Origin of the sequence: Spirosoma endophyticum (assembly GCF_900112365.1) — a bacterium.
GTDB classification, from domain to species: Bacteria; Bacteroidota; Bacteroidia; order Cytophagales; family Spirosomataceae; genus Spirosoma; species Spirosoma endophyticum.
On the sequence record NZ_FOLQ01000002.1, the window covers coordinates 403,701 to 865,073 of the forward strand.

Here is a 461,373-nt window from a genome sequence, read left to right on the forward strand (position 1 = left end):
CAGCGCCTGTAATACGTTCGTAGCCGGAAACGCATCGATTTCCTTGCCTTTCACCTGTGCTAACGAACCCGTCAGGTCTGATTTACGGACAGTGCCATACCCAACCACCACTACTTCGTCGAGTTGCCGATCATCGGCCGCCATGTCAACATTAATTGTCGACTGGTTTTTAACGGTAATTTCCTGGTTTAAAAAACCTACTGACGAAAAGACCAACGTAGCATTCGCGGGGTTGGGAATCGTGATTCGATAATTCCCGGAAGCATCAGTAGTGGTGCCGGTGGTTGTGCCCTTAAAAGACACTGTTGTACCGGGTAGAGGAGCCTTATCGCTCGCGCCGGTTACCTGCCCGGATACGACGACGGATTGTGCCCAACTCATGGATGCACAGAGCGTCGTCATACAGGCAATCAGCCACGTAAACGTAAAATATTTCATAAGATTTAGGAATTAATTTTATATTATAAAAATCAATTTTATTCTATTGCAATACTAATGCAGTTTATGGGTTAACTCCAAATAATTTCTTGATTTTTCATAGAAAACTGCATTTGATATTGATAACACATAACTGGATAGACATAAAAAAAAGGCCGAAGCCTTGATTGTATTTTATTTTATATATCTCTATATCAACTTGTTATTGATAGATTTAGCACATTTACGCAGGTCTTGAACAAGTCCCTGCTTATCCATAGCCATGTACCGATACTCAGGTAAATAAATGCTCAGACTGGACACCACAATCCCATTTTTATAGATTGGAACGGCAAGCCCAATAACGTGCCGATTCGGAATTGTTTGCAGCGCCAACTCATCCCGACACATGAGTGCCAGGGCATTAATCAGTTGAGTTTCGGACTGTATTTCAGGCCAGGAATCTCCAGAAGGCAGCCCGTATTTACTGATGAAACGCTGTAGTTTTTCTGGGGACAACATAGCTAGCAGGAGTCGCCCAGAAGCCGAATCGTACACGGGTTTCAGATCAGCAGTGCGTACCTGTAAATCCTGCTCGGCAAACGTTCGATGGATGACAACTCGCTGATTATCTTTGAGTACTGCCAGTAAACAGTTTTCGTTAACCGCTTGTGTTAATACTTCCATTGGCTCACGAGCTGCTTCGAGCAAATCTTTTTGGTACGCTTCGTTGCCGGTCAACGTGTATGCTTTCGCACCGAGTATATAGCCTTTCTTAGCCGCTACCTGTTCTACATAACCGCGTGCTACTAAGGTTTTCAAAATATTGGCACAAGTCCCATGGTTCAGGCCAAGCCCATCAGCTAGTTCTCCCAAAGATTTTGGTTGTTCAGGATCGTTAGCTATTAGTTCTAATAAATCCAGGGCCCGATTAATAACTTGAATCATTAACTATTAATTTTATAATGCAAAATTAGGTTAATAATTAACAAAGTAAAGAGAATAATAGCGTGTCTCAGTAATTCCGTTACAAAGAGAATGCTGTAAAGTATATGAAGTTGGCATCTTCAATAGGCTATAGATGTGATTTGGGCAGATCATGGCTAACGAAGGCCCACTACTTATGGGTACGCCACTGTCTTGGCTTTCCTGCATGAATCTGCCCCCATCCAGTACAACTACCGTCTCTTTCTACAGACCTTAGGATAGGTCTTCGGATGGCTGGGCGACAAAATCGGTGTTAATACTAGCCCTTATCGATACCCGAATAGTTGATATATCCAGTTTTTATACTAGACTTATAGAGTAAAAATAGTATTAAATATGCATTTTAGTGGTCTAACTGTAGTGAACCGGAAAGCAGGATAATCTGGATTCAGAGCAGCGTAGAAAGGCTAAAATGAGTTATACAAAACGTGCGTATATTTTATGGCTGGGCGCGATATGCATTCTTTTTTTCGCACCGCCCGGCACCTGCCAGATAACGGAAAAAACGTTCAGCCATCTTACCGTTGACGAAGGGTTATCCCAGAGCAGCGTGTATGCCATCACACAGGATACCCGAGGTTTCATGTGGTTCGGAACCCGCGATGGGCTCAACCGCTACGACTCTCGTAAGGTGGTCGTTTACCAAAATCAACCTGGGAATAAACATAGCCTCGCATCCAATACGATCAATAGTCTGTTGCTGAACAAACAGGGGCGTTTGTGGATCGGCACTACAAAAGGGCTGGCGCTATACCGACCCGAGCAGGATGATTTTCAGCGTATTTCGGCGGGTGGAATTGCTGCTCACGGACTCCCTGACTCCACCATTAATTCCCTGCTTGAAGATCACCAGCAACGTATTTGGGTGGCTACCCAGGGGGGACTCTATCGGCTGCAAGCAAACAATCCCGACCGAATTGAAAAGCTGACAGACGTAACGCAGGATCATCATAACCTGAATGATCAGCACGTCCGAACATTGTTTGAGGATCAGAAAAGGGATTTGTGGGTGGGTACAGCAGGCGGGTTAACCAAACTCCACCCTACATCGTCAGGGAAGTTTCAATTGACGCATTATTACCTGAAACCCACTGATTCATTATACCACAATGCAACCAATGGAATCAACACGATTGCCGAAGATCGGCTGGGACGTCTGTGGATTGGCACGGAGGGGAATGGTATTGCTTTGTTCGATAAACGGCTGGGGCGTGTTGCTTCCTGGAACCCCATTGCTGGGCTTGATTTGAGTACACAGACCATTCGAACCATACAGCCCGATGGAAAAGGCGATTTCTGGGTGGGCACCATGTCGGGCCTCTATATTGTGGCGCAGGACGGAAGCCTGTTTCAGGCACTGACCAACCAGCCAATTGATCCAAGTTCATTGGGCGATAATTCCGTTCGGTCGGTATTTCGGGACCGCGATGGCTCATTCTGGGTTGGCACGTACTATGGCGGAGTTGATTTGTATAGTCCGTTGGCCCGACAGTTCGGCTCGTTCCGTCCGCTGGACCAGCAGGGAAGGACACCGTTTAAAATTGCGGGGCCTATGCTGCCTGCCCATACGCCAAATCAGCTCTGGATAGGCAGCGAAGATCGGGGCCTTTTCCTGATTAACGCCGATAAAAGCATCGCCCGGCACTACACCCATGATTCGAAGAACAACCAATCATTGACGAATGATAAGGTAAAATGTCTGTTAAATGATGGTTCGGATGGCCTCTGGATTGGCACGATAAAAGGACTCAACTATCTGGATTTTCGTCGGCAAAAAATTACGCAGTATCGGCATGAACCGCACAATCCGCATTCGTTACCCAATGATCGTATTTATGACCTCAAACGCGATGCGCAGGGAACGCTTTGGGTCGTCACAAACCTGGGTGGCCTCTGCCGATTCGACCCAAAAACACAATCATTTGAAAAACTGCCACTGGGGTCTATATCGCCTGGTTCAAGCAACTTAATCTCGTTGCTGATTGATACCAAAGCGACTATGTGGGTTGGGACAACAAACGGTTTATTCCAAAAAAAGCCAGGCCAGGAAACATTTGTCCGCTTTGTTCATGACGACAACGATACGACGTCGATCAGCGTTAGTTACGTTAGCTGTTTTCTCGAAGATCGTCAGCACCGACTTTGGATTGGCACACGCGACGGGGGATTAAACGTGCTATTGCCTGGTAAACAGACATTTCGCCACTTTACAATGGCGCAGGGATTAATCAGTAACACTATTGTTGGCATTCAGGAAGATAGCCGGGGACATCTGTGGATCAGCACCGACAAGGGACTAACCCAATTTGATCCTAATCGGGCCCTATTTTCAAGTTACAATAAATACGATGGGCTGGTTTGTAAAGAATTTACAACCAATTCGACCTACCAGGATGGGCATGGTAACCTCTATTTTGGGGGGTATGATGGCATTGTCCGCTTTCATCCTGACCGCATACGTAGTAACACCATTGTGCACCCGCTGGCATTCACCCAACTGCGCTTGTTCAATGAACCGGTTACAAGCCTATCATCCGATAACGCCGGCGAGTCGGGTATAAACTACGAAAAGGGCCTTACGTTCACGCACCGACAAAATGTGTTTTCGCTGGATTTTGCCGGTTTCAATTACATCAACGCCGACAAAAACCGGTACGCCTACAAGTTGCTGGGCTTCGACAAAGCCTGGAACTACGTGAGCGAACCCCGGGCTATGTACATGAATCTGCCGGCTGGTGATTATGTGCTTCAAGTGAAGGGCACTAATAATGATAATATCTGGAATTCGAAACCGCTGGAATTGAAAATCAGGGTATTGCCGCCTTTTTGGAAAACGACCTGGGCTTATGTACTCTACGCATTAACCTTTCTGGGCTTATTGCAGCTTTGGTCCCTATTCAACCGAAATCGACTGAAACTGGCGCATGAACTGGAAGTTGAACATACCGAGAAAGCCCGGCAACAGGAACTCCATCAGTTGAAGCTGAACTTCTTCACCGAGATCGCCCACGAGATCCGAACGCCACTAACGCTGGTGATGGGTCCTATTGACGTCCTGGCCGACCAGTACGCGGGTGATCCGTTTGTTCGGAAACAAGTATCCATCATGCGGGGAAGCACCGATCGGCTGTTACGATTACTGAATCAGCTCCTTGATTTCAGAAAGCACGAAACCGGGAATATTCAGTTGCAATGGAGACGAACCGACCTGGTCGCGTATTTAAGTAACATTACAGACTCGTTTCATGATCATGCCCGGTCTCGTCAGATAATGCTGACCAATGAGTCGGAAGTGTCTGCTTTACCGACCTGGTTCGACGCTGGGGAAATTGAAAAAGTAGTCTATAATCTGCTTCTGAACGCGGTTAAGTTTACGCCAACGGGTGGCACAATTTCGGTTCGTCTACAGAAATGCAGTACGTTATCTGGCACTGATGGCCATGCACGAATTACGATTGAAGATACGGGTAGTGGCATTCCGGCGGACGATCTGGACCGCATCTTCAACCAGTTCTATCAGGTTGGTCAAACGAAAACGCGTGATTCTGGATTTGGCCTGGGGCTGGCACTCAGCAAGCATATTGTTGAGCAGCACAAAGGGAAAATAAGCGTCGAGAGCCAGGAAAAACGGGTAGGACAAGAGGGGTTTACACGCTTCATCATTTTACTTCCGCTATCCAATCCTGATTTCGCTCATCAAAAAATTGAAGCATCGCTGCCTGAGCAGCATCCGCTGCCATCGCTTCTGCCATCCCTGATTGCTGACTTGACCGATCGGCAAATGGGCCCGGACGATTTGCCAGATTCAGACAGGCCATTAATCATGGTTGTTGATGATAACGACGATATCCGAACGTATATCCGGGATTTATTTTCTGAAACCTGCCAGATAATTGAAGCCGCTGATGGGGCAATCGCCTGGGAAAAGGCAGTGCACGTATTGCCTGATCTGATCATTGCTGATGTGTCGATGCCGGTGATGGATGGCTTTTCGCTAACCCACCACCTCAAATCCGATCAGCGTACCAATCACATTCCCGTTATTCTGCTGACGGCAAAAAATGCGGTAGACAGTCAGTTAACAGGCCTGCAAACCGGCGCTGACGATTACGTAACCAAGCCTTTTCAGCCCGTTTTACTCCAGGCTAGAGTTCGTAATCTGCTACTGCTGAGGGAGCAGTTGAAAACCAAATATCATCAACTCATTACGTTACAGCCACAGGCCCAGGAACTGGACCACCCCGACGAAAAATTCCTGAATCAGTTGATGACCATTCTGGATTCGCACCTCAACGATCCTGAATTTAACGTTACCAGTCTGGTTGGCGAGATGGGGATGAGTCGTCCGGTTTTGTTTCGCAAAGTGAAAATGCTGACGGGTTTGTCGGTCATTGATTTGATACGTACAACCCGCCTGAAAAAAGCAGAACTTTTGCTGAAACAGCGCAAAGCAAACGTATCCGAAATCGCCTTCGCTGTCGGTTTCAGCGATCCGAAGTATTTTAGTCGGGCTTTCCGCGCCCAGTTTGGTCTAACCCCCACCGAATACAGCCAACAAACGGCTGATCAGTTGGAAGAGGTGTTATAAGGCTAAAATAGTGGCTTTTTCTCATTAAGTTTTTTGGCCCGGAGCAGCGCTTCCAGAAAATAATAATCGGCATAAACCAAGGGCACATCGATTTCGCTTGTTTTAGAGCCGGTGCTATGCAGCAACAGGAACCCATGATTTTGACCAACCGGCGACATATACTTTTTTGCCAGGCTACTAATTACCTGATCAGCTTTAGCGCGGTACGCTGATGTGGAGCTATACGTACTAAGCTCATACAAGGCTGAGGTCATGACCGCAGCGGCCGATACGTCGCGGGGTTCGTTCGGAATACCGGGTGCATCGAAGTCGTAATAAGGCACCAGATCGGCGGGCATGTGTGGGTGGTTGAGCATGTAGCGGGCAATCGCTTCGGCCTGTTTCAGAAATTGGGGATCTTTCGTCTCCCGGTAACACATTGTATACCCGTATAAGCCCCATGCCTGCCCCCGCGACCAGGCCGACTCATCACTGTAGCCCTGGTGCGTATTTTTCTTGAGCACCTTCCCCGTTAGCGTATCATAATCCACTACGTGATAAGAGCTATTATCTGGCCGGTAATGATTTTGTATCGTCGTTTTTGCGTGCGTGACCGCAATTTTATAGAACGTAGAATCGCCCGTCAGGCGGGTGGCGGCAAACAGGAGTTCCAGATTCATCATGTTGTCGATGATGACGGGGCATTGCCAGACTTCCTTGTGGTGGTCCCATGACCGAATGATGCCCGCTGTTGGTTTAAACCGTTTTATCAGACTTCGTGCCCCCTGAATAATAACGTCCCGATACGCCTTGTCGCCCATCAACCGATAACCATTTCCATAGCTGCAATACAGCTTGAACCCCATGTCGTGCGTACCGGCATTCATTTTCTCGCTTTCCAGGTTGGCCGTATAAAGCCGCGCCTGATCGGCCCAAGTACGCTGACCCGTGTACTCATAGAGATACCATAATTCGCCGGGGAAGAAACCGCTCGTCCAGTCGCGGGCGGGCACCAGTTGTAGCGCGCCCGTTTTGTCGAGTGTTCGGGGTGATACCAGCGCAACTTTACTGCCTGCCGATTTCTTCGCAGCCTCTATTTCTTTAAGCATAAGTTGCGTTTGCTGTTGAGCCTGATTAAAGGCTGTCTTGATCAGGAAATCTGGTACAAAGGCTGCCAGGAAGCAGGCTATAACAAGGGATGCGAAAATGAATCTACCTTTTTTCATGCGTCTGTTTGGCTGGGTTTAGTTTAGCCAGATAATTGGATTGCGAATGGGCAGGTTACGTAGCACTTCGTCCACCTGCGGATTATGGTCCAGTTTCGTCCAGGTGTCGAACCATTCGTTTTGGCCGAACGTAATAGCACCGAATACCAGAAATGGGTGGGCTACGGGCCAGTCGTTCCAGTACATCACATCCGGTTTCAGTGGCCACTTCGCTTTAGACTGAACAAAGGGATACAGGTACGTAATACCCTGTCGGATGGTACGTCCGTCGGCAGTCTGATACGTCCAAAGATTGTCGGTAGGTATCGATGCGATCTGACAGATCGTCGTCATCGCATCCAGATTAAACAATGAATAGCCGTAGGGTTTGGTCCGACGAAGCTCTTGCGGAAAGCTCCCATCTGCCGCCATCTGATCAGGTAATAAACTGTTTTTGTAGCGATTCCGGCAGACGTTCAATAGCGAGTCATTGTTGGTGAGTCGGGCAAAAGCAGCTACCTGCATCACCCAGCAGGTGCCGTGGTTATTTTTGGCGTTCATCTCATCCTTGCCATACGGGTGTGTCGTGAGCCAGGTCAGATAGTCCGCAAACCAGCGCCGAATAGCCAAAACAGATTGCTTATCAATGTTTTTGGCTTTTTCCATAGTACGTAGTCCCTGCGCTACTTCCATCAGGTGAATGGTGTCGATAATGCCGATACCTCGCCCGGTGAATCGTCCTTTTATCGCCTGTGCATACAAAAGGGAGGGAGTCATGCGGGTAGCTGGGTCAACAAACCAGGCGTTGAGATGCCGAAACGCCTGCTGAATATACCGTTCATCATGGGTCAGGACGTATGCCGAAGCCAGAGCGCCAACGATGCGGCTAAAGCGAATTAGGGCTTGCCGGTGCGCCACGAAATTGTTCGGGTTCGTCAGGCCATCCCGTTGAATATACGGCCCATCAAGATTTGTCGAATCCGGCCACCAGTAATCGCCCTCCGAAAAGAAATCATGTCTGCCGCCTGCGCTCCGGGGCGAGGTTTGGGCCGTTACCGTAACGGGTTGTTGCTGCATGGCCCACTGGGCTTCGGCCAGATTATGCGGTTTCAAGGTCGCGATGACAGCGGTTTTGGATGGACCGGAAACGAACGACTGGGCACAAGCCACCACGGCCGGATACGGGCTAATGAGGACAAGAAAAAGGAGTAGCCGCTTTTGCATCGGGATGAGTAGAGAAGAAGGGTTGACCGACTGTTCCTGTTCGATCGGATGAGCTGTCTAAAGCACGATCGATAGCAGATACAGGAGCAATGAAACAAGTAGCATCACTGATCCAATTTCGGCAAAGGTTACTACAAATCTATTTTTTCTCACATGGATTATCCCTTACAACTATTGGACATGCAAGTTTAGTTACGTACAATTTTTTCTTGATAGCGTCTAATGATCTAAAGGGTGGACAAATCGTTCAAAGGCGTGAAAAACCGTTCAAAGAGGTGGACAAACCGTTCGATTTAGATTATTTCGACATTTTTTAGGCTCTTGCTAATTAATATTGTCTTCATAAAATGAGTAAACCGAATTTTTTTTAGTCAACAAATCCGATGAGAATCGATGACATTACGTATCCTATTGATCTAAGTCCTATGAAAAGAAATAGTATTCATAGAAGCCGGTGGATCTGGTTCGCCTTGCTGGTATGCCTGCAATTCCCTTTGCTGTTGATGGCTCAGCAATCCGCCCCGGTTTCTGGGAAAGTAATTGGCGCTACTGGGGAAGTTATTCCCGGAGCGAACGTCGTTGTGAAAGGCACAACCACCGGAACCTCCACCAATGCGCAGGGTAATTTTAGTCTAAACGCTCCGTCTGACGGTACGTTGGTTATTTCGTCGCTGGGCTTTATTTCGCAGGACGTAGCCATCGGCGGTCGTAGCCAGCTGACAGTTAAACTGGTCGACGATCAGAAAGCACTGGAAGAAGTGGTGGTAGTGGGGTACGGTACGCAGCGGAAAAGTGATGTGACCGGGTCTCTTTCGTCGGTAACTGCCAAAGAAATTAAAGCCCTTCCGGTAACGGGCGTCGGGCAAGCGCTACAGGGCCGGGCCGCCGGGGTGCAGGTGACGCAGGCATCCAACGCACCGGGCGGTGGCGTAACGATCCGGATACGGGGTGGTAATTCCATCAACGCCGGTAACGAGCCGCTGTATGTAATCGACGGGTTTCCGGTTTACAACGAAAGCGGTGCCAACCTGAACCCGAACGACATTGAGTCGATGGAAATCCTGAAAGATGCGTCGGCCACGGCCATTTACGGATCACGGGGTGCCAACGGGGTGGTACTGATCACGACCAAACGTGGGAAGTCGGGTCAAAATCGCATTGAATTTGAGACCTATTACGGGATTCAGCAGGTGCGAAAAAAACTGCCGATGCTAAACGCGACGCAGTACGCTACGCTGGTGAACGAAGCCAATGTAAATGCGAGCAGGCCCCCGGTTTTTACGGATGCGCAAATCGCTGGTTTTGGCGAGGGAACCAACTGGCAGGATGAAATTTTTCGGGATGCACCCATTCAAAATTACCAGTTGACGGCTTCGGGCGGTTCAGATAAAACGCGCTATGCCGTTTCGGCCAACTACCTGAATCAGCAGGGTATTATCATCAATTCGAAATACGATCGGGCTTCGTTTCGGTTCAATTTCGATCATAAAATCAATGATAAATTCAACATTGGAACCAGCCTGAACGTCATCCGGAGCCGCAACAACGCCGTTCCGACGGATGCGGATGGGGGAACAAGCGGAACCGTGGTGTATAGCGCCCTGAATTTCTCGCCCACGCAACCGGTTTATAACCCGGACGGTACGCTGGTGGTATTCAATACGCCCGGTCGGATTCAGATTGGTAGTCCGGTGGCGCAGGCGTTGGGAACCTACAACCTGACCGTCGGTACGCGGATGATCGGGAGCGTATTTGCCGACTACAGAATTCTGCCCGGTTTAACGTTCCGGACGAGTTTCGGGGCTGATGTGAATTACTCCAAACGTAGCTTGTATCTATCGCGGAACACCGCAACCGGTACGCAGCTAAGTGGTCAAGCGTCGATCATAAACAACCAATCGTCGACCTGGCTGAATGAAAATACGCTGACCTACAACAAAACATTTGCCAGGGTTCATAACCTGACGTTCCTGGCGGGCTATACCATGCAGGGCAACCGGTTTGAAAGTGTCGAAGCACGTTCGCAGGGATTTGCCAACGACATTCTGACGTACGAAAACCTGGGCTCAGCTTCCACGGCTCTGGTTCCGGCTTCGTCGGCCAGCAATTGGCAGCTTAACTCATACATTGGTCGGGCTAATTACGATTATGCCGGTAAATATTTGCTGACCGCTACTGTGCGGGCCGATGGATCATCCCGGTTTGGTTCCAGTAACAAATGGGCAGTTTTTCCATCGGCTTCGGTGGCCTGGCGGTTGACAGAAGAGAATTTTCTGAAAGGCAACACTGTCATCAACGACCTGAAATTGCGGGTTAGCTACGGATTGAGTGGTAATCAGGAAATTACGCAATATCAATCGTTGGCGACGCTGGGAACCCAGAATGCCAACTTCAATAATACCGTTGTGATTGGCATTGGACCGTCGCGGGTGGCCAACCCGGATTTGCGCTGGGAAACTACGGCTCAGACGGATATTGGTATCGATGTGGGTGTGCTGAACAACCGGATCACCCTGACGGCGGATTATTACAACAAGAAAACGACCGATCTGTTGCTATCGGTGCCGCTGCCCTACGTTTCCGGCTACGCGTCGGCGCTGCAAAATCTGGGTAGTATCCGCAACCAGGGTTTCGAGCTGGGAATCAACTCGACCAATCTGAACGGCGCTTTCAAATGGACGACGGCGTTCAACATTGCCGCCAACCGCAACAAGGTGTTGAACCTGGGCGATCAGACGGAGTTTGCTGCGGGTGATGCCAGCGGACACCTTCAGTTACCAAACTCGGGTCTGGTTCGGGTTGGTGAGCAGATTGGTTTGTTCTACGGGTATCAATCGAGCGGAATTTTTCAGAACCAGACCGAAGTGGATGGCTCGGCGCAAAAAACCGCTAAACCAGGCGACCGTCGGTATGTAGACCAAAACAGCGACGGAGCAATCAATGCCAGTGACCGCGTCATTCTGGGATACGCCCAGCCGAAATTATACGGCGGTATCACCAATACATTCTCCTACAAAGGCGTCGAGCTGAGCGTTTTCATGCAGGGAACGTCTGGTAACAGCATTTTCAACATTAACCGGTTTGAACAGGAATCGCTGACGGGGGTAAGTAATCAATCGGCAGAAACCCTGAATCGCTGGACACCGACCAACCCAAGCAACGAGATTCCGCGTGCCAATGCCGTTGGGAATGCCTATGTGCTGTCGAGTCGTCAGATCGAAGATGGATCATACCTGCGGGTGAAAAACATCAACCTGTCGTATACGTTGCCAGCGTCGCTGGTGAGCAAAATCAAACTCTATAACGTGAAAGTATACGTCAGCGCCCAAAACTGGATCACATTCACTACGTACAGCGGTTTTGATCCTGAAGTGAACCGGTTTGGACAAAGCACACTAAGCCAGGGTAGTGACTACGGTAGCTATCCGGGTAATAAAATGATTCTGGCCGGACTGAACATCGGACTCTAACCTGCCTTCTTTTAGCTATTTATGAAAACGAATCGAATCTTGTTAGTGGCCACGCTGGCGCTTGGGCTGGGGGCCTGTTCGCTGGAAGAAACGCCACCTTCGTCGCTGGCTCCGGTCAATTTTTATACGAATGCGAACGATGCTACGGCGGCTGTCAATGCCGTCTATGACATCTCCAACCAGGTGGGCGACCAAAGCCGGAATTTCATCATTATGGGCGATTTGCCGTCGGATGATATGGACCCCCTGCTGAACAATGCCGACCGGGTGCAGCTCTGGAGTTTCCAGACGATTGCCACCAATAGTGTGGTATCCCAAACCTGGCAGGTGATTTACCAGGGTGTCAACCGCGCCAACACCGCCATCGACCGGATTCCGGGGATTCCGATGGACGAAACGCTGAAAAAGCGGCTGATTGGTGAAGCGAAATTCCTGCGCGCCTATTATTATTTCTACCTCGTGCGCTGGTATGGCGGGGTACCGCTGATTTTGACTGAAACCCAGTCATTGAGTGTCGGAAAAGACGTAGCCCGTGCGAGCGCCGACGAAGTGTACGCGCAAATTATTAAAGACCTAGCCGATGCTGAAACCTCCCTGCCGGACAAGTTTAGCGGTGCCGATCTGGGCCGGGTGACGGCTGGTGCCGCCAAGTCGATGCTGGCGCGGGTTTATCTGACTCGCAAAGATTTCGCCAATGCCCGCGCCAAATCTAAAGAAGTGATTGACAATGCTGCCAAATATGGGTACGGCCTGTTCGACAAGTACATCGACGTTTTTGCCATTTCGAATAAAAACGGCAAAGAGTCTGTTTTCGAGATTCAGTTTGTGGGTGGAGGTAGCGGCCAGGGCAGTGGGATGGTGACCTATTTTGCGCCGGAAAACTCACCCATTACGGGCCGGGGTTTTGGCTCATTTATTCCGACGATGGATTTGTACAACAGCTTCAAAACCGGTGATAAACGCAAAGAACTGTTCATCAATTCATACGTCGATGGTGCCGGAAAAACCGTCAATACGTTTCAGCACTTCAACAAATACGTTGATCCGGCGGCTAAAGCGTTCGGTGATGCCAACAACAACTTTCCGATCATTCGGTACGCTGATGTGTTGATGATGTTTGCCGAAGCTGAGAACGAAATCAGTGGCCCCACGGCTGCGGCTGTGGATGCCATCAATCCTTTTCGTCGCCGGGCTTTCGGTTTTCCGTTAACTGGAACCTCATCGGTCGATTTCACGACCGCTTTGACCAAAGATACCTTTCGGCAGGCCATATGGGATGAACGACGGTGGGAATTCAACGCCGAAGGCCATCGCTGGTTTGATCTGGTACGAACCGATCGTCTGGTGCCACTGCTGAAAGCGAAAGGTAAAACCAGCATCACTGAAACGCACAAGCTGTATCCCATTCCGCAGCGCGAACGCGATCTGAACCCGACCCTTACGCAGAATCCGGGCTATTGAGTAACCGCGTCATTAACCCTTGCAAAACCGTCAGAAACAGCCGTATAGCTTGTTTCTGACGGTTTTGTCTATATCAGGAAAGACAATAAGGGGGAGGTTTTGCTGAACGATTTTTACAACTTGGAGTAATTAAATGACGCTAAAATTGAACGAAATTTGAGTGAGAATTCATAGGTACGTTTTACTACGAGTCAACTCAATGTTGATGATGTCAGGCCGGAGCGGACACTGTTTTTATCGAAGCGGTTTCGTAAGCTTAACCCAGATGAATTCCCCTTCGTAGGTTCCCCAATGGGCACACCCACGATCCGATGTGTACCTGTTCTTACCTTGCTAGGCGAGTTATCTACGTCTGTTCTGCCTGCCCTCGTTATAGGTCCGCGTTTTGTATTGCAGAAACCGCGATTTGTTTAGCTGCCAGGGAGGACCTTACCCTGATCTTTGTATCGTAACTAATGGAGTAAACCACAATACGATATGAACACACTAAAAAAAGTAGCTTTAGGAAGTCAGGGATTAACTGTATCCGTAGAAGGATTGGGCTGTATGGGTATGACCGACTTCCCCGGCGGCACAGTATACGGTACGCCCGACAAACTCGAAAGCATAGCCACGATTCACCGGGCGCTTGAACTCGGGGTAACCATGCTCGACACGGCTGATGTGTACGGCCCCTTTACCAACGAACAGTTAGTGGGCAAAGCCATAGCGGGCAAACGCGACCAGGTCACGATTGCCTCCAAGTTTGGTTTCGAGGTTGACGACACCGGCACGATTACCTACGCCTTTAATGGACATCCTGCTTACGTCCGAATGTCTATTGAGCGATCATTGAAGAACCTCAAAACAGACTACATCGATCTTTATTACCTGCACCGCCTGGACCCCAACACACCCATCGAAGATACCGTGGGCGCGATGGCTGATCTGGTTCAGGAAGGGAAGGTTCGGTATCTGGGCTTGTCGGAAGTGCCTTCCGACATTATTCGTCGGGCGCATGCGGTACACCCTATTACGGCCATCGAGAGCGAGTATTCGCTGTTCGATCGGGGGGTAGAGGTAACGGGCGTGCTGGAAACAACGCGGGAACTGGGTATCGGCTTTGTGGGCTACTCGCCTTTAGGACGAGGCTTTCTGTCGGGCGCGATTAAATCGCCGGACGATTTCGAGCCGAATGATTCACGCCGGATGTTTCCCCGCTACCAGGGCGACAACTTTTACAAGAACCTGGAGTTAGTTACTAAGCTGGAATCAATGGCTAAAACGAAAGGGGTTTCGGCTTCGCAACTGGCCCTGGCCTGGGTACTCGCTCAACAGGTGGTCGCTATACCCGGAACGAAGAGACGATCATACCTGGACGCGAATGTTGCCGCTGCCGATATCACGTTAAGTACCACGGAGCTAGACGAACTCGATGCTATTCTGCCGGTAGGCAGCGTAGCGGGGTCAGCTTACCCGGTTTTTAGTTAACCAGATCCAGTTTCAGGTTGTTGGTGAACCCATCCGGGCAAATTGACAACCCGACACGGATCATAACGAACCGTTTATTTTTACGGATGAAACACACGACCAACGACATTCAGACGCTGCATACCGTCACCGAATACACCCGGTTCTACGACCTGCCCGCACCCGCACATCCGTTGCTTACCCTGATTGACCTGGGAGCGGCTAACCAACAGGCGGTGGCCCGTGGCGGAAAGGGGGTACACAAACCGGTAGCCCTCCAGCTATACACCGTTTTTTTAAAACGAAATCTGAATGGCTTGCTGTATTACGGCCATCGTCCCTACGATTTCAGTGAGGGGGTCATGGGTTTTTCAGCGCCCGGTCAGGTGTTCGCCGTCGATCCGTCCCTGGATACCACCCAGGTGACAGGCTGGATGCTGGTGTTTCACCCGGACCTGCTGAGAAAATACCCGGTAAGCAAACGAATAGGCAGCTACGGTTTTTTCGCCTATGCCGTGCATGAAGCACTCCACCTGTCGGAACAGGAAGAAGTTCAGCTCGGCCGATTGCTCGACAACCTGCGGGCGGAGTGCGACCGACCGATCGACGCCTTCAGTCAGGACGTATTAGTCGGCCAGGTTGACTTGCTGTTGACCTACGCCGACCGTTTTTACACCCGGCAGTTTGTTACCCGGCGTTCCGTCGAACACGACCGTGATGAGGGATCGCTTTTGAGCCGGTTCGAGACCGCGCTGACGGACTATTTCGCGCAGGAGACTGATCACCCCTTACCAACGGTCCAGTTTTTCGCCGATAAACTGAACGTATCACCTGCCTACCTGAGCGATCTGCTACGTATCCTGACGGGTCAGAACACGCAGCAACATATTCACCATGCCCTGATCGAAAAAGCCAAACGGCTGCTCCTGACGACGTCTCTGTCGGTCAACGAGACGGCTTTTCAGCTGGGCTTCGAATACCCGCAGTATTTTAGCCGCCTGTTCAAAAGTAAGACGGGCCTCAGTCCGGTGGCTTTCCGATTCTCGGCGCAATAGCGACTCCGCTCATCTTTTTGACTAATAAACAACAGCTACAATGAAACTGACTGATTATCGTACACTGGGTCGCTCCGGCCTTGTGGTGAGCCCTTTATCCCTGGGCACCATGACCTTTGGGAACACGGCCTGGGGCTCGCCTGACGACACCTCCCAACTGATCTTTAATCAGTACGTCGATGCCGGGGGCAACTTTATCGACACCGCCGATGTCTATTCCGGTGGCCGCAGTGAAGAACTCGTCGGGCAGTACATTGCCGATCGAGGGCTACGTGACCAGGTGGTGCTGGCAACCAAATTCGGATTCAACACGCAACCAGGCAACCCGCACGCGGGGGGCAACGGGCGCAAGCATATTCATCAGGCCCTCGAAAGCTCCCTGCGTCGGCTGAAGACCGACTACGTGGACCTTTACTGGCTGCACGTCTGGGATATGGTGACGCCCGTGGAGGAGGTGTTGCAAACGCTGGGTGCCCTGGTGCAGGCGGGTAAGATTCGGTACGTTGGTTTTTCGGACATGCCCGCCTGGTACACGGCCAAAGCGGCTACGTTAGCCGCCGTTCATCAGGTACCCGGCCCCATTGCCATGCAGATGGAGTACTCGCTGGTGGAGCGCATGGTGGAACAGGAGCACATTCCCGCCGGTCGCGAATGTGGACTTAGCCTATCGCCCTGGAGTCCGCTGGCGGCTGGCTTTTTGGCGGGCAAGTATCAACGGACCAATGCCGGCGCCAGCGGGCAGGGACGACTGAGCGGCTCTAATCCCTTTGGTAATTCTAAATTCACCGATCGAAACTGGCAAATCCTGGACGTACTTCGTACCGTGGCCGGTCAACTAGACGCCCCCCTGGCTTCTGTGGCCCTGGCCTGGCTTCTGGCGCAACCGGGCGTGACCGCGCCGGTCATGGGCGCCCGCCAAATCCAGCAGCTTCGGGATAATCTGTCGGCACTCACGATCCAGTTTACGGCTGATCAACTTGCGGCCTTAAAGGACATTTCCAGACCAACCCTGTTTTTTACGTCGGGCCTGAAAAAGATGATCTTCGGAGGAGAAACGGTTCAGGCCGGGCAATAGCAGGCCTTTTTTCGAAAAGATAGAGCTCAACGCACCCAGGTACGTCATTCCGTTACAGCACAGGGTTCTCGGAACATACCAAAAAACCACAGCCTCCCATGTCCAGAAATTTCGCTTCATCGGGTCGTACCAGGGCCAGATACCGCTCGGACATGAATACCTGTCCCATGGCCGCTTCATTGTCGAACCATAACTCCGTTATGCCGTCGTAAGCTTGGGGCGGCATACCCGGCAACGCAATCGGCAAGGAATGGCATTGTACATATCGGCGTACATGCTGCTGTACTTCAGGCAGGGAAATGAACAACGGAGCATGTTTGGTCTTGTGATACGTGACAAACTCGTCGTGACTTAAGTCCGCGCGTTTGCGCAGGAGAATCGTGAATTTTACCATCGATAAATCGAGAAAAAAGATGAAAAATGAGTGTGTCTGGATTGAGTCAATCGTGGAGTTGATCTTGTCGGGCTAGTGCCCGGCTATCGTTGACGCATGACGAACGTAGAGATCGCCAGTAATAATCGGGGGGAGGGCGTCAGCCCGGTACTGATGGCAAGTAGCCACCAGAATCAGATCAATCCCATCTCGGGCGAACAGGGTAGCCAGTTCATAGCCTATCCCGCCCGACGCGCCGGTGATGAGTGCCGTTTTTCGTTTTGTGGTCGTCATTTGTTTGTGTTTGTTAGGCACAAAGGTCGACCACCACAAACACCCAAATCGTTGACGTAAGGTAAGAAAGGCTGGGCTGTTAGGGCTGACTTAACCGCTTGCGGATTCGGCTCAGTGATTCAGGTGTAACACCCAGGTAAGAGGACAGATGAAACTGAGAGATATGGTTGACCAGGGCCGGTTGCGTGGCGACCACGTGCAGATACCGTTGTTCGGGCGATAAAAATTGGAGGAGTTCAATTCGCTCGTTGACCTGCTGGTAAACCTGCTCGGCCATCAATCTTCCGAAGCGTTCCCAGTTGCGCGATTGTTGATAGGCTTGTTGCACATCGCCGTAGCTGAAAGCGAATCCCTGGGCATTTTTCATCGCCTGCCAGTAGTAATGGGAGGGCTTGCGGCTCAGAAAGCTTTGAAAGTCGACCATGAAATTAGTTTCAAAGGCAAATCGGTAATTGATCTCCCGGCCGTCGGGGTCAACGTAGTACATGCGGAATACGCCGTGCGTTAAAAAGTAAATGTTATTACACACCCGACCGGGCTCCAGCAATGTTTGCCCTTTGGGTATGGAAAAGGTGGAGGTCATGGCGTCTAGCAAGGCAAAATCGTCGTCAGTCATGGGCAAAACCGCATTGACAGCTTCTTTAAGTGCTTTGTTCATTGACTTGATTGACCGGGTAGATTCATGTTTCGTTTGACCCTGATATCGCCTTTCCAACTTCTTAAACGTAAGCGAAAACCCGATTGATGTGGTTTTATGAATGCCAGCTTATTATATAGGTTTGGCTGGCGGCTACTAGTGAACCGTTAAATCATGTGTTGCGGATAAGACCAGTAGCTCCAACAAAGCTCATTAACAGGCTCTTACTAACTACTATCCTGCTTTTCAGCACAACATTCCGTGTTTTGGCTACTTCTCTGGTTTCATACAAATATGAGTTTTGCGACAACAAACTCATATTTGTATGAAGATTAGAATAACCGACTCTTTAAGAAGCATCAGTAAGCCACTGGCTCACGGATTAGTACCGCAGGGCATGCGGTTACGGTCGTTTGTAACAAACCCGAACGACAAAAAGAGATTGAAGCCATTGGAGCAAAAGCGGCCATCGGTATGAAGAATAGTCCACTCGATGAGGTCGTCAGCAATTTTCAGACTAAGACCCAGAAGCTGCTTAAGCACTAACGAATCACGGCCTAGTTAACCGGTTGAAAACCAATTCTGGCGTCCAATGGATTAACTCGCTGGCCGAGCTCACTCGTTCGATCGGTCAGCTACCTGATAGTCTTTTGATCGGTTTACAGATGGACTCGGGCGTTCGCCTGACAAAAAAGACAGCCTCGCAACGAAGGAAACCAATTCATCTGAGCTTACTTTATCAATATCCGACCTGGTGTTAAAAGCGGGGCATTGTTCCTGTTAACGGGTTAGGGTTATCCGATGACAGGATCGAAGTGGGCAGGCTTACCCGGGTTAATAAGTGAAATAACGGTTCGACAACGGGCGTGCCCAGTGGGGTTCTGGACGCTCCGCTCAGCAAATTCCGGCCTGCAATCGTGTCGGGCAGCAACAAGGGGCCATAGCTCCGGATTACCCCATCGACGGTACAAAGGCCATAATGTTGGTGAAGAACCTTAGTGCCCTGTTTAAGTTGATAAACTTGTTTGACGTTCATTCGCTTTGTTGTTTATATCACAACGGCTACCTCCATTCATACGTTCGTTTCATCAGGCGAATCGGTACGTAGGAGGATTGATTCTCGAAATACGCTCGTTATAACGGGTTGCTAGCCCTAAATCTTCCCCAAAACTAGTCGTAATAGCCTAGATCACGACTGGTTTTTGGGTGGGTTGTTACTCAGCCTTCTCATCCTGGGGGGGCGCTTTTGCTGACCGCTCCTGGTCTCCCTTCTGCGCTTTCTCGGCGTCTGTTTGCTCCCTGGCGAGTTCTTGAAAAAGATCCTGCTGCTGGTGTTCAAGATCCTGCTGATCCTCTTTCCGTGTATCTTCGTCTTTGTCAGCCATAGCTATGGATTTTTTTGTATATAATTGACTAAATTAAAACAAATAAAAGCACTTATACAGACGGCTAGGTACTAAAATACGAACGTGCCTATGATAACACCTCATGGTTCCACTAGCGCAATTTTACAACCCATTGCTCAGCCAGGGTTTTGTGGCTATCCGTAAAGTAGGATATCGACCATTTCCTTGATTGAATTTGCTCATCTATTTACCGCTACGGCATCTGTACCTGGAGAGAAACGTAGCTGATTGTGCAGTTCATCGGCGATGATACGAACGCATACTTTTTTAGTTCACTTGCCGAAAAAGGGCGTGGGATTACAAACGCTCAGTTAACTAGCCAGCGGGTTTGGTTTAGGCAGGTGATTACTGATCGACACCGCCGTCTTACGCCGAATCAGTTTTTCGAGCTCGACGGCCCAGAACGTACTGCTCGAAACGACCAGGGTTATCCCTAACTCAACGACTGTTAAGGGTTGGGTGCTGAACAGGGTATTGAAAAATGGCGCGTAGATGATCAGTAACTGGAGGACAACGGAAAAAACTACGGCCCCCAGCATGGGTTTATTGGAAAACAAACCGATACGGAAAACCGACTCCCTACGGGAACGTATGGCCAGGGCGTTTCCCAATTGACTGAAACAGAGCACTGTAAAGGTCATCGTTTGCCAGTGCCCAATGCCGCTATGAATCGACCAGGCTTCGATGCCGATGGTAGCTCCCCCAATCAGCAAACCGACCCACAAAATGAACCAGCCCAGTCCATCGGCAAAAATGGTTTGCCGGGGATCAATGGGTGGGCGTTTCATACTATTCCGTTCGGCGGGCTCGTAGGCCAGGGCCAGACCGGGCAGGCCATCGGTCAACAGATTGATCCACAGAATGTGAATCGCCAGTAAGGGAATGGGTAAACCGAAAAAAGGGGCCAGAAAGAGCGCCCAGATTTCACCCGCGTTGCCCGACATGATGTAGCGAATAAATTTCAGGATGTTGTCGAAGATGCGTCGCCCGTGTTTCACGGCTTTAACGATGGTGGCAAAGTTGTCATCCAGCAGAATCATGTGGGCGGCTTCTTTGGCCACTTCCGTGCCCGTAATACCCATAGCAATCCCGATGTCGGCGTTTTTAAGGGCTGGGGCGTCATTGACACCGTCGCCGGTCATGGCCACGAACTGGTGCCGGGCTTGCAAGGCGCTGATGATCCGTAACTTCTGTTCAGGATCGACCCGGGCATACACCCGCACTTTTTCGACGATGGCGTCGAACGCTGGCTCATCCATCTTAGACAATTCCGGCCCCGTCAGCACCAGATCATCGACCGACGAAATGATGCCCAGCGTTTGGGCGATGGACTTGGCCGTTAGTTTATGATCACCCGTAATCATCACGGGAATAATACCGGCGGCTTTGCATTCGGCAACGGCCCGTTTGGCTTCCTGGCGGGGCGGATCGATCAGGCTGGCAAACCCGATAAAAAATAAGCCCGATTCCAGGGTGGCGGGCACTACGTTCTGGGGCAGTTCGGGCAGAAGTTTACCCGCGTAGCCCAGCATTCGGTAGCCCTGTTCGGCCAGCGCGTCGACGCGCTGCCGCAGATCCGGAATGCTGGATTCCTGGCCCGCGTCCAGTTGATCGAACAGTACGCCGACGGCTCCTTTGGTAATGCACAGGACTCCGTGCGGGGTTTGATGCAGGGTTGTCATGCACTTGCGCTGGGAGTCGAAGGGTAGTTCAGCGATACGCGGAAATTGGGTTTCGAGCTTCATTCGCTCGTATTCCCTACCAGCTGCATAGTGAGCCAAAGCTACTTCCGTGGAATCGCCCAGCCAGTTACCCTCCTCATCTTTTACAACGTCATTGTTAAGCGCCATCGCCGTCAGTAGCCCGTTACTAATGGCTAGTACGGGCAGAGCGAATGTCGGCGATTCATAGATTTCCTGTACGGTCATCTTGTTGAGCGTCAGGGTGCCGGTTTTATCGGTGCAGATGTAGGTGACTGACCCCAGTGTTTCCACAGCAGGTAGTTTGCGGATCAGCGCGTGGCTTTTCACCAATCGTTTGGCTCCCAGTGCAAGGGCAATCGTCACCACGGCGGGCAGGGCTTCGGGAATGGCCGCCACGGCCAGTGAGATGGAAACCAGTAACAAATTCAACAGGGGCTCGCCCCGTAGCCAGCCGACTCCAAAAAAGATCAAACAGAGTACCAGAACCGCCATCGATAAGCTCTTGCCAAATACCGCCAGGCGTTTCTGGAGGGGCGTAGCCGTTTCGTCCGATTGAACCAGAGTGGCAATCCGGCCCAGCTCGGTGTTCATGCCGGTAGCCACGACATAGGCCGTGGCCCGCCCGTTGGTCACAAATGTACCTTTGTAGCCCATGTTCAACCGGTCACCCAGTGCATAATCGCCATCGGGAAGCATATCCGGATTTTTCTCGACATTGGTTGATTCCCCCGTCAGCGACGATTCATCGACTTTCAGGGCGTGTGCTTCGATAAAGCGAACATCGGCAGGAATGATATTTCCGGCTTCCAGTAACGTCACATCGCCGGGTACCAGATCGGAGGCTTCCACCTTGGTAGCCTGATTATTTCGCAACACCTGTGCCTGGCTGGACGCCATTTTTTTGAGGGCTTCCATCGCCTTATCCGCCCGATATTCCTGCACAAATCCGATGATGGCGTTCAGGATGATAATGGCCAGAATAACATAGGTGGATTTTACTTCGCCCACCACCCCCGAAATAATAGCCGCTGCGATGAGTACCAGAATCATGACATCCGTCAACTGATGAAGCAGGATTTGCCAGACGGTTTTCTTCCTGGTGTCCGCAAGCTGGTTTCTGCCGTATTCCGCCAATCGTTGCCGAGCCGTGTCGGGGTCAAGTCCGGCGGATGACGTCTTCAGCGAGCGGGCTACCTCAGCAATTGGCACTACGTAGTAATCCATAACCGAGTTGTTGAGTAGAAAGGGGATTGATATTCAGTAAATCCATTTGAAATTATGGACAGCCGCTCACTTTTTATACAAATTTCTGACCCCTGGTAGCAGTGCAACGAAGAGTATGGTTATGGCCAGAAACATATAGAAAGTTTGTGACCAATGAATACCGTAGATCACCACCATTTCGATCTGTATCCAGATAATCAGCGCAATAGCAACGTAAATGCAGCAGGTCCACGACCAGTGCATATCAGAGAAGAAATTTAATTGGTCGGCAGCTTTGCTGGCTGGTTTTTTTAGTAGTGCCACTACCAACAGACACGGTACCAGCCCCAGAACCCCAAACAGAAAAAGTCCGGGCACTAAAAAATTAGTAAAGGGTGACCTGTCCAACAGAGATAAAGGCATTCCCATCAGCTCACCGGAGGGCGAAACAATTAATACGCCACCACCTCCAATGGCACCCAAGCCAAGAAATGCCAGTAAAATCAGGATAATAGTTCGTGTCGTTTTTGTTTCCATTCGCTACGAATTAATAAGACGATTTTCCAGTTTTTCATTTATTTCCCGAAGCAGCGCGAATTGTTTTTCCTGGGTTTCAAATAGCGTTTTTACTTGCCCTTCAATCAATACGTCTATCTTTTTATTCAGGCTTCGGATCTGCATTTCTGCTTTTAAATTGATCAGGTAATCGTTTTCACTTCTCATTCGGTCTTTTTCTTCCTGCCGGTTCTGGCTCATCATGATAATGGGGGCTTGCAGGGCGGCAATACAGGAAAGAATCAGGTTCATTAAGATGAATGGATACGGATCAAATTTGTAATGCCCGACAGCCAATACGTTGAAAATGATCCAGATTGTCAGCAGGATACCGAACCAGCTGATAAATTGCCAGCTACCGCCGAACCGCGCTACTTTGTCTGAAAGTTTCTGACCTGGTGTCAATACATCCAGGGGCGGGTTTACCAGATTTTGAACAATAAGTTCTTCAGCCAGAATCGTTTCTTTAACGATCTTATGCAGTTTTTTGAGATGATTATTTTCGTCGCACAATAACTGATCAATTTCTTTATTTTTCATTTTTATAATTTAGTTTCTGTAGAAAAAAGACGTAGTAGTACTTATAAATGAAATAGTTTGTGTTGCGCTATTCTTTGCATACCTTTTACCAAGTGGTTCCGAAAAGAGCCATGAAAAAAATATGGAGAATCGAGCTAAATTAAATTCCATAAAGCTGACTCATACCGCTATCTGGCTATTCTTTGTTACAGCTATCTTGTATGTTCTCTACGCTGGATTGGCTAACCAAATAACCGCTTATACGGGAATTGCCATTGGGCTGGTTATTCTGGAAGGCTTGGTCTTGCTAGTCTTTCGGGGAAGTTGCCCATTAACGCTGATGGCCAGACAGTATTCCGCTTCCCGGAAGAATAATTTTGATATTTTCCTGCCGGAATGGTTGGCTCAATACAACAAGCTCATTTTTACCGGAATTTACGTTGTTGGCCTGATCCTCGTAAGCTATCGGCTACTGCATTGAGGTATGAACCTGTTCAGGAATAGACGTAAGGCTGATCGTACTCGATCTCACATAACGTGAGCCGGGCATACGGTTTTTCTTCGCCCCCTATAACCCAGGCGGCACTGGCTTGAGTAGGTATACGTAAGCCATACATCTGGTAATAAGCGGACAAATGCCCTGTCAAGATTAGTTTTATTTATGGGTTGCTTACCATTGAATGACCCGTACGAACGAAAGCGACCCTAGTATGAATAAATCCGCTGATGCGTATTAGGCATTCCATGTCCAATGGCGAATTTCGGGCATATCTTCTCCGTTGGTGTTGATGTACAATTTATGCTCGATGAGTTTATCTTTCATCAGTTGCTTCAGGTAAGATCCCGTGTTTCCCAGGTGCGGCAGGCGATCCAGTACGTCCATGACCAGGTGAAAACGGTCCAACTCGTTGAGGACCGTCATATCGAAGGCCGTCGTAATCGTACCTTCTTCTTTGTAGCCGCGCACGTGCATGTTGCTGTTGTTGGCGCGGTTGTAGGTTAACCGATGCACCAGCCAGGGGTAGCCGTGAAAGGCAAAAATAACGGGCTTGTTGCGGGTAAAAATGGCGTCGTAATCCGCGTCGCTCAGGCCGTGCGGATGTTCGGTATGGCGTTCCAGTTTTAACAGATCGACCACATTGACCACCCGAATTTTCAGCTCCGGCAGATGCGTGCGGAGAATCGAAACGGCTGCCAGTGTTTCGAGCGTTGGTACGTCGCCACAGCAGGCCATCACCGCGTCGGGCTCAATGCCCTGATCGTTACTGGCCCAGGGCCAGATGCCAATGCCTTCCGTACAATGCTTCGTCGCTGCGTCCATACTCAGCCATTGCGGGGCCGGGTGCTTGCCCGCCACGATCACGTTGACGTAGTGACGCGAGCGCAGGCAGTGATCCATCACTGAGAGTAAGCAGTTCGCATCCGGCGGTAAATACACACGTACTATTTCGGCTTTTTTGTTGATCACGTGATCTATAAAACCTGGGTCCTGGTGCGTGAAGCCGTTGTGATCCTGCCGCCAGACGGTAGACGTCAGCAGGTAATTGAGCGAGGCAATTGGTCGTCGCCACGGGATTTCGCGCGTCGTTTTCAACCACTTGGCGTGCTGGTTGACCATCGAATCGACAATGTGAATGAAGGCCTCGTAGCTGTTAAAGAGCCCGTGCCGACCCGTGAGCAGATAGCCTTCCAGCCACCCTTCGCACTGGTGTTCACTGAGCATTTCCATAACGCTGCCCGTCGGTGCCAGAAATTGATCATTCTCGGCCGTCTCGGCATCCCATTGCCGGTTGGTCACCTCAAAAACGGCTTCCAGCTTGTTAGAAAGCGTTTCGTCGGGCCCAAATATCCTGAAGTTGCGGGGTTGATTATTCAGCTTGATTACGTCCCGTAGAAACCGCCCAACCGTCTGCGTATCACTGGCTTGCGCGACGCCGGGCAACGATACGTCAACAGCGTACTCCCGAAAGTCGGGCATGTGGAGATCCTTCAGCAATAACCCGCCGTTGGCATGCGGGTTGGCACCCATCCGCCGGTCGCCCTGCGGGGCCAGCTCGGCCAGTAGCCGCCCCTGTTCATCGAAGAGTTCGTCGGGTTTATAGCTTCTCAACCAGCTTTCCAGTTGCGTCAGATGTTCGGGAGGGGTGGTGGCCGACACCGAAAGCGGAACCTGATGCGCCCGAAACGTGCCTTCGTTGGGAAGCCCGTCAATCACTTTTGGACCGGTCCAGCCCTTCGGTGATTTCAGTACAATCATCGGCCAGCGCGGTCGGGTCGTATTCCCTTCTGTTCGAGCTTCTTGCTGAATCTGTTTGATTTGCGCGATGGCGGCATCCAACGTAGCGGCCATCGCCTGATGCATGAGTTCGGGTTCGTGTCCTTCCACGAAGTAGGGCGTCCAGCCGTAACCACGTAGCAATTGCTCCAACTCCTCATGAGTGATGCGGGCCAGTACCGTCGGGTTGGAAATTTTATAACCATTCAAATGCAGAATCGGCAACACCACCCCATCGGAAACCGGATTGAGAAACTTGTTGGAATGCCAGGCCGTCGCCAGCGGGCCGGTTTCGGCTTCTCCATCGCCAATCACGCAGGCGACGACCAAATCCGGGTTATCGAACACGGCGCCAAAGGCATGACTAAGCGAATAACCCAGCTCACCTCCTTCGTGAATGGAACCGGGGGTTTGGGGCGACACATGGCTCGAAATGCCACCGGGGAAGGAGAATTGTTTAAACAGTTTTTTCAGTCCGGCCTCATCGGGGCTAATCCTTGGATAAACTTCGCTGTAGGTGCCTTCGAGATACGTATTGGCCACCACCGCCGGACCGCCGTGACCCGGTCCCGACATGTAAACCATGTTGAGATCCTCTTTTTTGATCACCCGGTTCAAATGCGCATAGATGAAATTCTGGCCAGGTGTAGTACCCCAGTGGCCCAGCAGCATACGCTTGATGTGGGCCAGGGTCAGTGGCTCCCGGAGTAACGGATTATCCAGCAGATACATTTGCCCAACTGACAAATAGTTAGCAGCCCGCCAGTAAGCATTGATCAACCGGACTTCCTGTGGTGATAAGGTCGTATTGGTTGGGGGGTGTCGTGTGAGTGTTTCCATGGTTGATTTGGTTTTGGTGCGAACGCCTGCTGATTGGCAATGGGGTCAGTAAACCTCAGCGTTGTATTCGTCAGGCCGATACGCTCAATCCTGCGGTATAATCCTCCGTTTGGGCAATTAGCCAGGGGTGTAAATGGCAAACTTGACGCTTGACGAGCCCATATTTAAAGTTAAAATGCGTTCGTTGGAAGGGCTCTCAACTATCAAAGCGCACTATGGACTGTCGATAGATGGTCGACTAATTCGGGCCGTTCGTCGCTGCCGTCATTATAAAGGGTCAGTAGCGGCACCAAAGGTGTATAGGCCTGCATACGCGTATGGCTATCTCCCAATATTGCGTTGGCCATACCCTTGAAACGGGGGATAGTAACCAATAAATCGACTGGATGCTCCGCCAGGTAGGCGTCAATACCTTCTTTGGCGCTGGAGGCCTGCAAGCGAGTTACATTTGGTTTAATGGGGTTTAAAAACTGTCGAATATGAAGTTCCTGTTCCGGGTGAATGACGCTATTGTCGGGCGTTTTAATGGTCAGTAAGGTGAGTAGTGCCTCTTTGAGCGTCACCAGCTCTTTTAGTGGATCAAGTAGTTTACTGTCCCTCAGATTGGCAAAATCGATGGCCAGCACCACCTGATAAATGGGTCGAGGGGTTGCATCAGTCGGTACCACCAGAATATTTGCTTTTAGCTCGTGAACCAGACCAATGGCACTATTGCCAAACAACCCATAGGTATCATTTTGCTGGGGGCCAATGACGACAAAATCGTAGGCCTCTGTCTGCACGATCTGTTCGACTACCTCCAGGGGATTGCCGGGCATGGCCGATGAGCGGAAGGTATGCCCCTCATGGGTAGCCTGTTGGCGCAGCTCGATCACCATACGCTGTAATTGATTGGCACTGGTAGTCGCTGAGCGAGCAGCTTCGGCGTTGTGTTTGAGGCCATTAAAGCCTCCTGTTTGCGCCGGATAGATGGTCAATAGGTGGAAATCAGCGATGGTCTCACTAAAGAACGATTGGGCAAAGGAGAGTGCATTCCGGGAGGCTTCCGAAAAATCGGTCAGCATAAGAATCTTTTTCATACGTTGTTGGGGACATCTATTTTTTAGTTTCTGCTTATCACCTGTTCTGCTTACCCAACCACCACGGCATCGGCGGGTAAGCGTTCCTGTTCCAGGTACGTCAGGTTGTTGAGCGTGGTATGGGCGATCTGCTCCATGGCTTCCCGGGTGAAAAAGCCCTGATGCGCCGTCACCAGCACATTCGGTAAGTGCGTCAGGGCATTCAAATTGGCATCCGGCAGGTCTTTATCCGACCAGTCGGCGAAAAAGTAATCGTCTTCTAGTTCGTACACATCAATGCCCAACGCCCCCAGATGGTCCCGTTGCAGGGAGTCCAGCACGGCAGATGTATCGAGCAGACCACCGCGACTGGTGTTGATCAGATAGGCACCGGGTTTCATTCGGGCCAGCGCCGTAGCGTCGATGATATGGTGCGTTTCGGGCGTGAGCGGACAATGGAGCGACAGCACATCGGCCTTTTCCAATACGTCATCCAGAGGTAAATATTCCACACCAAGCTGTTGCAAAACAGCCGCGGGCATTTTGTCGTGGGCCAGTACGTGACAACCAAACCCCAGCATAATGCGCGCAAAGGCTGCACCGATCTTGCCCGTGCCAATCACGCCCACCCGCTTGCCGTAGAGGTCAAACCCCATCAGGCCGTCGAGTGTAAAGTTGTTTTCTTTGGTACGTTGATACGCCAGATAGGTCTTCCGATTCAGCGACATCAGCAGCGCTACCGCATGTTCGGCAACAGAATGGGGCGAATAGGTAGGCACGCGCAAAATGCGGATGCCCAGCTCCTGAGCCGTGGTAATGTCCACCTGATTGTAGCCCGTGCAACGTAGTGCCACCAACCGAATACCCAGGGCGGCCAGTGCCTGAAGCGTGGGGCGCGTCAACTGGTCATTGACAAACACACAGATCGCCTGATGACCAGCCGCCAACTGCACCGTTTCGGGTGTCAAGGCTTGGGGTAGAAACGTCAACTGATGCCGGTGGTTGCGGTTGGCTTCTACCAGAAACGGCTGCTCGTAGGGCTGGCAACTAAAAAAAGCAATGTTCATAGTGTTCTAGTGTTTTTTTGATAACGGCACGTATCAGACAACCGCCAGCAAGGGAAGGTCAGTTAGGTTTGCCATGCGCTGGGTTTTGCTTCCGCAAACAGTTCCCAGAGCCAGTTTCGCATCTGCGGCAGCATTATGGGCCACCATTTCGGTCGCGAGGCCGCCCATTACCTGCATACTTTGCGAGGCCGTGCCCACGATGGACATCAGCAGCAGATCAGCCTGTTCCGCTTTTATGACACTGCGAATCGCCTTCATGAGGTGTCCTTCCTGGGCGATGGGAAAATCGGTAGCGAGAACGATCGTTTTCATAAAATGGCAAGGGGGAACCGGGTGATGGAGCCGTAACCATGGTGGATGACCGTTAATCCGCCGTAAAGGTAACGGGCTTTCTATCCGTAGAGACTGATCTTTATCAAGTCACAACCTGATGATTATCACTAGTGAAACTCTGATTTGCCTTTGTTCATGGAAAAAATGGTTAGCACCATCGGTTGGCGTAATCGAAGAGACAAACCGTCCGGTTTATTTGGCCAAATACCCCCCATCAACCGGGTAATACGATCCGGTCACAAACGAGGCTTTATCCGAACAGAGCCAGATAACTAATTCGGCCACCTCATCAGCCCTTCCCAGCCGGCCAATGGGATGCAGATCAACCAATTGTTGTTTGACTTCCGGGGACAATTGACTGAGCAACGGTGTGTCAATATAGCCGGGTCCGACGGCATTGATACGGATACCCTTCGATGCGTATTCAATTGCGGCCGTTTGCGTTAAGCCGATCATCCCGTGCTTGGCTGTCACGTATCCCGGCGACCCGGACATACCAACCTGTCCCAAGATGGAAGCCATATTGACAATCACTCCTTTGCCTTGTTTGATCATTGCCTCCAGTTCATACTTGAGGCAAAAGAAAACGCTGTTGAGGTTTATATTGATAATTTGCTGCCAGCCTTCCAGACTGTAGTCGGCCGTCAGATTCATCTCGCCCCCAATGCCCGCATTGTTGCAGGCTATATCGAGCGAGCCAAAGGCCGAAACGGTTTCCTGCACCAGGCGTTGACACTGGATTGGGTCACCCACATCGGCCTCGAAAAATCGGGTGTTTCCCCCGGCAGCGCTCAACTGGTCTGCAACCTGCTGGCCCTGAACGGGATCAATATCTGAAACCATGACATTAGCCCCGTGCTGGCCATAGAGCAGAGGGCGACAGCTTTGCCAATACCCGAAGCCCCGCCCGTTACCAGCGCGGTTTTCCCTTGTAAGTCGTTGTTCATAAGAAAAGAGTAAATAAAAAGCCTGGTCGACGAGATGGTTGGTCGTGGCTTGATAGGCAGATGTTTATTGATCAGCAGCGAAGTCGACTCGGTTCAGTCGGCACACACGAATCAATTTTGCCAGGGGAGCAGACGATTCATCAACTTAGTTTACTAAGCCGATGGGGGAGTGCTATACCAGGTGAGGCTCGTTCCAGAGATCGCCAAGTCGTTAATCATTTTGATCAACCGTAGGGGACTCATAAGGAAGCGCTCAACCGGGCGGTACCTATGTAACGTCGTTTTGCGACAAAAGGCTTAAAAATCAATCAATTAATTTTTGTGTCAGGTAGGTAAGAGAGCCATCGCTACGTCATCCGTCTCACTTACGTTTTATTTCCGCAGCCCAATACAGGTCGACTTTGGAGGGGATGATTAACAAACAAAATACGCGTTTGAGCCTAACCAGACTAAACCAGATGTGTTACTACATCGAAACTGGACTTGCTATCGTTTACTGGACACGCCTTAAGTATTCTTTTCCATCAAGGAGATGGATTTCGGATGGCTTAACAAGAATTTTTACGAGTTCGTGGTCGAACGTTGGTTGCGCCTGATAACTAATGCCGCCATAGCCTGAATCAGCAGCCTAAATCAAGACGATGTTAGGCTTCTGCAGAACCATAACGCTCAGTTCGCTCAGCCTGAGAAAGCTGACAGCCAGGGCAAAAAAGTTACTTCTCATGGTAGAATGTAAGCGCCTTACTGACCAACCGACTGGTTCACCAACTGCACTCGTTCAAGAGCATCGATGTAGCTTTTACTACTGGCATTCAACACACGAACTTTCCGGTAGTCGGCGTATTCACGTAGCACTTCATATCCCCGGAATACCTTGTGCAATGACAGAAACTGGCTCGCCATCGTGAACGTCTGGGTACGATGAGCATCTTTATAAACGGGCATAAACGCTACGTCCTTCGGCTTGTCGTAAAAGTGCACCTGCTTAATTAATAGCTGATTATCGTCATTGATACGTATTTGCTCGTGCCAGGACGTATCGGCCCCAAACAGAAAAACCTCATCGAACTTGCGGTTGATCATCAGAAACAGCGCCGTAACAATAACCGTCTGGGCTTGAGGCATGCCGAGATTAGCGGTATAGAGCCAATAGCAAAACCAGTTGAATCCACGAATGATGGTAGGGTTAAAATAAACAAGCTCGATCCGTGAATTTCCTTTTTCGATTTGCTGGATAAAATAGGAACCCTTCGCAAAATTGGGGATGAACAGACGCATGGACCAATCGACCTGCGTAATTAGTGCTTGTAAAATCTGGTGTAGATCTTCACGCCCGGTTGTCGCGTCATGAAACGTGAACGCGTTGGGGTCGGCAATGATATAATTTGCCGGGCGTAAGCGCGTAAAATAATCCGTAAGGGCAAAGCCATTGACAACGATCAATTCGGTTTCCAGCAGAAAATCCAGGTGATTAGCCAGCGAATCGTTTAAAGAAGGACCATTGCCCAGAACGGAACAGCGAGTTTGCTGCGGAGCTGGTAGTCGAACACCCCACTGCGACCGTAGCAGCACTTTGGCCAGCGACAACAGTGACTGCGCCAGATTGGAGAAGAAAGCAGCAACGGCGTTAAAGACATTTTCAAGCATTAGTAAATCAGAAAAAGAGTAGCGTAAAACTACAAAAAAAGCCTAACTCACTCGTTTCAAAAGCGCTTCTCGAAAACCTGTTTTGGCGACTCCTTCGCACCGAGATTGCGTTTGAACCGTATTAGGCTGGGTTTAGGGAGATGAGAACTGTCGAGTGATACACCCAGGTCAAGAAGCCGGATGCCTTGTTGCTGACAGTACGTATACAGGCCATCATAGAGCATCACCATCGGGCTAAACGTTCTATAATCAGTATTCGAAGCAGGCAGAAAGGTGTATAAAATATCTTTGCGTATCCGTACGGTTATCATCATAGCCGCCAGCATGTGGTTATCATAGACCGAAAAAACAGAAAAATGATCCGGGAATGTCCGTAACAAATGGGCCAGATAATCAGCGCTAACCGGTAGCGGATAACCTTGCTGCTGGCGGGCCGTCTGGACAAATTTTACTACGCTACTGATATCCGGATTTTGCTGGTTTTCAAAGTGAAAACCGGCTTCCCGGCATTTTCGTAGGCGTCGACGTTCTGCCGGAACCAGGTTGCTATCAAACTGGTGGTTAGAAATAGGCAAGAAAAATGACTGGTTCTCTTCAATTAGTTCAAATCCGTATTTCAGTAGTTTTAGGCTGAGTCGGGCGGCCTGTTCGGGCGCGTAACAGTGCGGATACGTTACGAGCCGAAACGTAGTCGCTCCAGTGTATTTAACGGCTTCATTAAGTGACCATAAAAACTCATCTAGCACTGAATCAGGCAAGGTTTCAGTGAACTCAACAGACCCGAATGGAGCTGCACCGGGACTAACGGCACAGCCAGCCTTTATAAAGAAAGCACATCGGGCGTCAGCAAGCCCACTACGTTGGTTCAGTGCCGAGACCAAATGAAACTGCCCATCAAGTTGCTGACGAAGATGGGCAGTTTCGTTAAAGAAAAAACCGGGCTGACAGAAGGCCGGAATATCAATAGGTTTCGGATTATACTGATATAAAATCGTATGACCAGCCAGGGAGATTTTGTTCACCACATGGGCTTTCGGCGATTCAGTTGACCGTAGACCAACTGAATGATGCCATCTTTTAAGCCTAAATCAGGTACGATGATTTTTTCGGCACCGGCCCATTTCATTACCGAAATATAGATGTCGGCGGCTGGAACGATTACATCGGCCCGGTCGGCATTTAAGCGAAGTTTGTTAATTCGATCCTCCTGGCTGAAGCCCGCAATGTAGTTGCGGATACGTTCGATTTCGGCTCGATTTGTTTCCGTTTCAGAAACTTTGGCCGCCAGATTAAACAGTTTGCTGATGTTGCCGCCCGTACCGACGGCTGTCACTTCCTGCGTTGAGTCGATATTGTCCTGAACCCAATCTTCAATTTTACGCCAGGCTCCTTTCGATTCTTTCCCTTCCAGCAGACGTACTGAGCCGATTTTAAAGGACTTTGAATTGATCTTCTGCCGATTTACGTACACGTTCAGTTCGGTGCTACCCCCACCCACGTCGATGTGCAGATATTGCCGGTCGTCCAGTGCCTGAACAACCACATTATTAATGAGTTCGGCTTCTTTCTGACCGTCAATGATATGAATCTTGATCCCTGTAGACGCTTCAATTCGTTTGGCAATTTCCGGGCCATTTGAGGCTTCACGCATAGCCGACGTAGCACAAGCCATGTACCCTTCCACCTCGTGCAGTTCCATGAGCAGTTTATAGGCTTGCATGAGTTTATTGGTCCGGGCTTCGCTTTCGGGCGTTAGGGCGCCGTAGTTAAACACGTCGTGGCCCAAACGGAGTGGAAATCGTACATATTCGACACGTTTGAAGCTAACGAGGTTGTCATTATGCAGAACGGTTGAGATCTGCATGCGGGCTGCGTTAGAGCCGATATCAATGGCTGCCAGTTTCACAATAATAGGAGCGTTGTTGCTGAAAAACGGCCAAAGATAGTTTATTTCAATACTGTACACCCTATGTTACGCAGCGATTACCATTTAGTAGGAATTAACCGGAAAGTAAGTCAAAATGGGGCCGATACGTCGATTGCCAGAAAAAACCCTTACTTTTGGCCCCTCTTTACTGGTATACTAGTTCATGACCATATTAGGTATTTCTGCTTTTTATCACGATTCGGCTGCAGCATTGATTGAAGATGGCCGAATCGTTGCGGCCGCTCAGGAAGAGCGATTTACTAGAAAAAAGCACGATCCGGGTTTTCCCGCTCAAGCGATTAAATACTGTCTTCAATATGGCGGTGTCGACATAAACAAACTGGATGCCATTGTCTTCTACGACAAACCACTGCTCAAATTTGAGCGGTTGCTGGAGACGTATTATGCCTTTGCTCCCAAGGGTATACGCTCGTTTCTGATGTCGATTCCGGTTTGGCTGAAAGAGAAATTATTTCTCAAGCGGCTGATTCGGGAAGAACTGGAGAAGTTAGGGTATGATCCGTCCCTTAAAATAAAATTACTCTTTCCTGAGCACCATCTTTCGCACGGAGCCAGTGCTTTTTATCCATCTCCCTTTAAGCGGGCAGCTATTCTAACGGTCGATGGCGTAGGCGAATGGGCTACGGCTTCTATTGGTTTAGGGGATGGGAAAGATATTTCGATCCTTAAGGAAATGCGGTTCCCGCACTCACTCGGGCTCTTGTATTCAGCTTTCACTTATTTTCTCGGCTTCCGGGTTAACTCAGGCGAATACAAACTCATGGGTCTGGCGCCCTATGGCGATCCGACTTCGCCGGACGTCGCCCGGTACATGACGCTTATTAAAGAAAAACTTGCTGACCTTAAGCCCGATGGCTCCATCTGGCTCAATCAGGAGTATTTCGATTATGCTACGGGTCTCCGAATGGTACACGCCAGCAAATGGGAGGAACTGTTTGGTTTCCCGCTGCGCCAGCCTGAAGACGAATTGCAGGCGCATCATTGCAATCTGGGCCTGGCCATTCAATACCTGACCGAAGAGGTCGTGCTGAACATGGCGCGTGAAGCCAAACGCCTGACCAATGCCGATGCGATCGTCATGGCCGGTGGCGTGGCGCTAAATTGCGTATCGAACGGAAAGCTTCAGGCAGCCGGCATCTTTAAAGACATTTTTATTCAACCAGCCGCCGGTGACGCGGGTGGCGCGTTGGGGGCGGCACTGGCCGCTTATCATATCTACTTCCAGCAGGAGCGGGTAGTTACGACCGAGCGGGATGCCATGCGTGGCTCTTACCTGGGACCAACATTCTCGGATCTGGATGTTGAGCTGATGGCCAAAAAGTACAAAGGCGTTGCCACCCATTATGAGAATTTCAATGACCTGAGTCGCGATGCGGCTAAATTGCTTGCCGATGGCAACGTAGTAGGGTGGGTGCAGGGGCAGATGGAATTTGGTCCACGGGCGCTGGGTGGACGTAGCATTCTGGGTGATCCACGGAATGCGGAGATGCAAAAGAAGCTGAATCTGAAAATCAAATACCGCGAATCGTTCCGGCCATTTGCACCTTCAGTACTGGCCGAAGATTGCGCTGAATACTTCGATTACGATGGAATTTCGCCTTATATGCTGCTGGTACACCCGGTAGCCCAGAAGCGTCGGACACCGGTTCCGGCCAACTATGCCAGTTTCTCGTTGCGTGATAAGCTCTACTATCAACGGTCTGATCTGCCGTCCATTACGCACATTGATTATTCGGCCCGGATTCAAACGGTGCATAAAGACACGAACCCGCGCTACTACCAGTTGATCGATGCCTTCAAACAGCTCACGGGATTTGGCGTGATTGTTAACACCAGTTTCAACGTGCGGGGTGAACCAATCGTCTGCACACCCGACGATGCGTACCGATGCTTCATGCGCACCGAAATGGATTATCTGGCTGTAGGTAACTTCCTGTTCGACAAGCGGAAACAGCCCGAATGGCAGGGAAGTGACAACTGGAAAGAAGAATTTGTTTTAGACTAACATACGTCATTTATTTGACGAACGACCTCGTTTAATGGGCTCAAAACTCGTGTCCAGTGCTGTTCGCTTACTGCTACTGGGATTCCTGGCATTCATTCTGTTTTTTGGTGATCACTTTGGCGTTAGCTTCGATTACCCACATTTCGGGTTATTCGATAATGTATACGTCCGGTTGATAAAAGGCTGCCTGTTGCTGCTGATTGTTATTGAGCTGCTACGTATCTATTATTATGGCATTGTCAAAAATCCGAATCCACCCAAACTGGGTGGAAACATAGCGACCTTGTTCGTGCCGGTTGTGTTGATACTGGTCGCGCTGGAGATTGGATTTATGTTTGTCGCCCAAAGCCAGGAGGGTGGGCTGACGCTGGCATCGCATATTTGGTTTGAGCGCTACTGGTTGCCCATGACTCCGGATAACTATCGAGATTCGCCCAAAACCGATACGTTGGGTAAGAAGAAAGTCCTGATTGTTGGCGATTCCTTCACATCAGGACACGGTTTAAAATCGGCCGATGAGCGATACGGGAATGTGTTGGGTGAAAAACTGGATGGCAAACAATACGTAACATATAACCTGGGAATATCGGGTTCCGACACCCGCGACGAGTTTAAACGACTGACGAAGTTTGCCGTAAAGCCGGATGTACTGATATTACAGTATTTCCCAAATGACATCGAGAAGGTAGCACATGATCATGGGTTAGTGCCGACGGGCTTTGCTCCCTATTCTGATTTGCCGCGGCCGCTTCAGCCCTTATTCATTAAATCGTATTTACTCAACTATTTATACTGGCAGTTCCCGCACGGTAATTTTGCGCCTTTTGATACGTATGCCCGAACGGCTTATGGCACACCGGCTATCATTAACGACCACCTGAGCGATCTCAATCAATTTGTAGACTATGCCAAAGCAAATAATGCCCGGCTCTATGTGGTGATGTTCCCGTTTGTCCACAACCTGGAACAGTCGGCTGAGTATACGAAGCCCGTCGTTGACTTTTTTCGAAAAAATAATGTCCCGATTCTGGAGGTTGGCAAGCTCATCGGCGACATTGATATCAAGGATCGGGTGGTAGGACGTAATGATGGGCACGCCAGCCCAATTGTCAATAAACGAGTGGGCGAAGCCTTATTTCAACTGATGCAGTCGAACCCTGGTGTTCTTCAAGACTCATCCCTTACATCTGTTAACAAATAAGCAAACTGAATTAACTCATGGAATTCCTACAGGACATTTTTAAATTTCTAAAGCAGCGCAAAAAATGGTGGCTGGCTCCAATGATTATTTTATTGCTACTCATTGGTATTCTGATCGTTATTGGCGGTGGTTCGGCCGTTGCTCCGTTTATCTACACATTGTTTTAAGGCATGGATATTACCGAAAAAGTAAAAGCCCAGCTAGTGATCGTAACTGGCCTGGTGGTGCTGTATTTTGTGTTTAAATCACCCTGGTGGCTCTATGGAGCAGCAACTGTTGGTGTATTGAGCCTGGCTATTCCAGCCGCGGGTGACCTGATTGTGAAAGCCTGGTTCAAACTGGCCGAAATCCTGGGGAATATCAATGGCAAGATCATTCTGTCGGTTATGTTCTTCGTCTTTTTGTTTCCTATTGCACTGCTCTATCGCATGACGGCCAAAAACCCACTGGCTATCAAGCGAACCGACGATGCCTCGTTCTACAACGAACGGAATCATCTGTATACGAAAGAAGATTTAGAGCAGACTTGGTAAACGAATGAAATTGACTTATTTTGGGTACACTCTTTGCCAGTGTACCCTTTTTTTTGTTTAAATTTGCTGTAGCTTATCCAGAAAGACGGAGGGAAAGGACCCGATGATGTCTTGGCAACCAACCAGCCTCAGGGAATGGTGCCAATTTCCGCCCGGTCATCAACTGGGATAGATAAGATTAGCCGTCTGCTACCTATCTTTTTGGTCATAAGCCTTTTTTGATTTTTTGGACTTTTTTAAGCCAGCTGTTTGTTAGCGTGTCTAACAACTATGCACTGAAACACCGCCATTGAAAACTATACAGGAACTTCTACAGGAGCGTATCCTTGTCCTCGATGGGGCAATGGGTACCATGATTCAGCGGTATAACCTGACCGACGCCGACTACCGGGGTGAACGATTTCGCGACTGGCCACATGATTTGAAGGGCAATAACGATTTGTTGTCGCTGACGAAGCCAGGAGTGATTCAGGCGATCCATAAGCAATATCTGGAAGCGGGAGCTGATATTATTGAGACCAATACGTTCAGTGGTACATCCATTGCTATGGCGGATTATCGCATGGAGGAGTTGGCGTATAAACTCAATTATGAGTCGGCACGGATCGCGAAAGAAGTGGCGGTGGAAGTGACGCTACAAAATCCCGACAAACCGCGTTTTGTGGCCGGGGCAATGGGGCCAACCAACCGTACGGCTTCGCTCTCCCCCGACGTGAACAACCCGGCCTATCGCGCGGTTACGTTCGATGATCTGGTAAATTCGTATTATGAGCAGGTTAGCGGGTTAGTTGACGGTGGTTCGGATTTGCTGCTGGTTGAAACGATCTTCGATACGTTGAATGCCAAGGCGGCCATGTTCGCCATCGATAAGTATTTTAATTTAAACCCACAAAAGACCGTTCTGCCCATTATGATCTCCGGCACCATCACGGATGCCAGTGGTCGGACATTGTCGGGACAGACGACGGAAGCGTTTTTATACTCCGTTTCGCACTTGCCATTGTTGAGTGTGGGGCTTAACTGTGCGCTGGGAGCAGCTCTGATGCGCCCTTATATTCAGACGCTTTCGCAGGAAGCGCCCTTCTTTACGTCGGCTTATCCAAACGCTGGTTTACCCAACGAATTTGGCGAGTATGACGAGACGCCGGAGATGATGGCGTTGCAGATCGAGGATTTTGTTAAAAGCAGCTTTGTCAATATCGTTGGCGGTTGCTGCGGCTCTACACCTGATCACATCCGGGCCATTGCGGATGTAGCGGCTAAGTATCCGCCCCGGCAATTACCTGAACCTGAGCCCTACCAGAAACTGAGTGGGCTGGAGCCACTGAAAATTACGGAACTCACCAACTTCCTGAACGTTGGCGAACGTACGAACGTAACAGGCTCAAAGAAATTTGCCCGACTTATAAAAGAAGGAAATTACGATGAAGCCCTGAGTATTGCCCGCGGGCAGGTTGAAGGTGGCGCACAGGTGATCGACATCAACATGGACGAAGGCATGCTGGATTCGGTGGAGGCTATGACAACCTTCCTGAACCTGATTGCTGCCGAACCCGACATTGCCCGCGTACCCATCATGGTCGATTCCTCGAAGTGGGAGGTTATCGAAGCCGGTTTGAAATGCGTACAGGGAAAGGCGATTGTCAACTCTATTTCGCTGAAAGAAGGCGAAGATGCGTTTATTGAACGGGCACAACTCGTTCGTCGCTACGGGGCAGCGACGGTGGTGATGGCGTTTGACGAAAGCGGCCAGGCCGATTCGTATGAACGGCGTATCCAAATTTGTGAGCGAGCTTACCGAATTTTGGTCGATAAAGTTCATTTCAACCCGCAGGACATTATTTTTGACCCGAATATTCTGACCGTTGCAACAGGGATTGAGGAACATAATAACTACGCTGTTGACTTTATCAACGCTACGCGCTGGATCAAAGCAAATCTGCCGCTGGCCAAAGTGAGCGGTGGTGTATCGAATATTTCGTTCAGCTTCCGCGGAAATGACGTAGTACGTGAGGCTATGCACTCAGCGTTCCTTTACCACGCGATCCGCGCCGGTATGGACATGGGCATCGTAAACGCCGGGCAGTTGGAAGTCTACGATAGCATTCCAAAAGAACTGCTGGAGCGCTGCGAGGACGTATTGCTCAATCGCCGGGACGATGCCACCGAACGATTAGTTGATTTTGCCGAAACGGTGAAAGCGAAAGGGAAGGTCATTGTTCAGGATGAAAGCTGGCGGCTCGAACCCGTTCACGAACGGCTCAAACACGCGTTGATCAAAGGCATTACCGATTATATTGACCAGGACGTTGAAGAAATTAGGCAGTTGGTAGAGCGACCATTGCACGTTATCGAAGGTCCATTGATGGATGGGATGAATGTAGTGGGCGATTTGTTTGGTGCGGGTAAAATGTTCCTGCCGCAGGTGGTAAAATCGGCGCGGGTCATGAAAAAAGCGGTAGCTTATCTGACACCGTTTATTGAAGCCGAGAAGCTTATCGGGGGAGATACATCCAAGAATGCCGGGAAAATCCTGCTGGCAACCGTTAAAGGTGATGTTCACGACATCGGTAAAAATATCGTTGGTGTTGTACTGGGATGCAATAATTACGAGATTATAGACCTTGGTGTGATGGTGCCAACGCAGAAAATTCTGGACGCTGCCCGCGAGCATAATGTAGATATTATTGGTCTAAGTGGCCTGATAACGCCTTCATTGGATGAAATGGTCGGTGTAGCGAAGGAGATGCAGCGCCAGGGTTTCACAATGCCTTTGTTGATTGGTGGCGCCACTACGTCGCGCATACACACCGCCGTCAAGATTGACCCGCATTACGCCGGGCCGGTAGTACACGTATTGGATGCCAGCCGAAGCGTCCCCGTTGCTGGAAAGCTTGTCAGTGAGACAGATGGTACGAAGGAAAAAATCTTCACGGAGATAAAGGCCGAATACGTCAAACTTCGTGAAGATCACGCCAAACGGCAAAAAGAAAAGGCCAGTCTGACGATTTCAAAAGCGCGGGAGAACCGTACGAAAATTGACTGGGCGGCTTTTGAACCAACGAAACCAACGTTCCTTGGTAATCGCTATTTTGAGGATTACGATATTGGCGAATTGGCGAAATATATTGACTGGACCCCCTTCTTCCAGACGTGGCAGTTACACGGTAAATATCCGGCCATTTTCGACGACGCGGTTGTCGGTAGTGAAGCAAAGAAATTATTCGATGATGCCACGCAGCTTTTGCAGGAAATCATTGATAATAAACTGTTGAAAGCCAAAGCCGTTGTTGGGTTCTACCCAGCCAACTCGGCCGATGACGACGTATTGCTACACGATTTTGAAGAGCATGTGCGCGAAGTCCCCTGTGAACGGCATGGTTCTCACCAGCACATCGAGTATAAAATCAGCAAAGCCCAATCACAAACGGCTGTAAGTCCGGCTGGCGAATTGATTTATGACACAAAAACGGTGCTGCATTTTCTGCGGCAGCAAAACCAGAAAGCGCCCGGCTTACCTAACTTCTGTTTGTCGGACTTCATTGCTCCGTTAGACAGTAGTCGGGAAGATTACATTGGTGCATTTGCGGTAACGGCTGGCATCGGGATTGAAGCGATGCTCGATAAATACGAGCGCGATCATGACGATTATAATAGCATCATGGTCAAAGCCCTGGCTGACCGGCTTGCTGAAGCCTTTGCGGAACGGATGCATGAGCGTGTTCGGAAAGAGTTCTGGCCGTATGCCGTAGATGAAAATCTGCCAAATGAGCAATTGATCAAAGAAGCTTATCAGGGAATCCGGCCGGCACCGGGTTATCCGGCCTGTCCGGATCATACCGAAAAGGGCAAATTGTTTGATCTGTTGGATGCCACCAAAATTGGCATTGAGCTCACCGAAAGCTATGCCATGTATCCGGCTTCGTCGGTAAGTGGATTTTATTTCTCGAATCCTGAGTCGAAATACTTTGCCGTTGGTAAAATCAACAAAGATCAGATTCTGGATTATGCCCAGCGCAAAGACATGCCGATTGAAGAGATCGAAAAGTGGCTGGCACCCGTGTTGAGTTATGATGCGTGATAGCATTAGGCAAATCATACAAATCCCCTGACTACATAGTTGGGGGATTTTTTTTATGAATTTTCTGCCAGCAGAAATCAGGCCCAGTCAATCATAAAGATAGCATTCCCGGCGCTCAAATAAACAATATATTTTGATGCAAAATTAATTGATAGTCAGGGATTTGCGCGGATTTCTGAACTCATTACTTATGCATTGTATTATTACGTATTGACTTATACCACTTTAGGAATATCTATATTTATGGCACCTTTCTGTGGCCTTGTGCTGGAGAACTAGTGTAAGAATCTATACTAACTTGGAACTATAAATTAATAAAATGGCAGCATCTAAATTGAATAGTTTATCACGTAACGAATGGCTAATTATTGGTTTGTTATATTTTATAGCTACGGCGATTAATATCAATAAGGCTTATCATATAGATGATACATTTCATTTAGAAGCGGCTAACTGGATCAAAGACAATCCACTACGTCCCATGTCCGGTTTAATTAACTGGGACGATAATAAGGAGCCGATGTACGTAGCGAATCAGCCACCTTTATATTTTTATCTTATTGCCTTCGTGAGTAAGCTATTTGGAAATAGCGAGATTATTTTGCATCTTTTTCAATCAATTTTTACTTTATTTTCATTAGTCGCTTTCTATAAAATAACGAAACTGTTAAATCTGGGGAAGGGGCTATTACTAACGACATTTTTTGCATTTTGTCCAGCTTTTCTGGTAAACCAGAACTTAATGGTCGATGTGCCATTACTGTGTTTTGATCTTTGGTTTCTTTATTATTTACTTCAACAGGACGTTCTTTCTGAACCGATTCGCTACTGGAAGGCCAGCCTAATTTTAGGCCTGAGTTTACTAATTAAATACACCAACATCCCTTTATTCGTTGTTCTATTGATCACCATACTCTGGCGTAAACAATATCGACTTTTATACGTATTGTTGATCCCTGTTTTTATTTTAGGACTTTGGTCACTTTGGAATTACGTCGAATTCTCGGCGGTTCATATTGTGAACAGGCCAAGAAATCCAATGACGCTTGATCTATTTACAAAAAATCTGGTAGACTTTATTACGTGTGTCGGGGCCATTGCTCCCTTTTCTCTGGCCTTTTTTGTTGGCTATTTATCTCGCTATAAAATCATTACTTTTTTCATTCCACTTATTGCTTTATTGTTTATTGGATTGACGGTTGCCACGGCGAAAAACCGAATATTTATTTTAACATCGAATGATATTTTATCGACTGCCTTTTTGATAAATGGCTTGCTCATAATCGTAGTAGTCATTTTAAGTGTTTGGCATAATAGTTTTTCTAGCAACAAGAAAATTGACATAGCTGATGTTGTGCTCGTCATGTGGATTGCTGCGGTAAGTGGGTTTGTTATTTTATTCGCTCCTTTTATCGCCAGCCGTCATGTTTTGTTAATAATTCCACCCGTACTATTTTTAGGTGGCCGTTGGTTGGACAACATATCCATACTTAATGCCTCGCAGGCGATTCTTGTTGCAGCGTCCATTGGGTTAATCATAGCGATTTCAGACTGGCAATTCGCGGATTTTTACCGTCGAAAGGCGAAAGAAGTGACTGGTGTATTACCCAGGCAAAGTCGTATCTGGACGGTAGGCCATTGGGGTTGGCAGTGGTATGCTCAGCAAAACGGGTTCAGGGAGGTACAGACCGATTCTATGCAGTTTCACACCGGCGATTATCTGGTCAGGCCTTCGGGAGTTGATAGTCAGGAAATTCCCAACGGTGTTCAGCTTCGGCCGGTCAGCGCCCTTACATCGCCTTTTACCTGGTTAACCTTTGTCTCTACGGGTTATTACAATTGTTTTTATGGTCGGGGTACCTCCTGGGCATATTCCAAATTTCCGATTGATAGCATCAAAATTTACCAGGTGACCAGTGTACCCATCAAACAAGGTCACATAGGAGAGTAGGCAAGCTGGCAACCAGACTTATGATGCAAAAACACCTGCGTTTATGCTCCGTATTATAAGTAGCCTCATTGTGGGTCTTCTACTGGCTGGCCTGACGGCTCCTGAACCGACCATTCGCTTCAATCGCTATTTCGTGGCCGCCGAAAGCTATGAATCGGTAGGGGTATTTGACGTCGATAAAAACGATACGCTCGACATCGTTTCGGGCGATTTCTGGTATGAAGGCCCGCTCTTCCGGCGTCGGCATTTGATTGGAAACGAGCCTCGCAAGAATGAATATTTCGACGATTTTTCGACCATTCCTATGGATGTGAATGCCGACGGACGGATGGATTTTGTTACTGGCGGCTGGTTCGATCAAACGCTACGTTGGGTTGAAAATCCTGGAAACGGCAAAGCTACCTGGCCGTTGCATGAGATTGGTAACGTAGGGAATGTGGAAACTACCCGCGCCTGGGATATCGACGGCGACGGCAACCTCGACATTGTGCCCAACAACCCAAGTCATCCGCTGAAATACGTTAAGTTGGTTAGTCCTGGTACATTCAAAATGATTACCGTAGCACCGACCCAGGGGCATGGCTTGGGCTTTGGGGATGTGAACGGCGACGGTCGGGGCGATTTGATCGTGAGTGATGGCTGGCTCGAAGCCCCGAAGGATCGCAGCGCCGGACCCTGGACGTTACACAAGGAGTTTGCCTTGGGAACGGCGAGTGTTCCCATCATTGTTGCCGACGTCAATGGCGATCAACGTAACGATCTCATTGTGGGACAGGGGCATAGCTATGGCCTGCACTGGTATGAACAAACCCGTGATGCCAGTGGCCAGCGAGGCTGGACCAAACACCTGATCGACGATAAAAACTCACAATATCACTGCCTTGAATGGGTAGACATTACCGGCGATGGCCGACCTGATCTGATAACGGGCAAGCGCTTCCGTGCCCATAACGATGGCGATGCTGGTGGGTATGATCCTGTAGGTCTGTATTATTTTACCTGGGATACGTCTCAGAAGAAGTTTGTTAAACACGATATTTCGTATGGTCAGCCAGGGGTTGGGAAAGGAACCGGCATTTATTTTGCCTTGGCGGATTTGCGTAAAACGGGCCGCAAAGACATAGTCGTAGCCGGAAAAGATGGTTTGTTTGTATTTTTTAATGAAGGTATGCCCAAAAAATAATGTACGTTAGCCTATCTACATAGTAGTTTTTCTTGTAATTTTATTCTTCGTTTTTTCTTCTTCCGTAACTTATATCAGTATGCAACGTGCTCAATTAAAGGAGTTTTACGGCTACGGCCTCATTCTTTCAGTGCTGACGGCCGTTCAGGTTTATTCAATTTATGTCGCGTCCACAACCGACCTGTCGTTAACCTGGAAACATTATTTAGGATTTGGCGCTACTACGTTGGCTGCCGTTTTATGGGCATTTCGTAAACCACAATACCTATTTTATGCCCTCGGTCTGACCCTTGTACTCGGCTATGAGAATCTAGTGGGTTTTACACCAACACTCGATTTCACATCTACGCAGTACTACTTTAACAGCACGGCATTTCCCGTATCTTACCAGGACTTTTCGATGTATATGCTGCTTATCTGGGCTTATGTTGCCCACAGTCGCCTGCGGACAATGGTGCAATCGCTGTTTTTGAGAACGAGTAAGTAACAGTACTAAATAATAAACCCAGAGGGCACAGATACGATTCTCTGTGCCCTCTGGGTTTATTATTTAGTACGTTGTTAGCTACCGCCCTATGCGGCATTGTTTGACTCACAGCGTACATGAGCGCTTTTGTAGTTAATGGCTTATGCACGCTGTGAGCTACGTAGGTAATTCCTAATTCGGCACAATACGTACAATCCGGCCGGGTCCTTCGAGTGAAACGTACAGGTTGCCATCAGGTCCCTGCTTGACGTTACGTACACGCTGTCCTGTTAGTAGCTTAGCTTCTCCCGTGATTTGGTTGTTGCTGATTGTCAGGATACTCAGATATTCTTCAGCCAGGCCACCCGTCACCAGACTACCTTTCAGAGTACCGAATTTGTCGCTCGTAATGAATGTCAGACCACTGGTTCCTATAGACGGGGTCCAGGTGTGGATAGGCGCCTGAATACCGTCGCGGGTGGGACTGTCCGATATGGTCGTGCCGTCGTAATTAACACCGTACGAAACCAATGGCCACCCGTAATTGGCGCCTTTTCGGATGATATTGACTTCATCCCCTCCTTTCGGACCGTGTTCCGTCGACCATAGCTGGTTAGTAGTCGGATTAAAGGCCAATCCCTGCGGATTCCGATTGCCATACGCATAAACCGTTGTAGGTGCCGTGTTGCCCGGCAAGATCGGATTGTCGGCAGGAACCTGACCGCTATCGGTCATGCGGTGAATTTTTCCCCAGCCGGTGTTCACGTTCTGGGCATTCTGGTTGGGCGATGAAGCGCCCCCATACGTGCGTGGACCACCTTCGCCCACACTCAGGTAAAGCATGTTGTCCGGGCCAAATTCGATACGACTACCGTAGTGCCCCTGCCAGGCATTCGTAGCATCAGTCTGAAAAATTGTTGACAGGTCAGTAAGCTGATTATTAGTTATTTTGAATCGCATCAGGTTCAGCCGTCCTGACTGAGTTCCCGCTGTAGAACCCGCATAGGTGGCGTAGATCCAGCCGTTGCTGGCGTACTGGGGATGCGCCCGTAAGTCAAGTAATCCGCCCTGACCCGCCGTGTAAATGTCGCCGGGCAATCCGGTTAGCTCAGTAGCAGTCGTGGAGCCGTTGGCCAGCCGATAGAGTCGCCCACGCTTTTCTGTGAAGAGCAGATCGCCGTTTGGCAAAAAATCCATGCCCCAGATAATCTCATAGCCTGCCAACACAGTTTGTACCTGGAAGTTGGCTGGTATCGGTGCGGGCGTTGTGTCATGGTCGGCCACTTGCTGGCAACTGCTAAATAGACTGGCACCCACGATCAGCGCGCTTAGTACGGATAAGGTTTGCTTTTTCATACGTTGAATTTTAATCTCTTTTTAATCTAAACGTATGCAAAGCGGATTTGTTGAACGAGCAAGGGGTTCGCTGGAAGAATGAGCTAGTAAACAAAGCCCATTTCTCCAGCGAACCCCTTGCTTGTTCACTCTCTCAATTACGCCGTTAGGGACCAGCCCTGACGGTACTCCCGCTTCACAAACTGGTTGGCTTCGTCGAGGTTGGTGATTTTCATGTTTTTACCATCCCACATCAGCTTCTTGCGACCTGGATAGTTGAAACCTTTGCCGTCGGCTTTAGGCTGACGTAGCGTGTAGCTACGAATGGCCAGATTACCCATTAGTACGGATTCCGTCAGTGGACCGGCGAAATCGAATGAGGAGGTAAGCGCCTTGTGCTCCTTGCTATTGAAACCAGCTTTGCAAGCTTCCGTCCACAATACCTGGTGTCCATTTTCAGGTAGCGGCTTGGCGCCATCAGCAGGTTTTGGTTTTGGGTCGCCCACTATTTTCTGACCGTCTTTCGTATAGAGTTTTGGGTCCTCACCATACATGCCACAGATCAACAAACCTTTGTCACCGTGGATCAGTACGCCGTTTTCGCCATTTTCGGGCATCAGTTCGCCTTCTGGCAACATATCTGGCCGGAAGGGACGGATACCACCATCTTCCCAGATCATTTTTACTACTGACTTATTTTTCGCTGTGGCCGGGAATTTTATTTCCACATGCGACGATGGAGGGCAGCCTTCGGGAATGTACTCCGGAGTCCAGTCTTTCAGGAATACCTGGCCAATGCTGGTCTCAACTTCGGTTGGGTAGCCAAGGCCGAGTACGCGAAATGGCGTATCCATGATGTGACAGCCAATGTCGCCGAGTGCACCAGCGCCAAAATTCCACCAGCCACGCCATTTAAAGGGGTGATAGGCGGGGGTATACCCAATTTTTTGAGCAGGTCCGAGCCACAGATCCCAATCCAGATCAACGGGTATTTGCTCAACGGCTTGTGGGACCGGAATCCCCTGCGGCCAAACGGGACGGTTGGTCCAGAGGTTAACGGTATGTACGGTGCCCAGCAGACCCTTATCGAACCAGTCCACCATCTGTTTCTGCTGCGGATTCGACGACCCCTGGTTGCCCATCTGCGTAACAACTTTGTATTTACGAGCGGCTTCAGTCAGCATTCGGGCCTCGTAAATGTTGTGCGTCAGGGGCTTTTGAACGTATACGTGCTTGCCGCGCTGCATGGCTGCCATGGCTACAACGGCGTGGGTATGGTCGGCGGTGGAGACTGTAACGGCGTCAATGGCTTTGCCTTCTTTGTCCAGCATCTCCCGGAAGTCTTTGTACTTCTTGGCATTAGGGTGCTTGGTAAAATTTTCTTTCACGCGGGGAAGACCCCAGTCTACGTCGCAGAGCGCGACAATATTATTGGCACCGTTGTTATACGAATTGTTGGTGTCGCTAAAGCCCTTGCCACCAAAGCCAACACCGGCAATATTGAGTTTATCGCTGGGGGCAATGAAGCCTTTGCCGCCCAGTACATGACGGGGCACAATAAAGAAGCTCGCTGTAGCCAAAGCCCCTGCCTGAATAAACTGTCGGCGGGTCGTACCCGTGGTGGATTCGACCGGATTGGTCTGCTCGGGCGTTGGCGTTGAGTTATCTGATTGGTTCATGAGAAACGTATTGGAGTTGTATTAATTGATAAGGGAATATCGGGCGAAATTTACCCAATTGACCGGTATGATTTTTCAACTACCAGATACAATTGTTGATCATCCGGTTAAGAAACCGTTTTTTACTGAAATTACAGGTAGCAATAGGTCGAGATCGGTGTCATTCCAGCAATCGTTTATGTCGGAAAGCGTGTACACGTAGCGTTTGAATTTATACAACCTTAACTTGCTCTCATTACCAGAGTAAGTTAAAAACCATGCGATCACATCATTCACGGACGAATGCCAGTCTGTTTCTATTCCTACTTTTTTCACTCACCAGCCAAGCGCAGAAGGTTACCGAAATTCGGCGGTTCCAGCTGAAGGAAGTTCAGCAGGGCGTAGCGGTCGATCAAACGCATTTCTATGTCATTAATAATCATTCGCTGACGAAACATAGTAAGTCAGATGGGAAACAGGTCGCAGCCTGGCAGGATACAACGGGCTTGCTGAAACACATGAACAGTGGTGTGGTCGTTGGTCGGAAACTCTACTGCACGCATTCCAATTACCCGGACGTACCGATGGCAAGTTCCATCGAAATTTTCGATACCCGGACGCTTCGGCATATTGGTACTCATAGCTTTGGTCTATTTCCGGGTTCCGTTACCTGGGCTGATTTTTATGAGGGATACTGGTGGGTAGCGTTTGCCAATTACTCAAATAAGTCGATGGCCGAAGGGCGCGATAACCGCTGGACCACGCTGGTGAAATTCAATTCAACCTGGCAGCAACTAGAGTCCTGGGCATTTCCCGCCAACGTATTACAGGCGTTTTCTCCTTACAGCACATCGGGCGGAACCTGGGCACCCAACGGATTGATTTACTGCACAGGCCACGACAAACCCGAGTTATATGTACTGAAACTGCCGGAGCGCGGACATACGCTGCAATACGTCAAAACCATTTCGACTATCAGCGAAGGGCAGGCGTTCGCTATTGACCGAAGTAGCAAAGAAAAGCAGGTACTTTATGGCATCACGCGCAACGACAACTACGTGATTGTCTCGGTCGTTGAGTGAGGGTTTAGCTACAAACTATCGTACTGAGTTAGCAGGGCGACGGCGTCGGCTTCTGATTTAATGTCAAGCTTTTCGGCGAACGATTTTAGGGCGTCGCCTTTGTCTTTTAGGGCGTCCAGCAATGCTTTTTTTGTAAGCTTTACTTTGAGCAGCGTCTGATCGGGTTTGAGGACGTAGTAGGAGGAGAGCGTCTTCAGTTCATCATAGCGTACGTCGTTGGAGTACGGGTTTTTAAAGTCAGCCTGTTTGAGCGTCTTCGTAATTCGTTTAAGGAGAGACGATTGACCTTGATACAAGACCATGAAGTAGCCTTCTTTCAATGTTTCATCGTCGGTTTTAGCCGTGGGTAGGTGTTTGAATAAATAGAATAGCCCGTCAGCGCTTTTTAACTGAAATGATTTAACCTGATTTGCATTAACAATGATTGAGTCGTTGCCTACCCAGGGACGTAACAGAATTAATTGTTGCCGAAGGGCGTCGAATTTTATCGATACATCTTTGTAATTCTGACCGGCGGCCATTTCAATTAACCCCTTATTCCATTCCGGCAGAAAATAGGGCGTGCCCCGAAGACCTTCATAGCGTTGATCGATGGTATTGACCATTGTGTAGGGTCCAGCACCGACAATCTGGCTTGTGGATTGATAGGTTTCATAGCCATTTCGTTGGGCATTTGGGTTAAAAGCTGGCCTGTTTTTGGTCGAATCGCGGGGTTGGGCAAAAGCAATGACAAATGAGAAACTATACAACGTAGTAAAGAGCAGGCATCTCATGGATGTATGGGTTTGTGCGGGCTTGCCGTTCGGCTAAATAACGAAAAATCCCGCTATTGGTACATAGCGGGATTTCTGATTTTTACCGGACAGGTATTCAGGCCGGATATTCATGGGGCAGCGGTACGTTAATCCGTTCGTTAACAGGTAGTCCCTGCTTGTTCATTTGCTCAATAAATGGATCGGGGTCCAGTTCTTCACAGTTCCAGACGCCCGGTTTCATCCATACGCCCGTCAGCATGAGCATGGCACCAATCATGGCCGGAACGCCAGTCGTATAGCTAACGGCCTGCCCTCGAACTTCGCGGTAGGTTTCGGCGTGGTCGCAGTTGTTCCAGATAAAACAGGTGCGCTCTTCGCCATCTTTTACGCCCTTAATCTGGCAGCCAATGCTGGTCTGCCCGGTGTAATTTTCGCCGAGGCTGTCGGGGGCCGGGAGAACGGCTTTCAAGAATTCGAGCGGGATCACGTCCATTCCCTGAAACTTGATCGGGTCGATACGGGTCATTCCTACGTTCTGTAGTACTTCCAGATGTGTTAAATATGCCTGTCCAAAAGTCATCCAGAAGCGCGCCCGCTTCAGCGTTGGGAAGTTTTTAACCAGTGATTCCAGCTCTTCGTGATAAAGCACGTAAGACTCGCGGGCACCAATGCCTGGGTACTCGATCGGCTTATGAATACTCATGGCCGGAATTTCGATCCACTCGCCATTTTCCCAGTAACGACCGGGCTGCGTGATCTCCCGGATGTTGATTTCGGGATTGAAATTCGTAGCAAAGGCTTTCCCGTGGTTACCGGCATTGCAATCCACAATGTCCAGGTAATCCATCCGGTCGAAATAATGCTTGTTGGCATAGGCCGTGAAGACCTGCGTAGCACCGGGATCGAAGCCGCAGCCCAGCAACGCCATCAGCCCAGCCTGTTCAAAACGCTCTTTGTAGGCCCATTGCCAGCTATACTCAAACTTGGCAACATCTTTCGGTTCGTAATTGGCCGTGTCCATATAATGCACGCCCGCTTCCAGACAGGCATCCATAATGGGCAAATCCTGATAAGGGAGTGCCACATTGATGACCAGCACCGGATTGACCGAGCGAATCAGCGCGACCATGTCGGCCACTACGTCGGCATCGACCTGCGCCGTCTGAATCGTTACGTCGTGCATCTCCCTGATTTCGGCTGCAATACGATCGCACTTCGATTTGGTGCGGCTTGCCAGCGTAATACTTGTGAAGACATCGCTGTTCAGGGCGCATTTGTGCGCGACAACGCTGCCAACCCCACCGGCTCCGATAATGAGCACGTTTGCCATCTAGCTGAATTTAATTGATTGTGTAATTTCTTTCGGCCGCAAATATAGGGAAAGTCGGGACGTGCGTGCGTAGACCGCCCGGTAGATGATGAATGATACGTATGAAGATTCTATGATAAATTAATGAAAATCCTTAACAATCTCTTAGTATATTTGTTAAGTAGACATATCGCTGACTCCCAAACTATTTACGTATGAAACTAGTCTCTTCCTCCGGCACACTTGATTCGTTTGAATTAGCCATTTTAGGCTATGGTAAAGCAACCACGACCTGGCGGGATCGGAATCGGTTGCAATGTCGTTTTTCGACTTTTTGGCGACAGAAAGCCGATACGCAGTCAATTCCCCTGCAAACCTGGGAAGTTAACCGATTACTGAGTGGCCTACGATCTCTTTGGAACAAAGCGACCAATCATGTAGCCCTGACATTTTCTGAGCCAGGTCTGAGTATGGAAGCAAAGGCGTTGCCCGGCGATAAATATAGTCTGCAAATTCAGTTAGCTGATACGCTAACGCCATCCTGGCACGCTTACCCGGATTTTCCGCTGGAAGTCGATATTCTGCTAAGCCGAAATCAATTACAGGAAGCTATTCATGAACTCTCTGGTGAATTGACTACGTATCCCGAGCGATAAACTATAGTTTCAATGCAGTCGCGGGGCGTTGTACCAAACTTGGTATAACGCCCCGCGAGTCGTTTAAAGGAAATTATGCCAGCATTTCCTGGCTGGTTCGTTCGCCCACCAGCCGTGGGGGATGATGGTGACTAATTTGCCTGCCCAGGCACGCTACGCTTGCGACTTTACACCTTTCCCTTGCTGGATTACTAAATACGTGCTGTCTGTTGCCATAACGCGATCCAAGGCGGAGCAAACTAACTGCGTTTATAAGCTAGCACCCGCTATTAAACCAATTACAAGTCCTGTTAAAATCTCTGGTAAACTGTGCCGTTTCAGTACAAGCCGAGAAGCTGCCACCAAAATCGAAAAAACAGCCATTAGAATGCCAAAAGGCGCATTCAAGCTGTACAAGACACAAGCCAGAAAAAAGCTGATTGACGTATGCAAAGATACTTTAAGGAAAAAATTGATTATATACGAGCTAGCCAGTAGCAGAAAGAAGCAAACTGCGCCACGGTTGAATGGCTGAAATTGGTTTGTAAAGAACAAAAGCAAAACGAACAAGCCACTTAAAAGCAGCAGCATAGGATATAACCCAGACCGTTGTGTTTGGTCAGACAGGTCAAAATTAGTATACTGCCCTTGTTTAACTTTGCTGTAGATACGCCATGTAATTGGCAAAACGACCAGGCTAATGAGTACCGCCGAGATTGCCGTTGCCTGTTGAACCGGCAGGTGTTGAAAAGCTAAATAGCTAAAGACCAGCGGTAAGATCAACAAGGGATGACCGATGACTGAGACCACTTTGGCAACCCGGCAAACAAAAGGACTAATTACCATAGACGTTTATGCTGCCTTGTTAAATGTGCTAAATCCAACCCTCTCTCCTTGTCACACGACGTACGGCCCGTTGCCCAAACGCTAATACATAAGTTTTTACTTTCGGCTGTTCAACCGACGGCCCGGAGGCTGACGGTGAGGAAACTAGTTCATTTCACTACGTTGATGCCACCTTTGCCCCCTCGTTTTGGTGGGCTGAAAACTTTTCATAAGGAGCGGACTTTCAGCCGATGGGAAGCTACCTGTGTAAAGTAACTAATCGCCGAAGACAATTCCAGTCTGAGCCTGAAAGTTTTCTTTTTCTTCCGGTCCCATTCGAGCAACTAGAACACGCATTGTATAGCCGCCTATCAGTTTACCTGCATGGGTGTAATTCCAGTCTGAAATTTGTGATCTATCAACCGCAACTTTTTGCCCCATCGTGACTTTACTGGTCAGTTCAGGCTGATTATTAATAATGCCATAAATTTTACCGCTCTCCACCGTGATCGGAGAAAGCCAAATATGCTCACTGGAGACGGGTTCGTTTGGATGCTGAATATCTTGCTCGAACGGGTACTTAATGGCGAAGTTGTAATTCGTGGTGTCGCCAGAACTAAGTGTAGCCAAAAATCTGTCAAAGGTTACTCTACTTTTAGTTATGGCATTATTCATTTCAACATCCTCATGCTCAAGGTTAGCAATGCCTGTGTCGCTGACGACTTTGCCTGGTTTGGTAGTGCATGAGAAGCTAAGAGCAAACAAAAGGATGAGATAGATTTTTGGCATAAAAATGTGTTTTGAACAGTTTTAAAATTTTTCGGCGTTTGTCCTCTCAACCGAAGCCTGAAATAGGAGCCCCAAAGCTATCCTATCCTGTGGAGCCGGGCAACTTGTTGCCAGTAACCCTCCTTTAATCCCCCTTTAGGACGTACCATCCAAACACTATCACAGGCAACCTTGCTTAAAGACAATATTCTGAAAATCAGAATATTGTCTTTAAGCAAGGTTGTTTTTATGAGCACTTATCAGGTGCCATGCAACGGGTAGCTTACTGGTACAATCATAGAAATTCGGCGTGAGTTTCACAAACCAACTGTCGAAAAACTACTATAGTCACTTCGCTCTACGAATCTCTATTGTCAACCGCAGGGCATCCGCGTCGCTCGCTACGTACCAATCCAGTTTTACACACGACGCTTTCGCCTGAAAACGGGATTACCGTTTCGTGTACAACTGAATTTGTTTGGTTCTGGAACTTATGCCCACCGCCAGATACTGGGGCCTCGCTTGAAGTACGTGCCGACCGCCTGTCATGACCAATCCCTTGAATCGCTTTAGCCAGGCATCAACGTCTTCGGGTTTGTAATACTTCACATTGCCGAATGAACTGACCGGCTGTAGACCAAAGGCTTCTCTAAGCCGCTCGAAGGCAATGGGCGTTATATTGTGCTTCAGGCAGATCAATTGCTTGCTCAAATGGCTTGATGTCGGAGTCGTTACGGGTGCCTTGTTGAGTTCAGGCTGGAACCTGGCAATGGCCTCCTGCTCCAGTCGATCCAGGTCGATTTCGTCGCAGGGGATGAAACTAAACCGGACGAATTCCTTACCCGAAAATTTGTGATTCAGAAGCCGGGGATACAGGCTCATCGTCTGGCCAACATACACCACTTCATCGCTGGCATTGATCAGATAATAGATGCATGGCTGGGGCTGAAATAGCGTTGCGCTATCGAGAATCTGGCCCAAATCAAGGTGTTTTTTGGTGGTTTTTTGCGTCTCTTTCATGTATTAAATATAATACAAACAATACTTATATCCAACAAATAATACCTATATTTTTTCGCGTTTTTAAGCCTTTTTTTTTAGCTTTGGAAATGGCTGGACGACGCGAAAAAAAGAACGATATTCAGGGGAAATGGCTCAAGGAAGCGCTGGCGAAACAGGGTGTTTCGGTCTACCGATTAGCGAAAGAATTGGGGATTAGCCGCGAGAAATTTTATCGGCATATTGGGAATAAAACCTACCTGAGCAGCGAATCCCTGGCGGCTATTGCCCGGCTTTATCCGAGCATGAATATGCGCTACGTATTGACCGGCGAAGGGGTGCCCATGACCACATGAGAAATGCCCGTTGCCAAATCATATGATTTGGCAACGGGCATTGGCGTTGGGCTACTACAAAGTGAAACCAGGTAGCTTCTTTGAAAAGCTGCCGGTGACTTCCTGCAAAAAAATTACTTCACTTCGACCGATTTTCCGGCACTGCTTACCGCTTTGCCCTGCTCGAACGCCAGGTCAATACGGCCTAAGTTGATACCGGCAAACCCAACCTGGTTAATCCAGACCGGCTGACCGTCTGGATTATTGACCGCTACGGGGGCATCCAGAAAAGTATGGGTATGGCCACCGATAATCAGGTCAATATTTCGGGTTTTGGCGGCCAGTACGTTGTCCGAAATGGTTGGCTCAGTATACTTGAAACCAAGATGCGACAGGCAAATGACATAATCGCATTTCTTGCCGTTTCGCAGGGTGGCCGCAGTGTCGTTGCCGATGTCAATCGGGTCGAGATATTTGGTCTCTTTGTAGGCATTTTGCGGAATCAAACCGGCTGGCTGAATGCCTAAACCGAAAACACCCACGCGAATGCCGTCTTTTTCAAACACTTTGTACGGCATCGTTCTGCCATCCATCACCGTGTTTTTAAAATCGTAATTCGCAATCAGCAGCGGGAAACTGGCTTTACCGAATTGGGTCACCATATTCTCGATTCCCCCATCGAAATCATGATTGCCGATAGTACCGGCGTCATAACCAAGCCGATTCATCGCCAGGATTTCGGGCTCGCCTTTATAGAGGTTGAAATAGGGCGTTCCCTGGAAAATATCGCCCGCGTCGAACATCAGTACGTTTTTTTGCTCCTGCCGAATTTGCCGGATGAGCGTAGCCCGGCGGGCTACACCACCCTTACCGGCATTGCGGCTTCCGTCCATCGGAAATGGGTCCAGTCGGCTATGTACGTCGTTGGTATGCAGAATGGTCAGCGATGACGTACCACGTCGCCCGGCACTAGCCAATACGTCGGGGGCGACTGCGCCAACGACGGCAGCTGTGCCCATTAGTTTCAAGAACTGACGTCTATTCGATGATGATGCGTCCATCGGAAACTGGGTTAATAGGTTGACCGGTTTTGCCCTGATTTCGGAAATAATCGATCAGGGCATCCCGCATGAGGTAGTTGATATTTTCGCGCTTGATGGCGTTTTTAAGAAAATTGGCATTGTCGCCACCGTCGGCAACGTAGTCGCTCATAACAACGGTGTAGGTTTCGTTGGGTTGGAGCGTCCGGCCATTGGTGAATGTAACGGATGTCACCTGTTCGTTATGGATTCTAGCGCGCAATCCGCCCACCACTAGTTTGTCGCCTTTCGCAAAGTGATTGAGCAGTTGCTGGAGCATATTGCCGGTAACCGTCAGCACAATCAACTGATTATCGAAAGGCATGACTTCAAAAATGGAGCCAGTTGTGATGTTGCCCTCCGGTAGATTATTTCGAATGCCGCCGTAGTTCAGGTGCGAACAATCGATGGGTTTTCCGTAGCGTTGCGTGGCCTGTTGCAGGAGCGCGTCGGTAAGCAGATCGTTGAGTGGTCCTTCTGGCTGACCTTTATTGATCGGGCCGCCTGATCGGGCAAGTACCTCATTCATGGCTTTGTTGAGACCCTGTCGATAGGGTTGCAGAAAATTCGCCACGCTGCTGTCGGCTGATGCGGCCAGCGAATCCACACCAATGCGGTTGGCCGTTCGGTTCGTAAGGTGATAGCCACCCGGATGACAAGCCGAAAACCCGGCCAGGATCAGGAGCAGTAGGTATCTTTTCATAAGTAGCTGCAAGTTCGGAAACTCTGGGCAATCGTGTGTTAACAAATCATTAGAAACCCCGGGTTGTCAGCCTGCCAACGTATTAGTTTTCACCTGCATCGTATAAGCAGGTTTTGGATATAGCAGAATTTAAGGGTTGTCTTTCACAAAACTGCTATTGAGGCTTGTGTCAGTACGTTACACGGGTATTTTGCCTAATTTAACCACTGATGAAGCAACAACAATGGAAGGCGCTGGCGGCTGAGTGCGTGGGTACAGCCCTGCTGATTTTTGGCGGAATCTCAGCAGTGATTTTGAATTTCGGTGCCGGGAGCCAGGTCGCCACCTGGCTCCCTGATCCACTGGTGCGCCGGATAATTACCGGTTTTTTATTTGGAACAGTAGGCTGTTTGGTCACCTTGTCGCCCCTGGGGCGATTGAGTGGCGCCCATCTGAATCCGGCCGTCACCCTGGCCTTCTTCGGTCGGGGCTTAATGCCCTGGCGAGGTTTGCTAGGCTACATTACGGCTCAATTAATTGGTGCTTCCCTCGGTGCAGGCGCCTTGTTCATATGGGGGCCAATGGGTGAAAGCCTGCACGAAGGTATAACGGTGCCGGGACGTGGCATGGGTGTAGCCTTTGCCGGAGAAACGTTTTGCACGTTTTGCCTGATCAGTCTGATTCTGCTGTTTACGGGCCATGATCGGCTAAAAGTCTACACGCCCTACATGATACCACCCCTGTTTGCCATATTAGTAGGGTTGGAGGCACCGCTGTCGGGGTGTAGTGCTAACCCGGCGCGTAGTTTCGGTCCCGCGTTATTGACCGGCATCTGGACCGATCACTGGCTCTACTGGCTGGCACCCATAACGGGCACCGGTGCTGCCCTACTATTATTTGCCTCCCCCTTACTGCAATGGCTACAGAATGACATCGCCAAACTTTGCCATTTCGGGCATGATCCAACCGGCTTCCTACGTGGACAGGAGCAACCCGCGAGTATTTGAGATTACTTTTTGAAGTAGTCGATTTTGTCGGCGTCCGAATTGTTCTTGATGGTAATTTCTCCTCCACTACCTGCCATCAGGGCCGAAGAGATGGTCAGACTACCACGCGTGTTGTTGGGATTCAGCACGCCCGTCAGCCCAAATGACTTTTTGCCTCCAGCCTGTATTACCTGCTGGGTACTAAAAACATATAGGTCAGGATAGGAGTCATCAAAGGTCCAGAAGTCGTTTTGCACCAGTTTTCCTCCAACCAGGGTTGCGTTGGGGTTAAAGCTAAGCGGCACCATGGGGTCTTTCGTGAGGTAGACTTTGATCAGGCCATTGGTCGCGAGGGAGTTCAGTTCAAATACATCGACGACGACTGAAAAGTCGGTGGTGCCATACTGAGTTGATGGCAGCGCGCTAATAATGGGCACCAGATCGGATGGTAACTGACCTGGCGTGCGGGTATAGGCAAATTGAAAATTATTTCCACTAGGCTCGGGCAGCGAAGTTGGGCTTGGAATAATGTTACACGAAGCGCCAATGTCACCGGTCCAGCCATATGATAAGCTACTATAGTTCGTTGCTTGCGTTACGGTCGCCGAGATTACTACATCGATTAGGGTGTGCGCTGGGATATCAACTCCTGTCTTTTGCTGTCCTATAAACCCGAAATAGCCATTGCCCTGATCAACATAGATTACATCGAAATAGGTGAAAACATTGGATGATAACGCGCCTAATCCATCAGGCACCGCTCCACATTTACCCAAGGAGATATTAAAACCCATTTGGTTGATTTCATTGGCTCCGCTGATAGCCACATCGCCATTATTGCCGATAGTGAAAGTCATTGAAATGGGAGCCCCCACACCCGCAGCTACCGTAGGCAATATCCGAGCCTGAGTCACGGCAGGGTCCATCCCCGTAAATTGCCCATAGCTGGGAAACATTGCCAGGCCCGATAGAACCAGGCCTACTAACCATTTTAGTGTATTCATTCGACGTAAAAAAGAGGGCGGATGTTATCGCTACCGCCCTCAAAAATAAATACTTTTTTTGACGTCGTCGATTGCTACGGGCCGCTATCTGGTGTTGACGTAGCAAGAAACCCGCCCTCATCATTATCTTTCAATGCTACGCCGGTTAACTGCAACCGAAACGCCGAGTCGATCAGGTACATGAGTTTATCGACGGCCATGACCGGCGGTAAACCCTGCTCCCGGATGTTCGAGATGCAGTTCCGGCGTTCATCCGTTAGGCCGGGCTGGGGGGCATAAGTAATATACGCGCCAATGCTGTCGAAGGAGCTGAGGCCGGGTCGTTCGCCAATCAGCATGACCGCCAGTCGGGGACGTAGTAGGCCACCTATGGCATCGGTAATAGCGACGCGGCCTTGCTCCACCAGCATGATTGGTGCGAAAGAATAGCCTGCCTGCCGCCCTTTCCTGACCAGCAAATCGACGACCTCTGCTGCGTTTTTGTTAATGGCTGTTGCCGAAAGTCCATCCGCAACGATGATACTGATATCAGCGGGCGGGCTACCAAGTTGCTGAATTTGATTGGTCGACGATTCATCGAGCAGGCGTCCTAAATCAGGTCGTTGTAAATAAATATCCCGGTTACTGGCCTGGCTTTTGACGTAGTGAATTGGCAAGCTCGTACTTGATAAAGAAGTTAGTAACTCGTCAACCTGTAGGTGTGAATAAACGGCATCTTTGGCATGCGCATGGGCCAGCTTAAATTGAAGCGACTCTTTCAGCGGAACAGACACGCCGGTTCTTCCGAGCGCGATGCGGGCGTTCGTAAACGCTTTTAGCGCTTCCCATTCATCGGGTTTTGTCTCTATCTTTTTCAGGTCGTTCATGCTGGAAGCAATGCCGCGAAGAATTTATTTTGAAGTCCGTCCGACAGGCGGTTACCTGTTGAATCCATGATGCCCTGACGAAGCAGCCATTCTTCAAACTCAGGCGCGGGTCGCAGGCCAAGTATCCGACGCAGGTATAACGCATCGTGGAAAGAGGTTGACTGGTAGTTTAGCATGATGTCATCGGCACCAGGGATTCCCATAATAAAGTTGATGCCGGCCACGCCTAACAGCGTCAGCAACGTGTCCATATCGTCCTGATCGGCCTGTGCGTGATTGGTATAGCAAATGTCCATGCCCATGGGCAAGCCCATTAGTTTACCACAAAAGTGATCTTCCAGCCCCGCCCGGATGATCTGTTTTCCGTCAAATAAATACTCCGGTCCAATGAACCCAACAACCGAATTGACCAGAAAGGGATTGTACTGACGAGCAACGGCATAGGCCCGCGCTTCGCAGGTTTGCTGATCAACATGGTGGTTCGCCCCCGACGACAACGCGCTGCCCTGACCCGTCTCGAAATACATTAAGTTATTGCCAATTGTACCCCGTTTCAGGGAAAGTCCTGCTTCGTGAGCTTCCTGTAGAAGTGCCAGATTTATCCCAAAACTGGCGTTCGCTTGTTGCGTTCCGGCAATGGACTGAAAAATAAGATCGACCGGCACATGTTGTTCAACCAGTTGCAACGTAGTGGTGATGTGACTCAGCACACAACTCTGGATCGGCATGGCAAATCGTTCGCGCAATCCATCCAGCATGTACAGTAATCGGGACGTAGCAGCCGGTCTATCCGTGGCCGGATTAATCCCGATCATCGCGTCTCCGCTGCCGTAGAGCAAGCCGTCGATGATGCTGGCCGCTATACCCTTTGCATCATCGGTGGGATGATTGGGCTGAAGCCGAACGGACAGATGTCCCTGCAGACCCACCGTGTTCCGGAATCGGGTGACGACTTCACATTTTTTTGCCACCAGAATCAAATCCTGATTCCGCATCAGTTTCGATACCGCGGCCACCATTTCCGGCGTCAGGCCAGTGGCTAGTTGTTGTAGTGTAGACGTAGTGGCATCGTCGCCAAGCAGCCAGTCGCGCAATTCGCCAACGGTAAAATGACTGATAGGGGTAAAAGCCGCTTTGTTATGGGTATCAATAATTAAGCGGGTAACATCATCGGTTTCGTAAGGAATGACGGCCTCATTGAGAAATGTAGTTAATGACACATCCGCCAGCGCTATTTGGGCCGCTACACGCTCCTCGTAGCTTTCGGCCGCCAGTCCCGCCAGCACATCGCCGGAACGTAGCGGACTCGCCTTCGCCAGGAGTTCCTTCAGGTCCTCAAAGCGATACGTAAAGCTGCCGATGGTACATTGATACGCCATTGTTTTATAGTCGATTTTACCTGCTTACCCCACCCCAACCCCTCCCCTAAAAACTAGGGGAGGGGCTAAACCCCGTCTATCTCGTTTTAAGTAGACAGGCTGAACTGTCACGTCACCCCTCCCTTGGTTTTCAGGGGAGGGGACGGGGGTGGGGTAGATCCCATTCCTCCTTTATCTTTCGATACCGGCCTGATGCATAAAACGCGACTATGATCACGATCAAACCGCCGAAAAACAGCAAACTCAGCCAGCTGTAAAAATAAAGCATTGCGCCTAACGCGACCAGTGCCAGTACGAGTGCGATGGCGGGTACGACGGGATAAAAAGGGGCTTTAAACGGGCGTGGCAAGGCAGGCTGAGTTTGTCGAAGCTGAAACAACGCCAACATACTGATAATGTAAACAACCACCGCGCCAATGGTTGATAGTACGACTAACTTGCTCGTATCCAGTAAAGTTAAAGCCAGAATACCGAATATGGCTCCGGCTACTAAAGCCCAGTATGGTACTTGCCGGGTTTTGCTGACCTGCGAAAGCCCGTGCGGTAAGTAACCACTACGTGCCAGCGCGAAAATCTGCCGGGAATAGCTAATGATGATGCCGTGGAAGGACGCAACCAACCCAAACAGGCCGACACTGGCGAAGAATTTAGTGAGCGGATTTTGCCGCCCCAGTACAATAGCAATTGCTTCGGGCATGGGGTAATCGAGGTGATCCAGCTTTTCCCATTCTGTAATGCCGCCCACGCTGATCATCACTGTCAACGCCAGAAAAGCCAGCGTCAATACCGCCGAGATGTATCCCTTGGCGATGGAATTTTTTCCCTCTTTCACTTCTTCGGCGACCATCGCAATACCTTCCAGACAGACGAAAAGCCAGATGGCAAAGGGCAATGCGGCAAATACACCCGGCCAACCAAACGGCATGGGGTTGTGCATGAACGTATCCAATTTGGTATACGGATACACGACGCCAATGAAGAGCAATAGCTCACCAATGGCAATGATGGTCATGATCAGCGAAAACCAGGCCGCTTCCTTGATACCCAGCAGGTTGATTATCGTAAAGACAAAGAACGAGCCAACCGAGCACCAGACAACCGGAATACCCGGATATAAAAAATGGACGTAGCTGCCCAGTGCCAGCCCAATGGCGGGCGTCGCAAACAGGAACTCAATCAGGGTGGCGTAGCCTGCTACCAGTGCCCCCAACGGACCAAAGGCCTGCAAAGCGTAGGCAAAGGGGCCGCCCGCATTCGGAATGGCGGTAGTCAGCTCGGTAAAGCTGAAAATGAACGTGAAATAGAGTAACGTAATGATGAGTGTCGCAATCAGCAGGCCCACCGTTCCAGCTACGCCCCAGCCGTAATTCCAACCGAAATATTCACCGGATATGACTAGCCCTACACCAATCGCCCACAAGTGAATGGGTTTCAACGCTTTTTTTAATGCCTGGGGCTGTTCGGTCATTGTTGATATTGTAGCCTTTGCGTTTGTATTTTTAACTGATCACTTTCCCCATCAGCGGATCACTGTACCCTATTTTGCCCGTTTCTACTCGGCCGGCATAGTGGTGTTCAAAGTTGTCAACTCCGGCAATTTTTACGCTGAAGTCATACCAGTTATGACTGGTAGCAAGGTTCATCACAATGGCCTGCTGAGCACCTTTCATCCCTGCTTTGTCGAGTGATTTCTGCTCGCCTTTTGTGCCATACGCATTATCGGTAAGCTGAACGGAATAGGCGCGTTGTGGGTCCATATTTTTTAGTTTCACCACTACGTTTCCGGTAAATTTCTTTCTGGTATCGCGTTCATATTCGCAGGAAATTTCGATAGGTGGATTTCCGGATTCCCGTTTGAATTCGCGCAGAAACCCATTTGGTCCATAAACCCGCAGGTGGCAGGGTGCATTCAAAGGCCAGGCGTCGCTGAGTTGATCACCGGCGGCCACGGTGTACGAGCGAATTTTTACATCATCGGGCAGAATCTGGTGAACCTGAAAAGGAGCACCAGCCGCCTGCTTGCCAAAGGCGTCAGTTTTAGCCGCCAGCGTTATCGTAAATTCCTTGCTGTCAGTTCGTCCGTCTACATACAATTCATAGGGCAACGCATTGGCGGGACGTATGCCTTTTTCCTGCTCCGGAATGTGCGACGACCTCAGCGGGTCCTGATTAATCTGCCGAATCTCATCAGGGCCCAGCGCTTTATAGCCGCTTGGCACGGGTTTGAACTTCGCTTTGTGAATGCTCTCGAAGAAAGCGTCCTTTGCAACAAATTCGGGCAGTTTGATTTTCTCACCCTGATACGGCCGGAAGGCAGACGACAGGTCGCCACAAACGGTACGTCGCCACGGGCTGATGTTTGACTCCGTTAGTTTCTGACCTTTTTTATGACTCAGGAAATTTTCCAGAAACTGGAGCGTCGAGGTATGATCGAACACTTCCGAGCAAACGAAACCACCCCGACTCCAGGGCGATGCAATCACCAGTGGCACCCGGAAACCCAGTCCAATCGGGCCGGTACGTCCGCCATTTTTGCGTTTATCTTCCTGATCTTTCGTGACGAATTCCAGTCGGGTGTCGATGCCCTTGCTCGTTAAACCCGTTTCAGGATGATCGGGGTGGGCGGGCACGAACGGTGGTACGTGATCAAAATAGCCGTCGTTTTCATCGTAGGCCAGAATGAAAATTGTCTTTTTCCAAACGTCGGGATTCTGCGTCAGAATATCCATCACCTCCGAAATATACCAGGCTCCATACCAGGGGGCGCCCGGATGATCGGAGAAATTTTCGGGCGCAATCAGCCAGGAAACCGTAGGTAACTGCTTGGTTTTTACATCCGTTCGGAACTGATGTAGTACGTCGCCTTTGGGCACCTCAACCTGCCGTTTGGTATCGCCATCCTGATACGTTAGGGTAGACAGCGTTCGGTAATTCGGATCGTTGACGTTGGTGGTAAAGGCTTTCTTGTGAAGGTTTTTTTCCTGTTGAGACAGTTTCGCATACGCTTCGGGCGTGTACGTAACCAGATCTTTCTTGATTATTTCCAGCCACTGCTGCTGCCGGGCTAAGTCCCGTTTGATTTTGGCGTAATCCTTGTCGCTCTCGGGCAGGGTTTTGAGTTTGGTTTCCAGCGCGAGTATGCTGTCTGGAAGCAAGTTGACCTGTTTCTGGATATAGGGATAATAGGCCGGATGGAAACGCACCCGGTACTGCTCGAACCACTCAATGGGGTTATCGGTGAAGTTGCCTAACCAGCCATCGGCTTCACCTTCCAAACCTGTGGGTAAACTAATTTCATTCTGATAAATTTTCCAGGAAATGCTATGTTCTTCCAGCCGCTCGGGGAATGTAGTCCAGCTCGCTTCTGCTCCGTAATCTACATTTTCATTGCGGACATTGGCCATCGCTTTCGGGTCGCGAGGATCGCGCAGGGCACCCGTCCAGAAATACAAACGGTTGGGCGTTGTGCCCGTCAACGACGAACAGAAATTCTGATCGCATACGGTGAAGGCGTCGGCCAGCGCGTAGTAGAACGGGATATCTTCGCGGTTGTAGTAGCCCATCGTCAGGGGCATATTCGCGTACTCTTTATTGCCTGATCGCTTGGCATCCAGCCATTTATCGTTTTTGCCGCCGTTGAGCGCATCCACCTGATTTTCCCAGGAGTGCGGCAATGAACTCATCCAGGTCGCTTTCGTATCCCGGATGTTTAGTCGAAACGGGGCGTAGGTTTCCCTAGCTGCATTCGTCTGTAACCAGACCTTGTTTCTATTCGGCAGGTCGATGGCTCTGGGGTCGTTGAACCCCCGAACACCTTGCAGGCTTCCGAACGTATGATCGAACGAGCGGTTTTCCTGCATCAGGATCACAACATGTTCGGCATCCAGATACGTAGTGCCGGGTTGCGGATCGATGGCAAATGCTTTCTGAATCGAGTCGGGCAACATACCCGACAAACCCGTTGACAGCAAAGCCGCTTTTTTGAGAAACTCTCTTCTGGAATCCATAGCGTTTGGAATATAGCCAAAAATAGTGAAAGCGGCAGAGCCTAGCCGCTTTCACTATGTTAAATGACTGTTATTTCAACAACCACATCAGTTCGTTGGTGTTGTCGTTTCCGTTGTACTGCGTGCTCAGCGCCTGCTTCACGTTGGTGCCATTGTAATCCAGCTCACTTTGCGGATATAGCCAGCGAACGGGAAGCTTGTCGCCCGGTACGTTTACATTCGACGCCGGATTGACCGGAAACGCCGGGTAACCCGTCCGCCGGTTTTCGAAAAAGGCGTCGTAGGGGGCCTGTAGGAACGTGCTGATAAATTTCTGCGTCAGAACCTGCTCGATCTGCTTTTCTGATGTACCCGTCAATTTTACTTTATCCGACGCAACGTAGCTGGCAATATAATCAGCGGTCATGGGCATGTTGTGGTGATAGGCTACGTCGTTCGGCGTATTATCGGCCGTAAATTTCATAGCAGCCGTAATGCCATCCGAATAGTAGGTAGCCGCGGTGGTTCCTGTAATCCAGCCCCGAACGGTTGCCTCAGCCAGCATGAATTTCAGTTGCGAATAGCTGAGCAAATAGACGGGCTCACCAGCGGGCAATTCCATGTAGCGACTGTTCACGTTCGAGTAATCTTTACCCGCATAAATCTTGCTGATGTCCGAGTAAACCATGGCCGGATCGGTACCGATATACGCCGTTGGATCGTTCACCGCTTTGCCCTTGGTGATCTGCACCGGCGACGGATTGGCGTAGTAAAACAACCGGCGGTCGTCCAGGGCCTTGAGCTTATCCGTCAACAGGCTGGATACCATCGTGTAGATAATCGACGGGTTGCCGAGTTTGTAGAACGGATACCGCTGTCCGGCTTTATCGGAATAGACCAGTTGAAAATTATCGGCATTGCTCAGGAAGATTGGCCGGCTGGCAACGATCTCTTTAAAGCGATCCGTCACTTTCAGATCGGCATCGCCCGTTTTTTTGTAGAGGTTAAGCAGTACCTGTAACTCAAACGTATTGACCAGTTTACGCCACTTGGTTACGTCCCCCCCGTAAATCGGATCACCGTCGAATTTGGTACCCTGGGCGAAAAGTTTGTCGGCTTCGTCGAGTTCAGTCAAAATGCCCGCAAACACCTGTTTTTGCGAATCATAGGTTGGAGCGATTCCGCCCGTTTCGCCTTTCAGGGCGTTGCTGTAGGGGATATCGCCTACCCGCATGGTCAGTTGAAAGAATTTCCAGGCGCGGACGAATTTCCCAAGTGCGGTATATGAATTCCTGGCCGAACTCGTGGCGGCATACGCCAGCATTTTATCGACGTTGGCCAGCACAGGAATTCCCGCGAAAGTGGTACGTCCGAGATCGTTATACTGCTGTGGTTCGGCAAACTCGGTGTAAATGATCGTCTTGCCCAGCATGAAGGGCTGCATGAACGTCTTCTGGGAGCTGATTGTCACGTCGGTGATGTCCAGAATCAGGTTGGTTGCCAGCATGGGCGCGGTTGCGTTGACAGCCGCATCGGGATTGGCATTCATCTGCTCAAAGTGGGAGCAGCCCGCTGATGTCATCAACACCAGACCGGCCAGTAAAAAGTGTTTGTAGGTCGTTTTCATCGGAAAGACGTTGATGGTGCTTAAAACGTTAGTTGAATATTGGCGCCTACGTAGCGAACAGACGGCGACGTAAGTTCGGTATCGCTCGCCTTATCGGGATCTGCAAAACGGAAAGCTTTGGTCCACATCCAAACGTTCTGGCCTGTCAGCGATATGCTGGCCGAACGCGCGCCAATGCGGCTGGCAAAGGCACTGGGCAGGGTATAGCCGATGGATACTTCCCGTAGTTTTATGAATGTAGCGTTGGTTACACCCCGAGTGCCATCGCCGTAGCTACGGGCGTAACTTTGGTAGGACACTTTCGTATCGTTCGGCGCAAACTCACGGGTATCGCTGGTAATCTGCCCCAGGTTGTCATAAGTAATGGTACCGCCGATCACTTTCACACCCTGCCCTACGTAGGATTTGTTGCCATTCACGACCTCATCGTAGCGATACTGGTTGTCGCTGTCCGGGTGCGAACCCGTATCCCACATTTTGTAGGAGCTGTAGTTATTCAGGAAACCACCAATCCGGCCATCAAATCGCAGACCAATCTGGAAGTTATTCCATCGAATGCTGTTCGCGAAACCCACGAGGGCGACCGGGTCCGTATAGCCGTATAAATAGTTATAGTTACTGGCCAGCGGCAACCCACTGGCCTGGTGAACCACATTGCCAGCGGGGTCGGTAATCCAGGTTCTACCCGTATAGGTATCGGTGCGTCCGCCCACTTTTGTCCATAAATTGTTCGCTGAATAAACCGGATCAAGGTTTTTGAAATACCGGTGATTATAGGAATAGTTGGCCGTTGCATCCCACTGGAAACGACCCTTTTTGATAAGCGTAGCGTCCACCGTCACTTCCACCCCGCGACGCACGTACGTTTCACCCGTGTTGATCAGCGTCGATGTGAAACCGGAGCCGGGCGAAATGGAGGCAAAGCGCTGGATGTTGTAATTGTATTTGTTGAAGTAGGCGACATCCAACTTGAACCGCTTGCCCAGAAAATAAGCCGACGTACCAATTTCCCAGGTGCGGTTGGTTTCGGGATTCACTACGCTGTTCCGTATGGCTAATGGATAAGCCGCCGAGTTCAGGTTGTCCCAATCGGCGGTGGTTGTCGAATACGTCTGGTTGTTGGCAAAGACCCGTAAATCCGTTTTGGAAAGCGTCCACGAACCCCGTAATTTCAGGAAGTCCAGCCCCGTCGGCATTTTCACCAATTCGCTCAGTACGACACTTCCCGCCACCGATGGATAGAAATACGATCGTGAGTTCTGCGGCATCGTTGAGCTCCAGTCATTACGTCCTGTTACGTCCAGAAAGAGGCTATTCATGTATGAAAGCGTCACCTTACCGTATAAACTGTTGACCTGCTTTTTGCCATAGGGAGTCAGCGGGTCATCGTTGTAAACGGGATTCACAATCACGTCCGGCCGTTCAATGGAATTATTCAGTGAGTAATAGCCCGGCACAACGATGCCGCCACGCGTCGAACTATACAACTCTTTGTTGCCATAGGTGTAGATGGTTCCCCCGGCCAGCGCATCAATATCGAGTTTACCAATAGTTTTGTTATACGTCAGCAAAGCGTCGCCATTGAAACTATAGCCATTCCGCTGATTGATCGAGTACAACCCATTGGCCGTCCAGCCCCGTGTCGATAGAATATTGGGCGGATTTCGGCGGGTTTCATTATTGAAAAACGCGTCGAAACCGGGCCGAACAATGATTTTAGCCCCTGGAAATACCTCATACGTAGCGGTCAGGTTCGTGTTTACCTTATTTTGCTCGATACCGTTCAGTTTTTCGTAGGCCATCAAATATGGGTTGTCATACCACGCTTTGTAGTGCCAGTTCTGCTGCTCATTCGGTACCAGCCAGTAATTGTCTTTGTACTGGCTCAGGTCATATTCTGAACCCATCCAGACCAGAATGTTGTAGATATAGCCCTGTGCCGTATAACCCGCTCCCGAAATCTGGGGGGCCGTTTTGCGGTTATACCCCGCCTGACTCTGTAAGGTAAATTTGTTACCAATTTTCATTTCGCCCGATACGGAGAAATTCATGGCATTCGACTTCAGATTCGGGAATTGTCCTTTGTTGTAAATGTGCGTCAGCGAAACCCGAAAGCTACCGTTCTCTCCACTTTGCGAAATGCTGATGTTGTTGTTGGAAACCACGCCCGGCACGAGGAAATCATTGAAGTTGTTTCGACCGCGTGAGGTTAGCTCCTGGTCCTCCATTTGCTTGAAGATTGGATTCCATTGCATCGCCCGTTTGCCAATATCGAGTTTTTGGCCCCATACGTAGTCGGTTGGGTCATATACGCCACCCAGGCCCGCACTGTAGGAATGTTGCGCTTCGGGCAGCATTAGGAAACCCGCATTCACCATGTTGTTGGAATTGACAGTAACGGTCAGCCCTTTGGAACCGGCACCCCGTTTCGTGGTTACGATAACGGCACCACTTCCCCCGCGCGACCCGTAAAGCGCGGCCGCCGTTGGTCCTTTCAATACGTCGATACTCTCAATATCATCCTGCGGAATGTTGCCGATGTTCATGTTGCCATAGGGCACGCCGTCAATGACTAATAAAGGCGTTTCGCCACGTAATGACAGCGTAGGGGCCTCGTTAAATTCAGTACTATTCCTGATCCAGAGACCAGCCACCCGACCCGTCAGCGACGTAGCGGCATTGAGGCCTTTCACGGTTTGTAATGTATTGCCCGATACTTTCTGAACGGCATAACCCAGGGAACGTTCTTCGCGTTTTACGCCCAGCGCCGTTACAACCACTTCGTCCAGTTGCTTCTGGTCATCGGCAATGGTTACGTTAATTTCGGTTCGATTGCCAACAGGCTCTTCCCTGGTCACGTAGCCAATAAATGAAAAGACAAGGACGTCCGTCGAGTTAGCAACCACAATTCGGTACTTACCCAGGGCATCGGTGGTAGCGCCACGAGTTGTTCCTTTAATCGTGACGTTTACGCCTGGAATGGGTGTATTTGTTTTGACATCGTTAACCGTGCCCGTAACGGTAATATCAGCAGAAGGACCGTCGTCGGTTAGTAATACAATCGGATGAGTGATCTTGTCTGGGCGGCTTCGGGCCTGGACTGACAGAGCCGGAAGGCAGAAGATGATCAGCAGCAATTGAACGCTGAAACGTCTGGCAAGTGTACGGAATGGCCGGCATACTTGTACAATGTGTACCATAATCTGGACGGTTAATTTGAACAATTTGGTGACGTATGTTTAAGAGGCACGTTGAGGGAGAGCAGAAGACAAGAATTTCGGAAATGAATTGGACATAGCCTGGCCAGCGCACCAACGGTAGGGTTAATCGCGAAATTGACAGTATATAGATTCAAGAATTAGATTCGGCTACAGACTATCCCGCCATGAGTTGAGGACAGTAGACATGTACGCTGCATCGTTTGAAATAGCCAAAACGTATGCCTGCGCAAGTTCTGACATATTTTTTAATATTCCTTTAATGAAATATATAATATTGAAAAATGTAAAATATATACAATATAATATTGTAAACGACTTATTGGGTGGGTCGTTTTGAATGAAATTAAATATGCCTGTTAGGGGATCTAAATTGATAAAGGCGGGTACGCCTGAAGTATGACGGTTATAGACTCTTGTCGGGGAGAGTAATTACGGTTCGCCGGGGCTGGTAGCTCACCTTGCGGATTCGACCGAATCCATAGATGCCAATCTGGAGGCTAATCATTCCTCCCTGAAAGGATTCCATAGCCTTCACCGGACTGTAGCCAATTTTGGTCCGTATGAACCAGGAATTGTCTTCGGCGCGGTCGGGCTTATGGGCATTGTCACTGAATTTAAAATCATAAATCAGGCCAGCCGTTGGTGCATTACTGGTCAATGAAAAGCCTTTGTACCGTTCGTCCGTCCGGTCGCGGGGTAAGAGGCTAAACGTTCGAAAACCAACGTAGGGAATCAATCGACTGTGGGGGGCATCCCGCACGATATGACCTAAGGCTACTTCGCCCATAACGGGCCTGATGAGCATTCCGGTTTCCCACAATTGATTCTGGTGCGAAAAGCCTGTTCGAATGGTGCCACTGTATAACGACGTATTAAACAATAGAAGCGTTTGCTTGTAGGCTAGCTCCAGGCCAATCACAAACCCCGGCGGTGGGTTAAGCGTTTGGGCAAGAGGACCTGTTGGTACAGCAACGCCCCCACCTAAAAACAGGCCGAACCCAATTTTCGAGGAACGGTACATCGTTACTAACTCAGGTGTATCATAAAGCCGCTTTGCAACCTGTTGTTGCCATTTTTGCAAGGCCTCAATGTCATCTCCTCCGCCCGTTTCGGCCCGGAATCGGTTGACTTCGGCGCTTAATTCGGCATTGGTGAGGTATTCAATTTGTTTGGCCTGTTGCTTAAATCGCCGATTAACACCGAGGTCAATAAGCTTAGCTTTCATCTGCCGGGTATGTATCTCCACTAAATCGAAGAGAACCTGGTTGTAAGCTAGTGTGCGCTCATTTCCAGCGGTTTCCGAAACCCAGGATGAATTCCGAAACATCAGGCAAAACGCGTCGATGGCGGGTTTACTGCTAAAAATTGCTGGCCGAACATCATAACCAATCTGATAATAAAACTCCGATCCCCCTAAACCGGGTTGCGTGGGTGCATGAAAATCGGAAAGTTTAAGCCGCCGGGTAGCGCTCCAGTGCAGCGTGTCAATTTGTGTCTGCGCCAGGCAGAGCAGGGGAGACAGCAGCAGCAAAAGGAGAAAACGGTGGTTCATTGAGCGTGCAAATAGAGCATAAACAGGCGAACAAATGGTTTACAATAAGTCGCTTAATCGAACTATGAAACCCGAAAGTACGTCATCCCCACTTAATTCATCAGCAAACGCCTTTATTTCTGGTTCACGATCTGGCCGATAAATCGTAGTTTGTTGTGTGAATGGATCAATCACCCAACCCAGTCGAACGCCATTCTGGAGATACTTCTCCATTTTGGTGGGCAACGTGTATTTCTCGTCCGAGTCGCTCATCAATTCGATCACGAAATCAGGACAGATCTTCGCGAACTTATCCTGATCCTTTTCAGAAAGAGCATCCCAGCGGTCATGACTAATCCAGGATACGTCCGGTGCACGAACCGACGTATCGGGGAGCGTGAAGCCCGCACTGGAATCAGCTACTAAACCCGATTTAGTTTTACGATTCCATAGAACAACCTCGGTGATGAGATCAGCATTCCTTAATCCAGTTCTTGTATTGGTGGGCATCTCAAAAATAATCTGGCCATCTGCTTCGCGTTCAATACGAAGCGAGGGATTTGCCTGACAGAATGCGTAAAACTCATCGTCAGTCAGGCGGTCATCCCGGCGCGTAGTGGGGTTTAGCGGGAACATCATAGTTGAGCGTCGTTTCCTTGTGTCAATACTAACAATTTTTACGCAAAAAAGCGCGGTTCCGTTGCCGAAACCGCGCTCATTGTCTGAACCGGGATTTTTATGATTTTACTGACCGACTATGATTTTTAGTAAGACTGGCTGTGCGTTAGCTAATTTTCAAATTCATAGTCGGTCAGTAAAATCATAAAAATCCCGGTTCAGATACTAGTACCGATACATTTCCGATTTAAATGGACCTGCAACCGGAACGCCAATATAATCTGCCTGATCCTGCTCCAGTGGTTCGAGTTTAGCTCCAACGTGGGCCAGGTGCATAGCGGCTACCTTCTCATCAAGAATCTTAGGCAGTACGTATACTTTGTTCTCGTATTTGTCTGAGTTAGCCCATAATTCGAGTTGCGCCAGCGTCTGGTTCGCAAACGAACAGGACATCACAAACGAGGGGTGACCCATAGCACAGCCAAGGTTCACCAGACGACCTTCGGCCAGTACGATGATTTCCTTGCCTTTTACTTCATACATGTCAACCTGCGGTTTGATCTGGCTCTTGCTATGACCATAGTTCTCGTTCAACCAGGCCATATCAATTTCGTTGTCGAAGTGACCGATGTTGCAGACAATGGCCTTGTCGCGCATGGCCTCGAAGTGACGACCTTTAATGATCCCGACGTTACCCGTAGCCGTTACAAAAATCTGAGCGCGGGGAACTGCTTCGTCCATTGGAATAACTTCAAATCCATCCATAGCGGCCTGAAGCGCACAGATGGGATCGATTTCAGTTACCAGTACGCGGCAACCAGCGCCACGTAGTGATTCGGCCGACCCTTTACCTACGTCGCCATAACCAGCAACAACGGCTACTTTACCGGCCAGCATCAGGTCGGTAGCGCGACGGATAGCGTCTACCAGCGACTCGCGGCAACCGTATTTGTTATCAAACTTAGACTTCGTTACCGAGTCATTAACGTTGATGGCAGGCAGGTGTAACGTACCATTTTTCATCCGCTCATACAGGCGGTGAACACCCGTCGTTGTTTCTTCCGAAAGCCCTTTGATGCCCTGAATCAACTCAGGATATACATCGAAAACCATGTTGGTCAGGTCACCACCATCGTCAAGAATCATGTTGAGGGGCTGACGATCTTCGCCGAAGAACAACGTTTGCTCAATGCACCAGTTGAATTCTTCTTCGTTCATGCCTTTCCACGCATATACGGGAATACCGGCAGCCGCAATGGCAGCCGCAGCGTGATCCTGCGTCGAAAATATGTTACACGATGACCAGGTTACCTGAGCACCCAGTTCAACCAGCGTCTCGATCAGCACGGCCGTTTGAATAGTCATGTGCAGGCATCCGGCAACGCGGGCACCTTTCAATGGCTGCGAGGGGCCATATTCGGCACGGAGGGCCATTAGGCCCGGCATTTCAGCTTCAGCAAGTTTAATTTCCTTGCGGCCCCATTCGGCCAACGCGATGTCCTTAACTTTGTAGGGGACGTAGGTTGATGTTTGCATATTGTTTTGTGAAATTTGGATACCTTTTATAAATCAACTAAGAGGAGATGTTTTTGGCGTATTTCTTAGGAAAGTGCAAAAATAAGGATCATTCGTCAGAATCCCTATACCCAGACAAATTCCTTAGCAAAGGGTAAGTCGCTAAAAAATTGACGTATGTACTTGACACTATTTAAAATTTCACTTAACTATGTAACTTCTTACGTAACTGCTTACCTATTATGGATTTTATGGCCGATATGGCTGAGCTGGCTCTGGCGAGTCGGCTTCGGCGATTAAGTGATACGTACTGGCAGGGGGTAACGGCAATCTACCGGCAATCGGGGCTGGATTTCGACGTTCGCTGGGCCACCATCTTTGTTCTAATTGCCCGTCAGGGACCCGTTGCCGTTATGGAAATCGCTGAGCGATTGGGGATTACGCACCCGGCCGTGATTCAGGTGATCAATGAGTTGGAAAAACGCGGCCTGATTGTATCGGCTAAATCGGAGCAGGACGGCCGGAAGCGCTTATTGACCCTTAGCGAAACCGGGCAGGCTATGTTGCCGCAACTTCAGCCGCTCTGGGATGCCTTTATTGCTGTCAATCAGGATATGATCGCCAGGCAGCAGCATAATCTGTTGATCTCCCTTCAGGAAATGGAAGCGCAACTAGCCGAAAAGACTTTTTTCGATCGTATTCAGGAACAACTAAACCGTACTGCCAAGTGATGGAAACAACGACGTCTACCTCTATTATTCCCTATTCGCCCGAGTATCAGCCCGATTTCAAACGACTGAACATTGAATGGATCTCCCGCTATTTCACAGTTGAACAACATGACCTTGAGCAGTTAGATCAGCCTGAGGTGTATGTTCTACCCAATAATGGACAGATCTTTTTTGCGAAAATTGACAACGACGTAGTGGGTTGTGTGGCGATGGTTAACACCGGGACGCCGGACCGGGGAGAAACGGGCTTCGAACTAGCTAAAATGGCTGTTTCTCCCGCTGCCCAGGGAAAAGGAATAGGCAAACTATTATGTCTGGCTGCCATTGACTACGCCCGCCAGCTGGGCGTAAAAACCGTCTGGCTGGAATCAAACCGTATCCTGACACCCGCCCTGACAATGTATGCCAGCGTAGGTTTTCGCGAAGTCCCCAGCGTACCAACGCCCTACAGTCGGGCCGATATTCGAATGGAAATGATCTTGTAAGCCAACACAACTTACTGCGGACGCTTGAACAGACCGACATATCCGGCTTTTCCCACTACATGGCCGTCTATCGCTTTTAATACGTTTCTGCGCGTTTCTAATCCTTCGGCGCTGGGCTTCACATCGAGTTTGGTGTCCAGCGCGTAGATTTCAAAGACGTAGTGATGCAAGGGTCCAGATGCCGCAGCACCCGGACCGCGGTAGGCGGGTGTGAAAACATTCATCTGGTAGCTGCCATCGGCCAATTGCGCCCCGCCCGGAACACCTTCGGGCAAACCCCTGAGGGTAGGAGGTATATTCCAGACCAGCCAGTGGAGCTGATCATCCGTGCTGTTGTTGCGCGACACATCGACATCATGCATATGCAGAACAAAGCTCTGCGTACCCGGCGGTACGTTGGTCCAGCTTAACTCCGGCGACGTACCACCGCCCGGCGCTGCTCCGGGTGCCGCCTGAGTAAATTTTATGGGAATAAGCCCTCCATCCTGGAAAGCCGGACTGGTCAACCGCATGGGCGGATCGGTTGGCGTTGTTGCCGGGGTAGACTGTTGCGCGAACGTCAGAAAAATCGGACTGACCAGCAGGGCGAAGGCAATGAATAATCGGTTCATGCTATGTCGAAGTTTGGGTAAAGATACTAACCCCTGTAAGCGCTATCAATACTTTTTCATGACCTTCACCAGCCCACGTGTGATACGTTCATAGCCTTTATCCGATGGATGTAAGCCGTCATAAGTCCTGTCGACAGCTTCAAGCGGGTAAGGGTACTCGTCGGTTTCGGGGTTAAACGGAATGTCCGTAAAGGCTGGATACGAATAGTTGGTATAGACGCCCGTTTGCGGGTTCTTCAGGCGTTTGTATTTCACCAGCTTTTTTAGGCCTAAACCACGCATGTGGTAAAGATCAACGACCGGAAATTGTTCGAAGCGGCCAATGGAATCAATCGCATTGGCAAACGATTCGAGGTACTGGCCGTTTTTGGGTTTATACGACCCAAAGGCATTGTTCTTAAAATTGCCCAGATACACAAAATCCACCCGCTGCATGGGCGTGATCAACAGAATATGGGCTTCGGGATTGAGGCTACGGAGTTTATTGATAATAATCCGGAATGAACCATACACCGTGTTGTTGCCCGTATTGTTCTGATAATCAGTTAGACGGCCTAAGGGCCGGCCCTGCCACCAGTCGTTGGTTCCCAGAAAGACCGAGTAAATATCAGCTTTGACCAATCCTAATGTTTCGATTTTTTGAGCGATGCCGCCGGACGTCCATCCGTTGTGGCCCTGATTCGTGTAGTGGATATTGGGAAGTTTCTCGACAACCCGGGTCATGTACCCTTTGGTGATTCGATTTCCCGTTTCGTCCAGGTGCTCGTTTAAATACGTGATCGAATCGCCAATAGCGACCCAGCTAAGCTCTTTGGGCTTGTAGGAACTAAGCAGACAGAGCAGGGAAAAGAGCAGAACCAGCTTTTTCATGATAGTGGGGTAATTGGAGATTCTGCGAAATTATTTCAAATACGGGCGTACTACGCCAGCCCAGCGGTTGTAGCCTTCGGGAAGCATATGCAGGCTATCGGCTTTAAACAGGATACCAACGGGTTGCCCATTTTTGCCAAGCATTACGGGGCGAATATCAATGAAGTCAGTATTTTTCTGTTTGGCCAGATAATCTTTGATCAGGCGATTCGCTACGTCCATTTCAGGAAAGAATTTCCGACGCGATGGACTGGGTTTCAGCGCAATAAAGGCAAAGGAAACCGTAGGCAGTTTTTGGCGAACATGCTCGAACAAAGCTACAAAACGCTCATAGGTTTCCTGGCCGGTTTTGCCAGCTGCTACGTCATTTTCACCCGCGTAGAGCACAACCTGTTTGGGATGGTAGGCCACAATCGCCCGGTCGGCGTAGTACAGAACGTCGGTTAGTTGGGAGCCTCCAAAACCCCTCGGAAGCACCGGTTTACCGGGGAAATAATCGTTTACGTTCTCCCACAACCGGATGGACGAACTCCCCGTGAATACGATTGGATTTTTTAGCGGAGGTGATGCGCTATCTGCCTTTTCGAAGGCTCGGATTTCGTTTTCGAACGGGTGGGGTTCGGGCTGAATTAACCCAACCGCACACAAACTAACGAGTAATAAGCCAATACATCCACGGAATTTCAGGCGATACGTCATAAGGAAAGCTACCATCTGGTAACGGATTTTAAATGAAAGGCACGACAGTCTCTAAACTCATGCCCCGCGATCCCTTTATCAGTACGTATGTGTCGCTCATTGGGTTGTCCATCACCCAGTTATGTAGTGAAAATTTGTCTGGAAAATAATAAGCTTTGGGCAAATACGCCAGGGCAAACCGCATGTCCTTACCTGCCAGAATAACCAGATCGAATTTGCTGTCGGCGATCAATTTACCCAAAGCCGCATGTTCTGCTTCGCTCTCGGCACCCAGTTCATACATGTCGCCCAGAATAACGGCTTTTCGCTTTGCTGGTGTAGCCGCAAACTGCTGAATCGCGGCCGCCATCGAACTGGGATTGGCGTTATAAGCGTCCAGCAATACGGTATTGGTCCCCTTGACAATCACCTGAGAACGGTTATTGGTGGGGTTATAGTCGGCCACAGCGCGGTTGGCTTCTTCGGGTGAAACGCCGAAATAATCGCCAATGGCGAGAGCCGCCGTCATGTTTTCGAAATTGTATCGACCCGGCAGATGCGTCGTTATCTCCTGACCGGTCGTATCGCGGTAAACAACCACGGGCGATTCCTGAAGCAGCTTAATCGGTGCGCTGGCCGAATCCACGGCGGCCGAATCCACGGCGGCCGAATCCACGGCGGGATAGAAGGCCACTTCGGCAAAGGTGGTTTCGGAACGTAGTGTTTTCAGGCGTTCCCGATACATGGCCATCAGGGTTTTATCGCGGGAATTGATGAAAACCGTCAGTCCATGTTGGGCCAGATAATCATACAGTTCGCCCTTACCTTTTCGCACGCCCTCGATCCCACCAAACCCTTCGAGATGCGCTTTCCCAACGTTAGTAATCAGCCCGTGGGTCGGCTGGGCGATGGAGCAGAGAAGCTCGATCTCGTGCTGATGATTGGCACCCATTTCCACCACGGCCATTTCGTACGACTCCGAAATGGCCAATAGCGTAAGCGGTACGCCAATGTGGTTGTTGAGGTTACCGACGGTGGCGTAGGTCTGGTAGTTTTTGGACAGCACAGCCGCAATCAATTCTTTGGTCGTGGTTTTGCCGTTCGAGCCCGTCAGGCCAATCACCGGGAAGGTAAATGTTTGGCGATGGTACCGTGCCAGATCCTGAAGAGCCAGCAACGTATCGGCTACGAGCAGGTAGCGGGACGGGTCGTTGGCGGCCACCGCAGCGTCGTCTACTAATACGTAGCGAGCCCCCGATGCGAGCGCCTGTCCGGCAAACTGATTCCCATCGAAGGTATCGCCTTTGAGGGCCACAAACAGACAATCGGGCGTAATTCGGCGGGTGTCGGTGGAAACACCGCTGCACTCCTGAAATTTATGATAGAGTTGGTCGGTAGTAAGCATCACATTCAGGACAGTTCTATCGTTGCTATTGAAACACAGAGGTAACCGCGAGCGACACCGCGAAGATTTTTTGTATTCTCCGCACTTGCTCCGTTCTCTGCTTTTAAGAAGGCCCCAAAAATAGAATGAAAAAGCTATTCGTACTTTGTTTTTTGGTAATTCCGCAGTTCACCCAGGCTCAATCTGGTGGGAAGATATCGTTTCGGTACGACCAGACGCCAACGATTACGGCAAATGGACGCGCGATCCCGAATCCCTGGGCGGGCGGGTTGAATGCCACGCAGTATTCCACCATCCGCCTGAACGACGACGCCCGCGATGACCTGGCTGTGTTCGACCGAACGACCAACAAAGTCAGTACGTTTGTGGCCGTTGCTAATGCCAGCGGCACTGGTGTTACGTGGCAATACGCCCCCGAATACGAAATCGCTTTCCCCACCAATTTAGGGAGCTGGATGCTGCTGGTCGATTATGATGCGGATGGTCGAAAAGATATCTTCACGGCTGGATCGGGCAGTGTTCGGGTATTTCACAACGAATTGAAAAACGGACAGACGGTCTTCACCGTAGCGGCCGATCCGCTCATGAGCGAAGGTTTTACCAGTCGACTTCCGCTCTATGTGGCCAGTGTGGATATGCCCGCGATTCTGGATTATGATGATGACGGCGATATTGATATTATCACCTTCGATTCAGGAGGTAATCTAGTTTCCTACCAGCAAAATATGAGCGTTGAACGTACCGGCCTGAAAACAGGGCTGGACTTTAAACGCTACCAGAATCTGTGCTGGGGCCATTTTCAGAAAGAATACTGCAATGATTTTGTGTTTGGCATTCAGTGCGGTGACGGGTCGGGTCGGGTTGGCATCGACAAACCAAGTGGAGCACGGCCCTTACACGCGGGGAATACGATAACGATGGTCGATACGGATGGGGATGGTAAGAAAGACATGCTGTTTGGTTTTGTAACCTGCGAAAATATTGCCCGCCTGCGAAACACCGGCACTAATGATGTCAGTGCGAATTTTACGAGCTACGACAGTTTGTTTCCAGTCCAAGCGCCCATTCTGTTTCCGTCGTTTCCCGCTACTTTCTGGGAAGATGTCGACGGGGATGGTGTGAAAGATTTACTGGCTTCCCCCAGCGTAAGTGCCAATGATAATCAGGCGTTTGACTTTCGGGCATCGGGCTGGTTTTATAAAAATACAGGCACGAATCAGAAGCCGGATTTTACGCTGGTTCAGAAAGATTTTTTGCAGAGCGACATGCTCGATCTGGGCGAGCGGGCCGCCCCGGTACTGGCCGATCTGGATGGCGATGGCGACATGGATATGCTGGTTGGCTATCGGGGTTTGGGAACAGGTACTACGTCCCGCGCTGGCTTGTGGCAGTTTGAAAATACCGGTACGGTTCAGAAACCCACTTTTGTGCTCATCACCACCGATTACCTTGGCCTGTCGAAGTCCCTGGCGCTGACCGACGTAGTGCCTGCTTTTGCGGACGTCGACGCGAACGGTAGTATGGATCTGGTGCTGACGGGAACGGCAACAAGTGTGGTCGACATTCGGGTGTTGATCAATGCCGCTGCCAAAGGCGCTGCCGTACGCTATGACCTGGCCGGAGCGACGCGCTGGCCTACACCTGATCTGATGAATCCGCTTGATATTCTGACAGTAACCGACGTCGATCGGGATGGTAAACCGGATTTATTAATCGGTCGGTATAATTTTGGTACGATTCTTTACTACCGCAATGCGGGCACGGCAACCGCGCCGGCCTTTCAATTGCAAAATCAAACCTTCGGAGGTATCAAAACCGACGACTACATATACGCGCGGGCTCGTTCGCTGGTCGTTGCTGATTTAAACGGTGATCAAAAGCGAGAGCTTATTGCCGCTGCTGACAACGGTACGGTCAAGGTGTATCAGTTTCCGGACCCGCTCGATCAATCGTTGGTACTCATCGATTCATTGTCGTCGATAGGCATGCCGGGAACAGGGTTACTGGCCGCCGTTGCCGATCTCGACGGCGACCAACTGCCCGACCTGATGCTGGGGAGTTTGGCCGGTGGTTTACGGTATCTGAAAAATACGTCCGAAAAAATAGTTGTCACGGGCATTGACGAAGAACCAATGAGTCCGTGGGCTTTTCCCAACCCAACCGAACGCTACGTTACGCTGAAATCACCGTACGAGGGCCGCGTTGACCTGGTATCGCTATCGGGGCAGATTATGCTGCCTGCCCAGCCGGTTCGGGCAGCAATTGAAACGGTTGTCGATTTGGGGAATTTGCCTACAGGAACGTATCTGCTACGTCTGTCCGCCGACAATCGACCGGCACGGGTGCAGAAAGTAATTGTCGCGAAATAGTCGCAAACTCTTTACGACATTAGTGGTTAGTAACTAACAACCGGTGATTGAAAACGGGTGTGCAGATTCGCCCGCCAGTCACCATCAGCACTAAACCATTATGGAAAATACCAACAACTCCGATCAACAACGCGTGGATCAGAATTCGGGTGGACCACTGGAAGGGATGTCGCCCCAGAACACGAATATGCCTTTGAATGATAATGAAGAGGACTCGGTCGTTTATGCAGGATTAGGTGTCAATAACCAGCCCGACATTATGAATCCCGGTGATGAAGAAGCCTCTGATACGTTGCTATATACCGATACGGCAACCGCCCGCCATGCTACGGATGAACTCTCGAACGACGAAGAGTTCGATGAATTTACGGTTGATGAGTTAGAGGATACTGACCTGTCGGACGATGATATAGACGAAGAGATCACGGAACTTGCTGAGGAAGAAGAGGAAGGCAACGAGCGATATTAAGTAACTGCGCTACCACGTTCAGGGCTACGTTGTACAGGTAGTGGGACAAGGTAGTTTGTGGGAAAGCGATAAAAAAGGGTTAATCAGAGAGAGTTTTTATAGGCTCAGACTGATTAACCCTTTTTTAATGAAGTCTTCTTCAGACTTGACCCATTATCTTGTGGCTGTTATTAAATTCGTTGACCTCTTCTACTCTTTAGGATCAATTAACCTACTCTATGACTGGTAAGTATACATCGAGTGACCAGGATAGTCCCCAAATTCCTACTACTATTTATCCTTTTCTGGCCAACGGAGGTGAAATGGGTGCTTTGATGCGGGCGTTCGATTGGTCGGGTACTACGCTTGGCGAACCTGCCAACTGGCCGCAAAGCCTTCGTACTACACTCAGTATTGTTCTGAATTCAAATTTCCCCATGTTTTTATTTTGGGGGGAGCAACACCTTTGTTTTTATAACGATGCCTATCGCCCGAGTCTGGGTAACGAAGGCAAACATCCCTATGCGCTCGGTAAGCCCGGTGCCGACGTCTGGCCCGAGATATGGGCCTTCATTAAACCGCTGATTGATCAGGTGCTTGCGGGGCGGGGCGCTACCTGGAATGAAGATCAGCTTCTACCTATTTACCGGAATGGTCAGTTAGACGATGTGTACTGGACCTTTAGTTATAGTCCGGTTAACGACGAATCGGGCCGAATCGCGGGCGTCTTTGTGACTTGCCAGGAGACCACGCAACAGGTGTTGACCCGGCAACGGCTGGAGGAAGGTCAACGGCAAGTGCTGGCCTACTTCGAACAGTCGCCGGTGGGCATTGCCATCATCAGTGATCCTGATTTGACTTTCCGAATGGCAAATCCCTTCTACAGCGAGTTAGTAGGCCGCCGACCCGACCAGTTGATCAATAAACCCCTGCTAAAAGCGCTGCCTGAGCTTAACGGACAGGGATTTGATCAGTTGTTGAGAAAGGTTATTGACACGGGTGAACCCTACGTTGCCAAAGAAGTAGCCGTAGGTCTGGTGCGTAATCATCAACTGGAAACCATTTACGTTGACTTTACTTACCAACCTCAACGGGAGGCCGATGAAAGCATTGCGGGTGTAATTGTGGTCGTTACGGACGTAACGCAGCAGGTTATAGCCCGCCAGAAGATCGAAGACGCCGAAGCTACCCTGCGGAGCGCCATCGAACTGGCCGAATTAGGTACCTGGCAGTTTGACTATACCACTGGCCTGATTGACTATTCACCGCGCTTAAGAGTGTGGCATGGTCTAGAACCCGAGGAGGTAATTACGCCCGAGCGGGCCTACCGACTGGTTCGTAAAACAGACTGGCCACGGGTTAGAGCGGCTATTGCTCAAGCTGGTACACCCGGCAGCAATGGGCTATACGACATCGAATATACCGTGGTGTTGCATCCGGACGGTCAGGAGCGAATATTACATGCTCAGGGTAAAGCCTATTTCAACGAACTGGGACAGGCGTATAAAATTGGTGGTACGGTGCAGGATGTTACGGCACAAAGACAGATTCAACTGGCCCTGGAACAGCAAGTTCAGAAACGTACGGAGGAACTGGAATCTATCAATGAAGAACTGGCCACAATCAACGAAGAGCTTATCGTAGCGAACGAGGAAATAGCCAACGTGAATCGGGGACTCCAGGAAACGAACCTGCACCTTAGCCGTTCCAACCAGAATCTGGAACAGTTCGCCTACATTGCCAGCCATGATTTACAGGAACCCCTACGGAAAATCCAGCAGTTCAGCGATCTGTTAAAGACACGCTATGCTACGTCCGAGGGTGACGAGTTGGTTTATCTGGAACGGATGCAGGTGGCCGCCAGCCGAATGTCCCTGCTGATTAAAGACCTGCTGGCTTTTTCACGCATTTCGACCGGTCAGGTAGCGCAGGCTCCCGTATCGCTTGCTAACGTTATTCAGGTAGCCCAGGAAAATTTATCGGTAGCCATTGGCGAGACGAACGCTCATATTCAGGTTGGTACGTTACCTACGATACCGGGCGATGAATCGCAATTGGGTCAACTGTTTCAGAACCTGCTTTCCAATGCGCTTAAGTTTCGCCGGGCCGATCCGTCGGGAGCCTGGATAAGCCCGCAGATACAGATTAGTGCCCATACGGTACTGGCTACTGACTTGCCTATATCGGTAAAACCTGTTCGTCAGGCTAATGCTTACTACCTGATCAGGGTGACTGATAATGGGATCGGATTTGAAGAAAAGTACACAGATCGCATTTTTCAGGTGTTTCAGCGCCTGCATGGCAGAAATGAGTTTGCCGGAACGGGGGTAGGCCTGGCCATCTGCCAGAAAGTGGTGACCAATCATGGAGGGGCCATTACCGCCATTGGACGGCCGGGCCAGGGAGCAACTTTCTGCGTGTATTTGCCCGTGTGAGTGGTAAAGCCGTGCCTGATTTAGTTATGACACAGGTTCCTATACGCTGGAATGATTGTCGGCAACGGCTTCGCTTATGGTTCTTGACACAGGTAAAAGAATGGAAAAGGTCGTTCCCTTCCCAAATTCAGACTGCGCCTTTATGCTCCCGGAGTGATTGCGAATAATTCTGCGGCAGTAGGCAAGACCAATGCCCTCGCCCACCAGAACGTTATTCTGTTTAGTAGACGGCACCTGAGAAAAAATGTCGAAAATCTTTTCAAGTTGAGATTTTTCGATACCAATACCATTGTCTTCGAGCTGGATGTCAACAAAGCCAGCGTTATTTCCGGTCAGTACCGGCTGGTCGGCTGGCGGTTGAGTTAACTCATTGGCTGAGATCGTAATGACGGGGGCTACGTCCTTTTTAGAAAACTTAAGTGCATTGCTGATGAGGTGATAAAAAAGCTGTTCCAATTGCAGGGGTATTCCTTGAATCGACGGCAATTTTCCTGTTTTGACTGTCCCCTTCCTGGCCTTCAATTTCGGACTTAACTGGGTCACTACGTCCGTTATGACTTTCATCAAATCAACCCGTTCAAAATCAGCCTCCTCATTTTCCAGCTCCGAAAATCCGGATAAATCTTTCACCATCATGGACAGTCGCTGCGCGCTGGAATTGATTTTTGAGGCAATCGTCTTCGCCTTATCAACATCATTTATTTCCGTAGCCTCAATCAACAGGCCACTAAAAAGCCTGATCTTCCGGAGCGGTTCCTGGAGGTTATGATTGGAAATATGGCGATACTGTCGAGTTTCGTCCATTGAATCTGTTAGCTGCTGATTCAACGTTTGTACGGCCATCTGGCTCCGATCGATTAATTCTATCTGCTGGTAATGAAAGGAAATTAGATCCGTAAAGGCATTGAACATGCCAATGGTCCTGGAATTGTTCAGTTGAGCTGGTCGGGGGTCGATGGCACAAAGTGTACCAAAAAAATCACCATTTTTCAGGAAAATAGGGAAGGAAATATAACTTTGAAAGCCATACAGATTGGGCGTATGATGGTCGCAGTAGTCTTCGCTTTCTGCTACGTGATCAATGATGACGGGTTGGTGAGAGCCCCGGATCTCATGACAAATCGTTGTTTCCAGTTTTAATTCGCCACCAGAGACCAGCCCGAATTGAATATCATCGCGAACACTACAGGCAATCCATCTGTCCTGAGTCACACGGGCAATAGCGGCAAAACCCATTCCGGTCGTCTGGCACACTACGTCTAGTATGGTGGGTACGATTGGGATCTGCTTGATGCGCTCAATATCCTTGGATAAGCTAGCGTCAGAATAAGCCATTTGATCGGGCAGTATAACAATCAAAGATACGCTTAAAAGCTAAAGTTGGTCAGATCATACTAATTCTAGCGTTTATACTGACGTTAGCTATGCTATATACGTCCTAAAACTGCCATGCCCTTAGCGACCCAATCGAATATCAATTGGGCCGCTAAGGGCATGGCAGTTCAACCTACTTAAGCAGGCAAGATAACTCGCCTTATTTCAGGAAAACCTCGTCGTTATCGGTTAAAAACATCCGGGTGCTTTCGGTATACGTACCGCCGGTTGGCACTTTATATTTCAGATCGACGTAAAACGCCCGGAAGCCTGATGCTGGATAGGCTTCACTTACCGAAATCGTGGCTTTGTTCTTTATACCCAGGGGTTTGCCTTCCCACTTTTCGTCCTGAAAAATCATGTCTGTCGAATTTGCCGACCAGACCGTTACGTCCTCCAGCTTGTCGGAAGTCGTTTTTATGGTGATGTCAACGCCTTTCTTCGTGGTCGATACGCTCCACTGGCAAGCCGGATAAGGCTGCTTGCTTATTGTGTTTCCGAAAAAAGCGCTCAGAGCCTCCAGCGCCTGCCGTTTATCGCCCAGGTCATGCCCCACATTAGGCACGTAGTGAATGAAGTTTTCGCCCGGAATCTGGCCAATGTAATGCTTCACGGCATCAACCGTCCAGTACTCATCGTTGGTACCCATGAACAGCATTTTCGGCATGGTTAACTTTTTTCGGTACGAATACGGGTCGATCATTTCATTGATGGCCGTGCCTTCTTTCGTATGGGCGGTCTGCGGAATGCCCAGCTTTACGTAGTCGTCAATCTGTTCGCTGTATTTATGCCAGATCTTCATCTGATAATCCAGATTGACCGGCATATTCAGAATGTCAATGACCATCGGGGCAATAGCCACGGCCCGTTTGTCGCTTGCCCCCGTCAGCCAGGTGGTCCAGCCACGCTTTGAAGCACCCGAAACCACAAAGTTTTTGACTTCTTTATTGAGCTTCTCTTTGGCTAAGGCCTGCACCGCGTCCATCGCCCGAACGGCACTTTTTACCATCGGGAAAAGTAGCGGCCACGCGTAATCACCATCTTTTTTAAACTGATGCAATGTGTAGGAAATCAGCGCATCTTCGGTCAGATTATCGTATAAGGGTTGGTTTGGCGTCTGACGAAGCACGGCCACGATGGCATTGTTTTTTGTAGCCACCGCGCTGATCGCCCGATTGAATCCATCTTCGCGTTTGTTCCAGTTGGGTTCGCCTTCTTTCACCGACCCACCGGTAATGAACAGCAGGGCCCCCTCGTATTTCACGTCTTTCGGAACCAGCACGGTCAACTGATGCTTCCAGGTATATTCCCGCCATTTCTGGGAGGTCAGCAGTACTTCATAGGCCGTGATGTCGCCGTAGCTATACGTGTCTTTCACTTCCCATTTGAAGGTCTGATCGCCGTTGTGAAGGTAGCTATCCAGCGCGGTCGACGGCGTAATTCCATCGACTGGTTTGGGTACATCAAACGAGAATAGCGCACTGATACTGATAAGCGCAACAAGAGCAAGGGTTTTAAGGAAATACGCTTTCATTGATTAATCGGGTTTAATTTATGTAACGTGGACCGCTGGGCGTTACTTTTTATATCCATCCGTTTTGGGTGATTCAGCAATTAATTTCAGGGCTTCGGTCATGTAAATTTCGGCGGTGTTTTCGCCCAGACTGGTCCGGCTAACGTAGTCATAGCGCCTGAAACTAGTAAAATCTTCCTTGGTCAGCATGTAGCCAAAGGCGTCGTTGGTCAGACCGAATAAAAACGGGTTGCTGGCGTGCATATGTCGCTTGAGATAGAAGCCGATATTTGGTAACGCTTCGCCCGGAATGGTCAATATCTGCGCGGTGCCAATGTTGAGCAGATTGACCTGAGCCACTACCTTGTCGCCGGACGCTACGGCATAGTTCAGCGGTGAGTTCTTTACAATGTATTTCATCACATCCGACTCAATCGGAAACGTAACGTTTCGGGATGCGCAGAAAAGCGCAGGGTTAGTTTGAGCTTCAGCCGGGCTTACAATACGTAGTGCTTCATCGGCCAGTAACTCCCCGATTCGGATGCATTCGTCCCACGTATTGACTTCCTTCGCGTTCTCCCGCCGATTGTCGGCCGTCACCATACCGCCCTGAGCACCGTTGACGAACATGGCCACACCCCCCGCTTTTGACTCGATTCGGTCGTAGAGTGGACCGCATAAATCGGGGCTAAGAATGCCCCGACCCGAGCCAATGACCTCTGGATGAATCGCGTAGTTAACCAACGTAGCAATGGACTTTCCGGCATTCGTTCCGGTTGTGGCAATGGCCTGAATGACCCCGCAGCGCGGGTCGTATAAGTCAGGCGCGTAGTAGTTGTAGGCAATCTGGCCTTTAGCTTCACCAACCGCGATTTTCAGCGAGGCCGGACTTAATTTCGTTACCGCTTCATTAACGGCATCGGCGATGGCCTGCACACATTTGTCCAGATAGGGGAGGTCCGCGAAGGATTCGCCTTTCTCATTTGGGAACCCGTATGCATCGGGGCCGCTGTGCGTATGCGTGCAGCCAATCAGGATATTCTGGGGCGGAATTCCCTTGATGAGCGCTCTCGATTTGTTGCCCAGCACCGACGGCCAGCCCAGATTATCGACACTGACGATGGCCACACGGGTGCCTCCTTTTTCAAACACACAGGCCCGGACAAACAGCTCTCCCTTTTTCTCGACGGCTTTTTTAGGTGTCCCAATGCCTCCCGAAACAGGCAATAACGGATTCGGCGTAATAAGCCGGACGGCGGCTCCCGCTTTAAAATCCTGCGCACCCGCAGGGACGACTAACCACAAAAAGGCGAATAGAGAAAGGAGGGTTTTCATATGTATGATTCTCTGGTATAGGGTATTCAGTTTACGGAAGCTGGCGCAGAAGCAACTCCAGCGCCAGCTTCCGTAAACTGAATACCCTAAACCGAATACCTATCACCAGGGCTTGCCTGTTCCCTGAACCAGCCACTGTTTTGACCAGGCGCTGTTTTTGCCGTCGGATTGTGAGTTGGCGGTTGTCTCAAGTTTTTCAATGGCTACCCCCGAATTCGTTTTGTTCAGGTTTAACTCATCCCGCATGTAATAAAATCGAAGAGGCAGCGCTTTCCGCTTTGCCACCGGCCCCGCCACCAGCGCAGGCAGACCCGTCCGCCGATAATCGAACCAGGCTTCGGTGGCGCTGGTCCAGCTGGCAATCCATTTCTGGCCGATAAGTTGCGCCAGCGTTCCGTCATAAGCGACCCCTTTCTGGGCAATGAACGTAGCGTAACTGCTGGCCAGGCCCCAGGCGGTGAGGGAGGCTTTAACCCCCGCTTCATACCGGGTTTTCGCATCACCGGCCACCCATCCTTTCTGCGCAGCTTCAGCCAGAATAAACTGAACTTCGGCCGCCGACATCAGCCGGGCTTTCAACAGTGGCCCTTTGGCCTGCATATACTGTTCATTCAGATACGAAACGTGCGGATTGTAGGACGTTTGGCCCGGCGTTGGATTGAAATTATAACCCGACGGCAACTGCGACGCACTCGGTGGCAAACCAACGTAGTTCGGATCGGTATCGATGGGTGTCGTTCCTACTTTGTCGGGTGAGAGATACCGGACGCCGTTTGTGATTTTATCCGTGCCAGCGGGTAGGGTAGCGTCAACTTTCAATGGAATCTCTACCTTCTTGGCCCAAATTGCCAACCGTGGATCGCTCGTTGCCTGCATGGGCTTGAGCAGCGTACTACACATTTTTACCCGCCGATAATTGCTGCCACTGATATCGAATACCGTGTTAGACGGCCAGGCGTCGTTGGTATTATTACCCACATAGGCCATCGTCGCATCGGCAGCCGCATCGTCGATAATGGGATATTGCGCAGGAGTGGCCACAATTTTCTCGATCCCCGCTTTGGCTACGTCGGGCTGTTTGGCCGAAATTCGCATCAGATACCGCAGCTTCAACGAGTTAGCGAGTTTTTGCCATTTCGTCGGATCGCCGGCGTAATAGAGGTCGGCACTTTCCAGAATACTTGAGTAGGATGTTTTGGGCTTCGATAGCAACGTATTGGCTTTATCCAGATCGGCCAGAATGCCCGCGTAAATAGTTTCCTGACTGTCATATTTCGGTGAAATAAAATCCGTTCCTCCCTGTTCGCCCTTCAGCGCGTTGGTGTAAGGGGCATCCCCCCATAAATCGGTAATCAGGCCAAACAGCATGGATTTCATGACCAGCGCCACGCCCTGTTGAAATTCCATGTTCAGCGCTACGGCCCGCTGATAGACCAGGTCGTTGTTTCGCAACTGGTTGTAATAGTCGGTCCAGCTTTGGTCGCCACCCCAGTCGTAGTCGTTGTGCCCACTAAACCAGGCGTCTTTCTGGGTGTGCTGTACCACACCGGCAATATCCTGAAAGCCGAGGTTTGTGTAGAGCTTGGCTGTTTCCGACAGTACCGTTGGCATGACCAGATTCGGATTTACCGTTTCGGGCTGAACACCGTTTGGGTTTATGTTTAACTGACTCAGGTCTTTACAGGAAAAACAAAAAGCCAGAAACAGAACGAGTAAGGCCGTATTTCTTAGAGATAGCTTGTTCATGACTAAAAATTTTATGGGGGATGAGCAAAGGGGTAAGGGCATGGGGTAAAGGGGATCACAATGCCCTCTGCCCATCCCCTTTATGCTTATTTAAAACGTAAGACCAAGTCTGAAACCAACCGGGATAGTCCAGGGTGTTACGTTGTAGCGTTCGATTCCCTGTTTGAACTGCGTACCCGCCTGAGCACTGGATTGTGGTTGAAAAGCCATTTCAGGGTCAACGTTGATTTTGGCCGCTGTCCACAGAATGATGTTGCGACTGTAGACCGAGAACGTAGCGTTCTGCAAGCCAATGGACTTCACGAATTTGGCGGGTATGTCATAGCCCAGTGAAATCTCCCGGAGTTTAACGAACGACGCATCGAATGTAGCGGCCCGGGTGAAGTCCCAGGGATAATTGTCGCCGTAAGGAATGATCTTGGTGCCTGTTCCACCCAGATTTTCGGTATACCCGGTCAAGTTGCCCTGTGCGTCATATTGGCCAATAACGCCTGGGTTGAATACGCCATATGGATAGGTCTTTCCCCCAAATTCAAACGGATACCCACCATAAGCGGCCGTTGGACCGCCCACAATCGGAAAGAAGTTGCCGTGAATTTTGATGTACTGATCGGCATTTTCGACCAGATAGTTACGTAGTGCGTCGCCTGTTCGGCCATCCGGATTGATCAGATTGTCCAGAAACCGCTGCGAGCGTAGATCCGACTCCATGTACCGGTACGTCTGCGAGACGAAATCACCACCCGACCGCCAGTCGAGCGAGAAGTTAAGGGTGAAACCTTTATACGAAAGCGAGCTTTGTGCACCCAGAATAAAGTTCGGGTTGAAATTCCCGATTTTATTCTTACTCGTCGTAGCACTCTTACTCTGCCACGAACCATTATTGTCCAGAATTGGGTACCCGTAATAGGGTGATTTCTGGTCGGTTACGGTGATAATCTCTGAATCGTAAATGTCGCCAACTTTATCGCCTACATAGGTCCAGGCACCGCCTTTCGCATCCGTCCATAAGGTGTAGTACGGTATAATATCCGTCAGTTCCTTAATCCGGGTCGTATTCTTGGTGAAATTCGTGGTCAGGTCCCAGCGCAGACCGCCTTTGTCAATAATCGTACCACCAAGCGAGAGTTCAACACCGCGACTTTCGAGCAGACCCGCGTTGATATTTTTGGTGGTAAAGCCAGACGATGGAGCGGTCTGCGAAGGCAGAATCTGGTTGCGGTTTTCAGACATATAATACGTTCCCGAAAAACGAAGTCGATTCCGGAACATGTTGTAGTCGATACCCACTTCGTAGGACGTAGCAATTTCGGGTTTCAGGTCTGGCAGCAAAATGCTTCCCGATTTGCTCAGGCGCGTAACACCATTCCAGGCTCCGGCATCGGCCAGGGTAGGAAACAGGCTGTACGGACTGGCATCGTTACCCACCTGCGCGGCCCCGGCCCGCACTTTAAACATATCGACGCTGCCAGGCATGTGCATGATTTCGTTGAGCAGCACACTCAACGACGCCGATGGATAGAAGTAAGAGCGATTGTTGGCCGGTAACGTACTCGACCAGTCGTTTCGAGCCGTCAGGTCCAGGTAAATCATGTCTTTGAAGCCAAAATTAGCGGTGGCATACGCGCTATATATGGCCTTCTTATACAGATAATTGCTGTAATTAATGTTCGTAGTCGCAATATTCTGAATGGTAAACAGCCCAGGAATAATCAGGCCCGCTTTGTCTTTGCTACTGGTATTAATATCTGTTGATTGAGAGTACCGGTTATTTCCTCCGGCCGAAACCACCACGCTCAGCGCATTGAATCGCTTGGTATACGTAGCGAGGAAATCGGCATTACGTTCGTAGCGTTTCAGGTTAATCAGCCCGTAAGCACCATTTGGTTCGCCGGTGTAACTCTTGGCTATTTTTGTCTCCCGCTGCTCCGTATACGTATCCAGTGCGTAGCGACCCATCAGCTTGATTTCGGGTGTAATCTGCCATTCGGCTCTCATGTTGCCGAATAGTCGATCCCGCACAAAGCTGTTATTTACTTCGTAGGCCAGGAAGTACGGGTTGTTGTAGTTACCAATGCTTTGCGATTTCTGTTGTATTCCTTCTTTACCCGGTACCCAGTAATCCCGTAGTTCATTGATATCGATATGCGAACCAACCGCGTAGGCCCATTGCAGCGGGTTTGTACCCCGTTCGCCAGCAGGCCGGTTGTTGGAATTATTCCGGCTGAAATCCAGATTCGTGCTCAATGTCAGCTTGTTGTTGACCCGCACATTCGTGCTGATGGCCAGCGTGTTTTTGAACAGATCCGAATTAGGAACAATACCCCGGCTGCTCATATTGGAGTACGAAAGCCGATACGTTATTTTTTCCGAATTGTTCGAGATCGATACGCCGTTGGTGCTGGTGATTCCCGTTCTGACAAAGTCCTTAATGTTGTTGGGGTGCGAAACGAGCGGGGTTGGTATCTGCTTCCCATCGGTACCAACGGGGCTATTCCACTGAATCGCGTTGTATCCTTTGTCTAATTCGGGACCAACACCCCCCGCCGAACCTTCGTCAATTTGCAGAATCCCGCCCGGATAGGGATTTGCCGTGGGTGTGAACGGAAGAATTCCCGTGGCAAATCCCGTCGACATTTTTAAATATTTATAGGGCTGATCGAACACCGTATTCGACGTTACCGAGACCGATATTTTCTGCGACTTCGAGCCACTTTTTGTGGTAATCAGCACAACGCCGTTGCCCGCCCGTGACCCGTATAGAGCGGCCGCGCTTGGTCCTTTCAGAATGGATATGTTCTCGACATCCTCGGGGTTGATGTCGGAAATGGCGTTGCCGTAATCGACGCGGTTATCGCTACCAATCTGACTGACGTTATTCAACGTATTAGCTATGGGAACGCCATCGACGACGAATAAGGGCTGATTGTCGGTATTGAGTGATTTTGCTCCCCGAATGATCATACTAACCGATGACCCGGACGGGCCCGTTGAACTGATCTGAACACCCGGCACGCGACCTGCCAGCGAATTCAGTACGTTTTCCTGCGCCACACGACTCAGGTCTTTTCCCTGCACCTCACCGACTGCATAGCCCAGCGAGCGTGCTTCCCGCTTGATGCCCAGCGCCGTAACGACCACTTCGCCCAGCACCTCGTTGTTTTCGACTAACTCGACGTTGATTACGGATTGATTCCCGACCGTAACTTCCTGCGTTTTGTGCCCGATGAAGGAGAACACCAATACCGCGTTGTTGCTGTTTACGGAGATGGAATAGTTGCCTTTCTGGTCGGTGACCGATCCAATCTGAGTACCTTTGATCAGGATGTTAGCTCCCGCAATAGGCTGGCTGTTGGTGGCTAACGTAACGGTCCCGGTTATGGTTTTGGCCGGGTTTCCTTTGGCCAGCGCGTCTGCAAAGCAAATTCCCACCAGCATGGCGATGGTCAGGGAATGCCTTAGAATCAACTGAAAAGTAGAAATTGGTTTCATGCGTGTTCAGTTATAAGGGGTTCAATAAATTCACAGGGTAAACTCACTACGTAGCGGTCAGAAAGTCAGGCTGGTTGCCGGTTTCCAGTCGCTACTCCGCTTGTGTATCGGGTGCTGGCGTATGGTTGTTTTGACGAATCAGTTCGTTAAAATGAGCCTCCAGTACGTCAGAATAGGCCTGTATAGCGTCGACGTTATGCAGGCCTGCTAAAAATTCGTCAAGTTCTGCCCGCGACAGGTTGTTGTTGAGTAGTTGCTCAATTAGATAGCTACTGTCATGATTTGACATTGTATCACATCCGTTAGCCCGTTTGCCTATAGTACTGGCAGTGCCCGCTAAAGGACTAGTCAAAAACACTTATTTTTTATGAGGTCACTAAAGAAGGGCGAAATCGAGTTTTTCCCGCAGGACCTGTTTGGCTTTTACGAGTTGATTTTTAACTGTATTTTTTGAAATCCTCAGTAACTCCGCTATTTCCTGATAGGATTTTCCGCCCTCTATGTTCAGCAGTAAAATAACTTTCCGCTTATCGGAAAGCGAATTAATTGCCGCCTGAAGCAATTGGAGCCGGGCTTCCTGATCGTCGGCTTCCTCTTCGTGGACGCTTTGCATCCGGTCCATGTAGCGTTGTTTGAGCAACTGGCTTTTTTCGACCTGTTTCAGGTAGTCGAACGCCATATTTCTCAGGCAGGTAAATAAATAGGAATTGAAATTCAGGCTCGGGTTAATAGACGTACGACGTTCCCATATTTTTATGAACACGTCATGGACCATGTTTTCTGCCTCCTCCTGATCTTTCAACAGATACAGACAGAACTTAAACGCGGGCGTTCGGTAATGCCGATATAGTTTTGCAAAAGCCGCCTGGTCGCCCTGAATGACGTCGACAAGAATGCTTTCAATTGAGTAGTTAATGGTCATAAGGAGGAAGAGTAAAGTGTACGGTTTGTAAGTTTTTGTCAAACCATCAGAAAATGGTGAAATAGAATGGTTTGGTGAATTTTTATTAATAATTCCAGTTGAATATCCAAATATTATTTGGATAATATTGACAAAAGGATGTATCGTTATTTGATAACAAATCCTTTACATTCTCTTAACAAAGGCTGGATAATCCAAATAAAATTTGGATTTACGTTGAGTATGAGGCAAATATAGAGTAGGAGGATTTAATTAATTTTCGCACTTTGCGTAAAATAACCTTCTATTTGCGCAAGCCGATATAGATTTTACATGTGGGTAATGTTAATGATCCCATATATCTCATTTAAGACTCATTATCAATGATTTAAGTGTTGTGCTGCACAGATGGCCGTTGGTCATACGTATTAGTAACATGGGCAATTGCGCTAACGATAGCACACAAAATAGGAGAAACTGAAAATTTGCCAGTTGGGAAATAGCCTTATACGGCTGTCAGGCAGTATATCAAGTGAATATTACGAACGAAGCGGGCTCTATCTGCTCGAACTGACACCATTCCCCTATCATGCAAAGACTCTGTTCAGTAGCTGTTTTAGCTGCCTTTCTTGGTTGCTTTTTGGTTGATTATCCGGTATTCGCTCAGTCGATTTATGCCGATAAACCGTACAATCAGACGTATAGCGTTAAATATTATGCTGGAAAAACAGATGGCCTCTCCGGATTAAGCTGTGATCGAAATGGAGTGATTCAGGTAGTCTCGGCCGATGGTTTACTGCATCCATACGGCGGCCAATTTCTATCGCCCGGTATGTTGCAACCCGACCGAACGTATCGTCCGATGACTGATATGAAACTGGCGGCCATTGGTACGTATGGTCAGCAACTCGTTTACCTCGACAACCGGGCGGTGTTGAGCAATGCCTGGGCCGGAAAACTGTTCGCTGACCATCAGCTTCCCAAGGCGCGACTTTTTGCCGGTGGCGCTAATTTTACGTTCCTCGTTTCGGATGGGAAAGCCCTTCACCTGGTTAAAGAGACCACCATGTTGTGGAAAGGAGCCATGCCGGACGATGAAGCGATTGGCATTCGGTACCAGCCAACTGCGGATCAGTTCTGGATACTGGGCAAAAAATCGCTGTACACGCTTTCGGGCAAAGACTTTAAACTGGCCAGGGTGTTTGAGGGAGCCAACTTCACCTCATTCGATCTTGTCGGCAAAAGCCAGAAGGTAATCATTGGTACGACTGACGGCTACATCGAATTCGATCCGGTCAGCAAAAAGCAGCTTGGTGCCATTCACAAAAAACTGCCCTGGACCGATATCACGACCGTGGCCGACGTGAATGGAAAGCTCTGGTTTGGCTCGACCAAAGGTGCCTTTTTACTACGTTCCGACGGCAAATTCGATTACTACAACGGCGAACGCTGGTTGCCGGGCGATAACGTAACGCAGATTGCCCCCGGACCAGCGAACAGCGTGTTGATTCTGACGACAGCCGGTCTGGCCGAAATCGTTACGAAGCCGATGACGCTTCATGAAAAAGCCATGTTTTACGACAAACAGGTTCGAAGTCGGCACATACGCAATGGATTCAATGCGTCGCTGGAACGTATGAAAAAGGGTGATCTGGCGACGGGCTATCTGGATGATTCGGATAATGATGGGCTTTGGACGTCCATGTATCTGGCAGGCGAGGTGTTCCGGTACGCGGTTACGAAAGACAAAGACGCGCTGCAAAACTGCCGGGAATCGCTCGATGCCATGGAGCGGCTCTATACCGTAACGCCCGTGCCGGGTTTTCCGGCGAGGTCGTTTGAGCGGGCGGGTTTCATGGCCCAGCTTCACGATACTGACCGTTGGCAACACTCGCCCCAACCCGGTTGGGACTGGAAATCGACGACCAGTAGCGACGAAGTGATCGGGCATGTTTTTGCGTTCGGAGCCATGGCCGAATTAGTGGACGATAAAAACCTGCAACGGCGGGCCGTTACGCTCATCGATACGCTCATGAGCCACATTGTGAGCCACAATCTCTATTTGATTGACTTCGACGGCAAACCAACCATGTGGGGAAAGTGGAATCCTGAGTATGTGAATGCCTTCCCGATCAACGTAGGTGACCGCAAGCTGAATTCCTCGAATATTGTGGCCATGCTCCAGACGGCCTATCATTTCACCAAAAAGGAAAAGTACAAGAAGAAAGCGCTGGAGCTACTGCAAAAGCATGGGTATCTGGAAAATCTGATGCGGCCCATGAGCGTGATCGGAAAAGCGCCCGAAGATGCCGATGAGCACAGTAAACACATGTCGGATGGCTGGAATCACTCTGATGACGAGATGTATTTTGTAGGCTATTGGGGCTTGTATCGCTACGCCCTGACCGATGCCCTCAAAGCCGATTTCAGAAAAGCTATTATCGACCATTGGGAAATCGAGCGGCCCGAGAAAGACGGAGCCTGGAATATTTTCACCGCCCTGACGGGCACGAAAACCTTTGATCTGAACGAAGCCGTCTGGTATTTGCAGGCGTTCCCGCTTGACCTCATCGACTGGGAAATCCGAAACAGCCACCGGAAAGATATCGAGATGCTACCCGATAATTTTCGGAAACAAACGACCAAAGAAGTACTGTCACCCGCCGAGCGCCCCATTCAACGGCACAATGGCAATACGTTTAGCCTGGACCGTACCCGCAGCAATGGCCAATCGGAGCACAGCGCGGGCGACATCTGGTTGCTACCGTACTGGATGGGCCGGTATCTGGGTGTCATTAGTGCGCCGGTCAGTAAGTGAGCCGCCTGAAATAATTCGTGCGGTTGAGTAGTCTGAATGGAGACGGGAACAGTAGTATAGCTAGTCTGAAATCGCTGGTCAAATGAGTGGTTCACCCAACCGAAGTCTCCTTCAAAAGCTCAACAGTGGACAAAACGTCTACGGAACCTGTATTACGTCGACCGCGCCGATGTGGCCGAAAGCGGTCAGGCAGCTAGGTCTTGACTTTGTTTTTCTGGATACTGAACATATTCCGCTGGACCGGGCTGAACTGGCAAAACTCTGTCAGCAATTTCGGGCCTACGGCATTACGCCTATTGTTAGAATACCGAGTCCTGATCCCTTCCAGGCCTGCCAGGTAATTGACGGGGGCGCACTGGGCGTGGTGGCTCCGTATCTCGAATCGACCGAACAGGTGCGGGAATTAGTTGGGGCTACCAAATATCGGCCGCTGAAGGGCGAACGACTGGCGAATATTCTCCGTGGGAGCGAAACGCTTTCGGCCGAAATGGAAGCTTATATAACAGCCTATAATGCCGATCATATCTGCATTGCCAACATCGAAAGCGTGCCCGCGCTGCATCGTCTCGATGAGCTATTGTCGGTACCGGGTCTGGATGCGGTGTTCATTGGACCGCACGATTTGTCGGTAAGTCTGGGACTGCCTGAGCAATACGATCACCCTGATTTTGAGGCTGCGGTACGTAGCATTATTCATACGACCCGCCAAAAAGGGCTGGCTATTGGTATTCATTTCTCGCTGGAACCCGAACGGCAGATCAAGTGGATACATGAAGGCGTTAATATCATCGTACATAGTTTCGACATTGCTCTTTTCAGCCAGCGCCTGCGGCACGATCTGCGCATCATAAAAGAAGCCGTCGGCGACGATCAAGATCCGGAGTCGAGCGCATCTATGGTTGTTTGACGGGATTCGATGGTTCTTCTTACCATCACTCGATCGCCTGTCTGGCGGATAAACTCAGTGCTTCTCTGCAAACTTACCCTGTCAATTGGCCGGGGCAAAACCTAAGTTGAAAAACGCTCAGCATGCATGGAAGTATAAAGTACGTAGCGTGTAGCTTCGTCATTGGGTGTTTGGCTGCTCAAATCACTACGTATGGTCAATCCCCGGATTCGCTCGGGTATTACCGAACGAAGCTTACGGCTCACCATAAAATGGGCGTCTCGGCGCACAGAGGCTCGTCGGAAATCGCTCCGGAAAATACACTCGCTACGTTTCGGGCGGTTTTGCAACTCCAGGTCGACTACATAGAGATTGATGTGCGGACGACGAAGGACGGGCAACTCATCATTTTGCACGATGCTACGTTGAATCGCACGACGAATGGAACCGGTTCGCTAAAAGAGCAGACACTGGCCGAACTGAAAAAGCTATCGGCCGCCCAGGGATACGACGAACAGTTTCAAAAAGAGCAAATTCCTACGCTGGAGGAAGTTTGCCAACTACTTGCTAACTGGAATACCAATCATACCGGGAAAACAAATCTGTACGTCGATTGCAAGGACGTAGCACCCGCGCCACTGGTGGCTATCCTCTCGAACTATGGCTTGCTCAACGATGCCGTTTTTTACGGTTCCGACGAAATGTTACTGGCCTTACAGAAGGCGGCTCCAACGGCGAAATTGATGCCTGGGCTGAAGAAAATCGATACACTGACCGATAAAATCAACAAACTTCATCCCTATGCCTTCGATGTGAGCTGGCCCGCCCTGAACGAATCGCTCGTTGGCCAACTTCATCAACAGCGGATTAAGGTATTTTCTGACTTGTTAGATGGGTACGATTTACCCACCCAATACGCAAAAGCGGCTCAACTGGGTATCGACGTCATTCAGACAGACCATGTGTTAAGCGTGTACCGGACGCTGACAACGAAATAAGATAACCCCCAATCCCTGAAAGGAGGCTCAATTTATAAGTGAGTAAAGCCCCCATCAGGGGGTTTTATGGCGATCAATACATAATTTCAACATATTTACTCTTCATGATACGTACCATCTTCACGTTTCTCATTCTATTAATCGCCACGTCGACCTGGGCGCAGATTCACAAGGACTATACCCCAACCGTTTATCCCGACCGGCTGATACTGGGTTGGCAGGGAAATCCCGCTACGTCCCAATCGGTTAATTGGCGTACCGATTCGACCGTGATGAACGCTGTGGGAGCCATTGCCGAAGCTGATCCATCCCCCGATTTTGTCAATAAGGCAACCATCGTTCCGGCCGCCACCGACCGCATCGTTCTCGACGGAAAATCGGTTTTTTATCATGCTGTTCATTTTAAAAACCTGAAACCGGCCACCCAGTATAGTTATCGGGTTGGGGACGGAACGCACTGGAGTGAGTGGTTTCATTTTAAAACGGCGCAGGATCATCCCGCACCGTTTTCTTTTTTGTATTTCGGCGACGCTCAAAACGACATTCGCTCGCTTTGGTCGCGGGCTATTCGCGGGGCTTACTCAACTTTGCCTAAGGTGAATCTGATGATTCACGCGGGCGATTTAATCACTACGTCAAACGCCGACTGGCAATGGGCTGAGTGGTTTGAAGCGGGCGGCTGGATCAACGGCATGGTGCCAACGCTGGCGACGCCGGGTAACCACGAATATTTTAAGGATGAAACAGGTAAATCCCGTGTATCGAGGCACTGGCGCCCCTCATTCGTGCTCCCCGAAAACGGGCCAAAGGGTTTGGAGGAAACTGCGTACTCATTTGACTACCAGGGTACTCGGTTTGTTTCGCTGAATTCGCAGGCGGCCCTGCTCGATTCGACGGTGTTGGCTACGCAGGCCAATTGGCTTGTGCAAACGTTAAGCAACAACCCCAATCGGTGGACCATTGTCGTTCACCATCACCCGATCTATTCGACGAAACAGGGGCGTGACAACGACGAATGGCGTGAAAAGATGGAGCCAATTTACAAAAAATATGGCGTCGATCTGGTGCTACAGGGCCATGACCATACCTACGGCCGGGGGCTGAATATGCCGTTGGGCAAGAGTCGAAAGCACCCCGATGGACCGATTTACGTAGTGTCAGTAAGTGGACCAAAAATGTACGATATTGGCTTGCAAAACTGGATGGACCGGGCGGGATCGAATACGCAGTTATACCAAACCATTTCGATTGACGGCGATAAATTGTCTTATCAGTCGTACACCGTAACAGGCGAGAAATATGATACATTTGACCTACTTAAAAACGGTAAAGGTCAAAATACCCTCGTCGATCAGTCGCCGGTGCTGGCTCCCGAACGGCTCGAACTCCCGGCAGAGTATCAGAAAAAGTACAAACCCCAGGAGATGGACGAATACCGAAATCGTTTTCAGGAATACAAAGCCCGCAAACAGGCGAAAAAAGAGTAATACCCATATAGAATCTGCCCCTCTATGCAAACAACTACGTCAAATTCAGCCGAACCGGCTATTGCCCAGCCCGCGCCTATCAAACGACTTCTCTCGCTCGATACATTGCGCGGGTTCGACATGTTCTGGATCATGGGCGGTGAAGAAGTCTTTCATGCGCTGGCCAAAACGACCGGCTGGGCCTGGGCCATTCTGCTGGCTGATCAGTTCACGCACCCCAGCTGGAATGGGTTTCGGGCCTATGACCTGATTTTTCCGTTGTTTGTGTTTATGGCAGGTGTGTCAACGCCGTTTTCAATAGGAGGGAAGCTCGAAAAAGGAGCCGATAAGTCCCAGATTGCCCGTAAGATCATCACGCGTGGCCTTATTCTGGTTTTGTTAGGTGTCATTTATAACAATGGTCTGTTTGTTAAAGCCCTTCAGGACACGCGTTTTCCGAGCGTTCTGGGACGTATTGGACTCGCGGGAATGTTCGCGCAATTGATTTACCTGTATGCCAAACCGCGCACGCAGTACATCTGGTTTATTGGGATTTTGCTGGGCTATTGGGCTGCCATGATGCTGATTCCCGTGCCGGGTTGCGGGGCCGGTGTGCTAACGATGGAATGCAATCTGGCCAGTTACATTGACCGCCAGTTGGTGCCGGGTCATTTGTATAAAACGATCCATGATCCAGAAGGACTGTTCTCCACGATTCCGGCCATCTGCAACGCATTGCTGGGGATTTTTGCCGGTACGTTTCTGCGTACGCATGGCAAAACGGGCAATCAGAAAGCACTGCAACTGCTTGGTGCGGGCGTGGGGTTTGTCGTACTCGGCTGGCTCTGGAATTTCGTTTTTCCTGTCAACAAAAACCTGTGGACCAGTTCGTTCATGCTGGTTACCGGTGGGCTTAGCCTAACGCTACTAGCTATATTCTACTGGATTATCGACATAAAAGACATAAAGGGCTGGACATTCTTCTTTACCATCATCGGCATGAACTCCATCCTGATTTATCTGGCGGGTGAGTTTATTGATTTTGGCTATGCTGCCCGTTTTTTCTTTGGGGGATTGCTCAAGCTATCGGCCTCCGAAGTGGTCCTGGAGGTCGGTGGTGTGCTGGCCATACTGGCTGTCAAATGGGTATTTCTGTATTTTCTGTACAGGAAGAAAACGTTTCTACGGGTTTGAGCGAGCCGATCAACTTCTTTTTATACAGACTTTTCGGATAGATGTTGACGCAACCTTTATGCCGGAAATAAGCTAGTTTTGCTAGGTAACCCGCTTGGAAAGTATAAAAAAATATGGAATCGACGTTGAACGACTTACGGCAACAGGCTATCTCGATGTCGCTTTTCAAGCCTACTACGTTCGGTCAGGCCATTGAGCAGCTTGGCTTTGTTCAGGCCGATCCCATCCGGTCGCCAGCAAGAGCCCAGGATCTTATTCTGCGTCATCGGGTGGTGGACTACCGGGTGGGCGACATCGAATTGCATTACCCATCCCAGGGGTTGGAAGAAGATTTTCTTTACGCATATGGATTTATGCCTCAATCAACCTGGCGACTGCTGCACCCAAGACGAGAAAAAGAACTCAGTCTGACTGAACAACGCGTGCTTGCTGTTGTCGAGAACCACAAACGAATTCACCCACGCGAACTGGAAAGCTACCTTGGTGCCAAACGGGAACTGAATGATTGGGGAGGTTATTCAAAATCGACGACACGAGCCTTACAGGCACTTCACTATCGTGGTTCTCTGCGGGTTGTTGAACGTGAAAAGGGAATTCGTTTGTATGAACTGACTTCCCGACGGCACGAGCCGATGGAGTCTGACGAGCGCTTGCGTCAGCTTGTCTTACTGATTGCCTCCATCCTCGGCCCCCTATCGGATCGCAGCCTCCACACGGTGGTACAATATACAATCCGCAACGCGCCCATGCTGGATGGAAGACGGTCCATTGTGAAAAAGCTCATCGAAGCCAGTGACCTAGCCTATGCCGTTGTTGATAAAGTTCGGTATGTATGGCCCGCGACGGCTAGGGTTGCCAATCGATCGAATGAATCGGTTCACTTTTTATCTCCTTTCGATCCACTTGTTTGGGATCGTAAACGGTTTGAACATTTCTGGGATTGGACATACCGATTTGAGGCCTACACACCGACGGCGAAACGGCAACTCGGCTATTATGCCATGCCCATGCTCTGGCGGGATGACATTGTTGGATGGGTTACTATTTCGAATCAGAAGGATAACTTTATTGTCGAACCCGGTTTCAAAAAAGACATATCAACCGATCTGAGTTTTGATCAGGCATTCGAGGCAGAAGTAGAACGGTTTCGCCTGTTTCTCCAAAAACGGTTGCCTTAGAGACAGTAACATTGCTCCAAACCCGGACAACCGCATTCCGGCCGGTCTCTACAACTTGATAAAAATCTTCCTGGTATACAGCCCATAAGCCGGAATGAAATTGATGCCGGTGAAAAATAACGCATATAACAAACTGGCTAGTTCAGTTTGTACACCGATGTCGATCATGCCACTCACAACCTGCTCATTTAGTGGAAGATTGCCGAATTTGAATCGGTAGAAAAAGAGGGCAAAAATGTCGGCCAGTACGTATACAGCGATGGCATTAGCTCCGAAAATGACGCCCGGTTTCGTTCCGCTTTTATAACCAAGAACATCGATCAGAAAATACAGGGCACCCAGCAGTAGCGCGGCAAAACCGGACGTAACGAGCACAAAAGAGCTCGTCCAGAGGTTTTCGTTGACAGGAAACGTCAGTCCCCAGAAATAGCCAGCAGTCGCCGTGAAGAATCCGGTCGTCATCAGGTACGACACTTTTTCGGTTGGGCTGGCGCGACTGAGCATCCAGCGTCCGGCCAGCATGCCCGTAATGCCTGTTACGATGGAGGGGAACGTACTGAGTATGCCTTCGGGGTCCCAGGTGCCCTGCCACATACGGCCGGGCAGGTATTTTCGGTCGAGCCAGGCTGCCAGATTCTGACCTGGTTCCAGCACTACTTTTCCAACGTCTGGTGTTGGAATTTGGGTCATGGCTAACCAATAGGCAACCAGCGTGATAGCGCAAATCCAGACTTGCTGTTTCCAGGTCGTGTTCAGAAAAAGGAACGCGCAAACCAGAAACACAATAGCGATTCGGTGCAGGGTGCCTGTCCAGCGGATCGTAGAAAAATCAAAATCGGGCATCAGGTTCAGGAACATGCCCACGGCGAAAATTTTCAGTGACCGGATCACGATTTTCCGATACAACTCGCCAGTAGGACCGTCTTCTGTTCGCTTTCTACCGTAAGCCAGTGCAATGGAAACGCCTACAATAAACAGAAACGTAGGGGCAATTAAATCCGTGAAAGAAAGCCCATTCCATTTCGTGTGTCGCAACGTGAAATACACAAACTCCTCGCTTCCCGGAAAGTTGGCTACAATCATGGCCGCGATGGTAAAGCCACGCATCGCATCTAACGAAATGAGTCGGCCTGGTTGTTGTATCATTAAATTGTTAAAAAGCCCTGTTTCGACAATGGTATCTTTAGTACTGATTTGAGTACTATAAGGGCTATTAAACCCGAAGATTTATGCGTACTGGTTTTTATGCCACGTTATTCGCGCTACTGATTATTTGTCTGAATGGCTGTCGGCAGGCCGAAAAAAGTAGTATTGATGAGGGACGACAACTGGCTATCTCCTGGGAGTTGGTCAGTAATTTTACGGATACAAAAGACGGATTTGACGCTCGCTTCAAGCTTACGAACAAAAGCGACGTAGCCCTGACGGATGCCAATTGGGCGTTGTTTTTCAACATGTCGCCCCGGCCCATTCTTCCGGCCAAAACACCCCAGCCTGCTACAGTTCAGCACATCAATGGGGATTGGTATAAACTGACGCCCAACCAGGGATTTAGTCTTGCACCCGGTGCATCAACGGAAGTTCTATATCAGGGCACCGAAGCCGTTACTAAGGTTACGGATGCACCCTTAGGGCTATACGTTGTTTACTACGACAAAGACGGCAAAGAAGAAAACATTGTTCAGATCGCGCAGGCGAACTATACAATCGTGCCGTTTACGCGGAAAGAGCAGATGCTACGGGGTACGGGCGACTTGTATCCATTGGCAACTTCCGAAAACACGTACCAAAATAACCTGGCTGTGTCGTTGCTCCCCGTCGAACAGCTCCAGAAAATCATTCCATCGCCCGTAAAACTGACCACCAGTGCAAGTGTGTTAACCTTAAATTCTTCGCTGCCGATTTATGCCGAGAAAGGCCTCGAAAGCGAAGCGAATTTTTTGAGTCAGAAACTAAAAACGCTGACCGGGAAAGACTTTTCGGTAAATGCTGGAACCGCGACTACGAAAGGTATTTTTTTGAAAACGGGCAAAATTAGCATCAACGGCGTAGCGAAAGAAGCGTATCGGCTGGGCATCGACGGGAACGGGGTGTCGATTGTCGGGAGCGATGCGGCTGGCGTTTTCTACGGTGTGCAGAGTTTACTGGCCCTCATCCCGACCACTACGTATTTGACCCCCTCCGCCGATATTCCACTCAACTATGTGCAGGTTGACGATGCACCCCGGTTTGAATTCCGGGGTATGCATCTGGATGTGAGCCGGAATTTCCAGACAAAAGAAACCATCCTCCGCCTGCTTGATCTGCTGGCGTTTTATAAAGTCAATAAATTTCTATTCTACACGACGGAAGACGAAGGCTGGCGACTCGAAATTGATGGCTTGCCCGAACTGACCAAAGTGGGTGCGCAACGGGAACATACGTCGGGAAAAGAGACAGCGGTGTTGCATCCGGCCTATGGGTCTGGTCCGAAAGCTTACGACGAAGGCAAATACGGCAGTGGCTATTACACGAAAGCCGATTTTATCGACATACTGAAATACGCGAAAGAGCGCCATATCAAGGTGATCCCCGAAGTGAATTTGCCGGGCCACGCCCGGGCCGCCATTAAAGCGATGGAAGCCCGGTATGACCGATTGATGAAAGAAGGCAAAGAAAAGGAAGCGAATGAATACCGGCTCATCGACCCCAACGATAACTCCGTGTATTTGTCGGCGCAGGGCTATACCGATAACGTAGTGAGTGTGGGCCTGGAATCCACGTATCACTTTTATGAAAAAGTGGTCGATGAAATCACCAAAATGTATAAAGAAGCCGGGCTGCCGATGGACGTCATGCACGCGGGTGGCGATGAAGTGCCCGATGGCGTCTGGACAAAATCGCCCATTGCGGCCAATGTACTGAAAGCCAACCCGACAATCAAAGACCCTAAAAATTTACAGGCCTATTTCTTCGGAAAACTTCGGGAGCGGCTCGCCAAACGAAACCTGGAGGTTCATGCCTGGGAGGAGGCCGTCCTGGTGAAAGCGACCGATGGGAAATTAGTGATGAATCCTGAATTTGTGGGCAAGGGCGTTGTTCCCTACGTCTGGAATAACCTGTTTGATATCGACCTCGGCAATCGACTGGCAAATGCCGGTTATCCGGTTGTGCTTTGCAACGTATCGAATTTCTATTTCGATATGGCGTATAATAACGATCCGCAGGAGCCGGGACTGTATTGGGCGGGCTACGTCGATACGCGGAATAACTGGGCCTTTGCGCCCTTCGATATGTTCAAGACCACCTACAAAACGTCGATGGGAAAACCATTGAGTTTCGCCTGGCTGGAACGGATGAAACCCGAAGCGCGTAAAAACGTTCGGGGTATTGAGTCGCAACTCTGGAGTGAAACCGTCAAAGGTCGCGACATGGCTGAGTACGATATGCTGCCCAAACTGTTGGGTTTTGCCGAAAGTGCCTGGGCACCAGAGCGGCCCTGGGAAACCATCGAAAACCGGCAGGCGCGCGAGACGTCGATGAAGACAGGCTGGAATGTGTTTGCCAATACGCTGGCTCAGAAAGATTTACCACGACTGGCCCATATTAATGGCGGATACACGTATCGGTTACCGCTTCCGGGCGTTCATATTGAAAAAGGCATGGTAAATGCCAATGTCGAGTTGCCGGGTCTTAGGATTCGATACACGACGGATGGTTCTGAGCCAACCGCCCAATCGCCGGTTTACAAAAGTCCGGTGAAGGTGTCGGGTACGGTGAAACTCAGGAGTTTTGATGCCGCGGGTCGGTCGAGCCGGTCGGCGGTTGTTGTCGTGCCTTAACTGAAAATACCCCCAACCCCCTGAAGGGGGCTTAATCCACAAGTGAGCAAAGTCCCCTTCAGGGGGTTGGGGGTAGTCTTATCAAGATAAAAACTGCTTTTCAACATGACTATCGGAGTTGATTTAGGAGGCACTAATGTGAGAGCCGGTCTGGTCGATAATGGGTTAATTATTCGCCAGAAAAGTAAAGCGTTACATCAGAAAGATTCCCTCCCGGCTACACTGGCACAAGTGATCGAACTGATTCGACCCTTTGTCGAGTCGTCTGTCAGTAGCATTGGTATTGGCGTGCCGTCGGTGGTCGATATAGAGCGGGGGATTGTCTACAACGTAGCTAATATTCCGTCGTGGGAGGAAGTGGCACTACGGGCTATTCTGGAAAAAGAATTTGACCTGCCGGTTTTTGTGAACAATGACGTGAATTGTTTTACGCTCGGCGAACATCAGTTCGGGATGGCACAAGGCTACCGATCGGCGGTTGGTATGGCCATTGGTACGGGTCTTGGCTCCGGCGTTGTTGTTGATAATCAGTTGTATACGGGGAGCAACTGCGGAGCGGGTGAAATTGGATTACTACCTTACCTCGACAAGAATATCGAGTCGTATGCGGCTGCTCAATTTTTCGAAGCCAAGCATGGAACAACGGCCCTGGAAGCGAATCAGGCCGCCCGGCTGGGGGCGAAGAACGCGCTGAAACTCTGGGACGAATTTGGTAAACATTTTGGCGTTGCCGTCAAAGCTGTGCTCTACACCTACGATCCTGAAGTAATTGTTTTGGGCGGTTCCATTGCCAACGCCTATCCGTTTTTCAGAACGACCATGTTCGAAAGTATGGCTGATTTTGCGTATCCGGTAACGCTCCGGCGGTTGAAGATTTTTCAATCGCAGAACGAGAATATTGCCCTTTTGGGAGCGGCCGCGCTGGCTCAGGGTGCGGAGCATGGCGCATGGGCCGTCCGTCGTTACGGCATGGGGTAACCCGTCCCCATGTGCCACACCACTCATTCGCCTAAAGCTTCCGATGAAACGAAACACGCTGATTGTTGTCCTGATTCTGCTGATATTTTTTGTCATCTCCTTTCTGACCAACATTCTGGGGCCGATCATTCCCGATCTGGTCGAAAGTTTTCACCTCAGTATCGGCCTGGCGGGATTTCTGCCGTTCGCCTTTTTTGTGGCGTATGGTGTGTCGATTCCGTCCGGAATTCTGGTGGAAAAATTTCGGGAGAAACCCGTGCTGATTGGAGCGTTTGTACTGGCCTTGCTGGGGTCATTGCTCTTCGCGTTGATCCCCCGGTTTTCGGTAGCGCTGGTCTCTTTATTTTCCATCGGCGTGGGGATGGCCATGTTACAGGTGGCTATCAATCCGCTGCTTCGGGTAGCCGGTGGCGAGGAACATTTTGCGTTTAATTCGGTACTGGCCCAGCTTTTTTCCGGGGCTGCTTCATTTTTTAGTCCCTTGCTGTACAGTTACTTCGTTCAAACGATTCATACCGACAATACGTCCTTTTTTATACGTCTGCTCAACCAGGTGGTGCCGGTTCATTTTGAATGGGTGTCGTTATACTGGGTTTTCGCCTTCACTACGTTGCTGATGATCGTGGTGGTGGCATTGATCAAATTTCCGGCGGTTGCACTCAGGGACGACGAAAAAATAGAGGTTGGTGGTACGTTGGTTGAGTTGCTGAAAGATAAAACGGTACGGCTCTTTTTCGTTGGAATTTTTGCCTATGTCGGTACAGAACAGGGCATTGCCAACTGGATGTCGAAATTCCTGCAACTCTATCATGGCGTCGACCCAGCCACCGATGGCGCTACGGCCGTCGCCTATTTCTGGGGCTTAATGACCGTTGGCTGCGTACTTGGCTTGATCCTGCTGAAATTTATCGACAGCCGAAACGTGTTGATTGTGTTTACATTGGGTGCGCTTGTCTCATTGGTGTTAGGATTATTTGGTCCGAAAGAATGGGCACTTTATGCGTTGCCGGGCACGGGCTTTTTTGCGTCGGTCATGTGGTCGATTATTTTCTCACTGGCGCTCAATTCTGTACCGAAACATCATGGCACATTTTCTGGTATCTTGTGCACCGGAATCGTGGGTGGTGCGCTGGTGCCGCTCATCATCGGTGGGCTAGCCGAACTGGTAGGGCTACGGTTAGCCATGCTTCTGCTGCTCACTACGTTAGGCTACATTTTTAGTATTGGCATCTGGGCCAAACCCCTGGTAACGAACGCGACGATTAAATTAAAGAGTTCTATAATGAGCGAAAGAATGACTGAGTGAAAGAGCGAAAAAACTACCGGATGGCTTACGCTCATTCACTCATTCACTCTTTCGCTATTTGGCACATGCACAAGATCATTCTACTGATTGATTTCTCCGAGGACTACAGCCGGAATCTGTTGAAAGGGATTTCCAAATACGCCCGCGAACATGGTCCCTGGGTGTTTTGCCAGATGCCCCTTTTTCACCGGGAAACCCTGGGCGTCGATGGTATCCTGAACTGGGCCCGCGATTGGGAAGCCGATGGCATTATCGGGCAGCTCTACAACGATAGCAGCGTAGAGAAGATCGTTCAGGCGGGCATTCCGGTCATTGCGCAGGACTTCAAAGAGCGTTTTGTCGAGATTCCGAACATAACCGGTGCGCACCGGGCAACGGGCGCTTTAGCTGCTGATTATTTCCTGCGGAAAGGCTTCCGCCATTTCGCTTTTTACGGATTCAAACACATTGTCTGGTCAAGGGAACGGGCCGAAGGTTTCGACGAGCGGGTGTCCAAATCCGGGTGTTCGGTGCATTATTTTGAACATGAAGAGTACAGTTCAAGTGATCTATGGCATTATAAACCCAGTTCGTTGAGTAAGTGGCTGTTATCGTTGCCCAAGCCCATTGCCATTCTGACCTGCGACGATCGGATGGGGCAACATATAACCGAAACCTGTCGGCATTCGGGCATTCGGATTCCCGAAGAAGTAGCGGTGCTGGGCGTCGATAATGACGAAATGCTCTGTGAACTTTCAGACCCTCCGCTTTCCAGCATTATGCAGGATGCCGAGAAAGGGGGGTACGATGCTGCTCAGCTGCTTGATCGGCTGATTCGCAAGGAGATAACCGATATTTATGACATTATCGTTGAGCCCACGCAGGTCATTACCCGTCAGTCGACCGACATTTACGCAACCCACGACGAATACATTGCGTCGTCGCTGAAATATATTCACCAGAACATCGATAAAAACCTTCAGGTCGATGAGGTCGTGAAGCAGGTACCGTTGTCGAGACGGTCGCTGGAAATGCGGTTTCAGCAGGTGATCGGGTACCCGATCTATAAATACATCCAGAACCTACGTATTGAAAAATTCTCGAAAAAACTGCTGGAAACCGATCAGGCTGTTTTCGAAATAGCGATGGATCTGGGTCTGAACGATACGAAAAATATTGCCCGTCAATTCAAGCTGATAAAAGGATGTACGCCCCTCGAATATCGCCATCGGTATCTGGCCGGGAAATAAGTCTTACTGATCTTTCGACGTTTCTTTCAGCAGCCAGATGTCTGAAATTCGGGAATTTTGCCGCCAGTTCAGATGCGATTCTTCCGGCTGGTCAAACGTAACGCTGATACGTCCATCCTGCGTAGCGACTAAGGGAACAATCCACTCTTTAACTGTATCGGCTTCCCGATTATACTGGATCGGTTCCAGCCGTTTGCCATCCACCCGCAGCAATGCTTCGCCAAAACCCACCACCCGAATAACGTAGCGGGCACCCGGATCAAGGTTATCATAGTCGAGCGCCGGGCTCCGCTGAAACGTTTGCGACGACAACCGGGCCCGACTGAACCCATCTTTCCACCAGGCAATATCCGTGGCGTCGTCGGAGATGGTTTTCACGCGCGGCCCTTTGCTTACGCTCGACACATCATCGTAAAAACTTCCCTTGCCGGGCGTTTCCCAGACACCAATTTTCTTCAGTCGGGCCAGTTGCTCCTCTTTGGTTTTCAGTGATTTAACTTTTGTTATTTCGTCGGCCAGCCACCAGCGGTTGTTGAGCGGATAATCCACAAAGTCCAGCAAACACCCCCGCTCATACCCCTTTGCCTTGTATTTTGGTACGCTGGTTTGTAAGCCGATCGAAGCAAATAAATCAGCACAAAGTGTCTCTATTTTACTGCGTAGCTCGGGCGAGGCCGGTTTTTTGTCGGCCTGATTTATCACATCAAGCGCCTGCGTCATAACCGTTCCCTGGTTTTTTACATCGGCACGAGCCAGTAACGCATTCGCTTTCTTTTCCAGCCCCTGTTCATAAAGTTGGCGTCGGCGCGTATACGTATCATAATAGGCACGTAGCAGAAAAAGCTGCCAGCGCCAGTTGGTGTGTAGCCCCGGATTGTTGGTCTCCAGCTTTTTCCAGTAGGCAAACGTGGTTTCTACACCGCCATTTTCGGCGAGCGGCCCCTGCCAGTTTTGTTCCAGCGCTGCGATGCCATCGGCCGTGGCTTCATCCAATGTTGGGCCGAAGAAAAAGCGACCGTATTCTTTCAGGATCTCGTGGATACTCATGTCCGGGCCCCAGCCGCGCATACTCCAGACCACCTTGTTGACATCATCGTGACACCCGTCCGAGTAGGACACAAATCCGTCCGTAAAAGGAGCTGCAACGGCCTGTGCTTTCGCGTAGAAATAAGGGCGGGGGTTTGGCGCTTCACGGCCCAGTGTCAGCGCGTAGGCCTGATCCCACCGCTCGACGGGAAATTCGCAGCGAACGTTGTGCGTAATGTCGGGGTACTGCCGAATCTGGTACTGTTTGGGTAGCCGGTAGCGGGTTTCGGCCAGGGGTGGACTGCTTGGTCCATGCACAACACCTGCCAGCCAATCGGGCTTATTCTGAGCCAGATAGTCATAGAAAAAATCGATCTGTTCTACACTGAAACCTTGCAGTGAAAGCCAGATTTTGGCCTTCGGATGGTATTTGATCAACAGCGTGTGCAGGTCTTTCAGGAAGGGCATCACCTCTTTCGGATGATTATCCCCTGGATCGCCACCCGGTACGAAAATATGATCGAGCCGGGGACAGGCTTTATAAAAAGATTCGTGTAGATCGAGTTCGGCTTTTCGCTTTGCTACGTCCGTGAGCGCAAACGTAGCGGGGGTCCAGACCCAGTAATCGAGGTCATATTTCTGGCAGATTTCGCTCATTTTGATCCGCATCTCCGGCGCTGGAATCTTGAAATGCGGACTCGGTTTTTCCTCCTCGTGGAAGGGAATGCCTTCAATGGCATTGGTACCAAAAATAGCTAACTCCCGAAAATACTGGTCAAACTGGGCCACCGTCCACGCATCATACGAATTGGCCGTTGTCCGGTAACCCAATTGATGGCCCCGAATGGGGTAAGCCGGTGCTGATGCTACGTCGATTGGCGCAGGTATCTCAAGCTGTTTGGTAGCCATGTTGAGATTACGCAGGAGCCACCCCGTGCCAAACAGAATGCCTCGCGCGTCGGCGCCAATAATCCAGAGCGTACTGCCTTTTGCATTGACCTCGCTGAGAACCCGAAAGCCCTCCGGCTTCACGTCTGGTCTATCCTTCTCGACCTTAACCGGAATCGAAACGCCAAGCAATTCTTTATCGCTTGATAGGACAAATGCGATGGTAATAGGCTTATTATGAGGCCAGTTTGCTACGTTATTCAACGTGATGCCTGTCCGTTTGGCGATTTCTTCGCTCAATAGTTGCGGGGCCGTTTGCCGCATGGGCATAGGTACCGAAGGGGATACAAGCATAACCGCCCGCTGAAGATTAATCGGCTGGGCGGCTAGTGGAATGAACCTCGCTGAACTCAGGACAAGAAATAGACAAAGGCAGGTTACGATACGACAAGGGTTCATAAAAGATAAGGAAAAGAACGTAGTACGGCCTATTTATTGACTGCTTGCTGAACTTTACGGATGGCGTCGGCAAAGGACTCTATATCGCGGCGGGTACCCAGCATGGCCTGCTGGAATATCCACACGGCTTCGTCGGCGCAGGCCCGTTCGGCTACGGGGCAGTACACCTGCGAATAATCGACAGCGTCGGGAATGGCGTAACACATCCAGTTTTTTTGCTGAAAAACGGGTTGTCGGTAAAGCGGGTGCGGATAGCCTGCTGAGCAGGGGAGGCCCTCTGCCGCCAACATGGCTACAAAGGCCTGCTTCGGCAGTTGATTGAACTTCGTTGGGTCGTACCTGAAAATATACAGATGGTAGGCGTGGCGAATAGTAACGTGTCCCCGGCTAAGGGGCGTAATGCCGTCCAGTTCACTCAGTAAGCTATCTAAATACAGGCCATTTTCATTTCGAATTCGGGTTTGTTCGTTGAGCCGTTTCAACTGTTCACTGAGCAAAACGGCCTGCAACTGGGTAATGCGATAATTACAGCCCGGATTGAAATGGTCGTACCATTGCCCTTCGGGAAGTCGTCCTACATTACGTAGTGAATTCATGATCTGGTAAAGCGCATCGTCGTTGGTAATGACCATGCCGCCTTCGCCCGACGTCAGGTTCTTTGACGACTGAAAACTGAAACTACCTGCGTCGCCGATGGAGCCGAGTTTCTGGCCTTTGTATTCGGCTCCGTGGGCATGGGCGGCATCTTCAATCACCCGCAAATTATACCGATGGGCAATGTCCAGAATGGCGTCCATATCGCAGGCTAACCCGGCAAAATGAACGGGAATAATCACTTTGGTCCGTTCGGTAATGGCGGCTTCAATGGCTTTTGGATCAAGGTTGTACGTATCAGGATCTATATCGATAAAAACAGGGACGCAGTTAACCTCCAACACGACAGACGCGGTGGCAATAAAGGTATAGGGGGGGACAATGACTTCATCGCCGGGCCGTACGCCACACGCAATTAAGGCCAATCGGAGCGATACAGATCCGTTTACGCAGCTTATGGCGTATTTAGTGCCACAATACTTAGCAAACTGCTGCTCAAAATCGGCTACGGCCCCGGCACAATCGGGATTTCCCCATTGGCCGCTGCGCACGATGTGGGCTACGGCCTCCACATCCTGTTCATCGTAGATCGGCCAGGGGAACGTAGTTGTAACGGCCTTTTCACCGCCGTCTATCGCCAATTGCTCTATTAAGGGCGTTTTATTCATTCCGAAGAAAAAATATCTTTTCCTTAATACGGAATGAAGTCTATTTCAGGCTATTGGGTAGTGTAAATTTTGATAAGTAGTAAAAGCCATTACAGCCCATGACCCGTTATTTGTTCCAGTTGCTACAGCCAACTACCAATTGTCGCTTTAATGTACCCTGCTGTTGGCTCAAAGTAGCCGATTGAAAATTCCCACTAAGCGCTCAAACATCACGTAGCTACTTTTGTATCGACGATGCTATGCACCGAAAAAATACCCCTTCCTCTAAACCAAAAAATAGAAAATAGTTACAATGAATCAGAAAACATCAGCCGCCTTTGTTGGCGCTTCCTGGCTTGCTCTTGGCACCGGTATGTTCGGCTTCTTAATCGGGCTTTGGCGATCCGACATGCTTTTAAATGAAAAAGGATTCTACTTTACCGTCCTGATGTTCGGCATATTCGCCGTAGTGTCCGTTCAAAAAAGTGTTAGAGACCGATTGGAGGGCTTGCCCGTAACGGATATTTATTACGGTATCTGTTGGTTTTCAACCATCCTGTCTATTTCACTTTTGACGATTGGTTTATGGAATGCGACCCTGCTGCCCAGTGAAAAAGGGTTTTATGCTTTCGCGTTTTTACTGGCGTTATTCGGTGCCATTGCGGTACAGAAAAATACCAGAGATAACCAGGAGTTCAACAAGAAACTATAACTTGCTTGCTCCTTAAAAGCCAAAGCGTAGGGAGCGATATAGTATGTTAATGCCAACGCTTTAGCCAGGATTGTATCTAGGAATTAGGCCCTAAGTGTTTGGTTACAAGAGCCGTACGACGGCTAAATCGCTGGTTATCTTGAAATAGCCACGATCCAGAAAGCTCACAATTGCCTTTAGTTTCGCTTCAAAAGGCGTTTGCCCATAGGACACCGCGCCCACCCCAACGATATGAACATTGGCCTGCCCCGCCCGGCCCCTTGCCTGTGTAAGTAGGGTCTCGGGCTTATAGGGACAGGCAACGTAGGTATCGCAGAGGGCTGCATAGGCTGCCAGAATACGGTCACAATCAGTTTCGGCGAGAAAGTCGATGCCGTGTCGGGGAAGCTGGTTCTGGAGTTCCTGGATTGGGTTCATGAGTGCAAGCTACCGATTTCGCTTATACGTCTGACTTGGTTTACCTGTACAATCACGCTGGTTGTTGACTTTAGCTACAGGAGAAACGTAGCGAAATTTCTCATGGCTGTAGGGCGTCAGCGGACCTGTTTGTAAAACGATTGGGTCGACCAAAACTTATTGCCGGGACATAAACCCGGCAGTAAGGATAGCAGAGAATAATTGACGGAAATTATTTACATTGGCCGGGTATTACAGACCCGTATTAAGGGTCTGCTTTTCATTCATACGTCTAAACCTTCCAACCAATGGGAAAATCAGTCTCCGTCGCATTATTTAGTTTTTTAGTCAGTCTACTCCCTTCTGTCAAGGCACAAACAATCGATTTAAAACCAGTTTGGGAATCCGATACAACACTACGTACACCCGAATGTGTGCTCGTTGAGCCGGGCAAAAAAGTTATATACGTAGCCTGTATCAATGGAGGCCCGGCCTTAGAAAACAAAGGTAGTTTTATCGCCAAAGTTGGGCAGGATGGTAAGGTGATTAAGTTAAAATTCACCGAAAACCTTAATTCGACGAAAGGGATGGGTATTCTGGGCGACAAACTGTATGTCACCGAAATGACTCAGGTCGCGGAAATCGCACTGGCTACCGGAAAGATACTCAACCGGTACCCGATCGAAGGCGCGAAATTCCTGAATGATATCGCTGTCGATACCAAAAAAGGAGTTATTTATATTACCGATTCGAATGACAGCAAAGTCTGGGCCTTAACCGGCGGGAAAACCAGCCTTGTTTTAGGCGGTGATCCGCTGAAGGGTACCAATGGTCTTTTTGTTGAAAATGATCAATTATTGATCGGAAACGGCGATGGCTCCCTGCTTTCTATGGACATCGCCACGAAGAAACTGAACACGATCGCCAAAGTGTCTGGCGGTATTGACGGTATCGTAGCTTTGGGAAACAAGAAATACATTGTGACCGAATGGGGCGGGAAGATCTGGTACATCAAAGCCGATGGTACTACCGAACTGAAAATGGATAGCACAAAAGAGAAAATCAACACAGCTGACATTGGTTATGATTCAACTACCCAGATGCTGTTCGTTCCTACCTTTTTCCATAACACCGTAAAAGCTTATTCCCTTAAGTAAGTAGCATTTTTTAAGCTAAATCTGTAAGGATTCGTCAAGCCTTAAGGGTTAATAATCATCGATTAAAAAGCTCGGTTTCAAAGAATTTAAGTGTTGGAATACTTGATTGGAAGGCAACCAAAAGGGCATGAATTGTTTCGTAATTCATGCCCTTTTGGTTGCCTTTCTGGGTGATTGATCAACCCCCGAAATACTTCTTTGCCTTTGAGTAGGTAAGCCATACCTGTCACAGGCTGATTCGGTCAGGTACTTAGTTTGGAATGGTCCAATTGCCTGCTTTCGAACAGGATTGAGTAAATCAGGTTTTGTGGAAACTTTCTCTGGTATACCCTTCAGGTAGTGAGTTTTGATTTGGGAAAAGTACCAGCATGAGACAGCGTACCGTAGTAGTCCTAATTTATAGTTTATTCGCATTTCTTTGTCTTCCTTACGGATTGGCAGTTGCGCAGACGAAGCCTCAATCTGTTGCCGAATCACCTACTTCTTCCTTTGTTCTTAAGAATGGAGATCGGGTGGTTTTTCTGGGAAATTCACTGTTCGAAAATGATTTTCAGTACGGTTATCTGGAACTGGCCCTGACAACCCGCTGGCCCGACCGGGATGTTACGTATCGCAACCTGGGCTGGACCGGCGATAATGTTTTTGGCGTGGCACGGGGCAGCATTACGAATCCGCCCACCCCCTATGAACTGCTCATGGAACACCTCACGAAAGCCAAGCCAACCGTTGTTTTTCTGGCGTATGGGGGCATCGAAGCGCAGGAAGGAGAGGCCGGTCTTCCTGCTTTCAAAGAAGGATTAACGAAATTGCTCGACAAAATTGACCAGCTTGGGGCAAAAGCCATTCTGTTGTCACCCATTCCGATCCTGTCCGCCGATTCTGCCGAAAGCCTGACAAAACGGAATGCCATGCTGGAACGGTATGCGGCCACGATAGCAAAAACGGCTACGGAACGTAGTACACCCTATATTGATATCTTCAAACCGATACAGGAAATCAACCGGAAAGGAGCATTAACGGAAAACGGCATTCACCTGAATGAAACGGGTTATTATTACCTGACCACCATCCTGGAAAAAGGACTGGGATTACCGCCACGAACCGAGCCGGTTGCGATAACGGTTTCCAAAGCCACCGTGGAGGCAGCAGCCCCGGCCAAAATGCTGGATTCCGCAGCGAATTCGGCCAGCCTGAAATTCACGATCCATGAACGCTATCTCCCGCTCCCGTTGCCTATAGAAGAATTCGGACGAACAATTCCTGGGCAGATCGTTAAAATAAGCGGTTTGAAAAAAGGATTTTACCGACTCACAGCCGACAATTCGGAGGTGATCACCGCATCGGCAAAACAGTGGGAGGAGGGCGTCGAAATCAGGCAAGGGCCCTCTTTCGAGCAGGTTCATGAGGTGCGTCAGATGATTTTGAAAAAGAATGAGTTGTTTTTCTTTCAATATCGACCGATGAATACGACCTACATTCTGGGCATGCGCGCCCATGAGCAAGGCCGGCATGTGAAGGGGCTTGAAGAGCAAAGTATCCTTATAAAATGGCTGGAAGGGCAGATTGCCGTAAACCGCACGCCCGTCTCAAGAGTATACCAACTTACCCTTCTGAAGTAACATGAACGTCATGAAAACGAGCTGGCCGCTGAAGTTCCTTCGTAGACTGATCATTATCCCTGTCATCCTGCTTATTACGTCCTCGGTCAATCAGGATAACGCAAAAGACGATCCTGATCCAGATGTGAAGCGTGAACTGGCGTCCTTTAAAGTCGCGGATGGATTCGAAGTAACCCTGTTTGCGGCTGAACCACTGGTGGCCAAACCCATCCAGATGAACTGGGATGCCGACGGTCGGCTGTGGGTGGTGAGCAGTACGGCCTATCCGCACCTGAAGACAGGCGAGCAGGCAAACGACAAGATTTTTGTGCTGGAAGATACCGACGGCGATGGTAAGGCCGATAAATCGACCATTTTTGCCGAAGGCCTGATAACGCCCACCGGCATCCTGCCGGGTGATGGCGGGGTATACGTAGCAAATTCCACCGAAATCCTGCATTTCGCCGACACGGATGGCGATGGTAAGGCCGATAAAAAGCGTCGGATATTAAACGGTTTTGGCACCGCCGATACCCACCACCTCATTCATACCTTTCGCTGGGGCCCCGAAGGATTGCTTTACTTTAACCAAGCCATCTACACATACAGCCACGTTGAAACGCCCGCCGGTATCAAACGGCTGGAAGGGGGCGGTGTCTGGCAGTTAAATCCTAAAAAGCTCGAACTGGATATTTACGCCAAAGGATTGACCAATCCGTGGGGGTTACAATTCGATCGCTGGGGGCAATCGTTCCTGACCGATGGTGCCGGTTTTGAAGGGATTAATTACGCATTTCCGGGTGCTACGTTTCTCAACTCGCCGGGTGCCGCCCGAATTCTCCGGGGATTGAATCCGGGGCAACCCAAACACAGCGGGCTGGACGTAGTGTCGGGTCGGCATCTGCCCGAATCCTGGCAGGGGAGTGTCATTACCAACGATTTTCGGGCCAATCGGATCAATCGGTTCAAGCTGGAAGAACAGGGGAGCGGCTATGCATCCAAACAGGCCGAAGACTTATTGTGGACCGATCATGTCGCGTTTCGTCCCGTCGATATTTCCGTCGGGCCGGATGGCGCTATTTATGTCGCCGACTGGTACAACCCCATCATTCAGCATGGGGAAGTCGATTTTCATGATCCACGCCGGGATCATGAGCATGGTCGTATCTGGCGGATTGTTGCCAAAAACCGGCCGTTGGTTAAAAAGCCGCAATTAAGTAAAGCCAGTGTCAGCGAACTTCTGGAAGCTCTGAAGGTGCCCGAGGCCTGGACCCGTACGCAGGCTAAACAGATGCTGAAAGCCCGTGGCGCCAACGAGGTGATACCGGTACTTCAGAAATGGGTGCAGAATCTGGATAAAAAGGAGGCTGACTACGAACACCATTTGCTGGAAGCGCTCTGGGTCTATCAAACGCTTGAGGTAGTGAATGAACCGCTTCTCCTGCAACTTTTGAACGCCGAAAATCACAAAGCCCGGGCCGCTGCGTTGCGGGCGCTTGACTTATGGTATCCCAAGCTTACCAACGTACCAGCTCTGCTTACAAAGGCGGTGGCCGACAAGCACCCTCAGGTGCGTATGGAAGCCGTGATTGCGCTGCGGAAAGTAAAAACGGCCGAGGCTGCCCGAATGGCGTTGACTGTGTTGGAAAATCCGATGGATGAGTTTCTGGATTATGCCCTGTGGCAGACCGTTCGTGAGCTGGAACCGTTCTGGATGGCGCGGCTAAAGGCCGAACCCAACTTTCTGGGCAATTCGAATAAAACCGTTTTTGCGCTGAAGTCAGTGAGTAATCCAACGGCGGTTTCCCGGCTGGCTCAGTTGTATCAACAGGATCAGGTTCCCGAAGAATACCAGAAAGACGTACTGGGTTCGGTGAGTAAATTCGGAAGTGCCGCCGATTTGACGATCATTTTTGACAAAGCCATTCAGGAGAACTCTAAGTCAGCGAAGCAGTTGGCCAGTCAGTTGAATGCACTGGAAGAAGCCGCCCGACGAGGGGTGAAACCGGGTGGCGATCTTGGTCGGATTACGCGTTTTATTGATAGTGAAGACGACGCTATCGCCACAAACGCTATCCGGCTAATTGGTTTATGGGGACTGAACGAACAGAACGGAACGTTGGTCAGCCTGGCTCAAAAAGAGGATAAGAGTAAGCGAAAAGCGGCCTTAGGCGCACTCGCTACGTTGCATACCGATCAGGCCCAAAAGTCCCTGATTGACATGACGGGTGCGAAAAATCCAGCTGATCTGCGATTAGCAGCAGCTTCCCAGCTGGTGGCCGTAAATGTGGCTGGAGCAGCCAAAATCGGGGGTGATCTCCTGCGGACTCTACCGCCCCAAACCAACGTATCGGAACTGTTTCAGGCATTTTTAGCCAACAAGCAGGGGACACGGGCGCTTGCCGACGAGCTGGCCGTCAAAAAAATACCGGAAAACAGGGCTAAAGAAGGTCGGCAGATCGTGCAGCGCAACGTACCCTACAATCGACGTAACGGGGAAGACGCCAAGCTACTGACACAGGCGCTGGAAGCGTCCGGTGGCGTTCTGCTTCCGGAAAAAATGCCTCAGGAACTGACGGATCAGGAGATCAGCAGCCTGGCGAAAACAATCAAAGAAACCGCCGATCCGGTTAAAGGAGAACGCCTGTTTCGAAGAAGCACCCTTGCTTGCCTCACGTGCCACGCTATTGGCGGAGCTGGCGGACGTATCGGCCCCGATTTGAGTAGCCTTGGAACGAGTTCACCAGCCGAAACCATCATCCGGTCCGTTCTCTATCCAAATCTGTCCATCAAAGAGGGGTTCGAACTTCAGCGTGTCGCGAAAAAAGATGGTAGCGAATTAATGGGTTACCTGGTCAGTAACGGCACGTCCGACATTGTACTGCGTGATGTTGGCGGGATGGAGGTTTCCATTCCCAAAAGTCAGATCAACGTCATTGAAAAAGTGCCCGGTTCGCTGATGCCCCCCGGATTAACGGCCAGTTTAGATAAAGAGGAGTTTAGTAACCTGATCGGTTTCCTGTCGAAACTAGGCGAATCGGGGAAATTTCGCGTGCCTACAACCCGGTTTGTACGTCGCTGGACGGTCGCTTCGGGCAACAAGGAACTGACTCGAAGAATCGGAACTGAGGGGCCAGGCTACGTCGCTAAGGATAACGCAAAGGTGCCCTGGCAACCCGAATATAGCAAAGTGTCCGGCGACCTGCCCCTGGACGAATTGCCGATTATTGACGCGAATGCAGACAAGCGATATAGCTTCGTTCGGTTCGAGATTGAAGTGGTCAGCAAAGGGAATGTAAATCTGGTCATCAACTCAACGGCCGGTTTAAGCGCCTGGGCAGGCACAAAGTTACTCAAACTCACCGATCGGGGCGTCGTGGCCGATTTTTCGCCAGGTGTTCATGCCATCACGGTGGCCATTGACAGAACGCTACGTAAGGATGGGCCACTTAGCATTCAACTCCTGGATGCGGAGAGTTCACCGGCTCAAACAAGGCTTGTCATTGGGCGGTAGGATAGACGTATGAGCAATGCATTAAAAAGACTGGAATACTAACGTATCGTTCTTTTGTAGATTGATATTTCTCACGGCGCCCGTCCCCCTAAAGCCGTAGGCAATGCCCACGATATTAATTTTCTTTTTGGGGAGGGGCGCTTCATAGGCTAATTCACCATTGATGCGATAAGCCAGTTTTTGCCCATCACTTTTGCAGGATACGTTTATCCAGTTGGAGAAATCAACGCCAAACCTGGACAAATCAGCCTTTTTTCCGGAAATCATAGTGGCCCCATTGAGAAGCATAAGCTCCGATACACAACCCTTCGTGGAAAGTGGTATCGAAATGGGCATTCCGTCAGTTATCAGTTCGATCCAGGTTTGCTGGCAGGCAGCCGCGCCCTCGCCATATTCATTTTTCAGGTCACAGCTAAACGAGAAATCGGTTAAGGGAACGGGGTCGAAATTGCCGACATTGCAGTACTTAATCAGAGGGACCTGAGGCTGTAATAGCACATTTTTCTGCTGAATTTCGGCAACGGGTAGCCGCATCATGTCCGGCCCGATGAACTCAGATGGCTTGAGGTAAACAGGTATCGGTTTCGAGTCAATAGTGCCAAGCCAGCCATTGGTCGGAATCAGCAGGGAGTGCTCCTGAACAACCTGTTTGCCGATGATCAGTTTAGCCCGATAATAGCCTGGTTCATAATAAATAGACGTATACGTTTGCCCATTTTTATCCACCAGGGTTCGTAAGCGCGGGTCCCACGATTGTTGAATGTAAACCGAGTCGGTAGGGGAGGCTGTAGCATTATAGGTAAAAATGACCGAGTTAGGAATGCCGCGGGTCAGCGGTTTGCTGCTAAAACTATACTGGTTTACGTTTAGTTGAGGCTGCTTCTGGTCAAATGCAACAATACCGATCACGACAATGGCGATAACAATGCCCGCTATCCCACTAATTTTCAGCCAGTTGATGGATAATTTAATGGGTTTCGCAGGTAAACGCTCAACAAAATTAGGTGGCAAATCACTACGTACCTGTGGCTTGCTGAACGTTCGCCAATCCGGGTAGCCCGCAAATTGCGCCAGTGTGTTCAAGGTCGTATTGCTGGGCAAATGCTGGTAGTCGACCCGGCCCCAGATCCGGCGTAACGTACTGGCACTCAGTGAAACCCCTGTCTCTTCCAGAATACGTTGCTGGAGATTATCGAAATCGACACTTGTCCAGGATTCGCTCATTCCCCAGTCGAGTTTTTGTTCAATCAGCTTTTTGCACCTGAGCAAATCGGTCGAATTGGAAATCATTGTAAATCAGAGTGGTATAACTTGAAAAAACTTGATCGGCAAATGAATTGCAAGGTAGTACGCGATGGGTTTAGGTTTACTTCTTTCCGCCAATAAATCCCTGTCATGTTACGAAACTACCTCACTATTGTCCTGCGCAATTTCCGGCGTCAGAAAGGGTTTACCCTGCTCAATATTACGGGTTTAGCCATTGGGCTGGCCAGCGTAACGCTTATCTATCTGTTTATTATCGATGAACAGGATTTTGATCGTTTTCACCCCGATTCCGATAACCTCTATGTACTGGGGACGCATCGGAAGGTAAATGGCGAAGAAGGGACGTCAGCTTACGCAGCGGGTGCCTGGCAGGAAGCACTTCAACGCCGTTTCCCGGAGATTATTGGCGGAACGCAATTGATCTCGATGGGCTATCCGGCTTCGTTCTGGGACCGAAAAACGGATAAAATTCTACTATCGGAGAATGCGTTTTGGGTCAATCCCGACTTTAATACGGTCTTTTATTTTCCCTTGGTATATGGTGATCCCCTAACGGTGTTCAAGAAGCCCAACGGGATTGTACTCAGTGCAACCATTGCCCGGCAGTTTTTCGGAGAGCAGAATCCCGTTGGTAAAACGCTGGAAATTAGCCATATCTATGCAACCGATAACAAGTACGTTCCGCTGACGGTAACGGGTGTACTTGAGGACTATCCGGCGAATTCGCACATCCAGCCCGACTACCTGATAAGTACCGGCATGCTACGTTCGATGATGACGGCCAACAATACAAACTGGCTGGAGAATTGGGGAGCCGGGGATGGTTGGTTTCTGACGTATCTGCACACAACGCCAAATGCCGACGTCGGGAAAATAAGTCGATTGTTTAATCAGGTCGTACAGGCCAATCTCCCTAAAGATCCTACACGCCAGATCGAGCCAGCAATTATGCCATTAAGCGGTGTTCATTTCAATCAGGCGCTTCGATCCAGCTATAACAACAGCCGGATTGGTGATAAAAAGTACCTCTACATTTTTGCGTCGACCGCGCTGCTCGTGATCATCATTGCCAGCATTAATTACATGAATCTGGCAACGGCCCGTGCCGTTCGGCGAGCGAAGGAAATTGGCCTACGCAAGGTGCTGGGGAGCAACCGGCTTCAGTTGGTTTTACAATTTCTGGGCGAATCCCTAATCACTACGTTCCTGGCGCTACTGGTTGCGCTGGTGTTGGTCATTGTGCTGTTGCCGTTGTTTAACGTCATTGCGGGCAAGCATTTTACGCTGGCTCATCTGGTGCAGGGAAAACTGATCGGCGTTACGTTGGGCACTACGTTGCTGGTTGGTCTGCTGTCGGGCAGTTACCCCGCGCTGTATTTATCGGGTCTGCTGCCCATCAGTGTGCTGAAAAATAACCGATTCACCAGCCGTAGTTCCGACTGGCTTCGGAAAGGGCTGGTTGTGTTGCAATACACCATCACGATTCTGTTGATTGTCTCGACCGGTATCATGATGAAGCAGATGAATTTTATTCATGACTCAACCTTAAGCCGAAGTGGCGATCAGTTGCTTTCGATTCGGTGGTCGGGCATGGCTTCGCTGGATAAATACCGATCCCTAAAGCAGCGTATTCTGGAAGATCCTGAAATAGAAGTTGTCACGATGGCGAATCACTTGCCCAATCAGGATTACTTTGGCTCGCTGGATCACGACGTTACGTTCCCGCAACTCGGCAATCAGTCGTACGCATGGGCCGGTATGCGCGGTGACTACGACCTTCCGCAGGCGTTCAATCTGGAATTACTCGCCGGTCGAAAATTCATTAGAAATAATCCAGCCGATTCCAGCGCCTATTTACTCAACGAAAGTGCGATTAAATCGTTGGGGTTGCCATTGGACAGGGTGCTGGGTATGCGCCTGACGATCAAGCGGCCTTATGAGCAACCGAATCAGAAAAAGGAAGGAACCGTAATCGGCGTTGTCCGTGATTTTCCCTTTCGGTCGATCCATCATACGATTTCTCCTTTGGCCATCAGCGCCCGTCCTGATCCCGAAGACCGGATTATGTACGTGAAATTGCCAGCGGGTAAGTTTCAGGAAAAGATAGCAGAGGTCGAGAAAAAGTGGAAGCAGGTGCTGCCCGGTGTTGGCTACGACCACTGGTTTATGAGCGAGGAGTTTGGACGGATGTATGAAGGTGAAAACCGGATGTCGGGTCTGTTCAACGCGTTTTCGCTCCTGTCTATTCTGATTGCCTGTCTGGGGTTGTTCGGTCTGTCGGCGTATCTGGCCGAACGACGTACCAAAGAGATCGGTATCCGCAAAGTGATGGGGGCTTCCCTGCTCCAGATTCTCCGGCTGCTGTTTACACCCTTTCTCAAGTTGCTGGCCGTGGCTTGTATGATAGCCCTGCCGCTGGGCTGGTTTACGATGCACCGGTGGCTCGAAGATTTCACGTATCGGGTACCTATCGACGCGTTCGTTTTCCTGGTCGGCATCTTGCTGGTTTTCCTGCTGACAGCCGTTGTCGTTAGCTATGAAACGGTACGAGCCGCGCTGACGAACCCGCTGAACTCAATACGACAGGAATAGAGAGCGGTTTTTTCGCCACGATTAACGGTGATGTTGACCCCTGTTTTTGCAGATGAGGGGGCTGGTATAAGCTGGCAAGGTCAGAAAAATAAGGATAAACGGAAGGTAGCGATAAACCATGTGTAAGGACGAATTGACGTGGCATGTACGTTGACTTTCCTAAGAAATAAATCTACTAATAATTAGATTGGGGTAAGAAAATGCATTTTAGAGCTAATGCGTCGCTGCTGAAACGAATGTTCGTCATTGGCTACCTTTGTTTCTAACGGGCCTCCGACGATTTAGTAGTACCGGCGACATAAATGCCACCCTTTACCGATCAACTGTTTGCCATATGAAAAAGACCGGTTATCTCCTGATCATGTACGTCATAGCTAGCCTGACGGCTGTCGCTCAGGATCAGGATTCGACGAGAAAGGCTTTTATGGCGGCTCAGGCCGTTATTCAAAAGCAATCGGCAGACGACCATGCCAGGATGCTGGAGCAATTGCATATTACCTCGCTACGTCCCGGTCCGTCGGGAAATCCGAGTGCGCCAAATGCGGCCAATGTCGATGAAGCGCAGGCAACACCTTATACTAGCTTGCCTGACCCATTGACGCTGAAAAATGGCAGGAAAGTAACCACGGCCAGGCAGTGGTGGAATGAACGACGGCCTGAAATTGTCGAAGATTTCGATCGGGAAATGTACGGACGCGTGCCAAAGAACGTACCGAAGGTAACCTGGAAAGTGATCAGCGAAACGAAAGAAATGAACGGCGATTTTCCGGTTATTACCAAAAATCTGGTCGGTCATGTCGACAATTCGGCCTATCCGTCAATCGACGTGGCTATTGAGCTGACGCTCTCTACACCCGCTAATGCGACCAGTGCCGTACCCGTTATGATGAGTTATGGCTTCCGGTTTCCGCCCGGCTTCCGGATGCCAGCCCCAACAACCGCTACGTCGGGTACAGCTGCACAAGCAGCCAGGCCTGAACCTACCTGGCAGCAGCAACTGTTAGCCAAAGGCTGGGGCTATGCGATTCTATATCCGACCAGTTATCAGGCAGATAATGGTGCGGGATTGACAAAAGGCATCATTGGTCTGGTTAACAAAGGGCAACCGCGCAAACCCGACGATTGGGGCGCCTTGCGAGCTTGGGCCTGGGGGGCCAGCCGGGCGATGGATTATTTTGAGACCGACAAAGCGGTAAATGCCAAAAAAGTAGGTATCGAAGGATTGTCTCGTTATGGCAAAGCAACTATCGTGACGATGGCGTATGAGCCCCGTTTAGCCATCGCTTTCGTGGGTTCGTCGGGCGAAGGTGGCGTTAAAATTCACCGCCGTAAATTCGGTGAGCAGGTCGAGAACGTAGCCTCTTCGGCTGAATACCATTGGATGGCGGGAAATTTTATTAAATATGCTGGTCCATTGACACCGAATGATTTACCCGTCGATGCGCATGAGTTGGTAGCCCTTTGTGCGCCACGGCCGGTCTTTATCAGCTCGGGGTCGCCTAAAGTGGAGGGCAACTGGGTCGATGCCAAAGGTATGTTTTTGGGTGGCGCTTATGCCGGACCGGTCTACAAACTTCTGGGTAAAAAAGACCTGGGAACCCTGGAGTTTCCACCTATCGAAACCGCCCTGGTTGATGGCGACATTGCGTTCCGACAGCACAGCGGTGGGCACACAACAGGACCCAACTGGCCAACCTTCCTGCGTTACGCAGACCGCTATTTTAAATAATGCTACGTGCTGGAGAGATCTAAGTTGGTTGGTTGCCGGCTGCATACATCGCTAGTTATCTGGGTATTACCAGAGAAACGCTGAGCCGGTATCGGGGGAAATTAAGAACAAGCTGATAGCTTATTTTTGCGTAAGAAAATAGACGACAGGCAACCCATCGACACCATGGACTACAAGCTGATTATTTTCGATTTCGACGGTACATTGGCCGACTCGTTTCCGTATTTTCTGAGGACCATAAATACCCTGGCCACTACGTATAATTTCCCCACAATCAACACCGAAGACGTTGAGCAATTGCGGGGGCTCGACGCCCGGCAGATGATGAAACGCGCCAACCTGCCAGCCTGGAAAATCCCACTTATTGCCCGCTCCTTTATTCGCTTAATGGCTAGAGATATCGATCAGATTCGGCTATTTGACGGTATCCCCAAACTGCTGAAAACGTTAGCCGATCGGGGCATTAAGCTGGCTATTGTCAGCTCGAACAGTGAGGAGAATATTCGTCGGATACTGGGTGCTGAAAGTGCATCTCTGATAACGTATTACGGCTGTGGTACGTCGCTGTTTGGCAAGCAGCATAAATTCAAAAAAGCGATGGACAGGAGTCGTGTTACACCAGCCGAAACGCTCTGCGTGGGTGATGAAGTCCGGGATATCGAAGCGGCCAGAGAAGCGACTGCGGCCGCGGGAGCGGTAGCCTGGGGATACACCCGGCCTGATGTGTGGGAAGCCTACACAGATATTACCGTTTTCAGTACCCCGGACGATATTGCAAGAGCAGTGCCAGGCTATAAAACAGCCCAATGACATATTGATTAAGGATAGTTTTGCCTTGACATTCGTCATCTCAGGCTGCTGGGCATTCTTCAAATAGACTTTACGAAACCTCCTGTATCGTTCTTCCTGATCGTCCTGAATCGTACAGAATATGTCCGTAAATGGACAAATACCTGCCTATCTATTCGCTGAAAATCCGGCTTACACAGCTTAAACGCCTTTTTGAGGAGTTGGCAATCTATTTGCTATACAAAAGAGGAATATATCCAGGTTATCTGGCATAGACCGCAGGTTACTACCCCGTTTAGTTATGAAAGGCACGCAATTAGGGGAATTTGAGGAGATCATTCTGCTGACCATCGCGCTGCTCTACGATGATGCCTATAGCGTGGCCGTCGTGGAAGAGCTGGGCCAACGGTTGGAGCGACCCATGAGCCTGGGAGCTGTTCACCGGACGATGCAGCGACTTGAAGAAAAGGGACTGGTACACTCGCGGTTCGGCGAGTCGACTGCCGAGCGGGGAGGCCGACGCAAACGATTGTTTACCGTAACGGCTGCCGGGGAGGAGGTGTTGCAGGAATCCCGACGGATACGTAACAATCTGTGGGCTGATATTCCAAAAGCGGCTTTTGGAGGGAGCGTAGCATGAACCGCAAATCAATTTTTCCCCAGCACAAACCACCCCGGTGGGCGCAACGTCTGCTGGAACGAATCACGGCTCCGCACCTGCGGGAAGAGATTCAGGGCGATATGGATGAGTTGTTCGACAAACGAGGCCAGCGTAGTGGTTACGCCAAAGCCCGACTGTTATACGTAGTGGATTTGCTTCTGCTGCTGCATCCCCGGCTCTGGCGACGAGAGCCCGCTCGCATGGGCAAGCTTCGGCATTCTAAATTCAATGACATTCCTAAATCCTTTCTCCATCCTGATATGATCCGCAATTATTTAAAAATCGCTGTACGTAATCTAGTCAAAAACAAATCCTATTCAGCCATTAATATTGGCGGATTAGCTGTTGGGATGGCCGTGGCCATGTTGATTGGTATCTGGATTAACGATGAAGTATCGGCCAACGAGCACCATAAAAACTACGAAACGATTTATGAAGTAAAAATGCATCAAACCTTCGATGGTCATCGCGGAACACAGGATGCGTTACCGTTTCCTATTGGCGAGGAATTGAAGGCTAACTATCCTGACTTTAAGGCGGTAGTCATGTATGACCGGGGAGATGGTCATCGTTCGCTGATCGTTGGGGCTCAAAAATTCCTTAAATACGGGCTTTACATTGGCGAAGATGCCATCGATATGTTTTCATTGACTATCCTGAATGGGGATAAAAACCCATTGAAGGAGCCGTATTCGATTGTACTGACGGATGAAACGGCCCATGCTCTTTTCGGCAATCAGGACCCTATCGGTAAGACCCTCAAACTGGATAATACAACGGATTTAAAAGTAACGGCTGTTGTTGCCCGCCAACCGACTAATGCGACGCTTCAATTTGATTACCTACTTCCCTGGCAGTTACAGGAAAAGATTTATGACTGGGTCGTGAAATACCACAAAACGAATTGGGGAAACAACTCCTGGGGAGCTTTCGTACAGCTTAAAGAGGGCATCGACCCCGCGCAAACCAACGCGAAAATAAAAGACATGGTGTTAACGCATTTGTCGAACGATCCCAACATAAGAAAAAGCATAAAGCCCGAAGTATTTCTGCATCCCATGGCGAAATGGCGACTCTATTCTGAGTTTACCGAAGGTGAAAATACGGGTGGTTTTATTAAATATGTGCGCCTGTTTGGCATTTTCGGGGCCTTTATTCTGGTAATTGCCTGTATCAACTTCATGAATCTTAGCACGGCACGTAGCGAAAAACGAGCCAAGGAAGTAGGTGTTCGGAAAGCCGTTGGCTCAGGCCGCAAGCAACTGATTGGACAGTTTTTGAGTGAGTCGACCCTGATTGCTGCTTTGGCCTTACTGCTGGCATTGGGTCTTGTCATGCCTTCGCTGCCTTATTTCAATACGCTTACCGAGAAAACGATGACCATCGAGTTTGGTAATCCCGTTTTTTGGAGTGTTGTAGTCATCTTCACGCTATTCACCGGCTTATTAGCGGGCAGTTATCCGGCGCTTTATTTGTCGTCATTCAATCCCGTGACGATCCTGAAAGGGGGTGTTCATGTCGGAAAAAGTGCGTCGCTGCCTCGGAAAATCCTGGTCGTCGTTCAATTTACATTCTCCGTTGTGCTGATGATTGGTACGATCATCATTTATCAGCAGATACAGTACGGCAAAAACCGACCGGCTGGTTTTACCAACAAAGGCCTCATTTCTATAAATTCTTCCAGCCATTTAGTCACTCATTTCGAAGCCCTTCGGGCCGAATTACTCGCTACGGGTGCCGTATCATCTATTTGTCAATCCAATTCACCACCTACTCAAATTTGGAGCAGCAATAGTGGCTGGGAATGGAAGGGGTCAACCCCTGAAGATAAATCGGCTGTTTTCACAACTATTACCACCAATTACGACTACATCAAAACAATAGGCATCAGGCTTAAAGAAGGACGAGATTTTTCCAGAGACTTTACCACTGATTCGTTGGGTGTACTTGTGAATGAATCGGCCGTCAAACGCATGGGGTTGAAACACCCGGTTGGTGAGAAACTAAGATGGGCCGGGAAAGATCGAACCGTTGTTGGGGTAGTCCCCGACCTCGTCATGGATTCGCCTTACCAGGCCATCCGCCCGTTAACAATCGTGTTCGAAAATTGGACAGCTTTCCTCAACGTACGGATCAATCCAGCGGTAGCACCCTCCGTCGCCATCCAAAAAATTAGACCAATTTTTGATAAATTCAATCCTGGTTTTCCGTTCGATTACAAATTTGCTGACACGGAGTATAACAAAAAATTCTACTACGAAGAACTCATTGGTAATCTTTCGGCCATTGTTTCGGTACTGGCCATTTTCATCTCGTGCCTGGGCTTGTTTGGACTGGCCTCATTCATGGCCGAACAACGAACCAAAGAAATTGGCATCCGCAAAGTATTAGGTGCCAGCGTAGCCAATGTGTGGGCATTACTCTCAAAAGATTTCGTTCAACTCGTCATTATTTCCTGTTTAGTCGCTTCGCCTGTTGCCTGGTACGCCATGAATAAATGGCTGGAAAGCTATACGTATAAAATAAGTATTGGAGCTGGCGTATTTTTAGTAGTGCTCATTGCGGCCTTGCTAATAACCTTATTAACAATTAGTTATCAGGCATTCAAGGCCGCTTTACTAAACCCAGTCAAGAGTTTGAAGAGCGAATAAATTATGCGGGCCAGGGCTTTCGGGTGCTATTTAGATACGTAAAGAGCCACGGAAGCCCCTGGCTGCATAGTAAGAGTCGGCACCGTTGTGATATACGAAGACCGTGCCGTAGCGGAAATCACCAAAGAGGGCACCGCCGAGTTGTCTGATAGCCGCCGGGGTTAAGAGCCAGCTCGACGTTTTCGCATCGAAATTGCCAAGTTTCTGCAGCTCCCGATAGTGCTCTTCCGTTAAAAGCTCAATGCCCATGGCAGCCGCCATATCCATAACGGTATCTGCCGGTTTATTTTCTTTCCTTGCCTCCAGCGCTGCACGGTCATAACAAGCACTTCGGCGGCCTTTGGGACTTTCCGCTGAGCAATCATAAAAAATGTAGTCACCCGTCTGTTCATCATGGCCAACAACATCCGGTTCACCACCCGTTTGTTCCATTGCGTTGAGCGACCATAGTTTGCCGGTATTAGCTTCCAGCTTTGCCTGCACGTTAGCCCAGTCAAGCCCTTTATGGCGGTTCATGTTTTTCTCAAAACGGGTTTTCAATACGCTGAGTAATGCTTCCTGTTGCTCTGGCGCCAACTCTTTTTTAGTACTGTTCATGTCGTTCATAGTTTTATAGTGGCTTTACTGAACTGGTCATTAACCTTTTTTACACTGGATAATTTACTCCTCCACTTGTTAGAGTACCTGATGCAAGCCGAAGCGTAGAAATCCAGCAGATAACTTGTCAAATAGCGTTAGTTTAATTTGCTAACTACGTCCTGCAATCGGTTGTGGGCCATATTTAGGCCTTGAGCGAAGGGTAATCGTAGCATCTGGTCTCTGAGGGCGACGGATTTATACACAATTTGCATCCTGAGTTTGCTGGTGTGGTCAGTAAGTTTTTCGAATTCTAAAAATTCAAGCTGGACGGCAAATTGGATCGTCGAACCGGGCGTGCTCTCCATTTCAAATGTTCGGGTGATTTTGTGATTCGGAACAAACTCGTGGATCACCCCATTGGCCCGAAATACTACGTTTCCGGCAGCATCTGTTGTTTCATACTGCCAACTACCATGCTTTTTGCTGTCGAGTTTCAGTACGTTCGTCCCCATCCATTGTGCAACAATGTCGGGCTCTGCATGCGCTTTAAACAGCAATTCCAGGGGCAAATCAAATTCCCTGGTAATCACTAATTCCTGTCTGCCGTCCTCAGCACTAATTTTTGTTTTTTGTCCCATACGGTTCTACTTCTCTGATTGGTAGTTCTTCATCAGGGTTTCCAGTTTATTGAATCGATCATCCCACATGTTGCGGAATGGTTCGATAAAGTCAGCCACTTCTTTCATTTTCCTGGCGCTGATGTGATAATAAATTTCCCGGCCGTTTTGCTCCTGTTCCAGCAATTCGCACTTAGTGAGTATTTGCAGATGTTTGGAAACGGTCGGTCTGGCGGTGTCGAAGTTGGCCGCTATGGCACCGGCTGTCATGGCTTGTGAGGCAAGCAGGAGCAGTATCGCCCGTCTTGTCGGGTCAGCAATGGCTTGAAATACGTCTCGTCTTAAATTCATTGCGTAGTCATTTGACTACAAATGTACGTGTAGCCAAATGACTACGCAAATTTTTCCAAGATTTTAAAGTAACCCTATTTCACGCAGGTTGGTAGAAAGTTATTGGATTATTGACCTTCAGTTGTGTGTGTCTACTACCAGTCACTCTATTGAGGATTTCTTAGGAAAAATATACAGCTGATTTCACTACGTTGCCAGCGTGCTGTTAACCTATTTTTCGTTTGATCACAAACGGCATGGCCAGCAACGTAATGGCGCACACAAGGGGCAGATCACGTCTTCCGTTCGCATGCCCTACACCAACCCCTCGCGCATGGCTTTCAGGATGGCTTCGGTTTTGGAGTTAACCTGCAATTTGTCGTAAATGTGGCGGATGTGTGAGCGGACTGTGTCGATGCTGATGTGCAGATCGTCAGCGATGAGTTTGTAGCTGTAACCCGCTACCAATCCCTTGATAATATCCAGTTCACGGCCCGATAGTTTGTAATCCTCCCGGTCGGGTTGCGGGACGGCTTTTTGTCGTAACTGGAAGAATTGAAGCACTTTACGAGCGATATTGGCCGTCATGGGTGACCCACCCCGATGAATGTCGAAAACAGCCGCTACAATCTCCGACGGGGGGGTATGTTTGAGCAGGTAGCCGCTTGCGCCGTTACGAATGGCCTGAAAAATCTTCTCGTCATTGTCGAACACAGTCAACATGAGCACCTGCGTTTGGGGCGAGGTCGCTTTCACGATGGGCACGGCGTCGATACCACTCAGGCCGGGTAGGTCAATGTCCATCAGCACGACATTGGGACGTAGCGTTTGCAGTTCGTGGCGAATGTTGCTACAGTCGCCGAAGGCACCAAGCAGGTCCAGCCCCGGCGTCGCCTGAAACAGGTACGTAATGCCTTCGCGCAGGTCGCGGTTGTCTTCGTAATAAATAATTTTGATCGTGTCTATCATGGTTTTGCCCTCAAACCTTCATGGTTAACTCAATTTTTGTCCCCTGTTCCGTGGCTGACGTTAGGGTCAATTGCCCTTTGATTTCCTTCGCTCGTTTTTGCAGATTGGGCAGACCATTACCGGTTCGCACGGTTGCTGCATCAAAACCACGGCCGTTGTCCAGAATCACTAATCGAAGCTGCTTGCCTGTTACGTTCAGGCCAACCTCGATCCGCGATGCTTCGGCGTACTTGACGGCATTGTTGAGACTTTCCTTAAAAATCAGGTACAGATTCCGGCGCTGCTCGACGTTCAGGCGCAGGCTGTCGAACGAGTCGGACACCTGCATCTGAAACTGAATAGTTTTCGCTTCGGCCATCTTCAAGCCGAACTCGCGCATTCGAGTCACTACGTCCGCCAGGCTATCATTTTTCGTCTGAATCGTCCAGATTATGTCCTGCATGGATTCCGATAGGGTCGTGGCGCTCGTGCTGATACGTTGCAGGACGGGCACGGCCTCGGGTCGAACGGGCGCAATCTGTTGTTGCACTACGTCGCTGAAGATACGGATGCTGCTAAGCGTTGAGCCCATATCGTCGTGCAGATCAGCCGCGATCCGGTCGCGAATCCGTTCAAGCCGCCGACGTTGCCCTTGCCGGTACCTGTAAATGGCATACAAGACAGCCGCCACAAGTGCGATGCACAACACCTGAAACCAGCCTGTTTGCCAGTAAGAGGGCACAACACGAAAGTCCAGGGTAGCGCCCGTCTGGTTCCAGACGCCATCATTGTTTGCTGCTTTCACACGAAACGTATAATGGCCCGGTTCGAGATTTGTATACGTAGCGGTGCGATGATCAGACGATACCCAGTCGTTGTCAAAACCGACCAACTGATAAGCGTAGCTGTTCTTTTCTGGCTGACTGAAATTAAGGGCGGCAAACTCGATTGTCAGGGTAGTTTCGCTCGGCTGGAGATCCAGGGGTTCACCTAGTGGACGTGATACGTTATTTACGTTTAACCCCGTAATAACCACCGGTGGCGGTGTCCTGTTACGGCGTAAATCATTCGGCTGTACATAGTTAAATCCCCCCGGATAGCCGATAAAAAGTTCACCTTGCCGATTCATCGTGAGTTCGCCCGGAATAAATACCATTTTTTCGATCAATCCGCTGCCTTTGTCGTAATACGTAAACTGTCCAGTTTTAGGCGTAAGCTCGTGTAACCGGTCGTCCGTAGCCATCCAGATATGACCAGACCGATCTTCGGTGATACCGAAAATATGTTCAGCTTGCAGGCCATTGGTCAGCGTGTAGGTGTGTTGAATGCGGCCAGTCGTGTCGGCACAGGCCACGAAACCAATACCAGACGTCCACAGATGATCGGCACGATCAATAGAAAACGTGCTGTGTATCCGATCGGTAGGCTGTATCGGTGCCCCATGCAACACAATATGACGGGTTTGTCCACGGGTTGGATCGAGACAATACAAACCCAGGCCCGTTAATACCCAGATACGTCCGCGGCTGTCCTCCTGAATACGTCGCACGAAGCCAAGACCGGCCGGAACAGGCAGCGGCCAGGGCCGAATTTGATCCGCAGCTGGGTCATAGTAGAACAGCCCGTCGTGCTCGGAACCAAGCCAGATACGCCCCCGATGGTCGGCATACGTAACCGATATAGCCTGTCGCTCGCGGTTGGGCAGGAAGTCGTGAATGAATTCGGTTTGGCCCGTGGCAGGATCGTACCGCCCGACTCCCTGCGGCATACCAACCCAAACGCGCCCCCGGTTATCCTGCACCGCACTGATCGCGTCGTAGGCAGCACCGTGTGAAGCCTGATTCATTGAAATCGGTTGAAGCTCGCCCGTCAGTCGATTCCAGCAAAACAGACCGGCTCCACGCACGGCGAGCCAGTAGCGGTTGTCATCGCGCCGATCCTGTCGCACGACCGTCACGAACGTTTTCTGGGTATTACCCGTCGCTGGCGCTAAAAGTTCACGCCCGAATTTGATCGCGTAGGGGTCTACCTTTTCCAGACCACGATTTGTACCAATCCACAAAATACCCGTTTGCGTATCCCGGTAAAAACTGATCGCAACACCACCGTTGTAGCTAAACCGATCGTTGGGAAGGCGGCTGAAGTTTATCGGCTGTTTCGTGGCTGGTACGTAGGCAGCCAGCCCCGTTGGCCCACCACCCATCCACCAGAATGGCTGACCGTCAGGCAAATTGTCAGGTTGTAGGTTATGAATTGATGGTTGAGGCAGGGGAGTATAGCGCGTAAACTGGTCTAACCGGGCGTCGAAACGAAATACGCCATGATCTGTAGTTATCAATAACAGTCCCTTCTCTTTTTCGTGCAACCCATGCAACTGCATCAATGAATCGACACGGCCGTTTGTAGTTGCCAGCGTGGGCTTATAACGGCCAGTTGTCGGTTCAAAACGGTATAAATGACCAGCCTGATTTACCCAGAAACGGCCATTCTGATCGAAATACGGCTCGGCGTAGGCATTGTCGATCACAGCAGGCAACGGGAAAGCCGTTAGCCGGAGTGTACGCGGATCAAGACGATAGAGTTTATATTTCGACGAAAACCAGCCAAAGCCCTGCCTGTCGAAACGTAGTGGAGACGTATAATCGTTATCGGCCTACCCGTCGCGTTGTGTGGGTGTGGGGATGAGCTGGAACCGCTCCCGAATGGGGTCAAACCGGTAGAGTCCCCGGTTGGTGGCGACCCACAGAAAACCTTTCTTATCTTCGGTCAGTCCATTATCAACGATATAACTACCAATCATGCCGCCCGGCCCGTTCTGCCGTCGATAGGTTTTAAACGTCAACCCATCGAAGCGGCTCAGGCCATTCGTCGTGCCAACCCATAAAAACCCGCGCCGATCTTTGAGAATGGCCGTTACGTAGTCGCTGGGCAACCCCTGGTCGGTCGTGAAGTGCTCAAATGAGGGCGTGGGTAATTGCGCCAACGGGCTGACCGCTGGTAGCAGCCAGATCGCGATCGCTGTCAGCCGCCGTTGCCATCTCCTGGATTTTGAAACAAAACTCATTACCCAAAGATACAATGGCCGCGGCCCGCTTTGCAACGGCTTCTGGATCGCATAAAGATGCTACGTTGTTACCCGTTTCTAATCCGTCCGGTATTTGTCAATAAGCTTAAAAAGTGATTGTAGCCCGTGCTTTATTATTTAACAAATAACCTGCGAACCATCATGACGCAGGCCACAAAGAGCATAATATTCACAAAAAGGCCGAAATAATGACTTGTTGGATCATCCCGATAGGTCGTTACTACGTAACAGATCGCCATCATACAGGCTACCCAAAAAAGTACCTGAGCCCACTTTCCTATAGTCATTGCACGATTTCGTTTGCTGGTTTATCGTTGGACCTGATGGCTACGTTACTTGACGGAGAACTTATAAATAGTCGTCGTTTGATAGGCTTTACCGGGACGTAGCACTGTACTCGGGAAGTTAGGATGGTTGGGGGAATCGGGAAAATGCTGCGTTTCCAGGCAAAGACCAAAACGACGCCGAAACTGGACGCCATTCTTGCCAACCAGGTTATTCGACAGGTGATTCCCCGTATAAAGCTGTACGGCTGGCTCCGTGGTGTACATTTCCATAAAACGCCCACTGGTTGGTTCATAGACTGTAGCGCCAAGCTTTAGGGCCGATGAGGTGTCTGTAAACACGAAGCAATGATCGTACCCACTGCCGTAGCGAATTTGGACATCGGTGGTGTCGTTGATATGGGCACCAACAACCGTTGGTTTATTGAAGTCAAAAACCGTTCCGGCCACGGGCTTCAATTCCCCCGTTGGAATTTGTTCGTCGTTCGTTGGCAGGTAGTTCGACGCCCGAATCATTACCTCATTATTCAGGATGTCGTCCTTCATGCCGCTTAGATTAAAGTAGGCATGGTTCGTTAAATTGATAACCGTTGCCTTATCGGTCGTTGCGTGGTAATCGATACGTAAGGCATTGTCTTTCTGGAGGGTATATTTAACGTCTACGGATAAATTGCCCGGATACCCTTCTTCACCATCTTTCGAGAGGTAGGTCAGCACCACCGCAGGTTCATTTCCATCAACAGTTTTAGCAGTCCAGAGTTGTTTGTCGAATCCTTTCGGCCCACCGTGGATATGGTTTTTCCGATTGTTGGTAGCCAGCGTATACTCCTGTCCATCGAGCGTAAATTTCCCTTTCGCAATGCGATTCCCGTACCGACCGACAATCGGCCCGAAATTCGGCGTTCCTTTCAGATATTCAGCAAAGGTTGTCATGCCTAGTGTAACTTCTTCCTGCTTGCCAGCCTTGTTGGGAGCGGTACACGAAACAATATAACCCCCGTAGTTTGTGATCTGTACGGTCATGCCTGCCGCATTTTTAAGGGTGAACAGATCAGCCGTACGCCCATCAGGAAACGTACCGAACAACGTTTTTTCGATACCCGCTTTCTGGGTTGGTATGGGTGAATTCGCGTGAGAAGAAGGCATACTAATACTGAGTAATAACAGGCTAAGTGAGATGAATACGGGGAATTTCATAGAAGGACAAAGTTGATTGGATGAGGCTGGTAAAACGGATTCCGCATCCGCTCCAACGTAGTGGTGAAGGTCTTCATCTCGTAGTAAAGGCATTTTACGGAAAATTCTAATCAACCCGGTTTGGTAACACAAACGGACGAAGACCCGTTAAGAGAAATGAATGGCTTACCCTATGCTTCAGATTGCATTTTCGCCGGTATATCGGCTCCGATTACCCGAAGGGCACCGATTCCCGATGCTCAAATATGAATTAATTCATGAACAGTTACTCTACGAAGGTACGTGCACCGAGGCTAATTTTTTCGCACCCGCTCCGGTTAATGATCGTTGGGTGTTGGGTGTTCATACCGACAGCTACGTTCAAGCGCTAAAAACCGGAACCGTCGATGCGAAAATGATGCGCCGGATTGGCTTTCCGCTCACACCTGAACTGATTGAGCGCGAATGGATTATCACTCAGGGTACTATTGACTGCACGCAGATTGCCTACCGTGACGGTGTTGCCATGAACATTGCGGGTGGCACGCACCACGCCTATCCCGATCGGGGCGAGGGTTTCTGTATGTTGAATGACGTGGGCGTAGCGGCTCATTACCTGCTCGAAACCCGGCAGGCGCAGAAAATTCTGGTCATTGATTTAGATGTTCATCAGGGCAACGGCACGGCGGTCATGTTTCAGCAGGCACCGCGGGTCTTTACATTCAGTATGCACGGCCGAGACAATTATCCGCTTAAAAAAGAACAGTCCGACCTCGACATTGATTTCCCCTCCGGCACTGCCGACGAGCTTTATCTAAACACACTCTACGATACGTTACCCAATCTAATACGTAGCGAACAGCCCGACTTCCTGTTCTACGTATCGGGGGTGGATATTCTGGCATCGGACCGCCTGGGTAAGTTGAGTGTCAGTCGGGAGGGCTGTCGGCAGCGGGACGTATTTGTTTTCGAGCAGGCGATCAAAAACGGTTTACCCATTGCCGTTTCGATGGGGGGCGGTTATTCGCCCCGCCTGACCGACATTGTTGAAGCCCATTGCAATACGTTCCGGGCAGCGGCTGATCTTTTCTTCTGAGGGATTGATGATTGCTTTTAAAAGAGTTGGTAAAGCTAACGTGTAACGTACATTCAGTCTGAAAAGTCATTTACTTTGCTTATCGACAGCAAATCAAGTGGCGTTACGTAATCAATATGAAGCAAAACATTGTTAAAACCCGGCTCAAAAACAATCAGCCTGTTTTGGGTATCCTTTCAAATAGCACCGACCCAACAGTAGCTGAACTCTGTGGATTTTCGGGGCTGGATTTTTACATGATCGACGGTGAACATAGTCCCGTCACCACGGCGCAAGTGCAGGATATTGTGCGGGCCTGCGAGCTGAGCGGCATTACGCCTTTAGCGCGTGTTCGCAGTAATGACCCGAAATTAATTTTACAGTTTCTGGATGCCGGTGTCATGGGGATCATGATGCCCGCCGTCAGCACCGTAGCAGAAGCCGAAGCGTTGGTTCAGGCAGTTAAATACCCACCGTTGGGTCTGCGTGGATTTGCGCCCATGCGCGCCTGCGATTACTTACTGGGTACGATGAATCAGGGCGAATACGTGGAGTTTGCCAATGAACAAACGCTTGTTTTACCGCAGATTGAAGATAAAGAAGCCATTGCCAATCTGGACGATTTGTTAACGGTTGAGGGAATTGACGGGTTTGTTATTGGCCCGCGCGATCTGGCTATGAGCATGGGTTACTTCGACGGTCCCGGCCACGACGAAGTGAAACGAACCATTGCGGGCGTTGTCGATAAAATCAAAAAAGCGGGGTTGATTGCCGGTACCACAGCCGCCACCGGCGACCAGGCAAAAGCCTTAATAGACCGGGGGGTGTTATTCTGCCTGAATTCATTTGCCGGACTATTGAAATCGGCCGCTGGTGATTTTATGAAAGGAAGAGGGTAGCGAATGAAGAATGAAGAACCTTTACACGCTTGAAAAAACATCATTCATCATTTACCATTCATCATTTTTATTCTTACCTTTGCACCCTAATTTTCAATTTCATACAGATCACATGTACGCAATCGTAGAGATCGCAGGGCAGCAATTCAAGATCCAGAAAGGTCGCTTTATCTATACCCACCGGTTAGAGGGCGAAGTGGACGCTGCACTTGCCTCCGACAAGGTGAAAGTTCTCCTTGTTGACAACGAAGGGAGCATCAATATCGGTGCCCCGACCGTCGCTGGAGCGACGGTGTCGGCCAAAATCGTCGAGCACCTGAAAGGTGAGAAGGTAATCATCTTCAAGAAGAAACGCCGGAAAGGATATAAGAAGAAAAACGGCCATCGTCAGTATTTGACGAAGGTTATGATCGAAGACATCACTATTTAGTAATCAGTCAATGGTCGATAGTCGATAGTACTTTAAAATGCTTACGGCTTATGACTTACGACTTACGACTTTTAACAAAATGGCACACAAGAAAGGTGTAGGTAGTTCCAAAAACGGCCGCGATTCACACAGCAAACGCCTGGGCGTTAAACTGTTCGGCGGTCAGTCGGCCATTGCCGGCAATATTATTGTCCGCCAGCGCGGCACAAAGCACCACCCCGGCAAAAATGTTGGTTTGGGCAAAGATTATACGCTGTTCGCCCTGGTTGATGGTACCGTAAAGTTCCGTCCGGGCCGCGATAGCCGGTCATACGTAGACATTCTTCCTGCTGGTCCATCGGCGGTTGAAGCAACGCCCGTAGCCGTAGCGCCTGCAGAAGCTTAAGCAGAAAAATAAGTAAGGAACGAACCCGTCTAACGTAGTTGGACGGGTTTTTTCGTAAGTATAGGTAGTACGAAAATTCTTTGCCTAAAAACTAAAAAAACGGTGAGGCTGTTAGGGCTATAACCATAAATCGGAATTACATGAATCCTACGCTGAGCCGTCCCGTATCCATTTTTACGGAAGGAAGCCCCAATCCGAACTCAATGAAGTTCGTCGTTAATTTTGATCTTGTGCCAGACGGCCTTTCGTTCGACTATGCCACGCCGGGCGATGCGCTCCTTGAAGGAAAAGCGTCCCCATTGGCCGTAGCCTTGTTTGGCTTTGAGTTTGTACGCCGGGTGTTTATTTCGGGCAATTTCGTAACGCTAACGAAAGATGACGAAACCGACTGGGACGACGTATTATTTGAGATTAAATTATTTCTGAAAGACTATTTTGGCGAACAGAAGCCCGTTTTTTTGCAACGGACAATGGATGCCAACACCACAAAGCTGGACATGGATTCTGAAACTGTCCAGAAAATAAAAGCAGTGCTGGATCAGTATATCAAACCCGCTGTGGAATCGGATGGAGGAGCCATTAGTTTTTACTCGTTCGATGAGCCAAGCGGTACGGTAAAAGTACTCCTGCAGGGTTCGTGCAGCGGTTGCCCCTCATCGACACTCACGCTTAAGCAGGGAATTGAAAACCTACTGACGCGTTTGGTTCCAGAAGTAAAACTGGTCGAAGCAGAAGGCGTGTAAATGTAAGTCGTTAGTCAATAGTCGTCAGTTGCTGCCAAGGCTAGTTTCTGACGACTATTGACTAGCGACTAATGACTTTAATTTTAAAAATAAATCCGTCATTGGCCAACCCCGGTGACGGATTTGCGTTTCTATAGGAGAACGCATCTTCATTCACCTAATTCACTACATGAAATATTGGCTCACACTGGGAGGATTTTTGTTTATTTCTACAATCACTTCAGCGCAAAATCTGCTGGGTATTTCCACCAGTCGCTATGGCGGCACCAATCGACTTTATATCAATCCATCACTGGCCGCCGACTCGCCCAGTAAGCTATATCTCAATGTCGCTACGGCTAACTTAACGGCGAATAATAATTACTTTCGCTATCAGGCTCCCTTCTCGTTACTTAAATTTATCACGGGTAACGTATCGAATGAGTATAAAAACCAAGATGGGTCGGTCCATTTTGATGTCAACTACACGCGCGAAAGCCTGGATGGCTCGTCCAAAAACGGGACACTGGCGGGCGAAGTGCGCGGCCCGGCTATTTTGATAAAAACAGGCGAATTCTCGGCCATTGCCGTAACGACACGATTTCGGGCCGTTGGGCAGGTAGTTGGGGCGTCAGAATCATTGCTCTCAGCCTTGCGGGCAGGGTTAGGCGATAAAGCCCTTTACAGCATTCCAACGGATAATAATAAGTTTAGTCTGAACTCGAATACCTATGCTGAACTGGGCCTTACCTATGCCGGAACGCTTTGGCAGGAGGAGGGCCAGAAATTACTGCTGGGCTTAACCGGAAAAATATTGATCGGGTATAATGCGCAGCACATCATTAACCGGGGCGCCAACTATCGGATTGTAGCTGATCCAACGAATCCCAATAACGCCGTTCTGGAGTTAAATCAGCTAGACGCTACGTTAGGCTACACGACTTTCCTGGAAAACCGATCGATTACGCCCCGAACGCTCTTTAGTACCGATTCGCCGGGTCGGGGATTCGGATTCGACATTGGGATGACATACGTAAACCAGTACGATGCTGAAAGTCCGGCCCTGCGGCTGGGTGTGGCCGTAACCGACGTGGGCGGTCTGACCTACAAAGGTGAGCAGTTCAACTACGCCGATATTGGGCAAAATCCCGTTCGATTTACCAACAACGATTTCAACCGGATTACCGGTAGCCTTGATGTGCTTCAAAGTATTCGGGATAAAATTAATGTGGGCCGAAGCCCCGATAAAACCAGTTTTAGAGCTGGACTTCCTACGTCGCTTAACCTGACCTTCGATTATCAATTGCCAACGGGTTTTGGCGTGAACGTAACCTACTTTCAGGATGTGCGGGCCGTGCAGGCGTTGGCTGTTCACCAGCCGTCGATGCTGGCTGTCGTTCCCCGCTACGATGCACGCTGGCTAAGTCTGTCACTGCCCATTGCTTACCTGAATCATGGAGTAACGGCGGGAGCATCTGTTCGCGTAGGACCTGGGTGGCTCGGTACGGATAATTTGCTGGGTTTACTGGGCAATTCGGCCAATGGCATCCATCCGCGCGGTCTGGATATTTACGCGGGAGTTGCTTTTGGAATCGGGAAGGTCGATGAAGATTAGTCGTTTGTATTGCCGGCTGTCCCAATCGGCAATACATTGAATAGAAATCCGTATTTTTGGTCAACTCCTGCCTATAAAACCAGGGGTTTCTGGGTCTGACATGACCGAACGAACCACCTTTTTCGATACATCGCTTCTTTACCTGAAAGGGTTAGGCCCGCAGCGGACAGAATTACTCAACAAAGAGCTGAATCTGTTTACCTACGGTGATCTGATCCAGTATTACCCCTTTCGCTACGACGACCGGTCTCGTTTTTACACCATCAGTGAGTTGATGGATTCAATGCCGTCGGCGCAGGTACGGGGGCGGCTCCGTGACTGGTATATGGAAGGCGAAGGCCCTAAAAAACGCCTGGTTGCTACGTTCTCCGACGGTACTGGCTCCATGAATCTGGTCTGGTTTCAGGGCATTACTTACATTGAGAAAACCCTTCGTCGCGACGGCGAATACGTTGCCTATGGTAAGCCACAATCCTTTAATGGACAGTTCAGTATCATTCACCCGGAGCTGGACAACACGACTACAGCCTCAGAAACCGAACCTGGCTTTTTCCCTGTCTATAACCTTACCGAAAAACTCCGTAAGCGTCATCTCGATAGTAAGGCTATCGGGAAGGTGATGCGGCTGCTCCTTGAGCAGTCGTGGCCGCACATTCGTGAAACGCTACCAACCTCGCTCATTGAGCAATTTCGGCTTATAGGCAAGCGCGAGGCCATGTGGAATATCCACCTGCCGCAGAACCAGGGATGGCTGAAACAGGCCCAGCGACGGTTGAAATTTGAGGAGCTATTCTACAACCAGCTCCGGCTGATTAAGAACAAACTCATTCAGAAAGAGGAATTTCCGGGGCAGATTTTCCGCGATACGTCCCTGATGAAGCATTTTTATAACGAACTGTTGCCATTTGAGCTAACGGGTGCCCAGCAGCGCGTTATCAAAGAAATTTACGCCGATTTTCTGACCGGTAAGCAGATGAACCGGCTTCTGCAGGGGGACGTAGGGAGTGGTAAAACCATTGTGGCGTTCATTGCCTGCCTGATGGCGATTGGCAACGGAGCGCAGGCCTGCCTGATGGCCCCGACCGAAATCCTAGCTGACCAGCACTACAACGGGCTCAAACCCTTTGCCGACGCGATGGGCCTGAATCTGGGCATCCTGACGGGTTCGACCAATAAAAAACGCCGGGTTGTGTTGCATGAGGAGCTTCAATCGGGTAAGATGCATGTTCTGGTTGGCACCCACGCCTTGCTGGAAGATGCTGTGCAATACAAAAATCTCGGCTTGTGCATCATTGACGAACAGCACCGCTTCGGCGTAGCGCAGCGGGCAAAACTCTGGCGTAAAAATGAGACGGTGCCGCCCCACATTCTGGTCATGACGGCCACGCCCATTCCGCGTACGTTAGCGATGACCCTCTACGGAAACCTCGACGTATCGGTTATCGACGAATTACCAAAGGGACGAAAACCCATCAAAACGGTACATAAATACGACAAGCACCGGTCAGAAGTATTTGGGTTTATTCGGCAGCAAATTGAGCTAGGGCGGCAAGTGTATGTGGTGTATCCGCTCATCGAAGAATCGGAGAAGCTGGATTATAAGGACCTGATGGATGGGTTTGAAAGTATGCAACGGGCTTTTCCCAGACCCAAATATGAAATTGGTATGTTGCACGGGAAAATGCTGCCTTACGAAAAAGACGACGAGATGAAGCGGTTTCTGAAGCAGGAAACCCAGATAATGGTAGCTACAACGGTTATCGAAGTAGGTGTTAACGTACCCAATGCCAGCGTAATGGTCATTGAAAGCGCTGAGCGATTTGGCTTGTCGCAGTTGCATCAGTTGCGGGGGCGCGTAGGGCGGGGAGCTGATCAGTCGTACTGCGTGATGATGACGGGCTATAAACTCAGCAGCGACACCCGTACCCGGCTCGAAACGATGGTACGTACCAACAATGGTTTCGAGATTGCCGATGTCGATCTCCAGTTGCGCGGTCCTGGTGATCTGACGGGTACGCAGCAGAGTGGCGTTATGGATCTGATGATTGCCGACCTGGCCAAAGACGGTGCTATTTTACAAGCGGCCCGTGAGTCGGCGCAGGCGATTCTTGCTGAAGACCCTGAGCTTATATTACCCCAGCATGCCCCTATCCGAAACCACGTTGATGGCCTTAAACAGACCGAAAACAACTGGGGACGTATTAGTTAAGTGGTAACATCTATGTGTCTCTTCTGACTATAAAGTAATAGAAATATAGGTGGTTTTAATGTAAATATTGTTAAAAAAAAGTTGGTTTTGAGTAATAATAGATAAGTATATACCTTTGAGTAATGGGCTTTATGGTTTAGTAGCGCTTACTAAATCTAATCTAAAGCTTATGCAAAAACAATTTACTCAGAAGGTCCACAACATACGAGAGGATACCTTCCTGATGGATGCGAATCGGGTCTGCCGAAACACATTCTGTCTCCTGTTTGTGCTTGGTCTTCTTTCCTCCGCTGGCGCTTTCGCTCAGATGAAGGTTACGGGGAAAGTACTTGACGCGCAGGGGCTCGCGCTGCCAGGTGTGAGCATTGTGGTGAAAGGAACAACGACCGGTACCGTGTCTGCGGTACAGGGTGATTACACACTGAACGTACCAAATAGAACATCTACGCTTGTCTTCTCTTACATCGGGTATACCAGTCAGGAAGTACCCGTTAACAACCGTACTGAGATCAATATTACCCTGGCGTCTGACGACAAAATGCTGAGTGAAGTTGTTGTCGTTGGGTATGGTGAGCAAAAGAAAGAAACCGTAACCGGTGCTGTTGCTACGGTAAAAGGATCAGATCTGATCAAGTCGCCTGCCGTCAACCTGAGTAACTCCATTGCGGGCCGGATGCCGGGCGTTATTGCGACCAACGCCAGTGGTGAGCCAGGGGCGGATGGGGCTACTATTCGTATTCGGGGTTCTAGCACGCTGGGTAACAACGACGCGCTGATCGTAATCGACGGTGTGCCAGCTCGGGCTGGGGGTATCGATCGCCTGAACCCGGCTGACATTGAAAGTATGTCGGTCCTGAAAGATGCCTCCGCGGCCATCTATGGCTCACGGGCGGCCAACGGGGTAATTCTGGTGACTACCAAGCGGGGTAAGAGCGGTAAGCCGGAATTGTCCTATAGCTTTAATCAGGGATTTGGTCAACCAACCGTTATTCCTAAAATGGCGTCAGCGGCTGAATATGCTCAGTTGAACAACGAGATCAACTTGTATAACAACCTACCTGCAGGTTATTGGAAGGATGCTACTACTGCATTTAATACCACTGGAAGCTACACCCGGCCTGACAATGGCGTGGTTGTTAAAGCGGCCTACTCACCCGATGATATCAAGAAGTTTCAGGACGGTTCTGATCCCTGGGGTCACCCGAATACCGACTGGTTCGGCGCAGCGCTAAAAACCTGGTCGCCCCAGGTGCGGCATACGTTGCAACTGGTGGGCGGTTCGGAAAATATCAAGTACCTGACTTCGGTCAACTATCAGAACCAGGATGCGTACTATAAAAACTCGGCTACAGGTTACAAACAGTATGACTTCCGTCTGAATCTGGATGCCAAAATCAGTAAGTATATCAACCTGGTAACAGGCGTAGTGGGTCGTCAGGAAAACCGGTTTTACCCGACGGTTAGTGCTGGTGATATTTTTCGGATGCTGGCACGCGGGTATCCAAACAAACCCGCTTTCTGGCCGAATGGCTTGCCCGCTCCTGATATCGAAAATGGGCAGCAGCCTGTATTGGTTACGACCAGCGCCACAGGTTATGATAAAGATACCCGGTATTACCTGCAAAGCAATGCCAGTTTAAACATCACAAACCCTTGGGTACCAGGTCTGAAACTGACCGCCAGCGTTGCTTTGGACAAATATATTCAGCAGGGCAAGCGGTGGCAAACTCCCTGGTTCGTGTATAGCTGGGATTATACGTCATACGATCCGACAACAAAAGAGCCGCTTTTACAGCGCGTACAGAAAGGACCAGCTCAGTCTACGCTTAATCAGTACACGAACGATCAGTTCAACTCGCTGCTATCCGGGATCTTGTCCTACGATCATACCTTCGGTGCCAGTCATGCCATTACGTTGCTGGCCGGTATCACCAAAGAACAGTCTAACTCAAACGGTTTCCGGGGTTTTCGACAGTACTTTAACTCGACGGCTATCGATCAGTTGTTCGCGGGCGGAAGTTCTCAGCAGGTTGCTACCAATGATCCGACGCAAACACCAATCTGGCAACGGGCTCGCATGAGTTACTTTGGCCGTGCTGCGTATAACTACAAAGAGAAGTACCTGGCCGAATTTCTGTGGCGGTACGATGGTTCGTATATGTTCCCCCGTTCCAGCCGCTGGGGCTTCTTCCCGGGCGTAACGGCAGGCTGGCGTGTTTCAGAAGAAGATTTCTTCAAAAAAGCGCTGCCAGTGGTGAGTTCACTGAAACTACGGGCATCCTGGGGTCAGTTGGGCAACGACCAGGTGTATTTCAACAATACGTTACGTGAGTATGATTACCTGCCAACCTATGCTTATGGCGACCGCGTCAACTCAAACTGGGGCTACGTCATCAATAATCAGGTATCGCAAACGCTTTACGAAAATGGTGTTCCAAACACGTCTCTGACCTGGGAAGTAGCCAATAATTCGGACATCGGTCTGGAAGGCTCTCTGCTCAATGGTAAGGTGTTCTTCGAATTCGACGTGTTCCAGAACAAACGGTCGAACATTCTATGGCGCAAAAGTGCATCGATTCCACAGACGACAGGCGCTACGTTACCTGCCACGAATATCGGTCGGGTTACCAACAAAGGCTATGAATTCCGGGTGGGTTATAACGGACAGGCTGGCGACTTCAAATACAGTGTCAGTGTGAATGGCGGTTATGCCAAGAACGAAATTACGTTCTGGGACGAAACTCCGGGTGCTCCTGAGTGGCAGCGGTCAACGGGTAAGCCAATCCCGACTAATGTCAATGACCCCAACATGGCTAACGGTACCCTCATGTATCAGTACGATGGTATTTTTAGTACACAGGCTGATATCGATGCCAATAAGCTGGATTACAGTGGGGTAGGAGCCAGTCTGCTGCGCCCTGGCGACATGAAGCTCAAGGATATTGATGGCAATGGCAAAATCGACGCTCAGGACCGGGTACGGGCGGACAGAAACAACCAGCCTCGTTTTCAGGGTGGTTTGAATGCCAGCGTTCGGTACAAAAACTTCGACTTCAGTGTTCTGTTCCAGGGTTCAGCTGGTGGTCAGATCTTCCTGCAAACGGAGTCGGGCACCATTGGTAACTTCCTGCAATATAGCTACGATCACCGCTGGACGGTGGACAACCCCAGCACCGTTGATCCACGTATTGTAGACCGCAGTAACCAGTACTTCTCCAACGGTACCACCTACTGGCTGAAAAGTACTAACTATATCCGTCTGAAAAACCTGGAACTGGGCTACACCCTGCCAAGCACCATTGGAAGCAAGATTGGCCTGAACAACTTACGGGTTTATGTAAATGGTCTTAATCTGGTGACTTACGCACCGGCCATGAAAGGTATATTCGATCCGGAATCGACCAGTGGTAGCACAACTTCAGCTACTGGCAACGGACAGTACTACCCCCAGGCACGGGTTATCAACGCAGGGTTATCACTTAGTTTCTAATCGATCAATCAGACTAGTATGAATTATATAGCAAAGTGTATATCGTTTAGCCTGCTGATGGGCACAACGATGATCGCCTGTAATACTGATTTCCTGGATACGCAGCCGCTCGATAAAGTACCGGGCGACGCAGTCTGGGCCGACCGCGCGCTCTCCGAAGCCTTCGTAACGGATGTGTACAACGGCATTCGGGACGGCCTGCTGGATCAGATGAGTTTTGACTGCCAGACCGACAACGCCCTGTATAGCTTTGGCAAACAGGATGTAAATGAAGCAAACGTTAGCCCGTCTAATACGGGTACGGTAAAAACCACGATGGAATGGCAGGAAATGTATGCCCGTATTCGGTCTGCAAACATAGCTCTGTCGAAATTAGCCAAGCCTACGTTTGACAATAGTGGTAATGTGGCCGGTCGGATGCGTGGAGAAATGTACTTTATGCGTGCGTACTTCTACAACCAGTTGCTACGCTACTACGGGGCTATTCCCATCATCAAAACGCCCTATACCCTGGATGAAGCCGACTTTACCGTTGCGCGCAATACGTATGAGGAGTGTGTCAACGCCATCGTTACCGATCTGGATTCAGCCTCTGCGCTGTTGAAGGGCCGTAGCATGGAAGCTGGTCGGGCCACGATGGGCGCTTCTATGGCCCTCAAGGCACGGGTGCTGCTATATGCCGCCAGTGATCTGCACGACATCCCAACGGCAAAGATCAAGTCGACTGTCATTGCCGCTGCTACAAATCCTGAACTGCTGGGCTACGTGAGTGGTGATCGGACGGCTCGCTGGAAAAAGGCTCAGGATGCCGCGAAAGCCGTTATGGACTTGAATCAGTACGGCTATAAATTGAATCTGACGGCTCCCGTCACGGCGGCTGAAGGACAGCAGAACTACGTGAACCTGTCGCTGTCGCAAAACGGTGGCGAAACCGATGGTATTTTCCTGAAATACTACATCCGGGCATCCAATGATGACTGGGGCTCCTGGTTCCCACGTAACAACCAGCCCAATGGCTACCACGGCTGGACGTCCAGCGAACCGACTCAGCAGATGGTAGATAATTACGAGATGATGGATGGCACCAAGTTTAGCTGGAGCAATGCAACTCATGCCGCAGCTCCTTACGAAAACCGCGATCCCCGCTTCTATGCTTCAATTTTGTATGACGGTGCACCGTGGAAACCCCGTACACCCGATGGAGCGGGTATTGACCCCGCCGGTCAGATTCAGATGGGTGAATACGAAGTGGGTAGCTCGGCCGCCCCAACTAAGTTTTCGGGTCTGGACACGCGTAACAGCACCATTGAGAACTGGAACGGTACCTGGACGGGCTACGCTATCCGTAAGTTTTTCAACACCGACGTTTCGATTGTGGACCAGAACATCCGCCAGGAAATTCCGTCCATCCAGATTCGTTACACAGAAGTTGTGCTGAACTACGCAGAAACCTGTTTGATGCTGGGCCAGGAGGCCGAAGCCAAAAAGTGGATCAATGCTGTTCGCTTCCGGGCAGGTATGCCCGCCATCACCGAAACGGGCGCTGCCCTGGTGACACGTTACCAGAATGAACGAAACGTTGAAATGTTTATGGAAGATCAGCGTTTCTACGACGTTCGCCGGTGGATGATTGCGCCGACCGTACTTGGCCAGCAAGCCCGAATTATTGCGATTACGGGTAAACTCAAACCGGGTAAGACGGTCACTACGTATAAATATAGCAAAGACAACTACACCTATACGTACAGTGTACAGGACTTGGGAACGGGTAAGGAAAATCGAAAGTGGGCTGATAAACTCTACTTCCTGCCGATTAGCCGTGATGAGGTGAACCGGAACAGCAAACTGATTCAGAACCCAGGTTACTAACAGAGATTTAGTACCTTCTTTATCAAAAAATGCCAGTGCTCATAGGTGCTGGCATTTTTTGCTTTATTTTAATAGAATTTTGTAGTGCGGCCGATTGCCCGCATTACGCCAAAATAAAAGCCTGCCGTACGTGAAAACGATTATTCGTTTACTTTTCTTTAGTAGTACTGCCTTTCTGGCTGGTTGCTCCGATTCGACATCAACCGACAAAAGTGCTGACGCGGGTGGCCCACCACTCTTTACCTCATTAACGCCTGAGCAAACGGGTGTTACGTTCGCCAATAATCTCACCGAGGGACTGAACACGAACGTCCTGATGTATGAATATTTCTACAACGGTGGGGGCGTGGCTGTCGGTGATTTAAATAATGACGGTCTGGAAGATATTTATTTCAGTGGTAACATGGTTCCCAATCAGTTATACCTGAATAAAGGAGGCATGAAGTTTGCCGACGTAACGGCAGCAGCGGGTGTAGCCGGGCGCGAAGGGCCCTGGCGAACGGGTGTCTCGATGGCCGATGTCAACGGGGATGGTCGGCTTGATTTATTCGTTTGTTATTCGGGGAGTTTACCTCCTCAAAAGCGTATTCCTCAATTGTTTATTAACGATGGGGCCGATGCGCAGGGCGTTCCTCATTTCTCCGATCAAACGGTACAATGGGGGCTGGATAGACCCGGCCAGACGACGCAGGCCACGTTTTTAGATTACGATCGTGACGGGGACCTGGATATGTTTCTGCTCAATCATAATCCGCGTCTGTTGCCAATTCTGGACCCCGGTGCTACAGCCGCTTTGATGAAGCAGCCTAATCCTGAAATTGGCGTTCGCCTGCTCAGAAATTCTGGAAATCATTTTGACGACGTAACGGAGAATGCGGGTCTGAATAGTTCGGTACTGACGTATGGATTGGGGGTTGGCGTGTCGGATATTAACGGGGATGGCTGGCCCGATCTATACATTTCAAATGACTATGGCGTACCGGATTACCTGTATCTGAACAACCACAACGGGACCTTTACCGACCATTTGAAAACCAGTATTGGTCACACGTCGCAGTTTTCGATGGGGAACGACGTAGCCGATGTAAACAACGATGCCCGCCCCGACATCATGACGCTCGACATGCTCCCCGAAGACAATCGGCGGCAGAAACTGCTGATGGCTCCCGACAACTATGATAAGTTTAATCTGGCCGTAGCATCGGGCTTTCATTATCAGCTTATGCGGAATATGCTGCAACTGAATGAAGGGGTAATGCATAGGGCAGGTAGCGGGGAGCAGGGAGGAAACGCCGAACGCCACACTCCTGGCTCCGTGCCCATTTTCAGCGAAGTAGGACAGTTGGCGGGCGTATCAAATACCGATTGGAGTTGGTCGCCATTGCTGGCGGATTATGACAACGACGGCTGGAAAGATCTGTACATCACCAATGGCTACGTTCGGGACTACACCAACCAGGATTTTCTGAAGTACATGACCGATTATATGCGGAACAGGCCCACTAATTTTCGGCGTGAGGATGTGCTGGAGCTTGTGCATAAAATACCCTCTTCGAACGTAATGAATTATATGTTTCGCAATCTGGGTGGTAGCCAGGCGGGTACGGTGTCGTTTAGCAACGCAGGCCCGGACTGGGGCTTGACGCAAACATCGAATAGTACCGGAGCCGCCTACGCGGATCTGGACAATGACGGTGATCTGGATCTGATCGTCAATAACACGAATCAACCGGCCTTTATTTTTCAGAATGAAACCAATAAGGAGCGTAAGCACCATTATCTGTCCATACGACTGATCGGTAGCGGAGCCAATACGCAGGGCATCGGTGCCAATGTAACGATCTACCGCGCTGGAAAGCAACAGTACCTTGAGCAGGAACCGACGCGTGGGTATCAGTCGAGTGTGTCGCCCCGGTTACATTTTGGTCTGGGAATCGATCCTGTTATAGATTCACTACGTATCGTTTGGCCCACAGGCAAGCAGCAATTGCTGACAAACGTGAAGTCTGATCAACTCCTAATGCTAAATGAAAAAGATACTACGTCGACCTATCGTGAACCCAAATCGGCGCCCGTGCTCTTTCGGGAGATAAAAACGCCATTGGCCTATACGGACCCGATTAATAAGACGAACGATTTTAAACGTCAGTCGTTGCTGGTAAATGCACAGTCATTTGGTGGACCTTGCCTGGCCAAAGCCGATGTGAACGGCGATGGACGGGAAGATGTCTATGCGGGAGGCAGTAGCGGGCAGTCGGGTGTCCTGTTTATACAGCAGGCAAACGGACAGTTTAGTCGAAAGGAACAATCAGCCTTTGCCGCCGACAAACTAAGTAATGACACGGATGCTATTTTCTTCGATGCCAATGCTGATAGCTTTCCCGACCTTTACGTTGTCAGTGGAGGATACGGCGATTTTCAACTCGATGACGCACGCTTGCAAGATCGTCTGTATCTGAACGATGGGAAGGGTAATTTTGCCAAAAGCTCTGATGCCTTGCCCGTTATGAACGCCAGTAAAAGCTGCGTTCGGGCGTCTGACATCAACGGGGATGGAAAACTGGATTTGTTTGTCGGGGGGCGGGTGGTGCCGGGTCGTTATCCCGAAACGCCCCAGAGTTACCTGCTCATAAACGATGGAAAGGGTAAGTTTACCGATCAGACAAGCCGTTTAGCGCCCACTTTATCGCACATCGGTATGGTAACTGATGCCGCCTGGGTCGATCTTAACGCTGATAAGAAACCCGAACTGGTGGTGGTAGGCGAGTGGATGCCCGTAACGGTACTGGGCTGGAATGCTAACCAACTTACCGATCAGACAAAAACGTATTTCGATAAAGAGAGCCGGGGCTGGTGGAATAAGTTGTTGGTCGATGATTTCAATGGCGACGGTCGGCCCGATCTGATCGTTGGGAATCAGGGCGTAAATACTCAATGCCGGGCCAGTGATCGCGAACCCGCCGAATTGATCTACAAAGACTTTGACAAGAATGGTAAGGTCGATCCGATTCTGTGTTTTTACATACAGGGCAAAAGCTATCCTCATGCCACCCGCGACGAACTGCTCGATCAACTCGGGATGCTACGTCATCGCTTCACGAATTACGATCTCTACTCCAACGCCACCCTGACGGATGTGTTTACGGAAGAGCAATTGCAGGATACGCAAAAGTTGACTGCCAATCAGTTAAAAACAACGTATTTCGCCAGTACGTCGTCTGGCAAACTAACCGAGATGACATTGCCGCTAGTCGCCCAGATTGCGCCTGTCTTTACCGCAACGGCCCTGGATTACGATCATGACGGCCGAAAAGATCTTTTGCTTTGTGGTAATACTGCGCAAACGCGTTTGCGATTTGGTCGCTCCGATGCGAACTATGGCGTATTATTGAAGGGCGACGGCAAAGGTAACTTTTCGCCAGTGCCCCAGTCACAAGCCGGTTTTCAACTTACGGGCGATGTACGTAGTGTATTGACCGTTGGTAATACGTTGCTATTCGGTATTAACCAGCAGCCAGTTCGCGCTTATCAATTGGTAAAATGATTTTATTAAACACAGAGGCACAGAGAACACAAAGGTCAAAATGACTTAAAATAAACAATTTGTAACTCTGTGTTCTCTGTGCCTCTGTGTTTAATAAAATAAGGCTATGACCTACTCCGTTTCTGAAAATGGCTTGATTGGCAACGCTCAGCAAACCCTTGAACCAAGGTCGGGTGAGGTGCTGGTACCGGATGCTGTTTTTCAGGCGCTACGTCGGTTTGCATTTGAGCATGAAGCCGCCGACGGACTTATGACATTCACCGTGCAAAAAGGTCGTGAATACATCCGGGTTCGCAACTACGTCGGTCTGCTGACGTTGTCGGATGGGACGCAATTCGAAATTTTGCCAAAGATTGCGGGCACTACAAATGCTCGCGCGCTGCTGCTCACGATGCTTCGGTACCTGCGCCACGGCCCATTTCGAACACTCACGTCGGCGCATACAACAGCTACGCATCTGCCCTTGTGGGAAGTTTTCATCACGGCCTTTCTGGACACGCTGGAGCCAGTAGTCCGGCAGGGTATTCAACGGGCTTACGTATCCATTGAACGTAATGAACGCTTCTGGAGAGGAAAATTTCAGGCAGTACGTCAGCAGCGGGAAAATGCGCAACACGCTGAGCGACTAGCGGTTATGTATGACGTACTGACCGCCGACGTACCCCCTAATCGTATTCTGAAAACATCCCTGGTGCTCTTAGATCGGCAAACATCAAGTCTGGTCAATAAACGTCGAATCCAACAGTTGTTAGGCGCTATGGACGACATCCCGGTCACGGATTGCATGGCTGATGATATACGGGCTTTCCGACGGGCAAATCGACTGTTTACGCGCTACGAATCTGCCTTGCGTTGGGCTGAAGCTTTATTTGGTAATCAGGGATATGGTGTCAAAGCGGGTCGAACGACGAGTCTGTCGCTGCTCTTTCCGATGGAACGGGTCTTTGAAGAATACGTAGCGCATGGTGTTCGACGGCACTGGCCCAATGCCGACGAACTGCAAATTCAGGAATCCTCCGCACATCTGGTCGATGAACACATTGGCACGCCTAAGTTCAAACTTCGGCCCGATATTGTCATCCGGCATACCAATCAGACATTCGTGCTTGATACAAAATGGAAACAGGTACATGGACAGGAATCAACTGCGAACGGCAACTATGGCATCGAACAGGCCGACATGTATCAGCTTTACGCTTATGGCAAGAAATACGCGGCCACCGATTTATTTTTGATTTATCCGGCTAACGAAACCTTCCGCCAGCCGCTGGCTGTATTTGGTTACGATGCCACCACTCGTTTGCACGTAGTACCTTTTGATGTGGTCAATCCGCTGGCCAATGAAGTAGAAAAACTCGCTACCTACGCTTTGTCGTTTCGGCAATAGCCCGCTTTCTTACATTTTACACCGTAACCCGATCCTCCATTCATGCCCCTTATTCTAACTTTAATTGGCATTCTGACGCTTGTTCTCTTAGTTGCCTGGGTACGTTTAGATACATTTATCTCCTTCGTTCTTGTCTCGCTTGGTATTGGTTTGGCATCGGGTATGGACGTAGTAGCCGCGGGTAAATCCATCCAGACGGGTATCGGCGGTACTCTCGGTGATCTGGTGCTGATTATTGGTTTTGGGGCTATGCTGGGGCGAATCGTGGCCGAAAGTGGAGCTGCCCGACGAATTACGAACGTACTGATTAGCTGGTTTGGCATTAAAAACATCCGTTGGGGGCTGGCCCTGGCGGGGTTTGTCATCGGGATACCGCTATTCTATAATGCCGCCTTCATCATTGTGGTTCCGCTTGTGTTTACCATCGCGGCTTCGTCGGGCTTGCCGCTCATGTCGGTGGCAGTTCCCATGCTGGCGGCTTTGTCGGTAGCGCACGGATACCTGCCTCCGCACCCGTCGCCTTCGGCCGTGGCAGGTCAGCTCAAGGCCGATATTGGGCAGACACTCATCTATGGAATCATCGTTGCGATTCCAGCTATCATCGTCGCTGGTCCCCTCTTTGGCCGAACACTCCTGCATGTAAAAGCCACACCCAATCGGGCCTTATTCGATTTGCGGGAAGTGCCCGACACTAATCTGCCTGGTGCAGGCATCAGCTTTTTTGTGGCTATGCTACCTGTATTATTGCTGACGATCTTTGGCCCGCTAAAAAATGCACTGCCCGCCGATTCTCCCCTGAAAACCATTGTTACGTTACTGGCCGAACCCTATATCGGCATGTTGGTGTCAGTGTTAACGGCGATGTATGCGCTGGGCCTCCGGCAGGGGCAAACAATGAAGGCTATCACCAAGGACATGGAAGAAGCCGTTAAAGCCGTTGCGCCCATTCTGCTGGTTATTGCGGGCGCGGGTGCGCTGAAACAGGTTTTCAGCGATAGCGGTACAAGTAAATACATCGGAAGTCTGCTGGCTAATGCGTCCATTCCGCCGTTAATTCTGGCCTGGGGCATTGCCGCTTTTATTCGGGTATGCGTCGGGTCGGCAACGGTGGCCGGTTTAACGACGGTGGGGATTATTCTGCCGCTGGTTCAGTCGCAGGCCATAAAACCCGAATTGATGGTGCTGGCTATTGGCTCCGGGAGCCTGATGTTTTCGCACATCAACGACGGCGGATTCTGGCTCTTCAAAGAGTATTTTAATCTGACTATTCCGCAAACCATCCGCACTTGGTCATTAATGGAAACGATTGTATCCGTCGTTGGGCTACTGGGCGTGCTGGCGCTGAATTTGGTGGTATGAGGTCTTTGGCCTTGAAAAAACGCCACAGCGAAACTAATGCTGTGGCGTTTTTTTTATGAGAAATTTGATCTATCTGTGTAGTCTGTTTGAGACTTTTCTAACCAGCTACTAGCTGGCCGACATTTCATTCATCGACTTGAACATTCGACTGTTTGTCCAGCATGATAAGCTGATCGGCTACGATTTCAGTAATGTATTTTTTATTACCTTCCTTGTCGTCATAGCTACGTGTTTTTAGCTTGCCTTCAATAAACACAAGGCTTCCTTTGGTCAAATATTTGTGCGCCAGTTCCGCCAGATTTCGCCACAACACGATGGTATGCCATTCCGTTTCAGTTTTTGACTGCCCGTTTTTGTCTTTAAATTGTTCGGTAGTGGCTAATGAAAACTTGGCTACGGCTATGTTTCCTTCGAGCTGTTGTATTTCTGGATCTTTCCCCAGATTTCCAATCAATGTCACTTTGTTTAATCCTCTCATCGTGTTGGTGTTTTCCATCTGACCGGCTTTGTTTCCCTGATTTCAGACGATTGGTTATGGTTTAGTAGGTACTAAACTTGATCAGTTATCAGACGAAACTGTATTCTATTAGTAACATTAGGTTGCTTGTGAGATAAGTCCAGATGAAAATGAGTAACGGGAATTTGCTTGTGGCTTTAGGAAATATGACTACAATCTCAAAATCTCTGTTAATTCTACTTGTAGCCGGTTTGCTGGCTATGACGGCGGTCAAGCCGACGCGTGTTGTCTTCTTCGGTGATTCCATCACCCAGGCGGGTGTTAATCCCGGCGGCTATATCGACCGCCTGAAAAAAGTGATGCCTGCCGATCAGTTCGAACTCATCGGGGCCGGTATCGGTGGTAATAAAATCTATGATCTGTTCCTGCGGATGGATGACGACGTACTGGCCAAGCAACCCGACGTCGTGGTGATCTGGGTAGGCGTTAATGATGTCTGGCACAAAGCTTCATCGGGAACCGGCACCGATCCGGACAAGTTCGTGAAATTCTACGAAGCGGTTGTGAAAAAACTGAAAGCAGCCAACATCCGGGTTATCCTGTGTACGCCAGCTACCATTGGTGAGCGAACTGATATGTCCAACCAACAGGACGGCGACCTCAATCAGTATAGCCGGTTTATCCGCGAGCTGGCCCAACGCAATAACCTGCCCCTGGTTGATTTACGCAAGGCGTTCTTGGACTATAACCTCAAAAATAATCCCGAGAATAAAGAAAAAGGTATCCTGACCACCGACCGCGTTCACCTCAATGACGCCGGTAACCAGCTTGTAGCCGAACAGATGCAACAGGTGCTGATGGCGGGGAAGTAAAACTTTGCGAATTCACCGGGTTAAAACGGCCGCGGCCGACCGTCCGGTGAATCTGTTTTTTACAACCAGCCAAACCGTTCGAGGAGCCGGTCTTTCTGGCCCCTCGATACGGGAATGGTTTGTTGATTCGCCATCACCAGGTAGTTGCCTTCCCCTCTGACGAATTTTTTTATGTGATTGAGGTTAATGAGATACTGTCGATGTACCCGCAGAAAATCCCGCTCTTCGAATAATTCCTGAATTTCACGTAGCGATTTGGTTACTAAATAACTATGGCCATCGGTTAAATGGAATTTGGTGTAATTGTCATCGGATTCACAGTAAATTACGTCCTTGATGTCCACGAACGTAACACCATTCTGATAGGGCAGTGCTATTTTATCGGGTAGCACTTTCGCAGGTGCACTCAACTGTTGTTTGAGATGGGCTACCTGCTCCGATGTAGTCTTCTGCTGCTTTTCAACCCGGCTAACCGCTTGGATCAACTCCTGTGTGTCAATGGGTTTCAGCAAATAATCGACAGCACTATACCGGAAAGCTTTCAGGGCAAATTTGTCATAAGCCGTAACAAACACCAGCGAGAACGAAATACCGCCAACGGCTTCCAGTAGCTGAAAGCCATTCATTTGCGGCATCTCGATATCTAGAAATACGACGTCTGGCCGGTGGTCGAGAATCGCCTGCAACCCTTTGTGGCTGCTCGTGCAGGATGCGACCACATCTATGGTAGGACAGTGTTGGGAAAGCCGAAGTTCTAATAAGCCAACGGCATTGGGTTCATCATCGATAAGAACGGCGCTTAGCATGAAATTACTGGTAAAGAACTGCGTGAATGATTGGATCGGCAGTCTGGTGAATAGTCATTTGTCTCGTTTATCATGGGAGTAGATTAACCAGCCTGTTTAAATCGGAATGTCAACAATGACCCTGGTTCCACACGCTAGCCCCTGCGTATCCACTAAATCGACCACCTCGATCTGCGTCTGCGTATGATACAACTGATTGATTAGCTCAATGCGCTCGGCGGTGAGTTTCATGCCAAATGATTTGTTTTTCGTGGCGGATTTGCTCTTATACTCGGCGGCTTTTTCCCGGCCTACGCCATCGTCGGTGATCTCGATGTGCAGTAGGTCTTCGTGCATTTGCTGCACGTCTATCCATACGGTGCCCCCTTCGTCTTTGTGCATCAAGCCATGCCAGATCGCATTTTCGACAAAGGGCTGTAGCAGCAGGGGTGGAATTTGCACGGCATACGTATCGATCTCATCATCTACGTTAATAACGTAGTGGACTTTCTCCTGGAAACGCATCGCTTCCATATCGATGTAGAGTTGCAGGGTTTCGAGTTCATTGGCGAGGGTGACTTTATCGGATTTGGAGTTTTCCAGTACGAGCCGAATCAGCCGGGAGAATTTGGTGAGGTATTCAGAAGCTTTCTCGGCGTTGTTCTGCGCGGTAAAAAACTGAATGGAATTGAGGCAGTTGAAAATGAAGTGAGGATTCATTTGCGAACGTAGTGCCGCCATTTCCGTTTCCGAGATTTTGAGCTTGAAAGCCGCTTCTTTCTCGCTCAATTCGGCTTCCTTTTGTTTACGTTTGGCCTCTTCTGCTTCTAAGCGGGCTTTTAACGTTCGACGCTCTAGCTGAAAACGATACACTGAATAGAGAAAGCCCATAAATATAAGCGCCATCAACGTGCGAAACCACCATGTTTGCCAGTAGGGGGGGTGAATGACGATCTTCAGCGTACGAACAGTACTCCAAAGACCGTCGCTGTTGCTGCCTCTGATACGTAGCTGGTAGATGCCGGGTGGTACGTTGGTAAATGTGGCTAGTGGTTTGTTCCCAACATTCACCCAGTTTTTGTTGAAACCGTCTAATTGGTAAGCGTACTGGTTATGATCGGCCTGAAAATAGGAGAGAACCGAAAAGCCAATGGAAAAAAAATTCTGATCGTACTGTAATTCAAGGGCTGGCCGCTTCTTATTGGCGGTATAGTTCAGGCTGTGCGCTAGTGGAAGTGGCTTGTCGAATACGTTAACGAAACTGAACACGACAGTGGGTTTTATCGTATCGGGTTTGATATCCTGATCCTGAAAGCGAAACTTATCGAAAAAAAACTCACCATCCTCGGTTCCTACAAACGGAAACCAACTGAAGTTATGTAGATCATACTCCGAACCGAATCGGGATATTTGGCCGGTTTCGGGAGTGTAGCGCACAAGAGCCGTAAGCGTTTTGAGCCAAAGCTTGCCATTTTTCGTCAGATGTACACGGAGCACGGGTTCGCGGATCACTTGCTGAAATGCCTTTTTTCGCTGATCATATTTCCAGAGTCCATCATCGTATCGAGCCAGCCAAATCAGATTTCGGGCTGTATCCTCGACCATTTCCATGAGGTCGGTGCCAAGCCGGTGGGTATTTTCCATAACGGTGGTTGCCTGATTCGTTCGGGTATCGAACTGCTGTACGTTACCACCTACCCGATGACCTAACCAGATCCGCCCATTTCGATCCGCTACGGCCGACCGAATCGATCCCTGTAACAGGCCATGCGTTCCCGTCCGAAAACCAACGAACTGCTTCGTACGGCTGTCGAATTTGAGGAGGTTGCCTGGATGCCGCCCGAAAGACGGAAACCAGACATTACCCTGCCGATCCTGCACGACGGTCAGGAATACATTATAATCGCTGGTCTGGTTTTCGCCCGGTGGGAGTCCCTGGATCACCGCTTTTACGGGCTCAACTTTTCGCGTAATGGCATCAAACCGAAACAGCGCACCCGCGGATGTCTTTCCAATTATCCACAGGGCCTGATTGAGACGATCGGGAAACGCTACGTAGAATTCCTGCTCCGTAAAGCCGTTCAGTGGCAAGCTGTAGAGCCGGGTTTGGGTATGGCTCACCTCATCCTGTTCCGCAAAAATGAGCTGACCATCAGCCTGGTAGGAGCAATACAGCTTTCGCCCTTTCTTATAGATCACCCGAAAGGTTTCGGGTGTATTGCCTTTAAATTTGAAATATTGTTTCGATTCATTGAGTACACTGAGCGTGGCATCATGGTTGGTGGCAAACAAGCCCATCCAGAGCGACTTGCTGTTGCCGGGCGTATAGGAATAGGTTCCACGCGTGGGCGTAAAGGCATTATCAGGTTGGTGCGGATAGGTATAAAGCGATTCGGTGGTTTTGTCGAACAGGGCCAGCGAGGTGGGGCATCTGAGCCAGAACTGCTGATCATTACGTGGAATAATCTGGAAAACCTGATTATAGTCGGCCTGCGGAAAATAGAACTGTTTCCACTGGCCGGTTTGTGTGTCTAGCCGCAAAATACCCAGGCGTGTCCAGCTCCCGAACCAAACGTATCGGCCATCGGGTATTACGTCGGTGATGGCATCGAAATGCTGGCCAACTGCCGTTTTTTCAAATTGGGGGGCCATAAACCGGCTAATTGGATACCAGACCAGTGCGTTCGTGGCTGCATCGTAATAACCCAGGTTAACCGTAAGTACCGTATTGATAAGGCAATTGACGCTACCCCAAAGGCGCCCCTGTGCATCCACGGCTTTCGGAAAAAAGGTTGCCGGGGTATAGATTTCCGTTTTTTTTGTATACCCATTTATGAGAGTAGACGGAATGATCTGGCGGAATTTATGGGTGCGGGTATTAAACTCGAAAAAAGGCTTGATGGGTAATTTTTCGAGGGGATCATTCGATATAAACCAGTTCAGCCCTTCTTTACCCATCACCCAGAACTGAATGTTTTGCTGGTTCACAAACGGATTACGGAAAGAACGAAAAGTTTCTGTAATCGGGTCGAACAGGGATAGGCCATTCTTGTTGGCCGCCCAGATTTCATGACGCTCGTTTTCCTTGACGCTTCGCGAATTATCGGATTCATGAACGACCCAGCCCTCCGAACCAAACGATTTATAATGATTGCCATCGTAGCGAATCAGTTCTTCCGAGGCATTAGGTGTACTGACAAACCACAAATACCCCTGGCTATCCTGAAGTTGCAGGCTTTTATCGTAGGCTTGCTTGAACGCTTCATTATTGACTGTTACCTGATCGAAGCGCAGATACGGCCCCGGCAAGTGTTTTACATGCACAGTTTCTACCCGCTGGGCGATCACCAAAAAGGGAAGCCAGTAAAACAGGGTCAGATACGTAGCAAACCGGTGGGGCATGAGCAGGAATAAATGCGGCCAACATATACCATAAAGTCGGCTTTCACAAACCCATGTCCGCCAGTTGTCGTAATCATAGGGTGAATGGCAGGTTTTTTTGGGTTATTGTTTTTGCCAGTTTATGTAGAACACGCCGAAGAGCTAACCGTGTAAGGCTAGAACTATCGTTATAGCGCTGCATATAAATGAACCCATTTACCGTCCACCCTAGAAAACAGGTTACTCGCCCAGAAAAGCCTGCCACTCACCCAGCCTTGATGGCATTCGGGTAATCATATGTAGAAATTTGCCAATAATACAAAGCGTTTATCTGCGGCTCTGCCTCTATTCACTCATTTCCCACACTCAATCTGTGCCCGAAGCCTTAATCGGCTCCAGGGCAAAACCGAATGCTAAAGGATTTTCGCAAAGGGTCGTGCTGCTAATGTAGTGCGGCCCTTTGTGGTGTATGCATCAAACAGAAGCAGCCTGTTCACCTCTCCGTAAGGCATTTACCAGATTATGCGCCCGGCGCGTGGGTTCGGGAAGGCGGTATCCACCATTGCATTGAAGCGTTAGGGAAATAGCTGTTTCCAGGTCAATCAGATGACCGGGTGAGACGTAGACCGGATTAACTTTATTTTTGGTACGTAGTGCTGCACCGATGACATCGCCGTAGTGCCGCATGGGCGACCAGGAGCCCCGTTCTAGCGCTGGTTCGTCGTATTTGCCCACCAGCACCGACTTGCCACAACCGAACGTGGGCCGATTCAGAAACAGACCTGCGTGGGACGCAATCCCGATCCGGCGGGGGTGCGCTGTACCATGGCCATCGAACATCACGACGTCGGGTTCAGTTTTTAGTTTCTGCCACGCTTCCAGCAGGGACGGAATTTCGCGGAACGACAGCAGGCCCGGAATGTAGGGAAACGGAGCCGTACTAACTACTCCCGCTTCTTCAATAGTTTCTAAGGTATCAAGCCGCAAAACGACAATTCCGGCGTAGACCGTCTCCTCAAACTTGTTGAACGAAATGTCACAACCCGCAATGGTCTGAGGTATAGTTTGTAGCGGCTCAATGCGTATTTGTGAACGTAGCTGATTTTGCAGCGTGACAGCCTGAGCGGGCGATACGTTCCAGTCGTGAAGATTTTGATAATGAGCCATACAAAAATGGGAAAAGGGTCATTACCAAACGATAAACACAGCGCTACGGTTTAAAGATCTAAACGAACGTAGCACAAAAGTTAGGTTCGTCGTAGTGTTTTTATCGCTTTAACCCATTCCTTCTCCTTACACCGTTTGCAGGAATGGGTGCTGGCACTTATATGCTCAACATGGCCGCAGGTAGTGCAGGCGTATTGACCCGGTTCATTGATAGATGAACTCTTTGTCAAATATACCTTTGGCAAAATGGGTAGCCCCGATTTTACCTGGCTATCCTCGAAGTAAAAAAAACTGACATTACCATTCGTTTCCAGTAACGCGGTTTGTACTTGTCCGAGATGTTCAATGTTTTGCTGCCGCATTTCGGAAAAGAACTCATCTTTGGCGTAGGTCTGTTCATTGGTTTCTATCAAAACAAACATGCCATCTTCAATGACATAAATTGGATCACCTTCCAGAATACTTTCGAATCGTTCACTTTTAGTTGCCATCCAGGTGACAAACCGGTAGAAAAGGAGGATGGTCGCAAAAACAAGTAAAGCGGGTACTATGGCATTTTCCTCATTAGACATAGGGTCGCCTGCGGCCGAGCCGAGCCCAATAATAATGGCTACTTCAAAAATTGATAACTGCCTGATGCCCTTTTTGCCAGACAATCGCAGAAAAACCAGAATCACGGCAAACATGATAAGGGTCCTGAAAACAATTTCAGCGGCAAAGCTCCAGTTCAGATCTTTTACAAAAATGTTGTTGAAGTCAAAATCCATAGAAAAATACGTACTATTGAAAGCAGTGAGGGTAGCCAATATTTGTACCTGAATTGATAAACTCAAAATCAGTCAGTTTGTCGTTGGGTCGCCTGAAAATGATCAATAAGAAAGCGATTGTTACTCCACTGATTGCCAAAGATTATTACTACCGTAAACAAAAAATCCCCGGATGACACATCCGGGGATTTTTGTTAGTAGTTTCGGTCAGAACCTGTATTGCTGAAGCGACTGTTGCCCGTGCCTCGACTCGGGCGGGGTGTGTCGCTACTCGGCCGACTTGATCCCGTGTTGCCCGATGGTCGGAATGACGACCCATTGCTTTGTCCTTCAGGGCGGCTGTTGCTACTGCGGCCTTGACCACTATTGTTCGATGATCCCGATGGCTGACTGTTGCTTGAGCGGCCGCCACCGGTACGTTGCTGGCCTCCATTTCGGTTGCCTGGTCGGCCACTGCCGTTCCGTCCCCGCTGTTGAGCTGGAGCGGGCATCATAGCCGCCGTCGCTACGTCGAGAACGTATGGATGATCTTCAATGACCGGAACGCGTTTCCCGATTAGTTTATGAATGTCTTTCAGGAAATCGGTTTCTTCGGCGTCGCAGAACGAAAGCGCGATACCATCGTGGCCCGCCCGGCCCGTCCGACCGATGCGGTGAACGTAGGTTTCGGGAATGTTGGGTAGTTCGTAGTTTATTACGTGCGAGAGTTCATCCACGTCAATGCCGCGTGCGGCAATATCAGTAGCCACCAGCACGCGTGTTTCCCGGCTTTTGAAATTCGAGAGTGCCCGCTGACGCGCATTCTGCGATTTGTTGCCGTGAATGGCTTCGGCGCCAATACCTGCTTTCAAGAGGTCTTTCACTACTTTATCAGCTCCGTGTTTGGTACGGGCGAAAACCAGTGCCGACTTGATTTTCTGGTCGTTGAGGATGTGCACAAGCAGTTTACGCTTGTCGTCTTTCCCCACAAAATACATGGCTTGCTGAATTGTATCGGCGGTTGACGAAACGGGCGTCACTTCTACTTTAGCCGGATTCCGTAAAATCGTATCGGCGAGTTTCGCTACGTCGGGCGGCATAGTGGCTGAGAAAAACAGCGACTGACGACGCTCGGGCAACTTCGTGATGACTTTCTTAACGTCGTGAATAAAGCCCATGTCGAGCATTCGGTCGGCTTCGTCGAGTACGAAAAACTGCACATCGCGAAGCGATACCCAGCCCTGGTTCATCAGGTCGAGTAACCGACCAGGGGTAGCAATCAGAATATCGACGCCTGCTTTTAGCGAGTTTACCTGCGCATGCTGCGAAACACCCCCAAAAATGACGGTGTGGCGAAGGTTCAGGTGTCGGCCGTAAGCCGCAAAGCTTTCCGCAATCTGGATCGCCAGCTCGCGCGTTGGCGTCATAACCAAGGTTTTAATTCGTCGGGGAGCCGTGGGATTCTTGCTACGTTCGGCGTTGAGCAACTGGAGGATCGGAATGGCGAAAGCCGCTGTTTTGCCGGTGCCGGTCTGGGCGCAGCCCAGCAAATCACGGCGTTCCAACAAAATGGGTATGGCTTGTTGCTGAATAGGGGTTGGGGTGGTGTATCCTTCTTCGGCGAGGGCCTTCAGGATCGGGTCAATTAATGATAAATCGGTAAATTGCATGTGTTGGCTGGACGTCGAATGCCGGATACTTAACGGTAGGCAAGGCTTTCTAAACCAACGGTCGGGTCTCCAACGCCAACGTCTAAATTGAAGTTATTTAAGTGTACAACTCTACTATGGCCAATAAAGTGCCATTTGTGGGTGAAGCCAGCTTATTCGGTGAAATTAGCCGTTATTGAGAAGGAGAAACTTATGGGCGCCTATTCTGTTGACGATTATCTTTAAACGACAAAATCTCTACCCGTTTATGATCGTCAATGACTCGATAATACATAGTAACGTAGCGATTTGACTGTACATTCTCGCACCGTTGGTTCGATTTCCGAAGCTCGGTACATAAAAGGCGTAGTTGTCAACAGCTGCATCTTTTGGGAAAGGCTGCAAGAAAGTCGGTTTTAATACTGTCTGACCATTGTTGACGAATAAACTCAATAATTTTATCAAGGTCAGCTTCGGCCTGAGCGGTAATGAGGATATCAAATTCCGTCATTACTGGTACTTTTGTAAAACTTCATGAAATGGCCTTGCTCGGCCTGCGTCAGCATCAGCCATGCCACGTTTGATAGCTACTTTCTGATCGTCTGGCAGATCATTCCAGAAATCTTGTTTTGACGCTACTTGTTTCTCCAGAATGGTATAAACCGCCTGTAAAAACTGCTCGTCCTCAATATTTTCGACAAGCTGATAAATGGCAGTTTTTGTTTCAGTTGCTGACATGGAGATTAATGTTTACCTACTCAAATATACTAAATAAGTAGCCAGGTTCTAATCATAGATACTCCCAGCCGTCTTTTCAACCAGCCCTTTGGGTAGCAGCCACGCCATCAGTTTGCCCGCTTTATTGAGCAGGCCCGTGACGAGTTCCGTCTGACCGGCCAGCGTTGCTTCAACGGCTTGCTGTGCTACGTCTTCGGGCGTCATATTTACCTTCTCGGCCGCCTTTCGGCCTTTCTCACCGATCTGGGCCCGGTTGGCAAAGTCGGTATCGGTGGAGCCGGGGCATACGCAGGTAACGGAAACCGACGAGCGTCGTAGCTCCTGATGAAGACCCCGACTGAACTGGAGGACAAACGATTTGGAGGCTGCGTACAAACTTAAACCTGGCACAGCCTGATACGCTGCCGAACTACCAATGTTTAGGATGTAGGCTTTGGGCTGCTGGCGAAGTTGTGGCAGAAAGAGATACGTTAGCTCAACAAGAGCCGTCATGTTAACGGCCATCATACTGGTATGCTCAGCGAGTGAATGCTTCTCAAAGGGTCCGCTGAGACCATAGCCCGCATTATTTACCAGCGTATTGATGTCGTATTTTTTCGCCTGACAATGGTCGAATAATTCCTGTGCGGCACCTGGTTTCGCTAAGTCTACTACGTAGTAGCTGGCTTTAACGCCGTACTGGCTGGCAATTCGGGTAGCGGCTTCCTGTAGTTGTCCTTCTGAGCGGGCAGCCAACACCAGATCCATTTTCCGACGGGCGAATTGCTCGGCAATAGCTAATCCAATTCCTTTACTGGCACCTGTAACGAGAGCGTAGGCCATAAGAATAAAAAAAGTCGAAAGTCGTCAGTCAACAGTCGTTAGTAAATGTAAAAGTTACTAACGACTGTTGACTGACGACTTTCGACTTCAAATTAAATGTTGACTTTCGAAATGAACCGGTGGTAGAACGGCGTTTTGCTATTCTCATGCTTCGGCATGTACTTACCCGTTACAACCGGTACGTACATGACGCGACGACGGCTGGCCTCGCCGACGTAAGGAGACTGTTGCGCCCGGTGCCAAAGCCGACCATCATGTACCGACAGATCGCCTGCGTTAATATCGAAGCCGATTTCGTGTTTATCTGGCTCGTTATCAACGAAATACTTTTTGCGGAACAACATTTTGAAGATACCCTGCTTGTGAGTGCCGGGGATTACGCGGAGTCCACCATTTTCGTAGGGAGTTGGGTTCAGGTGAATGCCAACATTGAGCATCGGCATGATGCGCTGACCCAGGAAAATGTCGCGCGGGCTGTCGGTATGCCAACCCATTTGCGAGAACTTACTGTTAGGTGTGCGAACGTAATGATTGAGAATAAGCCCGTCTTTTTCGATTTCAGCAATACGACCTTCGTAGGGTTGAAGTAAGTCTATAACGGCCTGAAGGCGTGGGTCCTGCAAAAATTCATGGAGTGCGGTACTGTATTGTGACAGAAAGCACATCCGCTGAATCATCGAATTGCCGGCCTCATCCTGACCGAATTTCAGAGGGATACCGTTAACTTTGTCTCGTCCCTCAGCAAGCCACTCTTTTTCAATACGCTCAACTTCGCTAATGAATAATTTTACCGTTTCTGGATTAATAAAATTCCGAAAAACGATGACGCCATTTTTGTTGAAAAACTGGCGTTGTTCGGGGGTAATGGTTTCGCCCAATGAGAAGGGCGGCAAGTTTAATTTGCTCATATCGGTGGTTTACAGTTCGGAGGTTCCGTGTTCAGTGCCAACCGTTGACCGCATTCAATTGGATGGATGCAATCATAATGGTTTCTTAATGCCCCAAATCTACGAAATTTACAATTTTGGGATTACTTTAATTTGATTTAATTAATCTTAGTTTAATTAACGGTTATTTGAGTTCCTGTGTCCAATTTATATGATCAACGGCTAATACTCTTGTTAATCAGTAGTTTACTGGGTTCTGTCAGGACTTTACTGGCTCAGCCAGACAGTCTACCACTCCCCCGTAAGACAGAAGTGAATACGGTAAAAGTCGCGCGAAATACCCTAATCTTACCATTAATAGCCCGGTCTATCGAAACAGACTGGTCTTTTGGCGTAGCGGGTTCCTTCACCTTTCGATTTAACCGAACCGACACCGTTACTCGTACCTCTAACACGCAAGCGCTGGCTTTATACTCCCTTCGCCAACAATTTATTGCGGCCATAAACGGTACTATTTATTTTCCGGGTGAACGTTATATTCTGAGCCATCAATTATCGTACAGCAATTTCCCCGATAAATTCTGGGGATTGGGCAAAGAAGCGCCCGACAAAAATGAAGAAGCCTATACCTTCCAGCAGTATTACGTATACCTGCATTTTCAACGAAAACTCCAGAATCGCATCTTTGTCGGCCTGCTCTACGAATACCAGCGATTACTGAATGTCAATTATACGTCGGGTGGTCTTTTTGACCAGTTTAATGTGCGGGGCCGCCTGCCTTATCATATTTCCGGAGCCGGGTTGAGTCTGACCTATGACTCGCGAAATAATGCGTTTGCGCCCGATCGGGGCGGTTTTTTGCAGATTTATTTCAATCACTTTTCGCCTGCCTTTGGGTCCGATTTTCGCTATACGAACTACGTAGCCGATTTTCGCCGGTTTCTTCGGATCTATCGGGAACAGGTGCTGGCTATCCAGGCTTACGCTTATTTTAATTCCGGCGCAGTGCCGCTACGTAGTTTTGCCAGTTTTGGCGGCTCCAATAGCATGCGCGGGTTTTATGACGGACGCTATCGCAGTAAAAACCAGGTGGTGGTGCAGGCCGAATACCGGATTCCACTTTTCTGGCGACTGGGTGCCGTTGGGTTTGCCGGTATTGGCAACGTTGGCAGCCACGTGAGTGATCTGAACTTCGACGAATTAAAATACTCGTTCGGTGGAGGACTACGACTTTCCCTGAACCGAAAAGAACGCTTAAATCTTCGGGTTGATTATGGCTGGGGAATAGGCCAGAGCGTATCGAATGGGCTGTACTTTCAGTTAGGCGAAGCGTTTTGATTTACTTTCTTCTCGACGGTATTCCAGCCACTGAGGGCGATCTTCTTGCCGATCCGGTAGAGTGGATAGGTAAAGACAAAAGCTCCCACGATGTCGATGGTGTAATGCACATGCTGCACAAGCAGTAAACTGGCAACGACCAGCGTACCGATAAACGTCACCAGTCGATCCATCCGTCGGCGCAGGCACAGAAATATCAGAAAAATGGTAGAGGTATGGCCCGAATAAAATAAATCTTTGGTGATATAGACCTTACCGTAGAAGGCATTGGTCAGCGGGTCAACCATGGGAATCAGACCAACGGGTGGATTGAGCGGAAACAGATTGATACTGATCATCCGTGACAAGGTTATGATGATATAGCTGTATATAAACATCAAAAAAATAGTCGGGCTACGCCGGGAACGAATAAGGATCAGCAAGCCTGCCGCCCAGATGACCAGAAAAATAATTAATGATACGTCATATGGGGGGAGTTGACTGAGCAGCCAATCGTTCAGAACGGGACCCGTGTGCTGCTCGATCGTCTGAAAAAAGTAAGGGAATGTAATCAATATGGCGATAACGCCGACCACGCCAATCATAAATTTCGTACGAAAGACGGAAGAGCGCCAGGCTTCATTCCAGATTAAATCATTGACTGGATTCGGAGAAAGAATTGACATAAAAATAATATAAAAGGCCGCAAAGTTACGAAAGACTAAAACATAGACGTGAAAGCCGCTCGTTTTAGGTCGTTGGATTTTACAGCTTAGCTCCGCAGTACTTACAATATACGGCGTCGGGATCGTGTCCCTGACGGCTACAATTTGGGCAAGCCTGCGTCGAAATTTCCTGCTTTTTACTGGCGGCTGTCAGGCTAACGGCCACAATGCCCGTTGGCACGGCAATGATTACGTAACCCAGTAACATAATGAGCGTAGCAATGAATTTACCGATGGGCGTGCTGGGGACAATATCCCCATAACCGACGGTAGTAATTGTAATGACTGCCCAGTAGATGCTTAGCGGAATGCTTTCGAATCCATTGGAGTGCCCTTCCACTACGTACATCATGGAGCCAAGCGTGATAACTAACGTAAAAATTGCCACAAAAAATACGGTGATTTTAGCCTGGCTTTCACGCAACGAATAAGCGAGGAGGGAAGCTGCCGCCGTATATTCGCCTAGTTTCAGGATTCGGAAGATACGTAGCAGACGCAGAATTCGGACTGCGGCCAGTTCGTGCGCCCCAAACAAAAATAAACCGAGATAGCTGGGTAAAATGGCCAGCAGGTCGACAAGGCCGAAAAAGCTGGTTATATAACGTAGCGGTTGCCGGATGCTAATAATACGCACTGCGTATTCAAGCGTGAACAGAATGGTAAACACCCATTCGATTCGATCAAAGAGAAGTCCATATGGCTTTTGCAGAGAGGGAATACTCTCCAGAATGACGGCGAGCACGCTCAGGACAATTAGAAAAAGCAATGTAACGTCGAAGGCGCGTCCGGCCCAGGTGTCGGCTTCAAAGACGATTTCGTGGAGTCGGTGCCGAAATCGTTGCCATCGGGAGTTCATATGGTTGAGCGTTTAAACGCCTAATCTACTAAAGTCGAATATCTCCCGATATTGATAAGCTATATTAATCCACCAGAACGCTGATTTTTATGACGATTAAGATTGTATAGGTTTCGGCTTATTTCCAATAATCATACCTAATCATACCCATCATAAAAATCAGCGTTCCAATGGTGCCAGTAAACTCGAACGAATCAGTAAACTCGGATCAAATCCGTTGCGCTTTCAGTTCCTGCACAGCGAAATCGGCCGCGCGAGCCGACAGGGCCATGTACGTAAGGGACGGATTGACGCAGCCCGATGAGGTCATGCAGGCACCGTCGGTCACGAATACGTTTTTAACGGCGTGGATCTGGTTGTGACCATTGAGCACCGACGTTTTGGGGTCGCGGCCCATGCGGGCGGTGCCCATTTCGTGAACAGCTCCCCCAACGACCGATCCCTGATCGTAGGTTTTTACATTGACCAATCCGGCCGCTTCGAGCATTTCCTGCGCATCGTTGATCATGTCAACGCGCATTTTTCGCTCGTTTTCGCCAATCTCCGCGTCGAACGCTAACGTGGGTAGCCCCCATTTATCCAGCCTGGTTTTATCTAGATACATCCGATTTCTGTATTCAGGTAATTGCTCCCCGAAGCCAATCAGGCCCATAGTCCATAACCCTGGCCGGGTTAGGTCTTCTTTCAGCGACGTACCAAAAGCCAGTTCGGCGACGTGATGCTGCCACCCCTGCCGACCCCCGCCCCCCTGATAACCGAAGCCGCGTAGGTAATCGCGCTTGTCCGTTCCGATATTGCGGTATCGGGGAATGTAAATGCCGTTGGCCCTCCGGCCGTAGAAGTACCGGTCCTGCCCGCCTTCCCACTGCCCATTCGCGCCAAGCCGGAAGTGATGATCCATCAGATTATGCCCCAATTGGTCCGAGTCATTGCCCATGCCGTTGGGGAAGCGATCAGATACCGAGTTCATAAGCAGGGCGGTGGAGGCCATCGCACTGGCACAAACAAAGATCACCTTCGCAAAATACTCCTGACTTTCCAGGGTCACGGAATCTTTCACCCGAACACCCGACGCCCGCTGTTTTTTGGGATCGTAAATCACTTCTGTCACCACCGAATTAGGCCGTAGCGTCAGGCGGCCCGTTTTGACAGCGGGAGGCAGTGTGCAGGATTGCGTGCTGAAATACGCACCGTACGGACAACCCCGAATGCATTGATTCCGGTACTGGCAAGGTGCCCGACCATTGTCTACGTGCACTTTTTGCGCTTCGGACAAATTCGCTGTTCGACCGATGGTCATGATACGTCCCGGAAACGATTTCTCGATCCGTTTCCGCACTTCTTTTTCGACCAGAAACATATCCATCGGGGGCAGGAATTCGCTGTCGGGGAGTTGAGGAAGTCCCAGCTTTTCGCCCGAAACGCCCGCGAATTTTTCTACGTATGAATACCAGGGCGCAATGTCTTTGTAGCGAATGGGCCAGTCAACACCAACACCTTCTTTTGCGTTGGCCTCAAAATCAATATCGCTGAATCGGTACGACTGTCGTCCCCACATAATGGATTTCCCGCCCACGATATTAGGCCGAAGCCAGCGGAACGGTTTATCCTGCCGGTACGACGTATCCATGCCGGGCATCCAGTAAGGCGAGACACTTTTCGCTACGTCCTCGGGTGTTTGAGGATATTTAGCGGATAGTTCTCCCAAGCGGCTCACTTCCGACAGTTCCCAGGGCGCTTTCTGCTCGGTCTCGTAGCCTGTTACGTGTTCCAGCGGGCGGCCCCGTTCCAGCATAAGTACCCGCAAGCCTTTTTCCGTCAATTCTTTAGCGGCCCATCCTCCGCTAACGCCCGACCCAACGACAATGGCATCGTAGGTCATATCCTTTACTGCATCAATATTGAGGTTCATGGTGTATAGTCGTCAGTCACTAGTTGATAGTCGTTAGTTAGCAGTCAACAATTTGCTCGTCCACTACCGACGACTTTTGACTGCTAGCTACCGACTGTTTTTAAATGGCCCAGGCTTTTTGATCTGCTTTTAAGGGAATATCCCCCTGGAATCGACCGGGAACGGGGAGGTAATCCAGCGCTTTGGTGGCCCCGAGTTCAGACGTGAAGTAGCCGACGATGGTTAGTTCACGGAGGTTCAGGAAAAATGGCTTTTCACGTTGGGTCAGTTGATTAACAATCTCTATTCGTTGCGCATTGTCGAGTTCCGGGAAGGATTTTCCGAAGGCGTTTTGGCTAAATGCGTCGGTTTGTTGCAAGCCTTTTTGAAAGATTTCCTGCTGAGCTGGCGCGGTGCAATGCCCAATGACGTATCCAATGAACTGATCGACACCGGCCGCTTTGGCGCCGGGCGTATCGGTGGTAGGCAGGATTACGTCCGCTAGGTCCGCGATGAGGTTCTGATGACCAGCCGAAAAAACCAGTGGCGTATCGTTGCTGGTTTCGCCACGTAATGCTGCCTGTACCGGAAACGATAGCGTACCGCCGACCAGTAAAGCCAATCGCTGCAAAGCCTCCCGACGAAGTATAAGTTGATTGAACATGAATTGGATAGGTTTTATAAAGAGTATAGGAAAAGCAAGATTATGAGCGCATAATCAAGTAAAGCCGCAAAAGGGTCTTGTTTACTCAATTAAAAAAGGGCTTGCTTGAAAAGCATAAATCGTTGCGCGAGAGGGCATACACGCAGAAAATTGTATAAAAAGAATGGCGACCAGATAACGCGGATTGATGGGCACATTTAGCGACTCAAGAAAATCTTATCTGTAAGTGCTTACAAATTTGGTCGTTGAACTCTCAATAGTTGCTAGGCAATCTTAGCATCTTTTAGGCACAAATCAACTCGATCAGCAAGAGCTATAAAATCACTGTCAGAAGTACAAATAACAATTCCAGCATGGTGATCAGACTGTGTATGCAGTTTGATGAAATCTTTGCGATTCAGTGTCAACAAGCAGCGGTCTAAAGTAGTAGCAAAGGCTAACACTTGATCATCAGGTATGGCTAAACCGGCCATATCCGTTTGTAACAAGGTTAGTACGTCATGGTCTAATTGACGTAATCGCTCAATGGCCGGAGCAGGAAAGTTTTCATCCGCAAGAAGTAGAGCCATCTTTACGCTTCATTCTCAGCAATAAGCCGAGTTATCTCATCCATGTGGGCGCGAGCATAGGCTCTGGCATTTGCTAAGTCTTCGGCTCGTAAAGAAGGGTAAGCGTTTAATAAATCGACATCGTTAGCTCCCTGCAAATAAAAACTTTCCAGCAGCCAAATAGGTATGCGCGACTTTGCAATGCAGGCAACTCCATCCGCTACTCCCAGCCTTATTTCGATGCTCATAGTAGGTAAAGATAGAGAGTATTTCGGTTCAAATTATATCATCAGCAACCGCCAGATTCCAGAAATCAGGAGCAGCAACAAGCCCACAGGGGTCAGGACTTTCCAACACAGATACATCATCTGATCAACGCGGATACGGGGGAATGTCCAGCGGACCCACATCTGTACCAGCACGGCGAAAAACACTTTTGAGAGCAGCCAGAAACCGCCGGTAATGTTGCCCCAGATTGTGCTGGGTGCCCCACTCGTCCAGTCGGCGAGACGAACCGGACCGATGTTGGGGAGGGGCGTGTTCCAGCTTCCCAGAAACAGGACCGCGCCCAGAAAGGATACCAGCAGCATCATTGCGTATTCCGACAGATAAATCAGGGCGAACCGCATCCCTGAATATTCCGTGTGAAAGCCTGCCACGATTTCAGATTCGCCTTCGGGTAGATCGAAGGGGGCACGGTTGGATTCGGCCAGCGTACAGATGAAAAAGATAACGTACGCAACCAGCAGAAATGGATTGCGCAGGATGTTCCAGGAGAAGATACCCCCCCAATCCGTTACGTTAACGCCAAGCGCCTGTAAACCAAACAGGTAATTTGTTTCATGCGTATAAATGCCCTGCTGGAAGCTGAGTGTCTGTAAATTAAGCGACTGACCAATCATCACGACGCACAGAATGGTTAACCCAAGCGGAATCTCGTAGGATACAATCTGCGCCACCGACCGCATCGCGCCAAATAAAGAGTACTTATTATTTGACCCCCAGCCCGCCATCAGGATACCCACTACGTCGAACGAGACAATGGCCATCAGGTAAAACACGCCCACATTTGCTCGCGATCCCTGCAGATCGGGGGAGAGAGGTAGTACGGCAAAACCGGCAAAAACCGATGCGAAAATGACAGCCGGAGCCAGCAGAAACAGCTTTCTGTCAGCTGCGGTGGGCACAATGTCCTCTTTTTGGAGCAGTTTCAGCAGATCGGCAAACAGTTGGAGAAGGCCCCATTTGCCCGTTTCCATGGGGCCAAGTCGATCCTGCATGAAGGCCGAAACCTTACGTTCGGTATAAACCCCGACGACCACAAAGCCGGATGCAAGAGCGAGAAAAATGGGGAGTGCGAGCATACAAATAGGGCGTTTGAGCAATTCAGACTCCTGGACCTGAATCGATCAAATGCCCGCAAAGGTACAAAGGGATACGTTATAGCGTCAGACGTTGGCGGTCTTTCAGCAGGACTTCCTTCAGTTTAGCGTACGGCAATTGTTGAGGTGATACGTTGTTTTCGATTGAAAGCACAGCTGCCGTCGCTGCCGATTGCCCCAGAATCATAAAGACGGGCTCCATCCGAATCGACCCGTAAGCGATGTGCGAACTTGACAGGCAAACGGGTACCAGCAAATTTTTGCATTCATTCTCCTTCGGCAAAATTGACCCGTAGGCAATTGAGTACGGTTGTTTCGGGTGAACGCCAATATCGCCCTCGTTCTGCACAAAACCATCCGGACGTACGTAGCGCTGGGCATTATGCGCATCGAGCGAATACGATCCCATGCCAATTGGGTTTGGTACGGTGGTTTCCCCTAGCGCATCGGCTTCTTTCATGACGTAGGTACCGAGCATGCGCCGGGCTTCGCGAACGTAAATTTGATGCGGCCAGTTGTTGTTGTCCGTGAATTCGTCCTTCGCCAGTCCCCATTGGCTCATGTCTTTCCTGACGTCTTCTGGAACGCGGGGATCGTTGGACAGGAAATACAGCAGCCCCTGCTGATACAACTGGTGATCGCGGATAATCGCTTTTCGGCGTTCATACGTAGCGTCGGGGTAATCGTAGTTTTTGCCGATATAGTCGGAGCTGAACGGACCGTGGTTGTTGGTGTCAGTTTTTCGGTTCGGAATCGGATCGAACTTGTCGAAGGTTTCGCGCCAGCCGCTGTCGAATACACGGCCCAGTAATTCGTAACGAGCCGGATTATAGCCTTCCGGTTTTGGAAACGGAACCCGGTTGTCGGGGTTATTGCTGAAGCACATCCGAAAGCAATACGCCTGAATTTTGTGATCGCCAGCACCTTTTTCACCCGGTCCGCTGGATGCAATTTCGGGAAGTAACCCGCTTTTTGGGTCGCCCGGCACTTTATACGGGCTGATGTTGGCTTTGAAATAATGTCCATGCTAGAACACGTTCGGTTCGACGCCGTTCCAGGTTTCGCCGTACACACTGTTGGCTTCACGCCCTACGTGGTAGCGAACGCCCGCAGCCGCCATCAGGTCACCTTCGTACGTTACGTCGATGAACATTTTCCTTCGTAAACCTGCCCGCTCAGGGTGCGAAACGACTGGATGCTCCCCGCTTTCTTGGTTACGCCTTTTGCTGATCGGTCGAGCCACTCGTTGCGATAAATCGTAAGCGCATTTTCCTTCACGAAATCTTCAAATACTTTTTCGGCAGCATGGGGCTCAAAAATCCACATCGTGCGGGAGTTACCGTCGATGGCGGGCGTACCCTGGCCTTTGTTGCCATATTCCTCGCGCTTCTGCCATTTCCACGCCGAATCCTGCTGGTAGTGTTGATAAAGCCGCTGGTAGAACTCGCGCGATAAGCCCCCAATCACTTCTTTATTACCCGTATCTGTAAAGCCCAGCCCGCCCGACGATAGGCCGCCCAGGTGTTTATCAGGCGAAACGATGATTACGGATTTGCCCATTTTTTTGACTTGCACAGCCGCTGTAATGGCCGCACACGTACCACCATAAATGATCACATCGGCCTTGCGAGTAGCCGTTGGTTTTGACGGATACGTAGTGACTGGAGCAATCAGCAATAAAATAAGACTGCTGACTAGTATTCGAAGAAGTGAATGGGAGAAAAGAACGCGTTCGTTCATTGTGAAAAAGGATGGAAAGGAATTTAGCTGGAAAATGATCTCTATTCGTCAAAGCAGCAAAACGGGTAGTGTTTACTAGCGAGGTGGGAAATTTTGATTTGTTACGTTGTTAATAACTGAAAAGCCCTTACTCAACTTTAACAGCTGAACAAGGGCTTTCGCTGGTTGCTGACGCATAGGAGACACAGCGTGTTGCCGAAGCGTCAGTGACGCGGCATTCCGACCGGTCTTTACACGCTAAAACTCGGCGGTTTTTGGGGCGCGGGGGAATGGAATCACATCGCGGATGTTGCCCATGCCCGTTACGAACAGAACCAGCCGCTCGAAGCCGAGACCAAAACCGGCGTGTGGGGCCGATCCAAACCGGCGGGTGTCCAGATACCACCACAGCGCTTCGGGCTCAATGCCCACTTCGAGCATCCGGGCGGTGAGTTTGTCAAAGCTATCTTCGCGTTGCGAACCGCCAATGATTTCGCCAATGCCGGGAAACAATACGTCCATCGCTCGAACGGTCGGACCAAAAACCTCACCACGGGAATTGGTGGCTGGTTCATCGTCCTGCTTCATGTAGAACGCTTTGATCTCGCGCGGGTAATTGGTCAGGATGACGGGTTTCTTGAAGTGCTTCTCGACCAGATATCGCTCGTGTTCCGATTGCAGATCGACGCCCCAGCTAACTTCGTACTGAAACTGGCCTTTTTTGGCGGGCTTCGAGTTAACCAGAATCTCGACGGCTTCGGTATAGGTCAGCCGCACAAACTCGTTACTGATCACAAACTGGAGTTTTTCGAGCAGGCCCAGTTCGCTTTGTTCCTCTTTCTTTTTGGTTTTCTCTTCCTCTTTTAGTCGGCCATCCAGGAACGCCAGATCGTCGGCGCAATGCTGTAGGGCGTAGCGAATGACGGTTTTGACGAAATCTTCGGCCAGATTCATGTTGTCTTCCAGCTCGTAGAAAGCCATCTCTGGTTCAATCATCCAGAACTCGGCGAGGTGGCGCGTCGTGTTGGAATTTTCAGCGCGGAACGTTGGGCCAAAGGTGTAAATCTTGCCCAGCGCCATAGCCCCCAGTTCGCCCTCCAACTGACCCGAGACAGTTAGGTTGGTTTCCCGACCGAAGAAATCCTGGCTGTAATCCACCTTGCCCTCGTCCGTTAACGGCGGTTTGGTGGCGTCGAGCGTCGTTACGCGGAACATTTCGCCCGCTCCCTCTGCATCAGAAGCGGTAATGATGGGCGTGTTGAGGTAAAAGAAACCGTTGTCGTTAAAGTATTTATGGACGGCAAACGCCAGCGCGTGCCGAATCCGCAGAATCGCGCTGAATGTGTTCGTACGAGGGCGCAGGTGGGCGATCTCACGCAGAAACTCCAGCGAATGTCGTTTGGGTTGCAGCGGATATTTTTCAGGATCGGCGGTGCCGTAAATATGGACGTCCGAAATTTTAACTTCAACGGCTTGCCCGGCTCCCTGCGACTCAACTAACTGGCCCGTAACCGATAGACACGACCCGGTGGTGATGAGCTTCAGCGTTTCTTCCGGCAGTTGCCCGGCTTCGGCCACGACCTGAATATTATTTATGGTTGAGCCATCATTGAGGGCTATGAAAACGGCGTTTTTGCTTTCGCGCTTGGTACGAACCCAGCCTTTAACGGTCACGGTGGTGCCGACTGGCGAATCCACGCCGGGAGCGTTTTTTAACAATTGCTTAATAGATTGATAACTCATACTAAAACGGCGACCAGATAGTGGTTGTGACCGCAAAAGTACGGATTGTCGGTTGAATCGCCCACAGACAATTTTAATCAGTGCCATCCGCAATTGTAGTTACATACCGATTGCGCGTCTATTTTTGCATCACTAAACCTACATATCAATCCTACCTGTATGTCAATAACATTATACATCGTTCGTCATGCCAAAGCCGAAGATCGGGCCATCTTTATGGCCGACTTTGACCGTAAGCTAACGTCCGAAGGCGTCATGGCTGCTGCCCGGATTGGGCGTTATTTGCACGGAAAAGCCATCCAGCCCGACATTATCGTCAGCAGTCCTGCGCCACGCGCCAAAGAAACGGCGAACGTTGTGGCTGAACAACTTGGCTATGAAGTGGCTCAGATTCAGTTTGACGAAAAGCTATTTGAAGGTGGGCCGAAAGCTTATCTGGCGGCTATAAACGCCGTTCCTTCAGCCAGTCAAACGGCCATGATTGTAGGCCATAACCCCGACGTAACGTATCTGGCTGAATTTTTAACGCATCAACGGATCAACTCAATGAGCAAAGGCGCTGTTGTAGGTATTACGTTCGAAGACGTGACCTGGGCCGAAATTTCCGGGCGAACAGGTAGCATAACCTTTCAAATTGCACCGAAACAACTTTCCATAAATGATGAATTATAACCGGGTCGCCGGAGCGATAATGAATAATGGCTATTTGATAAAGCCAGCAATAGCATTTATAACTCATCATTCATAATTAAATAAAGTGAACCGTAACCGTCGCATTTTCATCATCGTTTTTATTGTCTTCACGACAATCGTAGCCTTACTGGCCATTGATATGGGCCGACGGACGACTGCTCCCTGGAACAGACGTCGGGAAGTTGAACGGGCTTTGCCGACGGTAAAAGATGGAACGGCTGTCGATACAATGGCTACTGATACGTTACTAAACCCCTGAATTTTATTTTTATGCTGAATCTATCGGCTGTTCATCACATTGCCATTATTAGTCAGGATTACGAAAAGTCGAAGCGATTCTACACAGAAATACTGGGCTTAACGATTTTAAGCGAAGTAAACCGAGCGGAACGACAATCGTATAAGCTGGATCTGGCTTTGAACGGACAGTATATTATCGAATTGTTTTCGTTTCCCAACCCACCCAAACGTCCATCCCGGCCCGAAGCACTTGGTTTGCGTCATCTGGCGTTCGCAGTTACCGATCTGGATGCTGCCGTGGCACATCTGGCAGAACAAAACGTAGTAACCGAGCCCATTCGCGTGGATGAGTTGACCGGAAAACGCTTTACCTTCTTCGCCGATCCCGACGATCTGCCGCTGGAGTTGTATGAGGTTTAGAGCAGGGAGCATGGTTTTACGCTAGACATCCTGCTCCATGCACCAGGCTCCACGCCTTTAAAGCACCTTCGTCAGCACCCGAACCAGCGCATCAACATCATCGGGTGTGTTATACACATGTGGGGCGATACGTAGCACGCGCGCTCTGGCCGATACCGATACGTTTTCGGCTTGCAGGGCCTGCTGAATGATCATTGGATCGGCATGATCGGGTAACCACAATCCGACGAGATGGTGGCACCGACCCAGCGTACCATTTTCGGGTTCAACGTAGCAGCCGAGGGATTCCAGTGCCGACCAGGCATCTGCCATCAGGTTTTTTGTGTATGCCTGAATACGGGTGGGTTGCCAGTCCACGAGTTGCTGAAGTGAGGTTTCGAGCATGGGCATTTGCAGAAAATGGGTATGCTCGCCAACGTTGTAGCGGTAAGCACCGGGGCGGTATTCGGGCTGATAATCCATCAAACGATGAAATTGATTGCTATCCAGCCGATTCATCCAGCCTTCTTCGAGCGGAACGCCCTCATCGAAAGCCGGACCGTAGTAGGCCAGCCCCAATGAATAAGGCCCCATCAGCCATTTATAGCCTGCGCAAACGACAGCGTCGGGTTGAATTTTTTCCAGATCGAATGGCAAAGCACCGATTGCCTGCGTTCCGTCAATGGCAAACCACGCACCCACGTCGCGAGCCCGTTGCCCAACGGCTTCCAGGTCAAAGCAAATTCCATACATCCAATGCACCGGCGGCACAACGACCAAAGCGGTATCTGGCCCGATAGCGTCGAGTAATTGCTCGTTCCACTTGACGCCTTTGGGGAAATCCGTTGGCATGCTGACCGTAGTGATGCTAAGGCCCAGCTCAGTACAGACGCGATCCCAGGCGTAGACATCACTCGGAAACTCATCACCAAGCAAGACGATACGTTGCCCTCGCTGAATACCCGGCTTACGGGCTAAGTTTCGGGCTATAACAGCCATGCCATAGGAGACTGATGGAACGACCGCAATACGTTCGTGAGCGACTATTCCGGCGTTTCGGTTATTTATAAGCTCGGAAAATAAAGTCCGCACACGAATAGCTCCCGTGAAAAAATCATCGGGGCGAAGTCCAAATGGGTTAGCATGTTTCGTAAGGACCTCATGGCCAACCTGCTCAACCGCCTTGCTGAACGGCGCACGGGTGGCACAATTGAGGTAATGGATGCCTTTAGGAAGGCTAAATAGGTCTTGTTGAGAAGTAAGCATAGTATAAGAAGTTTGGGCAAAGGGGAAAGGGCATGGGGAAGGAAAGCTGGAATCAGCGGATAGGGTTTTACCCTTTGCCCCGCGCCCCATGCTGCCTGCCATTCGCCCTTGGGTGATATTCCCGCAACGTTTGCTGCAAATAATCGCGGTCGAGATGGGTGTAAATTTCGGTAGTGGTGATGGACTCGTGGCCAAGCATTTGTTGTACTGCCCGCAAATCAGCCCCGCCTTCGATGAGGTGCGTAGCGAATGAGTGGCGGAACGTATGCGGGCTAATTGTTTTGCGAATCCCCGCTTCCGAAGCCAATTTTTTAATGGTCGTGAACACCGAAATGCGCGAGAGTTGCTTGCCCCGCAGATTCAGGAAAATGGTGTCTTCGTCGCCTTTCTGAACGTCCAGTTGACTACGTACATGATCGACATATATTCGGGTATAGTGCATGGCATCTTCGCCAATCGGTACGAGCCGGACTTTATCCCCTTTGCCCAGCACCCGCACAAATCCCTCGGTAAAGTAGCAATTGGTTAGTCGCAGGTTGAGCAATTCAGACACCCGTAGTCCTGAACTGTAAAGCACTTCGAGCATAGCCCGGTCGCGGGTGCCGCCGGGCGTTGAGAGGTCAATGATGGCCAGCATGTCCTCAATTTCAGGAAAACTGAGGGTGTCGGGGAGCTTTCGGCCTAGCCTGGGCGCTTCAAGTAATTGGGTTGGATCGTTCTGGATTAAGTTTTCCAGAATCAGGTACTTAAAAAATGATTTCAGCCCCGAGAGTATACGCGCCTGACTATGTGCCGACAGGCCCAACTCACCCAGATACATCAGGAAATTTACTAATTCCCGATCCGTCACCTGCATGGGCGTTACGTCCGGTTCGGTTAGCAGGATGAACTGGTAGAGTTTTTCAGCATCGTGCAAATAGGCCTCTACTGAATTTTCGGCCAATGAGCGTTCCAGTTTGAGGTAGTTCTTAAAGGCGTTTATATAACTTTGCCACATAGGTTATCTTCTAAACAAAGAGAAACGAAGTTTTCACGGAGAGCACAGAGAAAAATTCGTGTTCTCTTTGAAAAACTCTGTTTATCAGTGTTTAACTCCTTTCAAAATGAAACAAATCCTGATCATTAACGGCCCGAACCTGAATCTATTGGGCAAGCGTGAACCGACCATTTACGGAAACCGTTCGTTTGTCGATTACCTGAAAACGATTGAAGAACTGTTTCCCGACGTGCAACTTCGCTATTTTCAGTCGAATCACGAAGGGGAACTGATCGATAAAATTCACGAGTTGGGTTTTGATGTGGATGGCATTGTCATTAATGCCGGGGCTTACACGCACACATCCATCGCCATTGCCGACGCCCTGTCGGCGGTGACAGCCCCGGCCGTTGAGGTACACATTTCCAACGTACACGCCCGCGAGTCGTTCCGGCACCACAGCTATCTATCCGCCAAATGCAAAGGCGTTATTTTAGGGTTGGGACTGACGGGTTATGAGTTGGCCGTGAGGTATTTAATGATGACCGGGTCGCCGGAGCGATGATAAATGATGACCGGGTCGCCGTAGCGATTATTTTTTAACATAATCATTCATCATTCATGATAACCTTCTACCCCGGTCCATCCAAAGTATATCCACAAGTCGCCGACTATGCGGCCGAAGCGGTGCGTTCGGGAATTGTGAGCCTGAATCACCGTAGCGCGGGCTTTATGGACGTAGTGAAAGAGACCGTTCGGTTGCTTCACGAAAAACTCGACATTCCGGCTGATTATCATGTTGCGCTGGTTTCATCGGCAACGGAGTGTTGGGAAATTGTGGCACAATCGCTGACCGCCGAAGCGAGTCTGCACCCCCATAATGGCGCTTTCGGTAAAAAATGGGTGGATTATGCGTATAAAATTAAACAGCCAACCAGCCTGAGCGATGCCGACGTATTATGTATCGTTCAGAACGAAACCTCGAATGGTACACAGGTCAGCATGGAAACGCTGGCAAAGTTCCGGCAGGAGTTTTCGGCGTTGATTGCCGTCGATGCGGTTTCGTCGATGGCAGGAATTGCCTTTGACTGGACGCTGGCGGATGTCTGGTTTGCGTCGGTGCAGAAATGCTTTGGACTTCCGGCCGGACTTGCCGTGTTGATTTATTCGCCTGCCGCCCTCAAACGGGCCGAGGAAATCGGGGAAAACGCTCATTATAATAGTCTGCTGTTTATCCACGAAAATTTCTCAAAATTCCAGACCCCCTACACGCCAAACGGATTGGGTATTTATCTGCTGATGCGTGTGTTGCAACAGGTGCCGCCCATTGCACAAGTAAATGTGATCACTAAAAAACGGGCCGCTGACTGGTACGCTTTTTTTGAGCAGGAAATGAGTGGATCTCTCTTCCGTATACTCATTTCTGATACGGCCATCCGCTCGGATACCGTCATCGCCGTGGAAGGCTCAGAGCCCGACATTAAGGCGATTAAGACGGCTGCACAACAGGCCGGTATTACCCTCGGCAACGGGTACGGCGACTGGAAAAATACAACGTTCCGAATTGCCAACTTTCCGGCTATTACAGATGAGGAGATTGGAACCTTAAAACAATTTCTTCGGTCGTACAAGAGGTAATATGGCTGGAACGCCAGCTCGGTGAAACGCCATGCTACTTCTTGTACGATATCCTCACTAGTATGCTCAATCTCAAAGAAATTGTTTCTGTTACGCTCATTCTATTCTCGGTTATTGACGTAGTGGGTTCATTGCCGGTCATTATTGATTTACGGCAGAAGTCCGGTAAAATTGAATCTGGCCGTGCTACGTTCGCATCGGGAGTATTAATGATCTCTTTTCTGTTTGTGGGGGAGCGGATTCTAAAACTATTCGGGGTCGATGTCGCGTCGTTTGCCGTGGCAGGGGCATTTATTATTTTTCTGATCGGTCTGGAAATGATTCTGGGCCGGACAATTTTCAAGTCAGAAATTAATACGGGCGGAGCTACGCACATTGTCCCCATCGCTTTCCCCCTTATTGCGGGTGCCGGTACGTTGACGACGATCATTTCGCTCCGGGCTGAATACCAGACCGTAAATATTATCGTAGGGATTATTCTTAATCTGGGGCTGATTTACGCCGTCTTGAAGTCGTCGGGCTGGCTCGAAACCCGACTCGGATCAGGCGGACTGGAAGTACTGCGTAAAATTTTCGGCATCATTCTGCTGGCCATTGCTATCAAGCTCATCAAAACCAATCTGATTGCTGATTTCTGAAATTAATGGCATAGGGCATCTAATTCGGGGCGTAGGTTGGAGCCAATACGCTGGGATTAATTTAGTAAGCGCGAGTGCTTTTCAACAGTATTTTAGGTCAAAAACAATAGATTTTTAGGATAATACTATGATATTTAGCTCTAGATACGGGTTAGATACTAGTTTATTGCCTTATGTGGCTCAGATTATAAAGTAGTAAAAAACCTTACTAAATATTGTTTTTTACGGTACCTAACGAATTTAAAATATAATAATTCCGCAAAAACAATAAGAAATACGGTTCAACTGCCCATTGGCCTTTATATTTTATTGTAAACCCGTACTATATTTGCTGAAAGTATTGTTACAAAACCCCTATTCAATTCAATTCCACTGTAATCATGGCAAAGTCGAAGTTAGAGTACATTTGGCTCGATGGCTATAAGCCCACGCAAAGCCTGCGTTCCAAAACCAAAATTGAAGAAGATTTTTCGGGTGCACTCGAAGATTGCGCTATGTGGTCTTTCGATGGTTCTTCGACAGAGCAGGCTGAAGGCGGTTCATCGGACTGCTTGCTGAAGCCGGTTTTTATCTGTCCTGATCCACAGCGTAAAAATGCGTTCCTCGTTATGTGCGAAGTATTAAACGCTGACGGTACTGCTCATCCATCGAACGGCCGTGCTACGATTGAAGACGACGACAACGATTTCTGGTTTGGCTTCGAGCAGGAGTACTTCCTGTGGGATATGAAAATTGATAAGCCGCTCGGTTTTCCCGCCGAAGGTTTCCCAACGCGTCCACAAGGTCCATATTATTGCTCGGTTGGCGCACAAAACGCCTACGGCCGTTATATCATTGAAGAACACCTTGACGTTTGCCTGGATGCTGGCCTGAACGTAGAAGGAATCAACGCCGAAGTAGCAACGGGTCAGTGGGAATTCCAGATTTTTGCTAAAGGGGCCAAAGCCGCTGGTGACCAGATTTGGGTCGCTCGTTACCTGCTCGAACGTATCGGTGAAAAATACGGTATCTCGATCAACTGGCATTGCAAACCGCTGGGCGCCACCGACTGGAATGGCTCGGGTATGCACGCTAACTTCTCGAATACGGCGCTACGCACATCGGGTAGCAAAGAAGTATACGATAAAATTTGCCAGTCCTTCTCGCCAGCCGACGTTATCAAAGCCCACATCGCGGTGTATGGTGCTGACAACGAACTGCGTTTGACCGGTAAACACGAAACCCAGTCGATCGACCAGTTCTCTTATGGTATTTCTGACCGTGGTGCTTCGATCCGTATCCCCATTGCTACGGTAGAACGCGGCTGGAAAGGCTGGTTGGAAGATCGTCGTCCAAATTCGGCGGCTGATCCATACAAAGTGGCTGCTGTGATCATCAAAACGGTTAAATCGGCCGACGTGCTGGAAACAGCTTAGTCTGTTAGAAAATAGATTATCAAAGCCCGACTACGTGAGTGGTCGGGCTTTTTTGTTGATTATGTCGATTTATTCAGTCGGTATCCTTTTAAGAAGGCTCCGTCCTTTCCTCCTTTTTTTGCCTATGTTTGGCTAAATTTTAAACCTAAAACTCAGCCAAGCCATAATGTCTAATTTTCGCTTTAAGGCCCTTGAAATTGCACAAAGTCGTCATGCAGTGCCCGTAACCGCTCCTACGGAACGAGTCGGTGATTTTTTCGGCAGTAATACGTTCAACAGTGAAGTAATGCGCGGATTACTCTCACCCGAAGCGTATTTGAAAGTCACGGAAGCTATCAGTACGAATGGCCAAATTGATAGGGCTATCGCTGATGAAGTAGCCAGTGCCATGAAATCGTGGTCGACATCGAAAGGCGCTACGCACTACACACACTGGTTTCAGCCGCTGACCGGCGAAACCGCCGAGAAACATGACGCTTTTTTCGATATTACGATTGAGGGTAAAGCCATCGAGAAATTTAAAGGAAGTGCCCTGGTCCAGCAGGAACCGGATGCGTCGTCGTTTCCAAATGGTGGCTTGCGAAATACATTCGAAGCGCGTGGCTATACTGGCTGGGACCCATCATCGCCCGCGTTTTTGATGGATAATGGCGCGGGCGGAAAAACGCTTTGTATTCCGTCGGTCTTTATTTCTTATACGGGTGAAGCACTGGATTATAAAACTCCCTTGCTCAAAACGCTCAATGCACTCGACAAAGCCGCTACGGCCGTTTGCCAGTATTTTGACCGGAACATCACAAAAGTAACGCCAACACTAGGTGTCGAGCAGGAATATTTTGTTGTCGACCGCGCGCTGTTCTACGCCCGCCCCGATCTGGTACTGGCAGGACGTACTGTTTTTGGCCATGCACCCGCTCGTGGGCAGCAGCTAGAAGATCACTATTTTGGATCGATCCCCCCGCGCATTAACGCCTTCATGGTCGATTTTGAGTTCGAGTCCATGAAGCTCGGCATGCCCGTCAGGACGCGCCATAATGAAGTGGCACCGGGTCAGTTTGAAGTAGCGCCCACGTTTGAGGAGGTCAATCTGGCTGTCGATCACAATGCGCTGCTGATGGACTTGATGGAGAAAATCTCGGAGAAGCATAATTTAAAAGTGCTGTTCCACGAAAAACCCTTCGCGGGTGTCAACGGAAGTGGCAAACATAATAACTGGTCAATGGGCACTAACACCGGTGTTAACCTATTGGCTCCCAGTACAAAACCGAAGGAGAGTTTACGCTTTCTGACGTTCCTGGTGAACGTAGTGAAAGCCGTTCATGATAATGCCGATCTACTACGTGCCAGCATTGCATCGGCGGGTAATGAACATCGGCTCGGCGCTAACGAAGCCCCTCCGGCTATTGTCTCGATTTTTCTGGGCGAATCACTGACGCAGGCATTGAATGATCTGGAAACTAAGTCGGAGGTGACCGTCAACAAAGGCGACAACGTCTACTATAAACTGGGGTTGAACCGTATTCCAAGCCTGATGCGTGACAATACCGATCGTAACCGAACCTCGCCTTTTGCTTTTACGGGCAACAAATTTGAGTTTCGGGCGGTGGGTAGTTCAGCTAATTCGGCGTCGACAATGACTGTCCTGAATGCCATTGTGGCTGATCAGTTGAATAATTTCAAAACGGATCTGGATTTGCGGCTGGCCAGGGGCGAAAAGAAAGAATTGGCCATTGTCGATATCCTGAAAGAATACTTCACGAACTCGAAACGGATTCTATTTGAAGGGAACGGTTATTCGGACGAGTGGGTTGAGGAAGCCGCCAAACGTGGGCTGTCGAACATCAAATCATCGCCCGAAGCGCTGGGCATTTTGGTGAAACCTGAGTCATTGTCACTGTTTGAACGCATCGGCGTTATGAACCACGCTGAAGTGGAATCGCGCTACGAAATCGAACTTGAAAAGTACATTAAAAACGTGCAGATCGAGTCGCGTGTTATGGGCGATCTGGCCATGAATCACGTAGTATCGACAGCCCTAAAATACCAGAATAATCTGGCCGTAACTGCCCGTAATCTGGTAGAATTAGGCATGGCTGCCGAAGCCGAACCGATCAAAGATATTTTGCGTGAAATCTCGACCCGCGTGCTGGTTATCAAGAAAGGTGTGGAAGCCATGATTGAATCCCGCAAAAAAGCTAATAATGTTACCGAAACAGCTGAACGGGCTAAGCTCTACGCAACAGAAGTGAAAGATCATTTCGAGCTGATTCGTTATGAAGTGGACAAGCTCGAAGAGATTGTGGACGATGAAGATTGGCCACTAGTGAAATACCGGGAGTTATTGTTTGTGAAGTAAGCTAAACCACCAGGCGGTTCAGCTTACTTCACAAATCCAGTTAGCAGTCTGGCATTTAGTAACAGATTGCCCGACTTAGACATACAAAAACTTGCATTAAGATAACTTAACCATATTGACGTATTCATAGACAGTCTAATAACGATCAATACTAAATAGATAAACAACCGAAATTGACTAAACGGTAGCTTAAAGGAGAGGCCAGCGACGCTGTCTTTTTTGTAAGCTACCGTTTAGTCAATTTCGGTTGTTTGATTATAGATAATAGTGACATCTAAGCAAAAGTGAAGTCTGGTTCAATACGTCAACGTATTGGATAAATTTTATTCAGTCAAAAATCCATGCTTCTGCATAAACTATAGAAAGGCAGGTTTCAGATAGGCTATAAGACAAATTTATTAGGTCAAAGAAAGCTAAAGCAATTAATCTGCCGCCCTACAAGCGGCTCCTGATCTACCAGCTTCACTTAGTTGATGAATAATACAGTGTAGTTACTTTCTGTCCGCACTCAACGTGAATAACATATATGAAAAATCACACTTTTCTCCCTTCTTTCTCCCTGACTTCTCTACGGTATGTGCCATTAATTGTCGCGCTGGGTTTACTAACATTATGTGCTAGTGAGGTACAAGGACAATCGTTTGACTTCGGCGATGCCCCCGACAGTTACAAAACGCTGATCAGCAGCGACGGCCCGCGCCATAAGCCATATACCAGCGTATACCTGGGAGGATCATATGGAAGTACTTATGACGCGGAATCTGATGGGCAACCCAGCAGCATGGCTGACGGAGACGATACACATGACCAGAACGGCAATCAAGTCTATAATCGGAGCGATGAAGACGGTTTGGTCAATGGATTTGGCGCTGTCTGCGTCTCAAAAACTTCTTATAAGTTGCAGATAACCGTATACAATAATTCGGGCGCTGACGCCACAGTAAGCGCCTGGATTGATCTGAATAAGAATGGGACTTTTGACGATAATGAGCGGACGCAGGCGGTTGTTCCGACGACCCCTAGTCTGACACACTACAACGGAACGCTTGTCACGCTGGTCTGGAATGGCTTGAGTGGAATAACTGAAGGATGGTCCTATGCTCGTTTGCGAGTGGCAAATAATCCGGCCGAAGTCGATAAGCCGACCGGACTGGCCAATAGTGGTGAAGTAGAAGATTACCGGGTACACTTAAAAGATGAATATGACTTCGGTGACGCGCCAGATAGTTACGGTACTTTATTAAAAAGCAATGGGGCACGCCATATGATCAATAATAACGTAATATTATTAGGCCCATTGGATTGTAGTGCAGAAGATGACGGGCAGACATCTACCCTCGCAGATGCCGATGCGGGTGAGACGTCCGTAGGGTTCCCCTATAAGCTGACAACCGCAAAAACATCATTCAGCGCCCTGGTGAACGTACTTAATACGTCTGGTGGAAATGCCTTGCTAAGCGGATGGATTGATTTTAACCGAAATGGGGTTTTCGATGCCAATGAGCGAGCACAAGCCGCTATTGGAGTTGATACCAGAAATTTAGTGCTGAACTGGACGGGGCTGAGTGGCTTGACCGAAGGGCGTACCTATGCCCGCTTCCGGGTGGCTACCAATGCCGATGAAGTAGCTAATCCGACGGGTACTGCCAATAACGGGTCGGTAGAAGATTATACCCTGATGATCGAAGCGCCACAGTATGATTATGGCGATGCACCGAATAGCTATGGTACGTCATTGAGTAGCAATGGACCAAGGCATATTTACAACGACGTAGTTACGAATCTGGCTCTATCTGATGGAGTTATATCAAACAATATTGATACTGAATCAGATGGCCAACCTTCGAACCAGGCTAATGGCGATGATGCGTTGGCAACGAATTCCTGGTTACCGGTTCCTTTTGATGATGAAACGGGCTTGGTGGAATCGCCCCCATTGACAACCACCAGTACGTCCTACAGTGTTACGCTTTCCGTGAAAAACCAAACGGGTGTCGACGCCACCCTAAGCGGCTGGATTGATTTCAATCAGAATGGTACGTTCGAAGCCAACGAGCGGGCGCAGGCTACTGTTCCTTCTAGTCAAGATGGTGGCCTTACTCAGGTCAAGCTCTATTGGAACGCGCTGACTAATTTGACTGGAGGACAGACGTTTATGCGCTTTCGTATTGCCTCGAATGCGGCAGAAGTGGCCGATCCAACCGGTGTTGCCAGCGACGGTGAAGTGGAAGATTACAGTTTGATCATCGTATCGGTAAAACGTAGTCCTATGCCGGTGAACCTGGTTTCATTCCAGGGGCAATGGGTTGAGAATAAGGGCAATCAGTTGAGTTGGGTGACATCCTGGGAACAGAATAACGACCACTTCGATATCCAGCGGAGCAGCGATGCTAAAAGCTTCGAATCCATCGGTCGGATGGCGGGCAAAGGCACTACGTCAGCCACCCAATCCTATGCGTATATCGATGATCAGAGTAGTCCGAATGAAGTGGTATACTACCGGCTGAAACAAGTGGATCTGGACGGGACAGTAACCTACTCCCGAATCATCTCGATCCGTCAGGGATTGGAGGCTGGTCTGTCGTTAGTCATTTATCCAAACCCGGCTAGCGAACAGGTAAACTTACGATTGCCGACTAGCCATAAGGTGGCTGGTGTCCGGGTATTCAGCGTCAGTGGTGCTCAGATGATGAGTCAGGAAGGCGAAGTGGAGACGTTGGATATCAAGCCTTTACCGACGGGTATTTACGTAATCGAAGTGAGAACGCTGTCCGGAAACGTATTGCGCCAGCGTTTTGTGAAGCAATAAGTCCTACGGGTTTTTATACAAAAAGGCTGCGACATTGGATGTTGCAGCCTTTTTTATGGGAATTTATGGGTATATCAACCAACTTGCGTTAACCAATGGCTCACTAACTGAAGAGTCCGGTTCTCGTTATGATTGAAACTATTCTCCGTGACCTCACCGGAACGCCGGAGCATCCTTTGCCACATCGGGGAACGGCCACGGCTAATGAAGCCGAAGCTGCTCGGTTACTCAAAAATCACCTTACTGATATAGGTGCAACCGTTCGAACAGAACCTTTTGATACGCCCAAAACCTATGCAACGATTGTGTACTGGCTCATCGGCGGCCTGCTGACGGGCCTGGCTCTGGTTCCCGTGACGGGTGTCGCCGTTGGCCTTGTCTGGTATTTTGTGGCTATGGCCTGGCTTTATTTTAACTGGCGTTACTCATTCATTATCAAATTTCCTGTTCAGCATACAGCTCAGAACGTAATCGGTCGCTGGCCAGCTCGTGGGGACGTAGCGAACAGGCGAAAACTAATATTGATGGCCCATTATGATACCGCTCCGGTGTCGCTGCTCTACAGTCCAAAACGACAGGGTAATTTTCAACTGTCATTGATGTTATCGCTGGGATTGATGGTGCTGGCGGCAAGCGCGGCAACCTTTGAAGTGGTTCATGTGGGAATGCCGTATATGACCTATCTCCGGTATGGATTAATGGCTTATTTCGTGGTGCAAGCTATTATTAGCACAGCGGGCTATTGGTTCAAAGGCTATTCGAATGGGGCCAGCGACAACGCAACGGGTGTAGCGGCAGCTATTGCCACCGCCGACCGGCTTCGGCAGGCAAACGTACCCGATCTGGATATTGAGGTGGTGCTGACCAGTGCCGAAGAAGTTGGTATGATTGGGGCATATTACTACGTTGAAGCCCATAAAAAGCAATGGAAATCAGCCCAGACACTGGCCATTAACTTCGATACACTTGGCGCCGGAAAATTGACGGTGGTGGAGCAAACGGGTACATATGAAGCGCTTCAGTACACCAATGTGCCAACCAAAATCGCGCGTTCATTGCTTAAAACCGACGCGTTTCGAGATCGGGCGCAGGTGGGTCAATGGCACACCGCCGACTTCGATAGCGTGTGGTTCGTGCGTAATCGGATTCCGGTATTGGCGCTGTGTGCCCTGGATGCTGACGGCCGGATGCCACGTATTCACCAACCCGACGATACGCTCGACCACGTTGATCGAACGCCTATTTATACAGCCATTGATCTAGCCGAAGCCGTGGTGAATGAATGGACTAAACGTAGTGAAGAATGATGAGTGAAGAGTCAAGAATATAATTCAACGGTTTATTCTTGACTCTTCACTCACCATTCTTCACTACTTTTGTTTCATGGCAAACTACAAAAACGAAGGGTTCGACCCCGAAGAAATCAGCGCACTTAAAGACGAGTGCCAACAGGAAGGCAAATCGTTCGTGTATGTCGAAGACGACGATTTAGACACGCTGGATGAAGGCGAATGCGTTCATATTCAGTTTCCTGGACAGTATCAGGGCCAGGAGGTTATTTTTGATACGCTGGTCTACACGCTCCGTCTGCACCACAGCAGTCTGGTGTATGAAATGGCGGTGGAGCAAGTACGCAAAACCTATCCGGAATACGTACCGCCCGAAGAGCGTAAGCCCAATTTCAAAATCTCGCCCGAATTGGAAGAAGAAGCTGAAACCGCTCTGACTGAACTTATTGATGAAATCGAGGAAACGGAAACGGTAAAAGTGCAGGAACATGTGGACGTAGACATGGAATCCGACTATGGCATCGCTCTGGACGTTTGTCTGAATGTTGATGAAGTTACCGACGAGGTTATCGAAGATTTCATTAAAAACTTCAAAGCCAATACGTTATCGCTGGATACGACTTTGTATTCATTCACCAGCGAAGAGGAAAATTAATTAGTGAAAGAGTGAATGAGTGGGCTGGCCTACCAGCGAAGCCATCCAGCCTATTGTTCACTCATTCGCTCTTTCATTCTTTCACTCATTAATTATGCAGCAACCTGATTCGCTTAACCAGGTGGCGGAGTTTCACCGCACCTTTCATGCCCCTATTTTAGAGACTCCCCAAATTCCGGCTGAAGCGCGTGCCCAATTACGCGTGTCGCTGCTGGCCGAAGAACTCGATGAACTGCGTGAAGCCATTGCCGACAACGATATTGTGGCCGTTGCCGATGCGCTTTGCGATTTGCAGTACGTATTGTCCGGCGCCGTACTTGAATTCGGGCTGGGCGATAAATTCAAAGCGTTATTCGATGAGGTACAGCGCTCGAACATGAGCAAAGCCTGCCTGACCATTACTGAAGCTGAAGACACCGTAGCACAGTATCAGGCGAAAGGTGTTCCCTGCCATTTTATTGAATCCGACGGTAAGTTTCTCGTTTACCGCGATGCCGATCATAAGACGCTCAAAAGTGTGAATTACTCACCAGCGGATTTAGCGGGGATTATGTAGGCGTACTCGAAGTGTAAATAGGATAAGGGAATCACCAAAAGAATAGGCTGACTAGTAAAACGTTATGCAAAACTACCAATTCACCGCCGTTGATCGCTTCCTGCGCTACGTACAGATTGATACGCAGTCGGACCCGCAATCGCCGACCAATCCAAGTACGGAAAAGCAAAAAGATCTGAGTCGCGTATTGCTACAGGAATTGCTCGACATGGGCATTGCGGATGCCGAACTTGACCAATGGGGTTACGTTTACGCAACGATTCCGGCCAATACGAATAAAGAAAATGTGCCCACGATTTGCTTTTGCTCACACGTCGATACGTCGCCCGACGTGACCGGGGCGGGTGTGAAGCCAATCATCCACCAGAACTGGGGCGGGTCGGATATTAGTCTGCCGGATGATGCAGCACAAATTATTCGTGTCGCCGACCATCCTGATCTTAATCACCAGATTGGGAATGATATCATTACGGCCAGCGGTACTACATTGCTGGGCGCTGATAACAAAGCGGGCCTGGCTGAAATCATGGATGCAGCTCATTATCTGCTGACGCATCCAGAAGTAAAGCATGGTCGGATCCGGTTGCTTTTCACGCCGGACGAAGAAGTGGGTCGTGGTACCGAGAAAGTCGATATTCAGAAGCTCGGCGCTGATTTTGGTTATACCATCGACGGCGAAGCACTGGGCACACTCGAAGACGAAACTTTCTCGGCTGATGCGGTTAAGATCACCATTCAGGGCGTGAGCACGCACCCCGGTTTTGCGAAAGGAAAGCTCGAAAACGCGCTAAAAATTGCCGCTGATGTATTGGCTGCATTGCCCAAAAATGCGCTTTCTCCCGAAACGACCGACGAGAAGGAAGGCTTTGTGCATCCAACGCGTATGGAGGGGAATCAGGATAAGGCGGTGCTGGAATTTATCATTCGCGATTTTACCGAAGTGGGTTTACAGGAGAAAGAAACGTACCTGCAAAACCTGCTCAACGATGTACTGAAAAGCTATCCCGGTTCTTCAGCACAGCTGGTGGTGAAAGAACAATACCGGAACATGAAGGACGTACTGGATCAGCACCCGGCTGTCGTCGACAATGCACTCGAAGCGATTCGCCGGGCGGGTCTATCGGCCGCACGACGTAGCATTCGCGGGGGGACAGATGGGTCGCGGTTGTCGTTTATGGGCTTACCCTGTCCCAATATTTTCGCGGGCGAACATGCCTTTCATTCGCGGCTGGAGTGGGTTTCGGTGCAGGACATGCAGAAGGCGGTCGAGGTCATTGTAAACGTAGCGAGCGTGTGGGAAGAGCGAAGTTAAACGCGTAAACCGTTCGTGCACAATACCGAACAATCTACCTTGCCTGAGGTTGAGCTGTAAACAAACTCGACTTATATGGAAAGTATTGAAAGCGAAGTCGCACTACCTGCCGGTACCAGTTTCAAATCTCCCTATGACGTAAGAGACGACGTTGCTGGACTAAAAACCCTGTTTGTCAATGTATTTTTTATCGGTGAACCCGGTGAAGGCAATCCCTGGGTACTCGTAGATGCCGGCCTGGCAGGCTATGCGAGCGACATCAAAAAGAAAGCCAGGGAGCTATTCGGAGAAGGTACCAAACCCGAAGCCATTGTTCTGACACACGGACACGCCGACCACACGGGTTCGCTGAAAACGTTACTGGAGGAGTGGGATGTGCCGGTTTATGCCCATCGGCTTGAATTGCCCTATTTGCAGGGAAAATCCAGCTACCCACCACCCGATCCGGCCATTGGCGGGGGCGGCATGTCCTACATGTCCTGGGTGTTCCCGATCGGTCCAAGCGATTTTGGCGATCATGTCAAGGCCATTGCCGATAATGGGCAAATCCCGGAACTTCCCGGCTGGCGTGCCATCCATACACCGGGTCATGCGCCGGGACATGTATCGTTGTTCCGCGACAAAGATCGGACACTTATCGCGGGTGATGCCTTCGTGACAACCAATCAGAATGCGATTACGGCCGTAGCCACTCAGCGTGAAGAATTTCATGGGCCACCGGCTTACTTCACCTACGACTGGCAAGCGGCCAAGCAGTCGGTTCTAAAACTCAACAACCTCAATCCCTTAGCTGCCGGAACGGGACATGGCGTATCGGTACGCGGGCTCGATCTCGAATTGGGCCTGAACAAACTTGCGCATGATTTCGAGGCCCGTTCTATTCCATCTTCCGACGGGCGTTACGTTAAACAACCAGCGATTACTGACGAAAACGGAATTGTGGATATGCCGCCACCAATTTCCTTTACCGTAGCCCGCACAACCGCCTGGAGCATTTTGGCTGGTCTGACGCTGTATTTGGTTTGGAAAGGACTAAAGAGCAGGGAATAACAAACTGATTGAATTATTGTCCACAGAGCGGTCCGCCGTTGCGGCACAAAGAACACAGAGTTAAATGCTGGTTTTAAGATGTTTTTTCTCTGTGTTCTTTGTGCCTCTGTGGTTAATAATTTTAAGTTCTTAGACGTAATAACTTATTGCGATTTCTACCTTTGTCTCTTCATCGAATCTGGTAGTGAATGGCGCAGAAAAAGCCCAAATTTTATGTGGTCTGGCAAGGCCGAAAACCCGGCGTTTATGACAGTTGGGACGAAGCGAAAGTCCAGACGGATGGGTTTCCCAAGCCATTGTTCAAGTCATTTGATTCTAAAGCAGCCGCGCTCAAAGCGTTTAAAGACAAACCTCACGTTCACATTGGTCAGGCAACAAAACCCGCTGGCAAACAGGGGAAAATAGACGGTCTGGTTGGTTTACCGATTCAGGACAGCCTGGTTGTCGATGCGGCCTGGAACACGGCAACCGGCGACATGGAATACCAGGGCATCTATCTGGCAACGCGCCAAAAGTTGTTTTTGAAGGGTCCTTATGCCGATGGAACCAACAACATCGGCGAATTTCTGGCCATCGTTCATGCGTTGGCGTTACTTCACCAGAAAGGCAGCAACATTCCCATCTATTCCGACTCCCGGACGGCCATTGGCTGGGTCAAGAAGAAGAAAGCCAATACCAAACTCGAAGAAACGGACCGTAATGCCGAACTCTTCGACTTGCTCGACCGGGCCGAAACTTGGCTCCAGTCACACAAATATGCCAATCCAGTGCTGAAGTGGGAAACCACCGTCTGGGGCGAAAATCCAGCTGATTTTGGTCGGAAATAATCCCATGTTTCGATTTAAACAATTCACTATTCACCAGGATCGTACCGCCATGAAGGTTTGCACCGACGCTTGTGTGCTTGGTGCGTATGCCAACGTAGTGGATTCGCCCGTACGCATTCTCGACATTGGTACCGGTACGGGATTGCTGGCGCTCATGGCGGCTCAACGCAATCCGGAGGCACTGATTGATGCGGTTGAAATAGATGACGCTGCTTATTCTCAGGCTAGGGAGAACGTAGGAGCTAGTCCATTTGCCGGGCGAGTACGGGTCATACACAGTCGGATACAGAATTTTCAGGCTACGCTATCCCGGCAGGAGACAAGAATTTATGATCAGATTCTAACCAATCCACCATTTTACACCAATCACCTCCGCTCGCCCGACGCGGCCGTTAACCGGGCACTGCATACGGATGACTTGCCTTTTTCAGAGTTGGTTGAGTCGGTAATTCGGTTATTAAAACCAGCGGGGGAGTGGTGGGTCCTGTTACCGCCTTATGAAGCGAAAAAACTGGCTGATTCAGCAAACGAGTCGGGCTTACGACCATTCCGCCGGCTTTCCATACGTCATAATTCCCGAAAGCCGATATTCAGAATTATAACGGGCTTTTCGTTTGGTGCTGATACGGTTGTGGACGAAACGCTGAACATTCATGAAGAGGATGGCCGTACCTACACCGCCAAATTCCAGACGCTGCTCCGCGATTTTTACTTAATTTTCTGAAAACTCTGCGACCTTTGCGATAATCGAAGCGCCATTTGCGTTTAGAAAAGTACATGACCGAATTGCTTCAACTGACCGTTTTAATCCCGCTTTACAACGAAGACGAGTCGCTGCCGGAACTGCATGACTGGATCGTGCGGGTTGTTACGGAACACCAGTATACCTACGAAATTCTGTTCGTTGACGACGGTAGCACCGATGAGTCATGGGCTGTTGTCGAACGATTGGCGAGTATCAATCCAAACGTGCGTGGTATCCGATTCAATCGGAACTACGGCAAAACAATGGCGTTGCAAAGTGGCTTTCAGGCCGCGCGAGGACAGGTGTTGATTACGATGGATGCCGATTTACAGGATAGTCCCGACGAGATTCCGGAGTTGTATCGGATGATCGTTGAGGATAAATACGATCTGGTGTCGGGCTGGAAACAGAAACGCTACGACCCGATTACGAAAACCTTACCGACGAAATTGTTCAATTCGGTTTCGCGCTGGATTTCGGGTGTACAGCTTCACGATTTCAATTGTGGGTTAAAGGCGTACCGGCAGAAAGTCGTCAAAACCATTGCGCCCGCACTCTACGGCGATATGCACCGAAATCTGCCCATTGTGGCTAACTGGAACGGGTTTGGCCGGATTGGAGAAAAAGTGGTGCAACACCGCGCCCGTAAGTATGGAACTACCAAATTTGGCCTGGAACGCTTCGTAAATGGCTTTTTGGACGTACTGGTCATTGCGTTCGTTCATCGGTTTAGCAAGCGACCCATGCACTTTTTTGGTACGTTCGGTACGTTGTCATTCTTTGTCGGAACAGTGCTGGCGGTGTGGCTGATTGTTGAAAAACTGATCCATATTTCGCAGGGCGTCAAGTTTCGGAATGCTACCGATAACCCGCTGTTTTACTTCGGGTTAGTCGCGATTATTCTCGGCGTTCAGTTGTTCCTGGCGGGTTTTCTGGGTGAGATGCTGGTGCGGCAATCGCTGGGGAAATCGGCTGATTTACAGATTGCAGAACGCGTTGGTTTTGCTACTAATCTGGCCGACTCAGGCAAAGTCAACTGAGTAAAACAACCAGTTTTCATTTTCCCTTCGTATTTTTACGAATGTTCCGGGCGTTCCGTCCGCTTTTTGCTGGCCTGCAGGGCTATTGATGCAGAAAGCGGACGGAATGTCTCTTTTTATTACGTAATAAACCTTGATTATTCCACTTTTTTCTTTAAATCGTGCGAGCTCTTTGCTGAATTTTTACAACCAGTTTTACGAACCAACATATCACTTTATTTTTTTAGAATAACTTCAATGAAGAGTAATTTTAAAGCCCATCCCTGGCATGGCATTCCAATTGGCGATTTAGCTCCCAAACAAGTTACCTGTTTTATCGAAATCGTGCCAACCGACACGGTAAAGTACGAAATCGATAAAGCCACGGGCTATCTCAAAATCGACCGTCCCCAGCAGTATTCCAACGTCCTTCCCGCGTTGTATGGCTTTATCCCACAAACTTTCTGCGGTGAGCAGATTGCGCGCCTTGCTTCGGATAAATCGGGCCGGGTTGTTGAACATGGCGATGGTGACCCACTCGATATTTGTGTATTAACCGAGCGTGAGATTACGCACGGCGATCTAATCCTGCAAGCTATCCCCATCGGGGGGTTCCGGCTTATTGATAAAGGTGAGGCCGACGATAAAATCATTGCCGTCCTGAAAGGCGACGCCATGTATGGCCAATATACCGAACTGGGGCAACTGCCCGAAGCGGTGGTGAAGCGGCTGCGTCATTACTTCCTGACCTATAAAAACCTGCCTGAAGAGCCCGCCGTTATGGAACTGGCTAACATCTACGGCCAGGCTGAGGCCTGGGAAGTTATTCAAACCTCCATCAACGATTATAAGCTGATGTAAAAAATGCACGGTGCGTGGTGCCAGGCGCAGGGTAGGCAGGTGATACAGTATGAATAAGTACCATGCGCCTGGCACCATGCCCCACGCTTTTACAACCATTCGTCCGTTATTTTACACACTTAACATTTTTATAGCCTGGGAATTTACTTCCGGGCTATATTTGTAATAGGCCTGTTAAACAAGGGCTTCTTTTTCATGCTACAGTTTCTTAAGTATGTACTGGCCACAGTTGTTGGCTTATTAGTGTTTTCATTCGTTGGCATTTTGATGTTGATTGGGGTGGGGGCTGCTTTGTCGTCGTCGGACGATAAGAAAGCCGATGTGAAGGAAAATTCGGTACTGAAACTAAATCTTGACATACCCATTGAGGAACGTAGTAACGAAAATCCGTTCAACGGTTTTGGGCCTTTTAGCGGACCGAGCGATGCCATTGGTTTAATTGAATTGAAGCAGGCGCTCAAGAACGCTAAGGAAGATAATAACATCAAGGGCATCTACATGCAAAGCGAAAGCCCAAGCGGTGGGTGGGCGTCTCTCGAAGAAGTCCGCAATGCGCTGATCGACTTCAAACAATCGAAGAAATTTGTGTATGCCTACGCCGAGGGCATGACCGAAAAAGGCTATTACCTCGCGTCGGTTGCCGATAAAATTTACCTGAATCCCGCTGGCGATCTGGAATGGAACGGCCTGAATGCCGAACTGTCGTTCTTTAAGGGTACGCTCGAAAAATTGGGAGTGAAACCCGAAATCTTCAAAGTTGGTGATTTCAAAAGTGCCGTCGAGCCGTTTGTTCGTGATAACATGAGCGATCCTAACCGCCTGCAGGTTACGTCTTTTCTGAATTCGATCAATAATCACATGCTGGTGCGGGTGGCGCAAAGCCGGAATCTGCGGGTAGATTCACTCAAATACTATGCGGACAAACTGGTGATCCAAAAGCCCGAAGATGCATTACGTACCAAACTGATAACGAATATTGGCTATCAGGACGAACTGGAGAGCGTCATCCGCAAACAGTTGAACATCGAAGCGAAAAAGAAAATCAACTACGTGTTGCTGAGCAAATACGCCGATCGAGACAAAGATGAGGAAAACGTAGGGGGGGGCGCAGACCGAATTGCCGTGATTATCGCGTCGGGTGATATCGTTTCGGGCAAAAGCAGTGACAGCAACATCGGCTCGGAATCAATCGTAGAAGAACTGCGCAAAGCCCGCTTAGATGATAAAGTGAAAGCAATTGTGCTACGTGTAAACTCGGGCGGTGGTAGTGCGTTGGCATCAGACGTTATGTTCCGCGAGGTGGAACTGGCCAAAAAAGCCAAGCCCGTTATCGGTTCTATGTCTGATTACGCAGCTTCGGGTGGCTACTACATGCTTATGGGATGCAACAAGATCGTGGCCGAACCAAACACCATTACGGGCTCCATTGGGGTATTTGCGTTGCTGTTCAATACCGAAACGTTCTTTAAAGATAAACTTGGCGTTACGTATGATCGCGTCAAAACGAACGAAAACGCTGACTTCCCAACCGGCACCCATGAGATGACTCCCTTTCAGAAGCAGGTAATGCAGAAGTCTACGGAACGTATCTATGCTGAATTTACGAGTAAGGCCGCAGCCGGTCGCAACTTGCCTGTCGACAGCCTCCGGGCCATTGCGGGTGGACGCGTCTGGACGGGAACCCAGGGCAAAGCCATTGGCCTGGTTGACCAACTGGGTGGCCTGGACGATGCCATTAAACTGGCCGCTCAATCGGCTAAGCTCAAAGACGGCGACTACAAATTGAAATATCAGCCGCGTAAAAAACCATTCGTAGAGCAATTGATGAGTTCGTTTGGGGGCGATGAGGAGGCTAAAATGCAGGCGCAACTTGGCGAACTGGCTCCGTATGTAAAATATTTGAAGAAGCTAAAAACGTTGGAAGGCATTCAGATGCGCTTGCCATTCGAGATGGAAATTCGATAAGTAAAGTTTGGTTTACCAGTAGTTGGACCCGTACGATTCCTAAACCGTATGGGTCTTTTTTTTATCTTTCGCTACGTAATCCGGATCTGATGCAAACACTCCCCATTCATTTCGACTTGTTCGCGTTTATCATCCTGCTGGGGGTGGCGCAGGGCCTGTTTCTGGGCGTTTTTTTCCTCACTGGCAAACGTGGTCACAGCGTATCGAATCGTTGCATGGGCTGGCTCATGCTGGCATTGTCGGCGGTTATCGGGGAGATGTTTCTCTGCTACACCAACTACATGTTTCGGGTACTAACCTTTGTTGACTTTTCGGAACCGCTCAATTTTGTGATGGCTCCGCTGTTTTTCTTCTTTGTTTTTGCCCGACTTCGGGGACGATTGCCGCGTTGGTGGGGCTTACATTTTGTGCCAGCTATTCTTTGGGCGATCAATTCAATTTCCTGGCTTTATCAGCCCATTGCGCTCAAATACAACAACTACCTCCACGCCTATCACCCCGAACTTCCGTTTGCGCACGAACCGCCTAGCTATCTACCCGAAGATTTTTTCGGCATTCGGGACTACATTGATGAAATGACCATCGTCAGCTGCCTGGTTTATAATGTGCTGGCTTTAGTACTGGTTTACCGAACGTATCGGCAGTCAGGCCGGCCGTTCTGGCAGCGTTCACCTGTCCGGCTGGCCCAGCTACGTAATCAGAGTCTCCTGTTCCTGGTGCTGCCTCCGCTGATCGTAATTATTAAACCGCAGTTTTATGAAGATCTGGGCGATTATCTGCTCGCCTGTTACCTGACGGTGATCATTTATGTCACGAGCATCCGTGTCATGGCTGATTCCAGCTTTTTCGTCGATGAGCCAGAACCACAACCCGCCTTGCCGGAAGCAGAGGCTGAGCCGAGAAAGAAATACTAGAAATCATCTTTGTCGGAGGAAGTAGAGGAGGCTATCCTGCAAAAACTTACGCGACTGATGGAGGAACAGAAACCCTATCTGCAAAGCGATTTGTCGCTATCGAAATTAGCCGGACAACTGAATACATCCCCGCATCACTTGTCGCAACTACTGAATGATCGGCTTGACCAGAGCTTTTTCGATATGCTGGCCACATATCGGGTTCGGGAGGCTCAGTTGTTGTTAAACGATCCCGCAACGGCTCACCTCAAGATCGACGAAATTGCCGAGCGGGTTGGCTATAATTCGACGTCGGCTTTTCACACCGCCTTCAAGCGGCTGACCAATCAGACACCGGCACAATTTCGGGCAAAGGGCTTGGGGCAGGGAGCATAAAGCTCCTTCCCGGTCGGGATGAACTTCATGATTGTCGGGAAATAGGGCATTGGGGGCATTGAGGGTGCACTTTTGGGCATCAAATCAAACCACAAGCTCATGCAGCCTACAATGCCCCCAATAGTCTCTGACTTTGTCTCCCGGACTACGCGCTCCGTGCCCTATGCTCCAAGTTCTGCGCCCCAGACACTCACCGCACGACGCTACGACCTCGACTGGCTCCGTGTCATTGCCATTCTGACCCTATTGTTTCATCACACCGGAATGATTTATGTGTCGTGGTACTGGCACATTAAAAGCGCCGAACATAGCCGGTCGATGGAGGAAGTGATGCGCTGGTTACATTGCTGGCGTATGCCACTCATGTTTTTTATCTCGGGCGCCGGTACGTTCTTCGCGTTACGTAAACGGTCGTTTGGTTCTTATGCGGGTGAGCGTTTCCGGCGTTTGCTGATACCCCTGTTGTTTGGGATGCTGGTTATCGTTCCACCCCAGATTTATATAGAATGGGTTTTTCGGAACCGGTTTACCGGCAGTTATGCTGAATTCTATCCTGAAGTGTTCAACTTTCAACCGTATCAGGAAGGCGGTACCGGTGGCGCGTTTAGCTGGCATCACCTGTGGTTCATCGCTTATTTGTTTATTTACTCGCTACTGAGCATTCCCCTCTTCCGCTGGTTAAAAAGCGAATCGGGGCAACGGTTCACCGACCGCCTTGGTCGACTCATGGCTAAGCCGGGCGGGGCGCTGTGGCTGGTTGGTTTTCTGCTTTTCAACGACGTAGCGCTAGGCGGCTTTTTCCCGAATGAGACGCATGCGCTGGTGAATGACTGGGCGTATTTCGTGAAAAACCTCCTGCTGTTCTGGATGGGTTATATGCTGGTGAGTCGGCGTGATTTCTGGCAGACAATTGCCGACCAGCGACGCTATTTTCTGGTCGCTACGCTGATTTGCACGGTTATTATGTATGGCGCACGGGTATTTGTTAGCTATGAGACCGTTGAAAATTTTCAGTTACTAACAACCCTCTTCAGCTTCAACCGGCTTGGACTGACCTGGTTTTCGGTGCTGACAACGATTGCTTACGGTTACCGATACCTGAATAGGAATCCATCCTGGAATGGCCGCCCAATATTGCCTTATCTGAATGAAGCGGTTTATCCATTTTATATTTTGCACCAGACAGTTATCGTGCTGATTGGCTACTACGTACTGACGCGAACTCAGCTCGGTATTTACGGTGGGTTTCTGGTTATAAGCCTTTCGTCCTTAGTCGTTTGTGCGGTAATTTACACATTTTTGATCCGGCCATTTAAATTGACTCGGGTGCTGTTCGGCCTGAAAGTATAGGCTTTGGCCACTCCTCTCATACATACATTCACCAGCTTATTTTTATGAAATTCTTACAAAAAACGGGTCTATTCGTCCTACTGGTCCTTCTGCTTCTAAGTCGACCCATGCCTGTTAGCGGACAGTTAACCTCACAACCTTCCAATTCAGTAGAATGGCCCAATTACGGAAATGATGCAGGCGGCATGCGATTTTCGCCCCTGAAACAAATCAACATGGCCAATGTAAAGCAGTTAACCGTCGCCTGGACATTCCGGACCGGCGAATTAGAGCTGTATAAAGGCACTTATGCGGAGGAAAAAGCCGCTTTTGAAGCCACACCCCTCATGGTAGATGGGACACTTTTTTTCAGTACACCGACCTCACGGGTTTTTGCCATAGATGCCGCTACAGGTCAGAAGAAATGGGATTATGACCCCGATGTTTACCTGCGCCAGGATTTGTCTGAACTCACGTCCAGAGGTGTTTCGTTCTGGCCTACTCCTCAGGTAAAAGCGACAGCAAGCAACGTAGCGAAACGGATTTTTGTGGCAACCATCGACGGGCGACTCATCGCGTTGGATGCCGCTACCGGAAAGCCCGTTGCTACGTTCGGAAAGGCCGGTAGTGTGGATTTGCGGCAGGGTATCGGTAATATCAGCGTTACGTCGCCACCGGCAGTTGTTGGCAATACAATTGTGGTTGGTTCATCAATGGGCGATAACCAGCGATTTAATTATGAGCGGGGCGTAGTACGTGCCTACGATGCATTGACGGGGGCCTTGCGTTGGAGCTGGGACCCGATTCCCCGCACCAAAGGTGACGCCGGTTTTGAGACATGGAAAGGCCCAAACGTTGGCCAAACAGGCGCTGCCAATGCCTGGTCGTTGATTTCGGCTGATGCCGAACGCGACCTGGTTTTTATACCCACCACCAGCCCAAGTCCCGACTACTACGGTGGCGAACGATTGGGGAAGAACTTGGGCGCCAACTCGATTGTAGCGATTCGGGCCTCTACGGGTAAAGTTGCCTGGCAATTTCAGACCGTCCACCACGATATCTGGGATTATGACAATGCTTCGCAGCCGGTGTTACTGCCCTTTATGCAAAACGGAAAAACGGTTCCTGCCGTAGCGGTCGGCACCAAAACGGGCTACATATTCATCCTGAATCGGGAAACGGGCGTTCCACTGTTGCCGGTCGAAGAGCGGCCCATGCCGGCCTCCACCGTTCCAGGTGAAGAAGCGTTTCCCACACAACCTGTTCCCACGACGTTACCCGCACTGGGTTTACAAAAGGCGGAGGCCTGGGGGCCGACACCGGCTGACAAAGCTGTTGCCCAGCAACGTATCGACAGCCTTGAGTACAAGGGGATTTTTACACCACCTTCGCTACGGGGAAGTCTCATGACGCCGGGGAATGTCGGGGGTGTTCACTGGGGCGGCATGTGTTACGATCCTGAATCGGGTTTGCTCATCACAAATGTCAATCGGATGGCGGCCGTTATTCGCCTGGTGCCGCGCGAGAAACTAGCCGAAACGGTGAAGAATGATCAGGCGCTTCTTCGGGCTGAAACCGGCATGCAGTCAGGAACACCCTATGTGGTGAAGCGGGATTATATGTTCACAAAAAGCGACAAAGGAATCATGATGCAAACGGCCCCACCCTGGGGTACTCTGGCGGCCGTAAACCTACAGAAAGGCAAGCTGGAATGGGAAGTGCCGCTGGGGTATATGATGGACCCTGAAAAATACCCGCAGGCTAGGCAATGGGGTTCCCTGAATTTTGGGGGTGCGATCGTCACGGCGGGCGGACTGGTATTTGTGGCTGCGAGTTTGGACGGACATTTTCGGGCGTTCAAAACGCAGGATGGTAGCTTGCAATGGGAGGTTCCGCTGCCCGCTAGTGGGCAAGCTACGCCCATGACGTATCAGCTAAATGGGCAGCAATACGTAGTGATTGCGGCTGGCGGCCATGGGAAGTTAGGCACCAAACTGGGTGACTACGTCGTGGCGTATCGCTTGCCTTGATTAGCGGTCGATCCGGTTTATGGCTGGATTTAGGGGCAGCAGGTCAGGGCGTTTAGTGCCAGAATCAGGTTTTAAACGTAGATTTGCGCCCTTTTATCCATCAAAAGTCGTGAACATCGCTTCTTTGCGATCATAAGCATTTGATCCTGAGAAGTTCTGCACGATGACATCTGAGACAGACCGGAATGACAACAATTTCTTGCGGCATAGATTTTGGTACATCAAATTCAAGTATAGCCATTGATAAAGACGGGGAAATCAGCCTTGTTCCTGTTGAAAACGCCCAGGTAACCATTCCCAGCGCCATTTTCTTCCAGCGTAGCGACAATAAAGCTTTCTATGGCCGAATGGCCGTTAATTTATTCTTCGATCGGCAGGACGGTCGTTTTATGCGAAGTTTGAAGCGAGTGCTGGGTACGCCCCTTATGAAGCAGGGAACGCTCGTGAATGGCGCTTCGATGAATTTTTCGTCCATCATCACGTCCTTTTTAAAGCACATAAAGAACAAAGCAGATGCCGTTGCCGGTCAGGAACTGGAGCACGTAGTGATGGGACGCCCCGTCCATTTTGTGGATAATGATCCGGCGGCCGATGCCAGAGCGCAGGACGAGCTACGAGCAATCGCGCAGCGGATTGGCTTCAAACACATCGAATTTCAGTTTGAACCCATTGCCGCGGCCTTTGCGCACGAAGCCCGGCTAAGCGGGGAGAAACTGGCGATTGTTGCCGATCTGGGCGGTGGTACGTCCGACTTCACAGTAATCAGGTTATCAAACCAGTACATCCACAAAGCAGATCGCTCTTCGGATATTCTGGCGAATACGGGTATTCGGGTTGGGGGCAATGATTTTGATAAAGAGTTGAGCTTGGCGGCCATCATGCCCGAACTGGGCTATCGGAGCACGTATGGCGAAAAATACCTGGAAGTTCCCTTAAAACCATTTCATGATCTGGCCGAATGGAGTAAAGTCAACTTCCTGTACACGCCCAAAATTATTCAGCAGGTTCGGCAGTTGCTCCATCAATCGCATGACAAAAAGCGGTACCGACGGCTTTTGAATGTGCTCGAACATGAAACCGGACACACGCTTTTAGCGGCTGCCGAGGGGGCGAAAATTGTCCTTTCTGATCAATACGAGTATAAAGCCCTGTTCGATTTTATCGAGGAAGACTTTTCCATAGGCATACAACGTAGTGTTTTTGAAGAGGCCATACGGGAGGACGTCGATAAAATTGCTGCGTCGGCCAGACAATGCCTGATGGAGGCTGGCGTCAGAAACCAAGACATTGACCTGGTGATTCTTACCGGCGGCACCACCGAAGTCTACTCCGTGCAAGCCGAATTTAAGCGACTCTTCCCGAATGCGGCCATCGCCGACGAGAACAAGCTCTCCAGTGTTGGGCTGGGGCTGGCCTACGATAGCCAGAACAAATTTGGTGAGAAACGTGAACGTAGTTAATTGATTACTTCACCAGAAAATACGCTGGCGTAGTTGTTCCTGATCGCTGCAACCAGCACATATCGCCGTATAGGGATTCGCAAAATAGTGACTTAAACTTCTTGTCATTAGTTTTGGTGAGAATTTACTCGCGCTATGAAGTTTGTGCTTTTCCCATTACGTACGTACCAAACGGCCATTCTCTTACTTCTAATAGGTCTATTTATTACCTTTTTCCATCGAGCCGAGTACTATGATGAAGCCTGGTTCGCCGAACAATCCTATTGGTTTATACGAGACGGTCAGGTAAGATCTGAATTGTTCCGTGGGTATAATGGCTGGGAGAACGGGATCTATGTGTTTCATAAACTATTTGTGTATGCAGGCGCATTCGTAATGTCTGTTACGGGCGTAACCGTATTAACCAGCAAACTGGTAGCTATCCTCTTTGGCTTACTCGGTGGGTATTTGGTATGGCTACACGGCAGGTCCACCGCCCGTGAGCAACAGTGGCTGTCAATCTTCCTGTATTTTGGCTGTGGTACACTCATTCGGTACATATCCGTTAATCGGCCCGAAACCATGTGTATGGCCCTGGGTTTTGCCTCCTATCTGGCACTTGACCCACCTGGATATTCAGCTCGACCCAGGCCAATACTGGCAGGCCTTTTAGCCGGCTTGTCAGCCTTGACGCACCTTAATGGTATAATTTATTTGCTAGCCGGAGCAATCTGGCTTTTTGTCAAACTGGGCTGGCGTTTGGCCTTTTTGTTTGCGATAGCGGGGGCTTTAACCCTAAGTTTATACGGATTGGATGCCATACTTGATGGTAATATAGCGCTATTGATAAAGCAGTTTCTTAATGATCCGGCTACTCAACAAAACCTACACCTGTCCGATAAACTTTCTGTCCTGATGGATTACCATCAAATTTTTTTCTACGGCCAGAATGAGATTGCGCTGACGGCCCTGGTTATCCTGTGCGGCATTGCTTTCAGGAAGCACATCCATTGGACAGAACCTGTTTTTCTGTATACACTTCTTTTACTTATTTCTTTCTGGCTACTGACTAAAAGTATCACTGATATTTATTTTCTGTTATTCGTGCCCTGGTTCGCAATTCTTGGCGCTGGATGGTTAGTAAACTACCTTCCAATGCAGCCCGCATGGCAAAAACGGACTGGTCAGGTTCTGCTTTTTATATATGGCCTGATAACAATCTTACAGTTCGTTTTCGTGATAACGGAGAATAGAAATACTGCCGATATAGAAGCGCATAACTCACTATTGTCCAGCTATATGCCGCATAAACAAACGAAGGTAATTGCACCAATAGAATTCTTCTTTGGTCAAATGGATACGTATAAAATCCTGGGCTTAACTTATTATTATTTCCTAGAAAAAGAAAAAGGAACTATACCCCTGGACACTTTTTTTCAGCAGGCTGCTCAGGATAACGTAGCGTATATCATCAGTGACCACCGCTTGAATGCCAGTTACGATATACCCGTTAATGCGCCCGTGCAAATTGGTGTGTATCGACGTGTCTTTCAGGATAGCCTGAATACCATATACGCCCGTCAAGATAGAAAACGGATATAGCGACTGTCTGGCAAAGTAAGTATTGGGCAATCCAGCCTTTAGTTGTATGTTACTACCTTACATACGTTGGACGTCAATCTCGCCATTTTCTCTGGGCTAAAAGCTACGTTGACTGATCAGCGTGGTCGTAAACATATGCAGGCTACGTTAGCTATACTCCTTGTTCTGTCGTTAAGTAACTATGCAGTTGGGCAGACGGCAAGAGTAGACAGTTCATTTGTCCAGATGGCTAAAAGCCAGGCTATTGATCTGTATGAGAAATCCTTAAAACTGCAGTCGCATATATACGAAGGCAATCAATACATTAATCATGATCCCCGCATACAGGTCCATCCGTACTACGTAACTGATACGATACAAACGGGAAGCGTCGATTATAAGGGCGTGTTGTATCGAAATGTGAATATGCTGTATGACATTAATCGGGATGAACTGGCCGTTCAGCCGCCTGATGGAGGCTATCGACTTACCTTGCGTACGGATAAAATTGCTGCCTTTTCGTTGGGGAAGCACCAGTTTACCCGCATTGTGGGTGATAGTGTGGCTGGTATTCGTACGGGTTTTTATGAAATCATTTACGATGGAACCATAAAAGCACTGGCCAAACGACTTAAAACCGTTCATGAAGATATTTCGGGTGGCACTTACAAAGCCGATTATTTACAGAAAGACAGCTTTGTCATTCAGAAAAACGGCGCGTTTTTCGAAGTAAAAACCAAAAAATCTGTGCTTGATCTATTTCCAGATCAGGCAAAAGTATTGAAGAAGTTTGTACGCGCGAATCACCTGAAATTTAAAGACGACCAGCGCGAGCAGACGATTATCCGGATTACGCAACGGTATGACGAATTAACGCATTAATTATGGCTCAACTTTACCGTATTGCGCTGTTGTTCCTGGGGGTAGTTTGTTGCCTGACGAACGGATTTGGGCAGGCGCCCACCGAAAAACCAGTCAGTGGCGATTTTACGAATCAGCGTTTTGACCAGTTCGTTCGGACCATAGAGGGCCAAACGGCCTACCATTTTTTCTACAATCCGGCCGATGTAGACAGTCTGGTTGTTGACTTACGCATTGATAAACAACCACTTAGGGCGGTTCTTCGTCAGCTTTTCGAAGGGAGTAAATTCTCATTCTCCATTGATAATCAGCAGCGTGTATACGTCACCATCAATCGGCCGATACGTACCGAATTGCCCATTGGATTCTTTCTGCGCGGATCATCTGATTCAGAAACGGATTCGACCAGCGCAGCCTATCTGACAGAAAGCCAGAAAAAGCGCGTAGAGCCCGAAACGAAGCTCTATGAAATTGGTAAACGCACAAACCGGGACGCCGGATCGCCCATCCGGCCAGGGCGGTCTACCATCAACGGGTACGTTCGGAACGTAGCGTCGGGCGAGCCGATTGTGGGTGCGGCTGTCTACATCGAAAATCCCCGTTTAGGCACTGTCACCGACCAGTTTGGGTCGTATGCCATTACGTTACCCCGCGGTCGTCATGATCTGAAATTGCGAAGCATCGGCCTGAAAGATGCCCGACGCCGGATTGTGATTTACGGCGATGGGAAGTTCGACATCGAGATGGAAGACGATGTCATTGCGCTGAAAGAAGTGGTGATTGAAGCCGAAAAAGATGCCAATATCGCTGGTATCCAGATGGGGCAGGAGCGGGTCGATATCAAGAGCATCAAGCAGGTGCCAACGGCCCTGGGTGAAGCCGATCTGCTACGTGTCATTCAGACGTTGCCCGGCGTAAAAACCGTTGGCGAAAGTTCAACTGGTCTCAACGTTCGCGGGGGCGCTACCGACCAGAATCTGATCCTGTACAACGATGCGCCGATCTATAATTCATCGCACCTGTTCGGATTCTTCTCTGCTTTTAACCCCGACATGATTAAAAGCGCCGAACTCTATAAAAGTGCCATTCCGGCCCGTTTCGGCGGTCGGTTGTCGTCGGTGCTGGACGTGCAAACGCGCGATGGAAACAAAAAGAAGTTTATCGGCTCGGGTGGTATCGGTCTGTTAACCGGGCGATTAACGCTCGAAGGACCGCTGATTAAAGATAAAACCTCCTTCATTATCGGCGTACGCACAACGTATTCAGATTGGCTGCTGAAGCAATTGCAGAACGCTTCGTTTCAGAAAAGTCAGGCTCAATTCTACGACTTGAATCTGCACGTAACGCACGATTTCAACGAGAAGAACACGATCTATCTGACCGGCTACATGAGCCGCGATCGCTTCCGGCTCAATAGCGATACGTCCTACCGGTATCAGAACCAGATCGCTACGTTGAAGTGGAAACACGTTTTTACGAACAAGCTCTACAGCGTTTATACGGCAAGTTATAGCGGCTACAAATACAGCGTTTCGAGCGAGAAAAACCCGCTCACAGCCTATCAACTGGATTTCGCCATTAATCAGTCGCAGCTCAAAGCCGATTTTAATTTTTATCCGACCAATCAGCACGCGGTTGACTTTGGTATCAGTGCCACGCATTACAACCTTTCGCCGGGTAATTTTCAGCCCAAAGGCAACGAATCGCTGATTGTTCCCGACGTCGTGGCGAACGAAAAAGGACTGGAGAGTGCGGTCTACATTGGCGATCGGTTCGACATAACCCCCAAACTGTCGATCAGTGGCGGATTGCGGTATTCGCTTTATACGTATTTAGGGCCGCACTCGGTATATCAGTACGTGCCGGGTTTGCCTAAAGCGGTTAACAATATTACCGATACTCTTTCTTATGCCAATAATCAACCGATTAAGACGTATCACGGACCCGAGTATCGATTCTCTTTGCGTTACTCGCTGTCGTCCTCGGCTTCGGTGAAAGCAAGTTTCAACCGGACGCGGCAGTACATTCAGATGCTGTCGAACACCACCGTTATTTCGCCCACCGACATCTGGAAACTGAGTGATCCGAACATCGCTCCCCAAATTGGGGATCAGTACGCCGTTGGCTTGTATAAAAACAACCGGACCAACACCGTCGAAATGTCGGTCGAAGCGTATTACAAAACCATGCAGAACATGCTCGATTACCGGAGCGGTGCTACGTTAATTTTAAATCACCACATCGAAACCGACGTCGTGAGCGCGCAGGGAAAGGCGTATGGCGTTGAGTTTCTGGTGAAAAAGATGACGGGCAAACTGAACGGCTGGCTGAGCTACACCTATTCCCGGACGTTGTTGCGAACAAACGGACAGATCGGTTCCGACGTCATCAACAAGGGCGAGTATTATCCCAGCAGTTACGACAAGCCGCACGACGTAACGATGATCGGGAATTATAAAATTAACCGTCGGTTCAGTCTCTCCCTGAATTTTACGTACAGTACCGGGCGGCCCATTACGTTGCCCGTGGCTAAATATGCCGTCGATAATTCGCTGCGATTGCTCTATTCTGAGCGAAACCAGTACCGGATTCCCGACTATTACCGCGCCGATTTTGCGATGAATATTGAAGGAAATCATAAAGTAAGAAAGCTGGCGCATAGTTCCTGGACACTGGCGGTGTATAATCTGACGGGTCGGCACAATGCCTATTCGGTTTATTTCAAATCGGAGAACGGGGTGATCAATGGGTATCAGTTGTCCATTTTTGGCCAGCCCATCCCGTCAATCACGTATAATTTCAGATTTTAAGAATAATGATTTTTAAGACAGTAGTAAGGGTGGATCTCACGCTCCGACCTATAGGTTATCCTCCATTTACTCTGTGTTGAAAACTTTTTTCGATATGAAAAATAAGATATATAAACAGGCTGTTGGCTGGTTGATGATCGCCCTTGTTGGGGGCTGCGTCGATCCGTATCGGCCACCCGAAGTAGCCTCGCCAGACAGCTATCTCGTGGTCAATGGTTTTTTTGACAGCGCACCTGGAAAGACAACGACTATTCAGTTGTCCCGGACGCAGAATCTAACCGATTCAAATGCCCCGGCGGCCGAAACAAAAGCGAAAGTGACCATCGAAAGTGCCCATAATGCCAGCTACGCCCTTACGGAAGCCACGGGTGGAATGTACACGCTGTCGGGCGTTACGCCCCTGTCCAGCGAAACGTATCGGTTGCACATTAAGACGGCTAAAGGGCTGGACTATTATTCTGACTACGTACCGGTCATCAATACGCCAGCTATCGACAGTGTTGGCTGGTATGCCGATAATGAAGGGTTGCAGCTACATGTGAATACCCATGATCCGAACAACAGTACGCGTTATTACCGCTGGGAGTTCGACGAAACCTGGGAGTATACGTCTGCCTTCTATTCCTCCTACGTGTATGATCCTAAAACCAGAAATATCCTCAACCGAACGGAGGATATTTACCATTGCTGGGGAAGTGCAACGTCAAAAAATATTATACTCTCGTCAACGGCGCGGCTCAGTAGAGACATTGTTAGTAAGTTTCCATTGATTACGATTACACAGTCGTCGTTGAAATTGCAGAGTAAGTACAGTATTCTGGTTCGGCAATTTGCACTGACTCAGGCTGGTTATGACTATTATGACCAGTTAGCCAAAATGACGCAGAATATCGGATCAATTTTCGATCCGCAACCGTCGCAGATTACCGGAAATTTCCGCTCGTCAACCAACCCTGCCGATCTCGTACTGGGTTTCTTTCGCGTGGGAACCGTGACCAGTAAACGAATTTATATCAGGCGGGATCAACTGCCATCATGGACCACAATCACGGGCTATGAGCCTTGTTATAATGAAGTTGATACGCTGACGCTGGGGGAAATACGGGATAAACAGCCTGGGATCATCACCCTTTTTGAGCCGGGTATTTACCTGACCAATCCCATTGAGTGTCTCGATTGCCGGATGCGTGGGGGCGTTACGACAAAACCAGCTTTTTGGGAGTGATTAGTAGAGTAGACCGTATTCAGAGCTACAACTTTCTATGCACGTATTTATAAAACGCTTCCTGTCTATCCTCCTGCTTATGAGCAGCTTGTGGGGATATGGGCAAATGCCCGCGTCGGTCAATACGCTGGTCCAGTCGGTTGATACGTATCGTCGGCAGGTGTTGGCTGAAAAGCTGTTCGTGCATACCGATCAGGGTTTTTACCTCACCGGCGAAACTCTGTGGTTTAAAATCTACTACGTTGACGGTTCATTCCACCAACCGATCGATCTGAGCAAAGTGGCGTATCTGGAGGTACTTGATCAGGAAGGGAAAGCGGTGCTGCAAACGAAAGTGGCGCTGTCGTCAGGCGGAGGGAATGGTACGTTGTTTTTACCTTCCTCAATTTCGTCGGGTACGTATCGGCTGCGGGCCTATACCAACTGGATGAAAAATTTCAGCGCGGATTATTTCTTCGAAAAGAAACTGACGATTGTCAATACGTTTAAACGATTGGGGCTGCCAGCACTTAAGGCGCCCGCCGACTACGTGATTCAGTTTTTTCCCGAAGGCGGCAACCTGGTGCAGGGAATTTCCAGTAAGGTGGCTTTTAAAGTCGCCGATGACGCGGGACGAAGCGTTGCCGTTCGGGGCTGGTTGCTGAATGCGCAAAATGATACGCTCGCCCGGTTTGTTTCGCACAAGTTTGGTATGGGGCACTTCACGTTCACGCCATCGGACAACGTAACGTATCGCGTTGTGGTGGCCGACGAAAAAGGGCGCTCATTTACCCGTCCCCTGCCGACTATTTACCCACAGGGCTATGCCATGCGGCTGGAAGATACCAGTGTCGACCAGTTGAAAATTAACGTCAGTACCAACGTAGCGTCACCGTCATCGGTGTATCTGCTTGCCCATACCCGACAGGTAATCGACGTAGCAGAAGTGCGGCCAATCCAGCGCGAAACAACTTTTTTGATTGACAAAAAAACGCTGGGCGAAGGCGTTTCTCACTTAACAATTTTCGACGCTGACCGCCAGCCGGTTTGCGAACGGTTATACTTTAAACGACCTACTCAGCCGTTAGCCATTTCACTAAAAACGGACCAGAAGGGCTATGCCTACCGGAATAAAGTCGCGGTAGAAGCAAGCGTACAATCTGGTGCCAAAGCAAATCAGGCTGACTTGTCGATGGCCGTTTACCGACTCGATTCGCTGAGTTCCGTCGATTCGGGGAATATTCTGAGTTATTTATGGATGACCTCCGACTTGCCAGGACCGATTGAATCGCCAGACTATTACCTGCAGGCTGAAACGCCTGAAGTGCGTGAAGCCACGGATAATTTGATGCTAACGCACGGCTGGCGCCGGTTTCGCTGGGAAGATGTACTGAAGAATTCAACTGCTTCTCCGTCATCGGTAACCCGCCAATCGATGTTTCAATTTCTGCCTGAACATAACGGACCTATCGTTGAGGGAAGCGTGACTGATCCGTCGTCTGGAAAGCCTGTTCCGGGCGTACTGTCGTATCTGTCGACGCCCGGGAAACCCGTTCGGCTATACGTTTCCCGTAGTGATCTGGCAGGAAAGATACGCTTTGAGATGCAGGATTTTTACGGCGCTAAAAGTCTGATTGCGCAGACGAATCCCGCCGATAGCGTCAATACGCTACGTATCAATAGCCCGTTTCCGGCGGCCACGAAGGTGCCATTACCAGAACTATCTGTCTCTGAATCACAGACTGAGCCGTTGTTAAGTCGATCGGTGGCGATGCAGGTGCAGAGCACGTATTGGGGTGACCGGGCCATCCAATATCACTATCCGACGGTTGACAGCACGGCTTTCTACGGGAAAGGGAAAGAGAGTTATTTGCTGGATGCTTTCACGCGTTTTCCCCGGATGGAAGAGGTGCTGCGTGAGTATGTGCTGGGCGTGATGCCCCGTAAAAAGCAGGGCCATTTTCAACTGCATGTACTCAATGAGCCGTATCGGGAAATTTTTGAAGAACTCTCATTGGTCATGCTTGACGGCGTACCCATTTTCGACATGGACAAGGTCATTGAGTTCAGTCCGTTGAAAGTACAGAAATTAGACGTAGTGACGAATCGCTATCTGTTGGGACCGGTTATGTTTAATGGCATCATCAGCCTGATGACCTACAAGGGTGATCTGGCGGGTTTCCCGCTTGACGCACGTCTGGTAAAGCTGGACTACGATGGGTTACAGCTTCAACGGGAGTTTTACAACCCGCGTTACGATACGGCCAAACAGCTCGAAAGCCGCCTGCCCGACGGCCGAACGTTGCTCTACTGGAATCCGAATTTGCAAACCGATGCAAGCGGCCATACCCTCACTGAATTCTACACCTCCGACCAGCCCGGCACATATCTGGTAGAAGTCAATGGCCTCACGAAAGACGGTTCAGCCGGAAGCCAGCGGGTTATGTTTGAGGTAAAGAGTGTGGTTAAATGAAATCCAGTCCTTTTGTTACCTTGGCAAAACGATTACTTGTTAAGTAATTTGATGAAAAGGAAAAATTCATCGTGTAGCCGTAGAACGACTACGCTGATTCAATTTGTCTAGCAAAAGGAACTGTTGCTGTTCATCTTTTTTATTGGGCATTGATGCTAGCTCGTCTAGTAAATCATTGTGACCTGCCAACATCTGGGGTAATTTATCTTTCGTTACCATAAAAACTCCGCCCGTTTGCATATCTAAGGCAATACAATCTCGGTCAGAATTGGCTATTACAGATCCCACCACTCCTAAAACAGCTCTAGTTGCCATCTCATTGGAGGTAAGATAATTGTCGATCCAGAGTAGATAACGCCCAATACTTAGCACTTTGGCATATTGTTGACCAAGGCTAGAGTTTAGGTAAAGTTTAGTGTTAATAAAGAGGTTTTTTCCATCACTGAAACAAAAAAAACGGTAATTAGCTCGTGAGCCTGAAGGCTTGCGTAAGACAGCAAAATCCTTTTTTTCATCGATTACGATTAACATATCACCTGTCAAAGAGGGTTGGTTTAAGGCTAAATCGTTGAAGCTTCGATAAACTCCTGGCCTAAATTGACCGCGATGCAATAAATTATCGTCATTAGTGCGTATGCTATCATACGTCGTTTGAGTCAGTTTCAAATCTTTTGATGCTTTGGCCAGCTCGGTGGAAAAATCGCTGTATACAGGTGGAACGGATTTAGGATTAGCTAGATATTTATTAAATTTAATAAAGACCCTAGAAAGCCCTTCTTTGATTAGTTCCGTAAAATTATTGACGTCACTATCACCACTACTCTCTACAATAATATCGGCCTTGTAAATTGGTATTAAGTGCCGGACACTATTGCTAGAGTTGCTGGTAACAGTACTATCGATCTGCTTAATGCCGTTACGTCTACAAAATAAAACAGCTAGCTCGAAGCGGTTGAATCCGTTAGCGCTACTAAGGTTAAACTCATTAATGACTAAACTATATGGAGAGAACTTATTATCAAAGTTTGCCAAAGCTGGAAAGATAAAATTAGTCAGTGTAGACCGAAAGCCTTCCTCAAAACACAGTTCTATAATATCACCAGATGGTCTTTGCCAAACTCCAATATTAATGCTCGTATCGACACGAGCATTAATAATTGTATCAACTGAAAATAATCGGCCTTTGGGGCTAACTCTCAAATCTATTTCGAGCGGTACGTTGAAAATATTAGGTTTCTGAGCAAAAACTAACCCGCTATTAATCAATAGAAAAATAAGAAGGGTAAAAAAATGATTCATATAAGCTATCGGTGGGGAATGTGGGGTCCCCGTTTACGCCCGACGCTGTGCCGAGCGTAAACAGAATACTTTTGTTTGATTTTTATACGGCACCACTGTACAAATTCCTGGCTAAGAAGTCATTACGGAATTTGCCTTTGGGGTCAAACTCCTTCACAAACTCCTTGAAGTCGGCCAGCCTAGCGTAGCGTGATTGCAACGTAGCAGGTGCCAGCGTGAAGAGCTTGCCCCAGTGCGGGCGCACCTGAAATGGAGCCAGTTCTTTTTCGATCATCGGCAGTACTTTCCTGACCGATGCCCAATCCTGTTTCCAGGTAAAGTGAATCGCTAAACTGGGTTGCTTGTAGCAGGGACTCATCCAGAAATTGTCGGCGTCAATGGTACGTAGCTCCGAGATCATCAGGTGCGGGCTGATGTGATCACGTAGTTTCTCGACCGCCAGAATCGCTTCCATCGCATTCTTGCGCGGCACAAAATATTCGGATTGTAACTCCTTGCCGCTGCTGGGCGTAAAGCCCATGCGGAAGTGCGGCATGCGTTCGTACCAGGGGCCCGCTACGCCCATCTGCTCGGTGCAGTTCACGGCTGATAGTTCGGCGATGGGGTGGAGGTTTTTGGTGGCGAGTTTGGCTCCGTAAAACTCCGGTTTCGCTTTCGCATCGTCTTTGCCGACCTTACTTTTAATCCAGACCTCATTGATCCGTTTCTTCTGCCAGTCAGTGAATAGACTCACGCTGTAGCCGCTCGACATAATAGCCTCAAAATGGTCTTTGAGCTGGTCTGTCGGCAGGTTTTCGTATACGTACTGCCGCATTTGAAACGTCGGCAGAATGTCGAGAGTAACCTTCGTCACGACGCCCAGCGCCCCGAGTCCGACAACGGCTGCCCGAAAATTTTCGCCGTCTTTGGCACGCGAAAGCGTTCGCACATCGCCAGCAGCCGTAACGATCTCAAGCGCCGAAACTGCCGTTGACAGATTCCCATTTTTAACCCCCGAGCCGTGCGTGGCCGTAGTGCAGGCACCCGCTACGGAAATATGAGGCAGTGAGGCCAGATTGTGCAACGCAAAGCCTTTCTTATCCAGATAGGGGCAAAGTTGCCCATAACTCATCCCCGATTCGATGGTTACGGTATGCGCTTTTGTATCGAGTGACACTACCTGATCCATCTCTCTCAGCGAGATGAGGTTATTTGTGCTATCGGCAATGTTGTTGAAGCAGTGGCGCGTACCCAGTACTTTTAATTTTTCGTACTTTTTTACCAACTCCTGAACCTCTTTGACTGAGTTTGCTTTGTAGAGTCGGTCGGTGCTGTACTGGAGATTACCCGCCCAGTTTTTCAATTTGTCGTTGGCAAACAAATTAGACAGGGGCGAAAATATGGGAGCGGCCATTAACGTTGAGGATAACTTAATGAATGTTCTCTTTTTCATGGGTTTAGGTTTTTACGAAACTAACTGGATAATTTGAAAGAAGCCGTGATCTACACAACAAATTCCTGAATAAAGCCAAAGAAGAGACAAGGCCCATGAATCTACCGCGTATGGTCTTTTCTGGAGCGATTGAAAAGAGACGTCTTTCCTATTCAATTGCTATTTGTCCATCTTGCCCCTTATACCTATTTTTGATCCATAACATCCATTTATGATCGCTCCGGCGACCAATTACCACCTATATGACTGCTCTTCGTACAGACTGGACCCGCGCTGAAATTGCCGAAATCTATAATTCGCCCGTTCTGGACCTTGTGTATCGGGCCGCTACGGTGCACCGTCAACACCACGATCCGCAGGAAGTGCAGGTCTGTACGTTGCTGTCGGTTAAGACCGGCGGTTGCCCCGAAGATTGTGCCTACTGTCCGCAGGCTGCTCGCTATCATACGGCTGTGAAAGTCCACAAACTTATGGAAGTCGATGAAGTGCTGACAGCTGCGCAACGGGCCAAAGACACCGGCAGTACGCGTTTTTGCATGGGAGCTGCCTGGCGCGAGGTACGCGACAACCGCGACTTCGACAAAGTGCTCGACATGGTGCAAGGTGTGAATGAAATGGGCCTTGAGGTGTGCTGTACACTTGGTATGCTCACCGAGAGTCAGGCGCAGAAACTGAAAGATGCCGGTTTGTATGCCTATAATCACAACCTCGATACCAGCGAAGAATTCTATGGTGACATCATCAGTACCCGGACGTACGACGACCGCTTAGATACGCTTGGTCATGCCCGCAAAGCGGGAATCTCGGTTTGCTCGGGGGGGATTATCGGCATGGGCGAGTCCGATATGGATCGTATCGGTATGTTGCACACACTCGCTACGTTGCCACAACATCCAGAATCGGTGCCTGTGAATGCGCTGGTGCCGGTGGAAGGAACGCCCCTGGAGGATCAGCCGCGTGTGTCGGTTTGGGAAATGATTCGGATGATCGCTACAGCACGTATCATCATGCCGAAAGCAATGGTACGTCTATCGGCCGGACGCGTTCGGATGAGTACTGAAGAACAGGCATTGTGTTTTCTGGCGGGTGCTAACTCCATTTTCGCTGGTGATAAACTCCTGACAACGCCCAACCCTAATGAAGACGCCGACCTACAACTGTTCCAGACATTGAACATCCGCCCCCGGAAAGCCTTCAAAGATTCGACTCAACCAGCGGTCGTATTCGAGCAGATTCCGGTTTAGCAGGTTCATTGATAAAAGGGAAAAGGCGTGCCACGGTTTAGAACCGTGGCACGCCTTTTTTACTCTTAACTGGGACGTCGATTACAACCGGCGAATGTATTCATTGGCGGCAATCTTCTCAATCAGGACTTCTGCCAGCGATTGTGCCCGTTCTTTCTTAACGTCGGCTTTGTCTTTTGTTTCGATCGTTAGGCTGATAATGTGGTTGTTATAAAGAACGTGCATAGCGCCCGTTGTCTCATCCCATACCGCCTTGTCGCCGATACCCGTAATGGCTTTATAATTGCCTTTGCTAACGGCGTGGCCTGTGAGGGGCGGAGTAGCCGCCGATACGCCCGCGTGGTCGGGGTGTTTGCTGTCGGTGTTGTGGTGCGTTGAATCTGCAGCCGATCCTTCTGAGTTAGTGCCTTCAGTTTCTGGACCTGTTTCGGCTTCTTCAACAAGTGTAGCCTCCGTGACAGGTGCCGTAACTACTTCGGCTGGTTTGCCCTGATATAGTTTATCGAAGGTGTATTCCGCCTGATAAATAGACGAAAATGGTTTATGTCCACCGAAAGCAACCTCCACTTTATTGCCGGCCCATTCGAACGCGCACCCTCCGTGGCCGTTGACCTCTTCGAGTTTAGTATCTTCCGGAAGATTGAACGTACTGCGAACGTACTCTTCGCCTAGTATGGTACAGGCCTCATCATATTGGGCATCTACCGTAAGTGCCTGAACGCCCACTACTTGTTTCGCCACAACAGGATTAGCATCCGTGTGGCTAGCGGGATCAGAGGTGGAACCTGGATCGTTACTACAGGCTAAGCATAGTATGGGAAAGGCCAGTATCAGTGATTTGATTTTCATAAGATGGTTTGAGAAAACCCAAAATTAGCGTTTTCTTACATACCATTTTATCTGCCAATATGTTTTTGTCATAGCTGAGGGCTACTACTTGCCTTCAATAAAACCCTTAGGCAAATGTTTTTCGCAGCGTTCCCTGATATTCTTCAGTAGGCACGGCCTTACGTATGACCATCAAACCCTTGCCTACGTTTCCGATCACGGTGCGAAACGGGTTGCTCTCATGAGTTGGCCAGCTCTGTAATTACGTTACCCGTTGTCAACGTATCATCTTTCAGGCTGTTCGACAGGATTGATTAGATTGATATGGATCGACTAACGATTTAGACATTCATAATTTGATGAATTCGACACGCCGGTTATTCGCTTTTCCTTCGAGGGTGGTATTTAATCCAGCGGGTTGCGACTCGCCTTTGCCATCCGTTTCCATGCGATCAGTAGCAATGCCAAATGTTGTCGATAATTCTGCTTTTACGGCGGCTGCCCGTTTTTTCGAGAGAGCCATATTTGAGGCATCATCGCCGTCTGAATCCGTGTGGCCAATGATTCGGACGTTCACATTGGCGTTTTCAGTCAATACGTTGGCAATGTCTTTTAATGTTCCATAGGATTCGGGCTTGATTTTGTCCGAGTTCGTGTCGAACAGAATGCCATTGGTTACGAATTTACCTTCCGTAATAAGTTTGTTACGTGTGTCAGGGGCACCTACCGCCAGGCGAATATTACTGATGTAGTAGCGATCCTCCTCCTTATGCATATCCGCGGTCGACAGCACGACGCCGTTATAGGTAACTCCCGTTTGAAAAGCTCTGGGAATATCCCAGACTTTAGCTTCATTGACGTACACCCGCAGCCGTTGTTTTTGCCGCCACATGGCTACTTTCACCACATTGCGAGTCTTGGCGAAAAATGGGTATAATCCGGTTTCGTTTTTCAGTATTTGTTCGCCTTTCGAATAGGTCAAGAATTCGGTTAAACCGGCTTCCGGGCCGCCCGCATTTTGTGGATGTAAGCCAATTCGAACACCCTCTGTGGATTGAGGAAATCGGCCCCAATGGGTGAACTCTTTTGCTGGATTGGTCATCGACACCAGGTTGATCCAGAAATAAGACGAATAGAAACTGAACGTTTCATTAGCGGCTAAATCAAACTGCAGGGTGAAATTGTCGGGCAAACTATTGATAAACTCAGGCAGATACTCACCTTGTTTGTTGACCATCAGCCAGTGCCCGGTTTTCCCGTCAAGGCTCACGATCTCCCCCGATCCGGTCGAGTTCCATTTGTCGGGGAAATCGCCGATAGCATCCTGCATAAAGTCTTCGACGACCATGACTTTCTCGCCTGGTACAAAATCGAATTTACTGTAGGATTTCAAGGTGGCCGTGGTTTTCGGATCGGCACTTCCGTCATTGCCGGGAGCCGTATTGACCGATCCTCCTGCCTGGCTGGCGGGCGCGTTGTTCCCTGAATTTGTAGTCGAATTATCGGTTTGCTGGCTGGGTTGGGCTGGTTTAGATTTATCTTTTTTCTTGAAGATACCCATAACGCCCTCTTCAACCTTATTTAGCCCTTTATTGATACCCTGATCAATTTTGCTGTTGGCACGGTATTCGACATTACGTTCAACCACACGTCCGGGATCGGTGATCGTTACCTGAGCCTGAACCAAGTGTATATATCCAATGAGCAGAAGGCTAATGCAAAACGTTTTCATAATGAGTAGTTATGCTATGTGTTCTGAGCAAAGGTGGTTTTTTTTATGACAGCTGTTGCCGTTCACTGAGTAAACGGCAACAAGTGCGTTAATGAACGGTATTCGTTACGTAGTTTTGTGCCCGTATTTCTGTATTCATGTCCGACATCGAAACCATTCCGCTTGCTCCCGGCCGTAAAGCTTACTTCGCTTCCGATTTTCACTTAGGTACGCCTTCGCCCGAACAAAGTCTTATTCGTGAACGGGCCATAGTGGCTTGGCTCGAGGCCATCCGTCACGATGCCGAGGTGATTTTTCTCGTCGGTGATTTATTCGAATTCTGGTTTGAATACAGACGTACCATTCCAAGAGGATTTCTCCGATTTCAGGGAAAACTAGCCGAACTGGCCGATGCGGGCATACGGATTGTGATCTTTACGGGGAACCATGACATGTGGATGTTTGACTATTTTACGAAGGAAATGGGCATTCCTGTTTATCGGGAACCGCGCCAGTACGACATCGGAGGGAAGCGGTTTTTGATTGGGCACGGAGACGGTCTCGGGCCTGATGATTTTATGTACAAACAGCTTAAAAAGGTGTTTGAAAACAGGCTTGCCCGTTGGCTGTTCAGTTGGATTCACCCCGATCTGGGCATTAGTGTAGCCTATGCCTGGTCACAACAAAGTCGCGCGAGTCACATGGGCGATGAGGATGAACAGTTTCTTGGTGAAGATCGGGAGTGGCTTATGATATACAGCCGTGAAGTTGAGGCCAAAACCCACCATGACTATTACATCTTCGGACATCGACATCTGCCAATGGATCTGAACGTGTCGCCCACCAGCCGCTACGTCAACCTGGGCGAATGGATGTCTGCCAAAACCTATGCTGTGTTTGACGGAGCTACATTGGTGCTAAAGTCCTGGTTGCCAGGCGTGTAGTAAACTGCATAAAAAAGAGCCGTAACATCGTTGCGGCTCTATATATGGAATCGTTCGATCTATTAATTACCGTCCTGCAAAATATCTTTCCTTGATACGTTCTCGCGCGGGGCTTTGTTTATTTCGCTTCGCCATTCTTTATTCTTCAAATCGCCCCGTTTGACTGAGCGGATAAAGTTGGCCCAGGCAAATGGATTGGTAAAGGCGAATGTGGGCGTTGCGCTACGTCCTGCGACGGATTCCCGCCCAAAAAACTGCTGATTGACGAAGTTTTGGTGGTTAGCCAGCGCTCCCATTGGCATGGTGGCAGCCTGACGCATAATAGCCGCCGGGTCCATGTTTTTGGCCAGGTTCTCGCGTTCCTTTTCATCAGGAAGCTTCAAATTGACAAAGGCCTCTTTGAACAATTCTTCCGTCGCATACGGATATACTTTCACTTCAGCCAATGTTTTAACGTCCTCTTGCAACGCTACGACCGCCGAATATGTAAGGTCAGTTAACCGGCGGGGAATTATATGGTACTGGGTTCTGAAACCGACGTAACTGAAGATAATACTGTCGCCTGGAAAAACCGGGAGCGCAAAGTATCCGTTTGGAGCGGATAAAACGCCCTTTCCTGCTTTAGGGATGTAAATGTATGCGCCGGGCAGGGCATCGTTCGTTTTGCCACCGGTGATGAAACCAGTAAATGTTATGTGCTGATCCTGACCCTGCGCCCGCGCGGTTGAGAAGAGCCCCGCTATGGCAGATAACCCCAGAACAAACACCAATAACGTCAAAGACTTTTTCATACGCCTGCTGAACTAATCTACAAAGTAAACGAGGAAAAGGGAAGATATGGTTTCTATTACCCAAATTTTAAGAAAGATTAGGGTTTTCGACGTACTTGTAGACGTAGGGTCGTTCGGCTTTCCTCCAGACGTTAGTCTTGTAATACGTATCCTAAGCAAACAGTTTCAAAAAGGTTATAATGAACGGTGCCGCCAGTAGCAGTCCATCAAATCGGTCCAGAAAACCACCGTGTCCCGGAATGCTGCTACCCGAGTCCTTGATGGCAATGCTACGTTTAAATAAGGATTCCACCAGGTCGCCGTATGTACCCGTTACAACGATGATGCCCCCAACACAGTACCATTGCCAGGGCTTTAGCTCCGGGGCCCAAAAGGCCAGCCCTAATGCCACAAGCCCGGCCGCAGCGGCCCCGCCTAAACTGCCCTCCCACGATTTTTTGGGTGATACACGCTCGAATAATTTTCGACGACCAAATTTGGTGCCGGCAAAATAAGCGCCAATATCGCTGGCCCACAGCAACAGCAGGCAGCCGGTAATAATGGCTGGATGATACGTACCCCCACGCAACGCCAGAATAATCAGCAGAGCAAACGGCATGGCGACATAAATGATCCCCAGGAATGTGAAGCCAATGTTGGTGAATGGCTTCATATCTCGCTTTTTGTACAGCTTGATCAGGAAGATCATCGATGAAGCGGGGCAGATTATGAAATAATTGCCCGTGCCGATCTGGTCTGTTTCTATAAAATAGGCCAGTATGCAGATCATCACCCCAACTATGGTTCCGTAGGCAGTCAGCGGTTCAAACCCGTCCAGACCGAGCAGCCGGTAGAACTCCCGCTGAGTAAGCGCACTGACTACGCAGAACAAAAGGGCAAACGTCCAGTCGGCATACCAAATCATGAATAAAATAAACGGAACTCCGGCTACGGCTGCAATAACGCGTTGCTGGAGGTTCGTTAGACTAGCTAAACGTTGCTTCATGCTCTAAGATTACTTTGGCCAGAATCGCGTCTTTCGTGAGTACGTGTACCTCACTTTTTCCCAGGCCGATGGCCGGGTAGCTACTGCTCTGTCTATTGATAACTACTGCCGGGATATCATGTTCAAGCAGCAACGCTTTTGCCAGTTCGGCCCGGTGGGGCAGGGGCGTAGTATAAATGGATTCCCAGTTCTCTGTCACGTAAGTAGGCGCGGGTAAAAACCGCAGGTTAACGTCAAAAATAAATCAACTGCGCGGATTTCTAGCGCAACGGCGGCCCGTCTGCGTTACTTTTCTTAAAAAAATAGAGTAAGCCTATGGTGATAACGCCCGAAATTAAAGCACCTATAATGGGTACAGACTCGGGGCTTTCGATATCCATTGATGTGATTTTCTGCTGATATAAATAGACCATCAGTACCGTAAACCCATTATTAACGAAGTGGGCCAGGATGGGCACCCACAGATTGCCCGACCATAAGTAAAGATAACCAAACAGGGCACCAAGCAGCATTCGGGGGAAAAACCCCAGAAACTGGACGTGAATAGCGCTGAAAAAAGCGGCCGCCAACCAGATTCCCACATGGGGATTCCGGGTCCAGTACGTTAAATTTCGTTGCAGAATACCCCGAAAAAGAACCTCTTCGCCAATACCTGGAATAATGGCGATGACCAGCAGGGCAACCAGCAACTGGCCAGTTGTTTTGAACGTCGTTAAATACTTAGTAATCCCCTCCAGCGACTTTTCTTTATCACGAATCCACTGCTCAACGGGCGCCAGCGTTTCGGGTAAATGCACGTTCTGATTCCATTCGATGATGAGACCGTCGAAGGGCATAAACGCAATAATGATCAAGCCAACCAGGCCTAATCCTGCCACTGCCGAAACTGGTCGGGTGTTGAATTGATCCCAGGTCCGGCGTTCGATGAGATACCAGTAAGCGATAGCAGGTAGAAAAAACGTACCGATGTGATTGACGGCCTGGAGCGTCATGAGTTCATACCAGCTATTGGGCGAAGCGCTCGGATTAGCGGCAAGTCCGGCCAGATAGGTTTGCGCTTCGGTGAATCCCATGCCTTTACTAACGGCCAGGATACCGAACAGCAGCAACGTACTGACAACGCCCCCGACGAGTACGAACCCAATGAGCATAATGAGTCCGCCCAGTGTTGGCGAACGTGATGTAGAGCCTTCAGGCCTATAGAGTGGCTGCATGATTTACCGTAAATTTATTGAATAGTATGCAACCACTGGGTACGTATATATTTATCGAAACCCTGTTCAAACATTACTTTAACGGCCACTTGATGTTTTGTAACTGGCGCAATTTACACCCAAAAAGACAAACCCCGACCTGATTAAGGTTGGGGTTTGTCTTTTTAAATGGTTTGACGTCGGCTACGTGAAATCGCTAAGGACAAATACGTAGTCGCAGTAAAAACCAGGGTTAAATGTGTAAGACTGATGCCCATCTGCGTAGTACCATTCGACACGGCCTTGCTGGGTTTGGTAGAAATTTTCTCCAGCAAAAGCTCCTTCATAAACCATTAAGCGGGCCTTATCAACAAAATGTTCCTCAACCTTTCCAATATATCTCCCCTGTTTTGGATCATACCGAATAGGATAATTTCTTTGTGCGATTTCTTCACAGCGTTTGTGAGCCTGCATATAAAGCGACTTGATCGTGTGTGCTAAAATCTGTTCCTTATTAATGGGTTGAAAATCCCAGGGAGAGGAGGAGGCCGCCCTAACCGTAACTTTAAATTTAACCTGACTTGACATTTACTTGTAATCGGTATTTGTTAATTAGGAATCAATATAAGTGTGAAAGGTGTGTCAGTGTTGTATATATCTATGCTATTCATTAAATTATTAAAATTAAGATTAACTTAATCCAAGCTAGTGAGGAAGATGATCGTGTAGCGGTGATAAATCAGATTAACTTTGATTGTGGACCTCTTCACTAGCCATGAATAAATCCCGTCTGCAATCGGGTCGCGCTGTCAGGCGTTTCCTGTAAGCATACAAGGTCGTTCCTGAAATCTGAATCGGGAACCAATTCGGCTTCAGGATTGTGCTAAAATTCATATATTGTAACGTGTATCGATGCCGGGTTTAATAAACCAATACACGTAGCAGGAAACTCGAGTCGGTATTTTACGTACTGATATTATATCACATAAAACCACACAATGGTAACTATTGGCACTATTCAACTCCCGGATTTTCCGTTGTTGCTGGCTCCCATGGAGGACGTTAGCGATCCGCCATTTCGGGCGGTCTGCAAAGCCAACGGCGCCGATTTGATGTATACCGAATTCATCTCGTCGGAAGGTTTGATTCGCGATGCGGCAAAGAGCGTTCAGAAGTTAGATATTTTCGAATATGAGCGGCCTATCGGGATTCAGCTATTCGGTTCCGATGTAGAAACCATGGGCGAGTGCGCCCGAATTGCCACGGGGGCTAAGCCCGATTTAATTGATATTAACTACGGTTGTCCGGTTAAAAATGTGGCCTGCCGTGGGGCGGGGGCCGCTTTGTTGCAGGACATTCCGAAGATGGTCCGGATGACCGAAGCCGTCGTGAAAGCTACTCATTTACCCGTGACCGTGAAAACCCGGCTTGGCTGGGACGATAACACCAAAAACGTGGGTGAGGTAGCTGAACGCTTGCAGGATATTGGCATCAAAGCGTTGACGATCCACGGCCGCACGCGCGTGCAGATGTATAAAGGTGATGCCGACTGGACGCTGATCGGACGTATTAAAGATAACCCGCGTGTTCAGATTCCGATTTTTGGAAACGGCGATATTGATTCACCCGAAAAGGCGCTGGAATATAAAAACCGCTACGGCGTGGACGGCGTCATGATTGGCCGGGCGAGCATTGGGCATCCCTGGATTTTCAATGAAATCAAGCACTTCGCGCAAACGGGTGAGCACCTGGCCCCACCAACCATTGCCGATCGGGTAGCTGTATGCCGCCAGCACCTCGATTTTTCAATCCGCTGGAAGGGCGAAATCGTGGGACTGTTTGAAATGCGACGCCACTACGCTAACTATTTCAAAGGGTTACCTGATTTCAAACCTTACCGAATGAGGCTGGTGACGAATGATTCATACAGCGAAGTAAGCGCCATTCTGGACGAAATTGCCGAGCAGTATGCTGAAGTGTTTGCATGATTTACTATAATCGCCGGGTTAAAATCCGGTGCAGTGTAAGATTATTGCTATTACATTGCATCAGGTTTTAACCCGGCGACCTCATTACAGAGTCTCAGCAAGCATATGTATACCGCAAGCCTTAACAATCAGTCGTTAACCATTGATTTCGCCCCAGATGGTCCTACACTCAATGGCGAACCGTTCGTATGGGATTTGGCAAAACTCTCGGATCGGACGTTTCATATTATTCATCAGAATCGTTCCTACAATGCTGAAGTGCTAGACCTGAATGCGGCTGAGAAAACGGTTAGCCTGAAGATAAATGGTCATACTCACCAGGTTCAACTGAAAGATCGCTTTGATTTATTGCTCGAAAAAATGGGCATGAATAACGTAGCGAGCGCGAAGGTTAATAATCTGAAAGCACCCATGCCAGGTCTGATTGTGGGAATACCTGTTCAGGTTGGTGATGTAGTTGCTAAGGGCGATAGTATGCTGATTCTGGAAGCCATGAAGATGGAAAATCTGTTGAAAGCGTCCGGCGATGGAACGGTGAAAACTATCCACATCGCGAAAGGCGATCGGGTAGAGAAGGGCCAGGTACTTATAGAGTTTGCCTAAACATAGACAACGGCGTACTTCTTGCCGGGTAGCGAGCGCACAAATCCCCGAAACTCCAGATTGAGCAGGAGAGAGGCCATCCGACCCATTGGAATCTGGGTTTTCCAACTCAAATCGTCAATGTGCAAATCTGCCGATTGACGTAGTAAGGCCACAATCTGACTTTCTTCTTCGGTAATATCCACCGGCAACGCTGGTGCTACGTTCTTTTTAGATAGATGCTCACTGAGTTGATCCCAGTTGAGGGCTTCAATAATGTCTTTTGGGCTGGTGTAAATCTGCGCTTTGTTCTCCCGAATGAGTTTATTGCAACCCGCTGAAAAGGCCTGATTTAACTGACCCGGCACGGCGAATACCTCGCGGTGATAATTATTAGCGTATTCGGCCGTGATCAAGGCACCGCCTTTTGCGGCTGCTTCAACCACAATGACAGCATCGCTCAGGCCGGCAATAATACGGTTCCGTGCCGGAAACAGATGCGCATCGGGTTTGGTGCCGGGCAGGCTTTCCGTGAGCAAACCGCCCTGTACGAGCATTTCTCCGGCTGTTTTCTGGTGAACATTTGGGTAGATAATATCCAGTCCACTGGCCATCACACCGATTGTAGGCAAGTTGTTCGTTAAGCTGGCGCGGTGTGCGGCAATGTCGATACCATAGGCCAGACCACTAATAATACTTACCTCGTAAGGTACTACGGCTTCGATAATTTCAGCCGTAATACGTCGTCCGTAGTCGGTAGCCTGCCGCGTACCGACCAGACCAATCGTGCGGGATATGTTCAGATTTCCTGATCCCTGAAAATAGAGTAAGGCAGGCGCATCATAAAGCGTTTTCAGGCGGGATGGATAGTCCTTGTCGGTATAGAACAATGCCGTTGCGCCCAGCTTCTCCAGGCGTTTGATAACCTGATCGGCTTCCGTCAGAACACCGGGTTTCAGAATGGCGCGGGCTGTTACCTCCCCAATGCCGGGCACTTTCATCAGGCGGGCCAGGGGCGACCGGAACACGTCGGCTGCGGAACCGCAATAGCTAATCAGTTGTCGGATAAGAATACTCCCTACGCCGGGTACGAGCGTGAGCGCAATTTGATGTTGGGTGTCGGTGGGCACGAAAATCTAATCTGGTTTTGTAAGCGAAACAAAGGTCAATGATGACTTATGCAAGCTTACTGCTTTCTGATGGGAAAAACCAGTTTACCGATAAAAGAGGATGGAGATGAAATGGAAAATTCTCATTGAACAAACAATAATACGTATCGTAGCGGTATTCGCACCTTTGTAATCCAGTCATCAAGCCTCATTTTCCTGCGATATTTCCTCCTGCGGTTTATCCAGGTCCGCCCGCATCTTCTCCAGGAATTTCTTCAGTTTAGTCAGCTTGGCGATGTATTTGGCGTTTTCGCGCTGGCGATTATCCCGGTTGGTCAAAAACTCACGGGCACCTGGAATCGTGTATTTTTTTTGGTTGATCAGGTCCATGATTTCGGTCAGCAGGTCGATGTCGGCCTGCGTATAGACCCGGTCGCCGGAACGATTTTTCTTGGGCTGGAGCATGGGAAACTCCTTTTCGTAAAAGCGTAGTTTGGAAGCATTGATCTGAAATCGATCTGCCACTTCCTTGATACCATAGTATAGTTTGCCCGAATCTTCCATACGACAAACTTGCTGATGTTCCACGAAACCTGCAAGTTTTGGCGTAATTTTGCAAACATAGTCGACAGTCAATAGTCGACAGTCAATAGATAGTCGTTGGTTGGTAATCAGGTGTATCGCTTTGCACAAACGGCTTTAAGCTATTGACTGCTACTCTTGACGATCGACTCCTGACTATCGACTTTTTTTATGACTTCCCACGAAATACGGCGGCATTTTCTCGATTTCTTCCGCTCCAAAGGACACCTGATTGTTGCTTCGGCTCCGCTTGTCGCTAAAAACGACCCGACCCTGATGTTCAATAATTCGGGTATGGCGCAGTTCAAAGATTTTTTTCTTGGCAACGGGACGCCCCCGTCCAAACGCGTAGCCGATACGCAAAAATGCCTGCGCGTGTCGGGTAAGCACAATGACCTGGAAGATGTTGGTTTCGATACGTATCATCATACCATGTTCGAGATGCTCGGCAACTGGTCGTTTGGTGACTATTTCAAGAAAGAGGCCATTACGTGGGCGTGGGAATTGCTGACGGAAATCTATCAATTGCCCAAAGACCGGCTCTACGTATCGGTTTTTCAGGGTGATACAAAAGATAACGTCCCCTTTGATCAGGAAGCGTTCGATCTGTGGAAACCCATCGTTGGCGAAGACCGGATTATTTACGGTAACAAAAAAGACAACTTCTGGGAAATGGGCGACACGGGTCCGTGCGGCCCCTGTTCCGAAATTCACGTCGATCTCCGGTCGCCCGAAGAAGTGGCCGAAACGCCGGGTAAGGATCTGGTCAATGCCGATCACCCGCAGGTGGTTGAAATCTGGAACCTCGTGTTCATGCAGTTTAACCGCAAAGCCGACGGCTCGCTGGAGCCACTGCCCGCTCGTCATGTCGATACGGGGATGGGTTTCGAGCGCCTGTGCATGGGCATTCAGGGTAAAAAATCGAACTACGATACCGACGTTTTTTCGGGCACGATCAATGTCATCGAAGAACTGTCGGGCAAGAGCTATGAAGCGGGCAAAGGCATGACGGACGTAGCGATGCGTGTTATTGCCGACCATATCCGGGCTGTATCATTTGCCATTGCCGATGGACTGATTCCCTCGAACGCCAAAGCGGGTTACGTAATCCGACGGATTCTGCGTCGGGCCATTCGCTACGGGTATTCGTACCTGAACCTGACCAAGCCGTTCATGACCAAACTTGTGCCAACGCTAGCTGATCAGTTTGCTGATGTTTTCCCTGAGCTATACGCGCAACGTGATTTTGTAGCCACCGTCATTCGGGAAGAAGAAATCTCTTTCCTGCGGACGTTAGGAACGGGTCTGGTCCGTCTCGATCAGATCATTGGCGACCTGAAAGGCGCGAAAGTTATTCCCGGCGAAACCGTTTTTGAACTGAATGATACGTTCGGTTTTCCGGCCGACTTAACGGCGCTGATCGCCCGTGAAAAAGGACTGAGTATCGACGAAGCGGGTTTCCAGAAAGCCCTTCAGGAGCAGAAAGCCCGGTCGCGGAAAGATGCTACGTCGTCGGCAGGTGACTGGATCGAACTGGCGGAAACCGACAAAATTGAGTTCGTTGGTTACGATCAACCCGAAGCCTACGCCCAGATTGTGAAGTACCGCAAGATTCAGAACAAGCAGGGGACGCAGGTACAGGTCGTGCTCGACAAAACGCCATTCTATGCTGAATCGGGCGGTCAGATTGGCGATACCGGTACGTTACGGCTGTTCGCGGGTTCGGATGAAATCGGAACGTTGACCGTACTGGATACGAAGAAAGAAAACGACCTGACGATCCATATCGTTGAGAACATTACGGGCATTGACGAGCTGCTAACTGAAGCTGATTCCGTGTATGCCGCGATCAATACAGCTCGCCGGGGTTTGATTGCGAGTAACCACTCGGCTACGCATTTGCTGCACTCGGCGCTACGTAAGGTGCTGGGAAATCACGTAGCACAGAAAGGTTCGTACGTGGGTCCCGATGCGCTACGCTTTGACTTCTCGCACTTCAGCAAAGTGACCGACGAGCAACTGGCCGAAGTGGAACGGATTGTGAATGAGAAGATTCGGGAAGATATCAAGCTCGATGAGAAACGTAACGTCCCTATTGCCGAGGCTAAAGAATTAGGAGCTACGGCCTTGTTCGGGGAAAAGTACGGTGATTTTGTTCGTGTCATTACGTTCGATCCCAATTACTCCGTCGAGCTTTGCGGAGGCACCCACGTTCCGGCAACGGGCCACATTGGTTTGTTCAAATTCACCGGAGAAGGCTCTGTTTCAACGGGTGTTCGGCGGATTGAAGGAAAAACCTCCGCTGGTGCCGAAGCCCTGGTGAACGAGCAAATGGCCGTAATAACCGAACTGAAAGAGTTGTTGAAGGCGCCCAAGGACGTAGTGAAAGCCGTGAAAGCGCTGATGGACGAACGTAGTGCCTTGCAAAAGCAGGTCGAAGTATTGCAGAATGAGAAAGTGCAGCAGTTGAAAACACAACTGCTGGATAAGATCGAAGCCGTTAACGGACATTCTCGACTGGTTGAGAAAGTCGACGTACCCTCGGCTGATGCCTTGAAACAACTGGCTTATGACCTGAAAGCAAAAGTTGACAACCTCGCCGTCGTACTTGGCGCCGACATCAACGGCAAGCCGCAACTCGCCGTAATGCTCCCCGACTCGCTCATTCAGGGTAAGAATCTGAACGCGGGGCAAGTTGTGAAAGAACTGGCCAAAAACATCAAAGGCGGTGGTGGTGGCCAGCCATTTTTCGCTACGGCGGGCGGCACCGATTCATCGGGATTAGATGCTGCACTGGCGCAGGGGAAAGAATTATTAGGGTAAAGCTGTTAGATTATTACGCAGAGATGCACGGAGATTTATAATTATCTCTGTGCATCTTTTTTTCTTTGTGTCACAATTCTTTGTCAGAAATTTTATCGTTAAAACTTTACTATGCGAATCCTTCTTCCTCTATTACTTCTGGTCGCCACGCTTAACGTCACTGTTGCCCAGAAGCAAAACGTTGATGTACTCATCAAGTCGGGTTCGCTGATTGACGTTCGAACGGGGAAAATTCTGCCGAAGAAAATTATTGTTGTTCAGGGAAAATAAAATTCTGGGTGTTTTCGATGAAGCAAAGAGCAAGGATTTTCAGGCCAAGACAGTCGTAGATGCAAGTGGGAAATTTATCATTCCGGGACTCTGGGACATGCACGTCCATTTTGGCGGTGGCGATACGCTCATCGAGGAGAATAAAAACCTGTTCCCGCTGTACATCGCTCACGGCATTACGGGCATTCGCGATGCCGCTGCCGACCTAAGTACGTCGGTGTTGCAATGGCGCGATCAAATTGCGAAAGGGGAATTGGCTGGTCCTACTTTATTCACATCTGGCCCCAAGCTGGAAGGCTACAAATCAAGTTGGGTGGGCGATATTGAAGTCAGTACACCCCCCGAAGTCGACAAGATGCTCGATTCGCTGCAAGGGCTGAAAGTCGACTTTGTGAAGATCACGGACAACACCATCAAGCCGGATATTTATCTGTATATTCTGCAGGAGGCTAAAAAACGGAGCATGAAAACCTCGGGACACGTACCATTTGCGCTAACGATGGACGAAGTGTCGTCGGCGGGATTGGGTTCCGTGGAGCACATGAGCTACGTGCTCAAAGCGGGTTCAACGCGCGACAAGGAAGTTGCCGACAAGGTGAGGAGGGGGCAACTTACAGCCCGGTTGGCGTCGCCCATGGTCATGCAAAGTTTTGATGAAGCTACTGCGTTGGCGGTATATAAACGAATGGCAAAAAACGGTACGTTCGTGGTGCCAACGTTAAATATCAGTCGCACAGTGGCGTATCTGGATCAGGATAATCACCAGAACGATACGTATCTGCAATATATCGGGCAAGGCTTGAAAAATACCTATGCCTGGCGAGTGAGCCGGGTGGCTAAAGACGACGCAAATGCCATTGCTGACCGCCATGCTGTCTATGAAAAATCGAGTTCATTGCTGCCTCTTTTGCAAAAATCGGGCGTGACAATTATGGCCGGAATCGATGCTGGTTTTCTAAATTCCTACGTGTATCCAGGCCTGGGACTTCACCACGAACTTGGCTATTTCGTGAAAGCGGGCTTGACGCCGTTGCAGGCCCTCCAGTCGGCGATTATTCCAGGCCCTGTTTTCCTGAAAAAGACGGCGCTATATGGTGATATTGCTCCCGGAAAAAGCGCTGACATTGTGTTGCTTGACAGAAATCCACTGCTTGATATTTCGGCTACTCAGGCGATTAACACGGTTGTTCTTCGGGGCAAGGTGTATGATCGAAACGCGCTTGATGCGTTGTTGGCCGATGCGAAAAAGAAAGCCGGTAAGTAGGTCAATAACACCGGGTTGAAACCCGGCGCAATGTATCTGTCTTGTCAATTACACCGAGTTTTAACCCGGTACCTCTTATCACCAGCTCATTCTCAATCCAATATAGCCCCCAACGGCATTGCTGTACAAGTCGCCGTTATCTACCGATAATTTGGTTACAAGGGCCATATTACTCCAGCGCGAAATCGGAATTTGAGCCGAAATTAACCCCGAAAATTGAGATGGGTAGTCTGTGCTTGTGGATGGATCCCGGAAGGTTCCGTAATTTTTGCTGTACGAAGTGCGAACTAGAAATGTTGATTTTCGATACACCGCTTGTAAGCCGACGTACCACATATTCACGCGATTGTTAGGGAAGTATTGCTCGTTGGGCAAGGGGAATTTCTTGTCGAAATCCTGACCGGGCGCAATGAAAGGGGTGCCGATTGTTCGTCCGAAATACGACCAGCCTTCGGTGTACTGGCTATGATTGTAATAATTGTCGCCCCCCTGGTAACTACTGCCTGGAATGTTAAACGTAGGCGCGGTCTGGTTTTTAGTCGTCAGAAACTCAACATTTAAGCGGGTTACGCGGAAAGCTGCCGGTTGTTCGGGTGTAAAGGCGCAACTCAATCCCCAGAGCCCATCCGGCATATTTAAAAATACAATGCCCGATACGTCCTCGTAGGCATGCTGATAATAGGCCATAAATTTATGACCTGCTGTCGTGAACTCAGCTCCGAAATCAATACTCCCAACGCTATTTCCGACGCGGTAACTGTCAAAATCGGTGTAGCCCGCTACGTTGCCCCAGTCCTTAGGTGTGTAAGAAAACACAACGTATTTATAAAAACTCCAGTCGGATGGGAAATAGCCATTCGCGTCGGCGATGTCGGGTCGTTGTTTTAAGTAGTCAGCATGACCAGCCCATTGAACCTGATGATTGACGCCCGCGTAGAATTTAAACGACGAAGCTGGTTTGCCGAAGCGCAGGTACAGGTATTTCTGATGAAGACGAACATCCTGAAGATAGGGCACATTAAACCAGCCGTGCGCAAAACCCGCGTTGACCGCTAGAAAATCTTTTGTAAAATGAAGGGGTGCATAGCCTACTGTGCCAATCTGTAGTTTGGGAATAGGCAGCGAATTTCCAGAAACAGCATAAAAACCAGACGATAACGTAGTGTCCCCTAAACCTATTACCTCTCGTCGTCGGCCAATGTAAAGCTCGATGGCTTTGAATCTGATTTTAAGCTGGGCTTCCGGCAACAGTACCTTTAGTTTGTCATTCCTGTCGTACGTTAGCACCGGATTCAGAGTAAATCCCCAACTGAATTTTTGTGTATGGGTGGAGTCCGGTTGCGCATAGGATTTCCAGAAGGCAGCCTGAAAAAGACCAGCCGGTGCCTGATTGGGAACGATACCGTATTGGTTGGTACGTAGCCAGAACGGCGTGACTGACTCCGATGAGAGAATACTGCCAGCTTCTACTTCGCCGTGAAAAACTGACCGTTGCTGACAGATGACTGTCGAATAAAAGCCAAAAATAAATAGCGCCAAAAAAGCGCAGGGGCGTAAGCCTGACATGCGGATAGAGGAAACGACGGATACGTAGTGGTTAAATGGTGAAGATAGGACTGTTCAGGTTGTTTTTGATGTTAATAGTAAGTGATTGTTTTGGTTTCTCAAATTTTTGGTGTCAACAAGCTATCTACCGTACATTTGGGCATGACTCAGCCCATTGGCGTCTTCGATTCAGGCTACGGTGGCCTGACTATCCTGCGCGATATTGTCCGTAAACTCCCGCAATACGATTACGTGTATCTGGGCGATAATGCCCGGACGCCCTACGGCACCCGCTCCTTCGACACGGTTTATCACTACACACGGGAATGTGTCCAGCACTTGTTCGAAGCGGGTTGCCGACTCGTTATTCTGGCCTGCAACACGGCTTCTGCCAAAGCACTACGTAACATTCAGCAACTGGACCTGCCGACTCTGGCACCCGGACTGGATGGTCCGGATCGTCGGGTGCTGGGCGTTATCCGGCCCACGACCGAAGTGATCGGGAATTATTCGAAAACGGGTTATGTGGGTATTCTGGCGACGCGGGGAACTGTTACGTCGGAGTCGTATGTGGTTGAAATAGAGAAGTTTTTTCCTGACCTGGCCGTCTTCCAGGAAGCGTGCCCTATGTGGGTGCCCCTGGTCGAAAACGGTGAATATGCGAATCCCGGTGCTGACTACTTTGTTGAGCAGCACGTAAACCGCCTGATGGCTCAATCGCCGGAAATTGATACGTTATTGCTGGCTTGCACACATTACCCACTGTTGCTCGACAAAATTCGGGAGGCCGCCCCCCCAAATATAACGATTTTGAGTCAGGGGGGCATCGTGGCGGATAGTTTGGTTGATTACCTGAGTCGCCATCCTGAAATTGATGCGCAATGCAGCAAACATGGCCAACGTTCGTTTCTAACCACCGACTCAACCGACGACTTCGACCGGCAGGCAACCATTTTCTACGGCGAACCGGTTCGGTCGAGTCATCTGGCGTTGTAGCTAGGTCTTCGTTGTTACTCGTCAAAGGCAAGCGAAAACAGTAAATAGGATTATTGTCCACAGAGGCACGGAGAACACAGAGTTTAAAAATGTATTCTCTGTGTTCTCCGTGCCTCTGTGGACAAGCTTGTTTTTAGACCAGCCCTGAATGGAAATTTACTCACTGATAAATTTATTTCAGAGCTGCGTAGGGGTATACCGATGGATAAGTGTCATAGAGCTGACCAAGCGTGTCTTCAGCCAAAAATGATAGCTTTATAACCTCCTATCATCCACCAATCTATTGCAGTGCCACCGATTGAGCAGGACATACTGGCGGCCATCCGACATGGCAATGAACAGGCGTTTGAGTCCGTATTCCGACAATATTATGCGTCCTTGTGCCGCTATGCCCTACAATTACTAGCTGACCCCGATGAGGCTGAGGAGGAAGTACAGGGTATGTTTCTGGTTCTCTGGGAAAAGCGAGACGGGATATTTATTACGACGTCCTTAAAATCATACCTTTATCGGGCGGTGCATAATCGTTGTCTGAACCGAATAAAACACGTAGCAGTTCGCGAGGAGCATCGGGAACATATTCGTTACGTTGGCCATGATACGGCGGAGTCGCCGGTGCAGACGCTGATTGGCGATGAACTTTCTGACCGACTACAACGTGCCATTCAGAAATTACCTGAACAGTGTCGGCTGGCGTTTACGCTGAGTCGATTTGACGAATTGAAATACCAGGAAATTGCGGACCAATTAGGGATTTCTATCAAAACGGTTGAGAATCAGATTGGTAAGGCCCTTCGCATTTTACGTACTGAATTGAGCGATTATTTACCTATTTTAGTCATGTGGCTGCTAAGTTACTCCTGAACAATGGCCGACCAACAATCCATAGATGACGCCCTGCTGGGCAAGTTTCTGGCGGGCGAAACCGATCCGGCCGAAACGGCGCGGGTGCGGCAGTGGCTTGCCAGTCGTCCCGGTGCGTCGGAGCCTGGCCACGATGATTTTGAGAAATTTGAACGTATCTGGGAAGCGGCTGGAGAGCCATCTGCTACGTCTTCCGGCGCATCAACGGTTGATACGAATGCTGCCTGGCGAAAGGTACAGCAGAAAATAAAAACGGTTGATCGGAAACCGGTTACCAAATCGGAACCTGTTATCAAACCACTGCCGGTTCAACGTAATGATCGTCGGGTAGGTGAGTATCAACCGCTGTGGCGGTTGGCCGCTTTTCTGGTCCTGGTGGCGGGTATGGGTTGGTTAACCTTCCGGCTTCAGTTTATGAGCAAGGATCATCCGGACCGGAATATGGTAACGCTCACGACAAATGAGCAGAAGATCAGCAAGATACTACCTGATGGAACCCGAATTTTACTGAATCGCCACTCGACGCTACGTTACCCCGCCACCTTTGCCGACGAACGACGGGAAGTTGCCTTAACCGGTGAGGCTTTTTTCGACGTAACGCCCGATGCTACGCGTCCGTTCCGGATTCAGGCGCGCAAAAATGTGGTACAGGTATTGGGCACATCGTTTAGCGTTCGGGCTTATGATGCGAATGTGAGTGTGGCTGTTCAGACGGGGAAAGTTCGGTTTTCAGGCGGTAAAAAAGCTGTTTTGCTGACCAAGAATCAGCAGGCAACCTTCGAGGCTTCAGTCGATACGATCTGTCGGGCAATGCTCCTGTCTCAGAATGCCTTTGCCTACAAAACCGGCCAGTTGGTATTTGACAAAGAACCGCTGCGTGACGTTGTACAGGCCATTAATCAGGTTTATAATGCGGATGTCCGGCTGGCAAACACCCAGCTTGGCAATTGCCGCCTGACCACCCGTTTCAACAAAACATCCCTGGAAACGGTGTTGGCAGTTACGGCCGAAACGCTTGGTTTGCATGTCCGACACGAAGGGAAACAGGTAATTTTGGAGGGAGCTGGTTGTCAGTGAATAGGGGGAAACGGGCAGATGGCTGTCTCAGAGGAAAACCATCTGCCATGAGTATCATGCGTTATTTAGTTAGTCTGGTTTGCTTCTTCACAATCGGTCAACTGCTGGCTCAGTCAACGCCCCCGCTCGACCGGTTGATTTCAGTCGATATTCGAAACGAGAAGGTCGAAAATGCGCTCCGTCAAATTAGTAATGCCGGACGTTTCGACTTTTCATATAGCGCAACGATCCTTGAGGGCAACGCGCTCGTAACGATCCGACTCACCAATGTTCCCGTTCGCGATGTATTGAATCGGGTATTCCAGAATCGGGTGACGTTTAAATCGCGGGGAAACCACATTATTCTGCTACGTGCCGAACGGCCTGAGACTGCGCCTAAGAACTTCTTGCTCGACGGCTATATTCTGGATGAGCAAACAGGTGAGCGGATTGCTCAGGCCAGTATTTTCGAGAGAACAACGTTGGCGTCTACCGTTAGCAATCCATTTGGGTACTATCGGCTTCGGCTCCCGACGAATCTGCCTTCGGTTCGTTTAGACGTTCGCAAGCGGGATTATCTGGGCGAGACGGTCATTATTCGGTCCCGGCTTCCTCATTCGCTGAGCATCCGAATGACACCCCAGCCACTCAACACATCGACGGTACAAGCCCTGCCGCCCATTCGGGTTACGGAAGATACGCTTCAACCGGTGGGAGGACTGGCTACGGTTGCCGTCGAAATGCCAACGCTGCCTGCTGATTCGACTCCGCAGCAACGGCCCATATCCATTCTTGATAAAGGGCGGGATGGCATCACGCGTTTGTTTGTGTCGGCGCAGCAGGCGATTCACGATGTGAACCTCAACCGGGATACACTCTACCGCGATTGGCAGGTGTCGTTTTTGCCGTTCATTGGCACCAACCTTCGCCTGAGCGGACGGATCAGTAATCGTATTTCGGTGAATGCACTGGTCGGTTATTCGTTTGGCGTACGGGCGTTTGAAATCGGTGGGTTAATGAACCTCGTTCGGGCCGATGTGCGGGGCGTACAGGCGGGCGGGCTGGCGAACATCATTGGTGGAAAGGTCAATGGCGTACAGGTTGGTGGCCTCATCAACTATGTAAATCAGGATGTGCAGGGCGTGCAGGTCGGTGGGTTGGTTAATACCATTGGGCAGTCGCTGGATGGGGCACAAATCGCTGGCTTGGTCAACTATACGAATCAGGCTGTGGACGGGGTACAGATAGGCGGCCTCATCAATACGGCAGGGCAGTCCGTTAAAGGTGTCCAACTGGCGGGGCTAGTCAATTATGCGCAGCGCGATGTCAAAGGCTGGCAGATCAGCGGTATCCTTAACCGGGCTAGACACGTATCGGGTGGCCATCAGATCGGTCTGATCAACATCGCCGACTCGGCCGGAAATGTACCCATCGGCTTGATCAGCTACGTAAGAAAAGGCGGTTTTCAACGGTTTGAGGTCGGCTCTGATGAGGTTAATCTGCTCAACGTGACCGTACGTACGGGTGTGCGACGTCTCTATAATATCCTGACGGCGGGCTATAGTTTTGAGCGCGAAGGTAGCCCTGGCATGAGCGCTGGCTATGGACTTGGAACGGCCTTTGTGCTATCGCCAAAAACACTGTTCACGCTGGAAGGGACGTATCACCATCTGTTTAATTTCAATAAGCCATTCACTGATGAGTGGAACAGTCAAATTCGGCTGAGCACACTGGTTGAAACCAAACTCAGTCGGCATATGGCGCTGGCGTTCGGCCCCTCCGTTAACTGGTACTTTAGCAGCGATGGCACTGATCGCCCGCTCATTCAACCCGCAATCCCGCTCTTTTCCGATCGTACGGATTCCTTCAGCAATGCTCGCCACTGGGGGTGGATTGGCTTTCATATCGGCCTGCGTTACGGAAATTTGTAGCATTGGGCTCGCTGCCTGTTGAGCCCTGAAAAATGATATAAAAAATCGTTCTTCCAATAGGGGTACTTGCCAAAACGGTTGTCATGACTGAGAAACAACGTACACAGACATGAACACAACCAAAATTACGCAACGGAAATCTACTCTTTTTTACACGGTTGGCCTTCTTATCGTACTGCTCAACCTGGCGGGATGCTCGCTGAAACGGGAGGATGCAGGACCCTATCAGGGTGATCAGCAAACCTACGCTTTCACTGACTTCGACCGGATCGATATGGGCAGTGCCTTCATTATTACGGTGCAACAGGGCACTACGTATGGTGTTACGGTTGAAGGCGACCGACGGAATCTGAATGACTTACAGGTATATACGCGAAATGGTACGCTCATGGCGCAATACCGGGTTGCCCGGCGTCGGGAATATCAAACTTCATTCACGATTACCATGCCGACCCTGCGGAGCGTAGATTTTTCGGGAGCCAGTCGGTCTACCATAACCGGGTTTTCGAACCTGAACACGCTGGACGTTACGTTGTCGGGCGCTTCCGAATGTCAATTTACCGGGCAGGCTACAGGAACGAATGTGAAGCTATCGGGCGCATCCGTATTGCGTTTAAGTGGACAGGGAACGGCCTTGTCGGCTGATTTATCAGGGGCGTCACTTTTACAGGCTTTCGGTTATCTGGTTGATAATGTGGGTCTTGACGCTTCAGGGGCCAGCAACGCGAATGTTAACGTAGCATCCGCTCTGGTTGTTGATGCCAGTGGCGCCAGCAACATCCGTTATCGGGGTAAACCTACTGTGCAACAGCGGGTAAGCGGAGCCAGTACGGTGCAGAATGACTGATAAAGAAAACGCCGGGTTAAAACCCGGCGCAATGCAATGGAGATAATAAACTGCACTAGGTTTTAACCCAGTGAGAATGAAAAAATACTTTTATGTTCTACGGTTTCGCAGCTGCGATACTATCTGCTGTTGCCTTCGCGGCTGCTTTGTTTTGTTTCTTGAAGAAACCACGTAGCAGAAAATTACTTTGAGCCGCTTTTAAATCCTGATTGAGCAACGCACTACCCTGGCTCAGGTTATTGATTGTCGTACGTAAATTTTTGGCGGTTTCCTGATCGGTAAGTAACACGCCCAGCGGACTATTCGTGTTATTGAGTTTCTCGGATGCCTTATTAAGATTTTCGGAAGTTTTGGTGAGTGTTTCAGACGCTTTGTTCATATTGCCAACGGTCTGACTCGCCGAACTGGCTGTATTTTCGAGCTGGGCCGCTGAACGGCTCAGACGTCGGAACACGGTAGTGTCCGTAACTAACTCGTTGGCCAAGGTGCCTTTGGTATTTAATCTGGCGGCAAACTGCGATACCGAACCCGTTATTTTTGTGGTATTATCCGAGGCACGTTCCAGGTTCTTCATTGCCTTTTTAAAGTTTTCGGCCACCATCGAATCAGTCAGTACAGCGCCCACCGTTCCTTTCCCACGTTTGAGATTGCCAACCAGTTCTTTAAAGTCGTTGGTGACACGTAGCAAATTGTTGTTGTTTTCCTGAAGCGTTGCCATGATCTGATCTGAACTCAGGGCTTCGGACGTCTTAAGCCGGTCGCCATCATCCACTTCGGGGTGACTGGTAGTGCCGCCTGCAATCACAACGATTTTGTTCCCAATCAACCCATCGGAGCCGATACTGGCACTGGCATCTTTTCGAATATATTGTTGCGAACTCTGTTCAACGCTCAAATCTACTTCTACCTGCGCATTGCCAAAGAAACTGATCCGCTTCACGGTGCCAATCTTAACGCCTGAAAACCAGACGTTATTTCCTGCTTTAAGTCCTCCTACATCCTTGAAAACGGCGATAAGTTTGATGCTCTTGGTAAAGCGTTTCTGCTGCCCCCCCAGCACAAACACCCCGGCTACGAAAATCAGAATTCCCGCCAGAACAAAAATGCCGACGATAACGGAGCGTCTAGTTGATTCGGTACTCATAAGTAGTCAATAATCAGGAGTCGTTAGTTGATACGGGGCCGCCCGTGCGGTCGTTGTCTGGCTAGTTAATATTAGTAAGCAGCTATCATCTGAGATACTGCTACCGACTCTTGACTAACTATTGACAACTTATTCTGTTTAATTCACGAATTTGTAATTATAAAATTGTTGGATGCGCTCGTCGGGATCGGCAAAGACCTCATCGAACGTACCAACCCGCTCGAACTTACCGTCAAGCAGCATGGCTACACGATCACCGGTGGTTTTGGCACAGGTCAGATCATGGGTGATGATAATGGACGTTGCTCCTAATCGTTCGCGCACATCATTGATCAGGTTATTAATTTCGATACTGGTAATCGGGTCCAGACCAGCCGTTGGTTCATCGTAGAGCATAATCTCTGGTTTCAGAATCAGCGTCCGGGCAATACCAATACGTTTTCGTTGCCCACCCGACAGTTCAGAGGGCATCTGGTTGATTGTCTGCGACAGACCAACGTCGGCCAGCGCTTTTTCAACCGCTTTGTTGATGTCGTCGCGGCTCAGATTCCGAACGTTCCGAACCAGTGGAAACTCCAGATTCTCCCGAATGCTCATGCTGTCGTATAAGGCACTGCTTTGAAATGAGAACCCAACTTTTTGGCGAAACTCATCCAGCTCTTTACCCTGCAACGTCTCAACATCCTCCCCGAGGATAATGACACGTCCGGCATCTGGCTTGAGCAGACCGACCATTATTTTTATCAACACCGACTTCCCCGTACCTGACCTGCCCAGAACGGCCACGTTTTCGCCCCGTTTTACTTCCAGGTCAACGCCCCGTAGTACGTGCAGACTACCAAAGGATTTTTTCAGTCCTTTGATGCTGATAACTGTTTCTGTTTTCTCGTCTGCCATAGTTAAAAAGCGAAACCGGGCCGCCGGTGCGGAGTAAAAGAGCGGCTGGCGGGTTTTGTTTGCACTTTCACTGGAACGCCAGCGCGGTCTTTCGTTCGTTTACTCATTCTAGTTTCAACTTCCCCGGATTGCGCCGACAATCTGGAGGGAGAGTAATTCTTCGATAAATACCAGGAACATCGCCGTTACCACAGATGAGTTGGCCGCCTTCCCAACGCCTTCGGTTCCTTTCGATGAATGGTAGCCTTTGTAGCAGCCGACCATACCGATGGTAAAGCCAAACACGATTGATTTAAGGATGGATGCAAAAATATCCAGGTACGTAATAGCACCAAATACTTCCTGTATATAAGACGTAAAACTGGTCTGCTCATTCTGACTGACGTTGATGTAGGCCCCAATCAAGGCTACAAAAATGGTGTACATCGTCAATAAGGGAATGGTGATCGACGTAGCGATTACCCGGCTGACAACCAGAAACTTGAACGGGTCGGTGCCGGATACTTCCATCGCGTCGATCTGTTCCGTTACGTTCATTGACCCTAATTCGGCCCCGATGCTTGACCCCACTTTCCCGGCGGCTATCAGGGCGGTTACAAGCGGTCCCAGAGCCCGCACAATAGCGATAGCAATCAGCGATGGTAGCCAGGACGTAGCCCCGAAGTCAGCCAGCGACGGGCGCGACTGATTCGTGAATACAATGCCCGTAATGAAACCCGTTGTGGAAATCAGCAACAGCGACCGGAAACCGACCTCGTAGCATTGCCTCACAATTTCTTTGAATTCGTAGGGAGGCAGGAGGGCTTCCCGAAAGAAACGACCAATAAAAGAGGCCACATCGGCCAGCGCCAGAAAAAATCGGTCAACCCCTCGGGTAACGACGGGTCTGCCAGAGGCCTCGTTTGTAGGTTTAGTCGCGTCAGATTGCATTCAACTACTGGAAAGAGTGCCGATCAGTTAGTCAGCTGTACCCTATTAACTGATTTGTGAGGCTGGGGTTTTAATTTGACAAAAGTAGCCTAATCTAAATAGCTTTTGACCCCCATACTGGCTGATAAACCGGAAAACAAATAGCCGGGCGAAATGGGGAGCACCCTCGTCCGGCTATTTATTTTGGTAAGCTAAAACTAGGCCACCCTGTACCAGGGATTCGCTGGCCACAGCCGAAATGCTGTTTGCTCGGCGGGAGCTGGCAATAGAAACGATGAATAATCATCCGGGCGCGACATTACTTCTTTGTAGAGTAGCACCCGATAGAGATAATAGCGGGTTTCGCGGGGTAAACGCATGCTGTAGTAATCGCGATGGTCTTGCCGCTTAAACTGATTTTTCATGTACCCCGGTCCGGCATTGTAAGCCGCTGCGACTAATGACCACGAACCCAACTGGTTGTACAAAGTTCGGATGTAGCGACAGGCGGCTTCGGTGGCTTTTTGAACATTGAAGCGTTCGTCCGTGCGTTTGCTCACCTTCAGACCAAGCGCACGGGCTGTGCCGGGCATCAGTTGCCAGTAACCAGCCGCTCCAGCCCGCGAAATGGCTTTCGGACGCAGGGCACTTTCGGCCAGGGGTACGTAGCGGAAATCGTCCGGGATGTCGTATTTATCCAGAATGGGATCAATGATCGGGAAAAAGGCTTCGGCCCGCTGACGAAGGTTGCCAAGGTCGCTGATGTGGGGGCGGAACAGCGTAAAAACGTGCTTCCAGCGATCAACTACGTCGGTTTGGTCGAGCGGCAGGCATTCGCCACAGAAATCAACATCGAGCAGCGGAAGATCGGGCGCATTGGCGGCCAGGGGCATCATCGCATGCGTCACCTGGGAGGCTGTTGCATCAGCCTGAGTAACTCCCGACTGAGGTAGTTCAGGACGAACCACTACGTTGATTTTGGCTGGAGTACGATTGAAAATTGAGGATGCGCTGAGGAGCGGAGCGGCAGTAAACTTAGCGGCAACTGCGACGGCCGGACGTACGGCGGCCATCAATAATGAAATTCCAACACACTTTAACAAAACTCATTCTGGATGGTATTAGGTTTAAAACGACTAAGGTGCGCGTATTAGTGCCTTGATAATCAATGTTATATATGAAAGCTCTTCATATGACATCCGACGTATAAACCTATCTGACTGCAAACAAACTGACACTCACATCCTTACGGTAGCAAACTATTTTTCATGTACAAGAGGCTGTAGGCGTCAAAAAAAGCATTGGGCGCGTAAGCCAGATTGTTTCTCTTTTCCGGCTTTGCTAGCCAGCAAAGCCGTACCCCAAAGCGGGTGGTACGGCTAAAAATTCATAACTTTCGGCCAGGCGGCTAGCTCCGGCCGGTCCGCTGTTGCGGTGCCGTTCGCGGAAGCTTTTAGTACTTTATGATTGACATCGGACGAATTAATACCCTTACGGCCCTTCGCGAAACCAGCGTTGGCTTCTTTCTTGGCGACCTATCGGATCGCAAAACCCAGGATTTTGGCAACGACATTTTGCTGCCTAACAAATACGTTCCCGACACACTCGCCATCGACGATGACATTGACGTATTCGTCTACACTGATTCCGAAGATCGGCCCATTGCCACTACATTAACGCCCGCCGTCCAGCGGGATGAGTTTGCTGCCCTGAAAGTAGTTGCCGTTTCCAGTGCCGGTGCGTTTCTGGACTGGGGGTTGGAAAAAGACCTGCTGGTGCCACATCGTGAACAGAGCCGTCCAATGCAAGTTGGTGAGTGGTACGTCGTGTTTATGTATCTGGACAAGAGCACAAACCGGTTGGTGGGATCGACCAAGATCAGTCGCTTTCTTGACCCCGACGTACGCGATCTGGTCGTGGGCGATGAGGTGCAACTACTGGCCTACGAAACCACCGATCTTGGTATGAACGTGATCATCAATAACCGCTACAAGGGCCTGGTGTATGCCAACGAAATCTTCCGAACGGTACGTCCCGGCGACCCGCTGATCGGCTACATCAAGAACATCCGCGACGATGGTCTTATTGACGTGAGTTTACAGAAAGCTGGTTTCGAGAATGTCGAACCAAATGCCCGGCGCATTCTGGCGACACTTAAATCAGAAAACGGGTTTCTCCCCTTGACGGACAACAGCCCGCCCGAAGAAATCTACAAAACGCTGGAAATGAGCAAAAAGACGTTCAAGAAAGCCATTGGTACGTTATACCGCGAGCGAAAGATTGTGCTGGAAGAAAAGGGCATTCGGCTGGTGTAACGATCAGACGTTTTTTTTGTCGTTATCTGAATACTGTTCAATATGTATAAAGACGGTTTGAAATCGGGTGACCAAGTCGATTTGTCGGGAATGCTTAACCTGTTCGACCTTGAAAAAATGGCCGAGCGGAAAATGACGACAATGGCCTATGAGTACGTCGCCAGCGGGGCCGCTGATGAATGGACACTCCGATGGAACCGGGAGGCACTGGATGCCATAAAGCTTAAGCCAACCGTACTCTCCGATGTTAGCCAGCTCGATACCCGCGTTACGCTGTTTGGCCACGAACTGCCGTATCCCATTCTCATTGCGCCGACCGCTTACCACAAACTTATGCATCCCGAAGGGGAACTGGCCACAGCCCGTGGCGCAGGGGCTGCTTCGGCCGTTTATGTGGTCAGTTCATTTACGACAACCCCGCTTAGCGACATAGCAGAAGCCGCTACGCAACCCCTGTGGTTTCAGCTTTACGTTCGGGATGACCGTGAATTTACCAAAGACATTGTTCAGGAAGCCGAGGCACACGGTTATCGCGTCCTGTGCGTCACCGTCGACACCGCCGTAACGGGTGTCCGCAATCGGCAGCAACGCGCTAATTTCACGTTGCCGGATGACATGCAGACACCGCACATGCCCGGCTCGTTACTCGAACAAAAGCCTCTTACCTGGAAAGACATCGAGTGGCTGCAATCGTTCGCCAAAACGCCGGTGCTGCTGAAAGGAATCTTAAATCCCGACGATGCCGAAAAAGCCGTTCAGGCTGGCGTATCGGGTATCATTGTCTCTAACCATGGCGGACGAAATTTAGATACCGTTCCTGCTACCATCGAAGCCCTGCCCCGTATTGCCGAAAAAATAGACCGGCGAATCCCCGTGCTGATGGATGGCGGTATCCGACGGGGCACCGATGTCGTGAAAGCCATTGCCTTAGGAGCCAGTGCCGTGCTGGTGGGCAAACCCGTTTGTTTCGGCCTGGCATCCGCAGGGGCAGAAGGCGTAGCAAAAGTGATGGAAATCCTTAGAAATGAACTCGAACTGACGATGGCCCTGACGGGTAGAGCCAGCCTTGCCCACATAGACCGCTCGGTCATCTGGTAATGATTTTTTTAAGCCAAATCCATGAAACCCACAATCACCATAGAATATTGCCCGAAATGTGGCTGGCTGTTACGGTCGGCCTGGATGGCGCAGGAAGTGCTTACTACGTTCACCGATGATGTTCATGGCGTGCTGCTGCATCCGTCTGAATTCAGCGGCCGGTTTTCTGTAAAAGTTGACGAGCAGGTCATCTTCGACCGGAAAGTGGCGGGGCGATTTCCGGACATAAAAGAACTGAAACAGCTCGTTCGGGACGTAGTGAATCCTGAAAAAGATCTGGGCCATTCCGATAAGAAATAGCAAGAACTACTTCAGAACGAGTACATCACCTGAAGTTGCCCGTTCACCTGATACGCTACGTAGCGTTCATAGTCACCTGCCGGTTTGAAGCGCCAGATCAGCATAGGTTGCGCGGTTAATGACAGATGGTTATTGAACGTATACGCAACGCCCGCGCCGACTGCCGCCTGAAACGTAATTTTTTTACTGAAGGTTACTTTCAGATCGCTCTGCCCAGTATTTGATTGATCCCGATAAATTGTTGACTGAGGAAAGTTGGCCAGGGTACCGGCTGAAAAGTAAGGCGACAAGCGCTTGCGGCCTGGCCGGTAGTTTACGAAAAGGGGCACCTGAACAGCCTGTCCGATAATTCGCGTGGGTGAAGGTGTCGAGTTAAACGGATTTGTCCCATTCGTACTTAATCGGTTATACCAAAAGCCCGTTGAGATCGACCAGTTGGGTGTAAATGAATAGTGCGCTGACAAACCAAGTACATGCCCATACGTTGTCGACCGGCTATCAAACGTAGTCGATGTTAGTTGTCCATTTTGGTCGGGCAGTAAAATAGTCGACATCATACTGGCATGATTGACCACGGGACCACCTGTTATGGACAGCGCGAATCGGCTTTGTGCAGAAGCCAGCGTCGCGGTTATCAGCAATAGGATAAGTGTCTGATAAACACTCGTTTTCATGACGTAGTACGTTAAGAATAGGGTAGGTAATAAACTTAAAAGGCGGAAAATGGATTGGCCAGAAGTAAAAATTTAATCTTCTTTGCCTTTACTGACTACTGCTAATCTGCTTACAAAATGCCATTACGCTCCCGAGAATGGTTTGGCCGCACCGGAAAAGACGGCTTTATTTATCGCGCCTGGATGAAAAATCAGGGGTTCCCCCATCACGAGTTTGAGGGGAAGCCCGTTATCGGCATCTGCAACACCTGGTCGGAACTGACGCCCTGCAATGCGCACTTCCGCGAACTGGCCGAAGCTATCAAACGTGGTGTTTGGGAAGCGGGCGGTTTCCCGCTCGAATTTCCGGTTATGTCGCTCGGTGAATGCCAGATCAAGCCCACGGCAATGCTGTTTCGTAATCTGGCCAGCATGGACGTAGAAGAAAGCATTCGGGGCAACTCGATTGACGGCGTCATTCTGATGTGTGGCTGCGACAAAACTACGCCCTCGCTCGTGATGGGTGCCTGTAGCGTCGATATTCCGACGATGGTGGTGTCGGGCGGGCCAATGCTGGCGGGCCGTTTTCAGGGTCGTAAAGTCGGGACAAGCGACCTCTGGCGATTTGCCGAAGCCTTTAAAATGGGCGAAATGAGCCAGTCGGAGTTTGTGGCTGCCGAAGCCGGCATGGCGCGCTCGCAGGGACACTGTGCCGTGATGGGGACAGCCTCAACCATGGCCGCGATGGTCGAATCACTGGGGCTGGCATTGCCGGATAATGCCACCATTCCAGCCGCCGATTCGCGCCGGAAAGTGCTGGCGCATATGACGGGTGTTCGGATGGTTGAGCTGGTCCGTGAGAATATGACACCGTCCAAAATTCTGACGCGTCAGGCGTTCGAAAATGCTATAATGGTCAATGCCGCGTTGGGCGGTTCCACCAATTTTATCCTTCATTTGACAGCCATTGCCGGTCGTGTGGGTATTGATTTGTCACTGGACGATTTCGATACGTTGTCGGCGAAGATTCCGCTGCTGGCGAACCTGCAACCGTCCGGTGAGCATTTTGTGGAAGATTTATTTTACGCGGGGGGGCTTCCCGCCATCATCCGCGAACTTCGTGGCGTATTGAATAACGATGCCATGACGGTCAATGGCCAGACCATCGGAGAGAACTGCGCTGAGGCTCAATGTTATGATCCAGCCGTAATTGCCTCCGTTGAACAGCCGTTCAAACCCGAGTCAGGCATTGCGGTGCTACGGGGCAATCTCTGTCCGCATGGGGCCGTGCTAAAACCCTCGGCTGCGTCGCCTGCGCTGATGCAGCATACGGGCCGGGCGGTCGTCTTCGAAAACATCGACGATTACAAAGCCCGCATCGACGATCCGAATCTGGATGTTGACCCAACCTGCGTGCTGGTGCTGAAAAATGTTGGGCCCAAAGGCTATCCGGGAATGCCCGAAGTGGGTAATATGCAACTGCCTGCCAAGATTCTGGCGATGGGTGTGCATGACATGGTGCGTATTTCGGACGGGCGCATGAGCGGCACGGGGTTCGGTACGGTCGTTTTGCACGTATCACCCGAATCGGCCGTTGGTGGCAATCTGGCGCTGGTACAAAATGGCGACCTGATCACACTCGACGTGCACAACCGGAGCCTGCATCTGCACGTATCAGACGAAGAACTGGCCGCACGCATTGTGAGCTTCAAACCGATTGATCTGGGCTACTCGCGGGGCTATGTGAATCTGTACATACGTCACGTAACGCAAGCCCACGAAGGTGCCGATTTTGACTTTTTAAAGGGTGGTTCAGGCAGTGAAGTAAAGCGGGATTCGCACTGATAAGCAGTGTTTTAACGTATTTTTAATGCGTATGTTTGTGGATAGACTTTCAGCTCCATCGATTGTATCTATCTATGCCACTACGTTATTTTCTTGTGCTTTTGCTAAGTACCAAATTATTGGCCCAAACGCCTAAGCTACAGTTGTCCTTAGTGGCTAGTGGCCTAACTCGACCGAGCGATGTGGTCGTGCTTAGCCCCACTGAATTTCTGGTTTCTCAAACGGATGGTAAAATTCAACTGGTTCGAAACGGGGTAGTTCAAGCTACTCCGTTTTTAGATATTAGCGATAAAATTCGCGATCCAACCTGGGAAGGTATTTTCGGGATTGCGCTGCACCCCGACTATGTCAGTAACGGCTATATCTATATCCATTACTCCAATAGTATTATGACATCGGTTTTTGCCCGATATACGCGAAAAGCTTTGAATCCAGACCAGGCAGACCCCGCTATGGAACTCGTATTCCTGACGATTCCATATCCCAATGGTGGGCACCGCTCCGGAAAGATCGGCTTTGGTACCGACGGTTATTTTTATTTAACAACCGGCGATTCATCATCCGGTTCCCGTGGTCCCGTCAGCAATACCGATTCGCTGGCTCAGAAACTAGCGCAGAATTTGCAGGATTTACACGGGAAAATGCTGTGTATTGATGTGAACAATGGGAATTCGTATGTCATTCCCGCAACAAATCCGTATGCAAATGCTTCAGACGGCACTCGACCTGAGATCTATGCATTGGGTCTGCGTAACCCCTGGCGGTGGAGTTTTGATCGGCAAAACGGTGATTTCTGGCTAGGTGATATAGGTCAGGATGGATGGGAAGAGCTAAATTTCACGGCGGCCAACACACCAGCGCCCCAAAATTATGGATGGCCCTATTTTGAAGGAAGTCATCCGTACGCGTTGAGTTGTCCACCGAATGGAACGTATCATACGTCCTTGTTGGACTATCCAGGCTATACTAACAATGGCGGGCAATCGGTATCCATAACCGGTGGATTTGTCTATCGGGGCTCTGCGTATCCCAGCCTGAAAGGTTGGTATGTGTACGGTGACTATGCGACGGGCACATACTGGACGTTGAAGCGAAATGCGAATGGAACGTATCAGACTATACTACAGGCAACATCGGTTGTTGGGTCAAGTCCTGTCTCATTCGCCGAAGGTGCCGGGGGAGAATTGTATGTGCTCTCGCTGGCTGACGGTAAACTTTATCAACTTGTCGCTGAAGTTATAGTTATTACCAGTGTTCAGGATGGGAGTTGGTCCAGTCCGGCTACGTGGAATTGTAACTGTCTGCCTACGGCAAATGACGACGTAATCATTTCGAATGGCCATACCGTATCGGTAGGTCAACCAGCTCAGGTTAAATCAGTAACGATGAAAGGAAAACTTCAATTTACCAATACCGGCACCGTATCATTTTGATGCGGGAAAAGCACGATTTTAACGCAAGTATGAATTCAGTACTCACCAACCAGACAGTCCTCATTACCGGTGCCGGAATCGGGATTGGCTTTGCCATTGCCAACGCGTTAGTTCAGCAGGGAGCCAATGTCCTTCTCAATGATTATGATGAAGAATTAGCGAAAAAAGCGGCCGAAGTTATCCGACAGGCCGGGCCGGGCCGTTGCGAAGCCTGCTCCGGCGATGCCTCGAACGTAGCGTTTATTGAACAGATGGTCGAAACGGCGGTCAGCACGTTCGGGTCGCTGGATATTGCCATTGCCAACGCAGGTATTACGGTTTTCGGCGATATTTTCACGACTACGCCGGATGCCTTTCAAAAGATTGTGGATGTCAATCTGCGGGGGAGTTTTTTTCTGGCGCAGCTGGCGGCCAGCCAAATGCGGAAACAGGGAAAGGGTGGGAGTATCCTGTTTATGTCGTCGGTGGTGGGGCATCAGGCGCATCCGGGCTTACCCGTTTACAGTATGACCAAAGCGGGTCTGGAGATGCTGGCTAAACAATTGGTCATCGATTTTTCACCCCTTGGCATCACGGTCAACGCCATTGCGCCCGGTGCAACCCTCACGGAACGCACGCTGGATGACCCAACCTATATTCCTATCTGGTCGCGGATTACGCCGATGGGCCGCCCGGCCACCGTCGAAGACATCGCCAATGCGGCCCTGTTTCTGGTTTCGCCCCTGTCGCGGCACATTACCGGCCAGAGTCTGGTGGTCGATGGCGGCTGGACGAGCATAAGTCCTCCACCGGTGTAATGTTGTAGCTGGCACAGGTTCAAACCCGCGCCAGAGCTGCACTAACTCAGTGCAGGACTCTTTCTTACCGTAATGCTACGTTAAGCACAGATTTATACAAGCTTGATAGTTTGTTCTTTGTTGTCAGTATAAGTTATTTTTAGTAGGTCATTATTTTCAATCGTTGCAATGTCATTTAGTGGACCTATATATATTTTTATCGGCTCATTTTGCTTGTTTGGTATAAAAAATCTAAACTCATTTTGGTGTTTAAACTTTTCATGTTTTTTGAAGAACCCGATCTGTCCAGAGTAGTCATTAGAGTGATAACTTACCCTATTATATTTAACATTTTCATAGCCTTTATTTTTCAATGTTTCCAAGATACGGTCAATGAATTTTTGAGGGCTATGGATTAAAATTAGCGATTTCCCAAATGTTTTTGTGTTGAATTCTAAATCGTTACGTTCATCCATGAGATGTTCGCTGTAAATACCATTTAGACAATAAATATTACCTTTTTCATCAGAATCAGTAACCATTACGCCATTAATTCCATCTAAAGAAATTCCATCTTTATTTATATCCTGCCCAATATCACAAAGTTTAACTTTTACGGCGCCCAAAAAGCTCCTTGTTGAAATTCCATCTTGAGTATCTGACCGATCTTCATTTTGATCACATTCTCTAATAAAATCTATCGTATTGATGTATACTTCCCCTTTCTCATACAGAGCTTTTATATGCTCAGGGCTATCTCTTCTATACAAAAAGAAGAGAGTATTTTCCTTAATCTCGATGATTTCATTATAGTCCATGTCGAATTGTAATCTTGTGTGGGAAATATATTGAATTACCTCAGAGTCATATTTCTTCAAAAAAGGACATATTCACAAAAATTCAGACCGAAGTTTCAAAGGATTGTCCGCTCGCCACTACATTACTTCTTGCCCAGCGTAATGAGTACAACACCGACCAGTGCGACGATAGCGCCGATGAATGATTGGCTTGAAAAGACTTCCCCCGCAAACGTAGTGCCGAGTAACATGGCGACAACGGGATTAACAAACGCATAGGTAGACAACAATTGGGGTTGCGCGTTGCGAGCCAGCCAGGAGTAAGACGAAAAGCCAATGATACTGCCAAAAATGATCAAATAAATCATTGACCAGATGGCCTTTGCCGGGGCCTCAAAAATGCTCATTGGCGTAACGGGCTCCAGGACTAAGCTCACCAGCATCGTTGCGATTCCACCGATAATCATCTGCATACCACTGAAAATCGTACCCGATGGCAACGTAAGCCGAGGTGTCAGCAGCGTACCAATCGCCCACGAGAAGTTGCCGAAGGCAACGAGTCCGACGCCAATTAGTTTGGCGTCGATGCCGCCCGTGCCCTGTAGTTTGTCGGGCTTGACGAGCAGATAAATACCAATCAGACCGACAATCAATCCCGCTATTGCCAGGTTGCTGGGCCGCTTTTTACCGAAAGAAACCCAGTTGAGTGTGAGCAGGTAAACCGGTAATAAACCGCCTAATAAAGCCGCCATACCGCTCGGAATATATTGAAGACCGACAGATAGACAACCATTTGAAATTGTTAATAACAATACGCCAATAATACTCGCTGACCGCCATTCGACTCGCGTTGGAGCAGGTGTTCCTGTTAGCCGTGCATATCCGTACAAAATGGACCCTGCAATTAAATACCGGATGGATACCATGTAGAGGGGTGGCATCTGTTCGGTCATGAAATGAATGAACAGGTAGGTAGACCCCCACAGGATGTAGACCGAAATTAAATTTCCCCAGAGCGTAGCGCGGCTTGGGGTACTGGTTACGGGAGACGTAATGGCTTGCATACAACAGACTTACTAATGCCAATGTAACACCAAAAAATTATATTTTTCCCCGTTCAGCACGCCTATTTTTATAGTATCCAGGATTGATTATAAAAATTCCAACCAGAGTTTTATTCGGTCAATAAAATACTTCGGTCTTATTGGACTCCAGTTGCTCGATAATTGGGGCGTAAGGACCTGCTTTTATGTTTTCCTGCGAGAGCGGATTCGAGCGTAAATAGATTTTTTTCAACGTCTTTAACCCACTCAAAGATGTAGGAAGTTCACGCAAATTGTTGTTATTCAGGTCTAATTCTTCCAATGCTGGTAACGTACTCAATACATCTGGCGCCACTGAAAACCAGTTATACCCCAGGTCGAGGACGCGCAGATTCGCTAACCGCTGAAACTCGCCGGGTAATTGACTGATCCGGTTGTGGTGCGCAAATAGTACGTTCAACCGATGTAATTTTGCCAGCGATGCCGGTAAATCATGCAAATCGTTGTAGGCAACAGCTAATTGCTCCAGCCGCTTCATTCTGCCTACTTGACGAGGCAATTCTGTAAACTTATTATAGTACAAATCCAGGACCTTCACCTGTTTCAACCGCCCGATGGATTTTGGTAACTGAGTCAAGCCGGCATTATACAGATTCAGGTCGTTGAGTCGGTGCAGGCGACGTAGCGTTTTAACGTCCAGTTCCTTTAACTCATTATTGCCCATCCACAGGCTTTCGAGACGGCGGTTCTGCCGAACAGACACCGGAATTCGCGTTAGTTTGTTGCCTTGCAGATTCAATGAGACCAAGTGTTTATTGCGATCTATAAATACACTATCGTCCGGAATGGCGTTGTTCAGCAAACTCAACCGTTTCAGCGTAGGAATGTCAGCGGTCAGCCGGGCAGGGAGTTCATGCAACTGATTTTTCGACAGATCCAAATCGACCAGATTCGGGAATCGATAAACAACTTCTGGTACGTTTGTTAGTTCCAATTGATTGAAGGCCAGTATCGTAACTGTGTCAGGGCGAATAGTTTTTTGGGCGGCTGCTAACGTACTGATAATACCCGGCCCCCGCCGAACGGTGCGGGGTGCCATGCCTGCCTTTCCATACATCACGGCCGACGAAATCCGGAATGGTACCGAACCCCTGGCCGGATGGGGCGTTGTTGAATAAAATTCCTGCAACGTAGCAACTGCTTTTGCGACGACAGAATCCGGTTGCGATCGATCAGCATCGACCAGCACCCACTGTGCGTTACCATCCGGTTGATAGTACTCGGAAAGAAACAGAACAAAGGCTTTTGGGGGTAGCTGGTTCTGTTTCTTTAGAAAATCGCCGAGTTGCTTCTGGCGGGCTTGTGTCGCTTTGTGGGCTCTGTTGGGGTTTCCGCGAAACAGCTCATTCAGCCCAAAGTACTTTTTATCCAACACCGTTCGACTGAGTTGATACGTCGTTGTATCCCGCAGTAGAATCACCTTCACCTGCGCCCATACCGGTACTGAAAACGATCCAATGATCAATAGTAGAAGTAGTTTTTTCATGGAAAACGATAGGTTTAGGTATATGACTAAATTTATAGTTAAATTCCATAAAAAAGAACCGGGATTTATCAGATTTAGGGATTTGCAGGATTTTGTTAACCGCTTTTGTTGAAAGCAAAATCTGTTTAATCCCTAAATCTGATAAGTCCCGGCGGGGCCGCCCGCGCGGTCCATTAGTTTTTCTTACCGCCACCCACAGTCGAAGCGGGTTGAGCGTTGGTGGCTTTCCTGGCGGCTTTGACAAAGTCACCGGCCTTAATAATCGAAATTTTCGATGGGTCGATGTGTTTCTTCATAGCAGCGTTGACTTGCTCAGGTGTCAGAGATTCTAGTTTCTTCTCGAAATCGGCATCCCAGTTTAGCGTCCGGTTCAGATACAGGTAGTTGTTCAACGTACCAGCTAACGAAGGGTCCTGCGCCCGCGATACCATCCGTGCCTGCAGTAAACCGGAACGAGCCGCTTTGATCTCGTCAGCTGTAAAGCCCTCTTTTACCGCTTTGTCCATCTCCTCCCGGAAGGCTTTCTCCAAGCGTTCGGCATTCTCTGGGTTGTAGATAGCGTAGGTCATAAACATACCCGTTTTGTCGAGCGGATTCGCTGATACTTGCGAACCAACACTGTAGCTGATGCCTTCTTTCTGGCGGATACGTACCGCTAAGTGCGAGTTCAGAAAACCGCCCCCCAGCATGTAGTTGCCCAGTACCAGGGCCGGATAATCTGGGTCGTCGTCACGTAGCGGAATATTTACACCTGCCACCATGAAGGCATTGGCCTTATCGGGAGCTTCCAGCGATTGGGGCGTTGGTTTAATATCGTTATAAGTCGAAACCAACCGACTAAAGGGCTTTTTCGCTTTCCAGGTGCCAAACTCGTCGGTAATTACCTTCCGGACGGGCGTCTCCTCGAAGTCACCAACGACCGACATGGTGGCGTTCTGGGTACCATAAAAGTCCTTGTGGAATTGCTTCAGATCGTCGAGCTTAAGCGCGTTTACATCCGCTACATCTTCGTCGGGCGTCGATGTGTATCGGATGTCTTCTTTTGGGTAGGGGTTCATCTGACGCTGATACGCCGTGAAGGCCATACTCTGTGGTTCCGAACGTTGCGATTCGATCTCCGCCAGTTGTTCCTGCTTAAGATTGTCGAACTCCTTAGCATCGAAGGCCGGATGCTTAAGCATGTCGCCCACGAGACGTATCACGGCAGGAAGATTCTCTTTGGTCGTTTTCATGGTTACATTAACCTGATTCGCACCACCCGATACGCTTACCTGCGCTTTCAATTTGTCCAGCTCATCCTTGATTTGCTGGCGACTTTTGGTCGTAGTGCCTCTGTCGAGCATCGATGCGGTAAAGACCGAAATCGCGCTCTTGTTCATCAGGCTTTTCTCATCACCATACCGTAGCGTCATGCGTGCATTTACCTCATTACCGCGTGTCGATTTGGGCAGCAACGCCAATTCGATCGTGTTGGGCTGTTCCGACCGCCGGGTGCGACCGTCGATGTTGGCGGGCGATGGATCGAACGCTTCGCCCTGCGCCACCAATGCGCGGCCCTTGTAATCTTTCACCATAGCGGCAATGTCGGGCGCGTTCGGTACGTCGACGCGGTCAGGTGTTGCGTCTGGCATAAACACACCAACGGTCCGGTTCGAGGGTTTGAAGTAGTATTTAGCGACGCGCTGCACATCGGCAGACGTCACTTTTTCGAGGGCGTCACGATAGAGGAAACCCAGCCGCCAGTCGCCCGTCGCAATGTATTCGCTCATGGCTAAGCCAAGGTTCTCGGCGTTTTTGAAGCTCAGCTCCACATCTTTCAAAATCTTCGCTTTGGCACGATCAATTTCCTCTTTCGAAGGTGCCTTGATGGCGATTGAATCCAGCGTTGATAGCAGGGCTGCCTTGGCCTCGTCAACCGACTTGTCTTTCAGCATCTCGGCCGCAAAATACACGTAGCCAGGATCTTTGGTTGTGAACGAATAACCGTATTGTTGAGACGCTTTCTTCGTTTCGACCAGCGCTTTATACAGGCGTCCGCTGGGTTCATTGGTCAACAGTTCGATCACTACGTCCATGACCGGGTAATCAGGGTGTGAACCGGGCATGATGTGATACAAGGCCGAGACGACCTTTGTGTCGCCTACACGACGTAGCGTCACCAGTTTTTCGCCATCCTGGGTAGGTTCGATGCTGTAGGTTGGTTGCAGCACCCGCGTTGGCCGCGGAATGGATGCAAAATACTGGTTTACCATCGCCAGCGTTTTGGCCTCGTCAATCTTACCGGCTACCACCAGCACCGCATTGTCGGGCTGGTAGAATTTCTTGTAAAAGGCCTGGAGGTTTTCGATGGGTACCTTCTCAATATCAGAGCGGTTGCCGATGGTCGATTTACCGTAGTTGTGCCATAAATAGGAGGCCGACACAACACGCTCGTTCAGTACGCTCTGCGGGGAGTTTTCGCCCATCTCAAACTCATTTCGCACAACGGAAAACTCCGTAGCGAGGTCTTCTTTTTTGATGAACGAATTCACCATCCGGTCCGACTCCAGGTCGAGCGCCCATTTCAGGTTTTCGTCGGTAGCCGAAAATGTCTCGTAATAATTCGTACGGTCGAGCCAGGTTGTGCCGTTGGGCCGGGCACCGTGCGACGTCAGTTCCTGCGGAATGTTGGTGTGCCTGGTGGACCCTTTGAAAACCATGTGTTCCAGCAGGTGGGCCATGCCCGTTTCGCCGAGACCTTCGTGCCGCGAACCCACCAGATACGTAATGTTGACGGTAATAGTTGGTTTCGATGGATCGGGGAAAAGCAGGATTTTGAGGCCATTTTTGAGATTGTACTCGCTGATGCCTTCGACGGATGCACCTCTGGTGACACCTTCTGGTAGAGCAACGGCCGCCGGTTTGTCCTGAGCGGACGAGATCGTCAGACTGCTGATCAGCAAAGCTGCGGCTAGTGCGCCCGTTCGTAATCCGCCCGTACGAGGCAATCCGGACCGGGAATTTCCAGTCCGGGAAACGTTATTTTTCATAAAATACGGTTAGTTGGGTAGCCAAAAACTAATCGTATAGGTACAAACAAACGAATAGACTATCAATGGGTTTTAGAGCGACTTAACAAAATTCAGGATGAACGGTAGCTATATTGGATACTATCCTTCGACCCAGTTCCTGAAGGCGCTGGCTTTCTCTTTGCTGACGATCAGTTCGAGAGCCTCGTTCGGACTTTTCAGGAGTACCTGCAGTTTGCTGCTGTCGTAAGGCCGGTAACCTGCAACAGCGTCGAGATAGACGAGGCATTGGCGATTGGCGCGAAAGAAACAGGCTGGGTCGACCAGATCTTCGAGCTCATCCAGCGTTTTGTAATCGGTCACTAATTTCTTCCCCTCAATGGTATGCAGGTAAATTAGTTCGTTACGTATGAAGTAGGCGACCTGCTCCTGCGGTACCGAAAGGATTTGCCGGAGGTGATGTCCTGTGAATCGACGTTTATAATGGATTGACGGGGTTTGTTCGGCCATCTGATGTAGAAAATGCCGAAACTGTTCACCAAAACCGGCTGTATCGGTCAATAGCCAGCGGTGGTATTTAGCCAGAGCAGCTTTGAGTTCTTCGGGGTCAATCGGTTTCAGTAAGTAATCGAGGCTATTTAGTTTAAACGCTCTGATGGCATATTCATCATAAGCGGTTGTGAAAATGATAGGAGAACTTAGATTTACCTGCCGAAATGCCTCAAAACTCACCCCATCGGCGAGTTGAATATCCGAGATAACAAGGTTGGGTAAAGGGTGGCCAGCCGCTCGAAGTCCGCTGAAATAATCGCAAACAGCCTGCACCGTGGCTAAAGGTCCGTCAATAACAGCACCCGGCTCCAGTTGACGTACTAACTTCTGCAGTTGCCGGGCAATAAGCGGTTCGTCTTCAATAAGCAGGATCGTCATGGCTATTAGACCACTGGGGTTAAGAACGTAGACGTAAGGGGTAGCAGGATGGTTACCTGGGTGTACTCATTCTCGATTGAGTTGATCCGCATCTGACCCTGAAGATACTCCTCCACGACTTCTTTACTCGTGTATAAGCCCAGCCCGGTGCCCTTCGCCGTGGGCTTCGTAGTGAAAAAAGGGCTAAAGAGCTGAGCTATTTCTTTTTGGGCAATCCCCCGGCCATTGTCCCGCACCTGAAGCTGGACCTGATCGTCGACGAGGCAAGTGGTCACCTCCAGCCGGGGTTCAAACCCCTTCACCCGACGACACTTTTCCACTAAGGTATAACACGAGTTATCGATCAGACCATCCAGCACTTCACCAAACTCAACGGGCAATAAATTTACCGGGAGTGCTTGAGGGGCCAGACTTACGTTTAATTTGATGGGCACGGTGGGCATATGCGTAGCTAACGCTTTTTTGAACGACGTATCCATTTGCTGCGTCAAATAAAGATTGATATCGGTCACAACGTAACTCGACGAGCGCTCCTTGAGCAGTTTCTGCATATCCTGCAGGATGCGAGCTGTACTGTTGCCATGTTCATGAATCTTGGTCAGGTTCTGTTCCAGCATCGTCGTGGTCTCTTCCAGCTCATCCTGCTCCTCGGCCGAAAAGCTGTCCTGGTGTTTCTGGGTCACCGCCTGAATTTCCCCCAGAAGTTCCCGGGCCGTCCGCGAGAAGTTATTGATGTAGTTGAGGGGATTGAGAATACGGTCGACAATGCCCTTGGTGAGCTTGCCCATGGTCGCCATTTTTTCGGCCTGAAGCAACTCCTGCTGGGTTTGCTGAAGCTCGGTGAGGGTGGTCTGTAACTGCTTTTTTTGATCCTCTAACTGTAGTTTCTGGGTCTCCAGCTGCTGTTTCTGGAACTGAAGCAGGAGATTGGCTTTTTGCTTGGTACGGTAGGCGTAGAAGCTGACAGCGGCCAGCAGCACCACAAAGCCCAACCCCCACTGCAAAGCGCGCTGACGGGCTTGGGCCAGCACATTCTGTTTTTGCTGTTCGGCCTGCGCCACCTGCTGCTTCTTGTCAAAGGCATAGGTCATGGTGAGTTCGGTGGTTTTTTGCACATTTTCTTTGCTGCGGACCGAATCGGCAATGGCGGCCGATTTCCTGAAGGTGGCCAGGGCACGGGGGAAATTGCCCGTTTGTTCATAACAGGCGGCTAGTTCTTCGTAACTCTTCCCGGTCTGCTGGTCATAAATATCGGTCTCTTTCAAAACGGCAAAGCTTTTTTCATAGAACGGAATGGCTTCGGCACAGCGATCCTGCCGTTTAAGAATGTAGCCCATATTCGAATAGGCCTGATGGATGTTGAGCGGTTGGTTGGACGCATCGGCGATAGTTATGGCTTGTTTTATCAAGAGATCAGCCTGCGCAAACTTTTTCTGATCCGCCAGCATTTTGGCGGCCTTGGCCAAACTGGTGGCCTGCATCCCGTCATCCCCTATTTCTTTGGCCAGATTTGCGGCTTTTATGGCTGTTTCATACGCTTTTTGGGTATTATGCATCTCATCGTAAATATCTGCCAGGTTGGCGTAAGCGTTCAGCTCAACGTTCTTGAAGCTTTCCTGCTTCGCTAACTTGAGGCCTTTCTGGTAGGTCTGCACAGATTCTTTCACATTGCCCATCGTTTTATAGGTGTTGGCCATGTTGACCAGCGAGAAGGCTTGTGAACCCATATCATGCTGAGCTTCAGCAATAGTTAGTGATTTTTGCAGGTATTGTAGCGCCTGTGGCAAATTCGATTGCATGCTGTACGAAATGCCGATATTCATATAGATTCTACGCAGTGCCGACGAATCCGCCAGTCGTTCGGCCATAACTTTACTTTTTTCCAGAAAGGCAATGGAACTATCATATTTGCTCTGCATGCCATACGTAGTACCATAGTTGATGTAGACCCGCATCAACTGAGCGGAATCGCCTAAGGAAAGCGCTTCGGCCCGTTTCAGATTGGCTTTAGCCGCTGCATAATTGCCCTTGAAGCTATAGTTGTAGGACAGGTGCATTCTGGCGTAAGCCTCTCCCTTTTTATAGTTAATACGTTTGGACTGTTCAATCGTTTTGAGCGCCAGACTAATGGATGAATCGATATTTGTCTGAGTCAGTAAAGCCGTTTTTGCATTGGCCAGGTTGATCCGCGCTGTATCGGTTTTGGCTTGTCTGATGAGTCGACTCAAGCTGTCGATTTTTGGCGTTTGGGCCAGGGCTGGTTTCCCGCCCGTCAGCAGCAGAAGCAGAGTGCAGAAATATTTCATGATTGGGGACGTATCGAAGAAGGTTCATGACTAATTATAACGGACGTGCCGTCAATAGACTAAAGAACGGTCAATATAGGCTCAGAAGCAAACGGAACTGTATGTCAGCGCCTGGTTTAGCTGACGGGCATGTGGGAATCAGGCCGGAAATAAAGGATACTACTACGTCAGAAATTTATTTCTGTAAGGTATTCGTCAGATTCTAAATGAACACGTTGTTCAGCGGGCTAACTGGCGTTTAAGTACTCCGCCGATGAAACTCCCAATGAAGGTTAAAATCATGGAACCATAGAGCCCAAAGTGTTCCAGATCGCGGGCACCACTTGCTTGAGGAGTGGTGGTAAAAAACGTATACACAAGCCAGAGTATTGATGCCTGCAAAATGGCCAATGCCCAGCCTTTTTTCGGCTCCACAAAACCAATCACCGTTGCGGCAACGGTGGCCAGTAAGTAGGGGAGGTGAATAACGGTTGCGTTTTTTATGACAACCAGCAGAATGGCGCTGTTGACCAGAACCAGTAGGGCATGGCTTATGAATTTCCGGTTAAAAAATGCACCCTGGCTGGGGTCGGTTATGAATTCCGTAGCGTTCTGGGTTTGCTGGAGCGTAATGGCGCGTTCCAGGTCCTGTTGCGCTTCTGTAGGTTGATGGAGTTTCTGCCGAGCCATACCACGCCATTGATAGGCATCCGCCTGGATTCCTTTTGAATGAAATACTGCTTTGTCGAACTCCAGAAATGCGCCATTGTAATCCTGTTGATCCAGCAGAACCTGCCCCATTTCCAGGTGCAGATCCGCTACGGTATCGTCGTAGCTTTCGCCCGTTTTTAAGGCCGTAGCCGCCAATGATACATTGCCCAGCGCCCGATAGCAACGAGCCAGATACAGATAAGCCACGCTGGATGTAGGCTCTTGCTGAATGTGTTGCTTAAAAAAGACCAGCGCATCATCGAACTGTCTGCTTGTATACAGCTTGATGCCAACCTGCAGTTTTTCGAAATCCTGCTCCGACTTACTTCGCAAATCCGCGTAGTAGCGCAGGTAAATGATATACCCGATTATGGCCGCCGTGACGAGTAGTTCCATTTGTTTTTAAGGCTAAAAAGCCTGTGTAAGTTCATTCAGCGCGGAGTCGATACCAGGCTTCCCTGTGCTTGTAGCAGCGGGATCCGGACGCGAAAAACTGTTTCCGTTTCGTCAATCTCAACGGGTTTCGGACTCAGGTAGCCATACAATAATTTCAGGTTTTCTAACCCCTGTTTGTTTGACGTTTCTACCTGTCGTTTGCGCTGAATGGGATTTGCTACGTCCAGATAACCATTATTATTACTGATTGTCACGGTTAGCGGACGCGTTTGGCTGATAGAATTATGTTTTATGGCATTTTCGATTAGGATCTGGAGCGTAACAGGCACAATCTGCTGTTCCAGCGCATCTTCATCCAGTTTGCAGATGACAAGAAAGGCACCATCGAAGCGGGTTTGCAGGAGCGATACGTAGTTTTTGATGAACGCCAGTTCAGTTTCCAGCGGTACTAACGCCTTTTCCTTATGCTGCAATACGTAGCGAAAGACTTTTGATAACTGCTGCAGAAACTGCCGGGCCAGTGCGGGATTATCGTCAATCAAGCTATCCAGCGACGACAGACTATTGAACAGAAAATGCGGGCTGATCTGGTTTTTCAGACTGGCGAGCTGCACCTGTACTTTTTCCTTTTCCAACTGAGTGGCTCGCAGGGAATTTTCCTGCCAACGTTTCAATAAATGGCTGGCAATGAAGCCTAAGCCCATTACTGTGTTGACCATAAAAATCAACAAAGCGATAATGATAATCGTGAATTTATTGATTTGGGTTAACACTTCAGGAACCACATACGAAACAACGGCATAGCCAACCAGGAAGATAATGGTTTTGGCGATACTCCATCCGCCCAGTAGTTGGACAACGATGCGCCAGCGAACATTTTTCTCGAAAGGAAGTCGTCGGTTTAGCCATTCATTGAATCGAAAATGAAAGATCCAGATAAAATTGAAGACCAGAAACGACATAACGAAGAGCAGGGCCTGCCGTTGCCAGGAGATACCCGGGATAAGCCATTGCCGGGCTACAATACCCCCCAGCGCTATCCATAACAGCAGGATCTCGACGTATTTATTAAACTTTATTTTCATGGCTGGCGATGATCATGCCGTCCGACATTTCGATGACGCGGTCGGTTTTGTCGGCAAAGTCGGGATCGTGTGTAACCGTAATAATGGTCTGTCCCTTACCGGCAAGATCACGAAAAATATCGAAGACATTTTCGGTATTGGCCCGATCCAGATTTCCCGTTGGTTCGTCGCCCATAATGATGGTCGGGTCGTTGATAAGGGCGCGGGCAATGGCCACCCGTTGTTGCTGCCCGCCCGAGAGTTTGCTGGCAGGCTTGCGGGCAAAATCGGCCATGCCAATAAGCCGCAGTTTTTCCATAGCCCGTTCCTGCACATCCTTCTCGGAATACCTACCCAGTTTCAGACCCGGCAGCATTACGTTCTGCAAGGCCGAGAACTCAGGTAGCAGGAAGTGAAACTGGAACACAAAACCCAGATGCTCATTTCGAAAGTGCGACAAAAAATCCTGACTGCGTCCTCTCAACGACGTACCGGCCATCTCGATAGTGCCCTCATAGTCGGTATCCATTGTCGAAAGTAGATACAACAGCGTTGATTTACCGCAACCCGATTTGCCCACAATGGCCAGGAATTCACCTTTCTGTACCTCAAACGTGACATCGTTCAGCACCCGAAATTTCTCCGGGTCGTAGAAGTATTTATTGACGTGCTGAGCGGAAAGAACGGTTGTCATTTCAATGATGAATTATGGATGATGAATTATGGATGATAAATGATGAATTACAGACGATGAGCTATGGGGCATTTGTCATTCATAATCCATCATTAAAGAAATTATCCACGTAGAATCGAAACGGGATCGACTTGCGAGGCTTTGCGGGAAGGGAAATAGCCCGCCAGCACCGTCGTGATGACACCAAACATAAGCCCCATAACGTAGTACTTACCCGAAAAAATGACGGGGAATGTCTTGATACTCAGAAAATCGCCCGCGTCGAACGGCGTGATTGATAGCAGATAACTCAAGCCAAACCCAATGCCCAAACCCAGCAAACCACCTGAAAAACCAATAAATATGGCCTGCAACAGAAAAATAGCGATGATGTCGTGCCCTTCAAATCCCGTTGCTTTCAGGATGGCGATGTCCTTGATTTTGTTGATAACGGTCATGTTCATAATGTTGTAAATTCCGAAACCCGCCACGACCAGTAGCGTAATCGACACGACGTAGGTGAGCATATTCCTGATTTTTTCGCCCGCCAGAATGGCCGTGTTAGCCGTCGCCCAGTCTTCGGTGTAATAGCCATACATCGCCCGGAGTTTCTGGCCGAACGGAATGGCCTGCAACGGATCAATCATTTTGATATGAATGTCGGTGATGTAGCTTGGGTCTTTCTGCAGAATTTCCTGCACCGTCGACAGGTTTCCATAGCTCTTGGTATTGTCTACCGTGCCAACCCCGAACCCGAATGTGCCCACCACCCGTAGAATACGGGTGCCGCCTTTGGGTATGGTCACTGTTACTTTGTCGCCCACCTGGACGTTGAGTTTTCGAGCCAGTACGGTGCCCATAATTAGTCCATCGGGATTGGTTTTCAACGTATTGAGCTTGCCTGATTTAAGTCGGGATTCAAGATTGTATAGTCGATTCTCCCGTTCGATGTCAACGCCCGCAATCGTTCCGGATAGTTGAATCGGCCCATTGTTGTAGAACACCTGCGTCGCTACCTGGGGCGACACGCCCAACACCCCCGGCTCGTGCTCGATGCGTTCGGCAATGGCCATTCCATTTTTAATTCGTGCCTGCTCATCTTTCGGTTTCTGGTGATAAATGACGTTAAAATTGTTGGGCCAGATTTGCTCGATCAATCCTTTTCGTTGCGTATTCACCTCGTTGTATAACCGAATGTGCGGACTGGCATCCAGCGCCGAATCTTCCAGAAACTGGTTGACGCCCTGCATAAACGAAATCATGGTAATGAACATGGCAATCCCGAACGTAACGCCAAGCATGGCAACGAGCGTCTGACGTTTCTTGGCCAACAGGTGCGTTTTGGCAATTTGCGAAGCGATGTGAAGGTCCATTTTGAATGATGAATTATAAATTATGAATGATGTTTGTTGAGATCGCATTTATCATTCAGCATTCATCATTACTTTAGAGTTTTGAGTCAGGCCACCTTTCACTTCAACCAGGTCGAAGTTTTCAGCGCCTTTCTGGAATTTTACTTTCTGCTTCTTCCCGTCCTGATCGACCCACACGCTGTCGTTACCAAAAATATAGGACTTTGGAATGGTCAGTACGTGCCGGTTCTGGCTGATAATGATGTTGGCTTCCACCGTCAGACCGTAGTAGGAGGCAGGCCGTTCGCCCACGAATTCTGCATCGACCCGAAACGACTGGTCGGTGCGATTGAGTTTCGGATAAATCTTGCTGACGCGGGCTTTGAAAACTTTATCGGGATACACATCGGCTTTCAGGACAACCGCCTGTCCCACCCGAATCCGGCCAAAATCGCTTTCATCAACGGCCAACTGAACATAGAGCTGCTTGCTACTGCCCACTAAGGCCAACTGCTCGCCCGGCTTCACCACCTCACCCGGTTCTTTGTAAACCTCATATACTTTGCCATCCACAAAACTGCGAATGCGTGTGTTACGGCCAGCAACTTCCGTGGTTACCAACTGACTGCGATTATTTTCGACGTCGAGCCGAATTTGATCCCGGTTGCGCTGGAACGTATTGGTTTGCGCGCGGAGATTGTTGCGGGACAGCGTATAATTCAGTTCGGCCTTCTCCATTTCGGCTTTGGATGTAGCGTTTTGGCCGTATAACTCTTTGAACCGATTGTAGTTGATCGAATCGTTGGCCAGTCGGGTGCGGGCATTGCGTATCTGCGCTTCCAGTTCGGCCAGCACAGGAGAGTTAGCGCCCAGGTTCGCCCGCGACTGGCGATAGGCATTGGCCGCTGCCTGCTGGCGGGCATTCTCGGTGGCGCTTTCCAGCACAAATAACAATTGATTCTGACGAATCGAGTCGCCTTCATTAACCAAACGCTGTTGCAATACGCCCTGAGCATCGGCCGTTACGGTGTACTCATTGCGTGGATATACATTACCGGACGCATACACGGCTTCGGTTAACTCCCGATAGGCAGGCGACGTACCGTCGGTGCTACGTTTGCAGCCTGCGCTAAATAGCGCAATTAGTAAAAATAGGGAGAGTTTAATTTTCATAGTAGTCGATAGTCGTCAGTCGATAATCGTCTGCCACTGATGACCAGAGGCTGACGACTATCGACGTTTTATTGCCCACTTCGTATCTGTAAGATTGTCTGATTGATGAATACGTTCGACAGGTTGTTCAGATAGCGGTTTTGTGCCGTCAAAACTTCGTTGAATACGTTCAGGTACTGATCGTAGGCAAATAATCCCGATCGATATTTGATTAAGGCAATCTGCACATTCTGGCTATTGAGTTCATAATTCTGACGATTCAGATCCAGGGATCGAACGGCCTGATTATACGTATTTCGGACATCTTCGGTATCGGTTTGCTGTTTGTTACGTTCGTAGGCCAGCTCAGATTCAGCCAGTTTTAGCTGGAGCCGGGCGCGGGTGATATTGCTATTCCGTAACCCGCCCGAGTAAATCGACCAGTTGAACTGCAAGCCTGTCACCCCAATCTGATACCAGGGCTGGCCTGTACTCAGGAAGTTGATTTCACTACGTTGAGCCTGTTCCGTAAAGCGGGCATATGCCGAAAGAGTCGGCCAGCGTTGCAGTCGTTCGCGGTTGAGTTGCAAACGGAATAATTCGATCCGGGCCTGCTGGAGCGTTATCTGTGGCCGCTCGACAAGGTTAACAGACGTAGCAGGAACGGGCAGTCCGGTGGAACGTTTGGCCAGATCTTCTGATAAAATCAAACTATCAGTGGTCGTTAATCCCAGCATCAGCTTGAGTTGATTCAGGTTGCGAACATAGGCGAGTTCGTTTTGGTACAGTACGTCGGCAGTTGTTAATTGTACCGAGCGAATCCGGTTGTATTCAAGCGGCTCGATCAACCCTTTGTCTAACCGATCATGGGCAATTTGGGTGAGTGTATCGGCCGCCGACAGGTTACGCTGGGTAATAGCAATTGCTGACCGGGTCAGCAGTACAGCATGATAAACGCGGGCTGTCTGGGTCGACAGTTCATCCTGTAAAACCAGTGTCTGATGGTCGGTGATACGTAGATTTTGTTCAACAATATCCAGGTCGGCACGCACTGGCCGATTGATAATGGGAACGGTCACTTCGGCACCGGCAGCCAGTACGTAGGGCAGGCCAAATTGCAGGGAACGAAACTCACCTGGTTTGCCACCAAGAAATTCGGCGGGAACCAACTGAACCGGGAGCGCGAAGTTGTAATCAAAATTGGTGAAGAAGCGAGCCTGGGGTAGACGTGTCGCGCGGGTTGCCGTTCGCTGTTGGACCTGCACTACCTGATTTTGTCGGGCATTGACCAACTCCGGATTCTGCCGACGAGCCAGCACCAGCGCTTCCTGCACGGTCGATACAACCGTTTGGGCGGTGGCGTTGAGTGAACAAAACAATAAGCAGAAACAGGCAAACCGATTCATGATAATCTCGAATGGATGCCCAAAGGAAATGAGTTTTTATCCGTCGAATTTGCCTGTTTGGGCGAAGCGGAAAAAAAGATAATTAAAGCGGCTGTTTTTAGAAATGAAAAACCGGAGTGGTTGGCTCCGGCTATGATTTTGGTTTGACTTTAATGCGGGGTTGTTTTTCGTCAGGCGGATAATGACGGACAATTTCTCCGTTCTTGTCCTTTGTATACCATTTGCCCTTATAACGAAAAAAAGTGGGTGCTTGGGGGTCTCAATATGGCTCATTAATTCCCACTTCATCTTCCGAAACGGATTTGGCTTTGCTTTATACCAGTCGTCGTATTATTGGTGGATGTCTTTGTTGTTAATGGCATAGCACGTAGCGATTATAGCAAACAATTTATCACAATCTTCTCGCTTCTCCAAGTAAAAGACAACGTAGTAGTAACGTCCCTCGTAACGCGAAATAGCGAAATATTTCTTTTTGGCATCAGCATATTTCTGAATCAGAACGCTGCCCTGGCTTAACACCTTGGTGATTTCAATGAAGGTTAATCGGTGAAAACGTTTGTCATCAGGTTTGTTGAGATCACTTAGGTATTTGGTTAGGTAATGATCAAGATTAATCGTTTGAAAGAAAATCTCGGCACGCCCATGATCGGTATAAATGGACTTGTTTTTACGCTGGTGGTTCATGAAATCGCATTCTACTGTAATAAATTTATTTTGTCAATTAGTTACAAAATCTACTCTGTTCACTACGTGTGTTTTGAGAATAGTGTGTTGCCATGTCGGTCTACTACGTACGACGGCAGTAGAAAAAGAGTCTTCAGGTTTTTTGAATGGTAACAAATGACAACTTTCCCGGTACGTTTAATGACTACACGACGAACATTTCTTAAAAAGGCAGGTGGTTCCGTAGCACTGGCTAGCATGACTCCGGCCATCGCTTCAGTAGCCGCGCCAGAATCCAATAAAGTAGCTGGTGACGATTTGTTTAAATTGGGGATGGCGGGTTTTTCGTTCGTCAATTTCAATCTGGATCAATCGCTGGAGATGATGCGAAAAGTTGATGTACACTATTTGTGTATCAAGGACTTCCATCTTCCCTATGCCAGTACCGCCGAGCAAATTGCCGCCTTTCATGAAAAGCTGAAGCAGTCGGGCGTGACGGGCTATGGCGTTGGGCCGATCTACATGAAAACGGAGCAGGAAATCGACAATGGGTTCGATTATGCCAAACGCGTTGGCGTAAAACTTATCGTGGGCGTGCCCAATGAAGAGCTATTGCCCTATGTCGACAAAAAAGTGAAAGAGTACGATATGCGATACGCCATTCACATTCATGGCCCCGATATTAAACTCTGGCCAAATGCTACATCGGTCATTAATGCCGTGAAAAATTTGGACCCGCGTGTTGGCCTTTGCTTCGATATGGGACACGATACGCGCTTTGGGGATGATGCGATTGCGGACCTGGAAAAATATGCCAAACGAATTTTCGATATTCACCTTAAGAACGTAACGGCCGCTTCGAAGGAGGGCAAAACCTGCGAGTTAAGTCGGGGTGTGATCGACATTCCCGCCTTCGTGGCTATGCTACGGAAAATTAAGTACGACGGCAGTTGCAGTCTGGAATATGAAAAAGATATGAAAGACCCTTTAGCTGGTATTGCTGAATCGGTTGGTTATTTTAAGGGGGTTTGCGATGCCACAAAGTCAGGTAAACGGAAAGCGTAATTGATTTGGTAATCAGTGAAATACAATCTGAAATGGAAAATTCGCGTAGAGAGTTTATTAAAAAAGCGGCCTTAGGGACGGCGGGCATTACCATTGGCGGACTGGCGAATGGGATGTCGGCGAAAAGTTATGCCAAAATAATCGGGGCCAATGAGCGGCTTAACGTAGCGATTGCCGGGTTGGGTCGACGGTTGGGTGCGTATTACGAGCCGATTGGAAAAAAAGACAGCAACGTCGAGCTGGTGTATTTGTGCGATGTCATGAAAAAGCAGCGGGAAGCCGCTGTGCAGAAATTTTCCAAACACATTACCTATACACCAAAACTGGAAAACGACATCCGCAAAGTCATTGCCGACAAAAACGTGGATGTGCTGATCAACGCTACTCCCGATCACTGGCATGCGCCCGGTACGTGGCTGGCTGTGCAGGGCGGCAAGCATGTGTACGTCGAAAAACCATGCAGCCACAATCCCCGCGAAGGTGAAATTCTGATCGAACTTCAGAAGAAATCCGGCAAAATTATTCAAATGGGCAACCAGCAGCGATCCTCAGTGGAAACCCTCGACATTATCGGTCAGATTCATAATGGGGTTATCGGAGCGCCGTATAAAGCCGTTGCCTTTTATGCCAGTGCCCGGGGTGAAGTGCCTCACCAAAAGAAGGTTGCCGTGCCCGACGGACTCGACTGGGAGTTGTTTCAGGGACCGGCCCCGCGCCGGGAGTACACTTCCGAAACCTGGGATTACAACTGGCACTGGTATGGCTGGTTGTACGGGACTGCCGAAGCCGGAAATAACGCCACCCATGAACTGGATGTAGCCCGCTGGGCGCTGCAGGTTGAATACCCTGAGTTTGTCAGTGTTGAAGCTGCCAAACGGTATTTTCCGGAAGATGGCTGGGAAGTCTATGATACGATGGATGCTACGTTCCGGTTTCCGGGCAACAAAATTATCAAGTGGGATGGCAATAGCCGAAATGGACAAAAGACATTTGGCAGCGATCGGGGCACCTACATTTACGGCACCAAGGGCACCGTGTATGTAGACCGGAATGGCTATACGCTGTTTGACCGTGACGGCAAAGTCATCAAAGACAGCAAATCAAAAGGATCGGAAGCGGGTACGGCTTTGGGTGGGGGCGGAGATATGACAACCCGCCACATCGTGAATTTCTTCGAAGCAATACGAGGTAAGGCGAAGCAGGCATCTACGATTGATGAAGGGGCTAAAAGTACGTTGCTGTGTCATTTGGCGAACATCGCTTACCGCACCAACAAACCCTTGTCCATTGATTCGAAAAATGGCCATATCCACGACGCTGCTGCTATGAAGCTATGGAGCCGACAATATGAGAAAGGCTGGGAACCGCCTATGTAGCAGGCGATAACCGAGCAACTGGAAAATGAAAAAGCCGGAAACTTGAGCTCCGGCTTTTTCTATCAATCAGTCCCCCGATTTAAAGAGGTAAATTCTACAGCCCTAATTCGCAATTCGAAAACCTTGAATTAGCAGCTGGTTAAATGGGTCTCTTAAATATCGGCAACCGCTTTATTGATTTCGTCTTTTGTCTTTCCTGTCTTCTGCTGGATCTTGCCCCACATTTCGTCTTCCTGACCTTCTGCGTACGTTAGGTCGTCGTCGGTGAGGTCGCCATAGGCCTGTTTGATTTTGCCTTTCAATTCGTTCCAGCCGCCTTTGATTGTTGTCTCGTTCATGATCGTAGTGTTTAAATGTTGAATGATCTGTGTACTCATCTTGACTACGTAAATAGAACTATGCGGTGATGAAATTGTTTTCGGAAATGTGATTGGCGATACGTTCCGAGTCGAGGGTGAGGGCATGAAGAACACCCGTTGTAGGTACTGAAAAGCCCAGGAAATACAGGCCTTTCAGCGCTGAATTATTAAACCAAAGATTTTTTGGAAAGCCTCGCTCACTGGGGATTTTAGCCTCCAGCGCATCGCCGAGAAGCGCCGTCAAACCCGGTCGGTAGCCCGTTGCCAGAATAATAGCCTCAAAGGGAAGTTCTCGCCCGTCGGTGAACGTAACCGTTTTCGCGTTGATGTGCTTAATCCCCGGAGCAACCGCAATGTTCCCTGCTTTGATCTGTTCCAGCGTACCGACGTCAATCACGGGTGTTTTGCCCCGCCGGGAGTCGTAGGAAGGTGGATGAGCAGGTTTGCCTAAGCCATAGGCCGATACGTCACCCACGGTCAGCCGCTGTAAAAAACCGGCTATCAGATCATACAGCCAGTCGGGGAGCTTACTCACAAGCATAGCCGTGGATTGGACTGGTCTGCCAAAAACCTCGCGCCGAATGATATTAACGGGGTTACGTACTGAAATAACTGGCTTTGCCTCGTACTCAAGCAAGTCGAGAGCCAACTCGGCACCCGTGTTGCCCATACCTACGATCAATACGTTCTCATGTCGGAAAGGGGCACCGTTTCGGTATTCATGACTATGCCAGATGATTCCCCGAAAGTTGGGCTGGCCCGGCAGTTCCGGCTTGTTGGGTACGCGATTATAGCCCGTTGCCAGAATAACCCGGTCGGCCGTGAACGTATCGGTTTTCGTTTTTACTTCCCACGTCTGATCGGCGTTTTGACGGATGCTACTAACGGGCTGGTTAAAGAGTGGCCTGATCCTGAAATGGTCGGCATACCGTTCAAGGTACTCGACAAACTGTAGGCGAGACGCGTAAAGGGGATAGTCTTTGGGGAACGGGAAATGGGGGAGTGCCGAGTATTGCTTAGCCGTGTGCAGATAAAGCCGGTCGTAATGATTGCGCCAGGAAAATCCAATATGATCGCTGGCTTCCAGCACCGTTGCGGGTAGACCTCGGTGGGCCAGCTGCCCAGCCATCGCCAATCCCGCCGGGCCAGCACCAATAATTAACGTCTGCATAGTTGTAGGTTTTAGTTTACGGTGTTCGGTGTTCTGATCTGCGGTAGAGGCTCATACCGAAAACTATAAACCGAAAACTTATTTCACCCTCGTCCAGACCTGAGTTTTCCCCAATAACGAAATGCCAACGTACCCGCGCACTTCGAGTGTATTCGGGTCTTTGAGTGTCAGTTTGCAATTGTATTCTTTACCATCTTCAGGATTATAAATCTTTCCGTCGTTCCAGACTTTCCCGCCGTCGTACTTAAAATTATACAACAAAGGCATGTTCATTAAAGGACGCGACCGTTTGGATGCATCCTGATTTTTTTCATCCGTTCGGGGTTTGCCCGTAGCGGGATCGGTGGGCTGACCTAGCCAGACGAGCTTGCCAAAATACGTGCCTCCTTTCTTATAGATCTCTACGTGCCCTTTTTTTGTGCCATTCAGCCACGTACCAACTACAGCCTCAGAGTCATCAGCGGGTGCGAAGGCTGTTAATGTAATGATCAGGAAAAATAAGGGCAGCAGATAATGGACGGGTTTCATAAATCCTCTGTTTTAGATTAAACCATTGATTTTTTGTACTAACGTAAAGATGAGGGAAAATTGTCTGAACCGCGATTCCTATGATTTAATTGATTTACATGATTTTACTTTCCTGATTTGCAATCAGAATCATGTTAATCATAATAATCAAATAAATCCCGGCGGGGCCGCCCGCGCGGTCAAATAATATGTTCAAACGAGATCCCAACCGCAGTTACCCAACCGAAACCGAATCGCGGGTGATTATTCGATTTCAGGACTGCGACCCGTTGCAGCACCTCAACAATGCTAAATACTTCGACTATTACTTCAACGCCCGGGAAGATCAGGCTGCCAAGCTCTATGATTTCAATCCAGGGCAACTGTTCCACGAGCTGAAAACAAGCTGGGTGGTTTACCAACACCAGATTGCCTACGTTCGACCCGCTCAGGTAAGTGAATGGGTACGTATCATGTCGAGGTTAATTTACTTCAACGAGGATACCACCGTGACGGAATACATTATGACCGACGATGGAAAAACACACCTCAAAAATGTGCTCTGGGTTACGTCTAAGTACGTGAGCGTACTCACGGGCAAGCGCATTCCGCACGACGAGACCGTCATGGGTTTCCTTCAGGCGACGCTCGTTCCACATGTTGATTTCCCGAGCCTGCATTTCAACGACCGAATCCGGGAGATCAAGCATCAGGTTGTGACAATGAAATAATGGAGACAGAAAAACGGATAATGCCAAATTAAAAATGGAATATCGGTAATGATTCATCGATAATTCATTACGTATTGGGCATTATCCATTATCCATTATACATTCACTCCATGAAACTCCTCAACAACCTCACCGTCCGCGTACTCATTGCCATTACGCTCGGTATTCTAACCGGGTATTTCTTCCCCGAAACCGCTGCGAAGCTCAAACCACTAGGCGACCTCTTCATCAACCTGATCAAGATGGTCATTGCGCCCATCATTTTCCTGACCATCGTGCTAGGTATCAGCAATATGGGAGACCTCAAAAAGGTTGGTCGGGTAGGAGGGAAAGCGCTGCTCTATTTTGAGATTGTGACAACGGGCGCGCTGGCCATTGGGCTTATTCTGGCCAATGTCATTCGTCCCGGAGACGGTGTGCAGACGGCCGCCGTGAAAGGCGGAGATATCAGCAAATATGCTGAGCAGGGGGCTGAAATGGACTGGACGGAATTTTTTATGCACGTCGTTCCGAGCAATGCCGTAAAAGCGTTTGCGGATGGCGATATTTTGCAGGTGCTGGTGTTTTCGATCCTCTTCGGTGTGGGGCTGGCGCGCATGGGCGAAATAGGGAAACCACTCATTCTAACCTTCGAGCGGTTGTCGAAGGTATTCTTTAATATTCTGGGTGTCGTGATGGTACTAGCGCCTATAGGTGCTTTCGGTGGGATGGCCTTTACCATTGGTAAATTCGGACTCAGTACGTTACTACCACTTGCTAAATTGATGGGAACGGTCTATGCAACGATGTTTCTGTTCATTTTCGTGATCCTGAACCTGCTCATGCGCTACTACAAAATCAGCTTATGGGCGGTTTTAAAATTTATAAAGGAAGAGCTTCTCATTGTGCTTGGTACGTCCTCGTCGGAGTCGGCCTTGCCACAGATCATGGACAAGCTCGAAACTCTGGGTTGTTCGCGGTCGGTGGTGGGGCTGGTGGTTCCGGCGGGGTATTCATTTAACCTAGATGGCACAACCATTTATCTGGTGATGGCTACGATATTCCTGGCGCAGGTATTCGGTGTCGACCTGACAATCGGCCAGGAACTGACCATCATTGGCATCCTGATGATTACGTCCAAAGGCGCAGCGGGCGTAACGGGCAGTGGCTTCATTGTGCTGGCCAGCACGTTGACCGCGATCAAGGTTATTCCGGTAGAAGGATTAGCCTTGCTGCTTGGTGTTGACCGGTTTATGTCGGAAGCCCGCTCCCTTACGAACATCATTGGCAATACCGTCGCCACCATCTTCATCGCCAACAACGAGGGCGAATTTGATCGAACAAAATACGAACGGGTGCTACGTCAGGAAACGAACCATGAATTGCCTGAGTATAAGTACTAGGTTTATGGTATTTGGTTTGAGGTTTACTGTTGGCTGACGCATGGATTGCTGACGACGGTTCGATTGCGTCAGCAATCCATAAACCGAATACCGTAAACCATCTTTATATATATTTTTAGAATTAATTAAACCATTTCGTGGGGAGTTGTTCAAAAGGCCAAATACAACCTGAAACAACTACTACCATGAAAAAAGTATTGATGACAGCCGCTACGTTGGTTGTTCTCCTCTCGACGGCTACGCTGGCACAACGGTACGGTAATCCCAATTCGCCCTATTCTCAACAACCCGGCTACAATCAGCCGGGTGGCCAGGGCTACGGTCAACCCAATTACAACTACGATTACGATGATTACAGCTTCGACCGTCATTTAGAGTGGTGGGACCGGGAGTTGAATCTAACCCGTCGGCAGGAGCGCGAAATTCGCCGGATTCGGGATCGCTATACCCAGCAAACGCAGGGGCTTAATCCGCGTGATCCCCGGCAGCGCGATACGTTCCGTCAAATTCGGCAACGGCAGTTTTTCGATATGATGACCGTACTGGGTCCACAACAACGCGATCAGGTGATTGCCCGAATGCGGCCTTATGAACGTACGGCCGGTCGGAGTCGTGGCAATGGGTATGGGGGCGGGTCGGGTTACAGTCCTTACGGTTACTGAGGCATTGAGTCTGGAAGGAAGTCGTTAAAAAGTCGATCATATTGGTCGGCTTTTTTTGTTGTCAATCAGCCCATTAATTGGCGGGTAAGTTGCCATCTGCTTTGGTTTCTAGCCGTTTATGCAACGTTACGTTGATCAACTTATCTTTGTCTTATTATTTGCCAGGAAACTCATTTTGTAAGACAGTATGTTAACCCATAAACAAATCAGGAAAACAGGCGTTTTGCTGGCGGTAGTCGCAACAACGGCTATTGCCCAGCCATCGCTACCCGCACTCAAAATGACCCAGAATCCATTCTTAACGCCGTATACGACACCTCACCAGACGGCGCCTTTCGACAAAATTAAGCAGGAGGATTACCTGCCAGCGCTCAAAGAGGGCTTGGCGGAAGGTCGAAAAGACGTAGAGATCATCGTTAATAATCCGGCCAAACCGACGTTCGACAATACGATTGTTGCCCTCGAACGGTCAGGTGATCTGTTGGGTAAGGTAACTTCCGTATTGTTTAATCTGAACAGTGCCGAGACCTCGCCCGAACTTCAAAAAATTGTAAAAACAGCGTCGCCGTTGCTGAGTGAGTTTAGTAACGATATTACGCTGAATGAGAAACTGTTTGCCCGCGTGAAAGCGGTTTACGATCAGCGCGCCAGCCTGAATCTCGATCCCGAGAGCGCCATGCTGCTCGAAAAAAACTACAAAAATTTTACCCGCAATGGCGCCAATCTGGATGCTAAAGGCAAAGAGCGGCTCCGGGCAATCGACAAAGAACTCGCGCAGCTTTCGCTTCAATTTGGGGAGAACGTACTGAACGAGACCAACGAATATGCGCTGGTCGTTACGGACGGGAAAGAACTCACCGGACTGCCCGATTATGTGCTTGAGGCCGCTAAAGCTACCGCCAACCAGAAAGGAAAGGAAGGCTATGTGTTTACCTTACAAGCGCCGAGCTACGGGCCGTTCATGCAGTATGCCAACAATCGGGAGTTGCGCAAAAAACTGTACCTGGCCTACAACGGACGCAGTTTTCACGGCGACAAAAACGACAACTCGGCGATTATCCAGAAAATTGTGAACCTGCGCTACGAACGGGCCAAGTTGCTGGGCTACAAAACCCACGCCGATTTCGTGCTGGAAGAGAGTATGGCTGGCTCGAAAGATAAGGTGCAGGGATTTCTGGACGAACTCGTTACGTATGCCCGCCCGGCTGCCGAACGCCAACTGGCCGAACTGACAGCCTACGCGAAAGCCCACGGTTTTGCAGAGGACAAACTGCAAAACTGGGATAACAGCTATTACGCCGAGAAACTGAAGAAAGAAAAATACGACCTCGACGACGAAACGCTGAAGCCCTATTTCAAGCTCGACAACGTACTGAATGGTGCCTTTACGATAGCCAACAAGCTCTACGGCATCACCTTCACAGAACGCACCGATATTCCGGTCTATAATCCGGAAGTGAAAACCTTCGACGTGTTCGACAAGGATGGTAAGTTTCTGGCGGTATTTTACGGCGACTATTTCCCTCGTCCGGGCAAACGTAGTGGTGCCTGGATGAACGATGTACGGGGCCAAAAAGTGGAAAATGGCGAGAATATCCGGCCGCACATTGTCAACGTCTGCAACTTCACTCGCCCGACCGATACCAAGCCATCTTTGCTGACCTTCAACGAAGTCACTACGTTGTTTCATGAGTTCGGCCACGGGTTGCACGGGATGCTGGCCAATAGTCAATACGAAAGTTTATCGGGTACGAGCGTTCCCCGTGACTTCGTTGAGTTACCGTCACAGGTGATGGAAAACTGGTGTTACGATCCCGAAGCACTAAAACTTTTCGCTAAACACTACCAGACCGGCGAAGTGATTCCCAATGAATTAATCGAGAAAATTCGTGCCAGTCAGAACTTCCTGGCTGGTCTGGCCAACTTACGACAGCTACGGTTGGGCCTGGTAGACATGTACTACCACGGTCAGAAACCTACCGGCGAAACCATTACGGAAGTAGAGAGTCGGGTAGATTCGGTGGCGAATTTATTCCCGCATGTCGAGGGCATTGCCATTAGCCCCGCTTTCTCGCACATTTTTGCGGGTGGCTATTCGGCTGGTTATTACAGCTACAAATGGAGTGAAGTGCTGGACGCTGATGCCTTCGAATTCTTCAGGGAAAAAGGTGGGCTGGACAATAAGGCAGCTGCCGATAGTTTCCGCAAGAACGTACTGGAAAAAGGTGGCAGCGAAAAACCGATGGAACTTTACAAGAAGTTCCGGGGGCGCGAACCATCGCCCAAAGCCATGCTACGACGTAGCGGCTTGATTTTGTAAACGCATATTTGTTAACGTAAAACGGGCGGCACTTTAGGTATCGCCCGTTTTATTTTAAAGGTGTAACCTGTATGATTAGTAAGCGCTCGCTGCATTTTTCTTGCGCGTGTCAGCTGCTTTCTTAGCCGAGGCTGATCGTTCTTCCGGTGTACGCGACGCCGAAGCGGCCCCACCTTTACGACCTCCTTTTTGAACTGGTTCCTTATTTTCGGCGTGGCCCCGGCCCGAGCCGCTCTTTTTGCCACCGCCCGACTCTTTATTGACGGTTTCCCAGGCTCGGCGCTCGGCTTCTTCAGTAGGCACGCCCCGATCTTCGTATCCTTCCTCAATGTGTTCAGCCTGCCGTTTTTGCTTATCGGTATACGCTGATTTATCTCCTCGTGGCATAGTTACATGTGGTTTAGTTGATAATTGATTTTGCCACTAAACCACGAGTCATATCGTTTGTTTGTCCCGGAAAAATTACCTGAGGTAACGGATGTAGCGACAAACATTGTGCCACAGAGTAAAGCCCATACGTTGTTCCATGCCTCATATTGAGCGCTTCCTTACTCCTGTAAAAAGTCAAATTATGCTAGTTAGTCATTAAAATTTACAAAAAATGCCGTTACGTACTTTTGACGGTTAGAAACTTTGCGTACTTTTAACGCAAAGGTAAATTCATGACTGCAACGAGAATTAGCTTCCTGCTCAGCGTACTTTTTCTGGCCGGAATGCATTGGGCCGAAGCCCAGCAAGCGCACGTTAATCTGGACTGGAATCCCCAGAAAAACACGCAGAATCTGGTTCCGTTCGGGGCCAGTGTTATCTCACCCGAAGTTCGTGACGATCATACGATTACGTTTCGGCTGAAAGCGCCCGATGCTAAACAGGTCCTGCTGACCGGCGGACCTATTCTGCTGGCGTTGGCAAAAAAAGATCCGATTCCGTTTCGAAAAGACAACGACAGCCTTTGGACGCTGACCGTCGGGCCTGTCAAGCCGGATATTTACGTTTATAAATTCATTATTGATGGCGTAACCGTTCCCGATCCGAACAATACGTTAACGGGTTTCAATGATCAGCCGGGCTATAGCAACGTAGTGGTTCAGGGTGATGGCCCCGCTTATTACGATGCCAAACCCGTGCCGCACGGTGCCGTAACCCGCCATATCTACCATTCGGACGTATTGAACGGCGAACGGGAAATGTACGTCTATACGCCCCCCGGTTATTCGACTAAAAAGAAATATCCGGTACTGTATCTGGTTGGCGGCAGTGGTGAACTTGCCTCTGGCTGGAGTCTCGACGGTCGCGCAAATTTCATTGCTGACAACCTCATTGCCGAAGGGAAGATGGTGCCGATGCTGATTGCGATGCCGAACAATCAGGTCGTTCACCGGACTGATCCGAAGCACACCGAAAAGACATTTCCGCTTTTTGAAGACGAACTGAAAAAGCAGATTATCCCCTTCATGGATAAAACCTACAGTACGCGGGCCGATCGGAAAGGTCGTGCGTTGGCTGGCCTGTCGATGGGTGGGCGGCACACGCAGTTAGTGGGGCTTAAGAATCTGGATTTGTTCAGTTCGTTTGGTGTCCTGAGCGCGGGTGATCTGGAAACCGAGACCGTCAGTGCGGCTTTGCTGAACGATCCGGCAGCCAACCAGAAAGTAGATTATCTGCTGGTCGGGCAGGGGACCGGCGAAGTAGCGACCATTGGCAAACGGGCTGTTGCCTTGCACGAAGCCCTGCAAAAACACAACATCAAGCACGATTACTACGTCGGTGGCGACGGGGCGCATGACTGGGGCACCTGGCGACATTTGCTCTATTACAAATTGCTGCCTAATCTCTGGCGTACCAAATAGATTTCTCTGATGAATGGCTTGCCATCGAACCAAACCCTTAAAACCATTTTCTAATCGTATGAAAACCTCAACCACTACACGCGGCTTTCTACTGGCTTTGTGTACATCGCTGGCTGCGTCGCTGACTATGGCACAGGCACCACAACGGATACCCACACCCAACGATACGTTGAAATCGCCCAAAGTGCTGGACGACAAACGGGCAATGATTCAGATATATGCGCCCAAAGCCAGTGAAGTAATGGTGGGTGGGGATTTCATTGCGGGTGGTAAGCCACTCAGTCTTACTAAAAATGATCAGGGCGTTTGGTCTGTTGTAACAGCACCACTCAAGCCCGATTATTACACCTACACGCTAATGGTCGATGGTGTTCGGACAATGGACCCCAAGAATCCGACCATCAAACAGGGAATCAGTAGCCTTGAGAACGTAATGGCTGTACCAGGTACTGAAACCGCATTTGAGGACAACAAAGCAGTGCCTCATGGCGAAGTGCGGGAAGTCTGGTATCAATCCAATACGTTGGGAATGGCACGACGGTTGCACGTTTACACGCCACCGGGCTACGAAAAAGGCAACACCAAATACCCCATATTTTATCTGCTGCATGGTGCGGGCGATGATGATTCCGGTTGGAATACCGTAGGTCGGGCTGGCTTTATTCTGGACAATCTGATTGCCGCCGGGAAGGCCAAGCCGATGGTTGTTGTGATGCCCAACGGTAGTATGCCCATGCCACCGTCAACGGGTATGCCCGATGCGAATATGATGAACCGGATGCGGTCGCTCTTTGCCGATGAGTTTTTGAAAGAGATCATGCCGACGGTCGAGAAGACGTACCGCGTGTTGCCGAACCGCGAAAACCGCGCACTGGCTGGCCTGTCGATGGGTGGGTTCCAGACGCTGGACGTTTCGTTAACGCGCCCCGAACTGTTTGATTACGTCGGCGTTTTCAGTTCGGGTTTCTTCGGAGCGACAATTGACGAGGCAGAGACGAAATATGCCAAAGCCCTGAATGATCCTTCGTTCAATAAAAACAAAAAACTCTTCTGGGTGAGTATTGGCAAGGATGATTTTGTGATGGATGCCAACAAAAAGACGCTGGCGCTGCTCGACAAACATCAGATCAAGTATCAATACCAGGAAACGTCGGGTGGGCATACCTGGGTCAACTGGCGGCAGTACCTGAACCAATACGTTCCCATGCTTTTTAAATAGTTAACGGCTGCAACCGATCTATATATCACCTACTCTATGAAATCAATACGTTTCTCTTTATTGGCCGGTCTACTGATCTTATCTGCGGTTTCATTAGCTGCCAAAGTTGACTCATTGGACGTTCCGTCGGCGGTAATGCAGAAAAACCTGAAGGCGGTCGTTGTTACGCCCAATTCGTACAGCAAAGGAAAAACGACCTATCCTGTTTTGTATCTGTTGCACGGCGGTAGTGGTCGATTCAGCGACTGGATTTCCAAAACGCCCGACAAGATGCTGCTGCAAAATCTGTCTGATCAATACAACCTGATCATCGTGACGCCGGAAGGCGAACCGCTGGGCGGCTATATTGATAGTAAGTTTCAGAAAGACAGCCAGTTTGAGACGTATATCACCAAAGAAGTTATCGAGAAAATTGACAATACGTACCGAACCATCCGAGACCGGAAAGGTCGCGTGATTACGGGACTGAGCATGGGCGGGCATGGGGCTTTGTACCTGTCAGCGCGCCATCCTGACCTGTATTGCGCGGCTGGCAGCATGAGCGGGGCCGTTGATTTAGATCGGAAAAACTGGAAAATAGCACCAGACTTTGAAAAGCAGATTGCTGCTCCTTTTGAGCGGATTCTGGGATCAGTAGGTGCCACGCCCGATTTATACGCGGCCAATTCCGTGGTGAATATGGTTGATAAGCTGAAAACGAATGACCTGAAAATCATCATTGATTGTGGCGTCGATGATTTTTTAATCGAACCCAACCGTGAACTGCATCGACGGCTGGTTTATAACAAAACACCGCACGATTATACCGAGCGTCCCGGTGGTCATACCTGGGATTATTGGGAAAATTCACTGCCCTATCACGTCCTGTTTTTCAATAAGATACTAAAGGCAAATGGTGTTGTAACGCCTTAATTGATGAAAAGACGCACCTTTCTAAAAAATAGCGCTACGGCTGGCTTAGTGGCCGTCATTACGCCATCGGGAATCATTCAGGTCAAGTCAAAACAAGCCGCCCTGGCATCTGGGGCGGCTGACTCGTTTGAAGACGCGTTCGTGAATCCGCCCATGTCAGCGCGGGCGCAGTGTTGGTGGCACTGGATGAATGGCAACGTAACGGCCGATGGAATTACCCGCGATCTGGAAGCCATGAAGCAAATTGGCCTCGGTGGGTTCCAGAATTTCGACGCCGGAACGGGAATTCCGAAAGGCCCGGTTGTGTATTTGAGCCCGGAGTGGCTCAGCCTGAAACAACACACGATCAAGGAAGCCGAACGATTGGGCTTGGAATTTACCATGCACAATTGCCCCGGCTGGTCGTCGAGTGGTGGGCCGTGGATTACCCCGGAAATGGCCATGCAACAGGTAACGTGGAGTGAAGCATTCGTTGCGGGTGGTAAAGACATAACCGTTACGTTACCCAAACCACTGACCAAACTTGACTATTATCGGGACGTAGCGGTGATTGCTTTCCCCTCCCTTCCCGGCGAAGCGCCCCTGCAAACGCTGGTCAGCAAAGCGACAGGTAGCGGATCGGCCGAAGCGGTTTCTGTTGAGCAACTGGCTGGTTCGCAGGGCGTAGCGGTGCAACCGGCTGCGGACGGCAAAACAACGTATCTACAATTGGAATTCACCCAGCCGTACGAAGCTCATTCCATTGCTTTCCTGAGCAAGCCGATGGGAGCCGCACCTTCGGGTGGGGGAGGCTTTGGGGGTGGACCGCCACTCACGCTCGAAGCGTCGGATGATGGCACCCAGTTTCGGAAAGTAGCCACCGGCAGTGCCGGGCGGGCTGCCGACGATTCGCTGAGTCTGATTGAATTTCCCGCGACCAAAGCGAAGTTCTTCCGCATTACGTCGCCCGGTGCCCGGCAGTATTCGCAGGTTCGTTTTTCGGGGACGGCGCGGCTGGACAACTGGCTTAGAAAAACGAACAATGCCTTTGGCGTTATGGGCGTCAGTGAATCGAAAGAGGTTGCTGGTCAAGCCGCTATCAGGCTGGAGTCCATTGTCGATATCAGCAGGCAGATGGGGAGCGATGGCGTTCTGACCTGGAAAGCACCCGCCGGAAACTGGACCATCCTGCGAATCGGCTACACGCCAAAAGGCGAGTTGAACCGCTCGGCACCTGATACGGGCGTCGGGCTGGAATGCGATAAATACAGCCAGTCGGCCATTGATTCTCATTTCAAAAAGATGATGGAGAACTTGCTGCCGACACTGGGTTCGCTGGCCAAAAAAGGGAAAGTTGGTTTGCTAATCGATAGTTATGAAGTCGGGATGCAGAACTGGACGGCGCAGTTTCCACAGGAATTTCAGAAACGCTCGGGCTATTCACTCATAGCGTACCTGCCAACGCTGACCGGCCGGATTGTGGGCAATGTGGATACAACGGAGCGATTCCTATGGGATTTCCGTCGGGTGCAGTCCGATCTGATGGCCGATAATTACTACGGTCGGTTTCGCGAACTCTGCCATCAGCAGAATATCGTTGCCTACGCGGAACCGTATGACCGGGGACCGATGGAGGAAATGCAGATTGGCGCGCGGGTCGATGTGAACATGGGCGAATTCTGGAATGGCCTGTCGTCGCTGTTTCAGAATAACTGGACCATGCGCCGAACCACCAAACTGGCGGCTTCCATCGCGCACATTAATGGACAGAAGGCGGGGGGCGGCACACCCGACAATCCGCAGGTGGTTGGTGCTGAATCGTTTACCGGCGAACCTGAATCGTCGCGTTGGCAGGAATATCCGTTTGCCATGAAAGCAACGGGCGACAAGATGTTCACGCAGGGATTGAACAAAATTATTTTTCACCGATACGCCCACCAACCGCATCCGACCGCCCTGCCGGGCATGACGATGGGGCCGTGGGGCATTCATTTCGATCGCACAACAACTTGGTGGAATCAGGGACGGGCGTGGCTGGATTATCTGGCGCGCTGCCAAAGCCTATTGCAGCAGGGTTTGTTTGTGGCTGATCTGGCGTACTTTACGGGTGAAGAAGGCAATGAATATACGAAGGCGTTGCCCGAGGAATTGACCCCGGCACCTTCGGGTGAGGGATACGATTACGACCTAATCAATGGCGAAACGCTAGTCAAACGCGCTAAAATTTCCAACGGAAAGCTCACGCTGCCCGACGGCATGAGTTACCGGATTCTGGTGCTTCAGGATCACAAAGCACTCAGTCTGGACTTGTTACGTAAACTGCGCGATTTTGTGAAGGATGGCCTGATGTTGGTGGGAGCCAAACCGACAAAGTCACTAGGGCTTCGCGGTCGCGCGGCAGGCGAAACGGAATTTCAGCAACTTACAACCGAAATCTGGGGATCGATCAACGGGACAACCGTTACCGAAAATCGATCCGGGAAAGGCCGTGTTTTCTGGGGACAACCGATTCAAATCATCCTCACTACGTTGGCGATTAAGCCGGATGTGGTCATTACGTCCCGTTCCGGCGATGCGCCCGTTACGTATATCCACCGGCAGATTGGTAGTGCCGACGTTTACTTCCTGGCGAATCAGCGACGAACGGCCGAAGAACTGGTCTGTACCTTTCGGGTGAATGGCAAGCAGCCTGAACTCTGGGATGCCAATACGGGCCAACGAACACCGCTACGTATTTTCGATACGCAGGCGAATCAAACGCAGGTTTCCATTCAACTCGAACCGGCTGGTTCTGCGTTCGTTGTCTTTCGCTCACCGGCTCCGGCCAGGCGATGGCAGGCAGTCGTACGTGGCAAAGAGACCTTGCTCACCGCGAAACCCTTCCCAATTCCAGCCCAAAAAGGCTACAAGGACGTAACGAATAATTTCACCATCAGTCTGTGGGCCAAGCCGGAGCTTAACGTAATGCTGGCACCCAATGGATTTTTGGAACACGTAAAAGAACCCTGGACGGACTACTACGCCATTTATCCGCCTTCGGGTGTTGAATTGTATGGAGCCGGTCATGCTGTCTGCGGACTATGCATTGGCCGTAACGGCGTGGCGGTCTGGGAACGTACCAGCGGGAAACCTGTCTTCAAACTGGGTGCCACGACGCCTATTTCGGGATGGAGCCACGTAGCGTTGGTGTATAAAGAAGGGGTTCCGTCGGTTTATATGAATGGCAAACTCATTCAGACTGGAAAAAGCGGAGGGAGCATTGTGCATCCGGGTTTAGGACAGGCTTATTTGAGCGATGGCGCTTCCTTTTATAACGGCGACATGACCGACCCCCAACTGCTTACTGAAGCTTTGAGCGATGATCGAATTCAGCAGTTGGCCACGCAGGTACGCCCGACAACTGCTACGTTGCCGGTTGTCGAAATGGCGAGAGATGGCAAACCTGCGTTGCTTTTCTGGCAGAATGGCCAGTATGCGTTGCGCGACCAAACGGGTCGGGATACCGCGTTGACCGTTTCCAGGATTAATCAGCCAATGGAATTGACCGGTGACTGGCAGGTGAGTTTTCCTCCGGATATGGGGGCTCCTGAACGTATCACATTACCTAAATTGATTCCGCTGAACACCCATACGCAGGATGGCGTAACCCATTTTTCGGGTACGGCGACCTACACCAAAACATTTACCGTATCGGCTCAATCCAGTGGGAAACGCGTATTTGTCGATTTGGGCCGGGTAGAAGTTTTGGCCAGTGTGACCGTAAATGGAAAAGATCTCGGCACGCTCTGGAAGCGACCCTATCAGATTGACATCACCGACGTAGTGAAAACCGGCACCAATACACTTGAAGTCAGGGTGACGAACCTGTGGCCAAACCGCCTGATTGGTGACGAATATTTGCCAGATCCGGATAAGTATACGCCCGGCGGTGGAGCCGGTGGATTTGCCAGTCTAAGCAACGGCGCTATTGTCGAATTGCCAACCTGGTACAAAGAAGGCAAGCCCAAACCCGCTGACGGACGCGTAACGTTCACCACCTGGAAGCATTATAACAAAGACTCTCCGCTGCTGGACTCCGGCTTGATTGGCCCGGTCGTTTTGCGGACGGCGGAACTGAAACTACTGACTTAATTTTCTATGAAGCACCTTATTCTTCTATTAGTGTTTATCTCGTTCACTACGTTCGGGCAATCGACAATTGTCAAAATCGAGGATGGGCAGATTGAGGGAATGACCAATAAAGCGGGCGACATTCTGATTTTTAAAGGGATTCCGTTTGCGGCTTCACCCGTGGGTAACCTGCGCTGGAAAGCGCCACAACCCGTTGCTAAATGGGCTGACGTTCGGAAATGTGTGGCCTTTGGACCGAGTCCGATGCAGGCCAAACCCGCCCCGTTTATGTACTGGTCGTCGGAGTTTCTGATTCCCGAGGAGCCCATCAGCGAAGATTGTTTGTACCTGAACGTGTGGACGGGTGCCAAAACGCCTACCGAAAAACGACCGGTGCTGGTCTACATCTACGGCGGTGGTTTTCGGAGCGGAGGAAGCGCCTGCCCGATTTACGACGGTGAAGCAATGGCGAAAAAAGGCGTTGTTTTCGTGTCGATCAACTACCGGGTGGGCGTTTTTGGCTTTCTGGCTCACCCCGAACTTACACAGGAATCGGGCTATAATGCATCGGGGAATTATGCCCTTCTGGACATGATTGCCGCGCTGAAATGGGTTAAGAACAACGTAGAGGCAATGGGTGGTGATCCCGCCAACGTAACGATCGCCGGTCAGTCGGCGGGTGCGTTTGCAGTTAATTTCCTGACGGCGTCACCACTGGCCAAAGGACTTTTTCAACGCGCTATTGCTGAGAGTGGTGGCAGCTTTGTATCTAGTCCTAATCGCCCTAAGTTGGTCTTGCAAACTGCTGAACAGCAGGGTATCTCGTTCGCTAAATCACTGAATGCATCTTCGCTGGCTGATCTTCGGTCGAAGTCGGCCGATGATATACAGAAGGTAATGGGCGGTTTAAGTTCGCCCATTGTAGATGGCTACGTAATGCCCGAAAGCATCTATGACATCTATAAAAAAGGGAAGCAAAATGACGTATCACTCATCGTTGGGTGGAACGAAGATGATAAAACGATGGGTCAACCCGCCAAAGCGGATGCGTTTCGTGAACAGGTGAAAAAACGGTTTGGGGATAAGGCTGACGCCTTGCTGGCGATTTATCCAGCCGATACAGACGAGCAGGCCGCACAATCGCAGGGAAACATAAATAGGGACGAATCGTTTGGCATTCAGGATTATACGTGGGCGAAGATGCAGACAAAAACAGGGAAGTCCCCCGTCTTTGTTTACAACTTCAATCGGAAGCTGCCGGCCAATACGCCTGAGAGCCAGTTTGGCGCATTTCACTCTGGCGAAGTGGCGTATGCCTACAATAACCTGCACACCTTAAATCGTCCGTGGGAACCCGTTGATCATAAACTAGCGGATACCATGTCATCGTATTGGGTAAATTTTGTCCGAACGGGTAATCCTAATGGTACCAAATTGCCAAACTGGCCAGCCTATAAACCAGCTTCCGAGAACGTACTTATTCTGGATAAAACGATTCAAACTAAAGTGTTGCCAACGAAACCGCAACTAGCTTTCTGGGAGGACTATTATGGAGTGGGGAAGTAAGTTTTTGCTATTAATGAAACCTATAACTATGAGAAAACGAAACATCTACATCGGTGTCCTGAGCTTAGTCTCCGCATCCGTTACGTTCGGCCAGAACTGGACCGAAGCCAGGGTAGGAACCTGGACGAAGGTCACCAACAAGGGTGGCAAGGCGTTGGGTTACTCGCCAGCGTCGGGCGTAAAGCTCCTGACTGATAAAGGGTTTGCCTTTAAAGATCTGAACAAAAACGGCAAATTAGATAAGTACGAAGACTGGCGTTTACCCACCGATGTGCGGGCCAAAGATCTGGCGTCAAAGCTGACCGTCGATCAGATTGCCGGGCTGATGCTCTACAGCAAACACCAGCCCATTCCGGCCGCGGCAGGTGGACCCTTTGCCGGTACGTATGGCGGGAAAATCTTCGCGCAGAGCGGTGCCAACGTCTCCGATTTGTCGGATCAGCAGAAGGAGTTTCTGAATAAAGACAACCTGCGGCACGTACTCATTACGTCGGTGCAAAGTCCCGAAGCGGCTGCCGAGTGGAACAACAAGGCTCAGGCGCTGGTCGAAGGACTTGGCGTCGGCATTCCCATCAACAGCAGTTCAGACCCGCGTCATGGCACGCGCGCCGATGCCGAATTTAACGCGGGTGCGGGCGGAGCCATTTCCATGTGGCCCGGTTCGTTGGGTCTGGCCGCTACGTTCAACCCCGATCTGGTGCAGCGATTTGGACAGATTGCCGCAACAGAATATCGGTCATTAGGCATCGCTACGGCCCTTTCTCCGCAAGTCGATCTGGCGACTGATCCGCGCTGGAATCGCGTTAGTGGTACGTTTGGTGAAGATCCAAAACTGGCTACCGACATGGCCCGCGCCTATATCGACGGTTTCCAAACGTCAACCGGGGCGAACGAAATAACCGGTGGTTGGGGCTATCATAGCGTGAACGCGATGGTGAAGCACTGGCCGGGCGGTGGTTCGGGCGAAGGAGGTCGCGATGCGCACTATGGCTACGGCAAATACGCTGTGTATCCGGGGAAGAATTTTCAGACGCACTTTCTGCCGTTCCTGAACGGCGCGTTCAAGTTGAAAGGCAAAACGGGCATGGCGTCGGCCGTTATGCCCTACTACACGATTTCTTTCGATCAGGACAAGAAATACAACGAAAACGTGGGTAACAGCTATAATAAGTACATTATCAATGACTTGCTACGTACCAAATACAAGTACGATGGTGTCGTCTGCACGGACTGGCTCATCACCGCCGACGAAACCGCCGTCGATGTATTTCTGACTGGCAAATCGTGGGGTGTTGAAAAGTTGTCGGTGGCGCAACGGCACTACAAAATTCTAATGAATGGGGTGGATCAGTTCGGGGGTAACAACGAATCCAAGCCCGTGACAGACGCGTATCAAATGGGCGTCAAGGAGCGCGGTGAAGCGTTTATGCGGACGCGGTTTGAGCAGTCGGCTACGCGCTTGCTACGTAACATCTTCCAGGTTGGGCTGTTTGAAAATCCGTATCTGGATCCGCAGGTGTCGCAGAAATCGGTGGGAACGGCGGAGTTCATGAAGCAAGGGTATCAGGCGCAACTGGAATCTGTTGTGATGCTAAAAAACAAAGCGAAAGCCTTGCCCCTTACGAAAGGGAAAACGGTTTATATTCCGAAACGTTTTACGCCAGCGGGCCGTAATTTCCTCGGCATGGACATCCCCGAAAAACTGGAATATCCCGTCAATATGAGCATCGTGAAGAAGTTTTTCACCGTAACGGATAACCCTGCCGAAGCAGATTACGCGCTGGTATTCATACGAAGCCCAGATTCGGGGGGCGGCTATAGTACTGTCGATGCGAAAGCGGGTGGCACGGGCTACGTTCCCGTCAGTCTGCAATACGGCGACTACACCGCTCAGGGCACTCGTGACCCAAGCATTGCCGGTGGTGATCCGCTGGAGAAATTCACCAACCGGACGTACAGCGGAAAAACGGCCAAAACCATCAATACCAGCGATTTAAACATGGTAAAAGAGACGTTTGCCCAGATGAAAGGCAAACCGGTAATTGTAGCGCTGCAGGTCTCAAATCCAACGGTTGTGGCAGAATTTGAAAAAGAGTCGAATGCAGTGCTGGCGCATTTTGGCGTACAGGATCAGGCGCTTATGGACATCCTGACGGGTGTGCATGAACCATCGGCCTTGCTGCCCATGCAGTTTCCCGCCGATATGAAAACCGTAGAAACTCAGGCGGAAGACGTACCGCGCGACATGAAATGCTACGTTGATGCTGATGGAAATACGTATGATTTTGGCTTTGGCCTGAACTGGAAAGGCGTCATTCAGGATGCCCGCACAGCGAAGTACAAGCAGTCGACATTGAGCCTTAAGTAAATGCAATTGCATTTTTGTCAGGCTGATGTCGGTCAAGATACTCGTGAGTAGGTTTCCTCACGCATAGCATCGGTCAAACATCTTTACAACTACATCGGTTTAGTTACTAACTGAATTTTTGAACAGATGAAAACGATCAATTTTATAGCCATTGCACTATTAATAACCTTGTCGGTGAGTTCATGTACGCCGAAAATGACGTTCACTACGTCCACTATCGTTCCGTCAGCGACTGGAGAGGTAAAAGTGAAAAAGGATAAAAACAAGAATTACATCATTGATGTAAGCGTGATAAACCTGGCTGAGCCTCAGAAACTTACGCCTGCTAAAACAACCTATTTAGTCTGGATGGAATCCCGTGAGACTCGAACCAAGAAGTTAGGTCAGATCATGCCCGGTTCCAAGCTGCTTAAAGCTAGTTTAAGTGCAACCGCAACGGATGAACCGACCGACATTTTTATAACGGCAGAGGATAACGTTGATATTCAGTACCCAGACGGCCCCATCGTATTAACGACAAAAAAATGAGGCAATAAGCTTATTTTAAGCATGCATGAGCGGGGTGTCAGGTTTCAAAACCTGGCACCCCGTTACGTTTATAAATCGTTTCTCCGTCCTTCAGAAATGAATTTTACCTTTGAGGACGTTAATTGTTCCGTTCGACTATACAATAGTCTTCTATGTACTAAAATAATTGCCCGTCCACTTGCTAAAAATCTTGCTGCTTTCCCAGGCCTGGTTTATATCTTACATAGGTGAGTGGCCAGGCTATAGTGCGGAGCGATCAAAACCAGATTACTATGAAGCGTCGAAAAATTTTCTACCTAATGTCAATGGCTGCCGTTTTGGCGGTATTCCTCGGGTTTAATTCAGCGCGTAATCCACTGCTGGAACGGGATAATGGCATCCCTCTTTGCGGATCAGGGTCGGATGGTCGTATTGATCTAATGGAAAACGGGAAGTTTATGATTCCCTTACCGGGCTGGGGAAATCATTCCTACAAGATTTCTACGACTAGCGATAGTGCTCAGTTTTATTTTGATCAGGGCCTGACCATGTATTACAGCTACCATATGAAGGAAGCGATGGCCTCTTTCAAGGAAGCGGCACGCCTTGATCCAACTTGCCCGATGGCCTGGTGGGGGCAGGCATTGGCGGGCGGACCATTTTATAATGCGGCTCATTTGTACACGGTTCCGCCGGGTATGAGTACTGTACTCGCCCGAATGAACGACCTGGTCGCTACCGCCAGTCCGAAAGAAAAAAGGCTGATTCAGGTGATGAATACCCGATACTCGGCCGATCCAGTGGACAAGGAGCGGAAAAAACTCAATCAGGATTATGCAACGGCCACTAAGCAGCTACTCACTGAATTTGATGATCCGGACATAAAAATGCTTTATGTGGACGCGGTCATGTTGATACATGCCTGGGATTTCTGGACGCCCGATGGTACGCCGAAAGCCTGGACTCAGGAGGTAGCAGACCTCAGTGAGAACGTACTGAAACAATACCCGAATCATCCGGCGGCTTTGCATTATCAGATCCATCTTACCGAAGCGTCCCGTCATCCGGAAGTGGCACTGTCCAATGCAGACAAGCTCAAAACACAGCTGCCGGGCGTAGGGCATATGGTCCACATGGCGAGCCATGAATACCAGCGGAATGGGCTTTTCGAACAAGGAGTAGTCGTCAACGATAAGGCGGATGAAAACCTCGTACACTATGATTCACTGGTAGCAAGTCTTGGTTTGGTGAAACATTCGCCCCATTATTTTGCGGTGCAAACGTATTGCGCCCTGACCGGTGGCATGTATCAAACCGGACTGAAAGACGCCCTGCGCTGCCGTAAATCCGTAGCTCCGGTCGCTACGAATCCATACGATCAATATCTGTATATGCTGCCCTCGCTGACGCTGGTCAGACTGGGTAAATGGGATGAGGTTTTAGCATCCGGCAAACCATCTGAAGACTGGGGTTATGCCATGCTGCTGGATCATTTCTCACGGGGCATGGCGCTTGTCAGTACGGGGAAAACGGTGGAAGCCCAACAACAGCGTCAACTGCTTGCCGAACGATTGAAGGACCCCATTCTTGAAAAGCGACGTATTCCATTCAATGCCCCGCTGCCCGTGGCCCGTATTGCCGATCATATTCTGGAGGCATCCATACTTTTTGCGGAGAAAAAGCATGAGCAGGCCGTAGCAAGCCTTCAGAAGGCCATTCTCATTGAAGATCAACTGATTTATACGGAGCCGAGTGACTGGCCCTTACCCGCCCGGCAGTTTTTAGGCGCTTATCTGCTCAAAATGAAAAAGGTAAATGAAGCCGAAGCCGTGTACCGTCAGGATTTGGCTCATCATCCGGGCAATGGCTGGTCTTTAGTGGGTCTTCATAAAGCACTCAGTCTGCAAGGCAAAAACGCTGAATTGCCAAAGATTAAGGCGGGCTATCAAACCGCCTTTTCCAAAGCTGAACACATTCCTGAATCGTCTGTCTATTGATCTATTCTTGAGGTATCATTCAGCTACCAGACGGTTAAAAAACCTTAAAAGATCTGATCGCTTACAACCGGATTAGTCTACTACGTATCTCGTAAGTAAACAAACGATGTTTACTATGATACGGTATTTACTACTAGCAGGTCTGGTATTACCTCTGACTGGAGTCGCTCAAACGTTGACCAACAAACAACAGGATTTATTGGGGAAAGGGCATATCAACGTAGGCGTAAACGTTGGACAGGGCTATCGAGGTAATTATCCAACAACCAGGTATTTGTCACCACGCATCCAGTATTTTCTCACGGATGGCTGGTCTATCGCGGCTGAAGGACGTATCCTCAAGGCAAATTCGGTTTACGATCTGACGTACGTAGGCGGAGGTGTATCCACCAGATTTTATTTTGTGAGAGGCAAACGGTTTGCAGTATTCGCTCAGGCGGGGGCTGTTTACGGAAAAAGCAACTACCACAAATGGGACCCAACAGACGTAGAAGCGTCTTTGAACCATATACCCAACAACAACTGGCAGACGAGCGCGGGAGTAGGGGTTCATTACCGGTTAGGAAAACGCTGGTCGATCGAAGCGATTGCCGAGAGGAGTTGGCTACCAACGTCTTACCTGACGCCCGATTACAACCGTTGGCAGAGCAGTATTGGTATTAATTACCGGCTGAAATGAGTATTGTTCGTATTTAGGGAGTCAAAAATGAGGTAGAAGAATATAGCAACGGTTAATTTTTGTATGATTGCAGATGGCTATATGAATTAGTCTCTTACCATCACTTACACAACAGGAAAGATGAAGCGAATTCTCGCGGCTTTTGCGCTTATCGCTTTGAATTCGGGATGCGGAGGGAATAGTTGCGAAAGAGATGCTGAAAACTACCGACCCAGAGAATGTGCAATCAAAGTAGCGTCCCGAGACTTCAGGTGGCGTTGGTTTAGTATTTCGGGTACAAATACAAAGGATGGTACCCAAAATACGTATTCTGATCTGGGTAGCTGGTACCCTTTATTCACGGAGCATATTGCGATTGGTGATACCGTAGTTAAGCGTAAGAATGAACTTGTGTTTTATGTCCACAAAAAAGACACCGTTCTGGCGTTCCCCTTTGACTGTGAAGGTAAGGTTTTCCACTAAGCAAGCACGGCTAGTTTACGGCTAAGATTACGGCTGGTAAATAAACTGCCTCCAAACGTAGCGGGGTGGCCGATTCTGGAATCGGCCACCCCGCTACGTTTGGGATTAAGATACGTTATTCTTTCTTGGTCGAGAACTGATAGATCGTCGTTGATTTGTAGGTTTCTCCAGGACGTAGTGTCGTTGTTGGAAACGCCGGGTGGTTTGGTGAATCGGGGTAATGTTCCGTTTCCAGGCAGAGCGCGTACCGTTTTTTGTACGGGAAACCTTCGCGGCCTGTTACTGTACCATCCAGGAAATTGCCGGTATAAAACTGGATCGCGGGTTCGGTCGTGCGAACTTCCATCAGGCGACCGCTGGTGGGTTCATAGACCGTAGCGGCCAGTTTGAGCGAGTCGGCAGGACCGTTTAATACCCAGCCATGATCGTAGCCACCACCGTATTTAATCTGGGTATCGGTTGAGTCGTTGATACGCTTGCCAACAACGGTTGGATTCGTGAAATCGAAAGGTGTATTCGCTACGTCCTGCAATTTGCCGGTTGGAATCAGGGTTTTGTCAACTGGTATGAGCCTGTCGGCGTTGAGCGATACGACGTGGTCGAGGATGTCGCGTTTGGCGCCACCTGTTAGGTTAAAGTACGTGTGATTCGTCAGATTGACGACGGTTGGCTTATCCGTTGTGGCCTGATAATCAATCTTCAGGGCGTTGTCTTTTTGTAATGTATAAGTCACTTCAACCGTCAGATTGCCGGGATAGCCTTCTTCGCCATCTTTCGAGGTGTACTTGAGCTTAAGTGCGGGCTCGTCGCCGTCAACGGGCGTAGCGGTCCAGAGCACCTTATCGAAACCTACTTTGCCACCGTGCAGGTGATTGCCGAAGTTATTGATGAACAGGTTATAGGTTTTCCCGTCCAGCGTAAATTTTCCTTTGGCAATCCGGTTACCATACCGGCCAATCAGCGCTCCGAAATACGGGTTGTTCTTCACATAGCTCGACAGTGAATCCTGACCCAACGTAACGTCTTCAAATTTGCCATTCTTGTCGGGCGCTGTCAGCGACACAATAATGCCGCCGTAGTTGGTGATCTGGGCGGTCATGCCTGCTGCGTTACGTAGCGTGAACAGGTCTGCCGTTTGGCCGTCGGGCAGTTTGCCGTATGCCGTTTTTTCGATGCCGGGTTTTTCTTCGCTGGCTTCTTTTTCTTTCTTGGAGGAACAGGAGTTCATGGTTAATGTGCCCGTTAGAAGAGCCAGAGATAGTAATTGGGGGAATAATTTCATGAACGAATGCGGGTTTTGGAGGAGTGAGTAAGTAAACGTGTTTTCGTGTAAAGATCGTACCTACGCAGACACGTATAGGAAAAGGATATGGTATCCCATTAATACTTACAGTTTTTTGCTTAGCGCCGTGCCATGGTTCTTAACTGTGGCACGGCGCTAAGCAAAAAACTGACTTAACAACCCTGACCGTAGTAGGCGTTTACGCCGTGTTTGCGCTCGTAGTGTTTCAGCCGTAGTGAGTCTTTAATGCGGGGCGTGTTGGGGTTGATCTGGAGCGTCAGATACGCCATGCGGGCCACTTCTTCCAATACGGCCGCGTTATAAACGGCTTTGTCGGCATTTTTGCCCCAGGTAAACGGACCGTGATTTTGCAGAAGAACCATTTCCATTTCTTTGTACGACAAACCTTTCTCGGCAAAGACGTTGAAAATCTGATTGCCCGTTTCGTACTCATAATCACCCTGAATCATATCGTCGGTGAGGGCGGGTGCGCAGGGTATATCCTGATGGGTATGGTCGGCGTGGGTGGTTCCGAAGATAGGAATGTCCAGTCCAGCCTGAGCCCAGGCTACTGCGTAGGTACTGTGCGTGTGCACGATGCCGCCAATCGAATCCCAGGTTTTATACAGTGACGCGTGGGTTTTGGTATCCGACGACGGCCGCATTTTTCCCTCAACGATTTTAGCGTCGTAATCGCAGATCACGATGTCGTCAACGGTTAGTTTCTCGTAAGGCACACCACTGGGCTTGATGGCAAAAACGCTGCGTTCCCGATCAACCGCGCTGACATTACCGAACGTAAATAGCACTAAGCCCAGTTTGGGAAGCTGCATATTCGCTTCGAAACATTCTTCTTTTAAAGTCGTGTACATGGTTAATGAGCGAAAGAGTGAATGAGCGAAAGAGCGACTAGAGTGGAAATAGTAGCAAACACTCTTGCACTCTTTCGCCCTTTCACTACTTAAAGTTCTAAAACTACCACCGACACGGGCGGCAACGTAACGGTCAGGTTATCGCCGTTTAGTTTGGCTCCGGTAAAAGGTACAGGCTTGATTTTGTTAGGATTATCAAACGTATTATGATCCTGCATTTTGGCCGATGCCAATATTCGACCCGTTATGCCCGACGCTTTGATTCCTTTCAGATTCACCGAAATTTCCTGCGGTTTGTTGGCGTCGATATTCACGAGAGAGATGTGAACTTTACCCGCCTTGTCGCGCGAGGCCGATACCGAAATGGCAGGCAGTTTTGTATCACCAACGGTATAATCGTCGGATTTTACATCAATAGGAATCAACGTAGCGTCCTGGTGTACATTATACATCTCCAGTACATGGTACGTTGGCGTGAGCAGTAATTTCTCCTTGTCGGTCAGAATAACTGCCTGCAATACGTTGATCGCCTGCGCCAGATTGGCCATGCGTACCCGCTCGGCGTGTTTGTGGAAAATGTTGAGCGTCATACCGGCCAGCATGGCATCGCGCATGGTGTTTTGCTGGTACAGAAACCCCGGATTTGTGCCGGGCTCTACGTTGTACCACGAACCCCATTCGTCTACAATCAGGGCTACCTTTTTCTGTGGATCGTACTTGTCCATGACCGCCGAGTGTTTCTGAATCAGCTCATCCATCTTGTACGCTTCTTTCAGGGTTCGGGCATACTCGCTTTCGGTGAAATTAGTGGCCGATCCTTTTTTGCCAGCGTCCCAGCTAAACACCGAATAATGGTGCATCGCCAGCCCTTCGAGCATGTTCACCGGAATATTTTTCATGAGCGTTTCGGTCCAGTTGTAATCGTCATCACTGGCGCCTGAGGCAATCCGAAAAATCTTTTCAGTGCCCACTTGTGAGTTCATAAACGTACTGTACTGCCGGTAAATGTTGGCGTAGTAATCGGGTTTCATGTTTCCACCGCACCCCCAGGCTTCGTTCCCTACGCCCCAGAACCGTACATTCCACGGTTTCTCGCGACCGTTTTGCTGCCGTAAGTTCGACATCGGGCTGTTCTTCTCGAAGTTGACATACTGCACCCACTCGCTCAGATCCTGCACCGTACCACTCCCGACATTGCCCGCCAGATACGGTTCCGTGCCTAATAACTCGCACATATTCAGGAAGTCGTGTGTACCGAAGCTATTGTCTTCCGTAACACCGCCCCACCACGTATTAACGATTTTTGGCCGTTTCGCTTTTGGTCCGATTCCATCTTTCCAGTGATACGTATCGGCAAAGCAACCACCCGGCCAGCGCAGATTCGGAATTTTGAGTTTCTTCAGGGCATTGACAACATCCAGACGTACCCCGTTTTTGTTCGGGATTTTTGTGTTGTTTTCGCCCACATAAAACCCTTCGTAGATGCACCGGCCCAGGTGTTCGGCAAAGTGACCGTATATGTGGCGGCTGATGACGGTTTTTCCTTCATCGGCATTGAGCGTCACTTTGTTCTGCGCCGAAGCAATGAGAGTCAGGCAGGCAAACGCAAGGGTTGTTAGTTGTTTTTTCATAGGAAAGGTTTGGGAATATATTTTTGTCGCAGCATTTTACCCGGCCCCTCCCCTGTTTTCCAGGGGAGGGGCCGGGGGTGGGGTAAATTAAGTCAAAGCAACAGAGCCACTACTTAACCCGGCGGTACAATTCATCAATAAGACCGGTATGCCGCTTCGCTCCAGCGTAGTTCGTTTTTCAGTTGACGCAATTTGGTATCCTGGTCAATGACGACCAGTTCAACCCCGAAAATATCGGCGAAATCTTCCATGTGTTCTGTCGTCAGGTTTTGGCTATAGACAGTATGGTGCGCTCCGCCAGCCAGAATCCAGGCGGCACAGCCCGTTTGCATGTCGGGAAGGGGTTTCCAGATCGCACGGGCTACGGGTAGTTTGGGCAACGCTTCGGGGACTTCTACGGCTTCTACTTCGTTGACCAGCAGCCGGAAACGATTTCCCATGTCGATGAGCGATACGTTAATGGCTGGTCCTGCGGGTGCATTGAACACCAACCGAACCGGATCGGCTTTGCCGCCAATGCCTAACGGATGAATTTCGCAGGTTGGTTTGCCAGCGGCAATGGATGGGCAGATTTCGAGCATGTGCGACCCCAGCACCAGCGGATTACCAGGATCAAAGTGATACGTATAATCTTCCATAAATGAGTTACCGCCGGGTAAACCTGCCGCCATCACTTTCAGAGTCCGTACCATCGCCGACGTTTTCCAGTCGCCTTCACCACCAAAGCCATAGCCATCGGCCATCAGGCGCTGCGATGGAATGCCGGGTAACTGCGTCATGCCGTGCAGATCTTCAAACGTATCAGTGTAGGCGGAGAAGTTACCATCTTTCAGAAACGCCCGTAGCCCAATTTCAATTTTAGCCGCATCCCGAAGCGAACTATGTTGCGCTCCGCCTTTTAACAAAGAAGCTATCAGTGTATAGCTGTCGGCGTATTCGGTTACCAGGTTATCGATCTCAGCGTCCGTCACCTGATTGATGACCGCCACCAGATCGCCAATGCCGTGCGTGTTTACTGACATGCCGAACGTCATTTCAGCGGCCACTTTGTCGCCATCGGTTACGGCCACCTGCCGCATATTATCACCAAAACGCACAACTTTCATGGTCTTTAACTCATAGGCAGCTACGGCCACCCGTGTCCAGGACGCAATTTTTGCAATAACATCGGGTTGCTGCCAGAAACCAACCACCACTTTGCGGTTCAAACGCATCCGTGACATCATAAACCCAAATTCACGGTCGCCGTGGGCCGACTGATTGAGGTTCATGAAGTCCATGTCAATGTCGCCCCAGGGAATGTCGCGGTTGAATTGCGTATGGAGGTGAAGCAACGGTTTTTTCAGTACGGTCAATCCCCGAATCCACATTTTGGCGGGCGAGAAGGTATGCATCCAGGTGATGATGCCCACGCAATTCGGTGCTACGTTCGCTTCCTGACAGATGGCGTAAATTTCGTCTGGTGTTTTCACCACGGGTTTGAAAACGACCCGCACCGGAACCTGCGGAGCGTTGCCCAGAAATTCGGCAATAATAAGCGAGTGGGCGTCGACTTGTTTTAGCGTTTCTTCGCCGTACAGGTGTTGGCTACCGGTGATAAACCAGACTTCAAATTGTTTCAGATCAAGCATGCTGCGTTGCAAATTGGGAACTGTTAACTTGTTTATTTTCAATAAAAGCACCCAGTGACAGGTACTTCTGGTAGAGCGTTTCGTAGATCGATGCCTGCGCTGGACGAGGGTAATATTCGGCATCGAAGCCTGAGCCCATCGCTTTCTGGGCAGCTTCCATGGTTGGGTGAACGCCAGCCGCTACAGACGCGCACATAGCGGCACCCAACGCACACGCCTGATCAGCACTGGCTACCTGGATGGGCTTATTCAGTACGTCGGCGAGGGTTTGCATCACGAACGGCGATTTTTTTGCGACCCCACCAATCGCAATTACTTTTTTGATTGGGACACCTTCCTCGATAAATCGGTCCACGATACTGCGGGAACCAAAGGCCGTAGCCTCCACTAATGCTTTGAATATTTTGGCTGAATCCGTACCTAAGTTTAGCCCTGCAATAGCCGCCTTGAGTGTGTGATTCGCATCGGGCGTCCGGCGACCGTTGATCCAGTCCAGGGCGATTAGGTCATTTTCAGTAACGGGTAGCTTCGCTGCCTGAGCCGACAGATGCGGAATGAGCTGACGGCTTAACGTATCGGCCGCTTCGTCGCCCAATAGCTCACGTACCGGATTGATGATCAGGCGGGAAAACCAGGCGTAAACGTCACCAAAAGCCGATTGCCCCGCTTCCAGTCCGAGCATCCCCGGCGCTACAGAGCCGTCTACCTGACCGCAAATTCCCCGGATGAGCCGATGCCCGATTTCTTCGTTGGGCGCCATCAGAATGTCGCAGGTAGACGTACCGATAATGCGAACGAAAGCATACGGCTCAATTTCAGCACCGATGGCGCCCATGTGCGCGTCGAAGGCGCCCACACCGATCACTACGTCGGTAGACAGCCCCAGTTTCTCCGCCCATCCTGCTGAGAGATTACCCATTGGTTTATCGGCGGTGTAGGTATCGGTGAAGAGCCGATCACGAAGTCCACCAAGCAATGGATCAAGTTTTGTCAGAAATTCATCGGACGGTAAGCCATCGAATTCGCTGTGCCATAAGGCTTTATGTCCAGCCGCACAGCGCGACCGACGTAACGTCAGCGGGTTTGTATTACCCGTGAGCACTGCCGAAATCCAGTCGCAGTGTTCAACCCACGAAAAGGCGTGTTCCCGAACGGCTTCATCAACACGTAGCGTCCGTAACATCTTGGCCCAGAACCACTCCGACGAATAAATTCCCCCTACGTATTTCGTGTAATCGACATCCCAGTGATGCGCCAGCTTGTTGATTTCCTCCGCTTCGGCGTTGGCCGTGTGATCTTTCCAGAGAATAAACATCCCATTCGGATTCTCGGCAAAATCGGGACGTAGCGCCAGTGGTAAACCAGTTTCATCGACCGGGCCGGGCGTAGAACCCGTCGTGTCAATCGAAATGCCAACCACCTGCTGCCGAACATCGGAGGGAGCTTGCGCTAAAGCACCAATAATCGTCGCTTCCAGCCCTTCGAGATAATCGAGGGGGTGCTGGCGAAATTGTGAGGTAGCTGGATCGCAGTAAAGGCCCTGTTTCCATCGGGCGTATTCGTGTACGTGTGTGCCAACGGCTTGTCCCGTCTGGGCATCAACGACCAGCGCCCTGACCGAGTCGCTACCGAAATCCACACCGATCACATATTGGTTTTTCATGGTTTAAGGGTGCTTCCCTGATCAAAAATTATATCTGATGAACGTTCAGCGTTACGTAGAAAGTGGCTCTGTTTAGGGATAGTGTCTTATTGACACAATATTACAGCGTCATTGTGTTATTTCCATGAGAAATAGCAATAATTTTTTCAACCTACAAGGTCTTCAAAGCTCTATAGGTTTTTCAGTGCTGATTTTAAGTTGACTAAGCCAATGTCAGTTCAGGGAAAAAGCTGACATAGTCCGTAAGATACTGTTGATACTTTTCGGCGTTCAGGCGATACAGCTGCCCTTTCTTCGTAACCGAGTTGGTATCCTTCTCGCCCGTGCCAATTAATAAGTCGGTCGATAAGATTTTCCGGCTGAAGTTTCGTCGGTCGAGGGGTGTTTTAAAGATGGCTTCGTACACCTTTTGAAGCTGCGGAATTGTAAATTTTTCGGGCATAAGCTCAAACCCAATCGCGTGCAGGGCGGCTTTATAGCGCAGCCGATGCATAGCCTGCTCAACCATGGCGTTGTGATCGAAAATCAGGTTGGGTTTAGCGCTCAGATTAATCCATGAGGCATTGTGGGAGCGAATGGCGTTCACATCCTGATCCTGAATATTAACCAGGGCGTAATAAACCACCGAAATGGTACGTTCGACCGGGTCGCGATTTATGGCACCAAAGGTTTGCAGCTGTTCAAGATACGTATTGGTCATCCCGGTCAAATCAAACAGAATCCGTTGGGCAGCGGCTTCCAAGTCTTCATTATCGTTCAGGAATCCACCCATCAACGACCACTTGCCAAACTCAGGTTCGAAATTTCGCTTGATGAGTAGCAGTTTGATCTCCTCCCCATCAAAACCGAAGATGATGCAGTCAAGAGCAACGAGAATCCGGCTTGGGTGTGTATAATGGATCATAATAATTATCAACAGAAAGTTAGATCAAGCCGGATGGTGTGTACGCAACACAATTATAAGGAAAGATGGGTATACTCACCAAATCGTGCTATGTATGTACACTATAAAAAAGGGCTTTCACTACGTAGTGAAAGCCCCGAAAATAGTAAACGTATCGACTTTAAACCGCTAAGCTGTAGAGTAGGCTTTAGCTAAACCCCAACTTCTCCCGAACGCGCGCAATCGTTTTTCCGGCCACGATGCGTGCTTTTGCCTCACCAGCCTGAAGTTCAGCTTCGAGGGCCTCGTGGTGCGTCATGTAATAATTGAAGCGCTCACGCTCATCGGCAAACTGCTCAACAATGAGTTCATAAAAGGCTTTCTTTGCCATGCCGTAGCCGTAATTGCCACCTTCGTACAGGCCCCGCATCGTTGCGATCTGCTCATCTGATGCCAGCAGTGAATATAACTGGAACGTAATGTCGGCGTCGGGATTCTTCGGTTCTTCGAGTGGTGTAGAGTCCGATTTGATTTTCTTGATCACTTTCCAAAGCTCATTTTCGGGCAGGAAAATGTCGATGTAGTTGTTATACGACTTGCTCATTTTAGCGCCGTCGATGCCGGGGATCGTCATGAGTCGGTCGTCGATACGTGGTTCGGGAAGCACAAATACCTCATCTTCATATTGATGGTTGAACGTACTGGCAATGTCGCGCGTCATTTCGATGTGCTGCCGCTGGTCTTTCCCGACGGGAATAATCTCGGCGTCGTAGAGCAGAATATCGGCTGCCTGCAAAACCGGATAGACGAATAAGCCTGCGTTCACGGCAGAAGCCGACCGATTGGATTTTTCCTTGAAGGAAGTTGCATTGTTGAGCATCGCAAAGGGCGTAAAGCAACTCAGGTGCCACGCCAATTCTGTATGCTCAGCTACCCGCGACTGCCGCCAGAATGTGTTTTTCTCCGTGTCCAGCCCAAACGCCAGCCACGTAGCGGCTACGGCGCGCGTAAACTCCCGGCGCATTGGACCGTCCTTGATGGTTGTTAGCGAGTGCAGATCGGCAATGAACAGAAACGACTCATTATCGGGTTGTTTCGATAAGTCAATTGCGGGCTTGATGGCCCCGAGAATGTTGCCCAAATGCGGTCGTCCGCTACTTTGGATACCAGTTAAGATTCGTGCCATGTATGGAATGATGAATGATAAATGATGAATGATGAATGATTTCTAACAAAAGCCATTCATTATTCATCATTCATCATTCACAGTTTGTAATTCATCATTCGTAAAAACTTATTTTCCTTGAGCTTCAACGACAGCAATGGCCACCATGTTGACAATTTCGCGTTCGGAGGAGCCTAATTGTAGTACATAAACCGGCTTGCGAATGCCGAGCAGAATCGGGCCGATGGTGTCGAAACCAGCGGCTTCGCTCATTAAGTTATAGGCAATATTAGCGGCTGATAAGTTCGGGAAAATAAGCGTATTCGCGCCTTCACCGACTAATTTACTGAATGGGTGATTCTGCTGAAGCAATTCCGTATTGAAAGCTAAGTGGGCCTGAATTTCTCCATCCACCACTAAATCCGGATGCTTTCGTTGCAGAATTTCGACAGCACGATTCATTTTCTCCGCATCGTCGCCCTTCGCACTGCCAAAATTTGAATACGTTACCAGCGCGATACGTGGCTTAATATTGAACCGCTCAACGGTCTGAGCCGTCAACTCGGTTATCTCGACAATCTCCTCGGCGGTAGGGTTGAAATTTACCGTCGTATCCGAGAAAAACAAGGGACCGCGTTTGGTGAGGAGAATGTACATCCCGGCTACTTTCTGCACGCCCGGTTCCTTGCCAATAACCTGTAAGGCTGGACGGATAGTATCCGGATAGCTACGTGTCAAACCGGAGATCAGTGCGTCCGCTTCACCCGTTTCAACCATCATGGCACCGAAGTAATTGCGGATGTTCATTAATTTCCGGGCTTCGGTGGCGTTCACGCCCTTGCGTTTGCGCTTCTCGAAGTACAGATCGCCAAACCGTTGAATCAGTGGTTCCTGCTCGGGCGACCGTGGATCAATGATCGGGATTTGCCCCAGATCGAGGCCACTTTCCTGAATGATTTGCTGGATTTTGGCCGTCTCTCCCAACAGAATTGGATGGGCAATGCCTTCATCCCGAACCTGTTGTGCAGCTTTGAGTACTTTTAAATTCTCCGCGTCGGCAAACACAACACGCTTCGGGTTGGCTTTGGCTTTGGTCAGAATTACCCGCGAAATCTGGTTGTCCTGGCCCAGCCGTCGGGCGAGTTGATGCTCGTAGGCCTCCCAGTCAGTAATGGGTAGCCGTGCAACGCCCGACTCAATAGCGGCTCGCGCCACAGCCGGAGCTACCGTTGCCAGCAGGCGCGGATCAACAGGTTTCGGTAGGATGTATGTCCGCCCGAAAATCATGTTCGATTCGCCATATGCCAGATTGACCAGATCCGGAACTGGTTTTTTAGCCAGATCAGCCAGCGCATACGTAGCGGCCAGTTTCATGGCTTCGTTAATTTCCGTAGCCCGTACGTCCAGCGCTCCCCGGAAAATGTACGGAAAGCCCAGAACGTTGTTGACCTGGTTGGGGTAGTCTGATCGACCCGTTGCCATGATAATGTCGGGCCGGGCAGCCATCGCGTCGTCGTAACTTATTTCGGGAACTGGATTAGCCATTGCAAAGACAATGGCGTTCTCTGCCATAGCGCGAATGTTGTCCTGACTGACGATGTTGCCCTTCGAAAGTCCCACGAATATGTCGGCCCCCACAAAGGCATCGGCTAATGAATGAATGTCGCGCGACGTAGCAAACGGGCGCATAATGTCGCTTAGGTCCGTACGATCCGTACGTAGCGGTCCGTTCACGTCGAACATGACAATGTTTTCGACTTTAGCCCCTAATGCTACGTATTGACGGGTGCAGGAAATCGCAGCGGCTCCGGCGCCAAGAATAACAAACTGAGCGGTCTCAATTTTCTTGCCAACCAGTTCGAGCGCGTTGAGCAGGGCGGCCCCGCTCACGATGGCCGTACCGTGCTGGTCGTCGTGCATGACCGGAATGTTCATGTCCCGTTTGAGCCGCTCCTCAATTTCGAAACACTCCGGCGCTTTGATATCCTCCAGATTGACCCCGCCAAACGTCGGTTCCATGATCTTAACCGTACGCACAAACTCGTCTATATTCTTGGTATTCAACTCAATGTCAAATACGTCGATGTCGGCATAAATTTTAAAGAGTAACCCTTTGCCTTCCATAACGGGTTTGCTGGCCGCCGGACCAATGTCGCCCAGGCCTAAAACGGCCGTCCCATTACTGATAACAGCGACAAGATTGCCTTTGGCGGTGTATTTAAAGGCATCGTCGGGGTTGGCTTCGATAGCCAGACAAGGCTCCGCTACGCCCGGCGAATAAGCTAATGAGAGGTCGCGCTGGGTGCTGTACTCTTTGGTCGGAATGACTTCGAGTTTACCCGGACGCCCTTTGGAATGGTAATCAAGGGCATCTTCGCGCCGGATTTTCTGATTCATATTACGGTTGTTGATGAGTATCCTGTCTCAACGTTTGGGAGCGCGAAGGTACGGAAAAAGTGAGCGGGGTTGCCAATCAATTCGCCCGGAGAACTTTATGCCGGTCTACATACGCCCAACCCGTCCAGCAAAAAAGCAGTAAAACACTCAGTAGGAAAGTACGCTGGCCGGGGTTCGTATGTATCGGTTCGACAACGGGTTTGGACGTCTTAATGTGAACAGCCCCATCCTGGCTGACACCAAAAACCAGAATCTGTTTGTAGTTGTCGTATTTGTCGCCAACTGTAAGCGGTTCGGTTTTTATTAATTTTTTGCGGTAATCGCTTTCCCGAATGAGTAGTTCAATGGGCTTCTGTGTCGTAATGGCCCATTTTAAGGTGTCTAAACGGACATCATAATTTCGGCGCGAGACATAAAACGAAAAGGCCGGATGGGTACGTAGTGAAATCATTACACCTTTAAGCCTGCCTTTAGGCTGCTCTTCGATAATCTTATCAACAATGTCAGTAACCGGAACAAGCCGGGCTGGTTTTGGGTTGGCCGGATTATGCGCTACGTAGCCGAAGGTGATATTTGCCGCAATAAATAAAGCTAGCCCAGCAATCATCCAGCGAAGCCGGTTCCGTTCGGCCAGGGTCAAAACTTTCTGATAGGCAATCGACTTGCCATACTGGCCAAAAGATTCTTTCAGTAAGTCGTATTCCTCAAACTCGTTTGAATCAATACTAAGGTAATTCGTTTGCAGATAGACAGTTAAGACGGAAAACGTACCTCCTCTATCAACTTCCAGCCGTTCGTTGTGGGCCAGAATAGCTTTGTAATCGAACTGTTTCGGTGATTGCCACAGTTTCTTGATCGTGAAATGATTACCTGCCAACTCAATACGTATAGTTTGCCGCCAATACGCTACCAAAAGCGGAACCCAGATAAAGCCAAATGCCGCCCAGAAGATCGGAGCGACACTGAGATCAGGATATTCCTGCCCGCTGGTGGCGATCATGAAGGGCACAAAAATCGTTGACGCGAAAAGCAACAAAAGCATCAGCCATTTAAGACGTAGCGCTTTGTGGCTGACCTTGAAAATCCGTTCCTGCTGACTTACCATAGGACAAGCCGTTTTCGTGAAGGTAGCTGTTCACTTTACCTTAACCCCCAATAATGGCAATAGTTAATCGGCTTACGCACACTAGCTTGCCTTGTCCGTCGGTGATACGTATGTCCCACACATGCGTGGTGCGGCCCGTGTGAATAGGGGTGCACCGACCATAGACCCAGCCTTCACGTACCGAGCGAAGGTGATTTGCGTTGATCTCCAGGCCAACGGCCTGTTGCCTGGATGGGTCATCCAGGAGCATCCAGGAAGCTACACTGCCCAGTGACTCGGCCAGCACAACGGATGCTCCACCGTGTAGAATCCCGAATGGTTGGTGCGTGCGGCCATCTACCGGCATTCGGGCGATAAGATACCCTTCTCCTGCTTCGGTGAACTCAATACCCAGATGCTTGACAATCGAATCGGCATGGGCAAATTCAAGGTTACTCAGATCAAAGCCAGCTTTCATACTATATTAAATTGAAAAGGTTATAAATCCTGAAATCATTGCTCAAGTTTCGTAGTAACATTGGCATTGGACCATGAAACATGGCGCGTTGTAACAGATAAATGCAGCGTTTTTGTGTAATTTTGCGGGTCAATTTTGGAAAAATTTGCCATTCGACACCAGTACGCTTGACACAAAAAACAATTTATCTGATTCGCCACGGCGAAACTGACTACAACCGACGGGGCGTGGTCCAGGGAAGTGGCGTCGATTCTGACCTCAACGATATGGGACGGGCACAAGCAATGGCTTTCTTTCAGGCTTATCAGCATGTGCCCTTTAACAAGATTTATATCTCCGGTCTGAAACGTACGTATCAAACGGCCGAGCCCTTTATGGAGCTAGGTGTGCCCTATGAGAAACTGACCGGCCTGAATGAAATTAGTTGGGGCGTAATGGAAGGTAAAGCCCCCGGCAATCTAGACAATGAATACTACAGCAGTCTGGTTAAAGCCTGGTCCTCAGGTGACACCAGCGTGACGACGGAAGGGGGCGAAAGCCCTGACCAGGTAGTTGTTCGCCAGAAAGTAGCCATTGACACGATTCTCTCACATCCCGACGAAAAGCTTGTTCTGGTGGCTATGCATGGCCGGGCGATGCGTATTCTGCTTTGCTGGATTACCAATCAGCCGCTTTCGGAAATGGATCATTTTGAGCACAGTAATCTTTGCCTCTATAAGCTTCAGTATGATTACGATTCTGCGACGTTCACGATCGAACTGTCTAACGATACGTCGCATTTGCTGTCGCTGGCCATGATGCACTGATTCATTACCAGTCAATGGGTTGAGTTAACCAATAATCCAGACATTTTCCCGCTGATAACGGATAGTTGGTTCGTGTGTATTGGTTACCGTATATTCGCTCATTGTCCGGTAGTAGGGGCGCGATGAAATGGATATGTCAAAGCAGAAAATATATTGGTTCTGTCAGCTTTTCGGCTGGTCGCTCCTCATTATGGTGGAGTACGTGGCCTACGTACTGGAATCTGATTCTGGCTTTGATCCCGACGCGTTATATTTAGCCATTGCCAATATTTTTCTTGGTATTACCCTTACCCATCTCTATCGGCTTATGCTTCGTCGGTGGAACTGGGTACGCTTACCTTTTTTCCGATTGGCACCGCGTGTACTGCTGTCCATTTGTGTTCTGTCCCTGATTATGACAATGGTCAATATCCCTGTTGACCGAAAGTTGTTTCCTCAATATTTCTCTGAGGAACCGTGGATCATAATCGGTTATCTGATAAGCTGGGGGAAAAGTATGCTCACCTGGGTGCTCAGCTACACGACGTATCACTACGTGGAGGAGAACCGAAATGCCGAAATTGAGAAGATTTTGCTCAAAACAAACATTCGCGAAACGGAGGCCAAGGTGTTACGGTCGCAATTGAATCCTCACTTCGTATTCAACGCGTTGAACAGCATTCGGGCGCTGGTGTACGAAAACCCAACCAAGGCGCAACAGAGCATTACGCAACTCTCTAATCTGCTACGTAACTCGCTCCTGGCCGATCGGCGTAAAACGGTTGAACTCCGTGAAGAAATCAAAACCGTTGAGGATTATCTGGCATTGGAAAAAGTTCGTTACGAAGAACGTTTAGACTCACATATCGACCTTGATGGACGGACGTTGTTCTGGCAGGTGCCGCCGATGATGTTGCAAACGCTAGTCGAAAACGCCATCAAACATGGCGTGTCAACGGCTGTTGGTGGGGGGTTTGTGGAGGTTCGATCTACGATCGTAACGGATAAATTGCACATCATAATTCGAAATACGGGTGTTCTGGGCGACAAAGAAGCGTCTGGCGGGTTTGGGTTAGCCAACACGGCCCAACGGCTCGAACTCCTTTACGGCCCCGAAGCGCAATTCCATATTTTTCAGGAAGACAGTCGTGATCAAACAGACCGACCCAGTGTATTGCACAACAATGGACCGGTCGTTTGTGCAGAAATAACGATTCCTGCCCAATCGGAAGGGATGTTCCGAAAATCAGTCAGCCAGTCGGTGATTCAGTAGATTGGTGAGTGACCGACGCGCGTATGTTAGGTACTGATTCCGGTATTGATTGACTGACGACCACATGCTGACTTCCTAATACATTAATAATCAATATGAAAACCCTTATTATCGACGATGAACGGCTGGCCCGCAATGAACTGCGTCGGCTGCTCGAAAATTTCCCCAAAATTCAGATCATAGGCGAAGCTGCTAACGCCGACGAAGCCCTCCCTATGATCGATGAGCTGGAGCCGGATCTGCTGTTTCTGGACATTCAGATGCCGGGTAAAAATGGCTTCGAGTTGTTGCAGTCCATCGAAGGCAAAACGCCGGAGGTAATTTTTACGACGGCTTTTGATGAGTATGCTATTAAGGCGTTTGAGTTCAATGCACTCGATTATTTGCTCAAACCGGTCGAACTGGCCCGTTTATCCGAAGCGATTCATCGGGTAGAAGAAGAACAGCACGTTCCCGAATCATCCGGCGTATCACCGGGAATATCGACAAAAATGCTGGGCGAAAATGACCAGGTATTTGTGAAAGATGGCGAAAAATGCTGGTTTGTCAAATTAGGGAAAGTTCGGTTGTTCGAGTCGATGGGTAACTATGTACGACTTTATTTTGATGATCAGAAACCGCTGGTTCTTAAGTCGTTGAATGCGCTGGAAGACCGACTTAATCCCACTACTTTTTTCCGGGCCAACCGCAAGCATATCATCAATTTGCAGTGGATTGAAAAAATTGAGCCCTGGTTTAGCGGGGGCTTACTGGTTACGCTTCGGGGGGGTGATAAAATCGAAATTAGCCGACGACAGGCAATTCGGTTTAAAGATTTGTTAAGTTTGTAGTAAGTTAGAGTGACCGTTGCATTAATAACGGTCACTTTGCTTAACAATACAAACTGTTTGTCGTTTGTAGCGACTAGACCGGACACTAAACGGCTATCGCTTACCCTGTATGAAGTACTTTTTTGCTGCTATATTTTTCAGCTCAATCGGTATTTTTTCGTCTTGTTCTTCAACGTATTCCGGACCACCTGCTTTAGATCATCAACAGTATACATTTGCTGGCTCTGCTCACTGCGACACAACCCGTAACACAGGTGTTGACGTATCGGTATCGTATATTTTGTTGAAGGATGATTCGGAAGGAGCGCGAAAAATTAACGACAGCCTGCGGTTGCTGGCGGCTGGCAGCGTGGTCGGCTGGCTGGACAGCGCCACCGTAGACCGCAATCCTGAAGCCCGCACCAATCTGGTCAAAGCCGCTACGTTATTTGCCTCCGATTATGAGGCCATGCGGAAAGATATTGGTGGCCTGGGTGGTTGCTGGGAACTCAAAACCAGTGCCGATACCGTTCATGCCAGCGCAAAAACGCTGACCGTCAAGTTTGACACGTATGCCTACACCGGCGGAGCGCACCCTAATTCCAACTTATCGTTTTATACATTTGATCGGGAGACGGGAGCGATGCTGACGTTAGCCGACATGATTTCCGATACAACGGCCTTGCTGGGCCTGGTTGAAAAAACGTTTCGCGCACAACAGAAGCTGCCTCCGAAAGCGGATCTTGAAGAACAGGGGTATTTCCTGCGGGACGGCCAGTTTTTTCTCCCGGCCAACGTAGGCCTGAGTCGAGACGGATTGATTTTCTATTACAACCCCTACGAAATTGCGGCTTATGCCGTTGGCCCGATTCAGGTGACGGTTCCCTATGACCAGCTTGGGGGGATTCTGGAGAAGGATTGGTTGTAGTCGGTTTGGAGCGTTAACGTTCAAACGAAATTGATCGGCAGGGACCCCTTGCCCGCCGTTATTTCCGTATGTTTGCCTCTTTCAACGCGCCTGTCGTTACCTGACGATGGGTCGTTTGCTTGCTGTATGAAAACAAAGTGGATTGTACCGGTTGCGGCCAGCAGCCTGATTATACTCCTGTTTTTCGGGTTTAAAGTAATTCGCTTTCAAGGCTTGTATTACTCCTTCAACGACATGTACATCTTCCTGCAGGCTTCCTGTAGCTGGATGAACGGACGACCGTTGCTGTACGAAAATATCTGGGGCTACGACGACCGAATTCACAACAATTACGCGATGTTGCTGTGGGGACCGCTGATCTATGTGAGCGGAGCCTACGGCGCATTTGCCGTTCAAACGATTCTGTCGCTCCTGAGTTATGGATTGCTGCTACGTAGCCTTAGCAGGACAATGGCAAGTTGGGTCGTCTGGCTCGTTCTGTTGGTCCTGTTGGCAGGCCCTGTTTGGTTCTGGTTCAATGATCACCCTGGCATTGGGTGGCATCCTGAATTGACGTATTTCCCGCTTTCGATTCTGTTCGTGCTGGCGCTGTTTACGTATCAACGGGGCTGGTTTCTGCTAACGGCGGCCCTCATTGTACTTGTGAAGGAAGATGGTGCGTTGCTGGCCGGCGCTATTCATCTGGGATTTTTGAGCGTACACTACCTGGTTGCCGATCGGAAGCGAAACATTTTTGGTATTTTGACCCAGCCCCGATTCTGGATTGTGTTGGCTGGATGGGCGGCAGTTTTCATTGCGGGCATGGCTTTTCTGTCTTATAAAAACCACGCTGCCGAACCCGAGCCACGTTTGCAACAGGCGCTTACGGCTATACGTAACGGATTGCATAGCCGGGATTTTATTCGCAAAAATGCTACGTTGTTACTCCAGACATTTCTGCTTCTTTTGCCCTCGATAAGCATCCTGCTGTATGGATTGTATCGGGTTGGCTGGCGACAGGCGGGTAGTATTCTGCTCGTATATGGGGTAGCGCAGCTGGCGTTGCTACTCTCCAACTGGGTGCAGGGCGCAACCTATTATGGTACAAACGCTTTATTTGATCTGGTGTCATTGACATGGCCACCTCGTTTTGTGCTGGTCTATGCCTTCTCGGTGACGTACACCCTGATTGTCTGGATCTTGTTCGATGCTGGCGAGCGACCAATAGCCAGTTGGAAACCCATATTGATTGGGCTGGTGCTGATCCTCATACAACTGCCCATTGTTCAGTATGCCCGGCCCGACGTTCGATGGGTTTCCCTGTTGCGTAACGTAGTGAGGCATCGTTATGACCCCCTAAAAGAGCCTTTACTCCCGGCGTCGGATGTGGCTGTGATTCAAAACCTGGCCCAAACGATTCCAGCACACTCCAACGTGTTTGTGTTCGATTTTCTGATTCCGATCTTTCACAAGCACTACAACATCTGGCCGACCGAAAAACAGTGGGAAAATGCCGACCTGGCTATTATTCCAAAACGGGATTTTCAGAAATTAGGAGAACGCTTGCCACGGGTTATGAAAAAACCATACCGATCCATACCCTTGGCCGCTTACATTATTTTCGTCACACCGGCGTATGAGCCCTTTGTAACGGCTTCCTTATCAACTAAACCCGCATCGAAATGACACTGGAACAATTCAAGGCGTCTCTCACGCAATCTCAGCCACCATCCGATCTTCATCCCATTGTTCAGGGGCTTTGGTACGACGCCAAAGGCGATTGGGAACAGGCGCATAACATTGCACAAGGCCGCGAGGGTGACCAACCCTATGATCGACTACATGCCTACCTGCACCGAAAGGAAGGTGATCGGTTCAACGCCAATTACTGGTATCGTCGGGCAAAAGCTACGTTCTTCGACGGGTCGCTGGAAGAGGAGTGGAGGGAACTGGTACAGCAGCATTTATAATATATTATCGAGGCTCATGTTTAGTTGAAAACGAAGTCCATCCTTCGCACTATGAAAGTCTTAAGCAAGAGTTGTTTGATACTAATATTTATCCTAACAGGATGTAAGCCTACGGGTCTCAATGGGAGTTACAAAGATTTAGGCGAGTTTGAAAGTAGAATTGAAGCGCAAAATCAGGCTATTACGAATATCTTAGATCAATATAATTCACTACCACAGAACGACTATTATAAGGTAAGATATTCAGTTCGGAATTCGGCACCTACTGAGAGGAGCGAAAACGCCTTGTGGTATCATAAAGAATTATCAAGTCTGGCTCTGGAACAAGACATTCATAGCGGAGCGGTATGTCGGTGGCAAGAGGTTAGTAAAGTGGTTTTGGAGCAGGCAATTAGATCAGCTAATAGCTTGATTAAGATTGATTCATTATCGAAACCTAATCAGCCTTTTCGTCAATGTCTATAACGTACCTTAGGTAGAAATATAAGGGCCGCCGGTTTCACCCCAGCCCCATTTGGGCATTGGCGCGTCCACAGCCTCGCCAATGGTATCGGTATTGGAATTGATTACGGCCAATCGAGAGCCCCATTCCAGATACCCGACCAGCGCTGAGCGAAACTCAGGGTCATCAGGTACACCAACCTCGTCGGCCGCTTCCTGAATTAAATTGACCCAGCGACGGCGCTGAACTTCGGTCAGATTTTTGCCCATGTGATGGTGAATCATTTCATAATGACTGCCTTCTGTGTCGCTATACGTAGTTGGCCCACGAAATACTTCGGCAATGAAATGAGCGACGTGCCGGGCATGTTCCGGCGACATGCCCCGAAAAACTGGTTCCAGGATGGGGTCTTCATTGACACGCTGATAAAACAAACGGGTCCAGGCTTCAAATTTTTCCATGCCGCCCGCCCATTCATACAAGGTCGGTACTGTGGTTTTTGATTGCGTTTCCATCGGATCAACTGGTTGATTTTTCGATTAAGATAAAACGAATTAGGCAAAAAAAAGCCACACTCCGAAGAATGTGGCCTACGTCTGTCGATGAATAGGTAATGTTGATTAAGAAAGCGAAATTTTCTAACTCACTTTCCCACTAATACTAGAAAGCCGATAGCTAAGCGTACATATCACCCCGTTGGTATGGAGTGTCTTCTTCAATTAAAACATCATTCACATCTGTAAGAGGTAATCCAAAAGCATCAGCAACGCCTTTATAGACAATCTTGCCTTCCACTACGTTCAGGCCAAGCTTAAGGTCCATGTTGTCCCGGCACGCCTGTTGCCAGCCTTTATTGGCTATTTGCAGGGCATAGGGTAACGTAGCGTTTGTTAGCGCGATAGTGCTGGTGTAAGGCACAGCGCCCGGCATATTCGCAACGCAGTAATGCACAACGTCATCAATAATGAAGGTCGGATTCTCGTGGGTCGTTGGACGGCAGGTTTCGATGCAACCACCCTGATCAACCGCTACGTCGACCAATACCGTACCCGGCCGCATTTGTTTCAGCATCTCCCGCGTAATGAGGTGAGGAGCTTTCGCTCCCGGAATCAAGACGGCACCCACGATCAGATCGCAGACCTTGATCATCTCACGAATATTGTATTCGTTCGACATCATCGTCTGCACGTTCGGCGGCATAATGTCCGACAGATAGCGCAGACGGGGCAGACTCACGTCCATGATCGTTACGTGCGCACCAAGTCCGGCTGCCATTTTAGCGGCCTGTGTACCAACGATACCACCGCCCAGAATAAGTACGTTGGCTGGTTTTACGCCCGGTACACCACCCAGCAGAATACCCCGGCCTTTCAATGGTTTCTCCAGGTATTTGGCACCTTCCTGAATCGCCATCCGACCCGCAACTTCCGACATGGGAACCAGCAACGGCAGGCTACGATCGGGACGCTCAACCGTTTCGTAGGCCAGACAAACGGCCCCTTTCGCCAGCATTGCCTGTGTCAGTTCTTCCGACGAAGCAAAGTGGAAATACGTAAACAGTAGTTGATTTTCTTTGATCAGGTCATATTCAGCCGCGATGGGCTCTTTAACCTTCATAATCATTTCGGCAATGCCGTAAATGTCTTCGATGGTTGGCAACATGATGGCACCAGCCTCGATATACCCTTCGTCCTCAAAGCCACTGTCTTCACCCGCATTGACCTGCACATAAACAGTATGGCCGTATTTGCGAAGCTCAGTCACACCGGCAGGTGTCAGCGCCACCCGGTTTTCATTATTTTTTATCTCTTTGGGAACACCAATGACCATAACGTCTACGTGGATTGGGGAGATTTTGATTGACTACTACACAAAGGTAAAATTGCCATGACTATTTTCTAACAGGCGCCCTTATTTTGGTATATATGAATAGTTTTTTCTTACTTTAAAGGATATTGTCCTGTACGTTGCTCAAATAGGTACTGTCATTCCGTAAAAATGCCGTTATGGAAATTTTAGATAAAATAGATCGTAAAATTCTTAGTCTATTGCAGGTCGATGCCCGGCTCACGATTCAGGAGATTGGTCAACGGATTAACTTATCGAAAACACCCGTTCATGAACGTATCAAGCGGCTCGAACGCGCTGGTATCATTGACCGCTACGTGACCATTTTAGACAAAAAAAAGCTAGGAAGCTTGCTCATGATCTACTGCCAGGTGACGCTCGACCGGCAGACCCGAGACGCCTTCGCCGATTATGAAGCCGCTGTACGGGAACTACCCGATGTGCTGGAGTGCAATCGGGTGTCGGGTACCTTTGATTACCTGATCAAAATTGTTAGCCGCGACATGGAGACGTATAACCATTTTTATCAGGAGCAACTATCGGTGATTGCCGGCACGCTGCACATAAGCAGCTTTTTTGTGATGGCTGAGGTGAAAAACTCAACGGTTGTTCGGTTGGAGTAATTCGATTTCTGAGTCGAATGGAGATAGAAACACACGGGAATTCGAGTTGCAGCCGTCTTATCTAACAAAATGAAAGCTGGAATAGGCATAGGCAATCTACACAGGCCCGGAGGGCATCACAATTGATGACCGCGGGTTTACCCAATCAAAAAGGACGTATCAAAAACTGCTTTTCGGTACGTCCTTTTTCTCGGAATGAATACTATTTTAAAGTAGTATCGCAAGGAATTTAACTTGTTAAAAAGGACTATTTATTACCTACAGCCTCTTTGTTATGACGTTACGATTTTTACTCGGTTTTGGCCTGATTAGCAGCACTACCCTGACGGTTCAGGCGCAAAGCTGGCAACCCGTTACAACGCAAAATGCCTGCTCACCCCGGCACGAAAATGCCGCTACGTTAATCGGTGATAGTTTATATGCTGTTGGCGGACGAGGTATGAAACCCCTGGAAGCGCTTAATCTGAAAACGCTGGTATGGCAAACGCACCCTGCTCCACCTGTTGAAATGAATCATTTTCAGGCCATTACCTACGGTGGAGAACTCTACGCCATCTGCGCGTTTGAGGGGAAATACCCGCACGAAACGCCTATCCCGAATATCTACATTTATAATCCTAAACAGGGGAAATGGCGGGTAGGACCGGAGATTCCTAAAGACCGGCTTCGGGGCTCGGCGGGTGTTGTGGTGTACAAAGACAAAATCTACGTAGCCTGCGGTATTACCGACGGCCACTACGATGGGCATGTGGCCTGGCTCGACGAATACGATCCGAAAACCAATACCTGGAAAAAACTGCCTGATGCGCCCCATACCCGCGACCATATTAGTGCGGCTGTTGTCGATGATAAATTGTATCTGGCGGGTGGCCGTAATTCGACGGCCCGGATCAACAAAGTGCTGGAAACAACCATCGCGGAGGTGGATGTGTACGACTTCAAAACGGGCCGCTGGACAACACTGCCCGCTACGTCCAACATCCCGACTCAGCGGGCGGGAGCCACGGCGGTAACACAGGGTGGAAAAGTCTGGATCATGGGTGGCGAAACAACACAGCTGCTATCGCATAACGAAGCCGAAGCACTCGACCCAAAAACAAATCGCTGGACGGCTGGCCCGAAAATGAACCAGGGACGACACGGTACACAGGCGGTTGTTTACATGGGTCAAATCTACATCGTTGCCGGGTCAGCCAATCATGGCGGAGGACCAGAGCTGAATACGGTAGAGGTATTGAAATAATGAATAATATCTCGCTGGGTTAAAACCCGGCGCAATGCATCAAATTTTATCACTTGCGCCGGGTTCTAACCCGGCTGGATATTGAACCCATTCATGAAAAAGATACACTATATACTTCTTGCATTCGTACTGTCTGCTTCGGCGGCAATTGCTCAAAAAGGCCCTGACCAGCCGGAGTGGATTTCGATTTTTAACGGGAAAGACCTCAGCGGCTGGGACATCAAAATTGCGGGTCAGCCGCTGAACGATAATTACAAAAATACCTTTCGCGTCGAAGATGGCATGATGCGGGTAATGTATGATCAGTACAAAACTTTCGACGGTAAATACGGGCACATCTATTACAACAAGCCATTTTCGTACTACAAGGTGCGGGTAACGTATCGGTTCGTCGGCGATCAGACGCCCGGTGGTGATAGCTGGAACGTGCGTAACAGTGGTATCATGCTGCACTCACAGTCGGCGAAAAGTTTATCTATCGGGCAGACATTTCCCGTATCACTCGAAATGCAGTTTCTGGGCGGTCTGGGTAAAGGACCCCGCTCGACGGGCAACTTGTGCACGCCCGGCACGCAGGTGTACATGAGCGGCAAACTCCGCCCCGAACACTGCACCGACTCCGACTCGAAAACCTACGATGGGGACCAATGGGTAACGGCCGAAGCCATCGTGCTGGGTGATTCGATTGTGCATCAGCTCATCAACGGCGACACCGTACTGACCTACGAGAAACCGGAAGTTGGGGGCGGCTTCGTCAGCCAGGATCATGACTGGAGTGCGGGGCACTTTAGCCCTGAAGCGGCCAAATACTGGAATGGCCGGGCCAATACGTCGTTGAAGGAAGGATACATTGCGCTTCAGGCCGAAAGCCATCCCATTGATTTCAAGCAGGTTGAAGTGCTTAACCTCAAAGGGTGTATGGACCCTAAAGCCCTGAATTACAAGTCTTACTATGTCAAATCAGACAATACGCAGTGTCAGTATAAGAAGAAGTAAAAGCCTGTTTGCTACATGAAGCGAGTAACGACCATTGATGTGACCCGTGGTTTAGTGATGGTGATTATGGCGTTGGATCACGTTCGTGACCTGCTGCATACGCCCGCACTAACTCAAAATCCCACCGATCTAACGACCACAACGCCCGAGCTATTCCTGACCCGGTGGATTACGCATTTATGCGCCCCTACGTTCGTCTTTCTGTCGGGAACATCGGCTTATCTGTCACTTCGGAAACGGAATGACGTAGCGGCCCGGCGGTTCTTACTGAAGCGGGGCGTTGTGCTGCTGGTGCTCGAACTTACGATCGTCAACTTCGCTTTCTGGTTCGATATTCACTTTCAATCCCTGATGTTACAGGTCATTTATGCGATTGGTGGCGGGTTAATCATCCTGTCGCTACTGGCGAAATTACCCGTTAAATGGGTTGGGGCTATCGGGCTGATTATCGTATTTGGGCATAATATTCTGCAAATCGTGCCGTCTTTTACCGATCCAGCCGCCAGGCTGATCTGGGCATTACTCTTCCGCACCGAGTTTTTCCCAATTAGCTCTTCATTTGCGTTACTGGCGGCATATCCACTGATTCCCTGGCTGGGTATTATGCTGGTTGGTTATGCATGCGGGCAGTTGATGGAACGGCCTGTGGAGCAGCGAAAACCCTTACTGCTACGTATCGGTTTGGGCTCGTTGGCCTTGTTTATTCTACTGCGTTTTCTGAATATTTATGGCGATCCAGCGCCCTGGAGTCCCCAAAAGGATGGCCTGTTCACGTTCCTGTCGTTTATCAACGTATCGAAATACCCACCATCGCTGATCTACGATTTGCTCCTGCTGGGCCTGATGTTCCTGATTCTGTCCGCTGCCGATGGGGCTAATAACGCTTTCACGCGCTGGCTAACGGTATACGGGAAAGTACCCATGTTTTATTACATCCTGCATTGGTATCTGGTCCACCTCTCGATGATTGGGATGAGCCTGATTCAGGGCTATTCCCTGGCCGACATTCCTTCCGGTCCGTTGAATTTTGGTCGGCCCGCCGGGGCAGGCATTTCGCTTGGACTGGTTTACGTCGTCTGGATCAGTTTAGTGTTACTGCTCTATCCACTCTGCAACTGGTACGGTCGCTACAAAGCATCTCATCCGGAGATTGGATGGTTGCGGTACGTGTGAGTTTATGTGAGATTCATGCTGACTAAATCGCTCTCCCGCGAGCCACAAAAAAAAGCCCACCCAACTGGGTGGACTTTTTCATCGCGTTGCTTCCAATTATCTTCTTAACGTATCGTGACTTGGGGCAAATAAGACGCTTACAGAATTACCAGACGCACCTGCTGATGCGTAATACCCCGTCTGGCCGTCAGCACGTAAACGCCTGCTGGTAAAGTCTGGTCTGGTCGCAACGTCATAGTCCCATTCGATTCTGCCATTCCCTTAAACGACACAAGTTGGCCCTGCATGTTGGTCAGTCGCAGGTCAGCTACCGTCCAGGAACGAAGCTGGATGCGAAGGACCTGGTTCGTCGTTGGATTTTCCAGTAACTGCAGTAGTGGTTCATCACTGTCTGGCAGGAAGGCTACTAGTTTAGAGTAATCAAAACTTCCATCCTTATCGACCATTCGTAAGCGGTAGTAGGCTGTTTGGGAGGATGGAAGTTGGTCGGTAAACGAATAGCGCTGACTTTGGCTCGTTTGCCCATTGGCTAATACACGACCCAATGAACCAAACTCGATGGCGTCGTTACTACGTTCTACGACAAAATAGTCACTATTATATTCCCAACTCGTTTCCCAGGCCAGCCGCACGGCCGATCCTTCGGGTGTGGCTGTAAATTTGACCAGACGCACCGGCATGGGTGCACACGAGGGAAGACTGGCGTTAAACGGATAGTCGTGCATTTCTCCACCAATATTGCTGAACGATTTGGCAATGAACTGCCCTTCAATATTTGACGACCCCATTTTAATCACATCGGCATTGGGCGCCAGCACACTACCCTCAATTTGTGCACCCTGAATGGTTAAGACCGTAGTGGACGGGAAGTTCCACAGGATGTAACGCAAGGCAGACTTATCGCCCGGCACATTGATATTTGGTACACTCCAGTTGTAAGCACCAACTGCCGCTACGTTGATCACTAGAATCTGGCTTGCCGATGGAGAATTGTTAAGAATGAAATCCTGTACTTTACTCAGGTCCGAACCGGTTATGTTTAGCACATTCACTCCCGAGTGCAAATTGATCTTGATCTGATTCGGTAGGTTCGTAATAGGAATTATCGTTCCATTTGCGTTGGTAACCTCTGTGTTGCCAGAACACAACGCCAGGGTGGTTGAGTTGGTGCGCAGGCTGGAGAAAGCAGTCGAGAAGTTAATGCCGGTTGTTCCGCAGACTGGATTGTTTGAGGCACTGACTGGATTAGCGGGTGTCCAGTAGTTAGCTGCCGCTGACAACAAAATGGTAGGGCTTTGACCGTAGGACGTAGACGTTTTATTGATCCGGATAGGGGAAAACGTATTATTGTTGTCTTTGTAGTAAGTTATTAGGGGGTCCGGCGATGCGCAGTTGCCAATTTTCATGTAGGTGTTATTGAGGACCTGCAACCCACCATTGAGACTAATCCCACCATTAACCACTAACCCGACTGGAATATCACCAACTTTATATAGGGGTAAGGTTCTTGTGGAAGCGGCAATGCCGTAACCACCATTTACGATCAGATTACCCCCAACAGCTACTGAACCTTCTGTCTCACTGCTGTAGACAGTGAAATTTCCTTCTACAAATACATTGAAAACGCCAGCTGGCGTTAAAGGATTTTGCCCATTTACTTTATCGGTAAAGGCTGTACATAAGAATAATAAGACGAAAAGAAAATTCGTTATACAAGTAAAAAATTTCATAAAAAATAATTGATTAATTGAGTGGGTAATTAATAAAAGAGGGCTAGGTCAAAAGGTGATATAAATGTTTTATAATTTGCTTCTGTATGCAAATTTTGCCAGTATTGTTTTTCGGAAATTTATTAAGCGAGGTATTTTTGTAACCGAATTTTAAGGTATATATTTTTTTGTAAATGATTGATTTATAATGTATTATAATTTAATGAATCTGATAACTTAAATATATTTAAAAAAACATTTTTATTTTTAATGAGAATAGTCTGGTGTATTTAGTAACAATAAACATGCAATAGTTAGGAATTAAATAAGTTGAATTATTAATAATATGGTATGCATAATTTTTACTATATACAGATAAATAATAAAATTGATATTTAATTATTTAAGATTAATCGAATGCTATGTTTCTATCGCTGAGGTTGCTATTTAATGAGTTGTTGTAAAGTAGTGAAATGTAATTTATTTCGCCTTACTGTAATTAGTAACTTAATTTGACAAGAAACTATATTTAATTTTTTGATTACAAATGTGCCTTGGTCTGGAAAAGTGACCAGACTTTAGCAACAAATAATACAACTCTGGGTAAATTGGTCAGTCACTTGCCTGCGTAGTAATATGCTGACAAAAGATCCCATTAACACTGTTGAGCAGTAGGTAGCAATACGTTATAAAACGCTGCCTGATCTTTGATCCGTGATCTCAAACCAGGCAGAATCATGAAAACGATATGTTGCTTCAACCCTCCGTTTATTTGACCTTACGGCGATCAATCGCGTCGTAAAGACGCAGACATCCGGCCAAGCGTTGTCAGGTCAGACTGTGCATGAAGTGGTTTGTGAAGCTGATCCATCCTCTGTGGGGATCATAATTAATAGCAAGCAGGTGAAACCCGGCGATCCTGACTTCCTCAGTGATATTCCTGATGCGCGGACGTTATAGCCATAAAAGTCAGCGTTCTATAAATCAGGCGGGCACCAGCTCTTTGCGTTCCCCAATTTGTTGCCGCCACATAGCGTAATAAAGCCCTTTGCGCTCCAGTAATTCGGCATGGCGGCCCTGCTCCACTACGTGTCCCTGTTCCAGCACGAAAATCCGGTCAGCGTGGAGGATGGTGCTCAGGCGGTGGGCGATCAGGATCGTAATGTGTCGGCGCGAACCGGACAAATCACGTACTGTTCGGCCAATTTCCTCTTCGGTTAACGAGTCCAGGGCCGACGTAGCTTCATCGAATACCAGCAAAGCGGGTTTGCGCAGCAGCGCGCGGGCAATGCTCAGCCGTTGCTTTTCACCCCCGGATACTTTCACTCCACCTTCGCCAATGACCGTATCGAGTCCTTGAGGGGCGCGGGCTAACAGCGAATCGGCAGCAGCCTGATGCAGGGCGGTGAGGCATTCGGCATCGGTGGCACTGGGCGCGACGAAGCGGAGGTTTTCGCGGATGGTTCCGGCGAAAAGCTGCGTATCCTGCGTCACAAAGCCGATTTGCTCTCTCAGTTCGTCTAGGTTCACTTCAGAGCCCGGAATGTCGTTATAATAAATCTGGCCGCTTAGCGGTTTATAGAGGCCTACCAGCAACTTTACCAGCGTAGTTTTCCCCGAACCGCTTGGACCGACAAACGCAACCGTTTCACCGACCTGCGCCTTGAACGAAATACCATCGAGAGCGGGTTTTTCGGCGGTGAGGTGTTTGAAATGAACATCCTCGAAGGCCAGCGTTTTGAGTGCCTTGACGGGTTGTGGCAGCGCCGGTTTTACGTCTCGGGGCGTATCCAGGATTTGCTGGAAATTAGCCAGCGATGCTTCCGTTTCGCGATAGATATTTATGATGTTGCCCAGTTCCTGCAATGGCCCGAAAATGGCGAAGGAATAGATGAACAACGAGAAAAACTCACCCACCGTAATTTCTTCCCGTACCACCAGAAACAGCATAAGCAGCATAATGGCATTACGTAGCAGGTTTACAAACGTGCCCTGAATAAACGACAGTGACCGGATGTAGCGCACCTTTTTGAGTTCGAGCTTCAGGATTTTTTCCGTCGTCGCGTTCAACCGTTCGGTTTCCTGCTGTGCCAGACCAAGGCTTTTAACTAGCTCGATGTTGCGCAGGCTTTCCGTCGTCGAACCCGCCAGTGCGGTGGTTTCGGCGACAATCGTTTTCTGAACAGTCTTGATTTTTTTGCTCAGCAGCGAACTTACGAACCCCAGCAGCGGAATGGTCAGGAAATAAGCCGGGGCAATGGGCCAGTACACCGTAGCGGCATACCACATCACAAAAATAATGCCCACGACTGACGTAAAGAGCACATTGACAAACGATTGAATCAGCTTCTCAACGTCGGACCGTACCTTCTGCAACTTGCCCAGCGTCTCGCCCGACCGCTGGTCTTCAAACACCTGGTAGGGTAGTTCGAGCGAGTGGCGAAGACCGTCTGTATACAGTCGTGCTCCGAGCCGCTGGGTGATCACATTGACGTAGTAATCCTGAAAATTTTTGGCGATGCGGCTCACCATGGCCACGCCCAGTGCCTGCAAAATCAGCAGACCGGCTCCGTTTTTCAGGAAGCCCCAGAAACCTAACGGACGTAGCGTGCCACCGGGCTTAACAACGTATTGGTCAATGATTTTGCGGAAAATGTAGGGGTCGAGCAGCGAGAAAACCTGGTTGATAGCCGCCAGAAAAAGCGCTAGTGCCAACAGGCCCCAATAGCGCCGTAAATAGCTGTAAAGAAGTTGCATAAATGAGTTGGTGGTAAAGCTACGCAGGTTAATGTGTTGAGCGAACCGATGCTCAGACGGGATTCTATGGTAGAATAAGCCCTTGTTTAACTAACAACCCATCCGCGCCAGACGTTCATGTCCGGTGCGGATGGGTTGATGTTTCAGGAAAGAATTTGAAATTGCTCAACCGGGCGTGTATCGCCTATGGCTTTCCGGTACGTTGTTGCAAAAAGTGGACCAGGGGCTGGATCGCAGCAGGCAGGCTGGAGTCATCGAAGGTCAGATTAGCCCTTTTTGAGCCTTCCTGTAGTGTAAGCCGATATTGATAGCCGTCTCGTAGGTTCGAATTCGCTGAACGGGATGTATAGGAGCCCGGCTCTGCCAGAACAGCCGCTGCCAGCTTCTGTAGATCGATTGGTAAGTCGGCAGTTGTGGCTTCCGTTTCCGCTACCTGTGGAAATAAGCCCCCTTCGCGGGCATAAACTACTTTCATGAACTGGATTCGCCAGAACCGTTTTCCCTTACAAACCGACGGCCTGAAAGGATTGTTTGACAATACTCTCCGTGGCAGCGGGCACTTTGCCCGCACTGGCTAGTTTTTTCGCCTGCGTGGAGACGGCCGTTTTAAAACTTTTAAAATTCGTAGTGGGCTTGAGCGTTTTCAGCGTTTCGAACCAGAGCAAAGCAGCTTTATCGGTTTCGATACCAACTGCCACCAGATGAAACACTTTGTTCGGAATGCCACTATTAATGTGTACCCCGCCATTATCCCCCGACCCTTTATATAGATTATTCATATGCGCTGGCTGCGGGTCTTTTCCCATCAACTGATTGTTGTAGGCTGTGCCAGGCGCTTTCAAAGAACGTAGTGCCTGTCCCTTAAGCGTAGGCCCCATAATTTCGTCGCCAATCAGCCAGTCGGCAGTAGCCGCCGTTTGCTTTTTGGCAACCTGTTTAATTACCGACCCGAACACATCTGCATAATGCTCATTAAGCGCTCCGGATTGTCCCTGATAGTTGAGACCAGCCGTATATTGCACAACACCGTGGGTCAGCTCATGCGCGGTTACGTCGAGTGCATTGGCCAGGTTGATGAAAATCTTTCCGTCACCGTCCCCAAACGTCATCTCGTCGCCATCCCAGAACGCGTTGGCGTAGGCTTTTCCATAATGTACGTTTAGAATCAAATCTGCGCCGTGGTTATCCACCGACAGATAATCGAACGCAGTTTTGTAATAGCTGCGAACTGCGCCCGCATTGTCGTAAACAGTATTGACAATTGGGTCTGCGGAAGCCGCTCCACTTTCTTTCCGAACGAGCAGAAGTCGCTGATTCTGTGTCATTTTGGAATCGTATACGAAGCGGTCCGCATTTTTAACAGGGGGCGCAATCAGCGACGATTCGCTACTGCGAAACGCCAGCTGGTCAGCCCGACGATCCCGAAATTCCTTGCTGATAGATTTGGTCTGGGCCGAAATGTCAACCCCGGCTTTTTTGAGTTCGTCGATGACAAACGGCGGTATAATCTGGCAGTTACAACGATGATGATTTTTCATGGGAAAAGCGCATTAGGAAGTTGGCTAGAAAGTCGTAATGAGATGCTCCGGCCTGACAAAGTTTTTCATTATCAGAACGAAAAACAAGCCAATCTATTCGTACTTCGTCCCGTATTTCTACCCGTTTTAGGTAACGGAATCAGTTGATTTATGGCTTATCGGGAAGCCATATTTTTGGTGCGCTTTGCCAACAAAAACGCCGGACGTTTCCGCCCGGCGCTTCCTAAACCTTGTAAATTTTTAAATCGCTCCTGCTTTTATCTCATCAACCACCGCCGGGTCGAGAAGTGTCGACGTATCGCCGAGGTTGCCGGTGTCGCCTTCGGCGATTTTGCGCAGGATTCGGCGCATGATTTTGCCGGAACGCGTTTTGGGTAAGCCCGTTACGAACTGAATTTTGTCGGGTTTGGCAATTGGGCCAATCACGCGGGTTACGGTCGCCAGAATGTCGCGCTTGGTCAGGTCGGCGTCGTGGTCGGAGGGTTGCTGATCCGTGATGACGTAGGCGTAAATACCCTGGCCTTTGATGTCGTGCGGATAGCCCACCACCGCGCTCTCAACCACGCCCGTGTGCATGTTGATCGCGTTTTCGACTTCAGCTGTGCCAATGCGATGGCCCGATACGTTCAGTACATCGTCCACGCGGCCCGTGATGCGGTAATAACCGTCTTCGTCACGGAGACAACCGTCGCCCGTGAAGTACAAGCCCGGATACGTAGCGAAGTACGTCTGGCGGCAGCGCTCGTGGTCGCCATAGGTAGTACGCAGGATGCCTGGCCAGGGGAACTTCATGCAGAGGTTTCCACTAACGCCATTGCCTTCAATTTCTTTGCCGCTCTCATCCACCAGAATCGGCTGAACACCCGGCAGCGGCAACGTAGCGTAAGTCGGTTTGGTTTTGGTAATACCGGCCAACGGCGAAATTAGAATGCCACCCGTTTCGGTTTGCCACCATGTATCGACAATCGGGCAGCGGTTTTTTCCGATGTGATCATCGTACCAGTGCCAGGCTTCTTCGTTGATCGGTTCACCGACCGAGCCCAATACCTGCAAGCTGCTCAGATCGTGGTTTTCGACTTTCTCTAAACCAAAACCCATCAACGACCGGATGGCAGTAGGCGCGGTGTACAGAATGTTGACGTTATGCTTGTCGGTAATATCCCAGAAACGGCCGCAGTCGGGGTAAGTTGGAGTGCCTTCAAAAATGATCGACGTAGCACCACTTGCCAGTGGACCATACACGATATAGCTGTGGCCGGTAATCCAGCCGATGTCAGCCGTGCAGAAAAAAATCTGATTTTCTTCGTACTGAAAAACGTTCTGAAACGTGTAGGCGGCATAAACCATGTAGCCTCCGCAGGTGTGTACCACACCCTTGGGCTTACCCGTGCTGCCGGACGTGTACAGAATGAACAGCATGTCTTCGGCGTCCATTTCCTCGGCAGGGCAGTCGGCCGTAACCTGCTTGAGTTCCTGTTCCCACCAGATATCGCGGCCTTTCAGCATCGAAACCGGCGTCCGGGTACGGGTTAGCACAATTACTTTCTGGACGCTTGGACAGCCAATCAGCGCATCGTCTACCGTATTTTTCAGCGGCACTTCTTTGTTTCCCCGATAGGCACCATCCGCCGTCACGACCACTTTGCATTGGGCGTCGTTGATGCGGTCGGCGATACTCTGCGCCGAAAATCCGCCAAATACCACCGAGTGAACCGCACCAATACGGGCACAGGCTAAAATGGCAATGGCCAGCTCCGGCACCATTGGCATATAAACGCAAACGCGGTCGCCCTTCACGACGCCATTACGTTTCAATACGTTAGCAAACCGGCATACTTGGTCGTGTAACATCCGATAGGTTAACGTAACGCCCGCGTCATTCGGGTCGTTGGGTTCCCAGATGATGGCCGGTTGATCGCCCCGCTCAGCCAGGTGCCGGTCGAGGCAGTTTTCGGTAATGTTGAGTTTGCCGCCAACGAACCACTTTATGTTAGGTTCGTCAAAGTTCCATTGCAGGGTTTTGGTCCAGGGTTTGCGCCACTGAAAATTCTGCGCGATTTCGGCCCAGAATTCCTCAGGGTCTTCAACGCTTTTCTGGTAAGCGGCCTGGTACTCATCAAAGGTTCGGATACGCATAATGACTAAAGAGTAAAATCGGACCGCCGAAGCGGAGTGAATGAGCGACTGTCCGCTCTGGCTAAAGGGTAGGCAAATTTATTCACTTTTTCGCTCCGCTCCGGCGTTCCGGCTCACTCTTTCGCTCTTTAAAATCGTATTCGCCATCCAGCGCATACTTGCCGAACAGAATCAGGCCGCCCACAACAATGGGGACCAGCACACAGAGGATAACCCAGCCAAAGACGCGGTCTTCGAGTTTATCGCTACCAATTTTGGTTAAGCTGTCCGTAATTTGGGAGTAGCCGACGTAGATGCCAAGTAGTATCCAGACGATGCCGAGGTATTTTTTGAGGAGTTCCATAAGATTTAATGGCGAAAGAGTGAAAGAGCGAAAAGCTGACGCAGGTAATTTTAACCATATTAGAAAATCGCTCTTTCACTCTTTCGCGCTTTCACTCTTGTTATTTAGATACAGCAACCCAATGACAAAACAAACTCCGGCGACGAGAATGGGGTACCAGAGTCCTTCGAGATACGGCTTATCGACCGAATTCGGTGCGACTTCGTTCGCTTTTGTCGCCGTTGCGACGAGGGCCGTTGCGATAAAGGGCGTTAGGCCACCGAAGATACCATTGCCAATGTGATACGGGAGCGACATCGACGTATAGCGAATGCGAGTGGGGAATAGCTCAACCAGAAAAGCCGCCACTGGACCATAGACCATCGTTACGTAAATTACCTGCAGGAACACCAGCAGAATCATGATCCAGAAACTCTTCGTGGGCAACGTAACGGCTTTTGTGAGTTCGGGTTTGGCTGACGGATTTGTTGTCGACGTAACGGTTTTCTCGATGTCTTTGGCAACTAACCCATCTGCAAAAAAATGCGTTGTAGTGGTCGTTGTCAGCAGGTCGCCGTTCGTCTGTTTGGCCAATTTGCGATCAATGGTTCGGGCGTCGACAAATTCCTTTTTGGTCGTTAAATCGGCCAGACTATATAATTTATCATAAATCGGTCGATACGTTAGAATGCCTAACAACATCCCAGTCAGCATAATACTTTTGCGGCCAATCCGGTCCGACAAGCCACCGAAAATAACGAAAAACGGTGTGGCAGCGAGCAGTGCTACGGCGACGATAATGTTCGATTGTACGAACTCAATATTGCAGGCTTTCTGGATAAATGATAACGCGTAGAATTGGCCTGTATACCAGATAACGCCCTGGCCAGCCGTTGCACCAAACAGCGCCAGTAAGACCATTTTTAGGTTTTGTTTCTTACCAAAACTCTCCGCCAGTGGATTTTTTGAGAGGTTGCCTTCCGACTTTAGTTTGGAAAATAATGGCGATTCGGCCATGCGCAACCGAATAACAATGGAAACACCAACCAGCAGAATGGATAGCAAAAATGGCACCCGCCAGCCCCATTCTGAGAACTTATCGACACCCAGCGACTCGCGCGTAATCAGAATAACGCCCAGCGACACGAACAGGCCTAACGTAGCGGTTGTCTGAATGAAACTGGTGAAATAACCGCGTCGTCCTTCGGGGGCATACTCGGCTACATACGTAGCGGCACCCCCGTATTCGCCACCAAGCGCCAGGCCCTGAATTAGCCGTAGCAGCAGGACGAGTAGGGGAGCCCAGAAACCGATCGTTGCATAGCCGGGAATCAATCCGATGGCAAACGTAGAGCCGCCCATCAGCACTAACGTAACCAGGAACGTATACTTGCGGCCGACTAAATCGCCTAATCGGCCGAAAACCAGCGCGCCAAATGGGCGTACGACAAAACCAGCGGCAAACGTTGCCAGTGTCGACAGTAGCGCGGCCGTGGGATTGTCTTTCGGGAAAAACTGGGAGGAAAGAATGGCGGCTAAACTGCCAAAAATGTAGAAGTCATACCATTCGATGAGCGTGCCAACCGACGAGGCCGAAATCACACTAAAGAGCGTTCGGTTCGAAACTTTTGGTTGAACCTTGGCTTGTTTGCCGGGCATAGTTACGTGGGAAAATGAAGAAACTTATCCGTAAAGCAGCAAACAATGACTTTTTACCTTTAAACACAGAGAAACGGAGGTGTATATAGAGATCATTGAGGCTTAAAGAAAAATTCTGTGATCTCAGTGTGTACCTCCGTTTCTCTGTGTTTAGAAGATTAAGGCGATAATCGTTCAATGGTCCAGTTCTCGCCTTCTTTGCGATACCGGATACGGTCATGCAGCCGACTAGGTCGTCCCTGCCAGAATTCCAGTACGTCGGGCACCACCCGGAAGCCGCCCCAATAGAGTGGGCGCGGAATGGGCTGACCGGAAAACTGGGCTTCAAGCTCACGTTGACGGGTTTCCAGCGCTTCCCGATTGTCGATAACTAAACTTTGATGCGATACCCACGCGCCAATTTGACTCCCTCTTGGCCGACTGGAAAAATAAGCATCTGACTCTTCTGCGCTAACTTTCTCAACGCGTCCTTCAATACGTATCTGACGCTCAAGTTCAGGATAAAAGAAGGTGAGCGTAGCAAAAGGATGACCTATAAGTTCACGACCTTTGCGGCTTTCATAATTGGTGTAAAAGACAAAACCCGCGTCTGATACGTCCTTAAGCAGCACAATTCGTCCATCGGGGCGACCTTCAGCCGTAACCGTGCTAACATGCATGGCGTTTGGTTCTGGTACGTTGGCCGTGAGGGCGGCATCGAACCATTGCCGAAACTGAGCAACCGGGTCGGGTAAAACATCGGCTTTGTCTAACCCGTTTAGGGTGTATTCATTGCGTAAATCGCTGATTATAGATGGCATTCTTTCGCGTGCATTAACGGCTTTTCAATCACTATACTACAAGAAAATTCGCATATTGTCGTAGTTTTGCAAAAGTAATCGGTACGTTCCCAACATGGCAAACCAAGAACAGGAAATTAACCAGCAGCCAGAAACCACTAATCAGGCTTCTGACAAGCTGGCAGTCAATACGCTCGAAGATACCACAACGTCCGTTGCGGCAGTCGAATCTGTACCTACAGTCGAAGACATAGATACTACGCCCGAGTTGACAGATGCATCATCCGCCCCAGTGGACGAGACGCAGCCAGACGCTGCGGGTGTCAATGCTATACATACAGAATCAACCGATACACCAACTGCCAGCACTGAGCCCGCAGATGCTCCGGCTGCATCTGCCGAATCTCCAGCAGAGACGTCTCCGGTAGAGACTACGGCACCCGTTGTTGAATCGGAGGACAGTTCCAGTGCAGTTGTGCCGGACGTCATTGCTGAAGCGACAGCGCTACCAGTAGCCGGGCCGACACCCGTTACTGAAACTCCTGAAGTAGCAGCTCCAGAAGCGACAGCGCCCGAGCTAACCCGTGATGAACCAGCTCTTAGCGAAGAAATTACGGCTCAGTACGCTGATATACACGAAGAAGACGAAAGTCCGGTTCAACACGCCGTTGATTATAGCCAGTTCTCGAAGGCAGATTTTGTAAACCTGCTTGAGAGCCAGACGGCAGCTATTGGTGTGGCGTCTGTTACGCCCGGTGATTTCAAGAAAGCCGATCAAATTCTGAAAGAAGTTAAGCCGTTATTCGACCAGATGAAGCGGGCCGAACGGGAAGCCGCTTTACAGGCTTATGTGGCTGAAACAGGTTCTGAAGAAGGTTTCGAATACAAATACGACGAATTGGTTCAACGGTTTGAGGAGCTGTACAAACAGATCAAGAGCCAGAAGAATACGTACTTCCAGAATTTAGATAAAGCCAAGGATACCAATTTTGCGTCAAAAACAGAATTGTTGACCCGCCTGCGTGAACTCGTTGAAACCGACGAAAATAACGCGGGTGATCCGAAAGTAAGCTGGAACGAGTTCAAAAAAATCCAGGACGAATGGAAAGCGGCCGGGAACATGAACTCTCCCCATAATGCGACGCTCTGGGCTACGTATCATGCGCTGGTGGATCGGTATTACAGCAACCGTAACATCTATTTTGAATTAAAAGAACTCGATCGCAAGCGGAATACCAGCCTCAAAACGGAAGTTATCGAGAAGGTAGAAGCGATGGCTAAAGCGTCGGAAGAAACGCCGGTAACCCGGCAGACAATTGACGAAGCCAACGCCCTGTTTGAGGAGTATAAGCACATCGGGCCAGCCCCAAAAGCTGAGCAGGAAGTACTTTGGGGCCGCATGAAAGCTGCTTTGGACGTATTATACGACAAACGACGTGGTCAGACGAATGAGCAGCGGAAAGAGTCGGCCCAGTTGTACGAAGAGAAATCAGCGATTTACGAAGAATTGGTGCCAATCACATCGTTTGCGTCCAACAGCATTAACGACTGGAACGATAAGACGAAAGCGGTAATGGCCTTGCAGGATCGCTGGAATGCGATCAAAGGACCAATGCCGCGCGAAGAAGGCAAAGAGCTTAGCAAGAAATTCTGGGCGGCCCTGAAAACATTCTTCCACAATAAAGGCGAGTTCTTCAAGCAACTGGAAAGCAAGCGGGAAGAAAATCTGCGGGCGAAAGTTGATCTCTGTGAGCAGGTAGAAGCCATTCTGGCGGCAGGGGAGGAGTCTCCCGAAATCACGCAGACGGTCATCGAGTTGCAGCGCCAGTGGAAAAACATTGGTCAGGTACCTGAAAAACAGAAGAACACTATATTCGACCGGTTTAAAGCTGCCTGTGATGCATTTTTCAACAAAAAACGCTCGAAAAATCAGGAAACAGAACGCGAATTTGAAGCTAATCTAGCCCAAAAAATTGCGCTCATCGAACGTATCGAAGCGGCTGCCACGGCGAATGCTGATCTATCTCAATTGAATGAATTCAAAAAAGAATGGAATGCCATCGGATTTGTTCCGAAGAAAGATATGCAGTCTACCCAAAAGCGATATATCAATGCCGTGAACGCGCTGGTTGGCTCGACGGGTAAAATTCCGGCTAAAGATAAAGAGCGTATCATGTTGCAAAGCGAAGCCGAAGCCACGCGTAGTGGTGGGCGCGACCGCGGTGATCGTGATTTCAATCGGGGTGACCGCGACGGTGGGAATGCTGGCAACAAGCGTGAGAGTGACATTCGTCGGCGCATTACGACGATCGAAAATGACATCGCTACGTATCGGAACAACATTGAGTTTTTCGCCCGTTCGAAAAACGCGGATAAATTACGTGCTGAAATTGACCGGAAGATCGCAGATGCTGAAAAGCAACTGGAAGACTTGCGCCATCAATTGCGCGTAGCGCAGGCTTAATTAAGTCAAAAACGAAAAAGGCGACTGATTTTGAAATCAGTCGCCTTTTTCGTTTTTTTTCAATACTTGGTCTTGCACATAATCTCTAAAAAGGCTACTTTTGCATCACGATTCGGAAACGACTCGTAGAATGAGTGCCAGTGTCGGATAGCGGTCGATTCCGCCTGATTTGTAATCAGGATGCGCAAGCGCGTCGGGGGTTCGAATCCCTCCACTGGCTCATTGATAATCAAGCACTTACGTTCAACGCGTAAGTGCTTTTTTTATGTACTTGCAATACAAGTTGCAATACAAGCTTGCCGTTTAAAATCTTAAAACTAATAATTCCCTTCTTGCAAATAGATTAAGGATATTTCTTGCAACTAGTTTTCTATGCGTGTAACTGAAATGCTTATACATAAGCTAATATTTTTTACATACATATTCACTGAGTACTAGGCTGTATTACTAAACTGTATGTGATCCTAGGTTGACGGTACATTAAATACCTTTATTTTCGTGTGTTAGTCTTACTTTATACATTATACATTGCAATTATTGCTCTTTTCATCCCAGATGTCTAAACCAGCCGATAACCAACAGTTCTTCCGGGATCTTGACCGCCGGCTTTGGAACTCTGCCGACCAACTCCGCTCCAACCTTGATGCGGCTGTTTATAAGCATATAGTACTAGGCTTGATTTTTCTAAAGTATGTCTCAGATTCCTTTGAGGATCGTCGTATTGAATTAAAACTAGAGTTTCAAAATCCTGACAATGACTATTATCTCGGCGGTGACGCAGAACTACTGGCTTCTGAGCTTGAAGTTCGCGATTATTATACCGAGAAAAATATATTCTGGGTTCCAGCAAGAGCGCGCTGGGATTTTTTGCGGGCAAATGCGAAAGTAGTTCCCGGCGAGGTGATTACCCTTCTTGATGGTACGGTATTGATTGAGCCTAACAGCAAGTCTATCAGGTATCCAGACGGTGAGCCAGAGAAATTTAAAGGTCTCGACATCCTTCTCGACCGAGCAATGTTGGCAGTGGAGGATGATAACCCTCGACTTAAGAATGTCCTTACAAAAGACTTTGCCAGATTGCAGTTGGACCCGGACAAGCTGGGGCGTCTACTAGATTTAGTTGCTGGTATACCGTTTAACCATGGTGAGCTAAAAGCCAAAGATATTCTAGGGCACGTTTATGAATTTTTTCTAGGCGAATTTGCTAGTGCTGAAGGCAAGAAAGGCGGTCAGTACTACACACCTCAATCAATTGTGTCGCTCATCGTAGAGTTGATTGAGCCTTATTCGGGACGGGTATATGACCCCTGCTGCGGCTCAGGTGGTTTTTTTGTGCAGAGTGAGAAGTTTATTGAAGAACATACTGATAATCAGGTATTTAATCACAAAGAGCGTAATAAGGCTGTAGAAGATCGCAAGCGACAGATATCGGTTTACGGTCAAGAGAGTAACCCTACGACTTGGCGACTAGCTCAAATGAACCTAGTCATACGCAACATTGAAGCTGATATTAAACTAGGTGATACACTTCTGCAGGATGCTTTTCCTAATTTGAAGGCCGACTTTGTAATGGCTAATCCGCCTTTTAATCTTAAGGACTGGGGGGGAGAAACAATCCGTGACGATCGACGCTGGGAATACGCAATACCACCCTCGGCTAACGCCAACTTTGCTTGGATGCAACACATGCTCTATCACTTGGCTCCTACGGGTCGTATGGGTTTGCTTTTATCTAACGGCTCTATGTCGTCGAACGCAAATACCGAAGGAGAAATTCGCCGGGCCATTGTAGAGGCCGATCAAGTGGAATGTATGGTCGCTTTACCTGGTCAGCTTTTTACTAATACTCAGATTCCGGCTTGCATTTGGATACTAAGTAAAAGTAAAACAGCTCGGGATAATCGTCGTAATCGAGTTGGTGAAACACTGTTTATTGACGCTCGCGAAATTGGCTATATGAAAGACCGAATTTTACGAGACTTCAAAGAGCATGACATAAGGCTTATCGCTGAAACCTTTCACAATTGGCAGCGTGGCACGGGTTACGTGGACGTACCAGGATTCTGCAGAAGCGCTACTCTTGCAGACATCGCCGTTCATGACTATGTCCTGACTCCTGGCCGTTATGTAGGGGCTGAAGCGAAGGAGCGGGAAGGCGAATCGTTTGAAGTAATGATGCCGCAACTAGTGGCTAAGCTACGTGAACAATTCTCGGAAAGCGCTCGGTTACAAGGAGTAATTGAAGAAAATTTAATTGGAATGGGGTATGGCGAGTAATTGGCCTAAAGTCATTGTCGGAAATATTGCTGATTCTAGAAAGAATGCTCTTGTAGGCGGACCTTTCGGTTCTAACCTAGTGTCAAAAGATTATGTCAAAGAAGGAGTTCCCGTTATTCGAGGCCAGAATATGGGTTTTCGTCAAATTGATGGAGAATTTGTCTTTGTGACAGAAGAAAAAGCGCAAGCTCTGGCTGCAAATGCCGCTCGGCCTGGAGACTTAATTTTCACACAGCGTGGAACACTTGGGCAAGTTGCCTTGGTTCCACAAGGATTGTATGATACTTATATTGTATGCGTCGGGGGTTTGAATCCCTCCACTGGCTCATTGATTAACAGATAGTTACAAATAAAAAGCCGCCTTCAGTAATGTTGGCGGCTTTTTATTTGCATAAGGTTTTGCATACAAGGTGTTTTATATCAACTTTATAACAGTGGTATAAATGACAGACTTTTCGCTCAATTTATTTGAGTTTGGCTCTTATTAGCGCTAATCCTATCATTTGACCAATGTAAGCAACCGAGTATTTCCATTTCGATTAAGATCACTTGCGACATAATATAACCAACTGGTAACCCATAGAAACCTAACTCCCCACCTGCAAGTGACTGGTTTATTTATAAAATAAAAATATTGATAACTACAATTATAAAAATTACGGATTATAACACCTATTTTTAAAGATGGTTAGCCAAATAGCTCTTTCTTACCCACTTCTCGATACGGATGCACCCTGATGTCAAGAAACAAGGCCGTTTTTTGTCTATTGCTAGGAAATATTATAACGGTAAGAAAAAAATATTTCCGACCTGTTCGGTAAGTAATTTAATTCCGATACGCGTCTCAGGACTACGCCAAAAGGCCTTGATGCTGGTCATGCTGCTCTCTACCAGCGTTTTGACGGGGCAAGCCCAACAACAGCCCATTGCTCACCAGGGCATTCTTGATCTAAGATCCATCCATTTTTCCCAGCAAAATATTGATTTAAGGGGCCAATGGAAATGGTACTGGAATCAGCTTCGCTTTCCCAACGAGCCAGAAGCGCCCTTCGAGTATGTTACCTTTCCGCAATTATGGACGTCCAGTACCTGGCACAAAGCAGCTTTAGCTAATCAGGGTTTTGCCACCTATGGGCTCACGGTGTTGTTACCTCCTCGATCCGATTCACTCATGCTGGAGGTACCCGATCAATATACTTCTTACCGCCTATTTGTCAATGGTCGTAGGGTAGCCCAAGATGGTAGTCCAGCTTCGACGAAGGCCGCTACTATACCTTACTGGTCAACCCAGTTAATCCGATTGCCTGCGCTTAGCGATACCCTTCAGCTACTATTGCAAATTGCTAATTTTCAGCACGCTAAAGGAGGATCAGCCAAAGCTATACGAGTCGGAGAAGCTAAACGGCTCGAAGCGGAACGGGCCACAGACGGGGCGCTGAATCTGTTTCTGACCGGCTGCCTGGTTATGACGGGATTATTTTTTTTAGGTCTGTTTGGTTTTAGCCGAACTGATTGGCCCATGTTTTACTTTGGCCTATTTTCTTTGATCTATAGTTACCGGATTGTTGGAACGGATCAGTACGTATTACATACGCTACTCCCTTATTTGCCGTGGGGGCTTACCATCCGACTTGAATACGGTTCGCTCTATTTAGCCGTTGCGGTCTTTGTGCTTTATACCCAATCCTTATACCCAAAAGACACGCACCCGCTGATTACTAGAGCTATGTCTTGGGTATGTTTCGCTTTCTCGGTGACCGTTTTAGTGCTTCCACCGATGTTATTTACTTGGCTCATGGAGCCATTTTTAGGATTGATGATTGCCTATATTGGCTATGCCTTATATGTATACTGGATAGCCGCCCGTCGTCATCGACCAGGTGCCCGGTATGCTCTGATGAGTACTGGCTTGTTGCTGATCGTTTTTGGCCTGATTTTAAGTCAATACTTCGGCTTGTCTACACCCATAAAAATTAGTTTGTTTTTTGGTTATCTGAGCTTCTTCTTTCTGCAATCTCTGGTTTTATTATTTCGCTTTGACCTTGCCCTAACCCAGGCTCGTTTGACCGAAAAGCAGTTTCTGGCTAATATGAGTCATGAGATACGAACGCCCCTGAATGCAATTTTGGGGTTCTCGGACTTACTCCATACCACAGCCCTCACCCAGGAACAACAGGAATTTGTTAGCTATATCGGCACGGCGGGTAAAAATCTGTTAACTATTGTTAATGATATTCTTGACATTGCTAAGATCGAATCGGGGATGTTTACCCTGGAGATAATTCCATTTAGTCTCCCCTCATTGGTAGATTCCATTCGAACAATGCTGCACACAGCTGCCAGCGACAAAAAACTGAGCCTGACCGTTGCCGTTGATCCGGGCATACCACCCATACTGTTAGGTGATCCAACCCGATTGACTCAAATCTTACTGAATTTAATGAGCAATGCCATTAAGTTTACCCAGCAGGGTGGTGTGCAGGTACGGATTGAAAAAAGCCAGCAAACGCTGACTACAGTACGCGTTCGCTTTATCATCCAGGATACGGGCATTGGTATGTCAGCGGACGAATTACCATATATATTCGAGCGCTTCCGGCAGGCCAATGATTCGACCACCCGGCAATACGGTGGTACGGGATTAGGATTGAGTATTGTTCGCTCATTAACCAAGCTCCAGGGGGGATGGGTCAAGGTAAATAGTACACTTGGTAAAGGGTCCTGCTTTACCCTTGAAATACCCTATAAATTTGCTCCTGACTCTGCTAGTCTATCAGCTAGTAATCCTTCACTGACGTGGGGAGCTACTGGTCACAGCCTGAACATTCTGGTCGTGGAGGATAATCTGATGAATCAGCGGTTAGCGCTGGGTGTGCTAGCCCGCTTAGGTCATACGGCCCAACTGGCGGAGAACGGGCAACAAGCCATCGACCGGCTAGGCGAGACTACTTTTGATCTGATATTAATGGATATTCAAATGCCAATTATGGATGGCTATATGGCCACCCGTCAGATCAGAACGGTATTGGGTAGCCAAACTCCCATTATCGCCATGACCGCACACGCCCTGGCGAGCGAACGGGAGCAATGTTTACAGGCGGGAATGAATGATTTTCTGCCTAAGCCTTTTCAGTCTGCCGACTTACAACAGCTCCTGCGGAAATACGTGCCTTTTTCGGCTTCTGAGGCTCCATCTCTTGACTCCTCCTCTGCTTCTGAGTCTCAGCTTTCTATTGATCTGTTACTTGACGTTACGGGTGGTGATAAAGAGTTTGCTCTCGAAATGGTCGATTTATTTCTAACACAGACACCTGTCCAAATTGAGCAGATCCGCCAGGCGATAGCCGCTCATGACCCTTTGACGATTAGTCGAGTCATTCATACTCAGAAAGCCGCCATTAGCTTATTTGGCCTTTCAGAAGAGAGTCGGCAGATTCAAGCGCTAGAAAGCCAGTTGGCTGCTGACACATCGCTACCCGATATTGTTCCTCTTCTTGAGCGCTATCTAAGGGCGATTGAAGCCGCACTGCCTGCGATTCGTCAGCTATCAAGTACGCTTATGAATTCATAATAATACAACCTTACTAAATCGTCGGAAATCATGGCTTTATTGATTCCGCGACCTGAGGCAACTACACGACCGAACAGCCAATCTTGCCTGGCCTGGATAGGAGTCTTTTGGCTTTTCCAATTACGTTCGTTTTACGCTTCGATTAGTGCTATAACCATTTCTATCCAAGCTCGACGTCTTTCGATCCGTTTATGTAGTATGAGGTGTTGAGTCTGGGCTTCTATTTTTTACGTTCAAGGGGCATTTATTAGCTACCTCGACCTTTTGTCAACTCGGATGATGTGAACCGGATCAACGCGCAGGCGCGTGTTATTGCGGTATGGATGCCGAACACCAATGCGACGAGGGAGGGGCCGAGGGGAAGCTACCAGGTAAGTGTGGATAAAATAAAGCGGCAGACAGGGTATGACGACTTACTGTCGAATGTGCAGCGGGTAATTCAAACAAAGACAGACGTATAACTACGGTTTTTTGCTTGTCAATGTCACAAAAACGTTGTAACTCGTTCAACTAAATCCATAAATCTCAAAAACATGGATACTCAGAAAATTGACAAACCAACAGTTGCTGAACAATATGGCATTGAGTACAGCGGTAGTCTGATCGGTCAGATAGGCCGCATCGCCTTGCTGATCTTCACTACCCTATTCGCGGGCCTGTTCATCGGACCCCTATGGAACAAGCGCAAATAGGTTCGGTATAATTAATTCGCTTCAACTACAGGAACCTGTACCCTGGAATTAGTCCGGAACTAATTAATGAGATGGTCTTGAGCCAGATAGACATAAATATGGAAACAAATCATCAAGAAATTGAAGCAGAGAAGACGGTTTTAAGACAGGTAATTTCTTCGTACGATAAGTCAGTAGCTGACTTAACAGATTTACTTCCAGGTTTAGAGAAAATGAATAATGCCTTAGAGGCTGATGGGAATTTTATTACGAACGTAAAGGAATCGATTGGCTATTTAAGTAATCAGCGAAAGCAAATGTATGATTACTTAAATAGCTTATAATGGCAAACGATCCTGTAATTGAGTAACCACAACTATGACGCCTAATCAAACACACATCGTCACACTCCTGATAGAAAACAATGCGTTGATGAAGACGCTACTCAGCTTACATGTTAATGCGCTTTCTGAACAGACGGGCGAATCTAGGGCAGATATTAACAAACGGGTGGACGAGGCCATAGAGGAAAACATGAAAATAGGCTGGAAGGGTTTTTATGACAGCCTTCGTGAAGGAAATCCGTGGAACACGCAGGACAGCCCTGACCCGTAAGAGGAAGGATTGGTAGAGTAAAGCTAGAACGTCGTGTAATTGAGTAACCAAACTAAGCCTAAACCACACGAATATGATTGACTCATTCCTGAATTGGATTGGCAAAGGTGAGTTACCTGGCTTTACAGCGGACGAGTTGACCCTGCACCTGCGCCATACGGTTTTAGGTAGCGCACACCGTTGCTCTGTCGTCCCGTAAATCCTCTGTTCGCCCACAAACGCTGACCTTTACTTATTGAAATAATCGATTTTTATAGCCCCCATATTATTGAGCATATTCTCCTCTCCACTGCTCATCACCAGTGCACTTACCCCCAGATTTCCCTTCGTATTGCCCGGGCTTAACTGACCAGTCAGACCCACCGAGAGTCGCCCCTTTCCCCCAATTGACTGATTCGTCGTCAGGATGTAAAAGTTACTATCACTTAGCCCATCCAGGCTCCATGCACTATTCTGCACCGGGCGACCACCGACAGAAGTGGCGGTGCCAGTCAAGCTCAAACTTAACAAGGGGTCTTTAGTGATATAGACCTGAATCCGTCCATTGGTCAGGCTACCGTTCACTTCCACTACGTCCACTACCAGGCTACAGGCCGAGTTGCCATAGACGAGCGAGGGACTCACATAAAGAATGGTCGCCAGATCGGGTACGCCCAGGGCTGTCACGTCCACCGTCAGGGTTTGACTACAGCTACCTTGGGTGACGATACTCGTAAAGGTTTGCAGGCCAGGGCTGGTTAACGTGGCGGAGACCAGTGACGTAGTGGCGGGGCTACTCAGGCTGGCCCCAGTAGGCGCCAGCCATTGATAGGTAGTGCCTCCCGACGCACTCAGGCTCACCACGCTACCGACCGGGGCCGTGGTAGAAGAGGCCGTCGCAGTGGCAGACAGGGTGCTATTGCTGGTGACGGCGATACTGTCCCAGGCCGTGCAGCCATTGGTCCCCGTAACAGTCACTGAGTAGTTGCCGGCTGTGGAGACAAGCACCTGATTAGTGCCCAGAGGTATACCGCCACTAAAGGCGTAACTGACTTCCCCCGTTGCACTGGCCGTCAGGGTCACACTCGTTAGAGCGCAGCTTAGCGTACCGCTGCTGACCAGACTGACGGTGGGAACGGAGCTGTCCTGGCTGATAGCCACACTGGCTGAGGCTACACAGCTATTGGCTGAGGTTAAACTCACTGAATACGTACCTGCCACACTCACTGAGATAATGGAAGTGGTCTCCCCCGTTGACCAGCGCACCGAACCACTGCCATCTGCCGTCAAACTCACCCTTGGACTGGCACAACTCAGGGTGGCGCTGGATGGCGTAATGCTAACCACAGGAGCCGTTTGGTCAGCGGTAACGATCGTGCTGGTGGTACTCACGCAGCCGCTGGCATCCGCTACTCTGACCGAATAGGTACCTGTGCTGTTTACCACAACCGTATTGATTGGCCCCGGTGTGCCCAGTTGCCCGCTGCCACTGGCGAACGTGTAGGACGTGCCGCCACTGGCCGTTAAGGTCACACTCGTAACGGCGCAGGTTGAAGGGCCGCTACTTACCAGAGTGGCCACCGGTAAGGGATTCACCGTCAGGGTAGTTGTGCTGGTGGTTGACTGGCCGCTGGTGCTGATAGTAAGCGTAAAGCTCTGTGTGCCCGTGCCCGACGCGGTCACCAGTTGGCTAAACGTATCACTGCTGGCACTACCCGATAGAGGAGCCCCCAGCCCGTTAGATAATGTATAAGTGTAGGCACCCGTCAGGTTGCCTACCGTAGCGGTGAACTGAACCGGACTGCCCACGCAGACTGATTCTGGACTAGCCGCTAAACCCGCCAGCGTTAGGGTGGGGGAGTCGATCACCACCAGCGGATACATCGCACTCACGCCCGAACAGCCGTTGGCACTACGGACACGAACAGTGATAGAAAAACTACCGGGCTGGGTGGGTGTGCCCGCCACCACGCCTGTGCTGGCCGCCAGGCTCAGGCCCGGGGGTAAGCTGCCGCTGGCCAGGCTGTAACTGTAGGGAGCGGTACCCCCTACAGCCGTAAAACTTTGACTAAAGCCCACCCCTATCGTCGCCGTGGTGACTCCCGGACTATTCACCGTTGGTGGTTGAGCCACCGTTACGTTCAGGGTAGCCGTCACGGGCGTACCTTCGGCCCCGGTTACCGTCACGGTGAAGGTGTTCAGTCCGGGGGTAGTGAGAGTGGCCGATATAGCGGAGGTATTGGTGGCCGACAGAGTGGCGCCTGAAGGGGATGCCCAACTGTAGGTGTAGGGTGGGCAACTCCTTCCTGTAGCCAACGCCGACAGGGTCACCGGACTACCCGAGCAGACGGCAGTGGAACTGGCCGTAGCGGTCAGGGAGATGGGGCTGACGGGCTGGGTAGGCAGCGCACACTGGTAACTAGTCCGATCGGTGGTGGTGCCGTTGCCCAACTGGCCCCGGTTGTTACTGCCCGTTACACAAAGCGTCTGGCGGGTGGCGCCAATGACCACCGAATGGAAGGCCATTGAGCCGCTAAACAGGCTTACGATAGGTGATGATGTCGTGGCAACCAGCACAGGGCTGTTACGCTGGACGATGGTCGTTCCATCACCTAACTGACCATAAAAGTTGTCTCCCCACGCCCATAGACTCCCGTCACTTTGCAGACCAACGGTGTGGGTATTCCCCGCTGTGATACTGACCCAGTTGATGGCCGAACCGATGCGCTTTGGTTGGCTCTGGTTAGTAGTGGTACCATCGCCCAACTGGCCATAATAATTGTATCCCCAGGCCCATAGACTCCCGTCGCTTTGCAGACCTAGAGTGTAGTCAGCTCCAGCCGTGATACTGACCCAGTTGGTCCCCGTACCGATCCGCACCGGACTGGTACGGGTGGCAGTAGTGCCATCGCCTAATTGTCCATAACCGTTGTTTCCCCAGGCCCACAGACTGCCGTCGCTTTGCAGACCTACACTGTGAAGCTGTCCAGTTGCGATACTAACCCAGTTGGTGGCCGAACCGATGCGCTTCGGGCTGGTGCGCTGGGTGGTGGTGGCATCACCTAACTGACCAAAATTATTTCGTCCCCAAGCCCACAGGCTTCCGTCGCTTTGCAGACCCACCGTGTGGTCAGCTCCAGCCGCAATACTAGTCCAGTTAGTGGCCGAACCGATTCGTCTTGGACTGGTGCGCTGGGTGGTGGTGCCATCGCCCAACTCACCATAGCCGTTGTACCCCCAGGCCCACAGACTGCCGTCGCTTTGCAGGCCTACGGTATAATATTGTCCAGCCGCGATCCTCATCCAAGTGGTGGCCGTGCCGCTGCGCACCGGGCTGGTACGGGTGGTGGTAGAGCCATCGCCCAACTGACCAACGTTATTTCGTCCCCAGGCCCACAGACTGCCGTCACTTTGCAGACCCACCGTGTGATCCTGCCCGGCCGCAGCGCTCTCCCAGATCAGCAGGAGGTTGCTTCTGACGATGGCGCTGGTGGTGTTCACGCAGCCGCTAGCACTGGCCACCCGCACCGAGTAAGTCCCAGGGCTATTGACGCTTAAGGTATTGGTGGGTCCCGGTGTGCCTAGCGTCCCGCTGCCGTTGGTAAACGTGTAAGACGTACCGCCACTGGCCGTCAGCGTTACGTCGGTAACGGTACAGCTCAGGGGACCATTATTGGTTAGACTAATTGCCGGTAATGGATTCACCGTCAAGGTAGTTGTGCTGGATGCTGACTGGCCGTTAGCACTCACCGTGAGCGTAAAGTTCTGTGTGCCCGTGCCCGACGCGGTCACCAGTTGGCTAAACGTAGCACTGCTGGTATTGCCCGTTAGAGGAGCGCCCAGTCCGTTGGTGAGGGTATAGATGTAACTGCCTATCAGGTTGCCTACCGTGGCGGTGAACTGAACCGGGCTGCCTACGCAGACTGATCCCGGACTGGCCGCTAAACCTGCCAGCGTCGGGGTGGGGGAGTCGATCACCATCAGCGGATATGTCGCGCTCACGCCCGAACAGCCGTTGGCACTACGGACACGGATCGTGATAGGAAAACTACCGGGCTGGGTGGGTGTGCCCGCCACCACGCCCGTGCTGGTCGCCAGGCTCAGACCCGGGGGCCAGCTGCCGCTGACCAGGCTGTAACTGTAGGGAGCCGTGCCCCCTACAGCCGTAAAGCTCTGACTGAAGCCAATCCCTACTGTCGCGGTGGTAACTACCGGACTATTCACCGTTGGTGGTTGAGCCACCGTTACGTTCATGGTAGCCGTCACGGGCGTACCTTCGGCCCCGGTTACCGTCACGGTGAACGTGTTTAGTCCCGTGATGGTGAGGGAGGCCGATACGGTGGAGGTACTAATAGACGACAAGGTGGCGCCCGAGGGAGCCGCCCAGGTGTAACTGTAGGGAGTGACGCCCCCTGTAATTGACACAGACAGGACCGCCGTGCTGCCCGCGCAGACGGCCGTGGAACTGGCCGTAGCGGTCAGGGAGATGGGGCTGACGGGCTGGGTGGGCAGCGCACACTGGTAACTAGTCCGATCGGTGGTGGTGCCATCGCCCAACTGACCCTGGCTGTTATTGCCCGTCACACAGAGCGTCTGACGGGTGGCGCCAATGACCACCGAATGGAAAGCCGCCGGGCCGCGAGACAGACTCACGATGGGGGATGCGGTGGTAATCGGCACGGGGCTGTTACGCTGGTTGGTAGTGCCATCACCCAACTGCCCCGAATAATTAAATCCCCAGGCCCACAGACTGCCGTCGCTTTGCAGACCTAGAGTGTGGGTATACCCCGCCGTGATACTCGCCCAGTTGGTGGCCGAACCGATACGTACCGGGCTGCTTTGGCTGGTGGTGGAGCCATCGCCCAACTGGCCATATTGATTGTTTCCCCAGGCCCACATACTCCCGTCGCTCTGCAGACCTATGGTGTGATATTGTCCAGCCGCGATACTGACCCAGTTGGTGACCGAGCCGATACGTACCGGTTGATTCTGGTTGGTGGTGGTACCATTGCCTAACTGCCCTTCAAAATTTCGTCCCCAGGCCCACAGGCTGCCGTCGCTTTGCAGGCCAACCGTATGTTCCTGACCAGTCGCGATACTGATCCAGTTGGTGGCTTGCCCAATGCGCTTTGGTTGGTTCTGGTTAGTGGTAGTGCCATCGCCCAGTGAACCCCAAAAATTTCGTCCCCAAGCCCACAGGCTGCCGTCGCTCTGTATGCCCACACTGTGGTAGTACCCTGCTGCGATACTGGCCCAGTTGGTCTCTATACCGATGCGTACCGGGCTGTTCCGATTGGTGGTGGTGCCGTCACCCAACTCTCCTTCAAGGTTTCTTCCCCAGGTCCACAGACTGCCATCGCTTTGCAGGCCCACATTGTGTTCCTGCCCGGTTGCGGTGCTTACCCAGTTAGTAGAAAGCCCGATGCGCACAGGGCTGGTGCGGTCCGTGTTGGTGCCATTGCCCAACTGCCCATAGAAATTTTCTCCCCAGGCCCACAGACTCCCGTCGCTTTGCCGACCAACCGTGTGTCTCTCCCCAGTTGTACTACTCTCCCAGTTGAGCGAAGGACTGCTGGGCTGGGCCGGGGCCACCGACCCTAGCAGCACTAGCCAGACGGTCAACAGCCAGTGGACGAGCCCAGCCAGATTGCCCCCTCGGGATTCAGCCATGTCGGAATTGACCAGTTGGGGAGGCACCAGAGGTGACACGGATTCATTGAGTAAAGAAGCAGGCATACGAGTAAGGAGTTGATAGATAAAAGGGGAATACTCCCAAATGGAACCGGGTGCAGCCCAACAAGCAGGTACGCATCAGCCGTGAGAAGCAACTTTATTTATACAAGGGATGGGGTAAAAATTCCGGATGGGCGCAGCTAACTGCTACCACGCTTGCAGGTTGACGACGTAGTTAAAGTCAGCGCTAAACGGATAACGGACTCCTCGTAGAATTGCCCGCAACAGCTTTCCTTTGAGGACCCGATACCGATCCAGCTCTTGAATGTCCATTGGTCGGACTGTGCGCTGGAATAGTGTCGTAGGTACTTGTTTATGTTTTTTCATATCGCTGGTTTGTTATGCTTTTTTTAAAGTAAGTACACTTAAGAAGCAGGAAACCCACTAATAATCAACTCAGCCGTTCAGGAAGATTCCAATTGTTTTAGGCCGGCCCGAGCACGCTGTCCATTGCAATCCGAAGCGGTACTTACGGGGCAAAGGACACGCTATTTCCAGGCACTTGCTAAAATCGAGCGTAGACAAAGTGTGTACAGCCCGAAAATAAGATAGACAAAGTGTAGACAACTCAATAATAAGGTAACCTTGTTGGAAGGTTACAGCGACCATTATTCCTTTGACAAAGCCATTTGACAACAATATGACCTTGATCCGTAAATCTATGGCTTCAGGGGATGCTACTAGCGGCTTAATGCCGCTCAATGATGAATACCCATTCTCCCCACTCCAGGTTGCTCTTTTCTCCCTTATACGCAGGAAATCGGACGCTTTCAAGTTTAGTCAATCGCCCGTCCGTAGGCCAGATCTGGTCGGGTAAAAACGTCCCAGGCGTAGTCAAACTGACGCCATTGGACGGGAATATTGGCGTCGCCAGTAGGAGCAGAAAGGGTATACGTACTTTATTCAGTCTCATCAGATTTGTCCGTTTGTGGCTTTTTTGGATGTACATAGTCGCATAAAGCCGATACAGGCCAGCCAGTAAAGCAGAAAAAATGGATCGTTGCCTCCCATTCCACGGTAAAGTTTTAGGCTTATAAATTCATGAGCCTTTGCCACTGAGACCGTTGCTTAAGGCCCTGGCCAGACGTTCATATTACCGGTAATTGTCGCGATTGGCGTGGCCTTAGCTGGTTGGCTGAAAGCCGTAAAGAAGATACGGTGCTAGCTACGTATTGATAGTGCCATGATGGTGTCGCTCCCGTAGACGGTAGGCCCGCCCAGAACGCCAATGGGCGCACAACTGGTGAACGGCTGAATTAGGTCCCCAATAAAGCCGTCGAAACGAAAGGATGCATTTTTGTCAGGATTTGGTTGAGCGAGTCGAGAATTAGCATTGCTACGTAAAGCAGTCCTAATTTCGAGCTACTACCAAAAGTCGACCGTAGACAAAGTGTGTACAGCTTAAGTAAGCTATTGATTATTAGAAAGATAAATTAATAGTTAGCTTCAATTGGGCATGTTAAGGTAGAATATGTAGCAAACTAAGCCGGATCATTCAGGCGGGCGTATCAGGTTCGCTAACAGCCATTTTCTTGTACAAACGGGTTTTTGCCCGTCGTACGCTGGCCGGATCAATATTGAGCAGGGCGGCAATTTCTTTCGTAGAAAGATTGATATGAAAATAGGCGTAGAGCCGAATCTCATGTTTAGTCAGAGAGGGATATTTCGCCAGCAGATTATCAAAGAAATCAGGATGCACCTGTTCAAAATGCACCTTAAACTTTCCCCAGTCGGCATCCAGATATTGATCGCTTTGCAGGATCGACTCGATTCCTTTCAATTCTTGCTGGCTTACTGTTGGATGCCGGTTGGTCAGCTTCACGAGTCGTGCTTTAAGATTGGCAAGCAACTCGTTTTTCTGAACCATGTACAGGGTCGTAGAAGCCAGCTCCCGTTGGTTGATCTCCAGCCGTTGCTGTAGTAATTCGTTTTTGGTTTTTTCGTGCCGAATATCGGCATTGATTTTTTGGTTTTCCAGTTCGGTGAGTTGGTGGCTTAATTCCATTTCCCGCATATCGAACAGATGCTGCAGAGCTTCTGCGTTTCGGACCATTAATTCCTGCTGAATTAATTTCGTTCGGGCTACTAACGCTACCGAGAACATAAGCGCCTGCGTAATAATAGCCAGATCAGGTAGTAGTGTACCTTCGTTTTTGTTAAAGCTCACAAATACGTGAAACAAACTAATGGCAAGTATGAAGGACAAGGGTAGAATCGTCGCCAATAAAAAAGGACTGGCTGCCGGTAACCTTCGCACATAACCAATTATACAGGTCCATATAATGACCCCGATCAGAAAGAGCGCCAAAACGTTATGATACCATATCGTATAGGATTCCAGATAAACCAGACAAGTGTTAATGACCAACAGAATAAAAGATAACAGCCCATACGTGTATAACCCATATCTGAGTATGAAATCTAATCGGGGTAACGTAGTGGACGTATTTAAATAGGCGCGGGTCAGTTGCACCAGACCAAACAAGATGAGAAAAATACTAAAGTGTTGCAATAAATTACCCAGGTCATAATGGGTAAGTTGACCATTGGGCAGCAAGCCAATGGTGAAAACCGGGCACGGAAAAAGAACCTGAAAAAACTGTTTGTAGTCCGTTACATAGATCATTCCGCCTATCTGTACAATAAGATAGTAGAGAATGATTTTGTGTTTGAAGTTAAAATAGATAATTAAGTTGTTCAGAAAGAACAGGAACAATACCGACAGCGACGCGATCCATGCAATGAGCCTAAATTGATCATCACGGTTGGTAATAGCTTGTTTTTCAATGGTTATTACTGGCTTAATGGCTTTGTCGAATGGGTAGCGTACATCAACCTGTATAAATAATGTAGTTTCAGTGTGACCCTGAGCGACAAAAGTCATCAGGTTTCGATTGCGACGCCCCATATTGGGAGCATAGATGCCGCCTTGCTGAGAAACCCAGCGTAGTGAATTCCTATCAAAAGAATACAGGGTATTTTTTAGAGAAGGTTGGACTGATACGTTGTAAGGTTCATCATAGTGAGCGGGATTAATCACTACTACCTTCAACCAGTAATACGTTGCCTTGACGGGCCGGAGTGAATCATTTGGCACAAAGCGGAGGGTGGTATCGGTGCGTACCCGATCAAGGGTATAGCCCTGGTCGACCAAAAGGGCGTAGCTTTTAATTTGCGCTGTAGAACGATCCATCAGCGTATTCACGGTTTGGGCATGTACCATCACCGGAATGAATAAAAGCACGAGCAACAGGATAATTTTAGGCAACTGGCATTGGTTAATGAAAAGCCGGTAGCTCGGGAAGTCGGCCGCTCTGTATTCCAGCAAATTAAATGTTATTTAAACAGTTAATCATATAGTATACAATAAGTTTAAAAAATCGTTATTCTACTGTCGGTTTGTTATTATCCCAAGAACATGCGATCCTAAATCTATGCGTAAGCGCCAGTAATTGGGGGAGATCCGTTAACCGCCAATTAACACAGTTGGGCAACCGGGTGGTGAGATCGTTCCACCGTGCGCCGTCGGATCTCCGACACGGGCCGCTGGTTTGCCACCAATCAATACAGTTACAGACCCCATAATAATGCTGGATGGTGGCCCAACACAGGTACAGAGGTCTCCAGCACAGGCGGCTGGCTGCCCGCCAATCAAAACGGTTGGCGTACCGGGGCCTGTAATTGGCCCACCAACGTGGGGAACTGGTGGAAGGCCCGGCGTAACCATCGGGCAGATATGCATATCGAGCACTCGGGCGGCTGGAAGTCCCATTCTACTTCTCTATTTTAGGGGTGATTATTCGATTTGTGGATGCTGAACAGTTGGAAATGGGTTTAGCCCCAGATACCTTTCCGTTTGGTAGGTTGCGGATCTAGTTCCTGCTTTTCCTGATAAATCGTTCCGCGCTCTTTTTCGACGTAGTTTAATTCACTCAATTTACTGTATAGCGCAATTAATTTATCGGTCAGATTATAAAAATGAGTGATCATCGACTGGCAATCGGCATGGATATATTCTTCTTCCAGCAGATTATTTAGCGATGTTTCGAATTCGGCAGGACTGACGTTGCACCAGTTTTTAAAGTAATTAAACATCGTATCCCGCTCCTGATCGGGGGTGCTTTTAATAGCGAGCTTCAACGTTCGGGCCAGCCGAACACCCAGCTCAACGATAAACAGGGGCGATTCATCCTGCCCGCGCATGTCATACGCATCCAGATGATCACTCATTACCCGCACGGTAGCTTCCGCTAAATAGCCAATGCTGGAGGCCAGCAGGTTCGCCTGTCCCGAACGGGCATTCGTTCGTACCCGGCCAATAACCGTAGTCGCAAAGTCGGCAATCTTGCCCAGGTTTTTGCCGATCGTCTGGTGATGCTGGCGAAAGGCTGGCCAGGCACCCACCGAGCGGCAGGGTGGCAGATACGTACTGTCCAGCGAGAACTGCCCCCCGCTCAGTAGCAACTTGCCAATGGGTAGATGATAACCCGCCGACATACCAGGTGCCAGCATGGATGCCGTCAATACGCTCAGTCGGCAGGTGGGTTGCGTGTACGGGTAACGTAGCGGTACTTCTTCGGGATCAGGCTGCCCCCAGGGTTGCGGCTCAAACGGGTTAATATCCAGCACGATATAGCCCACCGTATGGTTCGACCGTTGCCACTGCTCACGAACATTCGTCAGTGACAACCGAAGGGGAAGCGTGCGGGCAGCGTCAAAGTCTATCCGTGCCCCGCCGGGTGTAATGGCCCGGCAGATCGACAAGGTGAGTTCGCTACCATCGCAGGTAAGTAATAAGGGACTTTCCTGGCCTGTCGGTGACGATAACAGGCCGTAATTGTAACTGGTCAGCAGTAAACCAGTGGCGTCGCGGATAGCGTCGCGCAGGGCATTGTCGTTCGCGATCAGATGCGACCGTGATATTTTCATACCGTCGGCCCAGTTTACGGGCCAATGCGTCAGTTCGGGTAGCATAAGTACTTTAGTAAAAGCAATCAAATATCCGTTAGTATGACGCAATTCCGGTTGGTACTACGTATACTAACGAAAGGCAGTTAGTTACTGAAACTCCTGGCAATAATAGTGTCTTCAGGCTTGAGACCATTTCGAAGCAACGACAGCGACGGGTCGAAGTAGGTTTTTACCCACCCTCCCCACGACTCCCGGTAGAAAATCCAGCCCAGCAACGTGCCTTCCGTATTGTCTTCGTGATACAGAATCGGGTGCTCAGGATCTTCTTCGTGATTGTGCGAGTAAATCATGAATTGAAACAGTTCATCGAGCGTCCGGTCGGCGGGCAGCGTTACCGTAAAGCGGTTCGATACAGGCGCATCAGGCCGCTTGGTCACCAGAAAGTTCAGCCGTAAGGTATTGTCTAACTCGACTAATGGCACGGGCCGCTCAACCGGATAAAACCATTTCTTGTAGATCTTCAGCGGAATGGCATTCCAGGCATACAGGGCATAAAGCACCAGCACCGGAATCAGAAACGGTACTAAGCCCGTCACGAGCAAGGAGGCTGGTAGGCCAGATGGCGTAAGCCAGCCAAACATGGCAGAAAACGACGCACCAATCAGCAATACGGCAAAAGCCGCCAACAACAATTCTGACCAGAATCCGCCCGTTGGCAGGAAGGAGAACAGTTTTCGCGAGAGTACTACGTGTACAATCCCTAACATCAGCGCCAGCGCTTCGATGAGATAAAAGGCTAGTACGAGCGAACCCACACGGAACATGATCGCCCCCAGACCGCCCGCAACGGCTATGATTCCAAGCGTGTATGCCAGCAGTTTTTTCGTGAAGATTTCTTTTCCCGAATGCCGCGCAACCAGCCCGACCAGGCAAAGAATCGCTACGACACTATAAACGATAATGGGGAGTATAACCTCTGTTTTCATCTGTAAAGTAAGTTTCTATTTTATTCGTACTGGTTTTATCATCTCTATCCGTAAACGCGTTTTGCAGGCTGGCGAATCAGGTCAACGTAGTGGTCATGCCCAATCGCCCGGCGGTGTCACTGGCTGATAAGCTAAAGACATCGTTGACGGCATCGGCTACTATATCCATCCGCCAATCAGCATCAGCCGGAAACAGGTAGCCAGCCAGTAAGCCAACCTGCCGAAGGCCGACTCCTCCCGGCAGGAAATCATACAATTGGCTATCGGCCAATGGACCAATCGTCAGGCGCACCAATCCGCCGTCGTCAATCAAATCAGGCTGCGGCAATACCCAGTCCAGACCCAGTCGACTGTCGCCCAGTTTAGCGGGTTGCCAGTCGGAAGCCAGCCGGTCCTGCCGATTGACGGAAATCACCTGCCGACCGTATTGAATCTGTACAGGAGCCTGCAGAAAACGCCCGAAATAGAACGCTGTTTGTTCCCAATTTCCCACAATCTGATAGGCCTGAGTGATCAGTAAAAACAGCGTCAATTTCTGCGGGTTCGTTAGCGAATACACTTCCGTATCAGGCGCCACGAGCTTTAGCAGTTCCGATACCAGTAGCTCATCATCGCCCGCCAGCGTCCGGGTTTCAAATCGGGCGATGGCCGCTCGCTGGTGATTGAATTCGTTATCGAACGGCAAAAAAAAGTGCCGTGATTCCTGCTCCTGTTTCTCTTCCTGTTGACGTATCTCGGCCCACTCGTCCGGGTCTTTCGTGCGTTTCTTTACCCGGTGAAACAGGCGCTCGGGCAACGTGTCGTAAAACCCATCGCGTGGAATCTCGATCTGCCAGAGCGTTTCTTGCCGATCATCCGATCGGTCCTGAATCGCCTGAATGTCTCGCTCGAAATTATAGGCCGAGGTTCGTTCGGGACTGATTACCAGTTCCTGTTTGGTGATCAGACCGTCGTCCAGCAATTCATTCACTACGTTCTCGAACTTCAGCCGCCGGGTGGCCGCCTGATTCAGAAGCGCTTCTATGTCAGCTGTTTGTAGCATAAACGAATTAATTCTTTAGCATCACCCGGTAAGGCATGGCGGCAAATGACTGTTGTTCAATAAGATGTTTAAGGCGGTGGCAATACTCATCCCATTGGTCGACTGGAACAGATTTGGCCGGGTTAGGTGTCAAAATCACGTCGATGGTCCGGATCAACCCCTGCGTTTTCATGACGCCGGTTGACAGGCCTTTGGTCACGTTAACGGCCCGCAACTTGTCGCCTAGTTCGGCAAAGCAAACCGCTTTGATATCTTCAACCGTTACGACTCGCCCTCTGGTCAGAAGCGCCTGCCGGAAAACGGGCAGGTTCTCATCGGGTTTAAGTCGCTGTTTGCCACCGGTCGACGTAGTGATTAGTACTGATTCTTCGTCCGAAAAAACGATTTGACTTCGGTCCTTGCTGAGCTTGGTGCCAAACGGAATCCGGTTGGCTAACTCACCACGTGTACTCCAGAATTTTACCGTCAGCCGACCCGTTTTCTCCGTTGTTTTTACAGTAAGATAGGTATTTTGCGGCCCCCCTTCGCCAATGACGGTATTGATTTTTTCGAGACGCTTCCTGATTTCGTCAATTTCACTTTCCAGTTCACTACGTCCCAACGAACTGAACATGGCACTTTCATCGCGCAACAACGTGATCAGGTACGAAACAATATCATAGCCGTCCCGCTCATCGAAGCGGGTAATGCCGCCCTGTCGTAATACGTACTGGTTCTGACCGTCGCGGGTGATCTGCTGCGCTTCGTTGATTTTTAGTCCGGTGCTGGTTTCGACATCCACCATTTCCAGAAACGACTCCTGAGCTTCGAGCCGAATCGGAAACACATTGAACAGCGGCCGGATGTCGGGTGTATCGAGGCAGAGTTTGCGGTTCACCACCGGAAAGGCATTGATCTCGATCTGGGTCCGGTACGTAACCTCGTCGGCCAGGCTTTCGGGGAACTGAATGTTCAGCCACACTAATTCCTGCGAGAAAAACTTAACCGATTCCTCGGCTGTCAATCCCTGACTCAATTGGGGTGGGCATTTCTGTCGGCAATCGCTTAGTGGTACTACGTCGTTCGTCTGTTTCGAGATACTGCTGACCGACAGGATATGGCGACCGTAGTATCGTCGAACCTGTTCATGGATTCGATCGGAAAGTGTGCCCTTGTTGGGATGGAAATTTTCAGGTAAACCTGGCTGAACGAGCAGTTCGGTAGTATTCATCGATAGCCGAACGGCAGCCACCTGTTCCAGATGCGCCGAACGTAGCGGATCGTTTCGCCAGTCGAAAAACAGCAGCAGATTCTCGAACGATTCCAGATCCGCATCAACCGCCAGTCCCAGCCAGCACTGATTGCCGGGTAGAATCTGGTTCATAAATGATTCTTTCGGCGAAGGGCCGTACTCTTTTATCTTGTTCTGAACGACGAGCGTTTTGATCTTCGCGTTATACAGCGTAAAAGAGCCGGCCGCCGAAAAGTAAGTATCTTTCCCCCCCACATTGCACGAAAACGGATGCGTGGGTAATACGTCAAACGAGGGATCGATAACATGCGTCCGCATCAACGCGTGCGCGGGCTGCGGGCCGGTCATTACGTCGGGCGTGAGCAGTTGGGCCAGTCGCTGCACGATACGACTGCGCGAGTTCTGCAATTCATGATGCAGCCCTTCGATGCCGGTGGCAAACGCCCCGAGTAATAACCCTACGAGTGGGTCGAAACTCTCAACGGCCATCTCCGACTCGTCGAAGTTCCAGAGCTGGGCTACTTCCCGAATCATCTCGCTACGGATAGCTTCGCGGGATCGTTGACGTTGCGGAGTCATAGGTATGGATTTATGAGTAACGGACTACCCGGAATTTCATTTCGGGGAGCCGTTCACGGGTTTGGGTTAGTCGGCACTGCACAACAATCTGAATATAGCGGCAAACGCGCGGATTGCGGCCATCTATTTTTTCCTCTACATCAGCCACTTCAATAGACACCCGTTCTGGCTCAATCCGCTTATCGAACTGGCGTAGATATTCTTCGATCGATCGTTTGATCTGATCTTTGCTAGGGGTTTCGTTGAGTTCCTGAAACTCGTAGTTATGGATAATGCACCCATACGTCGGATCGTAGTGGTATTCGCTGGGCCGCGTAGCCAGGTAGAGCGCTATGTTCTGCGCCACCGATTCTTCGAGCGACAATTTCTCGAGTGACTGACGTCTGGTCAGCGCACCAAAAGAGGGCGGTATGGCGTAATAGTCAGGCATCAGCAATTCATTTGTTATCGGCAGATGGGTTTGTGGATACGTAGTGATCCGGTTTACCTTAATTAATCATAACCATACCCCCTTTTAGGGTAGTCGACGGGCCACCGTCGAGCGAGAGTGCAGCACTCGCCTTAATATCAGCGGTTGTATCGGACGAGATTTCTATGGTTTTTCCCGATTCCGTTAGGTCAGTACCGGCTATAAGCGATAATTTTTTGTCTGAAACCAGATCAATGTCACCCGAATCTGTCACCAGATCAATTGAGTCTGTTGCCAACATGGCAACGTTTTTCTTGGATTCTATACTAATGTTGCCGCCCGCACTCATGTTGATCTCGCCACCCGCCTGGATGTTGATGTTGCCGTTGCTTTTGATCGTGATGTGGGTGCCGTCGAGCGAGAGTTCGATGCTGTTCTTCTTGTCTTTATTATAGATCTTGATGCTCTCTTTTCCCGATTCATCATTCAGGATAATGTGGTTGCCACTACGGGTAACGATTCCCTTGATGTTGTTTTCCGGGTTGAATAATTCGCCGGGTTTGGCGTCCAGATGATACCAGGAACTGATGACGAAAGGAAAGTCAGGGTTGCCAAACATGTAGTCAACCCACACATTTTCATCCAGTTCAGGGATAAAATAAACGCCCCGGTCCTTGCCGCTCATGGGATGCGAGATGGTGACCCAGTCTGTTGTCAGATTGTCGTCTTTTTGCCAGGAAAACTGCAGCTTCACCCGCCCCAACCCGTCGGGGTCGTTTATATCCTTGACAAGAGCGAGATCCGTCTTGAGCACGTAGGCAGGAACGTTGTACTCAACGGGCGGATGGTCGGCAGCCTCCGGGATTGCCTCGAAGGTCGCCTGATACACGCCCCTGGCATCAACGTAGTGGGTCAGGCGTGTGACAATAAACTGCCCGTAGTCGATGGTATCTAATTTGACGGCACCTAATTTGGGATCAACGACATCATAAACACCTTCTTTTATTTTAATCAGGCTACCGACCCGAAGCTCCATTTCGGGCGTGCGGCCCTGCAAAACGGCCAGTTCGTTTGCTTGTTTCGCTTTATTGCGTTTGGCAACATCCTGCAGGCTACTGCTCGTGTGCAGCCCCGGATTGACCATCGTTGGTATCACATTGAATAGTTTTTCGGATTTATCGGCGGCTATGCGGGCCGCTGTCTGAAGGCCATCGACCGGGGAAGATGAGGGCGCTTTATTCTTGGTGTTGTCTAAAAAGTTATCATTCAGCCACTTGCTGTTGAGTGGCGTTACCCGCAGGGCATACTCCATATCGAACAGATTGACGCCGAGGGTCAGTACAACGGGGGAGGGGGACGGACGGGCTTTTTTGCCGAAGATGAACGTTTCGCCGTCATAATACATCCACTCGCCCCATGTCTGCGCTTTGCGCTGCAAAAAGGTGTATTCATCCTCTTCATATTGCGCCGTGTATGAAAAAGGTATAGACAGGTCCGGATCTATCTTGCTCGTGAGCCCAGCCGCCCCCGTTAGTTTGGTCACAATGTCTTTCAGGGTCATGTCGGTAAACGAGCGGATCGTTTTGCCGGCACAGAGTAAAATGGTGGGACTGCTTCCAGAAATGATGACCGATGTTGTACTCGACTGCGATCGGGATAATCTCACCGACGTAACGACCCCCCGAAATATCTGGCCCTGTTGCCCGTTCACTTTGCCGCCAACCGATAACCCCTGTTTAAACTTGATCGTGATGGATTCACCCACAAAGCTATCGGCCAGCTCATTGAGCCGGATAACAGGAGCACGGTTGGGCAACATATCGGGCGACAGGCTGATCTCGAACGTATGGTGACTCTCAAACGGCTGATTCAGGTAAACGCTATTGAACCGAGGTAGCTGTATGCCGTTGATGGTTACGTCAGCCGTGGCAATAAGTTGCGTTGTGGAAGGCATAAAGGCATTGGGTCTTAAAGATGAATCGACTGCGTATGGGGTTCCCGGATGAAAAATTCCACATCAGGAAGAAATGATCGAAATAGTACCACCCGGCATAATCAGGCCAAGAGCGGCATCATTTACCACCGTAAAGGCAATGGCCTTATTGGCGCAATCCCATAAGTAGTCGGGTAAATCCTGAAGTGGCATCGTACTTGGCATGGTTGGAAAATACCCAACGAACGCTAGATTCAGGGATGCGGCTGCGATAGCACTAATACCCGCATTAATGAAAAATATGTTTGTCTCCCTGTTGAAGTCAACCATGTATAGGTTATAGGTATCATTTCCATTGAGTCCATATAAGGTAGCGTCGCCACTGGTTGAGGATTGCAGCGCGTCGAGGGATACCGCTTTCAAATGCTTCTCTATAATTTTTCTGAGAATTACCTGGAGTCCTAATTTAGCCACCCCTTCGACAACGGCTTCGGCGGCTTCCTTCAACAAACCACCCCCGCTGATGCCAAAGGCTACCCCGCGAACCTGCTTGGTGACACTATTTTTTGTTCCCCAGAATTTCTTTTTCTCAACCAGCGGAAGGTTTGTATACGTGTTCTCATAAAAGGCCTGATTAGTCAGGTGTAGATGACCGTTTAGGTAACCGCTTCCCGGTCCCAATGCCTTAGCGATACGTTCGGGCGTAAACTCAAGTGGCGTAAACGGCATCGTAACGGTTCCCCACGACCAGCCAACCCCCACAATAATGGAGTTCAGAGAGGATAGGCTTTCGCCCGGCTCAAAGCCCAGAATGATAGGTGATTTTGCGGATGACATGATTGAAATCGGATTTTGGCAACGATCAGCCAATTGTTTTTCTGTTTCCAGTACAGTATACGTATCGCTCGCCCCACCGGCTGGTAAACACAGCCGGTGATACATCAAAAAATACGGGGCTTCGAAATTGATTTATTGCGAAGCCCCGGTTTAGTCAATGCCTTAATTACTCCCGCAGCAATTTCAGCTTCTGACCATTGACATCCAGGTCGCGGGAGCAGATCGTAAAACTTTGCGTGCCAGAGCCTGCGCCCGATAAACTGAACGACTCGCTGAAGTTGATGATGGCCGAGTGATCGAATTTGATCGTTCGAAGTTCTTCGCCCTTCTGGTTCTTCAACTCGATGCTTCCGCTGATGTCATCTTTGTGAGGCAACACCATCAGCTCAATAATCTTGGCATCGGCGTTGCGGGTTTCAATCGAAACGTCGATGTTGCCGCCGAATACCTCCGAGGTAGTTTCGTTGGTGTTTGGATTTACATGCTGATGAAAACTGTACGAAAGAGATAGAACTTCATACTCTTTGCCGTCGATTTTCAACGTTGACTTGTGTGCCATTATAGTAAGTGGTTTTTACGCGTTAGAATTAATTGGTTATTGTTTTAAGTCACTGTCCCACTGGCCTTTGGTACCAGTCAGGTTGATTTCAAATACCTTGGCCGGGAAGAATGGCTTTAGTTTAACGTTCACGATCACATGCGTTGGATTGGTTGGGTGGCGCCGGATGTCGAGGCCGCTGAAATCTTCGATGATCTTGCCCGGCCCCCGGATTGTGGCCAGAAAACTGGCGACCTGCCCCTTGATTTCTTCCAGCATCTTGTTGTCGATATTCTCAAATGTCCGGCGATTCAGGAAATCCTGAAAGACTTTGCCAATCCAGTCGAAAACCCGCACAACGCTGTAAGTCTGTAAGCCTACATTGTCGCCGTTAAAGAGCGTTTTGGCTGAAAACGGAATCACGCGCCCATATTCGTAGACCATAGGAATCAGCCCTTTATCTTCGAGCTGGGCGATTTCGCCCTTGCGCATACTGAACCGCACACCGCTGGCCATTTTGAGCTTACCGTGCTGCACCCCCGCTGACGGTTGGGCAATGTGGCCTCCCCACAGCATGCCCGCCAGCGCCATGGCGGGTGATACGTAGAGATGTTCGTCCTGGCCCAGTTCCGTATAGGCTTCGCGGCCCACGATCCAGTTGCAGGGCATCATTACGTTTGCTTTTTGCGGGTCGGCACCGGTTAACTTGTCTCGCTCGAACGTAGCTTCCACGCTGTCGGGATCGTCCAGATGCCGGTAATCGGTCAGCATCATGACCTTGTTCTGATGAGCCAGCGAGGCCCATTTGTCAACGATCGTATTCTTCTTAAGCCAGCCCGGCAACACCAGCAGCGAGTAGTTCTCGGAGAGGTCGAGTTTGTCGTACCCATCGCGCAATTCTTTTGCGACCTGCTCAAAAATCCCGGTCGGATTACTGAATCCGTCAGCGTCGGTGGTCTGGTCGTTTCCGGCGTCGAACAGGACAAGATTTTTTATCTTTTCGGATTCGGCATTCTCAAAAAACAGCGATAGGGACCGGTAGGAGGCTTCCAGTTCTTCCGTTTCGGTCAGCACATTGGCCAGGTTCGTCTTGAGCGTCTGGCTGGCTGAGGTTGCTTTCTGTTCAGCTTCGGCAATCATATCCGCTACGTTATCATGGGCCGATAGCAATTCGGCGAAATCCTGTAGCCGCTTCTTCAGTTTTTTGCGGTCCGCCTTGTTGTCTTCTTCAGTTAGGAAGATGCTTTTCCGCGCCTTCTTGGACGGGTCCATGTTTTCGGTGCCATCCACCACCGTCTTGATGAATTCAAATCCACCGTATTTGGTCAACTGCTGAACGCTTTCGGCCAGGGGCCGGGCAGGCTTTTGCTCGGCAAGTCGTTCTTTCACTAAGGGGGCATTCTCCCGGTTCTGTTCTTCTTGTGCCATGTTCTAGACTACGTTTTTAAATGAGTGGGGAGTGGTTCAGTTAATTAGCATCAGCATCGTCCAGTTCTTGGGCCATGGCATTCAGGGCGTCGATAAAGGCCTGTTTGGCCTGCGGATCAGCGAGGAGTTTCTGGAAAGCTTTGTTCGACATCAGCCGCTTGATCAGGCTCTGGTAGTTGTCCTCCTGCGATTGAAGCGCCTGCAAAAACGCACTCTGGTCAATGATACCCTGCTTGCTGAACGCCGTCAGATTCTGAAAAAACAGCGTTTCGTTGACTTCTTCACCATCTTCGGTTTGGTGGGTTACATCCACTTCCGGTTGGAACGTATCGAAGGCATCCTGCAATTTCTGTACGCCCTGAACGGGGGCCTGGCTCATTGAATCGGCGGTGAATTTGCCGACCATTGCCGTTTTGTTTTCCTGGAGGAATTTGATGGCCTCACTGGTTTCTTCGGGGATGATGACGCCCCCGATCTGGGGTTTATTGACTGCCATAAGCTGATGTAATTAACTTGATTTATTGAGTAAGGCTATTTTTTGACTGTCTACCAGTGGGTTAGAGATTGCTACTTGGGAATAGGTCGGTAAAACCACCAGTTGCCGCCAACCGTAATACTGTCCGTATTTGTGAAGTATAGGGTCGTTTTCTTGACGGCTCCTCCCGGTGTGGCATTTTGCTCATAAACGACGACCTTTCCGTTGGCGCCCACCGACGCTACAATGGCGGTATGTCTCGGCTCACCCCGCGTTTCCTCCCAGGAGCTTCCGTCGGCAGCGTCGACATGCACCGTATAGTAGTTAAACTGGACAATATCGCCGGGCATCAGGTTTGCCAGAGAGACGGGCGTTCCCCATACATAATCCGCGTCGGAGTTGACACCGTCGGCGCCCATAATGTCATTCGACGTTTTAGCGTTCGCATTTTTAAGGGCGTTTTCAGCGAATGTCCAGCATTGTCCATCACCAACCCGGTGCCCGACTTTGCCCGCTGCCCAGGTTGCCACTACTTTTCCAACTGCCATTATTCGTAATGAGAAGGGATTTGTCTTCGATGATTTAGTTTTTATCCGATCGAACTTCTGTCCATTCAGGAGACAGATGATTGATTATGTGCTCATTGACTCCGGAATTTATTGGCTGCCATTTATCGGAAGTTTGAAAAAGCTGGCTTAAAGCATACTGTCCAGCATCCGAACCCGCTTGGTCCAGGCACCAGGGGACGATGGGTTATACACCTCGGTATCCGTAATGCCAATGGGCGAATCAGCCGCCTGCACTACTTTAGTCGCATTACCTTCCAGATACACCATGCCGATGTGATGCCAGCCAGCCGCAGTTGTATACTGTCCAATGATATCACCATTGAGTACGTCTTTAGGATCAGAAACCTCCATCAAACTATAGTTGGCCGAGTTGGTCATTAATTCCACAATGCTGGTCCCGAAGGGATACCGACCCGCTACGACATTGCGGTCATAGCAATAATTGACGAAGCCAATGCAATCGAAGTGTTTTTTGCCCGTGCACACTTCACCCCAAACGATTCCATTGCCACTACTGCCGATGGGTTTTGTCAGGCCATTGAATTTGTAGGTTCGGGGGGTTAGGTTGGCTATTGGCAGAGCTAGCCCGGCCAGGACATAAGCGCTGGTTTCCAGTGCCGATCGTTGCGGAAAATTGTTCGACGAACCAGCGCAGGTGTTCAGCCCATCAACCGTAGTGAACGCGGTAAGCACCGACGGATCGCCTGGGTTGAATGAGTCAGCCTGCATCAAAGCAACTTTCGGTTTGTATTTAGCGCCGTCGCCCAGGCCGGGGGTATTTCCGGCCGTTCCCCACAGATAATGCGCTTTACCAACATGGCTACGTGCCTCATTGACAACCGCTTGGCGCTGCGTTAGCTTACCCTGTGGGGTAAACATCTTTTTCGTTACAGTGACCGGAATCGGTAAGGCATAATCATACAGACCGGCGAAAGCATGCAGCACAGACTGGCCGGTTTGCAGACCTGTCAGATCAAAATACCTGAAATTAGTCTGGCGCTTCTTCTCCTGTATTTTTACGACACTCTGGTCAATAAAAACGCCCAGGTCATTTCCAGAAAAATCACCCCCAAACAAGCCAACCGTTTTTTTCTGCCCAACCTGAAGCGGACAGGTAAGCAGCGGTACACCGGTTGTAGCATCAAAGAAATGTGACATTAGCAGACTGGTCTATGGATTACGTTTATTAGTCGTAAATCCGTTTTTCAGAGAAACAGGCAATGGGTTAAACGGTCATCTGTACGGTCTCGAACGTCAGTTCCCCCGCTTCGTTGGTCATCAGATGCAACGAACTTCCTTTCCCGATTTCGCCCGATACGATCATGCGGGACAGCGGCCGCCTGAGCCGATTACGGATCACCCCCCGTAGTGGCCGGGCACCATATTTTGGCGTGTAGCCTTCGAGCGCGAGTTGCCGCCGGGCTTCGTCGGAAAGCGTAACCGTAATGCCCTGCTTGTCGAGCATTTTCAGCAGCGATGTCAACTGGATATTGAAAATGCTCACAATGGCCTCCTCCGAAATCGGCTGGAACGGAATGATTTCCGTCAGGCGACCTAAAAACTCTGGCCGGAAGTAGCGCCCCATGATGTCGAGCAGCTCGTTCGACGCTGCGATTTCACCTTTGGCTGCCTTCTCGACTACGTAGTCGCTGCCAATATTCGACGTGAACAGAATGATCGCGTTCGAGAAGTCGCCTTCGCGGCCGAGCCGGTCATGCAGTAAACCTTCGTCCAGAATTTGCAGGAAAATATCGAACACCGACGGATGGGCTTTTTCGATCTCATCGAATAGCACAACGGCGAAGGGCTGTTGCCGAATTTTCGTGACCAGTAACCCCCCTTCTTCGTAACCGACGTAGCCCGGAGGAGCGCCGTAGAGCAAGGCCGCCGAGTGTTCTTCCTTAAACTCCGACATATCGAACCGAATCAGCGCCCGTTCGTCGTTGAACAGAAAATCGGCCATGGATTTTGCCAGTTCTGTCTTGCCCGTGCCTGTGGGACCGGAGAAGAAAAAGGAGCCAATCGGCTGACCGGGGCGGCTCAAACCCGAGCGATTCTCCAGAATAGCGTCGGCAATAATCTTCACTGCATGATCTTGACCCACAACCCGCTGTTTCAGGTGCTCGTCCAGCGCCAGTAACCGATCGCGCTCTTTGGATTGAATTTTCCCGAGCGGAATGCCCGTGCGATTCGCCACCACAGCGGCTACTTCGGCAGGCTCAACTTTATCACGAACCTGCTCGCCAAGGGTTTCGAGCTTTGTTAACAGCAAGGCCAAGTGGTCGGCCAAGGCGTCCGGTAATTCAAACGAATCGGTTTGCAGCTCTTCTTCCATCTGGCCCAGCAAAACGGGGCTAAGGCGGTTCTTCAACTGTCGCTCGAACCAGCGAACGTCGGGCATATGCGTTAGTGGATCATTCAGGTCGGCGTTCTCCCGAATGACAGCTAACTCAATCCGCAACCGGTCAATTTCGGGTTGTGTCGTTTCTGTAGCCATCTTCATGGCGGCCATGGTGCGGTCAATCAGGTCAATGGCCGCATCGGGTAATCGACGGCCTTTGAGGTATCGCTTCGCCAATCGAACCGCTTCAGCAACCGTGTTGTGGGCTACGCCAATCTGATGGTGGTTTTCGAATAGGGGCAACAGTGTCTGCACCATTCGGATGGCCGTCTGCTCGTCGGGCTCCTCAACGGCCAGCACTTCAAATCGACGGGCAAAGGCTTCATCTTTTTCGAGGTATTTGCGGTATTCGTCGTTGGTCGTTGCGCCGATCAGCGTCAGTTCGCCCCTGGCCAGTTCCGGCTTTAGTTGATTAACCAACCCCACGGCTCCCCCGTTGGGGTCCATCAATACGTGTATTTCATCGATGAACAGCAACGCCCGGTCAAACTGCTTCAGGTCGGACAGAATACCTTTCAGGCGATCTTCGATTTCACCTTTATACGACGCTCCGGCAATGAGCGAACCCATGTCCAACTGAAATAATTGGGCATTTTTGAGATGAGGAGGCACATTGCCCGCAACAATTTGCTGGGCCAATCCCTCGACCAGCGCGGTTTTGCCCACCCCAGGTTCGCCGGTAATGATCACATTTGGCTTGAGTCGGCGCCCCAGAATTTCGATCATCTGGCGGGTCTCACGGTCTCGCCCAACGATGGGATCAAGCTTACCCTCGCGGGCCGATGCCGTCCGGTCAACACAGAATTTGAAAAGTGTTTTTCCGGTTGCTACTTCTGCTGAACTAACGGCCTGGCCATTACTGCTTTTTCCGTTATCTGTAATCCCACCCGCTGGCGCGCTGATGGCCTGTTGAAAATCCACATCGGCCAGGGCTTTTTCGAGCAACTGGTTCTCGGTCAGCGGGAATGATTTGAGCTGATCGCGGCTAAACGCTACGTCGGGCTTACACATCGCCGTCAGGACAGCAACGGGAGTCAGCTCCGTCTCGCCGAGCTTCATCCGCACTACGTCCGACACTTCCATTAGCGAGCGAACCTTTGCATCACCGGCAGGTTCTTCGGTTGTCCGGGCCGATTTCGGGTAGCTTTCGACTCGAATATCAGCCCAATCCCGGAGATAGGGTACGTCAATATCCCAGCCTGTCAATTGCGAAGATAGCCCCACATCGTTGTGGAGCAGCCCCGTGAGCAGATGACCCGGCGAAAACGTCAGGTGCTGGTGCTCACGGGCAATGGCCTGTGCGATACTAACAGCCCGGCGGAGTTCCTCAGTGTATGAAAGAGTGAGCATAAGGGTTCAGGAATGTGATGTAATTTATCCCGACTGGCTGGTATATCCCCTGAGCTGGTAATTAAACGGTAATTTCTATTTATTAAGCGGTCAAAAGGGCCTTTTTGGCCCTTGCCAGGGCCTTATTCAGGCGTTACGGCGCTCGGCCAATTGTTACTGAAAATAAGTAAAAGGCTCATTTATGTGCTTCCTACAAATCACCCGCCCGTAGCCGATTGACTTTACTATTGGCTTCGGTAAGTCGTTCCTGGGCTTGTTGTTTGGTAGGTCCGCTTGCGTTTTCGACCAAACGCTGGAACGTAGTGATGGACGTCGTGTAGAGCCGCTGGCGTTCGGCGGGGCTTTTCAGACGCACCTCATTCGCCCGGGTATAATCACATTCGGCGCGAGCCAGGTCAAGTTGAAAGCGCAGGTCTTCAACGACTGCTGGAGCAATCCCTCCGCCACCAGCTGGAGCCGCTACCGGTCGGGGGGCAGGTGCACCACCGCCACCACCCCCGCTGGGTTTAGATGCCAGCAATCCCTGTAGCATCGTCACCTGTTGATTCGCCGAGCGCAGATCGGCCGAGAGTCGTTCAATTTCGGCGGTACTATTGCCATTTTTCAGGTTGGCATCCCGCAGAATACCAATTGTATTGCGGTAGGTCAACAGGGCATCAAACGACGTAACAACCGCCCGAGACAGCCGTTTGCTGATCTCATCGGCCAGCATGGCCGAATCGCGTTTCACTTCATACAGGGCTGTCTGCACATTGGCCGACTGTTCCTGCGCCCGCCGGATACCATCCGCTTTCATGACCTCGTTTGTGGCAGCCGCCAGCGATTGATCCGTCACTTCTATTTCCCGGAGTGTTCGGTTCATCGTTTCCAGACGTTCAATAATTCGGGCCTGCTCGTTCATGGTCGCCTTCAGCCGATCGTTTTCCTGTTTCAGCAATTGACCGGGTGCACTGAATAACAAATAAGCGGCTCCCAGCACAACGAGTAGTGAGACCGTGTAAAAAATGATAAATCGGCGGGTAGCAATGGCGCGGTCGGCTTGGTTAAGAGGCTGCATAGAGTTGTAAACAAATTACTTAATAATATAAATGGGAAAATCGTTGATATCGGCCGTGTTATAGGTACGTGGATGCTGGGTGCCGCCCGTGAGTTCTTTCACCCGCTGGGTAATATAAGCATCCAGTTCTTTCGTGTAAATCACACCGTTGTGGTCATAATCAGCTTTGCCGTCGAGACCATCGAGCAGCGCTTTGGTAAAAGCACCATGCTTCCATTCGTCGGATTCCTGCGATTTTTCGTTGCCGGTCGAGGACGCAAACACGGTAGCTCCAACACCCGCTGAGGTAAAATCACGGACGACTTCATCCATCGACGTCGTCAGAGCCCGCGTTGCCACCTGGGTTTTGCCGAAACTTCCACTGTGGCAGGCATCCAGGAAAACAAGGACTTTACAGGGCATATTTTCGATAGAATGGCGGATGTCCTCGTCACGAATGGCGGTTGCTTCCAGGTTATCGAGTTCCACATCGCTGGGAACAATATAGAAATCCTTGCCGGTGCCGTTGACGCCATGGGAAGCAATGCTGATGATAGCCATATCGTTCTGCGTCACGTCGCGGGTCAGTTTCTGAAGGGCCTTTCTTATCTCGCGGGCGGTCGCTTTTTCATTGGTCAGCGTAGTCACTTTCACCTCATTGAACAAACCGCCCTTTTGGCCTAACAAACTGGCACTGAGCGCGTCCGCGTCTTTGTCGGCATAATGTAGGCTAACGCTGGGATCATTATATTTCGAGATGCCAATGGCCAGAACATAGAGTGTGCGGTTGTTGATCGCTTTCTTCACGGCTGGTACGTAGGTAATGAGTTTGCGTTCGGAAAGTGCCTCCGCATCTTTGTTCTTGGCAAATATTCGAAGTTCGTTATCGCCCTCCAGCAGCTTTATCGTCCGTTCGACGGCTGTAGCTTTGGCGGTACTGCCGGTTTTCAGGCCCCGCTCTTCGGCTACAGGCCGGCCATTGAGCAGCACCTTAATCTGATCGACCGCAGTTTCTGACAACACTTCGGCCCGAAGGGTGAACAGCTCGGTTGAGACGACCACTTCAGCCGTGGGTTCGATCCAGCGAAATTGCGGGGGCGACATGGCTTTGATATCCCGTCTCTTTTCGTTGACAGCCACTAGGGAAGCCTCTAAATTACCCGTCTCCAGCACTTTCTGGATCAATTCGGGATTGTAAAAAGCTTCCCGATAGTTGGCAACGGGATAATAGTCGGCGTTTGACAGAGCGCCCCGATTCACTAACCACCCGATGTATTTTTCGCCATCGGGAGAGGCATCGTAATAGCCGGTAGGGTGCCACATCACCCACTCGCCATCCGTACCAATGAATAGACTGGCCAGCGGTTCCGTGAGTTTACTTGTCAGGAAGCTGGCGGTGTTCCAGATACGTATCGTCTGGTCGGCGGAACCGGATACGAGTCGCTTTCCATCGGCAGACGCCCCCAGTCCCCAGATTTCGTCCTGATGACCCCGTAGCTGGGCAACTTCCTGCCCCTTCAGGTTATAGGCTTTCAGAACACCCTTGGCCCCGCCCGACAGGAACAGTTTACCATCCGGTAGAAAACCCCACACATTATGACGAAATCCGTCCGTGTCGTCGCGCCGGATCGTGGCTACCGCTTTGCCTTTATGCATCAGGGTCAGCAGTTTAGCTTCGCCCGTGCCGTCGGAATCCGTAACCAAGCTGTAGTCGCCGGACGCAACGGGTAACTGACCAAACTTCTCAACCGGCGTTACGGCCGTAATTCCCTGATTTTTCCAGTCAAACACACTGGTCAGGGTCGATTGTCCGCGTTCGTCGGTGTACGTATTCGCGTAGCCAATTCGGGTGCCATTCAACCCTACACCCCAGTTAATGCGGCCTTTGCCCCCTAATTCACTCAGCAGTTTTCCACCGCCTTTATCGTTGGCTTGCCAGACCAGTAGTTCCTGGTTGTAGCCTCCCGCCGTTACAATCATGTCGTTGGATAAAAAAGCCACGGCTTTTGCCGTATTGAGGTTTTTACCGAACGTAGCGATTTTTACGAATGTAGTATCCCGAAGACTCTGGTATACATTGCTGGCGGCATTGCCGCCGTAGATGCCACAAATGACACGCTGCCCGTTGGGCGACACAGCTAAGCCAAGCGGCACGGTGCCATTCTGAATCCGTTGTCGCTCGGTCAGTTGATTGTCCAGCACCAGTAGTTCACCGTCGGCATTTCCCACCAATATGCGCGCCAGAGCGGGGGAGTAGACAACCGATTCCAGCGTAGCTTTACCATCGCTGCGCCGAAGTAATTTACCGTCCGATTTCCGCCAGAGGCAGATTTTCTGGTCCTGGCCAACGCTCACAATCCGGTCGCCAAACGTACAGACGCCCCGTACTTCGCTGGTATGACCCACCAGCGACCGTACGAGTTTCCTGGTCTTCATGGACCAGATCGCTACCGTTTGATCGGCGGCTCCGGAAATCAATTCCTGCCCATCGGAGGTGAACGCCAATGTCAAAACCACATCCCGATGTACGCCCTGAAGCAAGCCAATCAGCTTACGCGAGGGAAAATCGTAGATGCGGATGATGCCCACCGAATCCGGTGCGGAGCCAAGCCAGCCCCCAGCCGCCAGTAGTTTGTTGTCCGGCGAAAGCGCCAGCGTGTAGATTTTACCGGCGTTATCCGCGCCGGTTTGTCCCCGGATTTCCTCCGCTACGTTGCCGGTCTGCGCGTTCCAGAGTTTAATGGTTTTATCCTCACCGGCCGACAGCAGATATTTGCCATCCAGCGTCGTTAGTACCTGCCGGACAGACGCTTTGTGCCCGCCCGTATTAATGTCCAGTTGCTGGGCACCGACACGTGTAACCAGCAGGCTTAGCAACAGTAGAAGGATATTGTCTTTCATAAATATGGCATGTCTATTTCAATTTCTGGGTTGTCGTCAGCGTGAGCCAGGTTTCGGCCCGACGAATGTTGGCCGCATCGCCAGCCCGACGGTTTTTCTGGTTGATCGTTGGGATATCGTCTGTAATGAACGCAAAGCCCGCTTCCTGGTGCAGGGTTAGTGCCGGGAAGGGTCGTGTGGCTGCGTTGAGTTGCAGCACCTCCGTGCCAAACGGTTCGGTAACGGTGAAAAACTTCTGGATTTTGACGTAGCGGTTTACGTTCAGCGAATCAACATAGTAGTTATCATCGAGCAGCACATGCTGACCGTCAGCGGTGTGATAGATAAAGCGCAGGTAGCAGGGTTTCGCGGCCCGAACGTAAAGTTTAAGGGAATCTCCCTCCGTAAACGTTAGCCGACCATTGCCCCGGTTGGTCAGAACCGATACCTCAAAATCGCTTCTGATGCTGTCCTTTTGCAGGGCTTTCTGCATCGCCACCGCCTGCCCTAAATTGTCGGGTCGCAGCGGTGCTTTCAGTGCCAGTGCTTCGGCCAGCGGTACGTGCTGAACGGGTATGGACGTACTTTTCTTCGTTTGCAGATCGGTCCAACTGAGTTGCAGGGCCAGCTGGTCATTTTCATCGGTAAAGGAGCCTTCGATACGTATCGACGCGGGGTCTACAGGCGGTGTCCGGGCACCGGCGGGCAAATCGGCAGGTGGGGGCAAAACGGTCAGGCCGGGTTGTTCCCGCAGTCGCACGACCAGAAAATTATTCAACACCTTCGAGAATTGACTGCACAGTCCCGTTTTGGCGTAGGTAAACTTTTCGACCCGTATGGGCCGCCCTTTGGGCAAACCACTCTTCATTGCCAGATCAACCAGCGTGGCCAGGGTTTGATGAAAGGTTTTCGGATTGCCTGGGCTTGTCACCGTAACGGCGGCATTTTTATCCGGCAACGGCTTTGGTGACGTAGCCGTCTCTGGTATTTCCGTAATGCCGATAATGCGAAAATCGCTGAAATAACGGCCTTTATCAACGAAGCCAACCCGGAATTCGAGCCGGTGGCTGGTCGATTGAAGCTCGCGATCCATAAACCGACCTTTAACGTTTTTGGTCACGTAGGCGTTGACAAACAGGTTACCCGAGGTCGTCTTCTGAATGGGCGAAAACGTAATTTCCTTTGTATTCAGTCGAGTGGTGATACCACTTTTAGGGAACCAGATAATGTGATTGACCGCGTAGCGATCGGCCGGTAGATCATTGCCACTACGTCGACTTGGTTCAATGTCATTGAACACCAATACCTCGGGTTGCCGGAACACTTTTTTGAACTCCCCAACGTAGTAGGTTTTCCGTTCGTCAAGGTCTTCGTCGGGGTTTCCAATGGCGTTCAGCCCATCCGAATACCGCTCCAAAAGCTGGATCACCTCCTCATTCGCAGCCTGTTCACGCTCTTTGGGAAATAGCTGCGCACAGGCGGATGGCATAGCCAGTCCGTGTAACAGGAGTATCGGTATGAGACGCACTGGGTGCATGAAGAAGACAATTTGTTGGTTATCGATGCGTAATTTCAACCATGAGCGGCACTACGCTCCCCTTAGCCTGGGCATTGACGGCAAAACCCACGTCGTCGGGTGTATAGCTGATATATCTGGCGGGCATTAGCTCGTTGCCGAGAGCTGCCCGGATTTTAGCGCTTAGCCCACCGCTGGTCTGACTCATCTTAGCCAGTAACGTGCTGGCGTCGAGCGGTTTCTGTGAATATAAAATTAACAGATAATCTTTGCCGGGGTTATTATCCATCCGAATCGCTCCGCTTTCGGAGGGGAACGCCACCGTATTATTTTTCCCCAATAGCGGACTGACATCGTCGCTGGCAGGCAGAATCTTATGTACTTCTCCGCTTAGATCGGTGGCAAAGGCATATACATAGGCCGGAAAGGCGTTATTGACCAGCATCCGGAATCGCGTCCCCGACGAATACGCATTTTTCATGCGGTAGGCCACTAGATCCTCCCCAGGGGCCGGGCTGGGAGAGGGTTCGGCCTTTTTTGTTCCCCCATTATCAACCTCCAGGTTACGGAGCAGGAGCCGACCCGCTGGCATGACCATATTGTCGATCGTTTGAAAGGATACTTTGCCTTGTAACGCTACGGGTCCAACCGGTTCGACAGTGCTTTCGGTGGCAGCCGCAGACTGGCCTTTGGGTGTTGGATACACCTGAATCGCAAACAGGACGTAGTTCGCCCAGTCGGCGTATTTAACCCAGCAGAACCCCCGGTCGCCCCATTTGCTGCCCCAACTGTTCAGCACCCGGAATGCCCCATCTTTCAATTTTTTGTCATCGTAGCCCACTACCACCATCATATTTTTGTCCATGCTGTCGGCAGGCTTTTCGGCAGGAGCGGGTTCCCAAACGCCCTTCTTCCCAAGGTTATAAAAAGAAGGCGGACAATAGGCGGCCATCAGCACCGGAAACCCCTCGGAGAGTGCTTTCTTGACCGTTTGAATTTTAACATAGGCGTTCGTTTCATCCGCCTTGAACAAGGTCTGGTAATCGGCAATCCGGTAGTTGGCAGCCTCGTCGTCGGCGTTGGTAGAGATTTTGATCCCACATTGATACGGCACCGTTTTCAACGTAGCAACGCCCTTTTCCTTGACCAGATCGAGCGCATCAAACGCGTTGATCTTACTTTTGCAGTCCATCCCACTTTCGTACTTCAACTGCTCATAAATGTAGGAAGGCGAAAACACCATCTGGGTAATCTGCTGGGTATTAGTGATGCCGCCCTGAATCGCGGCTATCATGGTGCGCATATGGTAGCTGGTGGCAAAGGCTACCCCCGTCATGTAAGCGCCCTGGTCGCCGGTGGTGGGTGCGTACTGTTCGAACGAGACGCTGGCGGGCAGATTGGCATAATCCCCTTTAATGAGCAAAGGTTTCGACGCTTGTTTCGTTACCTTTTTTGGGTCGTAATCAAGCCCGCTCCCTCGGGGCTGGGCGTGCAGGCAGTACGTTAGCAACAACAGGCTTAGGAGCAACAACGGATTGATTTTCATAGCTTTTTGGATGTTAGCGTTCCTGGACAGCCAGGATATAAATCTGCCAGAAGTCGTCTGCGGGTTTCGCAGCGAAGGGTTGTTTAACAAATGACTCGCGGCTGGCAATAGGCTCGCCCTTGAAGGTGAAGTCCCTCACATCGTGGTACACCTGGTTGTCGGCAAAGAACTTTTTATCAACACCCTGTTCGAAATTACTGTAATGGTTCAGCGTCGTACGGTCAAATGCGTAGTGGTGCCGTTGGGTCTGGCAACGCTGGGCGAAATCGTCCAGACTTAATTTTACCTGTTCGCCCTTACGCGGTATGACGACAATGTAGCCCGATTCAGAGAATAGCGATTTCCACTGGCCTACCGTGGTCTCTACCGGCGGCCGCTTTCCCGCTTTCCCGCTCAGCCGATTGGCCGAACTGACCACCAGCTGTACCTTTTTATAAATGTCCAGACTCCGTGGGTCGGTTGCTACCTGGGCCGGTCGATGGCAGGCTTCATTAAAGAGCGCTAAAGCAGGTAGGATCATGTAAAACAGGCGATTCATGGCATGTACTTCCTTGTCCATTTGTGAGATACTAATCTTACTTGGTTTCGGCCAGCCGGATGTCGCCCAGGCGAAGTGTCCAGCGGTGATTGGCATAGAATTCATCCATCAGGTCGGTTAACAGCACCGTCACGTTTTTGGCCTGTTTGTCCTTATACCGGAGTCGACCTTTGGCATCCAATCCTTCAAACTGCTGAAAGATCGTGGCTTGTGCTACGTAGTTGCCATTCGCGCTTTTCTGATAATCCCGAATGTAAGCCACATCATAATAGGTGATATTTACCTTCTTGTAGGGCAGGGCCTTGAGCCGGAAAAAGTACTGGCGTACAGGCAGGCGCGTTACGCGAACGACCTTACCATTCACGACCCTGGAGACTTCAATGGTAGCCGTATCGATAAATAGTTTCTCCGCGTTTTTAATGGCCAGATCACGTAGCGTTTCGTTCTGTTCTTTATCGCCTACGGTGCTGATATAATTTTCGAGTTCATTGACTTTCTGGCTGGCCAGCATTTTGAATGAAGCCAATTCCGCGTTGCTCAACGTTGTTTTCTCATCGACAACCTCTAGATTTTTGGTACGTACCTGCGCCCAGCCGACTAAACTTCCGGAAAACAGGCTACTATAAAACAGGACTAAGGCAAAGCGAAGCATGGCTGAGTGGGTATTAATTCCAGATTTCCTGAATGGTGACGACCGCGTACCGACTTTCATCCGAATTACGCTGAGATCGGTTCTCGATCAGATTAATTGTTCGTATACGGTTTGCATTAATGCATAATCGCTCGATTACCTGCGAAATGGGCTGCACGTCGACAAGTGTCTGATCGATATAAATTGTCACGCGCGCCTGAGGATCGAAGTACCGATAAGCCTCCTGGAGTCGCTTGAGCCGGGTGGTCGCTGGCACCTGTTCATCGGCCAGATCGTTCAGGTAGTGATTGATAACGTCGATGGCGAGCGGTGGGGGCTTTGCCGCAGAACTCATTGGCTGCATCGCTGGCCGGACCGGCTGATTCACCGGAGCGATTGCTGTGGTAGCCTGTGATGCCGTCGTGGTTGCCGTCGGCTCTGTCGCAATCAGGTTGAGCTGGTACAAGGGTGTCTGACGGCCGCGTGGCCCAACGAATGTCATGACCCGGTTTTGGGCGTCGGCCAGCACTTCACGCCAGTTAGCCGTATTATTGTAATGGACGGCACAGTCGAGGGCGGTCTTAAACGCCTGGGTGTAGTAGCTGCCGTCGGTGGCATCGGCATAGGAACACTCCCCCCGGCTACAACTGGCGACCAATACGTCACCCCGTGCCTGCTGGAATAGGGCTCCATATTGCGACACGATCGTTTTCTGGTCTTCGACCACCAGATTTCTGACCAGGACTGATCGGGGACGGGCGATGTTATTGCAGCAATCGCCAATGGTCAGACAGAAGCGGGCCTGCTTACTACTTAATTGAGCGTGGAGCTGATCGAGCGCTAACGTCGGGCCGCTCATTTTTAACAGCGGCCAATTGCTCAAGCGGTCGGTGGTGGTGTAGCCATGCCCCGTATAGTAGGTCAGTACTACGTCATCGGGTCCGGGCTTCAACGCTTGTAGATACGTCGTCAGCGCGGCCTGACTGAATTGATTATCCTGTAGAATCGTCAGGTGAACCGTATACTGAATGGCCGCACCAATCGTGTTAATCTGCGCCTGCATGGTGCGGATGTCTGCCGCACACCCTGAGCCAATAAAATCATCGTTGGTATCTGCCAGGATAAGCGCGTGGAGTGTCTGTCCGGTTGCATAACCAGACCCACAAAAAAACAGGAACAGCCAGGTGAAAAGTCGATGCATAAGAAGGCGGTTTATCGTTGAGCGGGCTTGATATACCAAAAATAGCATTCCCCTTCCGACGGTACAGGGATTTTCAATTAAGCGGAAGTATTTGATTCCGCATTTATTTAACGGTTAGCGGTCTACTGCATAACTCTCTAAATTTAACCATTTAATTAGAACCCAATGGTTTACCCTTATATGAGTAAAGCTAGTCTGGAAAAATTAGCGTACAGTTTTCGTTGCACCATGGTCAGAGATACACACAGCTACCTATATATACTCGGCTTACTGTTTCTGACAGGTTGCCAGTGGAATCTTGATAAGGGGGCTTTCGACCAGCCCTGTGCAAAGCCTTCGGCTGCCATACTGGTGACCACCAATCAGCTAAGTGTTACGTTGAGTTTGTCTGACAAAGCGGGCGATGTTGAAACCGCTTCCTGGGATGCTGGTGACAAAACGGCGGTTCAAACAGGCGAGACCGTTGTTCATAGTTACACGGCCGCGGGCACATACACCGTTAAACTGACCCTTACCAACCGCTGTGGCGATCAGTTTGACGTTTCTCAATCCATTACCGTCGATCAGCAAATACCGCCCCAGGTCGAAACCCTGGACCCGGCCAGTATCTCGACGAATAAGGCCACACTGGGTATACGTTTTACGAGCCTGGGACGTAGCATGACCATAACAGAGTTTGGTTACTGTTATTCGGACACCAAATCCGTACCGACGATTGCCGATAACCTCCGGCGGATCGATACGACACGAACCATAAACGCGGTCGTCAACACGCCTTTTGCGGTTGTTCAGGGTGGGCTGGGGTCTGGGAAAGTTTACTACGTTCGGGCTTACTGTAAAACCGATAAAACGGACCCGCAATACGGGGCTCCCAAAAGCTTCACGACTACGCAGCCAGTCGCTGTTGCACCGGTGGTCGTGACGGGGGGCTCGGCGTCAATCACCACGACCAGTGCCGTGCTGAAAATGACGCTTCAATCCTATACGCCCCCCTTGTACCGAATTGGCGTGGTGTATGGCAAGACCGCTACGCTCGATCCCGCGAAGGACAAGATCATGTTCATTCAGCAGACGAACCCTGCCCTTCAGGAGTATTCGTTCACAACCACTAGTAAAGATACCGACCCCGTCAATTATGCTACTCCGCTGGAGCCCAACACTACGTATTACTACCAGGCGTTCGGGGTTACCCAGCAGGTGAATAATGTTCCTGGTACGGAGAAGTCAGCCACAGGCGCCGTAAGCAGTTTCAAGACAGCTCCCCTGGCGGCCGTTGCGCCGGTGGTCGTGACGGGTGGCTCCGAATCGATCACCAGCAACAGCGCCGTACTGAAAATGACGCTTCAGTCGTATACGCCCCCTTTATACCGGATTGGCATAGTATACGGAAAGACCGCCACGCTCGATCCGGCGAAGGATAAGATCATGTTTATTCAGCAGACCAATCCCGCGCTTCAGGAGTATTCGTTCACGACGACCAATAAGGACACCGACCCGATTAATTACGCTACGCCTTTAGAAGCCAACACGACGTATTACTACCAGGCGTTTGGCGTTACTCAGCAGGTGAATAATGTTCCCGGCACAGAAAAGTCAGCCACCGGCGCCGTAAGCAGCTTTAAAACGGGGGCGGCAGCGACTGTGGCTGTAGCGCCAGTGGTCTTAACGGGCGCCAGTTTGTCGATTACCAAAACCAGCGCCGTACTGAAAATGACGCTCCAGTCATTCACTACGCCCCTGTACCGGGTTGGTGTGGTGTATGGAAAGACCCCGGTGCTTGATCCGGGAAAGGATAAGATCATGTTTATTCAGCAGACCAACCCGGCCCTTCAGGAATATACGTTCACGACCACGGACAGAAGCACCGATCCAGTCAACTATGCCACTCCACTGGAACCCAACACTACGTATTACTATCAGGCCTTCGGCGCTACCCAGCAAGTGAATAATGTGTCTGCGGTAGGTGCCGGGAGAACCCTGAGTTTTAAGACAGCTCCCTAATAAATTTATCATGCGTCCTCTTCACTTTACTCTTCTTTTCCTTATCTCTCTTACCACTTCGGCTCAGGTACGTGTCAGCAACGTGCGGGTTTCGCTCAACGCCGAAGGAATGCTGGTTACGCAGTATGATGTGCAGGGAATTGCCACAGAAGATTCCGTTTATATGGCCGTAAACGGACTGAAATCGGGTCGGCTAACACCGATTAGCCTTACGGGGGACCTGGGCCGTAAGGTGGGTGCCGGTACCGATAAAGCCATTTACTGGAACATTGTAAAAGACGCTTACAAAATCAATGAAGATGTCGTCGTTACGGTATTAATTAAACTAGCCCGGGGCCGACTGCCCCAATCGGCTCCCACAGCCGGGGCGTCGGGCAGGGCGCGCGCGGGTAGCCCGGTCGCCATCGCACAAACAGATCCAGAACCTGCCGCTGTAGCCCCCGTCCAATCCACCCCACTCAGTAAGCCCGCATCGGAGACAATCGCGGGTTCAACCAAGACCGTTGAAACCAAGAATCTTGATGTAGACCCCGCGCCGACGAAAGAACCGTCCGCCCGCGTGGCTGCGGCCAGACAGGCTACCTCCTCTAACACGAGTGTGGTGAAAAAAGGCGGTGGGCCAGCCAATGCACTGCTGTCGGCACTAGCGCCTGGTATTGGTAATATTTTCGTTCAGCCTGATCATAAAATCGGCATCCGGCCAGCGGTCACCGTAGTGTATGCAGGGTTGTTGATCTATGGCCTTACGCAACGTAGTCAGTCGCAAAAGGATTACAACGAATACAAAGCGCTGCCCCGCTTCACCGAGCAAGGTATCGCCGATGCCGCGTATACCAAAGCTAACAACGCCAACCATACGGCCATTGTGTGCACCGCTGGCGCAGTAGCTATCTGGGCGATTGACGTAACGGCGACTCTGCTGCGAGGGTTGCAGAATCAGCGTTCCGGCGGTGTGAGTAGTCGATGGACTCCGCCCCGCACGCAGGTCAGTATAGCGGCCGTTGGAACGACGCCTGTAGTCGCCATCAGACATAAATTTTGACAAACCCTGTCTCAGTTCAACTTATGAAAATATCCTGTTTTATAGGCGCCATCTTACTAAGCTTGTCGACAGCACGAGCACAGGGAACCGTCTCCGCGAAAAGTGTAGCCGTACGGATCAATACCTTACCACTCTTTGAGGCTAAAACGCCAGGCAGGACCGCCAATCCTGAAGCGGCTAAAGGACGAATTATCTGGCGTGAAACCTTCGTTGACAACCAGCGCGGCTGGAAAACCGGTAAAACCAAGACAGGTACGTTTACGCTGACATCCGGTGGTTACCAGATTCAGACAGAAAAAAAAGAGATCGACGCGGCCAGTCTGGTGACAACCCCGATGGACCTGAATGGGAGTGATTTTACGTTGGAGTCGACGATAGAAAGTACCGGCGACAATCCGCCCAGCGCGGGTATCATGGTAGGAGGAGAAGTCGATCAGTACTACGTCTTCCAGATAAATAATTTCTCTAAGTTCATTGTTCAGTACGTACAGGATAAGAAACCCATCAATCCTGAAGATTTTGTGTTCAATCAGTTTATCGATAAGAATATCAATAAATTGAAGATTACAAAAACGGGAGGCATCATTGACTTTTATATCAATGATGAAAAAATTCAAACCCGTCGGGTCCAGCCCCTGGCCAGTCAGCAGATTGGGTTGATCGGAGCAGGCCGCAACGCTACGTTCAAGCATGTACTGTTGATCGGCTCGTCGAAATAATCCAGCGACTCAGTAATCCAATTACCGGCTGGAACAGAGTAGCCACGGCTATAATCCCGATAAGCCATCTTGTAGAAAGCCTTCGCCTGTGAAAATTTGGCCAGCCAGGGGATCAAATCAGCTGGTGTAGTGCCCTCTTCCTTACTTTCTAAATTGGAACCATCCAATTAACGTTTTAAATCAGCGGCCAAAAACTTGATCGCTGATCTGGGGACCTCATGTCCAGAAATGAGGACTCATTGCCTGAATAAGCTGTTTTTATGGCCGTTGCCTTATTACACCTGCTCATCAGTAAGCGCAGCTAACCCCGTACGAGTTCTTACCGCATACATCGATGATCCTTTCGGCTCTGTCGAAGGGACGAAAATGGGGTTCTGTTGTATACACGTTACGAATACTATGTTGAATCAAGTAGACAAGCGGTCGCTTGGGGTAAGCTTTCCGTCAGCTCATCAGGCCCAGGTGGAGGTGTGGGCTCCGCTGGCTAAACACCTGGCGTAACGAAATTTATGGGCAACCAACCGCCATCCCCCTGAAAAGCGCCGAATCAGGGTACTGGCATCTCACTACGGACCAGCTCAGGCCGGGTGATCTGTATACGTATCTAGTGAATGGTGAGCAGGATTTCCCTGACCCAACCTCACTTTGCCAGCCACAGGGCGTACATGGACCATCACAAGCCATTGATACGTCTTCTTTTTACTGGGAAGATCAGTGCTGGGTGAATCCCCCCCTGGAAAATTACCTGCTTTATGAACTTCATACGGGCACGTTCACTCCGGAGGGCACATTTCAGTCGCTGGAAAGCAAACTGGATTATCTGAAAGCCCTGGGCGTGAATGCCATTGAAATTATGCCTATTGCTCAGTTTTCGGACTCGCGTAACTGGGGTTACGATGGGGTGTATACCTATGCCGCGCAAAGCTCGTATGGGGGAGCGAGTGCGCTGCAACACCTGATTAATACCTGCCACTATAAAGGGATTGCCGTCGTACTCGATGTCGTGTATAATCACTTTGGACCCGAAGGAAATTACCTGGGCGAGTTTGGACCATACCTGACGGATAAGTATTGTACACCCTGGGGGAAGGCGGTCAATTTCGATGATGCCTTGTGCGATGGGGTCAGGCGTTACGTCATTGAAAATGCGCTGATGTGGTTTCGGGATTTTCACGTAGACGCCCTGCGCCTGGATGCGGTTCATGCGATCAAGGACTTTAGTCCGGTTCATATTCTGCAGGAGCTTCGGGCCGACGTCGATCGGTTAATGGCCGTTACCGGACGGCGTCATTATTTACTGGTTGAAAGTGATCTGAATGATCCTCGCTTCATTAATCCACTGTCTCATGAAGGCTACGGGATGGATTCTCAGTGGATGGATGAGTTTCATCATGCCCTGCGGGTTGCGATAGGGGAAGCAAAAATCGGGTATTATGCCGATTTTAATGGAATTGCCCATCTGGCCAAAGCATACCAGGATGGCTATGTTTATGATGGGCAATATTCAGAAGTTCGCCAGAAGGTATTCGGTCGGAAAGCCGGGAATAACCCTGGAGAGCAGTTTATTGTCTTTTCCCAGAATCACGATCAGGTCGGCAACCGTAAGCTGGGCGAGCGGTCGAGTACCCTGTATAGCTACGAGGCCCTCAAATTACTGGCGGGAGCGGTGCTGATCAGCCCCTACATTCCGCTGTTGTTCATGGGTGAGGAATGGGCAGAAACCAACCCGTTTTTTTACTTCGTGAGTCATTCCGAGCCCGAATTAGTCGAATCCGTTCAGCAGGGGCGAATGGCAGAGTTTGCCGCTTTTCATTCGGGCGGGGAGGTCCCTGACCCACAGAGTGATGAGACGTATGAACAAGCCAAACTGCAATGGAACCTGCTGGAAGAGGAACCGCATCGGGTCTTGCTCCGATACTACCAGACCCTGATAGCGCTACGTCAGCAGCTACCGGCGCTGTATCATCTGGACCGCCGGAAACTGGCCGTTTTCTGCCATCAGGAACAGGAAACCCTGATTGTACACCGCTGGTATGAGAATCAGCAGGTGCTTTGTCTGATGAATTTTTCCAAACAATCTCAAACAATATACATTCCTACTGTCGGAGAAGCCAATACGCCCTGGCAGAAATTACTCGACTCGGCGGACCCGGAATGGCAGTTGCCAGACGAATCGCAGCCTGGTTCAGCCCCTGAATCGGTATCCGGTTCCGAAGCTGTGCTATGTCAACCCGAATCGATTATTATTTACGCACAACACCATGAACAATCCCGTTTCCACCTACCGGCTCCAATTTCACCAAAACTTTACCTTTCGTGATGTCGAACGTATCATTCCCTATCTGGATAAGCTGGGCGTTCGAACGATCTATGCCTCGCCGATTTTCGAGGCCGTACCGGGTAGTGTACATGGCTATGATTCCGTCAATCCACAGCGGATCAATCCCGAAATCGGGACGCTGGCGCAACTAAAAGCTATAAGTCAGCAACTTGCGAAGCTAGGGATCCGCTGGATACAGGACATTGTTCCCAATCATATGGCGTTCCATCCCAATAACCGCTGGCTGATGGATGTGCTGGAGAAAGGCCAACGATCACCGTATGCCTCTTTTTTTGATATAGACTGGACGAGTCCAGTGCATAAAGGGCGTCTGATGGTCCCGTTTCTGGGAGCACCGCTGGCGGAGGTAATTGACCAGGGTGAGCTGACGATGGCCTATCAGGATGGGAAGTTCGTTATCCGCTATTTTGAAACGGCCTATCCGCTGCATCTGCGCTCGTATGCGACCATTCTGACCGCCGATTCCCAGCGCCCTACGGAAGCAGTTCAGACATTGCTTGATCAAATCAACCAGCTTCGAAAACTCCGTAAGCCCGACGCCTACGCCCGGCTAAGTGCTACGTGTCTGGAAACACTGGCCGAACTGATGAAGGAAGCCAAGAGTAAAGCGTATGTCAGGCGTTGTCTGAAAACCGTCAACACAACCACCGCCTGTCTTCATCAGATTGCTGATGAGCAGGAATACCGATTGTGTTATCATGGCGAAACCGATCAGCAGATTAATTTTCGGCGGTTCTTCACGGTCAATTCCCTGATCTGCCTGAATATACAAGACCCCGCCGTTTTTGAGGCCGTTCATCAACTGCCCAAAACGCTGCTCGAAGCCGGGGTTTTTCAGGGGCTTCGGGTCGATCATATCGATGGGCTTTACGACCCGAGCCAGTATCTGGAGCGACTGCGCAAACTGGCGGGCGATGACGCCTATATCGTGGTCGAGAAAATTCTGCAAAACGACGAAGAACTGCCTACGTTCTGGCCGGTTCAGGGGGCAACGGGCTACGCTTACCTGTCGATGGTGAACAACCTCTTCACCCGAACCAGCAGCGAGACCAGCTTTACCCGATTTTACCAGTCGTTGCTGGGCGAGAAAATGGCGGTTCGGCAGGAGTTGTACGATAAGAAAGCCTACATTCTCTACGAGCACATGAATGGCGAGCTGGATAATCTGGTGGCACTTTTTCAGTCGTTAAATCTGATTGATGAGGAGGCATTCGCGAACGTCTCGGCGGACAAACTGAAAGCCGCGATTGGGGAGTTTCTGATTCAGTGTCCCGTGTACCGGTACTATGGCAATCAGATGCCGTTGAGTCAGCCGGAAATCACCGCCGTGGAGGCCATTTTTGCCCGAATCCGGAAGAGCACTAAAGAACTAACCGCTGCGGTTGATGTGCTCGAAGAAGTCTTATTCAAGAAACCACAGATGGGTGAGAGTGACTACAACGAGCGGGCGTTACGCTTCTATCAGCGTTGTATGCAGTTTACGGGGCCGCTGATGGCCAAGGGCGTTGAAGATACGCTCATGTACACCTATAACCGCTTTATCGGGCATGATGAAGTGGGCGACTCCCCCGACTATTTTGGCCTGACCGCCGACGAGTTTCATCAGAAAATGATTGATCGTCAGGTGCATTGGCCATTGGCCCTCAACGCTACGTCGACGCACGATACCAAACGGGGCGAAGATGTACGAAGCCGTCTGAATGTACTCACCGACCTAACGGATGAGTGGATTGCCAGTGTACGGGAGTGGCAAACGCTCAATCAGCCGCTTAAAGAAACGGATGCCGGCAATGCCGATTTGCCCGATGAAGGTGCGCCTGACTCAAACGACGAGTACTTTATTTATCAGACGCTGGTGGGGGCTTACCCGATGCCCGCCACCGCATCGGCTTCTGCCTCGGAAGACATCAATGCGCCCAGTGTGGAGGAGGCCGCTTTTCCGGATCGCCTGACGGAGTACCTCGAAAAAGCGATGCGGGAAGCCAAGCGAAACTCAACCTACGGGGCACCGAATGAAGCCTACGAAGGCGCAACCAAAGCGTTTGCGCTCCAGTTGCTGGACAAGAAACGTCCTTTCTGGGCCAGTTTTCGGGCGTTTTCCCAGCGAATAGCCGATTTTGGTATCATCAATTCACTGGCACAGGTGCTGCTCAAATGCACCTGTCCGGGTGTGCCCGATATTTACCAGGGCTGCGAAGGCTGGGACCTTAGTCTGGTTGACCCCGACAATCGGCGTCCTGTGGATTTTGCGCTACGTCAGGAAGGACTGGATGAGCTGACCGCCGACAATGCAGCGCCAGACTGGACTGATTTGTGGGAAAATCGGTACGATGCCCGCATCAAACTCTGGCTGATTCATACGCTGCTGACTGAACGCAATAAACATCCGGACCTTTTTGCCAAAGGTCACTACGTTCCGTTGCAAGTGGAGGGACGTTATAAAAAGCATGTACTGGCTTTCGCCCGACGGTATGAGCAGGTCTGGTACGTAATTGCCGTACCGCTGGGCGTTGCTCAATTGTGCAGTCAGCAAACCGATGATGTGTTTTCGATCGACTGGAAGGATACACGCATTAGTCTGCCCATCGAAGCCCCCGAGACATGGCAGAATCGATTGCTGAACAGCGATGGCAAGGTCGAAAACGGGATTGCCGTTGCTGAGTTGTTCAACGTCCTGCCGTTGGCGGTACTCAAAATGGAGAAGCAACCCCATGAACGTAGCGCCGGTATCCTGATGCCGGTAACGTCGCTTCCGTCGCCCTTTGGCATTGGCGATTTTGGCCCGGAAGCCTTTGCTTTTGCGGATTTTTTGAGCCGGAGCAGGCAAACCTACTGGCAGGTGTTGCCGCTTAATACAATAGCCGCCGACTGTGGCTATTCGCCCTACAGTGCGACGTCGAGCATGGCGGGTAACCCGCTGTTGATCAGCCCCGCCCTGCTGGTGCAGGAAGGTTTCCTGGACGCGGCAGACTTGGTCGATTATCAGCAGCCACTCACACAAAAGATTGATTATGATACCGTTACTAAAGTAAAAGAAGCGCTACTGACAAAGGCCTACCAAACGTTTCGAGCGAACCAATCAGACCGGCAGACTGAGGAATTTAATGCGTTTCGTGAGCAGGAAGCGTATTGGCTGGATGATTTTACCCTGTTCGCCGTGTTGAAACAACAGTACAATAACCAGCCCTGGCACAAGTGGCCCGAAGCTTATAAGCTGCGACAGGCCAACGCGTTAACGACGCTTCGAAATGAACAGCAGGAAGCCATCCGACAGGTGCAATGGTTTCAGTTTGTGTTTGATAACCAGTGGGAAACGCTGAAAACCTACTGCAATACCCAGGGGATTCAGTTATTCGGTGATTTGCCTTTTTACGTGAACTATGATTCAGTGGATGTATGGGCGCATCCCCATTTGTTTAAGCTGGATGAAGAAGGGGCGATGACGCACGTAGCCGGTGTGCCTCCCGACTATTTCAATGCCGATGGCCAACGGTGGGGCATGCCCATTTTTCGGTGGGATATACTCCAGAAACAGGAGTATGACTGGTGGGTAAGGCGACTTCGGAAAAACCAGGAACGGTATGATCTGCTACGTCTGGATCATTTCAGGGCTTTTGCCAGCTACTGGGAAGTCCACGCCGACGAACACACGGCCAAAAACGGTGAATGGAAACCAGGGCCGGGGGCTGACTTTTTCCGGACGATACAGAATGAGCTGGGTGAGTTGCCGTTCGTGGCCGAAGATCTGGGTAAAATTGGTCCGGATGTGTATGCCCTGCGGGATGAGTTTGGCTTGCCGGGTATGAAGGTAATTCAGTTCGGTTTTGGTAAGGACATGCCCCAAACGGTAAATACGCTGCATCATCATACGCCCAATTCGATTGCCTATACCGGTACGCATGATAACAACACCAGCCGTGGCTGGTATCGGCAGGATACGAAAAAAGAACAGATTCGCCAGCTGGAACGCTACGTTGGTCATTCCGTTTCGGAGGACGATGTGCACCGGGTTCTGGCCCGATTGGCTTACGCATCCGTAGCGAATACCGTGATTTTGCCCTTGCCCGACGTACTGGGACTGGATGAATCGGCCCGGATGAATACCCCGGCTTCAGCGGCCAGCAACTGGACCTGGCGGGTATTGCCCGAACAACTTAATCCGGCTGTCGAGGAACAACTTCGCGAATGGACGACTGTCTACGATCGGTAACTGCCGGATTTACAACCTGTATATATGACAAGCAATGAGCAAGATAAAAATTGGTTATCACGCATCTCACGAGCAGTTTACCCCCAGTACTTTACTCAATTATGTACAACGGGCGCAGCAGGCAGGCTTTACGGCCGCTTCCTCTTCTGACCATTTTCATCCCTGGAGCAACCGACAGGGCGAAAGCGGTTTTGCCTGGTCCTGGCTGGGGGCCGCTTTGCAGGCTACGTCGCTTTCCTTCGGGGTGGTGAATGCCCCCGGTCAGCGTTATCATCCGGCTATTATTGCACAGGCTGCTGCTACGCTGGCCGACATGTTCCCCGATCGGTTCTGGATGGCCGTTGGTACCGGGCAATTGCTCAATGAGCACATCACCGGACAGCCCTGGCCAGCTAAAGCTGACCGCAATGCCCGCCTGAAAGAATGTGTCGATATCATCCGGGCTTTATGGGACGGGCAGACCGTCACGCATAAAGGCCTCGTGACCGTAGAAGAAGCAAGGCTCTATAGCAATCCCGACAAAAAACCGCTGCTGTTTGGGGCCGCTTTGACCAGCAAAACCGCCGAATGGGTAGGGGGGTGGGCCGACGGACTGCTGACCATTTCGCAACCGCCAGAACAACTTCGGGAGGTTGTAGATGCTTTCCGGCGGGGCGGGGGAGAAGGAAAACCCATGCATTTGAAAGTACAACTCTCGTATGGCGCTACGGCTGAACTTGCCCGGCAGGGCGCTTATGACCAGTGGCGGGCGAACATCTTCCCGAATTCGGTGCTGACGGACCTGCGCCTGCCCGAGCAGTTCGATGAGCTGGGCAAGCTGGTTAATCTACAGGAAGTCGATAAAATGGTCCGCATCTCGGCCGATACCAGCCAGCACCTTGCCTGGTTGGAGGAAGATATTGCATTGGGATTCGAACAGCTTTTTCTGCATAACGTTAATCTGGAACAGGAACGGTTTATTGATGATTTTGGCCAATACGTAGTGCCCAGCCTGATTAAGGCAACTTAGGTCAGGCTACGTACTGCCTGTTTACTCAACACCTTAAAAAGAGCCATTTTATGAGTTATAGGACAAAAAGTAGCTGGATACTTTTGCTCGGTTTGCTGGCCGCCTGCGACACGGGCGTTCGGGAGCTGGATTTCGTTAGTAAGCAGTTTTCGGCTACCTACAATATCGATTCGACCCGCGGTCTTGATAGCACAACCTTAGCTAAACTCATGGCCTCGAAGGCCGTCTATAATTTTGGCGAAGATGGAAAAGGAGTGAACCATGTTCAAATGGGTATGGTATCAAAAGATACGCCGTTTCGCTGGAAGGTTGAAAAGGATAGTCTACTTATCGGTAACCAGGCCTATGCTGTTCAACGGCAGGAAAAGGGTTTTATCCTTAAATCGGATTCGGCCAAGATTATGCTCAGCAAACAGCCTTGATATGTTAATAGGCAGTTATTTGAATAAAGTAATCTTTACGTAGCGTGCTGTTTACGCCCACCGAATTAGTGGCGTAATCGGGGCTAGGGGTGGGGTAACCTCCACTCAATTCACGTTGAAACTACACGCGCTAAACATTAAAAGTCATGGGTACTCAAGCTGCGGATCACCAACAGGCACTTGATGAATTGATCGCCTATTTATTTAATCGCAGAGAGACGTTGTTGAATAACTGGCGAACGACCTGCGAAGCTGACCCCGCTCTCAAGAAAATTGCATTTCTGAGCCGGGAAGAATTCAATAACCTGATGCCGACTATCCTCGACTCACTTGAGCAGCTATTACGAGGCAATAAGCCGGAAATCAGCCCCATCGTAGCGGCCCAATCGCACGGTCTACAGCGCTGGCAAAAGTCGCAGGAGTTACCCAGCTTACTGAAAGAGTTCAATCATTTGTCTGTCATCTTATTCGACGAATTGAAACTATTTCGCCAGTTGTTTCCTAAGGTAGACCCTGATGTTATTATACAGGCCCAGCAACAAATTATGGTGCTGATGAATGAAACCATTGGTGGCAGTATCAGTAAACACGATGAACTCCAGCGGCTGGAAGCGGCTAACCGGGCGGCTAGTCTGGAACAGGCATTACAGCAAATGGAAAACCTGTCCCGACAGCGGGGGGATTTGCTACGTACCTCTTCCCACGATCTGCGTAGTGGGCTGGGGTTGAGTATGGGCGCTGCTTATCTGCTGCAGACCGAGGACTTAAGCCCCCAGGAAAGGCAGCAGTTCGTCGATATGTTGAACCGCAACCTGGCCAACGTTCAATCATTACTGACGGGCTTGATGGATCTGGCTCGCCTGGAAGCCGGTCATGAGCCCCTTCAAGTGGAAGAATTCGATGCTGCTCAATTACTAACGGAGTTAGTCACTGGTGTTCAGCCTTCAGCTACCGAACGAAACCTTATTTTGCGGGCCGATGGCCCAGCCTCGTTGGTTGTCAAAATGGATCGGCTCAAACTGTACCGGATTGCCCAGAATCTACTGGTCAATGCGCTCAAGTATACCCCATCCAGTGCCGAGCGTCCGGGTATGATATCGGTATCCTGGTCCACCGAAAACGATTGGCGATGGGGTTTCAGTGTTCAGGACTCGGGGCCTGGTTTACCGGCCGGTTTGCTGGACCAATTTCACAAGCAGCTTAAACCCGTTGTTGAGCCCACCAGTGTCCTGTCGTCCGATGAAAGTCAGCCCGTCATGGCCCAACCCAGTCAGGACCATCAGCTACCGCCCGATCTATTAGCCGATCAGTCGTCGGCGTCCCTGCGAGACAAGGGAGAAGGGGTTGGCTTACAGATCGTAAAACGACTTTGTGAGTTAATCGGCGCTAGTCTGGAAATTGAGAGTATTTCTGGTCGGGGGACCTTGTTCCGGGTGCGCATGCCGGTTCAGTCTTCGCAGAAGGCTGAAGCCCCCAAGTAACAGGTAAAGTCACGGATTCCAGCCAGGACCGGCGTAGCCGTTCGAAATACGTATCCCATTGGTGCATATCGGTGGGCTTACGGTAAAAGCTGCTGGCACCTGCCTGGTAAGCCCGGCGAATATCGTCGGGATTATCCAATGAACGCATGACCAGAATAGGAATTTGCTGGGCCGAATAAGCCGCTAATTTGGCCTGTATTTCCTCTCGCAGGTCTAAACCATCCTTAAGTAAAGGGAGGTATAAGTTTTGACGAATCAATGTAGGGAAGATCTGGGGTTGCCTTATCGACTTGTCAAGGTAATCCAGTGCCTGTTGGACATTGACCACACGGTGAAAGCTAACAGCGGGCAACTGCCTTTTGAACATCAGGCTGACAATCGTCCAGAAATCGTCATTGTCTACTATAATAAGGAGTACAGTCTGCTTCGCAGTATTGCTGGCAGATTTCGCGCTGGCGTCAGGCTGAATACGTATAAGAATAGTAGTAGAATTATATTTTTTTATTAGAAAAGTTTTTTCATTACTCCGGAAAGCTCGCTTATAGACCTCATACGCGTATATGTCCACCTGAATGTCTAACCAGGGCGCGTTGCCTAACTTGTTAAAATACATTTTTAACTTAGTTGAACAGTCATCGGTTCATTGATGAAAGCCAGCCTTCTGATAACGTATAGTGTATGAGGAGAAGCGACATAAAGAAGTTGAGCGCCTTTGTTAAATGAATTCAGTACGTATACTAAATGAAATACGAGCGGCCCCCCAGGGGACTGAATAAACAGACTGACGCAGCATATTCACCAAAGCATTACCTATAAATTTGATTCATTAATTTTTCCAGATTACAACAACTGTCAACCCATGAAAAGCATGAACCAAACGCCACCTCCTCCATCCAAGCCTGACCCCTCAATCACGCCTGAAACACCTGCTAAAGCTGAGCCAATACCTAGACCAAAACGACCACGAATCAAGAAGAATAGTTTACAGGGATTTAGTTTTTAGACTGACGTTTTATAGGGATTAATTAGCTGTGAGTCAGCCATATTATGGGTAATTAAAGCCGGAAAGTTTAAAGGTAACCAAGTCTGGTTCTACCAGTCGCAGGTAGTTGATTTTCTAAAATTCATGGTTAAAGTTTGCCTTTATTGATTAAAAGGTAACTTGTTTTTTAGAAGGATTTAATTCTATTAAACTATTGCATAATCTATGTATGAATTTTGTTAATTTATTTGAGTAAATACTATATTTGGGAACCGTAGATTAACGAGGCTGGGAGTCGGTTGTAAAGTAGTCGAACGATGAGGGAAATTAAGGCTACAGTTACAACCTTTGGTTAAGCCCTGTCTTTCACGATCGCCCTGCTTTGCTTTACGTATACCTATTGCTCTGTTGGTAATCAGGACTAATAATTGTCGCTATGATACTTTTTTTTAGTGGAACCAGTGAGGGAATCCAATGTATGCATGTTGGTTACCCAATTACCGATTATGAGTCGGCTTTTGAGCTATTGACTCAGTTGGTTGCTGATCGCTGGATCTTAGAGGAAGCGGTAATTATCGATGAAACAAGTCGCATGGACGTACCTCTTGAAGCGTTTGATGGCCAACCGATTCAAGAGCACATTCGCGCGTTACAACAGCAATGGCAACGGATTTTGTCCCCTCTGCCTGTTCCCAACAAACCGCCTGTCAAACAGCGGATGAAAGATTGGCACGTCCAGATGGAGGTTTACTACGATAACATGATCAGTTATTTAGAGAAAATGATGTCACTCCTTAACATTCAGCAGGCACGAATTGCCGCGTGTCCCAAGGAATCGGTACGTATTCACATAAATGATCACTATGAAAGGCTATTAAACAATAGTCGATATATGCATAAGCAAGCAAAAGAGAGCCGTGAGCGAAATGGCACCAGGTTAAACAACCTCAAAAAAGACCATTGAATGATAGTCAGAGATTTGTTTGTCTGCTCTTTAGATCAGGCTTCAATAGAAGCCTGACCGTTCGTCGTGTGTGACTTTTTAATCAGAGCTTGTATTGTAAAGGGGGTAACGTAACGGTTTCCCACCAGTAGGTACGCAATTCCTGAAAATAGGCGATCCAGTCCTGAAAATCAATGGGTTTTATCAGGTAGGAAGAAACGCCCAATTCGTAGGCTGTCCTAATGTCGGTCTTATTGATGGATGCACTCAGCATGACAATTGGAATTCGATCGCATGGAGAAGGCATTCGTTTGATTTGCTGGAGAAGATTCCAGCCGTCGCTATTCTCCGGCATGTATAGGTCCAGTAGTATCATTTTCGGAATTTCCCATTCCTGGGTTTGCCATTCCTCCAGTAAAAGCAGAGCTTGAGTGGTTTCAGAAACCCAGACGACGGTCACCTCCGGAAGAACCTCCTGCATAGCTTTTTGAATCAGCAGCCACTGGTCATTATTATCGTCAATGACCAGTATTTTGGCTTGCCTGAAGTTTGCTTTATTTTCCTGATAACTATCATTGCTTTTCATAACACGAAGGGAGAGTGTACTAAAGTTCAACAACTTATTGGCCAGATAGTTATAATTAATCTTATTTCAGAACGATCAATCCAGTTAAAAGCCGCACCTACGACGCAGATGCGACTTTTAACTGGACTGATCGTTGGCTGTTTTAGAGCAGCAACTGGTAATCGATCCTCTGTTGATAACAGGTTGACACTAATCGCTCTCCTCTACCTTAACCAGTTTATCGTATAAGCCCAGTAGCAGGAAAGGCGCTGCCCATTGGCCTATGAATAAACTTTTTTTGGGGTTGCTGGTAGTCTGTAAATAGGCCGAAACGCCCATAGAAGCCAGGGCAGCCCACAAAAATAGATCTGAGGGAAGTTTAGCGGTTTGTTTTTCAATTGCTTTAGCTACGGGACCTTCTTTGTGTGCTGGATTTTCCGAAGTTGCCATAGTAAACTTAGTAAGGTGAATACATCCATTACGTTATGAAACCAATTCCAACCAAAGTCCATGGCCTGCTCGATTACACGACCGGGGCCTTATTTATCGCGTCGCCCTGGTTGCTTGGCTTCGCCCGCAATGATGCAGCCCGCCGGGTGGCTGTCGGCACGGGTGTCGCCGTATTAGGGCTTTCGGCACTGACAGACTACGAAGCCGGACTCGCCAAACGAATACCGATGGCTACGCACCTGACCGTCGATACGATGACGGGTGTATTCGTCGCAGCTTCTCCCTGGCTACTGGGTTTTGCCAAACGGATTAGCTGGCCACACGTTACGTTCGGTTTACTCGAATTAGGGGCCGGTTTATTGACTCAGCGCAAGCCTACTTACGAAAAATAAATACGAATCGACCGGCTGACTGCTCCCCATTACCTCACTTCCCTGAATAAAAGGGCTTTGCTGAACCAGACGGTCAGTTTACTACGTGCGAACAATGCATAAACTAAACCAACGTATGAAAGCGATCCTAATGACGGTTGCCCTGCTGGTAATGATGACTTCCGTGAGCGCGTGGGCTCAATCGGGTGGTAACCAGCCCGACCGACGACCGACACCAACGGCTGAAGGGGTATCCAGTTCCACCTCCCGACAAAGCGGCCAAGCGGCCACATCCGGGCAAAAAAATGGCTCATCGATGGGCTCGGGATCAACCCGGTCTCAATCAGGCGCTGGCAGTGCCGGTACTGGTGGCCAGTCTACTGGCACTACGTCCGGTCAGGGTAGTAAGGGGAAGGGCAAGAAAGTCAATCAACAGGCTGCTGGCGTTCCGACCAATGGTGGTTCGACTGGTACTACTGGTAGTGCCAGCAAATCAAATCGCAACCAGTAAACCCTGGAATGCAGGTGTTTTTAGTACAAACGTTCACAAAACAACACAGGTTGTGCGATATACCGTCTTCGGGCAGGTCCCTTCGCGCAACCCGGTTTGTTTTTCGGCCAATCCCGAAACGGCTGCATGAAAAGCTGGATGGAACAGCGGCCCGATATGTACCGAAAGATTATGATTGCCGAAGAGCTAAAATGGGAGATACGGGATAAGCTGGATCAGGCGAACATCAAGGAACGGGTGCTGTTTCCGGGCCTGAACGGCTGGTTACGAAGGAAATACATGCAGCCCGCGGGTCAATCACTGAATGAGCCTGGCAGAAGCTTATTCAGTGATTGACCCGCGGGCTGCATGCTGATCCGGATTTAATCTTTCTTGAAGTCGGCCAGTGTACCCCGGATTACAGTATGCATCTTGCTATTTTTGAACGCCAGGTTCCCATCCTTGTCGATCAGTTTACACCGGAGTGTGACCAGAAAAGGCGTGTCCTTTTTGTCAAACAACATCTTGGGCAATAACCCCAGCGTCTGGCCGGGTTTCATCGTAACGGGAAATACGACGGGCGTCGTTGCCTGCTTTTTAATTAAAATCGGCTCGGGCTGATCACCTTCCGCGATTTCTTTTCCGTCGATTGACACTGTGTAGTGCGTATCGGTAAAATTAAAGGGAAACTTGTTCTGGTTAGTGATGGACACTTTCGCGGCAACATCCGTACGTTTCAACCCCAGTTTGCCAAAATCAATATCTTCAATTTTGATCTTTGGCAGGTAAAAGGTCGGCAGCCGACGCGTAATGGTTGGATGAAAGGTACGCTCACCCAGAATTGGTATGTCCAGGTCAAAGCGGCTCCGGACGGTATAGGTCGTGCTGTCGATGTCTTTTTTGTCTAACGTCTTTAGCACCTGCATAAGCTTTTTATTGAGCACGACCATCGGTAGAGTTACGAACGTACTATCGCCTGATTTTACCTCAATTGGCTTTTCATAGCTATCTTCGATGATGGGCGTATTAGCCATCAAAATCGTATAGGACAGCCGCCGGGCTTTAAAACCGACTGGTAAAGGGTTGTCGATGAGCATCTTCACATTCATTTTGATCCGATCGTCATCAATATCGGTAATCTCCATTGTGCTCATCTCCACGCGGGGTTTGAGGGTATTGTCGTAGGCACCCCCTTCGGCCTCGGCGTTATTCTTTAGTCGGCTATACCAGATATAGGCGCCAGCAATACCAATCAGCAAAAGTGTTAAGGCAATAATCCATCCTTTTTTCATACCGTTATGTAGTCGTTTGTGTAGTGCGTTTCTTATAATTGGCCCATCAACCCCTAATCGCCCACCTGTTTCAGATACAGCAAATGAGCCAGGATGCCATGCAGGTTAGCATCCGCTCCTGCGCTTCCGGAAACGTAGCAATGTGCAACTGTGTATGCTCATTCTCGCCTTCCTTGCCCGTCGACTTACCGTCCAGTGCTTTAGTATCGGCTAAAGCCATCCACTGTTCATAGGAAAAGAAATAAAGGGCTTTATCACGGGTAGCCGTAGCCGAAAACAAAGGGCGCGGATCTATGCCGTTGATGGTAAGCTGGTTTGCTTCCAGATGGCGATGCCAGTTCTGGTATTTGGCCGTCTGGTTGAGTGGTTTTGACTGACTCATGCCTGGTGGGGTCTATAAAGCAGCAACACCACTACGTTGCCTGCCCCATGAATCAGACCGATCCGTTTGGCGCGTGTAGAGGCCGGGATCGCCAACCAGTCAATCCAGCCGGGAACCGCAGCTACCATACCGACAATAAGTCCAGCTGTAATCATCCAGTAAGCCACCCGAATCATATCCGGGTTGTCATTTAGTAAATACGCCCCATCGAAGATGACGGAAGTCGCCAGCAGACCCATCGGAAAAACAATGAGAATTGGATGAGCCGGATGCGCAGCCAGTTTTGCTTTACTTTCCATGCCTTTACAGTTTAACTGACTAACCGCTCGTCGGCTTGGGTGGTTGGAAAGGCCCGGCTATAGTGAGGTAAAGGGAAGCGCAGCCTTGCGGAGATCCTAAAAAAACAGGCCATTTCGTAACGAAATGACCTGTTTTTGCTCAATAAATTATGCCTTCGAAAAGGAAAATATAAATGCCGCGTGGCTAATTTACTTCAGCTTGATTTACATCTTACCCTCAATCTGCTGGGCTACTTTCAAATGTGTTTTTACGAGCGGATGGGCGGCTTTGCCGATTCCTTTCAAGCTGGCATCCGATGCCGTCGACTCAACCGTTGACATCACTTTGTCGAGTTTTTGATGGCCTTTTACTCCGCTTTCATCCATGTACATTTTGTCCAGCGATGCGCCGGAAGCGCCCTGTAATTTAGTGATCATGGCCTGCGTCTCGGCGTCGGGTCCCGATGGTAACGTAACGCCTTTGGCACTGGCAATCTCCTTTAATTTTGCCGACAGGCCGGTTTGCTCATCAACTTCGGCCTGCGCAAATTGACGTACTTCCGGGCTGCTGGCTTTTTGTACCGCCACCCGACTGATTTCCAGTTGCATCATGCCGCCTTTCGCAACTTCCATCATCAGGTTCTGATCGGCGCTGGAGAGCTTGGCCGGAGTTGCCGGGACCGCACTTACAGCGGCTGCCCCTTTCTGATTCTGGCTATCGAAGTTAGCCTTGGTTTCCTTACCGATCATGTTGGTCGTACCGGCATTCATACTCCCGCTGTTCTGTTGAGCGAACGTAGCGCCTGTTGTAATCAGGGCCAACATCAGGCCCAGGCTCATTGATTTGGGTTTCATAACGTGCACTAATTTCTTTTGAATTAAGATAATGATTTGCTGGGTCTAACGCCTTGTTCTTTGCGTTTGTTTAGGATTGTGTTGTCCTTACAGATAAAGCATTATGATCGGGCCGTTGCCTAATTTTTGCGTCAATTACCAGCCAGAAACAGAAATAGACACCCGTTGCCTGGCAATGAGTCGACAAGGTATAGACAACTGAACGAGCAAGCTACTCCACTTGTAGTTCAGGCTCCCGGAACGGATCAAGTTGTGTAATAAGGGGCAGTTGAACGGGCTTGCCCGTCAAGGTCAGTCCAGCCTACGACGCTCAGCCGTTGCTGCTCAAGGCTCGTTAACAGGGTTGGTCACTACGTCTGTGTTCAACATTAAGGCAGCTTGTGATTGGGCAAAACCCGCACGGATAATGCAGGTGATGAACTGTCCGTACGGGTTTTGAGAAATCCAGCGAATGAAACGGCATTGGTAGAGATTGCGGAACTGAAAATCAATCAATTGGAATGCAATTGTACGATGCCTGTGGTCGATCAATCGGGCAGGCGACCATTCAGAAAGCCGGACGTTCAGAACGACAACGCGTCGACCTTCGGCAGCAGGTACCCTTCTGTTGCACACAACCGTAAACGATCAGCTCCAAACGGTGAACTTGATGAAGCAGTAAGGTATAAGCTTCTTACGTCCAGTAGAGTACTGGTGCGTTTGGGAAACGCTTCTGCCACTCGGCGTAAAAGAAAGCCTTCATTTCCTTCATCTCCTCGGGGCGATACACGTACTTAGTACCACCGAACTTGTTGCGCTTCTCAGCACGCGTCGCTTCGTCCATTTCCAGCGATGTGTTCGGGTACCACTGCAACAATACGTCTTTCGAGCCAGGCGTAAAGCGGTGGCTAATGAACTCAACGTTCATGTCGCTGGGGAAATCGATGACCTCGGCGATGCGGTCGAGCAGGGCTGTGTACTGTTCGCGCCAATCGGGAATGGGCATGATGGGCGCAATGACCAAGCCAATCGGGTAGCCACCACCGCCCAACTCCTTCGGCAGAGCCAGTTTTCGTAGCGCCTGCAACCGGGCCTCTACCGAAGCCGTGCCACCCTCCAGACGCCGGGCTACTATGTCAGCGTTGAGGCTGAAGCGGGCGCGGGTATGCCCGTTATGGGGGAGGTCGAGCAGGCTGTCTACCAAGTCGTACTTGGACACAAAACGCAGATGACCCATCGGCCGCGTTCCGTAATATCGGATGCACTCGGCCAGACCACCGGTCAGGTGCTCGATGCCCAGTACGTCGGTGTAGCAGCTAACCTCGAAGGTGGTTGGTCGGTTCGCGTCATTGCCCTGCCAGCTCCGGTTGGGTGGGTAAGTACCTTCGTAGGTAGCCGTTTGGGCGAGCATCTTAGGTAGGTTCGCATAGGCCCGCACGACGGGTGGACCAGCCAGACTACCGGCTAAATAACAGTAGTGGCAGTGGGCCGGGCAGCCTTCGGCCAGATTCATCTGCCAGTCAGCCGAAGGGGGAATGGGCTGGAGTTTGAAGGCGCTCGGTGGCGCGTTCACAATGGCTAAGGTATTTTTGGCAATACGGTACGTCTCGCGCTCATCCGCCCCACGCAGCCCGGTGATGCGGTTATTTTTGGCGATTTCAATGGGCAGGTCGAGGGCTGAAATGCGCTCGTAGATGGCCTGACCATAGGGCTCTTTGAGGGCATCGGCCGTAAAAACGACCCGCTTGGGCATCCACAGACGAGGTGACTTGATCAGGGACTGAACGGCTGGTTTAACCGACGAAAGGGGCATTGATTCAGGCATCATAACGGAGTAGAAGAGCGGGTAACTACTGAGCCGAAAGGCGCGTTACCCGTATAGATTTATAACATAACTAGCCCTTGAATAGCTCCCGTATTAAGTAAATAATATGACTTTATAAGAGATTGATTATGAGTAATTTATAATATTATTAGGGGTTGATTTTGCTATTTTTTAACGTGCCTGATACGGCTCCGGTGTTTCCGCAATTCAAGAAAATAGAACCCATTGTGCAGCACTATAAACGTAGTGCCGCATACCTTAACGCGGGTTCTACTTTTTACCTACTCTTGCCGGAGTTTCACGGATGAAAGAAGGCATTGGCTGGAGATGTTATGAGGTATGTTCTGGTTTGGCATTCTGACCGGACTGGCGTACCTGTGAGGGCTATTAGTTCAAGGGCCTCTGGCCCATTTTAACCATATCTGGTTGTCTGCGGCCAGAGACCGTTAAAAAATAGCCCTCACGTATTTCTACTGAAGCATTTAGCCTTTTAAAACCTGCAAGATCCGTTTTTGCAATGCATAAGTTGAAAAGTTACTACTGTCATTCAGGTGATCCGTCGGTTGTGAAAAATATACTGGGTTAACTACCGCTTTAGCTTGAAGGGCGTCCGGGGACTGGATAAATGGGCAGTACATCCTGATCCCGCAAGAATTGATACTGACTCCGGCATAGATTAAGCCACTGGCTCAGCTCCAAGGGTTTAACCAGATAATAGCTGGTATGGGCTCGGTAAGCCTGCTGAACGTCCGCAGGGGCAGCCGATGAACTCATGACCAGCGTTGGAATCTGCTGATGACCACTCAATAACTGATGAATATCAGCCAGTAAGCCCAATCCATCCGCTCGATCGGGTAGATATAGATCCTGTAATAGCCAATTGGTCATCGATCTACCCTGCTATGTAAACGCCGGATTCGGTTGATGGTTTATCTGTCAGGTTACAAGTAAGCCTACGGTCTGCTAATACGGATATCATTTCTACGTAACGGGTTGGCAATGGAACATCTCCCGGAAGGGGCCTACTACGGCCTAGCAGCTTTTAACGTTTAACCCGTTGTAAATCAGGAAGGAATTAGCTTGATGAATTGTGGGGACTGCGCTGCCCTCATTAGGAAGCAACCGGTAGCAGAGTCGCCTGACTTGCTTAATTGAAATGCCATTAAAAGGTATTGTGTGGACCGTTTTCTCACTAAGACCTGCTCCTCAGGCTTAGTTTTTCTAATCCACTAGTTAGCCACTTACAGAGTTGATCAGGGAGGTTGCTACGTAAAAAGGTAGTTACTTGCTGGCTTTAAAAACCCTATGCTAACCTGCTGACACACAGATGGACACAAATCAACGCAATCGAGCCGCTACGACCCGGCGCATCGTGGACGCTTTGGAGCAAATTCTTAGTACCGATGGGCTTGAAGGCGTTGGTGTCGGGACCATTGCTGAAAAAGCTAACGTGAGTAAAGTACTCATTTATCGCTACTTCGGGGGCATCGAAGGCTTACTGGAATATTATGTGCGGCTGGGACGGCTGGTACCACACCTCACGTCTGCCCTGCTGGAACAGATACAGCCCGTTCATCCACAGGATCTGGCCACCATCTGGTCAACTCAGGTGCTGAAACTCTTTCGTCAGTTTCGGGCGTCCCGTCCAGCTCGTCAGCTACTCAAAGCTACCGTGAAAGAGAAGGACCCCAGAGCCGAGACAATCAGTAAAAATCTGGATAGTGAACTTACCAGCCTGGTTGAGCAACTGCCTTTTGTGGAAGGCGGTGATCACCTGGCAGCCTCGGCGGTCATTCTGAGTGCTTTGTCGTACCTGACGATTCAGGCTCAAAACGACCGGCCTGTGGTTGGTATCGATCTGCGGAGTGAAGAAGGCTGGCAACGAATTGAAGAAGCTGTCAAGTTGATTTACACCGCGTTGAATAAAGTGGCCATGGAATCTTCCACGACCCGGATGGTCCTTAAACCAGCCAGTGTAGTACCTGGCCTCTGGTAAGTAGGCGAGTCAAAACACTGACTGACAGGTAGTTATTTTCACTACGTCTGGGGCAACGGGAATGCTTCGAGCCATTCTTTAGGCTTCGCGGGTTTGACGATATATGAATTGCCGGAGTAGTTAAATATGTCTCCCATATCGTCGGAATCAGCAGACCGACTCAGGACAATTGCTGGGATTTGCTGATAAATCCGATGGGACTTCAGGCATTGTAAAACGCTCAGTCCTGCTTTCGCACTCGGTAAGTGTAACAAAATCAATTTGGGTAAGTCGTCGAGATGATACTATTTGTCAATGGAGTTAACGACGGGATTTCATGTACTGATGTTGGATTCTGGGTTAGCGATCATGAGTCGGCATTCGAGCAATTGACCCAATTAGTAGCGGATGACTGGGTGCTGCAGGAAGCCACCGTTGTCGATGGAGCGGACCGCCTGACTGTGCCCATTGATGCCTTTGACGGCCAGCCGATCCAGGTGCATATCCGGGCTTTACAACGGCAGTGGCAACTGCTCCTGTCCAGCCAGCCGCTACCACCCAACAGGCTTTGCGATCAGCAACTGAAAAGTTGGTATATGCAATTGGAGGCCTACTATGATGATATGCTTACGTATCTCGGGAAAATGATCTCGATGCTGGAAATGAGAAAGACGTTACTGGCTACTTACTCCGATGAATTTATAAAAACTCGTTTGGGCAGGCAGTGCAAGGCATTGCTTGATATTAACCGTCGGATGTTCAAACAGATAAAAGCAAGCCGTCAAAAAAACAGGCTCCGACTAAGCCAGATCGAGGATGAATAAAGTTGCCGTTCGCGTTCTGATACGTTCGAGGGGCAACTAACCGGGCCATTGCCTAATTGCCATGCCGATTCATTAGCCTACTGCGTAACGTACCTGGTTAAGCTGATTAGTTATCTTCCTGAGTGCAAAACTAAATCAGTAAACATGGTATCAACAGACCTTACTCAACTTCAGGACCCGCGCCAGCAGTACCCGGCGCCCCCCTACGATCAGCAACAACCGATAGATCCTCCCGGTCAGGACGCGCAGATGAACCCCAAGCCCGATTATGGCGAACAGTCCTACAAGGGCAGTGGCAAGTTAACGGGCCGTAAAGCGCTGATTACGGGAGCTGATAGTGGTATTGGCCGGGCTGTAGCTCTGGCATTTGCCCGCGAAGGAGCCGACGTATTGATTTCCTATCTTAAAGAAGAAAAGGACGCGCAGGAAACGGTACGGTTGGTAGAAGAGTCGGGCTGCAAGGCGCTGGCCATAAAAGGGGATATTCAGGACGAAACACATTGTCAGCAACTGGTTCAGCAGGCCATTGACGAATGGGGCCAGTTGGATATTCTGGTCAACAATGCCGCGTTTCAGAGGACGCATCAGAAAATCACCGAGATGCCTTCCGATGAGTTTGAGCAGACATTCCGCACCAACGTCTTTTCAATGTTTTATTTGTGCAAAGCCGCCATGCCACAGATGAAGCCCGGTAGTTCGATCATTAATACGACATCGATTCAGGCTTATCAACCCAAATCCCAATTGCTGGCCTATGCCGCGACCAAAGCCGCGATCGCTAACTTCACCAAAGCACTGGCCGAAGAGGCTATGGAAAGTGGAATTCGGGTCAACGCTGTAGCGCCCGGCCCGGTATGGACGCCCCTGATTCCGTCGACAATGCCTCCTGAACAGTTCAAGAAATTCGGAGACGAAAGTTACCTCAAACGGGCGGCTCAACCGGTTGAGCTGGCGCCCGTTTATGTCTTGCTAGCCTCGCAGGAAGCGAGTTATATTACCGGGATGATTTATGGCGTAACGGGTGGCAAACCCATGGTGTAGCGGTTTTCTGACTTTTCCTGCCGAATGACCTTATGGTTAGTCAATCCAGAACGTCAATACAGGCTTATGATTCTCGGTGCTGACGCGGACTTAGAACCGCTGTTGGAACGTATTGGCGATGCCTACTACGTATGGCTGGGCGAGGCTTCGCATGGAACACACGATGCTGATACGCCAGCCGATGTTCTGGACGTACAGCTCGGCAATTTCGTAGTTGGCCAACCTGGATGTGGGGCAACTACTAAATTGCCGAGCTGGCCAACTGGATGCGTCAGCACAACAGCCGAACGGCGAAAAAGGCTGGTTATTACGGCCTCAATGTATTCAGTCTGTGGGAATCGGTGGAGACGCCCATCAGGTGTTGCAGCGACAGCACGACCCTAAGCCGTTCCGCTAGTGCCGCATCGGTGAAGCATGACCATGGCCGGTCTGAGCGGTCTTGTCGATTTTCAATTGTCGAATGTCACCCTGTTGCCAGGCATTGGCATCGGGTTGTATGATCGGAGTCGGGATGTCGGCCCGCTTTTTCTTTTTTTCCTCGCTGGAAATGTTGAATCGTTTATCCCGGTCAGCCACCAGTTTTGGATCAAGCATGCCGTCTTTGGTGAAGCCCATCATTACTAATGGATGGCCCGTGGGCAGGGTTAAATCCTGGTCCGTATGCCAGGTATGAAAAGTCTTGCCGTAAGTAGAGACTAATTTTTCCATCAGTTCATGTTCCGCTACGTCGGGAATGCCAGGAGCAATCAATTCTCCCGACTTCACTTCATAAACATGGCTATGCCAGAGCTTCTTTTCCTCTGCGGGCAGTGTTTTAAATAGCTTTTCGGAGACAATGTACTCAACCCCCATGATTTTGGCATTCTCCCCATTGCCATCGTAAATAACGCACTGGGTCAAATCCTCATTGATGGGGGTGCAGTAGTGATGCGCTTCCATCTGCATGGTAGGATCACCGTTGTAAAAATGAAACCCATCCAGATACATGTTCAGTTTTACCAAGGGTGTTTTCTGCTGAAGTAAATCCGCTCCGGCTTCCAGTGCCTTCGTCTTTGTCGTTTTTTCGACACCCGGCGATTGAACATTCGACGAGGTATTGTTGCCACCGCATCCCTGAAACAAAAGGAAAGTCAGGAGCAATAGAGCATAGTGGGACGTAGCGTTTATCATGAGTTTGCTGGCTTTACGAACTTAACCTGGGGTGCAAAAAGAACAGCATGGAAAACCGCGTTTAGTGAGAAAATGGACTCTTCAATCGGCTCCTGGCGCCATACTTTCCTGCCATTGACAGCTACCTGTTCGTTAGGCCCGTACTCTTAAACTTTCGGTATTCTCTTGTTAGAATTTACAGACGATAGGTTGGATAAACCTGTTCTTCTCCAAAGAAGAGTTACTTGATTATACTAATCAGAACAGCTAATTGAAGAAGCGGAAACAGGTCTGGTTTTTCATTTCAACGTATAGCCATATTATTAAACTTGGTGTCTAAAAACGAGCGGGCTGAAAAGCAGCTTCGCTTGCGCCACCAGCATAGGCTCAAATAGCAAAACCAGTCAGCAACCGAAGACCACATCCGGAGCGATATGGAAAACAAACACCAGCAGGAAATAAAGCAATTACGTGTCCAGGCATTTCTTTTCAGTGATCAAAGCAAGCTGATCCAGCAGCAACTCCAGGAACTGGCTGATTGGAGAAACGAGAACCAGTTCATATGCCAGGCCATTCGAGCCCGCCAGCGTCAGGAAATCAGTACGTTACAATAACAGGGATGTTTAACCATCTCCCTTCTGACCCCTAAATCCCCTGAAGGGGACTTTGCTGGTGCTTAGATAAAGTCCCCTTCAGAGGATTTAGGGGTCAAAGGCCTCCCAAAAGCTGGCATTACGTTATCTGCGTAAAACCTCAACTAGATTAGTTTTCGATCGGGTGGCCGATGTCGGGAAATGGGCTAGATTATCACAAAAATACGGGCTTGACAACTGCTAGTAGTTAATTTTATTCTTTTAGGGAAAATAGACTATTTAATTGATAGATTATGCTTAATTTAGCATACCCCTATTAAGTAAATGTATGCCAATAGAAACTACGCATAACCGGCTTCGCTATAATGTTAAACAGGTTAAGGTCTTGGTCATAGAGGACAGTGCTGATCATTCGGTGCTGATGAAAAGTGCTCTGCAACAATGTATTCCGGAAGTAACTGCGGTTTTTGTCGATAATTCAGAGGAAGCCCTGGAGCTACTCAATGAGTGGAGCACACAGGAATGGGAACTGCCAAAATTGATTTTTCAGGATTTGTACCTGCCTTCCCGGGAAGATGGATGGCATTTGCTGGAGCAAATTAAAACCATGTCTCCATCCTGTAATCGGGTTCCGGTGGTTATGCTGAGTTCATCCGATGATCGTACCGATATCGTTGACGCTTACATTCGGGGTGTTGCCTCGTATCTGGTGAAACCTACTGATTATGCCGACTGGCTTACGTACTTCAAGGAGTTGCGTACCTATTGGATTGATACGGTTACACTTCCTCCTGTTCAGTTTTCTATTTAGCAGATACTATTCTTCACGGTAACGCAAGCTGTTTCGTTACTGACCCATACCGGGCAAGGTGACGATATGCAGCCAGAACTGGCAAATGCGTTCAATCATTTGCTTGAAAAATCTGTATTCTGTTGGCATCGAAATAACGGAATTGGCCTGATGCTGATAGCCGTCAATAATCAGTTGGTCAGTTGGCGAAACCAACAAAATAACCGGAATTCGGCTGAGATGGCTATCCTCTTTGAGGTGCCGAAGCGTATATAATCGTTCCATCGTTTTCGTTCGGGCGTCCATTAGAATCAATGTTGGATATTCCTGTTCTGGGAGCGTCTTCAAGAGCTCGGGAAGATGCGTACTCTGCTGGTTCGTATACACTTGACAAGCTGACCACTTTTCTCTGATAATTTCTTTCGTCATCAAGGCTTTCTCTTTTTCATCCGTAATGAAAAAGATGGAAAACGCTAGCAGATCAGACGGCTGGACGGCCTGCGGAGAATCAGGCGCGTACAGGGAATAATCCGTTTCTTCCGCAAACGTATTGTCTGGCAGACAACTAAAGGATTTTATCACCTGAGGCCAGCGACGACGACTGACCGGAAAGACCTCGCCACTGTCTAAATGGACTTTGCCCGCCATTTTATTACGGGGGGGATGATCCAGACTTTTTACATAGGCTGGATTCAGCAACACAGTTTTATGGACCCGGATAAAATCGGGCAGCTGGCTTTCCAGGTAGCTGATAGGTTTGGCCAGCAACTTTTTTTCGCCATCCCGAAAATGAATCCAGCAATAATTATTAGCTCCCGCGAAGTAAGCAATTCGCTCCGGGTGTTGAAGAGCCGGTTTGATAACGCTCATAACATAGTAAGTTTCGGAGCGTTCCTGACGGAAGCTCCAGTCTATTCAATGATGCGGCAGTAGTGGCTGACGCTATCGATTTAATCCATATTTGCCAGCTTAGGAACCAACAGGTCCGTAGCTTCGAAGAGTCCCCACCCACGATCAATAATTGAGCGGTTATCGTATGCTTTTGATGGAGCAAGACCAGCGCCTGAATAACCGTAGCGATCCCTTTTCGAGGCACCAGACGACCAAGTGGCAACAAAAGGGATGTCTGCGGACCCCGTAAAATCATTAACGTAACTTACCCTCAGCAATGAAGGGTCAACCCAACGGTTCATTTTATGAGAAAACGGAACATTTTATAAGACAACGGACCCTGCTGCTCCTAAATGGATCAAATACCTGACGTGTTAAATCCGTTTGCTCCCGTTCGCTGTTGGGGTTCTTGATTTACCTAAACCAACAACCAAGCTCAGCATTAAGTGAAAACAATTTTATGTAACCACTGAACTTCTTAATCTGGCACATTCAAGGAGCCTACCTAAGCGCTATAACTCAAACTATTCATAACTGGTACGTACACGTACCGACCAAAGCTGGTGGGCCGGAAGGCTATGTCGGTTGTGGAAAATATTCGACAATGCCCCATACGTGCGGGAGATTCCGGCAGAAGCGGTGTGCAATCTTGATCTGGACGTAGTGAATTGCCAGACATCCCGTAACTATGAACAGGCCCGTTTCGAGATTCTGTCAGCAGATCAAGGATATCACCAAAAACATGGAAATTAGATTAATTATGTGAACCTGGCACCCCGTTTGAGAGATAGCTTGAAACTGCTTACTGACTATTGCCCTACAGAACCGTTATCGATCGGCTAACCGTTGTTGGCCTGGGTGTGGTAATGCTGATGGTACGTACTTCCATCTCAAGCCCGTTGGATATCTTAAGTGAATAATATCCATCTGCCAAATCGGTTATGTCCATACTAATCCGGGCCATTGTCTCGGAGGGCTCAAGCGTTTTATCAAAATATACATTACCCCGCTTGTCAACGAATTGAATAGACACCGACCCGCCGAGTTGTTTGTCTATGTTCACCCGCAGTTTAGTGCCCTGAGCAGCCAGATATACACCCGTCTGGTAGTGAGCCAGTTCAGTAGGTCGATTTTTTTTGCGGGGTTGGGGATTCGCAGGTCCCAGACTGATCGACAGGAGAATAAAGAGGACTAATGGGCTCATCAACGTAACTAGTTAAGGGTTTGAGGATGGTCAATTGTAACCCTTAAAAGACAGGCAAAAAAACGGAGCGGAGGTATTTTTGGATAAAAGGTTGCTATTCTCCATAGCTGGTAGGGACCTGTTTCTATCAGCACCAGTAGTGTAAAATGGCCCTAAATGACTGGGTTGATATTTTACGTCAGGTCAATACGTTCTCGGTCGTGGGTTATACTTAATAGCTTATGAATGAGTTTATTTACACTTAATTTTCCAAAACATGTACGATGACGGAAACCTTTGATCCAATGAGCAGACGAATCCTGGTAATTAACTTTCCATTTCGTTGATACGGCGCTGAGTAAGCGCCGTTCTATTAACCATTAGCCGCGCCACCGTCAGACTTACGGATGCGTTCTATTTAAATGTCTTATTTGGCTTGTCAAAAGTAGATTACCGCTGATTATGTCAAACCCTAACCGGAAAACTATTGACAGGTAACATCTAACGATATATAGACCATAAGCGACCAGAAAATGGATAAAGAACCACTACGAAATTACATTCAGCATAATTCGCCTGCCTCCCGACAAATAGTCGAAACTATTGCCGAATATTTTGAACCCTGCGAGTTTGCCAAAAATGACTTCTTTCTTAAAGAAGGCAAAGTCAGTACCGATTATTTGTTTCTAACCGAAGGCTTAATGCGCGCCTTTAGTTTTGATACAGAAGGAAACGAAGTTACTACGTACTTCTATCCTAAAAATAGAATGGTGTTCGAGGCAGCCTCTTTTTTTACGCATGCTAATTCCGCAGAAAATATTCAGGCAGTTACCGTTTGTAAAGGTTTTACGATAACCTTCGAAAAATTAAATGAGCTCTTTCATTCCATTCCCGAATTTCGGGAATTTGGCCGATTAATGTTGGTGAGGGGATTTGTTGAATTTAAGCAGAGAACACTCGCATTAATTACCAAGCGTGCTGAAGAGCGGTATAAAGATTTGATTAAGTCTAACCCGGAAATCTTTCAATACGCGCAACTAAAGCACATTGCTTCCTATCTCGGCATTACGGATACCTCGTTAAGCAGGCTACGAAAAGAGTTTTCAAAAAGATAAGATAACACTCATTTCTTGCCATTTGATAAGTGCTTTTAGTTGAGTTGCTGGTTCCTTTACATCGACAATTGAATCGAAAAATAGCAAGTCATTTTCTAACCAGGACAAGCAGGGGCAACGCTTCGAGCGTCTTGGTTATTGACGAAATTCAACAACGAGCAAACTGAAAATAGAATGGAAAATTTACCTGCCTATGTCTATTTAACCTTTACCGCTACTGTTGTAGCTGCCGTTTGGTTATTCTATAGGGCCACTAATTATTCAAGGTTATTTTTAGTCACAATCAGTGCCTGGATAGTACTTCAGTCGGTGCTCAGTAGTATAGGATTTTACAATGATCCGGCATCAATGTCCTCGCGATTTCCATTACTGCTTTTACCGCCGTTTATCTTTTTGGTATCGCGCTTTTTTACTGCGCAAGGCAAACTATTTATTGATAGCCTGGACATTAAAACATTAACTATTTTTCACGTAATCAGAATACCGGTTGAACTCGTGTTATTCTGGTTGTTTGTTCATAAATCAATTCCAGAAGCCATGACGTTTGAGGGTAGAAACGTTGATATACTATCCGGACTGTCAGCGCCACTGATTTACTACGTTGGCTTTGTAAAAAATAAACTTGGTAAATCCGTACTGGTTGCCTGGAATGTAGCCTGTCTTGCCTTGCTACTAAATGTGGTGATCACGGCTATAATGGCCTTGCCAGTACGATTTCAGCAATTTGGCTTTGAGCAGCCTAATCTAGGTATTGGCTATTTCCCATTTGCCTTGTTACCCGCCTGTCTGGTGCCTTTAGTGATGTTTTCAAATTTAGCGGCCATTCGCCAATTGCTTAGGCCGAAGACCATCACTGTTTAAGGCAAATAGATAGGAAAGTGGCTGCCCATTCCCCCTGACTTCATGTTAGACCTCCTGATACTCCTCCTTCGAAACAGACTCAGCCATAACGTCTACCTCAGCGCGATTCAAGAGCCGATGGGCTGCCCAGACGGCCAGTTTGATACCCACCAGAGAAAACCACAGTACTAGTGCATCGACTAATAAGAGCAGCAGTACAGCCATGGTAGTAGAAACCTGATAGCGGCTAAGCAAATCCCGCTCTGCATAGAAGACTATGAGCAACAGGGCTGTTATGGGAAGAATTAGTAGCGCTTTCATGTGAACGTTGTGTATATATTCACCAATGTACTTAGAAGAAAACAAACGAACAAACTATCATACGAAAGAATAGTCTACTCTACCGGTTACGCTGATGGAAGATTGATGATCGTCTGGCGAAATATCGCTTGCGTACACCATTCTCCTTCTTAGCCAAAACCTCCATAATCATATACGTCGGCGGGCGCAATGTGGATTTAAGGTTTCGCTAAACTCCAGTTAGCCGTTATCGAAGACTAAAATAATACAGCCATGTCAAGGGATTTGCCACTACAGGAGTAGACGCAGATTAGGCCTCGGCTATTTACTGGCTGGATCAGCCCGGCGTGGCCGAAATTGGGATGTACAGCGGTAAGTTTAGACGCCTTATCTCTTTTGTCTTCATACAACTTCCTGTAGTTGGTCGTAGCCCCATGAATCCATTCGAAAATCATACCTCAAGAAGAAACTTTATAAAGCAAACCACCGGTGTTCTGGCCGGAATGACCGTAGCAAATGGACTGGCCCAAGCTGCTATCCTTGAGGCACCTACTGCCGGATTGACCCTGCCATTGGGCGTTTGTACTACGTATGACAAAGCCGATTTATTGAAAAAACTGGGGTATTCATTTGTCGAGGAAAGTGTCGGTCGTTTTCTGATCCCGGATGCGGGCGGGGATGGACAATACGAAAAAAATCAGTCGGCTCTGAAGACCGAAAACTTTCCGGTTCGATCCTACATATACTTTTTTCCGGGCAAGCTAAAATCCGTGGGGCCAGACCTTCACCACGAGGCTATTCTACAGCGGGCCGACCTGGCGCTCAAACGTGCGAAGGAGTGTGGCTCGAAGAATATCGTATTCGGTAGTGGTGGCTCGCGGGCCATTCCCGATGGGTTCGACCGGGCTACAGCCAAAGCGCAGCATATCGCGCTCTGTCAGAAGATGGCTCCCTTGGCCGAAAAGCACGGCGTTACGTTGGCGGTGGAACCGCTGAACCGGAGCGAAACGAATTTCATCAATAGCCTGGCCGAAGGCGTCGAAATCATTCGGGCGGTCAACAATCCCTGGTTTCGGTTGCAATGCGACATCTACCACATGCTCAAGGATGACGAAAAACCCGAAGAGATCGTAAAGTATGGTGAACACATTGTGCATTGTCACATGGCGGAAAAACAAAGCCGGACCGCGCCGGGTGTGAAAGGGGATGATTTCAGGCCTTATTTGCGCGCGTTAAAACAGATAAAGTATCAGGGTGGCCTATCGCTGGAATGTAACTGGACGGATTTTGATGCCGAAATAACCCGTGGTATAGCGGTCGTTAAGCAACAGTTGTCAGAGGTTTGAGCGACTGCGCTTCGCCAAAAATTCAGTCTCTATAGATTCCCGGACCCGCCCGTGCGGCAGATTCTACTAAATTAGATTCTATTGTTGCTGATTATCAGCGCTATGGAATCAACTGCGCGGGCGGCCCCAAGAATCCTTTAGAAAAGACCTAATTACTTCACTCTTTTTGCGATGAAATTTCTATCCTTAACTGCCTTCCTCAATCTTAGTCTGCTGACCAGCGCGAGTCATCACGCTACGTTCCCTGGACCGGTTCGGCCACTTGCCCAGCCGGTGACAGTCAACCTACAGGAGGAATTCCAGACCATTCATAGCTTTGGCGCATCCGACTGCTGGTCGGCGAAGTTTATTGGCATGTGGCAGGACGAACGCAAAAAGAATCAGATCGCCGATCTGTTGTTTAGCCTGGATACATTGGCCAATGGGCAACCTAAAGGCATTGGGTTATCGCTATGGCGCGTGAACATCGGCGCGGGTAGTTATGAACAGAAAGATAGCAGTGCCATCCGGGATGAATGGCGCCGGGAGGAGTGCTTTCTAACGCCCGATGGTCGCTATGACTGGAACAAACAGGCTGGAAGTCAATGGTTTTTGCAGGCAGCCCGGCAGCGGGGCGTTCGCTATACGCTGGGGTTCACCAACTCACCGCCCGTACAGATGACCCGCAACGGCAAAGCGTTTTCGCCGGGGGGTAAAGCAATCAATCTGAAGCCGGGCGCGTTGGAGCCCTTCGCCGATTTTCTGGCGAACGTAGCGAATCACTTCAAGTTCGATTACCTAAGCCCCATTAACGAACCACAGTGGGACTGGACAGCGGATAAAAAAGGGAAAGCCGGTCAGGAGGGGACACCCGCCGAAAACACCGATATTATGGCGGTAACCAACGCGTTATCGACAAAACTTGCCGCCGGCAAAGCCAAAACGACGGTAGTGATGGGGGAAGCGGGCCAACTTGATTTTTTGTATGGCAAAGCGGAAAGTGGGAGAGGAGATCAACTGAATTACTTTTTTGCCCCGAAGCAACCCGGTTCGTTAGCCCAGTTGCCCAACGTTGAACCCATCTGGGCGTACCACAGCTACTTCACCACCTGCCGGGATTCTACCTTGGTAACTGTGCGTCAACAAGTGGCTCAACGGGCCAGATCGGTTGGGAATCCGCAGCTCTGGCAAAGTGAGTTTGGGGTTTTGGGCGACATCTGCGGGCAATACAACGGCAACCCCCGCCATACCGACATGGACTATGGGCTGTACGTGGCCAAAGTAATTCACAATGACCTGACGGTGGCTAACGTTACGTCCTGGCAATGGTGGCTGGCGATCAATCCGTACAATTACAGTGATGGACTTGTATACATCAATGGACCCGATGGCGCCTATAAACAGCATGACAACGCCCGGCAGGATGGACAGGTCGTTGACTCGAAACAACTTTGGGCATTCGGCAATTATGCCCGGTTTATCCGGCCAGACATGAAGCGGGTCGCTGTTCGCATTGGCGCCAGCAGCAACCCGGTAGCAGAAGCTGGTCAGTGCATGGTTTCTGCCTACAAAGATCCTGGTCGTAAGCAGATCGTGCTGGTTTGTATCAACATGACGCCTACTGCTACCGATATTCCGCTCAGCGGTTTGAAAGTCAGGAATGATCGCTTCGTCAGTTACGTAACGACCGGTGCCAAAACGTTGAGTAAATCCATCGTTTCCACAAACCGTATTCAGTTGGAACCGAAATCGGTTACTACGTTGATTGGAACGTATCAGTAGCGTATCGATCAGTGCTAATCACGACAACAGGATGAAATCAGCTTTACAACGCATAGCCCTAATCGTGTTGATCGGCTGCAGCAGTTGCTCCCTTCAGGCACAAGACCTGTCTATTACCGTCACCAAACGATATCTTAACCTGCCTGTGTCGCAAGCGCAAAACAGGGGAATGATGCAGTTTATGGTGAAGGATAAACCGGAACGGGCCTTCAAAATAAGGCTGGCGGCTAAACCCGATTACTGGGTGTTTTGCGATATGGCGGCTCTCCAGGGGAAAACCATTACTATTCGGTATGATGGCAATCGGGAGGGATTGACAAAAATCTATCAGGCCGACAACATGGCGGGTCAGGATTCGCTGTACCGGGAAAAGAACCGGCCACAATACCATTTTTCGACCCGCCGGGGCTGGATCAACGACCCCAATGGCATGATCTATTATGCCGGTGAATACCATCTTTTTTACCAGCACAATCCTTATGAGCGGGAATGGGAAAACATGTCATGGGGCCATGCGGTAAGCCGCGATATGATCCATTGGGAGGAGCTGCCAACGGCTTTGTCTCCCGATAGTCTGGGCACAATGTTTTCGGGCTCCACCGTGATCGACTATGCTAATACAGCCGGTTTTAATCAGGGGAACGTACCGGCGATGGTGGCTTTTTATACAGTGGATACTCCGGAAAAACAGATTCAGTGCATGGCCTATAGTCTGGACAAAGGGCGCACCTGGACGAAATATGCCAAAAATCCACTGATCGATTCGAAAGCAAAATGGAACAGCAAGGACACCCGCGATCCACGTGTGTTCTGGTATGCCCCTGGTAATCATTGGGTAATGGTCCTGAACGAACGGGATGGGCATTCGATCTACACCTCCAAAAACATGAAGGCGTGGACGTATGAAAGTCACGTTACCGGATTCTGGGAATGCCCTGACTTGTTCGAATTACCCATCGACGGCGATACCACGAAAACTAAATGGGTCATGTATGGTGCGTCCGCTACGTATATGATCGGTTCCTTCGATGGGAAAACGTTTACGCCCGAATCGGGCAAACACTACTACGTTACCGGCACCATCTATGCAGCACAAACCTTTGCCAATATGCCCCCAAATGATCCCCGGCGTATTCAAATTGGCTGGGGTCGGGTGCAGCAACCCGGCATGCCGTTTAACAACATGATGTTACTGCCGACTGAATTACAGCTTCGTACGACCGGAAATGGCCTGCGGCTGAGTAGTGTACCGGTTAAAGAAACGGAGCAATTATTCGAGAAAGTGCAGCAGGGGACGTCATTGAGCGCAACGGATGCCAACGAGAAACTGAAAGCGTTTAACCAGTTAGATCGATTTCGGGTCAGGACCACGCTAAAACTGTCGCATGCTACCAGTGCGGGATTGTCGCTGTTCGGGCAGCGGCTGCTGGAATATGATATGAACGGCAACCGGATCAATGGGGTATTCTACTCGCCCGAGAACATGACCAGTATGGAGCTTACCGCCGACATTTACGTTGACCGGACTTCCATCGAAGTGTTTATTGACGGAGGTGCTTACTCGTATTCCCTGGAAAGAAAGCCGGTATCGGGTAACACCGAAAGCCTTAAGGTTTGGGGTACGGCCATTGAGGTGAAGGAGCTTGCCATGTACACGGCCAAATCAATATGGAAATAGTATCTGGTTGTGTACAACCCATTCGCTTATTTAGGGTCTATGGTATGTGAATCAGAAGCAGTTTCCTGCTACATTCTGGCTAATGAATCGCTTGACCAACAATAAAAGTTAGGACATTATGAATGAGAAAACAGCCGGAATTGTTTACATTACATACTGGACCTGATCTATAATTATTTGTGAATCAGGTTAATAAACTTTATTCCATGAAAAGTGTACAGATAGCGCCATTTGACATTTCCCGCCATTTGAACACCAGATGTCTGGAACAGGAAGTCGAAAACCGGACAGCTTATACGATCGATACGGCCGAGTTGACGATCTACGAAACGCAGCACGTTGCCGAAAAAGTCGAGATCACGTTTAACACACCCGTATTAGCTAGCATGATTCGGGGCAGGAAGGTGATGTGTTTACCCGGTACCGGTAAACCCTCGTTTGATTTTTTACCGGGCGAATCGATGATTGTATCCCGTGATGAAACGATGCAAATTGATTTCCCGGAAGCCGAGAGCCAAAATCCAACCCAATGTTTGGGATTAGTAATTGCGCCTGATAAAGTACTTCAGATAACCGATCTGTTAAATGATCGGGCGCCCCTGATCGACAACGCAGAGGGCTGGCAGTTTGGGCAGCATAACTTCTTCCTGACCAACGACATACCGATCCAACAACTCATTGCCCGCCTGATTTATATCTTCACGGAAAACAATGAAGCTAAAGACGTATTTGCCAATCTTGTTTTGCAGGAATTAGTTGTCCGACTGATGCAAACGCAGGCGCGTACGCTGCTGCTAAGCCCGGAAACGGCCTTCGCGAATGTGAATCGGCTGGCGCACGTCGCTCAGTATATTAACAAACATATCAGCCGTAACATACAGATCCGGGAACTGGCCGACGAAGCCTGTATGAGTGAACCGAACTTCTACCGTACGTTCAAACAGACATTCGGCATGACACCGGTCGACTACATCAATCGGCAACGTATTACCCTGGCTTCTCGATTATTACGAACAACCAATCGCTGCTTAAACGATGTTAGCCTTGAATGTGGGTTCAATAACCTGACCTATTTCATGAAAATGTTTCGCCGTGAAATGGGAGTTGCGCCCGCTCAATACCGCAAGGAAGCGATTTCGGCAGTAAGTAATGCGTAAACTGATTGGGACATAGACCGTGCCATACACACCTTCACCGCAAATGTAATAGATACTGATTCCCTGGTGTTTAACTAAACGCTATGTACGGAACCCGTCGGTCGATGATTTATTCTGAGTAGAATGGTCTTCCTCAGGTAAATCATCAACCGACGGGTTCTGAACAATTGGCCCGCTTGTGCTGGCTCGTTATTATTTAACGCGCACGGCTGTCGATTCCAGCATACTCATCAGCATGCCTTTCAAATTATCATCGTCCACTTTCTCCAAGGCAAGATCAATCTCTCCGGCCTGTTCCGTATTGAAGTGAATTGTTAGTTTTTTTCCTGCGTCTTCCTCGATTTTAGTAATTGGGGTGGCGGGTCTCGTACCTGTTGGATCTTTTAGTTCACCAGTTAGTTTTCCGTCTTTTCTGACCAGTTCGGTAGTCATTTTTGCGTCACCATCGGGGGTTCCTTTTATAATGATTTCCCATTTCCCGGCGAAAAAGTCGGTTGGTGGCGTAGCGGTTTGAGAAAAGCCCCTGGCGCAAATGCCCAGAAGGAAAATGAACAGGAAAAGGCTTACTTTTTTCATTAATCTACTAGTTTAAATGTGAAATTGAACAGCTAACTATTGTTGAGAAAGCACTCACTTAGCTACTATATACTTCTATTTTTTACTTATTCCTCCTTGAACGTCATGCTCTGAACCTTAGGGGTTACTGAACCATAAAGCTCGTATTCGGGTCGGCCTGTACAACAAACGTCTTGGTGAGGGTTTCGCTGCCTGTTGTCAGTGTCAGTCGATACGTTCCCGTGCCTAAGTTCGAGAAGTCGAATTGTTGACTCAATCCTTTCTGAAGGGCTACATGCTGGGTGTAGATGGCCTGACCGTTGGTATTCCAGATGGCAAGCTGGCCCGTGGCTTGAAGGGGTTGAACATAGAGCCTGATTTTATGCTCGGGCGTCATTACCAAATGGGTTTGTGCGGCTGAAGTTTGAGGAGTTGATGGATTGGCGAACGATGCGGTACCAGCGGCTAGTCCCAGCATCAACATAAGTACTTTTTTCATGGCTTTTTTTAGTAAGTGTTTATTTGTTTCGTTTGATGAACCAAAGTTGCCACTAGATCAGTAAGCCAGAAACTAAAAGGCGATGAGAGCCAGAATGAAACAGATGAGTGTGGATTTTTGAGGGATAAGTGAGCAGCAGATGCCTGGAAACGAACTAAGCAAGTGGTAAGGTAATAACAAACTCCGCAAACTCACCAGGTTGGGTGGTAGCTGTCAGCGTACCGCTGTGCCCTTTGGTAATAATATCATAGCTTAATGACAAGCCCAGGCCCGTACCCTGCCCTGTTGGTTTAGTCGTAAAAAAAGGCTGGAAGATTTTCGATAGTACCGGTTGAGGAATACCCGTGCCATTGTCGCGAACCCGAATTTCGACTTGCTTTCCTCGTTGCGCAGTGCTCAACGTTACCCTGGGTTGGTAGTCGGCCACACCAGTCTGTTGTTTTTGCCGGACTGCATAAAAGGCATTGTTGAATAAATTCAACAGTACCCGTCCTAACTCCTGAGGAATCACCTCGTATTTAGTCAGAGAAAGATCAAAATCTGTGACAAGGTCACAGCTAAAATCTGGATTCTTCGCTTTCAACCCGTGGAAGGCTAACCGAAAATACTCATCCGTAAGGGCATTCAGGTCAACCAATTGTTTCTCTCCTGTGCTGGTCCGGGAGTGCTCCAGCATGCTTTTGACAATACTGGCAGCCCGGCCACCGTGGTGATTGATCTTGGCTAAATTACCCGTTAAATCCCCCAGAATTTCTTCTTCCAGCTCTTCATCCCGTTCCTCTTTCTTTTTGCGTTCTTCCTTTATTTCATTGAGAAGGTCTGTCGAAATTGCGGAGAAATTGTTTACGAAATTGAGTGGATTCTGAATTTCATGCGCGATGCCAGCTGTTAGTTCGCCCAGGGAGGCCATTTTCTCGGATTGGATAAGCTGGGTTTGTGTGGTCTGGAGTTTAGTAAGCGTATGCTGGAGTTCTTCTTTTTGCTGTTGAAGTTCTTCTTTTTGTCGCAGCAATTCTTCTTTCTGTAACTGGAGTACTTCTTTCTGTTCCTGAAGTAAAGCATTCGCTTTTTGCTTCGTGCGATACGCATAGAAGCTAACTGCGGCCAGCACCAACATCAAGCCCATACCCGCCAGCAAAGCCAGTTGACGGGCCTGGGCTAACGCATTCTGTTTTAGCTGTTCGGCCTGAGCGGCCTGTTGTTGCTGATCGAATTTATACGTCATTGTCAGCTCGGTCGCTTTTTGTACATTCTCTTTTCCGCGCACCGAATCGGAAATAGCGGCTGATGTTTTGAACGTAGCTAGTGCCCGGCGATAGTTGCCTACCTGTTCGTAACAAGCCGACAAGTCTCGATAGGAATCCCCAGTCTGGGCATTATAGAGATCGGCATCTTTCAGGACGGCAAAACTCTTCTCGTAGAAAGGAATAGCTTCGGCGCAGCGAGCCTGCTGTTTGAGAATGCTCCCCATAGCCGCGTAGGCCTGATGAATATTGAGAGGCAGGTGGGATGCATCGGCAATGGTCATGGCTTGTTTGACCAGCGGTTCAGCCTGATCAAACTTTTTCTGTAGGGCCAGATTGATGGCGGCCTGCGATAAAGCGGTTGCCTGAATGCCGGTATCTCCTATTTCTTTCGCCAGCGTCGCGGCTTTAATGGCCATTTCATACGCCTTCTGGGTATCGTGCATCTTCGTGTAAATACTCACCAGGTTTGAGTAGGCGTATAGCTCGACATTAGTAAGGCTTTCCTGCTTAGCCAACCGAATACCTTTCTGGTAAGCCTGTTCAGATCCTTTCAGATCACCCATTTCGGTATAGATATTGGCGATGTTAACCAGGGCGTAGGCCTGTTGCTTAGTGTTATGTACTGATTCTGCGATGGTTAGTGATTTTTGCTGATATTGTAGGGCCTGAGGACGATTTGATTGCATGTCGTAGGAAATCCCCAGATTCGAATAGACGATGATCAACTGAGCTTTGTCATCAAGTCGTTCGGCAATGGCTTTGCTTTTCTCCTGAAAAATGATCGAGCTGTCGTACTTGCTCTGTATGGCGTAGGTGGTACCGAAAGCGCCGTATACTTTGCTAAGTTGAGCCGAGTCCTTTGTCGAGAGGCATATAGCTTCAGCTAGCTTCAAGGTTGATTTAGCCGCTGCGAAGTCACCTTTAACGCTGTAGGTATAGGCCAGGCGAATTCTGGTCCTGGCTTCCCCTTTTTTGTACTGAATACGTTTGGCCTGTTCAATCGTTTTGAGGCCCAGGCTCATGGCTGAGTCAATATTTATTTGATTGAATAGGACAATTTTTTCGTTGCTTATATTAATGCGGCCTGTATCGGTAGTCGTCTGGCTGAGAAGCCGATTTAAGCTGTCGAGTTTCTGGGTCTGGGCGTGAGCCAGGCCAACGCTCAGCAGGGTAAAAATAAATGTGGACAGGAATTTCATGTTTGATTAAAGAGGAAAGATGTACCATACGGCACGCATCAACTAGAAAACGTCAATAGGCTATCCAGCGTATTGATACCCGTATTGCCATTTGGTAAACCCGCTAAAACATCCACCAAATTTACTTAATTGAATGGGTTAAATATAACAATTCACATAGGAATGAGCTCATCAGGCATAAAGGAAGCCAGCAAGGCAAACGATCCCTAGCCTTCATCTGTCGGCTGAAAAGGAATACAAAAGTTGATTGGCAAAATGTAAGCTACGCTACTGAAGAAAGTGTAGAAATGGATTTTATAAGGACATTGAATTGGTTTATCTGTTGCCTTCCATTTAAATAGTTGGCTTAAATACTGTTTTTTTTTATACACTAACCTGTTTAATTGAACTATAGAAAGAAAAATTTGAGCAAATAAGGTAATCTCGTTAATTAAATGTTTCTATATATAAGATTTAGATACTACATTTATGCTATCGTATAATAAATAGCTTCTATTTATTATACGATAGCATATGGTAACTAATTGAATGATTTATGCGCAAAATTTTATTTTTTTGTCTGCTTTTTAGTACAGTTCTACTTGCAGAGAACAGCATGGCTCAGTTGGGTATTGGTACCCAAACCCCAGATCCAAGTGCTCAGCTAGAAATTAAGTCAACTTCAAAAGGCCTGCTAATTCCCAGAGTGACTAGTACCGGAAATGTACCTACACCTGCCGAAGGATTACTTATTTATCAGACCACAGCACCAGTAGGCTTTTATGTTTATAAGGGAGGAAGTTGGACAAGACTGATAACAGCTTCTGATGCATCCGGCTCTTCCTCAGGAACTATAATTCCCTACGCATCTGGAAGGCCGGTTACTATGACGTCACAGTCTGGCGCGTTAAATGTGGTTAGTTTAGTTGGGTTTGGTCATTCTGTTTCATCTGTTTTTGTTCTAAATGGCGCTATAGACCTTTCTGGTGGGGGAGGATCATTACTTAATTTTGCGTTTCCCATTCCCCGTTCTGGTACAATTACATCTATCTCAGGTTTCTTTAGCAATATAGCCTCAGTAGCTATAACGGGTTCGGTTTCTATCACAGCACAGTTATATCGGTCGACCGGTAACTCGTTCGTACCGATTACCGGTGCCATTGTGACGTTGGCCCCTGCACTGACGGGCACGGCGGCTGTTAATGCCACCAGCACCGGGCTTGTTTCTGACTTAGCCATTCCCGTAACAGCGGGTACTCGATTGCTATTGGTATTTTCGTTGTCGACTACGAGTGCTAATTCCATATCTGGCTATGTTAGTGGAGGGGTAACGATTAATTGATCTATATTTTCTCTTTGGAGAAGAGATAACTACTCAACCAGACTTACTAAATCAATGAGGTACTATTTAATACTTCTTGCCCTACTGATGACCGTTCAGGTTTCAGCCCAATTATCCATTGGTAACGAAGGCCTAACTATTATGGCAGGGACTACCTTTAGTAGTGAAGGACTTACCCTTACTCCCTCTGCTAACCTGATTCTGTCCAATAATAGTATCCAGATGAGTAGTACGCCCCTGGCAGGAAGCCCTAACGGCAGCATTAATCGAGCGTATCAGTTTGGGGCTCCCATCACCTTTTCTGGAACAGCTGGTATCAGCTACCTAACCACTGAACTCAATGGTCATGATGAAGCATCCCTACAACTAGCTTACTCACCTGCTGCAAACGCTCCGTATATTCTTACTTCGGGTAGTACTGTCAATACCACCAATCACGTTGTGTCTAATTCGTTTACGAATAGGAATCTATTTGCCGTAACAGCCGTTGGGCCTCCTGATCTTATTCCTCTCCTCAGCGCTTTACCCTCTACACAATATGGGACGACGAACTTCACGGTCGTGGTGGATGTGTTTGAGCTGAATTCAACCGCAACCAGCGAACTGGCTACGGTCTATATTACCAAAGATCCGCTTATCGCCCTGAGTTTTGATGCCAGTTCAACTTTTGTTGGAGGTAAGGTTGTGCAAAATGGAAGCTGGACTTTTGATGGAACATCGAACGATGATTTCTACCTGGTAAGAACAACGCAGGTGATTGGCCCTAAGGCCAGGCGATCTTTTGGCTTAACGGGCACATTAAGACCTGGCAATACAAAGGGTAGCATAGCCATAACTTCTACCATTGCGGGGCTCAGTGGGGGAGAGGTAAAGCTTACCAACAATTCCGATTCGGATAAGATCGACTACTTTAATAAATAATTGACAGGCAGTTACCTCGTTAATTATTCACTACGTTCGGTAAGCTCGGCCCGTACATCCCCGTCATGACTAAAAACAAGGGCCGCGTCGTTTGTTCTAACCGGCGTAGGTGGGCTGGTTGAATCTTCCGGGAAACGAAGTCTAGCCAGATAGGATCGTAGTTCGGTCGTTGTAAGTTGCTTTGTGTTTGCCATTTCCTGACCAGCGCTTGAATTGCATTTAGGCAACACCGCCAGGGTATAGACGAGTCCGGTTAGTATCAGTAGACTTTTTTTGATGTTCATTTCTTTAAGCGGGCTGTATCGTGACTAATTTGTCTGCCAATTGATCAGGACAAAATTCCCGGTATACCCTGACTTAAATGCTCAGTTTTGGGACAAAAAATATCAGTTTAGAGACAAAAAGCCTTGGCGCTACGTAATAAATCGGCTTTAGTGTTCCTGGTAATCTGTCAGTAGATTTTTACCTTATTTTAATCTCTTTGCGGCCGAGTTAGTTATATGAGTATGAAAGGACTACCTATACTGCTAGCCTTGCTGTTGATGGGAGCGTCAGCCGAGGCACAAACCAAGCCCGCAACGCTTACCCCACCTGCTGTCGTTTCCGTGATTGAGGGCGTATCAGGTAAACGCTTCCTGCCTGATACGGCCATTGCTACATTGTCGGAGGAAGACGAGACGTTGCTGGCAAAAGAGCCGATTGCCAACTGGGGACTTTTGCAGGAATCAGGCAATATGACCTACTCCAATCTTGTCGTTGGTACCCGGTCGTACCAATTGCTCATTACTAAATTGCCCAAGGATGAGTTCCCAACGGCCATGTTACTACGTTTTGTTACGCCCAAGTCGAAACCAGAGCCCATTGCGCGAGGGGTGCTCAAGCCTAAAGTGGAGCCAACACCCAAATAAGCGTCACATCGGCTGAGTGAGCGAAGAAAGGAAACGCTGATTTGACAAAAGGGAGTTGCATTCATATAGCAGCCAGTAGCCACAATCGTTGAGATAAAGCAACAGGACGAAGCTTTATCTCAGCGTTGTTTTGCAAATAGCGTTGAAACCAACTGACGATGAGTAAAATAAAGACAGGCTAGTTTTCCCCAATTCCCTCCTGTATATAAATAAACTCATGCGCTTGTCGAGCCCGTTCTCTGGTTTCCAGGGCTTTCCGAAAAAATTGTTCGGCGGCAATACTGTTGCCACCCTCCTCAAATTGCTTTCCCGACTGTTCGAGCAAAATAATCGTTTCTTCCAGGCTACGGATGCCTTTCCAGAACGATTCTTCGACGCTTTTTGCCACCTCTGCTAACAACGAACTGGCCGTAAATGCATGACCGGTATGACATCGATAACGTATCAGTTTGCCTTCTTTGAGGCTAATGAGGGCACCATTACACTCTGGACAGGTTAAGGGAGTAAATTCACCCAGTTCCAGAATTCCCATTTCAAATGCATTGTCCTGAGCCGCAATGTTAACCTCGAGTTCCATCCGTTTATCTTCTTCCGGAGCGAGTTCTGGTTTGTCGGGCACCGTCTCCTGAATCAATTTTTGTAGTAGTTCGGCCATTTCCGAGACGGGAACACTGTAATCCACATCTACGTATTCCAGTACGTTGTCGGGCATGCTTGGGTACAAAGCTTCTTTGGGTTCCTGAATAATCCCCAGGCCACCTAACCGCTTCACCGACCACATTCCCGATGTGCCATCATTGAGCATGCCCGTCAAAACGATGCCGATAACGCGGGGGCCATAGGTATAGGCCGCCGAGCGAAACAACGCATCAATGGACGGGCGGAACCGATTTTCTTTTGGTCCTTTTTTGACAATCACCTGATCGTATTCCACCAGCATGTGATGATCGGGGGGGGCTACGTATATACGTCCCGTATGAATAGGCTCACCGTCTGTCGGATGAGCTGCCAGAATTGGCCCTGAATGGTTTAAAATGTCGGGTAGGAAACTTGGTGAGTGAGGTGAAATATGGAGAACAATGAAAATGGACGCCTGAAAGTCTTTGGGTAAGGAGGCTACGAATTCCTTGAGAGCGTAAACTCCGCCTGCCGACGCGCCTATAACAACAATGTCTCGCTTTGCCATAATTTCTCGCATTACAATTTCAATAATTATACGATTCTCATAATGAGGTAAATAAAGAGCATATGAAGACACCCATTTCTATTTACCAGTAAAATTTGTTAATTTTTCAGGCTTCTTGAAACAATCGTTAGGCATTTAACACACTGGTCAACAATTGGTTTATTAAGTGAGAATACCTTATGGCAATAAAGTGGCTAAAAAAGAAAGTAATACGGATAGTGCCCCCAAAGCTAAGACTAAAGCTGTTCCAATTGTTGCCATCGGCGCTTCGGCGGGTGGGCTGGAAGCGGTTTCTGAGTTATTGAAACACCTGTCGCCCACTACGGGACTGGCTTATGTATATATTCAACACCTTGACCCTACTTATGAAAGTGCGCTTTCTGAAATACTAGGTCGTGTAACGAAAATGCCGGTTATTCAGGCTGAGCATCTTCAGCCGGTCAAACCCAATCAGGTGTATGTTATTCCGCCCGATAAAGATATGGAGGTCATTGACGGCGTATTGACGCTCGAGCAGCGCCAGCGGGCAGGTCGATCGACTATTTACATGCCTATCGACGGTTTTTTTGCCTCACTGGCCGAACGCCAGCGGGATGGTGCCATTGGGGTTTTGCTTTCGGGGACGAATTCCGATGGAACCATTGGTCTTAAAGCCATCAAAGCAGCTGGTGGCATCACATTTGCTCAGGATGAAACCGCCACTTTTCAGAACATGCCCAAAGCCGCTATCAGCGAGGGCGTTGTGGATATGGTGCTTTCGCCCGCCGAAATTGCGGACGAACTGGATCGGTTGAGCAAGCAATCAGATATTTTTCAGCAAACAACCGTAGCCGAGTCGCTGGAAGATCTGCCGATAGCAGCCGATGAAGACCTTCGAACCATTATTGCTTTTTTACGCCGAATAGTTGGAGTCGATTTTAGTCATTATAAAGTAACTACCATCCAACGCCGAATAATTCGGCGGATGTTGCTCTACAAACTGGGGACACTCGGAGAATATGCCAAATACCTCGAGCAAAACACCGCCGAGGCCCACATTTTATATAACGACCTCCTGATAAATGTCACCAACTTTTTTCGGGATGCCGACACGATGGACTACCTGGAAAAAGTTCTGTTTCCTCAACTTGTTAAGAGTAAGCCAGCCCGCGAACCCATCCGGGTCTGGGTGCCTGCCTGCTCAACTGGTGAAGAAGCTTATTCTTTAGCTATCTTGCTGCTGGAAGTGCTGGGCGACCGGGCCTCCAGCACCGCTATTCATATTTTCGCGACAGATCTGAGCGAGTCTGCCATTGCCAAGGCGCGAACGGGTATCTACAGCCGCAGCCAGATGCTGGATGTGTCGCCCAAGCGGTTGCATCGCTTTTTTACCAGGACCGAAGAGCATTACCGCATTAATAAGGCCGTTCGGGATCTGTGTGTGTTTGCGCCACATAATGTGTTCAAAGACCCCCCTTTTTCGCGGCTTGATTTAGTCAGTTGCCGTAATATGTTGATTTATACCGACAACGTATTGCAGCGAAAAGCCATTGCTACGTTCCACTATGCGCTGAACCCCAAGGGATTCCTGGTGTTGGGGAAATCAGAAACAGTAGGGTCGTCGGGTGCTTTGTTTTCGCAGGTGGAAAAGAATTATAAAATCTATGCCCGCAAGAATGATGTTGTCAGCCGAGTCAATTTCGAAATGAATCCCCGTCCTGCCATGGATCGGCTACTGGAGTTAGACCAGAAGGCAGGCAGGATGGCAGACTATGAACCCCCTAAGGCTACCATGAAGGCAACTAATCCACCCGGGAATGATCTAGACAAAATAGTCGACAATCTCTTGTTAACTCAGTTCACGCCCGCTTCGGTCGTGGTCAATCAGGATTTGGAAATTCTCCTGTTTCGGGGGGCAACCAGTTTGTTTCTGGAGCCTTCGCCGGGCAAGGCCAGCCTCAACCTCCTGAAAATGGCACGTCCGTCGCTGGCTTTCGATCTGCGCAGCACGGTCCATAAAGCACAAAAATCAGGGCAGTCAGTACGTAAAACGGGCCTTGAAATACAGATAAAAGACAAAACGCACTACGTTGCCATTGAAGCCATCCCGCTCAAAACCGAGTTGGAGGAGCGGCTGTTTCTGGTTCTTTTTGAAGAAATTATCCCCGCCGTTGTTATCGAGACGCCAACGGCGCATTCCCGCAATCAGCGAATAAAACAGCTGGAAGATGAACTCAAAAATCTGCGGGAGGATATGCGCTCGATCATTGAGGAGCAGGAAGCCAGCAATGAAGAACTGCAATCGGCCAATGAGGAAATTGTCAGTAGTAATGAAGAGTTGCAGAGCATAAACGAAGAACTGGAAACCAGTAAAGAAGAGATTGAGTCTACCAATGAAGAACTCCTGACCATTAACCAGGAGTTGCAGGTACGAAACGACCAGCTGTCTGAAGCGTACGGGTACTCTGAGGCAATCTTTGGCACCATTCGGGAGGCAACGCTTGTGCTCGACAAAGATTTACGGGTGAAGAGCGCCAACCGGGCCTTTTATAAAACCTTCCGGTTGCGGGAAGAGGATACGGAAGGCTACCTGATCTACGAACTGGATAACCGCCAGTGGGATTTTGCCCAGTTACGCAACCTGCTGGAAAATGTGATTAATCAGGATATTTCCATTCAGGGTTTCGAGGTAACGCATCAGTTTCAAAACATTGGCGAAAAAGTACTACGTCTCAATGCCCGCAAGGTGGTGTACCAGCAACGTCAGGAAGCTATTCTGCTGGCTATTGAGGACATTACCGATCATAAACAGGCGCAGCTCCTGCTGGAAGAACGACAGGCCTGGTTCCGCAATATCGCCGATAACGCGCCTATGCTTATCTGGGTGGCTGGCCCCGACAAGCAGTATACGTTTCTGAATCGGGCCTGGTTAGCCTATACCGACCATCCGATTGATCAGGAAGCCGGGCAGGGATGGGTGCAAAATATTCATCCCAGCGATCGTACTGGTTATTTAGATGCGTTTAATGAACATTTTTCCAGACGCGAACCCTTCACGACGGAATACCGGCTTCGACGACACGACGGTGAATACCGGTGGATAGTAGAGCAGGCTACCCCCACATTTGGGCCCGATAATATCTTCAGCGGTTATATTGGCAGTTGCACGGATATTCATCTGCAGAAAACACTGAACCAGGAACTCGATCGACGCGTCTATGAACGTACCAACGAACTGCAGCAAACGAACAGCAAGCTAAGCCAGGCCAACAACCTGATGGGCAGTATTTTTGACAATGCCCCCGTGGCTATTACGTTGTTTGAGGCTGTGCGTGAACGGAGCAGCCAATCCGTCGATACACCTTATCAGTCGGGTCCGTCCAAAATCATTGATTTCAACATGGTTCAGGTCAACAGCCGATCGGCCTCGTTCATGAACCGTTCTGTCGATGATCTGAGACGGCACAGTTACCGCACTTTATTTGCCGGTAGTACCGAAGCCCGTCATTTCGATGTATACGTTCAGGTTGTTGAAACGGGTTTGCCTGTCGTTCAGGAAATCGCCTATGAACGGAACGGCCAGTATGATTGGCACTGGGTGTCGATTACCCGGTTTGGTGATGGTTTTTTGTCGGTTTCGTTAGACATTACCGACCGGAAACGGGCCGAAGAACAGTTGCGGACGCTGGTCAATAACACGCCCGATATAATTACCCGCTGGAATCGGGAGCTGAAATTGCTGTTCGCAAATACGGCTTTTGAAGATAAAACGGGTTCTCCTCTAGCAGATTTGTTAGGTAAAACCAATCAGCAAATGGGCCAGTCAACAGCGGTTGCGGGGCCTTACATGGAAAAATTAAGGCAAACGTTTCAGACTGGCTCGGAACAGGTTCATTATAATTCATTCCAGACGCCTGAGGGCGAAGCCCACTATTTTTCCCAGATGGTGCCGGAGTTTGCGCCCGATGGCTCGGTGCAGAGCGTATTGGCCATTGGCCGTAACATTACGGATCTGGAACAGGCGCAGAAGCAGAATGAGCGATATGCTGAGAACTTACAGGCAGTTTTGAACAGTTCACCAGCGGCAATTTGCTTTTTTAAGGGAGTTCGCAATGACAACAATGAATTGATTGATTTTAAGTTAGTGGTTTGTAATCAGAAATTTTCCCAATTAGTTGATCTATTGCCTGGACAGGCAATAGATCAACTAATTGGGCATTCGGTTTCTGACTTATCCATTAACCTGTGGCAGGAGAATACCTTCGAGAAACTTCGTCGGGTACGGGAAACGGAAGAAACAGTCTACGAGGAGCGATATGATGAAAAGCAGGACCGCTGGATGAGTATCGCCTTGAACCGCTATGATGATGGTGTCGTGTTAACGGGGCTGGATATCAGCCTCATAAAGCAAGCCGAACGACAACAGGAGTACTGGCTGAACGAGCTGGAAAAGTCGAACGATAGTCTACAGACGCTGGTGCAGATTCGGCAGCAGTTACGGGAGCGGGGTGAATTCCTGCGAAGTACCTCGCACGATTTGAGGGGCAACTTTGGCATTATCCAGGGGGCTGCTACGTTGCTGGATATGGCCAGTAGCGAGGAAGAACGTAGCCAGATACTGGATATACTTCAGCGAAATATGAAGCAGGCGACCCAAATGCTGTCGGAACTGCTGGATTTTTCCCGCCTGGAGGCCGGACAGGAGCAGCGCTTGGTTTCGACTTTGGATGTGGCCATGCTACTGAAAGGGCTAATCGATAGTGTACGTCCCCTGGCCGACGAGCGTAACCTAAGGCTGGAAGGTGAGGGCGACAGCCCATTGATCGTTGATGGAGATTCGGTCAAGATTCATCGCATTGCTCAAAACCTGCTGCTTAACGCCTTGAAATATACGGTAACCGGAGACGTACGTGTGCAATGGGGCGATGCACCAACTGCCCATAAATGGCAACTTACTATTACTGACACTGGGCCTGGTCTCGATTGGATAGGCCAGTCAGAAGGACATACGTCTTCTGGTGAAGGGATTGGCCTGATGATTGTGAGGCAACTCTGTGACTTACTGGATGTCCAGATGGACGTAGTAAGTGAAGCGGGCGTTGGCACTCGTTTTCAACTAATTTTCCCCCGGCAATATCCTTAAACCGGTTATTGCCGGAATAAGGTAAAGGGAATATCAGGAGTGAAGGTATCTTTTTCCACTTTTTATACGTTCCAGAACGAAGCAACCAAAGAGTCAATTATGCCAATGCCAGCCGAATCTATGCTTTATGTTGTTGACGATGAGGCTGACTACAGGTTTTTAGTCAATCAGGTCTTTAAACGATCTTTGCCCCAATATGCCGTCCGTTTCTTCGCCAGTGGATACGAATTATATGAGTGTATTCTGACAGAATCAGGCTCCTTTGGGTCCGGTAGAAAGGAGAATAGTCTGGTCCATCCGGGTCTGATTCTGCTGGATTTGCACATGCCTGATTTTAGCGGTTTGCAAACGCTGACGTATTTAAAACAGCACCTGCAATGGCGACGTATTCCAACTGTGATCATGAGCAGTAGCCTGTCCACCGAAGAAAAAGGGGCCTGTTATGACGCTGGAGCGAATTCGTTTCTGAATAAGCCTACCGAGTTGAATCAGCTCACCGAAACGATGCAATCTGTATGCCGGTATTGGCTGGAGTTCAACCGAAGCCCTAAAATGTAGCTTTGCGCTATATTGAGACGTAGCGAAGCCCGAAATAGGTCATTCAGTGAATTTTGGTAAAGTAACGGCATCCCACCAGTAATGACGGAAGTAGGTAAAGCATTCCAGCCATTTCTCGTAGCCGGAAGGCTTAACAATGTAGGAGTTGCCGCGATAGAAATACGACTCCTTAATATCCTCTATGTCGGCAGACTGGCTCAGAACAATAACGGGTAATTCCCGATACAGATGATGCGTCTTAATGAACTGTAGTAAACTCCATCCGATTTCGCGTTGGGGTAAATACAAATCCAGCAGAATTAGTCTGGGTAACTCCCTCATATCCTGCGTACAAGCGTCAAGATAGTGCATGGTCTGATGGGCATCTGACATCCAAATCGCATCTACCTCTGGAAATCGCTGTTGCAAAGCCCATCGGATAATGAACCATTGATCTGCATTGTCCTCAACAACTAGAATAGTCGTATTACGGTGTTTAGCCGTGTTAGCTGTAGCTAATTTGTCCATCTACTGCATAGGGTAAGTTAGGTCTGTAAATATAATTAACCGGAAGTTTAATAGGGTTTTTACGGGATTATTTTTACGGTATCTAAATAGCTGGATTATATAGCGTTTAGGTTGAGCGCGTGTTAAAATAGAGCATTCCGAAAGGCTAAAGAGGGCATCTTTAGCCTTTCGGAATGCTGATTTCCTGAATAACATACGTTATCCAGGAGTGTATCAAATTGAGAATTGAGCCAGGTCCAATCCCAACTCACCTTAGATTAGATATTAGTTACCGTTTACACTGGCCGTGGTCAAGGGGGCAATTGGCCGCAGCCGAGCCACGCGAATACCCGACATATGTTTGTGCCAAAGGACGTAGTCACTGAGCGGATAGGCCGTAATAACCACCTCGCCCTGATCGGAGGAAGCATGCAGGAGGTGAATTCGACCGTTGGGTTGACGTACTGCCAGTCCAACGTGCTTCATATCCAGGCCCGGCCGGGCGGCCATCAGCATGATGATGTCACCTTCCTGAAGCTGGGCCTCCGCCAGCCGGATATTTTTGGATGGAATAAACGAAAACGACTGCTGGCTAAGAGACGCTTCGGTCTGGGCAATCTGTTTAAAGACCGCGGGATTGTTCAGATGCGGGTATTTATAGGTGGCCGTAGTCATATAAGAGACTGGCTTGGCAACGGTTAGGCTACCGGCTAATTCGCGGGTTACATCGCTCAGAAGTCCTTTACGTTCATTATCGCGAAGCCAGTCCGAAAAATAATGCAGGCGACTGGCATAGCCATCAATCCGGCCGTCCCGATAGCGCAGTTTGGTCAGATACTTATGAAATGCCTGATCAAAAAGAGTGCTGTCCTGCTTATCTGCCAGATCGTTGGCCGCCAGCGAAAGCGCCAGTACGGTTTCTAGATACGTAGTACAATCAAATTCACGCAGATTGATAACTAACTGCTCGCCAGGGTTTGTATCGAGCGTATGCGCTACGTAAGGTTTTCCCAGAAATTGTTTACCAATGTTAATCGTTGTTTCGGCCAGTGTTTTACCGCCTGTAACGGTCATTGAACGCAGATCCGTAGTCGCCTGTGCGTGAGCAGCGAACGATAGTACCAGCAGGAAAAGTCCCGTAAACAGTTTCGTCATAGATTGGTGAGTGATTTCAGTCATTGCTTTTCGACGGAGCAATACCTGAAAAGTACCACAAATCTACGACTTAATTTCCAGCACTCTGACGCTCCGGGGCGGTAATAACAGCGGCACACCCGCCGAACCGACGGTATCAATGGTATCGTTGGTCAGAAAAATATCGCTGAATTGATGGATTTTGTTAGCATCCAGGCCCATCACCTCAAACGCAGAGACAGGAATTCGTATCGTTGTATCGTAGGTGATCTGGTTAGAAAAATTACAGACGATGAGCAGTTTCTGGCGATCGCTGAAGCGTAAGTAGCTATACAGTTTATGCGCGTCGTAGCCCTCACTCTGCCCGTTGTCGTTAACGTACTGCAAGTCATAAAAGTAGCCATTCTGAATAGCGTCGGAACCACTCACCAGATAATTCAATTGCTGGTAGAACGCCCGCAGGTTACGCTGGTCGTCGGTCAGTTCATGACCATCGTAGCGGCCCTGATTCAAATACCCCTGCCAGTCGGGCAAGCCCCAGTAATCGAAAATGGTGGTTCGGCCGTCGTCACCGCTGAAGCCTTCGACGCCTTCCGCCCGCACGCCAACTTCCTGTCCGAAATAAAGCAGAATTGGCCCCGTGTGCATCGTGGAAATTAGGGTCATGGCCGGAATGGCTGCCCAGGGATCGTTCGTAAAAAAACGGGAGGCAATACGTTGCTCATCGTGCGTTTCCAGAAACCGAAGCATGTGCTGCGGGAAGTCGCCGGACTCCTGTTGCCATACGTGCGTGAGGTCGTAGCACGAACCGTGGTCTTCCATCAGCCGCCGTACAGAGTCATACATACCTACTTTATCGTAGAGATAATCAAATCCTCCCCCGAAAATGAAGGTTCGGTATAAACCCGGATCATAAATCTCGGCAATAAAAATCAGGCGGGGATACCGTTGTTTCACCTGGCGAATAGCCCACTGCCAGAATTCAACGGGCACCAGATGGGCCATGTCGCACCGGAACCCATCGACGCCTTTTTCGGCCCAGAACAGCAGGATGTCGAGCATCTGATGCCAGGTAGCGGGGATCGGATCGAAGTGGTGAGTCCCATCGAAAATATTGATGCCGTAGTTGATCTTAACGGTTTCGTACCAGTCGTTAATGTCGGGCGTAGCGGTAATAGAGCCGCTGCCCGTCACTTTGGCGGGGTATTCATGCAGCTTATCCGACAGTATGTTAGTGTCGGCCTTGTCAAACTCCGACAACAAGGTGCTGCCAGGGGATTCGGGTGCTACAAACGTTTGCCCCGGCAGATAATAATAATTGTTATTCGGCGAAAAAGCCACCGACGTGTCGTCGTTCTGACCCAAATCAACTACGTAGTCCGGTTTAACATCCGAATGATATTGGCGGGCGACGTGGTTCGGAACGAAATCAATAATAACCTTTAATCCGTAGGCATGCGTACGCTGTACCAGGGCTTCGAACTCGGCCATGCGGTCGGGCACGCTAACGGCCAGATCGGGATCAACGTCGTAATAATCTTTTACAGCGTAGGGCGATCCGGCTTTCCCTTTCACTACGTTCGGATCGTCGGGGTGAATGCCATGTGCCGAATAATCGGTCTGGGTGGCGTGTTCAACAATACCCGTGAACCAAACATGCGATGCGCCAAACTGCCTGATCGACTGCAAGGCCGCATCGTTGATGTCATTGAATTTGCCGACACCATTTTCGTCACGAGATCCATTAGGTAGATTCGTGATGTTCTGGTTACCAAACAAGCGGGTGAAGATCTGATAAATGATCAGTTTGTCCACCACCGGGACGACAGACGCGGTATACATACGTTCGAGCAAATTCAGATTACGGAAGTTATCAGGAAGCTGAACGCAAAACTATGGCCTTTTTTTGCGAAAATCGTGCGTTAATTTTGCGTTCTTGTTGCATTATTTTCAGTTTAATTGATAATCAATCTATTCGTTGTCAACCTTACCATGAAGAAGTTTACGTTTAGTCTCCTGATGATCCTGTTGTCAGTCTTTCGACCAGCTTTCCCACAACAGACCCAGCTTCAACGCGTCAATCCTACAAACTGGTGGGTGGGTATGAAAAACCCGAATGTACAATTACTCATATACGGCCCGAATGCCGGGACGATGGCCTATACGATCAGCTATCCGGGTGTGAAACTGGTGAAAGCGCATACCGTCGAAAATCCGAATTATGCGTTTCTGGACGTAGTGATTTCGGCCACAGCCAAGCCCGGTACATTGCAAATTGTAGGCAAGCGTGGAAGCCAGACCCTGACCCAGCCATTTGCTCTGAAAGCACGCGAGACTACCGTGAAAGGGGGTGGTGTTACGGCGGCTGATTTTATTTACTTAGCCATGCCCGACCGGTTTGCCAATGGCGATATAAACAACGATAAGTTCGCAGACATGGCCGATCCCAACGCCGACCGGTCCAACCCATTCTACCGCCACGGGGGCGATCTTGCCGGGGCTGCTCAACGTATCAATTACCTGAAAGATCTTGGCGTTACGGCCATCTGGTTTACCCCCGTGCTTGAAAATAATCAGCCGCTCACCAACGAGGGGGGGGCCATGCGCTCAGCGTATCATGGATACGGATTTACCGATCATTACAACATAGACCGACGATTTGGCGGCAACGAGGCTTATACATCATTCATTAAGGCGGCTCATGCGGCTGGTTTGAAAGTTGTCCAGGATGCGGTATACAATCACGTCGGTGTCAATCATTGGTTCATTAAAGACATGCCCGGCAAAGATTGGGTACACCAGTGGCCGACGTACACCAATACGTCCTATAAACAACAGCCCATTACCGATCCTCATGCCTCGGCCATCGACCGTAAAACCACGGTTGACGGCTGGTTTGTGCCGTTTCTGCCCGACCTGAACCATAGCAATCCCTTCGTGGCTAATTTCCTGATCCAACATGCGATCTGGACCGTTGAAAATTTCGGGATAGATGCCTGGCGGGTGGATACGTATCTATACAACGACATGCCGTTCATGAATCGCTGCAATCAGGCGTTGATGGACCAGTATCCAAAAATTCTCATTTTCGGTGAGTCCTCCGTCAGTAATGTGGTTGATCAGGCGTATTATGTTCGGAATAAAATTGATTTTCCGTTCAAGTCGAATCAGCCCGGCGGCCTCGACTTTGTGCTGTTCAGTGCGATCACGAACAATGCGCTGAAACAAAAGAACCGGGATGCGTTTCCAGTCTATGAGACGCTGGCGCAGGACGTTGTTTATGAAGACCCAACCAAGCTGGTCACCTTTCTGGATAATCACGATCTGGACCGCTATTTTTCGGTCATTGGCGAAGATTTTGATAAATACAAAATTGGCCTCACATGGCTGCTGACAACGCGCGGCATTCCATCCATGTACTACGGCACCGAAATTCTAATGAAGAACTTCAAAGATCCATCGGATGCCGAGGTGCGCCGTGATTTTCCGGGCGGTTTTCCTGGTGATAAAGAAAATAAGTTCGAGACCGCCGGACGTACCGACCGCGAAAATGAAGCGTATCAATTTGTGCGTAAGCTAGCTACGTATCGGCGTGATAATCCGGTAATGCACGCGGGTAAACTCATGCAATTTCTGCCGCAGGAAGGTATTTACGTTTATTTCCGGTATGACGGTGCTAAAACCGTGATGGTAGCCACCAATACCAACGACAAAGAAATTTCGCTTGATACGGCCCGCTTTGCCGAGCGGATGAATGGCTTTCGTTCCGCCCGCAACGTATTGACCGATGAAACAATAAACGACTTGAAATTGGTAAAACTACCCGCTAAAACAGCGCTGGTGTTGGAACTGAAGCTGTAAGAAATGAGTCGCTTACTAAAACAAAGGCCACCATTCGGCGGGTGAATTTCCGTAAATTAGGGTAATATGGGTTTCCTATTGGTTGTCTGACAAGACTTTGTCCTTCAAGAGTAAAATGATGAAGTCGGATTTCCATACTTTTTAGACTACTTTTTTCAAGTTGTTATCAAGGCACAATCGAATCGGCTACTTTTGCCGCTCGACAACTTGAATCACTATGCCTATTCGTGCCTTTCTTTTCGACCTCGACGGTGTTATCGTCGATACGGCCATTTACCACTACCAGGCCTGGAAACGGCTTGCCAATGAACTCGGGTTTGACATCTCGGAAGAATTTAATGAGCAACTCAAAGGCGTTAGTCGCATGGATTCGCTGGATCTGATTTTGGCGCATGGTGGCCTAACTCTCTCCGACGAGAAAAAAAATGAACTGGCTGCCCAGAAGAATCAATGGTATCTCGAACTCGTCAGCCGGATGACATCCGACGATATTCTGCCGGGTGTCGCCACGTTCTTCTCACAGGTTCGCAAAGCAGGATTGCAAACGGCGCTTGGTTCAGTCAGTAAAAATGCTCCGCTCATTCTGGAACGTATTGGCATGGCCGACGCCTTCGATGCGATTATCGACGGCACAAAAATCACCAAAGGCAAACCCGACCCGGAAGTGTTCACCAAAGGAGCGGCTGAGCTAGAGGTTAGTCCGGCTGAATGCGTTGTCTTTGAAGATGCCGTGGCGGGTGTGGAAGCCGGTAAACGGGGCGGCATGTTTGTGGTGGGATTGGGCTCGCCGGACGTATTGACTCAGGCCGATCTGGTTGCTCCCTCGCTGAACGACTTGACGGTAGATCAAGTGCTGACAAAAGCTCAATAGCTTGTGGCGAAAGTTTTTAGCCTCTGAGGTAACAGCGTTGTCTAGCCTCCTATTTATTTCGGAGGAAAGGCAAGGGTTTCCGAATCATCTGATAGCTCCGTAAGGGATACATGGATACCTTCTGGTTTGGATGATGATTGGGTTGTTTCCCCTTCGGACAGGTAAGCAATCACTTGGTCTTCGTCGGCGAACGTATACGTATCGTCAGTCACCTGGTCCGTTGATTCGTCCGCTTCTGAGTCAGGCGAGTTTGTCTTTTTCATGGGTTCCACCAATAAGTTGACTCGTCTAAAGTCTTTTGTTCGGGCCATTATTTCGAGTGTTGAGATACCCTCCGTATCTGTTTGGCGCTGAACGTTCAGGATGGTAAAGACGTTGGCTTCATTCCCTATGTTGTGTAGTAGCCAGTTATAAATGGTTTCCATAGTTACGACGTTTGATTGGTAAACTCATCTGAGGATGGCTTGTTTAGCCCGGACGCCAACGGCAGACGTATCACCTGGTAGTCCATTACCTAACTGTTTTTGTAGGCCGCCAACAAAGTGGCTGATTGACAGTAAAGTAGATTCTTGCTGGTGCCGTATGCACTAGCAGTACGGTGGAGTATAGACAGTCGTCATCTATATCAGTGGCGACTGTTTCAGCAAGTGAGCCCTTCTAAATTCAATTGGTTATAAATACAGGCCATCAAAAAGCCCCGACAAGTGCCGGGGCTTTTTTATGATGTCGCCTGACTTTGCTTACTGCATAGCAATCGTCCGGGTGGTAGGCTGAAGGGGCTGATTGGCCAGGGTCAGCTGCTTACGGATGCTGCCTTCCTCGGATTTGATTTCCAGCTCATATTGCCCATCGGCCAGTTCACTCACATCCAGTTTTACCGCATACTTGGCCTCCTTCTTGCTGATGTTCTGCCGATAAAGCACTTCGTTGTTTTTGTTACGTAGCAGTACCACGACGGGTACTTCGGCGTTTTTCTGGACGGCCAGCCGGATTTGGTTGTTGAGGGTAACATAGGCACTGGCGTCGAAGGAAAGGGCCTTGGGATTGGTGGGATTGATCAGGGTAGACGCACTCAACAAAAGGGAGGCTGCGACGTTGCTCATTAGTGGTAACATGATCGTATCGTGTTTAATGGTTCGTTGTTTACTGAGTTGCTATACTTAATCCAAAGCCCGTGCCAATTGCCATTGTTGCTGATTATCAATACGTTGTGTTCTATGCCATTCGTTGGCTTTGTCCAGTTGCGGACAAAGCCTGTTCACTTGCGGACAAAAGAAGAAGTTACACTTAGCGGAAAGGAATTGATACCTGATGGTTGTCAGAATCGTACACCAGCTCGTCATAAATGACAAAAGCAATCCTGATTGCGTCAGGATTGCTTTTGTGCTGGCATTAGTTAGAGACAGAAAACGCTTATGACTTCACGTTGCTCTTAACTTGGCTTATCACTGGCTGTATCTGGCAGGTCGATTTCTGTGATCGTGTAGGCTGTCGAGCGGCTGTTTGGTTGAATAGTCAGATGAGTCCACTCACTGTACTGGCGGGTGACGGCCGCTCCATAATAGAAAATCAGGGACGCGTAAAAAACAAATAGCAGGAGCAGAATGATAGCGCCCGATCGGCCATAAAGTGATCCTACAGAACTATGAATCAGAAGATTCTTCAAGACCCCTTCGCCTATTTTGAAGAGAATACTCGTAAAAAAGGCACCCGGCCAGATTGCCTGCCAGGTGATTTTAACATCTGGCAAGAACTTGAACAATACGGCGAACCAGACCATGCGGATGAGTACCGAGGCCAAAAAATGTCCCAGATAAACCAGCATCTGATAATAGGCTAATGAAGAAAGGGAAAACTGGCTACTGAACTGCGCCATAAGTTGCTCCATCAGCAGGGACGAACTAAACAACAAGCCCGAACCTAAAATAATCGCCAGGGCAACTAGTTTGTCGGTCAGTGCATGCAGCAAGTGACGGCCCGGTTTGGGTTTGATATTCCACAGTTGGTTCAGTGAGTTTTTGATAATTGAAAATAACGTAGTGGAGGCCAACAGGAGTAGAAAAAAGCTCAGCACAGTCAACGGCAAATCAGGCTTGGGGAGTTGAAGGCGATGCGAAATATCTTCCAGTTGATTCGCGCTTTTGGGGCCAAACAGATCCGCTAATTCGTCAAATAGTTGACCACTAATGCGCTGATAACGGGTATTGAAAAGTTGGCTAAGTACACTGCTCAGGATAATAACAATAGGCGGTAAGGCGAAAAAAGCAAAGAAAGCAGTTGCACCGGCCATCCGGATCGGGTCATTGGCCTGCAAGCTGGTGAACGCTTGTTTGAGGAACAGCAGGAGGGGAGCTACTTTTTTCAACAGGTAAACCGTCTGGGATGATGAAGTAACGCCTGATTTAACGTTAGAGTTTGCCGATACTTAAGCGTATCGTGTATTGCCTGGTAAGGTAGCCGAAAAAAGCCAGCCTGTTGACGAAGATCTATACTGGTGAAACGTAACGTTGTTTCAAGACCAGCGAGCGAAAAAGAACAGTCGGTAGAACACTATTTTCAACCTTTTGCCTGCCTTTGAGTTTAGCAACGTATTACGAAACAACTCAACACGTACTCGTTATGAAAAAGATACTAATAATGGTCGCTTTGCTGGCCGTTACACTCAGTGGCGCCTATGCCCAGACTACGAACACTACGCAAAGTGTACCGCCCACTACCGACGGCACGACAAAGAACAGCGGTACGGGAAACAGTACGAACGGATCAGCTACAGCTACGGGTGCATCTACCTCGTCAGGAACGGGCGCCGTGGGTGCCAACAACGGCACTTCTTACGGTATGCAGTCTACGGCTCCTACGGGCACTACAGCTACTGGCTCGGGCCGAAAGAAAGGACCAAAAGCCAAGAAGGACAGTTAAACAAACCGAAAAGGCATAAACACAATCCGACGCAAAATCCTGTCAATCTTGACAGGATTTTGCGTCGGATTGTGTACTAGAGCCGGGCAAATGGCCAGCCATGCTACGTTTAATGTTTCCTGTCAGATCAATCCTGCTCTTATCCTTTCGCCTTATTATCGACAATCCCCGTTTTTACATCTACCTTCTGCTTCTGTTTATAAACCAGATAGGAACTGGCCAGAATCGATATGGCCAGGACAACACTCAGGGGGTCAATTTTGGGCACCTTGACACTCAGTTTGGTTTTCACGGACGGCATAAGTTAGGGGTTGGTCACTACGTATCAGTGCCGTTTAATTTGCTGATAAATCTGTTTCATCAGAAGGCCCAGGCCTATCAGTAGGCATACCACGAAAAGAATCAATAAACTACTGTCCTGCTCGCTGCCGGTGTTTTCCGAAGCCTCCGGGTTCTGGGCCAATTGCATATATAATTTTTTCATGAACTGACGTTTTTATTTACTCCCATTTATTCACAACCGGATCGATAGTGAGCGCTAGTAGGACGATGTCGGAGTCCGGCCAAATATACCGTAGTAATTGGCTCATTCTCATATCAATAAAGGTAAACTATTGAGAAAGTAGAATCAAATTTTGCCGAGGAGATGTTTTATGTGGCAATTAGTCTAAAATTGACCCTCCTCTGAAACTGGTTATAGGCTGAGACTGGTTACGCTTGAATCAGGGAACTTGACAACTTGATCCACCGTTAGCTCAGTGCAAAGCAGAAATTACGGTCGCTGCCAGTCAATCTAAATACCTCAATTGCCGGATAGTATAGCGGTTATTACCCCCGACTCTGACTCGGGTGACCTTGGTTCGATTCCAGGTCCGGCAACTTTCTCCCCAGTTTACAAATAGCGAATCTTTTCCGGCTCTCCTGATTAATCACGAGCTGTTTCACTACGTTCACAAGCAGCCGCTACGTTGATTTGATAACAAACTCCTAAGTCCTGGCAGGTTTTAGGGCTATTTTATATGGCCTGACAGCAGAGTTAAAAATCCATTAAAAATCTCGAACAAAACTAACCTACGGATGATTAGTAGAGGACACGCTTATTAACATGTGTGCACTCTGTCTATCCGTTATGAAAACAAAGTACGTGCTCTTTACCTTCTTGGGAACAATTGGTGCCGCACTGACGGCCTGCGAAGACCACCAGCTCAGCCCAAATGCTTCGTTTCCTGAGCGGATCAATTTTGTGGCTCCTCGTCAGTATCCTGAGGGCATTGCATATTCGGCCCAGTTGGATCGGTTTATTGTTTCATCCATTACGCAGGGTAAACTGGGCACAGTCGATATTAACGGCAATTATGCCGATCTGATAACTCCGCCCGAATTGATTAGCAGTATGGGCGTCCGGGTAGCGGATGGCCACATACTGGTGTGTAACAGTGATCAGGGGGTTTCGATCAAAAGTACGCCACAAACGGCTACCAAAACTGCCGAATTACTGGTGTTTAACCTCAATACGCTTCAACTCGAACGCCGAACAGATCTTGACGATTTGTACAACAGTCCCCGCCATCTGGCCAACGACCTGGCTATACAACCGGACGGAACAGTCTACGTAACGGATTCCTTTGCCCCAGTCATTTATAAAATAACATCGACAGGTCAGGCTAGTGTGCTGGTTGAAAATCCTTTATTCTCAAGTGCTACGTTTGGCCTCAATGGCATTGTGTATCACCCCAATGGCTACCTGATTGTGGCCCAAACCGGTGCCGGAAAATTATACAAGATTGACTTAAAGAATAACAATGCCATTTCGGAAGTGGACAAATTGCCAAATTTGCCCGGCGATGGACTGACCCTGCTCAACCAGGATTTATATGTGGTAACCGGAAGTGGCAGCCGGGTAGCGCAGGTGCGGAGCACGGATGATTGGAAAACCGCATCTATTATAAAAACGGATGAAATCGGCTACAGCCAGGCCACCACAAATGTTGCCGTAAATGGGAGTGTTTATACCCTCAATGCCCGTATCGGGGAGATTGGCGCTGCTATGGGTAATGCATCGTTGCTACAGGCCAAAGAGTATAGCATTCAGAAGTTTAAGTAAAGGATACTATACAAATAGATGCCTTTTCGATTTACCAAGGCTGTCATCTTCGCCCGATTGACGGCAAAATGGGCAATGTCAGCAGACATTGCCCATTTTGCGTTACCTGTAGAGTGATGTAGAAAAGCTAGTATTTCAATGTTTCAGGACTTGCCCAGGCAGTTGGCTGACTAATCCTGAAAACAAATTAGACGTTTAACTAAACAAACGATAGTCAAGCAGAGCTTAAATAGATCAGGGAATAACGCTCACTCGTCTACTTAACGTCCGGCCAGACCTTACCAAACGATTATCCTTTCTTTTTCAGGTTTATACATTTTATCCCCTGGTTGTACACTAAAAGCGTTGTAGAAAGGCGTGAAGTTCATCAGTGGGCCGTTCACCCGCCACTTGGCAGGTGAGTGTGGATTGGTATTTACATACATACCCATAAATGCATCCCTGGTTTTTACGCGCCAGATCCGGGCTATCGAGATAAAGAACCGTTGATCGGGAGTGAAGCCATCCAGTTGGGTCGTGCTTTTTCCCTGCTCAGTCAATTTAAAGGCGTCATAAGCAATGGCAACCCCTGCAATGTCGGCCGTATTCTCACCTACTGTCAAGGCTCCTTTTACGTGCACGGAATCCAGTACGGTAAACGAATTGTATTGGTTAATAACCTGTTGAGTTCTGGCTTTGAATTTTGCGTAGTCCGATTTGGTCCACCAGTTAGTCACGTTGCCATCTTTATCAAACTGGGCACCCTGATCATCAAATGAGTGGGTTATCTCGTGACCAATCACCATGCCTATGCCGCCATAGTTCAGCGCATCATCGGCATTCACATCGAAGTAAGGGGATTGTAAAATGCCGGCCGGGAAAACAATTTCATTCAGCGGAGGATTGTTGTAAGCCGTTACCGTGGGTGGCGTCGTATGCCACTCCGTTCGGTCGACCCGCTGGCCCACTTTAGCCAGGCTGTAGTCATACTCATTTTTAGTAGCCGCCAGCCGGTTTTCAAAGTAATTATTTCTGCTCACGGCCACCGTCGAGTAATCGCGCCATTTATCGGGGTAACCAATTTTCTGATTGAAGGCATACAGTTTTTCTTTGGCCTTTGCCTTGGTAGAATCGCTCATCCAGTCCAGCTTGTTAATGCGGGCTTCGAAGGCTGTTTTGAGGTTGTCGACCAGGACAGCTATCCGTTTCCTGGCTGCTTCTGGAAAATACTTTTTCACATACAACTGGGCCAGGGCATCGCCCAGCGAGCCATCAACCGCTTGTGTCATTTCTTCGGCCCGTGTTTTCTTTACGGCTTGTCCGGTCAAAATTTTTGCATAGTCAAACGACGCATCCACAAACGGCTGGCTTAAGAGATTCGCATAGTTGGTCAGCGCATGCGCTTTTAAATAGACTTTCCAATCATCGATGGGAACGGACGTTAACATCGTATTCAATTGATCATAATAAGCTGGTTGGCCTACGTTGACCGAATCAGCCTTTACGCCTAAGTTGTTCAGCAACGTAGTCCAGCTTAGGGTAGGCTGCTTCTGTGACAGGTTGGCAACCGACAGTTTATTGTAGTTCGCCTTAACATCCCGGCGTTCAATATTGGTCCGATGAGCCATGGCGAATTGATTTTCTATGACATAGACAACGGTGGCGTTTTTCCGGGCAGCCGTGGGCTCCGTGCCGATCAATTCAAACAAACGGGTGAGATAACTTCGGTACGCGTTTTGAATGGAGCGGGTTGCCGAATCGGTCTTGACATAATAATCTCGTTCCGGTAAGCCAATGCCGGTCTGACTAAATTGGGCAATATTGATCGTACTCTGTTTATTGTCAGGGCCAACGTAAAAACCAATGATGGACCGATTTCCTACTTTTTGTTCATCAACCACTAATTTCAGCAACGAAGGGGCATCCATTACTGCATCGATACGGGCAAGCAGGGGCTTAATGGGTTCATACCCGCGTTTATTAATGGCAACTGTATCCATGCCTGAGGCATAGAAATCGCCCACCTTTTGTTCGATGCTCCCGGCTGGATGCTGGCTTCCCGAAATACTGTCAAGAATGGCTTGCAGCCGTATGCGCTGGGGGTAATTCATAAAGGAGTAAGACCCGACGCCGGTTTGACTGGCCGGTATGCGGGCAGTATCGTTCCAGATGCCGTTGGCGTAGGTAAAAAAATCATCCCCAGGTTTTTTGGATACGTCGATTCCGGTTAGGACGACGCGTTTTGTGTTCGGAATAGAAACGCGTTGACAGGCTCCTGCCACCAACAGGGTCAGCGCTAAATAGAATAGTTTTTTCACGGGTTGTACTAAATAGAGAATTATCAATGGATACCGGCTAATTCACAACAAAATCATTGAATAAATCCGAATGGAGAACGTGCTTCGAAACCAATTAGCACCGATCAGGAATGGTCCCTGAGAACACTTCCAAAGCTAGTCAATAAGGTGCACGGATGCTAACAAGCTGCGATTGGCAAAGATAGAGTTCAGCTCGGCACTATGCAGGGCTGGATGACATTTTACGGATTTTATTTACCCATCAATAACAGGGCGGGGCTAACGGAGCTAGTCACCCGTATAGATACAGAGCCGAGCAAGATTTGCCGGGCGGATTTAGACAAAAAGCAGGTAGTATAACTATATGAAAAATACAATTCAATAGATTCTGCCTACAAGCCGAACGAGGTCATTTGCAGCTATGAAAATCTTAATATCAAAGCAATTAGGGAATATTTCAACGCGACGGCAACGTTCCCGGTAACGATTGCACAGAAATAATTAAACTTTTGATTGGGATAGTTAAGTAAGTTATAGAAATTGATAGGTAGGTTATAAAAACTTGACCGCTCAACCAGTAGACATCTTCTGGGAAAAGTTCAAACCAAAGCCAGTCTGTCAGCTCTTTATCCATGAAGCTCAAACCGCTATCCGATGAGATAGTACCAATCCGCCTTCACATTGGAGATGAAGTTGCTTCTCAGAAGATTTATCAACGGTATTGGAAAAAGCTGTATAACATTGCCCGGCATAAAATTGACTCGAAGGATAGGGTCGAAGAACTGGTGCTGAATATATTTCTTAAAATATGGGAGCGACGTAGTGAGTGCTGTATTAACTGGCTGGATGCCTGTCCGTTTACGACCGTCCATTATGCAACGTTAATGGGACCGTAAACGATAACCTGCGTTACCCAAGCCTGTTGACGTTTATGGACCCGGCATGGGCTAGCTTAAACGAAGCCCAAAGTGCCCATGATGTATTTGCGATACGTCTGGCCGACGTATACCTGATTGCTGCTGAAACGCAGATGAAGGTAGGCAATTTGCGGGCTGCCGATTATGTCAACGTGCTACGTACCCGGGCTGACAAAGCCGGTAAAGCAGGCGCCATGCAAATTACATCGACGCAGTTGACCCTCGTTTTATACGGGATAAACGCGCCTACGAACTGGCTGGTGAGCCAATCCACTGGTTGGCGAAGATGTACGAACTAACAGGTTCCTCAGGTAAACCAACTAACAAATTTTAAACGCAAAACCACAGAGAAATAAGCCATTAAAAATCACTCTTTTATTATCTGTGCCGCACCGGCGGACTGTTCTGTATTTAAAATTTTACCCGCTTATTATGAATAAATTGTCATTTAAAATCGGCCTGACTCTATCGGTATTGACCAATTTAGCCGTCCAGGCCCAGACTGCTCCCACGTACAGCTGGACGAATCTTCCGAAAATTGCCCAACCCGCTTTTCGAAAAGATACCGTGAGCATTCTGGCGTTTGGCGCTAGGCCTGATGGTGTTACGTTAAATACGAAGGCCATCAATGCGGCTATTACGGCTTGCAGCCAGAAAGGAGGTGGTGTGGTGCTGGTACCCAGTGGCCTATGGATGACCGGCCCGATTGAGCTGAAAAGTAATGTCAATCTACATCTGCGAAAGGCTGCTACGTTGCTGCTGACGCCAGACAAGAGCCAGTATGCGCTGGTCGAAGGCGTATATGAAGGCAAACGGGCAGCCCGGAATCAGTCGCCTATATCGGGGACCAATCTGGAGAATGTTGCCATTACGGGTCAGGGAATCGTTGACGGCAACGGCGATGTATGGCGGGCCGTAAACAAAGGCCAGCTAACCGAAAGTAAATGGAAAGAGAAAGTCGCATCGGGTGGCGTTTTGAAAGACGATGGAAACGTCTGGTATCCGAGTGAGCAGTTCAGGAAGGCGAGCACAGAAAACCGGAGTATGCTGCTGTCGGTGGAAAAACCGCTTCAAAGCTTTGCCGATATGAAGGACATGCTACGGCCTAATCTGCTGGTGTTGACCAGTTGCAAAAAAGTACTGCTGGAAGGTGTTACGTTCCAGAATTCGGCCGCCTGGTGTATGCACCCTTTAATGTGTCAGGATCTGACCATCCGAAACGTCACCACGAAAAATCCCGAATACGCCCATAATGGCGATGGGATGGACATTGAATCCTGTAAAAACTTCCTGATCGAAGGCTGTACGCTCGATGTCGGCGATGATGCCATCTGCATTAAATCCGGCAAAGATGAAGAGGGGCGTAAGCGCGGAATGCCAACCGAAAATGGCATTATTCGAAATAATACGGTCTATAACGGGCACGGTGGTTTCGTGGTCGGTAGCGAAATGAGTGGCGGAGCCCGCTACATTTTCGTGTCTAACTGCACCTTCATGGGTACCGACAAAGGCCTGCGATTTAAGTCAGTACGGGGTAGGGGCGGGGTGGTCGAACATATCTACGCCAAAGATATTTTCATGAAAGATATTGCCGGAGAAGCCATCTTCTTCGACCTGTATTATTTCGTCAAATTTGCGACAGACGGACAGCGCGACGAACGCCCGGTCATCAATGAAGGAACGCCGGTTTTTCGGGACATGAAGTTTGAAAACATCGTCTGCAACGGTGCCAAGAAAGGTGTGTTTATTCGGGGACTGCCCGAAATGGCGGTCAAAAACATCGTCATGGAAAAGATGGTGCTGGAAGCCGACAAGGGAGTGGAATTAATCGATGCAAGCGGCATTCGGTTTAATAATGTCCGGCTCATCACTAAAAGCACAAAGCCCGTTATTCTGGTCGATAACAGCAGTAATTTAACCTTCGACACCATTCAATACGATCCGCAGGCCAGTCTGCTGTTTTCCATAAGTGGCGAACGTAGTCAGGACATTCAGGTGAAGAATACGGATATGGCTAAAGCCCAAACTAAAGCCGAGTTCAGCAAGGGTGCGCTGGAAAAGAATCTGATTCTGTCCTCGGCTAAATAAAACCTTCTGCATGACTTGGCCTTCATCAATTAGAGGCTATTTGAAAATAGTTTTTGACCGGTCTGAACATACCCCCAACCCCCTAAAGGGGGCTTTGCTCACTCTCGCATTAAGCCCCCTTTAGGGGGTTGGGGGTATGTTCAGACCGGTCTCTTAACTGAATTGCGAGCCCGGAAGGTTATTAAACCTAATGAATTTTCTATTTCATTACAAATGAAACAACTGCTTCTTGTTAGCTGCTTATTGATCTATGTCACACAGGGGTGGGGCCAGGCGATCTTATCCCCTACGTCCCCGGTGTCGTTTACCGTGGCTCAGGATGGGAGTGGCAACTACAAAACCATTCAGGAAGCGGTCAATAGCTTCCGCGATCACATGCAGGTTCGGGTAACGCTGTACATTAAAAACGGTATTTACGCCGAAAAACTCGTCATCCCTTCCTGGAAACCCAACATTCACGTCATCGGAGAAAGCAAAGAAGGGGTAATTATTACGGGTAATGACTATTCAGGAAAAGACTATCCAGGTGGAAAAGACTGGACGGGTAAAGACAAATATAGTACGTATAATTCCTACACGGTGCTGGTCGATGCGCCGGATATTAGTCTGGAGAATCTGACGATTCGGAACACCGCCGGGCGGGTTGGACAGGCCGTTGCCCTTCATGTGGAAGGCGACCGGTTTGTCTGTAAAAACTGTGTGTTATTAGGCAACCAGGATACGTTGTATGCTGCCGCCGAAGGGAGCCGACAGTATTACGGAAATTGCTATATCGAAGGCACAACCGACTTTATTTTCGGTAAATCGATCTCCGTTTTTCAGTCATGCACGATCAAAAATCTATCGGACTCATTCATCACGGCGGCTGCTACGCCAGCGTATCAGTCTTATGGGTTTGTTTTCTTCGACTGCAAACTCATTGCTGACCCTGCCGCTCAGAAAGTCTATCTGGGACGGCCCTGGCGCCCCTACGCGAAAACGGTCTTTATCCGCACCGATATGGGAAGCCACATTTTGCCGGTAGGCTGGGACAATTGGGGGAACAGAGCCAATGAACAAAGCGTCCTTTACGCAGAATACGGTAGCACAGGACCCGGCGGAGATAGGTCGAAACGCGTAGCGTGGTCGAAGAAACTGACGGCCAAAGAAATACGACAATATACAATCGCCGGTATTTTCTCGGAGAAGTCACCCTGGATACCCACCGTTGCCCATCCTTGATCGTATGAAGTTCGTATCAATCAGTAGTTTAGTTGCCCTGTTTTCATTTTCGGCGGTCGCGCAAACGACCCCGGCGCCAATACCTTACGTATCGAAGGTGTGGGTGTCTGATGCAGGGAATGGTACCTACAGGAACCCCGTCCTGAACGCCGATTACTCGGACCCTGATGCCTGCCGGGCGGGTGATGATTATTATCTGGTTTCATCGAGTTTTGATGCGATTCCTGGTTTGCCGATTCTGCATTCCCGCGATTTGGTCAACTGGACCCTGATCGGTCACGCGCTGAAGCGCCAGCCACCATTCGATCATTTTGAGAAAACCCAGCATGGTAACGGCGTATGGGCACCAGCTATCCGTTACCAAAAGGGTGAATTCTACATCTATTATCCCGATCCTGATTTTGGTATTTACGTAACGAAAGCCAAGAATCCGGCTGGTCCCTGGTCGGAGCCGGTGTTGGTAGAGGGCGGCAAAGGCTTGATTGACCCCTGCCCGCTTTGGGACGATAACGGACAGGTGTATCTGGTACACGGTTGGGCAGGAAGCCGGGCAGGTATCAAAAGCATCCTTACGGTCAAGAAATTGAATGCCGGTGGGACAAAGGTGATGGATGAAGGCGCCATTGTGTACGACGGTCACGAAACTGACCCCACGATTGAAGGTCCGAAAATTTATAAACGTAACGGTTACTATTACATCTTCGCTCCGGCGGGTGGCGTGCCAACGGGCTGGCAACTCGTGCTACGTTCCAAAAGCATTTATGGCCCTTACGAACGCAAAGTGGTCATGGATCAGGGTAAATCCCCCATCAATGGGCCACATCAGGGCGCCTGGGTCGACACAAAACCCCTGAATGGCAAACCCGGTGAGGACTGGTTTCTGCATTTTCAGGATAAGGAAGCGTATGGGCGCGTGGTGCATCTGCAACCGATGAAGTGGGTAAACGACTGGCCGGTTATTGGCGTCGATACAGATGGCGATGGAAAAGGGGAACCTGTCCTGACCTACAAAAAACCAGCGGTTTCGGCCAAAGGCTACCCAATCACTACCCCTCCTGAATCGGATGAATTTAACGCTACAACGCTCGGACTTCAGTGGCAGTGGCAGGCAAATCCGAAAGGAATCTGGCACACCACCAGCCAGCAGGGTTTCCTGCGCTTGTATGCCTATAAGGCACCCGATGAACCCAAAAACGCCTGGGACGTACCAAATTTGCTCCTGCAGAAATTTCCGGCTGAAACCTTTATGGTAACAACGAAGCTTACGTTCAAGCCGAATCCTAAGCTGGAAAATGAAAAAGCAGGAATGATTATCCTGGGGATGAGCTACGCTAATCTGGCCTTAAAAAGCAGCAAAGATGGACTGACGCTGGTGTACGGCGTTTGTAAAAAAGCATCGGAGGGGAAACCGGAGGAGGAAACGGTGCTTACACGTATCAGCGCCAATACCGCCGTTTACCTGCGCGTGCAGGTGAGCAAAAACGCTACGTGTCAGTTTAGCTACAGCCTGGATGGACAAAATTTCACGAAAGCGGGCGATGGGTTTCAGGCCGAAGTAGGTCGCTGGATCGGTGCTAAAATGGGTATTTTCGGTACCCGTACTACCCAGACCAACGACTCCGGTTACGCCGATTTCGACTGGTTTCGGGTGGAACCTGTACCGGGCGTAACGCCATAAAGACTAGCTTTATCCGCCACAAAACATGATTAATAAGAAAAATAAATCTGTTTTCCTGATTTTACTAATCTCGGTATTCATTGGTTTAGTGGCTGGGTTTCGTCCTTCGGATGAGGGTAAAATGGATACCAAACCCAGAGTTATCATCAGTACGGACATCGGCGGAACGGATGATGATGATTTTCAATCGATGATCCATTTTCTGATGTATTCCGACCGCTTCAACACGGAGGGGTTGATATCGTCGCCATCATACGGCAATGGCAAAAAGAAGGATATTCAGGATATGATCGACCTGTATGCGAAAGACTGTCCCAAGCTGAACGCACATGCCGACTTTCCCGAACCTGACTCGCTGAGGGCTGTTTGCAAACAGGGGGCCTTTGGCAATGCCCCCTATACAGGTTGGCGCAGCGCGACCGAAGGATCAGAATGGATCATACAATGTGCCAGAAAGAAGGCCAGCCAGCCGTTGTGGATACTGGTTTGGGGCGGGTTGGACGACGTAGCGCAGGCGCTTCATGATGCGCCCGACATCAAAAATAAGATCAGGGTTTATTGGATCGGCGGTCCCAATAAAAAGTGGAGCGTCAATAGCTATGCCTACATTGTGAAGAACTTTCCTGATCTGTGGTTCATCGAAAATAACGCTACGTACCGAGGTCTATTTGCCAATATTAGTCCAGTGGATGAAGCTACCGCTAATCAGTATTACGACCAGCATATTCACGGATCGGGGAGTATGGGCAAGCGGTTTGAAAATTATTATAAAGGCGTGATCAAAATGGGCGATACGCCATCGCTACTCTATGCCATGGATAGCGGGCTGGAAAATCCCGGAAAAGAAAGCTGGGGCGGAAGCTTTTCGAAGATTGACTACAGCACGCGTCGTATCGTTAACCGCAATACCACCAGCAATGATTCAGTGCCGGTTTATTCTATTATAGAGTGGCATTTCAAAGGACCTGTTATCACGTTTCCCGTCGATTCTTCCTGTTTTACCTTAGAAATTTTGGGGCAGCAATGGCCTGGCTACTACGTTGGAAAAGGTAAGTATGTGGCCCGCTATTCACCTAAAAAATCGGAGACGTGTATCTACAAAACCACCAGCAAAATCCCCGGCTTTGCTGTGCAGTCGGGTCAGTTTGTCGTCACGAACCACTGGCCTGGCAAACGCTCACCGGATGATTACCCATTAGGGACTACCTGGTACAGCGACAGGCCGGAAGCCGATCTTTTTTTAGGCGACCAGCAAGGTGGCCGTACAATTTACAAATGGCGCCAGAAGTTTCAGGATGACTGGGCCCGGCGATGGGCGTGGCTACAATAACTTGTTGAACCAGCATAATGTCAACTCACTCACCATCATGCTGGCGCTTAAGGGTATCAGGTAGAGACTGAACGTAGTACCCTTTTCGGCAAGTAAGTGAATAACGGAGACTGTAGAATAATAAAACCTTCGTTGTGTATTGTTCTACAATCTCTATTTTGAATGTCTTAACAAGATAAATAATGCACGGTTGCCTTATGAGAAATAACTTCGTTATTCATTTGTGTTTCGTCTTTTTGCTAATGCTTTGTCGGGATGGTGCTTCGCAACCTTCCACGGATAAGTATGCGTCCCGGCAGCTACTGTTACGTGACGAGGGCCTCTCCAAACTGAACTACATAGACCTGGCTCATCCCGAACGAAACTTCTATGTATCCATTCCGGTAGGTCGGGATCTGCAACTGATTGGCCAGGGGCGGGTGATGATTGGCACCGGCAAAGGTTACGAAGAACGGGACATTAAAACGGGTGCCAAAGTCGCTGAACTAACTACCTTCGACGGAACCATTGCCGCCCGACGTTTACGCAATGGGCATACGATGCTCGTGGGCTTGAACTGGCAGGAGAAAAAAGGCATCGTGCTGCTTGAAGTGGATCAAAACCAGGCGGTGCAACGCGTCATAAATTATCCGGACTTTAGCTACGTTCGGCTTATTCGGGAAACGGTAGACGGTAATTTTCTGATTACGTCCAACGATCGGGTCTTTGAAGGTAAACCGGATGGTTCTATCATCTGGCAGGCACAGCTTGCGAAACAGGCCAAAGCGCAGCATGCCTGGCAAGCGCAACGATTGGGTAATGGCTATACGCTGGTAAGTGGTGGTTATTCTGCTAATTTCCAGCGATTCGACCAGAAAGGCGTTTTAGTAGACAGCATTAGTGGGCCACCGACCGTACATCCCGATTTTTTTGCTGGTTTTCAGGTCCTGACGAATGGGAACTGGGTAGTGGCTAACTGGCAGGGACACGGGCCCGGACACGGCGCCAGTGGTACGCAGATACTGGAATACAATCCGGCCGGTAAGCTGGTCTGGTCGTGGAAACAAGATCCCAACCAGCAATCGTCCATACAGGGTGTACTGGTATTGGATGGACTGGATATAAACCGCCTGCATGTGGAAGATGCACAGGGACGGTTGGTGCCGAATTAACGAGTCTACGGTATGATACGGCCAACTTCGTTAACCGAAAAGCCTACCGGATTGTGTTTTCTAACACGATGACAGAAGGCCCTGTCGACAGCCATTTTTTACCCAGGCCGGTGGTGTCTCCCTGGGGTAGGAAATATACGAAAGAACCCAGAACGAGATCAATATCGCCATCGGCATCCATGTCGCCAGCATCCATTACGGCCCATCTTCCCTTCGAGGATTCGGAAAATGAATAATCGTCAAATTTTAAATTTCCCTTATTTTTCAAATAGATAAAGCTTTCCTCCGGGTAGCGAAGATAGTCCGGAAAAAACGAAATAGCCGCTATATCCAGGTCACCATCCAGATCATAATCTCGAACCAACGCTTTATAAGCGCCATTCAATTGGTAGAAATATGATTGCCTAAAGTTGGATTTTCCATCATTGAGAAAAATATAAATACCGTGATACTTCTTTAAAGTAGGTGTTTTGTCGGCATTGTCTCCACAAACATATACGATGTCATCAAACCCGTCTTTGTTAAAATCGGCCAGTTCCATATGCTGCGACCCATTGAGTGGCAGGAAGGATAGCAATCGTTTTTCCTGGAACTTCCCCGATCCCTGGTTTTCGTAGAGAAAAATTCCCTCATCACCCTGCGCCATGAGCACATAAATATCCATCAGCCCATCGTTATTAGCATCCTTAATAATGGCTGTGCTCGCTCCGGGTTTATCGCGTAAAATCCGTTTATCATATCCCCCTCGTCCATTGTTGGCATACCAGGCTAACTGGCCGGTTTGGTTGCCAAACTCACAGGCCACTACGTCCTCAAGCCCATCGTTAGTCAAATCGCCGTAGGCCATAAAAACGGGTCGCCGTAAATTGGGAATAGCTATTGTCCCTGCTGTGTAGCCTGGCTCCGATCCATTTTTCATGAATCGGAGCAGGGTACCATTGGGAGCATCCGTTGGAAAAACGCCTTTTCCAATTGTGGTCAGGTATAAATCATTGGCTTTTTCATGAAAATGAATAGGCGTTGATTCCAGCCTCATGCTATACTTCTCCCGAAAATCGGGGGTCAGACAGGTTAAAATATTGCGTCTACTTTTGCCATCACCAAATAGGATCCCCTGATTATCAGGAAGAATTTTGACCATAGTGGTCAACGAGGGACGATGCGAAAAAGACGGTTCTTTATAGGTGAAATTCGGTAGTCCTATCCGAATCTTAGTTTTGCGGAGGGGCGGTACGATAGTGTCTGGCGAATTCTCGAGATAATAGTTCTCTATTTTGCGCCAATCCGCTAATGCCAGAATTGGCCTTTCTGGAAAGATATTGGCCTCACGCACAATGGAACCGCTCAGGCCAGCATCAAACAGGCTGTCGGGTCTACTACCACCGCTGTATATGCCCATCCGATGCCCCATGACCGGAAGCACATCTCTCCAATACGTTTTTGTCAATAAGTCGGGGCTTACAAACGCGTGACACCGACTACAGTGTGCCATCGACAGTTGTTTGCCAGATAGGGCTGAAACGGGTATGTCATCAAATTGAATTTTATCATCCTGTTTTTTAGCCGTGCATGAAAAAAGAAGATAAAGTAAAAGGCAAAAGAGGAGTCGTTGTCTCATATATTGTGTCATCCGTTCGTCAGACGCTTATCACCATACGTCACGTTTAACTCAACGTATCTGGTGAACCGATACCGGCTGCAAATCGGTATCCTGTTTTGGTCTGGGATGCGTAACCGTAGGATAAGTATACTGATTGTACCGTTTCACGCATCTGATAAACCAGAATTAGCTGGCAGTTACATTATTTTTACTAAGTTAGATGTTCTTTTTGGCGTCGTGCAAGAAAAGATTATCTGATGAAATAGTACGGGGGTTCTATAAAGGCAGCTCACCCACAAAGCAATCTGTATGTCTTTGGTACTGTAGTAGCTTTTTAACTGGTAGTGGATATATGCTTCTACGTACGCTTTTTTTTATACTTCTGATCACGCCTGGCCCCCTGTATAAGGCAGTTGCCCAGGTAAAGTTAACGGACAGTTTGAGGCACGAGTTGACAGGGGTAATGCAAGATACAAGCCGGGTGCTCCTGCTCTCGGAACTATGCCTGCAATATCGGTTATCCAACCCTGATTCGGCTATGGGCTTTGGACAGCAGGCGTTACAGCTAGCCCGACAGATTGATTATACTAAAGGAGAGGTCGATGCCCTGGGGAATATTGGGTTTGTCATGCGTGAGATAGGCAATTTGCCCAATGCCCTTAAACTGGAATTCAAAGCTTATCAACTAGCCCAGGCCAACGGTGATTTTTACGAAATGGGTCGTATCCGAAATATCATTGGCAATATTTACCTAGACCTGAAAGACTTTGATACAGCCCTTACGTATTACCAGCAGGCCAGGCAGAACCACACGCTGGTTCGTAACCAGATTGGGTTAGCCATCACTGAGTCAAATATTGGCAGTACTTATGAGCAGATGAATCAGCTGGATTCCGCCTGGACCTATGAATACAGGGCGTATCAGAACGTATTGCGCTTAAACCTGATTAACAACCTGCCGTATGTGCTGCGGATTCTGGGCAATATTCAGACCAAATGGGGTGACCTTGGGCTGGCTATGACGTATTACCAGAAGAGCAAACAGGTTGCCGTCAAAGAGAATAACTTACGTAATGTAGCCTTTGCCAATATGGCTATCGCTCGCTTATACTCCAGGAAGAACCAACTGGATTCGTGTCTTTACCATGCCAAAATCAGCCTGGAGGAAAGCCAGCAAGGATCGTATAAACGAGGTGTTTTAATGGCCAGTACCCTGCTGGCAGAAACCTATCAGTATGTTAATGACCGGGAAGCACTTCGTTATTATAAATTGGCGGCCGAAACGAAAGATTACCTGTACGGCGAGGCAAATTTTCAGGCGATCCGAAGCATAGCCTTTGATGAACAGGAACGCCAGCGTGATCTGGAGTCGGCTCAACTGAAGTATCAACATCAGGTCAGACAGTATACCCTGCTGATCAGTCTGGCCATTCTATTGGTAATTGCCCTTATTCTTTGGCGCAATAATTTACAAAAGCAGAAAGCGAATGCCTTACTGTTTCAGCAAAAGGTAAAAATTAGCCAGCAGTCTGATCAACTGGCCTTACTGATGCAGGAGTTGCATCACCGGGTGAAAAACAACTTTGCTATTGTGGCCAGCCTCCTTAATCTACAGTCGCATGGGCTCAAGGACGAAAAAGCTATTCAAGCCATGCGGGCTGGACAGCAACGTATTGAAGCGATGTCATTAATTCATCAGCGACTCTATATGACGGATCAGCTTACGTCCGTCAATATGGAAGAATATCTGACGGATTTGGCCACAGGCCTGATGCAGGCTTATGGGTATCATTCAGCTAATTTTGAACTGGTATTTACCATTGAGCATAAACAGCTGGACGTCGATGCAGCTATGCCGCTGGGTTTGATTGGAAACGAACTGATCACAAACTCGCTTAAACATGCTTACGGTAACGTACCACAGCCCTGGTTAGGAATCGGTTTGTTTTGGGATAAAAGCGACCTGGTGCTGGAAGTACATGATAATGGGTCTGGTCTGGATCTAATCAATTGGGGGAAAAATGGAAGTCGGATTTCGTTCGGTAAACAACTGATTGGTTCCCTAAGTAATCAGTTGGGAGCTCGGGTTGAGGTGCGCCAGCAGGGAGGTGCCCGCTTCCGGATCTACGTGCCTGGTACATCGTTAAAAAACGCTCAGATACCCTTCCCCGCACAGAGCATCCTGGTATGAGCTAACTTGACCCAAGGATTTTCGCCTGGATCTTTTAGTCAAAAATATAAGGCTGGACCTGCTCCATTTGACTGAGAGGTTTTTGAGTAGATTTAACGGCTAGTCACTGCTGTGGATCATCTGAGTATTCTGTATCTGGCAGACGGACAAGATGTCCCCGGTCCAGATCATTTTTTTGTAAAGGTCATCACCAATCTGTTTCAAATCGGCAATACGTGAATCGTAGTACCAGCGATTTTTAACTCGGCTTGATCCCCGTAATTGACAGCCGACAATAGTCACTACGGCAAAAAAGCTGGCTGCCGACGACGGTTTATGGCAATACTAAGATATAGCGCAGGGAGACACCTTTGCTTGACCAGCCGATATTAGAAGAATAGCTATTGACGGGGCGTGCTACCAGACGCTGATTGAGACCTTTTACTTCCCTGGCGAGTTAAGCTTTTGGGCTTGCGTTTACTACTGGGAGCGGTCATTCCTGTAGAGGTTGATAGAGCCGGTAGGGGAGCCGGGCTACCACTCTGACCGCTGGCTCCATCGTTGGTAGCGCTCCCATTAGAGCCATCGACGGTTGCGCTACTCGCAGCAGCCGAACGCTTCTTACGGCCTGCGGATGAACCTCGATCAATTCGATCGTTACCGACAGCCTCTGGATCAGAGGTGGTCGAAGACCCAATCGTTGATGCATTCGTGGTATTATTGACGGATGACCCAGGCTGGGCACTCGTGGCTTTTCCTATGGTTTGTGCCCGGGTATGGAAGCTGTATAAGGTTAATAATAGGGCTCCAAGCAGGTTTACGTTTTTCATGAGCTTACATTGACTTAGTTCTTCACCTGGATAAACCGCAATTCTAAGCGGTTTGATTAAAAAGTATACGAATGGATGTGCTGGACAGGCAACTCGCTAAAGCGTCCGTCATTCTGGTAGACTAACAGCTGAACCAGGCTAATCGATTGGTTTTACTTAAGGGTGAGCATTATTGATAAGCGATTTCGAATGCTTTTAGGCTATCTGATCCTGTCTGGTTGGTGAAATTAGCCTACATCATCAATTGAACCGTACCAATTCATACTTTTTTTGACTACTCTACAGATGGTAGGAACGCGGAAGGTGCCAGCATTGGGGCCGAGTGAAATCTTGACGCCGTGTTAAACTACGGCCCCAGTGAATGTAAGTGCTACGTTGTTGATCGTGGAAAGCTCACCACGATCAACAACGCCGATGCCAATAATCTGCAAGGTAAAGCAACACAATTGAAGATGGTCTGGGTTGCTGATCAGGATTATTACCTTCTAAACAGATTACATTTTTGGCCAGTAGAGAATTTTTCTCTTCCAGGGGAATACTTACAGGTTTACCGTAGTGACTGGAGCCGCCTAACTCGACTGATGAAAAGCAAGTCAAGAGGGAGTTAAATCAACTCCCAAATCCACAGACCCGCTAATAGTAGGAGTAGGCTGGCAAGAATAAACACGAGTATCCAGAGTCCTGGATGGGGAAGGTATGATTTCGTATCCATACCTTATAGACTGCCTAAAATCTAAATAGTCACAAAAGCCTATATGAATGTTCCCGAAAAATTCGATGAATAAATATATTTATCATATGTATTTTACTTACTTATATGTGAGAAAAAGATTGGAGACGATTCTCGGGACTAAGTCGAAATAAGAGTATGTTACTTATTTTTCAAAATGTTATTTAAAGGAGATAAAATACGAATTTGCTATGCACTTAATAAAGAGCTAACAATGACAGGTACGGCTTTTAGGCAGTACTTGGCACAGCCAAGGATCAAATGAACAGGTATTAACTTCCGGACTTAATTTTTTCTTTATAAATTTTAAAGATGCGCTTTGAAGAGTTATTTAATAAATAACTCTAATTACCAGCTATAGGCTATATGTTACCAAAATGTTAGAAATAAATTACATTATAAAAAAATAGTATTTATTGGTGTTATTATGGTCAAGTTTTTAAATAATTTATTTAACTAATTAGTATTATGTATATTTGACTTATACCCATTTCGCTAAATATATGATGTTACCCTATACACATACTCTACCTGGTCTTTACCGATACTCGTACCCCACTTTTCTAGATACCCCGCAACAAATTTGTATTCATTTTTTGACCCCTGACCGACAAAAAGCATTTGTTAGTTATCCTCATCATCGGAATCACAAAGCGGCTCAACTTATTGATGTGAGTTGGTTTGACTCCGTAGATATGGTGAAACTGGATGGACATCCCCAGTTAATGCACTTTTTGAAAGTAATCCTTCCTGTGTGGTTTAGCAATAGTGGTCCCAAGTTAGTCACGGAGGATTTGCTCATTGATTGCCTCGATGAATATGTTCTCAGACCACTTCTTTATGCGTAAGTGGGTTTATGATGGAACCTGTAAACACCCTAAGCGACTCCATATTAATAACCAGATGCCTGCCTGTGCCAGTTGCAACATCAACAGACACGCCATGTCGTTAGAGGAATTTAGACGGCTTGTAGGCGGCTTTTTTACCTCTCCTAATCGGGACTCGGTCCAGTACCGAATTGCCAAGCGCTACGGATTCATTGGGGAACTAACCAAGCCCGTGGTGTTCTACTTTGAATCATGGGCTGATGAAAATCAGTAAATTATTTTTGGCTATATGGTTGAGAAAAGATTCACTTTAACTGTCAGACGAGTATGGATATAGTACAAATGTTAAAGCATTAAAATAGCTTTTATTTATGTGCAGTTAGTGAATTAATGGCAACCCCATGTTGTTTTTGTTATAGAAAGTTAGGCTATATCATTACCTGATTTTCTCTTGGGACAATGTTGGAGATTTTTGTTGGTGACGTGGTGTACTACACCACGCCTGACCAGACATTAGCGAAAGATAAGATTAAAGCTATTTACAGTACGAAAGTCAAGGGTAGAAGCCAGCACATCTATACCCTGTCCAATGGGCTGAGTAAACGGGAAAGCGACTTGTTTTTAAGCCTGAAGCGAGCTAAAGCCTATTTTGAGCAATGTAAAATAGAGGTTTATATACCGCAAGGTTTTGAAACCGACTAATCACCTGCCCCACCTGCCAGCGCAACGTGGGGCTTATTCCTCTTTGGGGTCACAATTATACTGTGAGCGTCCAGGTGTTTCAAGCACAAAGCCCCAGTCAATGACTGGGGCCCGAGTAATATACGCCTATCTGGTAGTCTAAAGCTGCTTTATATAGGTACGTGCCAATAAAAAGATAAGTGGAATCTAGGGTTAGTTAGTCCATATAGATCAACGTTTGACAAAAAGAATCAACACAACCAAATCCAATGGTTTAATGCCAACGTATATCGGCTAGAACTGAGTATAAATACTTGAAAACAATACTGGTGAATTAGAGTAAATAAAATCAGGCCGCTCCGAATTCGTAGCGACCTGACCATTGTAGGGCATGAGTGAATTATTGCGAAACACACCCACACAATTAGTTAATACGGAAAAGTGAGTATTCTAGTTTTATTTTGGCGGCTAATCCCAAAGATAAAAAGTAAACCTATGAATTGAGTAGACTACGTGTTCTCCCTTCGGCCGATTGGGTAGCTAGAAGTTTAGTAAATTTACTTACATACACATGAATAGAACTATACCTGGAACTGACATTCAAATTGGCAAATGGTATCACGCCACACAGACCCCTCCTCGGCTAACCGATGGTCAGGGGAGGCAAAAGTACAGTTTATTACTTGGCGTAAAGGATTTAGGCATGATTCCTGGTATTTACTCAGAAAGCCGGAATGCGTATGAATGGGACTGTCAGCGCTATGAAGGTATGCCAATACCTGGCTGGATCAGTGGGAACGAGATCAACAATAAGCTGGACTGGGTGCTTGAACCAGCAAGGGGTGTTTCCTGCTGGATGATCATACCTGATTTCGATAATACCATAGCCTCGATCGATGGATTAACCGGATTCGCCCTAGATACCAAGAAAGATACTGGTGGTCAGGCAGCAAATAGAGATAATGATGAAAAACGACTCGACCGATCCAGTGATAATCCTTTTCTTGAATTTCAATTAAATTGAGAATCGTCAGGTTACTTGACTCGAAAAGAAAGTAGTAAAGTATTGAACCTGAGCGTAATACATTGTTACGTATCAGATCTATCTGCATTACAATCACTCTTTGTACACGCGCTGGCGCGTACAACAGCCGATTGTACCCCGCCTATGAACCTCATCCATACTCATGGCCTGCCCAGGGCTGTTCACCTGTAATATTTGGTTTGCATCATCCGACCCATCGACAGCACACTGAGGTCTGCCCAATTAGTTGGACAGCTTTTGCATTAAATTAAGCTCGTTTAGGCAGAACCCGTATTCTTCGCTTACTAAAGGCCACCCAGTTGAGTGTCTCTTTGAAAGTGTTAATGCCGATGTGGTGAACGTCCATAAAACCGGTTTGTTGTAGTTAGTTAGTCAGGCAGTCAACCGACTTGCCGTCGGTTAAACCCTTATAATGAGCCGTGACCTCAATTTTCTAGCTGTGCTATTGTAAGTCTAACCGAGTGAGGTGCTGACCACGACGACGGCCCGTTCTGAGCACAAGTCATTTTCCTGGGCACCCCGTCAGGTTACACCCCCATCTTACGGGCTATGGCCATGATGGGTTCACCCCTACTAATTAGCTCAAGCACATCCGCTTTAAACTCGGCGGTATACTTTTCTTTTTGGTTGCTGGGACTGGTGCATCGTGGCACAAGAAGTTGACAAAGTCTCTCGACTGGATACTTATGGTCAGTCAATCCCCATTTTTTACTGTAATACCATCTGTTTGTACCGCTCTCATCCGTTTCTCAATCCGTAGGTTTGTTATAGAAAATGCAGAAGTCTAAATAGCCTAGTGTGCTGTAATTCAACCTTATAAATTGATCATTTTAATCAGAAACGAGCCAGGATGAGGTTAGCTAACCAAGAAAAGCCCTGGCAGGCCCCGATAATTGAAACTAGTATCTGTGACTAACCAATTCTTACTTATCAACAACCATGCAGACAATGAACCATGCCGTTTTAGGCGCCCTACTTAGTATCATCATGATACTTTCAACAACAAAAGACGTTACGGCTCAGGCATCAACCACAGGCGTAAAAAATATAGTGCTGGTTCATGGCACGTGGGCTGATGGCTCAAGCTGGGCCAAGGTAATTCCCTTGCTGGAAGCTAAGGGACTCAACGTAATGGCAGTACAAAATCCACTTACCTCGCTGGCAGACGACGTAGCTGCTACCAAACGGGCCATCGAATTAATGAGTGGACCCGTTTTGCTGGTGGGTCATTCCTGGGGGGGCGTAGTCATTACCGAAGCGGGTAACCATGACAAGGTCGCCGGGCTTGTTTACGTAGCCGCAGCGGCTCCTGATGAAGGCCAGTCGTTCCTGGAACTCGTACAAACGGCAGCCTCCACACCGGGGAATGACGAAATCAGACCGGATGCCTATGGCTTTGTCAGCATGTCACCCAAAGGAATCAATGAAGATTTTGCGCAGGATTTACCTGAGTCAGAACGGAAGTTACTGGTAGCGACGCAGGGACCACAAGCCTTCACGGCACTAAAAGAAAAAATTACTAAAGCGGCCTGGAAAAGTAAACCTTCCTGGTACGTCGTCGCGGCCAATGACCGTATGATCAACCCGGATTTAGAGCGGACGCTGGCGAAGAAACTCAAGGCTACCACCATTGAACTGAAATCCAGTCATGTTGCCATGCTGGCTCAATCGGAGAAAGTGGCTACGTTCATTCTGGAAGCTGCCAGCAAGATGAAGTCAAAGTAAACTGAAGAAAGGTTTTCACTCTTAGGGAAATCCAGTCTATTCTGAGCTAAGATATTAACAAGTTAAGGGGCTAATTAATCTTTTACAGAGAGTCCACCCATTAATTTACAGTAACAGGCTATGCAACAGGGAAAGACGACCATTTTACTGACCGATGATGATGATGATGACCGTTATTTCCTTCGTCAGGCTATTGAGCGAATCATCGACGGTTCGGCTATCCTGGAGGCCAAAAATGGGGAAGAAGCGTTAGCGCTGTTTGATAAACACGTCATTCAACTGGTAATTCTCGACATGAATATGCCCGGTCTGAGTGGCCTGGAAATACTGGGATTCATTCGTTCGCAAAACCAGCTGTTTTCTACTCCTGTCGTCATGCTTTCAACCAGTGATCAGCCAGAATTAATAACATCAGCTTATGCGAAAGGAATAAATTCTTTTATCCAAAAGCCAATGCAAGTAGGAGAGTATGACCGGATTGCCGATGCCATCAAAATCTGTTTTCTTTCTCTTCCCTTGAGCTGAACGCTGACGTGTAAAGAACAGCCCGCTATATTGAAATCCGTACGGGATCATTTTGAGGCAAGTAAATATATTAATGTACACGAATAACGCTAATTCACCAGACAGATATGGACAACCGCATTTTGGGCCTTCATCATATCACGGCTATTGCTAACAACGCTCAGCGCAATTACGATTTTTATACCCATGTTCTGGGGCTGCGGATGGTAAAAAAAACGGTCAACTTTGATGATCCCAGTACGTATCATTTTTATTACGGCAACGAAGAAGGAGCGCCCGGCACCATTCTTACCTTTTTTCCCTGGGAAGGCATTGGCCGCGGTAAAAATGGCGTGGGTATGGCAACCGAAATCGGCTATTCCGTACCGATTGGAAGCCTGGATAACTGGGTCGGGCGATTCAGGGAGTTTGGCGTGTCTATAGGGGAGCAGGCGGAACGGTTTGGTGAAATGTACTTGCCCTTTACCGACCCCGATGGGCTGAACATTGTCCTGATTCAGCATTCAGATGAGCGACCTGCCTGGGAAACCGGAGACATCAAACAAGACATAGCTACCCAGGGATTTCATAGCGTTACGTTGAGCCTGCATACTATTGAGGCAACCGCCAACGTTCTGACCGATATTTTTGGCTATACTCTACAAGCGCAGGAAGGCAACCGGTACCGATTCATTACGGATGCAATTTCCACTGCCTCAATCGTGGATTTACTGGAAGAGCCCAAAGGAGCAATTGGCAAGAATGCCGCCGGAACCAATCACCACGTAGCATTCCGTGTCGCGAATGAAGTCATCCAGATGGAATTCCGGGAAAAGATTCTGAGCAAGGGTTTACAGATAACCCCCAAAATTGATCGGGATTATTTTTTCTCGCTTTATTTCCGCGAGCCCGGTGGCGTTCTGTTCGAAATAGCTACGGATAATCCTGGCTTTACCGTCGACGAGCCCATACAGGAACTGGGCAGCCATCTGAAACTCCCGAAGCAGTACGAATCCTCCAGAGCACGCATCGAAAAGACGCTTCCTATATTGGCCTCACAATAACTAAATGAACCCATGACTGACATAAAACTGGAACTCAACGAGAAAGGACAAGGCAGTTTTAATTTGTATGAGGAGGGCAAAAAAACGGGTGAGATGGTGATTAGTGTCAGCGGCAACGAGCTAACGGTTTATCATACTCAAGTGGTTCCTGAAGCCGAAGGGAAAGGGTATGCAAAACAACTCCTCGACACAATGGTAAACTATGTACGAGTGCATAAGCTAACGGTAATTCCATTTTGTCCCTATGTGCTAGCCCAGTTTAACCGTCACCCGGACGCCTATGCCGACATCTGGAACAAACAGGCGTAAAAAATCTAACTGGTCTAGTTGAAGCCATTCATGAACGACTGACTTCGCTCCAAAGCCACAGGAAGTAATCAAACGAACGTATCCATGAAACCAGAGGCAACTACTTCTTCCAGCAACAACCTATTCGATCCGAATTCATATCCGGTCGTACCGGCTAAAACATTTGAGGACCTACGAATCGGCGATGTGTTTCGCGCTCCGAGCCGCACTCTGACTGATGCCCATTCGTCGGCTTTTCAAACGGTATCCTGCGACAATCATCCTGTTCATTACGATGTGGAATGGGCACGCAGACACGGACATACCGCGCCGGTTGTCCACGGGCTACAGGTGCTTGCTTTTACGGCCCCAGGTGCGACGTTATTTCCGCACTACATCGGTGAAGTGTTTATCAGCTTC

384 protein-coding genes, 2 tRNA genes, 2 pseudogenes and 1 riboswitch (2 of these 389 running past the window's edge) are annotated in these 461,373 nt (G+C 49.4%); of the genes and pseudogenes, 196 read left to right on the top strand and 192 right to left on the bottom strand.

The window, feature by feature from the left end; all coding sequences use genetic code 11:
• Positions 1 to 438: the start of a SusC/RagA family TonB-linked outer membrane protein gene (locus BM202_RS06725; RefSeq protein WP_093824275.1), read on the bottom strand. 2,574 nt of this gene lie to the left of the window's left edge; 438 of the gene's 3,012 nt are visible here — the first part of the coding sequence; its start codon is at positions 436 to 438; its stop codon lies off the left edge, out of view.
• A 189-nt stretch (positions 439 to 627) separates the two neighbouring features.
• Positions 628 to 1,365, bottom strand: a complete 738-nt coding sequence (locus BM202_RS06730; RefSeq protein ID WP_093824277.1) for an IclR family transcriptional regulator — start codon at positions 1,363 to 1,365, stop codon at positions 628 to 630.
• 451 nt (positions 1,366 to 1,816) lie between these two features.
• Here BM202_RS06730 and BM202_RS06735 point away from each other — a divergent pair, with 451 nt between their 5' ends.
• Positions 1,817 to 5,992 carry a hybrid sensor histidine kinase/response regulator transcription factor gene (locus tag BM202_RS06735; protein WP_143100645.1) on the top strand — a complete coding sequence of 1,392 codons (4,176 nt, stop codon included), beginning with the start codon at positions 1,817 to 1,819 and terminating at the stop codon, positions 5,990 to 5,992.
• Between the two features lie 2 nt (positions 5,993 to 5,994).
• Here BM202_RS06735 and BM202_RS06740 read toward each other — a convergent pair whose 3' ends face one another.
• A complete protein-coding gene (locus BM202_RS06740) occupies positions 5,995 to 7,197 on the bottom strand; it encodes a glycoside hydrolase family 88 protein (protein WP_093824279.1) in 1,203 nt (400 codons plus the stop codon).
• 18 nt (positions 7,198 to 7,215) lie between these two features.
• Positions 7,216 to 8,400: an alginate lyase family protein gene (locus BM202_RS06745; protein ID WP_093824281.1), complete on the bottom strand. Its 1,185-nt coding sequence runs from the start codon at positions 8,398 to 8,400 to the stop codon at positions 7,216 to 7,218.
• Positions 8,401 to 8,825: 425 nt separating this feature from the next.
• Here BM202_RS06745 and BM202_RS06755 point away from each other — a divergent pair, with 425 nt between their 5' ends.
• From BM202_RS06755 to BM202_RS06775, 5 genes are all read left to right on the top strand, one after another.
• A complete protein-coding gene (locus BM202_RS06755; RefSeq protein ID WP_245776548.1) occupies positions 8,826 to 11,870 on the top strand; it encodes a SusC/RagA family TonB-linked outer membrane protein in 3,045 nt (1,014 codons plus the stop codon).
• A 21-nt stretch (positions 11,871 to 11,891) separates the two neighbouring features.
• Positions 11,892 to 13,331 carry a RagB/SusD family nutrient uptake outer membrane protein gene (locus BM202_RS06760; protein WP_093824287.1) on the top strand — a complete coding sequence of 480 codons (1,440 nt, stop codon included), beginning with the start codon at positions 11,892 to 11,894 and terminating at the stop codon, positions 13,329 to 13,331.
• A 477-nt stretch (positions 13,332 to 13,808) separates the two neighbouring features.
• Positions 13,809 to 14,801, top strand: a complete 993-nt coding sequence (locus BM202_RS06765; protein WP_093824289.1) for an aldo/keto reductase — start codon at positions 13,809 to 13,811, stop codon at positions 14,799 to 14,801.
• 86 nt (positions 14,802 to 14,887) lie between these two features.
• The gene (locus tag BM202_RS06770) at positions 14,888 to 15,835 is read left to right on the top strand and encodes a helix-turn-helix domain-containing protein (RefSeq protein WP_093825159.1); all 948 of its coding nucleotides are present in this window, start codon (positions 14,888 to 14,890) and stop codon (positions 15,833 to 15,835) included.
• A 40-nt stretch (positions 15,836 to 15,875) separates the two neighbouring features.
• The gene (locus BM202_RS06775; protein WP_093824291.1) at positions 15,876 to 16,910 is read left to right on the top strand and encodes an aldo/keto reductase; all 1,035 of its coding nucleotides are present in this window, start codon (positions 15,876 to 15,878) and stop codon (positions 16,908 to 16,910) included.
• Positions 16,911 to 16,962: 52 nt separating this feature from the next.
• Here the strand turns inward: BM202_RS06775 and BM202_RS06780 are convergent, their stop codons facing one another.
• The 3 genes and pseudogenes from BM202_RS06780 to BM202_RS06790 all read right to left on the bottom strand — a co-directional run bounded on the left by BM202_RS06780 (position 16,963) and on the right by BM202_RS06790 (position 18,235).
• Positions 16,963 to 17,304, bottom strand: a complete 342-nt coding sequence (locus BM202_RS06780; RefSeq protein WP_093824293.1) for an EthD domain-containing protein — start codon at positions 17,302 to 17,304, stop codon at positions 16,963 to 16,965.
• A 162-nt stretch (positions 17,305 to 17,466) separates the two neighbouring features.
• Positions 17,467 to 17,577: pseudogene (locus BM202_RS36585) on the bottom strand (SDR family NAD(P)-dependent oxidoreductase); the annotation flags it as partial.
• Positions 17,578 to 17,656: 79 nt separating this feature from the next.
• Positions 17,657 to 18,235, bottom strand: a complete 579-nt coding sequence (locus BM202_RS06790) for a Crp/Fnr family transcriptional regulator (protein ID WP_093824297.1) — start codon at positions 18,233 to 18,235, stop codon at positions 17,657 to 17,659.
• A gap of 304 nt (positions 18,236 to 18,539) precedes the next feature.
• On the opposite strand from BM202_RS06790, the gene BM202_RS37130 reads away from it, so the two are divergent.
• Both BM202_RS37130 and BM202_RS36590 read left to right on the top strand, forming a co-directional pair.
• Positions 18,540 to 18,692 (top strand): hypothetical protein, encoded by a 153-nt coding sequence (locus BM202_RS37130; protein ID WP_177236519.1) that lies wholly within the window; start codon positions 18,540 to 18,542, stop codon positions 18,690 to 18,692.
• A gap of 91 nt (positions 18,693 to 18,783) precedes the next feature.
• Entirely contained in the window at positions 18,784 to 18,975 is a 192-nt protein-coding gene (locus tag BM202_RS36590) for a hypothetical protein (RefSeq protein WP_143100646.1), read from the top strand.
• Here BM202_RS36590 and BM202_RS06795 read toward each other — a convergent pair.
• From BM202_RS06795 to BM202_RS06810, 5 genes are all read right to left on the bottom strand, one after another.
• Positions 18,972 to 19,250 (bottom strand): hypothetical protein, encoded by a 279-nt coding sequence (locus tag BM202_RS06795; RefSeq protein WP_093824299.1) that lies wholly within the window; start codon positions 19,248 to 19,250, stop codon positions 18,972 to 18,974. The two genes, BM202_RS36590 and BM202_RS06795, sit on opposite strands and share 4 nt — an antisense overlap.
• Positions 19,251 to 19,428: 178 nt before the next feature.
• Positions 19,429 to 19,599, bottom strand: coding sequence for a hypothetical protein (locus BM202_RS37135; RefSeq protein WP_177236520.1), 171 nt, complete (start codon positions 19,597 to 19,599; stop codon positions 19,429 to 19,431).
• Between the two features lie 332 nt (positions 19,600 to 19,931).
• The gene (locus BM202_RS06800; RefSeq protein ID WP_093824301.1) at positions 19,932 to 22,547 is read right to left on the bottom strand and encodes a cation-translocating P-type ATPase; all 2,616 of its coding nucleotides are present in this window, start codon (positions 22,545 to 22,547) and stop codon (positions 19,932 to 19,934) included.
• Positions 22,548 to 22,613: 66 nt separating this feature from the next.
• Positions 22,614 to 23,063 (bottom strand): hypothetical protein, encoded by a 450-nt coding sequence (locus BM202_RS06805; protein WP_093824303.1) that lies wholly within the window; start codon positions 23,061 to 23,063, stop codon positions 22,614 to 22,616.
• Positions 23,064 to 23,066: 3 nt separating this feature from the next.
• Positions 23,067 to 23,621 (bottom strand): DUF1003 domain-containing protein, encoded by a 555-nt coding sequence (locus BM202_RS06810; protein WP_093824305.1) that lies wholly within the window; start codon positions 23,619 to 23,621, stop codon positions 23,067 to 23,069.
• Between the two features lie 121 nt (positions 23,622 to 23,742).
• On the opposite strand from BM202_RS06810, the gene BM202_RS06815 reads away from it, so the two are divergent.
• Positions 23,743 to 24,081: a hypothetical protein gene (locus BM202_RS06815; RefSeq protein WP_093824307.1), complete on the top strand. Its 339-nt coding sequence runs from the start codon at positions 23,743 to 23,745 to the stop codon at positions 24,079 to 24,081.
• Positions 24,082 to 24,094: 13 nt separating this feature from the next.
• Here the strand turns inward: BM202_RS06815 and BM202_RS37140 are convergent, their stop codons facing one another.
• The 9 genes from BM202_RS37140 to BM202_RS06855 all read right to left on the bottom strand — a co-directional run bounded on the left by BM202_RS37140 (position 24,095) and on the right by BM202_RS06855 (position 33,673).
• A complete protein-coding gene (locus tag BM202_RS37140; protein ID WP_177236521.1) occupies positions 24,095 to 24,247 on the bottom strand; it encodes a hypothetical protein in 153 nt (50 codons plus the stop codon).
• 86 nt (positions 24,248 to 24,333) lie between these two features.
• Complete coding sequence (locus BM202_RS06820) at positions 24,334 to 26,715, bottom strand: phosphoketolase family protein (protein WP_093824308.1); 2,382 nt, start codon at positions 26,713 to 26,715, stop codon at positions 24,334 to 24,336.
• A 203-nt stretch (positions 26,716 to 26,918) separates the two neighbouring features.
• Positions 26,919 to 27,794 (bottom strand): universal stress protein, encoded by an 876-nt coding sequence (locus BM202_RS06825; RefSeq protein ID WP_093824310.1) that lies wholly within the window; start codon positions 27,792 to 27,794, stop codon positions 26,919 to 26,921.
• Positions 27,795 to 27,844: 50 nt separating this feature from the next.
• Complete coding sequence (locus BM202_RS06830; protein WP_093824312.1) at positions 27,845 to 28,840, bottom strand: 2-hydroxyacid dehydrogenase; 996 nt, start codon at positions 28,838 to 28,840, stop codon at positions 27,845 to 27,847.
• Between the two features lie 33 nt (positions 28,841 to 28,873).
• Positions 28,874 to 29,152, bottom strand: coding sequence for a hypothetical protein (locus tag BM202_RS06835; protein WP_093824314.1), 279 nt, complete (start codon positions 29,150 to 29,152; stop codon positions 28,874 to 28,876).
• A 213-nt stretch (positions 29,153 to 29,365) separates the two neighbouring features.
• Positions 29,366 to 30,016, bottom strand: a complete 651-nt coding sequence (locus BM202_RS06840; protein ID WP_317039681.1) for an SDR family NAD(P)-dependent oxidoreductase — start codon at positions 30,014 to 30,016, stop codon at positions 29,366 to 29,368.
• A gap of 845 nt (positions 30,017 to 30,861) precedes the next feature.
• Positions 30,862 to 31,767, bottom strand: coding sequence for a hypothetical protein (locus tag BM202_RS06845; RefSeq protein ID WP_093824316.1), 906 nt, complete (start codon positions 31,765 to 31,767; stop codon positions 30,862 to 30,864).
• A 56-nt stretch (positions 31,768 to 31,823) separates the two neighbouring features.
• Complete coding sequence (locus tag BM202_RS06850) at positions 31,824 to 32,789, bottom strand: GNAT family N-acetyltransferase (protein WP_245776549.1); 966 nt, start codon at positions 32,787 to 32,789, stop codon at positions 31,824 to 31,826.
• Positions 32,786 to 33,673 (bottom strand): Ppx/GppA phosphatase family protein, encoded by an 888-nt coding sequence (locus tag BM202_RS06855; protein ID WP_093825162.1) that lies wholly within the window; start codon positions 33,671 to 33,673, stop codon positions 32,786 to 32,788. Before BM202_RS06855 ends, BM202_RS06850 begins: the two co-directional genes overlap by 4 nt.
• Positions 33,674 to 33,857: 184 nt before the next feature.
• Here BM202_RS06855 and BM202_RS06860 point away from each other — a divergent pair, with 184 nt between their 5' ends.
• From BM202_RS06860 to BM202_RS06890, 8 genes are all read left to right on the top strand, one after another.
• On the top strand, positions 33,858 to 35,720 hold the full coding sequence (locus tag BM202_RS06860; RefSeq protein WP_093824318.1) for a carbamoyltransferase family protein: 1,863 nt from the start codon (positions 33,858 to 33,860) through the stop codon (positions 35,718 to 35,720).
• A 34-nt stretch (positions 35,721 to 35,754) separates the two neighbouring features.
• Positions 35,755 to 36,921, top strand: a complete 1,167-nt coding sequence (locus BM202_RS06865) for an SGNH/GDSL hydrolase family protein (RefSeq protein ID WP_093824320.1) — start codon at positions 35,755 to 35,757, stop codon at positions 36,919 to 36,921.
• 17 nt (positions 36,922 to 36,938) lie between these two features.
• A complete protein-coding gene (locus BM202_RS37145) occupies positions 36,939 to 37,088 on the top strand; it encodes a DUF5989 family protein (RefSeq protein WP_177236522.1) in 150 nt (49 codons plus the stop codon).
• 3 nt (positions 37,089 to 37,091) lie between these two features.
• On the top strand, positions 37,092 to 37,454 hold the full coding sequence (locus tag BM202_RS06870; RefSeq protein WP_093824322.1) for an SxtJ family membrane protein: 363 nt from the start codon (positions 37,092 to 37,094) through the stop codon (positions 37,452 to 37,454).
• A gap of 70 nt (positions 37,455 to 37,524) precedes the next feature.
• Positions 37,525 to 37,633: riboswitch (SAM riboswitch) on the top strand.
• 110 nt (positions 37,634 to 37,743) lie between these two features.
• Positions 37,744 to 41,535 carry a methionine synthase gene (gene metH, locus BM202_RS06875; protein ID WP_093824324.1) on the top strand — a complete coding sequence of 1,264 codons (3,792 nt, stop codon included), beginning with the start codon at positions 37,744 to 37,746 and terminating at the stop codon, positions 41,533 to 41,535.
• Between the two features lie 319 nt (positions 41,536 to 41,854).
• Positions 41,855 to 43,486 carry an ArnT family glycosyltransferase gene (locus BM202_RS06880; protein ID WP_093824326.1) on the top strand — a complete coding sequence of 544 codons (1,632 nt, stop codon included), beginning with the start codon at positions 41,855 to 41,857 and terminating at the stop codon, positions 43,484 to 43,486.
• Between the two features lie 43 nt (positions 43,487 to 43,529).
• Positions 43,530 to 44,669, top strand: coding sequence for an FG-GAP repeat domain-containing protein (locus BM202_RS06885; RefSeq protein WP_093824328.1), 1,140 nt, complete (start codon positions 43,530 to 43,532; stop codon positions 44,667 to 44,669).
• A gap of 79 nt (positions 44,670 to 44,748) precedes the next feature.
• Entirely contained in the window at positions 44,749 to 45,156 is a 408-nt protein-coding gene (locus BM202_RS06890; RefSeq protein WP_093824330.1) for a hypothetical protein, read from the top strand.
• 171 nt (positions 45,157 to 45,327) lie between these two features.
• Here the strand turns inward: BM202_RS06890 and BM202_RS06895 are convergent, their stop codons facing one another.
• A complete protein-coding gene (locus BM202_RS06895; protein WP_093824332.1) occupies positions 45,328 to 46,491 on the bottom strand; it encodes a PQQ-dependent sugar dehydrogenase in 1,164 nt (387 codons plus the stop codon).
• A 137-nt stretch (positions 46,492 to 46,628) separates the two neighbouring features.
• Positions 46,629 to 48,149, bottom strand: coding sequence for a Gfo/Idh/MocA family protein (locus tag BM202_RS06900; RefSeq protein WP_093824334.1), 1,521 nt, complete (start codon positions 48,147 to 48,149; stop codon positions 46,629 to 46,631).
• Between the two features lie 257 nt (positions 48,150 to 48,406).
• Between BM202_RS06900 and BM202_RS06905 the strand changes: the two genes are divergently transcribed.
• Positions 48,407 to 49,210, top strand: a complete 804-nt coding sequence (locus BM202_RS06905) for a hypothetical protein (RefSeq protein WP_093824336.1) — start codon at positions 48,407 to 48,409, stop codon at positions 49,208 to 49,210.
• An 8-nt stretch (positions 49,211 to 49,218) separates the two neighbouring features.
• Here the strand turns inward: BM202_RS06905 and BM202_RS06910 are convergent, their stop codons facing one another.
• Both BM202_RS06910 and BM202_RS06915 read right to left on the bottom strand, forming a co-directional pair.
• Complete coding sequence (locus BM202_RS06910; protein ID WP_093824338.1) at positions 49,219 to 49,983, bottom strand: hypothetical protein; 765 nt, start codon at positions 49,981 to 49,983, stop codon at positions 49,219 to 49,221.
• 97 nt (positions 49,984 to 50,080) lie between these two features.
• The gene (locus BM202_RS06915; RefSeq protein WP_093824340.1) at positions 50,081 to 51,295 is read right to left on the bottom strand and encodes a saccharopine dehydrogenase family protein; all 1,215 of its coding nucleotides are present in this window, start codon (positions 51,293 to 51,295) and stop codon (positions 50,081 to 50,083) included.
• Positions 51,296 to 51,489: 194 nt separating this feature from the next.
• Between BM202_RS06915 and BM202_RS06920 the strand changes: the two genes are divergently transcribed.
• The gene (locus BM202_RS06920) at positions 51,490 to 51,930 is read left to right on the top strand and encodes a WapI family immunity protein (RefSeq protein ID WP_093824342.1); all 441 of its coding nucleotides are present in this window, start codon (positions 51,490 to 51,492) and stop codon (positions 51,928 to 51,930) included.
• A 249-nt stretch (positions 51,931 to 52,179) separates the two neighbouring features.
• Here BM202_RS06920 and BM202_RS39025 read toward each other — a convergent pair whose 3' ends face one another.
• The 3 genes from BM202_RS39025 to BM202_RS06935 all read right to left on the bottom strand — a co-directional run bounded on the left by BM202_RS39025 (position 52,180) and on the right by BM202_RS06935 (position 54,522).
• Positions 52,180 to 52,755: a phosphatase PAP2 family protein gene (locus tag BM202_RS39025; RefSeq protein ID WP_093824344.1), complete on the bottom strand. Its 576-nt coding sequence runs from the start codon at positions 52,753 to 52,755 to the stop codon at positions 52,180 to 52,182.
• 255 nt (positions 52,756 to 53,010) lie between these two features.
• Positions 53,011 to 53,523, bottom strand: coding sequence for a YegJ family protein (locus BM202_RS06930; protein ID WP_093824346.1), 513 nt, complete (start codon positions 53,521 to 53,523; stop codon positions 53,011 to 53,013).
• A 429-nt stretch (positions 53,524 to 53,952) separates the two neighbouring features.
• On the bottom strand, positions 53,953 to 54,522 hold the full coding sequence (locus tag BM202_RS06935) for a GIY-YIG nuclease family protein (protein WP_177236524.1): 570 nt from the start codon (positions 54,520 to 54,522) through the stop codon (positions 53,953 to 53,955).
• A gap of 89 nt (positions 54,523 to 54,611) precedes the next feature.
• Here BM202_RS06935 and BM202_RS37155 point away from each other — a divergent pair, with 89 nt between their 5' ends.
• A complete protein-coding gene (locus BM202_RS37155) occupies positions 54,612 to 54,857 on the top strand; it encodes a helix-turn-helix domain-containing protein (protein ID WP_177236525.1) in 246 nt (81 codons plus the stop codon).
• A 113-nt stretch (positions 54,858 to 54,970) separates the two neighbouring features.
• Here the strand turns inward: BM202_RS37155 and BM202_RS06945 are convergent, their stop codons facing one another.
• Both BM202_RS06945 and BM202_RS06950 read right to left on the bottom strand, forming a co-directional pair.
• Positions 54,971 to 55,897, bottom strand: coding sequence for a metallophosphatase (locus tag BM202_RS06945; RefSeq protein ID WP_093824352.1), 927 nt, complete (start codon positions 55,895 to 55,897; stop codon positions 54,971 to 54,973).
• The gene (locus BM202_RS06950) at positions 55,875 to 56,618 is read right to left on the bottom strand and encodes a 5'-nucleotidase C-terminal domain-containing protein (RefSeq protein ID WP_093824354.1); all 744 of its coding nucleotides are present in this window, start codon (positions 56,616 to 56,618) and stop codon (positions 55,875 to 55,877) included. The genes BM202_RS06945 and BM202_RS06950 overlap by 23 nt, the downstream gene beginning before the upstream one ends.
• 209 nt (positions 56,619 to 56,827) lie before the next feature.
• On the opposite strand from BM202_RS06950, the gene BM202_RS06955 reads away from it, so the two are divergent.
• A complete protein-coding gene (locus BM202_RS06955) occupies positions 56,828 to 57,604 on the top strand; it encodes an MIP/aquaporin family protein (RefSeq protein ID WP_093824356.1) in 777 nt (258 codons plus the stop codon).
• A 2-nt stretch (positions 57,605 to 57,606) separates the two neighbouring features.
• Here the strand turns inward: BM202_RS06955 and BM202_RS06960 are convergent, their stop codons facing one another.
• The 10 genes from BM202_RS06960 to ahcY form a co-directional block, all read right to left on the bottom strand.
• A complete protein-coding gene (locus tag BM202_RS06960; protein WP_093824358.1) occupies positions 57,607 to 58,587 on the bottom strand; it encodes a hypothetical protein in 981 nt (326 codons plus the stop codon).
• Between the two features lie 74 nt (positions 58,588 to 58,661).
• Positions 58,662 to 59,453, bottom strand: coding sequence for an ethanolamine ammonia-lyase subunit EutC (eutC, locus tag BM202_RS06965; RefSeq protein ID WP_093824360.1), 792 nt, complete (start codon positions 59,451 to 59,453; stop codon positions 58,662 to 58,664).
• Entirely contained in the window at positions 59,450 to 60,832 is a 1,383-nt protein-coding gene (locus tag BM202_RS06970; protein WP_093824362.1) for an ethanolamine ammonia-lyase subunit EutB, read from the bottom strand. Before BM202_RS06970 ends, eutC begins: the two co-directional genes overlap by 4 nt.
• A 130-nt stretch (positions 60,833 to 60,962) precedes the next feature.
• The gene (gene eat / locus BM202_RS06975; RefSeq protein WP_093824364.1) at positions 60,963 to 62,300 is read right to left on the bottom strand and encodes an ethanolamine permease; all 1,338 of its coding nucleotides are present in this window, start codon (positions 62,298 to 62,300) and stop codon (positions 60,963 to 60,965) included.
• A 31-nt stretch (positions 62,301 to 62,331) separates the two neighbouring features.
• Positions 62,332 to 64,839 carry a phosphocholine-specific phospholipase C gene (locus BM202_RS06980; protein WP_093824366.1) on the bottom strand — a complete coding sequence of 836 codons (2,508 nt, stop codon included), beginning with the start codon at positions 64,837 to 64,839 and terminating at the stop codon, positions 62,332 to 62,334.
• A 70-nt stretch (positions 64,840 to 64,909) separates the two neighbouring features.
• Entirely contained in the window at positions 64,910 to 66,445 is a 1,536-nt protein-coding gene (locus tag BM202_RS06985; RefSeq protein WP_093824367.1) for a SusD/RagB family nutrient-binding outer membrane lipoprotein, read from the bottom strand.
• Positions 66,446 to 66,465: 20 nt separating this feature from the next.
• A complete protein-coding gene (locus BM202_RS06990) occupies positions 66,466 to 69,645 on the bottom strand; it encodes a SusC/RagA family TonB-linked outer membrane protein (RefSeq protein ID WP_093824369.1) in 3,180 nt (1,059 codons plus the stop codon).
• Positions 69,646 to 70,069: 424 nt separating this feature from the next.
• A complete protein-coding gene (locus tag BM202_RS06995) occupies positions 70,070 to 71,218 on the bottom strand; it encodes a hypothetical protein (protein WP_093824371.1) in 1,149 nt (382 codons plus the stop codon).
• Between the two features lie 39 nt (positions 71,219 to 71,257).
• Positions 71,258 to 71,836 carry a Uma2 family endonuclease gene (locus tag BM202_RS07000; RefSeq protein WP_093824373.1) on the bottom strand — a complete coding sequence of 193 codons (579 nt, stop codon included), beginning with the start codon at positions 71,834 to 71,836 and terminating at the stop codon, positions 71,258 to 71,260.
• Positions 71,837 to 72,040: 204 nt separating this feature from the next.
• Positions 72,041 to 73,351 (bottom strand): adenosylhomocysteinase, encoded by a 1,311-nt coding sequence (gene ahcY, locus BM202_RS07005; protein WP_093824375.1) that lies wholly within the window; start codon positions 73,349 to 73,351, stop codon positions 72,041 to 72,043.
• A gap of 221 nt (positions 73,352 to 73,572) precedes the next feature.
• Between ahcY and BM202_RS07010 the strand changes: the two genes are divergently transcribed.
• Together BM202_RS07010 and BM202_RS07015 are read left to right on the top strand one after the other, a co-directional pair.
• Entirely contained in the window at positions 73,573 to 74,061 is a 489-nt protein-coding gene (locus BM202_RS07010) for a MarR family winged helix-turn-helix transcriptional regulator (protein ID WP_093824377.1), read from the top strand.
• Entirely contained in the window at positions 74,061 to 74,546 is a 486-nt protein-coding gene (locus BM202_RS07015; RefSeq protein WP_093824379.1) for a GNAT family N-acetyltransferase, read from the top strand. The genes BM202_RS07010 and BM202_RS07015 overlap by 1 nt, the downstream gene beginning before the upstream one ends.
• 11 nt (positions 74,547 to 74,557) lie before the next feature.
• Here BM202_RS07015 and BM202_RS07020 read toward each other — a convergent pair whose 3' ends face one another.
• From BM202_RS07020 to BM202_RS07035, 4 genes are read right to left on the bottom strand one after another with little or no spacing between them, the layout of a single operon-like run.
• Positions 74,558 to 75,157 carry a YbhB/YbcL family Raf kinase inhibitor-like protein gene (locus BM202_RS07020; RefSeq protein WP_093824381.1) on the bottom strand — a complete coding sequence of 200 codons (600 nt, stop codon included), beginning with the start codon at positions 75,155 to 75,157 and terminating at the stop codon, positions 74,558 to 74,560.
• 45 nt (positions 75,158 to 75,202) lie between these two features.
• Complete coding sequence (locus tag BM202_RS07025; RefSeq protein ID WP_093824383.1) at positions 75,203 to 76,027, bottom strand: SGNH/GDSL hydrolase family protein; 825 nt, start codon at positions 76,025 to 76,027, stop codon at positions 75,203 to 75,205.
• A 30-nt stretch (positions 76,028 to 76,057) separates the two neighbouring features.
• Complete coding sequence (locus BM202_RS07030) at positions 76,058 to 76,741, bottom strand: GDSL-type esterase/lipase family protein (protein ID WP_245776550.1); 684 nt, start codon at positions 76,739 to 76,741, stop codon at positions 76,058 to 76,060.
• Positions 76,742 to 76,754: 13 nt separating this feature from the next.
• Positions 76,755 to 78,110: a UDP-N-acetylmuramoyl-tripeptide--D-alanyl-D-alanine ligase gene (locus BM202_RS07035; protein WP_093824384.1), complete on the bottom strand. Its 1,356-nt coding sequence runs from the start codon at positions 78,108 to 78,110 to the stop codon at positions 76,755 to 76,757.
• 125 nt (positions 78,111 to 78,235) lie between these two features.
• Here BM202_RS07035 and BM202_RS07040 point away from each other — a divergent pair, with 125 nt between their 5' ends.
• From BM202_RS07040 to BM202_RS07050, 3 genes are all read left to right on the top strand, one after another.
• The gene (locus BM202_RS07040; protein WP_093824387.1) at positions 78,236 to 80,479 is read left to right on the top strand and encodes a T9SS type A sorting domain-containing protein; all 2,244 of its coding nucleotides are present in this window, start codon (positions 78,236 to 78,238) and stop codon (positions 80,477 to 80,479) included.
• Positions 80,480 to 80,579: 100 nt separating this feature from the next.
• Positions 80,580 to 80,948, top strand: a complete 369-nt coding sequence (locus tag BM202_RS07045; RefSeq protein ID WP_093824388.1) for a hypothetical protein — start codon at positions 80,580 to 80,582, stop codon at positions 80,946 to 80,948.
• A 218-nt stretch (positions 80,949 to 81,166) separates the two neighbouring features.
• Positions 81,167 to 83,362, top strand: a complete 2,196-nt coding sequence (locus BM202_RS07050) for a PAS domain-containing sensor histidine kinase (RefSeq protein WP_093824390.1) — start codon at positions 81,167 to 81,169, stop codon at positions 83,360 to 83,362.
• 39 nt (positions 83,363 to 83,401) lie between these two features.
• Here the strand turns inward: BM202_RS07050 and BM202_RS07055 are convergent, their stop codons facing one another.
• The 7 genes from BM202_RS07055 to BM202_RS07085 form a co-directional block, all read right to left on the bottom strand.
• Entirely contained in the window at positions 83,402 to 84,697 is a 1,296-nt protein-coding gene (locus BM202_RS07055) for a sensor histidine kinase (RefSeq protein ID WP_093824393.1), read from the bottom strand.
• 199 nt (positions 84,698 to 84,896) lie between these two features.
• Positions 84,897 to 86,270: a PhoPQ-activated pathogenicity-related family protein gene (locus tag BM202_RS07060; protein ID WP_093824395.1), complete on the bottom strand. Its 1,374-nt coding sequence runs from the start codon at positions 86,268 to 86,270 to the stop codon at positions 84,897 to 84,899.
• Between the two features lie 42 nt (positions 86,271 to 86,312).
• The gene (locus tag BM202_RS07065; protein WP_093824396.1) at positions 86,313 to 87,584 is read right to left on the bottom strand and encodes a hypothetical protein; all 1,272 of its coding nucleotides are present in this window, start codon (positions 87,582 to 87,584) and stop codon (positions 86,313 to 86,315) included.
• Between the two features lie 102 nt (positions 87,585 to 87,686).
• Positions 87,687 to 89,330 (bottom strand): SusD/RagB family nutrient-binding outer membrane lipoprotein, encoded by a 1,644-nt coding sequence (locus BM202_RS07070; protein ID WP_093824399.1) that lies wholly within the window; start codon positions 89,328 to 89,330, stop codon positions 87,687 to 87,689.
• 90 nt (positions 89,331 to 89,420) lie between these two features.
• Positions 89,421 to 92,822: a SusC/RagA family TonB-linked outer membrane protein gene (locus tag BM202_RS07075; protein ID WP_093824401.1), complete on the bottom strand. Its 3,402-nt coding sequence runs from the start codon at positions 92,820 to 92,822 to the stop codon at positions 89,421 to 89,423.
• A gap of 91 nt (positions 92,823 to 92,913) precedes the next feature.
• Positions 92,914 to 93,111 (bottom strand): hypothetical protein, encoded by a 198-nt coding sequence (locus tag BM202_RS07080; RefSeq protein ID WP_093824403.1) that lies wholly within the window; start codon positions 93,109 to 93,111, stop codon positions 92,914 to 92,916.
• 87 nt (positions 93,112 to 93,198) lie between these two features.
• Positions 93,199 to 93,744: an RNA polymerase sigma factor gene (locus BM202_RS07085; RefSeq protein ID WP_177236526.1), complete on the bottom strand. Its 546-nt coding sequence runs from the start codon at positions 93,742 to 93,744 to the stop codon at positions 93,199 to 93,201.
• A gap of 568 nt (positions 93,745 to 94,312) precedes the next feature.
• Between BM202_RS07085 and BM202_RS07090 the strand changes: the two genes are divergently transcribed.
• The 6 genes from BM202_RS07090 to BM202_RS07115 all read left to right on the top strand — a co-directional run bounded on the left by BM202_RS07090 (position 94,313) and on the right by BM202_RS07115 (position 102,263).
• Complete coding sequence (locus tag BM202_RS07090; protein WP_245776551.1) at positions 94,313 to 96,541, top strand: hypothetical protein; 2,229 nt, start codon at positions 94,313 to 94,315, stop codon at positions 96,539 to 96,541.
• Between the two features lie 82 nt (positions 96,542 to 96,623).
• Positions 96,624 to 97,448, top strand: coding sequence for an HpcH/HpaI aldolase family protein (locus BM202_RS07095; protein WP_093824407.1), 825 nt, complete (start codon positions 96,624 to 96,626; stop codon positions 97,446 to 97,448).
• Between the two features lie 122 nt (positions 97,449 to 97,570).
• A complete protein-coding gene (locus BM202_RS07100) occupies positions 97,571 to 98,425 on the top strand; it encodes a glycerophosphodiester phosphodiesterase (RefSeq protein WP_093824409.1) in 855 nt (284 codons plus the stop codon).
• A 104-nt stretch (positions 98,426 to 98,529) separates the two neighbouring features.
• The gene (locus BM202_RS07105) at positions 98,530 to 99,912 is read left to right on the top strand and encodes a purple acid phosphatase family protein (protein WP_093824411.1); all 1,383 of its coding nucleotides are present in this window, start codon (positions 98,530 to 98,532) and stop codon (positions 99,910 to 99,912) included.
• 24 nt (positions 99,913 to 99,936) lie between these two features.
• Positions 99,937 to 101,085: an acyltransferase family protein gene (locus BM202_RS07110; RefSeq protein WP_093824413.1), complete on the top strand. Its 1,149-nt coding sequence runs from the start codon at positions 99,937 to 99,939 to the stop codon at positions 101,083 to 101,085.
• A gap of 113 nt (positions 101,086 to 101,198) precedes the next feature.
• Positions 101,199 to 102,263, top strand: coding sequence for a DNA glycosylase AlkZ-like family protein (locus tag BM202_RS07115; protein WP_093824415.1), 1,065 nt, complete (start codon positions 101,199 to 101,201; stop codon positions 102,261 to 102,263).
• Positions 102,264 to 102,311: 48 nt separating this feature from the next.
• Here BM202_RS07115 and BM202_RS07120 read toward each other — a convergent pair whose 3' ends face one another.
• Positions 102,312 to 103,409, bottom strand: coding sequence for an acyltransferase family protein (locus tag BM202_RS07120; protein WP_093824417.1), 1,098 nt, complete (start codon positions 103,407 to 103,409; stop codon positions 102,312 to 102,314).
• Positions 103,410 to 103,492: 83 nt separating this feature from the next.
• Between BM202_RS07120 and BM202_RS07125 the strand changes: the two genes are divergently transcribed.
• From BM202_RS07125 to BM202_RS07140, 4 genes are all read left to right on the top strand, one after another.
• A complete protein-coding gene (locus BM202_RS07125) occupies positions 103,493 to 106,084 on the top strand; it encodes a family 20 glycosylhydrolase (RefSeq protein WP_093824419.1) in 2,592 nt (863 codons plus the stop codon).
• Between the two features lie 105 nt (positions 106,085 to 106,189).
• The gene (locus BM202_RS07130; RefSeq protein ID WP_093824421.1) at positions 106,190 to 107,062 is read left to right on the top strand and encodes an ROK family protein; all 873 of its coding nucleotides are present in this window, start codon (positions 106,190 to 106,192) and stop codon (positions 107,060 to 107,062) included.
• A gap of 43 nt (positions 107,063 to 107,105) precedes the next feature.
• Positions 107,106 to 108,368, top strand: coding sequence for an MFS transporter (locus BM202_RS07135; RefSeq protein WP_093824423.1), 1,263 nt, complete (start codon positions 107,106 to 107,108; stop codon positions 108,366 to 108,368).
• 65 nt (positions 108,369 to 108,433) lie between these two features.
• Complete coding sequence (locus tag BM202_RS07140) at positions 108,434 to 109,597, top strand: AraC family transcriptional regulator (protein WP_093825166.1); 1,164 nt, start codon at positions 108,434 to 108,436, stop codon at positions 109,595 to 109,597.
• 3 nt (positions 109,598 to 109,600) lie between these two features.
• Here BM202_RS07140 and BM202_RS07145 read toward each other — a convergent pair whose 3' ends face one another.
• Positions 109,601 to 111,970, bottom strand: a complete 2,370-nt coding sequence (locus BM202_RS07145; protein WP_093824425.1) for a hypothetical protein — start codon at positions 111,968 to 111,970, stop codon at positions 109,601 to 109,603.
• Between the two features lie 29 nt (positions 111,971 to 111,999).
• Positions 112,000 to 113,232: a DegT/DnrJ/EryC1/StrS family aminotransferase gene (locus tag BM202_RS07150; protein WP_093824427.1), complete on the bottom strand. Its 1,233-nt coding sequence runs from the start codon at positions 113,230 to 113,232 to the stop codon at positions 112,000 to 112,002.
• 292 nt (positions 113,233 to 113,524) lie between these two features.
• On the opposite strand from BM202_RS07150, the gene yiaA reads away from it, so the two are divergent.
• The gene (gene yiaA / locus BM202_RS07155) at positions 113,525 to 113,923 is read left to right on the top strand and encodes an inner membrane protein YiaA (protein WP_093824429.1); all 399 of its coding nucleotides are present in this window, start codon (positions 113,525 to 113,527) and stop codon (positions 113,921 to 113,923) included.
• Positions 113,924 to 114,025: 102 nt separating this feature from the next.
• On the opposite strand, the gene BM202_RS07160 is transcribed toward yiaA, so the two are convergent.
• The gene (locus BM202_RS07160; protein WP_093824431.1) at positions 114,026 to 114,340 is read right to left on the bottom strand and encodes a hypothetical protein; all 315 of its coding nucleotides are present in this window, start codon (positions 114,338 to 114,340) and stop codon (positions 114,026 to 114,028) included.
• Positions 114,341 to 114,627: 287 nt separating this feature from the next.
• Between BM202_RS07160 and BM202_RS07165 the strand changes: the two genes are divergently transcribed.
• From BM202_RS07165 to BM202_RS07175, 3 genes are all read left to right on the top strand, one after another.
• A complete protein-coding gene (locus BM202_RS07165) occupies positions 114,628 to 115,476 on the top strand; it encodes an NHL repeat-containing protein (protein ID WP_093824432.1) in 849 nt (282 codons plus the stop codon).
• Positions 115,477 to 115,844: 368 nt separating this feature from the next.
• Complete coding sequence (locus BM202_RS07170) at positions 115,845 to 117,095, top strand: SGNH/GDSL hydrolase family protein (protein ID WP_093824434.1); 1,251 nt, start codon at positions 115,845 to 115,847, stop codon at positions 117,093 to 117,095.
• Between the two features lie 10 nt (positions 117,096 to 117,105).
• Entirely contained in the window at positions 117,106 to 120,588 is a 3,483-nt protein-coding gene (locus BM202_RS07175; protein WP_245776552.1) for a PVC-type heme-binding CxxCH protein, read from the top strand.
• 21 nt (positions 120,589 to 120,609) lie between these two features.
• On the opposite strand, the gene BM202_RS07180 is transcribed toward BM202_RS07175, so the two are convergent.
• Entirely contained in the window at positions 120,610 to 121,878 is a 1,269-nt protein-coding gene (locus BM202_RS07180) for a hypothetical protein (protein WP_093824438.1), read from the bottom strand.
• A 105-nt stretch (positions 121,879 to 121,983) separates the two neighbouring features.
• On the opposite strand from BM202_RS07180, the gene BM202_RS07185 reads away from it, so the two are divergent.
• From BM202_RS07185 to BM202_RS07205, 6 genes are all read left to right on the top strand, one after another.
• Positions 121,984 to 124,446 carry an ABC transporter permease gene (locus BM202_RS07185; protein ID WP_093824439.1) on the top strand — a complete coding sequence of 821 codons (2,463 nt, stop codon included), beginning with the start codon at positions 121,984 to 121,986 and terminating at the stop codon, positions 124,444 to 124,446.
• A gap of 334 nt (positions 124,447 to 124,780) precedes the next feature.
• Positions 124,781 to 126,175 (top strand): glucuronyl esterase domain-containing protein, encoded by a 1,395-nt coding sequence (locus BM202_RS07190; RefSeq protein ID WP_093824441.1) that lies wholly within the window; start codon positions 124,781 to 124,783, stop codon positions 126,173 to 126,175.
• Between the two features lie 32 nt (positions 126,176 to 126,207).
• The gene (locus BM202_RS39030) at positions 126,208 to 126,291 is read left to right on the top strand and encodes a hypothetical protein (RefSeq protein ID WP_143100670.1); all 84 of its coding nucleotides are present in this window, start codon (positions 126,208 to 126,210) and stop codon (positions 126,289 to 126,291) included.
• Positions 126,292 to 126,340: 49 nt separating this feature from the next.
• The gene (locus tag BM202_RS07195) at positions 126,341 to 126,985 is read left to right on the top strand and encodes an HAD-IA family hydrolase (protein ID WP_093824443.1); all 645 of its coding nucleotides are present in this window, start codon (positions 126,341 to 126,343) and stop codon (positions 126,983 to 126,985) included.
• A gap of 280 nt (positions 126,986 to 127,265) precedes the next feature.
• A complete protein-coding gene (locus BM202_RS07200) occupies positions 127,266 to 127,604 on the top strand; it encodes a PadR family transcriptional regulator (RefSeq protein ID WP_093824445.1) in 339 nt (112 codons plus the stop codon).
• Positions 127,601 to 130,276 carry an ABC transporter permease gene (locus BM202_RS07205; RefSeq protein WP_218160524.1) on the top strand — a complete coding sequence of 892 codons (2,676 nt, stop codon included), beginning with the start codon at positions 127,601 to 127,603 and terminating at the stop codon, positions 130,274 to 130,276. The genes BM202_RS07200 and BM202_RS07205 overlap by 4 nt, the downstream gene beginning before the upstream one ends.
• 30 nt (positions 130,277 to 130,306) lie before the next feature.
• Here the strand turns inward: BM202_RS07205 and BM202_RS07210 are convergent, their stop codons facing one another.
• The 7 genes from BM202_RS07210 to BM202_RS07240 all read right to left on the bottom strand — a co-directional run bounded on the left by BM202_RS07210 (position 130,307) and on the right by BM202_RS07240 (position 137,316).
• Positions 130,307 to 130,873, bottom strand: coding sequence for a DUF4256 domain-containing protein (locus tag BM202_RS07210; RefSeq protein ID WP_093825169.1), 567 nt, complete (start codon positions 130,871 to 130,873; stop codon positions 130,307 to 130,309).
• Positions 130,874 to 131,010: 137 nt separating this feature from the next.
• Entirely contained in the window at positions 131,011 to 131,493 is a 483-nt protein-coding gene (locus BM202_RS07215) for an SRPBCC family protein (RefSeq protein WP_093824447.1), read from the bottom strand.
• 6 nt (positions 131,494 to 131,499) lie between these two features.
• Positions 131,500 to 131,823, bottom strand: a complete 324-nt coding sequence (locus BM202_RS07220; RefSeq protein ID WP_093824448.1) for an ArsR/SmtB family transcription factor — start codon at positions 131,821 to 131,823, stop codon at positions 131,500 to 131,502.
• A 294-nt stretch (positions 131,824 to 132,117) separates the two neighbouring features.
• Positions 132,118 to 132,771: a response regulator gene (locus BM202_RS07225; RefSeq protein WP_245776553.1), complete on the bottom strand. Its 654-nt coding sequence runs from the start codon at positions 132,769 to 132,771 to the stop codon at positions 132,118 to 132,120.
• Positions 132,772 to 132,781: 10 nt separating this feature from the next.
• Entirely contained in the window at positions 132,782 to 135,277 is a 2,496-nt protein-coding gene (locus tag BM202_RS07230; RefSeq protein ID WP_245776593.1) for a ligand-binding sensor domain-containing protein, read from the bottom strand.
• Positions 135,278 to 135,403: 126 nt separating this feature from the next.
• Positions 135,404 to 135,814, bottom strand: coding sequence for a ligand-binding sensor domain-containing protein (locus BM202_RS07235; protein ID WP_093824452.1), 411 nt, complete (start codon positions 135,812 to 135,814; stop codon positions 135,404 to 135,406).
• 353 nt (positions 135,815 to 136,167) lie between these two features.
• Positions 136,168 to 137,316, bottom strand: a complete 1,149-nt coding sequence (locus BM202_RS07240; protein WP_093824454.1) for an aldose epimerase family protein — start codon at positions 137,314 to 137,316, stop codon at positions 136,168 to 136,170.
• A gap of 172 nt (positions 137,317 to 137,488) precedes the next feature.
• On the opposite strand from BM202_RS07240, the gene BM202_RS07245 reads away from it, so the two are divergent.
• The 12 genes from BM202_RS07245 (at position 137,489) to BM202_RS07300 (ending at position 156,279) form a co-directional block, all read left to right on the top strand.
• Complete coding sequence (locus BM202_RS07245) at positions 137,489 to 138,391, top strand: histone deacetylase family protein (protein WP_093825173.1); 903 nt, start codon at positions 137,489 to 137,491, stop codon at positions 138,389 to 138,391.
• Positions 138,392 to 138,507: 116 nt separating this feature from the next.
• Positions 138,508 to 139,269, top strand: a complete 762-nt coding sequence (locus BM202_RS07250; protein ID WP_093824456.1) for an HpcH/HpaI aldolase family protein — start codon at positions 138,508 to 138,510, stop codon at positions 139,267 to 139,269.
• 112 nt (positions 139,270 to 139,381) lie between these two features.
• A complete protein-coding gene (gene rplU, locus BM202_RS07255) occupies positions 139,382 to 139,699 on the top strand; it encodes a 50S ribosomal protein L21 (RefSeq protein WP_093824458.1) in 318 nt (105 codons plus the stop codon).
• Between the two features lie 79 nt (positions 139,700 to 139,778).
• The gene (gene rpmA, locus BM202_RS07260) at positions 139,779 to 140,084 is read left to right on the top strand and encodes a 50S ribosomal protein L27 (RefSeq protein WP_093824460.1); all 306 of its coding nucleotides are present in this window, start codon (positions 139,779 to 139,781) and stop codon (positions 140,082 to 140,084) included.
• A gap of 140 nt (positions 140,085 to 140,224) precedes the next feature.
• Positions 140,225 to 140,827, top strand: a complete 603-nt coding sequence (locus BM202_RS07265) for a NifU family protein (protein WP_093824462.1) — start codon at positions 140,225 to 140,227, stop codon at positions 140,825 to 140,827.
• 169 nt (positions 140,828 to 140,996) lie between these two features.
• The gene (locus tag BM202_RS07270) at positions 140,997 to 142,421 is read left to right on the top strand and encodes a DUF5723 family protein (protein ID WP_093824464.1); all 1,425 of its coding nucleotides are present in this window, start codon (positions 140,997 to 140,999) and stop codon (positions 142,419 to 142,421) included.
• 100 nt (positions 142,422 to 142,521) lie between these two features.
• The gene (recG, locus tag BM202_RS07275) at positions 142,522 to 144,630 is read left to right on the top strand and encodes an ATP-dependent DNA helicase RecG (protein WP_093824466.1); all 2,109 of its coding nucleotides are present in this window, start codon (positions 142,522 to 142,524) and stop codon (positions 144,628 to 144,630) included.
• Positions 144,631 to 144,799: 169 nt separating this feature from the next.
• Complete coding sequence (locus BM202_RS07280; RefSeq protein WP_093824468.1) at positions 144,800 to 148,120, top strand: SusC/RagA family TonB-linked outer membrane protein; 3,321 nt, start codon at positions 144,800 to 144,802, stop codon at positions 148,118 to 148,120.
• Positions 148,121 to 148,138: 18 nt separating this feature from the next.
• Positions 148,139 to 149,989, top strand: coding sequence for a RagB/SusD family nutrient uptake outer membrane protein (locus tag BM202_RS07285; protein WP_093824470.1), 1,851 nt, complete (start codon positions 148,139 to 148,141; stop codon positions 149,987 to 149,989).
• A gap of 130 nt (positions 149,990 to 150,119) precedes the next feature.
• On the top strand, positions 150,120 to 153,533 hold the full coding sequence (locus BM202_RS07290) for a VCBS repeat-containing protein (protein ID WP_394333782.1): 3,414 nt from the start codon (positions 150,120 to 150,122) through the stop codon (positions 153,531 to 153,533).
• Between the two features lie 106 nt (positions 153,534 to 153,639).
• On the top strand, positions 153,640 to 154,920 hold the full coding sequence (locus tag BM202_RS07295) for an McrC family protein (RefSeq protein WP_093824472.1): 1,281 nt from the start codon (positions 153,640 to 153,642) through the stop codon (positions 154,918 to 154,920).
• Positions 154,921 to 154,962: 42 nt separating this feature from the next.
• Positions 154,963 to 156,279, top strand: a complete 1,317-nt coding sequence (locus BM202_RS07300; protein WP_093824474.1) for a gluconate:H+ symporter — start codon at positions 154,963 to 154,965, stop codon at positions 156,277 to 156,279.
• A gap of 124 nt (positions 156,280 to 156,403) precedes the next feature.
• Here BM202_RS07300 and BM202_RS07305 read toward each other — a convergent pair whose 3' ends face one another.
• Positions 156,404 to 156,775, bottom strand: a complete 372-nt coding sequence (locus tag BM202_RS07305; protein WP_245776554.1) for a single-stranded DNA-binding protein — start codon at positions 156,773 to 156,775, stop codon at positions 156,404 to 156,406.
• Positions 156,776 to 156,942: 167 nt separating this feature from the next.
• Between BM202_RS07305 and BM202_RS07310 the strand changes: the two genes are divergently transcribed.
• Entirely contained in the window at positions 156,943 to 157,608 is a 666-nt protein-coding gene (locus BM202_RS07310; RefSeq protein WP_093825179.1) for an SGNH/GDSL hydrolase family protein, read from the top strand.
• A gap of 59 nt (positions 157,609 to 157,667) precedes the next feature.
• Here BM202_RS07310 and BM202_RS07315 read toward each other — a convergent pair whose 3' ends face one another.
• From BM202_RS07315 to BM202_RS07350, 8 genes are all read right to left on the bottom strand, one after another.
• The gene (locus BM202_RS07315) at positions 157,668 to 158,414 is read right to left on the bottom strand and encodes a LytR/AlgR family response regulator transcription factor (protein WP_093824476.1); all 747 of its coding nucleotides are present in this window, start codon (positions 158,412 to 158,414) and stop codon (positions 157,668 to 157,670) included.
• 96 nt (positions 158,415 to 158,510) lie between these two features.
• Entirely contained in the window at positions 158,511 to 161,795 is a 3,285-nt protein-coding gene (locus BM202_RS07320; protein ID WP_093824478.1) for a sensor histidine kinase, read from the bottom strand.
• Between the two features lie 453 nt (positions 161,796 to 162,248).
• The gene (nfi, locus tag BM202_RS07325) at positions 162,249 to 162,941 is read right to left on the bottom strand and encodes a deoxyribonuclease V (protein ID WP_093824480.1); all 693 of its coding nucleotides are present in this window, start codon (positions 162,939 to 162,941) and stop codon (positions 162,249 to 162,251) included.
• An 80-nt stretch (positions 162,942 to 163,021) separates the two neighbouring features.
• Positions 163,022 to 163,708, bottom strand: coding sequence for a DUF421 domain-containing protein (locus tag BM202_RS07330; RefSeq protein ID WP_093824482.1), 687 nt, complete (start codon positions 163,706 to 163,708; stop codon positions 163,022 to 163,024).
• Between the two features lie 194 nt (positions 163,709 to 163,902).
• The gene (locus BM202_RS07335; protein WP_093824484.1) at positions 163,903 to 165,357 is read right to left on the bottom strand and encodes a DEAD/DEAH box helicase; all 1,455 of its coding nucleotides are present in this window, start codon (positions 165,355 to 165,357) and stop codon (positions 163,903 to 163,905) included.
• Positions 165,358 to 165,846: 489 nt separating this feature from the next.
• Positions 165,847 to 166,074, bottom strand: coding sequence for a hypothetical protein (locus BM202_RS07340; protein WP_093824486.1), 228 nt, complete (start codon positions 166,072 to 166,074; stop codon positions 165,847 to 165,849).
• Positions 166,075 to 166,122: 48 nt separating this feature from the next.
• On the bottom strand, positions 166,123 to 166,896 hold the full coding sequence (locus BM202_RS07345; RefSeq protein WP_093824489.1) for an SDR family NAD(P)-dependent oxidoreductase: 774 nt from the start codon (positions 166,894 to 166,896) through the stop codon (positions 166,123 to 166,125).
• Positions 166,897 to 166,988: 92 nt separating this feature from the next.
• Positions 166,989 to 167,804 carry a phytanoyl-CoA dioxygenase family protein gene (locus BM202_RS07350; protein ID WP_093824491.1) on the bottom strand — a complete coding sequence of 272 codons (816 nt, stop codon included), beginning with the start codon at positions 167,802 to 167,804 and terminating at the stop codon, positions 166,989 to 166,991.
• Positions 167,805 to 168,095: 291 nt separating this feature from the next.
• On the opposite strand from BM202_RS07350, the gene BM202_RS07355 reads away from it, so the two are divergent.
• Positions 168,096 to 169,121 (top strand): BamA/TamA family outer membrane protein, encoded by a 1,026-nt coding sequence (locus tag BM202_RS07355; protein ID WP_245776555.1) that lies wholly within the window; start codon positions 168,096 to 168,098, stop codon positions 169,119 to 169,121.
• Here the strand turns inward: BM202_RS07355 and BM202_RS07360 are convergent.
• The 9 genes and pseudogenes from BM202_RS07360 to asnS form a co-directional block, all read right to left on the bottom strand.
• Positions 169,100 to 169,786 (bottom strand): phosphatase PAP2-related protein, encoded by a 687-nt coding sequence (locus BM202_RS07360; RefSeq protein ID WP_093824494.1) that lies wholly within the window; start codon positions 169,784 to 169,786, stop codon positions 169,100 to 169,102. The genes BM202_RS07355 and BM202_RS07360 overlap by 22 nt on opposite strands.
• A gap of 79 nt (positions 169,787 to 169,865) precedes the next feature.
• Entirely contained in the window at positions 169,866 to 170,681 is an 816-nt protein-coding gene (locus BM202_RS07365) for an ion transporter (protein WP_093824496.1), read from the bottom strand.
• Positions 170,682 to 170,889: 208 nt separating this feature from the next.
• Positions 170,890 to 172,593, bottom strand: coding sequence for a GMC oxidoreductase (locus BM202_RS07370; protein WP_093824498.1), 1,704 nt, complete (start codon positions 172,591 to 172,593; stop codon positions 170,890 to 170,892).
• A 100-nt stretch (positions 172,594 to 172,693) separates the two neighbouring features.
• Positions 172,694 to 173,236 carry a gluconate 2-dehydrogenase subunit 3 family protein gene (locus BM202_RS07375; RefSeq protein ID WP_245776556.1) on the bottom strand — a complete coding sequence of 181 codons (543 nt, stop codon included), beginning with the start codon at positions 173,234 to 173,236 and terminating at the stop codon, positions 172,694 to 172,696.
• A 263-nt stretch (positions 173,237 to 173,499) separates the two neighbouring features.
• Complete coding sequence (locus BM202_RS07380) at positions 173,500 to 173,805, bottom strand: DUF5615 family PIN-like protein (protein WP_093824500.1); 306 nt, start codon at positions 173,803 to 173,805, stop codon at positions 173,500 to 173,502.
• 2 nt (positions 173,806 to 173,807) lie between these two features.
• On the bottom strand, positions 173,808 to 174,032 hold the full coding sequence (locus BM202_RS07385) for a DUF433 domain-containing protein (RefSeq protein WP_093824502.1): 225 nt from the start codon (positions 174,030 to 174,032) through the stop codon (positions 173,808 to 173,810).
• A 33-nt stretch (positions 174,033 to 174,065) separates the two neighbouring features.
• Positions 174,066 to 175,148 carry a complex I subunit 1/NuoH family protein gene (locus tag BM202_RS07390; protein WP_093824504.1) on the bottom strand — a complete coding sequence of 361 codons (1,083 nt, stop codon included), beginning with the start codon at positions 175,146 to 175,148 and terminating at the stop codon, positions 174,066 to 174,068.
• A gap of 76 nt (positions 175,149 to 175,224) precedes the next feature.
• A pseudogene (locus tag BM202_RS07395) lies at positions 175,225 to 176,906 on the bottom strand (FAD-dependent oxidoreductase).
• A gap of 237 nt (positions 176,907 to 177,143) precedes the next feature.
• The gene (gene asnS, locus BM202_RS07400) at positions 177,144 to 178,628 is read right to left on the bottom strand and encodes an asparagine--tRNA ligase (protein ID WP_093824506.1); all 1,485 of its coding nucleotides are present in this window, start codon (positions 178,626 to 178,628) and stop codon (positions 177,144 to 177,146) included.
• 159 nt (positions 178,629 to 178,787) lie between these two features.
• On the opposite strand from asnS, the gene BM202_RS07405 reads away from it, so the two are divergent.
• The 3 genes from BM202_RS07405 (at position 178,788) to BM202_RS07415 (ending at position 179,981) form a co-directional block, all read left to right on the top strand.
• Complete coding sequence (locus tag BM202_RS07405) at positions 178,788 to 179,300, top strand: SixA phosphatase family protein (protein WP_093824508.1); 513 nt, start codon at positions 178,788 to 178,790, stop codon at positions 179,298 to 179,300.
• Positions 179,301 to 179,385: 85 nt separating this feature from the next.
• Positions 179,386 to 179,580: a hypothetical protein gene (locus tag BM202_RS07410; RefSeq protein WP_093824511.1), complete on the top strand. Its 195-nt coding sequence runs from the start codon at positions 179,386 to 179,388 to the stop codon at positions 179,578 to 179,580.
• 11 nt (positions 179,581 to 179,591) lie between these two features.
• Positions 179,592 to 179,981: a VOC family protein gene (locus tag BM202_RS07415; protein WP_093824512.1), complete on the top strand. Its 390-nt coding sequence runs from the start codon at positions 179,592 to 179,594 to the stop codon at positions 179,979 to 179,981.
• Between the two features lie 57 nt (positions 179,982 to 180,038).
• On the opposite strand, the gene BM202_RS07420 is transcribed toward BM202_RS07415, so the two are convergent.
• Positions 180,039 to 181,226: an aminotransferase class V-fold PLP-dependent enzyme gene (locus tag BM202_RS07420; protein WP_093824514.1), complete on the bottom strand. Its 1,188-nt coding sequence runs from the start codon at positions 181,224 to 181,226 to the stop codon at positions 180,039 to 180,041.
• A 67-nt stretch (positions 181,227 to 181,293) separates the two neighbouring features.
• A complete protein-coding gene (gene xerD / locus BM202_RS07425) occupies positions 181,294 to 182,223 on the bottom strand; it encodes a site-specific tyrosine recombinase XerD (protein ID WP_093824516.1) in 930 nt (309 codons plus the stop codon).
• A gap of 106 nt (positions 182,224 to 182,329) precedes the next feature.
• On the opposite strand from xerD, the gene aroQ reads away from it, so the two are divergent.
• The 26 genes from aroQ to BM202_RS07550 all read left to right on the top strand — a co-directional run bounded on the left by aroQ (position 182,330) and on the right by BM202_RS07550 (position 216,353).
• A complete protein-coding gene (gene aroQ / locus BM202_RS07430) occupies positions 182,330 to 182,767 on the top strand; it encodes a type II 3-dehydroquinate dehydratase (protein ID WP_093824518.1) in 438 nt (145 codons plus the stop codon).
• A 56-nt stretch (positions 182,768 to 182,823) separates the two neighbouring features.
• The gene (locus BM202_RS07435; RefSeq protein ID WP_093824520.1) at positions 182,824 to 183,840 is read left to right on the top strand and encodes an aminotransferase class V-fold PLP-dependent enzyme; all 1,017 of its coding nucleotides are present in this window, start codon (positions 182,824 to 182,826) and stop codon (positions 183,838 to 183,840) included.
• A 62-nt stretch (positions 183,841 to 183,902) separates the two neighbouring features.
• On the top strand, positions 183,903 to 184,478 hold the full coding sequence (locus BM202_RS07440) for a MarC family protein (RefSeq protein ID WP_093824522.1): 576 nt from the start codon (positions 183,903 to 183,905) through the stop codon (positions 184,476 to 184,478).
• Positions 184,479 to 184,858: 380 nt separating this feature from the next.
• Positions 184,859 to 185,893 carry a glutamine synthetase beta-grasp domain-containing protein gene (locus tag BM202_RS07445; RefSeq protein ID WP_093824524.1) on the top strand — a complete coding sequence of 345 codons (1,035 nt, stop codon included), beginning with the start codon at positions 184,859 to 184,861 and terminating at the stop codon, positions 185,891 to 185,893.
• A gap of 166 nt (positions 185,894 to 186,059) precedes the next feature.
• Positions 186,060 to 188,249, top strand: a complete 2,190-nt coding sequence (locus BM202_RS07450; protein WP_093824526.1) for a glutamine synthetase III family protein — start codon at positions 186,060 to 186,062, stop codon at positions 188,247 to 188,249.
• Between the two features lie 526 nt (positions 188,250 to 188,775).
• Entirely contained in the window at positions 188,776 to 191,058 is a 2,283-nt protein-coding gene (locus BM202_RS07455) for a GEVED domain-containing protein (RefSeq protein WP_093824528.1), read from the top strand.
• A 128-nt stretch (positions 191,059 to 191,186) separates the two neighbouring features.
• Complete coding sequence (locus BM202_RS07460; RefSeq protein WP_093824530.1) at positions 191,187 to 192,365, top strand: M20/M25/M40 family metallo-hydrolase; 1,179 nt, start codon at positions 191,187 to 191,189, stop codon at positions 192,363 to 192,365.
• Between the two features lie 76 nt (positions 192,366 to 192,441).
• On the top strand, positions 192,442 to 193,002 hold the full coding sequence (locus BM202_RS07465; RefSeq protein WP_093824532.1) for a hypothetical protein: 561 nt from the start codon (positions 192,442 to 192,444) through the stop codon (positions 193,000 to 193,002).
• Positions 193,003 to 193,096: 94 nt separating this feature from the next.
• Entirely contained in the window at positions 193,097 to 193,558 is a 462-nt protein-coding gene (locus BM202_RS07470; RefSeq protein ID WP_093824534.1) for a pyrophosphohydrolase domain-containing protein, read from the top strand.
• Positions 193,559 to 193,622: 64 nt separating this feature from the next.
• On the top strand, positions 193,623 to 194,870 hold the full coding sequence (gene pepT, locus BM202_RS07475) for a peptidase T (protein WP_093824536.1): 1,248 nt from the start codon (positions 193,623 to 193,625) through the stop codon (positions 194,868 to 194,870).
• A 75-nt stretch (positions 194,871 to 194,945) separates the two neighbouring features.
• The gene (locus tag BM202_RS07480; protein WP_093824538.1) at positions 194,946 to 195,920 is read left to right on the top strand and encodes an MBL fold metallo-hydrolase; all 975 of its coding nucleotides are present in this window, start codon (positions 194,946 to 194,948) and stop codon (positions 195,918 to 195,920) included.
• A 188-nt stretch (positions 195,921 to 196,108) separates the two neighbouring features.
• Positions 196,109 to 196,747 (top strand): ribonuclease H1 domain-containing protein, encoded by a 639-nt coding sequence (locus tag BM202_RS07485; RefSeq protein ID WP_093824540.1) that lies wholly within the window; start codon positions 196,109 to 196,111, stop codon positions 196,745 to 196,747.
• Between the two features lie 4 nt (positions 196,748 to 196,751).
• Positions 196,752 to 197,471, top strand: a complete 720-nt coding sequence (locus BM202_RS07490) for a tRNA1(Val) (adenine(37)-N6)-methyltransferase (protein WP_093824542.1) — start codon at positions 196,752 to 196,754, stop codon at positions 197,469 to 197,471.
• 53 nt (positions 197,472 to 197,524) lie between these two features.
• Entirely contained in the window at positions 197,525 to 198,532 is a 1,008-nt protein-coding gene (locus tag BM202_RS07495; protein WP_093824544.1) for a glycosyltransferase family 2 protein, read from the top strand.
• Between the two features lie 237 nt (positions 198,533 to 198,769).
• Positions 198,770 to 199,372 carry an inorganic pyrophosphatase gene (locus BM202_RS07500; RefSeq protein ID WP_093824546.1) on the top strand — a complete coding sequence of 201 codons (603 nt, stop codon included), beginning with the start codon at positions 198,770 to 198,772 and terminating at the stop codon, positions 199,370 to 199,372.
• 195 nt (positions 199,373 to 199,567) lie between these two features.
• Positions 199,568 to 201,337, top strand: coding sequence for a signal peptide peptidase SppA (gene sppA / locus BM202_RS07505; RefSeq protein WP_093824548.1), 1,770 nt, complete (start codon positions 199,568 to 199,570; stop codon positions 201,335 to 201,337).
• 89 nt (positions 201,338 to 201,426) lie between these two features.
• Positions 201,427 to 202,251 (top strand): hypothetical protein, encoded by an 825-nt coding sequence (locus tag BM202_RS07510; protein ID WP_245776557.1) that lies wholly within the window; start codon positions 201,427 to 201,429, stop codon positions 202,249 to 202,251.
• 9 nt (positions 202,252 to 202,260) lie between these two features.
• Complete coding sequence (locus tag BM202_RS38140) at positions 202,261 to 202,626, top strand: helix-turn-helix transcriptional regulator (protein WP_245776558.1); 366 nt, start codon at positions 202,261 to 202,263, stop codon at positions 202,624 to 202,626.
• A 99-nt stretch (positions 202,627 to 202,725) separates the two neighbouring features.
• Complete coding sequence (locus BM202_RS07515) at positions 202,726 to 203,976, top strand: acyltransferase (protein ID WP_245776559.1); 1,251 nt, start codon at positions 202,726 to 202,728, stop codon at positions 203,974 to 203,976.
• A 44-nt stretch (positions 203,977 to 204,020) separates the two neighbouring features.
• Positions 204,021 to 205,985: a pyrroloquinoline quinone-dependent dehydrogenase gene (locus BM202_RS07520; protein ID WP_093824550.1), complete on the top strand. Its 1,965-nt coding sequence runs from the start codon at positions 204,021 to 204,023 to the stop codon at positions 205,983 to 205,985.
• 185 nt (positions 205,986 to 206,170) lie between these two features.
• The gene (locus tag BM202_RS07525; protein ID WP_093824551.1) at positions 206,171 to 207,445 is read left to right on the top strand and encodes an Hsp70 family protein; all 1,275 of its coding nucleotides are present in this window, start codon (positions 206,171 to 206,173) and stop codon (positions 207,443 to 207,445) included.
• A gap of 135 nt (positions 207,446 to 207,580) precedes the next feature.
• Positions 207,581 to 209,026, top strand: a complete 1,446-nt coding sequence (locus BM202_RS07530; protein ID WP_093824554.1) for a hypothetical protein — start codon at positions 207,581 to 207,583, stop codon at positions 209,024 to 209,026.
• A 66-nt stretch (positions 209,027 to 209,092) separates the two neighbouring features.
• Positions 209,093 to 209,887, top strand: coding sequence for a hypothetical protein (locus BM202_RS07535; RefSeq protein ID WP_245776560.1), 795 nt, complete (start codon positions 209,093 to 209,095; stop codon positions 209,885 to 209,887).
• 2 nt (positions 209,888 to 209,889) lie between these two features.
• On the top strand, positions 209,890 to 212,676 hold the full coding sequence (locus BM202_RS07540) for a TonB-dependent receptor (RefSeq protein ID WP_093824557.1): 2,787 nt from the start codon (positions 209,890 to 209,892) through the stop codon (positions 212,674 to 212,676).
• Positions 212,677 to 212,770: 94 nt separating this feature from the next.
• Entirely contained in the window at positions 212,771 to 213,901 is a 1,131-nt protein-coding gene (locus tag BM202_RS07545) for a DUF4249 domain-containing protein (RefSeq protein ID WP_093824559.1), read from the top strand.
• A gap of 37 nt (positions 213,902 to 213,938) precedes the next feature.
• Complete coding sequence (locus tag BM202_RS07550; RefSeq protein WP_093824561.1) at positions 213,939 to 216,353, top strand: hypothetical protein; 2,415 nt, start codon at positions 213,939 to 213,941, stop codon at positions 216,351 to 216,353.
• A gap of 66 nt (positions 216,354 to 216,419) precedes the next feature.
• On the opposite strand, the gene BM202_RS07555 is transcribed toward BM202_RS07550, so the two are convergent.
• Complete coding sequence (locus BM202_RS07555) at positions 216,420 to 217,652, bottom strand: DUF6563 family protein (RefSeq protein ID WP_093824563.1); 1,233 nt, start codon at positions 217,650 to 217,652, stop codon at positions 216,420 to 216,422.
• Positions 217,653 to 217,734: 82 nt separating this feature from the next.
• Positions 217,735 to 219,084, bottom strand: coding sequence for a D-arabinono-1,4-lactone oxidase (locus tag BM202_RS07560; RefSeq protein ID WP_093824565.1), 1,350 nt, complete (start codon positions 219,082 to 219,084; stop codon positions 217,735 to 217,737).
• 242 nt (positions 219,085 to 219,326) lie between these two features.
• Here BM202_RS07560 and bioB point away from each other — a divergent pair, with 242 nt between their 5' ends.
• Complete coding sequence (gene bioB / locus BM202_RS07565) at positions 219,327 to 220,328, top strand: biotin synthase BioB (protein WP_093824567.1); 1,002 nt, start codon at positions 219,327 to 219,329, stop codon at positions 220,326 to 220,328.
• Between the two features lie 81 nt (positions 220,329 to 220,409).
• Here the strand turns inward: bioB and BM202_RS07570 are convergent, their stop codons facing one another.
• Both BM202_RS07570 and BM202_RS07575 read right to left on the bottom strand, forming a co-directional pair.
• Complete coding sequence (locus tag BM202_RS07570) at positions 220,410 to 221,177, bottom strand: hypothetical protein (protein ID WP_093824570.1); 768 nt, start codon at positions 221,175 to 221,177, stop codon at positions 220,410 to 220,412.
• Between the two features lie 328 nt (positions 221,178 to 221,505).
• Positions 221,506 to 222,888, bottom strand: coding sequence for an OmpA family protein (locus tag BM202_RS07575; RefSeq protein WP_093824571.1), 1,383 nt, complete (start codon positions 222,886 to 222,888; stop codon positions 221,506 to 221,508).
• Positions 222,889 to 223,025: 137 nt separating this feature from the next.
• On the opposite strand from BM202_RS07575, the gene BM202_RS07580 reads away from it, so the two are divergent.
• Positions 223,026 to 223,811: a UDP-2,3-diacylglucosamine diphosphatase gene (locus BM202_RS07580; RefSeq protein ID WP_093824572.1), complete on the top strand. Its 786-nt coding sequence runs from the start codon at positions 223,026 to 223,028 to the stop codon at positions 223,809 to 223,811.
• Between the two features lie 62 nt (positions 223,812 to 223,873).
• Here the strand turns inward: BM202_RS07580 and BM202_RS07585 are convergent, their stop codons facing one another.
• The 5 genes from BM202_RS07585 to BM202_RS07605 all read right to left on the bottom strand — a co-directional run bounded on the left by BM202_RS07585 (position 223,874) and on the right by BM202_RS07605 (position 227,368).
• A complete protein-coding gene (locus BM202_RS07585; protein ID WP_093824574.1) occupies positions 223,874 to 224,602 on the bottom strand; it encodes a carboxypeptidase-like regulatory domain-containing protein in 729 nt (242 codons plus the stop codon).
• Between the two features lie 151 nt (positions 224,603 to 224,753).
• Complete coding sequence (locus BM202_RS07590) at positions 224,754 to 225,587, bottom strand: phosphatidate cytidylyltransferase (protein WP_093824576.1); 834 nt, start codon at positions 225,585 to 225,587, stop codon at positions 224,754 to 224,756.
• Positions 225,568 to 225,786, bottom strand: coding sequence for a putative signal transducing protein (locus BM202_RS07595; protein WP_093824578.1), 219 nt, complete (start codon positions 225,784 to 225,786; stop codon positions 225,568 to 225,570). Before BM202_RS07595 ends, BM202_RS07590 begins: the two co-directional genes overlap by 20 nt.
• Before the next feature lie 61 nt (positions 225,787 to 225,847).
• Complete coding sequence (locus BM202_RS07600; protein ID WP_093825187.1) at positions 225,848 to 226,738, bottom strand: CPBP family intramembrane glutamic endopeptidase; 891 nt, start codon at positions 226,736 to 226,738, stop codon at positions 225,848 to 225,850.
• Positions 226,739 to 226,984: 246 nt separating this feature from the next.
• Complete coding sequence (locus BM202_RS07605; RefSeq protein WP_093824580.1) at positions 226,985 to 227,368, bottom strand: hypothetical protein; 384 nt, start codon at positions 227,366 to 227,368, stop codon at positions 226,985 to 226,987.
• 410 nt (positions 227,369 to 227,778) lie between these two features.
• Here BM202_RS07605 and dusB point away from each other — a divergent pair, with 410 nt between their 5' ends.
• Together dusB and BM202_RS07615 are read left to right on the top strand one after the other, a co-directional pair.
• Positions 227,779 to 228,768 (top strand): tRNA dihydrouridine synthase DusB, encoded by a 990-nt coding sequence (dusB, locus tag BM202_RS07610; protein WP_093824582.1) that lies wholly within the window; start codon positions 227,779 to 227,781, stop codon positions 228,766 to 228,768.
• A 105-nt stretch (positions 228,769 to 228,873) separates the two neighbouring features.
• Positions 228,874 to 229,371, top strand: a complete 498-nt coding sequence (locus BM202_RS07615) for a biotin/lipoyl-containing protein (RefSeq protein ID WP_093824586.1) — start codon at positions 228,874 to 228,876, stop codon at positions 229,369 to 229,371.
• On the opposite strand, the gene dprA is transcribed toward BM202_RS07615, so the two are convergent.
• Together dprA and BM202_RS07625 are read right to left on the bottom strand one after the other, a co-directional pair.
• Positions 229,368 to 230,480: a DNA-processing protein DprA gene (gene dprA / locus BM202_RS07620; protein WP_093824588.1), complete on the bottom strand. Its 1,113-nt coding sequence runs from the start codon at positions 230,478 to 230,480 to the stop codon at positions 229,368 to 229,370. The two genes, BM202_RS07615 and dprA, sit on opposite strands and share 4 nt — an antisense overlap.
• 180 nt (positions 230,481 to 230,660) lie before the next feature.
• Positions 230,661 to 231,047: a MerR family transcriptional regulator gene (locus BM202_RS07625; RefSeq protein ID WP_245776561.1), complete on the bottom strand. Its 387-nt coding sequence runs from the start codon at positions 231,045 to 231,047 to the stop codon at positions 230,661 to 230,663.
• 165 nt (positions 231,048 to 231,212) lie between these two features.
• On the opposite strand from BM202_RS07625, the gene alaS reads away from it, so the two are divergent.
• The 3 genes from alaS (at position 231,213) to BM202_RS07635 (ending at position 235,398) form a co-directional block, all read left to right on the top strand.
• Complete coding sequence (alaS, locus tag BM202_RS07630; protein ID WP_093824592.1) at positions 231,213 to 233,864, top strand: alanine--tRNA ligase; 2,652 nt, start codon at positions 231,213 to 231,215, stop codon at positions 233,862 to 233,864.
• 111 nt (positions 233,865 to 233,975) lie between these two features.
• Entirely contained in the window at positions 233,976 to 234,134 is a 159-nt protein-coding gene (locus tag BM202_RS38145; protein ID WP_245776562.1) for a hypothetical protein, read from the top strand.
• Positions 234,118 to 235,398, top strand: a complete 1,281-nt coding sequence (locus tag BM202_RS07635) for an amidohydrolase family protein (RefSeq protein WP_245776563.1) — start codon at positions 234,118 to 234,120, stop codon at positions 235,396 to 235,398. The genes BM202_RS38145 and BM202_RS07635 overlap by 17 nt, the downstream gene beginning before the upstream one ends.
• A gap of 78 nt (positions 235,399 to 235,476) precedes the next feature.
• Here BM202_RS07635 and BM202_RS07640 read toward each other — a convergent pair whose 3' ends face one another.
• Positions 235,477 to 236,964: a capsule assembly Wzi family protein gene (locus tag BM202_RS07640; protein WP_093824594.1), complete on the bottom strand. Its 1,488-nt coding sequence runs from the start codon at positions 236,962 to 236,964 to the stop codon at positions 235,477 to 235,479.
• A gap of 141 nt (positions 236,965 to 237,105) precedes the next feature.
• Between BM202_RS07640 and murI the strand changes: the two genes are divergently transcribed.
• The 5 genes from murI to BM202_RS07665 all read left to right on the top strand — a co-directional run bounded on the left by murI (position 237,106) and on the right by BM202_RS07665 (position 242,637).
• Positions 237,106 to 237,939 carry a glutamate racemase gene (gene murI, locus BM202_RS07645; RefSeq protein WP_093824596.1) on the top strand — a complete coding sequence of 278 codons (834 nt, stop codon included), beginning with the start codon at positions 237,106 to 237,108 and terminating at the stop codon, positions 237,937 to 237,939.
• Between the two features lie 288 nt (positions 237,940 to 238,227).
• Positions 238,228 to 238,803 carry an RNA polymerase sigma-70 factor gene (locus BM202_RS07650; RefSeq protein ID WP_093824598.1) on the top strand — a complete coding sequence of 192 codons (576 nt, stop codon included), beginning with the start codon at positions 238,228 to 238,230 and terminating at the stop codon, positions 238,801 to 238,803.
• A 3-nt stretch (positions 238,804 to 238,806) separates the two neighbouring features.
• Positions 238,807 to 239,880 (top strand): FecR domain-containing protein, encoded by a 1,074-nt coding sequence (locus BM202_RS07655; protein ID WP_093824600.1) that lies wholly within the window; start codon positions 238,807 to 238,809, stop codon positions 239,878 to 239,880.
• Positions 239,881 to 239,936: 56 nt separating this feature from the next.
• On the top strand, positions 239,937 to 241,790 hold the full coding sequence (locus BM202_RS07660; protein WP_245776564.1) for an STN domain-containing protein: 1,854 nt from the start codon (positions 239,937 to 239,939) through the stop codon (positions 241,788 to 241,790).
• Positions 241,791 to 241,899: 109 nt separating this feature from the next.
• Entirely contained in the window at positions 241,900 to 242,637 is a 738-nt protein-coding gene (locus tag BM202_RS07665) for a head GIN domain-containing protein (RefSeq protein WP_093824604.1), read from the top strand.
• A gap of 97 nt (positions 242,638 to 242,734) precedes the next feature.
• Here the strand turns inward: BM202_RS07665 and BM202_RS07670 are convergent, their stop codons facing one another.
• From BM202_RS07670 to BM202_RS07685, 4 genes are all read right to left on the bottom strand, one after another.
• A complete protein-coding gene (locus BM202_RS07670; RefSeq protein WP_093824606.1) occupies positions 242,735 to 243,781 on the bottom strand; it encodes an MlaD family protein in 1,047 nt (348 codons plus the stop codon).
• A gap of 138 nt (positions 243,782 to 243,919) precedes the next feature.
• Complete coding sequence (locus BM202_RS07675) at positions 243,920 to 244,678, bottom strand: ABC transporter ATP-binding protein (RefSeq protein WP_093824608.1); 759 nt, start codon at positions 244,676 to 244,678, stop codon at positions 243,920 to 243,922.
• A gap of 114 nt (positions 244,679 to 244,792) precedes the next feature.
• Entirely contained in the window at positions 244,793 to 245,608 is an 816-nt protein-coding gene (locus BM202_RS07680) for an MlaE family ABC transporter permease (protein ID WP_093824610.1), read from the bottom strand.
• A 197-nt stretch (positions 245,609 to 245,805) separates the two neighbouring features.
• Positions 245,806 to 246,660 (bottom strand): lytic transglycosylase domain-containing protein, encoded by an 855-nt coding sequence (locus tag BM202_RS07685; protein ID WP_093824612.1) that lies wholly within the window; start codon positions 246,658 to 246,660, stop codon positions 245,806 to 245,808.
• A gap of 390 nt (positions 246,661 to 247,050) precedes the next feature.
• On the opposite strand from BM202_RS07685, the gene BM202_RS07690 reads away from it, so the two are divergent.
• From BM202_RS07690 to BM202_RS07700, 3 genes are read left to right on the top strand one after another with little or no spacing between them, the layout of a single operon-like run.
• Positions 247,051 to 247,902: a CvfB family protein gene (locus tag BM202_RS07690; RefSeq protein ID WP_093824613.1), complete on the top strand. Its 852-nt coding sequence runs from the start codon at positions 247,051 to 247,053 to the stop codon at positions 247,900 to 247,902.
• A gap of 42 nt (positions 247,903 to 247,944) precedes the next feature.
• Entirely contained in the window at positions 247,945 to 249,000 is a 1,056-nt protein-coding gene (locus tag BM202_RS07695) for an alpha-hydroxy acid oxidase (protein WP_093824616.1), read from the top strand.
• A gap of 21 nt (positions 249,001 to 249,021) precedes the next feature.
• On the top strand, positions 249,022 to 249,300 hold the full coding sequence (locus tag BM202_RS07700) for an Rdx family protein (RefSeq protein WP_093824618.1): 279 nt from the start codon (positions 249,022 to 249,024) through the stop codon (positions 249,298 to 249,300).
• Between the two features lie 11 nt (positions 249,301 to 249,311).
• Here BM202_RS07700 and BM202_RS07705 read toward each other — a convergent pair whose 3' ends face one another.
• Complete coding sequence (locus BM202_RS07705) at positions 249,312 to 249,974, bottom strand: outer membrane beta-barrel protein (protein WP_093824620.1); 663 nt, start codon at positions 249,972 to 249,974, stop codon at positions 249,312 to 249,314.
• Positions 249,975 to 250,091: 117 nt separating this feature from the next.
• Between BM202_RS07705 and BM202_RS07710 the strand changes: the two genes are divergently transcribed.
• The 3 genes from BM202_RS07710 to BM202_RS07720 all read left to right on the top strand — a co-directional run bounded on the left by BM202_RS07710 (position 250,092) and on the right by BM202_RS07720 (position 254,028).
• Entirely contained in the window at positions 250,092 to 251,798 is a 1,707-nt protein-coding gene (locus BM202_RS07710; RefSeq protein ID WP_093824622.1) for an IlvD/Edd family dehydratase, read from the top strand.
• Positions 251,799 to 251,872: 74 nt separating this feature from the next.
• Positions 251,873 to 253,231: a PQQ-dependent sugar dehydrogenase gene (locus BM202_RS07715; RefSeq protein WP_093824624.1), complete on the top strand. Its 1,359-nt coding sequence runs from the start codon at positions 251,873 to 251,875 to the stop codon at positions 253,229 to 253,231.
• A gap of 29 nt (positions 253,232 to 253,260) precedes the next feature.
• Complete coding sequence (locus BM202_RS07720; RefSeq protein ID WP_093825188.1) at positions 253,261 to 254,028, top strand: SDR family NAD(P)-dependent oxidoreductase; 768 nt, start codon at positions 253,261 to 253,263, stop codon at positions 254,026 to 254,028.
• A gap of 92 nt (positions 254,029 to 254,120) precedes the next feature.
• On the opposite strand, the gene BM202_RS07725 is transcribed toward BM202_RS07720, so the two are convergent.
• The 12 genes from BM202_RS07725 to BM202_RS07780 all read right to left on the bottom strand — a co-directional run bounded on the left by BM202_RS07725 (position 254,121) and on the right by BM202_RS07780 (position 270,370).
• A complete protein-coding gene (locus BM202_RS07725) occupies positions 254,121 to 254,825 on the bottom strand; it encodes a hypothetical protein (protein ID WP_143100648.1) in 705 nt (234 codons plus the stop codon).
• 122 nt (positions 254,826 to 254,947) lie between these two features.
• Positions 254,948 to 255,868 (bottom strand): EamA family transporter, encoded by a 921-nt coding sequence (locus BM202_RS07730; protein ID WP_093824627.1) that lies wholly within the window; start codon positions 255,866 to 255,868, stop codon positions 254,948 to 254,950.
• Between the two features lie 118 nt (positions 255,869 to 255,986).
• Positions 255,987 to 257,393 (bottom strand): leucine-rich repeat domain-containing protein, encoded by a 1,407-nt coding sequence (locus BM202_RS07735; RefSeq protein WP_093824629.1) that lies wholly within the window; start codon positions 257,391 to 257,393, stop codon positions 255,987 to 255,989.
• 173 nt (positions 257,394 to 257,566) lie between these two features.
• Positions 257,567 to 260,422 (bottom strand): M16 family metallopeptidase, encoded by a 2,856-nt coding sequence (locus tag BM202_RS07740; protein WP_093824632.1) that lies wholly within the window; start codon positions 260,420 to 260,422, stop codon positions 257,567 to 257,569.
• A gap of 120 nt (positions 260,423 to 260,542) precedes the next feature.
• Positions 260,543 to 261,331, bottom strand: coding sequence for a LytR/AlgR family response regulator transcription factor (locus BM202_RS07745; RefSeq protein WP_093824634.1), 789 nt, complete (start codon positions 261,329 to 261,331; stop codon positions 260,543 to 260,545).
• A gap of 5 nt (positions 261,332 to 261,336) precedes the next feature.
• Positions 261,337 to 263,637 carry a tetratricopeptide repeat protein gene (locus BM202_RS07750; protein WP_093824636.1) on the bottom strand — a complete coding sequence of 767 codons (2,301 nt, stop codon included), beginning with the start codon at positions 263,635 to 263,637 and terminating at the stop codon, positions 261,337 to 261,339.
• Positions 263,638 to 263,856: 219 nt separating this feature from the next.
• Entirely contained in the window at positions 263,857 to 264,723 is an 867-nt protein-coding gene (locus BM202_RS07755; protein ID WP_093824638.1) for a tetratricopeptide repeat protein, read from the bottom strand.
• Between the two features lie 35 nt (positions 264,724 to 264,758).
• On the bottom strand, positions 264,759 to 265,808 hold the full coding sequence (locus BM202_RS07760) for a sensor histidine kinase (RefSeq protein ID WP_093824640.1): 1,050 nt from the start codon (positions 265,806 to 265,808) through the stop codon (positions 264,759 to 264,761).
• The gene (locus BM202_RS07765; RefSeq protein ID WP_093824641.1) at positions 265,792 to 266,481 is read right to left on the bottom strand and encodes an ABC transporter ATP-binding protein; all 690 of its coding nucleotides are present in this window, start codon (positions 266,479 to 266,481) and stop codon (positions 265,792 to 265,794) included. The genes BM202_RS07760 and BM202_RS07765 overlap by 17 nt, the downstream gene beginning before the upstream one ends.
• 101 nt (positions 266,482 to 266,582) lie before the next feature.
• Entirely contained in the window at positions 266,583 to 267,833 is a 1,251-nt protein-coding gene (locus BM202_RS07770; RefSeq protein ID WP_093824643.1) for an ABC transporter permease, read from the bottom strand.
• Between the two features lie 51 nt (positions 267,834 to 267,884).
• Positions 267,885 to 268,985, bottom strand: coding sequence for an efflux RND transporter periplasmic adaptor subunit (locus BM202_RS07775; RefSeq protein WP_093824645.1), 1,101 nt, complete (start codon positions 268,983 to 268,985; stop codon positions 267,885 to 267,887).
• 68 nt (positions 268,986 to 269,053) lie between these two features.
• Positions 269,054 to 270,370 carry a TolC family protein gene (locus tag BM202_RS07780; RefSeq protein WP_093824647.1) on the bottom strand — a complete coding sequence of 439 codons (1,317 nt, stop codon included), beginning with the start codon at positions 270,368 to 270,370 and terminating at the stop codon, positions 269,054 to 269,056.
• 15 nt (positions 270,371 to 270,385) lie between these two features.
• Between BM202_RS07780 and BM202_RS38695 the strand changes: the two genes are divergently transcribed.
• A complete protein-coding gene (locus tag BM202_RS38695) occupies positions 270,386 to 270,517 on the top strand; it encodes a hypothetical protein (protein WP_262507665.1) in 132 nt (43 codons plus the stop codon).
• A 183-nt stretch (positions 270,518 to 270,700) separates the two neighbouring features.
• Here BM202_RS38695 and BM202_RS07785 read toward each other — a convergent pair whose 3' ends face one another.
• Positions 270,701 to 271,054 (bottom strand): hypothetical protein, encoded by a 354-nt coding sequence (locus BM202_RS07785; protein WP_093824649.1) that lies wholly within the window; start codon positions 271,052 to 271,054, stop codon positions 270,701 to 270,703.
• A gap of 180 nt (positions 271,055 to 271,234) precedes the next feature.
• Here BM202_RS07785 and BM202_RS07790 point away from each other — a divergent pair, with 180 nt between their 5' ends.
• Together BM202_RS07790 and BM202_RS07795 are read left to right on the top strand one after the other, a co-directional pair.
• A complete protein-coding gene (locus BM202_RS07790; protein ID WP_093824651.1) occupies positions 271,235 to 272,098 on the top strand; it encodes a sugar phosphate isomerase/epimerase family protein in 864 nt (287 codons plus the stop codon).
• Between the two features lie 32 nt (positions 272,099 to 272,130).
• Positions 272,131 to 273,474: a Gfo/Idh/MocA family protein gene (locus tag BM202_RS07795; RefSeq protein ID WP_093824653.1), complete on the top strand. Its 1,344-nt coding sequence runs from the start codon at positions 272,131 to 272,133 to the stop codon at positions 273,472 to 273,474.
• 152 nt (positions 273,475 to 273,626) lie between these two features.
• Here BM202_RS07795 and BM202_RS07800 read toward each other — a convergent pair whose 3' ends face one another.
• From BM202_RS07800 to BM202_RS07810, 3 genes are all read right to left on the bottom strand, one after another.
• Positions 273,627 to 273,812: a CsbD family protein gene (locus tag BM202_RS07800; protein ID WP_093825190.1), complete on the bottom strand. Its 186-nt coding sequence runs from the start codon at positions 273,810 to 273,812 to the stop codon at positions 273,627 to 273,629.
• A gap of 58 nt (positions 273,813 to 273,870) precedes the next feature.
• Positions 273,871 to 275,004, bottom strand: a complete 1,134-nt coding sequence (locus BM202_RS07805) for a flavin-containing monooxygenase (RefSeq protein ID WP_093824655.1) — start codon at positions 275,002 to 275,004, stop codon at positions 273,871 to 273,873.
• Between the two features lie 78 nt (positions 275,005 to 275,082).
• Positions 275,083 to 275,532, bottom strand: coding sequence for a DUF2147 domain-containing protein (locus tag BM202_RS07810; protein ID WP_093824657.1), 450 nt, complete (start codon positions 275,530 to 275,532; stop codon positions 275,083 to 275,085).
• Between the two features lie 188 nt (positions 275,533 to 275,720).
• Between BM202_RS07810 and BM202_RS07815 the strand changes: the two genes are divergently transcribed.
• From BM202_RS07815 to BM202_RS07830, 4 genes are all read left to right on the top strand, one after another.
• Positions 275,721 to 276,242, top strand: a complete 522-nt coding sequence (locus tag BM202_RS07815; RefSeq protein ID WP_093824659.1) for an acyl-CoA thioesterase — start codon at positions 275,721 to 275,723, stop codon at positions 276,240 to 276,242.
• Between the two features lie 110 nt (positions 276,243 to 276,352).
• Positions 276,353 to 277,624 (top strand): dicarboxylate/amino acid:cation symporter, encoded by a 1,272-nt coding sequence (locus BM202_RS07820; RefSeq protein WP_093824661.1) that lies wholly within the window; start codon positions 276,353 to 276,355, stop codon positions 277,622 to 277,624.
• 185 nt (positions 277,625 to 277,809) lie between these two features.
• Positions 277,810 to 278,286, top strand: a complete 477-nt coding sequence (locus BM202_RS07825) for a hypothetical protein (protein ID WP_093824663.1) — start codon at positions 277,810 to 277,812, stop codon at positions 278,284 to 278,286.
• Positions 278,287 to 278,566: 280 nt separating this feature from the next.
• Entirely contained in the window at positions 278,567 to 280,606 is a 2,040-nt protein-coding gene (locus BM202_RS07830) for a M3 family metallopeptidase (protein ID WP_245776596.1), read from the top strand.
• Between the two features lie 75 nt (positions 280,607 to 280,681).
• On the opposite strand, the gene BM202_RS07835 is transcribed toward BM202_RS07830, so the two are convergent.
• Entirely contained in the window at positions 280,682 to 280,993 is a 312-nt protein-coding gene (locus tag BM202_RS07835; RefSeq protein ID WP_093824667.1) for a plasmid stabilization protein, read from the bottom strand.
• Between the two features lie 275 nt (positions 280,994 to 281,268).
• Between BM202_RS07835 and BM202_RS07840 the strand changes: the two genes are divergently transcribed.
• The 10 genes from BM202_RS07840 (at position 281,269) to BM202_RS07885 (ending at position 296,255) form a co-directional block, all read left to right on the top strand.
• Entirely contained in the window at positions 281,269 to 282,456 is a 1,188-nt protein-coding gene (locus tag BM202_RS07840; RefSeq protein WP_093824669.1) for an esterase, read from the top strand.
• Between the two features lie 58 nt (positions 282,457 to 282,514).
• A complete protein-coding gene (locus BM202_RS07845; protein ID WP_093824671.1) occupies positions 282,515 to 283,675 on the top strand; it encodes an esterase in 1,161 nt (386 codons plus the stop codon).
• A gap of 36 nt (positions 283,676 to 283,711) precedes the next feature.
• A complete protein-coding gene (locus BM202_RS07850; protein ID WP_093824672.1) occupies positions 283,712 to 284,587 on the top strand; it encodes an alpha/beta hydrolase in 876 nt (291 codons plus the stop codon).
• A gap of 3 nt (positions 284,588 to 284,590) precedes the next feature.
• Positions 284,591 to 288,697 carry a glycosyl hydrolase gene (locus BM202_RS07855; RefSeq protein WP_093824674.1) on the top strand — a complete coding sequence of 1,369 codons (4,107 nt, stop codon included), beginning with the start codon at positions 284,591 to 284,593 and terminating at the stop codon, positions 288,695 to 288,697.
• A 6-nt stretch (positions 288,698 to 288,703) separates the two neighbouring features.
• On the top strand, positions 288,704 to 290,242 hold the full coding sequence (locus BM202_RS07860) for a carboxylesterase/lipase family protein (protein ID WP_093824676.1): 1,539 nt from the start codon (positions 288,704 to 288,706) through the stop codon (positions 290,240 to 290,242).
• A 28-nt stretch (positions 290,243 to 290,270) separates the two neighbouring features.
• Positions 290,271 to 292,610 (top strand): glycoside hydrolase family 3 protein, encoded by a 2,340-nt coding sequence (locus BM202_RS07865; protein ID WP_093824678.1) that lies wholly within the window; start codon positions 290,271 to 290,273, stop codon positions 292,608 to 292,610.
• 126 nt (positions 292,611 to 292,736) lie between these two features.
• The gene (locus BM202_RS07870; RefSeq protein WP_093824680.1) at positions 292,737 to 293,138 is read left to right on the top strand and encodes a hypothetical protein; all 402 of its coding nucleotides are present in this window, start codon (positions 292,737 to 292,739) and stop codon (positions 293,136 to 293,138) included.
• Positions 293,139 to 293,410: 272 nt separating this feature from the next.
• On the top strand, positions 293,411 to 295,114 hold the full coding sequence (locus BM202_RS07875; RefSeq protein ID WP_177236527.1) for a tetratricopeptide repeat protein: 1,704 nt from the start codon (positions 293,411 to 293,413) through the stop codon (positions 295,112 to 295,114).
• A 115-nt stretch (positions 295,115 to 295,229) separates the two neighbouring features.
• Complete coding sequence (locus BM202_RS07880; RefSeq protein WP_093824682.1) at positions 295,230 to 295,793, top strand: porin family protein; 564 nt, start codon at positions 295,230 to 295,232, stop codon at positions 295,791 to 295,793.
• Positions 295,794 to 295,913: 120 nt separating this feature from the next.
• Positions 295,914 to 296,255 carry a hypothetical protein gene (locus BM202_RS07885; RefSeq protein WP_093824684.1) on the top strand — a complete coding sequence of 114 codons (342 nt, stop codon included), beginning with the start codon at positions 295,914 to 295,916 and terminating at the stop codon, positions 296,253 to 296,255.
• A gap of 115 nt (positions 296,256 to 296,370) precedes the next feature.
• Here BM202_RS07885 and BM202_RS07890 read toward each other — a convergent pair whose 3' ends face one another.
• The 10 genes from BM202_RS07890 to BM202_RS07935 all read right to left on the bottom strand — a co-directional run bounded on the left by BM202_RS07890 (position 296,371) and on the right by BM202_RS07935 (position 309,341).
• Positions 296,371 to 297,537, bottom strand: a complete 1,167-nt coding sequence (locus BM202_RS07890; RefSeq protein ID WP_093824686.1) for an aldose epimerase family protein — start codon at positions 297,535 to 297,537, stop codon at positions 296,371 to 296,373.
• A 173-nt stretch (positions 297,538 to 297,710) separates the two neighbouring features.
• On the bottom strand, positions 297,711 to 298,409 hold the full coding sequence (locus BM202_RS07895; RefSeq protein WP_093824687.1) for an L-ribulose-5-phosphate 4-epimerase: 699 nt from the start codon (positions 298,407 to 298,409) through the stop codon (positions 297,711 to 297,713).
• Between the two features lie 89 nt (positions 298,410 to 298,498).
• Positions 298,499 to 300,040 (bottom strand): alpha-N-arabinofuranosidase, encoded by a 1,542-nt coding sequence (locus BM202_RS07900; protein ID WP_093824689.1) that lies wholly within the window; start codon positions 300,038 to 300,040, stop codon positions 298,499 to 298,501.
• Positions 300,041 to 300,174: 134 nt separating this feature from the next.
• Complete coding sequence (gene araA, locus BM202_RS07905; RefSeq protein ID WP_093824690.1) at positions 300,175 to 301,671, bottom strand: L-arabinose isomerase; 1,497 nt, start codon at positions 301,669 to 301,671, stop codon at positions 300,175 to 300,177.
• Positions 301,664 to 303,334: a ribulokinase gene (locus tag BM202_RS07910; protein ID WP_093824692.1), complete on the bottom strand. Its 1,671-nt coding sequence runs from the start codon at positions 303,332 to 303,334 to the stop codon at positions 301,664 to 301,666. The genes araA and BM202_RS07910 overlap by 8 nt, the downstream gene beginning before the upstream one ends.
• Before the next feature lie 202 nt (positions 303,335 to 303,536).
• The gene (locus tag BM202_RS07915; RefSeq protein WP_093824693.1) at positions 303,537 to 304,238 is read right to left on the bottom strand and encodes an NUDIX hydrolase; all 702 of its coding nucleotides are present in this window, start codon (positions 304,236 to 304,238) and stop codon (positions 303,537 to 303,539) included.
• A gap of 187 nt (positions 304,239 to 304,425) precedes the next feature.
• Complete coding sequence (gene trpS, locus BM202_RS07920; RefSeq protein ID WP_093824695.1) at positions 304,426 to 305,403, bottom strand: tryptophan--tRNA ligase; 978 nt, start codon at positions 305,401 to 305,403, stop codon at positions 304,426 to 304,428.
• Positions 305,404 to 305,511: 108 nt separating this feature from the next.
• Entirely contained in the window at positions 305,512 to 307,779 is a 2,268-nt protein-coding gene (locus BM202_RS07925; protein WP_093824696.1) for an NADP-dependent malic enzyme, read from the bottom strand.
• 76 nt (positions 307,780 to 307,855) lie between these two features.
• The gene (locus tag BM202_RS07930; RefSeq protein WP_093824698.1) at positions 307,856 to 308,884 is read right to left on the bottom strand and encodes a hypothetical protein; all 1,029 of its coding nucleotides are present in this window, start codon (positions 308,882 to 308,884) and stop codon (positions 307,856 to 307,858) included.
• A 40-nt stretch (positions 308,885 to 308,924) separates the two neighbouring features.
• Positions 308,925 to 309,341 carry a hotdog fold thioesterase gene (locus BM202_RS07935; RefSeq protein WP_093824700.1) on the bottom strand — a complete coding sequence of 139 codons (417 nt, stop codon included), beginning with the start codon at positions 309,339 to 309,341 and terminating at the stop codon, positions 308,925 to 308,927.
• Positions 309,342 to 309,508: 167 nt separating this feature from the next.
• Here BM202_RS07935 and BM202_RS07940 point away from each other — a divergent pair, with 167 nt between their 5' ends.
• The 6 genes from BM202_RS07940 (at position 309,509) to BM202_RS07965 (ending at position 315,085) form a co-directional block, all read left to right on the top strand.
• Positions 309,509 to 310,147 carry a histidine phosphatase family protein gene (locus tag BM202_RS07940; protein WP_093825192.1) on the top strand — a complete coding sequence of 213 codons (639 nt, stop codon included), beginning with the start codon at positions 309,509 to 309,511 and terminating at the stop codon, positions 310,145 to 310,147.
• A gap of 133 nt (positions 310,148 to 310,280) precedes the next feature.
• Complete coding sequence (locus BM202_RS07945; RefSeq protein ID WP_093825194.1) at positions 310,281 to 311,399, top strand: sensor histidine kinase; 1,119 nt, start codon at positions 310,281 to 310,283, stop codon at positions 311,397 to 311,399.
• A gap of 95 nt (positions 311,400 to 311,494) precedes the next feature.
• A complete protein-coding gene (locus BM202_RS07950; RefSeq protein WP_093824702.1) occupies positions 311,495 to 312,229 on the top strand; it encodes a LytR/AlgR family response regulator transcription factor in 735 nt (244 codons plus the stop codon).
• A 109-nt stretch (positions 312,230 to 312,338) separates the two neighbouring features.
• Positions 312,339 to 313,136, top strand: a complete 798-nt coding sequence (locus tag BM202_RS07955) for a DUF3298 and DUF4163 domain-containing protein (RefSeq protein WP_093824705.1) — start codon at positions 312,339 to 312,341, stop codon at positions 313,134 to 313,136.
• A gap of 126 nt (positions 313,137 to 313,262) precedes the next feature.
• Positions 313,263 to 314,801, top strand: coding sequence for a hypothetical protein (locus tag BM202_RS07960; RefSeq protein WP_093824707.1), 1,539 nt, complete (start codon positions 313,263 to 313,265; stop codon positions 314,799 to 314,801).
• The gene (locus BM202_RS07965; RefSeq protein ID WP_093824709.1) at positions 314,798 to 315,085 is read left to right on the top strand and encodes a hypothetical protein; all 288 of its coding nucleotides are present in this window, start codon (positions 314,798 to 314,800) and stop codon (positions 315,083 to 315,085) included. Before BM202_RS07960 ends, BM202_RS07965 begins: the two co-directional genes overlap by 4 nt.
• Positions 315,086 to 315,556: 471 nt before the next feature.
• On the opposite strand, the gene BM202_RS07975 is transcribed toward BM202_RS07965, so the two are convergent.
• Together BM202_RS07975 and ald are read right to left on the bottom strand one after the other, a co-directional pair.
• Entirely contained in the window at positions 315,557 to 316,042 is a 486-nt protein-coding gene (locus BM202_RS07975) for a group II truncated hemoglobin (protein ID WP_093824713.1), read from the bottom strand.
• Between the two features lie 160 nt (positions 316,043 to 316,202).
• Complete coding sequence (gene ald, locus BM202_RS07980; RefSeq protein ID WP_093824715.1) at positions 316,203 to 317,357, bottom strand: alanine dehydrogenase; 1,155 nt, start codon at positions 317,355 to 317,357, stop codon at positions 316,203 to 316,205.
• Positions 317,358 to 317,533: 176 nt separating this feature from the next.
• Here ald and BM202_RS07985 point away from each other — a divergent pair, with 176 nt between their 5' ends.
• From BM202_RS07985 to BM202_RS08000, 4 genes are all read left to right on the top strand, one after another.
• The gene (locus BM202_RS07985; RefSeq protein WP_093824716.1) at positions 317,534 to 317,998 is read left to right on the top strand and encodes an Lrp/AsnC family transcriptional regulator; all 465 of its coding nucleotides are present in this window, start codon (positions 317,534 to 317,536) and stop codon (positions 317,996 to 317,998) included.
• Positions 317,999 to 318,272: 274 nt separating this feature from the next.
• On the top strand, positions 318,273 to 319,241 hold the full coding sequence (locus tag BM202_RS07990) for a Kelch repeat-containing protein (protein ID WP_093824718.1): 969 nt from the start codon (positions 318,273 to 318,275) through the stop codon (positions 319,239 to 319,241).
• Between the two features lie 93 nt (positions 319,242 to 319,334).
• Positions 319,335 to 320,237, top strand: a complete 903-nt coding sequence (locus BM202_RS07995) for a 3-keto-disaccharide hydrolase (protein WP_093824719.1) — start codon at positions 319,335 to 319,337, stop codon at positions 320,235 to 320,237.
• Between the two features lie 15 nt (positions 320,238 to 320,252).
• Entirely contained in the window at positions 320,253 to 321,410 is a 1,158-nt protein-coding gene (locus BM202_RS08000; protein ID WP_093824721.1) for an acetyltransferase domain-containing protein, read from the top strand.
• Between the two features lie 137 nt (positions 321,411 to 321,547).
• Here BM202_RS08000 and BM202_RS08005 read toward each other — a convergent pair whose 3' ends face one another.
• The 8 genes from BM202_RS08005 to pdxH all read right to left on the bottom strand — a co-directional run bounded on the left by BM202_RS08005 (position 321,548) and on the right by pdxH (position 332,331).
• Positions 321,548 to 323,140 carry a collagen-binding domain-containing protein gene (locus BM202_RS08005; protein WP_093824723.1) on the bottom strand — a complete coding sequence of 531 codons (1,593 nt, stop codon included), beginning with the start codon at positions 323,138 to 323,140 and terminating at the stop codon, positions 321,548 to 321,550.
• 963 nt (positions 323,141 to 324,103) lie between these two features.
• A complete protein-coding gene (locus tag BM202_RS08010; protein WP_093824725.1) occupies positions 324,104 to 325,876 on the bottom strand; it encodes an ABC transporter ATP-binding protein in 1,773 nt (590 codons plus the stop codon).
• A 184-nt stretch (positions 325,877 to 326,060) separates the two neighbouring features.
• Positions 326,061 to 326,351, bottom strand: a complete 291-nt coding sequence (locus BM202_RS08015) for a protealysin inhibitor emfourin (RefSeq protein WP_093824727.1) — start codon at positions 326,349 to 326,351, stop codon at positions 326,061 to 326,063.
• 28 nt (positions 326,352 to 326,379) lie between these two features.
• Entirely contained in the window at positions 326,380 to 327,414 is a 1,035-nt protein-coding gene (locus BM202_RS08020; RefSeq protein ID WP_093824729.1) for a M4 family metallopeptidase, read from the bottom strand.
• A 240-nt stretch (positions 327,415 to 327,654) separates the two neighbouring features.
• Positions 327,655 to 329,550, bottom strand: a complete 1,896-nt coding sequence (acs, locus tag BM202_RS08025; protein WP_093824731.1) for an acetate--CoA ligase — start codon at positions 329,548 to 329,550, stop codon at positions 327,655 to 327,657.
• Between the two features lie 82 nt (positions 329,551 to 329,632).
• Positions 329,633 to 329,893 (bottom strand): DUF6814 family protein, encoded by a 261-nt coding sequence (locus tag BM202_RS08030; RefSeq protein WP_093824733.1) that lies wholly within the window; start codon positions 329,891 to 329,893, stop codon positions 329,633 to 329,635.
• Between the two features lie 75 nt (positions 329,894 to 329,968).
• Complete coding sequence (locus tag BM202_RS08035) at positions 329,969 to 331,531, bottom strand: MFS transporter (protein ID WP_093824735.1); 1,563 nt, start codon at positions 331,529 to 331,531, stop codon at positions 329,969 to 329,971.
• 158 nt (positions 331,532 to 331,689) lie between these two features.
• Complete coding sequence (gene pdxH, locus BM202_RS08040; RefSeq protein WP_093824737.1) at positions 331,690 to 332,331, bottom strand: pyridoxamine 5'-phosphate oxidase; 642 nt, start codon at positions 332,329 to 332,331, stop codon at positions 331,690 to 331,692.
• 94 nt (positions 332,332 to 332,425) lie between these two features.
• Here pdxH and BM202_RS08045 point away from each other — a divergent pair, with 94 nt between their 5' ends.
• From BM202_RS08045 to BM202_RS38700, 10 genes are all read left to right on the top strand, one after another.
• Positions 332,426 to 334,774 carry a DUF349 domain-containing protein gene (locus BM202_RS08045; RefSeq protein ID WP_093824739.1) on the top strand — a complete coding sequence of 783 codons (2,349 nt, stop codon included), beginning with the start codon at positions 332,426 to 332,428 and terminating at the stop codon, positions 334,772 to 334,774.
• Between the two features lie 136 nt (positions 334,775 to 334,910).
• Positions 334,911 to 334,994, top strand: a tRNA-Thr gene (locus BM202_RS08050).
• Positions 334,995 to 335,302: 308 nt separating this feature from the next.
• On the top strand, positions 335,303 to 337,051 hold the full coding sequence (locus BM202_RS08055) for a class I SAM-dependent DNA methyltransferase (protein ID WP_245776565.1): 1,749 nt from the start codon (positions 335,303 to 335,305) through the stop codon (positions 337,049 to 337,051).
• Positions 337,041 to 337,394, top strand: coding sequence for a restriction endonuclease subunit S domain-containing protein (locus BM202_RS08060; RefSeq protein WP_177236528.1), 354 nt, complete (start codon positions 337,041 to 337,043; stop codon positions 337,392 to 337,394). Before BM202_RS08055 ends, BM202_RS08060 begins: the two co-directional genes overlap by 11 nt.
• Positions 337,395 to 337,928: 534 nt before the next feature.
• A complete protein-coding gene (locus tag BM202_RS08065; RefSeq protein ID WP_177236529.1) occupies positions 337,929 to 340,622 on the top strand; it encodes an ATP-binding protein in 2,694 nt (897 codons plus the stop codon).
• Positions 340,623 to 340,903: 281 nt separating this feature from the next.
• Positions 340,904 to 341,083 (top strand): hypothetical protein, encoded by a 180-nt coding sequence (locus BM202_RS36600; protein ID WP_177236530.1) that lies wholly within the window; start codon positions 340,904 to 340,906, stop codon positions 341,081 to 341,083.
• 72 nt (positions 341,084 to 341,155) lie between these two features.
• Positions 341,156 to 341,314, top strand: coding sequence for a hypothetical protein (locus BM202_RS37160; RefSeq protein WP_177236531.1), 159 nt, complete (start codon positions 341,156 to 341,158; stop codon positions 341,312 to 341,314).
• 98 nt (positions 341,315 to 341,412) lie between these two features.
• Positions 341,413 to 341,637 carry a hypothetical protein gene (locus tag BM202_RS08070; RefSeq protein ID WP_143100649.1) on the top strand — a complete coding sequence of 75 codons (225 nt, stop codon included), beginning with the start codon at positions 341,413 to 341,415 and terminating at the stop codon, positions 341,635 to 341,637.
• 34 nt (positions 341,638 to 341,671) lie between these two features.
• Complete coding sequence (locus BM202_RS08075) at positions 341,672 to 341,908, top strand: hypothetical protein (RefSeq protein ID WP_093824747.1); 237 nt, start codon at positions 341,672 to 341,674, stop codon at positions 341,906 to 341,908.
• A 73-nt stretch (positions 341,909 to 341,981) separates the two neighbouring features.
• Positions 341,982 to 342,107, top strand: a complete 126-nt coding sequence (locus tag BM202_RS38700) for a hypothetical protein (protein ID WP_262507666.1) — start codon at positions 341,982 to 341,984, stop codon at positions 342,105 to 342,107.
• A gap of 29 nt (positions 342,108 to 342,136) precedes the next feature.
• Here the strand turns inward: BM202_RS38700 and BM202_RS08080 are convergent, their stop codons facing one another.
• From BM202_RS08080 to BM202_RS08200, 25 genes are all read right to left on the bottom strand, one after another.
• Positions 342,137 to 347,623, bottom strand: coding sequence for an RCC1-like domain-containing protein (locus tag BM202_RS08080; RefSeq protein ID WP_093824749.1), 5,487 nt, complete (start codon positions 347,621 to 347,623; stop codon positions 342,137 to 342,139).
• A 144-nt stretch (positions 347,624 to 347,767) separates the two neighbouring features.
• A complete protein-coding gene (locus BM202_RS38705) occupies positions 347,768 to 347,893 on the bottom strand; it encodes a hypothetical protein (RefSeq protein WP_262507667.1) in 126 nt (41 codons plus the stop codon).
• A 415-nt stretch (positions 347,894 to 348,308) separates the two neighbouring features.
• Complete coding sequence (locus BM202_RS08090; RefSeq protein WP_143100651.1) at positions 348,309 to 348,533, bottom strand: hypothetical protein; 225 nt, start codon at positions 348,531 to 348,533, stop codon at positions 348,309 to 348,311.
• Positions 348,534 to 349,115: 582 nt separating this feature from the next.
• Positions 349,116 to 350,948, bottom strand: coding sequence for a 7TM diverse intracellular signaling domain-containing protein (locus tag BM202_RS08095; RefSeq protein WP_093824755.1), 1,833 nt, complete (start codon positions 350,946 to 350,948; stop codon positions 349,116 to 349,118).
• A 138-nt stretch (positions 350,949 to 351,086) separates the two neighbouring features.
• On the bottom strand, positions 351,087 to 351,392 hold the full coding sequence (locus BM202_RS08100) for a PAAR domain-containing protein (protein WP_093824757.1): 306 nt from the start codon (positions 351,390 to 351,392) through the stop codon (positions 351,087 to 351,089).
• Between the two features lie 62 nt (positions 351,393 to 351,454).
• Entirely contained in the window at positions 351,455 to 352,594 is a 1,140-nt protein-coding gene (locus BM202_RS08105) for a hypothetical protein (protein ID WP_093824759.1), read from the bottom strand.
• Positions 352,595 to 352,674: 80 nt separating this feature from the next.
• Complete coding sequence (locus BM202_RS08110; RefSeq protein ID WP_093824761.1) at positions 352,675 to 353,517, bottom strand: TssN family type VI secretion system protein; 843 nt, start codon at positions 353,515 to 353,517, stop codon at positions 352,675 to 352,677.
• 76 nt (positions 353,518 to 353,593) lie between these two features.
• Entirely contained in the window at positions 353,594 to 354,559 is a 966-nt protein-coding gene (locus tag BM202_RS08115) for a type VI secretion system baseplate subunit TssG (protein ID WP_093824763.1), read from the bottom strand.
• A 7-nt stretch (positions 354,560 to 354,566) separates the two neighbouring features.
• Positions 354,567 to 356,369, bottom strand: a complete 1,803-nt coding sequence (locus BM202_RS08120) for a type VI secretion system baseplate subunit TssF (RefSeq protein WP_143100653.1) — start codon at positions 356,367 to 356,369, stop codon at positions 354,567 to 354,569.
• Positions 356,370 to 356,379: 10 nt separating this feature from the next.
• Positions 356,380 to 356,799, bottom strand: coding sequence for a GPW/gp25 family protein (locus tag BM202_RS08125; protein WP_093824768.1), 420 nt, complete (start codon positions 356,797 to 356,799; stop codon positions 356,380 to 356,382).
• Between the two features lie 58 nt (positions 356,800 to 356,857).
• Positions 356,858 to 358,732, bottom strand: a complete 1,875-nt coding sequence (locus tag BM202_RS08130; protein WP_093824770.1) for a phage baseplate assembly protein V — start codon at positions 358,730 to 358,732, stop codon at positions 356,858 to 356,860.
• Between the two features lie 63 nt (positions 358,733 to 358,795).
• On the bottom strand, positions 358,796 to 359,548 hold the full coding sequence (locus BM202_RS08135) for a hypothetical protein (protein WP_143100654.1): 753 nt from the start codon (positions 359,546 to 359,548) through the stop codon (positions 358,796 to 358,798).
• Between the two features lie 166 nt (positions 359,549 to 359,714).
• Positions 359,715 to 360,107 carry a type VI secretion system tube protein TssD gene (gene tssD, locus BM202_RS08140; protein ID WP_093824774.1) on the bottom strand — a complete coding sequence of 131 codons (393 nt, stop codon included), beginning with the start codon at positions 360,105 to 360,107 and terminating at the stop codon, positions 359,715 to 359,717.
• 36 nt (positions 360,108 to 360,143) lie between these two features.
• Complete coding sequence (locus BM202_RS08145; protein ID WP_093824776.1) at positions 360,144 to 361,514, bottom strand: hypothetical protein; 1,371 nt, start codon at positions 361,512 to 361,514, stop codon at positions 360,144 to 360,146.
• A 40-nt stretch (positions 361,515 to 361,554) separates the two neighbouring features.
• Positions 361,555 to 362,010, bottom strand: coding sequence for a hypothetical protein (locus BM202_RS08150; RefSeq protein WP_093824778.1), 456 nt, complete (start codon positions 362,008 to 362,010; stop codon positions 361,555 to 361,557).
• Between the two features lie 71 nt (positions 362,011 to 362,081).
• On the bottom strand, positions 362,082 to 362,537 hold the full coding sequence (locus tag BM202_RS08155; RefSeq protein ID WP_093824780.1) for a hypothetical protein: 456 nt from the start codon (positions 362,535 to 362,537) through the stop codon (positions 362,082 to 362,084).
• A 147-nt stretch (positions 362,538 to 362,684) separates the two neighbouring features.
• A complete protein-coding gene (locus tag BM202_RS08160; protein WP_093824782.1) occupies positions 362,685 to 363,716 on the bottom strand; it encodes a hypothetical protein in 1,032 nt (343 codons plus the stop codon).
• 67 nt (positions 363,717 to 363,783) lie between these two features.
• Entirely contained in the window at positions 363,784 to 366,309 is a 2,526-nt protein-coding gene (locus tag BM202_RS08165; RefSeq protein WP_093824784.1) for an ATP-dependent Clp protease ATP-binding subunit, read from the bottom strand.
• Positions 366,310 to 366,499: 190 nt separating this feature from the next.
• Positions 366,500 to 367,366: a hypothetical protein gene (locus BM202_RS08170; protein WP_093824786.1), complete on the bottom strand. Its 867-nt coding sequence runs from the start codon at positions 367,364 to 367,366 to the stop codon at positions 366,500 to 366,502.
• 15 nt (positions 367,367 to 367,381) lie between these two features.
• Positions 367,382 to 370,246 (bottom strand): caspase family protein, encoded by a 2,865-nt coding sequence (locus BM202_RS08175; RefSeq protein ID WP_093824787.1) that lies wholly within the window; start codon positions 370,244 to 370,246, stop codon positions 367,382 to 367,384.
• A gap of 13 nt (positions 370,247 to 370,259) precedes the next feature.
• Entirely contained in the window at positions 370,260 to 371,762 is a 1,503-nt protein-coding gene (locus BM202_RS08180; RefSeq protein ID WP_143100655.1) for a DUF4384 domain-containing protein, read from the bottom strand.
• Between the two features lie 19 nt (positions 371,763 to 371,781).
• Entirely contained in the window at positions 371,782 to 373,287 is a 1,506-nt protein-coding gene (locus tag BM202_RS08185) for a C1 family peptidase (RefSeq protein WP_093824791.1), read from the bottom strand.
• A 13-nt stretch (positions 373,288 to 373,300) separates the two neighbouring features.
• On the bottom strand, positions 373,301 to 373,846 hold the full coding sequence (locus BM202_RS08190; protein WP_093824793.1) for a hypothetical protein: 546 nt from the start codon (positions 373,844 to 373,846) through the stop codon (positions 373,301 to 373,303).
• 16 nt (positions 373,847 to 373,862) lie between these two features.
• Positions 373,863 to 374,477 carry a hypothetical protein gene (locus BM202_RS08195; protein WP_093824795.1) on the bottom strand — a complete coding sequence of 205 codons (615 nt, stop codon included), beginning with the start codon at positions 374,475 to 374,477 and terminating at the stop codon, positions 373,863 to 373,865.
• A gap of 13 nt (positions 374,478 to 374,490) precedes the next feature.
• Positions 374,491 to 375,657, bottom strand: a complete 1,167-nt coding sequence (locus BM202_RS08200; RefSeq protein ID WP_177236532.1) for a caspase family protein — start codon at positions 375,655 to 375,657, stop codon at positions 374,491 to 374,493.
• Between the two features lie 228 nt (positions 375,658 to 375,885).
• Here BM202_RS08200 and BM202_RS08205 point away from each other — a divergent pair, with 228 nt between their 5' ends.
• The 8 genes from BM202_RS08205 to BM202_RS08240 all read left to right on the top strand — a co-directional run bounded on the left by BM202_RS08205 (position 375,886) and on the right by BM202_RS08240 (position 388,882).
• Positions 375,886 to 377,658 (top strand): PKD domain-containing protein, encoded by a 1,773-nt coding sequence (locus BM202_RS08205; protein WP_177236533.1) that lies wholly within the window; start codon positions 375,886 to 375,888, stop codon positions 377,656 to 377,658.
• A gap of 10 nt (positions 377,659 to 377,668) precedes the next feature.
• Complete coding sequence (locus tag BM202_RS08210; RefSeq protein ID WP_143100657.1) at positions 377,669 to 378,700, top strand: hypothetical protein; 1,032 nt, start codon at positions 377,669 to 377,671, stop codon at positions 378,698 to 378,700.
• A 23-nt stretch (positions 378,701 to 378,723) separates the two neighbouring features.
• On the top strand, positions 378,724 to 379,419 hold the full coding sequence (locus BM202_RS08215; protein ID WP_093824803.1) for a hypothetical protein: 696 nt from the start codon (positions 378,724 to 378,726) through the stop codon (positions 379,417 to 379,419).
• A 532-nt stretch (positions 379,420 to 379,951) separates the two neighbouring features.
• A complete protein-coding gene (gene treZ / locus BM202_RS08220; RefSeq protein WP_317039687.1) occupies positions 379,952 to 381,739 on the top strand; it encodes a malto-oligosyltrehalose trehalohydrolase in 1,788 nt (595 codons plus the stop codon).
• Positions 381,681 to 385,970: a malto-oligosyltrehalose synthase gene (treY, locus tag BM202_RS08225; protein ID WP_093824805.1), complete on the top strand. Its 4,290-nt coding sequence runs from the start codon at positions 381,681 to 381,683 to the stop codon at positions 385,968 to 385,970. The genes treZ and treY overlap by 59 nt, the downstream gene beginning before the upstream one ends.
• A gap of 34 nt (positions 385,971 to 386,004) precedes the next feature.
• Positions 386,005 to 386,979: a TIGR03885 family FMN-dependent LLM class oxidoreductase gene (locus BM202_RS08230; RefSeq protein ID WP_093824807.1), complete on the top strand. Its 975-nt coding sequence runs from the start codon at positions 386,005 to 386,007 to the stop codon at positions 386,977 to 386,979.
• Between the two features lie 50 nt (positions 386,980 to 387,029).
• Positions 387,030 to 387,401, top strand: a complete 372-nt coding sequence (locus BM202_RS08235; protein WP_093824809.1) for a hypothetical protein — start codon at positions 387,030 to 387,032, stop codon at positions 387,399 to 387,401.
• A gap of 146 nt (positions 387,402 to 387,547) precedes the next feature.
• Positions 387,548 to 388,882 (top strand): sensor histidine kinase, encoded by a 1,335-nt coding sequence (locus BM202_RS08240; RefSeq protein ID WP_093824811.1) that lies wholly within the window; start codon positions 387,548 to 387,550, stop codon positions 388,880 to 388,882.
• On the opposite strand, the gene BM202_RS36605 is transcribed toward BM202_RS08240, so the two are convergent.
• Complete coding sequence (locus BM202_RS36605) at positions 388,788 to 389,495, bottom strand: response regulator (RefSeq protein ID WP_143100658.1); 708 nt, start codon at positions 389,493 to 389,495, stop codon at positions 388,788 to 388,790. The two genes, BM202_RS08240 and BM202_RS36605, sit on opposite strands and share 95 nt — an antisense overlap.
• Positions 389,496 to 390,300: 805 nt before the next feature.
• Between BM202_RS36605 and BM202_RS08250 the strand changes: the two genes are divergently transcribed.
• Positions 390,301 to 390,828, top strand: coding sequence for a hypothetical protein (locus BM202_RS08250; RefSeq protein WP_093824815.1), 528 nt, complete (start codon positions 390,301 to 390,303; stop codon positions 390,826 to 390,828).
• A gap of 82 nt (positions 390,829 to 390,910) precedes the next feature.
• On the opposite strand, the gene BM202_RS08255 is transcribed toward BM202_RS08250, so the two are convergent.
• Complete coding sequence (locus tag BM202_RS08255) at positions 390,911 to 391,393, bottom strand: response regulator (RefSeq protein WP_093824817.1); 483 nt, start codon at positions 391,391 to 391,393, stop codon at positions 390,911 to 390,913.
• A gap of 189 nt (positions 391,394 to 391,582) precedes the next feature.
• Entirely contained in the window at positions 391,583 to 391,822 is a 240-nt protein-coding gene (locus tag BM202_RS08260; protein ID WP_093824819.1) for a hypothetical protein, read from the bottom strand.
• A gap of 35 nt (positions 391,823 to 391,857) precedes the next feature.
• Here BM202_RS08260 and BM202_RS08265 point away from each other — a divergent pair, with 35 nt between their 5' ends.
• The 3 genes from BM202_RS08265 (at position 391,858) to BM202_RS08275 (ending at position 393,040) form a co-directional block, all read left to right on the top strand.
• Complete coding sequence (locus BM202_RS08265; RefSeq protein WP_177236534.1) at positions 391,858 to 392,214, top strand: SPW repeat domain-containing protein; 357 nt, start codon at positions 391,858 to 391,860, stop codon at positions 392,212 to 392,214.
• A gap of 115 nt (positions 392,215 to 392,329) precedes the next feature.
• Complete coding sequence (locus BM202_RS08270; RefSeq protein WP_093824822.1) at positions 392,330 to 392,704, top strand: hypothetical protein; 375 nt, start codon at positions 392,330 to 392,332, stop codon at positions 392,702 to 392,704.
• 126 nt (positions 392,705 to 392,830) lie between these two features.
• Positions 392,831 to 393,040: a hypothetical protein gene (locus tag BM202_RS08275; RefSeq protein WP_245776566.1), complete on the top strand. Its 210-nt coding sequence runs from the start codon at positions 392,831 to 392,833 to the stop codon at positions 393,038 to 393,040.
• Between the two features lie 26 nt (positions 393,041 to 393,066).
• Here BM202_RS08275 and BM202_RS08280 read toward each other — a convergent pair whose 3' ends face one another.
• The 4 genes from BM202_RS08280 to BM202_RS08295 form a co-directional block, all read right to left on the bottom strand.
• Positions 393,067 to 393,975 carry an LEA/WHy family protein gene (locus BM202_RS08280; protein ID WP_093824824.1) on the bottom strand — a complete coding sequence of 303 codons (909 nt, stop codon included), beginning with the start codon at positions 393,973 to 393,975 and terminating at the stop codon, positions 393,067 to 393,069.
• A gap of 70 nt (positions 393,976 to 394,045) precedes the next feature.
• The gene (locus BM202_RS08285) at positions 394,046 to 394,357 is read right to left on the bottom strand and encodes a hypothetical protein (RefSeq protein WP_245776567.1); all 312 of its coding nucleotides are present in this window, start codon (positions 394,355 to 394,357) and stop codon (positions 394,046 to 394,048) included.
• Positions 394,354 to 394,656 carry a DUF2231 domain-containing protein gene (locus tag BM202_RS08290; RefSeq protein WP_245776568.1) on the bottom strand — a complete coding sequence of 101 codons (303 nt, stop codon included), beginning with the start codon at positions 394,654 to 394,656 and terminating at the stop codon, positions 394,354 to 394,356. Before BM202_RS08290 ends, BM202_RS08285 begins: the two co-directional genes overlap by 4 nt.
• A gap of 204 nt (positions 394,657 to 394,860) precedes the next feature.
• Complete coding sequence (locus BM202_RS08295; RefSeq protein ID WP_093824826.1) at positions 394,861 to 395,490, bottom strand: DUF4142 domain-containing protein; 630 nt, start codon at positions 395,488 to 395,490, stop codon at positions 394,861 to 394,863.
• Positions 395,491 to 395,990: 500 nt separating this feature from the next.
• Here BM202_RS08295 and BM202_RS38710 point away from each other — a divergent pair, with 500 nt between their 5' ends.
• Positions 395,991 to 396,113: a hypothetical protein gene (locus BM202_RS38710; protein ID WP_262507668.1), complete on the top strand. Its 123-nt coding sequence runs from the start codon at positions 395,991 to 395,993 to the stop codon at positions 396,111 to 396,113.
• Between the two features lie 50 nt (positions 396,114 to 396,163).
• Here the strand turns inward: BM202_RS38710 and BM202_RS08300 are convergent, their stop codons facing one another.
• Positions 396,164 to 397,297, bottom strand: a complete 1,134-nt coding sequence (locus BM202_RS08300; RefSeq protein WP_245776569.1) for a spore photoproduct lyase family protein — start codon at positions 397,295 to 397,297, stop codon at positions 396,164 to 396,166.
• A gap of 591 nt (positions 397,298 to 397,888) precedes the next feature.
• Positions 397,889 to 398,182: a response regulator gene (locus tag BM202_RS08305; protein ID WP_093824828.1), complete on the bottom strand. Its 294-nt coding sequence runs from the start codon at positions 398,180 to 398,182 to the stop codon at positions 397,889 to 397,891.
• A 439-nt stretch (positions 398,183 to 398,621) separates the two neighbouring features.
• Between BM202_RS08305 and BM202_RS08310 the strand changes: the two genes are divergently transcribed.
• Complete coding sequence (locus BM202_RS08310; protein ID WP_093824831.1) at positions 398,622 to 399,290, top strand: TetR/AcrR family transcriptional regulator; 669 nt, start codon at positions 398,622 to 398,624, stop codon at positions 399,288 to 399,290.
• A 41-nt stretch (positions 399,291 to 399,331) separates the two neighbouring features.
• Here BM202_RS08310 and BM202_RS36610 read toward each other — a convergent pair whose 3' ends face one another.
• Positions 399,332 to 399,544, bottom strand: a complete 213-nt coding sequence (locus tag BM202_RS36610; protein ID WP_177236536.1) for a response regulator — start codon at positions 399,542 to 399,544, stop codon at positions 399,332 to 399,334.
• A gap of 24 nt (positions 399,545 to 399,568) precedes the next feature.
• On the opposite strand from BM202_RS36610, the gene BM202_RS08315 reads away from it, so the two are divergent.
• The 3 genes from BM202_RS08315 (at position 399,569) to BM202_RS08325 (ending at position 401,518) form a co-directional block, all read left to right on the top strand.
• On the top strand, positions 399,569 to 400,093 hold the full coding sequence (locus BM202_RS08315) for a hypothetical protein (RefSeq protein WP_093824833.1): 525 nt from the start codon (positions 399,569 to 399,571) through the stop codon (positions 400,091 to 400,093).
• Positions 400,094 to 400,237: 144 nt separating this feature from the next.
• Positions 400,238 to 401,134, top strand: a complete 897-nt coding sequence (locus BM202_RS08320) for an SDR family oxidoreductase (protein WP_093824835.1) — start codon at positions 400,238 to 400,240, stop codon at positions 401,132 to 401,134.
• A gap of 24 nt (positions 401,135 to 401,158) precedes the next feature.
• Entirely contained in the window at positions 401,159 to 401,518 is a 360-nt protein-coding gene (locus BM202_RS08325; protein WP_143100661.1) for a hypothetical protein, read from the top strand.
• A 9-nt stretch (positions 401,519 to 401,527) separates the two neighbouring features.
• Here BM202_RS08325 and BM202_RS08330 read toward each other — a convergent pair whose 3' ends face one another.
• Positions 401,528 to 402,304, bottom strand: coding sequence for an OBAP family protein (locus tag BM202_RS08330; protein WP_093824839.1), 777 nt, complete (start codon positions 402,302 to 402,304; stop codon positions 401,528 to 401,530).
• A gap of 413 nt (positions 402,305 to 402,717) precedes the next feature.
• On the opposite strand from BM202_RS08330, the gene BM202_RS08335 reads away from it, so the two are divergent.
• Both BM202_RS08335 and BM202_RS08340 read left to right on the top strand, forming a co-directional pair.
• Positions 402,718 to 402,897, top strand: coding sequence for a hypothetical protein (locus BM202_RS08335; protein ID WP_093824841.1), 180 nt, complete (start codon positions 402,718 to 402,720; stop codon positions 402,895 to 402,897).
• Positions 402,898 to 403,204: 307 nt separating this feature from the next.
• Positions 403,205 to 403,687: a response regulator gene (locus BM202_RS08340; protein ID WP_093824843.1), complete on the top strand. Its 483-nt coding sequence runs from the start codon at positions 403,205 to 403,207 to the stop codon at positions 403,685 to 403,687.
• Positions 403,688 to 403,723: 36 nt separating this feature from the next.
• Here the strand turns inward: BM202_RS08340 and BM202_RS08345 are convergent, their stop codons facing one another.
• Both BM202_RS08345 and BM202_RS08355 read right to left on the bottom strand, forming a co-directional pair.
• The gene (locus BM202_RS08345; RefSeq protein WP_093824845.1) at positions 403,724 to 404,536 is read right to left on the bottom strand and encodes a response regulator transcription factor; all 813 of its coding nucleotides are present in this window, start codon (positions 404,534 to 404,536) and stop codon (positions 403,724 to 403,726) included.
• Between the two features lie 838 nt (positions 404,537 to 405,374).
• Positions 405,375 to 405,761, bottom strand: a complete 387-nt coding sequence (locus BM202_RS08355) for a hypothetical protein (protein WP_093824848.1) — start codon at positions 405,759 to 405,761, stop codon at positions 405,375 to 405,377.
• Positions 405,762 to 406,273: 512 nt separating this feature from the next.
• Between BM202_RS08355 and BM202_RS08360 the strand changes: the two genes are divergently transcribed.
• On the top strand, positions 406,274 to 406,855 hold the full coding sequence (locus BM202_RS08360) for a Crp/Fnr family transcriptional regulator (RefSeq protein WP_093824850.1): 582 nt from the start codon (positions 406,274 to 406,276) through the stop codon (positions 406,853 to 406,855).
• A 138-nt stretch (positions 406,856 to 406,993) separates the two neighbouring features.
• On the top strand, positions 406,994 to 407,716 hold the full coding sequence (locus BM202_RS08365) for a hypothetical protein (RefSeq protein WP_245776570.1): 723 nt from the start codon (positions 406,994 to 406,996) through the stop codon (positions 407,714 to 407,716).
• A gap of 45 nt (positions 407,717 to 407,761) precedes the next feature.
• Here BM202_RS08365 and BM202_RS08370 read toward each other — a convergent pair whose 3' ends face one another.
• Positions 407,762 to 408,016, bottom strand: a complete 255-nt coding sequence (locus tag BM202_RS08370) for a hypothetical protein (RefSeq protein WP_093824854.1) — start codon at positions 408,014 to 408,016, stop codon at positions 407,762 to 407,764.
• 413 nt (positions 408,017 to 408,429) lie between these two features.
• Between BM202_RS08370 and BM202_RS08375 the strand changes: the two genes are divergently transcribed.
• From BM202_RS08375 to BM202_RS08390, 4 genes are all read left to right on the top strand, one after another.
• Positions 408,430 to 409,341, top strand: coding sequence for a sugar phosphate isomerase/epimerase family protein (locus BM202_RS08375; protein WP_093824856.1), 912 nt, complete (start codon positions 408,430 to 408,432; stop codon positions 409,339 to 409,341).
• Between the two features lie 171 nt (positions 409,342 to 409,512).
• The gene (locus BM202_RS08380; protein WP_093824858.1) at positions 409,513 to 411,102 is read left to right on the top strand and encodes a glycoside hydrolase; all 1,590 of its coding nucleotides are present in this window, start codon (positions 409,513 to 409,515) and stop codon (positions 411,100 to 411,102) included.
• A gap of 31 nt (positions 411,103 to 411,133) precedes the next feature.
• The gene (locus BM202_RS08385; protein ID WP_093824860.1) at positions 411,134 to 412,780 is read left to right on the top strand and encodes a glycoside hydrolase family 32 protein; all 1,647 of its coding nucleotides are present in this window, start codon (positions 411,134 to 411,136) and stop codon (positions 412,778 to 412,780) included.
• Between the two features lie 206 nt (positions 412,781 to 412,986).
• Positions 412,987 to 413,937, top strand: coding sequence for an AraC family transcriptional regulator (locus tag BM202_RS08390; RefSeq protein WP_093824862.1), 951 nt, complete (start codon positions 412,987 to 412,989; stop codon positions 413,935 to 413,937).
• Between the two features lie 192 nt (positions 413,938 to 414,129).
• On the opposite strand, the gene BM202_RS08395 is transcribed toward BM202_RS08390, so the two are convergent.
• The 3 genes from BM202_RS08395 to BM202_RS08405 all read right to left on the bottom strand — a co-directional run bounded on the left by BM202_RS08395 (position 414,130) and on the right by BM202_RS08405 (position 417,437).
• On the bottom strand, positions 414,130 to 414,513 hold the full coding sequence (locus BM202_RS08395; protein ID WP_093824864.1) for a hypothetical protein: 384 nt from the start codon (positions 414,511 to 414,513) through the stop codon (positions 414,130 to 414,132).
• Positions 414,514 to 414,637: 124 nt separating this feature from the next.
• Positions 414,638 to 414,991, bottom strand: coding sequence for a T9SS type A sorting domain-containing protein (locus BM202_RS08400; RefSeq protein WP_093824866.1), 354 nt, complete (start codon positions 414,989 to 414,991; stop codon positions 414,638 to 414,640).
• A 154-nt stretch (positions 414,992 to 415,145) separates the two neighbouring features.
• On the bottom strand, positions 415,146 to 417,437 hold the full coding sequence (locus BM202_RS08405; RefSeq protein ID WP_093824868.1) for a tetratricopeptide repeat-containing sensor histidine kinase: 2,292 nt from the start codon (positions 417,435 to 417,437) through the stop codon (positions 415,146 to 415,148).
• Between the two features lie 535 nt (positions 417,438 to 417,972).
• Between BM202_RS08405 and BM202_RS08410 the strand changes: the two genes are divergently transcribed.
• Together BM202_RS08410 and BM202_RS08415 are read left to right on the top strand one after the other, a co-directional pair.
• Entirely contained in the window at positions 417,973 to 418,758 is a 786-nt protein-coding gene (locus BM202_RS08410; protein ID WP_093824870.1) for an exosporium glycoprotein BclB-related protein, read from the top strand.
• An 87-nt stretch (positions 418,759 to 418,845) separates the two neighbouring features.
• Positions 418,846 to 419,679 carry a hypothetical protein gene (locus BM202_RS08415; protein ID WP_093824872.1) on the top strand — a complete coding sequence of 278 codons (834 nt, stop codon included), beginning with the start codon at positions 418,846 to 418,848 and terminating at the stop codon, positions 419,677 to 419,679.
• A 23-nt stretch (positions 419,680 to 419,702) separates the two neighbouring features.
• Here the strand turns inward: BM202_RS08415 and BM202_RS08420 are convergent, their stop codons facing one another.
• Positions 419,703 to 419,963 (bottom strand): hypothetical protein, encoded by a 261-nt coding sequence (locus tag BM202_RS08420; RefSeq protein ID WP_093824875.1) that lies wholly within the window; start codon positions 419,961 to 419,963, stop codon positions 419,703 to 419,705.
• A gap of 222 nt (positions 419,964 to 420,185) precedes the next feature.
• Between BM202_RS08420 and BM202_RS08425 the strand changes: the two genes are divergently transcribed.
• Entirely contained in the window at positions 420,186 to 420,587 is a 402-nt protein-coding gene (locus tag BM202_RS08425) for a hypothetical protein (protein ID WP_093825198.1), read from the top strand.
• A 178-nt stretch (positions 420,588 to 420,765) separates the two neighbouring features.
• Here BM202_RS08425 and BM202_RS08430 read toward each other — a convergent pair whose 3' ends face one another.
• Positions 420,766 to 421,773, bottom strand: a complete 1,008-nt coding sequence (locus tag BM202_RS08430; protein WP_093825200.1) for a chemotaxis protein CheB — start codon at positions 421,771 to 421,773, stop codon at positions 420,766 to 420,768.
• Between the two features lie 166 nt (positions 421,774 to 421,939).
• On the opposite strand from BM202_RS08430, the gene BM202_RS08435 reads away from it, so the two are divergent.
• Complete coding sequence (locus tag BM202_RS08435; RefSeq protein WP_245776571.1) at positions 421,940 to 426,895, top strand: chemotaxis protein CheB; 4,956 nt, start codon at positions 421,940 to 421,942, stop codon at positions 426,893 to 426,895.
• A 105-nt stretch (positions 426,896 to 427,000) separates the two neighbouring features.
• Positions 427,001 to 427,453, top strand: a complete 453-nt coding sequence (locus tag BM202_RS08440) for a response regulator (RefSeq protein ID WP_218160525.1) — start codon at positions 427,001 to 427,003, stop codon at positions 427,451 to 427,453.
• Between the two features lie 39 nt (positions 427,454 to 427,492).
• On the opposite strand, the gene BM202_RS08445 is transcribed toward BM202_RS08440, so the two are convergent.
• The 3 genes from BM202_RS08445 to BM202_RS08455 form a co-directional block, all read right to left on the bottom strand.
• Positions 427,493 to 427,960: a response regulator gene (locus tag BM202_RS08445; RefSeq protein WP_093824882.1), complete on the bottom strand. Its 468-nt coding sequence runs from the start codon at positions 427,958 to 427,960 to the stop codon at positions 427,493 to 427,495.
• A 264-nt stretch (positions 427,961 to 428,224) separates the two neighbouring features.
• Positions 428,225 to 429,094, bottom strand: a complete 870-nt coding sequence (locus tag BM202_RS08450; RefSeq protein ID WP_093824884.1) for an N-acetylmuramoyl-L-alanine amidase-like domain-containing protein — start codon at positions 429,092 to 429,094, stop codon at positions 428,225 to 428,227.
• Positions 429,095 to 429,157: 63 nt separating this feature from the next.
• Positions 429,158 to 430,915 (bottom strand): alpha-amylase family glycosyl hydrolase, encoded by a 1,758-nt coding sequence (locus BM202_RS08455; protein WP_093824886.1) that lies wholly within the window; start codon positions 430,913 to 430,915, stop codon positions 429,158 to 429,160.
• 150 nt (positions 430,916 to 431,065) lie between these two features.
• Between BM202_RS08455 and BM202_RS08460 the strand changes: the two genes are divergently transcribed.
• On the top strand, positions 431,066 to 432,934 hold the full coding sequence (locus tag BM202_RS08460) for an alpha-amylase family glycosyl hydrolase (protein ID WP_093824888.1): 1,869 nt from the start codon (positions 431,066 to 431,068) through the stop codon (positions 432,932 to 432,934).
• 217 nt (positions 432,935 to 433,151) lie between these two features.
• Positions 433,152 to 433,805, top strand: a complete 654-nt coding sequence (gene pgmB / locus BM202_RS08465) for a beta-phosphoglucomutase (RefSeq protein WP_093824890.1) — start codon at positions 433,152 to 433,154, stop codon at positions 433,803 to 433,805.
• A 53-nt stretch (positions 433,806 to 433,858) separates the two neighbouring features.
• Here the strand turns inward: pgmB and BM202_RS08470 are convergent, their stop codons facing one another.
• The 3 genes from BM202_RS08470 to BM202_RS08480 form a co-directional block, all read right to left on the bottom strand.
• Positions 433,859 to 434,230 carry a hypothetical protein gene (locus tag BM202_RS08470; protein ID WP_093824891.1) on the bottom strand — a complete coding sequence of 124 codons (372 nt, stop codon included), beginning with the start codon at positions 434,228 to 434,230 and terminating at the stop codon, positions 433,859 to 433,861.
• Between the two features lie 315 nt (positions 434,231 to 434,545).
• Positions 434,546 to 434,920, bottom strand: coding sequence for a DUF3244 domain-containing protein (locus BM202_RS08475; protein WP_245776572.1), 375 nt, complete (start codon positions 434,918 to 434,920; stop codon positions 434,546 to 434,548).
• Positions 434,921 to 435,237: 317 nt separating this feature from the next.
• Positions 435,238 to 436,170: a YihY/virulence factor BrkB family protein gene (locus BM202_RS08480; RefSeq protein WP_093824895.1), complete on the bottom strand. Its 933-nt coding sequence runs from the start codon at positions 436,168 to 436,170 to the stop codon at positions 435,238 to 435,240.
• A gap of 254 nt (positions 436,171 to 436,424) precedes the next feature.
• Here BM202_RS08480 and BM202_RS08485 point away from each other — a divergent pair, with 254 nt between their 5' ends.
• The gene (locus BM202_RS08485) at positions 436,425 to 436,724 is read left to right on the top strand and encodes a hypothetical protein (RefSeq protein ID WP_143100664.1); all 300 of its coding nucleotides are present in this window, start codon (positions 436,425 to 436,427) and stop codon (positions 436,722 to 436,724) included.
• 139 nt (positions 436,725 to 436,863) lie between these two features.
• Here BM202_RS08485 and BM202_RS37170 read toward each other — a convergent pair whose 3' ends face one another.
• Positions 436,864 to 437,016, bottom strand: coding sequence for a hypothetical protein (locus BM202_RS37170; protein WP_177236537.1), 153 nt, complete (start codon positions 437,014 to 437,016; stop codon positions 436,864 to 436,866).
• Between the two features lie 33 nt (positions 437,017 to 437,049).
• Positions 437,050 to 437,208 carry an LPXTG cell wall anchor domain-containing protein gene (locus tag BM202_RS36615; protein ID WP_143100665.1) on the bottom strand — a complete coding sequence of 53 codons (159 nt, stop codon included), beginning with the start codon at positions 437,206 to 437,208 and terminating at the stop codon, positions 437,050 to 437,052.
• A gap of 323 nt (positions 437,209 to 437,531) precedes the next feature.
• Here BM202_RS36615 and BM202_RS08490 point away from each other — a divergent pair.
• Positions 437,532 to 437,603: transfer RNA gene (locus BM202_RS08490), tRNA-Gln, on the top strand.
• A gap of 250 nt (positions 437,604 to 437,853) precedes the next feature.
• On the top strand, positions 437,854 to 438,828 hold the full coding sequence (locus BM202_RS08495) for an SMP-30/gluconolactonase/LRE family protein (protein ID WP_093824898.1): 975 nt from the start codon (positions 437,854 to 437,856) through the stop codon (positions 438,826 to 438,828).
• A 278-nt stretch (positions 438,829 to 439,106) separates the two neighbouring features.
• On the opposite strand, the gene BM202_RS08500 is transcribed toward BM202_RS08495, so the two are convergent.
• The gene (locus tag BM202_RS08500) at positions 439,107 to 441,125 is read right to left on the bottom strand and encodes a M13 family metallopeptidase (RefSeq protein ID WP_093824900.1); all 2,019 of its coding nucleotides are present in this window, start codon (positions 441,123 to 441,125) and stop codon (positions 439,107 to 439,109) included.
• A gap of 611 nt (positions 441,126 to 441,736) precedes the next feature.
• On the opposite strand from BM202_RS08500, the gene BM202_RS08505 reads away from it, so the two are divergent.
• The 7 genes from BM202_RS08505 to BM202_RS08535 all read left to right on the top strand — a co-directional run bounded on the left by BM202_RS08505 (position 441,737) and on the right by BM202_RS08535 (position 449,489).
• Positions 441,737 to 442,000, top strand: coding sequence for an RNA polymerase sigma factor (locus BM202_RS08505; protein ID WP_093824901.1), 264 nt, complete (start codon positions 441,737 to 441,739; stop codon positions 441,998 to 442,000).
• Positions 442,001 to 442,035: 35 nt separating this feature from the next.
• Positions 442,036 to 442,320 (top strand): RagB/SusD family nutrient uptake outer membrane protein, encoded by a 285-nt coding sequence (locus BM202_RS08510; protein WP_245776573.1) that lies wholly within the window; start codon positions 442,036 to 442,038, stop codon positions 442,318 to 442,320.
• A 133-nt stretch (positions 442,321 to 442,453) separates the two neighbouring features.
• Positions 442,454 to 444,109 (top strand): glycoside hydrolase family 28 protein, encoded by a 1,656-nt coding sequence (locus tag BM202_RS08515; protein WP_093824903.1) that lies wholly within the window; start codon positions 442,454 to 442,456, stop codon positions 444,107 to 444,109.
• 213 nt (positions 444,110 to 444,322) lie between these two features.
• Positions 444,323 to 445,330 (top strand): pectinesterase family protein, encoded by a 1,008-nt coding sequence (locus tag BM202_RS08520; protein WP_093824905.1) that lies wholly within the window; start codon positions 444,323 to 444,325, stop codon positions 445,328 to 445,330.
• A gap of 4 nt (positions 445,331 to 445,334) precedes the next feature.
• Positions 445,335 to 447,008, top strand: coding sequence for a glycoside hydrolase family 43 protein (locus BM202_RS08525; protein ID WP_093824907.1), 1,674 nt, complete (start codon positions 445,335 to 445,337; stop codon positions 447,006 to 447,008).
• Between the two features lie 25 nt (positions 447,009 to 447,033).
• Complete coding sequence (locus tag BM202_RS08530) at positions 447,034 to 448,338, top strand: nucleoside hydrolase-like domain-containing protein (RefSeq protein ID WP_177236538.1); 1,305 nt, start codon at positions 447,034 to 447,036, stop codon at positions 448,336 to 448,338.
• A gap of 197 nt (positions 448,339 to 448,535) precedes the next feature.
• Positions 448,536 to 449,489: a hypothetical protein gene (locus tag BM202_RS08535; RefSeq protein ID WP_093824909.1), complete on the top strand. Its 954-nt coding sequence runs from the start codon at positions 448,536 to 448,538 to the stop codon at positions 449,487 to 449,489.
• Between the two features lie 43 nt (positions 449,490 to 449,532).
• Here the strand turns inward: BM202_RS08535 and BM202_RS08540 are convergent, their stop codons facing one another.
• Complete coding sequence (locus tag BM202_RS08540) at positions 449,533 to 450,981, bottom strand: FG-GAP repeat domain-containing protein (protein WP_245776574.1); 1,449 nt, start codon at positions 450,979 to 450,981, stop codon at positions 449,533 to 449,535.
• A 571-nt stretch (positions 450,982 to 451,552) separates the two neighbouring features.
• Here BM202_RS08540 and BM202_RS08545 point away from each other — a divergent pair.
• Positions 451,553 to 453,280, top strand: coding sequence for a tetratricopeptide repeat-containing sensor histidine kinase (locus BM202_RS08545; RefSeq protein WP_177236539.1), 1,728 nt, complete (start codon positions 451,553 to 451,555; stop codon positions 453,278 to 453,280).
• A gap of 380 nt (positions 453,281 to 453,660) precedes the next feature.
• Here BM202_RS08545 and BM202_RS36620 read toward each other — a convergent pair whose 3' ends face one another.
• Positions 453,661 to 454,089 carry a hypothetical protein gene (locus BM202_RS36620; protein ID WP_143100666.1) on the bottom strand — a complete coding sequence of 143 codons (429 nt, stop codon included), beginning with the start codon at positions 454,087 to 454,089 and terminating at the stop codon, positions 453,661 to 453,663.
• Between the two features lie 1,326 nt (positions 454,090 to 455,415).
• On the opposite strand from BM202_RS36620, the gene BM202_RS37175 reads away from it, so the two are divergent.
• From BM202_RS37175 to BM202_RS08590, 9 genes are all read left to right on the top strand, one after another.
• Complete coding sequence (locus tag BM202_RS37175; RefSeq protein WP_177236540.1) at positions 455,416 to 455,667, top strand: hypothetical protein; 252 nt, start codon at positions 455,416 to 455,418, stop codon at positions 455,665 to 455,667.
• Positions 455,660 to 455,920, top strand: coding sequence for a hypothetical protein (locus BM202_RS36625; RefSeq protein ID WP_143100667.1), 261 nt, complete (start codon positions 455,660 to 455,662; stop codon positions 455,918 to 455,920). Before BM202_RS37175 ends, BM202_RS36625 begins: the two co-directional genes overlap by 8 nt.
• Positions 455,921 to 456,105: 185 nt before the next feature.
• Positions 456,106 to 456,348 (top strand): hypothetical protein, encoded by a 243-nt coding sequence (locus tag BM202_RS08560; RefSeq protein ID WP_093824915.1) that lies wholly within the window; start codon positions 456,106 to 456,108, stop codon positions 456,346 to 456,348.
• 550 nt (positions 456,349 to 456,898) lie between these two features.
• Complete coding sequence (locus BM202_RS08565) at positions 456,899 to 457,351, top strand: hypothetical protein (protein ID WP_093824917.1); 453 nt, start codon at positions 456,899 to 456,901, stop codon at positions 457,349 to 457,351.
• 1,008 nt (positions 457,352 to 458,359) lie between these two features.
• The gene (locus tag BM202_RS08570; protein ID WP_245776575.1) at positions 458,360 to 459,097 is read left to right on the top strand and encodes an alpha/beta hydrolase; all 738 of its coding nucleotides are present in this window, start codon (positions 458,360 to 458,362) and stop codon (positions 459,095 to 459,097) included.
• 120 nt (positions 459,098 to 459,217) lie between these two features.
• Positions 459,218 to 459,622, top strand: coding sequence for a response regulator (locus BM202_RS08575; RefSeq protein WP_093824920.1), 405 nt, complete (start codon positions 459,218 to 459,220; stop codon positions 459,620 to 459,622).
• Positions 459,623 to 459,729: 107 nt separating this feature from the next.
• Entirely contained in the window at positions 459,730 to 460,665 is a 936-nt protein-coding gene (locus tag BM202_RS08580) for a ring-cleaving dioxygenase (protein WP_093824922.1), read from the top strand.
• Between the two features lie 12 nt (positions 460,666 to 460,677).
• Positions 460,678 to 460,974: a GNAT family N-acetyltransferase gene (locus tag BM202_RS08585; protein WP_093824924.1), complete on the top strand. Its 297-nt coding sequence runs from the start codon at positions 460,678 to 460,680 to the stop codon at positions 460,972 to 460,974.
• A gap of 84 nt (positions 460,975 to 461,058) precedes the next feature.
• On the top strand, positions 461,059 to 461,373 hold the 5' portion of the coding sequence (locus BM202_RS08590; protein ID WP_093824926.1) for a MaoC family dehydratase. The gene runs 192 nt beyond the window's last position; only the first 315 of its 507 coding nucleotides appear in the window; it begins with the start codon at positions 461,059 to 461,061; the stop codon falls past the right edge of the window.

What these genes read in the sequence shown, in the direction of transcription:
- BM202_RS06950 (WP_093824354.1), bottom strand. Translation starts at nt 56,618, where the DNA reads ATGAAAAGATACCTACTGCTCCTGATCCTGGCCGGGTTTTCGGCTTGT.
- BM202_RS07665 (WP_093824604.1), top strand. Translation starts at nt 241,900, where the DNA reads ATGAACACAACCAAAATTACGCAACGGAAATCTACTCTTTTTTACACG.
- BM202_RS08530 (WP_177236538.1), top strand. Translation starts at nt 447,034, where the DNA reads ATGATTAATAAGAAAAATAAATCTGTTTTCCTGATTTTACTAATCTCG.
- BM202_RS07880 (WP_093824682.1), top strand. Translation starts at nt 295,230, where the DNA reads ATGATACGGTATTTACTACTAGCAGGTCTGGTATTACCTCTGACTGGA.
- BM202_RS06845 (WP_093824316.1), bottom strand. Translation starts at nt 31,767, where the DNA reads ATGCTTGAAAATGTCTTTAACGCCGTTGCTGCTTTCTTCTCCAATCTG.
- BM202_RS07915 (WP_093824693.1), bottom strand. Translation starts at nt 304,238, where the DNA reads ATGATCCATTATACACACCCAAGCCGGATTCTCGTTGCTCTTGACTGC.
- BM202_RS08155 (WP_093824780.1), bottom strand. Translation starts at nt 362,537, where the DNA reads ATGGCAGTTGGAAAAGTAGTGGCAACCTGGGCAGCGGGCAAAGTCGGG.
- BM202_RS08320 (WP_093824835.1), top strand. Translation starts at nt 400,238, where the DNA reads ATGGTATCAACAGACCTTACTCAACTTCAGGACCCGCGCCAGCAGTAC.
- BM202_RS07315 (WP_093824476.1), bottom strand. Translation starts at nt 158,414, where the DNA reads ATGCTAAGCGCCGTTCTTATCGATGATGAACCCAATGCCGTTGGCTTA.
- BM202_RS07740 (WP_093824632.1), bottom strand. Translation starts at nt 260,422, where the DNA reads ATGAAAAATAACGTTTCCCGGACTGGAAATTCCCGGTCCGGATTGCCT.
- BM202_RS07375 (WP_245776556.1), bottom strand. Translation starts at nt 173,236, where the DNA reads ATGTTCAATCAACTTATACTTCGTCGGGAGGCTTTGCAGCGATTGGCT.
- ahcY (WP_093824375.1), bottom strand. Translation starts at nt 73,351, where the DNA reads ATGCAAACATCAACCTACGTCCCCTACAAAGTTAAGGACATCGCGTTG.
- BM202_RS07965 (WP_093824709.1), top strand. Translation starts at nt 314,798, where the DNA reads ATGACACTGGAACAATTCAAGGCGTCTCTCACGCAATCTCAGCCACCA.
- BM202_RS07585 (WP_093824574.1), bottom strand. Translation starts at nt 224,602, where the DNA reads ATGAAAAAGTCTTTGACGTTATTGGTGTTTGTTCTGGGGTTATCTGCC.
- BM202_RS36620 (WP_143100666.1), bottom strand. Translation starts at nt 454,089, where the DNA reads ATGAAAAACGTAAACCTGCTTGGAGCCCTATTATTAACCTTATACAGC.
- BM202_RS07415 (WP_093824512.1), top strand. Translation starts at nt 179,592, where the DNA reads ATGCTGAATCTATCGGCTGTTCATCACATTGCCATTATTAGTCAGGAT.
- BM202_RS07060 (WP_093824395.1), bottom strand. Translation starts at nt 86,270, where the DNA reads ATGAAAGCGTATTTCCTTAAAACCCTTGCTCTTGTTGCGCTTATCAGT.
- BM202_RS08205 (WP_177236533.1), top strand. Translation starts at nt 375,886, where the DNA reads ATGGTCAGAGATACACACAGCTACCTATATATACTCGGCTTACTGTTT.
- BM202_RS07220 (WP_093824448.1), bottom strand. Translation starts at nt 131,823, where the DNA reads ATGAATTTAAGACGAGACGTATTTCAAGCCATTGCTGACCCGACAAGA.
- BM202_RS07705 (WP_093824620.1), bottom strand. Translation starts at nt 249,974, where the DNA reads ATGAAAACGAGTGTTTATCAGACACTTATCCTATTGCTGATAACCGCG.
- BM202_RS06775 (WP_093824291.1), top strand. Translation starts at nt 15,876, where the DNA reads ATGAAACTGACTGATTATCGTACACTGGGTCGCTCCGGCCTTGTGGTG.
- BM202_RS06945 (WP_093824352.1), bottom strand. Translation starts at nt 55,897, where the DNA reads ATGGACGCATCATCATCGAATAGACGTCAGTTCTTGAAACTAATGGGC.
- BM202_RS08360 (WP_093824850.1), top strand. Translation starts at nt 406,274, where the DNA reads ATGGATAAAGAACCACTACGAAATTACATTCAGCATAATTCGCCTGCC.
- BM202_RS07000 (WP_093824373.1), bottom strand. Translation starts at nt 71,836, where the DNA reads ATGATGTTCCCGCTAAACCCCACTACGCGCCGGGATGACCGCCTGACT.
- BM202_RS08445 (WP_093824882.1), bottom strand. Translation starts at nt 427,960, where the DNA reads ATGGACAAATTAGCTACAGCTAACACGGCTAAACACCGTAATACGACT.
- BM202_RS07525 (WP_093824551.1), top strand. Translation starts at nt 206,171, where the DNA reads ATGACAACAATTTCTTGCGGCATAGATTTTGGTACATCAAATTCAAGT.
- BM202_RS07035 (WP_093824384.1), bottom strand. Translation starts at nt 78,110, where the DNA reads ATGCTTACTACCGACCAACTCTATCATAAATTTCAGGAGTGCAGCGGT.
- BM202_RS07435 (WP_093824520.1), top strand. Translation starts at nt 182,824, where the DNA reads ATGATAACCTTCTACCCCGGTCCATCCAAAGTATATCCACAAGTCGCC.
- BM202_RS06970 (WP_093824362.1), bottom strand. Translation starts at nt 60,832, where the DNA reads ATGGCGTATCAATGTACCATCGGCAGCTTTACGTATCGCTTTGAGGAC.
- BM202_RS08270 (WP_093824822.1), top strand. Translation starts at nt 392,330, where the DNA reads ATGAAAGCGATCCTAATGACGGTTGCCCTGCTGGTAATGATGACTTCC.
- BM202_RS07500 (WP_093824546.1), top strand. Translation starts at nt 198,770, where the DNA reads ATGAAGAGTAATTTTAAAGCCCATCCCTGGCATGGCATTCCAATTGGC.
- BM202_RS06815 (WP_093824307.1), top strand. Translation starts at nt 23,743, where the DNA reads ATGGAGAATCGAGCTAAATTAAATTCCATAAAGCTGACTCATACCGCT.
- BM202_RS07480 (WP_093824538.1), top strand. Translation starts at nt 194,946, where the DNA reads ATGGAAAGTATTGAAAGCGAAGTCGCACTACCTGCCGGTACCAGTTTC.
- BM202_RS07160 (WP_093824431.1), bottom strand. Translation starts at nt 114,340, where the DNA reads ATGAACCCAATCCAGGAACTCCAGAACCAGCTTCCCCGACACGGCATC.
- BM202_RS08030 (WP_093824733.1), bottom strand. Translation starts at nt 329,893, where the DNA reads ATGGAACTCCTCAAAAAATACCTCGGCATCGTCTGGATACTACTTGGC.
- BM202_RS07995 (WP_093824719.1), top strand. Translation starts at nt 319,335, where the DNA reads ATGAAAAAGATACACTATATACTTCTTGCATTCGTACTGTCTGCTTCG.
- BM202_RS06805 (WP_093824303.1), bottom strand. Translation starts at nt 23,063, where the DNA reads ATGGAAACAAAAACGACACGAACTATTATCCTGATTTTACTGGCATTT.
- BM202_RS08160 (WP_093824782.1), bottom strand. Translation starts at nt 363,716, where the DNA reads ATGTCACATTTCTTTGATGCTACAACCGGTGTACCGCTGCTTACCTGT.
- BM202_RS06900 (WP_093824334.1), bottom strand. Translation starts at nt 48,149, where the DNA reads ATGAACCAATCAGATAACTCAACGCCAACGCCCGAGCAGACCAATCCG.
- BM202_RS07885 (WP_093824684.1), top strand. Translation starts at nt 295,914, where the DNA reads ATGAAGCGAATTCTCGCGGCTTTTGCGCTTATCGCTTTGAATTCGGGA.
- BM202_RS06745 (WP_093824281.1), bottom strand. Translation starts at nt 8,400, where the DNA reads ATGCAAAAGCGGCTACTCCTTTTTCTTGTCCTCATTAGCCCGTATCCG.
- BM202_RS07265 (WP_093824462.1), top strand. Translation starts at nt 140,225, where the DNA reads ATGAATCCTACGCTGAGCCGTCCCGTATCCATTTTTACGGAAGGAAGC.
- aroQ (WP_093824518.1), top strand. Translation starts at nt 182,330, where the DNA reads ATGAAACAAATCCTGATCATTAACGGCCCGAACCTGAATCTATTGGGC.
- BM202_RS07910 (WP_093824692.1), bottom strand. Translation starts at nt 303,334, where the DNA reads ATGAAAAACCAATATGTGATCGGTGTGGATTTCGGTAGCGACTCGGTC.
- BM202_RS06860 (WP_093824318.1), top strand. Translation starts at nt 33,858, where the DNA reads ATGACCATATTAGGTATTTCTGCTTTTTATCACGATTCGGCTGCAGCA.
- BM202_RS07360 (WP_093824494.1), bottom strand. Translation starts at nt 169,786, where the DNA reads ATGTCAATTCTTTCTCCGAATCCAGTCAATGATTTAATCTGGAATGAA.
- BM202_RS08520 (WP_093824905.1), top strand. Translation starts at nt 444,323, where the DNA reads ATGAAACAACTGCTTCTTGTTAGCTGCTTATTGATCTATGTCACACAG.
- BM202_RS08135 (WP_143100654.1), bottom strand. Translation starts at nt 359,548, where the DNA reads ATGTCATCCGCAAAATCACCTATCATTCTGGGCTTTGAGCCGGGCGAA.
- BM202_RS08540 (WP_245776574.1), bottom strand. Translation starts at nt 450,981, where the DNA reads ATGGCACACTGTAGTCGGTGTCACGCGTTTGTAAGCCCCGACTTATTG.
- BM202_RS07790 (WP_093824651.1), top strand. Translation starts at nt 271,235, where the DNA reads ATGACTACACGACGAACATTTCTTAAAAAGGCAGGTGGTTCCGTAGCA.
- BM202_RS07240 (WP_093824454.1), bottom strand. Translation starts at nt 137,316, where the DNA reads ATGAAATTCCCCGTATTCATCTCACTTAGCCTGTTATTACTCAGTATT.
- BM202_RS07310 (WP_093825179.1), top strand. Translation starts at nt 156,943, where the DNA reads ATGACTACAATCTCAAAATCTCTGTTAATTCTACTTGTAGCCGGTTTG.
- yiaA (WP_093824429.1), top strand. Translation starts at nt 113,525, where the DNA reads ATGAATCAGAAAACATCAGCCGCCTTTGTTGGCGCTTCCTGGCTTGCT.
- BM202_RS07515 (WP_245776559.1), top strand. Translation starts at nt 202,726, where the DNA reads ATGCAGCCTACAATGCCCCCAATAGTCTCTGACTTTGTCTCCCGGACT.
- BM202_RS07015 (WP_093824379.1), top strand. Translation starts at nt 74,061, where the DNA reads ATGGAAACAACGACGTCTACCTCTATTATTCCCTATTCGCCCGAGTAT.
- BM202_RS07145 (WP_093824425.1), bottom strand. Translation starts at nt 111,970, where the DNA reads ATGAACCCTTGTCGTATCGTAACCTGCCTTTGTCTATTTCTTGTCCTG.
- BM202_RS08200 (WP_177236532.1), bottom strand. Translation starts at nt 375,657, where the DNA reads ATGCATCGACTTTTCACCTGGCTGTTCCTGTTTTTTTGTGGGTCTGGT.
- BM202_RS07575 (WP_093824571.1), bottom strand. Translation starts at nt 222,888, where the DNA reads ATGAAAACGTTTTGCATTAGCCTTCTGCTCATTGGATATATACACTTG.
- BM202_RS07850 (WP_093824672.1), top strand. Translation starts at nt 283,712, where the DNA reads ATGAAATCAATACGTTTCTCTTTATTGGCCGGTCTACTGATCTTATCT.
- BM202_RS07070 (WP_093824399.1), bottom strand. Translation starts at nt 89,330, where the DNA reads ATGAACAAGCTATCTCTAAGAAATACGGCCTTACTCGTTCTGTTTCTG.
- BM202_RS07985 (WP_093824716.1), top strand. Translation starts at nt 317,534, where the DNA reads ATGGAAATTTTAGATAAAATAGATCGTAAAATTCTTAGTCTATTGCAG.
- BM202_RS07195 (WP_093824443.1), top strand. Translation starts at nt 126,341, where the DNA reads ATGGACTACAAGCTGATTATTTTCGATTTCGACGGTACATTGGCCGAC.
- BM202_RS08470 (WP_093824891.1), bottom strand. Translation starts at nt 434,230, where the DNA reads ATGGAAACCATTTATAACTGGCTACTACACAACATAGGGAATGAAGCC.
- BM202_RS07935 (WP_093824700.1), bottom strand. Translation starts at nt 309,341, where the DNA reads ATGAAAGCTGGCTTTGATCTGAGTAACCTTGAATTTGCCCATGCCGAT.
- BM202_RS06930 (WP_093824346.1), bottom strand. Translation starts at nt 53,523, where the DNA reads ATGCCAAAAATCTATCTCATCCTTTTGTTTGCTCTTAGCTTCTCATGC.
- sppA (WP_093824548.1), top strand. Translation starts at nt 199,568, where the DNA reads ATGCTACAGTTTCTTAAGTATGTACTGGCCACAGTTGTTGGCTTATTA.
- BM202_RS07405 (WP_093824508.1), top strand. Translation starts at nt 178,788, where the DNA reads ATGTCAATAACATTATACATCGTTCGTCATGCCAAAGCCGAAGATCGG.
- BM202_RS07520 (WP_093824550.1), top strand. Translation starts at nt 204,021, where the DNA reads ATGAAATTCTTACAAAAAACGGGTCTATTCGTCCTACTGGTCCTTCTG.
- BM202_RS07730 (WP_093824627.1), bottom strand. Translation starts at nt 255,868, where the DNA reads ATGCAAGCCATTACGTCTCCCGTAACCAGTACCCCAAGCCGCGCTACG.
- BM202_RS07840 (WP_093824669.1), top strand. Translation starts at nt 281,269, where the DNA reads ATGACTGCAACGAGAATTAGCTTCCTGCTCAGCGTACTTTTTCTGGCC.
- BM202_RS07870 (WP_093824680.1), top strand. Translation starts at nt 292,737, where the DNA reads ATGAAAACGATCAATTTTATAGCCATTGCACTATTAATAACCTTGTCG.
- BM202_RS07115 (WP_093824415.1), top strand. Translation starts at nt 101,199, where the DNA reads ATGGAATCGACGTTGAACGACTTACGGCAACAGGCTATCTCGATGTCG.
- BM202_RS07485 (WP_093824540.1), top strand. Translation starts at nt 196,109, where the DNA reads ATGGCGCAGAAAAAGCCCAAATTTTATGTGGTCTGGCAAGGCCGAAAA.
- BM202_RS08100 (WP_093824757.1), bottom strand. Translation starts at nt 351,392, where the DNA reads ATGGGACTTCCAGCCGCCCGAGTGCTCGATATGCATATCTGCCCGATG.
- BM202_RS08475 (WP_245776572.1), bottom strand. Translation starts at nt 434,920, where the DNA reads ATGTTACCACTAATGAGCAACGTCGCAGCCTCCCTTTTGTTGAGTGCG.
- BM202_RS07750 (WP_093824636.1), bottom strand. Translation starts at nt 263,637, where the DNA reads ATGAAATATTTCTGCACTCTGCTTCTGCTGCTGACGGGCGGGAAACCA.
- BM202_RS08325 (WP_143100661.1), top strand. Translation starts at nt 401,159, where the DNA reads ATGACCTTATGGTTAGTCAATCCAGAACGTCAATACAGGCTTATGATT.
- BM202_RS08370 (WP_093824854.1), bottom strand. Translation starts at nt 408,016, where the DNA reads ATGAAAGCGCTACTAATTCTTCCCATAACAGCCCTGTTGCTCATAGTC.
- bioB (WP_093824567.1), top strand. Translation starts at nt 219,327, where the DNA reads ATGACTGCTCTTCGTACAGACTGGACCCGCGCTGAAATTGCCGAAATC.
- BM202_RS06730 (WP_093824277.1), bottom strand. Translation starts at nt 1,365, where the DNA reads ATGATTCAAGTTATTAATCGGGCCCTGGATTTATTAGAACTAATAGCT.
- BM202_RS07700 (WP_093824618.1), top strand. Translation starts at nt 249,022, where the DNA reads ATGAAACCCACAATCACCATAGAATATTGCCCGAAATGTGGCTGGCTG.
- BM202_RS38710 (WP_262507668.1), top strand. Translation starts at nt 395,991, where the DNA reads ATGCAATTGTACGATGCCTGTGGTCGATCAATCGGGCAGGCGACCATT.
- BM202_RS07105 (WP_093824411.1), top strand. Translation starts at nt 98,530, where the DNA reads ATGATACGTACCATCTTCACGTTTCTCATTCTATTAATCGCCACGTCG.
- BM202_RS08280 (WP_093824824.1), bottom strand. Translation starts at nt 393,975, where the DNA reads ATGAAAAAAGGATGGATTATTGCCTTAACACTTTTGCTGATTGGTATT.
- BM202_RS07550 (WP_093824561.1), top strand. Translation starts at nt 213,939, where the DNA reads ATGCACGTATTTATAAAACGCTTCCTGTCTATCCTCCTGCTTATGAGC.
- BM202_RS07385 (WP_093824502.1), bottom strand. Translation starts at nt 174,032, where the DNA reads ATGAGCATCGAAATAAGGCTGGGAGTAGCGGATGGAGTTGCCTGCATT.
- BM202_RS08565 (WP_093824917.1), top strand. Translation starts at nt 456,899, where the DNA reads ATGAATAGAACTATACCTGGAACTGACATTCAAATTGGCAAATGGTAT.
- BM202_RS08295 (WP_093824826.1), bottom strand. Translation starts at nt 395,490, where the DNA reads ATGAAACCCAAATCAATGAGCCTGGGCCTGATGTTGGCCCTGATTACA.
- BM202_RS07065 (WP_093824396.1), bottom strand. Translation starts at nt 87,584, where the DNA reads ATGAAAACCCTCCTTTCTCTATTCGCCTTTTTGTGGTTAGTCGTCCCT.
- pepT (WP_093824536.1), top strand. Translation starts at nt 193,623, where the DNA reads ATGCAAAACTACCAATTCACCGCCGTTGATCGCTTCCTGCGCTACGTA.
- BM202_RS06955 (WP_093824356.1), top strand. Translation starts at nt 56,828, where the DNA reads ATGAAGCAACAACAATGGAAGGCGCTGGCGGCTGAGTGCGTGGGTACA.
- BM202_RS08110 (WP_093824761.1), bottom strand. Translation starts at nt 353,517, where the DNA reads ATGAAAACAGAGGTTATACTCCCCATTATCGTTTATAGTGTCGTAGCG.
- BM202_RS07785 (WP_093824649.1), bottom strand. Translation starts at nt 271,054, where the DNA reads ATGAACCACCAGCGTAAAAACAAGTCCATTTATACCGATCATGGGCGT.
- BM202_RS06755 (WP_245776548.1), top strand. Translation starts at nt 8,826, where the DNA reads ATGAAAAGAAATAGTATTCATAGAAGCCGGTGGATCTGGTTCGCCTTG.
- BM202_RS38145 (WP_245776562.1), top strand. Translation starts at nt 233,976, where the DNA reads ATGCGAATCCTTCTTCCTCTATTACTTCTGGTCGCCACGCTTAACGTC.
- BM202_RS06895 (WP_093824332.1), bottom strand. Translation starts at nt 46,491, where the DNA reads ATGAAAAAGCAAACCTTATCCGTACTAAGCGCGCTGATCGTGGGTGCC.
- BM202_RS07185 (WP_093824439.1), top strand. Translation starts at nt 121,984, where the DNA reads ATGTTACGAAACTACCTCACTATTGTCCTGCGCAATTTCCGGCGTCAG.
- BM202_RS08300 (WP_245776569.1), bottom strand. Translation starts at nt 397,297, where the DNA reads ATGATGCCTGAATCAATGCCCCTTTCGTCGGTTAAACCAGCCGTTCAG.
- BM202_RS08380 (WP_093824858.1), top strand. Translation starts at nt 409,513, where the DNA reads ATGAAATTTCTATCCTTAACTGCCTTCCTCAATCTTAGTCTGCTGACC.
- BM202_RS08235 (WP_093824809.1), top strand. Translation starts at nt 387,030, where the DNA reads ATGAGTTATAGGACAAAAAGTAGCTGGATACTTTTGCTCGGTTTGCTG.
- BM202_RS07605 (WP_093824580.1), bottom strand. Translation starts at nt 227,368, where the DNA reads ATGTCAAGTCAGGTTAAATTTAAAGTTACGGTTAGGGCGGCCTCCTCC.
- BM202_RS08210 (WP_143100657.1), top strand. Translation starts at nt 377,669, where the DNA reads ATGCGTCCTCTTCACTTTACTCTTCTTTTCCTTATCTCTCTTACCACT.
- BM202_RS07990 (WP_093824718.1), top strand. Translation starts at nt 318,273, where the DNA reads ATGACGTTACGATTTTTACTCGGTTTTGGCCTGATTAGCAGCACTACC.
- BM202_RS36605 (WP_143100658.1), bottom strand. Translation starts at nt 389,495, where the DNA reads ATGTATTTTAACAAGTTAGGCAACGCGCCCTGGTTAGACATTCAGGTG.
- BM202_RS07350 (WP_093824491.1), bottom strand. Translation starts at nt 167,804, where the DNA reads ATGAGCAAATTAAACTTGCCGCCCTTCTCATTGGGCGAAACCATTACC.
- BM202_RS07810 (WP_093824657.1), bottom strand. Translation starts at nt 275,532, where the DNA reads ATGAAACCCGTCCATTATCTGCTGCCCTTATTTTTCCTGATCATTACA.
- BM202_RS08260 (WP_093824819.1), bottom strand. Translation starts at nt 391,822, where the DNA reads ATGGCAACTTCGGAAAATCCAGCACACAAAGAAGGTCCCGTAGCTAAA.
- BM202_RS08455 (WP_093824886.1), bottom strand. Translation starts at nt 430,915, where the DNA reads ATGTATACCGCGTCTGTCGTCCCGGTGGTGGACAAACTGATCATTTAT.
- BM202_RS08045 (WP_093824739.1), top strand. Translation starts at nt 332,426, where the DNA reads ATGGCAAACCAAGAACAGGAAATTAACCAGCAGCCAGAAACCACTAAT.
- BM202_RS07445 (WP_093824524.1), top strand. Translation starts at nt 184,859, where the DNA reads ATGGCAAAGTCGAAGTTAGAGTACATTTGGCTCGATGGCTATAAGCCC.
- BM202_RS06765 (WP_093824289.1), top strand. Translation starts at nt 13,809, where the DNA reads ATGAACACACTAAAAAAAGTAGCTTTAGGAAGTCAGGGATTAACTGTA.
- BM202_RS08420 (WP_093824875.1), bottom strand. Translation starts at nt 419,963, where the DNA reads ATGAACATCAAAAAAAGTCTACTGATACTAACCGGACTCGTCTATACC.
- BM202_RS08375 (WP_093824856.1), top strand. Translation starts at nt 408,430, where the DNA reads ATGAATCCATTCGAAAATCATACCTCAAGAAGAAACTTTATAAAGCAA.
- BM202_RS07055 (WP_093824393.1), bottom strand. Translation starts at nt 84,697, where the DNA reads ATGGCTTATTCTGACGCTAGCTTATCCAAGGATATTGAGCGCATCAAG.
- BM202_RS08230 (WP_093824807.1), top strand. Translation starts at nt 386,005, where the DNA reads ATGAGCAAGATAAAAATTGGTTATCACGCATCTCACGAGCAGTTTACC.
- BM202_RS07010 (WP_093824377.1), top strand. Translation starts at nt 73,573, where the DNA reads ATGGATTTTATGGCCGATATGGCTGAGCTGGCTCTGGCGAGTCGGCTT.
- BM202_RS07540 (WP_093824557.1), top strand. Translation starts at nt 209,890, where the DNA reads ATGGCTCAACTTTACCGTATTGCGCTGTTGTTCCTGGGGGTAGTTTGT.
- BM202_RS07130 (WP_093824421.1), top strand. Translation starts at nt 106,190, where the DNA reads ATGACTATCGGAGTTGATTTAGGAGGCACTAATGTGAGAGCCGGTCTG.
- BM202_RS08405 (WP_093824868.1), bottom strand. Translation starts at nt 417,437, where the DNA reads ATGAAATTCCTGTCCACATTTATTTTTACCCTGCTGAGCGTTGGCCTG.
- BM202_RS07085 (WP_177236526.1), bottom strand. Translation starts at nt 93,744, where the DNA reads ATGACCATTAACTACTCAATTGAAAGCATTCTTGTCGACGTCATTCAG.
- acs (WP_093824731.1), bottom strand. Translation starts at nt 329,550, where the DNA reads ATGCGTATCCGAACCTTTGATGAGTACCAGGCCGCTTACCAGAAAAGC.
- BM202_RS07235 (WP_093824452.1), bottom strand. Translation starts at nt 135,814, where the DNA reads ATGAGTTTTGTTTCAAAATCCAGGAGATGGCAACGGCGGCTGACAGCG.
- BM202_RS08175 (WP_093824787.1), bottom strand. Translation starts at nt 370,246, where the DNA reads ATGAAAGACAATATCCTTCTACTGTTGCTAAGCCTGCTGGTTACACGT.
- BM202_RS36615 (WP_143100665.1), bottom strand. Translation starts at nt 437,208, where the DNA reads ATGAAAAAATTATATATGCAATTGGCCCAGAACCCGGAGGCTTCGGAA.
- BM202_RS07460 (WP_093824530.1), top strand. Translation starts at nt 191,187, where the DNA reads ATGATTGAAACTATTCTCCGTGACCTCACCGGAACGCCGGAGCATCCT.
- BM202_RS07865 (WP_093824678.1), top strand. Translation starts at nt 290,271, where the DNA reads ATGAGAAAACGAAACATCTACATCGGTGTCCTGAGCTTAGTCTCCGCA.
- BM202_RS08560 (WP_093824915.1), top strand. Translation starts at nt 456,106, where the DNA reads ATGTTGGAGATTTTTGTTGGTGACGTGGTGTACTACACCACGCCTGAC.
- BM202_RS07680 (WP_093824610.1), bottom strand. Translation starts at nt 245,608, where the DNA reads ATGCAATCTGACGCGACTAAACCTACAAACGAGGCCTCTGGCAGACCC.
- BM202_RS08080 (WP_093824749.1), bottom strand. Translation starts at nt 347,623, where the DNA reads ATGCCTGCTTCTTTACTCAATGAATCCGTGTCACCTCTGGTGCCTCCC.
- BM202_RS08505 (WP_093824901.1), top strand. Translation starts at nt 441,737, where the DNA reads ATGAAGCTCAAACCGCTATCCGATGAGATAGTACCAATCCGCCTTCAC.
- BM202_RS07570 (WP_093824570.1), bottom strand. Translation starts at nt 221,177, where the DNA reads ATGAAAATCAAATCACTGATACTGGCCTTTCCCATACTATGCTTAGCC.
- BM202_RS07030 (WP_245776550.1), bottom strand. Translation starts at nt 76,741, where the DNA reads ATGGTAGCTTTCCTTATGACGTATCGCCTGAAATTCCGTGGATGTATT.
- BM202_RS08120 (WP_143100653.1), bottom strand. Translation starts at nt 356,369, where the DNA reads ATGACTCCGCAACGTCAACGATCCCGCGAAGCTATCCGTAGCGAGATG.
- BM202_RS07795 (WP_093824653.1), top strand. Translation starts at nt 272,131, where the DNA reads ATGGAAAATTCGCGTAGAGAGTTTATTAAAAAAGCGGCCTTAGGGACG.
- BM202_RS07110 (WP_093824413.1), top strand. Translation starts at nt 99,937, where the DNA reads ATGCAAACAACTACGTCAAATTCAGCCGAACCGGCTATTGCCCAGCCC.
- BM202_RS07370 (WP_093824498.1), bottom strand. Translation starts at nt 172,593, where the DNA reads ATGAACCTCAATATTGATGCAGTAAAGGATATGACCTACGATGCCATT.
- BM202_RS06915 (WP_093824340.1), bottom strand. Translation starts at nt 51,295, where the DNA reads ATGGCAAACGTGCTCATTATCGGAGCCGGTGGGGTTGGCAGCGTTGTC.
- rpmA (WP_093824460.1), top strand. Translation starts at nt 139,779, where the DNA reads ATGGCACACAAGAAAGGTGTAGGTAGTTCCAAAAACGGCCGCGATTCA.
- xerD (WP_093824516.1), bottom strand. Translation starts at nt 182,223, where the DNA reads ATGTGGCAAAGTTATATAAACGCCTTTAAGAACTACCTCAAACTGGAA.
- BM202_RS06985 (WP_093824367.1), bottom strand. Translation starts at nt 66,445, where the DNA reads ATGAAAACGACCTACAAACACTTTTTACTGGCCGGTCTGGTGTTGATG.
- BM202_RS08105 (WP_093824759.1), bottom strand. Translation starts at nt 352,594, where the DNA reads ATGCTACCCGAACTGACGCATTGGCCCGTAAACTGGGCCGACGGTATG.
- BM202_RS07545 (WP_093824559.1), top strand. Translation starts at nt 212,771, where the DNA reads ATGAAAAATAAGATATATAAACAGGCTGTTGGCTGGTTGATGATCGCC.
- nfi (WP_093824480.1), bottom strand. Translation starts at nt 162,941, where the DNA reads ATGGCTCATTATCAAAATCTTCACGACTGGAACGTATCGCCCGCTCAG.
- BM202_RS07440 (WP_093824522.1), top strand. Translation starts at nt 183,903, where the DNA reads ATGCTCAATCTCAAAGAAATTGTTTCTGTTACGCTCATTCTATTCTCG.
- BM202_RS06820 (WP_093824308.1), bottom strand. Translation starts at nt 26,715, where the DNA reads ATGGAAACACTCACACGACACCCCCCAACCAATACGACCTTATCACCA.
- BM202_RS07140 (WP_093825166.1), top strand. Translation starts at nt 108,434, where the DNA reads ATGCACAAGATCATTCTACTGATTGATTTCTCCGAGGACTACAGCCGG.
- BM202_RS06995 (WP_093824371.1), bottom strand. Translation starts at nt 71,218, where the DNA reads ATGAACCACCGTTTTCTCCTTTTGCTGCTGCTGTCTCCCCTGCTCTGC.
- BM202_RS06880 (WP_093824326.1), top strand. Translation starts at nt 41,855, where the DNA reads ATGGCAGCATCTAAATTGAATAGTTTATCACGTAACGAATGGCTAATT.
- BM202_RS08345 (WP_093824845.1), bottom strand. Translation starts at nt 404,536, where the DNA reads ATGAGCGTTATCAAACCGGCTCTTCAACACCCGGAGCGAATTGCTTAC.
- BM202_RS07455 (WP_093824528.1), top strand. Translation starts at nt 188,776, where the DNA reads ATGAAAAATCACACTTTTCTCCCTTCTTTCTCCCTGACTTCTCTACGG.
- BM202_RS08355 (WP_093824848.1), bottom strand. Translation starts at nt 405,761, where the DNA reads ATGAGCCCATTAGTCCTCTTTATTCTCCTGTCGATCAGTCTGGGACCT.
- araA (WP_093824690.1), bottom strand. Translation starts at nt 301,671, where the DNA reads ATGCTTGATCTGAAACAATTTGAAGTCTGGTTTATCACCGGTAGCCAA.
- BM202_RS06810 (WP_093824305.1), bottom strand. Translation starts at nt 23,621, where the DNA reads ATGAAAAATAAAGAAATTGATCAGTTATTGTGCGACGAAAATAATCAT.
- BM202_RS08385 (WP_093824860.1), top strand. Translation starts at nt 411,134, where the DNA reads ATGAAATCAGCTTTACAACGCATAGCCCTAATCGTGTTGATCGGCTGC.
- BM202_RS08285 (WP_245776567.1), bottom strand. Translation starts at nt 394,357, where the DNA reads ATGAGTCAGTCAAAACCACTCAACCAGACGGCCAAATACCAGAACTGG.
- BM202_RS07800 (WP_093825190.1), bottom strand. Translation starts at nt 273,812, where the DNA reads ATGAACGAGACAACAATCAAAGGCGGCTGGAACGAATTGAAAGGCAAA.
- BM202_RS08005 (WP_093824723.1), bottom strand. Translation starts at nt 323,140, where the DNA reads ATGAAATTTTTTACTTGTATAACGAATTTTCTTTTCGTCTTATTATTC.
- BM202_RS07745 (WP_093824634.1), bottom strand. Translation starts at nt 261,331, where the DNA reads ATGACGATCCTGCTTATTGAAGACGAACCGCTTATTGCCCGGCAACTG.
- BM202_RS08575 (WP_093824920.1), top strand. Translation starts at nt 459,218, where the DNA reads ATGCAACAGGGAAAGACGACCATTTTACTGACCGATGATGATGATGAT.
- BM202_RS07170 (WP_093824434.1), top strand. Translation starts at nt 115,845, where the DNA reads ATGAGACAGCGTACCGTAGTAGTCCTAATTTATAGTTTATTCGCATTT.
- BM202_RS08250 (WP_093824815.1), top strand. Translation starts at nt 390,301, where the DNA reads ATGATACTTTTTTTTAGTGGAACCAGTGAGGGAATCCAATGTATGCAT.
- BM202_RS07080 (WP_093824403.1), bottom strand. Translation starts at nt 93,111, where the DNA reads ATGTCAAATCATGACAGTAGCTATCTAATTGAGCAACTACTCAACAAC.
- BM202_RS36625 (WP_143100667.1), top strand. Translation starts at nt 455,660, where the DNA reads ATGCGTAAGTGGGTTTATGATGGAACCTGTAAACACCCTAAGCGACTC.
- treY (WP_093824805.1), top strand. Translation starts at nt 381,681, where the DNA reads ATGAACAATCCCGTTTCCACCTACCGGCTCCAATTTCACCAAAACTTT.
- BM202_RS07760 (WP_093824640.1), bottom strand. Translation starts at nt 265,808, where the DNA reads ATGAAAATAAAGTTTAATAAATACGTCGAGATCCTGCTGTTATGGATA.
- BM202_RS08255 (WP_093824817.1), bottom strand. Translation starts at nt 391,393, where the DNA reads ATGAAAAGCAATGATAGTTATCAGGAAAATAAAGCAAACTTCAGGCAA.
- BM202_RS07685 (WP_093824612.1), bottom strand. Translation starts at nt 246,660, where the DNA reads ATGGCCGCCGTACGTCCGGCCGTCGCAGTTGCCGCTAAGTTTACTGCC.
- BM202_RS07955 (WP_093824705.1), top strand. Translation starts at nt 312,339, where the DNA reads ATGAAGTACTTTTTTGCTGCTATATTTTTCAGCTCAATCGGTATTTTT.
- BM202_RS08190 (WP_093824793.1), bottom strand. Translation starts at nt 373,846, where the DNA reads ATGGACAAGGAAGTACATGCCATGAATCGCCTGTTTTACATGATCCTA.
- rplU (WP_093824458.1), top strand. Translation starts at nt 139,382, where the DNA reads ATGTACGCAATCGTAGAGATCGCAGGGCAGCAATTCAAGATCCAGAAA.
- BM202_RS07095 (WP_093824407.1), top strand. Translation starts at nt 96,624, where the DNA reads ATGAGTGGTTCACCCAACCGAAGTCTCCTTCAAAAGCTCAACAGTGGA.
- BM202_RS07040 (WP_093824387.1), top strand. Translation starts at nt 78,236, where the DNA reads ATGAAAAAGCTATTCGTACTTTGTTTTTTGGTAATTCCGCAGTTCACC.
- BM202_RS07655 (WP_093824600.1), top strand. Translation starts at nt 238,807, where the DNA reads ATGGCCGACCAACAATCCATAGATGACGCCCTGCTGGGCAAGTTTCTG.
- BM202_RS07245 (WP_093825173.1), top strand. Translation starts at nt 137,489, where the DNA reads ATGCTTCAGATTGCATTTTCGCCGGTATATCGGCTCCGATTACCCGAA.
- BM202_RS07715 (WP_093824624.1), top strand. Translation starts at nt 251,873, where the DNA reads ATGCCACTACGTTATTTTCTTGTGCTTTTGCTAAGTACCAAATTATTG.
- BM202_RS07815 (WP_093824659.1), top strand. Translation starts at nt 275,721, where the DNA reads ATGTTCAAACGAGATCCCAACCGCAGTTACCCAACCGAAACCGAATCG.
- BM202_RS37145 (WP_177236522.1), top strand. Translation starts at nt 36,939, where the DNA reads ATGGAATTCCTACAGGACATTTTTAAATTTCTAAAGCAGCGCAAAAAA.
- BM202_RS06780 (WP_093824293.1), bottom strand. Translation starts at nt 17,304, where the DNA reads ATGGTAAAATTCACGATTCTCCTGCGCAAACGCGCGGACTTAAGTCAC.
- BM202_RS07090 (WP_245776551.1), top strand. Translation starts at nt 94,313, where the DNA reads ATGCAAAGACTCTGTTCAGTAGCTGTTTTAGCTGCCTTTCTTGGTTGC.
- BM202_RS07280 (WP_093824468.1), top strand. Translation starts at nt 144,800, where the DNA reads ATGCAAAAACAATTTACTCAGAAGGTCCACAACATACGAGAGGATACC.
- BM202_RS07175 (WP_245776552.1), top strand. Translation starts at nt 117,106, where the DNA reads ATGAAAACGAGCTGGCCGCTGAAGTTCCTTCGTAGACTGATCATTATC.
- BM202_RS07390 (WP_093824504.1), bottom strand. Translation starts at nt 175,148, where the DNA reads ATGCTCGCACTCCCCATTTTTCTCGCTCTTGCATCCGGCTTTGTGGTC.
- BM202_RS06825 (WP_093824310.1), bottom strand. Translation starts at nt 27,794, where the DNA reads ATGAAAAAGATTCTTATGCTGACCGATTTTTCGGAAGCCTCCCGGAAT.
- BM202_RS08290 (WP_245776568.1), bottom strand. Translation starts at nt 394,656, where the DNA reads ATGGAAAGTAAAGCAAAACTGGCTGCGCATCCGGCTCATCCAATTCTC.
- BM202_RS08060 (WP_177236528.1), top strand. Translation starts at nt 337,041, where the DNA reads ATGGCGAGTAATTGGCCTAAAGTCATTGTCGGAAATATTGCTGATTCT.
- BM202_RS07950 (WP_093824702.1), top strand. Translation starts at nt 311,495, where the DNA reads ATGAAAACCCTTATTATCGACGATGAACGGCTGGCCCGCAATGAACTG.
- BM202_RS07580 (WP_093824572.1), top strand. Translation starts at nt 223,026, where the DNA reads ATGTCCGACATCGAAACCATTCCGCTTGCTCCCGGCCGTAAAGCTTAC.
- BM202_RS06770 (WP_093825159.1), top strand. Translation starts at nt 14,888, where the DNA reads ATGAAACACACGACCAACGACATTCAGACGCTGCATACCGTCACCGAA.
- BM202_RS07975 (WP_093824713.1), bottom strand. Translation starts at nt 316,042, where the DNA reads ATGGAAACGCAATCAAAAACCACAGTACCGACCTTGTATGAATGGGCG.
- BM202_RS08035 (WP_093824735.1), bottom strand. Translation starts at nt 331,531, where the DNA reads ATGCCCGGCAAACAAGCCAAGGTTCAACCAAAAGTTTCGAACCGAACG.
- asnS (WP_093824506.1), bottom strand. Translation starts at nt 178,628, where the DNA reads ATGAGTTATCAATCTATTAAGCAATTGTTAAAAAACGCTCCCGGCGTG.
- BM202_RS07495 (WP_093824544.1), top strand. Translation starts at nt 197,525, where the DNA reads ATGACCGAATTGCTTCAACTGACCGTTTTAATCCCGCTTTACAACGAA.
- BM202_RS07945 (WP_093825194.1), top strand. Translation starts at nt 310,281, where the DNA reads ATGTCAAAGCAGAAAATATATTGGTTCTGTCAGCTTTTCGGCTGGTCG.
- BM202_RS06790 (WP_093824297.1), bottom strand. Translation starts at nt 18,235, where the DNA reads ATGAACAAAGCACTTAAAGAAGCTGTCAATGCGGTTTTGCCCATGACT.
- BM202_RS07895 (WP_093824687.1), bottom strand. Translation starts at nt 298,409, where the DNA reads ATGTACACGACTTTAAAAGAAGAATGTTTCGAAGCGAATATGCAGCTT.
- BM202_RS08145 (WP_093824776.1), bottom strand. Translation starts at nt 361,514, where the DNA reads ATGGCACAAGAAGAACAGAACCGGGAGAATGCCCCCTTAGTGAAAGAA.
- BM202_RS07560 (WP_093824565.1), bottom strand. Translation starts at nt 219,084, where the DNA reads ATGAAAAAGAGAACATTCATTAAGTTATCCTCAACGTTAATGGCCGCT.
- BM202_RS07135 (WP_093824423.1), top strand. Translation starts at nt 107,106, where the DNA reads ATGAAACGAAACACGCTGATTGTTGTCCTGATTCTGCTGATATTTTTT.
- BM202_RS08535 (WP_093824909.1), top strand. Translation starts at nt 448,536, where the DNA reads ATGAGAAATAACTTCGTTATTCATTTGTGTTTCGTCTTTTTGCTAATG.
- BM202_RS08335 (WP_093824841.1), top strand. Translation starts at nt 402,718, where the DNA reads ATGGAAAACAAACACCAGCAGGAAATAAAGCAATTACGTGTCCAGGCA.
- BM202_RS07770 (WP_093824643.1), bottom strand. Translation starts at nt 267,833, where the DNA reads ATGGACCTTCACATCGCTTCGCAAATTGCCAAAACGCACCTGTTGGCC.
- BM202_RS38695 (WP_262507665.1), top strand. Translation starts at nt 270,386, where the DNA reads ATGCCCAAAGGAAATGAGTTTTTATCCGTCGAATTTGCCTGTTTGGGC.
- BM202_RS07225 (WP_245776553.1), bottom strand. Translation starts at nt 132,771, where the DNA reads ATGATAGACACGATCAAAATTATTTATTACGAAGACAACCGCGACCTG.
- BM202_RS08305 (WP_093824828.1), bottom strand. Translation starts at nt 398,182, where the DNA reads ATGACCAATTGGCTATTACAGGATCTATATCTACCCGATCGAGCGGAT.
- BM202_RS07930 (WP_093824698.1), bottom strand. Translation starts at nt 308,884, where the DNA reads ATGGTAAGTCAGCAGGAACGGATTTTCAAGGTCAGCCACAAAGCGCTA.
- BM202_RS07600 (WP_093825187.1), bottom strand. Translation starts at nt 226,738, where the DNA reads ATGCTCATTGGGTTCGTACTCGTCGGGGGCGTTGTCAGTACGTTGCTG.
- BM202_RS08010 (WP_093824725.1), bottom strand. Translation starts at nt 325,876, where the DNA reads ATGCAACTTCTTTACAGCTATTTACGGCGCTATTGGGGCCTGTTGGCA.
- BM202_RS08415 (WP_093824872.1), top strand. Translation starts at nt 418,846, where the DNA reads ATGACCGTTCAGGTTTCAGCCCAATTATCCATTGGTAACGAAGGCCTA.
- BM202_RS07150 (WP_093824427.1), bottom strand. Translation starts at nt 113,232, where the DNA reads ATGAATAAAACGCCCTTAATAGAGCAATTGGCGATAGACGGCGGTGAA.
- BM202_RS07165 (WP_093824432.1), top strand. Translation starts at nt 114,628, where the DNA reads ATGGGAAAATCAGTCTCCGTCGCATTATTTAGTTTTTTAGTCAGTCTA.
- BM202_RS07805 (WP_093824655.1), bottom strand. Translation starts at nt 275,004, where the DNA reads ATGCAGACGTTAATTATTGGTGCTGGCCCGGCGGGATTGGCGATGGCT.
- BM202_RS07365 (WP_093824496.1), bottom strand. Translation starts at nt 170,681, where the DNA reads ATGAACTCCCGATGGCAACGATTTCGGCACCGACTCCACGAAATCGTC.
- BM202_RS07555 (WP_093824563.1), bottom strand. Translation starts at nt 217,652, where the DNA reads ATGAATCATTTTTTTACCCTTCTTATTTTTCTATTGATTAATAGCGGG.
- BM202_RS08185 (WP_093824791.1), bottom strand. Translation starts at nt 373,287, where the DNA reads ATGAAAATCAATCCGTTGTTGCTCCTAAGCCTGTTGTTGCTAACGTAC.
- BM202_RS08525 (WP_093824907.1), top strand. Translation starts at nt 445,335, where the DNA reads ATGAAGTTCGTATCAATCAGTAGTTTAGTTGCCCTGTTTTCATTTTCG.
- BM202_RS07250 (WP_093824456.1), top strand. Translation starts at nt 138,508, where the DNA reads ATGAAGCAAAACATTGTTAAAACCCGGCTCAAAAACAATCAGCCTGTT.
- BM202_RS07660 (WP_245776564.1), top strand. Translation starts at nt 239,937, where the DNA reads ATGCGTTATTTAGTTAGTCTGGTTTGCTTCTTCACAATCGGTCAACTG.
- BM202_RS07890 (WP_093824686.1), bottom strand. Translation starts at nt 297,537, where the DNA reads ATGAAATTATTCCCCCAATTACTATCTCTGGCTCTTCTAACGGGCACA.
- BM202_RS08340 (WP_093824843.1), top strand. Translation starts at nt 403,205, where the DNA reads ATGCCAATAGAAACTACGCATAACCGGCTTCGCTATAATGTTAAACAG.
- pgmB (WP_093824890.1), top strand. Translation starts at nt 433,152, where the DNA reads ATGCCTATTCGTGCCTTTCTTTTCGACCTCGACGGTGTTATCGTCGAT.
- BM202_RS06840 (WP_317039681.1), bottom strand. Translation starts at nt 30,016, where the DNA reads ATGGTTTCAGATATTGATCCCGTTCAGGGCCAGCAGGTTGCAGACCAG.
- recG (WP_093824466.1), top strand. Translation starts at nt 142,522, where the DNA reads ATGACCGAACGAACCACCTTTTTCGATACATCGCTTCTTTACCTGAAA.
- BM202_RS07775 (WP_093824645.1), bottom strand. Translation starts at nt 268,985, where the DNA reads ATGAAAATTAAACTCTCCCTATTTTTACTAATTGCGCTATTTAGCGCA.
- BM202_RS08015 (WP_093824727.1), bottom strand. Translation starts at nt 326,351, where the DNA reads ATGAAAGTAGTTTATGCCCGCGAAGGGGGCTTATTTCCACAGGTAGCG.
- BM202_RS06795 (WP_093824299.1), bottom strand. Translation starts at nt 19,250, where the DNA reads ATGAACGTCAAACAAGTTTATCAACTTAAACAGGGCACTAAGGTTCTT.
- BM202_RS07675 (WP_093824608.1), bottom strand. Translation starts at nt 244,678, where the DNA reads ATGGCAGACGAGAAAACAGAAACAGTTATCAGCATCAAAGGACTGAAA.
- BM202_RS07470 (WP_093824534.1), top strand. Translation starts at nt 193,097, where the DNA reads ATGCAGCAACCTGATTCGCTTAACCAGGTGGCGGAGTTTCACCGCACC.
- BM202_RS07210 (WP_093825169.1), bottom strand. Translation starts at nt 130,873, where the DNA reads ATGAACAGTACTAAAAAAGAGTTGGCGCCAGAGCAACAGGAAGCATTA.
- BM202_RS08425 (WP_093825198.1), top strand. Translation starts at nt 420,186, where the DNA reads ATGAAAGGACTACCTATACTGCTAGCCTTGCTGTTGATGGGAGCGTCA.
- BM202_RS07765 (WP_093824641.1), bottom strand. Translation starts at nt 266,481, where the DNA reads ATGACAACCGTTCTTTCCGCTCAGCACGTCAATAAATACTTCTACGAC.
- BM202_RS08440 (WP_218160525.1), top strand. Translation starts at nt 427,001, where the DNA reads ATGCCAGCCGAATCTATGCTTTATGTTGTTGACGATGAGGCTGACTAC.
- BM202_RS07335 (WP_093824484.1), bottom strand. Translation starts at nt 165,357, where the DNA reads ATGCAATTTACCGATTTATCATTAATTGACCCGATCCTGAAGGCCCTC.
- BM202_RS07270 (WP_093824464.1), top strand. Translation starts at nt 140,997, where the DNA reads ATGAAATATTGGCTCACACTGGGAGGATTTTTGTTTATTTCTACAATC.
- BM202_RS08065 (WP_177236529.1), top strand. Translation starts at nt 337,929, where the DNA reads ATGCTGCTCTCTACCAGCGTTTTGACGGGGCAAGCCCAACAACAGCCC.
- BM202_RS07285 (WP_093824470.1), top strand. Translation starts at nt 148,139, where the DNA reads ATGAATTATATAGCAAAGTGTATATCGTTTAGCCTGCTGATGGGCACA.
- BM202_RS07845 (WP_093824671.1), top strand. Translation starts at nt 282,515, where the DNA reads ATGAAAACCTCAACCACTACACGCGGCTTTCTACTGGCTTTGTGTACA.
- pdxH (WP_093824737.1), bottom strand. Translation starts at nt 332,331, where the DNA reads ATGCCATCTATAATCAGCGATTTACGCAATGAATACACCCTAAACGGG.
- BM202_RS07025 (WP_093824383.1), bottom strand. Translation starts at nt 76,027, where the DNA reads ATGAAAAAGCTGGTTCTGCTCTTTTCCCTGCTCTGTCTGCTTAGTTCC.
- BM202_RS07045 (WP_093824388.1), top strand. Translation starts at nt 80,580, where the DNA reads ATGGAAAATACCAACAACTCCGATCAACAACGCGTGGATCAGAATTCG.
- BM202_RS08170 (WP_093824786.1), bottom strand. Translation starts at nt 367,366, where the DNA reads ATGCAGCCTCTTAACCAAGCCGACCGCGCCATTGCTACCCGCCGATTT.
- BM202_RS06800 (WP_093824301.1), bottom strand. Translation starts at nt 22,547, where the DNA reads ATGGATTACTACGTAGTGCCAATTGCTGAGGTAGCCCGCTCGCTGAAG.
- BM202_RS08585 (WP_093824924.1), top strand. Translation starts at nt 460,678, where the DNA reads ATGACTGACATAAAACTGGAACTCAACGAGAAAGGACAAGGCAGTTTT.
- BM202_RS07735 (WP_093824629.1), bottom strand. Translation starts at nt 257,393, where the DNA reads ATGAAAAAACTACTTCTACTATTGATCATTGGATCGTTTTCAGTACCG.
- BM202_RS08460 (WP_093824888.1), top strand. Translation starts at nt 431,066, where the DNA reads ATGAAGAAGTTTACGTTTAGTCTCCTGATGATCCTGTTGTCAGTCTTT.
- BM202_RS07615 (WP_093824586.1), top strand. Translation starts at nt 228,874, where the DNA reads ATGTATACCGCAAGCCTTAACAATCAGTCGTTAACCATTGATTTCGCC.
- BM202_RS07590 (WP_093824576.1), bottom strand. Translation starts at nt 225,587, where the DNA reads ATGAAGCAACGTTTAGCTAGTCTAACGAACCTCCAGCAACGCGTTATT.
- BM202_RS06740 (WP_093824279.1), bottom strand. Translation starts at nt 7,197, where the DNA reads ATGAAAAAAGGTAGATTCATTTTCGCATCCCTTGTTATAGCCTGCTTC.
- BM202_RS08020 (WP_093824729.1), bottom strand. Translation starts at nt 327,414, where the DNA reads ATGAAAAATCATCATCGTTGTAACTGCCAGATTATACCGCCGTTTGTC.
- BM202_RS07720 (WP_093825188.1), top strand. Translation starts at nt 253,261, where the DNA reads ATGAATTCAGTACTCACCAACCAGACAGTCCTCATTACCGGTGCCGGA.
- BM202_RS07300 (WP_093824474.1), top strand. Translation starts at nt 154,963, where the DNA reads ATGCCCCTTATTCTAACTTTAATTGGCATTCTGACGCTTGTTCTCTTA.
- BM202_RS07190 (WP_093824441.1), top strand. Translation starts at nt 124,781, where the DNA reads ATGAAAAAGACCGGTTATCTCCTGATCATGTACGTCATAGCTAGCCTG.
- BM202_RS37135 (WP_177236520.1), bottom strand. Translation starts at nt 19,599, where the DNA reads ATGGCTGACAAAGACGAAGATACACGGAAAGAGGATCAGCAGGATCTT.
- BM202_RS08410 (WP_093824870.1), top strand. Translation starts at nt 417,973, where the DNA reads ATGCGCAAAATTTTATTTTTTTGTCTGCTTTTTAGTACAGTTCTACTT.
- BM202_RS06905 (WP_093824336.1), top strand. Translation starts at nt 48,407, where the DNA reads ATGCGATCACATCATTCACGGACGAATGCCAGTCTGTTTCTATTCCTA.
- BM202_RS06760 (WP_093824287.1), top strand. Translation starts at nt 11,892, where the DNA reads ATGAAAACGAATCGAATCTTGTTAGTGGCCACGCTGGCGCTTGGGCTG.
- BM202_RS08390 (WP_093824862.1), top strand. Translation starts at nt 412,987, where the DNA reads ATGAAAAGTGTACAGATAGCGCCATTTGACATTTCCCGCCATTTGAAC.
- BM202_RS06835 (WP_093824314.1), bottom strand. Translation starts at nt 29,152, where the DNA reads ATGAAAACGATCGTTCTCGCTACCGATTTTCCCATCGCCCAGGAAGGA.
- BM202_RS06960 (WP_093824358.1), bottom strand. Translation starts at nt 58,587, where the DNA reads ATGAATACACTAAAATGGTTAGTAGGCCTGGTTCTATCGGGCCTGGCA.
- BM202_RS07205 (WP_218160524.1), top strand. Translation starts at nt 127,601, where the DNA reads ATGAACCGCAAATCAATTTTTCCCCAGCACAAACCACCCCGGTGGGCG.
- BM202_RS08495 (WP_093824898.1), top strand. Translation starts at nt 437,854, where the DNA reads ATGAAAACAAAGTACGTGCTCTTTACCTTCTTGGGAACAATTGGTGCC.
- BM202_RS07215 (WP_093824447.1), bottom strand. Translation starts at nt 131,493, where the DNA reads ATGGGACAAAAAACAAAAATTAGTGCTGAGGACGGCAGACAGGAATTA.
- BM202_RS07295 (WP_093824472.1), top strand. Translation starts at nt 153,640, where the DNA reads ATGACCTACTCCGTTTCTGAAAATGGCTTGATTGGCAACGCTCAGCAA.
- BM202_RS07420 (WP_093824514.1), bottom strand. Translation starts at nt 181,226, where the DNA reads ATGCTTACTTCTCAACAAGACCTATTTAGCCTTCCTAAAGGCATCCAT.
- BM202_RS08240 (WP_093824811.1), top strand. Translation starts at nt 387,548, where the DNA reads ATGGGTACTCAAGCTGCGGATCACCAACAGGCACTTGATGAATTGATC.
- BM202_RS08115 (WP_093824763.1), bottom strand. Translation starts at nt 354,559, where the DNA reads ATGCTACAAACAGCTGACATAGAAGCGCTTCTGAATCAGGCGGCCACC.
- murI (WP_093824596.1), top strand. Translation starts at nt 237,106, where the DNA reads ATGACTCAGCCCATTGGCGTCTTCGATTCAGGCTACGGTGGCCTGACT.
- BM202_RS08275 (WP_245776566.1), top strand. Translation starts at nt 392,831, where the DNA reads ATGAAAAGCTGGATGGAACAGCGGCCCGATATGTACCGAAAGATTATG.
- BM202_RS07860 (WP_093824676.1), top strand. Translation starts at nt 288,704, where the DNA reads ATGAAGCACCTTATTCTTCTATTAGTGTTTATCTCGTTCACTACGTTC.
- BM202_RS06870 (WP_093824322.1), top strand. Translation starts at nt 37,092, where the DNA reads ATGGATATTACCGAAAAAGTAAAAGCCCAGCTAGTGATCGTAACTGGC.
- BM202_RS08130 (WP_093824770.1), bottom strand. Translation starts at nt 358,732, where the DNA reads ATGCCTTCCACAACGCAACTTATTGCCACGGCTGACGTAACCATCAAC.
- BM202_RS08315 (WP_093824833.1), top strand. Translation starts at nt 399,569, where the DNA reads ATGATACTATTTGTCAATGGAGTTAACGACGGGATTTCATGTACTGAT.
- BM202_RS06830 (WP_093824312.1), bottom strand. Translation starts at nt 28,840, where the DNA reads ATGAACATTGCTTTTTTTAGTTGCCAGCCCTACGAGCAGCCGTTTCTG.
- BM202_RS07465 (WP_093824532.1), top strand. Translation starts at nt 192,442, where the DNA reads ATGGCAAACTACAAAAACGAAGGGTTCGACCCCGAAGAAATCAGCGCA.
- BM202_RS08580 (WP_093824922.1), top strand. Translation starts at nt 459,730, where the DNA reads ATGGACAACCGCATTTTGGGCCTTCATCATATCACGGCTATTGCTAAC.
- BM202_RS07925 (WP_093824696.1), bottom strand. Translation starts at nt 307,779, where the DNA reads ATGAATCAGAAAATCCGGCGCGAAGATGCCCTTGATTACCATTCCAAA.
- BM202_RS08165 (WP_093824784.1), bottom strand. Translation starts at nt 366,309, where the DNA reads ATGCTCACTCTTTCATACACTGAGGAACTCCGCCGGGCTGTTAGTATC.
- BM202_RS07305 (WP_245776554.1), bottom strand. Translation starts at nt 156,775, where the DNA reads ATGGAAAACACCAACACGATGAGAGGATTAAACAAAGTGACATTGATT.
- BM202_RS08330 (WP_093824839.1), bottom strand. Translation starts at nt 402,304, where the DNA reads ATGATAAACGCTACGTCCCACTATGCTCTATTGCTCCTGACTTTCCTT.
- BM202_RS08310 (WP_093824831.1), top strand. Translation starts at nt 398,622, where the DNA reads ATGGACACAAATCAACGCAATCGAGCCGCTACGACCCGGCGCATCGTG.
- trpS (WP_093824695.1), bottom strand. Translation starts at nt 305,403, where the DNA reads ATGGCACGAATCTTAACTGGTATCCAAAGTAGCGGACGACCGCATTTG.
- BM202_RS07330 (WP_093824482.1), bottom strand. Translation starts at nt 163,708, where the DNA reads ATGGATTTTGACTTCAACAACATTTTTGTAAAAGATCTGAACTGGAGC.
- BM202_RS07825 (WP_093824663.1), top strand. Translation starts at nt 277,810, where the DNA reads ATGAAAAAAGTATTGATGACAGCCGCTACGTTGGTTGTTCTCCTCTCG.
- BM202_RS08125 (WP_093824768.1), bottom strand. Translation starts at nt 356,799, where the DNA reads ATGCCTGACTATTACGCCATACCGCCCTCTTTTGGTGCGCTGACCAGA.
- BM202_RS07670 (WP_093824606.1), bottom strand. Translation starts at nt 243,781, where the DNA reads ATGAGTACCGAATCAACTAGACGCTCCGTTATCGTCGGCATTTTTGTT.
- BM202_RS37130 (WP_177236519.1), top strand. Translation starts at nt 18,540, where the DNA reads ATGAAGATTAGAATAACCGACTCTTTAAGAAGCATCAGTAAGCCACTG.
- BM202_RS08395 (WP_093824864.1), bottom strand. Translation starts at nt 414,513, where the DNA reads ATGAAAAAAGTAAGCCTTTTCCTGTTCATTTTCCTTCTGGGCATTTGC.
- BM202_RS07835 (WP_093824667.1), bottom strand. Translation starts at nt 280,993, where the DNA reads ATGCCACGAGGAGATAAATCAGCGTATACCGATAAGCAAAAACGGCAG.
- BM202_RS07050 (WP_093824390.1), top strand. Translation starts at nt 81,167, where the DNA reads ATGACTGGTAAGTATACATCGAGTGACCAGGATAGTCCCCAAATTCCT.
- BM202_RS08450 (WP_093824884.1), bottom strand. Translation starts at nt 429,094, where the DNA reads ATGACGAAACTGTTTACGGGACTTTTCCTGCTGGTACTATCGTTCGCT.
- BM202_RS08000 (WP_093824721.1), top strand. Translation starts at nt 320,253, where the DNA reads ATGAAGCGAGTAACGACCATTGATGTGACCCGTGGTTTAGTGATGGTG.
- BM202_RS08215 (WP_093824803.1), top strand. Translation starts at nt 378,724, where the DNA reads ATGAAAATATCCTGTTTTATAGGCGCCATCTTACTAAGCTTGTCGACA.
- BM202_RS07690 (WP_093824613.1), top strand. Translation starts at nt 247,051, where the DNA reads ATGATTGACATCGGACGAATTAATACCCTTACGGCCCTTCGCGAAACC.
- BM202_RS07725 (WP_143100648.1), bottom strand. Translation starts at nt 254,825, where the DNA reads ATGGACTATAATGAAATCATCGAGATTAAGGAAAATACTCTCTTCTTT.
- BM202_RS07780 (WP_093824647.1), bottom strand. Translation starts at nt 270,370, where the DNA reads ATGAATCGGTTTGCCTGTTTCTGCTTATTGTTTTGTTCACTCAACGCC.
- alaS (WP_093824592.1), top strand. Translation starts at nt 231,213, where the DNA reads ATGACTTCCCACGAAATACGGCGGCATTTTCTCGATTTCTTCCGCTCC.
- BM202_RS38705 (WP_262507667.1), bottom strand. Translation starts at nt 347,893, where the DNA reads ATGGACATTCAAGAGCTGGATCGGTATCGGGTCCTCAAAGGAAAGCTG.
- BM202_RS08075 (WP_093824747.1), top strand. Translation starts at nt 341,672, where the DNA reads ATGACGCCTAATCAAACACACATCGTCACACTCCTGATAGAAAACAAT.
- BM202_RS06865 (WP_093824320.1), top strand. Translation starts at nt 35,755, where the DNA reads ATGGGCTCAAAACTCGTGTCCAGTGCTGTTCGCTTACTGCTACTGGGA.
- BM202_RS07075 (WP_093824401.1), bottom strand. Translation starts at nt 92,822, where the DNA reads ATGAAACCAATTTCTACTTTTCAGTTGATTCTAAGGCATTCCCTGACC.
- BM202_RS07830 (WP_245776596.1), top strand. Translation starts at nt 278,567, where the DNA reads ATGACCCAGAATCCATTCTTAACGCCGTATACGACACCTCACCAGACG.
- BM202_RS08515 (WP_093824903.1), top strand. Translation starts at nt 442,454, where the DNA reads ATGAATAAATTGTCATTTAAAATCGGCCTGACTCTATCGGTATTGACC.
- BM202_RS06890 (WP_093824330.1), top strand. Translation starts at nt 44,749, where the DNA reads ATGCAACGTGCTCAATTAAAGGAGTTTTACGGCTACGGCCTCATTCTT.
- BM202_RS07900 (WP_093824689.1), bottom strand. Translation starts at nt 300,040, where the DNA reads ATGAAAAAACAACTAACAACCCTTGCGTTTGCCTGCCTGACTCTCATT.
- BM202_RS08090 (WP_143100651.1), bottom strand. Translation starts at nt 348,533, where the DNA reads ATGAGACTGAATAAAGTACGTATACCCTTTCTGCTCCTACTGGCGACG.
- BM202_RS37160 (WP_177236531.1), top strand. Translation starts at nt 341,156, where the DNA reads ATGGATACTCAGAAAATTGACAAACCAACAGTTGCTGAACAATATGGC.
- BM202_RS08400 (WP_093824866.1), bottom strand. Translation starts at nt 414,991, where the DNA reads ATGAAAAAAGTACTTATGTTGATGCTGGGACTAGCCGCTGGTACCGCA.
- BM202_RS07710 (WP_093824622.1), top strand. Translation starts at nt 250,092, where the DNA reads ATGCCATTACGCTCCCGAGAATGGTTTGGCCGCACCGGAAAAGACGGC.
- BM202_RS06735 (WP_143100645.1), top strand. Translation starts at nt 1,817, where the DNA reads ATGAGTTATACAAAACGTGCGTATATTTTATGGCTGGGCGCGATATGC.
- tssD (WP_093824774.1), bottom strand. Translation starts at nt 360,107, where the DNA reads ATGGCACACAAGTCAACGTTGAAAATCGACGGCAAAGAGTATGAAGTT.
- BM202_RS08430 (WP_093825200.1), bottom strand. Translation starts at nt 421,773, where the DNA reads ATGGCAAAGCGAGACATTGTTGTTATAGGCGCGTCGGCAGGCGGAGTT.
- BM202_RS08180 (WP_143100655.1), bottom strand. Translation starts at nt 371,762, where the DNA reads ATGCACCCAGTGCGTCTCATACCGATACTCCTGTTACACGGACTGGCT.
- BM202_RS08150 (WP_093824778.1), bottom strand. Translation starts at nt 362,010, where the DNA reads ATGGCAGTCAATAAACCCCAGATCGGGGGCGTCATCATCCCCGAAGAA.
- eutC (WP_093824360.1), bottom strand. Translation starts at nt 59,453, where the DNA reads ATGAACGACCTGAAAAAGATAGAGACAAAACCCGATGAATGGGAAGCG.
- BM202_RS07960 (WP_093824707.1), top strand. Translation starts at nt 313,263, where the DNA reads ATGAAAACAAAGTGGATTGTACCGGTTGCGGCCAGCAGCCTGATTATA.
- BM202_RS38700 (WP_262507666.1), top strand. Translation starts at nt 341,982, where the DNA reads ATGATTGACTCATTCCTGAATTGGATTGGCAAAGGTGAGTTACCTGGC.
- BM202_RS06920 (WP_093824342.1), top strand. Translation starts at nt 51,490, where the DNA reads ATGAAACTAGTCTCTTCCTCCGGCACACTTGATTCGTTTGAATTAGCC.
- BM202_RS07100 (WP_093824409.1), top strand. Translation starts at nt 97,571, where the DNA reads ATGCATGGAAGTATAAAGTACGTAGCGTGTAGCTTCGTCATTGGGTGT.
- eat (WP_093824364.1), bottom strand. Translation starts at nt 62,300, where the DNA reads ATGACCGAACAGCCCCAGGCATTAAAAAAAGCGTTGAAACCCATTCAC.
- BM202_RS37155 (WP_177236525.1), top strand. Translation starts at nt 54,612, where the DNA reads ATGGCTGGACGACGCGAAAAAAAGAACGATATTCAGGGGAAATGGCTC.
- BM202_RS08510 (WP_245776573.1), top strand. Translation starts at nt 442,036, where the DNA reads ATGGACCCGGCATGGGCTAGCTTAAACGAAGCCCAAAGTGCCCATGAT.
- BM202_RS07450 (WP_093824526.1), top strand. Translation starts at nt 186,060, where the DNA reads ATGTCTAATTTTCGCTTTAAGGCCCTTGAAATTGCACAAAGTCGTCAT.
- BM202_RS07510 (WP_245776557.1), top strand. Translation starts at nt 201,427, where the DNA reads ATGCAAACACTCCCCATTCATTTCGACTTGTTCGCGTTTATCATCCTG.
- BM202_RS08485 (WP_143100664.1), top strand. Translation starts at nt 436,425, where the DNA reads ATGAAAAAGATACTAATAATGGTCGCTTTGCTGGCCGTTACACTCAGT.
- ald (WP_093824715.1), bottom strand. Translation starts at nt 317,357, where the DNA reads ATGGTCATTGGTGTTCCCAAAGAGATAAAAAATAATGAAAACCGGGTG.
- BM202_RS07180 (WP_093824438.1), bottom strand. Translation starts at nt 121,878, where the DNA reads ATGATTTCCAATTCGACCGATTTGCTCAGGTGCAAAAAGCTGATTGAA.
- BM202_RS07200 (WP_093824445.1), top strand. Translation starts at nt 127,266, where the DNA reads ATGAAAGGCACGCAATTAGGGGAATTTGAGGAGATCATTCTGCTGACC.
- BM202_RS07855 (WP_093824674.1), top strand. Translation starts at nt 284,591, where the DNA reads ATGAAAAGACGCACCTTTCTAAAAAATAGCGCTACGGCTGGCTTAGTG.
- BM202_RS07020 (WP_093824381.1), bottom strand. Translation starts at nt 75,157, where the DNA reads ATGAACCGATTATTCATTGCCTTCGCCCTGCTGGTCAGTCCGATTTTT.
- BM202_RS07125 (WP_093824419.1), top strand. Translation starts at nt 103,493, where the DNA reads ATGCGTACTGGTTTTTATGCCACGTTATTCGCGCTACTGATTATTTGT.
- BM202_RS07695 (WP_093824616.1), top strand. Translation starts at nt 247,945, where the DNA reads ATGTATAAAGACGGTTTGAAATCGGGTGACCAAGTCGATTTGTCGGGA.
- BM202_RS06935 (WP_177236524.1), bottom strand. Translation starts at nt 54,522, where the DNA reads ATGAAAGAGACGCAAAAAACCACCAAAAAACACCTTGATTTGGGCCAG.
- BM202_RS08265 (WP_177236534.1), top strand. Translation starts at nt 391,858, where the DNA reads ATGAAACCAATTCCAACCAAAGTCCATGGCCTGCTCGATTACACGACC.
- BM202_RS08070 (WP_143100649.1), top strand. Translation starts at nt 341,413, where the DNA reads ATGGAAACAAATCATCAAGAAATTGAAGCAGAGAAGACGGTTTTAAGA.
- BM202_RS07340 (WP_093824486.1), bottom strand. Translation starts at nt 166,074, where the DNA reads ATGTCAGCAACTGAAACAAAAACTGCCATTTATCAGCTTGTCGAAAAT.
- BM202_RS07120 (WP_093824417.1), bottom strand. Translation starts at nt 103,409, where the DNA reads ATGATACAACAACCAGGCCGACTCATTTCGTTAGATGCGATGCGTGGC.
- BM202_RS07640 (WP_093824594.1), bottom strand. Translation starts at nt 236,964, where the DNA reads ATGTCAGGCTTACGCCCCTGCGCTTTTTTGGCGCTATTTATTTTTGGC.
- dusB (WP_093824582.1), top strand. Translation starts at nt 227,779, where the DNA reads ATGGTAACTATTGGCACTATTCAACTCCCGGATTTTCCGTTGTTGCTG.
- BM202_RS39025 (WP_093824344.1), bottom strand. Translation starts at nt 52,755, where the DNA reads ATGGTAATTAGTCCTTTTGTTTGCCGGGTTGCCAAAGTGGTCTCAGTC.
- BM202_RS08570 (WP_245776575.1), top strand. Translation starts at nt 458,360, where the DNA reads ATGATACTTTCAACAACAAAAGACGTTACGGCTCAGGCATCAACCACA.
- BM202_RS06910 (WP_093824338.1), bottom strand. Translation starts at nt 49,983, where the DNA reads ATGAGATGCCTGCTCTTTACTACGTTGTATAGTTTCTCATTTGTCATT.
- BM202_RS06885 (WP_093824328.1), top strand. Translation starts at nt 43,530, where the DNA reads ATGCTCCGTATTATAAGTAGCCTCATTGTGGGTCTTCTACTGGCTGGC.
- BM202_RS07380 (WP_093824500.1), bottom strand. Translation starts at nt 173,805, where the DNA reads ATGGCTCTACTTCTTGCGGATGAAAACTTTCCTGCTCCGGCCATTGAG.
- BM202_RS07530 (WP_093824554.1), top strand. Translation starts at nt 207,581, where the DNA reads ATGAAGTTTGTGCTTTTCCCATTACGTACGTACCAAACGGCCATTCTC.
- BM202_RS07755 (WP_093824638.1), bottom strand. Translation starts at nt 264,723, where the DNA reads ATGGAACTACTCGTCACGGCGGCCATAATCGGGTATATCATTTACCTG.
- BM202_RS07820 (WP_093824661.1), top strand. Translation starts at nt 276,353, where the DNA reads ATGAAACTCCTCAACAACCTCACCGTCCGCGTACTCATTGCCATTACG.
- BM202_RS07875 (WP_177236527.1), top strand. Translation starts at nt 293,411, where the DNA reads ATGAAGCGTCGAAAAATTTTCTACCTAATGTCAATGGCTGCCGTTTTG.
- BM202_RS06980 (WP_093824366.1), bottom strand. Translation starts at nt 64,839, where the DNA reads ATGGATTCCAGAAGAGAGTTTCTCAAAAAAGCGGCTTTGCTGTCAACG.
- BM202_RS07345 (WP_093824489.1), bottom strand. Translation starts at nt 166,896, where the DNA reads ATGGCCTACGCTCTCGTTACAGGTGCCAGTAAAGGAATTGGATTAGCT.
- BM202_RS08545 (WP_177236539.1), top strand. Translation starts at nt 451,553, where the DNA reads ATGCAAGATACAAGCCGGGTGCTCCTGCTCTCGGAACTATGCCTGCAA.
- BM202_RS08195 (WP_093824795.1), bottom strand. Translation starts at nt 374,477, where the DNA reads ATGCTTCGCTTTGCCTTAGTCCTGTTTTATAGTAGCCTGTTTTCCGGA.
- BM202_RS07320 (WP_093824478.1), bottom strand. Translation starts at nt 161,795, where the DNA reads ATGCCCCACCGGTTTGCTACGTATCTGACCCTGTTTTACTGGCTTCCC.
- BM202_RS07490 (WP_093824542.1), top strand. Translation starts at nt 196,752, where the DNA reads ATGTTTCGATTTAAACAATTCACTATTCACCAGGATCGTACCGCCATG.
- BM202_RS06990 (WP_093824369.1), bottom strand. Translation starts at nt 69,645, where the DNA reads ATGGTACACATTGTACAAGTATGCCGGCCATTCCGTACACTTGCCAGA.